Source organism: Natronorubrum bangense, from assembly GCF_004799645.1.
GTDB classification, from domain to species: domain Archaea; phylum Halobacteriota; class Halobacteria; order Halobacteriales; family Natrialbaceae; genus Natronorubrum; species Natronorubrum bangense.
This window is the reverse complement of sequence record NZ_CP031306.1, coordinates 453230-827667: the sequence shown is the minus strand read 5'-3', so window position 1 is coordinate 827667 and position 374438 is coordinate 453230. Positions and strand designations below refer to the sequence as shown.

The following is a 374438-nucleotide window of genomic DNA, read 5'->3' as shown; positions in this document are numbered from 1 at the left end:
TCGACGACCGCCGTAGTAGACGGCGTAGTAGTCTCCACTAAGGACGTTTTCGCTCAGTTCGACATATCCGTAAACGAGCCGCTCTGGAGTGTCTCGTCGACTTCGTGCAGTGGTGTCTCGTTCGTGTAGTACTTCGCTCTCGTGTCACCGTCTGCTTCCTCCATTGCCGAGAGCAGTGGAGCGACGGATGCGGTGCCTCATAGACCGTCCCGTCGTGGTCTCGAAGTCCGAAACTGATCCGTCGACGACGCCGACATGCGGCCGTTGAGCATAAATAGCACGTCCCAGCGGCGACAACAGCCCCGAGAAGTCAGCAGCAGCGAGATCAGCAAGGCCATCGTACCCGCCATCGAACTGCTGAGAATCCCATTGTTCGACGCGCTCTTGCGTGCGCGAGTTCATAGTTCAACAAGCGTGAACTGAAACAAATACGTTTCGCCTAGATTTCGACTCGGCGTCTTCGGCGAGTTCTTTCATCCGTTTGCCGATTCGACCGGCGCTCGAGAACTCGTCTTCGCTCATGCCGTTTGCAAGGGCGTTGCCGAGGATGAGACGGCGTGTTTGTGTTCGCTTTTCGATTTGTGGACGTGTGATGGGTCGACGTCGAGTTCGTGTACGGCTCAAAAAGTGTCTCATCCACGTCTTCTCGCTGGGAGAAGTGCTCCATGATGACGACGAGTTCTTCGTGGAGCTCGAGGAGTTCGTCCTTATGCATACACCGTTGTATGAACGGTTTCGATTTAAGCGTTGTGTGCGCTTCAGTCGCAAAACCCGTCTCGGGCGCTCAGCGGCTCGGTACGGTGGTTCTGCTCCCGTCTCGTCGCCACTGAATGCCGGCAATGAGGAGACCCAACTGCCGAAGGCAAGCGCAGCGACGAACTCCGGACAGCAAACCACGCCATTGGTCATCGCTGCCGACTCGAAACAACAACCAACCGAGCCAGCCGAGTGGATGCACTAGTCCGAGCCAGATCGATGTCAGTCCGAGTCGTGGCTTCTCGACAGGACGAGTCCAGTACCGTAGAGCCACTGTGCAAACGGTGCGAGTCCGAAAAACAGCACGGCAGCCGGCCCATGCAGACTCGTTGTGAGATAGAACTCAGTGTGGTCGAGAAAGAAGACACCGACGCCGACCAGTCCGATCGTCGCACCCCACAGCAAGCCGACGCCGAGGCGCTCGAGGGTGGTCTGACTCGCCACCCAGAGTCGCCAGCCAAACGGGAGTCCAAGCAGTCCACCGAGAACGAGCCCGCCGTTGAAAAGCAGGAAGGTGTTGGCACCATAGCGACCCATATCCGAGAGTGCACGGTCGCGCCAAGTGAACGTTTCCGGGGCAGCAAGCAGGGTCGCAAGGAAAATTGCACCCAGAGCGACGATCGGTGCGGCGAGTCCACACCCCGATGCGATTCGATGCCAGTTCCTGTCAGCCATACCGTTCGAATCGCGACGAAAACGTATCAACCTGTGTGTTTGTTTCTCCACGCGGCGCAGCGGCGACTCGGGCGAACCCGCTTAGTTCCGGTGTGACCACAAAATGACTCGCAGTCGTGCCGGTGGCTCGTGACAGCAGCTCGTCTCAGTCCGCACCAACAGGTGTCGTCCCGTCGCGCTGGCCGGCCGGGAACCACGCGAGTTCGTGGTCGGCCGTGACGCGGACGGTAACACGCTCATCGAGATCGATCTGGTCGGAGTGGTTGTGCATACACTCGATGGTTTCACCGGTGTCGAGTTCAACACGGTAGAGGACGGTCGGGCCGAGATACCGGCGGTAGACCACGCTGCCGTTGGCTTCCGACTCCTCGGCCGGGAAGGCCGTCACGTCATCGGGGCGGACAAGCAGGTCGATGTTGGTGCCGTCGTACTGGTGGGCAAGGCCGTGGACGTCATCCCGAAGCACGCGACCGAGTGCGGTGTCGACGCTGTCGCCGCGGACCGCTCCCGAGAGAAAGCTGGCGTGGCCGAGAAAGCCAGCGACGAACCGAGATTCGGGCTGCTGAAAGACCTGCTGTGGCGTGTCGATCTGTTCGATTGCGCCGTCGTTCATCACGGCAACACGGTCGGAGATCGAGAGCGCTTCTTCTTGATCGTGAGTGACCGAGATGGCAGTGACACCTGCCTCCTTGATAATCCGACGAACTTCCTCGCGCATCTCGACGCGTAGATCCACGTCCAGATTCGAGAACGGTTCGTCGAGCAACAGCATCTCGGGTTCGGGGGCAAGCGAGCGAGCGAGGGCGATTCGCTGTTGTTGCCCGCCGGAGAGCTCCTCCGGATAGGCCTCGCCCTGTGTCTCGAGCCCGACGAGTTTGAGGAGTTCGTCAACGCGTGCGTCGCGTTCGGTTTCGGCCCACTCTTGGAGCCCAAAGGCAACGTTCTCGCGGGCGGTCAGATGTGGAAACAGCGCGAACTCCTGGAAGACGACGCCGACGCCGCGGTCCTCCGGTGGCACGAATCGACAGTTACCGGCGACGTCGGTGTCTCGAAGGCGGATCTGGCCGCTGTTCGGTTTCTCGAGGCCGGCGATCAGCCGGAGCGTCGTCGTTTTGCCACAGCCGGACGGGCCAAGCAACGTGAGGATCTCACCGTCGCGAACGGTCACAGAGAGGTCTGGGATGACTTCTTCGGTACCGTACTGTTTGCCGACGTTCTCGAGTTCGAGCACGACGTCATCCGCCGACACCGTCGGTGTCTCCGGTTGTTCTCCAGCCGTCGTTGTGAGCAGTTGTCCGTTCGCCATTGATCGCCCCTCCGGCATCTGCCGGCGTTCGTTCTTTTAGGTGCGCCTAAAACACTTATATCTGCCGGTCAGATCCAGTCGGTTAAAAAGACTGCTCGCCGATCAGAGTTCGACGCCGCTCGGGATCAAACTGTGTTGGCGAAGCAGATCTCCCTCGTCGTCGTAGACGAGAAACGTTTGTTTGTCGTAGCTGACAAACGGATCGCCATCGAGACTGATTTCGACCTCATAGCGTCCCTCGGCTTCGATTTCGTCCTCACCGTAGCCACGTGCGGCCTGGATAAACGTCAGGACATCGTCGGCATCCTCATTGAGTTCGAGAATGAACTCGCCGGTGACCCGGTTCGTAACGCTGACGACACCCGCGGTACCGTCGCCCAGTGGGCCCTGTAATCGGAGTGCAACATCGGTTTCCGCTGCCTCGAGAACGTCTCCGTCGGGGCCGGTAAGGCGCTCGCGAAGCATCGTCGCCGGGCCAGTAAAGTCAATCGATACCGAGGGTTTGCTCGGCTCACCGTTGGTCTCGACCCAGTCGACATTGTTGACATCTAACGTGAAGTGCTCGCGCCTCATTCCGTATCTACCGATTCGCACTCACACCGTATCAACGTAACGCACAGCGAACCGTCACGTCGCGGTGGCCACGTGATCAGTACATCCCAACGGCTCCCGTTTCAACCCACCGTCGTGTGAGTGCAGTGCCCCTTCTCGATCACGAGCGTGCCCGTCGTCTGCTGGCGTTGCGAACGCTTTTTGCGCGCTCCCCAACGAGGACGGACAATGGCCGAGGAGCAAACGCGAGCCGACACCTCGCGACGAGCCGCCGTTCGTGACACCTACGACCGGATTGCCACCCACTTCGCCGCCACCAGAGAGTACGCCTGGCCCGAAGTCGAGACGTTCGTCGAGACGCATGCCGACGGCCTCGAAACTGACTCGGACACTCCGCTTACCGGACTCGATCTTGGCTGTGGCAACTGTCGCCACGCCGAACTGTTGGCCCCTCACTGCGAACCAGTCGTCGGTCTCGACGCCAGCCGCGGACTCCTCGAGACCGGGCGTGAACGCGCCTGTGAGCGCGAGTTCGAGGTCGCGCTCTGTCAGGGCGACGCCGCAAGACTGCCGCTGGCTACCGATAGCGTCGACATCGCCGTCTACGTCGCGACGCTCCATCACCTGCCGACCCAGCGAGCACGACGGGATAGTCTCGACGAACTCGCACGCGTTCTCGCTCCAGATGGCCGCGCACTCCTCAGCGTGTGGTCGACCGCCCACGACAAATTCGACGAAACGGAAGGATTCGACACGACTGTCGAGTGGACGCTGCCGGGTGGCGAGATCGTTGACCGGTTCTACCATATCTACAGCCCCGAGGAGTTCGACACGGCGCTCGAGGCGAGCGCACTCGAAGTGCTCGAGTGGGAGGTCTCGAGTGGTAACTGCTATGCGACCGTGGCGGGAGCGGCCGACTCGAGCCCGCGAGCGGAGTGATAGAGTCAGGTATGGTCGGAAGTGGGGGCCAGGAATGGCCGACTCGAGCGGGTTGATCGAAAACGGAAGCATCTTAAACACGGAACCAGAATTGGGAGATAGGCGCGGATGGTCTAGTGGTAGGACCTGAGCCTTCCAAGCTCATGGCCCGGGTTCAAATCCCGGTCCGCGCACTTCTGCTGCGAACAAACTCGTGAGCCGCAGGTATCGTATGAGGGTATTGAAGTAGGGAAGTCGCAGCGCGTGAGCAAAGCGAACGCGACCGTCTTCACGTAGTTCAAATCCCGGTCCGCGCACTTCTGCTGCGAGCAAATCCGCGAGCAGCAGCAGTCGCATGAGTGCACTTCTACAGCGAGCAGGTTTGCGAGCTGCAGGCGTTGTCCGTGCGTCTCAGAGTCACCGACGCGATCCCCGTCTCAGTCTTCCGGACGCACTGTCAAGACGGGTATCGACGATCTTCGGACGACTCGTTCCGCAACACTCCCAATAATGGCGTGTTCGAGCCCACTTCTCCCGTGGGTTCCCATAATGATGACATCGATATCGTGGTCTTCACTGTAGGCGAGCACCTCTTCTGGTGGGTTTCCCTTCCGAACTTCCGTACTCACATCGACTCCTTCCTCGTTACACCGCTGTTCGACAGCCTCGACTGCGCGTTCTGCCTCGGCTTCTGGATCGTGGCGAAGCCGGTCGCGTGTGACGACGTACGGGACGACCGACAGTGCGTGCACTGTTGCGCCGAACTCGTCCGCGATCGCGATTCCATTGTCGATCGCCTGCGCTACGTTTTCGCTCCCGTCGGTCGGGATGAGAATGTGTTCATACATTGATGTAATTCAGCCAACGAATACGTCTATAAGCCTTCTGCTTGCATGTCTCTGGGTGTCGGTTGGAACCGCTGTGCTACAGCAGCCGCTGAACGTCAGTAGCTACGATAGATACTGGTAGTCGGGCTGTCGATTCGAGTTACCGGCCAGTCACGAACGATGAACGGGACGTCGTTCCAGACCGGATGACACTCGAGGATCGGGGCGAACTGGATGACCCCTCGCCTATATGTCCCACATTGTGGACAGGATGAACCAGAGCAGCAATGGTCGAGCATATTTTGGTCCCGACGGATGGCAGTGACAACAGCTATCACGCACTCGAGCAGGCAATCGAGATCGCAACCCCACTCGAGGCAGCCGTTCACGTGTTGGCAGTCGTTCCAGAGATGACCAGGGGGGCCAAACTCCGCGAGGAGTGGGCCGACCGTGTCGACGAGGCAGTTGAGACGGGGCGAGAACGGGTGGAACAGGCAGGTCTTGCGTTCACGGGCGCCACTCGAGAGGGGCCTGTCGCCCAGCAGATCGTCGAGTACGCCGACGACAACGAGATCGATATGATCGTCATGGGCACCCACGGCCGAACTGGTCTCCACAGGTTTCTGGTCGGCAGCGTCGCACAACGAACGATCCAGACGGCCCCAATCCCGGTGTTGACGGTCCCACCCGAGGAGTAACGCGCTGGGACCGAACGACGGGCGCTTCGATCCGATTCAGCCGCCTGACAGCGTTCGAGTGGCTGACGGACACCCATCTCGAGTTTCGGCTACTCGGGGAGTTCGCTGTCGGACACCGACTCGAGGACCGTCGTTTCGGAACGGCCGACGCCGCGGATGGCCACCCCGGTCACAGGTCACATCGCTGAACTCAACACACCGTTTGAATGAGCATTCTGTCGGGTGGCAACACGACTATGGTATTTAGTACCAAACTCAACAGTATGAGCGTCGAGTCATCAGCGTCGACACCGAACTACAAGCAGCTTTCGGACGACGAGTTCGAGCAGCGCAGTACCGACCTGTGGGAGCGATACGCCGACTGCGACCTGTGTGCCTACGAGTGTCATGTTGATCGAACGGCCGGTCAGGAGGGGACCTGCCAGGTCGACGACACCGCGTACGTCTCGGGGTACTTCCCGCATTTCGGCGAAGAGGACTGTCTCAAAGGGCACAACGGAAGCGGGACGATCTTTCTGGCAAACTGTAACATGAAGTGTGTCTTCTGCCAGAACTTCGAAACCAGCCACGAGGCGGCGGGTGAGCCGGCAACACCGGCCGAAATCGCGGAGATGGCCCTCGAACTCGAGGCGAACGGCTGTCACAACATCAACTTCGTTTCGCCGACCCACCACGCGCCGCATCTGGTCGAAGCCGTCAAGCTCGCCGACGAGCGCGGCCTCGACGTGCCGATCGTCTGGAACTGCGGCGGCTACGAGCGACCAGCAATCCTCGAGCGACTCGATGGTATCGTCGACGTCTACATGCCCGATGTGAAGTGGGCGGACGATCAGGCGGCGGCGAAATACTCGAAAGCGCCGAACTACTGGTCCAACATTAGGAGGTCGCTCCGGGAAATGCACCGGCAGGTCGGCGACCTCCGCCTCGATGACACCGGGCTGGCGACAGGCGGCGTGCTCGTTCGACACCTCGTCATGCCGAACCACGTCGACAGCGCCAAACGGGTGCTTGAGTTCATTGCAACGGACTTGTCCGCAGACACCTTCGTCAACGTGATGGCACAGTACCAGCCCCACTACAAGGCCGTCGATGAGGAGTATTACGAGGCGATCAGCCGTCCGATCACCGAAGCCGAGTACGACGCCGTGGTCGAACACGCCCGTGATGTTGGACTCGAGCGACTCTCTCTCGATCGGTCGATGCTTGCGGACCGACCGGGATTACAGGGATTGTTCTGAGGCTGTCGGCCGGACCGGAGACGACGACCGCGCGAACGCACAGCTGTTCGGCGATGAAAGACGAGGTGTTATGGGTCCGGCGGTGGCGAAACCGACGTTGAGCAGGTGGGCTCGTCACTCGCCAACCGCCCGCAGCGCCCGCTCGAGTCGGGCGACGAGCTGTGTCTCGTCGGTCCACAGCCCATCGAAGCCGCTATCGGCGCGCTCTCGAGCGATGAGACCGCTGGTCCGAAGCGGATCGCCGTCGCCGTCGAAGGCGAGCACCCAGAACGAGCTGATCTCGTCGTCGCCGTTGGTGTGGATCGTTACGCCGGGGATCGACGGCCGGTTCCAGTCGTCGGCAATGTAGACGTGGATATCGAGTGCCGTCTCCGCAGCGAGGCGGGCGTAGACCGGTGCCATCGCCTCGAGGGCAGTCGCATGTTGGAATCCGACCCGGAGCGTCCCGCTACCAACGTTCCAGGCTCGGGTCTCGATCTCACGGCTGACCGCGAGTAGCTGTCGTCGCTCGAGGGAGCGCCACACCGTCGATTCGAAGACATCGATCAAGCGGCGATAGGCGGCGTCGTCGAACGCATCGGTCCACGGCTCATAGATCGGTGGCTCGAGAAACTCGCGGGCGGATTCGAGGCTGACGGCTGCGACGAACGTCTCGTCCTCGTGGATATTAAAAAAGCTCTGGCTGGCTGCTGTTTCGTCCGGAAGCGAGCGGTGGTCGATGGCGTCGACACCAGTCTGGAACCAGTCGACGATGTCGGGCTGTGGCTGTGGTGCATAGATGGTGACCGTTCGTGTGGGCGGTTCGAGTCGAGTGAAGCAGGTAGTGAGTGTCATTGGATGTGGGCCTCGAGCCCGAACGAGCGACCGACCGCGGCGTGAGTGATCATGAACTGGTTTCCATCGCACAGGCCCGTGTTATCAACGTCCGAATCGGCTCTGGGCACGGCGCCAGCGAAACAGTACCGGCACGTTCGTCGTAACACACGACACCCGTCTCGACCAGCATCGGAACGTGTGTGTGGAGGAGGCTCAGATAACACTGCTCTCGACACTGTGATTCGACGATCCGGCCATCCGTTGTGTAAATCCAGCCGGCAACGACGTCGGCTAGCTCCGACACTGCTGCCGTCTCGTGTTCGAGCAGAAAATAACACGCAAACCGGCGGGATTGGTTTCGAAGCACCAGAAACCCATCGTCGACGACGTCCCGTCTCGACGCCGACCCGTTCGACGAGCGGTGTTCGGGGTCCATGTCCTGGGTAGACAGCGAGAGTATGTCAATCGCCCCCTTACATTTGCCATCGGTGATATGTGGAGACGACACCTGCCGACCCCGGAACCCGAGTCGATGAGCGATATCAGTCTTCGAGTGGCTGCCCGGACGGTTGCTCGCTGAGATCGGCGGTCGTGGCGAAGATGACTCCGAGGACGATCCCGAACAGGAGGTGTCCGACCAGACTCTCGATAGCGGCTATCGGGAATCCACCAGCGGTACCGCCGATCGTCGCAGCCCAGACTGGCAAGACGAGCACGGGAAGGAGTGCCCAGATCGCAAGGCCGAACACGAAGCCAGCACCGACGAGTCGGAGCGTCATACCGGTCTGTGAGAGTATGTCCGTCTCGACGTCTGTCCGGAGAATGCCGAGGATGGGGTCGCGAGTTACCAGCCATCCGAACACGAGTCCGAGGACGATCCCGTGGGCGATATGAACACCCCAGCCAGCGATTCCAACCGGCTCGAGCCCGTAAATTTCGGGGATGGCGACGGCGACGACGGCGGGATCGAACAGCCACATCAAGAGGCCGAACGCGGCGGCCCCGACTGCGCCACCGGCTGTGCCACCGACGAACCAGCCGCTGGTGCCGCTAATACCGAACGTAGACGCATCGTCAGTCTCGGTGCTCATATCTCCGGCTACGATCAACGGTCTCAAAAGCGTTGGACTGGCACGCACAACCACCGCGTCGATGGTCGAGCACAGCCTACTCTGGTGACAACTGCCACGGATTGTTGTCACTATTTACCGTCGATCGCCAGAAACGGGGCCAGCGATCGGCGGTAATTGAATACAACAGTCCGTCTGACACGACTTTCACGCCGCTGTTCAGCGATCGATCGAAATATTCAGTAGCGACTATAGGTGCTGACCGGCAACTACCGGCGTGGAGTACGATCTGCTTGGCTGGCCGCCCGATGGCCCGAAACTACGCCTCGATTACAAACGGTTCAGCTACGCCGGCAAGTTCGTCATGACGAACACCGGGAAAGCCGTCGCTCGAGACGACGGCACGATCGTTGCCGCCGTCGCGTTCAACGAGGATCGCACCGACGCGGGAACGCTGTGGCTGCGTTACGTCACCGTCGACCACGAGCGCCGTGGCGAGGGCATCGGCCCGGCGCTACTGCGCCACGTTCGTGATCGCGCCGTAGAGCGCGGCTACGATCGGCTTCGAATCGCCGTCAACAACCCGTTTGCCTACGAGGCGCTGTATCGGGCCGGCTTCGGCTACACGGGGGAGACGACAGGCATCGCCGAACTGGTGCTCGAGTATCCGACTGCTGCTATCGAGAATCCTCGAGAACGCTATCAGGCCGGCCTCGAGCAGTTTCGCGAGCGCGATCTCTCCGAGGATGAAGACGGGTTTCTCGAGTCGCGACGCGACAGCGAGCCGCCTGAATCCGAGTCTTAACAGGCACTCAAGCATCGAAAGGGAACGCTCAGCGACAAGGACAGGTGAAGCAATCAACGCTACAGCAACCAAAATCTCCGTTAACTTTTGCAGGCTAAGTCCCCGTCCTCAAGGAGCAACGCAGCGAACACTGTGAGCGAGTAGCGCAGTAGGGCGGGGATACAGCCGTACGCTATTCCGATACAACCACAGAAACGCAACACAGCATAATACTTTTAGTTTTGGTTACCCAATATAGGAACGAACCCAATGGAATACGACCTCGACACAGGAGCGCACTCCGTGTACTCCCTGCACTACCACCTTGTTCTCGTCGTGAAATACCGACAGAACGTGTTCACAGCGGAACGAACGGAGTTCCTTCACGAGGTCGCCAACGGGTTTGCAGACAACTACGGCGTCGAAATCAAAAATCTCGAAGCCGACGAAGACCACGTCCACATCGTTTTCAAGGCTGAACCCACCACAGACCTCGCCAAGTTCGTCAACGTCCTCAAAGGAGCATCAGCCCGACGCATCCGCAACGAGTACGAAGACGAACTGGACGACAAACTGTGGGGTGACCAATTCTGGTCGAACTCGTACTGTCTCATCAGTACGGGACAGGTCTCGCTGGATGTACTGAAAGAATACGTCGAGAACCAACGCTCGGCAGGTGATGACGAATGATGCTGGATGCAGAGAAGACTATCGTTGCCAAGATACGCACCGACGAGCTAACTCAGACGAAGCAAGAGGCACTCGACTACGAGTTCAGCGAGTTCCAAGCCTACATCCGAGGCGATGACGACGCCGACCTGTACTCCGCCACGAAGCAAGCTGCCGATGCGTACATCGACACAGAGAACCTGCGAGACGACCACGAGTACCCATGGTTCATCCGCAATGACGTGTTCGATGTTGAGCAGCACGACACCAAGTTAGCGGACTGGTGGATGAAGATTCCAGTTTCGCAGGTGTACGGCGGAGTCAACGTTCCAATCAATCCGCACGAATCGATTCCTGACGACGCTAAAGTGAAAGACTCGAAAATTGTCAAGGAAGATGGCGAGTACTACGCTCACCTCTCGATAAAACAGAACGTCGAGTTGAAGGATGAGTATGATGGTGTTCTCGCTGTGGATTTAGGCTCTCGATGGGTTGCAGTGTCGGTGGCACTGCCCTCTCGGGACACCACGTTCTACGGCGAAGAGATTCGGCAACTACGCCGACACCATCAGGAACTCCGCACTCGACTCCAAGAGAAGGGAGCATACGAGACGCTCGTGTCCGCAAAGGATAGCGAGTGGCGTGCGATTGATGACCGACTCCACAAGATTAGCCGACAGATTGTTGAGGACGCTAAGGGGCGGAATGCTCTCATCGTCATCGGGAATCTCGAAGGTATTCAGAATCAGGATATGGGGTCGGAGATGAACCGTCGGTTGCACTCGATGCCTCACTACACGCTAACTCAGTACATCAAGTACAAGGCACGATTCGCTGGAATTGGCGTGAAGATTGTAGACGAGTACAATACCAGTCAGACGTGCTGGCGGTGTGGTGAGAAAGAGAATACGGAGCGAGTCGGTCAGGGTCGGCATCTTTGCGATGAGTGTGGATTGGACGATAACGCTGACAAGAACGGTGCGACGAATATTGGAAAGAAAGGACTGGGTAAGGACATTCAGAGCCCGCTATCCAGTCTCGGGGGCGTGTATGAACCGTCCCTTGAACTGGGCGACGATGACGAGACCGCTGCACAGGTTCGTGTACGTCTCAGAGTTGACTCAGAAACCCCATCCTCAACAAGCGAGTCCGCAGGACGAGCGAAGTAGGGTGGGGTAGTTCATGAACGACGAATAAGTGCCATCAGCACACCCCAGTAACACGTTCACTGGACCCGCGATCACCGACAACCGACATGGTTACAAGCGAAGTGACATGCTCTCACGACTTCAGAGCGGGGAGGATGTCCATCGATCAGCCATCGACATCCGGCGTGGAGCCGGGTCTGACCCTCACCGCGGCTCGAAGACGTGGACCGGCCAGTCGGTCTCGTAGTCGAGCGCGACCTCCCGCTCTGCGGCCGTCGGCTCGTTCACCGTGAGTTCGACCGGGTCACCGATGGCGACGTCGGCGTAGTCGGCAGCCACGCGCCCAAGGAGGCGGCCACCGTCCGCGAGTTCCACGACGGCGACCGTGTAGGGCGCGTCAGCCGCAAACGCCGGCGGCGGCGTGTGTACCTCCGTGTACGAGAAGACCTGGCCCTCGCGCGACTGAGGTTCGACGTCGACGTCGCGACTGCCGCAGGCGTAGCAGGCCGGCCGCGGCGGCAACAGTACCTGTCCACAGTCCGCACAGACCCCGCCTAGGAGTTCGCCGTCCGCGAGGGCGTCGAAGAAGCCCGGAAGTGTCCGCGGGTCGGTCGCATCGAGGCCACCGTCAGTCATGGTGCCTCCGCCGTCGTGAGCACGTGGCCGACGGTGACAGCGTCCGCGACGCCCCCTTCGTTGAGCAACAAGGCCGTCTCGGCCCCTTCGACCGCGCGGTCGCCTGCGGCCCCCGTGAGCTGTTCGTAGGCTTCGAGTGCCTGCAATAGCCCGGTCGCGCCGATGGGGTGGCCGCGGGCCTTCAGTCCGCCGCTCGGACTTAATTGTACGTCCGTCCAGCCGTCTGCCCGCTCTGCTGGTGCCTGATAGCTCTGATAGCCCGTCCCCGCGGGGGCGAAGCCGGCGGCCTCCGCGAGCAGCGCCTCGCAGACGGTGAAGGCGTCGTGGACTTCCGCGATATCGACGGCCGAGGCGTCGATGCCTGCTTCCTCGTAGGCCGTTTCGGCGGCGATGCGAGCGCCCGCGATGTCGGTCATGTCTCGCTCGGCGACCGCGATGTTGTTCGCGGAGGCCCCGCTTCCCGCGACGCGCACTTGCGGACGGTCGAGATCGGCCGCTAGCTCGGCGGTCGTCACGAGGACAGCCGCGGCGCCGTCCCCGACCGGCGCACAGTCGTAGAGCTTCAGCGGCGGGGCGATGGGGTCAGATTCCAGGACTGTCGCCACGTCGATCTCCTTCGGAAACTGCGCCCGGGGGTTGCGAGCGGCGTTGGCGTGGTTCTTCACTGCGATCTCGGCAAGGTCGCGTTCCGTGGCGTCCGTCTCGTGGAGGTAGCGCTTGGCAAGCAGTGCGTACTGGCTGGGCGCGGTGATGCCGGAGCGCTGCTCGATGGCACGGTCGAACGCCGCCGACAGCGCGTCCGTCGCGCCGCTGGTGCCCGCGGAAGTCATCTTCTCGACGCCGCACGCGAGCACGGCCTCGTGTTCTCCGTTGCGGACGTCCTTGACCGCGTGGCGCAACGCGAGTGCGCCCGCGGCGGCACACCCCTCAACCCGCTCGGCGGGGACGTGACGGAGGCCGGCCCACTCGGCCAAAAGCGTCCCGTACATGATCTGGTGTTCGTAGCTCTCTGACTGGTTGCCGACGTACACCGCCTCGACGAGGTCGGCAGGGTCGGGCAGTTCGTCGAACGCCTCCTCGAGGGCGACCGAGAACAGGTCGCGACCCGGGAGTTCCGTGCGGCCGAGCGGCGAGGCGCCGACCGCCGCGATGACTGGGTCTGGCATGCGTACCCACCACATTCTCAACGAGCCTTGTTAGCTGTTCGCATTTTTCTGCTGGCTGAACTACCGAGTGATGGACAAGTTAAGCGGCCGAGTAGAAAATCGAATAGAGAAGGTGGTCAAAGCAGGACTGATGACGGGGAGATACCTATCCACTCGCCCTTGGGTTGGCGAGAGGGTTTACGAAGTGCAAGGAGAACGGCCCGAGGCTTGACCTCGGGAATGAACCCGACAACTCGAGAAACAATTCATTAAGTAAATACAAATCTAAACAAAACAGCGAGAGTTCCACGGGTCACCCAACTCGTGGTACTTCACCACGCGAAAATATTGAGGTATCGCACAATACTCTTGTCGGCGTTGGTCAGTGGCCCTGAAGAGCTTCCTGAGTCTTGTCATTAAACTGTTCCAGTTCGTGACGTGCAGCCTCGGGCAGTTCGCCGGAAGGGGATTGTAACGCCGGCTGCTCGTCTGGATCAAGGTCAGGATCACCGACGATCACGCGGCCAACCATCCCCGTAGATTCGTGGGTCTGGTGTCCGCCGTGGTGGCCGCCACCTCGATGACCATGACCAGTGATCGTACAGGCATAGTCGTAGACGCCATCCTCTTGGAAGGTCATCTCGAATATTTCACCTTCCGTGTCGTAGATGTCGCTTGCCCATGGGTTGGTACCATCTGGAACCCGACGGTCAGTGGCTGATGGGAGGATTGAGGCGTTATCTGGATGGTAGGCGACCGTATCGTGGACGCCGCTGTCGAGTATCCACGTCACCGTTCCACCCGATTCGACGTGAACGACGTGTGGGACGAAGTGATGAGCATCGTCGTCTGATTCCATTGTCACTTCGGTGTGTTCTTCCGGATGGCCGAGCGTGTGCTCGACGTCGTGGTCGTGGTCACCGTCCGAGTCATCTCGAGTTGCACTTGTTTCAGCTCCGTCAGTAGTTCCGTTATTTTCGAGCTGATCAGTACCGTTATCCAAACATCCAGCTAGACCAGCGGTAAGTGTGCTGCCGGTGAGTGCGAGCGTGTGCCGTCGAGTGAGTGTGTGGTCAGACATCTGGATTTACCTCGTATCGCGCAGCGTGCGGCGACGTTCTTCGAACTCTTCCTCGTTGATTTCTCCTCGTGCGTAGCGTTCGCGGAGTTCTGCGAGCGCTCGATCGGGTTGTTCACCGTCCTGGGACTGGTCGCTCCCATTGACCGCGGAGACGACGAGGACGATGAGTCCAACGAGCAACAACAGCCAGAGGAAGCCCCAACCGCCGAACATCCCCCAGCCCCAGCCATCGTTCATCATCCCACCGTATCCATTCGTTCCTTGCTGTGCAGCAACGCTCCCGGTAGCAGTGACAAGGAGCGTAACTCCTCCGAGGAGGGTGTTGCGTCCGATCTTGCCGACCGATTTTGGTAATTGCGTCATTGTTCGATCACAGTAGATGGTACGGTCTTGTATAGTGTAAGCACTATCGCACAATCCATGGGTCGCCGTTTGTGGAAAAGGCTTATATAGTACAAGCATCAGCAGAAGTTCTCACCCTGTGAACTACTCCGCCCTACTCGCCTGCTAACGCAGGCTCTTTGAGGACGGAGCTTCCTGCTTCGACGACGCGACTTGCAGATACTGACCGTGGATCCACAGTGGCCGCAGTCTCCACAGGCGTTGTATCCCCTCCTTGCTCGCTCACTTCGCTCGCTCCCTGAGGAAGGGTGCCTAGCGCCCTATTTTTCAGCCAAACTCGCGACGCAGAGTACCTGGTGTAGCGTTCTGAAGGACACAGTTTTTCACAGTGGGTGCAGTTCGTGCTATCACATGGTCGAGCCAGAGTCCGAACAGGTGCTTGATCTCTTAGCAGACGACTACGCACGTGAGATTCTGGCCTACTTGAGTAAACAGCCGATGTTAGTCGAGGAACTCGGAGAGAAATGTGACGGATCCAAATCGACGATTTATGACCGGGTCGATCAACTCCAATCAGTTGGACTGGTGAGTGAAAATCTCCAGATCGATCCACAGGGACATCATCGGAAGCAATACGAAACGATACTCAACGCGGTCCTCGTCACTTTCGCCGACGGACAGTACGAAATCCAATTAGAGATTGAAGAAGACACCCCAGATCGATTTGCCAGAATGTGGGGGAACATTCGGGGTGAGTAAGCATGCATACAGAACTCATCATCGCCAAACTCGTCGTTGTAGTGCTCGGATTCCTGATCGCTTTTCAAGCATATCGAAGCTATCGTCGTGGTAACGGGCAACCGATGTTGTACGTTGCGGTCGGATTCGTGTTCATCAGTCTGGGATCCGTGATCGAAGGGATCCTGTTCGAATTGCAGGTGATGTCAATTTATCAAGCGGGTGCTATCCAAACAGGAATCGTCGCAATTGGGATGCTGTTTGTATTGTACTCGCTACACGGAGGGTCGATGCGATACAAAGTCGCTCTCCGGGAAGAGAAGTGACGATAATACCATGATGGAGTTCACACACCTGTAGTGGGCGGTACGTTCACGAGTAAATATGTGTAAGAAAAGGGATTTCAACAAGGTCCCACATTCGGAATAATCAAATTTTCGAGTTTCCGCGATATTATATTCGCTGAACTTCTCTTGAACCATAACTGCTGGCGAATCAAAAGTCTGTGTACAAAGACTCACGCCAACACCATTAAGCCTCTTCCGGGAGTAATGTACGAGATGGGATACACTATACAGAAATCGGTGGCTGGTGACTTCGGCGAAGCCGTTGATACAACGATTGCTGTCCTTGAAGACGAGGGATTCGGCGTACTCTGCGATATCGATGTGCAGGCGACCCTCAAAAAGAAGCTTGGTGAGGAATTCCGGCAATACAGGATTCTCGGTGCTTGTAACCCGGGACTCGCGCACGAGGGATTGACCGACGAGATTGAACTCGGCGCACTTCTCCCGTGTAACGTCATCGTCTACGAAACTGACGAGGGAAGTATCGTAGTGAGTGCGGTTGATCCCCACCAACTTGTCGGTATCGCCGACAATGAGGCGCTCGATTCTATCGCAACCGAGGTTCACGATAGATTCGAACGAGTCCTTTCAACTGTCGATGACGAACTCGAATCCGCGTCAGAGGTCTGAGTACCGATGTCGTCCTCGAACCCGCTCGATACTACTACGCTGATCCTTGACGTGGTGTACGCCCACATCTGCACCTGACGTGTGTCGGCATGATAAAGAACTAATTTCGTTCTTCCAGACTCTGGTACTTCTCGATGCTGCCATTGCGTTTTTCAACGACGCCACGCAGGCCCCGTCCTCAGAGCGCCGAAGGCGCTCAGTGTAGTTTCAACCGTGAATGTCATACTGCCTCGCCCTACGTTCAAAATACTAAATTCAATTCACCTTCTTGAGCCTCTTGCAAGATACACAGCGCGAATGTGTCACGAGCCGAGGGCCAATCAGGTGACTGTTCGAAACTTCGTTATCGTTCTTCGAGATGGATTTTGTCCGGTAGCCAAGGATAGCCTCATTTCATCAGGTTTCTCAATAGCAATCATATCGAAAGGAACTCATTTTATTTTTGCTTGACATGATGCGAAAGCCCGAAATCACACTGTTCTGAACAGTAGATAACCCGTGAATTTAATGTGGAGAGTCACGTACAAACACTTCATGTACGACTTGACTGGCTTCCAGCGTGATCTTCTGTATGTAACTGCGGGACTGGACGAACCCCACGGACTCGCGATCAAAGAGGACCTCGAGGACTACTATGAGTCGGAAATTCACCCTGGACGACTCTACCCCAACCTCGATACCATCGTCGACAAAGGGCTGATCGAGAAAGGGACCAAAGATCAGCGAACCAATTTCTACACCGTCACTCGTCGGGGACGCCGTGAAATCGAAGACCGACGCAACTGGGAGGACCAGTACGTCGAAGACATCCTTTGATCCGACGAGGACGATTTAGTAGCACAACCCGACGAGAGACACAGTTCTCTCGAACTGTCTGCTGCTTGAGCCGCTGCTCGCGGACTGGATCGCATCGTCGCAAAATCATATCAAAACACGTATCACTCTGTGTTGTCAGATATACCGTGTGACTGACGGCTCCCAAAATAATGGACGATCGACAGAGATCTAGCAGCTATGATGGGTTGTTCGACTCGCTTTCACTCCAATCGACCGAAGTGACGCTTTTTGAGGAACTGGTCGCAAACACATCGGACGGGCTTCTCACGATCGACGAGCAGAGCACGATCGTGTTTGCCAACCCAGCAATAGAGACTATCTTGGGGTATGATCCATCCGAACTTATCGGCCAATCAAAATTAATGCTGATCCCAGAGCGGCTCCGCGAGGCACACGAACGCGGACTCGAGGCATACATTCAGACGGGAGAGAAACACATCGACTGGAATGGGATTGAACTGCCCGCCTTACACAAGGAGGGCCACGAAGTCCCAGTCCAGATCTCGCTGCAAGAACACTCCTATGACGGTCAGCGGCTGTTCACCGGCATCTTTCGTGATCTGACCGAACAGAAGACGAGACAGCGGCGATTCGAGGCGGTTTTCAATAATACGTATCAGTTCACTGGTCTCGTCGACTGTGATGGAACGGTTCTCGAAGCGAACGAAGCAGCACTGTCGTTTGCCGACCTCGAGCGCACTGACGTCGTCGGCAAGCCACTCTGGGAGACGTACTGGTTTCAACTGAACGATGGGGCAGCACGAACTGCCCGTACCGCTGTCGAAGATGCGAAAGACGGGAAGTTCTTTCGCGAAGAACTCCGGCTACAGGGATCCAACCGAACAGCGATCATCGACTTTTCGGTCCGTCCGATAACCGATTCGGACGGTGAGACACAGTTGCTGGTTCCTGAGGGCAGAGAAATTACCGAGTTGAAACTTCGTAGACAGCATTTCGAACTGCTCCATCGACTGCTCAGACACAACCTGCGAAACGATCTCAACGTGATCAACGGATCCGCAGAACTGCTAGCCAAAGAGCTCACGGATGACGAACTCGAGGCGTATGCGACTGGGATCGCCGAGACGTCGTCCAGACTGATTCGGTTGAACGAGACTGCAAAAGAACTCGCGACAATCACGCTCAACAACGACTACTCGCGGACGGATATCGTCGTACAGGACGTCCTCGAGGAAACCGTCGCTCAACTCCAGACCCAGTATCCTGAGAGTTCGATCGTGATCGATATTCCAACGGATATCGTTGTTCCTGCAGATGCTCGACTCCAGACTGCTTTCAGAGAACTTCTCGAGAACGCGATCGTTCACGTGGATACCCCAGAGCCGTCGGTCGAGGTGAGTCTCGTTCACTCAGATGCGGATGATACCATCGGTATCGCCATCATCGATTCGTGTCCAGCAATTCCGGAGACAGAGCAGGCCGGAATGTTTAATGAAGATCCGATTACGCCACTCAAACACGGCAGTGGGATGGGACTCTGGCTTGCTAGACTCATCATCGAAGATTACGGTGGGTATCTGGACTACGAGCGATGCGACGACGACCGCGGAAATTGCATCATCGTTTATTTGCCCACGATTGCTAATTTCTGAGAGTGAATCAGCTCACGATCCCTCTTACTTTCGCCGAGACATACTCGCTCGCGATGACCGTAAACAAAATCGCGAGCAAGATAACGGAGACCGACCGCCACTCGTAGAAGTTCATGAGCGCGGTGAGCTCGAGACCAATCCCACCCGCGCCGACGAAGCCGAGGACAGTCGACGAGCGGATATTAATGTCCCAGCGGTGGGTCGTGATCCCGACGAAAAGCGGCATCACCTGAGGTGCAACGCCGTAGAGCAGCCGTTGGCGACCGTTGGCACCAGCGGATTCGAGGGCACGGACCTGACCGGGATCGATCTCTTCGATGGCCTCCGAAAGGAGTTTGCCGATGAAGCCGATCGACCGAATGGCGACGGCCAGGACGCCGGCGAACGCGCCGGGGCCGAACAAGATGACGAAGATGATCGCCCAGATGATCGTACTCACCGTTCGCGTGATCGTGATGATCATCCGGCCGATCGCGTAGGTGAGCCGGTTGGGTGTCGTATTGCTCGCTGCGAGGTAGGCGATCGGGACCGAGAGAAGTGCCGAAAGCCCGGTGCCGAGGATCGCGATGTTGATCGTCTCGATCATGGGGCTGATGATCTCTCCTGTGTAGCCGTAGTCCGGCGGGTACATCCTGGTGAGCAAGTCACTCACGGCGCTGACGGAACTCGCCAGGTAGCCGTAGTTGACCCCGAGCATCTGCCAGGCGTAGACGACGATCGGAATCGTAAGGAGGACACCGGCAAAGCGCAACAGCCGGGTTCGGGTGTCGTAGCGTTGCCAGCGCTCGTACTCTTCGGCGGTTGGTTCGAACATCAGCGGATCCGCCTCCGTATCATCGCACTGGCGACCTCACCGGCGAGAACGATCGCGACGATGACGATGAGGATCGCGACGGCGAAATCGTACTGGTAGCGGTCGAACGCGTTGAGCAGGGTGAAGCCAATCCCACCGGCACCGACGATGCCGATGATCGTACTCGAGCGAACGTTGATATCCCAGCGGTATATCGCGAGCCCGATCATCCGCGGTAAGGCCTGTGGGACGGCACCGTAGAGAATTACCTGAAGTTTGTTCGCGCCCGCGGTCTCGATCGCCCGGAGTTGCCCCATGTCAATGTTCTCGAGGTCGTCAGCGAGAATCTTCGCGTAGAAGCCGACCGTCGCGAACGAAAGCGTGAGCGCACCAGCGAACGGACCAAAGCCGACGGCGACGACGAAGATGATCCCAATGATGAGGCTGTGAAACGACCGCGAGATCATGATCAGGCTCCGGGCGAAATAGTAGACCGGCCACGGCGCGAGATTTCTTGCGGCCATGAACGCCACGGGGAGGCTGGCCGCGACGCCGAGAATCGTCGCTACAACCGCCATTGCGAGCGTTTCGCCGATACCCTCTCTGATGAGTTCGCGTTCACGTTCGCCGAAATCCGGCGGCCACATCGACTCGAGGAACTCGGCGGTCGCGCCCAGCCCCTGGATGAACCGCTCCGGCGAGATGCGAATCGCCCATGCACTCCAGAGGACGAACCCGACGAGGAGAATGTACGTCAGGTACTTCACCCGGTAGCTGGGGAACACGGTCGGGCGACGCCAGACGATGTACTCCGTGTCGTCGGTCTGCCGGAACCGGTCCACGAGCGCCCGAACCACGGTTACTCGAGCCCCCGCTGGATCTTCTGTCCCTCGATGGTCGGTTGCTCGTCGGCATCTCGAGATTCGTCGGACTGGTTCGCGTCGGAAGTGTGATCTCGAGAGTCCCCGTTCCGATAGATTCGGTCTTTGGCAGACTCGTCGAGTACCTCTGGTGGTCCATCGAAGACGATCTCACCATCGGTGAGACCGATGATACGGTCTGCGTACTCGAGTGCGAGATCGACTTCGTGGATGTTAATCAAAATGGGGATATCTTCCTCGGCAGCGATCTCGGTCAACAGTTCCATTACGGCGTGAGACGTTTCCGGATCGAGGCTGCTCGTCGGTTCGTCGGCGAGCATGATCTTCGGCCGTTGGATTACCGCTCGTGCGATCCCCACGCGCTGGCGCTGGCCACCAGATAACTCGTCAGCGCGGTCGCGTTCGTGTCCGCCGAGACCGACTCGCTCCAGAGTTTCGCGTGCGAATTCGATGTCTTCGGAGGGGAACTTCCGGCGGAATGCGTTCCAAGTACTCAGATAGCCCAGTCGCCCCGAGAGCACGTTTTCCATGACAGTGAGTCGCTCGACGAGATTGTACTCTTGGAAGATCATCGCGATGTCCCGGCGGGCCCGACGGAGCTGTCGCTTCGAGAGAGTAGTCACCTCAAGGTCGTCGATGTGGATCTCTCCTGCAGTGGGTTCGGTGAGTCGGTTGACACAGTTGATGAGTGTGCTCTTTCCGGCACCGCTTGGGCCGATTATCGCGACGATCTCGTTTCCGCTCACCTCGAAAGAGACGTCTTTCAGCGCCTCTTCACCGCCCGGATAGGTCTTCGATACGTTTCGTACAGTTAACATTATGTGGGTTATTTAAAGATTGAATTAGTCGTGATCGCCCTCGAGTTCGACTGCTCGAGAGACGAAGCAGGTCCGTGTGTTAGTGATTGTAGACGTTACAGGTCGTCGTACTCTTCACCCAGTGCCTCGTGGACTTGCAAAACCGGGTCGTAGGTCGTGTAGTAATCGACCTCGATGAAGTTGTTGTACCCCAGCTCCTCTTCCATGGCCGTTCCGTGGTAGTCATGATCAAGCAGCGCTTTCGTGATCCCGTCGACGATCTCGGGTTTGAGATTGTAGATGTGCGCCATCGGACCACGTGGCATCACCGGACCCATGTAGATCACTTTGTAGTCTTCAGGATCGATCTGCCCTTGTTCGACCATGTTCGCAAACGTCGGACCGCCACAGGGGCCAACTTCGTAGTCGCCTTGACCAATGCCTCTGACAGAGGTGTCGTGACCGCCAGAGAAGTCGACGTCATAGTCCTCCTCGGCGACGAGTCCGGCGTCGTCCTCGATGAACACACGGGGCTCGAGGTTGCCCGAACCAGAGCCCGGGTCGGCGTGCGTTACCTCGATGCCCTCGAGGTCGTACACCGTGTTGATATCGTTGTTGTCACGGTGGGTGATCATCCAGAAGGCGTTCCCGTAATAGTCGTCGGCCATGATGTGTGCGATCGGAACCGCACCCGCGAGATTAGCTGCGTATGGCATATTGCCTGCACTCATTCGGCCGAAGTGTAGTCGCTCACTGCGCATCGCTTCGACCATCGCTGCATAGGAGTCGAGCGGGACGTACCTGACCGACCGATCCGTGTACTCCTCGATCTGGTCCATGAGTGGCTCCATCGCCCGCTCTAATGCCGCCGGATCTTCGTCCGGCACGAACGTCATCTCGATCGGATCCGGATCGATGTACTCACTCGAGTCCGACACTTCCCAGAGTTCACCGCCGTACCGTGGCTCGTCCCGCGGGTCCTCGAGTGGCCCTAGGAGACCCTCTTTGTCGGCCTGGTAGTTCCCCATCTCGTACATCTTCTCTGCGGGCTGGGGAAACATCTCGACGTAATCGGCACCGTCGCCTGGGACCAGGTCAGGGTTAAAATCCGGAAAATCGTTGGTTCCAGAGCCACCGCTGCCTCCAGAACCGTTGCCGTCGTCACCACCGAGACAGCCGGCCAACCCAGCGATCCCTGCCGCACCAGTCGCAAGAAGATACTTTCGTCGTGAACCTTTCCACCCTGACGGGTCAGTGGATGTCATCAACCGAAACGTGGAATTGGACATATAAGCAGATTACTATGAGTAATATATTACGAGTGGTATAAATAAATTCACATCTATTCAGCCGAGTACGGTGGATATTGAGAACGTCCCTCATACTAACGCACATGTATATCTATAGGCGTTGTCGGCATTCACTCTCGGGGTCAAGCCCCGATACACTCTGTCTTGAACGTCTGTAAATCGCTGTTCTCGGCTCACGTTCACCCGTGAAAACGCAGTCTCTTCCGGATGGGCGATAACCGTCAGATCGGCACGTGTACGGACCGCTTCGGTCCCGCCGACGTGGTCCCGTAGTGGTAAATTAGGGTCACCAGTCAGATGTCCTCGAGTCCCCAGCCCAGATCCGAGAGGTGGACCTCGAGGGCATCGGTGAACCCCTCGGGGCCGACGTCGATCAGGACGAGGCCACATTCCGTCTCGACGGATGTGAACGCAATTGCACCTCGAAGTCGCCGTACTCGACGGTGACGGCAGGGCGTGAACGTATCCGGATTCTCCCATATCGGGTGGTTCGCTCGGACGGCCCAACGCGTTCGATATCGAGCCTCGGAACTGCATTGGCCTGCGCCTGCAAGTGGTAGCACTATTACCCATATCGCCGTTCGTGACAACCGCATGACTGAAAATGGCGTGAGTCGACGGCGAATTATACAGATCGGCGGCGGCGGCCTCGTGGTGGTCAGTGGCATCGGAGGTACTACGGCCGCCTCGAGTGATCACGAAACGAACGACCAGCCGACTGACACCGGCTTCCGGACTCGAGTTGCACACCTCTCACCCGACGCGCCCAACATCGACATCTACGTCGACGGAGAGCGGGTCCGCGAGGGCATCCCGTACGGGACGGTCACCGACTACCGCGACCTCGAGCCTGGCACGTACACGATTCAGGTCGTTCCCGCCGGTGAAGACCCGGCCGAAGCAGTGCTCGAGGAGACCGTCGAGGCCGGCGACGAGGACCCCACCGTCGACGGACTCCTCGCAGTGATCGGCGAAGTGGCCGCCGAAAACCAGCCCCTCGAGGCGCTGTTTCTCGACGACGATAACAGCCCGGTCGATCCGGGTACCGCTCGCGTTCGCGTCCTCCACGCCTCACCCGACGCGCCAGCGGTGGACGTCGTTGCCGGTGAAAACGGGGACGCGCTGTTCGAGAACGTCGCCTTCGGCGAATCCGGCTACACCGAAGTCCCAGAAGGCGAGTATACGCTCGAAATTTATCCTGCGGGTGATCGAGAGGCCAGCGCCTTCGAAATCGACGTTTCCCTCTCTGGAGGGACCGTCTACTCCGCGTTCGCGATTGGCTACCTCGAGACGGAGGGAGCACCCGCCGATGAACCGTTCGAGATACTCCTCACGGAGGATGCTCTCCCAGACGAAGCGGACGTCGAGCCGGACGAAGAGGAGCCGAAAGAAGACGAACCCGAGAAAGAGCCTGAAGAGGATCCGAAAGAAGACGAACCCGAGAAAGAGCCTGAGAAGGAGCCGAAAGAAGACGAACCCGAGAAAGAGCCTGAGAAGGAGCCGAAAGAAGACGAACCCGAGAAAGAGCCTGAGAAGGAGCCGAAAGAAGACGAACCCAAGAAAGAGCCCGAGAAGGAGCCGAAAGAAGACGAACCCGAGAAAGAGCCCGAGAAGGAGCCGAAAGAAGACGAACCCAAGAAAGAGCCTGAGAAGAAGTACGAGGACGAGAAAGCTAAGTGATACCGCCGGCTTCCCGTCGTGAACGGTGTACTCGTTCATTTCGGCCTTCAGCGACAGTGTTGGCCAGAAATAGCAACAACCTCTTTCGCAAAAGCGGGGTATAATGTCGGTGGAAAGTATATTCGATCGGAGGTTGCATGAGTACAGTCGACATACGAACCGTGGCGTTCCGACCGCCGCCAGTCACAGCCGTGAGTCGACAATCTCGAGCGTCGACGGACCGGCTGCGATCACGCGTGTAATCCTCGAACGATGAACTTCCTGGTAATTCTACCCCTGGTATTCGTCATGATCGGCGGGCCGCAAATCCTCAGCGCCATCTTTCTGGCCACGAGCGAGGACTGGCGGCGGAACTCGGCCGCGTTCGTGTTCGGTGCCTCCCTCTCGATCAGCCTCGTCGTCACGCTCGCGTATTATCTCGGCAGTGGCGTTCGTCAGGGCGGGTCGAACCGGACGCTCCAGTTGCTCGTGCTCGTCGTTCTCCTCGCCGCGATGGTGAACGTCTACCTGAAGCGTGAGCAATCGGAGCCACCGACGTGGATGGGCAAACTCGAGACCGCGAATCCGAAGTTCTCGTTTCAACTCGGATTCCTGTTGATGGGGTTCTTTCCGACCGACATTCTCACGTCGATCACCGTCGGGACCTACCTCGCGAGTCACGGCGATCCGCTGTGGTACGCGACCGGTTTTGTCTTGCTGACGCTACTATTCCTAGCCATTCCATCACTTTCCTTGGTTATGATAGGCGACCGTGCGGAGACGCTCCTTCCGAAGGTTCGCACGTGGATGAACACAAATTCGTGGATCGTCAGCGAAATCGTGATCCTCATCTTCGTCGCGATCACCATCAACAACATCGTCGGGTGATCCCCTATCGCTGCGTACAGCGTGGCGTCAGAGATGTCACGAGCAAACGGTGCTTCGAGTACTGTGTACAGATAGCGACCGTCGCGGTCAGCACTGCTACGGTCTGTTGTGATTCGTTACCGTTTCAGGGCGAGGAAACTCACGCTAGCCCCCGGAAACCTACTTCACGACTTTCGTGGGGAGTTGGAGTGGAAGATGCCGCGAAGATCACACGCAAATAGACAGGAGCGAAGTAATACGAATCGTCGACGGTTTTTGAGAGCGGCCGGCGGAGCAAGCGTCGTCGGCCTCGCAGGCTGTCTGGGTGGCGAGTCAACGGTAACCGCCACCGCTTCAGAGGCGAATAATGACACCGACGGACACGATAAGGGGGACGAGACACCGACGGACACGATCACGCTCGGCGGCTCGATGAGCCTCTCCGGCGACCTTTCTGACCTGGGTCGGCTCTACGCGGAGGCGTACGAACTGACCGTCGATCGCATCAACGACGCCGGCGGCGTCGAAGCAGGCGATGGAACCACCTACGAGCTAGAGCTAGTCCTGCGAGACGACGAGAGCGATCCCTCGAGGAGCGAAGCTATCTACCAGGACTTCGTCGACCAAGCGGGGATCGACTACTTGATGGGGCCATACTCGAGCGGAATTACGCTGCCGGCCAGTGACGTCGCGGCGAGCGCCGAGCGGCCGATGGTCGCGGGTGGCGGCGCCAGCAGCCAGATATTCGAGCGCGACAACGAGTGGATTTTTAGCCTGTTACCGACCGCCGACACGTACGCCACCACGAGCATCGAGATGGCGATGGCGCAGCCGGATCCACCGTCATCGGCGGCGATCCTGGCCAAAGCGGATCCGTTCAATCAGGACGTTGTGGAGGGCGTGCGCCGAACCCTGGGGTCGGCTGGAGTCGACGTCGTCGTCGACGAGACGATCCCTGATGAGACGACCGACCTCTCGACGTACCTCGCGCTCGTCGAGGATGCCAATGCGGACGTACTCCTCTTGTCCGGCTATCAGGACGACGCGGTGATCGCGGCCGAGCAACTGGCGAGCGAGAACGTGGACGTCGACATGGCGTGGGCGCCCGGCGGCAACCTCACTGACTCGTTCAGGGAACAGACCGGAGAGAACGGCGACTACTGGTACGGTCCGTCGCCGTGGGCGACTACCGTCGACTCCACCGACGACGTTTTTGAATCGACGAGCGAGTTTATTTCGGCCATCGAGAGCGAGTATGGGTACGAACCCACTTACCACAGCGCGGCCGCTAGCGCCGTCATCCAGACGCTTCAGCGTTCGTTCATGGCCGTCGACGAGGTGACGCCAGAGACCGTTCGCGACGCCATCCGCGAGACTCAGTTCGAGAGCCTCTACGGCCCCGTTCAGTTCGACGAGGACGGCACCATCCCGCGAGAGATGGTCGTCTACCAGTGGCAGCCGGACACAGGCAGGCAGCTCGTGTGGCCGGAGGAGATCAGCGAAGCCGACCCTATCTACCCGTCGCCGACCTGGGATGAGCGATAGGACGTACCAGTGACAGATATCCAGATCTTTTTTGCAGTCGGGATCACACTCGTCGCACCCCTTCTCCTCGGAGAACTGGTCGAGCGTGCCGGAGAACCCGTAATCCTCGGCGAGATCCTCACGGGTGTCGCCCTCGGAGCGTACGTCCTCGAAATCGTCGATCCCGAGGGATCGTTCACCCTGCTGGCAGCTATCGGTTCGGTGCTGCTGTTGTTTGACGCCGGCTACGAGGAAATCGACGTCCCTGCAACTCTCGGCCGGCGCTCGTGAGCGAATATTCCACCCGAACTGGTTTCGTCTCGAGAACGAGTTGCTCGACGATTCCCTGTTCCCCGAGATTGGTTAGCGACTCGGAAAGCACCTTTCGCGAGATGCCGCCGATCCGCGCCTTGAGGTCGCCGAACCCTTGCAGTCCGGCGTCCAGTAACTGGTAGACGATTGTCGAATGCCACTTCCGTCCGAGGACGTTCGATGCCGTGACCAGCTGGTTGTTGCCCTCTACGAGTTCCTGAGACCGCTCTTTTGCCGTCGGCATCGCTGGTAATCAGCGTAGCCTGTCTGGCTTACGTGATCAGTTCGCACGTGTAGTGAGCGGTAGCTTCACTGAAAGAGCATCTGAAAATAGGGTTTGGAGGGAGCCACTCCGTTTAACTTGTTAGTGAAGTACCGCGGGGGCAAGCCCCGCGGCTTCACCGTTTTGACCGCACGTCCCAAAACGGGCCGCGCCGTCGCAGGCGAATTTAATTCCCCTCGACCTTCCCGAAATGGGTCGGTTGGAATTAACACCCGACCGCTCGCTTCGTCCGTGAGGGTCGGCGGCTCCACCCCGCCCGACAACACCCGTCGCACCACGCCAAAGACGCGGGTTTTGAGAGGTGTCGCATTTCCTCGCAACTGCCGGCAGTTGCTTCGGATTACGGTCTTTAACCCACGTCGCAACTGTACTCGTCAATACGGTGAGATGAATCATATAGCTTACGCGATTCACCCTCGGGGTCAAGTGGTTCGAGAATCGGAGATTCTCGTCATCACGGAAATCGGAGATTTCCGTACGACCCCGAGGCACTCTCGCTGCTTTTCGGTAGAAATTCACATCCCGAATCTGTGACGCCCGGCTACATTCTATATAGCGGCATGTGGTTCATCTGATTTGGGCACTACTCTACTACTATCTTGCTTAACTCGTGTGTCCACACCAGACACCCATGTAAGCGATAGTTTTAGGTGACTATCACGAATACTGAAACTCGTGAAAATGGCGGTCTTAGAACACACCAAACCCGGAGGAAACGGCCTTCTCGAGGCGGTGAGCGCATGAGCCACGAGCAAGCGCAGATCAACTGGTCGCGGATGTCTCTCGAGGAACTCCAGCAGTACTGGAACGCCCATGTCGAACTCGATCTCGAGCGAAACGGCGTCGACCTCGAGTCACGGCCAACGTACCGGGAGATCACCGACGCTGGCTACTCGGGGATTGCCTACGCTCTGCGCGAGCACCACGGACTGACACTAACCGAATTTCTTGCTACTGTTGGATACGACGACTGCGAGTCGTCGGACGGCTATTCGTGGGGGATCGACGACGACCCGACGATCGACGCGCTCGAGGCGTTTCTCCGGCGTGTCGAACGCAAGTGGGCACAGTCAACCGCCGACTCGAAACGCTATCGGCTGGCGACATACGTCCGCCTGTACGATACGGTCCACGGAACGGCAGCAATCGTCGACCGCGTTATGGACGGGGGAAACCAGTACGATGAACTCCCGCGTGTTGAAGCTGTTCTCGACGAACTTGACGACGACCTCGAGAGTGATGCCTCGAAACGCCGGTATCTAAGCGACATTCGCCAGTTCTACGATCATCTCGAGAATCGACACGGTGCGAAATTCAACCCGGGAGCGAACGTCGATCACGCCGAAATCTGGGACACTGAGGGTGAAACGGACAATCCAGCGCTCTCGAGCGAGCAGGTCGGTGCGCTCTATGATGCCGCTGAAACGCCCGACGAGCAACTGCTCATCCTTGCACTCTGTGGGTGGGGACTCCGTCGAAGCGAGGTTGCGTCGTTGCATAGCTCCCAACTCGTCCTCGAGGGCGACGATCCCCACATCACGTTCGGCGAGGAACGAAAGAACGGTCCAGGAACGGTTGCGTTGATCTATGGCGTGTCAGTACTCCTCGAGCGAATTGAAACGCTCGAGGAGCGCGACGAGTGGACTGGGTATCTGTTCCCGTCGAAACGCTCCTCGAGCGGCCATATTACGGGTGAAACCGTGCAGGCGCGATTCAAGCGGCTAGCTGATCGCGCTGGCGTCCGCGTGTATGGTGACGAGCCGACGTCGAAGATGGGTCGGCGGTTCTGGTATACAACGTATAATGCAGCAATCGATGAGTTACTCAACAACCTGGGAACGATCGCCGCCGAACAGGGGAGTGCAGATCCATCTGTTGTGCTGAAAAACTACCTTTCAGAGTCCGAACGGCGCAAATACCGGCGTGAATACATGCGCGATCGGCTCGTTGAGGCGTTTGGACAGTAGTTCTCCTCAGGCAGGTGGCTTGCTATTCGTCGTCGAGGAGTGGTCCCGAAGTTCGATCTTCTCGAGTCTCGACGAAGGCATCAGCGATATCTGCAGCAGTGAGCTGCTGTGCTGCGGCTTGGAGCAACGCGTTGTGAAGTTCGCGTTTCTGCACGGCTTCGTAATCGTCACGCCGGAGCATGATTTCGGCTTCGAATAGGAGGCCAGATGCGCCGTCGATCGTATCCCATGTCTCGGGAAGACAGTAAACCGAATGCTGTGTCTGTGTCTTGGCGGTCGGAAACGCTGGCTCCGACTGTATATCGTATGATGCGATATCTTTCTCTGTTGCGGCCTCGGTCTCGTCTGTGCCAGCTGCGTCATCTGCCGGAGAGTCCTCGGTAAGAGTGCCAGCGAGTTCGTCTAGGGCCTCATCACCCGGATCGGCTTCGTCAGATTCGTCGGCGAGATCGTCAAACGGCATTATCGGCTCACCCCACCGTTCTCAACGATCTGAGCGAGTTCTTCATAGCACTTGAGTTGGTCACACTCTGGATCGTAGTCGCGCAGTGGCTTGCGGGCGCGGTGTGCTTTGTCGATACTGGCTCGGTGGCGGATACCTGGGAGGGGGCCATCGTAGTTGCCATCGTCGATCGCTTCCCAATCCGCTGCAGAGAGATGGGCGAAGTTCGGGACAAACGATGCGAGTTCGTCACGGCTGTTGATCGCATACAAGAGGTTCCGGTCACGAGTGCTCTGATCGAGCCGTTCGCTGAGGTCGGTCGGAACGAGCGCAAGCAACTGCAGATCGAAGTACTGCCGCGCTTCCTGTATCAGCCGTTTGTTCGTCTGTGTGATTCCGGATTCCCATCCGCTTTCTGGGCGAAGCGGAACGAGAAGATTCTTCGCCGCGAACAGCGCGTTGTCGTTGATCTTCCCTCTGTTAGCCGGCGTATCGATAACGATGTAGGAGTAGGTGTCACCGAGTAGGGGATCGACGACGTTGCGATTGAGACGTTGACTCGAGGCCATTGCCGATTTCAGATTCGTTTCAACTTCCTCGAGTGCTTCATGAGATGGCAAGAGGTCAAGCTCATCGGTAACCGAGACGACGTGGTCCAACGGATCCTCGCCGTCAAGCAGGACTTGTTGAACGTGGTTGTCGGATTCGTACTGGTCGCGGTAGCCGAGATTGAACGTGGTGTGTCCGTTGTCGTCAAGATCAATGAGGAGAACACGGCCGTTGCGTTCCGCTAGTTCTCGTGCAAGGTTGATTGCGGTGGTCGACTTTCCGAAGCCACCTTTGAGGACGTTGACCGCGACGGCTCGGGGTTCCGTCGCCGAGTCTGGTTTGCTAGTCATAGCTGACTGTTCACGCGGCCATAGTATAAAATGTAGCGGAAAGAAATCATTGTGGGAAGGTTACGACAAGAGAATACGTATGCACATTCTATCATCTCTGAACAGTAACTAAGTGCAGCACGTGAGAGAATGTGAAAGGAGAAGTATTGTCACGGTCTTTAGCGTTGTTGAACGTCATCCGGAGTCGAGATCGCGAAATTTGAGATAGCTAGCTGACGTGCACTCTGGAACACATCTGTTCGTACTCGAGACACCGAGAATCAGAGTGTGGATAATGTACTTACATTCCAGAATGTAAGCAGAGTAGTCCGTACGAATCGCGAGTCGATCGACTGGCTGAACAGCTCACGGAGAATTGCCTCCACAACGATCGAGATGTACTACATGAGTGACCTTCCGTAATGTATCTACATTTGAGAATGTAATATCTTTGCTGCGGAGAGTCGTAACACCGCGACCCAGATTTCGTTGGGGAGCAGTACCAGAATACCTGTGGTGAGAGTAGTACAATTCCAGAAATGATTGAATCTCTACACTGTGGATACATCTGAGAATGTAGGAATAGAAATGTTGGCATAGTAAAATAGCTATGCCGAACAGATCGACGTCAAACAGCGTTATCAAAACGTCGCGACTCAGAGATGGTTGAGCTATGACACTGGTGCATGTAAACGAGGTAGAGACATTCATGACATGAATACATATATCCAAAGTAATCACATCCAAGAATGTGAAAACCGAACAGTATACTGACGAACTGTATTTAAACAGCGGACACAGACTTGTTTCGGAATTCGATCCCGAACACTTGACATGCAGTACTGGAATGCATGTGATAGATGTAGTAAAGTTGGTACATGATAGAAGGGCAGCACTGTACCTACATTCAAGAATGTAAGTGCAAAACGAGCAGTATACTGGCGAGCTACGTCGAACAGCGGATCACAGACTCGTTACGGATTTCGATCCCGAACTACGTGGCAAGCAATACGTGAATGCATGTGCCGGATGCAGAGGGATTAGTGACATGATAGAAGTGTAGCACTGTACTTACATTCAAGAATGTAAGGACAAAACAGGCAGTATACTGGCGAACTGCGTCGAACAGCGGACCATAGACTTGGTGCGGGTTTCGATCCCGAACTGCTTGGCAAGCAATACTCGGATGCATGTGCCGGATGCAGGGAGATTAGTGACATGATAGAAGTGTAGTACAGTATTTACATTCAAGAGTGTAAGAGCAAAACGACCAGTCAAACAGCGGAGCACAGATCTGTTACGCGATTCGGTCTCGAACCATTTGGCATGCAATACTGGGATGCATGTGCCGGATGTAGAGAAGTTAGTGACATGATTGAAGGGAAGCACTGTGGCCACATTCTAGAATGTAGTACTAGATAGAATACAACAATCTGCAATACGAATGGAGAGACGTCACACAGCGAAGCCACGGTATGGCAATCTATCACGTCTGCGCATAGCTTTCGAGCACCATCGTTCACAACAACGGAACCGTTATATCGCTCAGTTAGCAACACCCGCTAATGGATATGCGAGTCGGCGCAACGACACTCGAGGTGGACGCGAGCAACAGCATGTTGAATCACGCGGTGGCCTAAGATGAAAATCGGTGTCGTCGGGGCCGGTATCTCCGGGTTGTCCCTTGTACACTCGCTTGCCGACCGAGACGTCGACGTCGTTGCGTTCGAAGCGCGCCAGGAGCCGGGCGGGATCATGCGGAGTCGACACGTCGACGGACACGTCCTCGAGTTAGGACCCCAGCGGCTTCGACTCACGCCCAAGATCGAATCGATGGTCGACGAGCTCGGCCTCCGTGAGCAGCTTCGAACGGGTGATGACTCCAAACCGCTGTACGTGTATCACGATGGTGAGCTCAGTGTTGTTCCGCTCTCGGTCCGTGAGGCAGTAACGACGGATCTACTCAGCCCGCTTGGCAAGCTTCGGATTCTCAAAGAGCCGCTTACTGGTCCCGCAAAACCAGGCGAAACAGTCGACGAATATCTCGTTCGAAAGTTTGGCCGACAGGCTGCTCGGAGATATCTCGGGCCACTGTACAGCGGCCTGTACGGCACTGATACACGGGATATGCTGATGGAGTACTCGCTCGGTCGGGCACTCGAGAACGCAGGAATCGACGGGAGTGTGCTGCTATGGGTCGGCCGAAAAGTTCTGTCCGGACGCGAGACGCCACCGATCTGTACGTTCCAAGATGGGCTTGGGCAACTGTCCCAGAGGCTGTACGATGCCCATGCTGATACGATCGCTCTCGAGACTGCTGTTAACGACATCCTGGACGTCGATGACGGGTTCGAACTCGTCACCGATGCTGGCGTCGAGCGCGTCGATGAAGTCATCCTGACAACGCCTGCAGAAACGAGCGCGAAGCTGCTTGCATCCGTTGACTCGGATCTCGAGGCGACGCTACAGCGGTTCAACTATAACCCGATCGGAATGGTGTTTCTCGAGTCGGCGTTCGATGGTGACGGGATCGGAACGCTGGTCCCCTCGCATGCAGATTCCCAGATCAGCGGTTTGACCTGGAACGCGAGCTTTCTCGGTCGGGATCGGGTGTTTACCTGCTATATCGATCCCGGAAGCGATCCTCGAATGAACGAGCGATCCGACGACGAGCTTGGAACGCTCGCTGCAACCGAGTTCGAGCGGATTACGGGCTCGCCGGCAACACCAATCGATGTCCATCGGTGGAACCCGGGAATGCCAGCGTACGATCGGTCGTGGACGGCAATGGATGATCTCGAGCTACCATCCGGAGTCCATCTCTGCTCGAATTTTGTTGGTCGGGCTGGAATACCTGGGCGCGTCCGAAACGCAGCCCGACTCGCGGCAGAACTCACCGACGACTGACTGTCAGCCAGCGGTAGTGACCGGACTGCCGGGTTCGAAGTATCTATACCGCTCGCATCGTAACGCCCTCGTATGGAAATCGGCATTGTCTTGTTGAACTTCGGTGAACCGGCCACTCCGGAACGTGAAGAGGTTCTCGAGTATCTAACGCGAATCTTTCACGATAACGCCTCACTCGAAGAGGCAGAGACCGAAGAAGAAGAGTGGGAGCGCTCGCGCGAACTAGCCCAGCGGCGCTTGCCGAGTCTGATGGAAGAGTACGAAGAGATCGGTGGCTCGCCGCTCCAGGAGCAGGCGACTGCACAGGCGGAAGGGCTGTCATCGACGCTGACGGACCGTGGACACGACGTCACCGTCTATCACGCGATGCAGTTTATGGAGCCGTTGATTCCGGACGTTGCCGCGGAACTCGCTGACGAAGAGTTCGACTCGGTCATCGCAGTTCCGATCTACCCGCTGTGTGGCCCATCGACGACAGTCTCCTCGATCGACGCACTCGAGGCATCGATCGACGAGATCGATGGCTACGAGCCGGAGTTTACTGCGATCACTGGCTGGCACAGAGCGCCGATCTACAATCGTCTCAGAGCCGAGGGGATCAGAACGTTCGTTGAGGACGAAGGGATCGACCTGCAGGATCCCGAAACCGTATTTGTCTTCTCCGCACACGGGACGCCGACGAAGTATCTCGAGGAGGGAAGCCGCTACGACAAGTACGTCGAGGAACACGCCGAAACGATCGCCAGTATGATCGGGATCGACGATTACGAAATCGGCTACCAGAACCACACGAACCGTGGGATCGAGTGGACCGAACCGGAAACCGAAGACGTCGTCGAAGGACTCGAGGGCGAAGCCGAGCGCGTCGTCATCGAGCCGATGAGTTTCATGCACGAGCAGTCTGAAACGCTCGTCGAACTCGATATTGATCTCCGAGAGGATGCCGAAGCTGTCGGACTCGAGTTATATCGAGTGCCCGTGCCACACGACGATCCACGGTTCCCGACGCTCCTGTCCGATGTCATCGAACCGTTCCTGTCAGGCTTTGAGCCGTCGTACTACCAGCTTCGCCAGTGTGAGTGTCGCTCCGAACCGGGAACGTACTGTTTCAACGCCGGACTGCCACCCCAGCAGTAACCACGCTCGGGACGTAACCCCGAGTCACTCGACGCCGTTTTCAGCAGAAACTGATCGCCGTGGCTTACTCGACCGTCTTTGCAGCCTCGAAGAACGCTTTGACGTTCTCCGTGGGCGTGTTTCGATCGACGCCGTGGCCGAGATTGAGGATGTGTCCAGTATCGCCGGCGTCGGCGATGATGTCGCGGGTTCGATCCGTGACCGTCTCCGGATCGCCGTACAACAGTGCCGGGTCGAGATTCCCCTGGACCGGCATGTCGCCGAGTTCGTCACGAGCCTGTATCATGTCGACTGTCCAGTCCAATCCGACGACATCGGCACCGCTCTCGGCGAGGAGGTCGAGGTTGCCGCTCAGGTTGCGAGCAAACATGATCGTTGGGAGATCGACCGCGTTGAGGATTTCTTGGTGCAGGGGCAACAGGAACTCCCGGTAGTCTGCCGGCGAGAGGAGTCCAGCGTACGTATCGAACAGTTGAATTACGTCCGCACCTGCCTCTTCTTGATAGGTGACGTACTCGATAAGCACGTCGGTGAACGCCCGGAGGAGGCGTTCGAACGCCGCTGGATGTTCTGCGCGGAGTCGCCGAAGCTCCATGAAAGAACGCGACGATTGGCCCTCACAGACGTATGCTGCGAGGGTGAACGGACCGCCCGCAAAGCCGAGCACTGCCGCCTTCGAACCGAGCTCTGCCGAGAGCCGCTCGATAAGGTCCCCGACGTACCAGAGCTGTTCGCGGACATCTCCGTGGTCGCGCTCCGTATCAGCGGGTGTTTCGACCGGGTTTTCGACGACCGGCCCGACGCCAGACTCGAGATGATAGGAAAAGCCAAGCGGCTCGAGCACCGTAAGGATGTCTGAGTACATAACGATTCCGTCTGGCTGGAAGCGCTCCCAGGGCTGTAGCGAGATTTCCGCAGCGACTTCGGGCGTCGAGATCGCCTCGAGAAACGTGTAGTCCTGCCGTAGTTCACGGTACTCGGGGAGGTATCGCCCGGCCTGTCGCATCATCCATACTGGCGGCCGTTCAGTCTGTTCGCCCCGGGCCGCCGCAAGGAAGAGATCTTTCATACTCAGACGGAGGCGGGGTGGAAGCCTAATAGTTGTGAATCTCCACGCCGATCACCGCTTGTTAGCCCACAATAACGTGGTGTTGACGGTTCGTACGACTGTTCTGGCAACCGTTGATCATGTCGACGACACCATCTGAACGGAAGTGTTTTATGTCGGCTTCCTGGCCACAGGACTGGATTGAAATAAGCACACTGCTTCGACATTCGACGCTAACGAGACAGGGGGACGGAGTTGCCGAAGGTGTCTGATACCAGTCTGTTGACAGTCACTGTGTTCTGATACAATCGTATGGATCTGTGGCGACGTCAAAAATGTTGCACAGTCGATGGTCTCATGCAACCGCTTCGTTCCAGTGCAATCGAGATCGACCTGTCAGTTATCCACGGCTGAAGTCGTGGGCATCCTTCTCGCATCGCTGTGAGACCACCGAGAACTGGGGACTGCAGCCCGTCTCAGTCACCGTGCTCCGAGTCGTACTTGGTGGTGACGTCCTCGAGACGCTGTTCAATCTCGGAGAGTCGGCTGCGCAGGTGCAGGACGTATATTACGAGCGCTGCAAAGATCGAACCGAACGCGACCAACAACAGGTAGTCCATGGGTGATTAATTCGCTTCCGTCGATTTGTACGTTTCTGTCTGTGATCGGTTTTTCAGTTCACTCACTCGAGTCGTGAGCGCGTGGAGGCGGACTCGACTTCCGAGCAAGTAGACGTAGAGCAGCAAGAACGCAACGAGTGAGACGAGCAGGACGGACGCCGAAATCGCTGCTTCAGCATCCGGGTTACCGATCGACGGCGCGTGGAGTCGAGTCGTCCACAGCCGCGTCGACGCATACGAGATTGGGACTGTAATAAACCCGACGACGCCGTAGACCGACGCGAGTCGTGACACTCGTCCCGAGCCACCTGCACTCGAGTAAATGAGCAGATAGCCGGCGTAAATAAACCAGACAAACAGGAATGTCACGAGCCGAATATCGGACCAGTCCCACCACGTGTTCCAGATGACACGACCCCATGCGCTGCCAGTGACCAGCGTGAGCGTCGCGAAAATGAAGCCGATTTCTCCGGAGGCGTGTGCCAGCTGCTCCCAGAATCTGGTTCCTGTTACCAGAAAGAGGACACACCCAGCAAACGTGACCGTGAGTGCAACCCCACCGACCAGTGCGAGGGGAATGTGCCAGTACGCGATGAGGTTAATCCCGTGTTCGACGCCATACATCGAGGCAGATGCATAGCCAAACACCAACCCGAGCGATGCGAGGCCAAAGAGCAACGTCAGATAGCCCGTGATAGTGCTCCGAAAGAGTCGCCTAAAGAGTCCGATCAGTCGCTGTTCGAGTGAACCCATACGGGGGGCTATGCGTCCGGCAACAAAAAAACATACGCAACGGCTGTGTTCATCCCGAACACCCACACTGGAAGCTGATACCTTGGCTGTCAGTGATCTCGTGTATTTGTCTCGTTTCAGTTGCGGGCAAACAGCGTCTGTGCTGGATCCACGTGATCGTTCGTCTTTCACGACCGACTTTCATACCGGTATATATAATCCCCTTGTATAGAGGCTTTTTACAACCATACTCGTGTAACCCGCTGTATGCGGGGTTGCAGATGAGACATCCGGCAAGAGCCTCTGCATAAACAGTAGTGAAAATTCGGCTGCAGCTTCAGTTCGGCTCGATCGTTCGGCTCGGCCAACCAGTTGCCCCGTCTGGGAACGGTTCCGTTCGCTCTTCGGGTTGGGTCGTCCCCTCACCGTCGACCGTGCGCGCGTAGACTTCATACTCACCGTCGCTTTCGTCCGACTCCCACTCGTAGATCCACTGCCGTGCGGCATCCGGATGCGACAAGGCGTCTCCGAGCGTCGCATCCTCCCAGGTCTCGCCACCATCGAGAGACACCTCGACTGTCTCGACACCGCGTCCCCCCGCGTAGGCGTGTCCACACAGTTGGATGTGATCTCCCGGCCGGTTGATTCGATCGATCTTCGTGACGCTGTTGACTGGGCCCATCCCGTGCCAGCCTCGTTCCTCCCAGTAGCCGCCTGCTTCGGCATCGATAATTTCGATCTCCGTGAGCCACTTGACTTGCAGTTTCCCCCAGCGGTCGGGGACGAGGACTCGAACGGGGAACCCATGCTCGGCTGGCAGCTCCCAGCCGTTCATCCCGTAGGCGAGCAGTGCGGACTCGAGGTCTGCCAATGGGATTGAGTAGTAGTACTCGTCTGCGCCATAGAGCATTGCGTACTCGCCGTTGGGATCTGCGTCATCGATCAGATCCATCAGCCGACTGCCAGTCCAGATCGCCGTATCCATCTGTTGGCCATCGATATCATCGCTGAGACAACGAATGGTCTTCGCTCGGTGGACTGTTTCGGGCTCGCGGACATCGTCGACGTCGAGCACCAGTTCCTCCTCGACCAGTCCCGTGATCGAGAGCTGCCATTCCGTGGGGTTGATCGTCGGCGGGCTTGGATTGATGTCGACAACGTAGAAGTCGTCAATCTCGGTCACCGGCGGCTTGATCCCCTCGACATCGAACCCGTTTTCGTTTGCCTGTGAAACCATATGCTGGGCCTCGAGTCGGGCCGCACGATCATTGAGTTCACGCTCGGCTCGCTCGGTCTGACTCCGCCGAACAAGCCCGAAAGCGTGGGCGACGACGTTGAAGACGCCGATTCCAGCGATGGTTTTCATCAGTGTTCGTCGCTGGGTACTCACATCGTCAGTCGACACGATTGCCGAGAAGCCACCCAGAAGAGTCACGACGGCACCGCCGACGATGGACGGGCCCACGACGGGGACGACCTCACGGACGACACTGAACAGAACGACGAAGACGAACAGTGTCGACAAGGCGAACCCAGCTGGCAGCGGGTTCGCCGGCACCACTTTCGAGCCAAGTTGGTATCCCGCAAGCGAAACGGCTCCGACGACGACTGAGAGCACCACCCCCGAAAAGAGCAAACTGCCTTCCAGCGCGAAGTCACCGAACCGATGGATCACTGTTGCGATGAACCAGCCGGGAAGGTACTCGAGGAGCACCCGATTGAACGATGTGACGACGAACAGTTCAGCCGTGGCATAAATCGCAAACGACGTCGCGACTGCCGAGATTCCGCTTGCAAGAAGCGTGAGTCCGTCTCGACTACTCGAGCGGTTCATTGTCTGTCTCACTCGTCACTGGTGGTTTCGTCGTAGCTGTCTTCATAGCCGTCATCGTAGCTGTCGTTGTGGCTCTCGTTATGGGTCCCCGTGTCGGGATGGTCGTCAGGGTGTTCGCCCTCGTGTGCGCGGACGGTGAGGTCACTGGCCTCCAGTTCAGCACCGTCGAAATGTCCCTCGGCAACGACGACCCGCCCTTCAGACATCGTCTCCGGCATTCCACCGTCGTATACCACACCGACCGAATAGTTCCCATCAGTCACGTCGAACTCGATTGGATCGCCGTCCTCGAGAGCCTGGACGTTGCCCTCGAGTTTGACGAAGTCGCCCTCGTGTTCGTCGCTCTCGGTAAGATCCGTCGGTGTGACGAACTCCGCGGCCGACCCCATCGTCGTCAGCGCCAGTATCGTGATCAGCACGCCGATGCCGACGCTGCCGACGATAAGTTTCACTTTCCGGTTCATATGCAAACGGTTCGTGCGTACTCACATCAAAGCTTCGTCTGGTCCGGGCGTGTTACAGCGCTGAAAGGAGGATTCGATCGACATCGAACAGCAACGCGACGCCGGTCGCAAGCAAGACGAACCCGACGAGTCGTCGAATCACGTCGGTCCGACCAAGGGTACCGAGCCGAGCGGCAATCGATCGACCAGCGAACTTGCCACCGTAAGCGACACCCAGCAATGGTACCGAGAAGCCAGCCCCGTAAACGAACAACAAGAGCCCACTCTCGAGTGTGGCTCCGGCTGTTGCCGCATACACCAACACCGCCCCCAGTATTGGCCCGACACATGGGAGCCAGATCACACCCAGCAGGATACCAAGCAAGAACGCTGAGACGAGCGGGCGCTTCTCGCTGTCGAACGCCGTCGATTGACGGGTTGCAACACTCGAAAGGCGTGAGGCATACCGTGAGTAGATGTTGTGAAGATCGTTGTCTGCCATGACTGCCCCGAACGCGACGATCGCGATGAACGCGGGGGCACGCAACGTGTCGGGCGAGAACGATCCAAGCGTCCCGACGAGAAGCCCCAATCCGGTAAACGAAACAAGGCTACCTGACACGATCGCGAGAGGGCGAAATCGGTGTCCGACACTCCCCGAGAGCAAGGGCGGGATCAGGGGAAGACAGCAGGGAGTGAGTATTGTCGCCACGCCAGCCAGAAAGACGACAGATAGCATTGGAGTCTCCATCGGCGGAGCATAGGGAATTACAACCCTTAAGTCATGCGTCCTCCAACCGTGACGTAATGTCGTTCGTCTCCGTCTCAGGCGTTTCAAAACGGTTCGGGACCCAGATCGGTGTGGACGATGTCTCGTTCGAACTCCCGCAAGGGGATACGGCCGTCATCGTCGGTGCCAACGGTGCCGGAAAAACGACACTCATCCGACTGCTCGCCTCACTCGCTCGGCCGACGAGTGGCCAGATCGAAATCGCGTCGGAACCGCTTTTCGATGGCGACGCAAACGTCCGCTCCCGGATCGGACTGCTCTCTCACGAGACGATGCTCTACGACGAACTCACCGCCCGTGAAAATCTGCGCCTTCACGCTCGCCTCCACGGCGTCGACGACGCTGTCTGTAACGACCTCCTCGAGACAGTCGGCCTGGCCGACCGTGGCAGCGAACGGGTCGGTGGTTTCTCACACGGCATGAGCAAACGTGTCTCGCTCGCAAGAGTGCTCGTCCACGATCCTGATCTGCTCCTGTTCGATGAGCCATACACCGGACTAGATCAGACGTCGCTGCAGCGAGTCGCCACGGTCCTCGAGGAACTCGAGGATCGGACGGTCCTTGCGGCGACACACGATCTCGAGCGTGGGTTCGACCTTGCTGACCGGTTTCTGTTCATGAACGACGGCCGCCTCATCGGCGATATCGACGCCAACGAGTTCGAGACGGCCGACGACCTGCTGACCAGCTATGAGCGGTTTTGCCGGGGCGGCTCGGCGGCTCCCGGGAACCGACTTGAGGACAGACAGCGACTGCACGGAGGCAGCCACTGATGGATCTTCGATCGTATCTCCGGGTCGTTTACGAGATTGCCCGGAAAGACCTGCTCGTCGAATCACGGAGCAAGCAACTGAGCAACTCGGCGTTCGTCTTCGCGTTGCTCATCGTCGTCGTTTTCTCGTTCGTGTTCGGCGAACGGGTCCAAGATCATGGCGTCATCGCCAGAGGGGCACTCTGGCTTGCGGTCGTCTTCGCCGGCGCGGTCGGCATGAGCCACACGGTCGCCCTCGAGGGTGCAAACGATGCGATCGAAGGGCTCCTGCTTGCACCGGTCGATCGCTCCGCGATCTATCTCGGGAAAGTCCTCAGCTCGACGGTGTTCGTGACCGGTGTCGGCCTGCTGAGTCTCGTCTTCGTCGTCGTTTTCCTCGATTACTCGTTCCCACTCGAGACGCTGACGACGATCTTGCTGGTGATTCCGCTTGCCGCACTCGGCTTCTGTGCGGTCGGTGTCTTACTCTCGATTCTGATGCTTCATTCCCAGCTTCAGGAGTCGCTGCTTCCGATTCTCCTGATTCCCCTCGTGATCCCGGTCATCCTCGGTGGCGTCGAGCTTACGCGTCCATCGATGACGTCCGAGATGACGATGGCCTGGTTCCGGATTCTGATTGCCTACGACGGACTCGTTTTGTTGGCCGGCTGGATGACCTTCGAGTACGTCGTCGAAGAATGAGTGGACACTGTTTTGGCGGTCCCGTCTGAAACACCCGCGCTGTCATACTCGATTGATACCCCTCATATGTCCGCGGTTAAGCGCCGCTATCGGCGGACTAACCCGCATATTTATAAAATGCGGAACTAATCTACCCGATATGGGCAAACTTTGGAAAACAGCGTTGCTCATAGCCAGCATTGGTTTTCTGATAACCGCTGCTGCCGGAGCTGTGTCAGCAACAGATGCATCGAATAGTGGGCCTGTCTTACAGGTTCAAGAAAATAATGAGACGGATGAGCTCCCAGTCGAGCCGCCGACTGAAGAGTCACATCCTGGTTACGAGGCCATCCAACAGGAGGATGACACGGAGGAGAAGATCGAACTCGGTGAACAACTGTACTTCGACCCACGAATCTCCGAGACCGGAACGATCTCGTGTAACACCTGTCACAACGTCATGGAGGGTGGCGACGACAGCCGCCCGACTGCGATGGGTGTCCACGGTGAAACCGGTCCAGTCGCGTCACCGACGGTCTGGAACTCCGGGTTCCACCACACCCAGTTCTGGGACGGCCGCGCGGACACGCTCGCTGAGCAGGCCGAAGGACCGATCGTTGCCGACGTCGAGATGGGCATGCCTGACCATGAGGCCGCTCTCGACCGCGTCCGAGCTGTCGACGGCTACGTCGAAGCCTACGAAGACGTCTACGGTGACGAGATCGACAGCGACGACCCTGACGATATCGTCACACTCGAGCGAACGGTCGATGCAATCGCCGCATATGAACGCACGCTCGTGACGCCGAACAGTCCGTACGATCAGTACGTCGAAGGCGATGCTGACGCACTGAGCGAACAGGAACTCGACGGCATGGAGACTTTCCAGGAACTGGGCTGTCAGAGCTGTCACTCCGGCCCGATGTTCAGTGGCCAGTGGGAGAATCCCGAATCCGGTGAAGGTGTCTACAACCAGCACCCAACGTTCGAGGACAACGCCCAGTGTGAGGAGTACATCGAAGAGTACGACCTGATGGAAAACCCCGGTCGAATGGGTGTCACTGACGACGAACGTGACGAGTACAACTACAAGGTGCCAACGCTTCGGAACGTCGAGCACACTGCACCGTACATGCACACGGGACAGGTTGCGACCCTCGAGGAGTCCATCCGTGTGATGTCTGCCTGCCAGCTCGACCATGAGGCATCCGACGAGGAAGTCGAAGACGTGGCTGCGTTCCTGACGACGCTGACTGGCGAGTACCCAGAGCAGGAGATGCCACGACTGCCAAACCCAAGTGGCGAATCGATGATCCCGATGGACGCTGAGGGTGACTTCGAGGACATGCAAGAGGAAGCTGAAGGCGACGAAGACGATGATGGAATGTCGCTCCTCGCAATCGGAGCAGCAATCATCGCACTCGCGCTCGTGACGGCAGCAGCACTTGTTGGCTACAGTCGCTACGAGAACCAGTAGCAACACAGCATTCACGCACTTTTTTGCGTGTCAGTCCGAACGGTGTCGACGCCGAGCGATCGGACATAGCGATGGGAAGTATCGATATGTCTTTCAAGACCCAGTCCAAAGAGCCGATATTCAACGGATGACTCCACAGAAGCTTCTGACGATCATCGTTCTAGTGGCCATTTTGGGGTTTGGCTACTATTCGATGACCGCCGCTCCCGTGTTGAGCGATCACGACTACACCTATCAGGGTGGTATCGAGTGGCACGAGGATCCTGACGAAGCAATGGCACTCGCCGAAGAGGAGGAGAAACCCGTTCTCGTCTACTACTGGACAACCTGGTGTACGTACTGCCAGGACTATGAAAACGATCACTATCGGGACGATGCCGTCCAGTCCGAACTAGACGAGTACGTGTTACTCGCGGTCAATCTCGATAACCCTGGGCCCGGTAGCGAACTGGTTTCAGATCACGGTGCAAGCTATCCCCCACAGCATGTGATCATGACACATGACGGGGAAACCATCTCCGAACTCGGCGGCTACGTAGAGAAAGACCGTTTCCTCAATGAGCTTGAAAGTGGGCACACGACAGAGACAGACCAATGACACCGGACACACTGACTTACGGAACAGTACTGATCATCGTCGCCGCATTTACGAGCAGTCTCGCGGCGGTACTTTTGTTGTACAGCTACGTCTCTCGGACTGACGCGTTTGGACGTGTTACCCTTGGCGCCGCAGTGGTATCGACATGTTCACTCGTCGTTGCACACAGCTATCTAACCTACCAGTTCATCGTCGGGGACTACACGAACGCGTACGTCTGGCAGAACTCTGCTGACTATCTGTCGCTGCTGTATCGGGTTACTGGCGCATACGCGAACCACGAAGGTTCGATTCTCTTGTGGGCCACCTTGACTGCCGTCGTTGCCACCTGGACCGTCTACTCGAGTGAGTTTCGGGGCCGTGGCTCGAAGCTGGTGCAGTCAATCTCGCTCGGTATCGTCGCCATCTTCGCGATGATGCTCATCACGCAGAGTCCGTTTACCCCGATCGAGGTGGCCTTCCCCGACACGCCCGATGGGTTCGTTCCGCCAGATGGTGACGGGTTGAACCCGTTGCTTATCGATCCGTGGATGGCGATCCATCCCCCAATTACGTTCGCGGCATACGCGCTGTTGATCGTCCCGTTCGCACTGGGTGTGACACACTTTATCTCGCTGTTCCGTGGTGAGGACAGCGTCTTCGACGAATGGCTTCCAAGCATGGTCCAGTGGCTTCGCGTCTCGTGGCTGTTGCTTACGGCCGCAATCGCGTTTGGCGGGATCTGGGCCTACGGCGTGCTTGGATGGGGTGGATTCTGGTCGTGGGACCCGGTCGAAACTGCGGTGTTGATCCCGTGGCTCGCTCTCACCGCATCGCTTCACTCGATCAATCGCTACGCGAAAACCGGAGAGTACCCGATATTTGCCCCTGCCTCCGCAGGACTGATCTTCCCGCTGGTTGTCTTTGCGACGACAGTCGTCCGAAGCGGTGTGTTCCGAAGCGTCCATTCGTTTGCCGCGGGTGGCATCGGGACGGGAATACTGTTCTTGCTTGCCGTGACCGGGACGGCCGCGCTCGCGCTCCCGTTTGTATACTGGTTCCTTGAGGGGGGAACGGAACGGGACGAGCGTGGCGATCGATCCTGGCTGAGTCGGCGCACAGTCTATCATGGGGCCGTCCTCGCCTTCGGTATCCTCGCGTTCATCTCGATCTGGGGACTGTCGTTCCCAGTGCTTCGCAACGCTGCAACCGGTGTCGAAGTGAGCGTTGGTCAGGATCACTACAACCTCTGGAGCTATCCGGTCGTCGCAGTCATGTTGTTGGCTGGCGGCCTGTACGCGATCCTTGACGTTGGTCGACGCCGACTCGCAATGCAAGCAACGGCTGCAGTCGCTGTGCTGACGATTATCGCTGCGTTCATCACGCCGTCGGCAAACTGGTATCTGAGTTCGCCGAACGCACACGACCCGCTCGTCTATCGGATCGTCGGCAATCTGAGCGTGCTCTCGATCGTCCCTCCCGCCGGGTTCTTCGCCGCCGCCTGGACCGGCCGCTACGTCGCTCGAGTCAGAGGTGTCCCCTCGCGACTGTTCAAACTTCGCGAGACTGGAATCGTCCTCATCCACGTCGGTGGGGCCGTACTCGTCGTCGCCGTCTCGTTTATTTATTTATTCTCGAGTTCAGCATCCGTGGCCGTGATCGGTGTCGACGAAGTCGGAAACGATTCGGAGCCGGTCGTCGAGGACGTCCCCGAGTCGGAGTATACGGTCCACGTGACGAACTACGACACCGTCGAGGAGCCGACAATCGAAGACGCAGCCCGTTCTCCCTCGGAGGTGCTTCGAGTTGATGAAGACGCCTCGCTCGTGAGAGGAGAAATAACTGAAACGGATACAATAGAGGGAACGAACGTCGCCCGACTCGACGACTCGACGGTCTGGTTGGCAAGCGCCGACGGTGAGGCGTCGTTCGAAATCGGAACGGACGTCATCGCACGCGGGTCCGTCTTTGAGAACGATGACGACGACATGTCGGCGTTCGTCTACACCGATTCCCAGAACATGGGCACCGCCTCCGATCCACCGACGGACGTTCATACACCACGCGTTATCTCCCACGAGATAGACGTGACCGTCTACAACGGTGACGAACAGGTCGCTGAGGGGACGATCGCCGAGCAGGAGTATCAACGCTCGTCGATGAACACCAACGACGCGTTGATCGAACGAGGCCTGACGGGTGATACGTACGTCGTCGGCACGGTCAACCAGGCTGGTGCGACGGTTACGATCGACAACTACCCGCTCGCAAACCAGATCTGGCTTGGTGTTGCCCTCTTACTGATCGGCATGGCAGCGCTGACGGCTGCGGACACACGGTTCCGCAGGCGCTAGCGCAGCCACGCACGTTTCGAACGGAAGTGATGGTATAGCACGCCGAGAGCAGTAGAAACGTTTAGGGGTGACTCGTTACAAGTGACCACCAACGTGGTGCTATCGAGACGAGCCCTCGCAACGGTCGGTGTCGTACTGTCACTGTTGCTTACTGGTTGTATCGGTGCTGGTGGGATACTCTCCGATGAAAGCGGTGCAGACGGGGTTGACGAGGCCGAGCTGCGTGAGACTATCGAGTCGACCGAGAGCTATGAAGTCGAAATCACCCGGACACTCAACTCAGGTGGTGTCAACGAAACAGCGACCGTCAACGGAATCGTCGACAGAAGTGATCAACGAGCACAGCTAACGAGTACGAGTGAAACCGATGTCGGATCCGGCCCGCGAATCTCCGAGTCGGAGCAGTACATCATCGAAGACACGCAGTACACCAAAAGCGGAGACAGCTGGGAGCAAACGACGGCTCCCGGGACCTGGAACGAGGTCGACCGGCTCGAGGGTGCCCTTGAGACGCTCGAGGATGCCGAGTTCGAACGGATCCGTACCGAAACGGTAGACGGAACCGAGACGACGATGTTTGCCGCCAACATCAGTGACGATCGCGAAAACGAACTGGCGGGAGCCGACAGCTCACAACACGTCGCAGTTTCCGTAGAGGATTTCGTGTACTACGTGCTGGTCGACACCGAGACAAACACACTCTATGGCACTGATCTGCGGATGGACGTGAGCCAAGGCGGTGAGCCCGCTCGTGTGACGATTGAGACGACGTTTACGAACCACAACGACGCTGGTGAGATCTCACTTCCCGAGGACGTGGCCGAGATGAGCGAGACAGAGTAGCGAAAAACAGCTAGTCGAAACACGCACGACACTTTCTCAGGCTGTCGTACACCCAGCTATTGCACGACTCGCGGTGACAACAGAAAACTCGTCGATACGAGGTCGCCTCGAGTTCTATTCGCTCTCGTGCTCGCTGTCGTCGTCCTCGAGATTATCGGCGTCGTCTGGGAGTTCGCTATCCGTCTCAGTCCCAGTTTCACCAGCCGCTTCTCGCTGCTTGGCCATCTCGAATCGGCTCTCGGATAGCACGGCGCTGATCAACGGTGCCTCGAGCAAGTCGAGGATGTCGTCTGCGTCTCCCTCAACAAGGAGACTTCCCTCAGCCTCGACAGTGTCCACATGGACTGCACCAGCTGCTTCTATCTGCGCGCGTGCGTCATCGATTGCCGCTGTGATCAGCTCCCGTTCACGCGCTGCGAGTTCCTGTTCGGCTTCTTCCTGATCGTCATATTCGCCGTCCTCGAGGTCGTTTACAATCGCGGTCTGTGCCTCTCGCAACGCAGTTGGATCGGGTTGGACGAGAACCGTAACCGTTCGAGCCTCGTCGGGCATTGAATCGGGGCCTGCAGACTCAGCACTGTCGTCGTTATCCAGTCGGTCCGCACAGCCAGCGAGTCCAGCGGTGCCGAGCCCGGTGAGTGCGAGAAAGTGACGTCTATTGGGATTGCTAGTCGCGTCCATTAGCTATGGATTCGTCTGTACTTGAAAAAGTCTCGTGGTTCGTTCCCAACTCGTGGAAGCAGATTCGACGGCTGGCAAGTCAAGCGTGATTCGATCGGCAACTCACTCGTATGTGTCTACCACGACTGCCGTTGCGATCCGATCACAGGCGGCAAAGAGCAGCACAAACGCACAGCCTCCCACAGCACCGATCGCAGTTCCGGTGGCGACGACACGGAACACGGGCATCGAACCAGGATCAAGTTGACTCGGGACTGGCGCAACGAACCCGACGATCAACACGACCGTAAGATACACGAGTGCGACGACTGCACCGCCCACTGTCGCATCCGTGAGGACAGTCGCTGTGTCTCGTTCCCAAAGACGGGACAGCTCAATCTGGCTGGCAGCAACGATCGTCAACAACCAGAGATATCCGAAGAGGAGTGCTGCAGTGGGCGTCTCGACCTCGGGAAGGATCTGGATGATACCTTGTGTGCCGTAATCTATGAGAATCACGCCAAGGACGACGATAACGAGCGTGCTTGTGCCGATTGTCCACGTCCCGAGGCCGTTCTCAGACACGTGTGAGCACCTCTGCAATGAGAACGAGCGCAACGACACTCCAGCCCGTCGCCGCGTACAACCAGCGAAGGCGAGGACCGGTCACGCTCGAGACACCACCTCGAGAAAGCTGAACAACGGCGAACGTTCGGATAACCGATCCAGCAACGACGAATAGGAGACAGCCGAGTTTGATCGTCAGAACCATACCGTGAGTCGTGTCGGGACCCGGAACACCGAACGCAGCGAGGTTTCCAAGACCAGTAAACACGATCGCGCCGACAACCCCCCAGAACACGCCTTCGAACCACGAGAGCAGTGGGACGGAGATGCCGTCGTCGACCCGGAACGCGAGCCAGATGACGGCCGTACCGCCAAGCAGTCCCCCGACAGCGAGCACATGGAGGAGCCGAATGACAAGGGGAGAGACAGCCATTACAACTCTGTTACTACCGGTTGAACAAGTAGGTCGTGGTTTTCAGTGGTGCTCACCTAACTAATCATCAGTTATTCGTTATTACCCATCCACAGATGTCTCTGTTTTGTCGATTATTGACAAAATGTGTTTTGAAGAGACAAATGGAAATTTTTGTGTTAATAATATGGGGTTTGACGTTATTAACACAGTTTATGGATTGATATCTACTGAATCGTGTCATTATAGTTATGTATTTGACAGCCCTCTACACTGGCTTGACCATCGTTCCATCCACTGTTCGGTCGGTAACGGCGGTTCACTGGATTGCTCGAGCTATCGAAGACGCTATTCCGAATGAACCGTTGTATGGGAGTTGAAGTGCACGAATATACCGGCTCCACCTCGAGTCCTCTCTAGACGCAGATGAGATCGCTGAAGTGGTTGAATTTCCCCCATTTGTCTAAAACAGTTGTAGCAGATGCTCTGACCCATGATTACTCTGGCTTACCATCATAAATAAAATTGTTATTCAAATGTGGTGGCCCACGACCTCTTTGATCACTGCTGACAGCAAAAGCAATTTTATTCTATCCCATGATTAATCAGATTATTTGTTTTACGAGTTATATTGAAAACTGATACCTCCGAATAAACGCTAGAGTATCTAGCCTATTGTTTGGGTACTATTGCCGCTATCAACTGCTGGAGGTGAGTTGCGAAAATGCAGAAGCCGATCTCCAGTTCACTGTTCCGAACAAAACAATCGACGAGTGGATCGCCTGCTGTCGGAACTTCCAGCGATCCGGTCCAACTAACCGACCCATCGATATTCAGTTTGAAACGGATGTCCGGAACATCTATTCGGTGTCGATAACGAACTCGAGAACCCACATCACGGTTGTGTTGGCAAATCTTATACAGACATACCTCTGTAAAACAGTCAAGAGTTGAATATTGCGCACTGATCGAAAGAGAGCGATTCAACTTGCATGCTGGAGCCAGAAAATTCGCTAGATCGGCACACGCTAAACTATGAAAGATCCTTTACCAATACATCTCTCTTGCGAAGCTATAATGTATATGACATACAAGATTGAGCGTTATTACTGCACCTCTTTAGCATACAACTTAGAGGGGCACTCCGCAGGAGAGTATGACGAGTTTATTGTGCCCCTAGGTCGTTTAAACGCCTCTATGAGGATTCTATCCGAATTTGACCTGTGTACAAAATCAGTTTGTTATAGATACTACTGGAGCTGTATAATCTTCGATCTAGTCGCTCTAGAGCACTCTTTAGTGTGATCTCAGTCGAATTCGCATTGGAGAGTTTCTCTCCAAGAATAAATGCATCCCTCCCTAATTAGTCTTGTAGTGTTTATACAATCGAGATGGCTGTTTTTGCTGATTGTATTTTTACCAGTAACTCGCTCAACCCAGCAAGCGTCGGCTTGGGGGAAGTCACGTCTCAGGGCACAGAGGATGTCAGTATCGACTCTGTTCGCATGCGTGTCGGCCAAACCACGGAATGGACGCCATTCAATCAAATCTTTCCAATACTATCCTCGAGAAGCGACTCGAGCGTTCGGATACGTTCTTTGAGGAACTCGGTGTCGGTCTCTGCGTCCGTATCCACCTCCGTCTGGTCCGTATTGGGTTCCGTCTCGTCCGGCGATTGCACCGCTTCCGAGAGGATTTCGTCAAACGCTTCATCGATTTCTTGGAGTTCGATGGCCATCTGAATTCCATCGCGGACGAACTCGCTCCGCGTTTGCCCCTGTTGTTCAGCGATCGAGTCAGCACTCTCAACCAGCGCTCGCGGAACACGAACCGTTATTTTCTGCGTCTCCTGCAAATCATAATTCGGGGGGTTATCTGGATCCGGATACCGAGAGCCATTCAGAATGGCCGCGATTTTGTAGTGGGTTGGACAGAGCAAGCTCGTCGAGTCAGTCTCTGCTGTGGAGTCGATCGAATACTCCAGTAGCGATTCTGTTGACCCACAGATCTCGCACTCACCTTCGGATTCTGCGGTGTGTTCTCGATCGGGGTACTCGATATATTCCTCGGCGCTTGATCGGTCTGGTGGCATACGGATTTCCTCAAAGCCTCGTTTTCCTAACCATCTCACTCTATCTACATAATACTAATCTCTCTTCAGGACCCGTTGTGTATTTTATATTACTCTATTCGCACAGAACGAATATTCGGACAGTGCGGAGATTTATAAACCTTAAATACGTCTGTCTTAACGACTTATGACAGACCCAAAGGACTCCATCAACATCGAAAACGTCGTTGCATCGACCGGTATCGGACAGGAACTCGACCTGCAGAGTGTCGCTATGGACCTCGAGGGAGCCGATTACGATCCTGAACAGTTCCCCGGACTGGTCTACCGGACCCAAGACCCCAAGTCCGCCGCCCTGATCTTCCGCTCGGGCAAGATCGTCTGCACCGGCGCGAAAAGCACCGACGCCGTCCGCGAGAGTCTGGATATCGTCTTCGACGAACTCCGTGACCTTCAGATTCCAGTCGAGGACGAACCAGAGATCATTGTCCAGAACATCGTCAGCAGTGCCGACCTCGGGCGCAACCTCAACCTGAACGCAATCGCCATCGGACTCGGCCTCGAGAACATCGAGTACGAGCCAGAGCAGTTCCCCGGACTGGTGTACCGACTCGACGAGCCCGAGGTCGTTGCCCTGCTCTTTGGCTCCGGGAAACTGGTCATCACTGGCGGGAAGCAGGTCGAAGACGCCAGACAGGCCGTCGACGTGATCGTCAAGCGCCTCGAGGATCTCGGCCTGCTCGAGTAACGTAACTTCCCTTTCCGAAACATCGGATACTTGATAGCAATGCGTTCGGGCACGCACACCGTCGGCTTCGCTTGCCGAAACTATATCCAGCCATTCCTATGCCGTTTCGGCTGGATACGTGAGTTGAGCGCGGTGGTGAGCGCCAGGTCACTCGAGAGAGCTGTTCAAACCGCTGTCTATTCACTCCTGCCCGCGATCGTTGTGGTATGCAAATACAACCGCAGAGACGAATACCACGAGCGATACCAACAGAGTGAGGAGATGACTCGAGATCGGGAGAGAGAAGAGATCGAACCAGGAGAGAACCGCAATGAGTGTCAAACAGACACCGAGTGCAAGCCAGTATGTTGACCAGGCGGCCCCCATCTGTGGATCGACTCCGAGATACGTGTCGAACGTGCTGGTCACTGGCGTCACCGAAATTGTTCCGCGGGCTTGATCGTACTGGATAATGCCATCTCGGTGGAGTGCTGGTAAGTGAGACTGGTACAGCGATGTGTAGACGCGCTTACGTTGTTTGTATGTGACTGCGTCGACGGGAACGTTGTTTTCCGCAGCTGCGATCCATTCGGCAAGATCGCGGAGTCGAACCGGTTCCCCGTTCACGTCGTATTCGAACAGATACCGAAGTGTGAGCCGACGACGACGGTTCGAGAGTGTTTTGAACACCGTATCTCGAGACAGTTTCGCATCGCTTGTGGACTTCTCTATCGTCTGAACTCCACCCATTGCTTTCTGCTTCCCACCCGGTGACGAACTCCGATCCCCCATGAAAAGAACCAACACTCTCTAGAGCATATATTTTTCTATTTATATATTATATTCTAGATTATAGTCCTATATTCATCACAATTGGTTGTATATCTTTTCGTGTTTTTATCGCCTTCTGAAAAATCATTCCGGGAACGACCACCCGTCGAGTATCTGTCATGGGTAGGGTATCTACAACTACGGTCTTTTGCGGAGAATGTCGGCTATGAGTTCCGTTCGACGCGTTCTCGCGTCACTGTCGGCGCTGAAGAACCCGACATACACTGGCGAACATCGATGCACACCTTGCACGCTGTTGAACCTCGCTATCGCAGCCACAACAGCGGCCGTCATCGTGGTCATCGCGATGGCGATTGAAGCCCCCTTTGCACTCGGCACTGGTGTTGCAGTCCTCGTCGGGGCTATCGCAGTCATCTACTTTCGTGGCTATCTGATCCCTGGTACGCCGTCTCTGACGAAGCGGTACTTTCCAGCCCGGGTCCTCACGCTGTTCGACAAGGCACCAGCACGTGCTGAGTGGGTCGATGGCGATCCACAGTCGATCTTGCTCGAGATCGGTGTCGTGGTTGACGATCCACTCGCCGACGATCTGGCACTCGAGCCAACGTTCGCCGACGAGTGGCGTCGATCGATCGACGTCCACGGGGCCGACGATGTGATGGTCAAGCAGCGTCTCGGCTGGCTCGCTGACGTCGACCCGACGACCCTCGAACTCGAGGCACGTCCGTACTCGTTCGTCGTCCGTTCGGACGGCGTCCATTTGGCGAACTGGCCGTCGCGAGCTGCATGTGTCGCCGACGCGGCCGCCGCGATGGCGTTTTCCGAGTGCGACCCCGACTGGGATCGGCGGCCACTTTCGCTCAGAACGGATCTCCTTGGGGTGTTACGGCTGTTCCTCGAGCGCTGTCCTGCCTGTGATGGATCGGTGGCGCTCTCTCAGGACGTCGTCGAATCCTGCTGTCGGACTCGTAACGTCGTCGCTGCGACGTGTCTCGAGTGTGACGCCCGGCTGTTCGAAGTGGATGTCGATCCCGATGTGCTTGCGACTGAGTGAGCAACGACCAGTGGTTAGTTTCCTCGTGCTCGGTCGACACCATGTGCCCTCCACGGAGCGTGTTTCTGATACGCTGCCACGGTCGTGTCTGACTCGAGCTCGCTCGAGTCGCCTTCAGATTCTATACAGTTTGCCGTTTGCCGCACTTCGTGATATGGTGTCGTACAAAGCCGCATGGAACAGTATTCCGTCGGATGATGTTGACCCGGAGTATACGAGTCAGCGATGTCCGTGTACTGAGTGTCAGCATACTTCTCGGTCGAACCGGTGGAAGAAGCGGTTTAACTGTCGTCAGTGTGGGTTTCAGGATCATGCTGATCGGAAGGCGGCGGTTTGTGTAGTACAGAAGTGGTTGAAGAAACAAGATGGAAATGTGCCGTCTCTCGAAACCCTTCCACGTGTGTGGAAGGTGAGATGGGCGGCATCGGGTCGTGGTGGAGCGACCGACTCTCACGGACCTGTTTTGGGTTCGGGTGTTTACCGACAGGGAATGTCGGCACAAGACTCTCAGAGTCGAGTGCGGGAGGAATTGAAGTCCGTTGCGTCAGCGGTGCTGGATTAAACACGGACGCCCCGCGCCACTGTGCGCGGGGTACTTCACACTCCTGTTGGCTCCCCGTGCAATCGAAAGCCGAACCGCTAGACGACTTGGCTGGCGATTTGCCGACCGATCTCGAGGCAACTGTCTGGTATCCACGCTTTGAGAAACCGAACCCGTGCCAACCGACTGGCGGCACCGTTCAGAAAATCGTGACAGACACGCGTTTCACGTAGATCAATTTCGCGCACTCAACTACGAATCGTTGGCTGTGCCCGTTCGACACTAATTCTCTCTGTAATAGAAACAATATTCGAAAGTGGTAATTTGGCCAGGAGACATCGGACACGTCCAGCGTCGGGCCACCGGTTGGTAGCGTATGATCACGATCGAGCGTCCTGAAAAATACGATCTCGCGACTAGTCAGATGTGTGCCAATTCAGCGTCGAAATGCTTTGAGTACGACCCAGCGGTTCGACCAGAGCTGGGTTGTTATCGCCGTGGCGAACGCGGCGAGTGAGCTGCTGACCCACAACAGTGGATCGATCGCACCGACGAGCGGAGCCTCGAGAAGCGACGCGAGGACGAGCAGCAGCGAAACTACCCCGAGAGACTGGTACAGCTCTGCCCAGGTGAGCCCATAAGGGGTGACGACCGCCATGTAGTGGTCGACATCACGTGCGTGATCACAGAGGGTTACAGTCCGGGCGTCGCGGTCGTAGTTGACGACGCCCAACTCGGTGAGCTTCGGCAGATGTGTCTGATGGAGCGAGCTCCGAACGCTCTCGCGGGCCGCCGACGGTGGTGGCGACTGACCAGTCTCAGTCGCTGCGATACCGGCCGACAGCTCCCGTAGCGTAATCGAGCAGTCTCGTGTCGCCGTCAGGTGACGGAGCGTCTCGCGGCGCCGGCTGTTCGAGAGAATTTCGTAGATGTCCCCTTCGGAGAGGGTATTCGTTCGGAACATCAGTATCGCCGAACAGTTAGCACTCGAGACACGTCAGCATGTATCACATACCACTGGCGGTACTGCCGGCTTGCCACGGTACGGGCTGCCCCATCTGCTCGTCCAGCGAGCGGTATGAGGTCCCGACCGTCACTCGAGCGATCCGGTAGCGTCACCGTTCCGGCGGCCACGACCCGGGACGAAACCCCGGCTTGGTGGCCCTACCACCGCCGAACGGTCGATTCGACTCGAGACTGCAGGTCCGATTGTATCGTTCAGCAGTGACGTATCTGCTCGTAACTACGGGGGATGCCAACCCCTGGAGAGATAACCGACGATCATGAGGCGCCTCGAGGCACCCACTGATCGCTCGGACGCACAATCATGACTGACGACAACACCAACATTGGACTGTCCCGACGACGCGTGCTCGGTGGCATCGGCGCGATCGGCATCGCCTCCGCGGGTGCGGGACTGGGTACGACAGCGTACTTCAGCGACCAGGAGACCTTCGAGAACAACACGATCACGGCGGGCTCGTTCGGACTCTCCGTCGAGCAATCGGTCGAGCACATCGACCAGGATGGAATGGGCCCTGACGAAATGGCCTACATGAGCGATGATGAGGGTGTCTGGGGGTCTTCGCAGATCGATATCACTGACGCAAAACCCGGTGACGAGTACGAGTTCTGCTGGGACATTACCGTCCACGACAACCCCGGATACGTCGTCGTTGTGGGCAGCTCAGACGAGATGAACGGTGTGCAGGCGGAGAACGTCGAGCTGTCCGACCTCTGGGACATCGACGACCTGAATGACCTCTCGACGATCGGTGAGGAGGCGACCGCGACCCTCACCACAAACGGACACGAACAGGCCTACGGCTCGCTGGCTGATCTCCTTGCGAGTCTCGAGAGTGGCATCATCGTCTCGGACGACGACGACGGAGCGGTGACTTTCCAACCCGGCGAGGCGGTCACCGTTTGTCTGGAGGTCACGATCCCAACGGACGTTGGCAACGAGATCCAGGGAGCGACGCTGACCTCGAGCATGATGTTCTACGCCGAACAGGCTCGCCACAACGATCCAGAAGGCGTTCTGGCTACCGCGCAGGGTCTGGTGGACTGACGAGTGAACTGACAGCGATCGCGACCACCACCCCATCCCGGTACCGTGCGTACGCACGCTCGTGGACCGGCCAAAATCCGACGTGCCTGAAGGGCCGCCGGTGCGTTTTAGGCGGTTCGACTCCGCCGGTGGGACTCCCCGGAACGGGGTATACATCATGTCTAACAAAAACGATACGCTCGGCCTCTCCCGCCGAAAGATCCTCGGGAGCATTGGCGCAATCGGCGTCGCGTCGGTCGGTGCAGGGCTCGGGACGAGCGCGTACTTCAGCGATCGGGAATCGATCGACGGAAACACGCTCACCGCCGGCCAACTCCAGATGCACGGGAGCTGGCAACAGCTCTACTACGGCGCAGACCAGTCGGTTCGGCCCCAGGACTACGGCGGGGCCGGCCGCCCGTGGGTCAACGCCTACCCCGACGACACCGAGAACGGCATTCAGTCACTCGGCGACCTGACCTACGTCGACGATCCGAGCGACGACCCCGTGGACGGGCGCAACATCCCGCTCTCGTGTGGTGACTTCGAGAGCCTCGGAGATGCCCCGCGTCCAGCAATCTCGCTCGCCGACGTCAAACCCGGCGATGAAGGCGAGGTGACCTTCGGGTTCACGCTCTGTGACAACCCTGGCTACGTCTGGATGAACGGCGAGGTTACCGGGGAGATAGCCGGTGCGGGCGACGGTCAACTCGCGGACTACCTCCGCGCAAAGATCTGGCGCGACGAGGACTGTGACAACGTCTACGACGACCTCGAGCCGTCGGATCTCGTGTTGATGGTCGACTTCTCGGGATCGATGCTGTACTCCCAGTACGGCGGCGTCGTCTCCGGCGACGGGATCACTGTCGGCGACAGTGGGTACGGTGAGACGACCTACTCGACCACGACGAAGATCGACCTCGTCGAGCAGGGCCTGATCGAGTTCGTTGAGCTCCTGCAAACCGAAATCGACGGCGACCCCGACATCGACGCCGACGACTTCCGCATCGGTGCGGTGTTCTTCGACGGCTACAGCAACGACGGCAACTCGAGCAACCCCGGGGCGAACGTCGTCACGTCGGCAGACGTCCCTGACTGGGGCGACCCCGACGGCGACGGGTTCACGTCGGATATCACCGATCTGGTGACACTCGACAGCGACGGCGAGGCGCCGCTGCGGAACCTGCGTGACAAACTCGATGACCTGTTCGACGGTACTGGAACCGCCCTCGAGGAGGGCTTTGGCGAACTCATCGACCTCTTCGACGAGCGCGTCGACGGCAGCCGGAAGCCGCAATCGATTACGTTCACCGACGGCGAGCCGTACTTTGGCGGGAGTCTGACGAACGATCGCTTCGAGGAGTTGCTGGTCGCCGCGAACGCGGCCCGCACGGATCCCGACTACGCGACGAGCATCTTCATCGTCGGCGACGACACCGGTGACTCCCGTGCCGAGTTCACCCAGCGCGTAATGGCTGGGCCAGCCGGCCTCCCGATCGACGTCAGCGGCGCGACGGCTGCGACGTTCAGCGGCGATCCGTTCACCTACGGCGGCGACCCGGCGTTCTTCTTCAACATCGACGACCCGGCATCGATCCCCGACCTGTTCGCACAGGTCGCCCTCGAGATCCTTCCGGAGGAAGTGATCGCCTGTGGCACCCTCGCCGACGTGCTCGCTGTCCTCGAGAGCGATCCCGGACGGATCGTCGACGCCGTGCCACGAGCAGACGGGATCGACTGCTTCGAACCCGGCCGGACCTACTGCGTTGGCTTTAGCTGGTCGTTCCCGATTCGCTCGAACGATCCCGAGGCGACAATGGACAACAACGACGTTCAGGGTGCGTCCGTGGAGTTCGATCTCGGCCTCTACACCGAGCAGTGCCGGCACAACTTCGTGGCGGAGTCGTAGATCACCCGAATAGCGAGACGACCACCGGCTGCCCCGCGCCGCGGGGCGATATTCGGACACGGACCCACTTGGAGTACGGCGGTTCGACTCCGCCGGTGGGATTCCCCACAAGGGACATATCATGACCAACGACACGACAGAAATCGGATTCTCCCGCCGGCGCGTGCTCGCCGGCCTCGGTGCCGTCGGCATCGCCTCGGCGGGTGCAGGACTCGGGACGACCGCCTACTTCAGCGACCAGGAGTCGTTCGCCGGGAACACGCTCACCGCGGGGCAACTCGATCTCAGCGTCACCTGGCAACAGCTGTACTACGGCGCAGACCAATCGGTCCGCCCGGGCGATTACGGAAGTGTGGGCCGACCGTTCGTGAACGCCTACCCGGATCACGACGGAAACGGCCTCCAGTCGTTCGAGCGTAACGACGGCGTCGACGAGTACGTGGATCTGGCCGCGTATTCCGACCCCGTCGAGGCGGCGAAGGAGGGAACGAACCTCGAGTTCTCCTGTGCGGAGATCGCGACGTTCGATGACCCATCGTTCGCGCCGAATCAGGAGTCACTCATCGAACTCGAGGATGTGAAACCGGGGGACGCTGGCGAAGTGACCTTCGGGATCAAGCTCTGTGATAATCCGGGCTACATCTGGCTCCACGGCGACCTCGTGGCGGAAGGCGACGGCGGCCATCCCGACAGCAGTGGCCCGGAACTCGCCGACATGATGACCGCCCGTGCTTGGTACGATCTGAACGGGAACAACGTGTTCGACGAGGGCGAGCCGGCGATCGTTTCCGGGACGCTCAGAGAGGTCCTCGAGGCGTTGAACGAGGGCGTCATGCTCGCGTACGATCCCGATCCGGATCTCGGCGTTCCAAACGGCGAGACAGGGGGGTCGGGTGACGGAGAAACGCTCGGGGACGGCGACGACGAAGTCATCCAAGGCAACCCGACGTGTGAGGACCTCGGGCTGTTCCGTGCAATCAAGATCGAATCGGAAGAGTTGCCGGAAACCGTCGGCGACTCTGAGACCTACGCAACCCCAGTCGGTGACGTTACGATCACAGTGACTGCCGTCTCCGGTGACGACATCCGCGAGTTCGACTTCGAACTCGAGGGGTTCGAAGTGAGCGCCGTCATCGTCAAAGGCGGCGCGGGTGCGAACGTCTACAGTAAATCGGACGGGACTGGCTCCCTCACGGCGGGTTCGGGTGAAGGTCTCGGTGCACCGTTCAGAACTGCCGAGCAGCGATATGGCGTGAGCCACGTCAGCTTCTGCTACGAGGTGGTGCCACCGGAAGAACCACCGGCGGACGACGTCCCCTGCTTCCAGCCGTCGAACACCCGATTCATCGCTTTTGAATGGCACCTCCCAACCACCGTTGGCAACGAAGTGCAAGGCGATAGCATCGTGTTCGACCTGTCGTTCTACACCGAGCAGTGCCGACACAATCCCGATCCAGCCAACCCTTTCGGAGCGTGATCGCTCGAGTCGCTCACTCGGCTGTGACAGCGGTTCGGCTGAGCTGATGAACACTGGGCTGGATCGCTCGTCGCGGCCTGTGATAACTGGCGGTAGGCATGCCTTGCCACCGGCTGAGCGAGGTGGTAGTATGACCCTCCCGGACGCGGCGAAGGCGGTATGACTGTCATTCATATCCGCACAGGACGGGTACGATTGGCCGTACATCTCGCGTGTTGCGGGAGTGAACCGTGGCTGGCCTGCGTGGCCGGCAAACACAACTGAGGACCGACAGTGACACAACGTACAACAACTCTCACTCGGCGGAAGCTACTCGGTGGCGTCGGTGCCGCTGGACTCGTGACCCTTGGATTTCGGGGAACGACCGTCACGGGCAACACGCCGGAGTACACGAACTATACGTATGCTCAGACGGATAACGATGGACCGCGGCTCCGCGTCGCCTGGTACAGTACCTACAACGATCGCGTGGTGAACGCAGCGCCGGTCACAAACGAGACCGGGGACGCGCCCACCGACGCGTACGTTGACGGCTACGACGCGACATCGGATGGGCCCCTGATCGCGGCGTCGAACGTCCTGCCCGGAGATAGCGGGACGATCGCGCTCGGGCTCCTCGCAGCGGAGATGGATGCACGCGTGCGTCTGGTCCCGGCAGTCTCGGGCGAGCTTAGCGAGGTCGTCGATATCGCACTCTGGTACGATACTGGGCTGTTCGGCATCGGCGGCTGTGCCGGGACGGGGTCGATACCCACAGCTCCTGAAATCGAGATGACGCTCGCTGAGTTTGGCCGGACGTACGGGCCGGGAACTGACGGTCTCCGACTTCGAAACGGCATCGAAGACTGTCTCGCAGAGGGCGATCGACTCTGTCTAGGGTTCGCCTGGCGAATCGATGACTCCGTCACGAACGAGTGGCAAAGCGAATCGCTCGAGTTCGAGCTCGCGGTCAGTACAGAGCAGTGTGGAGGTCGTCTATGAGCCAGGATCGGGTGCGGCTCAGCCGCCGGCGAGTGCTCGCTGCGGTCGGCGGTATCGGTACCGCTGGCGCAATCGCTGGGGCCGGCACTGCGGCGTTCTTCAGCGACCGCGGGCGGTTCACGAACGCACTCGCCGCCGGAACAATCACCATCGGCGTCGACTGCGACGCGTGTTCGATCATCGACGATCGACTCTCGTTTTCGTTCGATGGAATCGATCGTGGAGAAGGTGACACAGTCACCATCTCGTTGGCGATCGAGACGAATCCCGCACGACTCTGGCTCCGGACGGTCTGTCCACCCGCCAGCGATCCGCTCGGGGACGCACTCGAGGTGGATGTCCGTATCGATGGTGCGACGCTCGCTGCAGATAGCCTGACAGCTGTGTCGCGGTCGCTCGCCACTGGCACCCAACTCGAGGGGTGTACTGAACCCGGAACGTCGATCGACCTCGAGCTCGCGTGGGAACTACCCGCCGATGTTCCGGACGCACTGGCGGGTGAGACAACCGCGTTCACCGTCGAACTGGTCGCCGAACAGTGTCGCCACGTCGACGAGGAGAGCGTCGTCGATCCCTTCGCGGGCGTGGCTCCGTGTGACGAGCCGCCAACGTGTCTCAGCTGTCCCCGACAGGATGGCGACCGTATCGCACAGGCCACCTTCGAGTACGATGGCCCAGACAGCGAGGTGATCCTGGAGTTGGTTCGGAGCCCGGCCACGAACGACTTCGAGCGAACCGTCGAGCCGGGGAATACGTTCACCGCGATCTTCCACGATCCACCCGGAATCAAGGGTGGCCCTGATTTCGACGTCGTCGTCGACGGAACCACCATCGGCGACTTCCACATCAGCTGTTCACAGCCGTTTGGTCCGGGGCTTGTGATCGCTGACGGCACGTACAGCCTCACCGTCCTCGAGGCAATCGACACCGAGGGTAACGCCCTCTGTGAGGTGACTACATAAATGAATTACAAAAAAATCGCAAACGGAGTTGGATTGCTCCTCTTAATCGCCCTCGTTATCCCGTTCGTTATTTACGCGATTCCGGGTGTGATCGGCGCACAGTACAGTTTCGTCGTACTCTCCGGAAGCATGTCTCCGGCGATCGAACCCGGAGACGTAGTGATCGTCGCTGACCGAGATCCCGCAACGATCGAAACGAACGACGTGGTCACGTTCACTCGAGGCACCGAAGAGACACCGGTAACACACCGTGTCGTGGGTGTCGAAACGGCCGGGGACGGACTTGCCTTCGAAACGAAAGGAGATGCAAACAGCAACGTGGACGCAAGTCTGGTCCCCGGAGTGAACGTTCTGGGCGTCGTCGTCCTGACGATTCCATACCTCGGCTACGCAATCCAGGCCGTGAGCACGCCGCTCGGATTCGTGCTGCTCGTCGCCGTCCCCATGGGGCTGCTTGTCGTGACCGAGCTGTGGTCGCTGTTCCGTGCCGGCCGAACTGATGAGCTCTCGACTGAAGACGACAGCAGCGACAGCGCCGAAACGGCGTCGCCTGCGGCCACGGCGACCACCGGCGAGATCACCATTACCACGAGTGACCTACGACTCTCGACGGGCGTTCTGGCACTCGCTGCGCCTTACACGATTTACGTTGCCCTCGAGCTCCAGACCACAGTGGCGATCTCGGTCGCGTTCGCGACAACGCTCTCGGCGCTCGCTGCCGGTGGGCTGTTGCTGGCCACACGTCTTGGGACGGGCGAAGCCGACCAGGCGACGATGAAACCAGCCGCCTCAACGGTAGCAGACGATTCAACGCCAGCGACGGACGGCGGCTCGAGTGGCGATGACGTGAACACGCTCGAGTCTGCGCCGGCAGGGTTGGAGAACACTGCAGCAGCGCAAGCGACGGCGATCGACTCGGAACTCGAATGGGCGGAGACGACTGAACCAGTGGCGACAGACAGCCGTACGGAGGGGTCCGAATGATGTCCAGTCGGCCGTTTGCTGTCGCCATCGCCTGTCTCCTCGTTGCGACGGCTGGGTTCGCAGGTGGAGTGGGCACGATCGCGGTGTTTACCGACACCGAATCAGTCTCGGGAACGTTTGCGACCAGTGCCTCGTTCTCGGAGGTGGCTGTCGATGACTCCTCTCAGCACAACTCCACGATTAGCCAAACGAACGGCGCTACCGTTGAACCGACCGAAGACAGCAATCCAGGCGAGTCGTCGGAACCAGTTGACACTCGAGAATCCGAAACTACCCCCAGCAATCAAACGCCGGTCGGGAACGAGACGGTAGTCGACAACGAGGTGCCCGGCGGGAGCGAAACGGCGTCCGATTCGCAACCGACAGACGACTCCACGCCGTCGGAAGAAACTGCAGCTCCCACGGCGACCGACGAGACCGACCAGGACTCTCCAGATGACGGCACAACTGACCAGTCCGAATCAGACGTCGAGTCTGCTGGTGAAATCGCCCCGACAGACGACGGTGGCGACGAACCTGACTCGACTCCATCACACTCCCTCCTCAGCTGAAGATCACCGAGCGACCGCTCTCGAGTGCCGGAGACAGCTGTTCTGTGCCCTGTGTGTGGCGTTCCCAGAGCAAGGCAGGTTTCCTTCGTCCCAGTAAGTCGAGACGACTCTGGTGTGGGGAATCCGTAGCTGGAAACGACAGTGGCCTTTTGACGCACACCGTTCTACAGATAGTATGCCCATCGAGACAGATGCCGAGGTCCGAAACGTACTCAGAAAGAAGACAGTCGCCGTCGTTGGCTGTTCGTCGACACCTGGAAAAGCTGCCCACGAGATCCCGAACTATCTTCAGAAACAGGGGTACGACGTCATTCCAGTCAATCCAAACGCAGACGAACTCCTGGGACGGCCCGCATACGATTCGCTCTCGGATGTCGAGGAAGACATCGACATCGTCGACGTGTTTCGGCCGAGTCCCGAAGTGGCAGGGATCGTCGACAAGACGCTCGAGCGCGATGACGTTGACGTTATCTGGCTCCAACTCGGCATTCACGACGACGAGGCGGTCGCTCGAGCGGAATCGGCCGGCCTACGTGTCGTCCAGGACCGGTGTATGAAACCAGAGCACCAGCGACTGGTCGCGTCCGCGTGAACTCCCCCTCTCCGATTCACTTACGCTTCAGACTGAACTGCGCTGTCTGGTGTACACTTCGAACCGAGCGCCGCCGTCGGTACTTTCGGTTGCTTCGACCGTCCAGTCGTGGGCCTCAGCGATTCCCCTGACAATAGCGAGGCCGAAGCCACTCCCCTCGTCGGCCGTCGAGTAGCCCTGGTCGAATATGTGTTCACGTACTTCGGAGGGGATACCTGTGCCGTCGTCCGCGATATAGAACCCCTGGTCGTCGTCGAGTAGGCCGACTCGGATCGTCACGTTATCGCCACCGTGTCTCACCGCATTCGAGAGGAGATTTTCGACCAACTGGCGCAGGCGTGCCTCGTCACCCTCCACGCAGTAGTCGTCGAGTCCGATGTCGATGGTCGCGTCATCAGTCGGAATCGTCTCCCAGACCGACTCGATCAGTGCATCGAGCGTAACTGGGCGGATCGCTTCGACCTGCTGGCCTTTGCGTGCAAGCGTTAGCAGATCGTCGATGAGCGCGTTCATCCGCTTGTGAGCCGCCTCGATGCGGTCGAAGTCTTCTGCTGAACCGCTCTCGCGGCCGAGTTCGAGCGCGACCTGTGCGACGGTGAGTGGGTTTCGGAGATCGTGGCTCACAACGGAGGCGAACTCCTCGAGACGCGTGTTTGTCCGCTGAAGTTCCCGTTCGCGTTCTTTCCGCTCAGTGATGTCCTGGAACGCCCCGCGAGCACCGATCAGGGTGCCATCGTCGTCGTACCACGGCGTTCCCAGCGTGCGAACCCAGCGTTGCTTGTCGGTGTTCGTAAGAATTTGCAACTCCAGATCGTAGCCCTCCCCCGCAGTCCGCAGTCGCTCGAACGCTTCCTCGATCGTCGCTCTATCTCGAGGATGGTAGAACGAAATTCCCTCTTTGACGGTTACCTCGTGGTCCAACGGCAGTTCGTGGATACGATACACTTCCTCTGTCCATCGCATCGTTTCCGAACTGAACTCGACCTCCCAGCCACCGATATCTGCGACCGCTTGGATCTGCTTGAGAAACTCCCGTTTCTGGTCCAGTTCCTGTGCACGCTGTTTGTGTGTCGTGATATCTCTCCCCTCGGCTATGAGCAGCGTAACCTCGCCCTGTTCGTCGGTGATTGGCCGAATAGAGAAGTCGATGATAGCAGTTTCGTCGCCCCCTTGTACCGTGACATCGTAGCGAACGAACTCACCGACGGCTGCCACCTCGATGGCGTCTTTCAGCTGTTTCTGGGTATCATCACTTATCTGCCACCAGTCAGCGTCCCAGACCGGGTTACCCACTACCGTTTCGCGGTCGAGACTCCCGAATTCCAGCGCGGAGTCGTTAGCCTCCAGTAATGTCCCATCGGGGTCCAGTAGCCCTATGAACTCGTAGGTCTGGTTGAATATCGCTTCGTACTGGCGATCGTGCTCTTTACGCCCGGTGATATTACGTGCCGCTCCGACAAGCTTTTTGATGTCGCCGTCGACAATCACCGGCGCGATCCGTGTCTCCCAGTAAGATCTCTCGCTGGGGACTGAGAGCAGTTCTTCGTATTTAAGCGGTTCACGCTGGGAGACGCACTTCCGGTAGCGCTCGAGAATTTCACCCCCCTCTCTGTCTCCAAAAACGTCTTCGAGTCGCCGCCCGCGGAGTTCATCGTTTGCGAGCCCGGTTAGGTTTTCGTAGGCAGGGTTTACTCGCTCAAGTCGGAACTCATCTTCGTTTGTATCGACATCGATGAGAAAAAGCGCATCCTGTGCGTTCTCGAACAGCGTTTCCGCGAGTTCGAACTCCTCATCACGGATCTTCCGCTCGGTGATTTCACGGGAGATGATCGACAGTCCGTCCTCGTCGGCGTAGATATTCACTTCCATCCAGTGCTCGAATGGGTCACAGGGCAGTGTTTCGAACGTACGTGATTCCTGTGTTGCCATCGCCTCACGACAGTGGGACTCGACTGCTGATCCACGAAACGCTGGGACAGCATCCCATAGAAGCTCGTCTTTGACGGCCGTTGCCGGTGTGTCTGTCCACGCTGCCATCGATTTGTTCCAGTACGTAATTCGCCACTCGGAATCGACCGCACAGTACGCATCCGTGATGCGTTCGGTCAACCGCTCGTACTCCGGTTGGATCTCAGCCATTGGTTCAGTGTTGCATGACGGCGTTTTCGAGGGGGTGTCCAAGTACCGTGTGCTGGATGATTCTGAGCGCGTTCTGGAAATAGTCGATCACGCCCCGTGCGAGGTCCTCGCTGGTGGTATCGTTGTAGCTGTTTTGCATACGTCTCTCGAATAAGCGGGTATCAGTGACACTGTGAGCAGAACCCAGCTGTCCGTCGTGTCCTTCCGACGCGTTTCTGGGGTGCATCTTCAGTGTTCAGTGTCGGCTATGGAATACTAGCTGTTCGACGAGACTGCTCTCACCGAACTAAGCAGGACAGTGCGCTTAGACCGCATACGCGATGGGTTCAGGTCTTGTTGACGGCGTTATGAATCCGGTCGATCAACTCGTCGAACTGTTTGGTGTCCGGCCCCTTCTGAACATAGTCGGTAACACCAGTCGCAATCGCTTGGCTGGCGATCGTCTCACTCCCTTTGGCAGTAAAGACGATGAACGGAATATCTGCGTCTTCCTGGCGGACGACCTTCAAGAAGTCAAGACCGCTAATGGCTGGCATCTGATAGTCGCTTACGATGCAATCGAACGACTTTTTCTCGAGTGTCGTCACCGCCTCGGGGGTACTCATCGCGGTCGTAACCGCTATATCATCGGCCTCACGCTCGATGTAGGCCCCGATGGTTTCGGGCAAGCCTGGCTCGTCATCGACGAGCAACACTTGGATCCCCTCGTCGGACCGGCCGCGTGTGTCGGTCGCGTTCTCGAACTGAATCTGATTTCGGACTGCAAGATCGAGCCACTCACCGATGTTGCCGTGAAGACTCGTCGACTCAACGATCTGCTCGTTCTGGTTGTGCGTTACAAGCCCGTAATCTTCGAGTTTCGGAAGATGGCTGTGGAGCAATGACGAATGCACGCGTTCTCGGTCGACTTTGTCAGTGTCGTCCGTCCCAACCTCTGTGAGCACGTCGAGCAGTTCATCGAGCGTTGCTGCCCTGTGTTGGCGGAGATGAAACAGTACGGTCCGCCGATTCGCAGCGGAAAGGATATGGAATAATTCGTCGCTCGAGAGGTTCGGATAGCCATGCGTGTCTGAATCACTACTCGTGTCTTCCATGCTTGATAGAGATGGCCACACAGACATAAATATTATTTACTTAATAAATATATTACAGGTAAGGCTGACAGTACGGCTAGATGGATGATCTTTCGGATCGTGAATTTGCCCATAGCGGTGGCACATTTGGTAGTCCCTGTGCTCGCCGTTGGTAATCGAAACAGTTCTCGATTTGATATTTGATATAGCAGAAAATCAAATAGGTCAACAGCGGCGGCATGAGAATCGATCGGTAGCGACCGATGTACGACGTCCGTGTCCAAACGGACGAGACTCCGGACACGCTGTCGCGATTGCTATGACTTATTTCCAGGATAGTTTGATTTATTGATATGTATATATCTACTTTATATATAAAGCTGAAGTATTCTATTATAGATACTATGGCCAGTCTCTCATCACACGTGAACCGCCTCGGGGTCAAGCCCCGAGGCTTCTTCCCGTGGTTTAATCAGATACTCCCACCTGACCATCGGCAGGGTAGCCTCGAACGGTCGGGTGGGTCACGGTCGGGCTGTCCACAAGCCCCGATGCCTGCCGTCGCACCTTCCGAACTTGTGGAAGGCTGTTGAGAGCAGGCACATTCCAACTCATATACTTCTTGATGCCTTTCACGGCGATGTTGACGCTTGCACCACGGTCGCTGTGGTCTTGATGACCACAGCCCTTACATTTGAACCGCTTCTTTCGCCGATTCGCCCGTTCAGCGTGCCCACACAACGGGCACCGCTGGCTCGTCTTGTACGGGTCAATCGAATCCGAGGGGATTCCCTCGAACGCAGCCTTGTACGACGTATAAAACTGGAGAGCGCGGAATGGAAGGTGGTGCAAGCGTCGGTTCATCCGCGTGCCGTAGTCGATACTGTCGCGCATCTCTTTGAGGTCTTCAAAGACGATGCACGGGTTCTCAAACTGCTGACTCCATTCCACGATATGACGGCTCACTTTGTGGAGTCGGTCACGGACAAACCGTTCCTCACGCCCTTCCAGCGTGTCGTGGATGCTGTCCTTACCCGCGTTCTGCACGCGCTTTCGCATCGTGAAATAGCGGTGGCGCTCGAACTTGATTTCGGGAAAGTCGATAACCAACGTATCCTCGAAACCATCCTCTGTGAGTGCGGTGAGTGCCACGTTGTCCTCGTTCACATCGACACCGATAACCGTCCGAGAGTCCTGCTTGTCTCGCACAGTACGTTCGGTGTTGCGAATATTGACGTGAAGTTCAGGTTCTCCCTCGCGCCACAGGGCTTCACTGGTCGTGACTTTCCACTCATCGCTCGTCAGTGCGTTCTTGAGCAAATCAAGGTGGGCGTCACTACCTTTGAGGATGCCTTTGACGTGGTTGTAGGGTTTCGCGCTGATGCGAAACGTCACTTCTCCATCATCAGTGAGCGACAGGTTGTAGCCTTCCTCGTAGTTAGCTCGAAGTGGGTACGCGCCATCTTTGGTGTGGCTGGGAATGTTGTAGTCGTCGTAGTCGTAGTAATTCTCCATCGCTTCCAAGGCTTTGGAGACGATGCGTTGAGTCGTGTTCTTGATGAGGTCGGCCTCGTCTTCGAGGCGAGGAGAAATGTCGTCCCAGTCCACACCTTCTTTGGCGAGGCGGATGGTTTCGTTGTACACCCAGCGGGCTTCGAGGGTGGCATCTTTGAGCAGACTCTCGTTGTCACTCTGGATGTCGAGTTGGAAGTCCAGCGTTTTCACGAGAGTCGGCTCTTGGGTTGTCATTCTTCGTCTTGTTCGGTAGGTTCTGAGGTGCGAACGACTTTCACGTCCGCGCCACGCCAGCGTTTTGGGACAGTGACGTGAGCGCTGTTCCCGAACGGCTTGACCTCTCCGTCGAGAACTTCTTCGCCGTCTATTTCAAAGCGATTCACCATATCTGTGTATATCCTTTGGATATACTTATGTGTATCGGTGTGGTGTGTCCAATATGGGGGAGAAGCGGTCGAACCACACAGTGTACAACGTCAACTACCACTTCGTGTGGTGTCCGAAATACCGCCACGCGATACTGGAACCAATTGAGGATTCGTTGGATGAGTGTTTCCAGAAGGTGTGCAATGAGTACGACTATGACCTACAATCGTTGCACATATCTCCTGACCACGTACACTTGTTCCTGTCCGCGCATCCGAAGCACGCACCGAGTAAGATTGTGCGAACGGTCAAGAGCATCACGGCGCGGAAGATGTGGGAACAGCACGAATCGTTTTTGGAGAGCTACTTGTGGGGTGGTGGGTTCTGGGAAGAGTCGTACTACGTTGGGACGGCAGGCACAGTGTCGAGTGAGACGATTGAACAGTATATTGAGCGAACGGAACACGTTTAGCGGAGCTTACGGCCTTCACCCTCGGGGTCAAGCCCCGAGGCACTCGGCCTGCTTTTTCTGTAGACGATCTATTTTTCAAGCCAGTAGTCGACGACGTCGCAAACGGGATCGTCGCCATCGATACAACCGGGACGATCATCTTTTTTTAATCCGTACGTCACAGATCTTCTCGGCTACGGTCCCGACGAGTTGATTGACCACCCGATCGATCGTCTCTTTCCCGAAGAACGGACTGAACCGCTCGAAGACGTTCGAGCGCTTGCGACTGCCGGCAGTAGCCCGACCGAACTCACCCTCCTCGGTAAAGCTGGTCAGGAGGTTCCCGTCTCAATTGTCGTCACGGAAACCAGACACGACGATCGGCAGTTTTTCACCGTGACCGTACGCGACGCAGCTGATCGACACGAACGGGAGTCTGAACTCCAAGAGACCGGAGCCGTCCTCGAGAAAACTTTCGAGCACTCGAACGACGGTATCGTGGTGTTCGATCCAGAGAACGACGAGATCACCGAATGCAACCCACGTCTCTGTGAGTTGCTCGACTACTCCTGTGCGGAGCTGTTGTCACTCGAGCCAACAGATATCTTCCCCTACGAGCCGTCGCGGTTTCAGGAGTTGACCACCCGCGACCTCGAGCAGCGAAGTGGCTGGACGGACGAACTCGACTGTGAGACGCGCGAGGGGAAGCGGGTACCAATGGAAGTATCGGCGTCGCCGATCGAGATCGACGGCCGACACCACGTGCTTGCGAACGTCCGGGACGTCTCCGAACGGAAAGAGTACGAGGAACAACTCGCGGCTCTCGGCGAAGCGAGCCGAGAACTGTTGCTCGCCGAGACTGAGACCGACGTCGCCGAGATCGCCGTCGAACTCACTGGCGCAGTGCTCGATCGATCGCTGACGACGATCTGGACGGCTAATGACCATGCCCTCCGGCCACTGGCTGTGAGCGAGCGGGTTGCCTCCCTGGCCGACGACGCGACCGGGGCGATGGATCCGATTCGAGCGGGAACCGTCGAGATGGACGTCTTCGAACGGGGCGAGTCGAGGCTGGTCGAAGAGTACGATACGGTGTCGAACGCGGCACACCCGAGGATGCCTCTCGAGACGCGGCTGCTGGTTCCGTTGGATGACTACGGCCTCCTCGGTGTCGGATCCACGACGGATGACATCGACTCGTCGCTTCAGGAGCTGGTCAGCGTGCTGGCGTCGACGGTGCAGATAGCTTTCGACACCCTCGCGGCCGAGCAAACCGTCGATGATCGGTCGACGGCCATGGACGCAGCGACCGACGGAATCGGAATCGCCGACGAACACGGGACGTTCAACTACGTGAACGACTCCCTCGCCGCGCTTTACGGGTACGACAGTCCCGAGCAACTCGTCGGAACGTCCTGGAACCGTCTCTATCCGGACGATGAGGTCGAGCGATTCGAGTCCGATGTCCTCTCGATCGTTTCGGAACGGGACGGCTGGCGCGGCGACGCGGTCGGACTGCGCGCCGACGGCTCGACGGTCCCACAGGAACTCTCGCTCGCCCCGCTCGCCGACGGGGGGTCGATCTGTATCGTCCGTGACATCAGCGAGGCAAAAGCACAGGAACGCCAACTCGAGTCGCTCACCGAGGTCTCGCGTGAACTGATACCTGCGGATTCACGTGCGGAGATTGCCCAGATCGGTACCGAAGCGGTCGATAACGTGCTCGGCTTCGAGGTTGGCTGCGTTCGACTGTTCGATTCGGATACGAACCAACTCGAACGAGTGGCCATGACCGACGGGGCAGACGCGCTGCTCGAGTCACGTACAGCCTACGACCTCGAGGCCACGCTTGCTGGGCGGGCGTTCAGGGACGAACGAACGCTAGCCAACACCGCGACGGTCACGGAGTCAGATGATCCGTCGGTGTTCGAAAATCCGAGCTTTCACGTCCCGATCGGGTCGGACGGCGTTCTCACTGTTGTCGTTCGATCACACGAGGAGTTCGATGATCGAGACGTGCACCTCGCAGAGATGCTCTCAATGAGCATGGCAACGGCCATTAGCCGGGCAGAGCGTCGTCGACTCCTGCAAGCCCAGAAACGCGAACTGCATCAGCAGCACGATCAACTCGAGACGATGGTTCGGATCAACTCACTGTTCAAAAAGACCGGAGAACAACTCATCAAGACGACTACGAGATCGGAACTCGAGCGAACGATCTGTGATCGGCTGGCCCAGTCCGAGCACTATCGGAGCGCGTGGATTGGTGACGTCGAGGGTACTGGTGATCATATCATCGCGAGCGTCGGGAGCGGTGTCGAAGACGGCTACCTCGAGACGGTCAACAAACTGCCGCTCTCGAGCGTCGCAAACGGAACCGTCGCACGGGCGATCGAGACGGGAACGGTTCAGATCATCCGCCAGTACCAGCAGACGGGCAACGAGCAATCGGGAACCGACGATGAGTTCCCCGAGGACGTCGAAACCATCGCGGCGATCCCGTTGCTGTACGGCGACCATCTCTTCGGGATCCTCGTGGTAAACAGCGTCCGCGAAGCCGTCTTCAATAACAAAGCGGCCGAGGTCCTCGAGTCGTTCGGGAAGATGACTGGCTTCGCAATAAACGCGATTCGTAACCGGTCGATGCTCGTCTCGGACACTGTCGTGGAACTCGAGTTCACCATGAGCGATCCGTCGGTGTTTTATTCGCGGGTGACCGCTGATCTCGACTGCCGGTTTCGGTTCGAACGCTCAGTCCCAATCGCGGAGGGGAGAGTCATCAACGACCACACTGTCGAGGGAGCGGAGCCGGATACCGTTCTCGAAGCCGCCAAGGGGTTCGATGGGATCGAAGACGCGCGCGCAGTCGCCGAGCGAGACGACAGGTTCGTTCCCCAGTCGGTGGCCCCCCAATCGACGGTCCAACTCGCGCTTGAGGCGGGTGCGACGCTTCGATCCGCCCAGGCAGCAAACGGTAAGGGAACGATCGTTTTCGAGGCGCCACAGACAGCAAACGTCCGCGATATCGTGAACACCGTGGAAAGCGCCTTCTCGAACGTTGAACTCGTGGCCAAGCGCGAGCGTGAACGCACCGTCCTCTCGGCCGAGGAGTTCCGCGAATCCACCGCGGAAAGTCTCACTGAAAAGCAACGGGCGGCGCTTGAGTCGGCGTACTTCGCCGGCTACTACGACTGGCCACGAGAGATCACTGCCGAAGAACTCGCTGAGTCGATGGGTATCTCCTCGTCGACGCTCCACCAGCACCTCCGGAAAGGGATCTGGAGTCTGCTGTCGGCGTTCCTCGACTCACAGTAGCGATGGGACCCGGTTGGGTTGTATCGACATTCAAAGTGTCACCGGCCCACGTAGCTAGGTGAGACGAGTTCACATAGTTCGGCACCGCGTTCTTGCAGTTGAGAGCCCTCTACTAGTATAGCGGACGAACCCGTGTCGAACGCGCCTGTATCGAAACTCAGTGTCCGTGACACGCCCTGTCCGAACCAGTCGGCATTCCTGCCGAAGACCACCACCATGTCTAACCACACTCCGAACCAGCCACGCGACGCCGAACCGAACGGTCCCAACGCCCACATTGGGGCCTACCACACGATTAACGACGGGACGGTCATCTACGACATACACGACCAAGACGCATGGGTCAGCTCGACGTGTGCCGTGTTGCTTTCCGACGTCGAGTGATCGAATTACCGCTTCGTATCGGGAAGAACCGAGAAGTACACCCGAATTTAGTGTGTGTATCTTCCATTCGAATATAAGTTCATATCACTCTTTCTCCGAGTGAGGCAAGTCACGCTGTGATACTGTTCGAACCAATCGATGGTGAGCCGACGTATGACAGGACCAGAAGCGTCTTGCCTCGAGTGATGACGATAAACGATAGCCACAGAACACCGACCGACGAAACGACCGAAACACGACGCTCTCTCGTGACGAAGGGGCTGCTCGCCGTGAGCGCACTCGTGTTTGGGCTGTCCGGAACCGGCTCCGCGACACCGAGTCGGACCGGCACGACCACGAGCGGAACTGGCGGGCAGAGGGGAGAGACCAGCAGTAGTTCTACAGGCGATGCAAGGCGAGTGCCTCGGGGTCGTTCGAGAGACTCCGTCTCTCGTGACTGAGCGAATCGGAGATTCGCAAGGTCCGCGAGACCATAGGTCTCGCTTGATGACGAGACGCTCCGCGTCTCGAACCACGTGACCTCGAGGCGGTTCACGGGCTGATCAACATCCTCCCGCGGTACGCGGCCGTAGTGCGCGTCGAACGTCGCCGACGTCAGCGCCACCAAGACACCGAACACCGCTCCCGCCCCATCCACGTCGCGAGCGTGGGAAGGACGGTCGTGATCTCATCGAGCGTCCACGCCTGCTGTCCCGTCCGAACCAAGGAGAGTCCAAGAACGTGAAGTACCTCGGGGACAAGCCCCGAGGATTCACCGTTTTGACCGCACGTCCCAAAACGGGTCGTGCCGTCGCAGGTAAATTCAATCCCCCCGACCTTCCCGAGATGGGGCGGCTGGAAGTAACACCCGAACGCCCGGTGCGTCCGTGAGGGTCGGTCGCTCCACCACGACCCGACAACACCCGTCTCACCACGTCAAGGATGCGGGTTTTGAGAGGTGTCGCATCCTTCGCAACTGCACTCATCAATACGGCGGGACGTATCATATAGCTTACCCGATTCACCCTCGAGGTCAAGCCCCGAGGCACTCTCGCTGTATCTCTGTAGACGAGCAACCAGGCAGGAATACTCATCGCCGCCGCGCCGACAGCGTGCGTTAGCGCCGACTTTTCGAGTAATTCGAAGCCAAGCCCGTACAGTAGTCCGAGAACCGGCCCGAGAAGCAGGCCCAACAGCCACGGATCGACGACCGTCGACAGGACGGCCCCCGGAACGATGCCAGCCACGGCTCCGACGAGTAGCCGGCGCTCGAGGACTGGGTCGACATCCGAGAGCAATGACTGGGAACCGCTCGATCCAACTCCCAACAGTATCAGCGGAGTCATTCGACGCTACTCGTCGTCTTCGTCGGTGTCCTCGTCGCTTTCGTTGCTCTCGTCCTCGCTTCCGTCTTCGTCACCGTCTTGCTCGTCCCCGTTTTCGTCTTCTTCTTGCTCGTCCCCGTCGTCCCCGTCTTCCGCATCGTCAACCGGTTCCGTCGACACGAACGTCTCCGCTATGCGAGAGAGCAACTCGGGCCACTCGAGATTTTCGTCGAGGTACGCTTCGACCCACTCGGTTTCGATCGTAAAGTAATCGACCATCTCTCCGTCTTCCGGATCGTACGCAGTCGCCTCGAGGTACGCCGTCGACGAGCCACTTTCGATGGTCGTCGTGTAGCCGTCCGTAATCAGCTCGATCTCGGTGGCGACGTTGTCGTCCGAGGTTCCGCTCGCATCGTATCCTAGCTCGAGTCCGTCGTCGACAGGCGCTATGTCTACCTGTTCGAATCCGCGATCTTCGAGGGTTGCCTGGAACTGCTCGAGCAGCTCTGATTCGCTCAACTCCGCGTCGTCTCCGTTCTCGCTTGTCGACTCATCTTCGTCTCCGTCTTCGTCTCCGTCTCCGTTTCCGTCCGATCCGAGACTGGTACAGCCTGCACTCACAACTAGCATGCCTGCAACTGCGGTCAACAGTGTTCGACGTTCCATGCTCGCAAGTGTACCGATATCGTTGTCAACACGCGAGGAAAAATAGGCACGAATGGGGGTGGTACGGGTCGAATGGCGCTATCGACTGTCGACCGATCGTTTCGCCTCGAGACCTCACTGACTTTTTTCAGCGCGTTGAATCCTCGTGGGTCGTTCCAATTGCTGATGCACACGGTGTGGCCACGTCTTGCTGAACAAGGTCGCAGTGGACGTCACGGACACCAGTCTTCGCCCGCACACTACAGTTACAGTTGCTCTGTTGATCACAACTGAGCGGCAGTACCGACCACCGCGATTAGGCTTGGCTGTAGCACACCTATGTCCATCGGTAGCACTGTTAGGAAGTCGACACCCGTTCATAACGTATGGCATCTAAAACGGCCATACCGACAGAGACTCGAACGAAGACACGATTCGAATACTGGCAAGCCGGCCTACTTGGCGGCGTTGGCGGCGGCCTCGCGTTCGGCGTGCTGATGACGATGGCAATGCAACCGATTATCGAGATGGCAATCCCAGGAATGTACGGGCTGGGACCGTCACTCGCCGTTGGGTGGGCGATTCACATGTTCCACTCGGTCATCCTCGGCGTCGGCTTTGCGATCCTTATTCGGACGACTGGCCTCGAGGACCGACTGGGAAGCAATTTCACGGTCGCCGTTGCGGGACTCGCTTACGGGGTCGTCCTCTGGCTCGTCCTCGCGTCGTTCGTCATGCCCGCGTGGGTTGGTGTGATGACAGAGATGACACCACCCGTGCCCGACTGGAGCGGACAGAGTCTGATGGGACACGCCGTGTATGGTGTTATCCTGGGGCTGCTGTACGCACTCCTCGCGCGATGATTTTTTCGGACGGATCGTCTCATTACAGAAACTCGAGGAGAAAGCCCACGACTTGAGTCGTGGGAGAAGTCACATCATCTTGAATGGTTAAAACGAGTCAGGGAGAACGCGAGACCGGCGTTCGGGACATTTTCAGGGAGCGTGCGAGACGCGATTGGAACTGTTCTCTGCCTTGGATGTTCGCTCTCGCTCAGTACTTTGGATCTGCACCAGTCGTCTCGTAGACAGCGTCCATCAGCTCATCACGCTTTGCTTGCCAGGCCGGCAGTTCGTCGGGACTCGAGGGGTACGCCTCGTAGTGAGCGAGGATTTCGTCGGCGCACTGTTTCGTCTGGTAAAGTTCCCAGAGGGTATCCCAGTGACCGCGGCTTTTGAACAGGGTCTCGAGTTTCAGCTTCCAGCTGATATCAGCACTCCCCGAGTACAGCGCCTCGGAGAGTTTGTCGCCGGGCATCGCTGCGATCAGACTCGTGAGATCATCGAGATCAGCAGCGGTCACCAGGATATTGTAGATGTCCAAGGCGGCGAATCGGCCACCGTAGTGGTCCATCACACGCTCGTTGTATCGCCAGAGGAACGCCTCGCTGACGTCGTTCTGTTCGATCGCCTCGACGATCTGCTCGCCAGCGTATGCGCCGGCGTACGCCGCACCAGCCATCCCACCGCCAGTTGTCGGGTTGACGTGTCCAGCGGCGTCGCCGACAGCAATGAAGCCAGGGTGGACTGCCGAGTCGTGGGGCCGCTTGGTCGGCAGTGCGCCACCGAGTTTGTCCTCGACGCGTGCACCGTCGAACTCGGGACGATTTCGTAAATCTCGCTTGAGATCCTCGACGAGTTTCATTGGCTCTTCGCTCATTTGAAAACCGAGACCAACGTTGATCTCCGTCTCAGTCCGCGGGAAATACCAGAGGTAGCCCGCAGACCGCTCGGTCGGCTTAAACACCAGTGCGTCATCCCACTCGACCGGCTCGTCGACGTGGACGATCTCGCGGTAGGCCGAGGAGAACTGCGAGTAGTCGACGTTCGTGTCGAACGTGGACCCGGAGAAATCGACCATATCTTGAAGGACGGACAACGATCCCGCGCCGTCGACGACGACCGCTGCGTCATAGGTCCGAGAGTCACCTTTTTGAATCGCCTCGACGCCCGTCACACGGCCCCCGTCTTCTTGGATCACGTCTGTGACGACAGTATCGTAGTGGATCTCCGTACCCGCCTCGAGAGCACCCTCGATGAGTCGCTTGCCGTACTCGAACCGGTCGATGACGGCCAGCTCACCCGGGATAGGGATCTCGAGGACGGTGTCCTCCTGAGGAATCTCGAATCGGCCGTGATCGACGCCAGTGTTCGTAAACGCCGGCTGAATCTTCTCTTTCGGGATCGCATCGGGAAACCCGTCAGCGCCTTTCAACGCGTCGCCACACGCGATATGACCGGCTTCGGCCTCGGTTTTTCGCTCGAGGATAACGACATCGTATCCCGCATTTGCGATTGTCGAAGCGGCGTAACAACCAGCAGTCCCCGCACCCACAACGACGACATCCCAGGTCGTGTCCGACGTCGTGGCGTTAGTGGACGATTCCGTTGTGCTCATACGCAATCTCGTAATCGGCCGAACAAAAGCCTTCTTTAGGACAGTCAGAAATTCCGAACAGTTCTAATGGATGGCTCAGTGGACGAGACAGGTACACTGCTGGCGATCCAGTGTCTTCGTTGACACTGGTAGTTTGGGGCGTGGCCTCGGGGCGATTCACGTCGGCTCATCACCCTCGGTTCGCGGAAAGAGGACCGTCAACAACAGCAAGACGACAACTGCTGACAGTGCTAGTCCGATCCAGTCCGCAATGACTGGCAAAAAGAACGCCACGGTTTCTCGACCGACAGTCCACCAGAGGCCAAGCGTCGCCACGCCGAGACCAGAGAGGATTGCCCGAACGGGACGGTCACGTTTTGACAGCGGATCGAACGTTCGATTTCCGGTGATGGCACCGAATCCGAGCCGCAGGGCAAGCCCGACAGCCACGCCGACGAGAATCCAAACTGGCAGGCGAACCCATCGCCTCGCGCGTGTCAGTGAGACCGTGGGGAGTTCACGCTGCTCGATCCACGCCTCGATCACGTCTGTGAGTAGCTGCAAACTCCGCTCACTGTTTGTGAGGATAACGATACCGTCGCCGGTCCCGGGGATGGTATGAAACCAGTGCCACGATCCAGGCCCCTGTCCGCCGTTCATCACCGCTCGTTTCCCGTCGGAAAGCGTTTCGACAAAGTGACCGAGCCCCGCGCCGTCGCTTGCGAGGCCGTAGAATCCAGTCGTTCCGACGGCCGGAGCGTAGATCTCGTCGACGGTCTCCGGAGCGAGCACACCCCGCCCAACCGGTTCCCCGCTCGTCTCCGTGCCGGCGGCGACAAAGCGGGCGATATCTTCGACGGTCGCGTACAGTGCACCAGGGGCTTTGGCGGGACCATGTGACAGAGAGACCGGTGTTCCATCAACGAAATGCTCCGTTGCCAGCTCCGAACGGAGTCGTTCGGTCGTGTCGAAGGTGGCTCCGTCCATTCCCAGCGGCTCCAGGATTTCGTCGTCGATGTACGCTGCGAAGTCCTGGCCCGTGACGTCCTCGATTAAGAGTTCCAACAGCGCGTAGCCGGGATTCGAGTGCCGAAACTCACCGGGTTCGTCGGTCGGTCGAGCCGCCGGCCCGCCCGCGTTTCCGGACAGCGCCTCCCGGAGCGGCAGCGGCTCTTCGTCCAGTGGGACACTCTCGTATACGCCTGCTGGCAACCCGGCACTGTGGCTGAGTACTCGCCGCACGGTAACCTCCTCCCACGAATACTCGGCGTCCGGACGCTCCCAGCTCGTGAGGTGCTGGCCAATTGGATCGTCGAGTGCGATTTCATCCTGCTCGACGAGCTTCAACACTCCCCATGCAGTGACCGACTTCGTGAACGATTGCACCCGGAACGGCGTGTCCGCGGTCGTCGAGCGCTCCGCCGCGGGGTCAGCGGTACCGTAGGCACTGCTCCAGGTCAGCTTGCCGTCTTTGATCAGGGCGATTGACGCTCCCGGTACATCGTATCGCTCGAGCAGGTCCGGAACGTACTCGTCGAGATGCGCCGGGAGCGATTCGTCGGATGAGACAGCTCTTGTGCCGGAGCCGAACTGACCTAAGAGTTCCCCGCCGGTTCCGATGAGGGGGGCCGCAAGCAGTTGTCGGCGAGTAGTAGTGTCGGTTTCCGAACGACCCGGTCGCATACTACTCCTTGTGTGGACTACCTGAAAAACGTCGCCGCTTCGCTCGAGAGAACTCGCGCTGCGTAGACAAATGGCTGTATCGTGGTTGAGCGATGGGTGTCAGCTGTCATTCAATAGCTCGAGAACTGCCTCGAGACTCTCGAGGTCCGCCATCGGCTCCGTCTCGAGATGGGACGTCGCGTTGTGCTCTCGGCGGAGAAACACGGTATCGAATCCCGCACGCTGGCCCGCGACAACGTCGCTTTCACTATCGCCGACGTACAGCGGGTTCGAAGAGCCAATATCTGTCGCTGCTGCCTCGAGATACGTCGGATTAGGCTTTTTCTCTCGGAGACTGGCTCGGGTCGGCTCTCTGGCACGAATCGTTCCGAACTGACCCCGTAACCCGTACTCTCGGAGGACGAAGTCGACGATTCTGGTCTGATTGTTGCTCACGATTCCGCGTGGGACTTCGACGCGCTCGAGACACGCCACATCGTCGTACGGCGCTTTCCGCCCGGCGATGGTTTCCGTCCGGAGCGTCGTCTCGATTCGATCCTCGCGACACTGCCAGAGCCGATCTGGGGTGACGTCGTACCGCTTTGCAACAGCACAGAGCTCATCCTCGGAGACTCGGATCGTGATCGTGTCGACGTCGTCGGGGTTTGGATCCGAAACACCCGCATCAGCGAATGCGCCGAGTGCAGCGTCTCGCAGCACATGCTGTGAACAGAGCGTGACGATCACGCCGTCGTGATCGAGGAGGAGTCCATCGTACTGCTGGCTGGTCATCGTCCATATATTGGGCGAGACACTACTGAGGCTGTCGGTTCCGTACCTCGAGTGAAGACTTAATCCGTGACGAGTCGACACAGAGACCAGTATGCGACCAGCAGACGATGCGACACTCAGGGAGTTCGAGACGTGGTTGAGCCTGCTTACCGACGGTGAACTGCCGGAGCGACACAAGTGGAAGGCGTGGTTTTGCGTCGCCGAATACGAACAGCCGGATTTCGAGGCCGTATCAGCGATGCTCCGGGACAACAATGCGTCGGGAAGCTTCGTCTTCCTCGGCCGCGACGCCGAGGAACAGGCCGAGAGTATGGAGATGCTCGACGCTGACGGGCACGAAATCGCGTTTCACTCACATCGTCATCATACGTACGCCGAACTCTCCTACGACGACGCCCACGACGCGATCACGACCGGATTGGCAGCGATCGAGGATGCGACGGGACTCTCACCGGACGGCTTCTTTGCCCCGTTTTTGGACCTCAGCGACGGGACGGTCCAAGTGATCGAAGAGGTCGGCTTCGACTGGGTGCTCGGGAGGACCGACCACGAGCCCGATGGTATCGAGATCACGCCGCCGGTGATCCCGTTCGATACGACGCTGCTGGAAGACCACAGTCCATCCGAGATGATGGGACAGTTGCGCGAGAAGGCCGACGCCGGTGAATCGCCGTTCCTCTTTCATCCGCCAGTTATCGAATTCGAGGATGGCATGGACGCCCTCGAGGAATGGATCCAAGCGGTCGAACCTGTCACCGTCGCCGAGCAGATTGCATCGGGCGGGACGGGGATGGTACTCGACTGCGTTCGACCGGTGCGTATCAAGTAGGGAGTATTAACCCCTCGAGTAGGATCCACGGACTGACCGCTGTGTTGTCAAATAACAATCACGGGACAGAATATCCCAAAGACAGTGGTGGCGAAAATCAGAGGATATGAGTACGTAGCCCCTTTTTCCACTAGTAAATCATATAATGAACGTCTTGGCAGTTTTTAGACAGGAAGCGAAAGGATTGTGGGGCGACGGGAAAGGTGTCTCACTTGTTGCCGTCGCTGTTGCATGGGGGTTGCTCAACGGGACCCGTATGGTTTACCCGGTTATTATCCCCTACCTACAAACTGCGTTTGACCTCAGTCTGACTGTCGCCGGCCTACTGGTCTCTGTTCTGTGGTTCTTTGCAGCGATCGGCCAACTGCCAGGGGGGATACTCGCCGACCGATTCGATGAGCGAACACTGATGACTGTGAGCACCGGTATCGTTGCAGTAGCACTCGGGCTTGTCATCACTGCCCCGTCACCACTGGTTCTGTTCACTGCAACAGCACTTTGGGGAGTCGGCCATTCGCTGTATCCAATCGCCCGAATCACGTTCCTCTCAAATCTGTACTCTGGTCGGCTTGGAAGCGCGCTTGGTGTGACGATGGCAACAGGCGATGTTGGACAGACAGTACTGCCACCGATTGCAACCGTCCTCGCTGCAGTGGTTGCGTGGCAGGTCGGACTCGGTTTCGTGGTCCCGCTTCTCGTTGTCGCTGGAATCGCGATCTTTGTGACGTCCTCGCCCCAGCGTTCGACGTCACAGTCAACAGATTCCCAATCACTGTGGGACACGCTTGGTGTCGTCACGGAACTTCGCAACCCATCTATGGGGTTCATGACTGGCATTCTGTTTCTGTATCTGTTCATCTGGCAGTCGTTCACGACGTTCTACCCGACATACCTCACAACTGTCAAAGGGATGGCACCGTCAGTCGCGGGTGTCTTGTTTGGATTCTTTTTCGCCGTTGGTGTGGTTGTAAAGCCAGTGGCAGGGACAGCGTATGATCGGATCGGGATGCGAAAATCACTTGTCGGCATTTTGTTGCCTGCCGTTGCAGGATTTTTCCTCCTTCCGATCGTTGACAGCGTCTGGTTTCTCGTCGTAGTAACTGCGCTGATAAGTACGATGCTCGGGACTGGTGCAGTCACACAGTCGTTTCTCGCCGATTCGTTCTCCGACGAAATGCAAGGCACGGGTCTCGGCGTTGTACGAACGATTACCGCAGCACTCGCTGCTGGCGGCCCGGTTCTTTTTGGCGTGATCGCTGATTACGGATACTTTGATCAGGGATATATCGCCTTAGCCGTCATCATGGCCGTGGTTGTCGCGCTCACGCTTCGAATGCCGACTGCCCGACAGTCGTAGCCAGAAGGGGGCAAATGGGTGCGATTCACCACGGCCCTGGATAGCCACATTCAGAATAGGCTATTTGAGAATTGGTACACGGGAGGCGAAGCGCTCGAGAGACAGAAACGCAAGCAGAAGGGGCACGGATGCAGATGCGGGCAGAATCCGGTATCCGCCTACTCGCCAGCTTTCGCTCTTTCCTCAACACGGGGACTTAGCACCTTGCAGATCAGCCAACTGGGCTGTGACTGTTCGTCGCTGACGTGTTTTCCAGACCGATTAGGAGCAAGGTCGACTCGAGGTCGCCCTCCAATGACTGCATGCAACGGAGCGGTCAGCGACAGCACTTGGGCAAAGAAAGTGGCGGTGAAACCATCATACGGGAAGAGGGTTTTTGTTCACACAGTACGATCTACCAGTATGCCCGAACAGAACGTCCTCGGCGGGGAGCTTGCCACCTGTAGCACCGATCCGACGACTGGTTTCGAGCGAGATGGCTGCTGTGGAACGCATCCTGACGACCGGGGGAGACACGAACTCTGTGCGGTGATGACCGACGAGTTTCTGACGTTCAGCAAAGAACGGGGCAACGATCTTGTGACACCGCGCCCGACGTTACAGTTTCCCGGGCTTTCCCCGGGTGATCGCTGGTGTCTCTGTCTCGGGCGATGGGTCGAGGCCCTCGAAGCAACGCGGGCCGAACGCCTCCCGGAGACGACCGTCCCGCCGGTCATTCTCGAAGCAACGAACGAATCAGTGTTAGATTCCGTAGACATGGAGACACTCGAGGCCCACGCTTACGACTCGTAGGCGGCCATTGAGGAGCGAAGCTACCAGTTGCATACAGCGTCACGAATTTATCACACCTGTCCAGTGGAGCCACCGGTCGCACGGTCTTCGATTCTGACGCAGTAGCCGACGACGACACACCACGCGGCTTCGTATTGGTCGGGAAATCGTGTAGCGACGTGATAGCAGGCAGGGTCGTCACCCCCTGAGCACCCATATGTTGTGGTCAAGTGCCGATTGCGGAGGACACGTTCACCTCTATTGATAGATTTATGATCCTTTCGCGCGTATCGTACGGTGCAATGATTGACCTTACCGACCGTGTGGCGATCGTCACTGGTGCAGGCGGCGGAATCGGCAAGCAGACTGCGCTGTTGCTGGCAGAGCAAGGTGCGGACGTCGTCGTGACGGACGTCATCCCGGAGCGTGAAGACGTCGGCGACGCGGTTGAGGAGCGCGGAGCGAACGCACTCGTACGCGAGCTTGACGTCACCGACCGCGAGGCGGCGGAATCAGTCGTCGACGACACACTCGAGGAGTTCGGTCGTGTCGACATCCTCGTGAACAACGCGGGAATCTTCCCAACGGCGACACTCGATGAGATGACTGCTGAGGAGTGGCAGCAGGTGATCGACATCAATCTGACGGGCGTGTTCAACTGTACGAAGGCAGTCCTTCCGGCGATGCGTGAAGCGGGCTATGGCCGGATCGTCAACGTCTCATCAGCGTCGGGCGGCCATATCGGCTGGTCTGGTGACCTCTCACACTACGCGGCGAGCAAGGGTGGAGTTGTTGGCTTCACCCGGAGTGCCGCGATCGACCTCGGCCCTGACGGGATCACGATGAACGCCATCGTTCCCGGAATGGTCGACACCGGCGCTGCCGAACGGGTTGCCGACGAGGACGCGATTGAGGCCGCTGTGAACGCCACACCTGTCGGCCGCCAGGGCGATCCTGAAGAGTTAGCGAGCGCCATCGTCTATCTGGCTTCCGAACCGGCAGCGTTCATCACCGGTGCGTCGCTGGTCGTCGACGGCGGCATCACACTCGTCTGAAACGGCCGCTTTCGCTCAGGGCGACCACTCACCGAAGAGATGACTTGCCCTCGAGTCACCCCACTGTCTTGTTGTATCCCAGCCGCGGTCGGGATTCCTGCGTTAACGAGACACAACGCGTCTCGTTCGCACACCAGAACGCTCTGCGTGCTGGGGACGTCTTCAGGGGCGAAAGGATGTCAAGAGTAGAAAACGACGGGACGCCGATCGCCACCGTGCTCATCTGAACGGTGTGCTGAAAGATCGTCAGGATCGTCCACACCGAGGAGCTGGTTGAGGACATCGATCGCTGATGCCCTCAGGAGTGGCTTGTTGTCGTTGCCGCAGTTTTCATCGAACGTACAGGCAGGACAGCCGTTGGGTTGCCCACAGCTGCAGTCTCTGAGTTGATCTCGAGCGCGTTCGGCGAGCGCCTCGAAATTGTCGTAGATGGCGCGTGCGAAGCCAAGACCACCGTCGACGCCGTCGTAAATGAACCAGCCCGAGGAGGAACGGCCGGATAGGTCGCTGGTTCGTTGTTCGAGGGCGTGCGTTGCGGCTTCGAACGAGTCCCTGATCGAATCGGCGATGTCGTCATACTCAGGATGGGTATAGTGAGTATCCATGACGAGTGTGGCGAGACCACCGAGATCGTTCTTATCGACACGGAGCTCGAGCGGCGCAGTCTGAATTGTGGCGTGTTCTGCAGCGTGCAGTCCGGCGACGTATCCGAGATGTGCCACCCCTGCCTGATCCGAATCAACGCCGGTTTCGACGCCGTAGTCCTGATACTTCCGTATTAGTGGTTTCTCGACGGCTTCGGGGACCTCAACCCAGCAGAGCTGTGTGTCCATGAGGATCGGTGGGTTGTCGGTCGGGATCAGCTGTTGTTTCGGCTCGCTGTTACCGATGTACATCTGATCGTAGGCGTGGTGATGCACTAACACCGTTCCACGGCCGAAGTGGAGCGTAAAGCCGTTGATCTCACGAGACTGCTCGGAGTCAGCATCGAGTACGTTGACCTTGTTTCGAGAACGGGTGTAGTACTCACACTCGACCGGCTCGAGTTCGATAATCGGTTGGGGACGATCCTCATCGACGGTGACGACCTCGTACTGCTGGCCGTTTTGGAGCCTGACAGCCCCTTCGTGGTAATCCCGGTAGGCACGGTTTTGATCGACTGGCTCGAGGTCGAGGTCGTCGGGGAGGCCCCAGCGTTCGCGGTCGACGTCATCGGCAAGCTGCAGCCGGTACTCCGTGGTGTTGGTGCCATAGAGGTTGACGCGAGTCTGTGGACGGCTGGGGCCGCTGTAGTGGACGGCTGCGTCGAGGTAGCCGTCGACGAAACCAGCCTCACGCCACATGTTCACGGCAGCCCGAAGCCGGTCTTCGTCGGCGAACGTCTCGATATCGGACTCGTCGAGTGCGATTTCGTCACAGGCACAGCAGACGTGCGTCGCGAAGACGGCGTTGTTCGAGGTGTCGACGACGGCGTCTTCGACGTCGGTCTCGAGTAAATACTCGGGGTGGGTGAGGATGTACTGATCGAGGGTCCGATGATCACCGACCAGGACCGCAAGGCTCCGGCTTGCCTCACGACCGGCGCGGCCGATTCGCTGCCAGAAGGACTGCCGTTGTCCTGGATAGCCCATCAAGACGGTCGCATCGAGAGTTCCGATGTCGATCCCCAGTTCCAGTGCCGACGTCGTTGCGAGACCCGTGAGTGCGCCGGTTTTGAACTGGTGTTCACGGGAGTGGCGGGTGCGGCGACCGAGCCCCGCGTTGTACGCTTCTCGACCGACAGCGGGTAATCGGTCGTATGCTCGAGGATTGTTTCGTCGGTGGTCCTCAGCACGTTGGATACTGAGTTCGGTGAGTTTTCGGCTCGGACAGAACAGCAACGTGCGAACATCGTGTGCGGTGAGATGATTGAATACTTTCGGCGCGTCGACGCTGGCCGGCACTCGTTCCGCGACGAACTCGTCCTCGGAGTCCGCTTCGGAGTCGTCCTCGAGTTCGGAACTGAACGGACCCTCATCAGGGGTTGTGTCACGCGTTTTGTCTCGCGGTGGTGGGTTCCACAGGACGATATCGCGTGGCCCGTGTGGTGAGCCGTCGTCGTCGACGACGGTCACGGGAGCGTTGATGAGTTCCTCGGAGTGCTCCTGTGGGTTTCCAATCGTCGCAGAGGTGAGGACGTACTGTGGGTCACCGCCCCAGTAGTCGGCGACGCGTTGCATCCGGCGGAGAATCCACGCGACGTTCATCCCCTCGATCCCCGTATAGGTGTGTGATTCGTCGATCGCGACGAGGTCGAGGGCGCTGTAGAACCGACTCCACTTGTCGTGGTGCTCGAGGTAGACGTTGAGGCCAGCGAAGTTCGTGAGGATGACGTCCGCCTGCTCGCGAATCGCGCGGCGATCACCCGTCGTATCGCCGTCGTAGGTCCGGACTCGGATGTCGAGGCCGAGCTGGTCGTACAGCTCCTCGAGTGACTCCTGTTGGTCGTTCGTCAACGCCTTCATCGGATACACACAGAGCGCGGTGGAGGCGTCGTTCCGTTCAGACACACGGGTGCCATCCGCGTTGAGGACGCCAGCCTCGAGGAGGTTTCGAGCGATCTGCAGCCCGTAGATGTGCGTTTTTCCGCTGGACGTGGATGTCGCCACCGTGACGTTGTCGCCGGCGTCGAGTGCCTCGAGGGCGTCGGCCTGGTGACGAAACAGTTCGTATGGATAGGAGTCGGCGAGTGCTGGTTGCAATACATCGTCCGTCGGGACTGTGTCGGCTGGTTTTGCAGGGAGCTCGATGGTTTCGATGTATGCGGAGTCCGGTGTGAGACTCGAACGGGGAAAGGTATCGACGAGAGCCGTCCCTGAAACGTCGATGCGAGTGTTCCTGTCGGTTTCGGTGTTGTGTTCGATCATTTTCAAAAGTCAGTGAGCCCTGCCTGGCGTCCATCTGCGCCGCCAGCGCCGCTGTCAGTCATGTCGCGCCGTGTTGCATCGGTGATCGCTTCATAGACGTGCCAGAGCGCCCGGCAGTCATCTTCACAGTACGCCTCGTGTCGATCCCAGTCGGGTGCTCGCTCGGGATCGTCTGGGTTCCGCATGAACGACTGGTATGCAACAGCGGTCTGTGCACCCGTCAAGCCGGTGCCAGCGGATTCGTAGCCGAGAGCACGGGCCACGTGATCGAGCTTGTTCGTTCGGCCAGGGAGCAACACGTTACCGTCACGAACTGCCCACTTGTACAGATCGTAGGTCCAGATGTCGTCCCAGGCATCGACGTACGCCGGACAGTACCGATTGAGGAACTGAGTGATGTAGCGGTAGTCGAACCCGTGGCCGTTCCACGTCAGCACCGTCCGGTCACCGTGAGTGGCAAGAAACCAGGTCATAAACGCCTCAAGCACTGGTTTCGGATTCGTTGGGTGTTGTTTCTCGATGAACGCCTGATGGCTGTCGGTCGCCGGATCGTAGACGCCGAACTGCCAGATGATTGATGGAGAGAGCCCATCGGTTTCGATGTCGAGACAGACCGGTGGCCGACCGTCACGTGTTTTGACCGGCGTGTTGTTCGTCAAGACAAGCGGCTCTCCCGACTCGATGACCTCCGCATGGGCATGTAGCTTCTCAGCAGTCGTCCGTCCGACTCCCGAGAGATCGGTGAGATCACTGACCGCAACATTTCGGACGTCGTCTATCGTTTCACACCCCCGTTGATGCAACTGTTGGGCAGTTGCCTGACCAACACCGTTCAGTGCTGTGAGCCCGAACCGGCCGGAATCGACAGCTTCTGCGGCGACGCTTCCGCGTGTCGTGCACGTGTACTGTGCGAACTTCGATCCGCCTCGAGTCGTTGCGCCGAGTCCGGCGATCGGGACGCGCACAGACGAGCAGTTGTGCGTCAGTGTCCACTCGTGGTAGTACTCAGCTGGCTGTCCGCCCGCAAGAACGGTAACTGGCTCGGAGAGAGTCGCACTGATCGCTGCGAGCTGTTCGGCGTTCGGAAGGGTCGTCGAGAGTGTCGTCGGATTCCAGTCGATGGTGAGTTGCGGGACGAACAGAAACGTCGCGGCGTTGTCGCCCGTCTGGCGCTCACCCGTTGTGAGTTGCGTTTCGAGACGGGAGAGGACGTCACGACTCTGAACGGCGAGGAGATCGATCGTCTCCGCTGATGAGGCTGTGTCGGACACTTCGCGCACCCCTGTCTCGAGAGCGTACCGATAGTGCTCGATGGGTCCCCCACCGTGGCCGAGTTGTGGGTGGATGACAGGCCGGTTCGGAGCACTATCACGAACGAGTGCGTACGCGTTGCCAGTTCGGATTCCAGAGATCGTGACACAGTCCGGAGAAAAATACTGGACAGCATCCTGAACGGTGGCTCGTGAAACGCGCTCGAGCGTCGATGCGGGAAGCGAAAGCACCGCCACCGACTCATCAACCGCCATACGGAGCGTAGTTCGAACTGTCGCTGTATAAGTGTACCTTCAGCCCTCGAGAGCACGCCCCGAGGCACGCTGCCACCTCAGCCCGCAGACACCACTATTGTTATCGACAGCCTCCCGCGAGTTCGGGCGCGGGAATCAACCGAACAGCGAGCACGCTACCCGAACGTCTGTTCGGCTGTCTCCCCGTCCACAATCGCGAGCTCGTACTCGACAACGTCGTCCTCGAGACTCATGATCTCGAACGGAATTTCCTCCTCGTCGTCCATGTCACCGATGCGCGTCGAGCCTTCGTCGACGCGCTCGCCGTCGGCGTCGTAGAACGCGACGGCGACTTCGACAGACATGAGTTCCTCTCCAGAATCGTTGACGACGATGCCGACAACTGTCACCGAGTACTCGTCTTGGACGAGGTCGTCGTCGGTGATACGAAGGCCTTGGACCGGTGGTTCGCTGTCCACGTCGAACGGATCAGCCTCGTCCTCGGTCGCGTCTTCGTCCTCACTGTCCGTCTCGCCCTCATCATCGGTCTCCGTCTCGTTTCCGCTCCCGTCGTCATCGGTCGTTTCGCTTTCGGTCTCGTCATCATCGGTCTCGCCGGCGGACTCTCCGTCGTCTGAGCCCTCTTCGCTGGCACAGCCAGCGATGATCGTCGGCAATGCAACACCCGTTCCGAGTAACACCTGACGTCTACGCATGACGCGAGCGACTCCGTCAGGGCGGATAGTCATACGCTGCTTAGGTCAGTGTACGATACCAATACGCGCGCCGTGTGACGACTCTCCGATCGTCGCACTCTCGCTGCGGTGACGGCCTTCACTACGAAGCAGAAGGCGGCCATCCGGCGATGGACTCGAGAAAGAGCACTGCTCCGCTGAGTCGCGCGTTCCACGCAGACTCGCCCGTTGGGAAACGGAACTGTGACAGCCCGTACGGTGGGTCTACTGCTGTTGGTGACTGCGTACGGGTCGCCTGCTTCCCCAGACCTTCACGTCTTCATGAGCGGGGATCACCTGTTTCATTGCGTCAAACTATGGCTCGTAGTGTTCGCGGTGAACGACTTCCGACTCGTTTTCTTCCTCGTTGATTGCGGTCACGACGATCTGGTCGCCATCAGTATCGTAGGCGATGTAGAGAGTCATATCCTCCCACGTGGCGGTGAATTCGTCATCGTCACGGTCGAATGCTCCCGTGCTTGCACCTTCCATAGTGGACTCGACCTCGATCCGGTTGGCATCAACGCCTCGCTCATCGGTGAGCACGACAGCAGCCTGTGGAACGTCGCTTGTCGGACTGTCGTACTCCCAATCAATTTCGACGACTACGTCGTCGTTTTCGTCCTCGATTGGCTCCTCGAACACCGCTTCAGGGTCGTCTGGGGTGTCGTCGATTGGTGCTGAAAACAGATACCGCCACTCACCATCCTCAGTCGCGAGCATCCAAACCGTATCGTCCTCAGTTGGATCGTCGACAGTAACCTCGACCGTGGCCATATCCGCACCCTCAAGCGTCTCAGCGAGTTCGTCCTCTTCGAACCAGAACGCTGCACCTTCTAGCTCGAACACATCTTCGACCGTGGCGTCGTCATCGATTACCTCAGCATCGAGTCCCTCGAGATCCTCCTCGTCGCCGCCGCCACGGAACTCCCAGCCATCCTCGACCCATGCCGCAGGATCCAGTGGATTGTGTGAGTGAGAGAGTTCGCTCATCCGATCGAGGTCTTCGTCCGCAGCTGCCTCCAAGAACGCATAGACCACGGTCAGCGGACCCTCGTCCGAGTCGGACCCTTCTCCCTCCGATCCGTCGCCATCACTGCTACTCTCGGACTCGGTGTCACTCTCACCGTTCGGGTCGCTCGAGTCAGTATCAAGACAGCCCGCAAGTGAGACGGCAGTGACGATGCCGACTTGCAGCGCACGCCGGCGAGAAACTGGAGTGGTCTCGGTGGTACGGTCACCATCGCTGGGCTGGAGGGAATCGTCTGTATCGAAGACCATACGTTAACTACGAAAGTTAGACATTTGAGATTTTTGGCTCTGGAAAATCGCCATACTATGTCGATTCTGGCGTCGTGTTGTCTCTGCGAAACCGCTCACTCGGTTCGTCAACGCTGGGTCCCTCGAGATTCAGTCAAGAGCGTTCCAGAGTAACGGCTTGAAAGACGTTGTCACCTTCGACGAACAGGCTGCTCGAATTGTTCGACTCCGGGTCACGGGCACTGAAACGACGCCGAGAGTCGTCGATCAACCGGCACAGACATGCTCGAGCAGACCGCCAACGCTCCTTCCTATTGTTGTATTACCGGATATAAGGAGTATATCGACACTGCTAGAGACTAGCACTCCATGAACGGTCCAGGGATGCTTGTTCCGACCGTATTCGTTCACTATACGGCGATATACACTATACAATACCGCGGAAAATCTTTTCAATGATGGCTATTTCTAAAGGTCTGTGTTGAATATGAGTACGATCTCAAAACAGGGACCTGCTATGCGAGAGAGACGCGTTGAAACAACAGATTTCGACGTTTGCACCGGAAGAGCGAGTCATAGAGGGATAGCTCAGACGGTAGTCGACTCAAGTTTGTCAACTGGACGTGGGAAAACGGTGATCGAATGTCCGGAACCATAGTCATCGGTGGCGTAGCCATTTTCCTGACGGTGTGTATCACCATCGGGCTCTACATGGCCCGCAACGTCGACGGAAGCAGCGAGAACTACATTCTCGCCGGCCGTGGACTCGTGTTGCCGATCGTCGCGGCGACTCTGATGGCACAGTCGCTAGACGCAAACGCCACGCTTGGAAACACGGACCTTGCGGCTGATTTCGGCTTCTGGGCCGGGGCTGCGCTCCCCGTCGGACTAGCGGCCTGTCTGATCATCTGTGGCCTGTTCTTTGCGAAGCCGCTCAATCGGATGAACCTGATGACGCTACCAGATTTCTTTCGCCGCCGCTACGGCCGTTCGGTCGAGGTCTTCGCCTCGGTAGTGACTTGTCTCAGCTTCACGATCCTGTTGGCAGGAAACCTCGTCGCGGGCGGCTTTCTCTTCGAGACGTTCCTCGGAACATCCTACATCACTGGAATCGTGATTCTCGGGCTGATACATAGTGCGAGCGCATACCCGCGTCTTCAGGCGCGGGTCGAGCGGTAGGCATAGTTTGTCCAAACTGCGTTGCTACGAACCGCTATATTTCCCACGTATTCGGCAGCTTTAAGATTAGAACTAACCATAGTGTGTAGTACGGATGAAGACTACACGACACGCGACCCACAACCTCAACTATCATATAGTGTGGTTGCCGAAGTTCCGCAACTCGGTACTCGTCAACGAGGTCGCAGACCGTGTGCGTCGAATCCTTCACGAAATCGCCGATGAAAAAGGATTGGAGATCATCGAACTCAGGGTTCAATCCGACCACATACACCTGTTCGTGAGTAGCCCGCCGAAGCACGCCCCGTCCCTTCTCGCCAACTGGTTCAAAGGCATCAGTTCACGGAAGTACAACCACCGCTACGCCGACCACGACGGCGAGAAAATCAAGTGGGCGCGCGGCTACTACGCGGGAACAGCAGGACACGTCTCAAGCGAGACGGTTCAAGACTACATCCAGCGTCAACAGAGTTCATGAGTTCTGTTTGGCACACGAGAAACGCCACGAGGGGGAGAAACAGTGACTGAACTCACGGAGACGCTGGAACTGAAGCTTGTGGAGCCGACTGCTCATAAGCACCGGAAGCTCTGCGAGACGAAACAGGCGTACCAAGACGCCCTCGAAGCCGCGTTCAACGCGAATTGCACCACCCCGACCGAAGCGAACGACGTGGTGGTCAACTACGACCTGTCGGGATACGCGAAGAACGCCCTCAAGAAGTATGTCCCACAACTCTGTGGCGGAAGCTACGACGCGAAAGAGCTTCACGACGACCATCCCGTCCGGTTCACAAACGAGGGCCCGAAGCTCGACCACAAGCCACAGAACGCCATCGAGTGGTACGTCAAAATCCCACATCACGACGACTACAACCTGTGGCTCCCCGCACAACCGAACCCCGAACAGCGAGAGTGGCTGGAAGCGTTGTACGCGGGAGACGCGAAGATGGGTGAGTGTCGGCTGTTCGACCGCAACGGTGAGTGGTACTTCCATATCGTCGCCACGAGAGACGTGGAGGAACGAGAATCCAGTTCGGCGTCCGAAACGCCGATCGGGGTAGACATCGGGGAAGCCTCTTTGGTAACGGTGTGTCACCGTGACGAGCGCGGCTCCCCGGCTACACCCAACCTCTGGAACGACGAAGGCAAGCGAGTCAGACAACTCCGCGAGACGTACTTCACGGCGACTCGTCGCCTTCAGAAACGCGGAAGTGAACGTATCGCTGAGTCTTACGGAGATTCGCTCTGGCGGCAGATTGACGACATACTCCACACGGTCACGTCGGAGGTCGTCGCCTACGCCGATCAATTCGAGAATCCCGTGTTGGTCCTCGAAGACCTGACGCACATCCGCGAGAACATGGACTACGGTGCGTTCATGAACCGCCGGTTGCACGGATGGGGCTTTGCGAAGATGTACGCTCAACTCCGCTACAAAGCGGCTGAGAAGGGAATTCGTGTGGAGACGGTAAATCCCGCGTATACGTCGAAGTCGTGTCACTGTTGCGGGGAGCAGGGATACCGCCCCGACCAAGCGACGTTCAAGTGTTCCAACTCGGAGTGTTGGGTTTCGGAGTACCATGCGGACATCAACGCCGCGCTCAATATTGCAGATCGCTACCTCAGCGGAGAGAGCCATTCAAGAGAACACACGGATGGCGATGACTCGGCTGAGGAAGGGGGCCGTTTGACCGGCCCACAAGACAGCCAAGCCGATGCTGAAGCCCAGCAATTGACGCTTGGAACGTATGCGTCTTGAAACCTTAGGGCCGAATCGGTCGGCCTGAAATCCCATGGTGGGATTCCCGCGACTTTAGGCGCGGGAGGAGGTCAAGAAACCGATACGCCAGCACCAAGCCCGACCGCGTACAACGCGGCCGGCAGCAGTGACGACGACTGATCGACCCCGCCATTTATATCAGTTATTCGTTGTATTGTAGGGACATGGCAGCGGTTGCTGGTACCAAATGGCGTGCACTTGTTCTCATCGGCGTCGCCGAACTGTTCGCGATGACGCTGTGGTTCAGCGGGACCGCTGTCGGCCCTGAGTTGGCCGAGCTATGGTCGCTGACGGCCGCCGAGACGGCGTGGTTGACCAACGCCGTCCAGCTCGGGTTCGTCGTCGGAGCGTTGCTATCGGCGTCGCTGACGATCGCCGACGTCGTTCGACCGCGGTATCTCTTTGCCGGCTGTGCGTTCGCCGGTGCGGCGTCGACAGCACTGATCGCCGGCGTCGTAGACAGCGGGTTCCAAGCCATTGTCCTGCGCTTTCTTACCGGTGTTGCACTTGCCGGTGTCTACCCGACTGGGATGAAAATGATGGCTTCGTGGTTCGTCAAAGGCCGCGGGCTCGCGATCGGCGTCCTCGTCGGCGCGCTTACCGTCGGCTCTGCCTCGCCACACCTGCTACGGGCCGTCGGCGGGATCGGCCAGCCACGCCTCGTTCTGTATGGAACGGCCGCCATCGCAGCCGTCGGTGGCCTCCTCGCATTAGCCTACGAGGACGGCCCACACCAGCCTGAGACAGCCCCGTTCGATCCGAGCGCGATCCGCCGGATCGTCTCCGATCGCGGCGTCGTCCTTGCCAACACCGGCTACTTTGGGCACATGTGGGAACTGTACGCGGTCTGGACGTGGATTCCGGTCTTTCTCCTCGCCAGCCTCGAGGCCAGTGGGACGCCGACTCCCGAGCGATGGGCGGCGCTGCTTGCGTTTGGCACGATCGCGATCGGTGGCGTCGGTGCGTGGCTCGCCGGCTCGGCCGCGGACCGAGTGGGCCGATCGATCATCACGAGCGCGTCGATGATCGTCTCCGGGGCCGCGTGTCTGCTTGCAGGCGTGGTCTACGGCTCGTCGCTGGCGATCATTACCCCGTTTGTGCTTATTTGGGGCTTTTTCATCGTCGCGGACTCCGCACAGTTTTCCACAGCGGTCTCGGAACTCGCAGACGACAGCTACGTCGGCTCCGCGCTGACGCTCCAGACGGCCATCGGCTTTCTCATCACCATCGGGTCGATCCAGCTCATCCCCATCGTCCAGCGGGCCGTGGGCTGGCAGTGGGCGTTCGTTCCCCTCGCGATCGGGCCGCTGGTCGGGACGATCGCAATGCTCTGGCTGCGTTCCCTGCCGGAATCGGCGCAGTTAGCCGGCGGTCGTGGATAGCGTACCGTCTGTCGAGACGACGTCGATCACGGATCACCAAGCGAGCGTGTGACAAAAAACCGCGTGGCGAAAAACAGCAGTGCGTGTCTCGTTCGTCAGTCGTCTGCCGGGGCCTCGAGGTCGCCTTTCGGTCCGAGTGGTTCCTTGGGTTTGATCGGTGAGCCTTCGGTGCGGCCCTGTTCGGCGAGTGCCATACTGCCCATCACCTCGAGGATGAGGCGGTTGGCGAAGCCGGAGGTGATCCCGCCGTTGTAGGAGTTGGTGTCGCTAGCGTCGTACTGTGGGGCGACTTCGACGACGTCGAACCCGAAGTGGTCGGGGTTGAGCTGTTTGACGGCGTCGCGCACCATGGCAATCGCCTCGCGGGGGATGAGCCCGCCGGGTTCGGGTTCGCCGGTGCCGGGACAGTAGGCCGGCTCCATGACGTCGATGTCGAAGGAGATCCAGACGGCGTCGGTGCCGTCAGTTGCGCGCTGGACCGCGTCGGTGACGATGTCGTGGAGGTCAAACTGGGCGACCTCCATCGCCGTGTACCACTTCATGCCGGCCTCGCGCATCTCCTCGTAGGTGTCCGGGCCGGGCCAGAAGCCACGCGGGCCGATGAGGGTGTAGTTCTCGCCGGCCATCAGATCGCTGTCGTAGAGGCGTTTTACCCACGCCCCGTGGTCGAACTCGAAGCCACAGAGGCCGTCATCGTCGGTGTCGGCGTGACAGTCGAAGTGGATGAGTCCGATGTCGTCGTAGTCGTTGGCCTCCGCCCAGCCTTTGATATCGGGGTAGGAGATCGAGTGGTCGCCACCGATGACGATCGGGGTCGCATCCTGGTCAGCGATCTCGTACACCGCGTCTTCGATGTTGTCCTGACTCTCTTTCGTGTCGCCGGGTGAGATCGTCGCATCGCCGGTGTCGGCTACTTTGAAACTGTCGAACGGGTCGATCCCAGTCTCGATGTTGAAGTGCTGGTACGGCGGCGAGGGAACTGTCGACGCTGCACGGACCGCACGCGGTCCGTAGCGCGTTCCGGGGCGGATCGTCGTCGCCGTGTCAAGCGGTGCACCGAGGATCGCGATGTCGACGTCGTCCTCGCCGACCGCATCGCGGTCGATCTGGGGCAGCTTCAGGAAAGACGGGATCCCCGCAAAGATCGGTTCGTTCGCTTCGTCGTACGCGTCGCCGTACATGTCGCGTCCAGATTTGTCGTTTGTCATAGTTGTGATCGCTCGAGCCAGTCTCCAGAACAGTGGTCAAACGTGTTCTGAATCAGCTGAACATGTGGAAATCCGCAACTAAATGTAAAAGTGTTCCTTCGAATGTGTACTACGGTCTCCTGATTCCAAGAGCGAGGACAAACCATCGGAGGGGGCATGAACTCCTAATACACCCTAATACTGTCGCTCGGACGAACTGTTTTTGCCATCCTCGCGACACACCACAGCGGAGCACCTCACGCGGTGGTGGAGGGTCCACTCAAGTCCGCGATTGGATCAGCAGGCAGTCCTGCCCCCATCCAGTCGCCCAAAATCCCGTTATCGCTCGTCGGTCGTCGCGTCCGTATCGACGACCGACCGGGAGCGAAACGCGAAGTGATCGGCGACGTCCAGACTGTCCGTCGCATGCTCGCCGCTCGAGCGCAACGCGGTGAGGCTTCGCTGGAGGACGAGCAGCGGCTCGGGTCGTGTTTGCTCGAGATGGGTCTGTGCGCCATCGACGGCCGTCGAGAGCGTGTTCAGTGCTCCGCGTGCTCGACTGATTTCTTCGTGGTCGGGTTCGGTGACGGCCGCCCGGGTCGCATCGGCCGTCGTTGCGAGTGCGTCAGCGACGGCCCGGAACTGTGTCGTCGTGTCGTCGTCGAGCGGTGTGGGATCGTCGCTCTCGGCGACCAGCGTCGCGATTCGGCGTGCTCGTTCGGTCATCAACACGACGTCCTGTGCAACTGAGCGGTAGCCAAGCAGCGGGAAGCCGGTCTCGAGGCCGACGGATTGATTCAGTCGTGGGTTCCGGTACGTCGTCAACACCAGGCGCAAGAAGAGGTAGAACAGCTTCTCGACCTGACGCTCGTGGTGGATCGTTCGCCGGGCCAACTCGCCGTCACCGGTACAGAGCGCATCGACGGCATGCTCTCGCATTGTCGCTTCGGTGCGCCAGAGCCGGGAGAGCAGCGTTGGCAGCTCGAAATCGTCGGGCGCGACGGAGCAGCGAACGTCGACGCGCTCGAGGCGTTGCTCGACGATCCCGAGCCCCATCAACTGGCGTTCGACGTCGGCGACAGCCTCGAGCGCCGCCGGTGAGAGGGTGGTGTCGCTTTCGACGCGGATGAGCTGCCGACCGAGGACGTACTGGGCGAGGATCGCTCGCTCGAGGGCGTCGGGCGCTAAGGCATCGGCATCGATCACCGCCGACTCGTCTGCAGTGGCAGACGACTCGGGAATAAGCAGGAGCGAGCCGCCGTTTTCATCGCGCTGGATAAGCAACTCGTCGCCTTTCCGTGCGTCGTGGTCGCGGGCCCACTCTGCCGGAAGGGTGACCGCCAATGTCGAGGAGCCCAGTTGCTGAATCTTCCGTTTCATTCGGATGTCGTCGGCGACCACCGTCGATCACCGCGACCGTACCGACTGATTCACTCGTGCGATCCTGACTGTCCGAGCCATACGTCACCCCCTCGAGGACCGGCCATTTACGTCCACTGATTGCCACAATCAACTTCTTTCACCCCAGAGCTGACGAAATGTACAATCCTAATACGACCTTCACGTGATGATGTGCTGAGTGGGAGGTTATTACCCATTCGTAGTTTAATATCGTGCTATCGTGGGCAAATATTGTAGCCCACGCTCGAGTTTACATGATCTGTGCGTTTAGCTCGCCATATGATGAGACAACACCATAGTGAGTCAGTGGCGCTCGAGCCGGGTGTCATCGACCCATGAGCGAGTTCGTTCCGGGCGAGTTGCGCCCGGCCGAGGACCCAGTACGAATCAACGAGGGTCGAGAGATGGCGACGGTGACCGTCGAAAACACCGGCGACCGCCCCGTCCAGGTCGGCTCGCACTTTCACTTCTTCGAGGTCAATCCCGGCCTCACGTTCGACCGGGAGACGGCCTACGGGATGCGCCTCGACGTCCCCGCCGGAACGGCGATGCGGTTCGAACCCGGCTGTGAGCGCGACGTCGACCTCGTCGCCATCGGTGGCAATCGGATCGTCCACGGAATGGGCGGGTTGGTTGGCGGCGACCTCGACGACGAGATTCGGACGCAAGCCATAGAGCGCGCTCGAGCGCGAGGCTACATGGAGGCCGAGCAGTGAGCCGCGACCTGCCTCGCGAGGAGTATACGGATCTGTTCGGGCCGACCGAGGGCGACCGCCTTCGACTTGGTGATACGAACCTGTTCGCGAAGATCAAGACCGACTACGGCGTTCCCGGCGAGGAGGCCGTCTTCGGCGGCGGGAAGACGATGCGCGACGGCATGGGGATGCAGTCGGGGACGACACAGTCTGAGGGCGCGCTCGACTGGGCGTTTACGAACGTCGTCGTCATCGATCCCGTCCTCGGAATCTGCAAGGGCGATATCGGCGTCCGTGACGGCGAGATCGTCGGCGTTGGCAAAGCCGGCAACCCCGACACGATGGACGGCGTCGATATGGTGATCGGCCCGAGCACCGACACGATCCCCGCCGACGGGCTGATCGCGACCCCCGGTGCGCTCGACATACACGTCCACTTCAACAGCCCACAGCTCGTCGATCACGCGCTCGCCACGGGCGTCACGACGATGTTCGGCGGCGGCTTTGGCGGCGGCGCGACGACCTGCACGCCGGGGCCGCGAAACATCCAGCGCTTCCTGCAGGCCGCAGAAGAGTGGCCCGTCAACGTCGGATTCTACGGCAAGGGCAACAGCAGCCAGCCTGACGCGCTATACGAGCAGGTCGAGGCTGGGGCCTGTGGGCTCAAACTCCACGAGGACTGGGGATCGACGCCAGCGGCGATCGACACCTGCCTCGAGGTCGCCGACGAGGTGGACGTCCAGGTCTGCATTCACACCGACACCCTGAACGAGTCTGGCTTCGTTGAAGAGACGTTCGATGCCATCGACGGCCGTGCGATCCACACCTTCCACATCGAGGGCGCAGGCGGAGGCCACGCACCTGACGTCCTCGAGTTGATCGGCCACGAGCATATGCTGCCGTCGTCGACGAACCCCTCGATGCCCTACACCGAGAACACGTTCGACGAGCATCTGGACATGGTGATGGTGTGTCACCACCTCAATCCCGACGTCCCCGAGGACGTCGCCTTCGCCGAATCCCGCATTCGCGCGGAGACGATCGGCGCGGAGGACGTCCTCCACGACACGGGCGCGATCTCAATGATGACCACCGACTCCCAAGCGATGGGCCGAATGGCCGAACTGGTCTGTCGGACGTGGCAGACGGCACACAAGATGAAAGCCCAGCGTGGGCCGCTCGAGGCCGACGCGGGAACCGAGGCCGACAACGCCCGAATCAAACGCTACGTCGCCAAGTACACGATCAACCCGGCGATCACGGCAGGGATCGACGACTACGTCGGCTCGCTCGAGCCGGGCAAGCTGGCTGATATCGCACTCTGGAAGCCCGGCTTCTTCGGCATCAAGCCGAAGGCAGTGATCAAGGGCGGCTTCCCGGTCTGGTCCCAGATGGGCGAGGCCAACGGTTCGCTGATGACCTGCGAGCCGGTGATCGGCCGCGAACGCGCCGGCGCACAGGGCCGGGCGAAACACGCCCTTTCGGTCTCGTTTGTCAGCGAGACCGCCTCCGAGAACGACGTTGGCGACGCCTACGATCTCAAAACACCCGTCCGGCCGGTCCGCGACACGCGGTCGGTCCGGAAATCCGATATGCTCCACAACGACCACTGCCCAGACGATATCGACATCGACGCCCAGACGTTCGAGGTCGAGGTTGACGGCGAACACGTCACCTGCGACCCCGCCGATGAAATCCCGCTGGCACAGCGATACCTTCTCTGAACCGATGGTCTACTCAACGAACCCAACCCCCACGACGATTGTTGTATCAACGAAACGAACGACACACTCGAGTCGGCCGACTCATCCACCCATGGCGACAACGGGGGTAAGCCAATGAACCTCTCGCCGAAAGAACTGGAGCGACTGACGGTCTTCATGGCCGCCGAACTCGCCCGCCGTCGGAAAGACCGTGGCATAAAACTCAACCATCCTGAGACGGTGGCGTATATTTCCGACTGGGCCTGTGAGGCCGCCCGCGAGGGGAAGTCGGTCGCCCAAATTCGGACTGAAGCGACTCAGCTGCTCACCCGCGAGGACGTCATGGACGGCGTCCCCGCACTGGTCGACATCATTCAGGTCGAACCCGTCTTCCCCGACGGCACCAAGCTGGTGACGGTTCACGACCCGATCCGCGCCGACAGTCGCAATCAACTCGAGACGGTTGATCCGGCTCCGGGTGCCGACCTCGAGCGATCGGAGGGCGAATAGATGGGGTACAGAGATGTCGCGAAAGTCGGCCTCGGTGGCCCCGTCGGCTCCGGCAAAACGGCGCTGGTCAAACACCTCGTGCCCAAACTCGTCGATGACGGCTACGAGGTCGGCGTCATCGCCAACGACATCATGACGCAGGAAGACGCCGATGTCTTTCGGGAGTCGTTTGCCGACCTGCTGCCTGCCGATCTCGTCGAGGGAGTCGAAACGGGTGCCTGTCCACACACGGGCATTCGTGAAGATCCCTCGATGAACCTCGCCGCGATTGATGAGTTCACCGAACGCCACCCCGAACTAGACGTGGTGCTGATCGAAAGCGGCGGCGACAACCTCGCCGCCACCTTCAATCCGGAGTTGGCCGACTACTTCGTGTTCATCATCAGCGTCGCAGAGGGCGAGGATATCCCGCGCAAGCGCGGCCCTGGCGTCACACAGGCCGACCTGTTGGTCGTCAACAAGACCGACCTCGCACCCCACGTCGACGCCGATCTAGACGTGATCGAAGCCGACACAAACGAGGTGCGAGGCGACGACCCCTTCGTCTTCACGAACTGCAAGGACGCGACGGGAATTGAAACGGTGCTCGAGCACATCGAGCGCGAGGTGCTGTTCGCGTGAGTGCGACCCACTCGAGAGGTCCCACGGACGGTTTCCCACCGCTGCCACCCGCTTTCGAGAGTTACGCCGACGAATCGCTCGCACAGGCCCCAGCCGGTGGCCCCGGAAAGAACGGGCTGCTCGAAGCGACGTTCGCCCGTGAGGGAGCCAATCCAACCCGGCTCATCCGCGATCACGTCAAAGTGCCCTACCATCTGACGGGCACGCTCGAGAGCGACCCAGCGCCCGGCCTCACGACGCTGGTCGCTCAGGAACCAACTGGCGGCGTCGCACAGGGTGATCGACATCGGATGGTCATCGATGCTCGCGCAGGTTCTCGCGCGCACGTGACGACTCAGAGTGCAACGAAAGTCCACAGCATGAGCGCAAACTACGCCCACCTTGACGCCTCGCTCCGAGCGGAAGCAGGCAGCTACCTCGAGTATCTGCCGGGAGCGACGATCATCAACGAGGACGCGCGTTGTCTCCAGACGGTCCGGGTCGACCTCGCCGACGACGCTTGTGTCATCGTGGGAGACATCCTCGTTCCCGATGGATTGAGTGACCACGAGCCGTTCAGTTTCGACCACTATCACGCGCGTGTCGAAGCCGAGCACGACGGCCGGTTGGTCTGTGCCGACGCCGTGGATCTGCGGCCGAGCGAACGAAACCCGCAGGATTCCGCGAGCGTCGGCGAGTACGGCGTCGTCGGCTCGCTGTACGTCTTTGTGCCGGCCTCGAGTGACGGAACAGCTGAGTTCTTCCTCGAGGAGCTAGTCGAGGGCATCTACGACCGGATTTCGGACCGCGAGGGCGTCCAAGCCGGCGTTTCGACGCTGCCCCATGAGGTTGGAGCGGTCGTCCGCATCCTCGGCCACCGCGAGGCGGACGTAACCGAGGCGCTTCGCGCCGCGTGGGACGAAACGCGACAGCAGCGACTGGGGGTCGGCGCACCTGCCGACCGGCGATACTGATGAAGCGAATCGACAGCATCGTCGGCAACGTCCACGCCGACGACGACCTCGCCGCGCTTCGAACGGACCACGAGGCAGCCGGCACGCTCGAGCGCGTCGTCATCGACGCCGACAACCGGCGACGCTCACGATTTCGGGCAACGACAGATTCAGGGACGGATGTCGGCGTCACCGTCGACAAAGCAGCAGTCTCCGCTGGCGATGTCCTGCTGGTTGATGCTGACCGAATGATCGTCGTCGCGTTCGAGCCACGCGACGCGCTTGCAGTGACGCTGCCGACCGACACAACGACACAGACACTCGAGGCGGCGGTCGAACTCGGCCATCGGATCGGTAACCAGCACTGGGATCTCGCGGTCGAAAAGGGGGTCGTCTACGTCCCGCTTGCGGCCGACCGTCACATCGTCGAGCGGGTCGTCGCCGATATCGTTCCCTGCTCGACGATTCAGGAGACGACCGTCGAAGCTGACCTGTTCGTGACGGACCCCGACGACGCCGGGACGGATCACAAGCATGGGCGTGGAGACGAGCAGACCGGTGGCGACCACAGCCACGAGCACCCACACGACGGTCACAGCCACGGACACATGCACAGCGATCACAGCCACGACCACCACCATGACAACTGATACCGGCTCGTTCCTGACTGCACTTCGGCTCTCCGACTCGTTTCTCCCCGTCGGCAGCTACACGGCCTCGTACGGCTTAGAACAATACATCAACGAGGATCGACTCGAGGACGGCGACGAGTTGCAGGCGCTGCTCGCGGCGTACCTTCGGCGCGTCGTCGGCCCCTGTGAGACCGTCGCGCTGGCCAATGCCCACCGGGCGAGTGAAGCGAGAGAGTTCGACATGCTGCTGGCCGTCGACAACAGACTCCACGCGGTGACGATGCCTCGAGAGTTCCGCGAGAGTTCGACGAAGGCGGGAGCAAAGCTGTGTGAGTTGCTCGCGGAGACGGATCCGAACCGTGCGAGCAGGGATGAGCGCGATCTCGAGACCCTGTTCGCGGCAGCCATCGAAGCCGACGAGACACCGGGTCACTATCCGGTGGTCTTCGGCGTCGTCGCACAACGGCGCGGACTCTCGAGACTCGAGGCCTGCCTTTCTCACGCCTACTCGTTCGTCACGGGACTGCTCGGAGCGGCCCAGCGGCTCGGTCGGTTCGGCCACACCGAAATCCAGTCCGTGCTCGAAGAACTCCAGCCCGTAATCACGACTGTCTGTGGACGTCACATCGATGGCGAGCTGATGGCGATGGCTTCGTTTGCGCCGCTGGCTGAAATTATGGGGATGCGCCACGAACGGGCGGGCCGGCGACTCTTTATGAGTTGAGCGCGGGCCCACAGCAACTTGTCCGTCGAGACGCCCCACGCCGCACACTCTCTGGTCGTCCCAACTGGATCAACGGCCACGAAGGGCGTCTCTTCGCCTTTGCACTTGTACTCGAGCAGTCAGAAGAGGGCCTAGCGCCTCTGTTCAGCTATAGTACTGATTGTGAATCGTGACCTCTGTGGCCGGTGCTATGAGGTGTCATAGCCATGTTCCCGAAGCAGTTCAGGGAGTCGGTCGCGGTGGTCGCCTTGTAGTTCGATGGTACCATCATTGACCGTCCCGCCCGTCGCCAGTGACGATTTGAGCGATGAGGCAAGCGATTCGATCTTTGATTCTGGAACATCGAATCCCGAGACGGTTGTGACTGCCTTTCCGTATCGCCGTTCGTCGATACCAATTGATACCTGTTGCTGTGCCTTGTCGAGATCGCCATGGCTCTCAAGTTCATCCAACAACTCGTCTAGGGATTCATCCTTTGTCACAGTATTAACTTTGCACTCTTAGTTAATATAATTTGTTGTACAATACTCCCGGTCGACTAACGCTTCGATGGTGCTCTGATCTATATCTGACAACAGCTCTTGACACGGAGAATTGATCAACCGATAGGACTATATTTCGCAAATATATTCCCCCAGTATGGTCCAGAGAAGATCAAAAGGTGGGCCGAATAGTATCGGGCTACTGATTGAGAAGCCAAGCGTCCAGGTTGAGACGGTGGTTCAGCGTGCAGATTGAGGATACGCGAGCGATATTTACCGCTCTCTTCGCTGGCTCTGTTGTGCTTGCGAACGTGCTGGCGGCGAAACTGACGTGGGTCGAACTCCCTGGGATCGGTGGCGTCGCCGTCCCTGCTGGGTTCGTTGCGTTCGGCGTTGCGTATCTGGCGTCTGACTTGCTTGTTGAGTATCACGGACGTGAGTACGCGGCATCAGTTGTCAACGGAACCGTGTTCACGCTTGCTGTGTCGTATCTGCTGGTTTTCTTGGCGATTTGGATGCCAACGGCACCGTTCTACGACGGACAGGAGGCGTTCGTGGCTACGTTGGGTGACTCGGCATCGATCATCCTCGCGTCGGTTGTGGCATTGGCAATCGCTCAGCACATGGACGTGAGATTGTTCTCGAAGCTCAAGGCTCGCACAGCCGGTCGCCACCGATGGATACGGAACTGCGGGTCGACAGCCGTCAGTCAGGGTGCCGATACAGTCGTGTTCATTACACTCGGGTTCGCAATCTTCCCCGCTCTCGGGCTTGGTGGTGATCCAACATGGGGATGGGCGCTAGTCTCGATCGTCGTTGGTCAGTACTTGGTCAAGTTACTGGTTGCGCTTGTTGACACAGTCCCGTTCTATGCGGTGACAGAAATCATCGAACAGAAGGCCTGATACTCCAATTCGTACGCGACACAACTTCTCGAAGAATCGTTTCTAACTCATCTTCCAGCACAGAGGCCTGAAGGACCGCGATTTCGCGGTCGGATCCCTCCTCGAGTAGTCTCGACAGTCTACAGGCGGAGCAGGCCGAGTGCCTCGGGGTCGTTCGAGAGACTCGAGTGGTCAGCATAACTTTTGAATATCCGGGAGGAATGTTTTGATCCAGTTGTCGGCGAAGCTGACGCGTTTGGATAGGTCCAGGAAGGTGTTAGTAACGAACTGCTTGAAGTGGTCCTTTCCTTCGAAGACTTCTGGCGAAATCTTCCGTTTGAGCGTCTTCCAGAGCGGTTCGATGGCATTGAACATCGGCGAGTACGGCGGGAGAAAGACGAACTCGATGCCGAGTTCGTCGGCCCGTTGCTGGGTGAGTTTCGCATGATGACCGCCATCGTTGTCTGCGATGAGCAGAATCCGCCCAACCGGATTCTGCTCACGGATTGCCTCTAACGCTGCGCAAATACTCTCTTTCGTCGTTCGTTTCCGAAAGATGAGCGTACTCTTGCCGAGTAATGCGTAGAAGCCAAGCGTTTTCCAGGGGACTGTCACCAGTGGTTTGTCGATTTCCACGGTTCGATCGTACGACCACATTCGCTGGGAGTTCTCGAACGGTTGTGGCCACGAAGCGTCGAAGAAGCCGAGAACGAGTGGTTCATCACCATTTTCTTTCGTGAGCGCCTCTCCCAGGCGCTCACGAAAATCCTTCTCAGCATCCGGTGATTGTCGCGGGTCCATCGGTCGTGGTTTTGCGTACTGCATTCCATCACCACGGAGAATTCGAGCAAGGTGGGATCGATCGTACGTCACGCCGTATCGGTCCCAAAGAAGATCGTCGATCTCCTGTGGTGTCCACGGTTGACCGTCTTCGAGGAGTGTAAAGAACTCGTCAAACTGTTCAGAGGAGAGCTTCGCGGGGCGGCCGCCCGCGAAGCTCGGTCGAAGTCCATCGACTCCACCTTCGTTCCAGGCTTTGAGCCAGCGTCCACCGGTTGGTTGGGACGCACCGACACGTCGTGCAGCCATTTTGTCAGTGTCGCCGAGAGAGACGTTCTTGATGAAGCAGAGTCGTCGGACGAGACGGGTCTCGTCCGCCTTCTGGGCTTCATTGATTGCTTCGTCAAGCTGTTTTTCCGACAGATGCTTCACCATTTCAGTCCGACGGGTTGTCTTCATCAGAGTCTATACGCACCCTGCAGATTCAAACATAGCGCCGACCACTCCCGTCTCTCGTGACTGAGCGAATCGGAGATTCGCAAGGTCCGCGAGACCATAGGTCTCGCTTGATGACGAGACGCTCCGCGTCTCGAACCACGTGACCCCGAGGCGGTTCACTCAGAAGACGGCCTCGAGTAGTTATCTGAAGACGACGGCTGTCCACGGGGTGCCCAAGTCTCTCTTTTACACGCCCTCTACGACCGCGGCATCATCCCACGATTCGCGAAAGCCCTCCTCGACCCGTGCGGCGAAGATTGGGTCCCGGAGGTTCAGCATGCCGAACAATCGGTTGGGTGCGAGCGGGTCAGGAACCTCCAGACACACCTCTTCACCGTCGATGAGGTGGAAGGTGCCGTACATGTCATCGGAGACGCGGAGCTCGAAGGGGCCTTGTGTGAGGGTACGTGCGACGCGCTCGTTGTCGATCGCAGCCATCGCGTCGTCGAAGAGTGACGGTGAGAGGAGGACCGATACTTCCACCCCCCGCCGTATCGCGTCGAGTAGGTGGTTCAGCAGGTCTGGTGTCTCGCGGTCGAGGTCGAACTGCTCAGAGACCGCAGGCGAGGCGACGACCACTGACTCGTCAGCGGCTTCAACGCGCTCGACGAGCAGCTCTAGCGAGTCGTCAGCGCCGACTGCTGCGGTCCAGAACTCCTCGGCGGGAAGGCTGGTGTCCGCGAGCCGGGCGATGAGCTCGTCCCGTCCGGATTCGTACGTTTCGATCCGTGTCTCCAGCTCACGCCGCTTGGCGCTCACCAGCCGGTCGACGGCGATGTCCGGCTCGACCGGTACGTAGCGTTTCGGCTCACGGTCAGACTGTACCCGGACCAGTCTCCGTGACTCCAGCCCGCCGAGCGCATCGTACACACGCCCCTTTGGAACGCCACTCTCCTCGGCAACCGCAGCTGCTGTGCCGGTGCCGAGTTTGAGCAGCCCCCGATACGCGCGTTCCTCATAGCTTGAGAGTCCGAGGTCACAGAGTGACTCCATGGTTGACAGTACGATCTCAGTATTTAAACTCCCGTCGGTGAAACCAGATTTCGTTTCAGTCGATGTCAGAGATGGGACAAAATATCGCTGAACTATCGTCACAACGTCTCGAGACAGCATCTATTTCCATACAAACATACAGAAACTGATATGAAGTTTTCCTATGTTTGCCAACCGTATTAGCCGTCGACGCAATATCAAACACTACATAATATGGATCGAACTGGGGCGATCCTCACCGTCGCACTCCTCGCGCTCATGGTTGCAGGGACTGCAACGTTGGTGGCTGCCAACGACACCGCCGTCGGCGATCCGGACGTCGATGGGTACGCGCCGGAGACCGAGTTCGTGCCGGGCGAAGAGGCAACGCTGTCAGTGACGCTGAACAACCGCGGGGATCTAACCCAAAGCGGATTCGACAACCTCGAAAGTGAGGTATTGACAGCCCACGAGACAACCGCGCGAATCCTCACCGGCGAGGAGGCCGATAACAAGGGGTTTGAGGACGTCCCTCTCGACGTGCGTACGGATGAGCAAGCCATTGGCGACGTACCACAGGGGACCACCGGCCCCGTCGATTTCACTGTCGTCCCCGACAAGAACGCGGAGTCGGGCGTCTACGAAATCCCGGTCGAGCTAGAGTACCGCAACGTGCGCCTCGCCGAGAATGACAACGGAGCCACCGACCGCCGCGAGACGACCGAGACGCAAGTAGTTCCGGTCGTCATCGAAATTACCGACCGCGCGGAGTTCGCCGTCGTCGACATTACGGGTGACGTACAGGCCGGCGTCCCAGGGACCGTCGACGTGACCCTTCGCAACGTCGCCGAGGAGTCGGCCCGAGACGCCAGCGTGAGTGCTACCTCTGTTGATCCAGACCTCTCGTTCACCTCCAACGCCGGTGCTACGGACACCTACGTCGAGGAGTGGAAGCCGGATGAGAATGTCACGTTCACTTACCGGGTCGACGCCGACGCCGAAGCGACGACTCGTCCCTTGACGTTCAATCTCGACGTCGACTACCGCGACGGCGAGAACGCGGACGCCGAGGCCCGGACGGTCCGGACTGGAATTACCCCGCTCGCCGAACAGTCATTCGGCTACGAGGGACTGAAATCCACGCTTCGCGTCGGCGAAGACGGCACTTTCGAGGTGGAGGTGAAAAACGAGGGTCCAAAGAACATCTCCAACGCCGTCGTAGTGTTTGATAACGAGGCACCCGCAGTCGAGGGTGTCGTCGACGAGCCCCTGCCCACGGATCCGAACGTCGTTCCCCGAGACACGCAGGTGACCGTCGGCGATCTGGCGGTCGGCGATTCCGAGACAGTCTCGTTCGAGGCCGGCATCCGCGATGACGCTTCGCCCGGTGACCGCACGCTCAACCTTGCAACCCGCTACCGGACCGCTGAAGGTGACCTCGCGGTCTCTGACCCCGCAGACGTCGTCGTTGACGTAGCCGAATCCAAGGACACCTTCGCCGTCGAGCCAGCCGATCCCGCTACGGAGCCCGCGAAAGCGACCGCGGGTGAGACCGTCCGCTACGACGTGCGCGTCACGAACAACGGCCCCGAGCCAGTGACCGACGTGCAGGCCAAGCTGTTCGTTGACGACCCGCTTGACGCGGACGACGACGAGGCATTCGTTCCCGCGCTCGATCCCGGGGAAGAGACGACAGTGAGCTTCACTGTCGATGTGGACGGCAGCGCAAACTCAGAGGCATACGCCGCCTCGGTCGACTTCCGGTACGACGACGCCGACGGCGACGAGCAGCTGTCGGACACCTACCGGGTGGCGTTCGACGTAGTTGAGGATGACGACGACGGACTGATCCAAGTGATGCTCCTCGTTGTCGGACTGTTTGGCTTCGTCGCTGCTGTCGGGTTCACCGCCTACAGGCGAGGTGGGCTCGCCAACCTGGTCGACGATACACGCAACTGGACCCGGGACCGACGCGAGTAGATGCGCCGTTCAGAGCAGCTGTTTCGGGCAGTCACTGATCGGGTCGTGGAGCAGCCGCGCCGGATCGTCGCCGTCTGCCTGCTGCTTACGCTCTGTTTTGCGCCCGGTATGGCGCTACTAGAGGCGGAAGCGGGCAGCGACCAGTTCGTTGACGACATCCCCGAGGCGGACGCGCTTGACCGCGTCAACGAGCAGTTCGACCCCGCGTTTGGCGACGAGGAACCAACAACACAGCTGATCCAGCAGGACGGAAACGTCCTTGACCGGCGCGGGCTGCTCGCCATGCTGGAAACCGCAGAGCGGTTAGAAGAGCGCGACGAGCTTCGGGTGCAAGACGTCTCTGCGCCGGCCGTACAGGTCGCAAGGGAGCTCGATCCCGAGGCAGAGACGCTCGAGGAGCAGCGCAAGGCCGTCGAGCGCGCCAGCCCGGATGAGATAGACGACGCCGTTGAGTCGGCGGGCGAGGACCCGGCGTTTGCCACGCTGCTCGGAGAGGACTACAACGAGGAGGCCGGCTCCGCGTCCGCGTCTCTCGGCATCGTCAGCCATGAGTTCCCGGCGGAAACAGATCTTCAGGCAGTCCAGTTGGAGGCCGAGACGGTCGCCGAGCGTTCGCAGGGCGACGTGGTCGTCTTTGGCGGCGGAGTCGTCGATGCGGAGTTCGGGGGAGTTATTTTCGACTCACTCACCATCGTCGTCCCGGCTGCGCTCGCCGTCATTCTCGGGCTGCTGGCGTATGCCTACCGAGACCCGTTCGACTTCGTGCTCGGCGGGATCGCGCTGCTGATGACCGTCGTCTGGACGTTCGGATTCACCGGGTACGCTGGCATCCCATTCTCCGACATGTTGATCGCAGTGCCAGTCCTGTTGCTCGCCATCGGCATCGACTTCGGCATTCATACTGTGAACCGCTACCGTGAGGAGCGCGTCGAGGGAGTTGCACCCGTTCCAGCGATGCGGGTTTCGCTCCGACAGTTGATTGTCGCCTACACTGTGATTGCCGGCAGCACAATCATCGGATTCCTCGCAAACTTAGTCAGCGACCTCGGCCCGCTCCGGGAGTTCGGCATCGTCGCCGGCATCGGCATTCTCTTCACGCTCGTCATCTTCGTCGGGTTTCTCCCCGCAGCCAAACTGGAGATCGACCGCTGGCGGGCGTCGACAGACTACCAGATTCCCGAATTCGGCACCCGGCCGCTTGGCTCCGCCGACTCTGTGCTCGGACGCGTTCTCCCCGCTCTCTCCGTGCCCTCACGTCACGCACCAGGCGTCTTTCTCGTCATTGTCCTCCTCCTGACTGCGGGAGCAGCGGGCTACGGTGCGGGCGTCGACACAACCTTCGACGACGAGGATTTCCTGCCGCCGAGCGAGGAGCCATCGTACGTCCAGCACTTCCCCGGCCCCATGCAGCCCGGCGAGTACACCGTCACCGAGACAATCGACTTCCTCTCGGAAAACTTCGAAACGGGTGAAGACGATACGATCACGATCTATGTCGAGCAGCGCATGACCGACGACACAGCGATCCAGTCGCTCGAACGCGCGGAGCGCGACCCTCCCGACACGTTCCTCGAGACCAACGGGCAGGCCCGCACCGAGAGCATCACTGATCCGATCGACGGTTATGCCGTCGAGAACCCCGAGTTTGGAACACTGGTCGAGAACAGCGCGCTCGACGACGGGCCTCCGAGCCGAAACTTGGACTTGATCTACGACGAACTCCGCGCGAGCGAGTTTGCGCCGTTCACGAACGAGTACCTCGCCGAGGACAACCGCGCAACCCGCATCGTCTACGAGGTCCAATCCGACGCCGACGACGAGGCGATCACTGCTGACGCCCGCGAAGTCGCCGACCGCTACCGCGGAAGCGCGATTGCCACCGGCGAGATCGTCGTCTTTCAGGCAGTCGCCGATGAGATTTTCGAGTCTGCTATCCAGTCGCTGGCAGCCGCACTCGGCCTCTCGGCCATCTTCCTCGTCGTCCTGTTCGGGCTCTTCCTGGGTCGTCCCTCGCTCGGACTCGTCACCCTGATCCCCGTTATCGTCGCTATCGCCACGCTAACTGCCTCAATGCGGTTCGCCGACATCCCCTTCAACGCGCTCACCGCAACGATTCTCGCGATCACCATCGGGCTCGGTGTCGACTACACCGTCCACGTCACTCACCGCTTCCACGACGAGTACGAGGCGACTAACGACGTCGACGCTGCCGTCCGCACCACCCTGCAAGGCACTGGCGGCGCTCTCACCGGCACCATGTTGACGACCGCCCTCGGGACCGGCGTTCTCGTGCTTGCCATCACGCCGCTACTCGGCCAGTTCGGCCTCCTCACTGCACTCTCAATCGTCCTCGCGTACCTCGCCGCGCTCGCCGTCCTCCCGACCGCGCTCGTCGTCTGGGTCGCGCTCGTCGATGGACGCCGCGACCTCCTACTGTTTGGTTGATATGCTAGTCATTCCAGGTCGGCAGTTTCTCGAGCCCATCCCCACCGCTTTTTTGACCGCCTCGTGGGACGTTTCTTGCTCCTCACTTTCTCTGGTGACTCGTGGACCGTTTCTTCGAACTCTTTTTGATCTTTTCCCGATAGTTTTCGTTTTCTCCCAGATCGATTGGCATCAGTAACGGCCTGCTCGAGCGACTCGTCGGTGTCGAATCGTTTAACCCAGCTATAGATCGTCCGTCGTTGAACGTCGTACCACTCGGCTAGTTCAGTCTGTGTAACGCCGTTCTTGTACGCTATTGCCGCTAAGAGCCGCTTTGTCGGCTTCTTTCGATCCACATTGTCGAGGGATCTTGTAACCCCTCGACAGAAATTTCGTCGAGGTGACATCCACCCCGCCGTGAATGGTCCACTGAAAGTGACTACAAACTATGAGCAAAAAGCTCTAACAGCCGCTACACTACTGTCGATCTGTGGATGCCCGCCGACGTGCTGCGACGACAAGACAGAGGATTACGACGAGCGAAATGGTGACACCGAAGCCTGGCATCTCGTCGTCTAGTTCGTCGGTTCTCTCATCAGCCGGCTCAGGTTCTTCTCCGAGTTCGCCATCCGCTGTCGTCTCGTCGGCTGGTTCTGATTCTTTTCCGGACTTGTCATCCGCTGCTGAGTCAGTGGCATCGGCCGTCACGACAAACACCGAGAATCCCGGCGTGTCGGCGTTGATAACCACACTATCGGTCGTTTCCTTATCGACTGTCGTCTCGAGAGAGTCCCATTCGCCGCTGTCGCTGTCGAGTCGGCTGATCACGAGTCCATCGCTTGTTGCCCCGGCCTCCTCGAGTTGAGCGGTTGGCACCGCCGTCGTGATCGTTGCCGGCGAGTCGGTGAGTGAGTCTGGAACGGCGATCTGGACAACACTGAGGACAGTTCCTGATGGGGTTTCAGCCGCTTCAGGGACGCCATCGAGAGTTCGAACGACAACTTCGCCGTCGGCCGCTTCGTCGAACGTAATCTCTCGAATACCGTCGTCTGTCTCGAACGTCGCTGTCGATCCGCCAGTCTTTGAGTGGGTCTCGAGTGTTGTGCGGGCGGTATCGGTTGCATTGGTTCCCGTCGGGATTTCGGGAACGTCAGTAGTTGGGTCGGTCGGCACTGGGAAGCTCCCGCCGCCCGATTCCGAACCACCGCTATCGGACTCAGCCACGCTAAACCCCGTGTCAGCGGTCGCAGTGTTGCCGGTAGTGTCCGCGACGGTGATGGTTGCGCTGTAGGACGTTCCGGGCTCAAGTGTGAGAGTGTGTTCCGCTGCCGATGATGTGATGTCGGTGTCGTCGCTCGCTGTGACATCCTCACCGTCGACTTCCATCGTGACCGTTCCCACGTCGATACCGGAACGATCATCGGCGTACTCGAATCGGACCGTCGTCTCTTCGAGATCCGCATCGAGCGTCGATCCGTCGGCCGGCGATCGGTCACCGATCACCGGTGGTTCGGTATCAGGGACGAACGCGCCGTACGTGGAGAAGCCAGTAACCGAGGCTGTAACGAACGGATCGTCGTCGATCAGCGTGACGGTCGATCCTGCCACAGGGTCCCAGCTCCCGCTTGCGTCATCGTAGTAGTGTAATTCGACTTCGTCGGCCGATGCGCTGCCGGGGAGTTCTTGTTCGTCGATCGCCATCGAGATCGACGCGCTCTCGACGGTGCCCTCCTCGAGGTAGTAATCGAGCAGGTTGTCGAGGTCTGCGGTGATGAAGCTGGCCCCAAGCTGGCCGTCGTCGAGGTTCGCATTGGCGGTCGTCTCCGACAGTGAGGCGAACAGCTCCTGCGTGAGGATCGCCTCGTCGGCCTCGTCTGCGACCTCGAAGGCGATGGTGGTGCCGGTGTCATCGATCTCGATGACGCCATCACCGAGGGTGAACCGAGTGTCGACGGTGACCGAAGCGGTGTCAGTACCCTCGTTCCCAGCGCGGTCGGTTCCGACACTGGTGATCTCGTAGCTTCCGGTCTCGCCGGTAGCGAACGTACCGGTGAAGTGAGTGTCGCTTCCACTGACGGGAAGCATTGCGACTGAGCCGCTTTCAGTCGAATTGTCGGGTGCGGTGAACACGCTCTCAACCTCGGGAGGCTCTGCAAGCGGCGTATCGCTCTCGACGACGACCGTCGCGCCCTCGCCATCAACGTCCTCGAGGGTCGCCGAGAGGCGTGGCGCGTCACGGTCGATCACAAGTGGGTTGTCGGCGGCGTCCATTCCGACGCTGCCGACTCGGTCGACGGCCACCACTGACACTTCGTAGCGGCCGTCGTCTTCGACCGAAGCAGGCGAAACCGTCGCCGTCCACGTCTCGCCTTCGTCATGGCTCGCCTCGAACGAGCGGACGTAATTCGTCTCGAGTGAACTCACTAACACGTTCACCGTCTCGAGGTCGAGATCGGCATCAATCTCGACGGTGACGGGGACATCGTCGCTTGCGTGCACCTGTTCCGTCTCGATCTCGGGATCAAAGCTGACTGAGTGGCCCGCGACGTCGACGATCGACGCCTCGACGGTCGACTCGGTGACATCGATGGTGCCAGCGTTTCTATCACCTAACTCGAGGTCGTAGGTGCCTGCTTGGTTGAACTCGGAAGTGATGTTGATCGCGCCGAGGTGGTAGAAGCCAGGTGCAAGCGTCACTTCCTGGCTGCCGATAGCCTCCGTTTCGCCGGTCTCCTGGTGAGTGGCGTTGAGCGAGATCTCCTCGGTCCCTTCGACGTTCCCACCCTGGTAGACGCTGCCGACGACGTACGCGTGCTCGCCCTCGACTAGTTCTATTTGGGAGGTAGAGGCGGCTATCACCTGAATATCAGATTCGGCCGGGTCGACGTCGACGGTCCCTGCGTCAGTATCGCCCAATTCGAGGTCATACGTACCGGCCTCATCGGGCTCGAACGTGATATTGATCGCGCCCAAGTGGTAGAAGCCTGGCTCGAGCGTTACCTCCTGGGTGCCGACGACGGCGGTGTCGCCGGTCTCGGTGTTCGTCGCGGTGAGTTCGATCTCTTCGGGGCCGTCGATCGTACCGTTCTGATAGATGCTTCCCGTGACAGAGGTCTGTTCGCCTTCGGCGAGTTCGATCTCGGAGACGCCTGCCGCGATGACTTGAATATCGGATTCGGCGGGCACAACCTCGACTGTTCCAGCAGCTCTGTCACCGAGCTCGAGGTCGTACGTTCCTGGCTCGTCGGGCGCGAACGAGACGTTGAGCGCGCCGAGGTGGTAGAACCCCGGCTCGAGGGTCACTGCTTGTGACCCCACGACCTCGCGCTCGCCGGTATCGACGTGCGTGGCGGTGAGGTTGATCGTCTCGGAGTCGTCAACCGTACCGTTCTGATAGATGCTGCCAGTGACGAACAGTTCCTCACCCTCGACGAGTTCGACCTCGGAGACGCCTGCCGCGATGACCTGAACGTCGGAGTATGCTTCTTCGACGTCGACCGTGCCGGCGTCAAGGTCGCCGAGTTCGAGGTCGTACGTCCCCGGCTCATCGGGGACGAACGAGATATTCAGCGCACCGAGATGGTAGAAGCCGGGCTCGAGGGTCACTTCTTGTGACCCAACGACCTCGTTCTCGCCGGTTTCAGTGTTCGTGGCGGTGAGGTCGATCGTCTCGGTCGCCTCGTCGCTACCGTTCTGGTAGATGCTGCCCGTCACGTGAACCGGCTCTCCCTCGAGGGTATCCACTGCCGAAACCGACGCCCCAATCACCCGAATGTCGGTGACGATTTCGTCGACAGTGATCGTGCCGATTTCGCGATCCCCAAGCGCCAGCTCGTAGTCGCCCGGTTTGTCGGGCGTGAACGAGATATTGAGCGCGCCGAGGTGGTAGAAGCCCGGCTCGAGCGTGACGTTTTGGCTGCCGAGCACGTCTTTCTCACCGTTCTCGACGTTCGTAGCGGTGAGTTCAACCTCCTCGGGGCCGTCGACGTTGCCGGCTTGGTAGATGCTACCGGTCGCGTAGAGCTCGTCGCCCTGTGTGACTTCGACCTCGGAGACACTCGCGGCGATCACTTGGACGTCGGAGTACGCTTTCTCGACCTCGATCGTGCCGGCGTGTCGGTCACCGAGTTCGAGGTCGTAGGTACCCGCCTCATCCGGGACGAACGAGACGTTGAGCGCGCCGAGGTGGTAGAAGCCCGGCTCGAGCGTGACGTTTTGGCTGCCGAGCTCGTTCGTCTCACCGCTTTCGACGTCCGTGGCGGTGAGTTCAATCTCTTCGGGGCCGTCGACGTTGCCGGCTTGGTAGATGCTGCCGGTCACGTAGAGGTCGTCGCCTTCGATCGCCTCCACGTCAGAGACGGACGCTGCGATGACCTGAATGTCTGACTCAGCAGGTTCGACCTCGATCGTGCCGGCGTGTCGGTCGCCGAGTTCGAGATCGTACGTTCCCGGTTCGGCGGCAAACGAGACGTTGAGCGCACCGAGGTGGTAGAAGCCCGGCTCGAGCGTGACGTTTTGGCTGCCGAGCTCGTTCGTCTCACCGCTTTCGACGTCCGTGGCGGTGAGTTCAATCTCCTCGGGGCCGTCGATCGTGCCGTTCTGATAGATACTGCCGACTGCGTAGAGCTCGTCGCCTTCGACGGCGTCCACGTCGGAGACAGACGCCGCGATGACCTGAATGTCCGATTCAGCAGGTTCGACCTCGATCGTGCCAGCGTGTCTGTCGCCGAGTTCGAGATCGTAGGTGCCAGCTTCGTCAGGCACGAACGAGATGTTGAGCGCACCAAGGTGGTAGAAGCCCGGCTCGAGAGTTATCTCTTGGGTACCCACAACTTCGCTTTTGTTTGTCTCGGTGTTCGTGGCGGTGAGTTCCACCGTCTCAGGGCCGTCAATGTTGCCCGCTTGGTAGACGCTCCCGACTGCGTAGAGCTCGTCGTCCTCGACCGCCTCCACATCAGAGACAGATGCTGCAATGACCTGAAGATCCGATTCGGCTTCTTCGACCTCGACGGTGCCGGCATGACGGTCGCCAAGTTCGAGATCGTAGGTGCCCGCCTCATCCGGAACAAACGAGAGATTGAGCGCACCAAGGTGGTAGAATCCGGGCTCGAGCGTTATCTCCTGAGTATCTACAACTTCGCTTTTGTTTGTCTCGGTGTTCGTGGCGGTGAGGTCGACCACCTCGGGGCCCTCTGTTGTGCCGGCCTGATAGATGCTCCCGATGGCGTAGACCTCCTCATCTTGTACGACTTCGTCCTCAGAGACGGACGCAGCGATGACGTGGATGTCGGAGTACTGGTTTTCGACAAAGACCGTCTCGACGACGAATCCGTTGAGAGAGATCGTCGCGTTCATTTCGTCTTCATCGGCGGGCAGATCCGCTTCCGTCGGCGTCCATTCGAATTCAACAGCGCCGGGCGTCGCGCCCGGCCCAACCTCGACGGTTGTGTTTTCAACGCGCTCGCCATCGATATTCAGGTCGACGTCGTAAGTGCCGGGGCCGCCGTTGTTGAGCAGATCGCCGGTGATCGTAATCGTCTCACCGAGAAGGATCGCAGACTGGTTCACGTCCGCGCCGTAGATGAGGACGTCGGCGTCCTCGATCACGGTAACCGTTCCAGCATCGACACCGCCGACACCGATCTGGAACTCACCGGCGGTTTCGAAAGTCCACGTGAACGTGACGTCCGTGCTCTCGCCCGCCTCGAGGGTGTGCATCGCGGTCTCGACCGTTTGGCCGTTGACCTCGAGCGGAACAGTCAGTTCGCCCTCAACCTCACCGACGTTCTCGACCGTCGCCTCGATCGTCGCTTCTTCGCCGGTTTCGAGTTGCGTCGGTATTACGGTTGCCTCGAGAACATCAAGTTCGGGGACTGGATCGGGAGCCGGTCCGTCGTCAACCGGCGACACCGAGAGTGCGGCCGTATCGAACGCAACCGGGTCCTGACCGTCCGGAATGCCCGTGACGACGACTGCCTCAGCGCCATCGTACGCGAGATCGGATTCGAAGGAGAACGTCTCTGTGAGTGTGTCACCTGGCCCCAAGACACGTGGCAGCAGGCTGCTTTCATCGTACAACGTGTCGACATCCGTGGGAAGTTCATCCCCATCGAGAACGCCGGCCTCGACGACGCCGAGTGCGGTGAACTTGGCTGCAGCGACGTCGCCGGTGTTAGCGATTTCGGCGACAACCGTGATCTCCTCGCCGTCTGCGACGTCAACTGTGCTCTCGTCGGTGCGGATCTCGACCGCGAGTTCGACGTCTTCGGGGTCGGGTAGCGGTTCGACCTCGAGATCGACCGTCGCCGTCTCTCCTTCGGCTACCGTCTCCGTAACGGGAGCGGCGATCCACTCCTCGGCGAAGACGCTTACCTCGTAGGTTCCGGGCGACACATCGATCGCGTACTCGCCGTTTTCGTTCGTGACGGGTCCGAGTTCGATTGGTTCCATTTCAACCTCGCCCGACGTGGTATCGCTGTCTATTACTCGAGGAGCCACGGGTGAGTCGCTGGCGATCGGTTCCCCGGTTTCCATATCAATGACCTGTACCGGAATACCAGCGACGGGATCGTCCCCGTCGGTGACGGTTCCGGTGAGGGTTCCCAACTCGAAAATTTCGAGGTCAAGTGTCGTCGTTTCACCCTCTTCGACGACGACGTTCTCTTCGGTTACTGTCCCGAGCGATGGATCCTCCGAGAACGTCGAAACGGTATACGTACCCGGTTGGAGCGTGAGTTCGTAGCTGCCGTCCTCGCCCGTCACGCCGCTTTGGTCGCCGGCGTTGACGAAGACGTTCGCCACGGCTTCGCCGGTCTCCTGCATGGTCACCTGACCGCTGATCGTGCCCGGGTCCGGAATCGGGGTGAGTTCGATATCAATCGCGGTGGATTCTTCGAGGTCTGTCTCTGCACCATCGATCTGTTTCGATTCGTATCCCTCAGCCGAAAACACGACTTGTGGAGTTTGCGATCCCTGTTCAGGGATGTTGATCGCGTAGTCCCCGTCTGGGCCGGTCGTCGCCGTGTACAGCGGATCACTCGCGTAGAATCGCGATTCGATCTCGACACCCGCAATCGGCTCGTCGGTCTCCGCGTCTGTTACTGTTCCAGTCAGAACGGGAGTCGACTCGAGCGTGATCGGATCGAGCGTCGTTACCTCTGCGGACTGGACCTCGACGTTCTGTCTGTATCCGTCGGCGAACCCAGTCGCCGCGATCGGATCGAATTTGTAGGCACCCGATGGCACGTCGACGGAGAACTCGCCGGAATCGTCCGTCACGATGACCGTTGTGAACCCGTCCGGTTCGGTCGCCGGTTCGTTGAGATCGACCTGTTCGATCACGGTGAGTTCCACCCCTGCGATCGGATTGTCGTCCTCGTCGACGATCGTTCCGGTGATCGTCCCGTCGGATTCTTCGGGATCGTCTCCGTCGCTCTGTGGGGCCGTCGCGAACGGAGCGAACTGGATCGGGCCGCTGTCGGCGTGAATCTCGTCACCGTCGCCGTCCGCAACGACGTCCGTATCCTCGGCGTCGACGAACGGCTCGTCGTTTCCGGTGGTGCTTGGGCCGCTCTCGGCACCCCACCAGTTGTTCGTCGCCTCGAGCGTCGAAGCGTCGCCGTCGTATCGGAGACCGTAGACTGAATTACCGGCAATGTCGTTTTCGGTTACCGTGATGTGGTCGGCATCGGGTTCGATGAGCACGCCGTTGTTATTGTTCAGGATCCAGTTGCTTGCAACAGTGATATCACCGCTGCCAGCCGATTCGATCCGTAATCCGTCGCGGTTGTCTTCGATCGTATTTGATTCGATCGTAACCGCCCCGTCAGCATCGACCGTGACGCCCGCAGCACTCGATATACCTACAAAATCTGTGTGTGCGCTAACATCATTGCCGAACATCTCAACGTCGCTGACTCCGTTGAGATCGATTCCGTCTTCGTCGTTGTTGGCAACGGTGTTTTCCTCGACGACCGCATCAGATACAGAATTTAACTGAATACCGATTCCGTCATTGTCCTCAACGTCATTTCTTTCAACGATTACTGACGTCGCAGTAGAGACGCGAATCCCGTAGATCCCTTCATTTCCAAGAACGGTATTGTTCCTTATTTCGGCGTCGTCAGCACCACTAACGATGCCACCGTTTCCACCGCTGCCCTCGACATGGTTGCCGGCAATAACGCCATCCGCACTGATTCCGGTCCCGTCGTTGTCGCGGACGGTGTTGTTCGTCACCGCTTCGGCACCGAACCCACGGATTCCTCCAGCGTCGCCGTCAGCGACGAGGTTCGAGTCGATAACCGTCGCAGTTTCGAAGTCGAGCGATACGCCGGTTGTAGTGGTATCGATTCCCCGGTCAGTGATGTTTTGAACGTCGTTGGCCGAAACGTCGACCGCACCCGAGTTCCAGACCCATATTCCTCTCTCGGAACTACTGACTTCGTTCGCTTCGATGGTCCCCATCTCGACCTCGTCGAACCGAATCGCGTGTGAGGCGTGCCCGGCAAACTCGGTCGTCGCAATCGTGACGTTGGTCGAATCGGTTGCGACGATACCACCTGTACCTTCACCGTCGCCGGTGCTGTCGACGACGTCCCCGCCGCCGAACGTCGCGTCTCCGACGCCATCGAACTCGACGCCGGTGGCGTAGCCGTCGACGGTCGTCTCGGTGATGTCGATATCCGTTCCACCGATCACCGCGATCCCGCGGTCGCCGTCCGCGCCTGCTTCAGTCACCGTCGCGCCTGTGACCGCTACGTCGTCGCTTTCGGCGACGAGGACGCCGATTGGCATCCCCTCGCTCTCGAGACCGTCCACCGTCACGCCGGTCGAATCGACGACGAAGGCCTGTCTCGCATCCGTCGGAGCGGTCGTCCCGGACTCGCCGGTCGCGTAGAACAGCGGCGAGTCGTCCTCGAAGACGTTGTTGTCGACGTCGTGTGCGAAGTGCTCGAGGTCGTCCCCCTCGACAGAGATCCCTGCCTCGAGGGTGTTGTCGAACAGTTCGACATCGCTCACACGCTCGAGGACGAGGTCGGTCTCGTGGTCGACGTACTCGTTGGTCTCGATCTCGATCCCGGAGACGTAGGGGGTGAACACGGTGCCGTTCCCGTTCGACTCGAACCGGTTGTCGGTCACGAACACGCCTGTCGGGAACTCGTTGTCTGGGTCAGGAGCGGAACCGGTCCCACCACCGCGTCCGTCCGGCGTGATTGGTGCTGCGATCGTGTCGACGTATAGCCCGATCTCGCCGCTACCGGCGATCTCGTTACCGGAAACGGTGGTGTCCTCAGCTGCACGGAAGAAGTCCTCGGCGACGTTGTCGTCGGTCGCGGATCGGTATGCGAGACGGACCCCGTGTTCGGCACTGTCGCTGATCTCGTTGTCGCTGATCTCGATCCCCGTCCCGAAATCAACGCGGACGCCGTCGACGCCGGCGTTCGTGATCTCGTTGTCGATCACCGACCCCTCGTTGCGCTGGTCATCGAACGCAGACCCGCTCGAGCGTGCATCGCCTGGGCCTGTCCAGGCGTCGTCGTAGAACACGACGCCGAACCGGCCAACGTCAGTAATGGTGTTGTTCTCAAAGGTACCGCCGCCGGCGGAACCGACCTGTATGCCGTTGCCGTCGCCGCCTTCGATGTAGTTCCCGTAGGCGTGAAGGTCGCCCGCCGAGCCGAAGAACCGGATGCCGGCGTCGGCGCTGTCGGTGATCTCGTTGTATTGCAGCACCGTCTCGGTCTGGTTCGACGACGACGAGATCCCGACGTCGTTTCGAGCGAGGATGTTGCCTTCGACGGTGACGCGTGTGGTCGCCTGGAGCCGCACACCCACGTTACTCTCGTTGAGTCGGTTGTTCGTGATCGTGACGTCAGTCGTATCAAAAAACGTCTCGGGGTCAACACTATCAACCGCTCCTCCTCGCGTAATCAATACCCCCGAGGGACCACCGTTCGTTACCTCGTTGTTCTCGATGACGGTTTCTGAGGAAAGCCCGGCAAGGACAATCGCAGAACTGGAAGTGTTCTTGATAACGTTGTCCTCGATGACCGCGTTGGCAGAGCCGTTGTATGTGGCTCCGTCTTCACTGAATCCGAGTTGGATCGCCGCCCCGTTCTGGACGTTCGTGATGTCGTTACCGCGGATCTCCGCGTTCGACGAGTCAAACGGTTTGATGGCCTGCAGATCGAATCCGTCCTCGGAGACCAGAATCCCCATGCCAACGTCGGTGAGCGTGTTGTCCTCGATGACGACGTTGCGTGAGTCAATCGCCTGGAGCTCATGAGTGGTCTGGACGCGCGGATTCGAGATGTCGTTTCCTCGGAGTTCGACGTCGATCGTTTCCTCGGCCACAATCGCTCGAAGGTTCCGTTCGAGAACGTTGTCCTCGACGAGTGCGCCGTCGACGCTCTGGACGAAGATTCCGGAGTAGGTCTCACTAGTCAGATCGGATTGACTGTTGTCCGCGATCTCATTGCCGCGAATCTCAATGCCTGTCAGCACTCGTTTCTCGTCGGTTCCCTCGTCGCTTCCCTCGACGTGAATCCCGCGGAATCCGTTGTCCTCGGCGGTGTTCTCCTCGATCGTCACCGCGTTCGTGTCCTGTACGTATATCCCGGATCGTTCGTTTCCGGAGGCCGTGTTATGTTCGACCAGCGTGCCGGCCGAGCCACCCATGACGTTGATCCCCTGTCGGGCGTTGTCGGTGGCGTCGTTGTGGCTGATCTCGCCGTTCGGTGAGTCATCGAATCGGATGCCCGGAACCGGTTCGTCGTCCTCCAACGCCAACCCGTTTCCGGTAACGGTGCTGTCCTGTACCGTTCCACCCTCGGCGTTCTCGAATAGAACGCCAGCCCAGCCGTTATCGGCTGCCGTCACGCCGTCGATAGTGACGTCTGATGCGTCCTGTACGCTGATTCCGTGTTCGTCGAACTCACGGACCTCGAGGCCATCGATCGTGACGTTGTCCGCTGTAACAACGATACCAGTCGAACCTGACGCTTGGGTGCCGTCGAGTATCGTCGGCTCTTCGCCGACGGCTTCAAGCGTTAGATCGTCGACGTCGATGACCAGTGATTCGCCGAACGTTCCAGATTCGACGTGGATCGTGTCCCCGTTCTCGGCGTCGTCGATTGCGCCCTGAATGCTATCGCCGCTCTCAACCGTAGTGGTTGTCACAGCACCGACCGCACCCACAGCGAGGGCAGCACCACAGATCACCAGAATAGCGAGTATCACGAGTACTCGCGATCTACGTCGTATCGAAGTCCGCTCCGCGTTTGTCATGGTAAAGATGATTCTCAATGTATCATAACATTCTGCTTAGCCAGACCGTAGTGGGGTACGTAGCTCAGTCTAAGTAGGTCACTCTCGCTTCGGAAGCCGAACGATAACTGTGGTTCCCTCTCCCAGTGTGGATTCAATACCGATCGACCCACCGTGTTGTTCAACGATTTTCTTACACAAAGCCAGTCCAGCACCGGTTCCGGGCACCGGTTCTGCGTGCTGGCCTCGAGTGAACAACTCGAAGACGTACTCAAGTTCGTCCGGGTCGATGCCGACACCCTCGTCTGTGACAGTGAGTACGTGTTCGGTCTCGGTTGCCGTGGCATCAATCGAGATTACCGGCGGCTCAGGACCCGAATACCTGATTGCGTTCGAAATGAGGTTCTGAAATAGCCGAACGAGCTGATGCTCAATGCCACTCACTGTTGGCAACTCGCCGACGGAAACCGTTGTGTCAGTCTCTTCGATCGAAAATCGAAGGCTCGTCGTCGCCTGGTCGACAACAGCAGTCAGCGAGATCGGTTCGAACTGGTCCTCATTGCGTTCGATTCGTGAATACGCGAGTAAATCCGACAGCATCGACTGCATTCGCTCGGCGTTCGTCTGTGCCACCGCGAGTATCTCGTCGTTCTCAGTCGAGAGATCCGTTTCTGACCGACGGACGCGGTCGATATATCGCTCAGTTGTTCTCGCTGGTTGCCGTAGGTCGTGAGAGATAGCGGTCGTAAACGTCTCTAGCTCGCGGTTTACCGCCATCACCTCATCCAGTTGCGCCGAGACCTCTGCCTCGAGCGCACGTGTTTCAGTCACATCCCGAAGTGTAAGTGTTCGGCCAATCGGGTTCTCGTTGACATCAACTAGTGGCGTCTTCGTCACTGCCAGCGTCCGTGGTGTCTCATCGATTTTACACGTCACCTCGTTACTGACTGATGATTTATCCTCGGAAAGTTCCTCATCAGTTACTACGTCTGGAAGAACCTGGTGAACACTGGTTCCGAGTACCGCGTCGCCGTCAACTTCGAGTATCGTCGCTGCTGCATTGTTGATATCGACGATTTGGTTTCGTTTATCGACAACAATGATCCCTTCAGTCAGGGTATCAACGACCGATTCTCGAGCGATCGGAACCAGATCTAGCAACTGATACTGATAGATCGCCACGAAAAACAACACACCAGTTGCGACGAAGCTGAACGGTGTGAGATCGAAATTGGACGGGGTATAGAGGTTAGTGTGAAACGCGAGATTGGCTGCCATCGGAATAACTGCCCCGAGCAGTAACATCCCCACTTGTCGACGATACACCTTCGGTGCCCAGACAAAGAGCTGTGCAAACAGCACCGCACCAGTGGCCATGAGTGCATAGCCGTACACTGCGTGAATCCAGAATGCCGGACCGAATGCCTGATCGATAAGCAACAGTGATCCATCATGAACAGACTGGACGCCGAACGACTGACGGATTAACTCGTGTCGCGGGTTCGTCCACACGAGAACGAGATACACCGATGGAATCACCGATAGCGTGCCGACTGTCCGTGGCGTAAGCAAATGATCTCGACCGGTAAACTGCAACGCAAATCCGATCCACGCGATTGGGACGGCCGCGACGGCAATATGGTTGGCATTAGCCCAGAATAATTTCGTCCCCTCAGTTGCGCCAGCGATCTGCAACCCATATGTAACAGCCCACAGCATCATCGCGCCAATCAACAGCAAAAACGCAGTGCTACCGGGTACGTCGCGCCTTTGCCACGCACCGACAGCGACGATAGCCATCGTTGCCGCTGCTAACAGCAGAAACAGCGTATAGACCGTCCACTGCCACTCCCACGTAGCAAACAGTGCGGTCGAAAGTGGTGAGACGTCGATAATACATCTCCTAAGGAGATGGTACCAATAAAAATACTGATGAGTTTCGTATACCACAGTCCGTGATCGTTCGCTCTCACCGCTTTCGTCCGGTACTACGTATTTTCGCACCAACCTTCGCCAGTGCCCGACGACTCGAGCATGTACTACCGGTCTGTGTCACCCACGTGGAGCTGAATTATCGATCCAGAGGGAGTGTTCGCCCGAACAGAAACAGCGATTCCAAACCTCGACAGGATCATCGACGCCAGCTGCAGTCCGACATTCCCACGAGGGATCGTGACATCTGCGTCACCACTCGCTGTCAGGAGCGTTTCGTGCTCCGCCGCCAGCTCTGCCCCAGTGTTGGTGAGAGTAACTACTGCATCACCGTCTACAGATTCGGTTGTAATCGAGACAGCTCCCGAAGGAGAAGCCCGGTCGACTGCGTTGTAGAGGAGATACGTAATCGCCATCCGAAGCGAGGGGGGACAACCAAAGCCAGACACATTGGAGTCAGAATCATACTCGATTGAGACGCCGGTTGTCTGCTCAACGCGGCTGATCGCAGTCGAGACAAGCGCTCCAAGCTCATGCGTAGGGCCAGTCCCGTCACCGGTTGCAGCTGAGTCAGTAAACTCAGCAGTGATGTCGATTGTCTCTTCGATATCGCGTGCGGCATCGAGAATTGATTCGATCGATTGATCGCTGTACTGATCAGACTCAGCGAGCTGGTCTACCTGTCCGACGATGACGCTGATATCGTTTCGCAGTTGACGCCGAACAATCTGGTTTGTGAGTTGAAGCCGATCAGTTGCATCAAGCAGTCGGCGTTGTATTTCGTGTCGTTCCACTGCGTATCGAATCGTCCGAAGCAAGAGCGCGTTTGTGAGATTACCTTTATAGATGTAGTCTTGGGCACCACGCTGTATCGCAGTGATTCCAAGCTCCCCTTCATCTCGACCGGTAAGAACGACAACTGGAACAGGTGGGGTGCGGCTAACAAACCTCTCGAGTGTTTCAATACCACGACTATCCGGAAGATCGAGATCAAGGAGGACGACATCCGGAGACTGTGTGTTTGTGTGATCGACTGCTTCGGATAGTCGTGTAACAGGCGAGAGGTTTGTTATATCGAGAAGCGGCTCATCTTCAGCGCCGTAGTGCTGTGGTGTCGCCGATCGGCTGTGTGGGTCAGGGGCTGCCGAGAACGCCCACTCAACGAGACGAATATCGTCGGGATTGTCTTCAACGAGCAAAACATCGAGTGGCGACGTAGCAGATAGTCTCGACATAGACCCTTTCAAATAATAGTAATGCTTGAGAAACATATATATGTTAGTTAGCCGGTAACACCGTATGGATCGTCGCACGGTGTTGGTGCCACCGAGTGATCGGCCCTCGCTCGAGGCACTCGAATTACTCTCAAACAAATGGGAACCTGCAATCATCCTTACACTCCTCCATCACGAGCCACTTCGTTTCAGCGAACTTGAATCAGGGTTGCCGGATATCTCTGCGAACATGCTCACGACAGCGCTTGCATCGCTCACCGAAAGCGGATTGGTTCAACGGCAACCTATCAGCAACACGCCACCACAGGTCGAGTACGAACTGACAGCTTCCGGTCGTCAGTTAGAGCCAGTCTTTTCGACACTCAGTACATGGGGGAAAGATCACCTCGAAACACCGACTCCGACGGCCGTCGTAGCCGATTGTGACGATCGACTCACGGAGTTGTACGGCGAATGGTTAGCTGAGAATTTCGATGTGGAACCAGTCAACACCACCGCCGGCCTCCGTGAATCACTCTTAGACGCCCCTGAGCTCGTCGTTTTTGATATCGATCTGTGGGATGGCTCGATGTATGAGTTCGAGACGCACTGTCCGACCACAACCCGACGGGTGTTGCTTGTCGGCGGTCGTCCAGAGCTGTCACTGGCAGCGTGGCGATGTGACGATGTTCTACGGAAGCCGATCCGGAAGGCAGAACTCATAGCCCGGGCCGAAACCCAACTCGACTGCATTGGCCAGTCAGAAACTGAACGCGACCGTGCCGGAATCGAGGCAAAGTTATCGATTCTCGAGTCAATATATCCAAAGTCACAACTGGAAACGCAGGATGTTACTGCCCGACTCTACGATCAATTGTGATTGTGTTGGGCAAACTCGTTCCGGCCACGAGACTCCTTAACGATCAACTTCGATTGCTCTGGCGGCAGTCGCTTTGAACGAGACGGTCATTGGCTCCCCGTTTTCGATTGCTAACCGATCGGCACTGGCTTTCGTGATGAGTGCCTGAAGGGAGGTGTCCTCGTTGAGTCGAACTGTTACTCGTGTGATCGCATCGCCTGCTTCCAGTTTCTCGACAACCCCTGTAAACTGGTTGCGCAGACTGGTTCCATCTGCTCGCGGAGTCGCCTCAGGCTGGGTCAAAACGACTGCATCGGACCGAACAGTGACCTGTACCTCTGTCGCCCCCTCCGGGACGAGTGCCAGGACCGATCCAACCGATGTCTCGACAGTTGCCAGTTCCCCGGTTCGATCCCGAACGGTCCCCGCAAAGACAGACTCCGTTACCTGTGCCACACCGTCGAGTTCAGCCTCGTGTCGATCGAACTGCTGTCGCAGTTCGTGTGCCGTCTGTGTCAGCTCAGTCCCACCGCCACCGCTTCCTCCTCGTTGTCGTTCCGTAATCTGCCCCACGGCTGCTTCGATTTCGACGACCCGCCTTTGCAGTCGGGCGTACGATCGACCGAGAACGTCGGCTGCTTTGTGCAGTGAGCCATGTTGGTCGATCGCGTCAAGCATCTCGATATCGCGCCGCTCGATCGTGACACCGTCGACCGAGAGCTTCGTACTGTATTCTTTTTCAATCGTCATTTCTGGCAAGCAACCGTGATCGGAGGCGGACAGCGGTCGGTCATCACGTCTCGATGGTTAGTATATCAGTTCACCCTCGATAAATTTCCGGGTCCGTTCGTCGGTTGGATTCTCGAAGATTTGCTCGGTCGGGCCGATCTCGATAATATCGTTCTCGAGGAGCACCGCAACCCGATCTGCAACACGTTCAGCTTGATGCATATCGTGGGTTGCGATAACGACGCCGATATCGCGATTTTTGGCCTCGAAGACAGCTTCTTCGATGACGGCAGTGTTTCGAGGGTCCAGATCCGACGTTGGTTCATCGAGCAGGAGAATCTCCGGGTCGTAGGCCAGTGCACGTGCGAACGCGACACGTTGTGCCTCGCCACCAGAGAGTGAGGTGGCGTCTTGGTCGGCTTTCTCGCCTAATCCTACGGTCTCGAGTGCGTCGATGGCGTCACCTGTCCCGTTGGTGTGGCCAACGAGACTCGAGAGTTCGTGACGGAGGCGATCAGCCCACGATTGGCGAACCCGTAACCCGTATTCAGCATTGCGACGAACGCTCGCATCGAAGAGACTCGCCTCCTGAAAGACCATGCCGATCTGTCGGCGATACTCGAGTCGCTGCTGTTCTGAAACCTGCCAGATGGCATCGCTGTCGTACTCAATCGATCCGCGGTTGGGTTCATCGAAGAGGGCGAGCAATCGAAGCAAAGTCGATTTCCCCACACCAGACGGCCCGATAATCGCGACAACTTCGCCAGGCATCACCGACATGGAGACGCCCTCGAAGACAGGTTCGTTTTCGTATCCGTGATGGATGGCAATCGCCTCAAGCATTATCGATGCCCTCCGTTCCCACTCCCTAGTCGGACGACGATTGCGTTGACGAGCAGGACGAGGACGACGAGGATCGCCCCGAGTATCATTGCCGTTTCGAACCGACCCTGTTGCGCCTCGAGTTGAATCGCGGTTGTCAGCGTTCGTGTCACTGATGTCCCGTCTGACCTCGCAATGTTGCCACCAACGATGAGCACGGACCCGACCTCGCTGATCGCCCGCCCGAAGCCAGCAAGGACCGCAGTTGCGATTCCATAGCGGGCTTCTTTGATCGTTACGAGAGCGACGTCCACCTTTGTCCCGCCCATGGCGTACGCAGCATCGCGGATGTTCTGCTCGACGCTACTTATTGCAGCGAGACTCACCCCAATAATGACCGGTGTCGCGAGGACGAACTGTGACATGATCATCGCCTCAGTCGTGAACACAAGTTCGAGCGAACCGAGTGGGCCCTGGTTGGACACCGCAAACAACACGATGAGTCCAACGACGACGCTCGGAAAGCCCATTCCAGTGTTGATAATCGACGTCAGCAAGGTCTTCCCGCGAAACTCTTTGAACCCGACGAAGAGTGCAATCGGGAGACTGAACATCGTACTCAGCGCGATTGCGACGAGGCTCACGTAGAGTGAGACGTAGATGATACTTCGAATGTAGTTCCACTCGAAGGGAAAATCGAATAACACCGGCGTCAGGACACTGGGTTCGAGTGACATCGTATCGTCTCTTACTCGTCGCTACTCGACTCCCATCCGTCGGGGACGTGCTGCTGAAAGTTCGGCTCCGCTGCTAGCGCTTCAGCGAAGAACAACTGCTCACCGTCTGACGTGTAGCTTTCGATGATCTCCTGTCCGTCGCTACTCGTGACGTAACCGATGTAGGCCATCGCCAAATCGTAGTTTACGTTCTCGTGAACTGCGGGATTGACGGCGACGACTCCGTACGGGTTCATTAGCGACTCTGGCCCACCCTCGACAGGGCCTTCGACACAGATCTCGAGGTCGGTTTGGCCGTGCATGTTCAGGAACGTCCCGCGGTCGGCCAGCGTATAGCCGCCCTGCATATTCGTCTGGTTCAGGATCGCCCCCATCCCATCACCGCCGTCGATATACCAGTCGCCGAACGATTCGACGGCCAGGCCTGCCTTATCCCAGAGCTCGAGTTCTTTCGCGTGGGTTCCGGAGTAGTCCCCTCGAGAGACGAACGTCGATTCAGTCGCCGCGATCTCCGTTAGTGCTGTTTCGACAGTATCCTCGCCAGCGATCTCGGCGGGATCGTCTGGCTCCCCGACGATGACGAAGTCGTTGAACATGAGATCACGCCGGTTGACACCGTAGCCGGCTTCGAGAAACTCGTCCTCGAGCGATCGGGCATGCAACATCACCACGTCACAGTCACCATTTCGCGCTGTCTCGAGTGCAGCGCCAGTTCCCTGAGCAACGGCGTCGACGGTCACGCTGTATCGGTCTTCGAACGACGCGTTGAGTTCATCGAGCAGACCCGTATCGTAGGTACTCGTCGTCGTTGTAAGCGTCAGCGTTTCGCCAACGATCCCCGGTTCGCCATCGGTGTCTTCGCTACCGAGGACTGCACAGCCAGCAACGCCGACTGCACCGCTACTGCCGACCGCAGCCATGAACCGTCTCCGTTGTATCCCCATAGATACTACGATAGATACTGGCAATAAATAGCTTTGGGTGACGAGGTAACTACAAACAGTTTCAGTAGTCGACTTCGAGAATCACTGGGAGGGAAACGTAACCGATTCAGGTTTCACACCCGTGTCCGATAGATATTGGGGCCTCCGTTCCCGTGCTGAGATCTCTGTGACTCGAGGCGCGGGCGGAGGTCGAGAGTAACGACGGTGCGACGAGGAGATGAGTGCTGGCAACGCCAGGCGCAGAGAGCGATGGCACCCAATGCGTTGCTCGCCAGTCAGCAACAGTCGTCGCTGCTACAGATCGCGCCGTAATCGATTCCGAGGCCGTGTTTGAGTTCCTCGTTGCACTCCAGCAGGAGCGACGTGTACTCCTCATCGGCCGATTCTTCTTTGGCCGCTGCAAGCGCGTCACCCAACTGTTCTGCTGCGGTCAGCGCCTCTGCGTTGGTTGTCAACAGCATCCACCTCCGGTTGTCTGGGCGAACTCCTGCCCGATCTTTTCGCTGATGATATCGTTGGTCTGCTCGAGCAGCGTGACCAGTTCAGCTTCGGCTGCTCGCACGTCACTGATCGTCTCGTTGTCCTCCATCTCGGCCTTGAGTTCGCGCAGTTCGCCCATCGTTTCCTGGTCGAAGCCGTCGCGTTGCAACTGCTGTTGTTTCGTCTGGAACTCTCGGAGGAGTTCCTGTGCGTCGTCGTCTGCCTTCAGTTGCTGTTGGCTGTCGACGAACTGCTGGTAGGGTTCCGATTCCGTGATCGTCTCAATGAACGCAGCTAGCCGGTCGTCGACAGCCGAGTTCGTGGTCACGTGTTCACTCATTGAATTTCGATTTCGGGGCGGTCGTCGTCTGCAGTCGATTCCTGAGCCGGGAAGAGTTCGGAGCCGAAGTTTCGAAGGTCTGCAATCCCGGTTGGTTCGTCTCGCTGGAGCGGTGCAAGCAACATCGGGACGTCGAATCGATCGCCGATCTCCTCGAGGTACGCCTGTTGTTGCTGTCGGCGACTCTCGAAGAAGGCGTTCGTGCCGTACTCGTCGGGAAGCAGGTAGTTGACCGCGACGAGCGACGTTTCGATGTCGACCTGATTTCGGAGATCTTCGGCTGCTCGCCACGCCTCCATCATCGGCGTGTACTCGGGATACATAACGAAAATAAATGAACTCTTCGTAGGATCCCGCATCGTCTCGATGACGCGGTCGTATTTCGCACCCGTCTCGGACGCTTCCTTGGTCAGCGAGCCGAGATCCATGAATCCCTTCCAGTCCGACGGGAGTTCGAGCAGTCGGAGCGTGTGGCCAGTCGGTGCGGTGTCGAACACCACCACGTCGTGTTCGTCGTCGTCGAAGTACCCGACGAACTTCTCGAGTGCAGCCATCTCCTCGGCACACGGCGAATCCAGTTCCTCCTTGACCTGTGCTTTGACGGTTTCGACGTCGGCTTCCGAGTCGTCAGTGTCGAACGATTGTTCGACCTGCTCGAGCATCCGGATTTTGTACTCCTCGAGTGCGCGTTCCTGATCGATACGGGCGGCCTCGAGGCCCTCGATACCGACTGCTGTGGGCTCGTGGCCGACCTCGGTTCCGAACACGTCCTGCAGGTGGGAGGCAGGGTCGGTAGTGACGATCAGTGTGTCGTACCCTTCTTCGGCCAGCACGGTCGCAGACGTGGCTGCGATCGTGCTTTTGCCGACGCCGCCTTTCCCCGTGAAGAACAGATACCGAGTGTCCTCCTGGGGACGAAGTTCCTCCATGACGGCAGCCGTATCCGTTTCGCTGGCTTGGATCTCGGTCGTCTCGGCGGGTGTCGACGATTCGACGTCGACGGTCGGGTCCGCATCCTGATAAAGCACCTCGGAGACGTCCGTAAGCAGGTCAGCGCCCGTGATCTCGCCCGGCTGGAGCGGGTACGTTGCAATTGGCTGCTCGGCGAACGAGGACTCGACGTCCTCGAGGATTTCCTGCTCGCGCTCGCGCTTGTCTTCGAAAAACGGGTCCTGACAGACCGCTTCGGGAAGATAGCCGTTGACGACGACGAGATCCGTCGAGATACCCAGTTCGGCGAGGGTTTCCGAGCTGCGTTCGATCTCGTTGATCGCCGCATCCTCGGGCTTGCCCACGAACACGAACGAGGTTTGAGCGTCGTCCTCGAGCGTTTGAATCGCGTTCTCGTACTGCTCTTTCTGGTCCTCGAGCGAGGCAGCGGGACCGATGCAGGTCGCGCCGCCGTCTTCTAACTCTTCGTTCCAGCCACTGGGCAGTTCCATGAGCCGGATCGTGTGGCCCGTTGGCGCGGTGTCAAACACCACGACGTCGTGTTCCGGCTCGTCCATGAACTCGACGAACTGATCGAATGCGGCGATCTCTTCGATACACGGACTATCGAGCTGTTCTTCGACAGTCTTGATCTGCTCATCGTCGAGGAGTTGGCGCATTGGCTCGAGGGTGCGTTGCCGGTACTCCTCGGCGGCCTCGTCGGGATCGATCTCGATCGCCGAGAGATTTGGGACGTCGTCGATCGACGTCACAGCGTGACCGATCGACTGCCCGAAGATATCCGAGAGATTCGGTGCCGGATCGGTCGTCACGAGCAGCGTGTCGTAGCCTTCTTTGGCGAGCCACTGTGCGGTCGCACAGCTTGCCGTACTTTTTCCGACGCCGCCTTTCCCGCTGAAAAAGACGAACTCAGTGTCTTCACCTTGTGGTTCGACGATTTCTCGAGGCGTCATCTCGGACATCGATTATGCCTCCTGTGTGTGAGACGACTCGATCAGTTCAGCAACCGACTCGTAGGAGGGGTACTCGCCACGGTCGACGATCTCACCGTCGACGACGGTGATCGGGAGTACCTCTGGCCCCTCCGACTGGACGGCATCAGCGACGTCCTCGTGTTCGAGAAAACGGTCCATATCGCTCGACATGTTCACTCTCGTTATCTCGGCGTCATCGAACTCCGCCTCGAGTGTGTCGACTGCGTGAGTAAACGAGACGAGTTCCTCGTCGGGATCTGGTCCACAAACGCCGGTGGAGCAACACATCGCTTCTTCAAAAATCGTGATTTCGACCATGAGTAGTGTGTGGGTGGCTTCAGAACGTGGTGGGTCATGCCGACTGCCGTGGTGTGTCGACCGTCGTTTCGTCGGTCGACGATTCCCAACTCGTTCTAAACGCCCTCTGCAGAAATATTTGAATATGTATTAAAATAAGTGTGTCGGTCATCTCACAGCGAACCGAGTACTCGAGTTCATTCGCTGTCTCGATAGAGCACTGCCCCAGTTGTTCGGAACGCGGTTCGAACCAAGCGGTCATCCGTCGTCCCTCTTCAGATATATGACGCTATACAGATGACAACTCATTCAATCGTTTCAACAGGGATTACTGTCGGTCGGACACGTCCAGGCCACCGAACGAACGCGTTTCCCCATCGGCCTCATCGTCATCCTGTTCGTCCGCGTCAGCAGTCTCACTCTCGTCGCCGTCGTCGACCGAGTCGGCGTCTTCTTCGACCGCGTCCGGTGTCGCCTCGGCTTCGAGGGTGTCTTCGGCCGACGACTCGCCGTGGTCGGTCGCCGATGCTGATGCTGTTTCATCTTCGTTCTCGAGTCCGCCATACGTCGTCGGCGTCGTCAGCTCATCGCGCGTTGGGTTGTCGGGATCGATCCCGGCGACGTCGGCGCGGTTGATCGCACCGATGCGGTTTGCGACTGACTCGACGAGATCCTCGAACGGCTCCGAGGCATCGGTGTCCCAGAGCACGACCGGTGCGCCATCGTCGCTGCGGGTTCTGATCTCGGGATTCATCGGAATCTCCTCGAGCAGCGGGACATCGTACTTTTCGGCGACCTCTCGGCCGCCGCCGCTGCCGAACAGGGTGTGTTCGCCTCCACAGTCGGGACAGTGGTACGCACTCATGTTCTCAGCGATCCCGAGCACTGGCGTGTTGTGGTTTCGGAACATCTCGATCCCTTTTCGAACGTCGTCGATCGCGACCTCTTCGGGCGTCGTCACGACCACGGAACCGGTGACTGGGAGCGTCTGGAGCAGCGTTAGCTGGGCGTCGCCAGTTCCCGGCGGGAGGTCGACCACGAGATAATCGAGTTGGCCCCACTCGACTTCCTCGATGAGCTGAATGAGGATTTTGTCGACCATCGGCCCTCGCAACACGGCAGGGTCGTCGTCCTCTCGAGTGAGGAATGCCATGCTGATGACTTTCACGCCGTAGGCCTCCGGCGGCACGAGCGTTCCATCGTCGGTAATACCTGGCTCCCCATCGATGCCGACCATCTTCGGGACGTTCGGCCCATAGATGTCGCCGTCGAGCAGCCCGACACGGGCGCCCGCGTCGGCGAGTCCAGTCGCGAGGTTCGTCGCGACGGTCGTCTTGCCGACGCCACCTTTCCCGGAGGAGACGGCGATGACGTTTCGGACACCCGGAAGCGGATTGGAACCGTCGTGTTGTGGGACGGTGACCGACAGCCGCGTCTCGAGGCCGAAATCGGCGACGACCTCTCGGATACGGTCACCCATCGCCATCTCGTCGGTCGCATATGGGGCGTTGAACGCGAGCGTGATGTTCGCGACGCCGTCCTCGATACGGATGTCTGTGACCAATCCCAGCGAGAGGATGTCGATACCGAGTGCTGGATCGTCGACCATCCGTAACCGTTCGCGAAGCTGTGATTCGGAGACCGTCATCGATCGCTCACCCCCTGGTGGTCACGGACTTGGTCGTCGATCATCGTTCGATCCGTCGGCAGTCGGGTCGTCGGGATAGTCGTGCTCATGAGTTGAAGACAAGGTCGCCTTTGCAGTTGCTGCAGTATTCCGCCATGTGGCCCTCGACGGTGTCCATCTGGCCATCCGGGAGCTGTGCTTTGAGATCCTCGACAGTCGAGACGCTGGCGACGACTGCGCCACAGCTTCGACACTCGAACAGCTCTTCCTCGTGGACGGTCGTCCAGGCGTCGCCGTCGGTGTACTCCGGCAACAGCCCCAGATCGAGACCGGTGTCCATCGTAATCGCGCTCTCGGGGCAGCCGGTCTCACAGAGTCCACAGTCGACACATCGCTCGTGGCTGAACTCGAGATTGCCCTCATCACGACGGATCGCTCCGGTCGGACAAAGGTTCTCACAGGTCGGCGTCAGGCCACAGGCCTCGCTGACCGACATCGTCCCGAAGTTCTCGAGTCCGCGGATCGTCTTGCGCTCGGGATCAACGTGCTCGAGGATCGCCCGGATGCTCTCGAGAGTCCAGACGCGATTGCCGTACGCTGGGAGTTCGTTGTCCGCACCGAGTGCGGTGCCCGAGGCGTCGTGTTCATCTGCTGGAATCGACGTCTCAGTGAGGTCGTCGACGAACGCCGACAGCTCGTCGGCGAACGCATGCGGCGCGTCGGGCTCAGGGGCGAGAAACGCCACGCGCTCGCCCAGCCCGAGGTCGGTCGTCGCGGCGTTGAGCCGCTCGACTAGCTCGGATTTCGGATCGGGGCCGGAGTGGGCACAGTCACAGCCACAGCCGACGATCGTGACGCCGTCGGCACCTGCGGCGAGTGCGTGCAGGACGTGAGCCTGCCCAACGGTGTCCGTACAGTTTACGCGAACGGGGAGGATCGGGGGATAAGAGACGTCCTCCCGACCGCTTGCGGCCAGCTGACCGTATCGAGACAGGGCCGTCTCGGCTCGTTCGGAGCAGACGAACGCGATTACCTGCGGGTCGATCGCAGTCGTCGACGACCAGTCAAGCAACCCACCGCTCGGTTCCTCGTCGAGGAGCGCCTCAACCTCGCGGGCGAGGCGCTCGTTTGATCGATCCGCGAGCTCGACTGCCCCCGTTGGACAGGAGCTCGTACAGGCCCCACAGTTCTGACAGGCCGAGAGATCGAAAGAGACCTCGTGAGGTGCAGGTTTCGACACCGCCTCGTGTGGACAGGCGTCGTAACAGGCACGGCACCCTTCCTGACCGGAGTCGCCCGACGCACAGACGTCCATCTCGAGATCGAGATACGACGGTCGGTCGGGCTCGAGTAAGTCGCTGACGGCGGCGATCGTTCCGAGATCGGCGTCGGTGTGGTAGCCGGTCGTGCCGCCGGGTGCGTCGTCCTCGCCGTCGGGGAAGACGACTTGGTCGAACGAAACGGTTCGCTTGCCCCCATCGAGATCGATCGCGTCGGTCGGACAAACGTCGACCCACTCGCCACCCGGGGCGTCGGGATCGACGTCGACCGGGGTTCGCGTCACTGCGTCGTCGGGTCCGGCTCGGACACACTCCATACAGTCGATACAGTCCTCGGTGACCCGTGCCTCGAGGGTGATCTCGATGTTCCCCAGCGAGCCCGAGACGTCGAGGACGCGACCACGCTCGAGCCGGACGTCCGAGAGATCCGTCCCGACGTCGTCGAACTCCTGGCCGTCGGCGACCAGGGTGACGTCGGCCGACTCCGGCATCGCTGCTGCGAGCTGGGCGTCACCGACGACGGCGACCGATCGACCGACGTTCCCGCCGACCGATGCGGGCTCGCTCTCGACGTCGAGTCCCGCACGGGCGGCGTTGACCAGCCGAGCCGTCTTCTCCGTGGCTGCGTCCTTGTCGTGGACCCAGCCAGCCCCCTCACGCTGGTCGACGAAGTGGACGGTCGCGCCAGTCTCCCGTTCGATACGCTCGAGGCGTTCCTGGCCGGCCGCAGCCGGGCACGTGAGAATTAGTTCCTCGAGGTCACGGTCTTCGACGACGCTGCAGATATCGCCGACCGTCTCTTTCTCACATAGCAGGTCCGAACTCGCGGCCATCGCGACGTCTTCAACCCGTTCGCGAGCCGTATCCAGATCGATATCACAGGTGTCAGCACACGAGCAGACGAACGCACCGATCTCTCCACTGTTACTCATTGGATTCCTCTAAGGTTTCAGCATGCAGTTCGAGCAGCGATTCGGTCAACGTGAACACGCCACGGTAGAACGCCGGCGGCTCCTCATCGAGTGCGGCCTCGTGAAACTCCGGGAGCCAGGCACCGATGTGAGTTCGGATGAACCCAAGCTGTGCGTCTCGAGCGCCGCGTTCACACAGCTCTGCGAGGAAGGAAAGCTCGTATCCGGCGTGGTCGATCAGCTCGTCCTCGACGGCGAGATCGACCCCCATCTCGAAGTAGAACGCCTCGACCTCGGTCGTGCTCGGACCGTTGAGCATCTCATCGACGTACATCGACTCGTACGGCGGCGGCGTGGACTCGCCGTAGCTGACTCCCTGTAGCAGCCGGGTAAACACCGACCGGAGGTGGTCGGGGTCTGTCTCGGCGGTGCTGACGGTCTCAGCAGCCTCCTCGAGTTCAGGCGGCAGCGATTCATCGGCAAACAGCTCACACCACTGTTGGATCGCGGTGACCGTGCGTTCTTCGGGCGGCTCGAGATAGAGCTGGCCAAGCACGCGGTAGGCCGGTGCCAGTAGCGAGCCGATCTCGGTCAGTTCTGCGTCCGTGTCAGTCATCGTACTCATCTCCAGTTCGTTGGTCATAGCGGTCCGGTTTGTCCATTGAGCGTTGGTAGACGATTCATATTGGGAATAGCGAATACATGTCTTGAAATCAGGGAGTGAACTCCCCCCCACGAGAGGCAATCGGAGTCGTTTCTGGTCTCTTCGATACGGAAGTTTGGTCTCAGCCCGGGATGATGACCTGGAATCCGATCGGGACGAGCGCGCCCACGAGCATCAACAGGAGCAACCCTGCCAGGATTCCGATACCGATACCGGCGGTCCGATAGTCGCGTGGCTCGCCAAAGAGCCACCCGAGCAACGTCACGTACAGCGGGATGAGCACGAGGCCGAAGATCACCCACAGACCAAGACTCATGCCTCGCTCACCTCCACATCGGCGTCGTCGGTCTCATCTGGCGTCGATCTGGCGTGCTCGAGTTCGACGATCGGAATCACCTTCGTGGCCACGAGGAAGATGAGGACGGCAACGGCGATCGTCCCGAACGCCATTGTGAACTCGGTCAGCGTCGGCCAGTAGGAGTTTTCGGCAAACATGCTCGCGAGTGGATCTCGAGTTGGGTAGAGCAGTCCCTCGATGACGAAGACGATCTTCTTCAGCAGGATCGCCGTGGTCACGAGGACGGCAGCGACTGCCGATGCGGCCACGCTGAACAGCGACGGCTGAAGCGCCTGGGCGACGAGATACGCCAGTGCGACGAGCAGACCGCCGACAGCGAGCCAGAACGGGACCGCCATACTTCCGCTCACAAGCGATTCAGTAAGCTGGCCGGTGTCGGCGGGTGCAGCCGGGTAGGAGCCGGTGACGAGACTCTGGGCGAGGAACCACAGCGTCACCAACACGAGCACGATCAGCGCCTTGTTCAGGCCACGGAAGATCTCATCACCGATCACGTCGTCCCAGCCGTAGGCCCATCGGAACACAGCCGCAGTGATGACCACGGCGGCGATAGCCGAAGTCATCGATTCAGCGAACATCGCGGGTCCGTGGGAGGCACCGAACCAGCCGGGGTGCATTCCCATCGTGGCGAACAGCCACGGGACCACGCCACCGCTCATCAACGGCACGAGCAGCAGGATGCCGATCGCCATCCACCACGCCATCTGGTGGGTCTTCTTGCGCTCGGTTGGACGGTAGCCGATCAGCAACAGCTGATACACGGGCTTAAACGCCGTCGGAAGCGTGCCACGCTGCCAGCAGTCGTAGATGTCGTTGCGCAGCGTGATGATGAGGTACGTTCCTGCCATGATGAAATACAGGAACGTCGCCGTCATGTCCCAGGTAAGCGGCGAACTCTGGACTGTCGACGGCCAGTTGGCGATCATCACCCAGAGCGTGTCGGGACGGCCGATGTCGAACAGGATGTTCGTTGCCGCCATCGGCAGCGCGATCAGCGTCAGGATCTCGGCGATCCGGGCGATCGGCAAGAACTCCTCGAAGTCAAACAGTCGGACCGCAGCGGAGATCGCAACGCCGCCGTGGGCGATCCCGATCCACCAGATGAACGTCCCGATGTACAGCCCCCACGGGACGCCACCCTGGGTTCCCCAGCCGCGAAGGCCGGTGACGGCCATCCCAAACCGGAGCTGGGTGAAATACGCGACCGCCGTCGCGAACGAGAGGATCGCTGCGATAGCGAGTGCGATGTAGAACTTGGTCGAGGTTCCGCGGAGCGGTTCCGTGAGTCGCTCGACGTCCGCATCAATTGCGCTCACTGGACTTCACCCCCGTCAGTCGCGAGGTACTGTGGCTCGCGTCCGCTTTCGGCGTTGATCGCGTCGTCTGGATCTTTGTAGTCGTCCTCCATGTTCCGAGCGTCACCAGTTGGCTTGTCACCGAGATAGACGACGTTCGGCTCGTTACCCGTGCCTTTGAGCATCTCCCACTGCTGCGTGTTGCCTTTGGCCTCGAGGTGTTGGCGAGGTTTGCTCTCGGGATCTTCCATGTCCCCGAAGTGGATGACGTTGGTTGGACAGACCTCTTCGCAGGCGGTCGTCCCCTGGAGGTTCTCGTCGTCGCCGTCTTGACGATGGACACAGAACGTACATTTGCCCATCGTGCCGACCTTGTGGTCGCCACCGCCCATCTTGTTACCGCGTGGCTCTTGAGTTTGACCGAGGCTGTAATCGGCCCATGGCCGATCGTCACCATCGTACTCCGCGTCGAGTTCCTGGAGGTTCTGGTGGACCTCCTGTGTGAGTTCGTCCTCGGAAGCGAAGCCGTACTGTCCCTCCTCGGATTCGCGCCACTGGAAGTAGTTGACGCCGTACGGGCAGCCAACCTCACAGTATCGACAGCCGATACAGGTGTCGTAATCCGTGAGAACGATCCCGTCCGATTCCCGCTTGAAGCGGGCCTCAGTCGGACAGACCTCCGTACACGAAGGCTCCGAGCAGTGATGACACGGGTTCGGCGTAAAGCCCTGGTCGACGTCCGGGAACTCGCCTTCCTCATGGCGGAAGACGTTCATCCAGAACGCGCCACGGGGCGTGTCGTTTTCCGTCTTACAGGCCAACACGCACGCGCGACAGCCCTGACAGCGCTCCAAGTCGATGGCCATTCCCATCTGAGTCATTCGCCATCACCCCCTGCGGGTTCGACTTTGACACGGATGTGGAACGACTGATCGGCCGACCACGAACAGTACCCTTCTGTGGAGTCGAAGAGGTCGTTCGGATTCGCGCCCTCGTCAAGCGCCTTGACGTTCGGATGTTGGGTGTGGGTGTCGTTCCCGTACGGAATCGCGATCGTTCCGGGTTTGATTCCCTCGAGAACCATCAGATCACCCTCGAGTTCGTAGGTGTCGCCAGTGACCGCGTTGTGGCTCTCGACGACGACCCGATCGCCGTCAGAGACGCCGATCTCTGCTGCGTCGCGTGAGTTCATTCGGATGTAGTTGTTCGGTGCGAGTTCGTTGAGCAGCGGGTTCTGTGCAGTTCGGGACTGCTTGTGTTCGATCTGTTTGTAATCGAATAGCGTCAGATCGTACTCATCCGGCGAGTTCCACATGGTCGGCTCGCGCCACTGTGCAAAGCCAGTGATATCCTGGATGTATGGGAACTGTTCGTCGGCGTCGTCGCCGTACTCGTCCTCGAAGCCCTCGCGGACGTTCTCGCCGAGCAGTTCGAACGATTCGAGGTAGAACTGCCATTTGAAGCCGAACGGACTGTACTCAGTCCGGTGGATATCCTCGTCGAGGTTGTCCGACTCCGGCATGAGCACCCAGTAGCGTTCATCGAGTGGCCGTTCTTCGCTCTGTGGTCCCTCTCGGTACTCTTCGCCGTACCGTGGTGAGCGGTCAAGACACTCCTCGACGGTGAGTTCATCGACGTCGTCGAACGCGTCCTCGCCCTCGAGTTCGAACGCGTCGTTGACGTAGTCGACGTACTCGTCACCAGCATCGAGCTCGGCGGCGAGATCCTTGAAGATCTCACCCTCGTCACGACACTCCCACAGCTGCGGGATCGGGGCCGTTCGCGTCGAACTCGTGTAGTGGGTGTTGCTCATCCCGTCTTTGGCGTTTTCGAACTTGTCGACGGTCGTCGTGGGCAACACGTAGTCGGCGGTGTACGCCGCCGTGTCACTCATCTGCGGATCGACGGCGATCACTGTGCCGTACTGGGAGTACCCCTCTCGACTTCGGTCCCTGTTGGGCGCACCGGCGAGGGGGTTCGCATAACAGACGACGACAGCCATATCCTCGGGATCGTGCGGGAGGTTGTACTCGTCCGGATTGTTGAGGACGTGTGGAACCTTGGCGTAGGAGCCGTTTGCGTCCGGGTGGAAGTAGGTTCCCTCGAGGTCCGGCGCGTCGGGCTCCCAGGTGAGTGACTCCTCGGGATCGAACGCCCGTTCACGGACGTGCTCCCTGTGGGACGGGTCCGGTGCGTTCACATAGCCGGATCGACTGCTTCCGACTGTTTCGACGGCACCCACGAGGAACAGCGGCATCATCCCTGCCTGCATTGCGGTTGGACCGAGTTCCTGCTGGCTGACGTGGTACAGCGACATCGAGACCGGCCGGTACGGAACCTGCTGGCGCTCGCCGTTGATTTCGACGGTCGTCGTCGAGCCGATTCGGGCCTCCTCGCCCCACTTCTCGGCCACACGTCGGATCTGTCCGGCGGGGAGATCGGTTATTTCGGACGCCCACTCGGGGTCGTACTCCGCCATGTTCTCTTCGAACAGTTCGAACGCTGGTCGCACTTCATCGCCGTCGACCTCGAGGTCATCATCGACACGCAGTGCGGCCGTACCGACCGCGGTCGGATCGTGTGGGTCGTCGGGCAGCGTCTCCTCATGTGTCGTGAGTTCCTCGGCCTCCTCGTCGTAGACGACCTCACCTTCAGTCCAGAGGATCGCCGCGTCGGACTCGAGTGGATCTTCCGAATCGGCGTCGATCTCGTCAACATCGGCCGCACGGACGACCTCGCCCTCATTGTCGCCTTCCGTATAGACGAGACACGGAGCGTTCGTCGTGTTCCTGAGGAACCACTCGTCGATGTACTCCTCCTCGAGGAGCACGTGATTGAACGCGAGGAAAAACGCCAGGTCGGTGCCGGGTTCGATCGGCATCCACTCGTCACACCACTGGCCCGATCCCCGTCGCTGGGGGTCGAGCACCGCGACGTCCATCCCGTTTTCGTACCCTTCGGACATCTCCCGGGAGTAGGTCGTATTACACAGGTGTGGGCCACCGGCCTGCGTCGCGTTCCACCCCCAGTTCAGGAAGAACTCGGTGTTGTGAAAATCAGGTTCGGGCGACGAGAATCCTGCCCCCATCCGGCTGAGCGCCATCTTGTTCCCTGTCGCACAGACGTTGCCGTGGCCACGGACGTTGATCCCCTCGTCGTACGCTTCCTCGAGGGCCGCAACCCAGCCGTCCATATGCCACTCTGCGCCTTTCACGCGGCCGATCTGGAAGTGAACTCGGCGAGGGTCGTCCTCGAGCATCGGGCCGAGTTCCTCGCCGATTTCCTCGGCTGCCTGCTCCCACGAGATCGGCTCGAACTCACCGACTTCGCCTTTCTCGCCACTGACTCGCTTGAGCGGCTGTTTGATTCGATACGGGTCGTAGAGATCTGCGACCGTCGAGACGCCTTTCGGACAGAGTCCATCGATCACCTCGTCGTTCGGATCGGGTTTGAGCTGGACGACACGGTCGTTGACGACCTTTGCCCGCATCGTACAGTCCTGTTTGCCGATCCAACAGGCCGTCGACACCTCTTCGATATCGTACTCGAGTGGATCATCCGCGCTTCCGACATCCGTAAAGTAGTACGTCCCGCCGAGACTCGCCCCCGCAGCCGCGAGACCGATGGATTTCAGGACACTGCGTCTCGAGACACCATCCGTGACTCCATGGTCTTTCTCGGTAATCTCCAGCGCCATTAGCTGGACCACCTGTGGTTCGCCCCACGATCTTTCGTGATACCCATACTCGCCATATTACCGTATCATAATATTAGTAATTGTTCATGCCGTTCGCCCACATGTTGTCAGTAAGTAATTGTAATGTACAATAGCGACATACAGTGGCAGTACTGGGCAAAAGAAGGAGTTCGTGAACGGCAATCGGGAGACTCACCGCGTCCCTGATGAAATTAAACCGAATTCCTCGACGGTCTTTCCCCTTACAGGAATAGCAGGGCGAGTGCCTCGGGGCTTGACCCCGAGGTGGTTGACGAGCGAAACCGCCTGATCCGCACTCATACGGACTGCTGTCGTCACGTACCGACGATCATGACCCCGCCGCTGGTGATCGGCGGGAAATCGTTACAGTAGACCGTATCAGTCAGAAACCGCTGCCATTTTGTCGGTTTCTGTCTCCGAAAGTGCGATGACTTTTTTGCCCTTTTCAGTCGGTTCGTAGTATCGCCATCGACCATCCTTCGTCCTCGAGACGAGGCCAGCTTTTCGCAGGCGTGACAGCGATTGGCTGATGCTGCTCTGTCCGACGTCGACGTACGGTTCGATCTCGCATCCACAGACGGGTTCGTCTGCCAGCGACAGTAGTAACAGAATACGATATCGGGTTTCGTTGCCAAGCGTCGAGAAGATCTCGACCTGAGTTTCAAGTGAACGATCAGTGACGCTCTCGAGCGCCGTATCGGACAGAGCTAACTCACACCCTGGTGGCTCGTCTTGCCGGCTGTCGTCCGTTGCCATTGCTATACTATTGTACCCTACCGTGTATAATGCTCCGGATTTTCGACTATGTCAATGAGAATTCTATCATATATCTTTGCAGCCCTACTCAACTGGTGCTCGACAGCGCTACCCGATTTTATCCCATCAACAACGTAGATCATCATTTTTACAGTGATATTTAATTCAAATATCAGTCATAGTCTATATATCATCATACTCGGTCGTACCAGTAGGCTGAGTCACCGACGGATTTTTCTATGACTCGACAAACGGCTACGGCATGCGTGCAGGGCTCATCGTCGCCGGCGGCCAATCCAGACGCTTCGGTAAGCGGGACAAGGCTGTCGCCGACCTCGCAGGGATACCAATGATACGCCGGGTCGCTGATCGAGTCGTCCCCGTCGTCGACGAACTCGTCGTCAACTGCCAGCCGGACCAGGTACCGGCCATTGAAGCGGCACTGGCCGGAGTCGAGCCTGAACCGACCTTCGCCGAGGACCCCAAACCGGACCAGGGACCGATGATGGGGATTCTGACTGGACTTCGGGAAGTCGAGTCGGAATACGCCTTCGTCGTCGCTTGTGACATGCCGTTCGTCGAACCGTCACTGGCCGCGTTCCTGTTCGATCGCGCCACCGGCCATGACGCAGCCATCCCGCAGCCTGACGAGTGGCTACAGACGATCCAGGCAGTCTATCGGACACACGCGATGGTGCGCGCCTGCGAAACGGCGCTCGCTCGCGACAGACGGGGGATTATCGATGCCCTCCCCGAACTGGAGTACGTCACAGTCGATCAAGCGGAGATCCTGCGCCACGCGTCGCTTCGAACGTTCGAGAATCTGAACACGTCCGAGGCGTTCGACACGGCTGTAGAGCGGTTCCAATCTATTGATACGCTCGAGCAGCACTAGCCTCGCTCCGAATCGACGATGCGAAATTGACCACCTCCACGCCCTGAAGACCGTGGAATCCGACCATCGGATTTCCGCCGAGCGTGGCGTTCGAGGCTCCAACCCGCACTCAAGGGGAACCGGCAGCATCTCGGAAGAGACAGTCTTCCGACGGTTCCGAGAGAGCTTCGCTCTCGCTTGATACCGGAGAAACTCTCGCCCTGTATAGGGACGTGGCCCGGTCAAACAGGCCCCGTCGAACACCATGTCATCGCCGTGTGACGAACAGACCGCGTTCGTCACACCCCTTATCTATTCAGGGACGGCATCTCACGGTATTCGTATCACTCTATGCTAGGACAGACCACAGCAAAACGGTTACGGTGGAAATCCAGTCTGGCCATCGATGTCGGACGTTGCATCGGGCCTACCGCTTGACCCGCGCCTAAAAACCTGTCTGTCACCCACAAATGGAGCCGCTGTAATGAGAGAACGGATCGATGAATACGACCACAACTCCCGGTATTCATGGGCCTTACCAGGCTTAAGGATCGATTTCGACGATATCGCACACCCGCATTCGTCCACCCCCTCCACTGAGATTGCCACCCGAACCGATCCTCACCTCGAGTTTCCGGTCGCAAATCGAGGTCGCGAGCGTCTAAAACGCTTGTTTGGAACACCGCGAACATGTGACCTCCTCCTTGCCGTAAACGGAGAGGGATCGGAGATCCCTCAAGCAGTCGGGCAAAGCCCGACGACGGCAAGGCTTCCCACGGCACCGCGCCGCTGGGTTGGGATATTTGCTGGTTTACGACCTGTCGGCATGACAAGCCGATGGCGTTCACGAGAACAACGTTCTCGTGCAGCCCATCAGAAATCGAAGATTTCTGAGGACGGGGCCACACCGCCGTTACTCCTATCCCGGCATGGGACTCGGAGTTATCTTGTACCGAGACACCACAGCGGTTCGAGATGGGTGTCTCGAACGTTCTGATTCTCGGAGTCCCGATATTGTGCATTTGAGTGGGCGGTGCGACCGCCTCGGTGTACGTCATGTTACGACAGAATGAAACTTAGATATCCGTACTGCTGCAAAACGTGGACTGTATAGGCGTCGTCGGACTCACGCCCGTCCTGAAGGACGGGATTCTCTCCTCCAAAAAGATAGGTAAGAGACAGGACTTCAGTCGTGTGGAGGATGTCAATTTTGACTTTCCATACTCATTTTGGCCAAACGGTCGGATTTGGGGCAGAGGTCAACTACCCCGCTCTGAGGACGGGGCTTGCGTGGCGTCGTTGAAAGACAAAGTGGGATATCGGAGAATGGAGAAGAGAATGATGGACATCTACTGATACGCCTCAGATTCTTTCCCGTAGATAGCGAAGTATATGACCCCGACCATCCCGATAATCGACGCGATCGTGAACGCAGTCTCGGGAGTTACGTAGTCCCAGAGAACTCCCCCGAGCAAACCGCTGGGGATCACGATAGCGCCCCGTACAAAGTAATAGGACCCGGTGACTCGGCCGCCCGCTCCCCGTTCTGCTGGACCGACGATCAACGCCTTGTGTGCTGGGAGGCCAGCAAATCGCAATCCGGAAAACGCGAACAGGGCGATCAGAACCCAGACGTTCTCTGGTGCAAAGATCAGCATGACCGGAAACACGGCGTAGACAAAGAATCCGAAGCCGACGACCGGTTTGAGACCGGTCCGTTCGGCGATCGTCGCCGCCGGTGCCATCGTCAGGAGCGCAACAAGCATCTCGATCCCCGTGAGTACCCCGAACAACGCTGCTGGAGCCAGATCGATCGCACCGACCACGGGCAGGTTCACCATCCAGCCGATTTCCATCAGCTGCGTGATCACCAAAATGAAGAACACATACACCATCCCATTTGCGAACCGTACGAACGTATCCGCCACGAGCAGTGGCCGCAACGGTTCTGGGAGCGCTCTAAGATCGTCAAGGATCTGTCCGAAGCCTTCGAACTCAGAGCCTACGGAATCTTCTTCGGCCTCGTACATGACGTGCTGGACGATCGTCCCGAGAAGGGCGAAGACGATCCCGATGACGAGTACCCACAGGAACCCCGGCATGAACTCGTCGGCGACCAACACCGCGACAATCAGTGGGGCGAGCAGAAATGCCGTCCGCCTGAATGTCTCCGTGCTAGCGAACCCGCGAGCCAGACGATCCGGTTCCGTGGCCTGCTTGACGATGGCATAGTGGCCACCGATGCCGAAAGACTTCCAGCACTGAGCGAGCAACAGGCCGACGAACACCCACACCCACGGCTCAATGGTGAGGATACCAAGATCGATGGGATCAAGGAAGGCGGCTGCCAGCCAGATGCCGAACCCGATCGCCGACAGAAAGCCAAAGACGGTCAGGGCATAGCGAGAACCGACACGGTCTGAGATTACACCATCATAATACGGATACACCGCACCGATCACGTTCCCAAATGATCCCCAGATTCCGATGACGAGGCCTGAGGCTCCCAGAAAGACGAGGTACTCCGAGAGGAACCGGTTTGTCATCTGGAACCCGAGGCTGAACGCGAACATCGCCAGCGAGAGAACGAGCACATCCCGTTTAAGCGAAAAGAACTGCTGAAACGTATCTAATGGGCTCGTTTCATCTGCCTCGACCGTGACTTGTTCTCTAGCCATTGGTGGGTCCGCTTATTGTTGCGTGTCAGATAGTTCGATCCGATCAAAAAAGTCCTCAACACGCTGTTGAATCTCATCGCGTTGAGATCGAACAGCGTCCAAATTGTCACCCCCAGGATGGTCAAGTTCCCACGTCTCTGTTGTCCCATCCCAGTCATCGGGGGCAAATTCGTCGATCAAACACCCCATCGTGACAACGTATTCAGCGTCAGCAACGTCATCTTCCGTGACTTCGCGTGGTTTCCGATCGGCGATGTCAACCCCTACCTCGTCGAGCACCGTAATCACGTCCTCGTGAACGTGATCATGAGGATCGATTCCACCAGTAACAATAGAGACTCTATCCTCGAGTTGCCGCTGGCTTTGCAGTTGTTCGGCGAACGCGGTCGCCATCTGACTGCGGCCAGCGTTCCCGACACAGACGAACGCTATTTTGATCATAGGCTTACATCACGGCTCGAGAATAAATGGGTTCTTTTATATAGTACGAGAGGTCCAAACTCGTCGTCGTAGGCCCGCCGAACCGCTTTCGTCCGCGGACTCGAGGAGTTGAAGATCAGGGAACAACAAATAAATTGACATTCTCCCGCGCCTAAAGACGCGGGAATCCACGAAGTGGATGTTCTGGTTGCGCGTTTCCTCTGGGTGCAAGGGGACAACACAACTCTATCGTCGATACAAGCGGTTTACGAAAGAAATTGGGGCCGACACTTACCAGCAGGGCACCTTCAGAAATAATTTCAATTATTTAACACATAAGAATGTTTTTGAGGGTGACCGTCGCGGCCGTGGGCGTGGACGTGGAATGACGAATATGTACAGCCTTTCGGTTGATCCTGATCTCGTGATCGACAAAGTTGGTGATGACAACCGGTTGAGTCAGATCACGGAACGATTCAAGTAGCACGACTCGTTATACTTCGATACTTTCGTTCAGGCGCCAATTCCTTTACTCACGGAAATCCAGAGTTTGCCAGTGGACTCGGCTTCTCTCAACCGCGGTTAGCTGACCGAGACGAATTTTCAACTCGACGTCACTGCCCTTGCCTTCAGGGGCGAATTGATTATTGCCCATCTGCCACGGTGTCTGGAAGCGAGCTTGACAAACTGATACTCAATGCTCTTATCCACGGATTAGCCGTCTCTTGGCCGATATTACCGATTTACACTCTGATACCCCCTCCCGAAGACTCTCTTCTGCTGCCAAGTCGACATCGTCTAAAGAGAGTTTCCTCGCTGCTTACAGCTGATCTCTATTTGAGCTATTTTTCAGGAAATACGGTGTGTCTCTCGGTCCACAACGTTCCGTGTCACCGGTCGATCACCACAATATCAAGATTTGTACCATCTGGTCCAGCGACTGCTTTTGCACACTCGAGTTCACGGAGCTCTCGCTGAGCCTGCCGTTCGAGCAGTTCGGCTCGCCGACACCGTTCACGAGCGACGTTGTCAACGCTGTTCTCGTCACTGATCATGAAGTGCTTGCCGCGGTGATCGATTTGCTTGAGCATCAGTGCCGATCCTCGGCCGCGTCCACGCAGTATCTCGAGCGTCCGCTTGGAGGTGCTCGTAGCGGACCTCACAGCTCTGTCCAAGTCCTCCTTCATTCTAGCGCTGTGCCCATCGACTGCCAGTTGAGGCTGACTTGCCGACGTCGTCGCCGCGTTTGGCGATCAGTTGCGTCTCGAGCAAGTTCTCGTTCTCCTGAATACGTAGTGAACCGCCTCGGGGTCAAGCCTCGAGGCACTCGGCCTGCTCCGCCTGTAGATCCTGTGGGCTAACCGAATTATCGACTAACCAGAGGGTCTACTTATTCTCCACTCCCAGTTAGGGTATTGATTTTCTCGCGTATTTGTTCGATTATCTCGTCATTTCGGATATGGGGATTTATATCTGTGACTTTGCCATAGAATTTTCGAGAGAGCTCAAGGACTGCTTCTTCCCAAGCCTGTTGTGTCACTACTATAGTCTGGGAAATGTCTAATCGATTCTTCGGACTTTTTGCACCTTTCAATGTGTGGCAGGCTGCGATTTCGACAGTGCTCTCATCGCACTTAGCGATCGATAACCACGAAGGTCCATCATCAAAAGTGATGATCCCCCTATCATTAGAACGAAGTCCTTCTATGGAATCCAACAAATCAAGCACGATGATACAGGCAGAACCCGTCACAACACCACGTGAACCACCATAGATGTCTTCACCAATAGCTGACAATGACATATCTATCCAACGGTCGGGATTACCCTTGGAAACCTGTTCTCGGTATTGTTGATCGTAGTGGAATTTCATTTCCACGTTAGTATGTTGGTCAGGAGAAGTCATGTTGTATCGACAAAACCTCCTTGTCCATCATTTAGGTCGGACACCCATCTCTTTACCGCACTTCCAGAGTTCGGATAAGCAGTCTCAATAGTTCCATCTGATAGCACTAAGACCTGCATGTCGTCGATTCATCGGCGGTCGAGGCGGATACCCCGACCCTTGAGGTCGGGGTTGTTGACCTCAAAGCTGTCGAATAAGTTGGTCAATATTCGCTTGGTCCTCGAGAGAGTCAATCGAATCGAGAAGGCTTTCCGTAGCAGCGATGTCCGCTTGATCGTACCCGTTATCCAGAACTGAGGTACTGAGACGGACGAGAAACTCGAATTTGTTGACATCGACATCGAGGGCCATACACTTCGTTATCACATTCTCTCCATCGGGAACGGTAAGTCGGACAAATTCGACCGGGACGCCATTGAGAGCGAGCGGTGAGAACTGTTCTTCATCGGTTGTTATATCGGATGGAAGGGTGCCAATTTGGCCGTCTGGACCGTAGAGACGACGAGCGAACTCGTTCGTTTTGACATCCCGAAGATGACTGTTCTCGTCCACCCTCACCCTCCGAAGGTGAAGATCACCGTTGGAGATTTCGCCTCCGACCGCGTCTTTTTCAACAACGACGTCGGCTCCGATATCTCCCGGCTCGAAGTCGCGGAACGGATCGTCGAACGCGATTGTCTCTCCGCTCACTTGTGAGTCACTGGTGGAAGCTTCGGCCTCAATCTCTGCCAACGGTGTGCCTTCCAGAAGGTATTGATCGATCGCGTCGCCATCAAAATTGTAATCAAAGAAATCCGCAGTTTTTACGACGAGTATATGGCCAGTCTCTAACTCTTCGACGCGGGCCGCAGGTGTAGAAAGAACTCGATCGCGCCCTCCGAGATCAGCTACCAGTGTGGGGCCGAAAACAGAGATCCACGAAAGACTATCAATGTGTTCAACGATCGGCCGTTCAGTCGGCTGATACTGAACCGCGTGCTCGTGATTGTGGGGGAGCATTCCCCAACAGTATTCCGGTTTGACAACCGGAACGATATCAGCGACGATGTCGAGTAAGATATCAAATCTGTCTTCAACGATGTCGGCTTCGTTTTCGAAGCCAGCAGTTCCATCGATGCTAAGTGACAGCATCAGTTCCGGATTGGTCCACGCTGAGGTGTCGTCGGGATCACGCCATACCCGAACCGTCGTATACGCATCATATTCGAAGCTAACAATATTTTGATCGTTCGACGATAGCACTTCCTGTACGCTTTGTTTCGGTGAAACGTCGGTACCGTCCAGCTGGTCGGGATCTAATTCCAGCCCGTGCTGTATGATTTTTTCGACAGACTGTTCCAACTGAGAGTTTGTCAGTCTGTCGGATAGAAAACAGATTTGATATCCGTCAATCATACCAATGCAAATGGGCGTCAAATACTTTTGAATTTTGCGATCGTTTTACTGGCTGTATTTTATAACTGGTCTATATCTTCAATATTTTTGAACTCGACAGTCGTTCCATCGCTGATGTCCGCATCGTTCAGGGCTCGTTGTGGGATTTCCGCCGACTCTGGGTTTCCTCTCGTCGCTACCACTACTGAGTCGCTCTCAACGGAATACTTCTCCAGCTTTGCCGTAAGCTTCGAGACTTCATCGTCGATCATGAACTGCGGACGGTTCGTGACGTCGGCATAATCGAAGTTTTTCACCTCGATCGCCGTTCCGTCACTCAACTTGACATCGATGTCGGTGTTTCCTTTCGGTGTTTCTATGTCATCATCCATTTTCCGAACCGTTTTTCCACCGTCTGTGGCCTTCTTGGCGGTGGTGACTGCTCCAACTTCTCCTTTCAAATTACTCTTCAAGAACGTATCTGCCGGTGGTCTACCCGAGATCAACTCATATACGTCGTTCTGGACATCGTCGCATGGCCGTGTGGACCACATCCTCCGGTATTGATCCGACTACTACGGGTCCACCGGCGAATCTAACTTGTCGACGACACGCTCAGTTGCACGGAGATAGCGTTCGAACTCGGCCAGTTCGTCGGCAAGCTGCTCATTTATTCTCATCGCGCGTTCGTGGAACTCATTTGCCGCGCGGAGCAGTTCTCCCACGAGCGCCATTCGGTCGACAACCATTGTCGGCTCGTCGCCTGTCCGTTGCTTCGAGTGTAATCCTGCTGCGCGGGTATAGCAGAGTGTAATCCGGATCTTGTCGGCTTCCTCAGGCTCAAGCGCGAGCACGGAACTGTCGTCTGAGTCGAGTAGGTACGGCTCGCCGCCGAGGAGGTGGATGACCCCAGTGAGTCCCCCGTGGAAGAAGGTCGGGAGGTAGTCGATAATCGCGCCGCTTGCGGGGATTTCCGCCTCTGTACCCTGGATCGTCAGTGGGCCGCGTGGATAAGCGGAGCCCTCCCGGAGCTGCTGGTCGATCGACTCATCGTATGCGACATCAATTCGTACCGTTGACCGGTCTGGATTATCGCTCATCTAACCATCCTCCTTGTCCTTCGTTGAGGTTAGGAACCCACTTCTTTACCGCGGGTCCGTCCTCGGGTAGTGACGATGTCACATTATTTCCGCTCATTTTTATCGTTATTTCAGAGATTCCAGTCGACTGGTCCGGTGAGTGGACGTATTTGTACTCGCCGCCGTCGGGCTTTCGTGTCCCTTCTTTGAGAGCCCTGTATATTTCATCGTAGACTTGTTGTTGCGACATTGTTGCAGGCAACTGTCTCCCTTTCACCGTTTGACCAACGGGGAAGAACGACGTAATTTGTGCGGAGTCGAGATCAATAGTTCCCTCGATGTGTCGTCCGTTGATGTGAGTCATCCCGGCATCTGCATCGCCGAGTTCCATCCACCGGACGCTCTCGACGTTGTCGCCGCGTTTGGCGATCAGTTGCGTCTCGAGCAAGTTCCCGTTCTCCTGAATGTGTAGTGAAGTACCTCGGGGGCAAGCCCCGAGGCTTCACCGTTTTGTCTGTGCCGTCCAGAAACGGACGAACGGACGCAGGCGAATTTAATTCCTCCCGACCTTCCCCGATTGGGGTCAGCTGGAATTAACACCCGAACACTCGCTGTGTCCATGGGAGTCGGTCGCTCCACCACGACCCGACAACTCCCGTCGCACCCACCATAGCGGCAGGATGTTGAGAGGAGTCGCATTTCCAAACCATTCGGACGACCGCTTCATATTGAGGTCTTCAATATCCGTCACGGTCGTTATCCCTTGTTGGATCACGTGGTTTGATATATCCTTCGACGGGCTTCACCCTCGGGGTCAAGCCCCGGGGCACTCGCCCTGCTCCGTCTGTAGATCTTGTGGGGTAACCGAATCATCGACTAATCGGAGGGTCTCCTTATTCCGAAGAAGGTAGATTGATTTGTACTGTGTCGCCCGGTCTTGATTCAAGAAGAACCGAACGTCGCCTACATCGTCCAGTTCAGTGACGAACGTCCGTGCCGCGCTCGGATCCGAACTCTTCGAGATCCGTGCGCCCAGCGTCGCCTGCTTACTCGCCGAGAGCTCGTCGATGTGACGCAGTCTTTCCAGTTCACCGAGCACCTGCTGTATTTCACCACCGATTTGGATATCATGCTCCTCGCGAAACTGCCGCGTGACTGCTGGCGCGTCGATATTCGGATTCCCTCCGTCAGCGATTCACGATCGGTGATCTGGCCCGTTTTCGTCTCCGGGCCGTCGATCTGGCGAAGCCCCTGTGCAGCGTCGAAGTTGTCGCCAGCATTGTCGAGCGCTCTGCGGAGGTCGTCGGCACTCGAAATCTCTTTCAGTGCTTCCTTGGAGTCGATGACGAACGTCAAGTGCCCCTCGCACCAGCCCTGATACGAGAGTTAGTGGATGAGATAGACAGCGGAGGGATTAGAGGCGTTGCTCCAACTTCGGCTCGTGAAGTACGCAAATATAGATTACTACCGATCGTTCTTGGACGAATGGTTTCGGCGATCGGGCGAAATAGCAATGAGCTGTGCCCTCTCAATTGAGACTACCAGAGGCAAACTCTAGACCGCTTTGCGACACGATCAAATTTCTGTCCCAGAATCAACTAGCTATTGAAGTTTCATAAGATACTGGTGTTAGAATTTCTATATTAACGAGATCGTGGTTAACAGCCTTTGTAACACTCCACAATGTGGCAATCTAACGTTGGTATCTCTTGTTCCGATAGAGATTCAAGCATTTGCAGTGTTTTCAGTAAGGGTCGCGAACATTTTGAATGTCCGATAATAAGTTGATAAACTCCTGGTGATTCTTATCAGATTTAATACTATTGATCTCCTCGAAACGCGACTGAATGCTGCGACTGGAACGAACGATTTCATCGATGACAGAGCCTTTTTCCACGTTGATTCCGTCTCGAGGAACGTTCGGATTTCGTGATGTTCCGTCCGCGCGATAGGCATTCACCAAAATAGTATCTTCACCTACTGGTTCAAATTGTAAGTCACAGACCGTATCAGTAAATGGGACACGATGTGGACGGTCGTTTACGAGAGGTTCGATACCCCGGAGTAATTTCGTACAATTGTGCGGAAGAAAATCGCCTACGGTGTATTCACCGTTAGGGTCAGTCAGACAAATAGAATCTACGAAAATACGAATTCGAGAGCGAACCTTATTTCCCATTATGAGATCATCAGAAGATATCGAGTCGATTTCACAATCAATATTAAATGAATCGTGCGTGTCCGAACCCATAATTTAAGAAAACACTTAAGGATATAAATTTGGTGGTGGATTAGGGGATTATCCAGGAACCGTTACTACGTCGGGACCGTCAACAGGATATGCAGTCGTAATTCCCTCCTCGGTGCTGAAGGAAACGATCCGCATCTCTGTAATACCCGACTGCTCAAATCCGTGGTTAGACGGGTTATATACGAGTGCAGCTGGGTCGTTTGGGTCACGAGTCCCTTGCTTGATCCCTGCATAAATCATGTCGTCTATTTCACTAATATCTATATTATTCGGGAGACTATGTTGAGTCCCACTCTTTTCAACAGTTCCTCCAACTGGATAGAAATCCGTGTCGACATCACGGGTGATCTCTCCTGTTGCATGCCGTTTTATGATGTGCTGCTGGCCATACTCATCGGTACCCTTCGAAAGCCAAAGAACATTAGTAGTTCCGTCAGACCGCACCTCTCGCGCTACTACAGTTGTTTCCATTACGTCGTCGTACCAGGACCGCCAGCCCGGTCTCGAGAGCGAGATGAAGCCCCCTGCCGAGTTTATCCGCGATGAGTACGAAGGCAGCGGCAAGCTCGAGGGGAAGGTCGCGCTTGTCACTGGCGGCGATAGCGGGATCGGGCGGGCCGCCGCGGTCCACTTCGCCCGCGAGGGCGCCGACGTCGCCGTCATGTACCTGGACGAGGACGAGGGTCAAGAGAGTCTGACCATCGCGGGCGACGTTCGCGACAGCGCGTTCTGTCAGGCCGCCGTTGAGGAGGTCATAGACGAGTTCGGCGACCTGAACATCGTGGTCAACAACGCGGCGGCTCAGGTCGTCAAGACCGACCTGACCGACATCCACGACGACCAGTGGGAGGAGACGTTCGCGACGAACATTCACGGCTACTTCTACTTGACCAAGGCGGCCCTGCCCCATCTCGAGGGCGGTGATACGATCATCAACACGACTTCGGTGACAGCGTTCGAGGGCCACGAGATGTTAGTCGACTACTCGACGACGAAAGGTGCGATCGTCGCCTTTACGCGCTCGTTGTCCCAGCAGCTCGCTCCCGAGGGATCCGCGTCAACCAGGTCGCTCCCGGGCCGATCTGGACACCGCTGATCCCCGCGACGATCGGCGACTACGACCCCGAGGCGGTTGCGGAGTTCGGACAGGACGTCCCGATGGGCCGTCCGGGGCAACCCAGCGAGGTCGGCCCGGCGTACGTCTTCCTCGCCTCCGAGGACGCTTCGTACATGAGCGGACAGACGCTGCACATCAACGGCGGTTCGATCGTTGGCGGGTAGACCGTTATTCCTATCTTGGTAACTTTCTCCCTTGACGCCCCATGTGGTTATTTGCCACTCCTCATCTTCCGTCGTAGTATGCCCTACTTCTCAACCACCGACAACGTCGAGCTCTACTACGAGGACAAAGGGGACGGGGTCCCGGTCGTCTTCCTCCATGGCTGGACTTGCAATAGGCACTTCTTCAGCGAGCAAATCAGCGCTCTTCGGGAAGAGTATCGCGTCATCTCACTGGATCTCCGGGGGCACGGCGATTCCGGCTATCCGCAGCAGGGACTCACGTTGGAACGGCTAGCGACTGATGTCGACGAAATCACAAGCTATCTAGGCCTCTCGCCGGTGTCGTTCGTCGGGTGGTCGATGGGCGCTCACGTCATCTTCGAGTACGTCGAACAGTTTGGGTGCGACAATCTCGAGCGGCTCGTCCTCATCGACATGTCGCCAAAACTTCTGACCGACGACGAATGGGATCTCGGCCTCTATGGCGAGTTCAGTCACGAGGAGAACCTCGAGACGCTTGCGCTGTTTACACCCTCCTGGGACCGCGTTGCCGGAGACATCTTCCGTGATCTCCTCGATAAGCTGTCCGACGAGCAACTCGAGTGGGTGACCCAAGAGAGCGAGAAGACGCCGACCAACACGGCGGTCAATCTTTGGGTGGCCATGGTGACGAACGATTACCGGGAAACGTTACCCGGGATCGACGTGCCGACGCTTGTCACGTACGGCGAGGAGAGCAATCTCTACGCACCGGAGACAGCCGAATTCATGACTGATCAAATCCCGAACTCGGAACTGGTTGGGTTCTCGGACGTCGGGCACGGCGTTCCGCTCGGGGCACCGGAGGAGTTGACTGAGGAACTCGAGGAGTTCCTCTGAGTATCGGTATCCGGAATACGACACCGCCTGGACCGAACCGTGCATTCGCGGTGTACTTCCACACACTACTGGCCGTCAACTTCTGCGCGTGGTCACACGAGAGTTGCACCAGCTGATCCAGTGTCCGCTTTCGTGCACTCGAGTTGATCGCTGAATCGTTTGTCAGTTGCATCATCTTTCAGAACTCCAGGAAAGAACAGCGCGAGCATCCTGTGAAGCTTAGTCACTGCAGCCATTTTTTAAATGGTAGTATCTTTACAACTATTTCCCCAAATCTTACATAAGATGGCTGAGTTGGTGCGTGTGCATGTCAAGTAATGACATTCAAGGATCAGCAATTGAACGGCTGGGGATACGTATCGCAAATTCCGTTGAACGGTGGATGCCAAGTCCGTTTCTCTTTGCCATTTTGCTCACGTATCTCGTATTTTTCGCCGCACTGGCTCTCGGCGAATTAGGAATCATTGAGCAAGCGGAAGGGGGAACAGCAGGGCCGTTAGGACTCGTTGACCACTGGTTTGACGGCTTTTGGGATTTCCTTGCATTTGCAATGCAGATGACAGTCATTCTTATGACTGGCTTTGCACTTGCCTACCATCCGCGAGCGAACGCCATACTCGTTCGCCTTGCAGATATTCCGTCTACACCCCCGCAGGCGGTTGTGTTTGTTGCCATCTTTTCGATGGCCATTGCATGGATTCACTGGGGTTTTAGCCTCATTCTGGGCGCGATCTTTGCCCGTGAGATGGGGAAAGTCGCCTACGAGAAAGGCATCGACGTCCATTATCCGCTACTCGCAGTGTCGGGCTACATGGGTCTGGGTCTTACGTGGCACTGGGGACTGTCAGGGTCCGGACCACTGCTGCTCACTGATGCAGCGTCAGTTGGTGAAGGGACTGTATTTGATATGCTTCCAGACGATGGTATCCCAATCACTGAGACGATCGCTCATGGGTATGGTATCACGCTGACAATCCTTTCAATCATTTTTGCATCTCTCGTCTTGTATCTAATTACACCATCTGGCGAGCAAGCCCGTGGCATCACGGAATACATTCCAGAAAGCGAACTCTTTGGCCAGGAAACAGATGGTGGTGAAGAAATTGAACACTCAGATAACGAGAAAAAGACTCCAGCAGAGCGAATTGATAATAGCTTGGTTCTCGGTGGAATTATCGGACTGACTGGATTTGTGTACGTCTTCTACATGCTCGTAACGGATGGTCTTGCTGCATGGGACCTCAATGTCATCAACTTCGGCTTCCTTATGGCAGGTGTGTTGGTCTGGACGAACCCGTCTGCATACCGAGATAAGTTTGGCGAAGCGGCGACTGCCGCTGCGGGAATCATTCTGCTGTTCCCATTTTTCGCCGGCATTCAGGGGATAATGGCTGGGTCCGGACTTGCGACGTATATTGCAGAAGTTCTCATTGATGCATCCACTGCTCAGACGTTCCCAATAATCGCGTGGGTCACTGCTGCAATCACGAACGCGTTCATTCCGTCTGGTGGTGGTCAGTGGCTGGTTCTGGGTCCGCCGTTGATGGAGGCCGCAGATGGGCTGGGTGTCGAATTCGGCCACGCCGCAATGGCGTATGCAGTTGGTGACGCACACACCAACTTGCTTAACCCATTCTGGGCTATCCCGCTTCTCGCCATTACGCGCATCAAAGCCCGTGAAATGTTTGGCTACGCTATCGTTATGCTGCTTGCACTGATTCCATTCCTCGCAATCATGCTGTTCTTCTTGCCGTACGAGGCGCTGGCTATCTTCTGATCGTAGCCTTCACCCCTCCCTATTGTTGAAAACGAACATGTTCCGTGTTCACCGAGTTTGGCGACTCACGGCTATCTCGAGAGTTGAAGCCATCTGTGGTGTGATATGTATCTTTCTCGCGGACAGGTTTGCAAAACCACGGATGACCGAATAGCATAACACACTTGAAAACATACCCCACAGTATGGAAGATTTGAGCACTGTCGAGGTTGGGGATACCGTCGAGGACTTGCAAGACGACAATGGCAAATACCGGGTTGTCGAGAAAGAAACATCATCTGTTGGGAAAATTAACGCTGTTATTGTCGAACGCATTGATGGCGAAGGGGAAGGGAAACGTCTCAGAATTCCCCAAACGGAGTGGAGCGATACGTGGACGGCCTGAATAGCCTCTACAGGCGGAGCAGGACGAGTGCTTCGGAGTCTGACCCGGAGGGAGAAGGCTGTACGATCCGATAAGCCATCAAACCATTCGAGCGGAGGCCCACGACCACGTTCCAACCCGTATACGTCTCTTCTAGTTTGTATCAGAGGATTAGGCGGTGGAGACGCTGTAGCGATGCGTGCGATCTCGGCGTTGCGCGATGATGTGAGTGGGGTCGGGTAGTCAGCAAGCCGATTCTGGCCATACTGTTTTAAAACAAAATGCTCTGTAGGATCGCTAGACAGTGTCGCTACGACTGTGATATCTCGGTAGAAAGCGAAGAGACGGAGTGTTGTGACTTCGGAATTCCGTCTCTTCACTCGTAATTCGGTGACGAAAGCTAAAGCAGTTGTCGCTGACCCCGACGAACCCGCCGACCCCGAAGGGGGTGGCGGATTCGCCGAGTGGGCAATGCTGACACTTCAGGCACTCCGCATCGAACTTGGAAAGTCCTACCGCCAGACAATCGATCTCCTCAGCGAAATGCCCGGCATTCTCGAAGAAATCGGGCTCACGCGACTCCCCCACTTCACGGTGCTTCGTGACTGGTTCGAGACCATCTCGATGGAGACCTACCGTGCGTTTCTCGGCGAGTCAGCCGAGAAACGCACTGGCCACGCAGGGATCGATTCAACCGGCTTCGACCGTGATCAGCCATCGCGTCACTACGCACAGCGAGCGCACTACCGTGTTCGCTCGCTCAAAGTCACCGCGCTCGTAGACGTGAAAACGCTGTACGTCTTCGACGTTCACTGCACCACGACGAAGAAACACGACGCGAAGATCGGGCCGCAGGTCGCGCGGCGCAACGCCGCAGACCTGCGGTCACTGGCTGCTGACCGTGGCTACGATGGTAAACCGTTCCGCGACGAGCTTCGTGCCGACGGCATTCGTCCGTTGATCAAGCATCGGATCTACTCCTCGCTTGATCGAGCACACAACGCCCGAATGAGTAGCCGCTGGTACAACCGCCGCTGGATGGTTGAGACTGTTTTCTCGTCGATCAAGCGCACGCTCGGCTCCGCCGTGCGTGCGCGAAGCTGGCAGCTCGAATTCCGGGAGATGGTGCTGAAGTGTGCCGTCTACAATCTTCGTCGAACGGTAAGATATCCGTAGAACCGACCGCTGTGTATTGGTTTCCACCGGATGGCAGAGTGAGTGAAAACGCCGAAATCAAGTCTCGTCTAGCGGTCCTACGAAGCAAAACAAAAACATATGTCAGGGTGTGTCGTGGACCGTCATCCTTGTCCGACAAGATTCGTGACAATTACTAACTTATCACATGGTATTGATGCCGTCGATGGCAAGTTCAGAAGACGATCCCACAACACAACACGACGCACAGATTCTGTCGATCGATGCTGGCGGGACGATGACAGACACGTTCCTCATGGACTCGAACGGCGAGTTCACCGTGGGAAAGGCAAAAACCACGCCAGACGACGAATCTCGAGGGTTCATCAAATCCTCCCAGGACGCCCTCGAGGACTGGGGGCTGAGCGTCGAGGAGGGGTTCCCGGACCTCGTGTCGACGGTCTACTCCGGCACGGCGATGCTCAACCGGCTCGTCGAACGGGAAAGCGAAGTCGACGTCGGCATCCTCATCACGGGCGGGATGGAGGACACACTTCGAATGGGACGTGGCCGGCAATCGTACACCGGCTACTCCTATTCGGATCGCCTCCACGTCAATACCCACAAACACCCCGAGCCGTTGATCCCGCGCAATCGGATCCGCGGCGTTCGAGAGCGTATCGACGTCAAAGGGAACACGCTGGTTCCGTTGTACGAAGATGACGTCCGTGACGGCGTCAACGACCTGCTCGACCAGGGCGTCGACCACATTGTCGTCATGTTCCTCCACTCCTACAAAAACGGGGAGCACGAACACCGGACCGCCGAAATCGCCCGCGAGATCATCGACGAGCGAGAGGCGGAGACGTCGGTCATGCTCTCGAGCGAGTACTACCCGACGCTCAAGGAGTCCGAGCGGCTGAACACGGTGACTGCGGAGGCGTTCGCCGCCGAGCCATCGCGCGACCAGCTCTCGCACATCCAGAAGGCCGTCGACGAACAGGGCGGTAACGTCGGTGTGCGAGTGATGGCGAGCCACGGCGGAACGATCGACATCAACGCGAACGAGTTGGCACGGACGCTGATTTCCGGCCCGATTGGGGGGATGATCGGGGCGAACTACTTCGGGCAGAAACTCGACTACGACAACCTGGTCTGTACCGACATTGGCGGGACCAGCTTCGACATGGGAATCATTATCGACAACGACTGGCAGATCGATTACAGCCCGGAGATGGCGCGGTTACTCCTCTCGCTGCCGATGGTGAACATGGAAAGCGTCGGTGCCGGGACGGGTAGCTACGTGCGAGTGAATCCCACGTTCGACAAGATCGAAATCGGTCCCGAAAGCGCCGGTGACCAGGTCGGCGTCAGCGCGGTCGAAACCGACGTCGAGACAGTGACGGTGACCGACTGCCACGTGGCAATGGGCTGGATCAACCCGGAGAACTTCTTGGGTGGCGACATGCCGATCGACCGTGAGGTGGCCGAGGAGGCGATCAAAGAACAGATTGCCGACCCGCTCGATATGGGCGTCTACGAGGCGGCTCAGGGCGTCATCGACATTCTCGAGAGCAAGCTGAGAAATGACCTCGAGGCCGTCGTGACCGGCGAAGGCTACGCACCGTCGAACTTCAAGTGCCTCTCTTACGGCGGTGGCGGCCCGGTTCACACGGCCGGATACACAAAGGATCTTGGCTTCGACGAGGTGCTGATTCCCGAGTGGGCGGCTGGGTTCTCGGCGTTTGGCTGTGGCGCAGCGGACTACGAGTACCGCTACGATCAGACGACCAGCATCGACATCGATCCCGATCTCTCGATGGAGGAGGCTGCGGCGACCGCCGGTGAGGCGCTGACGGAGGTCTGGAAGAACCTCGAGCAGAAGGTCGAAAACGAGTTCGAGAACAGCAATATCGGCCGCGACGATATCGAGTTCCAGTACAACATCCTCGGCCAGTATCAGGGCCAGCTCAACAGTATCGATATCGAGTCGCCGGTCGGGCGCGTCGATTCGCCGGAGAAACTCGAGCGGTTACTAGATACCTTCGAAGAGGGGTACCGCCGACAGTACTCCGAGGAGGCCCGCTCGCCGGAGCTCGGCCACACCATTACGCAGGCCTCCGTCCGCGGTGTCCGGGACGTCGTCAAGCCAGAGATTCCAACGGAGGAGCTGCAAGGGCCGGAGCCACCCGCTGACGCCTACAAGGAGACGCGGGAGGCCTACTGGGATGGCGAGTGGCTAGACACGGAGATCTACGACCTGCACGCACTCCAGCCAGGCAACGAACTCAGCGGTCCGGCGGTCCTCGAGGGCGCTGCCACGACGTACGCGTTGCCACCGGATTGCGAGACCCGGTTAGATGAACACCGTGTCCACCACCTCACCACGACCGAATAGCGCGGAAAACCGCTTTCGTACGGAGATGCATCTGCCCGTCTCCGTGACCGCCGCTCTCGAGTTCGGTCGACCGGTGTGGCAGGTGCACTGTACGAGCCCGCATCTGGCTCAGAACAGATGTGACGAAATAAACACGATCCCACCATGAGTACGGAACAAAACGACGGGGAAAGTTTCCCCCGGATGCGACGCGAGAAGGAACGGGTCCACGAACAACAGAAAGAGGGTGTCGGAATCGGCTGGGACGGCCAGACGCTTCGCGAACAGTTCGAAGCCCTCGAGGAGAAAACCGAAGAGACGGGCCACTACGCCGGCTTCGAGAAACTCGAGCTGAAACAGAACAATCCGATCCAGTACGAGCAGATGTTCGCCCAGCTCCGTGGCGACCTCGTGAACGCACGTGAAACCTCAAAGGAGGTCGCCGCGACGCCGATCGTCGAGCAGGAAGGCGAACTCTGTTACGGCCTCTTTACCCCGGAAGGCGATTCGATCGCCGTCTCGACGGGGATCATCGTGCACATCCACACGATGAGCGAGGCGATCAAGTACATGATCAACCACGACTACGAGGAGAGTCCGGGGATCGAGCCCGGCGACATCTTCGTGAACAACGACACTCACGTCGGCGACGTTCACGCGTGCGACATCATGACGCTCATCCCCATCTTCCACGACGGGGAGATCGTCGCCTGGGCTGGCGGCGTCAATCACGTTATCGATACCGGTGCGATTGGCCCGGGAAGCATGAACGTCTCGCAGGCGTCTCGCTTCGGTGACGGTGCCTACTACACGGCACGCAAAATCGGTGAAGATCTCAAACTGTACAACTCCTGGAAGAAAGATTACCCGGACAAGACGCGAACGCCGGACTTCCTGAAACTCGACGAGCGGACGCGGATGACCGGCTGTCTGATGATCCGCGATGCGGTCAAAGACATGATCGATGAGTACGGCGTTGAGCAGTTCAAACAACTCTCGCGTGAAGCGATCGAGGACGGGCGCCGTGGCTTCCGAAACCGTATCAGGAAGACGATGCTGCCCGGCACATATCGCGGAGCCTCCTTTGTCGACGCCCTCTACGAGGGACAGGACAACCTGACCCGTGCGTATGCGGACGAAAACCATCTCATGCACGCACCCTCGGAACTGCACGTCCGCGAGGACGGCTCATTTCAGGTGTCCTTCGAGGGCGCCAACAAGTGGGGATGGCATCCGTACAACTGCACGCCCGCGGCAATTCAGGGCGGGATTTGGGTGATGCTCACCCAAACAGTGATCCCGAACTCGAACGTCAACGACGGCGCGTACTACAGCTGTGACTTCCACCTGCCGGTCGGCTCGTGGGCCAACACTCAGAACACGGAAACCGCCCACGCCTACGCCTGGCACTTCCTGGTGTCGGCGTGGGCCCCGCTCTGGCAACATCTCTCACGCGGGTACTATGCACGCGGATTCTGGGAGGAAATCAACGCCGGGAACGCCAACACCTCGAACTGGCTGCAAGGCGGGGGCATCGATCAGTTTGACAAACTCCACGCCGTCAACTCCTTCGAATCGGCCTGTGAGGGTGTCGGCGCTCGCTACGTCGAGGACGGCGAGCCACACGCGTCGGCGGTCTGGAACCCCGAAGGCGATATGGGCGATGCCGAAGCGTGGGAGAGGGTCGAACCGCTCCCGTTTCTCGGACGAGCGGTCAAACCGAACACCGGCGGTGTAGGGCGTCGGGCAGGCGGGGCCGGCTTCGAGTCTATGCGAACGGTCAAAGACGTCAGCAGGTGGCTGCTCTACGAGATGGGCAACGGCTACATGACCAGTGACGGCGGCCTCTTCGGTGGCTATCCCGCTGCGTCGGGCTACATCCTCAACGCTCGAGATACAGACCTCGAGGAGCGTTTCGAGAACCAGGAGGATTACCCACAACACGACCTCGATCCCGAGAGCGGCGACTTCGAATCGAAAATCGACGGCAAGATCACACGCCGGCCGGAGGGGATCAGCACGCCCAAGGAGTTCGACGACTACGATATGTATCTGAACTACCTCCGTGGCGGCTCGGGGCTTGGTGATCCACTGGAACGCGACCCTAATGACGTCCTCTCAGATATCCACGACGGCTACGTCCTTCCCCGACACGCGGAAGATGCCTATGGTGTCGTCGTCGAGAAAGTCGATGATGAAGCCCAACACAACTCCGCCGTCCAAGGCGAGTGGGAACTCGACGAGGAAGCGACCGAAACGCGTCGCCGAGAGATGCGCACAGTGCGAACTGAGAAAGCACAGCCGGTCTCCGAATGGTATGAAGAAGAACGTGAACGCATTCGCAACCAGAGCGACCTCATCGACGACGTAAAAAAGACCTACGAGAGCAGTATGCGGATGAGTCCCCAGTTCGCCGCCTTCTTCCGTAGTTTCTGGGACCTGTCAGATGATTTTGCGTTCGACCTCAGCGAGCAAGCACAAAAATCACTCGACAACCGGTTCGACTCCGGACTCCGACCGATGTGGGACAGTCACACGCGGGGACACAAAACGTGGAGCGATGTTGCTGACGAACCATATGTCCCGTACACGTGGACAGACCGTTCTATTCAGGACCTCTCCGGACCGAAATCGACGTTTGCAAACCGGGAACGAGCCAGCGACGATGATTGAGACGGCCTGTTGTCAGGAGTTCCCGGCACGACCGCGAGCCGTCCAGCGGCTACGCCGGACGGAACTGGCAGGAGTACGCCAGTTGACGGTCAAGTAATGTCAATGCTCACGTCCGTTAGCGTCGGGTTCTCAGTGTTGTCGACCGCTGTGTAAGTACAGATGCGCTATTCTTCAGGGGTATCCATTGAGCGGTAGATTTGCGAGCGTAATTCAGACGCTCGGTCTTCTTCGATTATATTTTCATCCTCCAGTTCGTCGACAATTCCGGATATTGCATCGCATAGCTTCTCTGGGTGGTCAATGCGGATATTTGGTTGATCTTCCATACGGGGCCTCCCACATCGAGGGTATTCAATAAAAGGGGTAGCGTAACAGCTACGAAAATCGAAAACATTAAGCAGTAAACAGCAGTAATGGCAAAGGTGTACTCCGTCGGCGAGTTCGCAGATGAGATTGGAGTCCACCCAGAAACCGTCAAACGCTGGTGTAGAGAGGATAAACTCAACTACACTCGTACTGCTGGCGGACACAGACGAATCCCTCACTCAGAACTCCAACACCTCGAAGGAACCACCCACCCACGAACCGACAAAGTAGCCATCTACGCCCGCGTCTCTGGACACGGACAGAAGAAAGATGGCGACCTCGACAGACAACTCAACACACTCAAAGAATACGCACACGACCACGGTTGGAGCATTGAAAACCAATACACCGACATCGGAAGCGGACTCAACGAAAACAGACGCGGATTGAACAAACTCTTAGATGATGCCGAAGACGCCGACTACGGTCGCATCCTCGTCACATATCAAGACCGACTCACTCGATTCGGACACTCATATGTAGAACGCCTACTCGACCAACACGGCGTCGAAATCACTGTCATCAACGAAGAAACCGATAAGACGGCACACGAGGAGCTTGTCGATGATCTTCTCCAACTCGTCGCTAGTTTCGCAGGCAAACTGTACGGTATGCGCTCATCCAAACGAAAGAATTTGGTTGAAACTGTTGAATCTGAGGTGAATACGAGTGAGTAGTCATCTCTCACTCCCACTCCGCTTGCCAGATGAACAGCGAGAGCGATACAACCGGCTCGACACGCTCACCACGCAAACAGCGAACACGCTCATCGAGCAATACTGGACACCAGACCACCTATCTGAGATTCACGAGTCCTCGCATCAAGCGTGGAAATACTTTGACGAGCAAACCGCGTTTGACGAGTTCGACATCTACCTACCCAGTCGATACAAACGCTGTCTCTTACAAAAAGTCGGAGAAACACTCCGCAGTCACGCTGACAAACGAGACGCTTTCCAGACAATCAAACCACTCCTCCCAGACCACAAGATTCGACGCATCCACACCCGACGAATCAAAGAGCGACTCTGGGATTCGGACGAATACCTGTCTTCGGGCTACGTAGACGCACTAATCAACCAGTTGAACGCCTACTACGACGTTCACGGCGAATATCCAGACACGTACTTTGACTTCCAAGACTGCCCAGAATACTCCTCTGGCGTGTTACCGTATTCGGCGGATGATGGCCCTACCAGCGGACAGGCCATCAAATACCAGTACGATGAATCCACGCAACAACTCACTGTCGAACTCAAAACACCTGATACACTTGAAGCCGAAACATGGGGCGACTGGACATGGACAGAATACACCGTGGATGGCTACGACGCCTTCCACGAGTTAGTCGAACACGGGAGTCTTTCCGCCCCGTCATTCCAACCCAACACGTCGAAACGGGGCACTGAATACTACGAGTTGTCGTTCCCCGTCGAAGTCGAACACACAGACACTCCTGACGACGTTGAAACTGTGTTGGCGATTGATGGCGGTCTTCGGAAAGATGCAACCGCTGTCGTCGTAGACAACGAAGGAGAACAACTCTCCACCCCGTATTTCATCCAGAATACGGAACGAGAGAGGATGCGGAACCTGAATCGGGAGCGCAACCAACTCAACTCAAAACTCGCAGACCTCCGCCGACAGGGACGCGACCATACAGACTACTTTAAACACATTCAATCGGAGTATGAGCGAGTGAACAACAAGACTCGGCACAAGCGAGAACAACTTGTCCACGACGTCTCCAACCAAATCCTCGCACTCGCCTTAGTGTACGACGTGGGCGCTATCGTACACGAAGACCTGCGGTCACTCTCCCCACCACGTGGTGAAGGACAGCTATCATGGGAACTGTCGTCATGGGCACGTCGAGAGATTATCGAGAGCATCGAATACCGAGCCGATATTGCTGGTATTCAGGTTGAACGAGTGTATGCAGGGAACACGAGTCGGTCGTGTCCTCGCTGTGGCTCTACAGGACATACAACGAAATCGCCTGACCACTACTACGAGGTCTGGCACGGCGGTCACTTCCGTTGCGACAACACTCGGTGTGGCTTTCAGGCTGACCGTGATTACGTTGGCGCTGTCAACGTGGCGCGAGTGTTCTTTGCGGAATCGGACTCGCTGGACTCTGATTTCACATCTTCCTATACGGGAGATTTTGAAATCGAGCTAGCTGGTCGTTCCGCTGGCTCGTGTCCTATGTTCGGTGATTCGCTTATCGCGTATACTGGACAGTTGAGAGTGACTGCTGGTGGCGGGTCGGCGTTTATCGCGCCCGCTGTCACTCCGAATGGGACGAAAAACACTGGCAGCAATTATTCCGTGTCAAGCCCAGCGACACACAGGTATTCTCTCTTCGTGAGAGATGCTGCTGTTTGCTGCTGAAAATTGGAACGGTACTTCACGGACCTCACTTGGATGTTAAAATTCCAAAGGGACTCATAACGGATCGCCAGTAGCGGCGTCTCGCCATCCTGTCGTCAGCGTTGCAGCACCCAGTGACTGATTCTCAAGACAGACGCTGCAATCCCCGGTGAGATGACGGTCTCGAATGGAGACAGCGCCGGAGACAGCTGACGTCCGCGGCTAGCCATCGACACCGGTTCGACTCTAGCCTCGAGAGAGGAAAAAAACTCTCAGGAAACAACGCTCGATACACACAATCGCGGTTGGGTGGTGGGTTGGGTAGTCGTGGGTATCCCTTCTCGAGCAGTCTCGGCAGTCAACACAGGAGACGCCCTCGCTGGTGAATCTGGAGACGACAGGTGTCCACGGGCTCGAGCATCGTGTGCACCGGACTCGAGTGTGAACCGTCTCGGGGCTTGACCCCGATGTGAAGGCCGTAAGTCCGATTAGCTGAGTTATAGTGTAACGGCACACTATCTTTTTCAGGATGGGACTCTATCTGTTGATTATGAGCAGCGACCACACTAACGCCGAAAGCAAGGTCTCGGGAAACCAGGCGAATATTCCCGCTCGAATTCGCCGTGAACTCGAGATCGATGATGGTGATCACCTTCGCTGGCAAATCGAAGATGATGGGAGCATTCGTGTTCACGTCATTCAGCAGCAAACAGGAACGTTTGCCGAGTTCGATGGGTACGACGGAGAGACGGCGACGGATGTGACCGCCGAACATGACGCTTGAGGCGTCGACACCGAGTAGATGCCACGCGCACTGATTGATACGACTGTTCTCTTTGCAGCAGCATATCGCCGGGACAGCGCACATGACGATGCGCTTCCAATTGTACAGGGAATCGACAGTGGATCGCTCCCAGAAGCAGTCGTCCTCGATTACGTCCTCGCAGAAACACTCAACGGCCTTACTACTCATGCCGGGCACGATGCAGCTGTCGACCTTCTCGACCGAATTGAGGAAAATGCTCGCTTCCACATTGAGTCACTCAATATGGACGCCCTCGCGACAGGGAAGGCGCTATTCAGACAGCACAAACCGTTGTCGTTCGTTGATGCATGTATCATCGCGTACATGCAAACCGAGGGACTCGGCTACCTCTATGCGTTCGATGACGATTTTGATGCTGCTGACGACGTCTATCGACTCAACGCTGCAACAGATCCGTACGACCCGAAGTGAGCTACCTCACTTGACTCGCTCACGGCCGACGTCGTCCGCTCCTTGAGGGCGGGATGTGACCTCGAGGCTTTCATTCGATCGCTCGACAGCGATCTTGCCACCGTCGCGCAAGAGGATCCAGCATATCACGAGCACCGACTCGAGTTCTGTCGGGAAGTCTGTGAGCAGTTTCCGGATGCATCCGACGAGTTCCTCCTTGACTTTCACCACTTCGTCGCCGACTCGCTCGCGGAACTGGACAGAACTGCCGACAGTAGGGCTGAATTCGAGTTGCTCATCGAGGAGTATCCCGAGGATCCCTGGGCGTACAAGAAACTGGCGGATAGCTACTGGCTCGAGGACCCAGACGAACTAACGAGAGAGGAGATGGAACGCACTGCAGAACTGTACCGAGCGGCACTGGACGCCGCTGGTCCTCTGGAGGGAGCGTCGATGGTAGCCGAGCGCTATGAGGAAGTAGAACGTCGACTAGCTGATAGAGAAACGTCCAACCCAGAGTGAGCGTTTGAGCACGAGAACTTACTTGTTCAATGACGCACTATATGCTTGTAGAGGAGCACACTCCCGTACACCATGGAATTCGAAGAACAACTTCGGTCGCTGGAAGAACGGTATGACATCTCCGAGAGCGAACGTGCTCGGGAACTCGGACGGACCGTTGCCCAGCTGCGGGACTAACGCGTACGTCTTACTCGCTAGATTCCAGATACTCGAGGAACTCCTGTTTGCCGACTCCATTCTCAATCACCTATGCCAATAATGAGCTCGTGGAAGTGTCGCCGCTCACGCTCGAAGAGTTGCGCGAGATAACAATGCCCGTTGTTGGTGAAAATAGCCACCCCGAAAAAATACAGAAGCTTTCAACTTACTAATATTCTCTTAAACACTTATCTCGATCTCCCAATCTCGAGTGCTGAAACTGCGGCTTCAGGATCAACGTCGTACTCAATAAGGCGATTGGCAGCTAACTGCCATGCTCGTTCTGAGAGTTCAGGATCGATCTGTTCGAAGTGCACCGAAAACTCGGTAAGTGCAACAGCGATCAAGAGGTCATCGCGCTTTTGGGTGGACATCAATGTAGTTTGCCTCGCTTTGATATCTATACCGCAGTATCGGTCCAGAAACGTCGGCAAAAGACCGACGTTGGAGCTCCCCTCGTGGGAATGGTAGTGGTGGTGGTTCCCAATTCAAGGGACTGTTAGAGATCGGCTGTCGCTCAGATCGTCGACAAAGACCGATCTCGAACAGTGGCGGGGACGATGTCTCAGGTGCGAGTACTATCGGCATAGACAGTACACAATCCCTCGCCATCCGAATTGTTTGTTTTTGTGAATATAAAAATGTTGGATTGGTAATATTATTCTGAATCACTAGACGGTAAATAATGTTATAGATGTGAAAGGACCATCTTCGCATTCGGAACTATTCTTTTGGAATTTACTGATGAAACCGATCCAACAGACACTGTTAAGGGAACAACTATCGAAATGACCATACAGAACTGCAATGGCTGGCATTACAGATCCACGACCACCACTTCCGGAGTGGATCCTCAAGTGCAACGATCTACTGTGTTCCCATACATCTCAGCCAGACCGTGGAAAAGCTGCTGTTCGAGTGATCGAGCACGACGATGCTACCGACGTGCTGCTCTCTGATTCAGAGTTGGCACTCGAGCAACGGGACGTCGAGTACGCGCTGACGCGGCTTCTCGAGCGAGGCTACTTCTACGAAGTTGAAGACGAACTTCGGGTCACCTCCCCAGAAGAGCAGTGTTAGCTGTTATTGAGGGCGCTAAGCCCCCTTCCTCAGCGAGCGTCGAAGACGCGAGCAGGGAGGGATACAGCGCCCGCACGTCTTGTTTTCGTGTGAATCGGCATCCTTACTACCTTGGCGGTCGAAAAGGGTAGTAAGATGCTCACCACGCTTCCGACGTTGTTCAAACGCGACAAAAAGCGTGCATCGTCGGCTGTGGTCGAGTGTCGAGCCGGTAGGAGTGGGACACTCCGAACCACCTGTAAAGGGAAGTCGCCTGCGGAGTCTGGAACCGCTGTGGGACTTGTTCCTACAAGTTCCGACACAGAAACAGGAAGCTCCGTCCTCAACAAGCGAGGGCCGGGTAGGCCCGAGCGCGGTAGGGCGGAGTAGTTCACCTATTCGTCAAAGAGCTGTCTTGCACGACGGTAGATCGGCGCACCAAGCCAGTCTCGGGTCTTGGCAATCTGCTCGAGTCTATTCTGAGCGTTCTTTGGTTCAAGTACGCCCCGCTTGACGAGCGCCCGGAGTACAATTGGTGAGAGTGCGACCTTGGCAGTTGTGAGATTCTGAATCTCTGGGAGTGCTCGGAGGTCGTCGGTCAGAAGAAATGCAGGTTCAAGCTGCTCTTCCAACCGAATACAACTTGCCTCCCCCTGATCGATCGTTGATGACTCAAATTGTTCTCCATCAACAGTGTGAACAGAGAATTGCGCCTGCTGCTCGAGCACATTCTGAGCTGCCTGTCCATGTGGATCGTCATACTCAGCTGTCTCTTCGAGTTCTTGCAGAATCACACGCGTCGTGTGAACTTCGAACTCAGCGAAGACAAGGTCAACTACCTCGGCTGTGGCTAGCGAAATAAGTGCACTCGTATCGGCAACAATCATTGCCAGCTACAGCCCCGCAAGCTCGTCGGCGAGATTCTCACTTTGGTCAAGAACGGCTTTTGAGGTACGAACCGCTTCGGCGTCTTGGCGACCAATAAACGTTTTGAGGACATCAAAACTGATCTCGTCTTCAAGATATAGCTCGACGATCTCTTCATTGAACGCGTCCTCGTCTTCGATTTCGTCTAGATAGGATTGAAGTGCCTCAGTCACAATCTCCGTCCGATTCTTGTGGGTGATCTTCGCTGCGACATCGGCCTTCTCGACTAATTCATCTGGGATCCGGAAGTTTACTCGAGTCGTTCCCATAGTTGCTCTCTGTACATACAGTGTACCCACAGCTAAATAAAATTGCCCCTCAAGACGACCTTGGTTGTTAATCACTCGAATCCCCGTGTGACCTCGTATCCCTCGAACACGGACTCAAATCCCTCGTCGACGACCTGCTGGACAAGTTCCGCGAACGAACTTCGATTACTTGGATCCTCCACGAGCGACCGATACGTACTCTCGAAGTGATGCCCATGCGAGGGCCGATCCCGACTCGAGGTTTCATGAGCTGCCTCATGCAGCATCACGAGATACAGGTCGTGCATCCAGACCGCACGCTGTCGGCTCGTCACAGCCGAGTCGGTGATCACGATGTACGTCCTGCCGTCGGTCCAGGCATCGGCACTCGCCTCGCCGTAGTACACGTCTCGCTCAATTCCAAGCTCTCGTGCGAGTACTCGAGCGAAGCGAAGATACCGCTGCTGATCAGCGTTCAACTGCGATTCATCCTCGATGCGATGATAGCCTGTCCACACTCCCTCTGACTCTGCTTGCTCGCCAACGTCGAACGTTTCCGGCACCGCTATCGATATGTTCTCATCGGTGGCGAGGTCACGGAGCCGCTGCGTCGCTGAATCACTCGTATCGAGGACGACGTAACCACGCTCGACGAGTTTGTCCGCACCTTTCTGGGCACCGTCGACCCACCCAATCCTCGAGGCTGCTTGGACCTCCTCGAGGCTGATGCGGGACTCGGTTGCCAACTGGAACAGCTTGCGCTCGGCCCACTGCTCATCCGATTCTGATTCGGATGCCATCGCTTCAACCATCACTTCCCGACTCTCGGCAGTCAGCCGATCGTCCGAGACGTCCGTATATAGATCGTCACGTCCCTGCTCGAGTGCGTCGTCGATCCGTTGCCATCGATCACAGCCGGACTGGATGTCGTTACGCGCAAAATTCAGCGTCAGATTCCCTTTCGAGACGATCACGCCACCAATGCCGTACTCGCGCTTTGTCGTCACGTACAGTCCGTTGCTGTATATGTCGAGCCCGTCGTGGGGTGTGTACTCGAGTGCGAGAATCGCATCCTCAATTTCGCGTGTGAGCGACGGATGTGGCGAGTCCGCCACTGCCTCGAGTGGATCACCCTTATCGACTGGCTCGCCGTTGATCACGACCGAGACGCCCGTCCGGGACTGCACGTACGCGAAGCGCTTGCGAAGATCGCGAACGTAGCGCCGCCAGCGGTAGCTGTCCGAATCTGGAACCTCGTCTTCGTAGTGATCGATCTCGACGAGCATCCCCTTGAGATGGTGCTCAGCGTCCACGAGCTGGCCGTCGCGCCCGCTGACGTCTGCCCACGGTCCAGAGTCGCGCCGATCTCGGTAGTCAAAGCACAGTGCGGTGTCGTGACTCCAGATGCGAACCGCGCCTTTCGCGATGATCGCACCCTTGCCGATGCCCCACTCGCCGATCGTCTCGTCGTCAGAGCGCTGCTTGCTTCCCGCACCCAGCACTGAGAGGTTTCGCCGCCCTTCGGTCGACTCGAGGTCGACACCAGCACCGTCATCGAGGATGATCGACCGCTCAGGGGAGATGCTGACCAGCACACGGGCTGAACCCGGACTGTCGATGCCGTTTTGGACGGCTTCACGGATCGCGTCTGTGAGATCTGCCATCTGATCCTCAATGAGGTACGTTGCAACTCGCTCATCAGCCGTCATCGTCACGGTCTCGTCAGTCGATGGTTGATTAGCCGGCCTCGAGTCAGTCGTTTCGTTCGTAGCGAACTCTGCTAACGTCGGATGTTCTACCATGGTGTCCACCCCTGTGGCACCACAAAAACCGCACCGGGCAGTCGAATACTCTCAAACGCAAAGCGACCTGCGGAAGTGTTATTACGAACTATGCATAACTCATAATACGATGTCTCAATCTACGACACCGGGTGAGACGCCACCAATTCAGCAACTTCGGACGCTCGTTGACCTTTTAGAGAATCCAACGCTCGCTCGAATTTACACATATGTGTTGCGAACTGAGGGTGCGACTGTCGAGGATCTCATCTCTGAACTTGATATCCCACAGGGGACTGCCTATGATTATGTCGGTCGACTCGAGGATGCGGGTTTGATAACAAAAGCACGTAAAGAGCGGCCGTACGAATTTGCAGCGGAACCACTCTCAATCACGCTCACGACAGACGGTGAAGAACGAACGATCACAGCCGAACTCGTCGACGCAGTCGGTCGTCGTGAGGCTGACAAGGATATTGATGTTTATCTTGATCGTCACGGAGTCGATGGCCTTGCGACGGCTCTTGAGTACGCTCATGAGTACGTCGACGGAACGGTCAACCATCGAATTATGGCCCGTGAAGTTGACATCTCTCCGCTGGAAGCTGAAATCATTCTCCAGGCACTCGAATCGGTTGTTCTTGAATATCGTGACGAATGAAAATTGAATATATCGCAGACACTGGTGTTTTTGTCCGGTGTGGTGGCCCAGGCGCTGACAAATATCAGCGATTGCGCCGTGCAGTCCGACAGGCAGATGTCGAACTGCTCATTCCTCGACGAGTGCATCTCGAATTAGGTGGTAAGCCGAACGACATGTCTTATTCCTCAAGCCAGATTCCATGGCAAGAAGGTATCGAGGAAGGATGGATTCTCGTAGCTGAAGAACTCGAGTACGCTAACTCACTCGTTTCTGGAATTATGGATGCTTCTAGACGGTTTATCGCGAATGATACAAATCGGCCCGAAGACGGTATTGAAAAAACGGATACAGCACTTGTTGGTCTTGCAGCTCAACTTCTCGATAGCGGTAAAGCTGAGAAGGTTGTATTATTGACAACCGACAAGCCTGCTGGACGAGCCGCAGAAACCTTACTTCCTGAATATGGCTTCCCAGACCAGATTGAGTACTGGTATGCGAGTGAATCGTATCTAGAACAGATGACCGCGGCTGAGTTTACTGAAACTGTTGTTCCGAGTGACACCTCACAAAACTCTTAATTCTGTGTTGGATTAATGAGAACCTATGGACGCCGCGACATATCGGGCTCAGATCTACGATATCTTTACACCTCCTATCGAAGACACGGAGACACAAATCGAGCGCGCACTCGAACTTGGGACCGAGTATCTTGACCTCCCAATCGGATTTTTCACACATATTACTGCCGACAGGCAAGAGATTCTCCAGGCGGTCGGGGACCATCGATTAATCCAATCTGGGGAGAGCTGTCCGCTTGATGAAGCCTATTGTCGACGAACCATCGAACTGGAAAGTCCGCTCGCTATCCAAGACGCCAACATCTCGTCCGCGATTTCCGAAGCGGCCATTCAGACGTTTGACCTTGGCGCGTACATCGGGGCAAAGGTCATCGTTGATGGGGAAACCTACGGGACCGCCTGCTTTGCCGATGACAATCCACGGAACGAGTCATTTACTGACGCCGAACAGTTTTTCGTCGAACTCATCGGCAGACTCTCCGGGCAGGCGCTCGAACGACAAACGTACGAAAGACAACTCGCACAGCGTGGAGAGCGACTGAACGAGCAGGAGGAAATCTATCATGCCGTTGTTGAGTCGAGTTTCGATTCGGTGTTCCGAACAGACACGAACGGGATATTTACGTATTCTTCAAAGAGCGTCCGAGATCTCTTAGGCTATTCGCCTACCAAACTGGAGGAACGATCAATCACGATCACACATCCCGATGCAGAGACGACCGACTGGGCATGGGAGAAGATCTCGCAGGTACTGAACGGAGAACCGGCCGAAGCTCGTGATTTTCCGTTAGAAACGAAATCCGGGGAAATCGTGTATACCGATATTCGTGGCGTTCCGATCTACGATGGCAGTGTCCCCGAATCGGAGCGAACGCCCGAAGATATTGTCGAGGTCCAACTCATGGTCCGCGACGCGAGCCACCGTCGCCAGCGGGAAGGGCTAATCAGCGTCATCAACCGTGTCCTTCGGCACAACGTTCGAAACGAGATGAGCGTTATCCAAGGATACGCGGAGATGCTCTCTGACGCACTGGATGAAGAGAGTGCTGAACGAGCAGACCTCATCTACGGGGCTGCGGGTCGATTACTCAATCTGGCTGAATCGGCTCAACAGATTGAACAAAACCGCAATCTTTCGGCCGAGTTAGAGTCGCTGGACATCGTTTCGTTTGTCGATCGGATTGCCTCAGAGTTTAGACACCGCTATCCGGACGAATCGATAACCGTCGATGCACCTGAGACGGCTGTCGCAGAGACGCTCCCCCGTGTCGAAACGGCCCTATTCGAACTCATCGACAACGCCGCAAAACACGGCGGTGATCATGCAACGATCGGTATCAAAGTAGAGGTTACCGACCTTTGGGTTGTCGTTCGTGTGAGCGACGATGGGCCTGGGCTTCCCGAGTCGGAGCGAGCCGTCCTAGAGACAGGCGAAGAGACGCCGCTGGGCCACGGGCAAGGACTCGGTCTGTGGTTGAGCTACTGGCTTGTGACGACTGCTGACGGCAAAATCGATGTCTTAGAATCCGACAAGGGGACCACTATGGAGATTCGATTACCAACTCCACGCTGAATGTCCAGCCTCACGAAAAGTCTGTGAGCGAACTTCTGATGAACTCACGCTCTGGATGTTACACTCCGTAGTGGCACTTGAGGAATGACCAGATTCCCGCACACTTATCAAATGTTAACTAATAGTTGAATTACGGCTGACGGAAATTTCAGAGCGCTGGCACTCCATCTCAACGCAATCCGTTCTGCTATCGCTGGCTTAGCACTTGCTGTTTTAGCTTTTCTATGAAGTTTTGACTGCGGCCACATCGGATGGTGTCACGACCATACGGAATTCACCAACCGAGAACCAAACCTCGAGTTCAGTGTGTGGGCTTGTCGAGTCAACGAGTTGCTCGAGGGCTTCGACGTCGATCACTCGCTGCAGTTGGTATTCGTCACGAGCGAGTCCCTGCTCTTCGAGCGCATGAACGATCTCGAGCAGAAGCGACTCGTCACTCATCGGCTATCACCTCGTCGACAACGTCGATGATCTCCTGAGCGGTCGAACTAATGCGCTCGAGTCGATCGAGAATCGTCTCTGGTTCGTCCCCCTCCCACGCAGCGAGGTAAAACGCCGACCCACTCGTGTCCAGCCCGAAATATCGACCGACAATGTAGGCAACGGCCTCGGCCTCGAGTTCGCGTTTCGACCGTTCGTCTTCGGTATCGATGCCACCGTGCAACAATGCGTGCGCGTACTCGTGAACGAGTGTGACGGCGAGATCAGCCTCGTTTTCTCGATCACGAACTTCCACGAGTGGCTGCTTCTCCAGGCGATACTGACAGACGCCCTTGGCGCTGCCGTGAGACCATTTCCGAGGAGACACGACCTCGACAGCCACCTCGAGTGCGGACGCCGCCTCGAGGAGTATCGGGACCAATTCGCCGGCGTTGCCGTTCGCTTCGGTCTCGAGTTCTGGAAGTGGTTCGCCTTTTGTCTGCGAGATATCGAAGACTGGTGCTGGTCGAAAGCCAACGAGTCCCTTGTTCCATTCGCCAGGCTCAGTGTCGTTGTACTCACAGTCGCTGCGTTCGTGGTACGATGGCGAGTTCCCGCATTCAGGACACTGTTTCGCGATGATCGGTGCCCAGATCCAGATTGCTTTTTCACCCTCACTCACGTGTCGATCGAACTCGTTCTGCCACGTTCGGTAGCCAGCAACGCGCGTTGCGTGGGGACACTGGAGTTTGATCAACAGCGTGTTTCGGTGCGAGTAGTCGTGGAAGCGACCCTGGACATCTAACCATTGTTTGAATTGCTCGCTCGAGACGGCGGTATCGACCTCATTGACGAGGTCTTGAATCCATGTTTCGATCGTACTGTGCATCTCGTCGTGCCGGGTGTCCGAATTGTCGAACGTCTCCCGGGTGCTGCTGCTCGTAGCCATGTTTGATCACTGCTTCTCGAGTCGAATCGAATCGAACTGAACTCGAGAAGACCTCCACCCCTCGGGGGTCGGAAAAAACACGCCAGACTCGAGCAGTTGTAAGCTCGTTAGTCAGCGGATGTCGAAACTCAGAGCGAGCATGGCAACTGGTGCTGACTTACTGGCTGTGAAAATGTCGGGCTTTGGTGAATCGCTATACAGCGTCGGGATGTAATGTCTCACTGCCTTCCTGAGATCGGTCGCTTGGTTCGTTACCACCGGATTTCTCGAGGGTGCAGTCACGATCGTTCCAGCGTGACGCCTCGAGCGACGTGATTCTTCATGGTAAGTCGCCGCCGTCTAGTGATTCACCAGAGCCAAATGTCGGGTAAGACAGCACAGGGATGACTCTCGAGTTTGAGTGACCGCTTAGAAAATCTGCTTGACGGTATTTGGGCTACGAGTCTACGAGCAACTCACCAACATACTGTTGTTCCCACTCGTGGCGCGCTTCGGTCTCGCGTCGACCCCGACGTGTTAGTGTGTAGTAGTTTGTTCGCCGATCGACCGTCCCTTTGTCGACGAGTCCTTTATCGACAAGTGTGTCGAGGTTTGGATACAGTCGTCCAGCGTGAATATCTTTCTCGTAGTAGTTCTCGAGTTCGTCTTTGATCGCGAGTCCGTGTGGCTCGTCGTGGCCGGCGATTGCATAGAGCAAGTCGCGTTGAAAGCCAGTCAAGTCGTACATACTCTGGCCTATGACAGTAGTGGGGTTAATTATATTGAACATAGACTTTCCTGACCGGAAATACAATTGGCGGAGCCCTGGCAGCAAACGACTACTGGCTGTGAGCAACCCGAATCGTGGTGTGATATGAGTGTACCAAAGAAGTGGTAACACGCCTATCTGAATGCGTAATGAGCGTTCAGTACAGGCGAAGGACATAGTGTGCTACGTAGCGAATTGTCCTTTCATCAGACTATAATTTCCCATTTTACCAGCGAGCCAGTCACCGAGTATCGCACCAATCATTCCTATTAGAACAGAAACCACAGTAATGACGATTGACATGAGAATAATTGCCATAACCTGAAAACCACTAAACCATGTCGGCTGGCTGAATCCAGAGATGAACACGAGTAGGTCAAAGAACGGCCATAATACCGGAACTGCAGCGACAAGTCCAGTTCGTTTCCCAATTTGACGAGTATCCATGTCTTGTTTGTTGGAAATGTACCCAACGAGTACACCCGCGAAAAATACGGGAGAGATCGGGTGGGAGAAGTCGGGGTACGATTGCCAATAGAGAATAATTGTGAACGGAGTTGAGGCGAGGCCGACGATAATTGCATATCTCCAGACCTCATTAGAGAGTTTATCGGATATCGCCTGAAGTCGGTTCATAGCTATTCATTTATGATGATTTGACATAAAACTATTGTCCAGTTCGCAGATCTATTTACCGACCCATTCACCGTCGAAGTTAGTGGATTAAACCGATAGAGGTATTCTCTGCTGTCCGTCGAGAACAAGGTTTAGTCGGGATGACGCGTAACTTCCGTGTATGCCATTCAGCGTCAGTTGGCACACGCTTCTCGAGCATCTTGATGAGTTGCCGGCGGACGCGACACTGATCACACCGTTGTCGCACTCTCGCATCCACATCACAGATGTCCAGGAACACCGCGTTATCGTCCAGTTTGACGAGTCCACCGAGAAGCGTCCGCTCCAACGTGAGCAGTTCGAGACACTCTACCATCAGATACAGACCGCCCACGATGGGTTCAATCTCGACCGGCTCCCGCCAGATGCCGACCCGTATCCAGCGGTGTTGAGTGTCCATCCTCGGTTCGAGATTGACGAAGACGCGGGTGTGATTGCCGAGACAGACGGGCCGACGACGACCCAACTGGCCGACACGGCACACGAACCTGATGACGACGACCGCACCGAACCAGAGGGACTCGATGTCTACTCGGATGGCCTGCTGCTGATCGATGCACTCGAGCGCCACAACGTAACCGACCTACCCGACTTGGAGACAGCCACCCTCGTAAATCTCTATACGCTGCTGTCAGATGTCCAGCGTGACGCCAACGACTTTCGCCAGGAAGTCGCCGATGTGCTTCTCTCCCGGCTTCATCACGACCGTCCTGTTGCCGGTCAGTACGGTTCGGTCCAGCGCACGAATCGTCGCAACCGCTCGCTCAAAGACGACGAAGAAGTCATCTCCCTGCTCGAGGCAGAAGGGATCGACCGCGAGCGCGTCATGAGTGTTGATCGCCAGAAGGTCGACGAAGCACTCGAGGTGACGACGCTCACCGAGTCCGATGTCTACGAAATCTATGAGAGCGAATACGTTCGCAAGGCAGATGTCGACGACGACGTCAAAGAGTCACGCCTCCAGGGCTTGAAGGATCGACTTGCTACCAGTGAGGAAACAGAAGCCGAGGAACTGCAACAGGAAATCGAAGCACTCGAAGACCGTATTGACGACCTCACAAGCTTCCGTGCAGGGACGGAGTACAATGACGACCGTTGAATCCCTCTCGGAGTCCTGCAATCTGTCAGCGGACGTGCCAGATTAGTCATCATCCTGTGCGCGGAGTTCAATAGCTCTCTCCTCGAGTTGACGAAGAATCGGGACACGTTGTTGGTGCTGATTTTCGTAGGCAACGCAGGCCCGCAACGTATCCATATCGTATATCGTCTCGATACTGGCGTCGACGAGTCGCGGATTCGGTGGCTCGAGGCGCTGTGCTGGTGAGAGATCGCTCGAGTCGTGGGAGTGCTCTGGAGTGTTACTCATTGGATGGTGCCTCTACCCCTGTCGAGGCACGAAAAACGAGTTGCAAACTCAGGCTCGGTTTTTGTTACACCACTCTTCGAACGCATTCTCGAATTCGCTGAATAAGTTCCGATGAAAGCTACCGATGTACGGAAGTGGATATCGTTGATCCCCATCCGGAGCATGCGCTAAGTAGTCGCCAGCGCTATCGAGATCGCCTTTTGGCGTTGCTTCAAAGTCTTGTTTCTGGAAGGACAATTGATAGTAATCACTTCCATCTTGTGTCCCCTCAGATTTGACCTTGAGGCACCAGTAGTCGCCATGTTGGAAATCATTCCGTAGTCCCCAGAGAAACGTACCCCGGCGAGCATACTCTGGTGCAGCCTTGTCATCTCGTGCTGGGAGGAAACGCCCCTTCCTGATATGCTGCTTCAAGCGTTTATTTAGGATCGATCGAATCTGTTCGTTATAGGAGTACAACGAAGAAACATAATTGTGTACTCGTCGGTAGACCTCATTCTCTACATCTGTTTCGTCAACTCCTTGCTCAACGACGATCGTTCCCGTGGTTGAAATGTTGTCACACATTTGAGCCAGCTCGTGAAAGTTTCCGTGAACAATATAGGCTGATGACCGCGCTCGCGCTAAATCACGATCAGTAACCGGGTTTGCCGGCCCTTTTGTATGACCAAGTAACTGGTCTACCGTATTTCTAGAACCACAGTTGCTCATTCGATCTACCGCTACTCGTCTTCGGAGTCGCTCGACATCTTCACTGCTGCCTCGCGGTCCTTCAGAAGTTGTTCCTTAGACTGGCCAGTTGTTTCGGCCAGTTCATCTACAGTGGGAATGTCCTTCAGAGCCATCTTCCTACTTCTAAATTCCCTGCTCAGACAATTATACCTTTCGCACAGTCAGATACCGTTTTCTCTAGGCTGAACAAGGCGAGGGCCTCGTGTCTTGAACCCATAGTATTTCACGCATCACTCGAGGTCGAGCCCCGAGGTAGTCTGTCTTGCACTTCTGTAGATGACTCATGGTTCTCACCTGCTGCTAGCGTTCTGCGCCGTAGACGATCTGCGAGGGCGCTTCGTAGCCACAGTCAGGACAGTCGAACCATCGCTTAACCTTCGCACCAGCGGCAGATTTCTGGCTGACGATGACGTCGTCGTTTGGACACTCTGGACACGAGAGTTCGGGGGCTGGTCGGTCCCGAAGTGCATCCCGAACGCTGGTCGCTTCTTTGGTCTCGAAGCCTCGAGACCAGACGGGATAGCCGTCGACGAGGATCGCTGCTCGCCACTTGTACGCGTAGGAATCCGGCGCACGATGCAGAACGGCTCGAGCTCCAGTCTCTGTGTTTCGATATGCTAGCGTGGGTGTTCGACTCTCTCGTGTCCAATTAGTGATTCGTGGCATGGTCACTCAGAAATGGACGTCTGCCGGCACGATCCAGCACGTCTTGTTCTCAACCTTTTGCTCGAGGAGTCGATCGAGGTGTCCGCGATGACGGATCCCAGTTGCATGTTGATCGTACAAGCAGATCGACGGGCCTTGGGAGGCACCGACCCGCTTGAAGGCGTGACGGGCAAGGCCCGCATCGCGCATGATTTCGTCGTCGCTGTGCTCCTCGAGTGCTTGCTTCACCCGATCCAGATTGCGCTGGAACTCTTTCTTGGTGGTCTCCCAGGCCCGCTCGAGGAGGTCCTCGCCTTCTTCTGATGTGATGGGCGCAGCCGTCGGCAGGTCACCCCACCGTGCTTTTCCAGCCACTGTCGTGTCCTCGTCGTCGAAGGTGACGTAGTAGTCGAACACTGCACAAGAATCCGGCTCCGCGCCAACCAGTCGGTCGAACACTGTCTTCCCGGTTGACAGTACCTCTTCTGCTGTCGATGCCTCTACCAGTGCGTAGATGATCATATGCATTTCCTCACCTTAGTTCGCCGACACCTTGGTCAGTGTTCGTCTGTTTCTGCTCAGTGCGCCGGCACCCATCACCGGCGCACAAAATCACTGTTGGAGCGCGCATTTCTCGAGTGGTAGAGCGATCTGGACCGGTAGTAACATTGACAGTGGTCGCAGACCGTCTGACTCGGCGGTAGCATCGAATCAACGTGAACGCCTTCGGAACTCATATCTCCAGCTCGAGTGGAGTTGCTGGTTAGGGAGCACGTTATAGAAAGCCCTGCAAGTGATTTGCTTCAACTCTTTTTGATTGAATCAGCCGGTAAGTAGACGTGCGTACTTGTCAGTCTGAGAGTCGCTGATACCCATTTCGTATGAGCATTCCTATCCCCAGAACAGTCCAGATAATGGCACCGAGGAAGACAGTTGAACGTACAAAGTCAAACATTGGGAAGGGAGTATACCGGCCAAATATGAGTAATACCACCGCTATGGCCCACAGGAAGCTTGCTCCAGTTACGGCTAGATAGATACGACGCACGTTCTGGGATATAGAACAAAGTCACTTATTGTTGTTGAATGAACACGAGTGGTGGTGTCTCATTACTCTATTCTGGATACTCCAATGGTAAGTCCTTCACCTGTACTTACCGTTCACTACGGAGTCCAATGGCCCTGTAATCGATTCTGTGGCACGCTCGGTTAGAGTTGATGTGGGTATCAGTAGGTTCACGACGCTCTGGTCGAGTGAGAAGACTCACTTCTTCCAAGAGCGCCGTTGCTGTCTCGATCGTTTCTGTCTGCGTCAGTTAGCTGATCACCCTCGAGATTGTTGAGTTGGGTGAGTGCATGATACAGTCTATATCTGGTGTGTTGCGTGGATCCATTGATTGCGACTCAGCCGATCGCAGCGCAGACAAACAGAACACGATCGCATGGACTACTGCTTCGATTAACCAACATCCACGCTGCACCATCGTCGTTTGTTGGTTAAGACATGGTGCGTGGCAATTCATTCTGGGTTCGGCCCGTAGCGCGGCGTCCCGCAGACCTGGCACTCCCAGATTGCGTGGCCGGTCCAGGTTTCGTCGGGAACCGATTCATGATCGCTGAATCGATGATCGGTTGTGCGTCCGCACTGGTGACACTCGAGGCGTTCTTTGGTCGGAATGCCACTGTCCTGATTCTCAGTTTCACGCTCTTGAGGTGCCTGCTGGAGGGCAATTGCAGGGACTAACCACGCATCATCACCGGCGTTGTCGAGCAGCGTCGTGAGTCGCTGCTCGTCGCGAATACCAGTCCCACCTTCGTCGTAGAGATATGTTGTAGGTTCGTGGTCACTATCCGCGGCTGGGTGGGGTTGGTCACTCCATCTTGTTCGATCACGGGCGGCCGCGAGAAGTTGCTCACCGTCAGCAGATTTGATCTGTACTGCAGCAGGAAGCACAGGCCACTGGTTAGTCAATTGGGCTACGGGCCCGTCCTCGAGATCATAGATGATCATGCAGTCGTCGACGGTTGATCCCGTCACACTCGAGGCAAGGAGCGTCGCAGCGGCCCCGCCTTTCGCGACGGCGCCGTAGAACGTCGACGACTCGACCAGCATGTGGACGACGCCGAGGAGCGTCCACTCTGGTGCTGATGCGTCTATTTCAGAAGAAGAGTTCTCGAGATGGTTAGTGAGACAGAACAGGCATCTCGTCTGGTCAGCTGGGATCGGTGCGCCACAGGACCGACACTCGGTATCCGTTTCCGCTGGAGTGTCTGGATATCCAGTCGTCGCCGTCGCAACGCGCTGTCGATCAGGCTCACTGTCGTTACACTCTCTGAGTGTCTCATCTGGAACATCCGACGCTTCGCCGGTCGGACGAAGTTCCTCAAAATCAGAATATCGATCAATCATTGATTGGATAGTGGATCGTGTTATCTTGCGTCTCGATGCAGGTTCCAGTTCGATAGAGAAGAGCTACTAGGAGTTGCTTAGAAGCTACTGGTCGCGGAATCCTGCTTCTCGAGCGTCACGGTTGGTGGAACAATGGATACACGCTGGGAGATTTCCATCAACAGCGAAAACCCGGTAGTAGCTCTCAGTGACATGAGAGCCACAGCCATCACATCCTGGCATTGTCCAAATTCTTGTTATCCCTTCGGTAAAGATCTTGCTTCAATACTTGTGTGATTTTAGATGATAGCATGTTGTCTACGCGTAACTAACTCGTCTCTGCATCTGGTTGTGTTGTGCTTCTAGGAGGTGTCCACAGTCTTCGCACATGGTTTCGACTACGTTGGTAGTAACCCGTCCGTTACACTTCGGACACGAACTGGCACTTGAGTCGGGCTGGACGTCTTCGTCGAATACTGTCTGGTAAACTTCTCTGAAAGTCATGGTGTTCTCGAGAGGCGATGAACAACTCCGACTGCCCCTCACCCACTTGTGGGGCACAGAAACTCATATCGAAGTAGACAGTAGCACGGTTCCTTTGTTCAGGTCTCTCTGTGAAACTCGCGACAAGTACAGGTGAAGTACATATCGTTCGGTATCGACTGTGTGTATAACAGAGAAAATGTCTATTAATCGAACATAAATTCATAAGCGAGAGCTAAAACTAACATGAAAACAAGAGTTCCAACAACAGCTCCAACAGTGCCCGTACCAAGATAATTGGAGGCAGTAATTCCGAGTGCGAGTGAAATACTCATTAATACCCCTGCTACCAATGGCGGCAACCGCTTCGTCGCTGTATTGGTTGTCATATTACTACTTACTTTCCCAGATATAATAGTTCAGCGCGAAACCACGTGAGCCAGGCGGGACCGAAGGTCACGCTGAAAGCCGGCGCGAAACGCCGGCGACGCCGCAATCGTGTCGACGACCAATCCACACCCGTCGCAAGCATGGTGGTCACGCTCGTCCGGATCCGGCCGCGTCTGGAAGTTGTCACAGATCGGGTGGGAGACTCGCTTGTTCTGCCACCACGTATACGTGTTACCTGCTCCGATATCACTCCTACTTCCCGGTGTCGCCGTTGACGACAGCACGGTTCGCTCAAGCAGAAATGTAGCTGATTAACTGTGTGGCCACGTCCTCGGTCCGTTCGTCAACGAGAGCGGTCATATGGAACTCCACCTCTGCCGCACTGTTGAGGGTCGCGAGCGACCACGGAAGGACGTGACTTCGGTCCCCGAGTGGCTCGCCTTCGTAGTCGTCGTCGCGGAGCATGAGTGACTCCTCGTGGTAGGTCTTCGTGGAGATCAGGACGGTGATCAGCTGTACGCCGTGGTTCGGAAATCAAGGTGTTCCCAGAACAAGCATTGGACGACCTTTGTCCGAGAGCGGATCGGTCCCCCAGATAATGTCGCCGCGTTCCAGTTCATCGAACGCGGTCACTGCACTTCCTCCATCTCGTCAGTTTTCAACTCCTCGAGATGCTCCTCGCCGTACTGCTCGTCTGCAGTCTGGTGGTGCTGGTGAAGCCGGTAGGCGGCTCGAAGCCGGTCCTCGTTGTCTGTGATCGCCCAGTACGGGCGCTTGTGCCGCACAAGACCTCGTTCCTTCAGTCGCGAGAGGATCGCACTAACGGCGTCCGTATCCAGTTCGAGTTGGTCAGCAATTGTCGCCGCCTTCCACGCCCGGTCGTCGTTCTCGTCAAGGAACAGCACGATCCGCTCGGTGTCGTTTCGTTCCTCGAATTCATCGTCGTCGGCGTTCTCGAACTCGTCGATATCGATGGTGCCGCTCGACATAGATTAATGTTGGTAGCGTGGGTGCATAGCTATTTTGGGTGTTTGTTACAGAAGGAGCACACTCACGCCTAAAGGCAGGTCAAACTCTGTCATTCACTTTGTCGGCGTCGTGATGAGGTGCTTCTCGAGATCACGCGTCCAGTAGGTAGCTGGCCCACCGGGACTACATCGTGCACACAGCTGTAACGAGCCCTCGAGATGGCCGAGTCCAACGCGGAATCGTGTGAGTGCCGCGATTGTGTCGACGACGAGCCCACAGCCGTCACAGGTGCAGTGATCGAACTCGTTAGGGTCCGGCTCCGCCTGGATAGCGCAGTCGACACAGATTAGGTGGGTGACTCGCTCGTCTTGACCCCACGTATGCGCCTCGCCGGACTCGGCGTCGGGCAGGGCGTCGCAGAACGCATAGCCAGTGAGTGTCTGCTGCATTACTCACCCTCCTTGTCAGCGTTGCGGGCCATCGTCCAGCCTTGATGAAAGACGGCAAGCTGAGTGCTCGAGTCAAAAGCGGTCCCACTTGGCTCGTGGATGAACACCCGCTTCCCAGGGATTGGTGTCACCAGATCGTTATCGATAAGTTCAGTAACGAGCTTTCGAGCGGCTGTATCGCCAATATCCGCCGTCACGGCATGAGTTGCATCCCGATCATGGGCAACGAGTCTGGCTTCGAATCGTCTGTAATCGTCAGTAGTGTCGTCAATCGAATTCGGATCAGTCATTGTCAATCACATGACGGCACACTATTGAGTGCGCCTCATGCCTCATGGCGCCAAAAACTCGCTGCTGGAAGCACAATCGGGTCGAAGATACTAGGTGATGCGTGCTTGAGCCCATAAGCGTCCAAAACTGGCAGATTCGGCGAAAGCCCGGCAGTGAAACGGCCCTTGGCCGTGAGCAGCCCGGAACGTGGAGGTGGGTGGGGAGGTGGGTAGTGGGTGATCGGGCATCAGCAAAAAAGAGAGGTCTCTCGGCTACTCCCACCACTGACCGCGTTCTGGGAACACGATTTCCGACCAGTGAGTCAACGCGATCGAACACCGTCCATTGTACCAGTTCTTCGCCGCCGCCCTGAACCGCACCAACTCACCCTTCTGCACCATCGTCTGTCTGCTCTTCGTCCAGATCGTGAATTTTGTACGTCCAGTCTCGTCTTCAATCAGTCCAACCTGCTGCATGCTCGAGTTCGAGGGCTCCCACAGTTCGATCACGCGCCCTTCGACACTGACCTCGCCTCGCCTAATCGACTCGAGTCTTCCAATCGGCACGATCGTCCCTGCCTCATGCTGCATCTCTTCTTTCGTATCCATCACCGCCTCGAACATTGCTTCTCCCTCGAGCACCCGACTGGCGATCCGCTTCGCGATGACCGCTCGCGTGTACCCACCGTTGACGTTCTCTGCCAACCGCTGTGCCTGCCGATTGACCTGACCCAACTCCGCTCTCTCAAGCTTCTCTCGAGGATCGACTTCTTTGACCGGCCGCTGACTACGACGTGCCTGTTCAACCACTGCTCTCGTTCGCTCCGCTCGTCCTTTCTGTCGACCGAAGGCCGCCTGTGCACTGATTCGCTCGAGTTCTTTCTCTCTGGCCTGAATGCGCTCTTCCTGGGCCAGGGTCACACCGTAGATCCGATCCTCGCTCGTGTCGACGATCCCGTCTGGGTGGTTTGCATCGACCTTCGCCTGAATCTCCATCTCCACCGTGGCCCGGAACTCTGGAGTCTCGTCGACGACATCCTCGTGCTCCGCTTGACCCGCTTCCTGCTCGTATGCTTGTTCATCGACCGAAACGACCTTACTAACCGACTTCTTACTAGACATTGGATTACATCCAAAGGCGCTCACTCGGCGTCTTTTCACAACACCACGACTCTCCAGCCCTGGCTCTCTCGCTGTCCAACTCATCCATCACACGCGTCTCGCTCGCGCCTTCGTAAGCGCCCGTCAGGGCGCGAGCGAGACGCGCCGATGACCGATCCAACCAGTAGCGCGCGGCGCTTCAACCGGAGCGAGCGGCCAGTTTTAAGCCGTTTACGTGTCTGAGCGGCAGCGAAGACCGAAAGCGCGCTTAATACTGGCAACCGAAGAGCGAGAGTGAGCGAAGAGCAGAAGCGGCGAGCGGGACGTGCCGTCTTTGAGAAGGTAACAACCACCTTCGACAGCCAGCTGACCTACCCATGTGGGTGGGATCGAAAGGGGCTGACGTACTCGGGGAACCCCGACGACGCAAGCACCGCAACGGAGTGAGGCGCGCAGCGAGATCTTCGCGAGTGAAACGAGTGAAGGCCAGCGAGACGTGTGTGTCTCGCCAGGCGCGGGACTCGAGTTCGTCAGGGGCTTTTGATGGCAGGTTTAGCTGTCTTGATCTGCGTTGAGCTCTTCGAGGAACCAGCCAGCTGCCGTTCCGATTCGAACGCCATCGATGTTGCGCATCTCGAGGCCAACCGTGGCAGTACGGAACGGGTAGTGTTCGATGAGAGCGCAGTGGACCACTCTGTCGTGCCGGCTGCCGTGCTGTCTGCGGAGAGAGAAAACACCTTTTGTGGACGCACAACGTTCATGGAGCCGACGACCTGCAGTCACATATGGGCAAGCGACTCACAGACGACGGGCAACCAAAGACCGACTCCGAATGGCGAAAAGTGCTTTCCGACGAGGAGTACCACGTGCTTCGTGAGGCTGGAACGGAGCCTGCTGGTACGTCTGATCTCCTCCACATCGACGAGAACGGTGTGTTTGAGTGCGCTGGCTGTAGAAGCGATCTGTTTCACACTGACCAGAAATACAAGTCAGGGACGGGCTGGCCGAGCTTCTGGGATCCGATCGACGACGATGCGGTTGTCACCCAGCGCGAGACAGGTCTCCTGGACAGGCGAATCGAGGTCTGCTGTGCTGAGTGTGGAGGACATCTCGGACACGTCTTCAGCGATGGGCCAGAACCGACCGGGAAGCGCTACTGTCTCAACGGCGTTGCGCTTGAGTTCACCGCGACGAATGGCGAAGGGGCCACGCAGGAATGAAACGTAATGTCGGACACATCGATGCGATTGTTCGGGTCGTGGGTGGGGTGGCACTGGCAGCCTTCGCTGTACTTGCCGCATTCGGGGTGGTGACCGTGCCAGTCGTCTCGGCACTCGGGCTTGGAATCATCGCGATCGTGTTGATCGTTGAAGGGGTGATGCGGCGATGTTTGTTGTATCGCGTGCTCGGGATCGATCGCTGCCCGGTCGATTGAGATCAGTGCTGTCGGAGTCTTCCCGTACTCACTGATCGCTGACCGGATCGGCACGATGGACATCGCCGAAATCAATAGTCTGGGACTGCCCGTGATCGGGCTTGCACCGGCGACATCTTTGAGTCCGAGTCCAGTTGGGATGAGCTCCGTACAGCAGAACCTACTCTGGTTTCTTGCTGGGGCCTGCCACCATTCGCCCACATTCGGGTGCGTGGGAATTCTAACACCAATCTGGCGGTGTCCCGTCCGTTTTTCATTACTCGAGACGAGTGGTATGTATGGACAAGACGCTCATCAGGGAGTTGCTCGCAGACCACTCCCAAAATCCCCGGAACTACGGTACGCTCACGGACCCGGATATCGAGCACGAAACTAGCAACCCCCAGTGTGTCGGCCCGACACATCCCGAGGGTGACGAAATAGCGGTGACGGTGAAACTGTCCGACGAGAAACCACCGGTCGTCGAAACGGTCCAGTTCACTGGGCGAGGCTGTACACTCTCACAGGCAACGGCATCACTGCTCACCGAGCAAATGATCGGGACACCGGCCACCGACATCGTCGAATGGGACAGTGAGACGCTCGAGGACCTAGTCGGCATGGACCTGACGCCGTCACGGCTCAGGTGTGCCGAACTGGCACTCGTCGCTTTCCGGAACGCTGTCGAGGACCGCTAGCCGACTGGTACTGGCCGTTCGTCAACTCGAGAACGCTCGGCGTCCGGGTCGGCAGGCGCTGAATACTTTGCTCTCTAGACCCTCGAGGTCTAATCCAACTCTGTTCAGGAATACAAAACATTCAAAATTCCAACTTCCATAGCCAAGTTATGGTCCTCGATAGAGACGACACTCTTCAGACTAGTGATGTCGACCGCACCACCGGGCTCGCAGTGGTTTCTCGTCGACGTGCACTACAGGTTGGGCTCGTCACCGCCGTCTCGCTTGCGGGATGTCTTGATAATGAGTCCTCGAGCGACCCAACCGATGGGAGCAGCGACGAGTCCGATAGCAATGGCGATAGCGACGAACCGGAGGAGGAAGCGACTGACGACGATGCGGAGACGGAGGAGAGTTCCGACGTAGACAATGATCGACTGTCCGTGGTCTATGCGTTTCTTGAAGCGGCTGTCGAAGAAGACCTCGATCGGATGAGCGAACTGTCACACTCACACAATCCACTGGATCCTGCGGCATGGGCCGAGGATGGCTGGGAGTTTCGTGGCGGTGGCGACGAGGAGGATCTTGAAGGACTCGATGCAGAGGTGGTTGACGACGACGCGACGGTCGAAGATGTGTTTGAGCTAGAGGGCGCAGAGTTCTGGTTCGAAGAGGAAACACTCACTGAGACGCTTGACGGAGAGAATGTGGCAGCAGCCGAAGTTACTGTCGATGATCCAACTGAGGATGATACGATCTGGATGCTCGCCACTGAGGACGAAGAGTGGCGGTACCTGTTTGCTGCACCAGTCGACGACACTCCAGAAGATCCTGAAGAAGTGTTTGAGGAGCCAATAGAGGACGAAAACGACGACGTAGTCGTCGAAATTGATTGGGAATACGACAGTCCGACAAGCGATATTCAGCAGGCGGCGGTCGTGCTCACCGATGAGCGAGGCGTTGATGCGAACCGGATTGAGATCGAATCTACTATCGAGGGCGCTAGCACGGGAGCATTCGATCGTGATGATGACGAGTTTACCGCAAGGTGGGAAGATGTAACCCTCTACATTCCCTACGACACCGATGGCGATCAGATCGTCGTCACCGCGATCAGTGAGGAAGAAAACGAATCCGAAGTCGTCCACCGAGAGCATTACGAACCGTAACTCGATGTCGACGGTTCAGATGACAGTACAGTTCTGTCGAAGTCTTCTTCTTTAGATTCCTCCTCTCATGAAATTTCTGATCATTACACGTGCGGGTTGAACGCTGGGATTCCTACCAGTCAGCGTATCTCTTCAACAAGCCGTGATGAATACTGGACTGAAATTATTCGAGTACAAAATCTGAAACAGATCCAATATCGAGCAAGAGAGCAACTCCCAATGCTATTCCTCCAAGCGACGTAATAGTGAGAAAGCCGGGACTCCGACGGCTAAATGCTTCAGTCTCAAATGGATTGCCTCCTGAAAATGCATACGCGAGAGAGATAAGAACTCCCAATAAGCCGACAGTCAAAAAGAACAACCCAACGGTTATTCTTTGGCTCATAGATCAAAGTAATACGTTCTCTTAGGTATGCATTTTGATTGACCCCGTTGCAGACTAACGCGTGTAGTGTGTGAGCTGTACTGACCGGCAACTACATGTGCTTATTGAATAACTCGCAATTTTATTACCAAGATGGACATATCCGTATTCATGCCTGAAAGGATCGAGTTTGAGGAGTGGCAGGCGGGGGTTTTGATGACTATTGGTGCCGTCCTCGTGGGTGCGATTTTTGCAATAATTTTTGTTGGCATGTTTGGAACTTTTGGTGCCTATCTCGGCTTCGCAGGCGGCTTTGTAGCAACGTTTCTGTTTCTCTCTTTCGTGCTCTATGGCCGGTAATTAGAACACCTGTACTAATCGGCGTATTCCTTCCGCAACACGTTAAAACGAACCGTAGCGAACTGACCACTACATGTACGATCACATCGTACCGTCCAGTCAATTCTGACGCCCCGTTTCTTGACACATTTGGACGGTGGCCCTGCTCGGCAAGCATTTCATGCAGTACTAGCATTCCAACAGCAAGGACAACGACGCCACTTACAGGAGCGAACGTTGGTCAGATCAGTGTTTTAAACAGTTGCTTCGGTAATATTTTAGACTATTCGTTACAACAGATCCGCGTATGTCCCTACTGGTCACCGCAGTCACCTGGTTCCTTCTCGTTATTTTCGTTGCTATCAGTGCGACCTGTTCGCTCGGGGTTGGCTACCTGTACGGTCGGTTTTCTCAAAACTGGTCGGACGAAACTGTCGCCCGATGGACGAATATCCTCACGGGGGCGACAGGCTTTCTCGCTGGCGTCGTAACCTGGGTCGTTGGTAATGCCGGACTCCTCACACCGGGAGACGGATTTATAGATACACTCGTCACGATTCTTGCCAGCGCCGGCGCTGCGATCGTTGTTGCCGTAGCAACGATCACCGCGATTCTCCACGCCAACCCTGAATTGCCGGGTGTCGACCACGTACCGACGGTTCGTCGTCACTATCTGCGATATCTGGCCGTCCTCTTTGTATTCGTCTTCCTGCTCGCTTCCGGCATCCTCACAGCGCTTGAGGGCGGGCCAGTTGGACTTGTCATTCTGGTTCTTGGACTCTGGGGTATGGCCTGGGCTGGCGCGCCGCTGCTGTCCGGACTCTCTTCAAGGACGCGTCGACCGACCGACGACGAGCGAGCGCGTATCCATTCGCTTCTCGAGAGCGTTGATTTGCCGGTCCGGGGGTTCCGGATCGTTGAGGCAGATGACAAGTACCTCGCGGTCGAATTGTCCGGAGCTCCTGGTGGCCGGTTTCTGTTCGTCTCGAGCAGCGCACTCGAGACGTTCGATGACGAAACCCTGCAGGCACTGCTCGCTGCCCGTCGGGAACAAGCGGCCTATTACGAAGAAATTATCTCGATGGTGCCATATATCGTTCCTCTCATTTGGGTGGTGTTAGCGGTCAATTTCGAGGTAGTCTCGATACTTCCAGCGATAATGGTAGCAATCGTAATCGCCGCAATCGGCCTCGCTGGAGTCCGGAAATTTCGGTACTACACTGATTCCCGTGCCGGTGATACCGTTGGATCGGAAACGCTCGCTAACGCGTTCGAATGCGCTGCACTGGCAGCCGGTGTCGATCTCAAAGACGGATCACGTCGAAGCCTAATCTCGAGGACGCCGCCGCTGGCGGAACGAATCGAACGCCTCCGCGAGAATCGGTAACAGTAGTTGGTGAAGCACAAAACAGTCAGTGAGGAATTTGAGTAGCACAGTTGAAGCTAACAAAACTTATGGGGAGGTGAAAGGAACTTGACAGTGTGTCATCTAAAGAACGTTCATTGCTGATCCCGAGTCTGGTTTATCTTGGTGCCACTATACTAATCGGAATACCAGCAATAATCGCTTCACTATCGGTTTTGACCCATCTCTCCGGTGTAGTACTCAATACCGTAGGGGTTGAACAAATACCGCCAGTCGGCGGCATCTTGTTGCTTGCGGTATCAGTCCTAATTGGTCTTCAGTTAGCCGTCGAAGCCGCTGCTGTTCAATTAGGCGGGATTGAAGCATTAGGAAGAGGGTCTCCGCGTGCTACCCTCGCTCGATATGGGTTCCTAACCCTGTGCGTGTTCATCGCGCTGGCAGCCGTTACGTGGGCAGGTCTTTCCGCAGTAGTAGGCGGATATGGGTGGAGCATTATCGTACTTGGACTGCTGGTCGGGTGTGCTGGGTTCATTGTCCTCTATAGGAGTACACACGCCTTCCTCACAGGATTCCGTGGCAGCGAGGTATAAGCACGCGTAGTTACCGAATCGAGGTGTACATTTCTACATCCAACTCTGAATATCGGTACTGTCTTACACGAAATCGAGGAGAAAGCCCACGACTTCAGTCGTGGGATGAATCCGACCATATACGACACAAACTATCCTCGATAGCCGACCGAGGGTTGATGGTATCCTAATATATAATATAGATTGACTTCTATCTAATCGTATGCCACGCGGGTACAGTCGAGAGCGAACGTCGGTTCACAACCTCCACTACCACTTCGTGTGGTGTCCGAAGTACCGCAAGCCGGTGCTGACCGACAAGGTTGCCGACCGTCTCGAACAACTCATCGAGGAGAAAGCCGACGAACTCGACCTCGACATTCTCCGATTGGCAATCCAGTCCGACCACGTACACCTGTTCATCACTGGCAACCCCAAACTCGCCCCGAACAAAATCATGCAACAGGTCAAGGGCTACACCTCGCGGAACCTCCGCAACGAGTTCGACTTCGGCCTCCCCTCGCTGTGGACACGCTCGTACTTCGTCTCCTCAGCAGGCGAAGTGTCGAGTCAGACCATCGAGGAGTACATCGAAGCACAGACCGGACGATAACGATGCATCGAGAAGTCACCACCACAGTACGGGTCAAACTCCACTCGCTCACCGAGCGGAAAGCCCGACTCATCGAACGCGAGTACGGCGCGTTTCAAGATGCCGTTCACGGTGACGACAAAGCGAACCTTTACTCCGCCACTAAACAACAGGCGGGCAAAGTCCGCTCGAACAAGAACCCGCGAGAGGACATCGAACAGCCTGTCGTCCTCCGTAACGACTGCATCACCATCGAACACGACGAGGACACGGTTCTCTCGTCGTGGTGGTTCAAACTCCCCGTCTACAACCCCGAGAAGGAACGCGGGGATAGCATCTGGGTTCCCGTCCGCGTCCCCAAGAAGGACACGAACCTCCTTGAAGACGAGTACATCCGCGACTCGGAACTCGTCCTCCGAGACGGCGAGTGGTATGTCCATCTCGTCTGCAAACGGTCTGTGGCCGTCGCAGACGAATACGATGACATTCTCGCCGTCGATATGGGTGCAAAGTGGATAGCTGTCAGCACGTTCCTCTCTGACCGCGACACGCAGTTCCACGGATCGGAAGTCCGTCGCGTCCGTGAACACTACAAGCAACTCCGCAAGAGGATCGGGAAGGCGAAGGTGCGTTCGGGAGCGCAGGTCATCGAACGCCTCGGGGACAAGGAATCCAGAACGGTCGAACACGAACTGCACCAAGTGGCAAACGAACTCGTTGCTCGCGCCCGGGAGCGTAACGCCGTCATCGTGTTCGGTGATATGACGGGGTTGCGCTTCGACAACGACAAGGGTCGGTACGTGAACGACAAGACCCACAAGATGCCATACGCGAAGATGGCGAACATCCTCACGTACAAAGCCCATCTTGACGGGCGAGAGTGCCTCCCCGTGAACGAGTACGACACGTCTGTGACGTGTTGGCGGTGTGGGTCGCAGAACACATCGCGGGAAGTGCAGGGGCGGGTCGAGTGCCACGACTGTGGACTGGACGACAACGGTGACAAGAATGGCGCGACGAACATCGGCAAACGAGCCGTCGGTAAGAACATTCAGAGTCCGCTATCGACGGTGGGGGCTGTTGTGGCTCAGCCCGAAACGCAGGTCGTACTCAAAGGAACCAACGGTGAGATGGAACCTGCGAACTCCCCAGACGACGTGGGCCTAACCCTCAGTGAGGGAAGCCCACGACTTTAGTCGTGGGAGAAGTCACTAACTACTAGGTGATAGCAAAGTCGCGAAACAGATTTGCGCTGTGGCGAAAGCCCGGCAGCGAACGGCCATTGGCCGTGAGCAGCCCGGACCGTGGAGGTGGTGGGAGGTGGCGGTGGGTTGGAGCAGGAGTGGGAGCCACGCACCAGACCGGCGATCCACTCAGAAAATGGGACCGACGTGCCTACTCGGACATGTTGTCGGCCGGGAATTACGGAGAAGCAAGGAGAAAGACCCGTCGTTCACAGTAGTTGCCGAAGCAACTACTGTTCAGCGCGGGGAGGAGGTCACCACGAGCCGCGCAGCCCAAGACTATACTCGAGTGCGGTATCGACGTCACGCATTCGTTCTTCAGAAATGGATCCGACGACGGTGTTAATTCGATGTTCGATCGACACCGTTCGGATCTGGCTGCACATTGCGACGGAATCCTCTCGAAGGTGGCACTCATCGGCCTTCACGAGCACTTCGAACGGATACAACTCGTCATCAAACGACGTCGTGAACGGGACGACAACCGTCGTGGGTGCGTTTTCGTTCCCAACGTTATTTTGGACGACAAGACATGGTCGCGTCCCCCGTTGTTCTGAACCTTTTGTCGGGTCAAGCTCGACGATCACGATGTCACCCCGGCGTACCTCCATCTACTCCCACTCCGGGGCGTCGCCGAGATATTCGTCGGCCTCCTGAGATACGCCATTCATTTCATCGTAGAGTTCTCGAAGGCGATCGGCTCGCGCACGATAGCCGGCCGCGAGATCCTCTCGAGTGATCGGTTTCTCGATGATGATTTTTCCTGACTCTTTGCGGATTTCTACCTCGTCACCGCCGCCGATGTCAAACTCTTCGCGCAGTTCCTTGGGGAGGGTGACCTGTCCGCGGTCGCCGACTCGTCGTTTTTCAATCCCACTCATACATACTCATATCATATCCATACTCAAGAGACTATCGGTCGACAGGTGGACTAAATACAGATGCCGTACTACCAATCACTGCTAGTACAAAACTGAAACCCATGCAGTTCTGAATTGAAACTGTCCCCCACGTATGCGTGTCTCCTACCAACATGCGAACGTCCACAGCGGCAACGAGTCGACGCTTCTGCGCTTTACCACCGACGATGGCACGCGTGCGTGTGTTCTCGTCGATGCTGGCGATGATGTCGATGTCGAATCCATGCTCGGCGACGACGAGTATCTGAACGCCATTTTGCTTACTCACGGCCACATCGACCATTACCGAACGCTCGCGGGAAACGTTCACCACAGCGCCCCCATTTACACCTCACCCGCGACGGCAACGATTCTCGAGCAGGCGTTACCTGAAGCCCAGAAGGATAACGACCTTGGCGACATTTCAGTTGCGCTCGAGGCGCTTGAACCGATCGACGAGTGGACGTCGATCCTGTCCACACTCGAGGTTCGACCGATTTCGGCCGGGCACACGCCTGGTGCAGCCGGATTCATACTCAGATTTCGTGACGAGAACCCGAGTGACGGCCCCCTCAGTGGTGAGCAACACCTCCTCGTCACCGGTGATTTCACAATGCGACCGTGTGCCGGTTTTCCAGGGCTCGAGACCGCCTACCCGTTCGATATCGACTGTGTGTTGCTGAACGTCTCGAGCGATGATTCGTACACGACTGCACTCAACGAGTCACTCGAGACGGTACTCGAGCGTGCGTTTGCCGGCTCACGGGTCGTGATCGCAACGAGTTCGCTCACCGGCGTCCACTACGCGACAGTACTCGCCCAGGTTGCGACGGAACTCGAGCGCGAGTTACCGCTCACCATCGTCGGACAAGCTGCCAAAGTGTACAACGCACTCGAATATGATGTGCCATCGGTCACTTCCCACGAAGTGTTCGAGCGACCTGATGAGGTGCTCGAAGATGGAAGTGTGACGATCACAGGGCCAGAGTCGCCAACGACCGGAAGCTCTCGTCGACTCCTCGAGACTATCGACGACGATCCAGGGGCACTGTTCATCCAACTCGCGACAGACAATGGTGACGGCATCTCGAACACCCAGTGTACAACACAGTCGATCCGTCTGTCAAACCACCCAACACTCGGGACCATCGACGACGTTGTCCGCTCACTTGCTCCGATAGAGGTCGTGATCAAACACGCGAGAGGCGATACACTCAACCGGTTTCAACGCCGTTTCGATCGGTGTTTCACCTGGGGGACGAACGATCAAGACGTCCACCGACTCTACGAAGAGGGACGTTGGAACGCCCCTGGATGGATCGCGGAAGCGACTGCAAGACGGATTCGCAGACGTCACTGGGAGGCGGTACAGGAACAATCGCTCGAGCCTGATGCCACGCTGGATGTCAACGGGCGCGAACCGATCAATCTTGAGGCCGAAGGCGTCAACCTCGACGCTCTCGAGACGACGTTTGCACGGACTGCGGCAGATCCATATGCTTCGGCGAACCCCGATGCTGTGGCATCTGACACTGAGACGCTTCCTGCAGAAACGGAATCACTCGAAGAACAGTCGCTTGAGGCAGAACTCCTCGCTCGACTCGATGCAATTGACGCGAAACTCGAGCGTTCCGAGGAGACAGTCAGGGCTCGTGTGTTGAGTGGGACAGGAGGAGATCAATTTCTCCAACTACTAGATCCGGTAAAACTTGAACCTGGGGAGATTGTCGAAATAACGGTCAGAGAAGATTCACGTAACGCGTAGGTCGACACTCGGTCATGCGTTCGCTTCGTCTCGAGCCACGTCCGGAGCGTGCAGCGGGAGATCCACTTCGAGAGAGTCGTACCAGACAGTTGGGCGCTTGCGTCGCCCGTCCTGCTCGAAGTGGATTAGATGGAGTGATTCGAGTTCCTCGAGGTTCGTGTGGACCTGGCGGACGTCCCGGTCGACAAGTCGCGCTGCCTCGCGAATACTCTCTGGCTCATGTTGTACAATCGTTCGGAGTAGTTCCAGGTTCTTCGGACGGGTGACGCGATGAATATCGTCAGGATCGTCGAAGATCACCTCAAAATGAGGCTCAGGCGTCTCACCGCGATCAAGCGCGCGAAGGGCATCTCGTAGCCCATCTTCATCGCCGCTCTGGAATCGGATGTACATTGTTCGATCGCCGTCAGTTGGGTTACCAGTGTTCTCCATGATCACGTACCTCCTGTTTGAATCGGTCGTAGAGTGCTTCGAGACCGCTGAACTCGATGTCCTCGATTTTACCGTTTGACAGGTGTTTGTGGTGGGGTGCTGCCCCGGGATGATCCGGGAAGTTGTCGTATCGGATGATGGTTTTACCGTCGGTGGTGCCATACTGCATTGAGTATTTTATGCCGTCGGGATACCGGTCAGATGGCGGAACTGCCCACGCCTGCACTTCGGCATACGTCTCGCCGAAATCCTTCGTCACTTCGATGAGTAGGTTAGCACCCTCATCATCGTCTGCCATCAACTGTTGTCACAACCCACAACACAATAAGTGATGTGGTTGGGAACAACATAGAGTGATTGATTTTGTGGCGTCGTTCAAGTCAACGCAACATGCCTGACGCGGTCAGCTGCATCCATCTCCGCTGGCCACGAACGTGATTGATTACTCATTGGACTCTCTAAAGTCGCCTTGGACCAATATTTTGGTATGCCTCCGGATTATTTCGTATTATCCTGCTGAGGACGTTGTCTAATCGGTTTGAGCACGAAACGGTCACGTCGACACGTTGCATCGAGATCCGGATCTGATGTCTCTGGACGAGATCGTGACAATTTGTTCACGAGCTCCGTTCGAAGTTCATCTCGATCGGGTGTCTCGGTATGCCACCCAACTCGAGCATCGTAGTGATGCTTTGAGAAGGCCTCTCCTCGAGGGTTCTCTGCGGTATACTGTGTGCGTTTGGTTCCCCAGAGATGTGACGACCGATACTCGGCAGCGAGGTTTTCATGGGTGAGTTCGATGAGAACCCACTCCACGTACGAGATGATCGAGACTCTACTACGATCGTTTGGAACAGGAAGGTGTCGACGAGTCTCCCGTGACGTGGCCGTTATCTCTCGAGGCGTCTTGTAGCCGACTCCCAGTTTCGGTGTTGGTGGTTCAGAACTCATAGTCAGTGAGGGGAGTCTATGATTCCCCTCACCCCTTTGGGGATGAGAAACCGTTCTGGTGAGCAGAGAAATCACTCGAATAACTGTTCTCTGAAGGTGTCATAGAACTCTTCCCAGGATGTTAATTACAACCACGATGTGTGATCAAAGAAGATGAGGTTCGAAGGACTATCGGCGGCTCATCCAAGATGACCACTGAGTACTCTAGACGTACACTTTTGTAATTCGTGAAACAATCGCCGTGCATGGCCGAGCATCAGGGATGGATAGTCGCTGAGATCGACGACAACGGCGATCCAGATGCTGTGATGGGGAACATGATCGACGAACGCTATCCGGATCGGTTCACGAGCCAACAACAGGGATCGTCGGTCGTAATCTACGACGACAACGTAACGACGTCGGTCCCTGTTGATACGGTGTTAGAATCGATCTGTGGCCACCTCGACCGAGTCGTTATCGTCGAATCGATCGAAGGTGGGGATGGGCGGACGAAGAGCAGATACTACGAAGTTGAGGACGATCAGCTCGGAGAGCCAGTCGACGAACTGTCGACTATCAGTCGGTGGTTCGTCGAGTCACACTTCGACTACTACGCAATTCACTACGGTATCGATGGCGCAATCTGACTCGGACCCAATGATCGACGAGCTATGTAGCCGCCTCGCGGAGGCTGAACCAACAGCCGAACCCGCCGTGATGGCCCAGATATCGCGGTTGTATCTCGACGATCCGTCCGACTGGTCTCTGGATCCGACCACCCAGAGCGTCGAAATACTCCGGTCGTATCTCGATCACGACGACCCCGAACTTCGAAGCGGAGCCGCCTTCATGCTTAGTACGATTGCCGCGGGGACACTGGGTCCGGATCCAGAAGACGTCGTGGACGTATCGGCCTTGGGTTCCCAGTTGCTCGAACTAATCGACGACGACAGTCCTCGGGTGCGTCAGATAATCGTCTCGACCGGAGCCCTCGGTGGCATTGTCAGCGAGGCACTCGACGACGACTCGTTCACGCCATCCTCGACCGACAACGAACGTACCCCTCCGAAACCCGTCTCGTGGGTGGCAATGGCCCTGGTCGAACACCTGCACGATCCATCACCAATCGTCCGCAAACGAGTCGCCTTCCATCTCGAATCACACGCCGTCGACCTGCTCGAGGAGCATCCGGATGCCAGCGCTGCAATCGACACGGTCATCGACACCTTCGAAGACGATCTCGACGCACTTGCGCCGAATCGTGATGCGGCGACGCCTCGATACGCGGCGGTCCGTATCCTCTGTGACGTGGCCGCGGATTCTCCGGCCCTGCTGGTCGATCACGTCGACCGCCTTGATGGGTACCTCGACGCCGATGACGACGAGATTCGAATCGGGGTGGCGAGAATGCTCGGATGGCTGATACACGCTGATCACCTCGATCGAACGGACGTCGCCGAGCGCGTGGTCGATCGGCTCGCTTCCCAGGGCCGTTCCTTACGCGACGACGCAGAGCTACTCGTGTCGGCTGCACTGGCCGCCGGCGAAGGGTCTGGTAAGCCTGAAGCGGCTCTCACAACACTACTCCAGGTCCAAAGTCCCGATCACCGAAGCACGGGCGCAGACACGCTGGCTCGGTACGTTCGCCAGAGCGATCAATCCTTTGAGCCACACTTCGAAGCGATAGCCGAATACTCCGAAACACAGCCGTTTACCGAGCGCAGCGAGGATCCGCTCGTCACGCTGGCTGCGAACTATCCGGAGTTCGTGGCGGACTGTCTGATCGACTGGCACGAATCGGTCGTCGACGGTTCCGCCTACAGAACGATCGACGACGACTTGCTGGTCGGGATTTGTGACCAGAACCCGACGGCGATTGAGGAGTTCCTCCCCTACGCCGTCGAGACGGCTAGCCCGGAGTTCGATTACGAGCGGTCGGACCGTCACCACGTCAGTCCGTCGGTGAAGACGCTGAATGCCCTGGCAAAGCGCCGACCAGAGGTGATTGCGGATGCCGTGTCGGACCTGTTGGCAGCACGCGGACGATCGCCCCCTCTGGACAACCAGGTTTCTGGCTTGGTGGAAGCGGTGGCCGACGTCGGACCCTCCGTCACCGACGAAACCGTAGCCGCACTCGAGGAGACGCTCCGGTCGATCGAGGGGAACCTGGGCGCTGCTCGAGCACTGGCCGCGCTCTACGAGGCAGGACACGACGCCGTGACCGACGACTACGAAATTTTCGTCGATCCGTACCTCGAGGGAGCCCTCGATGGCTCGTCGAGAGGCGGAAAGTATGCCCTGCCACCCGTCGCGGCGGCGGATCCGAAATTCGTTTCGGAAGTGCTGTACGATATCTTCGGTCACTGGGCGGAAACTGACGAGGATCGAGGCCCAACGAGAACCCTCGCGACCGTCGCCGATGCCGAACTGGCCGCTGCCAGGCCGGTTCTCGATGACTTGGTTGCAGTGACGCTGTCCGACGAGTCGGCGGACGAGCGGATCGAGAACCTATCCGATGACCAGCTCTTCGACCTCGTCAAGTTCTACATTTCGAAAGAGCCACCGAACGGTCCGGAGTTCTTCGAACGGTTTCTCGAGGCGCTCGTCCCGATCGTCGAGCATGGATCGACGGTCGGCGAAACTACCGACGAGGTACCGGGGGGTGCCGAGATCCCTGGTCGCTTCGATCCCGAGGACATCGTCGACCTGATCGACGCCGAAACGAGCTTGACACCGGAGACGATCGAACCGAAGCTCGCAACGTTCGTCGACACGGTCATCAAGCCATTACTCTCGCCGCGACCGTCGGCGATGGATCTCCACCTCGATATCGCGAGAACGATCGGATCCGGTCATCCCGTGGTATTCGAACCCCACGTTCAGAGGCTGCTCGACGCTGCCGAGGCTGCGGACGATCGCCAACAAGCCGATCTCGTTGGATACACGCTCTGTGAGTTGGGTGAGGAGACACCCGATACTATCGAGGAGAATCTCGGTCGGCTGTCAGACCTCGCCGCCGACGGCGACGTCGCCTCCAGTTCGATCGCAGCTGGCACACTCGGTAAATTGCTCGAGGAACGTCCTGAACGCGCTGACACCGTGGCCGGATCGCTCGGCGCCGCCCTCCCGAACGTCTATCTCTGGGCGCGTCGACAGGCTGCGATAGCCCTCGAGACGGCGGCTGAGGAGGATCCACAGGCGGTTCGTGACGTGGTTCCCGATCTTGTGGCGCTTCTGGTTGCGTTCGACGGTATGCCAGATGGCTCTCACTTTGTGACTAGACATGAGACCAGGGACTACGTCAGATACACGTTCATGGCGTTGGAGGCAGTCGCTGAGTCAGAGCCCGAACCGGTACTGGCAGCGTTCGAATCACACGGTGGTATTGAGTCAGTAGAGATACCGGGCTGGTCAAATCGGCTCTCAGACCTCAAAGCGACGCTTGAAGCTTGAGTGGCCGAGGAATACTCCCGGCAGGGCGTCTGTATAAATGTTAACGAGGACGACTTCTGCAAAACACTACGTTCACTACGGAGGTCAGCTTCGCCGCCACAATCGCTGCATCCGTGTTCGGAGTGATGATGTCTCCTCATCTTTCTCGGAGGATGGCTCAGTGGTATCCTCGAGGTCGTCCTCCTGCTGTTCAACGATCGATCGCAACTGCTGGCGCTCTGTTGTGAGTTGTTCGATCTGGTCACGTTGGTCAGCAATAGTCTGCTCCAACTCGTCGATACGGGTCTCGAGAAGGTCGTTCTTTTCCTCGAGATACACTCGATCAACCCCTTCAGAACCCTGTTCTACAATACCGGACTCGAGAGTGGAAGCGGTGCCTGTATCAGTATCAGCAGCATCTACTGACGTCTCCACAGTAGATGTTGTCGGCTCGTAGAAGTCATCTGTCGTAGCAATCGCGCGCTCGAGGGTCTTCTCTCCGTATGTCGATCCATCGGCGTGGTGGACGTCGTCCCATTTTCCACGGATGAGCCCTGACTGTCGAAACAGCCGATCCATCTGCAGTTGGTTTCCACCGGTCCAGAACGCCAGCAGACAGCACAGTGCCATATCAGCTTCTGATTGACTGTCGTATCCACTGGTGTTGCCTCGCCACAATCGATCGAACTTCTCTCCGTTGCCCGCCGAGCGAGCTTTCTCGAGCAGTTCCTCGTCCTCGAGGCCGAGGGTCTGGTTCTGACCCGAGTCATCACGTCGACCGCCAGTAGTAGCGTCGATACCGTCGTCGGTATCGTCTTCAGCGACGAACTCCTCATGAACTGCCTCAAGGGCGTCCTGACGTTCGTTGATCGACGTCGGCGTTCCGTCGACGTGGTCTGCAGTCACAGTGAAAAAGCGAGACTGATCGTACATCTCGACACCGCCACGCCGGTTTCGCCCGCCGGGGAAGTCGCCATGAATGATGACGTGATAGCCCGTACCAGATGGAGAGACTTCCGTATAGGACTCGAGTTGCTGGACGATCCTCTTTGCTTCCGGATCTGGTCTCCCAGTCTCTGGATCTCGGCACTTATCCAGGTCGATGCCGACGAGTGGATCCGTCCGCGTGAACACGAACCCGATTCCATCTGCTCTACCAGTAGATGCATACTCGAGAGCCGTCTCGAGATCACTCCACGTACGATCGTCCGTCGACGATGCGAAGTCGCCGGTCTTCGGGTTGACTGGGACCTTCGTCGTGTCGCCATTTCGGGTCTCTTCTCGCCAGCAGATCCACTGTGCTCGCTCAGTGAGCGCTTCAGGTATCGCTTCGACATCGGTTTCACTCTCTAACTTATTACTCATCTTTGAACACCATTGGTGATGGCTCTCCGATTCTGGAGGAGTCTAATAAACTCGAGATACCGACACAACTGCCCAGACAGATGCCCTGACCGACGGGGTAACCCCCCTCTATACTAGTCGGTTTTTGCCCCGACATTGCCCTGACATCCGGTGCCGTCTTGCGATTTTTGCCCTGACAAGGCTGTCGGGGTATATTTATCTCAAATAGTATACACTGACACGCTCACAAATGTCTACGGTCGACGCCGTACTTGGGTTTGCTGGCTATCGCTCGCCCATATTCGACCGCCTGCCGTGCTGTGAGGACGTTCACCAGGTCGATTCGATCCCGTTGCGTGGTTACGAAGATATTTATAATCGGTTCGTATTATTGCAACACTGTGTACACAAAGGCGGAACTTCGCGTGCTTGCAGCACTCGATAGCGACTTATCCGTCTCCGAGCTCGCTGACGACCTCGGTTGGAGCGTGAATTACGTCTCTGAACTCGTTGAACGAGTTGAAGCGAAAGGGCTCGTCCACACTCGTCGGTCTGGGAAGAAGAAGCAAGTCCAGCGGTCGGATGCGAAGGCCATCGAACTGTTCGATACGTTCGTCCAGCAGTATTCACACCTCCCGTTTCCTGAGCTACTCGACGGAGCGACGCTTCGTGTGCTCTACTACCTCGACTCACCCGCATCTGCGCCCGACCTCGCTGATCTGGTCGGCGTCCATCGAAGTACGGTTCATCGGGCACTGTCACCACTACAGGATCGGGGAATCGTTTACACGTCCGATGGAAAGTACACAGTTAACGACGAGTTCGAGGGGTTAGTCACGCTGGCGCGGGAATTTGGTCACCTTCGGAACCGCGTTCGAATCGAAGAACACGTCGATACATACGCGATCCTCTGGGAGTCACTTGAGGAGTTCCTCGTCCAGACCAACGACGTGATTGAATCGGACGTATTCGTTCCTACGGGTCCGGAACAATTCCAGACGTTTGGTCTTCCCCTGCTGGCGCGGCAACGACGATATTACCTGTATTCGGAGTCAAAAGACGACATTTCACCAGCAGAGCTGTGTTGTCATATGCTCGTCATCGATGACGGAACACGGACGAAATCGTACTGCCTATTGTTACTCAAAAGCGAGGACGTGGATCGGGACGAGATACTGGCACTCGCCGACACCTATGGCGTCAAAACGGCCGTCTCAGATTTGCTTGCATATCTCGACAGCGAAGGGGCAGAACGAGCTGACCGGCTGCCAACGTGGGATGAGTTCCGTGACCTTGCAGACGAATACGAGGTGACTGTATGAGAGCACGATTCGACGGCGAATACATTGAGGCGGAGTTGGAACGTGTCGGAGCACAGATCGAAATCTCGCTAACAGTGTACCTGATCGGCGGTGGGGCGATGGCATTTCGAGACCTGAAGAACACAACGAAAGACATCGATCTCGTCGTCACTGGTGGTGACGATCTTCAGCATCTGCAGACAGTTCTTGTAGCGAATGGCTACGAGATCGTTAAAGATCCCGGGGAAGAGTACGACGAACTCGGAGCCCAGCGAATTCTCGAAAACGACGACGGCTGCCGTATTGATGTGTTCAACCAGCAGGTAGTCGACAAGCTCGTCCTTTCGGATAGGATGCGCCATCGTAGTGAACGCTATCTTGATGTCGGTGGGTTGTCCGTTGAGCTCGTCAGTGCTGAGGATATCTTCCTGTTCAAAGCGGTCGCCGGTCGGACTGACGACATCGAAGACATGTTTGGGCTGGTTCAGACAGCACTCGATTTCGATGTCATTGAGAGCGAACTGGAGCAACAGATCGACCTCCTCGGACAGGAACTGTTCGTCTCGTACGTCAACGAGGCGCTTTTCGAACTCGAAGAGCAGCACAATATCACGACTCCATTGGCTGAGACCGTCTCCGAGATCACCGAACGCGTGTACTGGGAACTCGAAGTGTTGCAGACAATCGACGATTCGGTCAACAGGTCGGAGTTTGAGGCCACACTCGACCTTTCGGCTGCGGAAATCGAGGAAGCTCTCTGCAGCCTCGAAGAGAAAGATGTGATAACGGTCGAAGACCAGCGGATTACGAAAGAAGCGACGACGCTGTGATCTTCCACCCATCAGCTCACAGTTCATGACCTCTTTGAGTGTGTTCGCTGAAAACCCACGGCTGGTGTTTGACGTTCTGCTGGAGGAATTCTGAAGTACTGGACACCCGTTGGATCAGCATGGTCACGGTCGAATACAGATCTGAACTCGACCCATTGTTGGACGTATCACTTCCTTCAGACTGGATTGTTGCTATCGTTCCGGAACCAGGCCAGTTACTGGCGGAATCGAAGCTTCCAGAGGATCAGTTGCTTGGTCAACTGTTTTCAGGTGAAGACGACGAGGGTTGTGTTGCAACACGGCTGGTATACCTGTATTGTCGTGGAATCAACCGAGACAGCTCGCCAGGCGGAAATCAGATTTCGATTACGTACGATCTGGACGTGAATCAATACGAACTTTCGTCAATATCGGACGAGACGACTGTCCAGACAGCTGGCGAAGCGGTGGACTGGGTGAACGAGCAGTTCCTCACAGTTGAGGCCTGCGTTGATACGCACTTGGTGCTGACCGAACTGGCTGAAGATATCCACGGTCTCGGATCACGTGGAGTACACGGTCTCGTCGAAACCTTCGAGACACTTGATACACTTAAAAAAGCAAGTATTAGTACGCTAAGTGAAGTTCCGTACGTTGACAAGGAGATTGCGACGACGCTCCAAACCGCTCTCGAAGATGTTGAAGTCGTGAATGATGCTGACTCGACACCACTTGAACAGGAGTTGCGGACCACCGACGGACCACTGATCTTCGACCTACAGCAAGGCCCTATCCCCGGAAAATTAGTTCCGAGTGATGGGTCCGAACCGACGTATAGTTCCGACGGGATTGGTAGCACTACTGGTAGAGATTTGACCGATCGGTTTGTGATCGAAGTTAGCCGTGTTGGAACTGTCGATCATATTGTCGACTTGGATGCGGAATCCTCAGCCAGTTCACCGTACTCGCCACACGATCTTCCTGGGGTGAAACTGTGTAACCGGAGTACACGCTCTCCCGCCAGTGAGTATCTTTCGCTTGAAGATTATACTGACTGGCAGGGTATCAATAAGGTGGAATTCGATAGTGAGGCACCCGATGAGATCTGTTCGTACTGTTGGAGGGCTGTCCGTGAGACACTAGAGAAGGAGAAGCACACAAGCGAGAGTATCAGTCGTCGTATTGGAAAAGTGGGATACCGTCTTCGGTGGAAGCAAAAGGGGCGTGCACGCAAAGAGTGGTACGATATCATAGTCCAGCCAACAACAACCATGGCAGAACTTGATAGACTCGTCTGTCGATTCACCACACTTGATGATTTACACCTCCGAATGTATGGCCTCGAAGAGGAGTATCTAGATTCGTCTCTCAACATCATTCCAGACGATCAAGTGGCCGCTCTTGGTGACCCATCCTATCGAAAAGCAGGCAATGTGACTGTGGGTGACGTTGCTGAACAAGCCATGCTCTGGGAAGGAGATCGTCTCAGTCTGGTCTATGACTTTGGCACTCCATCTCAGTATTATTGCATCGTGAAAGAGGTATGCGATCTCGAAGAGATAGACACGCTCTTTACCGAAACGGAGCTAATCGCCAGAACCGAAACAGCGGCAATCGTCGACGAAAAGCGACCATAGCTCCCGAACGTTGTCAGCGGTTGAGCCAGTAGTGCCAGTCGGAAACTGCCTGTTCAGTATCATCGCTGGCTTCGACAGGCTCGAGTTGTTTCAGTGGCACGCCGAGTTTTCTGTCGTTCCACTCGATGGTCACGAACTGCTGACGGAGCGACGGCTCTACCGAGGGCATCCCGAGCACGCGCACTGTTTCGCCTTTCTTTAGTGGCGATACCTCAAGCTCCTCGATACACTGCACCTCAAAGGGAAAGTCCATGGTCTCTTCGAGATAGGTTATCCAGCCCACAGCCTGCTCGTCTTGAGTATAGGCATCGACGATTATCTCCATCTCAATGCGCTCCTCACGCTCTTCATCTCTATCTGTCATGGGTCGCAGTAGGCTGGCTTGAAGGTAAGGTGTTCTGGCAGTCTCTTCAGCAGTTTCGAGGCGGAGCCCCCGGCCTCAAGGAGCGAGGGCTTCCTGTCCCGTTCGCTGTGTCTTTTCCACGTGGCACCCGGAGACGGAAGTGATCACCGTCCAGTGTGCGCTTGACGTGCTTTGGCTTCACCTGGGGAATCTCGAAGGCCCGGAGCCCGACGTAGCCACCGAGCAGGATGATGAGATCGTCGCGGAATGTAGCCGCAGCGCGCCGGAGTTCCTCGAGTTCCTCGTCGGTCATCCACACATGGTATTGACCGTTGACCGACGTCGATTCGATTCTCATTGTAGGTTTTTCTATACAGACCTACGCTAAATATATGGCAGATGATGGGAATATGCCCGTTTCACCGGCCCGATCGGTGCGATTCGAACGCACCACTTCCGATTTGTTGGACAAATCGGCACTCAGAATAACACTCACAATTGGAGCGTGTCATAGAACTGTTCGCAATGATCAGTAGAGATGCGAATGTAACGATGCGTTCAGTGCGTGAGTAAATATATGTGCGCACAGTCTGTAACTCTTCTCATGAATCAGATCTCCACTGAGAAGAACCCGTACCTTGGTGGTGACGAGCGGGCACGGATTCTTCGGTCGTTTCTGTTTTCGCTCGCTCTAACTCCGTTATTGCTGTTGATTGAGCCTGCCCGTCGGATTGTTTCGCTTGAGGTAACGCTAGCGGCTATTGCACTAGGTATATTTCTCGGGATTGGGGCGGCCATTGGACTGACCGACGTTAACCTTCAGGTTGCCAATAACGTGACGGCATCAATTGTAGTCCTCGTTTCTATCTGTGTGGCCACAATCGCTGTGTGGTTAATTGTTCCCCACCAACATATCGGGGCAGTACTTCAGTTTTCAGTTGCGTTCATCTGGGCGATGCCCATTACTGAACTGCTGTATCATCGCCTCCGGACATCCGAACCCAGCTAAGGTCATGATCTTCTTCTGATACATCCACAGCCTGTACTAACTATTTTGAAACTCGTGTGAAGTCCTCTGTGACTCTTCTAAATAACATGGATCAAGGGCCCTCCCAGCGGGTGACCTCGCCGGTTGCCTCGCCGACAGTTGCGAATACAACCACGTCGTCTCCGTCCGGATCAACGGGCACCTGCAGCGTTGTTCCAGCTGCAACTGGCTCGTTCGCGTCAAGCGATCCCGCGCTATCGGAAAAACTACCAGGTGCTTCCCGGGGTTGTGCGACGAGGACGTCAGCGTCAGTGTCGGCGACCACTTCGATGTGGAGACTGCCGAGATCGCCTACTTCGGGCGGTTCGTACGCGAAGGAAAACGAATCCTCGGGAACGGCTTGCGCAACCTCTTCGGAAGTGAGGTCACCGGTAGGTACCTGTTTGCTGGTGAGTTCGCCGATCGCATCCGTTTCGTCAACCGCAAAGACCGTTACGCCGTCGCCATCGGGATCGATTTGGACCGGCACACCAGTGCCAGGGTTGACAGTGCCCTCTTGTGGGCCGACCTCATTGTATCCGCCGGAATCGGCCTCAACTCGAATCGCCGCTGCAGCTGTCTCTTCGACTATCTCAACCCAGAACTCGCCGAAGGGCTCATCGTCAAGTGGCGGCTCGTACCGGAATTCCAGCGCGTCCTCGGGGACGAGTGCTTCAGCCTCTTCTCTGGAGAGGTCCTGTCTCTCATTATCGGTCCCGACACTGATGTCGGCAGCGTCATAGGTCGCACTCGAAGTGAGGCGGTCGTCTTCGATATCGACAGAGACATCAGAGCCCATCATGCCGAACTCGTTCTCGACTGTCTCACGAGTCACCTCGGCGAGATCGTCGGCAGTCAGCGCGAACCGGGCATCGAGCTGGTCTGTCTCGGGGTCGAACGTCGCGGCTGCCATCACGTCTTCGCTCTCCGCGGGGTGGAACGGTGGTTCATCACCGACGGAGTCCGCGAGATCAAACTCCGTTTCGGGTACCGGCCCGATGTGACCGAACACAACATCGCCATCGCCAGTCTGCTCGACGAGCCACGCGACGGTGTCGTCTGCTTCGGCTGCCGACTGGCGATCGCCAGCCCCGGTAGCGGCGACCTGCTCCAGTCGATCGGCGTCCGAACCAACTACCATGGTATCCTCGTCGAGTGCGACCACGGGTGCGTCCTCCAATCCGTCGGGCACCTCGACAGGCTCGTAGCGGTCGTAGCCATGGAGTGCACTGGTCTGTTCGTAGGTGGCGGCGAACGGCTCCGCTTCACGAGTCAGGCGGTCGTGGAGTTCGTCGGTGTCGAACGTTCCCTCAACGACAATGGTGCCATTGACCACGAGCAGGCTGCTTGCTTCCGACTCGAACTCCTCATCGGGATCGAGCACTGGTAGTAGGTCGGCAGCCGCGAGGCCCAGCGAGAAAAGACCGACAGTTGAACTGCCAACCTCAAGCGGGAACGTTACCAGTGGGTCGTCAACATCCTCAGCCGGATCGAGCGAGATCTCATCCTGTTCGCCGGCTTCGGGGACGTCGAAGTTGACGTAAGCTACGTACAACCAGTCGTTCTCAGCGGGGAGCCAGTTCGCGTAGCCCGGTTCATCTGCCGGACCATCTTCAGTGTCGTCGTTTTCTTCTGCACCGTTCTCATCGGTGCCGTTCAGATCATCGTTATCGTCGCCGCTGAGACAGCCAGCCAGCATTGCTGTCGCAGTCCCAATCCCGAGGAGGAACCGTCGTCGATTGCTCGGCTGTGCGCTGTTCCTATTGTCAGTGGGGACCAGTTGAGGACGCATATGAGACGGTCGTCCTGGTTGTAACAAAAACCCCTGCAAGTTGTTTCTCGATCAGAAACGCCCTGCCCTCTAGTGTAGCTTCAACCCTTGACCTGCTAGGTTAAGCATTCTGAGAGCCTATCTCTAGGAATGGGTACGAAGAAGCACGTTGTCGAACTCTCTGGCGAAGACCGCAGAACACTCGAATGGTTCATCTCGACCGGTGAACGGAAGGGCGAGGACAATACGCGGGCACGGATTCTCCTGAAGGCGGATGACGGGCTCACCGATTCAAAAATCGGTGAGCACGTCGGCTGTCACTGGAAAACAGCGTACAATACGCGGAAAGCCTACAGTGAGCGAGGGCTCGCGGCGATTCATCGCCGCAAGCCCGACCGGGAGTATGAACGCAAACTCGACGGAGAAGCCGAAGCTCACCTTATCCGGCTTGCCTGTAGCGAACCACCGGACGGACACTCTCGCTGGACGCTTCATCTCCTTGCAGACGAACTCGTGACCCTCGACGAGATCGACTTCGAGTCGATCTCTCACGAAACCGTGAGACAGCGTCTAAAAAAACACCCTGAAACCGCATCTCTCGGATTATTGGGCAATTCCGCCTGACCAGAACGCCGAATTCATCTACTACATGGAGGACGTTCTTGAGCTCTACCAAGAACCGTACGACGAGAGCCGTCCAGTCATCTGTTTCGACGAGTCCAGTAAAACTCTCCGTGGACACAAACGCGACCCGCTCCCGGCGAAACCGGGAGCGGTCGCACGTATTGACACTCACTATGAACGCAATGGCGAGAAGAAACTCCACCTTGCGACGGAACCGTTGACTGGCTGGGTCAACGTCGAGGTCACAGACAGGAGACGCACCAAAGAGTGGATCGACCAAATGATCGAACTCGCGGATGACCACTACCCGGATGCCGAGTGCATCCGGGTGGTGGTCGATCACCTCAATACGCACAATCCTGCCGGATTCTATCAGTTTCTCCCACCGGAAAAAGCGCAAGCGTACCTTGATCGGTTCGAGTTCCACTACGTCCCCAAGCACGGTAGCTGGTTGAACATGGCCGAGATTGAGCTTGGCGTCCTCAAACGACAGTGTCTTGATCGCCGCATCTACCACGCAGCGACCCTCCGGTCGGAGGTCGCTGCGTGGCAGGCCAAGCGAAACGCGGCTGATCGCCTCATCGACTGGCAGTTCACAACTGATGATGCACGGATCAAACTACGCCGACTCTATCCAGTTGCACTGGAAGAGAGCTAGCAAGAACACAGTTGAAGCTACACTAGGGGCTTAAACAGGATTCTCATAAAGTCAGAGCCGACGCAGTCAACCATCGAGCACTCACGCTCGCGATTGTCGCAGAGGAGGCAGAGATCACGACCGGGTGCCATCCACACGGATTCGCCGCAGCCTGTCTGTACAGAGCAGGCCAAGAGCTGGGGCACTGTCTCACACGACAAGAACTCGCTAACGTGGCCGGCACGTCGCCGACAACAATCCGAGCCCACCGCGATCGCCTGCTCGAACTCCTCGACGATCGGAGGGATAGAACAAGAGACTAGTGAGAGATGTCGCAGCCCCAGACGGAAAGATGTCACAACTTGAGGTACGTTACCTATGGATTTTTGCTGCAAACAACTTCCGCTGGGCGGCCCGTAGGTGCTGAGTGAAGGTCGCCCGCGAAATGTCGAGGGCGTCGGCGAGTTCGCCCGTGTTGTTGTGTCGCGGCCGCTCGAAGTAGCCCGCCTCGACGGCGAGTTCGAGCACCTGTCGCTGCCGGTCGGTCAGGTCGTCGATCGGCTCCATCCTCGACGTAGTGGATTCATCGGCGGTCCAGAGCGTTTTCACCGACCCCTCACCATAGAGTTCCGAGAGGACATCGACACACGCGTTGACGGTGCTCTCCCCACTGAGAACGGCCGAAATCCGTGCGTGTCTGTCGTCGACAACGGTTTGTGATAGCGAGACCCCGGCGTCGACGAGCCGTGTTTCGGGAGCCGGCGATTCGACGACGAGTCCACACTGGATGGCGTCGTCGGTTCGGTAGTAGTCGACCGAGACGATCGTCTCGGTCGTGTCGACTCCCTCCGAGAGGGTAGCTTCCGTGACCCCTTCGACGGTCGTCACGTAGAGCACTTCGTGGTCGTTTCGGGGGATGACCGTTGCTGCGCGGAGCGTCGACTCGTCGGGTAGTACTGCCGCAAGCTCGAGGAGTGGGTGGCACCCGCCGCTGAGTGCAAATTCGACGGTTCCGGTGGCAGACGAGAGGAGGGTTCGCTTCCACGCGGTCGTCTGGAAGGCATAGCCGACCGTCTCGGCGTACTCGGTGAGCAACGCCCGTTCACGGTTGTCGATCTGTGGTGTCCGGCTATAGACCGTCAACACACCGAAATAGACCCCATTGTGACTGATCGGGATCGCGACCACTACGCTAAAGCCGTGGTCGACGGCAACCTGTTCCCAGTCGGCTGACTCGGTTTCTGTCCCCTCGAGGGTTGCCAGCGAGTGGACGACCGGTCCGGTTTCGTCGAGTGAGCGGAACGTGGGTTCGGCGCACTCGACTGGCCGCGTCCCGGGCGTGATTGCGGCTTCAAGATAGTCGGTGTCACCAGCCGTCGCAAGTGGGACGACCCCGCGATCATCGTCGAGAACAGCAATCCACGCACAGGCGTAGCCGCTGTCGACCAGCTGCTCGCAGATGTTCCCGCCGAGTTCAGAACGGGTGGCCGAGACGGTTACAGTTTCGAGGAGGGCCTCCTTTTGCCGTTGTTCGCGGGCCAACGCTCGGCGGCTCCGGTCAGCCTCGACAGCCGTTTCGATCCGCCGGACCAACCCGGTGGGTTGCTGGCCGAGATCCAGCTTCCGGACGTAGTCGGTAACCCGCTCGCCGATCGCATCGCTGGCGACCGTCTCATCACCCTCTCCGGTTACCAGAATAAACGGCAGCTCCGGTTCGGTGGCACGAACCTCAGCCAGCAGTTCGACACCGGTGCCGTCGCCGAGTTGGTAGTCACAGACGATACAATCAGGCTCGGTGGCCGCGAGCGCGGATCGAGCCGCCTTGAAACTGGTCGCCGTCGACACACTGAGGCGTTCGTGGGAGCGCTCGAGCAGTCGACGCTGTGTCCGGGACCACGTCTCGTCGTCGTCGATCAAGAGCACCGAAATCGGCCGGGTCGATGCGGGTGCCGAAACCGACTCTGCCACGTTGTTTACGGTCACACTACACATCCCCGTCGACTGCGGGCGGAGCTGAACACACCACTTCCAACCTGATCCATTATATCTGATAGTATCGCGGGGGACTACTAAAGTGTATACCACCGTATAGTGGTGTGTTACAGAGAACGACCGTTCACGGGGCGTGTGGAAGCGTCTTGACCTCGAATCGCGCACCGCCCTTAGAGCCATCGGTGACCGATAGTGACCAGCCATGAGCTTCGACAATTGTCCGGACGATCGCCAGCCCATAGCCGGACCCACTCCCGGTCGACACCCCAAAGGCAAGGAGATCCTCACGCCGACCCGCGGGAATCCCTTGCCCGTCGTCTTCGATATAAAATCCCGAAGCGGTTGACAGTCGCCCGATTCGGACAGTTGTCGCTCCCCTCTGCCCGTCGACCGCATGCTCCGCGACGTTCGCAAACAGGTTCTCGAATGCCTGCTTGAGCCGACTCGCGTCTGCACGTAGCGTGTCGCTCGAGTCGACCGACAGGTAAAGATCGCTGGTGTCGACCACCTCCCACGCCTCCCGAGCGACTGTTTCGAGATCGCAGTCGGTCGGCGTCTCCACGTCGGTGCTCTCGCGGGCGAGCGCAGGAAGGCCCTCCGCAAAGGCCCGGAGGCGACGGTGGACGGCTTCGAGATCCGACAGCGACTGGTCGACCTCGGCCGACGGTGACTCGAGGTCCGCCCGAACGAGATGGAGGAGGCCCTCGCCGGTCGCCAACGGTGTCGCCAGATCGTGTGAGACGACGCCTGCGAGCCGTTCGAGCTGTTCGTTTTTGGCTTCGAGGCTCTCCTGTTGCCGCTTTTGGAGTGTGATGTCGGTCAGCGAGAGGATACAGCCACGCGGGTCGCCTTGGGTGGCCGTCTCGGTGCCTCGGAGGCGGGCGATATACTGCCGTGGCGTGCCGTTAACCTCAATCACACACTCCATCGCCTTCTCGAGTTCCGGATGAAGATCCCCAGCTTCGAGCAGCGGTGCCGGGAGAATTGTCGTGAGATCGCGCCCCTCGATCTGGTCGCTGTCGGCGTCGACTAACCGTCGTGCGGCACGGTTGGCATCCAGCACTCGGTACGACGCGGTGAGGACGAACACGGGATCGTCGAGGGTGTGAAACACCCGTTCGTGAGCAATCGGGACGAATCCGGTGAGTTCGGCGCGCTGGACGATCACCGCCAGCGGAATGCCGATGATGACGAAGACGACGGGCGTGAGATCCGCTGTCGGAATCGGCTGGAAGCCGAGATGAAACAGGCCGTTGGCGAGCCACGGCGCGCTCAGACAGGCAAACAGGACCAGCGACTGGCGTCTGTACAGCCGGTTGTTCGTGACCGTCTCGCCAATGATGAGGCCCGTTCCGATCAGGAGCAAGCCGTAGGAGTAGACGACATTGATCCGGTGGCCGATCGCGGGCGGCGTCTCGAGCAATTGGACCCCGTCGACCGTCCGGACGAACGTCTCCGCGTAGAAGTACGAGTGATACGGGGCGGTCCAGACGAGCGCGAGAACGCCGGCGGGAACGACCGACAGGAGCACGACCCGTCGCCGTGAGAGCCACGCGTCGCGATCGGTGTACTGCAGGGCGAAGACGACCCAGACGATTGGGGCGGTGACGACGGAGAGATACGACAGTTGGATGAAAAGCAGTAACCACGCTTCGGTCGAGGCCACGAGATAGCCGACGTAGGTTGTTGCCCAGAGGCCGATAACGAGGAGAAACAGGCCGAACGTGAAGGCGGGCTGTCGACGGTCGTATTTGGCCAACAGCGAGACGGCGAGCAGACCACCGACGAGTGCCGACCCCGAATAGGCGATCAGCCCGGAAACGTACATGACTCTGTGAGTGTCTCGAGCGTCGGGCAGTACCACTCTATCGATTCCGGTCACCGTAGAGACACGTCTCAGAGATGGGTGACAGGAGACCACGCAGTGAGCGAGCCGCCGCCATACCACCATCCGCTGGTATCTAACTTATGCCGGTTGTATCAGTATCGATGAACAAGTGATGCGATCTTATTCAGCGGTGGAATGCGTCGGGTGTTCTCAGCCAGAGCCCGTTTGGGGCTCGAGGTGGGCCGTTTGCCAACGGAGCAGCCCACGGACGTTGACTGACCAAGCGCGCCGAATTGATGCGATGTCGAGTCCGGAGGGGCAATGAGAGGGATTCGGTTTACAGCGGTTCTTGCTGTGGCTGTGGTGGTACTGACGCTCGCGGTGGCTGGCGCTGCTGCCGGTCCAGACGACCTCGATCCAGACGAGGATTTAGCGGGGAGTGGGACGGCTGACGATCCCTACATCGTGACCAATGCCTCGGAGTTGCAGGCGATACAAGGGGATCTAACGGCGCACTACAAACTCGGCAATGATATCAATGCGAGTGAGACTGCCGAGTGGAACAATGGAGATGGCTTCAATCCGATTGGTGACCGTTCTACTGAAGATCAGTTCGCCGGGACGTTCGATGGGGACGGACACGTCATCGAGGGCCTCACCGTCGAGCAAGGTGGTAATGCAGGACTGTTTGGTGGTGTAGGCGGTGACGATCAAACCGGTGAAGTTCGGAACGTCGGCCTCGAGAACGTGTCTATCACGGGGGGTGATAGGGTGGGTGGCCTCGTCGGGTTCAACGGGGGAGTAGTGACCAATTCGTACACGACCGGCGACGTCTCCGGCGACGGAGACGTGGGCGGTCTCGTCGGGTCAAATATAGGCGAGGTGAATAAGTCGTACGCGACCGGCAGTATCAACAGCTCTGAATCTGTCGGTGGGCTCGTCAGCTACAACGGCGGCGAGGTGAATAAGTCGTATGCCACCGGCAGTGTTGACGGCTCTCGCTTTATTGGAGGGCTCGTCGGCTTCAACAGCAATGACGGCGACGTGAGTGAGTCGTATGCCACTGGCAGTGTCGACAACGCTATTACTGATAACTTTCCTTATGTCGGGGGGCTCATCGGCTGGAACTACGGCGGCAATGTGAGTGGGTCGTATGCCACCGGTAATGTAACGCTCGACGGCTCTGGTTCTGTCGGCGGGCTCATCGCCAACAACGATGGCGACGTAAGGGATTCGTACTGGGACACTGAGACGACGGAACAGGACGATAGCGATGGTGGTGAGGGGCTTTCGACGGAAGATATGACCGGCGACCGCGCTGAAAACACCATGTTCGAGTTCGGCGACACCTGGGGTATCGTCGACACTGACAGCGACGACGGGCGTGAGGTCTCGTATCCGTTCCTCGTCGACAACGAGCAGGACCCGGCACCCGGCCTGCAGACGATACCGTTCTACGCTGGCGGTGACGGTTCGATATCGAGTCCGTACAAGATTATGGACTGGCACGAACTCGACAATGTCCGTGAAAACCTGGATGCCAACTTCACACTCTCGAACGAATTGAACGGGACGACGGCTGGCTACGACGAGGTGGCCAGCGAGTCCGCAAACGACGGCAAGGGTTTCGAGCCGATTGGCAACAACAGCGATAGGTTCGCCGGTCACTTTGATGGCTCCGGCCACTCGGTCTTGGATCTGCACATCGACCGTAGTAGCGATAATTTTGTCGGACTCTTTGGTGCGATCGATGGTGGCACAGTTGAGAATGTCGAGGTAGTAAACGTTACAATCGACGGTTCTGCTTATGTTAGCGGACTTGTTGGTCTGAACGTAGGAGTAGTCGCTAATTCGTCTGCCGCCGGCAGTGTCGAAGGCACTGATAGTGTCGGTGTCCTCGTGGGCGACAATCGCGGCGAGGTGCGTGAATCGTCTACCGCCGGCAGTGTCGCAGGGATTACTAACATCGGCGGACTCATCGGTATTAATCACGGCGAGGTGCATGAATCATCTGCCGCCAGTAGTGTCACAGGCTCCGACAGAGTCGGCGGACTCGTGGGCGACAACATCAACAGCCAAGTAAGTGAGTCATATGCTACCGGTACTGTCGATGGTGGTGACCGCGCCGGTGGACTGGTTGGAAGAAACCTCGGCCCAGATGCGGTGGTCAACACATCATACGCTGTCGGAGATGTTTCAGCGGAACAAAATCCTGATAATCCCGGTGGACTCGTGGGCTCGAACGAAAATGACGCGACCATCGAGGACGCCTACTGGGACATTGGAACCACGAACCGGTCCGAGGCAGTTGGGAATCCTGCAGCCACCGAAACTACCCTCGTTGGCTTTGGGGAGATCGGCGATACCGAGCCAGCCGCCGAGATGCAGGGTCTCAACGCTATCTTCGAGATGCATCGCTTGGATTTCGACTCGACATGGTGGGTCCGGATCGGTCCTGACGACTACCCCGGACTCAGAGCGCTGGAGACGGGTCTCGACCCGACCATCGACGTTACGAACGAACCGGTGAACGAAGGTGAAACGCTTACGGTCGACGTGACCGTCACGAACACTGATTCCACCGAGCGCACGCAGGCGGTGACGCTATCGGTTGACAGAGAGGCGGTCGACGTCGAGACAGACCTTACGGTTTCGGGTGATGAGAGCCAACAGGTCTCCCTCGAGTGGAAGACAGACAGCGGTGATGCGGGCGAACACGACATTGTGGTCGCCACAGCAGACACCGCAGACGTTGCAACAGTCCAAGTGAACGAAGCCTACAATGTGAGTGGGACGGTCGAAGATACGACCTTCGAGACAGGTATCGGAGACATCGAAGTAACGGTTTCCGGCGTTCCTGGCGAATACACCGCCGAGACTGATGAAAACGGCGAGTACACCGTCAAAAACGTGCCAGAGTCGGATGAGAGCTACGACGTGATTGTCGATCAAGAGGGGTGGGACAGGGCGTCAACGACCACAGCGGTCAAAGACGAGAACGTGACCGGCGTGGATCTCGAGATCACCGGTGATGCGCGTGATTCCATTACGCTCAGAGATGGGATAACGGACGAACCGCTCGAGGGAACGACCGTGAGGCTCGAAGAGGGAACATGGGGTATCGTCGAGAACGCATTCGTGGCCGATGAGGATGGCGAGATGGAGATTGTGGTCCCTGGTGACTTTACGTACAGCTACACGTTCTCGCAACCGGGATACAGGAATGCAGAGATCCCCTCCCGCCCGTTCGAGTCTGGTGATGGAAAGTCGGCAAACTATGTGTTAGCCGGTAACGCCGAGATTACCGGCACGGCCACTGACGAGGTCACGGGAGCGGGTATCGAGGAGGCGACCGTCACCGCACAAAAGGGCACGGGAGCCTACACCGCGGCGACGAATGAAGCGGGAGACTTCACCGTCGAGAACGTCCCCGGCGGCCACGACTACGACCTGACCTTCGAGGCGGACGGCTACAATGCAAACTCGAGCGTCGACGTTACCGTCAGCGACGGAGCCACAGCCGAGGTCGACGGAACACTGTTGGCCGCGCCGTTCTTCGCCGTCGAGATCACGGAGACGAACTCACCGGTACCGGTCGGCAGGACGCTCGAGGTGAACGCGACCGTCACGAACCGAGGCGAGAGTGACACGCAGATGGTAACGCTCAATGACACCGGTTTCGACGACCAACAGCGGGACGACCGCGAACTCACACTCGAGCCTGGCGAATCCGAGATCGTCACCCTCGAGTGGCAAACCGCCGAGAGTGACGTCGGCGAGGGTGCGGTGAGCGTGGCAACTGCGAACGAAAGCGCCGACGTGGTGGTGACGGTAGAATCAATGTACGCGGGGGGCAACGGTATCGAAGACGACCCCTATCAGATCGAAAACTGGTACCATCTCCACAACGTGCGCAAGAATCTGGATGACAAGTTTGTGCTGAACAACGACCTCAACGAGAGCACCGCGGGCTACGACGAGGTTGCAAGCGAAACGGCCGACGACGGTGCCGGCTTCGAGCCAGTTGGCGAGGACGGAGACGAGTTCACCGGTCACTTCGATGGCGACGGACGCACGATTTCGGACCTGTATATCCAGAGTGACGAGAGCCATGTCGGCCTGTTCGGGTACGTCAAAGAGGATGGCACAGTCGAGAACGTTGGGCTCGAAGACGCCAGTGTCGAGGGCTCTAATAGTTATGTCGGCGGGCTCGTCGGTTTGAACGTAGGCGGGACGGTGAGTGAGTCGTATGCCACCGGGAGTGTCAAGGGCTCTGAATTTGTCGGCGGGCTCGTCGGCTACAACTTCGGGACGGTGAGTGAGTCGTATGCCACCGGGAGTGTCAAAAATTCAGGTAGTTATGTCGGCGGGCTCGTCGGCATTAACGACTTCGGCGGCGAGGTGCGTGAGTCGTATGCGACGGGAAGTGTCGAGGGCTCTGACTCTATCGGCGGGCTCGCTGGGGTAAACAACGAAGATGTCGCGGATTCCTACTGGGACATTGGCACGACAACTCAGGAGGAACCAATCGGTGGCGGTAGTGATGGCACGAACGTTGTCGGCTTTGGCGACACGACCGACGCGGAGCCAGCAAGCGAGATGCAAGGTATCAACGCCACCGGGAACATGGCTGCCCTCGAGTTCCCAGATGGTGATGGAACGTGGCACGTCGTCGAAGGCGACTATCCCGCACTCGCCTGGGAGGACACCGACCCGTTCTTCGATGTGAGTATCACCGAAACGAACTCGCCCGTCGTGGGCGGAGAGACGCTCACCGTGACGATGAGCGCCACCAACTGGGGAGCAGACGGAACTCAGCTCGTCACGCTCACCGATACTGGCTTTACCGACGAGCAACAGGACGACAGGGCAGTCACGCTCGAGAGTGGCGAGTCAGCTGAGTTCACCCTGGAGTGGGACACCGACTCCAACACCCACGGCGACGGTGACGTCACCGTCGAAAGTACGGACGATCAGGACACCCAAAACGTCACTATCGAATCCGCACCAGCCGACACCATCAACGCCGACATAACTACAAACGATGTGGTAGCAGACGGCGTCGACGAAGTCGAATTTACGGTCACGCTCGAAGACGAGTTCGGTAACCCGGTCGAGGATGCGACCGTCGGGGTTGACGACGCCGAAGACATCGACGACGTCGATGGACTCGACGCAGAAGATACCGAAACGACAGACGCTGCCGGGAAGGCAACGTTCACAGCGACTTCAACCGATAGCGGCGAATTCACCGTCCAGTTCGGCGAGGAGAACGCTGGCAGCGATACCGCCACGGCGACGTTCAAGGCTGCCGACGCCGACTCGCTGTCGATCGTCGGCGCGCCAGAGTCGATGACTGCGGGTGAGTCGGTCACGCTCACGATCCAGGCGACGGACCGGTTCGACAACCCGACAGCAGCGCAGGAGCTCGTCGATTTCGAGGTCGTGTCCGAACACGACGGCGAAGTGTTCAACGACGGTTCGCTCACTCTCGACGGCGACGGGAACGCGACGGTGACGATGGTCGAGGGCGAGATCGCAACTGCCGCTGTCGACCACACGGTGACTGCAACGGCCGCCGACATCGACGGGGACACCGTAGACATCGACGTCGGTGCAGCCGATGCGGAGACACTCGAGAGGCTCGACGCACCCGATGCGATGACTGCGGGTGACTCACTCGAGTTGGTGATCGACGCGACCGACCAGTACGGCAATCCGGCGACAGATCAGGAACTCACCGACGTCACTGTCGACTCCGAACACGATGGTGAGGTGCTCAGCGGTGCCTCGCTTTCCCTCAACGACAGCGGGCAGGGGACCCTGTCGATCGCCAACGGAGAGGTGACGACAGCCGATCCAACGCATACGCTGACGGTCGCCACCGAGAGCGGAATAACCGAGGGCGTCGACCTCGAGGTCGCCCAAAGCGACGTCGAGACAGTCGAACTCGAGCCCGACGACGACCAGACCATCACAGCCGGTGGAACGGTCGAATTCGATGCGACCGCCTACGACGCGTACGACAATATCGTCGAGGACGACGAAACCGTATTCGAATGGGAAAACGCTGACGACGGCACGTTCGATGAAACGGTCGCCGGCACCTACAGCGTGATCGCCACACTCGACGATGTCGTCTCCGAGTCCGTTACCGTCACGCTCGAACCAGCAGACATCGAGTCAGTCGAACTCGAGCCGGCAGACAGGCAGACGATCACTGCTGGGGAAACAGTCGACTTCGACGCAACCGCGTTCGACGCGTACGGCAACCTCGTCGAGGACGATAAGACTGCCTTCGCGTGGCAAAACACCACCGACGGCACGTTCGAGGAGGCGACGGCTGGCACCTACGACGTGACGGCGACGATTGACGGCGTGAATTCGGACACCGTGTCCGTGACGGTCGAACCGGCCAACGTTGACTCAGTCACGATCGATCCCGACGCCGGCCAGCAGCTCGAGGCGGGCACGGAACTCGAGTTCGACGCGACTGCGTACGACGCATTCGACAACGTCGTCGAGGAGTCGAACGCTGGATTCGAGTGGACAAACGCGACCGCCGCTGGGGTGTTCGAGAACACGACTGCTGGTACCTATGACGTGACTGCAACGATCGACAGCGTGACGTCACCGCCGACAACCGTGACCGTGCTGGCGCCAGCGAATTTCAGCGTCGCCATCGATGACTACCCGACTACCGTAGTCGAAGGCGACTCTATGGATGTCGAGGTAACGATCACCAACGCCGGTGACCTCGAGGGAACCCAAAACGTCACCCTGTCCGACTTCGGCGGTGACGAGGTCGATACCGAATCGATGACGCTGGGTGCTGGCGAAAACAGTTCGAGGACACTGGTCTGGCAGACCGACTCGAGTGACGTTGGAGAGGGGACAGTGACAGTCGCAACCGACAACGAGAGTGCAGTCACGGAGACGATCGAGGTGGAAGCGGCCCCCATACCCACCAGACCCTCCCAGAGCCCCGCGTCGTTCGACGTGACGATCGACACAGTCACTGACAACGTGACTGAAGGCGAGGAGGTCACAGTCAACGCGACTATCGACAACAGTGGCCAACGCAGCGACACGCAGGAGATTACGCTATCCAATTTTGAAGGTGACGTCGTCAATACGACCGAGGTGTCACTCAGTGGTGGCGAACAGACGTCACTCTCTCTGAGCTGGCTTACTACTATCGGGGACGCCGATGAGGGCTCACTGACCGTCGGGTCGGAAGACGATACGGCGACGACCGACGCGATCGTGGTACTCGAAAAACTTGATCCCGCGTTCTTCGAACTGACCGATTTCGAGGTTCCGTCCGAGGTCGAAGCCGGCGAGACATTCGACGTGAGCGTCGTCGTAACGAACACCGGTGACCGCGTTGCAGAGCAACCGATAGTACTGTCGATCGATGAGGCAGGTATCGAGGAAACCACGTTGCTCACGCTCGAGGGCAGTGAAACTGAGATGATGACGCTCGAAAACGTCTCGGTTGACAGTCCCGGCGTCTATACGGTGGAACTCTCCTCAGACGATGTCAGTGTCTCTGGGTCGGTGACGGTTAACGATGGAGCGGGTGATGCAGATGACGAAGCCAGCGATCAGGACGACACCAGTGATCAGGAAGATGGCCCGATTGATTCTGATGGCCTGCCAGGTTTCGGGGTCGTTCTCACACTGTTTGTGTTGCTCGTCACCGCACTCTTCTCTGTCCAACGGCGGAAATAGTAACGTCGTCGTCCAGATGTAGGGTCGGTAACTGTTTTGACACAACTGGTTCAGACGGAGACTCTTGTCGTCTTGACGATCGTGTGTACCTTTTGTATGTGTTTAGCCCGAGCTGATTTCGGTACTTTCGGTAGTTCCCATCGAGTCAACGGATAGTTACAACTGACAGGGGAAGAGCGTGTGGAGGCGTGAGAGTTCTTCTGTGCGGTTCACGAAAGCGGCCATAGAGAGTAGACAATTTTGCCAAATATGATACTTTGTATAATCGTACTCCAGAGTATCATACCTCAAAGTACTGTATTTGAACGTCGGGTATTGACAAGTACCGATCGAAATATGGGACCCAGACAGAGTGTCATACCACCTGACTCACGGAGAGAGTCCCCGCCCTTTAGGGCGTTGACGGGACGTGAAGGGCGAAGCCAACGGTGAACCCGGGTTCTGGGGCAACGAAAAAACGGACGAGAACTCCACACGTACATCCACAACAGATCGTACTCCGTGGAACGGAAGTTGCAACGGTCAGTTCGTGGGTCTACTGATCGGTTGATCGTTCGGAATCCTTCCTGGCCGACGGACGCTCGGCCGTTCCGTGTTTTTGCTCTACCAGTACTGCCAGCCGTCTATCTCGTCGCGCTCCGGTTCGAGCGATCCGATGTCGGAACGGCGTTCGCCATCGGACACGTCTCTCACCTACTCGCGGATATCCCACCGGCTGCTCTTCTGACAGCCGACGGATCTGCACTCACCTTTCTGTTCTGGCCCCTCCTCGAGCCACCCGCGTACGAATCAGTGGACGGCATTTCGGCCGGTTTCATGCAGTACTCGATGGGCTGGTACGAGTGGGCGCAACTCGGCCTCGCCCTTGGTGCGCTCATCGTCTGGTATCGTGACGGAATGCCTAGAGTTGGCTATGTATAGCGGAGCGTCACCTATCTCGCCACAAAGAGCAGTGTGAGGTGACCTCTTCCTCGCCGTAAACAGCAAGGAGGTCACACCGGTCCAACGGCCGCCGTACTTCAGAACTCCTCAAGCAAGTCGTCCAGCATCGGTCGAAGCTTGTACTTCTGATAGTGCTCATCCCGCATCGTTTCGACGTACTCGCGCCATTCATTGAGGTCGTTGGCTGCCCTCGCTGCCTTACCGGCGCGTCTGAGCCAGCGAACAGCCGTCCGGTAGCTGTCGTGCTGGCCCTGTTCGATGATCGGTTCGGCTTGGGATTTGGACGTGCTGATCACCCACTGAGGTCGCTCCTCGATGACAGCCTCGACCACGGGTTCGATGACGCTGGTGCGCTCCGTTCGGTTCGCGAGTTCGATTGCGTCGTCGTACTCCTCTTCGCGGATGAACACTTCCACAACTTGGGCGGCTCTGGTGCCACCTGAGCTTTCAGTGCGAAGGGACTCCAGCAGGTCGGCCTTGATCGGTCCCCAGTCGTCGGCGGCGAGTTCTGCCACGGCCTCGAAGGTACTCACTGACGGACTCGCCTCGAAAGCAGTGATAGCTGCCTCGAGCGCGAGTTCGCGATCGCCTGCACTGGCAGCTCGGTTGCGTAACCACACTGCCAGCGTGTCTTTTCGGTAGCCGTCGAGTGTCAGGCCGTGTTCGGCCACTTGCAGAGCCGCCTGTGTCTCGTCGTTGGCACGGAGCGCCTTGGCCAATTCGAGTGCTGCATCCGGCGTCGAGAATCGCTCGATGGCGTAGTCGATTGCCTCCTCGATTCGATCTTCCTGGACCAGCATTCGCGCGAACGCTCGAGTCTGGCCGGCTGCCGCTGCCAGATTGAGATACTCCTCGATACGATTCTCTCGGTCGAGGATCGATAGCCGGGCAGTCACGATGTCGTCGCTGTACCAAACATCGTTGTCGTCCCAGAAGTCCCCCTCGCCGAGGTCACCCGCCATCGCCTGCTGGACCCGTTCGTCATCCCAGCCCTGGGCTGCTGCGTCCGCTGCAGCCAAAAGTGTCGATTCGCCGCCCATGTAGTAGTCGAATTGTCCGTCCCACTCAGAGAGGCGTTCCTCCCAGTCATCGTGCTCGGATTTGGTCAACTCAGCCGTCAGAACCGCTTCGATGAACGCCTGGCTGAGGTCATCAATCACCTCAAACACACGGGGGACATCGTAGGGCAAGAGGTTCGCCCACCTGCCGCTCGCGAGTTCGTCCGTGATCGCTGCGAGCACGTCGAGTGCGGTCTCGCCGTCACCGGCCTCGATCGCCATCCGTGCCTGTTCGAGTAACTCGTCCAGCTCATTTGCCATACGTTCTGCCTCAGCATAGGCATCGGTGTGCCCCTTCTTGCCCGGTTTCGGGAGTGCGTGGTTCACTTGGCGCCGTATCGATTCGGTATTCACTGACACGGCGGTATCGGTAGTCGCGTCTCCCATGGTGGTGAGACGAGTTTCGATGACATTGGCAACCTCTGGACGGTCCGCGGCAAGTCCAACGAGCAACTCCTCGAGTGTCTCTCGATCTGCGTCGGCGATCAGTGTCGAAACCGGTGGCTGTTCGCGAACGCTCTCGGGGTCCCGAATACAGGTCAAGAGCACAGCAACCCGGTGTTTACAGATCCCACTGTGGTCGTACGGACAGGAACAGTCGGTACGAGCGACGCCAGTGTCGTCGAGCTCGATGGTGACCGTGTAGGGCTGATACTGGCTCCCCTCGACGTCAGCCCGGACTGTTTCACCGCGGCGAACCACGTCACTGACTGCTCCCCGTTCGTAATAGGTCTGTCCCCGCTCGTAGGATTTTGATCTGGCAAGTTCTCTGACAGTCGCTTCCGTCAGGGTAGGCCATTCACCGTCACTCGTCATACTCGGGATACTGTGGTGGTGCATCGCCCTGCTCGTCGACGACGACTGGCTCGCTGTCGAGTGAGCCCTCACGGATTTCCTGCAGTTCGATGTGATGTTCCCAGCCGTCGCCGAAGTCGAACTCGTAGAATAGCGACTGTGATTGCTCGAGATCAAGGTCGTCGATGGTAGTTTCAGCGGCATTGCCTTCGTCCGGTGGATTCTTCCGGATGTCTCTGAATCGGTCTTTGGCTTCCTCGGGAACGTCGTCAGGGACAGCCTGTTCGATGAACTGATCAATGTCCTCGTCATCCATCGGGGGCCAGCTCTGATCGCCGCTGTACATCTGGGGATGAACGTAGCTCCGAGTGGCGATCCCGTGTTCGTCGCGGGTACGGAACGCATAGGCATGTGTCTCCCAGCGTTCGAACGCTTCGAAGATTCCCTCGTGAAAGTCCGCCAAGGTCTGTGACCCATCGACTTCGATATCCCGCCAGACCTCGGACTCCGGCTCGAACTCCAGCGGTGGGTTCGGCAGTAGCCACACACGGAATCTATAGCTCGTCATGGCTGTTGCTTCTTCGTCTGGCCTTGTAGGCGTTCCTCGTGAAACAGCCATTGACCACCTCCCGCTCCTGAAGACCTGTCTCTTACCCATATGTTCGCGGTGTTCCAAACAAGCGTTTTAGACGGTCGCAACTTCGATTTGCGACCGGAAACTCGAGGTGAGGATCGATTCGGGTGGCAATCTCAGCGGAGAGGGTGGACGAATGCAGATATTCGATATCGTCGAAATAGATCCTTAAGGCTGGTCAGACCCGTGAATACCGGGAGTTGTGGTTGTATTCACCGATCCGTTCTCTCACTATAGCGGCTCCATTTGTGGGTAAGAGACAGGCCTGAAGACGCGGGTATGCGCTCGCACTATCTATCAGTCTAAGTCTATGCCTGCACGCCGCCGGAACTCGCGTTCAAGGACTGCCAGCATCTCGTCTAGGTGCTCCTCAGGCACGGTGGTAAACGCACTCCGATACATGTCTTCTGTAGCAGCCAGTTGCTCGTTGAGTACGTCCTCGGGATCATCAGCGTCCTCCGCTCGAGCGATCGCCTTATCCCATATCTCTTTTTTCGGCAATCGTTCGAACTCTGCGTCGACGAGCAACCCGGGATCGAAGTGGAACTCCCGCATCTGTTCTCTCACGTCCCATTCGCCGGTCGTGTGGTCGTAGGTGTACTGCTTGCGGACGTGCCACCGTGCAGGCGTCGGCATCCCTCTCCCACCTGGCGACGTCGCGAAGAACGAGCCTGACGGGTGGCGCTCAATCCGGAAACTGAACGATTCCTCGTTGATTGCCCACCAACTGCCTCGAGACTTGATCTTCTCAACCGTTAGTCTGTCCGGCAGTGGGATGTCATTCTGCTCGAGAAACCAGACGATGTCGTCACGGTCTGCGAGGTCCGGCAGGTCCGAGTCGTCGTGATTGGGATCGAACTCGGCCATAACGGCCGTTCGTGCACCTCAAAGAAATCAGTACCGCCGTCATCAAACTCGACACCCCCGGTGGAGCCGACGCACTCCCCCACGAGACCGTCGAGCAGTTCAAACACTGTGCCAATACCGCAAGCGAGTGGTATTGGCATGGCGACGACGGTTACCACGTCACCTCGAAAGCCGACCGCCGCTCGCCACCGAAACCAGCATTCAACTCCCCTTCCCCCCAGCGGTGATCTTATAACTTGTGAGGGATTGATCACAACAGTGACCGCCACTTCGTTGAGTGAGTCGCTCCGAAAGACGCTCTCGCTTTTCGAGGAGTCCGGAGCCCCGTTGACGACGATCGAAGTGGCAGATCGACTTAGTCTCGATCGTGAGAGCTCCCACGAGCGCCTCGAGCGCCTTGTCGACTACAATGAACTCGAGACGAAGAACGTCGGCACGAGCGGGCGTATTTGGTGGCAACCACGATTGTCACCGAAACCATCATCGTCAGACCGACGTGAGCACGACCTCGAGGATCGTGATCGCTTGCTTTAATCGAGCAGACCGAACTCAACTGCAATCGCATTCAGGTGCAGCCGAGATCAGCGCTGCTAACACTGTTCTGGACGACAATTTCAATATCTTCTTCATACTGAATCTGGGGTTTCAGATTCCAATCCGCCGAAACGCACAAGTCATTATCGTACGAATCATTATGTAGAGTATGACCTTCTACGACCGGGATGACGAACTCGCTGCACTCGAGACTGCGTTCAATTCGCCCGGTCACGATTTCTACGTCGTCTACGGGCGACGCCGCGTCGGGAAAACGGAATTGCTCAAAGAATTCTGTACTGACCGTCCCCACATATATTACCTCGCAGCTCAGGAAGCCGAACACCGCCAGCGTGAGAAGTTCGGTCAACTACCCCACCCTACTTCGCTCACCCTGACGGGTTCGCTCGTTGAGGGTGGGGCTTGTCCGTGAACTCGGCCTCGAACCCGTCAGGGTGGGTGGTAAATCCGCCACTCGGCGTTCACGAGAGCAAGCTCTCGTGCAACCCATCAGGTTTCTACGAAACCTGAGGACGTCACCGTTCCAGACTTCAGGGCGAGTTGACTGTCGCCCGTCCGCCGAGACGACTGTTGGCCCCGACGGACGTACCGCATCCCAATGTTCTTCGCCGCATTGTAGTCCGCGTTTGCTTTGGCTCCACACTTCTGACAGCAGAAATCAGTGCGAGTTGGACGGTTCTCACTCGCCGTGAAGCCACACTCGGCGCACCGCTTTGACGTATACGCCGAACCCACTTGCTTTACCGTGATGCCGACAGATTCAGCTTTGTACTCCACCTGTTCGTACAGCAGTCGGAACGCCCATTTGTGCCCCCACGACGCTCCCGTTCGGTCACGGATGTCAGTCAAATCCTCGAACGCGATCACGTCACAGTCGTACCGGAGTGCTTCGTCTACGATGGCGTTGGACGCTCGGTGAAGCACGTCACGGACGTAGCGAAGTTCGCGGCCACTTGACTGTTCGAGCGTCCGGTGGGCGCTTCGTGTCCCAGTCTGTTGGAGTCCGGCGCGTACCTTCTCGAACTCACGGAGGTCGTGGGTTAGCTCCCGCCCGCTGATAAATCGGGCGGTACTGGTGACGGCAAGGTTTTCGATACCGAGGTCAACCCCGAGAACCGTTCCGTCCTCGGCGGTATTGCGCTCGGTATCGGTCTTGTGGCGGCGGAAGCCGATGTGTAAAACGTAGTCACCGTCACGAGCAGTGAGCGTGCTTTCCGTGACACTCCACTCGTCGGAATCGAGGTACTGCCGTTGGTGGCCATCGTCGGCGTCGGGCAAGACAAGGTCACACCTGACGCGGCTCTCCGTGGTGGCAAGTGACACCGTCTCGTCCTCAAATAGCGTCATAGTTCGAGTATCGTATTTCACCGTCGGCGCGGTGAATGTCGGTTTTCTGGCCGCCTTCCCATTCGAGCGACGTTCGATACAGCCGGTGATGGCCTGTGCAGCCTGGTGGGTAGCGAGAATCGCGTGCTGACTCCCGAGGTCGGTTTGTTCACGCACGGTATCGTAGGCGAGGGGCTGTACGTCGCTTTTCGCGTTGCACTTGCCCCACGCAATGTCCGTGGCGAGTTGACACCCGCGTTTCCACTCGGTGATCGTCTCTTCAAGCAGGTCGCGCTGCTCGTCAGTCACCGAAAGGCGCGTGATTGCCGTCCGACGCACGTAGTCGTCTACCACATATTCAATGTAGCTCTGAGGTTATTTACAGATGGCGAAAATTCCCAGCTATACGAACGCGCTCCTCCCCTCCCTACCGCTCGCTTTGCTCGCGCTTGAGGAAGGGGACTCCGCGCTACCGCTTAGTTGAACAAGTCGCCGACACCTTCGACGATCGTGTCCCACGCATCGACGGTTGGGATGACGCCTTCGAATATCTCGGAGACAAGCTCACGTCGGAACGACATGTCGTTGTCATCGACGAGTTCCCCTATCTGATCGCGGAGAACGACTCTCTCCCATCGTATATTCAGGCGTTTGTTGACGAACAGCTCCAACACACCGACTCCATGCTCGTGCTCTGTGGCTCGAGTGTGAGTACTATGGAGTCAGAGGTACTCGGTCACGAAAGTCCGTTGTACGGTCGTCGGACGGGCCAGATCGATCTCCAGCCGTTTTCGTTTCAACAGGCTCAGGACGTCATCACGTACGATCTTACAGACGCGATTCGGTCGTACTCGGTTACTGGGGGGACGCCGATGTACCTCACGCTCTTCGACTACGACCGGACGCTTGCCGAGAACATCCAGACGCAGCTCCTCTCATCGACAGCTGTCCTCTACAACGAGCCAGAGTTTCTGTTGCGGACCGAGCTACGAAACCCCGCTCGGTATATGAGTATCCTCGAGGCGGTTGCGCTGGGTCATACGACACCGAACGAGATTTCAGGAGCAACTGGAATCGATCCGGGACCGTTGTCGAAGTACCTCCAGACACTCCGGCGACTGCGACTCATTGACCGCGAGGTTCCAGTCACAGCGTCCAGTCAGAAGTCCAAACGGTCTCAGTATCGTGTTGCCGATGAGTTCCTGCGTTTCTGGTTCCGATATGTCGAGCCGAACCGCTCTAGTATCGAAGAAGCGCCAACCATTGTCTTCGATGGTACCATCGAGCCCGATCTTCCCACCCACGTCGCAACCACGTTCGAGGACATCTGTCAGGAGGCCGTCTGGGAGGCGATTCGACGCGGTGAATTCGACCCGTACTCCACGGTCGGGCGATGGTGGTACGGCGAAGAAGAGGTCGACATCGTTGGTCTTGCACCCGACGACGATCGAATCCTGCTTGCCGAGTGCAAGTGGACCGCTGATCCTGTCGGATACGCACTCGTCGAGAGCCTTCGGGACAAAGCTGAAAACGTTCGATGGGGGCCAGGAGATCGAGAAGAACGGTTTGCCCTCTTCTCGAGAAGCGGATTCGTTGAGGGACTCGAGGACGACCTCGACGACAATTGGTCGCTATTCAGTATCGGTGACCTAGAAATGCTATTCTTTTGATAAGTGGGCGCTGCCTTCCGGCTATGATTGACATCCTCCACACGACTGAAGTCGTGGGATTCCCGAGCGCGAGCGGGAGATTGCACGGGAAGCCGGGGATGCGATGAAATCAGAGCGCGATCTGCAGCGAGATGTACAGACGCTGCGAGAAATGAAGCAGGGGCACGAGCACTGGATTAGAGAATACGATGACGAATTTCAGCGAATTCGAAAGAGTGCACAGGAATCGAAGCGAGTGTACGATGAGTGGGTCAGGGAGTTCGAGCGCGACCCCTCGAACTTTATGGAAGAGTATCATATCCCGGATCCAACTGCGCTCGTTGCCGAGTCCCTCGAAGACGACTAGTGACCTCGATCACTATCACCGAAGCGAGCCAACCGGTGTCTCGTTCTCGTCCTCGTCTTCGCTCTCATCGTCTGAATCACGAAACCGGAAATAGAGAGCGATTGCGACGATCCAGATGCCGACGAGAACAGTAATTCCCATCGTTGCGGCGATTTCCTGCTCCGAAAATCCAGCGAGAGAAAGGACTGGATCCAATAATAGAATCCCGATAAAAAAGACGATCATTGCAACGGCCACGACAGCGAGCGGAAGAAGTCGCACAAGAAAGCCGATAACAACACGTGCAAGAATATAAATGAAAAGTGATGTTGAATACTTGATCAAATGGCAGACTTGTGTCAATACGTATATAGGATACGTATATTCATGATCTTCTGCACAAGTCCGTTCAGGAGATTTCATATCAAATATGTCACTAACAATGCGCAATAAACATCCTGGTTGTATAACTAACACCCTAACTTGTCTCGGCCAGTCAGTTGCATTGGAGTGGATCTGCAGTATGCTTATCACACTATGCTGTGTATGTGTACGTGTACATGGGGACGAAAACGATTAGTATCAAAGACGATGCGTACGAACGCCTGAAACGGCACAAGCGGGACAATGAGAGCTTTAGTGACGTCGTTATGCGATTGACGCAGGGTGAGAAAGACCCGATGGAAGCCGCCGGGAAATACCCTGGACTCGGTGACAAACGCGACGAGTTCCGCGATCGATTCGACCGCGACTCGAGAGGACGCCGTGATCTTAGACAGTAGCGCCCTCGTTGACTTCCTTGACCCCGAAACCGACCACCACGACGATATCCGGTCATATATCGAAGATCGGCCGACACAACCCTGGTTCTCGCCGACAATCGTGCTATTCGAGGTGTATCAGTATCGAGCCCGCCAAGCTGGACGTGACGGCGTCGCTGATCTCGCCGACCAACTCGACTGGATTAACCCCCTGGAGTTTACAGAAACAGCCGCTCGAGAGGCGGCGGTGATCGACGCTAAACTCATGGCTAACGAGGATCCGATCAACATGATGGACGTCTTGATTGCAGGTGTCGCTCGTAACGTCGATATGCCGCTACTTGCTCGAGACGGCGACTTCGAGAAGGTCGCTGAGCTCAACGTCGAGTATTACGCTGCCACCGACCGCGAACCGACTGACTGAATTGGGAGCACGCCTCTGGAGGCGGTGAGCAGATAGCTGATAACACCCCCGGGTTGGATCCAGGCGGAGATTGTGTCCTGGTCTGAAAAGAGAAAGTACTTAATTTTGAATTAATTCATAGGTCACTTCAACCTCTCCGGAGACGCTGATTGGACTGGGTTGGAAGTCGTGATCAGAACCGATTTCTAGTGCATCATCGACGATAGTTTGCATTCCACTGGGCTCTCGAGTTTCCACGTTGAGAACGGTTCCAACAGTAGCGTCTTCGACGCTAGCCAGCGTTTCTGACTGTTCTCGGGCTTTCTCCATAGCATTCGCGAGCGCTTGTTTTTCGAGGTCGCCTCGAGTGGAGTCTGTAATCGAGAAACCAACACTCGCGACTGAAGCCCCTGCGTCCGTGGCAATCACGACAATATCTCCTACGTGTCCGGGCTGAGTGTCCACTTGGACATCTTTGACTGCTCGGTAGTCGGAGCCAGTTTGACTGGGATCAAATTGATCTTCCCGATGTCGGACTTCAAATCCAGTAGCTCGAATTTGCTCCAGAGACAGTGAGGTCTCCGTGAGGAGCGTCTCTCGAAGCGTGGCTTCGTGATCAGCTACTGCTTGGCGCGCAGCTTCGGCAGTATCACCCTCCGCTATTATTTCTAACTTGATCCGTGTCTTGTCAGGAAGAGTGTCAGCCTGCCCTGTTGCTATGGTAGTAACCGTGTTCTCCATACTCGTCTGGTATAGACACATATTGAAATATAACACGTCACCAATACGTCTAAGTATATCTAAAGGATATACACAGTATGGGAAATCGCTTTGAAATCGACGGCGAGGAAGTTCTCGATGGCGAGGTCAAACCGTTCGGGAACAGCGCCCACGTCACCGTTCCCAAACGCTGGCGTGGAGCCGACGTGAAAGTCGTCCGAATCTCAGAACCCACAGAGGAGGAGAATGATGAGTAGTACAGCTGAGGATTCTCCGAGAACGGCCTCAATCGTTCGGACTCTCTGTAATGCTGAAAAACGCGATGTAGTGCTTCGGTTTGATGGTGCGATTAGTTCTCCGACTGAGAAGTATAATGGCCGGTCGTATCAAAGTGATACACTTCCGAAGGCGACGTTGAACGCGACGATACAACACGCCTCAGTCGAGGACGATGGGATGACTCTCATGTGCTTTGCGGGAATTGAGATGGGAGAACTCGACCGGGTTGGAATCGACCCCTCCGTCGTGTATACAGAGCCGATAGAAGGCCCACCAGAGCGATGTATGGTGGATATTAACGCATCGAGGAAGTGGTGGGACGCAGAGCCTGAAATCCCGATGGAGGAAGTCGAACAGGCGATTGAAGAAGGACGTGAGGAAGAAGTCCTTCCGCCGTGGGATGGTCTTCCGACAGTTTCGGTCAACGTCGAGAGGACGGAAGAATGTCACAAACGCTCGTATGAGTCGGATTTTCATATTCAGTATAGTTCTCCGACTCACGAGATGGGTACTCTGATCGACGTTCGTATCAAATAATTGCCTCACAGGCTCTCATCAAGACGCTGAACTTCCAACTCAACATCCAGAGTGACAACGAGAGCCTGCTGTACGACGCCTCCCTCGAAGCCCGCTCGGTGTCTACGAAGTTGTGTCTCGAGCGTATCGAGTCGGTCGCAAGCGAGGTTGAACTTCTCGCTACGCTTCTCGTATCTGCTCGAGTGCGTCTGTGAACCACTCTAGTGGCTGGGCGCCAACTAGCGTCCCGGCCGCCTCTGTTTCCGGGTCGAAGACGACGAACGTCGGTGTCCCACGGATGTCGAACGCCCTTGCCTGTTCCGCGTCGGCTTCGAACGCACCTCCAACTTGGGGGTCTCGCACTCTTGCTGTTCTTTCTCGAACGAGCAGGCCATCCCGAACAATGCGTCGTCTCGCGGGAGGGGTCACAGTGACAAGAAGAGGAGACCACCGATTACGACGGTTAAAAGATGACGAGGAAGTCGACCGACTCAGTGACGACTTCCAGTCCGCAGACACGCTGGTTGACCTTCCCGAAACGCACGCTAAAGAGTGACGACAACGGATCGCTTGAATTACAGAACGCCGAGGAGAAAGCCCATGACTTCAGTCGTGTGGAGGATGTCAATCGCATGGCGAACAGCCCGCCCGCCAGCGGACGACGAATCCGATGACTCCCAGTGTTAGCATCGTCACGATGATCTGTCCGAGACCGGCGCCTAGTCCAGCCGCGGCGCCACCGCCTGCCAGCCCAACAGCGCTAGGAGCAAGCGCTAGACAGCAGAGACTCGCCGCGCCTGCAAGGCCAAATAGCGACCGTCGTGATGCGGTCTTTGAATCCATACAGGTACTCTATGTGGATGATACGGATAGACATTGTGGACCGGAATCGAACGAACGTCGTGGCAATGTCGAGCGACGGATCATACGGAAATTGGTCTCCGCAATCATCCCCAGAATGAGGTGTTACGAGCAGACGCCGATCAACAGGGCGTCGACCTCAACGCTGGAAACTGGCACTTCCTCCGTCCGAACCGATACGAGGATGCAAAAGCGAGCATCACTGAACAGTTCGGACTGCCACTCGAGAAACAGGACGTTGACGAGTACGACAACCTCGAGTACATGTTCCCCCACTATAACTACATTTTCCTCGTCAACGAACAGGGACTCATCAAGCGAGTCTATCCGGATGGGGCGACCGTCGACCCGTCGCAGGTGGTCGACGACTTCGAAACGGTGGTAACGGCGTGAACTGCCTCTCGGGGTCAAGCCCCGAGAAACGTTTGAATCGGTGGTGTGTGGGGCCGACCAAAGAGTTGCCCGATGAGTCACAAGAGGCCTTGGTTCTCTGCATTCTGGCGAAGGGACTCTAGATCTAGTTCGCCGCTCATATGCAAATTCTCGAGTGTCGAAAGAGCCGCATCAATCGGTACATCGATCTCATATTCGTAGTAGATTCCACCACCTCTGCCTTCGTTTCGCTTTGTTCGATCGAGAATGCCAAGCATCGAGAGTTCAGCTAAGTGGTTATGGAAAGCTCTCCCACCAAGCGGATCCCGATTTGTTGCGACTGCAAGATCTTGATACTCGTGATAGAGCTGTTGCTTTTGGAACGGAACTTGAGAATGATCTGCTTCGTAGGACCGCTAGACGACACTTGATTTCGGCGTTTTCACTCACTCTGCCATCCGGTGGAAACCGATACACAGCGGTCGGTTCTACGGATATCTTACCGTTCGACGAAGATTGTAGACGGCACACTTCAGCACCATCTCTCGGAATTCGAGCTGCCAGCTTCGCGCACGCACGGCGGAGCCGAGCGTGCGCTTGATCGACGAGAAAACAGTCTCAACCATCCAGCGTCGGTTGTACCAGCGGCTACTCATTCGGGCGTTGTGTGCTCGATCAAGCGAGGAGTAGATCCGATGCTTGATCAGCGGACGAATGCCGTTGGCACGAAGTTCGTCGCGGAACGGTTTACCATCGTAGCCACGGTCAGCAGCCAGTGACCGCAGGTCCGCGGCGTTGCGCCGCGCGACCTGCGGCCCGATCTTCGCGTCGTGTTTCTTCGTCGTGGTGCAGTGAACGTCGAAGACGTACAGTGTTTTCACGTCTACGAGCGCGGTGACTTTGAGCGAGCGAACGCGGTAGTGCGCTCGCTGTGCATAGTGACGCGATGGCTGATCACGGTCGAAGCCGGTTGAATCGATCCCTGCGTGGCCAGTGCGTTTCTCGGCTGACTCGCCGAGAAACGCACGGTAGGTCTCCATTGAGATGGTCTCGAACCAGTCACGAAGCACCGTGAAGTGTGGGGGTCGCGTGAGCCCGATTTCCTCGAGAATGCCGGGCATTTCGCTGAGGAGATCGATTGTCTGGCGGTAGGACTTTCCAAGTTCGATGCGGAGTGCCTGAAGTGTCAGCATTGCCCACTCGGCGAACCCGCCACCCCCTTCGGGGTCGGCGGGTTCGTCGGGGTCAGCGACAACTGCTTTAGCTTTCGTCACCGAATTACGAGTGAAGAGACGGAATTCCGAAGTCACAACACTCCGTCTCTTCGCTTTCTACCGAGATATCACAGTCGTAGCGACGCTGTCTAGTGATCCTACAGAGCAGAATGATCAGCAACTGTTGAGGTGACCACAGCTAAGAGCGTGAGGTGTCCGTGAGAGGTCAACTCCTTCATGCTCTCTTCGATTCGTTGCTTTTCCAGCAGTTGTTTTGCCTCACGGACGTGGTCCTCAGTGACAACTGGATCGTTCCGCCGACGAGCTAGATCGCCAGCCTCGAGAAGCAGATCGAGTCCCTGGCGGGCACTGCCCTTGTCCTGTGCTGCGAATGCCGCACACAGCGGGACGACGTCGCCCTCGAGAATCTCGTCTTTAAACGCTAACACAGCTCGCTTTTCAAGGATATTCTGGAGTTCGTTTGCATCGTATGGTGGGAAGTGGAGTTCGCGCTCACAGAGGGTGTCTTCGACTCGTGGATCGAGCTTCTCCCGATATTTGAAGTCGTTACTGATCCCGATGATGCCGATACGAGCCTGTTCGATTTTTTCGTTGCTGCGTGCACGCGGAAGCTGATAGAGAATCGAGTCGTCATCACCAATGTAGTCTACTTCGTCTAAGACAATCAATACCGTTCCACCGATCCGATCGAGTTCTGTCCAGAGCTTTTCATAGACGGCATTCAGTGGGTAGCCGGTGCGGCTGATTTGTTTGGATGGATCACGGAACGAATTGACGAGTTCCACGGCAACCCGATAACTACTGGTCAAATCTTCACAATTGAGATAGACAGTCGTGACCGTGAGATCATCGTACTGTTTGGCATCCTCCTCGAGATGGTGAAGAAGATACTTCGTGGCGGCTGTTTTCCCTACACCCGTCTTTCCATAGAGGAAGATATTTCGAGGCTGTGAGCCGTTGATAACGGGTTGAAGATACGCTGTATACTGCTTGAGCATTGATCTTTAGCTAAACCTCAGCGGTCGGTTGGATGGTGGTAGCGAGTTGTTCTTGGAGGATTGGTCGTTGCTTGTGGATCTTCTGAGCGTCTTCGATCAGTCGTTGTAGCAGTGGCGGCGGTGAGTAGGCGAGATATTCTCTCAGTTCACGGAGGATGAGCTGGGCGTGCGACCGAAAGGTCGCCGCCCAGCGTTCCGGCGGGAACACGATCCCATCATCAGCGTGCTCGATGACCAGCCCGAGCAAATCACGACTCACGACCAATGATAACAACGCTGCGTACAGCAGAATCTCTACGATATGCTTCTTCGTTGTGTCGAACTTGTCTAGCTCGTACTGAGTCTTGAGTTCTCGAAACAACAGCTCTACTTCCCATCTACATCGGTAGATCGTCGCTAGATCGGCCGGGAGAAACTCTTCCCGAGACAGGTTCGTGATGTACAGATGATAGTCGTCGTCGTCCTCGTTGCGGACGCCGACGACGCGGAACCGTTTCGTATCATGTGACTGCGTGCCCGCGTACTCTCGCCGGTCGAACTCGACCTCGACTTCCACGTCGATGTATTTGCGGGAAAGGTCGTCGACGATGTCAAAGATTTTCTCGCCTTCCAAGGGAATGGCGCGGCCGCGCCATTCCCGTAATTCCTCGGTTACAACCGGGTTTGCGCTCTTTTTCAGCCGGCTAACAAAGTAGCCGTCGTTCTCGTCGATCAACGCGAACCGCCGGTACTTGAAGTAGGCGAGATCGAAGATCGCTAATCGTTCTTCCAGCCACGAACCTGTGTTGAACAACGTGCTGTCATGCGTTTTCTCGTCTGTGACGCTGAAGTGTTCGACCGTCTGATCAGTGACGTTGTGGAGCAGGTGGAGCTTCGCTCCAGCCTGCTCCTCGTGACGTGCTTTGTACTCTTCAGAGAGCAACTCGTGCAACCGCAGGACGGTTCCATCAGCGATCATCACGTCCCGAAAGCGGTCGAACTCATCAGAGACGGTGTGAGGCACAGCGACCTCGTCGAACCCGTATTCGACGAGGTCGCGGAGGTACTCTGCGAGTGTCGGAGTCAACCGCTGATAGAAACCACCCGGAGAGATCGACTCGTCAGCAGTGGAGTTGTAGGTTCGTCTGAAGGCTGCAAGCGTTCGGCTTTCGCCTGCGGCGAAGCCGAACGCAAACGACCAGACAAGTGGCGGGAGCTGAAGCTTCCCCTCGCGCTCGACCACGCCGACACCTTCGGCGTGGTCTTCGAGTGCTTCAGAAGGAAGGAGGTTAGTGAGACGACGTTCAATATGACGTGAGGAGGGTTCTGTGTGCACAGCTGAATCCTCCTCATTCCTTCCGAAAAGTTGTCCCGATAAGCCGCCGCAGTCATGCGATTCTTCGCTTAGCTAAAGACGGATGACTGCTTGAGTTCATCGTCTCGTTCCTCGAGCGATTCAGGCTGATAGTCGTCATGAAGGACGTTTTCATCCTCAAAGATAGCTTCAGATCGCTCGAATAGTGTCATGAGTTGTTAACTCTCTAACTCTCCAATAAAACCACCGGTGCGAACGTTACGAACGATTCGTTCGTTTCGATCGATAGTAGAGGAGAGAGACACCACTGATTCAATCGTTTTATCGTGAGAGAGTACCTCGAAGCTGGGATTTCATCAGATAAGGGTCTAGTGACTGGGATAAATTTATTATGAGGTGGAGACAACCAAATCCGCACTGCTAGTGCTCTAGAAACGTTTGAATGGGTGGTGTGTTCGATCTAATATCCGTTTCTGAAGAAGAGTTTTGATGAAAAACGCAGCGAGAGACCATTTATCTCCTCTAAACGTTTGAACAGATGGTGGGTATCGGACTGACACCCAGAAGACATTCCCGGTGAAAACGTTTGAACGGGTGGTGTCTCTCTGTGTCTCTTGCTTCCGACGGTGTCCGATACAGTGAGAGCACTGACAGCTGTCATCACTAAACTCGAACTGAGTGAACAACCACGGTGAGATCAAACCTATATCGTCGACGTCAAGCTCCAATACGTGTAGGCCGTATACTCGCTAGGCTAGTCGTCAGACTCGGCAAGCCACTGCAACGCATCGACGAGGACTTGATTCGCTGTCTCGACAGTGGTCCGCTGTGAGAGTGTGTTCGGCCCGTCCATCGGTCCCTCGAGAACGCGCCAAACACCGCCGTCCTGTGCGGCGACGAGTATCCGCTTGCGGTCGTGGTCGTCGACAGCGATCATGTCGTCGTCAAAATCAAATTTGATGTTGACCACAAGTTAGTATTCTATTATTTTGATCTTGAATGCATCGATGACAGTCCCTACTCGCTATCCGACTTCAACCCCGCCCACGGTGGGGTGGGGATCCGCCTCGCTACCTAGTTTGAACAGTCGCTGCTGTTCCGCAAACGGCCTCGAGTCGGCCGTTGTGCTGTGATTCTCGCTCACACGCGCCTCTACGATCGCACATTCAGCAATCGACTGCAAAAACACATGAGTGAACGACACTTCCCGACGGATCACTCGAGAATGTCGAACACATCGACTGCCTTGTACTCTTTCCCACGCTGCTTTCCCGTCACTTCCTCAATGAGGCCGTCCTCTTCGAGATTGCCGACGATCTTATACGCGGTCCGCCGCGAGACATCGAGATACTCCAGAAGATCTGGGGCTCTAAAATAGGGATACTGGAGCAACTGTCGGGCGAATTTGTCCGTGTTTGTAGTGCCTGAATACTCCGTCTCATATCGCTCTTGGAGTTCACGAAGTTGATGGGTCCGACCGTACGACTTCTCGGCTTGACTTCGAAGCCCCTCGAGGAAAAACATGAGCCATTCTTCCCACTCCCCTTCCTCACTCACTGCACGCATCCGTTCGACGTACTCAACTTTGTGACGATTGAAGTACGCACTCGGATAGATGTATGGACTCTCGAGATATCCCTCACTCGCTAAGTAGAGGATTATTAAGAGTCGACCAAGCCGACCATTTCCGTCCGAAAATGGATGGACTGTCTCGAAGAAGTAGTGGATTATCGCGGCGTCAATGAGCGGATGGTACTGTCCACCCATCTGGATGTACGACTCGAGTGACTGCATGAGTCCAGCGAGCGCTTCCGGAGTTGGTGGGACGAATGGACGTTTCCCAGACCGTGGACTCGCTAGATGAACCATGTGGTCGCGAAAGTCACCAATGACCTCACCATCGTTACGGACGTCCTCGAGCAGTATCGAATGAAGATCCTTGATGAGCGAGAGTGTTATCCACTCCCCGCCCTCAATTCGGTCAAGCCCGTAGGTTAGCGCGTTCTCGTAATTGAGAGCCTCTCTCAGGTCTTTCTCAACTGTTGTGTCTGTCTCACCATCGGTGTGTTGTGTGTGATACGCCTCGAGGTCTTGGTACGCCACATCTGCTCCTTCGATACGTGCAGATTCGACAGCCTCGATGCGAATCAGGGAGGTGTAAAGGACTGCGGAGAAGTCAACTGTCGAGCTAATCCCGTCAATACGACCAATCTGGTATGCGGCATCAGCCACGAGGTCATATGTCTGGTCGGAGATCTCGAGCTTCGGCTCTATCGGGAGCGCCTCCGGTGAATAGTATGGGTTTGGATGGTAGGCTACGTATTTTCCAGGGGCGCGATCCGGAAGCTCTCTCGTTGGCATTTCGGTGGTAGTAAACTCCACCTCCATTGGTATAGGTGTTTTTATAGTCGGTATACGGAGAGTCCAGAATGAATCCCTGTTGTGAAAACGGGCGCCGATAGTATACGCACAAACTTCGATACGCTCCTTTTGTGTAGTCCATATATAAGTGAGTATACGGAATCAGTCTCGTTGACATCCTCCCGCGCCTGAACAGTAGTTGCCGAACCAGATTCTTGGCAGGTCAAAAATGCTGGACTGAGACCGGAATCACGGATACTGTTAAGCGGATCACTGCCGAAATGACCATACAGAACTGCGATGGCTGGTATCACAGATCCACGACCACCACTTCCGGAGTGGATTCTCGAGTGCTACGACCTCCTGTGCTCTCATGCAGACCAGCTAGACAATGGAAAAGCTGCTGTTCGAGTGATCGAGCACGACGATGCTACCGACGTGCTGCTCTCTGATTCGGAGTTAGCACTCGAGCAACGGGACGTCGAGTACGCACTGACGCGACTCCTCGAGCGAGGCTACTTTTACGAAGTCGAAGACGAACTTCGGGTTACATCCCCAGAAGAGCCGTGCTAGACTCTGCGAAAAACTGCTCTACCAGTAGTTGGCAATACAGTTTCTTCATCCCATTACAGAACTCTTCGACCTGACGAGACAATCCAGAATGTGAAGGGTTCTGAGCCAGCCAAGTTCGGGACGGTGACACGTGTATGATTTACTGACTTCGATCCTGAGAAACTGGATCCACTCTCAAGAATTAGAGCTATTTAAACACATATTCATTCTACTGTGGCACACTTATCAAAAGACATGATTATAGGGTAGATTTATATGTTACCCGTAGTAAGCGTGTGGTATGGTACAACGCGACACTGTCGGCGATACTGATAGTAGTTCCGAAGGAAAACCACGCTCGTCCATCACTGGAAGTCGTCGAAATTTCCTCCGAACAACCGGAGTGGGTATGACGGCTGCCGCACTCGCCGGCTGCCTCGGTGATGACGAAGTGGAGACGATAACCGTTGACGGAGAAGAACTCGCAGCAGAAATCACGATCATGGCCTGGGGCGGCTCTGCTCAGGACGCGATGGAAGATTTCTACGCGGAACCGTTCGAAGAAGAGACCGGAGTAACCGTGAACGTCGTAGGCGCTTCAAGCGGTCACGAAATGGTCTCTCGAATTCAGGGCGGTGCGGAAGACGTCCACATCATTAATCCGGAAGAGATTGACGTCTACGAGGCAATCGAGAACGGCCACATCCATCCGATCCGGACAGAAAACCTGTCCAACTACGACAAGATACAGGACGAACTAGTTCCCGAAGAAGCGATTTACGACCCCGGAGAAGACGTCCATCATATTCCTCACATCTACGGCGGAACTGGCATCACATACAACCACGAGGAAGTCGAGGAACCCGACTCGTGGATGGATATCATGACCGATGAGTTGCAAGGCTCCTTAATCCACTTCGATTACCCGAACTACATCGTCGGTCAGGCGGCGATCGCTCTCGGAATGGACATGAACGAAGCCGTTCAGGACGAAGCGATGATGGACGAAGTCTGGGACTTCGTCGAAGAACGGAACGAGCACGTCGCCGAATGGAGCAATTCGGGCTCTTCGACGATGGAAGCGTTTACCAGTGAATCAGCACTCGCCGGCTCCCTCTGGGTCGGCCGTCAAACGGCAATCGAACGTGACGGTGTCCCTGTCTCCTACACAGTTCCCGAAGAGGGTGCGTACTTCTGGGTAAACGTCTTAAATATCCCGTCGTACGTCGAAGACCCGCACCGGATTACCGCCGAGAAGTTCATCGACTACCTCATCTCCGAAGAACCAACGGCAGAGTACGTGCAAGATCAAGTTTACGCACCATCGATCGAGTACACTGAGACAGAGCCACCCGAAATCATTGAAGAGAACCCAGATGTGGCGAATCTCGACCTCCTCACCCAGATGGACCCTGCGCTCTATCAGGAGTATGTCGATGACTGGCAAGAACGGTTCGAAGAAATCGTTCGCGGATAACTGCGCAATTACATCTAGCAAATTCATATAACAATGTCAAATGCTACAGATACTATCGTAAACTTAGAAAACGTTGTCAAGAAGTTTGGAGACGTAACAGCAGTCAACGATCTCTCCGTCGACATTCGAGAAGGAGAGTTCTTCTCTCTGTTAGGACCAAGTGGGTGTGGGAAAACGACAACGCTGCGAATGATCGCCGGGTTTGAAACGGCAACTTCGGGAGCAGTCCGTATCCGCGACCGAGAGATGAGTGGCGTGCCTCCGTACGACCGGAACGCGGGGATGGTATTTCAAGGATACGCGCTGTTCCCACACAAGACCGTTGGCGAAAACGTCGGGTTCGGACTCAAAATGGAAGGTGTCCCGAAAGAGGAGCGAGAGAAAAAAGTAAAGGAAACTCTCGAACTCGTGGACCTTCCGGGTCTGGAAGACCGGTCACCGAATGAACTCTCCGGCGGGCAGCAACAGCGTGTTGCGCTCGCACGGGCACTCGCTATCGAACCGTCGCTCCTCCTGCTCGACGAGCCACTCTCGAACCTCGATTATAAACTCCGCAGAGAACTCCGCTTCCAACTCAAACGCATTCAGGAGGAAGTCGGTGTCACAACCATCTACGTCACGCACAATCAGGAAGAAGCAATGGCGATGAGCGACAGAATCCTCATCCTGAACGACGGGCAGCGCGAGCAACTCGGCACGCCAGAAGAAATCTACAACAAGCCCAAAACACGGTTCGTCGCCGACTTCATCGGCGAAGCAAACTTGTTCGACGGAACGGTCACACAATACCAGAACGGAAACGCCGAGATTGAACTCAGCACGGAGACAAACCGATCCCTCACCGTTCCCGCAAATGGTGCTGTCGAAGAGGGACAACCAGTGACGATTAACGTCCGCCCGGAGCGAATCACCGCAACCGACGACGAAGGAATGCTCACCGGCGAAATCGTCTCGAGGACTTACCTCGGGAAAAGTACACGGTTGCTGGTCAGTGTGGACGGATCCGAAGTTGAAGCTGAAATCCCGAGCGACCAGCTAGCCGGTATCTCTCACGACCTCTCGATCGGCACCACCGTCAATCTCGCCTGGCAGCCAGAAGCGTGCGTCATCGTAGGGGAGGTTAACTGAGGATGGCTAAACGAACGACTGAGCCACCCAGCGAGACACGCTCAATTGTCCGCCGGTTATTTGATTCAGATTGGTTCCGGTTCCTACAAATCGCACCAGCGGTGCTCTGGATTGGGATGTTCCTCGTCCTCCCATTTGTGATTATCATCAGCTACAGTTTCTTTGAAAGCGCCCCGTTAATAGATGGGGTCGTCGGCGTCGAACTTACGCTCAGCAACTACGTCGAATTCTTTACTCGTTCGGTCTACCTATCCATCCTCTGGGATTCTTTCGTTATCGCCGTCGCTACCACTGTCATAACCCTCGTCCTCGTTTACCCAGCCGCCTACTACCTCGCGTTTTCGGATATCAAATACAAGAACCTGTTCTTGCTGCTGTTCATCCTGCCGTTCTGGATGAACATCGTGATCCGAACGTACGCATGGCGGCAGGTCTTCGGTGACGGTGGACTGGTCAACTACCTCTTGAGCTTCGTCGGCGCCGGCCCAGTGGAAGTCATGTTCACCAAGCCGGCCGTCGTGATCGGGCTTGTTCACGTGTTCCTCCCCTTCATGTTGCTCCCAGTTTACTCCTCGCTATCGAACATCGACCGGAGTCAAATCGAGTCCGCAAAGAACCTCGGGGCAAACAGACTTGAAGCGTTCATTGAAATTACGCTTCCACAGTCTGCCCCAGGCGTCGGGGCCGGCGTAATGCTCGTGTTCGTGCTCTCGTTCGGCGCGTTCGTCGTTCCGGAACTCCTCGGTGGTGCGCAAAATAGCATGATCGCGAATCTGATCGGTAGCATGTTCCTTGAACTCCAGTCGTGGGAAGTCGGTAGTGCCGTCGCAGTAATCTTCACCGTTCTCGTGTTAGCGCTGGTGTATGTTTTCAACCGCGTCATTGGACTGGAAGGAATGTACGGAGGTGACAACGCGTGAACCCGATTCGAGTAGCTATAAAACGCATCGATCTCTCAGATGGAATGATCGATCGGCTCTTCAAGTCGCATCTCCTGTTGTTGTTCCTGTTCCTGTACGTACCTATCGCTGTCGTGATCGTGTTGTCGTTCACTCCGAAGTCGTTCCCTTCGTTCCCAATGGATGGATTCTCTCTGGAGTGGTATGCGAATCTGCTCCCACCAGACCATAACGAACGAATCGTCAACTCTCTTATCACCAGCTTGCAAATTGGAGTCATCTCAGCACTCGGCGCAGGTGTCGTGGGCACGCTCGCAGCGCTCGGGCTCGTCCGCAGCCGGTTTAGTAGCCGCTGGCTTCAATCCGACATCCTCTACACGTTCACACTCGTCCCGATTGTCGTTCCGTGGATCGTCACCGGGATTGCAGGTCTCACGTTCTTCAATCTACTCGGAATCCAAGGCACGACGCTGTCACTCGTCATTGGACACATCCTGATTTGCCTACCGTTCGTCGTCCTGATCGTCTCAACGCAACTCTACCAGTTCGACAGATCAGTTGAAGAGGCTGCCATGAACCTCGGCGCGAGTGAGCTCCGGACTTTCTACGAAGTTACCCTCCCGCTTATTGCTCCTGGCATCATCGCAGGAATGTTCTTCGCGTTCACCATCTCGTTCGATAACTTCACGCAAACGTTCTTTTGGGTGAGCACTCAGAACCAGACGCTCCCCGTCGTCATCTTCGGAATGATCGATTACGGCCTGGAGCCGACGGTGAACGCCATCGGAGCGATCATCGTCACCGTCTCGGCACTCATCGCCGCGGCCGCCGAACGGCTTTCCTCCAGGGTACTTGAGTAATCTTACTAACCATCTTCGTCTTCGGCATCGCTCACTACGTTGGTCGCTCGGCCGTACACTGCAAAGACGGGACACACGCTCCACGTCCCAAATCGTCCAGAATTCGCCTCTGGTAGCCTCAAGGGAAACCTCCATTGTGACGGCTGTTTTGGCTGACCGCTCAAGCAGTAGTGGCAGCCTTCCGTCCTCGAGCAGATTGAACAGTTACAGCTTGAGTCAGCAGTATTCGACCCAGCCAGTACCAGCAGGGCCACGGCAACAACAGTAGCAGCCAGTGTGAAAAGCGTGACAACAGTGACAGCGATGAACAGCATCATTAGTAGCTCGGCTCAGGCCTCCGCGATAATGTCGCCGATTGGGTTGAAAACATCTCACCCCCGTTCGGTTTGCCACCGTTGTTTCAGCCATTCGAGAGGAGAGAGTCGACCGGATCTCGGGAGACTCTCGGTGAGGGCGATCATGGTCAGAAGAGTGAGACGTTTTCCCGACTTCCCACCGGAGACTCCAGATTGCAAGTGTCCCATCGCAACTGCGTCGACGTCAACGATCAGTGAGATCGCGACGGGGAAAACCCCACTCGCCGGCTGATCGATTTCGATGGAGAGATTCCGACCGGCGATCGCGACGTTCATCCCTCAAACTCGAAGCGGTGTCCCGCCGCGTCTGTGGTCATCGATCAGCTGGCCAACGGTCATCACTCAACGGTCTCTCGACAAACTGATACAACCGCTGGATTCGGTCACCGAACGTGGGTCGAAGATCGTCCAGTCTGTCGCCACGATCAGGAGGTGGCCGGCCCTCCACGAAGTGGTGACTCGACAAGGCTGATTCGGAGCCGGAACGGAGGCCGAAAATCGAGTCGGAATCGACAGTCGAACAGCGGTGGATTCACCACCGCATCTGTGGGTCGAATCAAGGCGTCGATCACGGCCAGTCGGTCACCGACATCGGAGGTCGTTCACCCGAAGTCATCCACAACTACAACGCGGCCAATTCGTGGCCGAATCTGAGGGACGGACCCCGGTGGACTCCAGCCGGCCAACAGCCACCGACACCGGCTTGATTCCAGCCTCGAGAGAGGGCGACACTCTCAGGAAACAACGCTCGATACACGCGATCGCGATTGGTTAGTGGGTTGGTATGCCTTCTCGAGCAGTCTCGGCAGTCTACGCAAACGACGGTCTTGGATGGATATCTGAAGACGACAGCTGTCCACGGGACGTCTCGAGTATCGTTTCGACAGACTCGAGATTGAGGGGGTGCGCCCACTTTTATTCGCTGAACAGCATGAATCGTCGCACAGAACCAGAGAAACATCCGAAGGCCGTCAGCTGTCACTTCATCTGTCCGTGGCAAGTCCATCCTCATTTCTGCATTTCACCCAGAGTCGGTTGAGGTATAGCCTCAAGAAGAAAAATGGTGGAAGTACTACATCATCCCGGCTAATGAATTCGTGAGCGTCTCTCACCGTCTCTCAACGGTCTTCCTCATCAGTAAGCTACTGATCGGAGGCCAACTCATACTGTGATATCAGCCCCTCGCAGGAGTTGGGCGTTGATTGCGACGATGACAGTGCTCGCCGACATCAGGACGGCACCGATAGCTGGTGAAAGTAGGATGCCGATCGGAGCCAACACGCCAGCAGCAAGCGGCAGCGCGAACACGTTGTAGCCGGCCGCCCACACAAGGTTTTCCTGCATCTTCCGGTAGCTCTTCCGGCTCAACTGCACGAGGTGTGCAACGTCTCGCGGATCGTTCTCCACGAGGACGACATCAGCGGATTCCACGGCGACGTCGGTACCCGAGCCGATGGCGATTCCGACGTCGGAACGCGTCAGTGCGGGCGCGTCGTTCACCCCGTCGCCAACCATCGCTACCAGTTTACCCTGGTCTTGGAGTTCGATGATCTTCTTGTCCTTGTCTTCCGGAAGGACTTCGGCGAAGAACGTGTCTATGTCGAGTTCCTCGGAGACGGCGCGGGCGACGTCTTCCGTATCGCCGGTGAGCATTGCGACCTCGACATCCAGCTCGTGGAGCGCGTCGATCGCCTCGAAACTTTCATCCCGGATCACGTCCGCGAGTGCGACTGCGCCCACGGCTTCGCCGTTTCGAAGCAGGTAGACGACTCCCTGGCCGCGTTCGCCGGCCTCGTCGGCGAACGCTTTGAGGTCGTCGTCCGGTTCAACATCAAGATAGCGTAGCAAGTTGGGTCCACCGACGTGGACCGTCTCGCCGTCTCGCACGCTATCCCCGTCCACGCCGGGAGTCGCCGCCGCTTCGACTTCAACGGTCGCGCGGACCCCGCGGCCTTCGATCGCCTCGAATTCGCGTACACCTGGTACGGAAAGCCCTCTTTCATCGGCCTCCTCACGGATCGCCTCCGCGATCATGTGTTCGGAGTCGCCTTCGGCAGCAGCCATCACTGCCAGTTGCTCGTCCTCATCCCAATCGTCGGTCGTGGCCACATCGACGACCCCCTGCTCACCTTTTGTGAGGGTCCCCGTCTTGTCGAAGACGATCGTATCGAGGTTACGTGCCTCTTCCATGGCGATCCGATCGCGGATCAGCATGCCGTTTTGCGCGGCCATCGTCGTGTTGATGGCGACAACTAGCGGGACGGCGAGTCCCAGTGCATGTGGGCACGCGATCACGAGTACGGTGACGACCCGTTCCACGACTGTCAACCCGAATCCGGCAGCGACAGTCCACGCGACGGCCGTGACGGCCGCCACGGCGATTGCCGCGTAGAACAGCCAGCCCGCGGCTCGATCAGCGAGCACCTGCGTCCGCGATTTACTCTGCTGGGCCTCCTCGACCAGCCGCATGATACCTGAGAGCGTCGTCTCCTCGCCCGTCGCGGTCACGCGCACCCGGAGGCTGCCGTCGCGGTTAGTCGTCCCGCCGATCACTTCGTCGCCAGGTTCCTTCTTGACTGGTCGGGACTCGCCGGTAATCATCGCCTCGGAGACGTTTGATTCGCCCTCCTCGACAACGCCATCAGCGGGAACGTTCGCACCCGGCCGCACGAGCACAAGGTCGTCTTCAGTGAGTTCGTCAACGCGGACTTCTTCGGACTCACCGTCCTCGGTGATCCGTTCGGCTGTGTCCGGCATCAGCTCGGCTAACTCGTCGAGCGCGCCCGAGGCGCGCCGGACGCTGCGCATCTCGATCCAGTGGCCGAGTAAGAAGATGACGACTAACGTAACAAGTTCCCAGAAGAACGGTTCGCCGATCCCGAACGCGACCGCGGCGACGCTGTAGACGAACGCGACGGTGATCGCCAGCGAGATCAACAGCATCATCCCCGGTTCGCGGTTCCGCGCCTCGACTGCGCCCATCCGGAGGAACGGAATTCCACCGTAGAGGAAGACGATCGTACCGAGAACTGGCCCGACGAACTCGCTGCCGGGGAACGTCACGGCCGCGTAGCCGAACCAATCCTGGAGCATCGGGCTGTAGTATAGTACCGGAAGGGAGAGCACGAGGCAGACGAAAAAGCGCTGCTTGAACATCTCTTCATGACCGGCGTGATCGACGTGCGCCTCTTGGTCAGCGTGATCTTCGTGTGCGTGATCGGACGGCTCATGAGCGTGTTCCGTGTGCTCTTCCTCTCGGTGTTCGTGCCGATCCGGCGGCTCTTCGGGACGCTCGGTCCGTTCAGTGGTCAGTCCACAGACTCGACAGCAGGGACAATCACGGTCGGTGGGCTTTTCGTCCCGTGTTTGGTCTTCGTGGACGTGATGCGAATCAGGTGTATCCGCGGGATCGTATTGTGACATGGGTAATGCCTCCGTTGCAGCTGTTCCCCAAATTCGTCGAGTCTTTCACCGAAGAAACGCCCGTGAGGAACGAACGGCGGGATTCGATGATGGCCGCTGTTCTTGTTATTCGTCACACAGGATCCTAATTATTGGGTGTGTTATACTCTGAACAGGCGCAATACCACGGCCTTCAGGCTGTGGATACGCGCCGTCACTTAGTGCCACGTTCCACCGTCAAGAACATAGCCGAGTTTCCAATCCTAACGTTCAAGTTACAGGAATCTCTATACGTCGGTAAGGTTAGGTCGGAACGGAGCGGATTCCGAACGACCTTCGGAGGTCGTTCGAAAATCGGAGATTTTCGTGATCACGAGAGATACAGTCTCTCGGACGACGGCCTGTCCGCCCATGTAACGAGGCAGTATCCGAAAGGCAGGCGGTGAACACCGCATTCCAGAAGAGTGCGGTCGCGTGCCTCCTGTTTCAACAAGCCCACGATACCTCCGAGTCTGTTGACGCTGACTCAGCGTTCGCCGAGCGAAAACAACCACGAACGTCGACGACGCCGAGGATAGGAGTAACGGCCACTTGGCATGGCCAGGCAGCCACCGTCACGATGGCTGGGTTAGATGCGGACTCCCGCAAAGTGGCGGAGTCATGGTTGCGAACCTGAAACTCCCACCGCTCGGGATTCCTCCGCGTTTACGCGGAGGAGGATGTCAAAAATCAACAATTCCAGTCATTTCGCCACTCCTCCATCAGTTCAATCTCTTCCTGCTGGGCGTCGATAATATCGTCCGCGAGGTCGGCAATGCGCTCGGATTCACCCTCGTTCAAGATGTGTTCGGACATTGCGACGGCACCTTCGTGGTGACGGATCATGTGTTCGGCGAACAGGCAATCGAACTCCTCGTTTTCGGCGCGACGGAGTTCACGCCTGTCGTCGTGGGTCATCATGTGCTCTCGCGGCATCATCTCCTCCATCTCGTCGGGACCCATTCCGTCGCCCATCTCATCGTCGTCGTGCATTCCGTTACCCATCTCATCGTCGTCGTGCATCTCGTCATCGTTACCGTGCATCCCGTTGCCGCGCATCATCTCTCCCATCTCGTGGGGCATCATGCCCCCTACCTCATCACAACCAGCGACGCCGGCATCGTCGAGCAATTCACACATGAGATCGATCTCGGCTTCTTGCTCCTCGATTATCTCGGTGCGGAGATCGCGTAATTCTTCCCGGTCGGTTCGCGCCGGGACGAGTTCGGCCATCTGGATCGCCCCCTCGTGATGTGGGATCATCATCCGTACGAACATGACGTCCACGGCGTTGAATTCGGTGTCTTCGTCCTCATCCTCGTCGTCCTGTCTCCCAGTGGTCACGTAGCCCGCGAATCCGGCCGTGCTCGCGGCTCCAGTCGCACAGAGCATCTGACGTCGTGTTGGATTAGCCGCCATAGTATTATGATTCCACCCACCTATCTGATATAATGCGGACTGGAATACGCAACCTTTTGTCGTGCTTGGCTATTTGCGATAGGTGGTACTACCGGAATTCGAGTCCACAGTACCTGGATTCGGACAAAACGCGAACACCGGACCCAATTCGACTGTCGAGCGGGTTGGCCTTTGTACCGTGAGACTTCTACGTGCAAGGAAACGGACGCACCGAGAGACACAGTATTCTGTGTCTACGTAGGTTTCTGTATACCCAGTATCACGGTTAACGTGGACGACGACCTCAAAGAGCGAATGGAAAAGCATCCGGAGATCAACTGGAGCGAGGTCACGCGACAGGCCATCCAGGAGAAGATCGAAGCGCTCGAAATGATGGACGAACTCACCAGCGAGAGCGAACTCACCGAGCGTGACGTTCAGGAAATCGCTGATACAATCAACGAACGTGGACGAAAGCGCGTCGAAGAAGAATCGGCGTAGACTCGACGAATGAAACTGGTCATTGACGCCAACGTCGTCATCTCTGCACTCATCGCTGACTCGAAAACGCGGGAGCTCATCGTTACACTCGAACCAGATCTTTTGAGCCCGCGTTTGTCCGCGACGAGGTCAAGAACTACGAAGACCTGATCGTAGAAAATCCGGAATGGAACCGGATCGAGTGGCACAGTTCACCGGCCTCCTGTTCCAGTACATTGAGGTCGTCCTTATCGACGACTTCTATCCGGCTATCGAGAGGGCAGACGCAGCAATCGGAGACACCGACCCCGACGACGTGCTGTACCTCGCGTGTGCGGTCGTCAGCGATACTGCCATCTGGAGCGACGATTCTGACTTTGACAAACAAGACATAGTCGATACGTACTCGAGGAGTGATGTGATCAACTCGTTTGACACGCTCTAGCTCGGCGAATCATTACCGAACTTGGCCAGAAGCGATGACTACGTTCTGCTAGCACCCCACCCCGTACCATTCGAACACGGACCCGAATCCTTCATCGACGACCTGCTGGACAAGTTCCGCGAACGAACTCCGATTACCTGGATCCTCAACGAGCGACCGAAACGTGCTCTTGAAGTGATGTCCATGAGAGGGCCGATCGCGACTCGAGGTGTCGTGAGCTGCTTCGTGCAGCATCACCAGATATAGATCGTGCATCCAGACGGCACGCTGGCGGCTCGTCACGGCCGAGTCGGTGATCACGATGTGCGTCCTGCCATCAGTCCAGGCATCGGCGCTCGCCTCGCCGTAGTACACATCTCGCTCAATTCCAAGTTCCCTTGCAAGCACTCGAGCGAAGCGAAGATACCGCTGCTGGTCAGCGTTCAATTGCGATTCATCCTCGATGCGATGATAGCCCGTCCACACACCCTCAGATTCTGCCCGCTCGCCAACATCAAACGTCTCTGGCACCACTATCGATATGTTCTCGTCGCTGGCGAGAGCGTGAAGCCGTTGGGTTGCCGCATCACTCGTATCGAGGACGACGTAGCCACGCTCGACGAGTTTGTCCGCACCTTTCTGGGCACCGTCAACCCACCCAATGCTTGGAGCTGACTGGATCTCCTCGAGACTGATGCGAGACTCGGTTGCCAACTGGAACAGCTTGCGATCGGCCCACTGCTCGTCCGATTCTGACTCGGATGCCATCGCTTCAACCATCACTTCCCGACTCTCAGCAGTCAGCCGGTCATCCGAGACATCCGCATACAGATCGTCACGAGCCTGCTCGAGGGCGTTGTTGATCCGCTGCCAGCGCTCACAACCAGACTGGGTTTCATTACGCGCAAAATTCAGCGTCAGATTCCCCTTCGAGACGATCATCCCACCAATGCCGTACTCGCGCTTTGTCGTCACGTACAGTCCGTTGCTGTAGATGTCGAGTCCCTCGTGAGGCGTGTACTCGAGTGCGAGAATCGCATCCTCAGTTTCGCGTGTGATCGACGGGTGTGGTGAGTCGGCCACCGCCTCGAGTGGATCGCCCTTGTCGATCGGTTCGCCATTGATCACGACCGAGACGTCCGTCCGTGACTGGACATACGCGAACCGCTTGCGAAGATCGCGGACGTAGCGCCGCCAGCGGTAACTGTCTGGATCGGGAACCTCGTCCTCGTAGTGATCGATCTCGACGAGCATCCCCTCGAGATGATGTTCAGCGTTCACGAGTTGGCCATCGCGACTGCTGACATCTGCCCACGGTCCCGAGTCGCGTTGATCTCGATAGTCAAAGCACAGTGCAGTGTCGTGACTCCAAATGCGAACCGCGCCCTTCGCGATGATCGCCCCCTTGCCGATTCCCCACTCACCGATTGTCTCGTCGTCAGAACGCTGCTTGCTTCCCGCACCAAGCACCGACAGGTTACGTCGACCCTCGGTCGACTCGAGGTCGACGCCAGCACCGTCATCAAGGATGATCGTGTTGTTCACCTGAACGATCACCACTTTCGCAGATCAAGCCGAATCTCGTGCCACATTCGCGCACCGATATTCTGCTAGGCATGTGATGTCTGGACTCGATCTTCGATCCACTCCAGCACGGCGAAGAGGACATCCAAATGGTGTTCACTCTTGAGTGAGGACTGCTCTATTCTGCGTTCTAGTCGGTCCCTTGTCCGTATCCGATTTGATACACATGACTGAAACGTCGGTAATCGCGGGTCCAGCGGATGTTACTCGTAGGCGACACGAAGCCCGAGATACTGCTGGACCAGCTCTGCAGCATCATATTCGCGAAGAGGTGTCCCGTCGACGAGTTCGCTACCGAAGTACGCCATGGTTGCCTCAGCAGCGTTTACGACGTCCACCGCAAGCTGCTGGTCGCTGGGAGAGAAATTCAGTGTCGTCAGTTCCTCGATGGGCAAGGTCACGGTGCGAGCCTCGTGTCGACGGGTCCGAATCTGGCCCTTCTCGCTGTTGGCGAGGTAGGTTCCAACGAACGCACCGAGATAGCGCTGAAAGGAGTCGATGGTGCCGACGCCGTCTTCGGTGTCGTCGACCTCTACCAGACGGAAGCCAAGGACTCCATCGGGTAATCTGTCTTCGGTGGTGTTGAACGCGTTGAGTGGATAGTTGTTCAACACGCCACCGTCGATCCAGGTCCCATGATAGCGTTCGTCGACGAACTCCGCCTCGGTGATAACTGTGGGCATATAGACGAACGGGAAGCCCATCGAGATCCGCAACGCATCTGCCATCCGCATCTCACCCATCCCGTGGGGTCGACCGAAGTACGTGCTGGCGTCCCCGCCGTTCGGTGCCTCAATGTTCGTTCCCGTGACGACCACGTCGATGCCGTGAATCCGATGGTGCTCTTCGAAGGTCTGACCAAGGAACTCACTGAATCGGCCGGGATCGCCGATGGCAGCTGCCGATCCCCGCGCAAGCGATTCGTCGAGAAAATTCCGCGCACCACAGCCTGCGAAGAGCCCGTAGTCCGAGAACAGGTTTCGGACGTACGGAATGGCGTTCGCGGCGATGGCCGTCGCACCGACCCATGCGAGTGGCTTCAGTGCGGCTGCAGCGGTCTGATTGACGAGTTGCGTCAGATCCTCTGGCCGGTTCACCCACGCGAGTGCACCAGTCAGTCCGCTCCACACTGCACCGCTTGTCAGATCGAACGAGTCGACGGCACAGTTCTGTCGATGGCCCGACTGTGTCGGCTGCCGCTGGGTGGGCTCGATGGCCATGGGTCGTCGCCGCTCGAACAGCGTATGATCGTCGTAGAACTCGCTGATGAGTTCCTCGTCGGTGATTACCTCGAGACAGCGGCGGATCCCCCATCCACTGGCCAACAGTGCCCCAGTAATACCACCAGCCGACGTCCCGGCGATTCCCGTGATCTGGTCGCCGAGGACATAGTCGACACCGCGGGTGGCCACCACGCCGCGTCCCTCGTTCGTCTCCTCGAGAACGCCCAGATGCGCTAAGACGGCCAACGATCCGAAGTAGGCCAGTCCCTTTCCACCGCCGCCGTTGAAGACGAGATGCGTGACCTGATCCGAGTGGAGTGAGCCGATAGTGGACGTGGAACTCGAGGAGATGGCGTCTCTCCCGCCGTCGGGAGCCGCTGCTGAGGAGTCGATCCAGTCGTCGGCACCTGTGGGTGCCGAGTCGGTCATTCTTCGGCCCCTCCGTCAGTCGCGGCAGCCGAGTCGGTATCGCCCCACTCGATGGGCGCAAATTCGGGCATCGAGCCGTCATCCTGCAGTGCAACGAGATTTGTGGGAACGGTGACCTCCCACGGCTCACCGATCGGTTTATAGCCATCGTCCGTATCGCCGTTCAGTTCCTCGAGAATCGGGACGAATCGGTCATCGGTGCTCTCGGGCACCCCCTCCCCTTCCAGACCTGACCGTACTGGAGATAGTACGCGATGTCAGCCTCGAGTCCCGGCCGAACTGGGACGACCATCCGAGCAGCGCCAGCGGTGAGGAAGTTCGCGAACAACGGGTCGGTGTCCTCGATACTCAACAGGGTGAGCCAGTCTTCGGCGGGTGACCAGTAGTAGGGGTAGAAGACGTAGGTCAGCGCCGACCACTCGAACGCCTGCTCGAAGAACGTCACGAGCTCGGCAAATGTGTTCTCGGAGTCGGGGTGGTCGAGCCCCATATCCTCGTACGCACTCATATCGACGTGTTCGTTCTTCAGGATCGCAATCGCATGTTTCTTCAGTTCGTCCTGTTCGATCTCTCGGTTTCGTTCGGGGTTCTGGCCTCGAACGTCGATCCCACCCTGCCGACTTGCGGCGGCAACGGCCTCGTTGTACGACGCCTGCCGTTCGCGGTAGGCCTGCATGATTGCGTCGTACGTCTCGAGCTGCCACTCCTCGAATGCCCGGTCGGTCCGCTCACAGAACAGCGATACTGACACCGCCCATCCAAAGCTCCAGGCAGACACGATAACCGGGACAGATCCCTTCCAGTCGTCGAGATCGATGGTACCGAAGTACGGACCAGTGTACGTGTCGACGTGGCTATCTCCGACGTGAACGTCTAGTGCTGTGAGCTGGACGATCTCGGAGTCCGGGTCTCCGGGAAGGTAGCTGATACTCACGAGGGCTTTCGTCGCGGCGTACCCGTCGTCGACCGGGATCGACGCAGTCTCGAAATGGGTCATCTCACCCGTCGGCTTCGAGAACGTCTCCGAGACGTGTTCGTATCGTTGTGGTGGCGGGCTGACCTCTGCGCCGTAGCGTGCAGCGTAGTACAGATAGTTCGCATTTGTGAGATCGGTTGGTTGGAGCTGTCGTGCGGACGCCGAGAGCGCTGCAACCTCCTCCTGGAAGCGGTCTTCGTCCACCGTGTCGTCTGTGAGTAGCTCCTCGATTCCCGTGATGTGGCGAGGTTCAACTGGCCGATCGACGCGCAGGTCATCGGCGGGATGGTGAGCCTTCGCTTCGCGGTAAAACGAGCCGGGCTCGGGCACGACGAACTCCATAAGCATCCGGTCAGTGGTCGACTCGTGGACACGCGCCTCGTACACCTTGTCGACGAATCGGTAGACCCCAGTGACGTGTCCCGATCCGTCTGCGTTATCGATGCCGTGTCGGTTCAGTTCCTCGATCTCTCGCCGTGTCAGCTCTCGAGCCTTCTCGAGCGTGCGCTTTTTCACCCGTTCGACCGCCTTCTCGGTTACCTCCCGAGAGTACGCTCGCGCAGCTTGATTCGCCGCTTCGGAGCTGCTGGCACGGCTGTAGGACGCGTTCGTGTCGACCTCGACGGACGGTCCGTAGCTGGCCGATACGGTCACTCCAGCACTCGTTCTCGACTGCTCGGCGATTACCTCGTCGGTCTCGCGCTCCATATCGAAGCGCTCGGTCGTCTGGAGATGGTTCTCCGCCGTGGCATCAATCTCCGTTTCGCTGAAGAGGGTCCGCTCCGAGGTCGTCGTCTTGGTGTGAGTCCGTTCTTTGTGCTCGCCCTCGAGGATGTTCTCGATGTGGCCGATCTCGCCGAGCTCGTAGCCTTTCAGCTGCTGTCGGATGGTTTTCATTTCTCCGACACCGAGTGGGCGGACCGTACCGCGGTTCGGGATGGATTCGATGCTCCCGTCGTCGGCGTTCCAGGGAGTCAGGATATCCACGTCGATGATGTCGCGATCGAGGACGATCGGGAGATTCAGATCTAACTGGGCTGTTGGGGAGATCGCCGACGATGCGTAGTGATACGTGCCAATCTGTGCCGCACTCGAGCGACCGTCGCCCAGAAGTGTCGAGTACAGCGAGGTGCCGAGTTCAGTCTCGCGTCTATCGAGGTGGTCACTCGCACGCGGTAACTGAATCTCGTCACCGGAACTGATCGACGCCGAGGTCAAGAGCGACTTCGTCTCTGGGCTGAGTTGCGCTTCCGTTTCGCCCGTGATCGTCCATGGCCGCCGTGCGGCATCAGATATTGTCGATGGTTCGGTCGGCTGCTGTCTGGTTGTCGATGGGGGTGTTCGTGCCCGTTGCTGATCGGTCGATTTGCTCGGCAGTATCGACAGAACCCGATTGGCCAGTCCACCAGCGTCTCCGGTCGGCGGCGGCGTGGGTCCTCGATCGAAGCGGGTACGCGGCGCGTCGACGGCGGTGTCGTCGAATTCGCTCTCAGGTGTCTCGGTTTCGATTTCCACCGACGCGAGATCCTGTTGTGCGAGCTTGACATCACGAAGAGCACGGTAGACTCTGGACGATTCACCATCGGTAGCCGGTTCGTCGACGGTCGATGACCGGTCGCCGAGCCGTGCCGCCGGATTCAGCGTGGATGGGACCGTAACCGACCGGCCACGAGCCAGCCCAACTGCACCGCCGACATCCGTCGGGTCCGTCGACGCCCGCTCGATCAGGTCCAGCAGCCGAAGGCCGGTGAGCTGTGCCCCATACTCCGCTTGATCTGGGTTCGGAAGCGCCGTTTGACAGGCGAGGCTCTTTGCGAGGCGCTCCCGTTCGCGTTGGACCGACTCGCTCTCGAGAAGCTCCGTCGGCTCGCGATCGGTGAGCCGACGAACTGTCCGAGCGACAGCTGCGAGCGATGCCTCGTCGTCGAGCTGTTCGTCCAGTGATTCGAGTGGCAACTCGAGATCCGACAGAGCCGAGACGTACACGTTCGAGGAGCGATATTTCGCTGCCCACGCCGACAACGCCTCGGGATCAGACATCCCATCAGCGATCCCGTCTCCATCGCTCTCTATGACGTGGGTGACATCGATTGTGTCTTCCTCGACAGTCGGTGGACGGCGAACCGTCATGAAGTCGAGTATCTCGGTCCCAATCTCATCGGAAACCTGGTGCCCCCCCGCGTCGTCTCCCACCGGCCCGTCGGTGCCGCGGTCGGTGTCACTCGAGCCCTCATCGGCGTCGTTCGATTGCGCTGCCGTCTCCGCTTCGCTGACCGACTCATCGACTGCCGGCTCTCGGTCAGGGTGCTGTTCTCGGTCTGACGTCGCACGCTCTTGTGCCGACTGTTCATCACTGACTTTCATTTCGTCGAAGTCGAGCAGCCGCTCCGGTTTGTCAACGGTTCGGTCGTCACTGGACTCGTCGACCGCTTCGATAGCCGTCGTCGCACCGTAGCGCTCGAGTTCCGCGGAGAGCTTCCGGGCTTCGTCTACTGATCGGTGTCGTGCCACGACACCACCGTCCTCGAGGAGGCGTCTCGTTTGTTCTTCGTCGTAGCCCAGTGTCCGGAGATACTCGGACACCGCATCCGGATCGTTCCCAGCGTCGGTGAGGTAAGTTTTGATCGACATTCCAACATACTTATTGGTACCAAGTAACAAATATCTTCCTAGCGATTAGTATTTGTATTCACATTAAGTCTGTGAGTGTAGAATGAACAGCGAACTAATAGGAACGATTATGAGTCAACCGATGCGTGTTCGGGGTTTCCGGTTCGTTCACGAACGTCGTAGAGGGCGTCGCTATCAGTCATAAGTAGCACCTATTCATCGTCGGCATCGTCAGCTGATCCAGATACAGCAGTCTCGAGACGACGCAGATGGCGTACTTCGGCGAGGGCATCTTCGAGCATTGCGAGATTATCAATCTCCGTGGCCTCACTCATGATGTCGTCGATAAGCGTAGCTCGCTCGATAGCATGGGCCTCTCCCTCAGTTGTCTCGATCGAGTCAATGGATACCGACCGTTCTTCACTCCATCCACACGCCCAGCAATTTCGGGTGACGACGATTTGCTCGTTTTCGTCGGCAGCAAGCAGTGCATCGGCCACTGATGCTGTGAGCGGCTGATTCGGCCCTACTTCCATCGTGACGGGGCCGCCACACGCAGGACATTCCATACCGATACTGAGTACCGCTGTCATTTTCAAAATATGGGCTCTGACTTTATCAGAATCCTGTCTAAGCCCCTAGTCGGTGAACGAATGCGCTGGGATTGAAGAGACCGGTCTTTCAACATGTGTCCCGCTTATTTCTCACTCCCAAAACGCTTCGATTCGATCGTCTAGATCGCCGAGTACGTCCGTGAGCACATCTCGCCAGTCCTCCTCGTACTCGACATCGTCCCCTGGAGTCGTTGCATCCGGTGGTGGGTGAAAATGCGAGCGGGTATTGTGATTGTTCGGATGGCGGTCCCACCGACACTCCCAGTGATCGCCAGTGTCGTATTGTTCAGAGTAGTGGATGTTGAAATCGTCTGTCTTGTACCATCGGATCTGGAGATACGCACGCTCGATCGCCGTTGGAAAGTACCCCATGTCGTATTCTGCCACGACTGAACTCGGTGCGTACTCCGGCTGAAACACGGTCTCTGCAAAGCGATTGCTTCGTTCAAGATGCTGCCCGATTTGTTCGAGAATGTCGGTATCGATGCCACCGACCTCTGGGGCAGTATCGTCGTCAGCTGGCCGGCGTTCAGACATCGACTTTGGCACCGCCACTCGAGAGATTGCCGTTCTGACGCGCTGTATCTAACAGCTCTGCACGGTGTTTGAGCGTTTTCCATTCACTCAGTGCTTCCCACACTTCTTCGACCGACGCTTCCTCGGTGCTATCCATGAGAGACACGTCTTCCGGACTGTCGGCATCGAACTGGGCACGATACTCCTCGAGTTGTTTCATCGTCTCTTTGAGTTCTTTGACGATCTCTGTCTCAGAATATTGCTCTCGGATTTGCTCAACTCTGCGCCACTGGAGATACGATTCGTTGCGTTCGTATCTCACAGGTCGTCCCGAAATCTCACGTGTCATTCCCATCGAGGTAAACCAGCCAAGGTAGTCCCTTGCAGTCTCAGTATCGCAGTCTGCTTGCTCTGCAATTCTGGACACTTTTGTTGGAGTCCGTAGCTGCAAAATAACACTGAGCAATCGTTCTCGCGTTGGACCTCCCTTCAAGACCTCCTCAGGTGAGTCCCATTCGGTAAAATCAGGTGGACTCTCAGTTGGATCACGAATGTCGTCGGGAGTATCAGTTAAGTCCATCAGCGCTCACCTACATCCAACTAACGATGTGATCGGCCATATATCTACCGCACACTGAATTATTTCTGCTTCGTTCAGCGAGTCACGTCGTTCTCTGTTCAGAACTATCGACGTATTTTCTTGCTCAATCGCAGGCGTAGTGATCACTTTCGTTGGAATCCGGCTCCGTCTGGATTGCACAGTCGACACAGATTGGGTGGGTGATCCGTTCGTCTTGGCCCCACGTATGCACCTCGCCAGACTCAGCGCCGGGTGGAGCGTCACAGAAGACACAGCCAGTGAGTGTCTGCTGCATCACTCACCTACCTCGTCAGCATCTCGAGCAGCGGTCCAGCCCCGATGAAAGACAGCAAGCTGCGTACTCGAGTCAAAAGCGGTCCCACTTGGTTCGTGGACGAACACCCGCTTGCCAGGGACTGGTGTCACCAGATCGTTATCGATAAGTTCAGTAACGAGCTTTCGAGCGGCTGTGTCGCCGATATCCGCTGTCACGACGCGAGTTGCATCCTGATCATGGGCAACGAGTCTAGCTTCGAATTGTCTGTAATCGTCTGTAGTGTCGTCAATCGGATTCGGATTAGTCATTTTAATCACATGGAGGCACACTATTGAGTGCGCCTCATGCCTCATGGCGCCAAAAAACTCGCTGCTGGAAGCACAATCGGGTCGAAGATACTAGGTGATGCGTGCTGGAGCGGATAAGCGTCCAGAACTGGCAAATTCGGCGAAAGCCCGGCAGTGTGGTTCGAAAATCGAAGATTTTCGTCATCACGAAAGAGAGAAGCTCTTTCGAACGAAAACGGCCTTTGGCCGTGAGCAGCCCGGAACGTGGAGGTGGGTGGGGAGGTGGGTAGTGGGTGATCGGGCATCAGCAAAAAAGAGAGGTCTCTCGGCTACACCCACCACTGACCGCGTTCTGGGAACACGATTTCCGACCAGTGAGTCAACGCGATCGAGCAGCGTCCATTGTACCAGTTCTTCGCCGCCGCCCTGAACCGCACCAACTCACCTTCTCGCACCATCGTCTATCTGCTCTTCGTCCAAATCGTGAATTTCGTCCGTCCCGTCTCGTCTTCGATCAGTCCAACCTGCTGCATGCTCGGACTCGAGGGCTCCCACAGTTCGATCACGCGCCCTTCGACACTGACCTCGCCTCTCCTAATCAACTCGAGTCTTACAATCGGCACAATCGTCCCTGCCTCATGCTGCATCTCTTCTTTCGTATCCATCACCGCCTCGAACATCGCTTCACCCTCGAGAACCCGACTGGCGATCCGCTTCGCGATGACCGCTCGTGTGTACCCACCATTGACGTCTTCGGCCAACCGCTGTGCCTGCCGATTGACCTGATCCAACTCCGCTCTCTCAAGTTTCTCTCGAGGATCGACTTCCGTGACCGTCCGCTGGCTACGACGTGCCTGTTCAACCACCGCCCTCGTTCGTTCCGCTCGTCCCTCCTGTCGACCGAACGCTGCCTGTGCACTGATTCGCTCGAGTTCCTCCTCTCTGGCCTGAATACGCTCTTCCTGAGCCAAGGTCACACCGTAGATCCGATCCTCGCTCGTGTCGACGATCCCGTCTGGATGGTTTGCATCGACCTTCGCCTGAATCTCCATCTCCACTGTGGCTCGGAACTCTGGAGTCTCGTCGACGACGTCCTCGTGCTCTTCCCGAACCGCTTCCTGCTCGTACGCCTGTTCATCGACCGAAACAACCTTGCTAACCGACTTCTTACTAGACATTGGATTATACGTCCAAAGGCGCTCACTCGGCGTCTTTCCGACACCACGACTCTCCAGCCCTGGCTCTCTCGCTGTCCAACTCATCCATCACACGCGTCTCGCTCGCGCCTTCGTAAGCGCCCGTCAGGGCGCGAGCGAGACGCGCCGATGACAGATCCAACCAGTAACGCGCGGCGCTTCAACCGGAGCGAGCGGCCAGTTTTAAGCCGTTTACGTGTCTGAGCGGCAGCGAAGACCGAAAGCGCGCTTAATACTGGCATCCGAAGAGCGAGAGTGAGCGGAGGGCAGAAGCGGCGAGCGGGACGTGCCGTTACTGAGAAGGGAACAACCGCCCTTGACGGCCAGTTGATTAGTCCACGTGGGTGGGATGAAAAGGGGCTGACGCGCTGAGCGAACGTTTGTTGCGTTCGCGATGCTCGGAAGGCGCGAAGCGTCTTCCGTTGCTCGGGGAACCCCGACGACGTCCTCGCGAACAGGTGAGCGAGGGATCGGCGAGACACTTGTGTCTCGCAGAGCAAGCACCGTAGTCTGTGAGGAGCGCAGCGAGACCTTCGCGAGTGAAACGAGCGAAGGCCAGCGAGACGCGTACGGCTCGCTAGGCGCGGGACTCGAGCGCGTCAGGGGCTTTCAATCTCTGCGTAAAGGACTGGCCAGAGAAAGTTAATTGTCCTCGAGAGCTTCGTAGATCTCAGCGTGCCGGCGCCCGTCAAGTTTCCCCATCTCGAGGGCAATCTCGTGACGTTCTTCGTCACTCTCAGCGGACAGATATCGCTCATGCAGCTGGCGTACTTCTTCGTCGATTTTTGCCGGAAAACCAGTGTTTGATGTCATCGATGTGTTGAACAGTTCACTCTAACAGAGTAAGAAGTTGAGTCACATAGGGACTGTTTTCCCAACTTCGATGTGGACTGATCGCCTTGATAAGCGTTCGTGCCTCTTCGTGGCTCACGTGGCCATTGCGAGCGTAGTCGCAGATGAGCCTGGGTGTTGGGATGATCCGTGGACCGGTGAGCACGGCATGTACGAGTGCGAAGTTCGTCCCGCCGAACTCGTCGGTCAGGAAGCCATCGACCTCGAGTGCGTTCGCAAGGACGATACCGTCTGTTTCGCCATCGTCAAGCCCGAATGTCGGGCGCGATTCAGGAGTGTTCGATCGCTCGTACGGGTTCTCGACAGCGTAATAGTCTCGAGCAGCGAGAACGTTCGTCGCCGCCGCTCCATGGATATCGTGATACTGAGCAATATCACGGAGTTCTGAAACGACTTCTGGTGGAACGAAGACCTCACACGAGGTGAGCAGATACTGGAGTGGATCCGGTGACGTCTCTGTGTCGTATCGTTCATCAGCACGAGGTACGGCGAGACTCACGAGTGCGCTCGTATCGGCGACTACTGTTCGAAGCTGCAACTCGCCACTCATTTCTCGCCGGCCGTGTCAGACGTGTTCGTGGAATCGACCGTTGTGGTCTCACCAGCATAGATGTCGACGTCATCTGGTGGCGCAAGATCGAACGGTTCACTCTCCAGATCTGCTTTGAGGAGGCGAAGTCGCTGTGCAGTCTCTGCGCCGACGAGCTGCTTGACCGTCTCGAACTCGAGTTGGTCGTTATAATACCGTTCAGCAACCAAGTCCTGGAACGTTTCACTCTCAGCGGTATCCTCGAGATACTCGCGGATGGCTTCTACAAGTAGATCTGTTCGGTCCTTATCGAAGAGGCTAGCGACAGCATCTAGTCGCTCGACGAGATACTCCGGAGACTGGAAATGGACACGTCGAGGTTCGTCACTTGCACTCATTACATGTGCAAGTTATGCACACAGACCAATAACGCTTTCGAACCATGCACATAGCTTGTGCATAGGTGGAAGCGGGTCGCGGGACTCGAGCACATCAGAGAATTCAATGACCTCAGCAGTCTTGGTCTACGTTTAGCTCCTCGAGGAACCAGCCAGCTGTCGTTCCGATTCGAATGCCATCGATGTTGCGCATCTCGAGGTCAACTGTGGCAGTACGGAACGGGTAGTGTTCGACGAGAACACGGTGGATCACAGTTCGGACTGGCTTCTCCCCATATCTGTCGAAGACTGCCGCCATCGCTTCGTCCAAGTGAGCGTCTTGGTGCTCTTCCCGTGGGTTCTGTGCTCGTTCGAGTACGAGTTCGATCACATCATCCACCGATGGGTGCCTGGGGTTTCCTGTGCGTTCGCGAACAGTGTGAACCGCCTCGGGGTCAAGCCCCGAGGCACTCGCCTTGTTTCCTCTGTAGATGAACGACGGACCGTCTCACAGACGGTCCACGAGGGTAGTCAGGATTCCTCAAGCAACGAGCGAGCGCGCTGAACGTAGCTGTTCGCGTCCCAGCTGCGGGCGTTGCTGATTCCATCGAGGAGCATCTGAGCATCGGAAGCTGACAGCTGCTCGCTTCGAACGAGAACTGAGAGCAAGGTCGGCGTCGTCACGAGCCGGGTATCAGCAAGCGACGCGTGAATCAAGCCGAGTTGGTTGAACTCATCACAGAGAAACAGTTCAGCATTGAGTTCGTTTGCGAGGGTGACAGCAGCGTTCTCGCCGTCATCGAGTGGAAATTCGGCGTCGAGGTCGACCGACCGTGTCTCGAATGTACCAGTTTGGTCGAGCACGACGGTTGCGGCACGACCGTGCGCGTCATCATACGAGGCGATCTCCCGGAGTTCTTCGATGACCGCTGCTGGGACGACCACCTCGTATTGTGCCAGACAGATTGAAAGTGGATCGGGATTATCGTCAGCAACGATCCCGAGACTGACGAGGGCAGAGGTGTCTGTAATAAGTTGTGACATCTATGCGTCGGCGGCCTCGTCGATGAAGTCCTCGTCTAGCTGCTGTTTCAGCACCCGGAGATTCGCCGCCTCTTCAGCGCCGACGAGTGCTTTGAGCTGCTCAAAGGAGATTTCATCGTCGTAGTAGGCAGCCGCGATTTCTTGGGTGAGCATGTCGTCGTGAGCGGCTTCCTGGAGGTACTCCCGGAGCGCAGTCACGAGGATATCCGTCCGATCCTCTCCGAGGACGTCCGCGAGTGCATCGGTTCGATCGATAAGCCGGTGCGGCGCTCGGAACTGGACGCGCTTTTTATCGCTACCCATTATGTGTACATTGTGAGCCAGCTTACTTAGCCCTTTTCGTGTGTACGATGTGAGCCACATGTGGCTGTATCGGTGAACTCCCAGCTCAACGGCCAGACATACGATGTACTTCGAGCACGTCAGGGGTTTTCAGCATTATGCAAGGTGGAGCCTCCGACCTCAAGGAGTGAGCGAAGCGAGCGAGTAGGTCGGTGAGGAAACCGACATGGTACGATACAACCGGCATACTGCGGCCACCTGACTCCCAAATACTTAAGAACCGCTAGCTCTAAATCTGAAATATAGAGGTGCGTCGAACCGCGCCGGTCAAACTCATCGTTCCTGATGAGCGGCGCGACGACCTCCACGAGTCAGCTCGTCAGTTCCTTCACTGCGCGAACCGAGCCGCCGAGTTCTGTTGGAACGATCGCTCCTACACGAACTGCGTTACGGCGAACACGACCGCACGGGATGCGCTCTATGAGGAACTGCGAGAGGAAACTGAACTCACCGCGAACCTCGTCCAAGAAGCCATCCGACGTGCCGTCCAAGCAACGAAAGGCGTCGTTGAACGGTGGAAGCAGGGTAAACGTGTGAGCCAGCCGGAGTTCACGTCGTGGAGTATGCTCTATGACAAGCGGAGTGCGACGTTCTACCGGAACGAAGTCTCGCTCTCAACCGTCAACGGGCGTGTTGAGTGTGAGTTTGAACTCCCGGCGGACAGCCCGACGCCCTACGAACAGTACGTTCTTTCGGAGGAGTACGAGTTCCGGGCGAGTACACTGCAATACGACAAGGCGACCGACGAGTTCTACTTCCACATTACAACCCGGAAGTACGATGACGACGAGTCCGAGGTTTCGAAAGATACCGGGCACCAAACAGTCCTCGGTATCGACCTCGGCCTCAACAGTCTCGCTGTTTCCTCAACCGGTCGCTTCTGGCAGGGGGACGACTACGATCATTGGTGCCACGAGTTCGAGAAGCGGCGTGGTGAGATGCAACAGCGCGGCACGCAGGCCGCGCACAACGCTCTCCTTCGCCTCGGAAAGCGTGAAGAAGCGTGGCGAAAACAGTACATCCACACCGTCGCCAACGAGATCGTCGAGGAAGCCGTCGAACACGACTGCAACGTGATCGTGTTCGAGGAGTTAACCGACATTCGAGAGCGGCTGCCATACGCGAAGTGGCACCACATTTGGGCGTTCCGACGCCTCGCCGAGTACGTCGAGTACAAAGCGTCCGAACAGGGCGTCTCCGTGAAGGAAGTCGGGCCGAACCACACGTCCCAACGCTGTTCTCGGACGGACTGTGGGTTCACGCATGAGGACAACCGCCACGGAGAACACTTCGAGTGCCAGAAGTGCGGCTACGAGGTCAACGCGGACTACAATGCAGCGAAGAATATCGGGGTGCGATACGCCCGGAAACAGACACACAGCCTCCGTTCCTCGCCCAAGTCGGGGAGTGGAGACGCACCAGTAGACGTGCGTGTGAATGGTGGGGCGATGAACGGCGAGAGTTACCAGCCTATTGCTGGCGACTGATTGCTGGGAGTCCACATCAAAGCCCCATCTGCTCACGGGCCGCAGGCCCGTTCGCATAGTCCGTGGGACCGTCGGTCCCACGCTACCCTCAACGAGCGAACCGCGTATGCGGTGAGCGAAGTAGGGTGGGGTAGTTTACCGTCTAGATCTCTGCTTTGCCTCATGGAATACCGAACGATCATGTGGCGACAACCGAATCACACAGGTAGTGAAACGACTTCTCTTAGTAGTCCTTGTCGCAGCAATGCTCGTTCTTGCGGGCTGTGCTGATGGTGGGACAGAGACCGATGAGCCCACAGTTGACGCAGATGATGACCTCGAAGATGTCGATTCGAACGGTGCTGAAGATGATACTGCAGCCGATGGGGATGAAACCGATCCAGAGGAGACTGATGAGCCGACAGTTGACGCAGATGATGACCTCGAAGATATCGATTCGAATGGTGCTGGAGACGATACCACAGCCGATGAGAACGAAAGCGATCCAGAGGAGACCGACAAAAGCGAAGCCGATGAACCCGACTCAGGTGATGGTCCCGATGTCGACGGTGAACTCGAGATTCATCATATCGATGTCGGCCAGGCCGACGCCACGCTCCTGATCGAACCTTCTGGTGAGACGATGCTCATCGACTCCGGCGACTGGCGTCAAGGAGGCTCCGATGTGATCGAGTATCTCGAGGACCAGGATGTCGATCGAATCGACCATCTCGTCGCAACACACGGGCATGCTGACCACATCGGCGGCCACGATGCGATCATCGAGCACTACGAAACCGAACGGGACGGCATCGGCACGGCCTACGACTCTGGCGTTGCCCACACGAGCCAGACGTACGAGCGATATCTCGACGCCGTTGAAGACTACGACGTCGAACTGCTGATTGTCGAAGATAGCGATCACTTCGAGTTCGGCAACGCGAACGTCGACGTGCTCAACCCACCCGAAGGAGACTCGGGTTCAGACCTTCATAATAACGGTGTCGTACTCTCGATCGAGTTCGGTGAGTTCTCCTATCTCACCACCGGCGATGCGGAAGCCGCCGCGGAGCAACGGATGGTCGACGAACACGGAGACCAACTCGAGGCAGACGCGTATCAGGCGGGCCATCACGGTTCGACGACGTCCTCGACAACGCCGTTCATGGACCAAGTCACACCGGACGTGGCGATCATCTCGAGTGCGTACGACTCCCAGTATGGACATCCACATGATGAGGTTCTCGAGGACTTCGCTGATCGAGGAATCGAAACGTACTGGACCGCCGTTCACGGCGACGTCGTCCTCACGACTGACGGGAACGATGTCGAACTCGAGACGGAACACGAGTTCTCGACTGATGCAGAGGACCTCCTCGAGGAGAAACCAGCTGACGATGACGACACCCAAGCGTCGATCACCCACCCGATTGACGTGCCTACAGCACCACTAGTCGGCTAATGACCGAAACCTACACTGCGACCCTCGATCGGATCGTCGACGGACAAACAGCGGTGCTCTTGCTCGAGGAGAACGGCGAGACTGTCGACCAACTCGACGTCGACGTAACGAGGCTGCCACCAGCGGCTCAGCACGAAGGGTCAGTTCTCGAAATCACTGTCGAAGCAAGCGAACCCTGCGAAGCCGAATACCTTCCTGAAGTCACACAGTCTCGCAAGGAGTCTGCACAGGAGCGCCTCGATCGTCTCTCGACGAAGTTATCGGATCGGGACTAACAGCAGAGTAGTGTGATTACTTTATTCAGAATTCCATCAGAAATCGGTTCAGGAGTTCGGTCACTACATGTGCGTATCGATCACGATGTGTGATCAAAAGAGACGAGGTTTGAAGGACTATCGGCGGCTCATCCAAGATGACCACTGAGTGTAGCTTCAACCGTGAACTTGTGAGTACATCATCCTACGATCAAACTGCCAGTTCAAACTCATTTCTCTGAAGCCCTGCAAGATACACAGCGCGAATGTCGCACGGACTGAGGAGCGATCAACGCGGAAGGTCGAAGGCTCAGTACAGGGAACGAATTTATCGGTCCGTCTCTTTCCAGTCGTCCGGGTCTCCTTCACGGAATTCACCCTTGGCATGGCGCTCGTGGGGCCAGAAGGTGACGCCAAGGAGTACGACGTAGAACACACCTACAACGGCAACCACAGCAATTCCGGGGATACGGGCGATTTCAGCGGTTGTCAGCCAGTCCTGGCGTGGCGCGAACGCTGTAATCCTGAAGACCCACGCGACCAAGAGGACACTGAGCAGCGCAAGGTACACACGCCGGAGCCGGTTTGCGAGTGCTTCGTATACCGAGACTTTCAGCGTCGGCCTGCGATAATCCCTGCTCAGTTCCGCTCGCCAGTCGTGACTTTCAATGCCTTGGGACGGATCGAGGGCGTTTGCGAACAGGTTCTCTTGGATGACTCGAGCACGAGAGCGAAAGACGTCGTAGTCCCGGTACCGCCGTGCTTCGATTCCCAGAAAGATGGTGACAACAACGATCCCGATCAGCAAGATATAGTGTGGGTTATCGGGACTCGAAAACGCCCACGTCAAGATTGCTGCCATCAGCGTCACCGCCCACGTCGTCGTCTCGTCGAGGCGCTGGCGCCACGTCCCCACTCGGTCTATCTCTCCGCGATAGGCGTGGGCCATCACCGAACCGAGTCCCGTACTGTCGTCAACCATTTCACGACCGATCTCCCGTTGATCTGGTGCTGTTGGGTCGAACTCGTCGCTACTTGAATCGGTCATAGAGAAGAGACATCTCCCCGATTTATAAGCAGTTATGGCGACAGCACAATCTGAATGTCATGTACTGGAGAACATCGAACAGTACGCGCGTGTAGTGAGTAGATGATTCATTGACTGCAGTGTGAAACAAACAGAGTCGTCGTGCTGCACTGATCCTCTAAGTCTTGCACGCTATTACTGTCTGTTCACAGTTCAAATCTGCCACTGCACGGATGCTGATACTCACAAGTCAAAGGTTAAAACACCACTAGTAGCAGTTCGCTGGACTCGAACGAGGATTCCTCTTTATCATTTCTCTCGCTAGCTTCGGGATCAAGCCCCTGCCTCAAGGAAGCCGTATCAGCGGCTGAGTAGGCAGGGATAGTTCACTAAGAGTAGCCGAACCAGTCGTATCAGCATTAGGCCAAACTCGATCGATCAGTGACGGAGCAACCAGCCGCCGAATCTATATACAGCTCCCCGAATGTCTGACTGTGCAGACGACTCTCCGGGCGAACGACTGGATATGCGTCGACGGCTGTGCAGTTCGCGGGCAAGCGTTCGACGACAGCACAGTACTCGAGGGGAAGCGGCTCGCGGCGCGGTTCCTCGAGTTCGATGAGGAGCGGCCACTCGACTCCGTATCGGCCATTGCCACGGAGCTCGAGGGATTTTATGCTGCGGTTCTTACGACGGACGAAACAGCGACGCTCGTCGCCGACGGAGCCCGATCGATCCCGATCTATTACGACGCCGATGGAACCGTCGTCTCGGATCGCGGCCGGGTCGTCCGGGATACTATCGGTGCCCAGCGTGATCCGATCGCCGAAAGCGAGTTCCTGCTCACGCGGTACGTGACGGGTTCGGAGACGATCTGGCGAGACGTCCATGCGACTCAGCCCGGTGCGGTCGTCACCCTCGAAAACAGCACGGTCACCGAGCGAACGTATCGCGACTACTGGCCCGCCGGTCCATCGAGTGAGTACGCCGAGAACAGTGAGAACCCGGTCACGCAGTTGGAACCCGCTCTCGAAATCGCCCTCGATCGGTTAGAGCGTGTTGCCGGCGATCGGCCGATCGTCCTGCCGCTGTCGGGCGGCTACGACTCCCGGCTGCTTGCGTCGGCACTCGTTGCCCGCGGTCGCGACGTGATCGCGTTTACGTTCGGTCGCTCGGGCCATCCGGACGTCGAAGTGAGCCGCGAGGTTGCGACCCGGCTCGGAATCCGCTGGGAGTTCGTCGCGTACGACGAAGCCCTGTGGGACGAGTGGTATCACAGTACGAGGGCGAAACAGTACCGCGCTCGAGCCTTCGGTGGCGACGCACTCCCGTTTCTCGCAGAAGTCCCCGCGCTCCACCGACTTCTCGAAGTGGATCGGCTCCCACGAGACGCGCTGTTTTGTCCGGGCCACACCGTCGCGACCCCAAGCGAACGCCTTCCAGTGTTTGTAGGAGAACCCAATCGAAGCGAGACCGAAACCCTCGTTGGCTGCGGGCCGGCCGTTGATGCGACGGAGACGCCTGATCGAGAGACTATTGCCCCGTCGACCGAGGCGCTCGTCGACTACGTACTCGAGACCCACTACACGCTCTGGGAGTGGGACGACGAGGCGTTTCGGACGGCTGCTCGCGATCGGATTCGTCGCGGGTTGCTCGGCGATCGAGACCCCGACTCCATTGTCGATCCCGCACGCGCCGCCGCAAGCTACGAGCGCTGGGAGTGGCGCGGTCGCATGGCCACGTTTACGAACGGTGACCTGCGGGCGTACGAAAATGCGGGCGTCGACTGGTGGCTCCCCCTATGGGATCCAGCGTACGTTCGGGCCTGGGAACAGGTGCCACTCGAATGGCGTCGCGAGAAGCGAGCCCATGCCGAACTTGCCGTCGATCGCTACCGCCGGGCTGCCGGCGTCTCATATCGGCGAGCCGCGATTACGGACCGATCGCTCTCGCCGGTCGATCGACAGCTCTCGCTGCTCAGACAGACGCCGGTCGGTCAGTTCACCGAACGCGGCGGCGACTGGGAACCGCCGTTTCTCGCCCCACAGTCGGCATGGGGTGAGCCGGAACAGCATCCCCTCGCGTGGTACGGCGCGGTTGACGACGAGCTGCGCAGGCGGCTACCACCGGTTCAGAGCTTCTATGCGATTCGAACGCTGGCCGAAACGGGACGGCTTGACCTTTCGGATGCGGGTAGTCCAGTCCCGGAGACAACTGTATTATCCATTCTGACAGGTTGTGTGGACTGAGAAAACAGAAACGCGACCCTTACATACCACCGGGTGAGATTACCCAGTAATGAGACGGCGTACGTTTCTCACGACGAGTGCGGGGATCGCGACTGTCGGTTTAGCTGGTTGTCTTGGAAGCGACGGTAACGATGCCTTTACTGTCGGCACCTACGAGTCGTTTATCGATGCACCGAGTGATAGTCCGGGCGAGTGGATCAAAGACGAGTTCGAGTCGCGCCACGATGTCGAACTCCGATGGGAGACGCCAAGCCGGGAACTCAATCATTACGTCGAACGTCACAATCAGGGTGCGGAGATCGACGCGGAACTCTTCCTTGGTGTCAGACCACAGAATCTCGTGCGTGCCGACGAGAACATCGACGGCGATCTGTTCGCGTCGACGGACGAAAGCGAACTCTCGAACGCCGGCGACATCGGCGAGGAGTTCTACTTCGATCCCCACGATCGAGTGATTCCGACCTTCCAGAGCCACTGCGGAATCGTCTACGACGGCCGATCGCTGTCAGCCCCAGAAACCTTCGAGGATCTGCTTTCCGAGGAGTACGAAGGGAACCTCGCCCTCTCGAACCCCAACGGGTCGACGACTGGTCTCCTCTTTTTCCTCTGGACGGTCAACGAGTTCGGCGAAGAGGGAGCGATCGACTACTGGAACGACCTCGCGGATAACGACGCACGGATCCTCAACTCATGGGGTGACGTCTACAACCGATTCACCGAGGGTGAATCGGAGGCTGTTGTCTCCTATACAAACGATCGCGTCTTCGCCAAGCGCTTTGGCAACGACCTCGAGAAACACCAGGTCGCGCTGCTGAACGGGCAGGGGTACACCAACATGGCCGGGATGGCCCGCTTTGCAGCGGGAACGAACGACGAACTCGCCTACGAGTTCATGGACTTCATCCTCGAGCCGGAGGTCCAGGCCGTAATCGCCGAGCGAAACGTTACTGGGCCAGTCAATACGGAAACCGAACTCCCAGAGGTGTACGAAGAGTACGCGGTCGACCCGGAAGAACCCGTCTTCTTTGGATACGACGAACTCGAGGACAACCTCTCGACGTGGCTGCGCAACTGGGAACGTGAAGTCACGGGTGGCAATTAAACAGATGGAGTCGATGAGCGACTCGAGTCGGGGCTTACTCGTCGCTTCGAGCCTCGCGGCCGAGTTCGCCTTCGACGGCATCCATCTTGTCAGCCCCGGTCATTTCGACGGCTCGTTTCTCTTCGACCTGCACCAGCGTCTGAATTTCGTCGGTACTGACTGCGTCGTGGGCGGACGCACAGGCGGCAAACAGTTCGTGAACGTCTTCGGCCTCGATGATCGTCGCCATCGGCGTCGTCTCGTAAGTGACGTCGTGGCTCTCGAGTGCGTCGATTGCCGCGGCGACGTCTTCGGTGATGTCCTCGGTCGTTACTGGCGTGACACGAAGCAGTCCGAATACGGTCATATCACGGCATTTGCCCGACCACAGTATAGTCGTTGGGTTTGGCTGACACCGCCGGTTACATGGAGCAAAGCCACATGACGGCCGACAGCACTGGCCGGCAAGACGCCAGTTCCGACACGCTGGCTCGGCGAATCCACGGAACCGTCGAACGGCGGGCAATCGCCGGTTTCGGCATCTTGACAGGGCTTTTGCTGGTGTTGATGTTTTATTATCCGGTTGCGACCGTCTTCATCGAGTCCGTTCTCGTCGAGGGCGTCCTCACACTCTCGGTCTTTGCCGACCTCCTGCGAGATCCGTTCTACTTCGGTGATTTCGCCCGACTGCTTTCGGGTGAGTCACCGCTTGCTGTTGGACAGGATTTCCTCTCGAGCGATCGCCGCCTCGGGGTTGTTGGTTTCACCGCCTATCAGGCGGGGCTCTCGACGCTCGTCGCCGTCGCCCTTGGGCTTCCGGCGGCGTACCTGCTTGCCCGCTATGAGTTTCGCGGCCGGCGAACACTTCGATCGCTAACGATCCTGCCGTTCGTTATGCCGTCGATCATGGTTGCCGTTGGCTTCGTCGCCACGTTCGGTAGCAATGGGACGGTCAACGGACTCTTTTCGACCGTCGGCCTCGGCCCGTTCGAGATGTTGTACACCCTCGAGATCGTGTTGCTCGCTCACGCCTTCTACAACGCCCCACTCGTTGCACGGGTGACGACGGCTGCTTGGGAGTCAGTCGATGCCAGTGCCATCGAGACGGCCCGAAGTCTGGGGGCGAGTCCACACCGTGCGTTCTTGGATGTCGTCGCCCCGCAGCTCTACCCGGCTATCCTGATGGGTGCCGCGCTCACCTTCGTCTTCACATTTGGAACGTTTCCGATAGTGCTGGCTCTTGGGGGCCTCAATCTCGTGACCGTCGAGGTGTTCGTCTACAACCTGATCCAGAACTTGAACTACACCGAAGCCGCCGCGCTGGCGATCGTCGAACTCGTCATTTCACTCGGTATTCTCTATGCCTATCTCCGATACGAGGCGAAACACGTCGTCCGATCGCGGGGCATTCGACCGCTTCCGCGCCGATCGCTCGTTCCGAACACGGCCTCAGTGCGGGAACTCCTCCCCCGAGTCGGCCTCGGGATCTACGGCGTTGTCGCTATTTTCGTCTTCGTCGCACCGATCGTTAGTATGATTTATGCGAGCGTCAGCGGGCCCAACGGGCTCACGGTCGCCCACTACCAGTTTCTCATCGATCGCCAGTCGAGTGCCGCGGCGTTTCAGGTGCAGCCGTGGACGGCCATCCGCAACTCGATTGTGTTTGCAGCAGGCGCGCTCGCACTCGCCTTGCCGATGGGGCTGGCGATCTCCGTGCTGACGACCCGGCAGTATCGCGGGCGAAAACTCGTCGATGTCACCCTGATGGCACCGTTTGCCGTCTCGGGGATCATCGTCGGTATCGGCCTCCTTCGAGGTCCCGTCTTCGGCGTCGAGATTGCAGGGTGGCAAATTACGATCGCGGGCGCACTTGCAATCGTCGCCGCCCATGCTGTCTCCTGTTACCCGTTCGTCGTTCGGACGGTCGCCCCCGGCCTCGAGTCGATCGACCGATCACTCATCGAGTCCGCAAGAGCCCTCGGAGCCTCTCGAGTTCGGGCGCTTGTCGACGTCGAACTGCCGCTGGTCTGGCCGGGCGTCGTCGCCGGGGCAGTGTTTGTCGTCGCGATCTCGATGGGCGAGTTCTCCTCGACGATCATTCTCGCGACGGGGACCAACCAGTACACGATGCCGATCGCAATCGAACGCTTCATCGGGCGGCGACTCGGACCGGCAACCGCTATGGGTGTTGTCTTGCTCGTCGTCACGAGCGTGAGTTTCGTTATCATCGATCGACTTGGGGGTGAGAGCTTTGGCATCTGAAGAGGACGTCTTGTCAAATGTCGCGTCGCCAAACACCGAAGCACCGATCGCTCTCGAACTCGAGAGTGTCAGTAAACGCTACGGGGAGACGACTGCGGTCGACGACGTCTCACTATCAGTTTTCGAGGGCGAGTTTTTCACCCTCGTTGGCCCCTCCGGCTGTGGCAAAACGACGACGCTCCGGCTGATCGCCGGCTTCGAAACGCCCACCGAGGGCGTCCTCTCGTTCGGCGGCGAGGACGTCACCGGGGTCCCGCCTGAAGATCGTGATATCGGCGTTGTCTTCCAAAACTACGCGCTCTTTCCGCACATGACTGTCGGCGAAAACGTTAGCTATGGGCTGCAGTTCGCCGACGCACCTGGTGGCGTCTCCGACGAACAGCGCGTCTCAGAACTCCTCGAGTTAGTTGATCTCGCAGGGATGGAAGCTCGCAAGCCGGACCAGCTTTCGGGCGGTCAACAACAGCGGGTTGCGATCGCTCGGGCGCTGGCACCTGGCCCCGACGTGCTCTTGCTCGACGAGCCGATGAGTGCGCTCGACGCCCAGCTCCGAGAACGACTGCGGGTTCAGGTGAAAGCAATCCAGCAGGAACTCGAGATTACAACGATCTACGTCACCCACGATCAGGAGGAGGCACTCGCCGTCTCCGATCGGGTCGCCGTCATGCGTGGGGGAACACCCGAACAGATCGCACCTCCGCAAGCGATCTATCGCCGCCCCGAAACCCGGTTCGTCGCGGAGTTCGTCGGCGACAACAACGTCTTTACTGGCACCGTCACCTCAGTAGACGAGACTACAGGCAAATTGCCACAGGCTCAAATCGATATCGGCCCCGAGACGGTCACGATTGCCGTTGCTGAACACGAAATCGCAATCGGCGACGAGGTCACGTTCTGTATCAGACCCGAGTATTTGCGGGTCGACGGAGGACAAGAGCGCTCGAGCGGTCAGCGGCTGTCCGACCAGCCTAGTGCCAACGCGACGACTGCAACCGTCGTGAGCGCCGAGTTCCTCGGCGAAACGACGCGAGTACATCTCGAGTGGTACGATCGGGAGCTGCTCGTGCGGACACACGACCCCTTGTCCGGCGAGGTGGAGGTGGCGTTCGAACCCGAGGCCGCACACGTGGTCGACGTTTCGTAGGAGAGTCGGCAAAACCGTGTAGTACGTTTGTGGCTCCCGAATCTCAAACTCCGTGCACAACAGGAATTCGGGTTCGTTGTGGAGAACATCGTGTTCCGAGAGACTGTGTGACTGGATGTTCTCGCCGAGCGAAGCAGAAGGTGTGAGCGCCTGAAGATAGTCGAATTGAGGTACGCACTCGAGTCGTAGCCGTCCCGTCCTCGGATGTCAATCGGAAGGGGTTAAAGGGAGAGCGGAAAATATGATATATGGCTAACATTGGCGACGGCATATCTGCAAAAATGGCCGAGAAATTTTTTGCGAGTCGTGGCCACGGCGTGCTCTCACTTGCGGACGATAACGATGGGCATGGAGTTCCAATCTCGTATGGGTATGACTTGGAGACGGGACGGTGTATCATGCAGTTCGTGCTCGACACAGCGAGTCAAAAACAACAATTTCTCGAGGCAAGCGACACTGTCACGCTGACGACCTACGAGTACGATGCTGACGATACGTGGCAGAGTGCGATCGCCACTGGATCGCTGGTGTCGCTCTCGAGTGAGGACGTTGCGAACTGGGCTGCAGCGATCTTTTTCACGAACGCTGCGAACGTTGAGACACCCGTCCGCCAGGAAGCAAATGAGACGGCGATCGAGTGGTATGAACTCGAGATTGAATCTCTCACCGGTCGTGAAAACATCGGCGACGGGCGGACAAAGACGAAATTCGAACTCGAGCAGTGACCTCAACGCCGGATACGGCACGGTATCTGAAGAAAACAGCGAGCGTTTCACGGGTCACCTGACCCGTGGTCGTTTACAGAACATCGAGGAGAACGCCCACGACTTCCGTCGTGTGGAGGATATCAAAATCCTGCGAAATAATACGTCTAACTGGATAATCTCCAGACAAAACATAAACTCTTGTACGATCGGCGAGTGATTTAACTTGGACACTGATCATTGAGGAGTAATGAGTACACGAGCGGGGTCCCCCGACGGGGCATTTTGGGGTGACGTCAATGATGAGGTAGCGCTTCGCCGGTATCGGACGCTCGTCAACACGATCGGCGATGGAGTGTATCAACTCGATTCGAACGGGCACTTCGTTGCGGTCAACGACGTGATCATCGAGACAACGGGGTATTCCCGCGAGGAACTCCTCGGCGAGGACGTCTCGCTCGTTCTCACCGACGACGATATTGCACACATCGAGCGTGAAATCAAGAATCAGATCGAAACAGAGAATGAGAACATTGTCATCTTCGAACTCGGCGTCCAAGCCGCCGATGGAGACGTGGTTCCCTGTGAACTACGGATCAACCCGCTGATCGAGGAGGGGGAGTTTCAGGGATCGATCGGCGTCGTTCGGGACGTCTCCGAACAAAAGCAGCGGGTGGCCACACTCGAGTCAGCACAGGCGTCGTACGATTCGATCACGAGCGTTCTTGACGAGGCGAACATCGGCGTCTTCATTCTCGACGCCGAGTTCGAAGTTGCGTGGGCCGACGAGACGATTGAACAATATTTCGGCCTCGATCGGGACGACCTCATCGGCCGCGACAAACGGCAGGTCGTCCACGAACTCGTCGCGGACACAGTCGACGATCCGGACAGATTTGCAGAGACGGTCTTGGCGACGTACGACGACAATAGCTATATCGAGGAGTTCGAGTGCCGTGTCACGGCAAGCGACAACCGTGAAGAACGCTGGCTCGAACACCAGAGTAAACCGATCGAATCGGGGCAGTACGCCGGCGGCCGAATCGAACTATACTACGATATCACGGACCAAAAGCGATCGGAAGATGCCCGCCGTAAAACCGAGGGTCGGTTTCGGTCGCTGGTCGACGCCGTCGAGGAGGACGCGATCTTTCGACTCGATCCGAAGGGTCACGTCGCCAGCTGGAACGAGGGTGCGAAGGAGATCAAGGGATACGAGTCCGAAGAGATTCTCGGCGAACACGTCTCGACGTTCTACACCGAAGAAGATCGAGCAACGGGGACCCCCGAACGGCATCTCGAACGGGCCGCCAAAACGGGATCGATCGGAGACGAAGGGTGGCGCGTCAGAAAGGACGGCACACGCTTCTGGGCAAACGTGACGATTACAGCGGTTCACGACGAAGACGGAACACCGCAAGGGTATCTGAAAGTCGCCCGCGATATGACCGAGCGTCACGAGCGCGAACAGGAACTCGAGAGCGAACTCCAGCGAGTGTTCGGCCGGATCTCCGATGCGTTCTACGCCGTCGACGAAGACTTTCGATTTACTCATGTCAACAAGCGTGCCGAGGAACTCCTACAGCGATCCACGGAAGAGCTGATCGGAGAGAAGGTCTGGGAGATGTTTCCGGAATCCAGAAACACCCACGGCTACGAGGCGTTCCACCAGGCACTCGAGACGCAGAAGGCAGTGTCCTACGAGGAAACGTTACCCACCCTCGGCGGATGGTTCGAAGTTCGAGTGTACCCCTCCGAAACCGGGCTCTCAGTGTACTTCCGTGACATCACCGAACGGAAACAGCGCGAGCAGGCAATCCGTGAGTCGGAACGTCGCTACCGGACACTCGTTGAGAATTTCCCGAACGGGGTCGTCACCCAGTTCGACGAGGAGCTTCGGTACACGCTCGCCGAGGGCCAGGCCTTTGATTACCTCCCCCACTCGCCGGATGACGTCGAAGGCCGTCACCTCCACGAGGTGTGGGCCGACGACGTGGTCGAAACGATCGAACCCGCGTTCCGGGCCGCACTTGAAGGCGAGACGCAATCGGTTGAGGGCACGTCCGAGGGGCGCGAGTGGATTCTCCACGTCGTTCCCCTTGCGGATCAGGATGGCGAGATTCACGGGGGAATGACGATGGCCCTGGACATCACCGAGCGTAAGGAGCGCGAGCGGGAACTGGCGAAGTATGAGACGATCGTCGAGACCGTCAACGACGGCATCTACACGGTCGACGAAGAGGGCCGTTTCATCATGGTCAACGACGCGTACACCGAGCTGACCGGCTACTCCCGGGAGGAACTGCTCGGATCGCACGTCTCGCTCGTCGCCGACGAGGATACCATCGAACGGGCAACAGTGCTGGAGGAGGTGATTGCGGAGGGCAGCGTCGACGAACCGGTGATGGAAGCCACATTACGGACGGCAGACGGCGGTCGCGTCCCAGCAGAGGCGACGTTCGCTATGTTACCCGGCGACGAGCGCGAACGAATCGGCGTCGCGCGTGACATCACCGAACGGAAACAGCGCGAACGCGCCCTCAAAGAGAGCGAAGCGCGATTCCGGATGCTTGCCGAGAATCTCGAGGAGATGGTGTGGATCGAAACACCAGACACGCGAGAACTGCTCTATATCAATCCCGCCGCCGAGACGATCTGGGGGCGCGACCGAGAGTGGCTGTACGAGAATCCCACCTCGTTCCTCGAGACGGTCCATCCTGACGACCATCAGCGCGTCGAGCAAGCGTACGAGGCCGTGCCGGACGACGGGTTTGACGAGGAGTACCGTATCGTTCGACCCGACGACGAGGTTCGGTGGCTCGACGTACAGGCTGTCCCAGTCCACAACGAGGAGCGCCAAATTCGCCGTATCGTCGGAATCGTCGACGATATCACCGAACGCAAGGAGCGCGAGCGTGCGCTCGAGGAGAGCGAGCTTCGCTACCGGACGCTCGTCGAACACTTCCCGAACGGTGCGGTCGGGCTTTACGACGAGGACTTGACCTACAGCGTCGCCGGCGGTGAACTCATCGACGACCTCGGCTTCTCACCGGACGAGATCGTCGGCACGACGATTTACGGACGGTATCCCGACGAACTTATCGACCGGATCAAACCATACTTCCGTGCCGTCTTCGACGGCGAATCGAGTACGTTCGACATCGATCTCGATGAACGTCACCTGCTGGCGCACACGCTTCCCGTCAGGAACGCCGACAACGAGGTCTACGCAGGGACGGTCGTCGTGCAGGATATCACCGAACTCCGGGAGTACCAGCGCAAACTCGAGGAGTCGAACGAACGGTTAGAGCAGTTCGCCTACGCGGCCAGCCACGACCTCCAGGAACCACTTCGGATGGTCTCGAGTTACCTCCAACTCGTCGATCGACGGTACGCCGACGCCCTCGACGAGGACGGCCGGGAGTTCCTCGCGTTCGCCGTCGACGGGGCCGAGCGGATGCGGGCGATGATCGACGGGTTGCTCGAGTACTCGCGCATCGAAACGCGTGGCGATCCGTTCGAACCGGTCGACCTCAACAACGTCCTTGATGATGTTCGCGAAGATCTCCGAATGCGGATCGACGAAAGCAACGCCGAAATCACAACCGACGATCTCCCGTGTGTAGATGGTGACGACAGCCAGTTGCGCCAAGTCTTCCAGAACCTGCTGAGTAATGCGATCGAGTACAGCGAGGACGAGCCGCCGCAGGTCGACATTTCCGCCACGCGTCGTGGCGACCAATGGATTATTTCAGTGCAGGACAACGGTATTGGGATTGATCCAGATGAACAGGACCGTATCTTCGAGGTGTTCCAACGACTGCATACACACGAGGAACACTCGGGGATGGGCATCGGCCTCGCGCTATCCCGGCGGATCGTCGAGCGCCACGGCGGCGAGATTTGGGTCGACTCTGAACCCGACGAGGGATCGACGTTCTCGTTTACCCTTTCAACTGTCGATACGTGAACGGTCTGTGCTGACGTCGCCATCTTCAGTGAACTACCGGTCTGCGGTGACAACGTACGACTCCATTGGCGAAACGATGCTTTCGTCGTCACTGTACCGATGCAACGCCTCCTCAACCTCGTGAACAAGCTCGTCTCGCACCTCTTGCTCGACGGCTGCGATTGGTTCAGCGAGCGGCGAGCTTGCTGCCTCGCGGCGAACGAACTCCTCGACCGACGGATAGCGGACAGAACCGATTTCGATGGTGACCGATACGTCATCGAATCCTGCATCCTGAACGAGCGTTCGTAGCTCCTCCCCATCCCATTCAGGGAACGGAGAGCGCATCATTGCTCCGGCCTCGTCACCGATGTGCCGCTCTAACGCTTCGGTCAGTATCACGTACGCAGGCTGGAAATCGAGCGGTCGCCAGACGCTTAGTGTCACACGCCCACCTGGGGCGAGGACTCGTCGCATCTCGGTGACTGCAGCGACGGGATCGTCGAAAAACTGGAGCGATTGTTGACAGCAGACGACGTCGAACCCCTCGTCGGAGAACGGGAGGTCGGCCGCGTCGCCCTGTCGCCACTCGATCGAGGGTTGGATGTCGACAGCGGTGTCCTCCGCCACTGCAAGCATTCCGTCGTTGATGTCGAGTCCAACGACGGACCCGCTAGTGCCGACTCGAGAAGCAACTCGACGCGCCACGATACCGGTCCCGCAGGCAACATCTAGGACTCGATCTCCCGCGTGTATCTCTCCAGTCTCGACGAGGTGTTCGGCCCACGGCGCGAAAATCGGTGGCACCAAGTACTGTTCATAGGCCTCGGAGGCGTTCCCTTCGAGCTGCCAGCCAGCCGATTGATTTGCGTGATTGCTCATATGCACTCACCACGAACGCGGATACACCGCGAACATAAGTATAAATGCCTAGTGAAATGTTTCACGCCGTGAAAGCACGGTCTCGGGACCAATTCGAGTTGGGTGGCGTCGATCAGTTGAGCGATTTGACCGAGAGCAGGTCGGTTGCGTCCTCGAGCGGTCGGGCCTCGTCTCGGAACTGTTCGTAGTAGGTCTCCGCCCACGTACGCATCCCGTCGCTCCCGGTGTCAACGAGTGACTGTAACGTCCCTGTTTCCGGGTCGTAGCAGCAGATGCTGACACGCTCATCGAACAGGCAGATGCCACACCGGACGTCAAGGGGAAGGTCATCGTGTAGCAGGACGGTGTAGTTGGCTTGTGTCGCCATCTCCACGACAGTTTCTTCGTCCCACGAGAGGAGTTCCTCGAAAACAGTAGGCGGGTAGATGTATTCACACTCCAGACCGTTTCGGACCCGTTCGAAAAACGGCTCCAAATTCCCCGACTTGAGCAGTGCCATGCCGAATCCGCGCATCGTTCTCGTTGTCGTGAGACTTTCTGTGAGACGTTCGATAGGCCTGTAGGGGTATCCGGGTCCTGGCTGGGAGACCACCACGTCGGAGAACAACTCGAGGCTAAATCCATCGATTTCGTGTGGCAGCCATGGCCAGACCTCGCGGAGTCGTCGCTGATACGCCATCGCGTCCCTGAACTCCTCGAACCGATCGGCAACGAACGTACCCAAATCGGTCAGCTGGTACGTCTTCCCATCTCGCTCGATCCAGTGGCGATCCTGAAAGTCGGTAAGGATTCGGCCCAGGGTCGGTGAAGACGCTCCCGTTGTGGTACGGAGGTCGTCCCGATCACACGGACCGCTGGCCAGTGCGTCGAGCACCCCGACGCGGTGGTCCGAACTGACGAGGAACTCGATGTCGTCGAGTTCTGCATCCATATCTATGGTATGTGTTGGCACATAATAATCATCTAGCCGGGCTCTCGTCGAGTACCCAGTCTGTGAAGTACCGCGGGCGCGGTGGCCCGCGGCGTCCGTGTTTAGCGCGCTCAGTGATTGGGGTTTCGATGTCGTCCCAGTCCCACCCTTGCCGGTCGAGACGGTTGACTTCGTTACGGATACGTCTAGCTTCAAGCGACGCCTCACGCAAGTTGGCAGGCTCACCCTCAGTAATGTCGAGGCCGAACGACAGCGAGTGGGTGAGCTCTGCCTCTTGCATATGTCTATCATTTGGAGAACCCATTATAAAACTACAGACCAGCAGTGAGAGGTGCACTGAGTGACGGCATTCAGCCCCGGGCACGGTGGCCCGGGGCACTCTGCCTGCTACCTATGTAGAGCACTCAGTTAGGTGGCGCACGTTTTAACTGAGTGAGTAGGGCGCTGTATCCTCGCCCTACTTACTCACTTCGCGTTGCTCCGTTCGCTCCTTGAGGACGGGGGCTTAGCAGCCCCATTTCCAGCTAAACGCCGCTCGCCACCGAAACCAGTATCCAACTTCCCTCTCCCGGCGATGATCTTATAACTTGTGAGAGATTGATCACAACAGTGACCGCCAGTTCGTTGAGCGAGACGCTCCGAGAGACACTCTCTATTTTCGAGGAGTCCGGAGCCCCACTGACGACGACCGAAGTGGCAGACCGGCTTGGTCTCGATCGTGAGAGTACCAACGAGCGCCTCGAGCGCCTTGTCGACTACGATGAACTCGAGACGAAGACCGTCGGCACGAACGAGCGTGTTTGGTGGCAGCCACGATTGTCACCAAAACCGCCATCGCCAGACCGACGTGAGCACGACCTCGAGCTGTGTCGGACCTTGCTCGACCACTCGACCGACAGCGTTCTGATTGTCGATCCCGACACCGGGGAGTACATCGACGTCAACGAGACGGCCCGTCAGCGCAGTGGCTACTCGCGGGAAGAGCTGCTCTCGCTATCCGTTCCCGACCTCGAGGTCGACATCGACGATCTGACCGAGTGGCACGCGCTCGTCGACGAACTGCGGGCAAACGGAACGATCGCATTCGACGGCCGCCACCGGCGAGGCGATGGGACGACGTATCCGGTCGAAGTCACCGCGACCCACGTTGAACTCGACCGGGAGTACGTCCTCGCAGTCGCTCGAGACGTGACGGCGCGCCGGAAACGCAAACATGAATTCGAGCGGACGAAGCGCTGCTTCGAGGCGATCTTCGAGGACCCGAACATCCTCGTCGGCCTCCTCGAACCTGACGGAACGGTCGTTGACATCAACGGGACGGCGATGGAGTACATCGAGGCCGACCTCGACGAAGTGGCCGGCGATCCCTTCTGGGAGACGCCATGGTGGGGAGCTGGCGAGGAGATCCGCGCAGACGTGAGGAAATGGATCAAGCGCGCAGCGGCCGGCGAATACGTCGATTTCGAGACCGATCTCACCAGGCCCAGCGGCGAACAGTACACGCTCGACGGCGTCTTCAGACCGGTCATGGACGACGACGGTGACGTCGTCTCTATCATCGTCTCCGACCGTGACGTCACCGAACGTAAGCAGCGTGAGCGCGAGTTACAGGAAAACGAGGAGCGGTTACGGCTCGCTCTCGAAGCCGGAGAGATGGGGACGTGGGAGCTTGACCTCCAGACGAGGGACTCGCCCATCCGCTCCCCACAGCACGACCGCATCTTCGGCTACGACGACCCGCTCGACGAGTGGGACTTCGAGACATTCCTCGACCATGTCCAGACGGACGACCGCAAGGAAGTGAAACGGAGATTCGAAGAGGCATTCGAGACGGGAACGTGGGATTTCGAGTGCCAGATCACCCGAGCCGACGACGAGCAGCGTATCATATCGGCCCAGGGAGAGTTCCACTTCGACAGCGATGGGGAGCCGACTCGTGCGGTTGGCGTAGTCCAGGACATCACCGAGCGCAAGCAGCGCGAACGCGAACTCGAAGAGTCCGAACGGCGCTACCACACCCTGGTCGAACACTTCCCGAACGGCGCTGTCGCTCTCGTCGACGAGGATTTCCGGTACGTCACCTTCGGCGGCACCCCAGAGGGAGACACGGACGTGACGCGTGCGGACCTCGAGGGGGAGCCGCTTCGAGACGCACTGCCGCAAGAGCTGGCAGACGTCGTCGTCCCACGGTACGAGGACGCGCTCGACGGCCAAGCATCCGAATTCGAGAGCACGATCGGCGGTCGGTCCTACCAGTTCTATTTCATGCCGGTTCGAGACGACAGCGGGGAGATTTTCGCCGCCATGGGCATGTCTCAGGACATCACCGGGCAGAAGATGAGCGAACGGTATCTTCGGGACGCCAAGTCCCAGCTCGAGGCGGCGACAGAGGCCGGCGCAATCGGGACGTGGGAGTGGGACGTCCAGAACGACGAGATGGTCGTCGGGCAGTCGTTCGCGCGGACCTTCGGTGTTGATCCAGACGCAGCCCAGCAGGGCGTCTCGCTCGATCGGTTCATCAACGCCGTCCACGAGAACGACCGTGAGCGAGTGGTCAGCAAGGTCGAGGACGCTGTCGAGACCTGCAGCGAGTACGAAGCGGAGTACCGTGTCTGGAACGCCGACGGGGAACTCCGCTGGGTCGTCGCACGCGGTCGCGTCGAATGCGACAACGACGGCAGTCCGCTGACGTTCCCAGGCGCGCTGACTGATATTACCAAGCGCAAGCACGCCGAACTCGAGCGCCAGCGGACCATGGAGCAGTTAGAGACGCTGGTCGATATCCTCCCGATCGGCGTTGTCGTCGCCGACGCAGACGGGTCGCTGATCAGAGCCAACGACACGGCCAGGGAGATCTGGGGTGGCGACGTGTTCGACGCGGAGTCGATCGCAGAGTACGACAAGTATCCCGCGGTGTGGGCGGATACGGACGAGCCGGTCACTTCGGACGACTGGACGATGTCCCAGGTCCTCTACGGAGTCGAGGTCACGGAGCCGAACGTCTACGAAATCAGCGCATTCGACGGCGAACAACGCATCATCATGGAGCACGGCATGCCGATCAGAGACGAGTGTGGCGACATGAGCCGTGCCGTCGTCACCTTGACGGATATCACCGAACGCCGTGAGTACCAGCGCAAACTCGAGGAGTCGAACGAGCGGTTGGAGCAGTTCGCCTACGCGGCCTCCCATGACCTTCAGGAGCCACTCCGGATGGTCACGAGCTACCTCCAGTTGCTCGAGAAGCGTTATGGCGATGCCTTCGACGAAGACGGTGAAGAGTTCCTCGCGTTCGCCGTCGACGGGGCCGAGCGGATGCGTGAGATGATCGGCGGCCTCCTCGAGTACTCCCGCGTCGAGACGTGTGGCGATCCGTTCGAACCGACGGATCTGAACGCCCTTTTCGACGACGTGCTCGTTGATCTCCAGCTCCAGATTGAAGGGAATGATGCCGAGATTACCGCCGAAGACCTCCCGCGTGTCGAGGGCGACGCCGGTCAGCTGCGGCAGGTGTTCCAGAATCTCCTCTCAAACGCGCTCACGTACAGCGGGGACGAGCCACCGCGGGTTCATGTCGGTTCCCACCACCGTCGGGGGAAGTGGGTAATCTCGGTCGCAGATGATGGGATCGGGATTAATTCCGAGAATCAAGACCGCATCTTCACGGTGTTCGACCGACTCCACAGCCGCGAGGAGTACGACGGCACCGGGATCGGCCTCGCACTCTGTGAACGGATCGTCGAGCGTCACGGCGGCGACATCTGGGTCGACTCCGAACCGGGTGAGGGCGCGACGTTCTCGTTTACGCTGCCAGCGGCAGATGCTGCGGATAAGTGACCACGACAGCGACCCGGTGACATCCTGCTGGTCGAGTTGAGGATAGTGCAGAATCAAGGGTTCCGCTGACCGTGCGAACGGCGAAGCCGTGAGCAGCAGGGGACTCCGCGCTACCGTTCAGTTGAACGATCGTCTCAGCCACTGAGCCACGCGCCGAAAACCGTGGCCAGCAACGCCATGCTGATGTGTCCACTGCGCCAGTCGGAGAACGCCTTTTGAAGGCCGCTAGTTTCGACCCGGTCGGTGTCATCACTCCGATAGTCATCGAGCGATGGGGCGTCGTCCTCAGGGTCATCGTCTGCAGGAACTGCATCATCGGCTGACGTCGGACAGCCTTCGGGGACGAAGTTTTCGGGATCGTTGCCGTTTCCGTCCTTAAAATTCACGGATCCATCGCCGATGGTGCGCCATCCGCCATGGAACTCGTCATCCCACTCCGTCCCGGAGACATCGATCTGACTCCCTTCCTCGTTTGCTCCGGCGACGAACGAGTAGTGGTGACCGTTCATGTCGAAGTGACAGTCTTTGACATCAACTGGGCCGGGCGACCACGCCCAGACACCGCGCCCCTTGCGGTACTGACGGTCGTCAGTAACGGACGCAACACAGTTCTCGACAGTGCCCTCGGCGAGTCGGTAGTGAGAGGTCCAACAGTTTGCCGCATAACAGTCGCGGATGGCGACCGTCCCACCACTGCCGTGGTCGTCACCGGGGGCAGAGCAGTAGAAGGCATTGTCACTCATTTCCTGGACGTTGACGCGTTCGATCTCGAGGTGCCCACTGTGATCAGGGTCGACCCAGAGCCCGATTGCGCCTTTCTCCTCATAGACGGAGCCGTCGCCGAGCCACACGTTCTCGATACGCGACGTCCCGCCATCGGTATCGGCGACGCCCAGGATCGTGTGATTGCCCATATCCACCGTCCCCTCAACGGCAACGTTTCGAATCGTCCAGTCCGTCCCCGTTGCGATGATGGTGACGCCCGCGCCTGGTGCAGTGACGTCAAACCGCACGTTCTCGAGCGTCTCAGAATCGCCGACCTCGACGACCTTTCGCTCATCTTCAGCGACGGTAACGGTCTCGGATGTGGATGCTGATGCGGTCCCGATCGCAGCCGTGCCGACAACTGCCGCACCGGCCATCCCGAGGTACGTCCGTCTGTTGATTCCGTTTCGCTCGTCGCGTTGTGTTGTAGACATTGTGTCTGAGATACCCACAATATATTAATAATAAGGAGTGACGACCGTTCTCAGTATGTGTAAGTCAGTTTTTTCAGTTTATATTTTGAAAAAGAGTTTGGTGAAGCCTGATACATATTCGGTATCGAGTTGGCAGCGACTACTCAGTGTGAGTGACTCGGGCAGCGTTCAGTACAACCATCCAATGGGGCAGCGGTAAGCACGAACAAAACGATTTGAGAGAGATTGGCGACAGTAGGCAAAACAAGCGCCGAGTGAAAAGCGCGGTACAGCAAATTCTCGACCGACTTGTTGGAAGCCTCGAACGATCGCTTGCTCACATATTCTTCGACTACTCCTCAGTCTGCTAGCGGGCAGTCGTGTCAAGTTCCCCCTAGAGAGATTGCCGAACGCTCCGGTGTGGCTCGAGGACGCCGATCAGATTATCGACGGACACCGTCGTCGGAGTCTCGTCAGGGAGTCATTCGAGTCTCGAGCGAGCACAGCCGTCGGTTCTGCATCGCTGAAACCTATCGCAGCCACTGACCGTCAGTACACATCCGATCGCACGGCGAGAGCGCGGTTCGGCGTACGCGGTTCGGCGTACGCGGTTCGGAACGAACGAAGTGAGTGAGAACCGCGGACAGCGAACGGGGAGGAACGACCCGTGAGCGCAGACTCTCTGTGACTACCCAACAACGGTAAGTGCAGGTGACTTGGTTGCCAGAGTCGCTATCAATGGCGATAGTTGCCGAAACCAATGACTCTCTTTACCATCCAAATTCGCGGTAAACAACGGTTCGAGAGGCCTGTCCGCTGGAAAGAGGGGAGGCGTGAGCGTCACCAAGGGCGGTGCATTCATCCACGAACGTTCGCTTGATACGATAGTGGCCCTTCGAACGAATCAATGAGCAAGGCAGATCAGATCGAACGATTCGCGGTTTCGGCTGAAAGTGAGAGCGAGACGAAGACGGTTGTCGAGGCCCGGGACTTCGAATTCATCGTGGATGAGCCTGCAGCACTGGGCGGCACGAACAGTGGCCCTAACCCCGTTGAGTACCTCATCGGCGCGTGGGCTGGCTGTCTTACTGTCGTCGTACATACCGTCAGCGAAGAGCGTGGAATCGATCTCGATAGCGTCGAAATCGAGATTCAAGGTGACCTCGATCCTCGAAAGTTCCTCGGCGTCGTCGAAGATGTCCGAGCGGGGTATCAAGAGCTGGAGGTGAACATCGAAGTCGAGTCGGATGCCAACGAGGAAACCCTAGATGCGCTGGGAGCGGAGGTCGAGGAGCGCTGTCCCGTCGGCGATAACATCGGAAACCCGACGCCAACGAACGTGACCATCGAACCGGCCGAATGATCAACAGTATGGCTTTTCAAGCGATCGCCACGGTATCTGGAGACTAGATTGGTGATCAAAACGGATAGTTCAGCTTGGGTGGTGCGAGAGAAACACCATGCCAATCGTTCTACGACACCCTCATACAACGCCAGCTACGTCTCTCACTCACCGCTCTCCTCGTCACCGTCTTCCTCGAGGTCAGCGTCGCGGCCATACCCTTCAATCTCCTGAACTTCGGCGTCATCGTCTTCATCACCGGTTCCGTTCTCATCCGCGCCATCGTCTCCATCACCGGCTTCGGTTTCATCCGCGTCATCGTCTTCTTCCTCCTCGAGCCCATCCTCGTCGTTCATCTCGTCGTCTTCGTCCAGCTCGCCATCTTCGTCTGTCTCACCATCCTCATCAGCTGTCGTCTCGTCCCCGTCAGTCTCGCCGAGGTCTCCACAGCCAGCCAGTCCCACTACTGCACCCGCGCCGGCAAGCGATATCAACCGGCGACGTGTGATAGTTCGATCTGTCATGATGCAGTTCAGATACGACGGAACGACGAGATAAGGGCGGCCGATAGTTCGGACACTCAATATGGATTGGGCGTAATCCAACCGAATTGGATTTCTGATGGAGATGACTAAATTGGGTAACCAATTCGTACTCATTTATCTAGGCTGTGTCTCGCAGAGTGCTGTGTCCCCGTGCTATTTAATACACAGATATAGTATGGAGACAATATGAACGAGATCTTAGGCCGAGACCTGCAGCAAAAATCTATTGTCGGGACCAACGGCACCAGTTTTGGGACGCTGTACAACGTCACAATGAAGCCCGGATCCGGCGAACTCTGCAACCTCGTTGTCGACCCGCACGACCAATCTTCGTCAATGGTCACCGACGAAACAGACGATGATCGGCTCCGGATCCCCGTGAGCCAGATCAAAACGGTGAACGACCAGATTATTATCGATACCGACTAGACGGCCTGAACAGCAGGTCAAGCAGTAGTATCCAAGACGGTACAGACATCAGTCTGGCACGAACTACAACAGCGAGACGGGATCGCTCGAGTAGAGCGAGCGTGATCAAGAGTACGTCGACTACGAGACGGCAAACGAATCGTTCTAAAGTGGATAATACGGAGTCCAGTTGGAACACGCTCTGAGTCGTTGGCGTGTTGCAACTTCAGGAGAGTACGTTCGTAACGACGATGTAGCCAATGTACAGCAACAGAGCAAGAATCGCGAGTGAGACGACCGTACTCACAATCCACGTTACGATTCCGAAGACGACGGCGACGATTTCGAGGACAATCCACAGTGCAACGAGACCGACCACGCCAAGACCGACGATTCGAAGGGGAGCAGTCATAGCTAGAATATACAAGTGAGAGATCATGAGTACTCGTATTTGTGTCGCGTGAATTAAACACAAGGTCTCACTACCGCTGACGGTATCACAACCGGTGGCTGGTCCCTGTTCAATTCCATCGCCGCACTCGGCTTAACAGTCGATCAATGGCGTGAGCGACCAGCGAGTGAAAGAGTCTCGAGCAACAGTTCGGTGGTTTCGTCGAAATCCGTAGCGGCGTAACGTTATCATGAATTGAGGCGCTAAAACCCCGTCCTTTAGGGCGGGGATACAGCGCCGCACGTTTCGCAAACGTCCCAACGGAAGACTTAGTGCCCCACGGACGTATATTCGTTTGTCGACGCGCCGGTCTCCCGTCGCGTCTCGACATCCCACAAACTGGCAGTTGACTCGGTGTTTGCCTCATTAAACAAGTAAGCCCGTGGGACGCAGCCCGACAGAAAATAACCAAGTAACTCCGAGTCCCGTGCGGGATAGGAGTAACGGATGCGTGGCACCTCCACGAGTTCGTCGGACTCGAAACCGTAAATCTCCCAACGAACCGCCCTTTTTGGTGGGCGTGGGAGGCCCCGTCGTTTACGACGGGGAGGATGTCACTAGCCAGGCCCAAAGGCCGCGATATCGGCACCTACAGTCGCCAATGCGTCGGCGGGGTTCGGGTCGCTGTCGGCCAGATGCGTGTACTGGTGTTCCGGGATGCTCGACAGCGCCGCTGCGACGGCCTCGCTGTACGTTTCGACGCCCGATTCCGTCGGATCATCGCCACCCCAGACGTCTTGGATGACTGTCATCGAATCGATTCGGACTTCCAGCCGACGTGGCTCGTAGCGAGCCAATAGTTGAGAGAGTCCAAGCTGGAGAGCGACGTACTCGGCGGTGTTGTTCCCTGTCCGGGAGCCGACGGGTCGGCCGAGACGGGCAAGTTGGTCCTCCGCAGCGTCCATGATGACAGCGCCTGCCCCTGCGGGACCGGGGTTGCCCCGGGAGCTGCCGTCGACATAGAGGATGAATGTGTCGCTCGTCGGCTCTGGGACGGGTGGGTGAGTGAGTTCCGACCCCGGCAGAGTTTCGATCGCGCGACGCAACTCGGTCGGGGAGGTCGCAGGGTCGAAGAGACCGCCGTAGCCGGGAACAGCGTTGTCGATGACGTCTGTGGCGGCCGTCACCTCGTAGCCGACGCCTGCGAGTACCTCATCAACAAGCGTGGCGAGCGACGAGAGGTGTTCGGCTGGAAGGGGGTCAGCGGTCACGCCACTTCCTCCTTCAGGCTTCGGTTCCAAGCCTTCACACCCTCGCTCCCGGATGGTCTCGTTGGCTGGTCGCACCACTGCATACAGGTCCTCGGTACCCAAGCGAAATAAGCATCTGGGAGTCCCACGACTACGTCTTCGAGGACCCCGAACGGTTCGTACAGCGATACGTCGACCGCGAGCGACACGAAGTGCCACGGGAGTGATCGGAGGCCGCTGAAAAACGCCATTTGAGCCGGACCGTGGTGCCAGTCAGGATGTCTGATGAGATAGTCCTGTGTCGGGCTACCCGAAATAGTATACAACCAGAACTAGCGCCGCGACACCCGAGAGCACCGCCCAAACGACACGGTTCCAGTCGTAGACGATCCGTCCGTTGTAGCTATCAAAGGGCCAGACGATCACCAACAGGTCCACCACGACGAACACCGTAAGTGTAAGAACCAGCGATTCCAGCGTGGCAGCCTCGAGCCAGCCGCTCGTGCCGAGCCACTCACTCATAGCGATAACGCCGAGAAGCGTGGCAAGCAACAGAACTCCCCATGCCGTCGCCGCTGGGCCCAACACCGAGAGCTCGTCACGATAGTCCCACTCCGACCGCTCGGGGGTGATGTGGCCCGGAACGGGAAGGAAGCCACCGAACACGGCGATGGCGCCAGCGAACGGGTATACGTTTCCCCAGTCCCAGAAGACCCACTGCCTGCGGTCACGAGATGTGAATACAGCGTACGGAGCCCACCGAAGCGAGAGCAACACGCCGGCCGTCACGGCGAGACCAACAGTCGTCAGATCCCACGACTGGACGTCGAGTCCACCGACGACGATGGCGAGCAAGACCACATGAACGAGGACTGTCTCGGAAAAACGGCGGGCCGTCCGAAGCGGTGAGCGGCGCTGACGGCCACGAGAGTTGCTGACCTCACTGTCACTGGTCGCTCGATCAGTTGCGTTTGCGGGCTTTTCCGGCGGATTCCTCGACGGCTCGGGCGACTCTTCTCCAGGGAGTTCCAGATACCAGAGATCACAGCCGACGTTTACGAAGTGAAACGTCTTGTGCCAGACGAGTCCGCCCTGTTTCGGGCCGAACCGCTCGAGGAGCGCACTCGAGGAAATACGACTGAACCCTCTGCGGGCGAATAGCGCACTCGAGGCAGTGTTGGGCCACTGGACCACTGTCACGACTGCCCGACAGCCCTGTTCGACGAGGTAGTCCAGGGCGGCGTTGACCAGCTGGTCTCCGATCCCCCGGCCTTGTGCCGACGGGGAGGTAAACAGCCACGACACGATCCCGACGTCGCCCGCCGACCCGTCGACGATATCGAGGACGACGCCACCCACGACCTCGCCATCGACCCGTGCGGCGAGCGTGTGAGCGGAGAGACTGACAAGATAGTCCTGCGGAGTGGCGAACGCGTCGGCCGCAATCTCCTCGAGACGACGGCGCGTTTCGGACTCCGCTTCGGAAACGAGCGTTATCGACGGATCTGATGTGGCAGCCACGGATGTTCAGTGATCGTTCACTTTCAGTGACAATAGTAGTACGGGTATCGGTTGGTCGGCTCCGGCGAACCACACCAGTCGTGACTCGAGTCCCCGATTGGACTCCGGTCTCCGATATCAGGTACTGCAGTATCACTCCAGACCGAAGGAATCCGACGACGGCGAAAGCGGACTCGAGGGGAGATCACCTTCCAGTTCTGGATCGTTGTACCCGACCGGGGCGATGTCGTTGTGCGTCCAAATAGGACAGCGACACGAGCGCGTGGAGGTGTTTGCGGCCGACGCCGAGTTCGAACTTCCTACCCCTGAACATGGAAATATCGTTCTCGAGGCAGTAGTCGGTCGTCTCGAACAGTGTCCGCACGGAGCCAAAACGTGAGGGCTTGATCGTTGACATCCTCCACACGACTGACGTCGTGGGCGTTCTCCTCGATGTTCTGTAAGTACAGGCCAAGCAGGTACTGGATAGCTTTCCGTGTATTCTGTAATCGTCATTGGATGCCACTATGTTCTAGCATATACTAATTATCGGAACACGTTTTTATAAAGAACCAAAAGACGATTTATGAACCGCACATATATTGCTGTTGCGGGAATCGCACTTCTCGGCCTCATCCTTATGTTAAACCCATTCTACTTCTACCCGGATGGAGGCGGAGATTTCGAAGTTACGTACCATGTTGAAGAGATTGAAAATGAAAGTGTAGCTGAAGTGGCTCTTCTGCAATCTGAACAAGTATTACACTGTCCCGGCGAACGTCCTTGTGCCTTGGAAAGACAAATACTTGAAACGGGTTCTGTTGAATACGACGGATTCATAGATGACTACGAGGAGGCCCGTGATGACCCTCTTACTAGTGAAGACCCGCGGTTGTATCCCATAGTCAGGATTGAAGGCGAAATGTACCTTCCAGAAAGCGAATACGAAAATAATAGGACGATATTGACGCTCTCAAACATCAGCAGTATGGATGCAGTTGAACACGCCAGTGTGGATGCAGAGGACCGCTCTAAAGAAGTCCGTGAGGCAGTCGAAACAGGATCGGTTACAGTATACGGCGAACGTGTTGAGGAGTTTGAACAGAACCTGATTATTGAACACGACGAGGACTATTATTGGCAAACACGATATCGATCTCAAGGCGGCCATTGGACGGCAGGTGGAAATCTTAGCGGAGTCAGAGTGGTTCTATTTACTTTGGGTGGCGGGTTGTTGGCTTACGCTGGATGGTGCGTTCGGAAGGTAACTAACTGAGATCCACATACTGACCGATTGTGACATCCTCCTCGTCGTAAACGGAGAGGGATCGAAGATCCCTCAGGCAGTCGGACAGAGCCCGACGACGACGAGGCTTCCCACGCCCACCAAAAGGGCGGTTCGTTGGGAGATTTATGGTTTTCGGTCCGACAAACCGATGGAGGTGCCACGCATCCGTTACTCCTATCCCGCACGGGACTCGGAGTTACTTCATTGTTTTCTGTCGGTCTGTGTCCCACGGGCTTACTTTTTGATGAGGCAAACACCGAGTCAACTGCCAGTTTGTGGGTGTCGAGACACGACGGGGAACCGGCGCGTCGACGATTGAATATACGTCCGTGGGGCACCTAAAACCGTTGATTCGGCCGTTTTCGAAATGTGCGGTTCTGTATTCCCGCCCTAAAGGACGGGGTTTTAGCACCTCGATTCGAGATAAGGCCGTCTTATTCAGCATGGCTCTCTCATTGCCATTGTGTTTAACAGTATCTTCAGAGGTATGTGAACACAGCCATCATGGTGTCTTATCCTTGATTGCAATAAAAAATGCTACCAATGGAAGTGAAAAAACAAACGAAAATGCGATCGAAAATCGAAGAAACGACAGGGTGATTGGTTGATCAATTAGGCCTAGTAGGCTGAATAGTATCGCATAAATTGGGATGCCAAGTGTAACGCCAACAAGTATTGCTCCGATTTTCTTTTGTTCGGTCCGAGTCAAGGTCAGTCCCTTCACAGAGATATATTCGCGTTCTAACTGGTTAACTGTTCCCTGCTCTGGGGGGACAATAGCTTGAATAAGTTGATACAGTGTAAGCAGATCTATTACGCGACTAATTCAGGCCGTTGGACACATCCACTGTACTATCGGCGGTGAACCCCAAACGAGTATTCACAAATTACCGAAGGTCACAGCTGTCGGATCAGTTCGTTCGGTCGGTCTTACGACCCCACACACCGATGGCACCTGCAATTACCCACTTCCTCGTCGGCGCATCGATTCTGCTGTTGGTCGCAACACCTGTTGCACTCCGCTATCGCCTATCTCCGTGGATACCGCTGTGGCTCGTTTCACTCGGTGGGCTCTGGGGGCTGGGACCCGACATCCACCACATCGCGCCCGTCTACGAGACTGAGTTGCGGGCGTTCCACGACTCAGCCTGGGCCGACCTCTTCGCGTTCCACTACACGCTTGATCGCCCAGCCGTCCGGGCAGAGTACAACGCGAGTGTCTTCGGGTCGATCGTGCTGTTTTTCGGCTCCGTGATAGCGTTCACGATGGCCACGGAGTTGCGCACCAGAACGCATTTTGCAGAGACAACTGCCCTGCACTTTGTCGCGCTGAGCATCGCACTGCTTCCCCTCTTGTTGCTCGTCGCCACTGCGGGTGGTTGGTTCAATCCGTTGTCTGTTAGTGTTTGATCGGTAAGTCGAGTACCTCGAGGCGTGACACTGAAGCGACCCAGACCGGGGGATAGCGGATGCTCGTGCGGGCGCTGTACCGTTGACCCTCGAAAGTTGCGCCATGACGAGCATTTTTATCGATACCGATGGTCACTATCTCAAGGTTCGATCCTCCGCTCACGTTACCTATACCACCAATGAGTTCCGAATTTCCACACCTGTTTGACCCCGAATGTATCGGTCCCATCGAACTCCGAAACCGCCTCGTCATGGCACCAATGGGGACGAATTACGCCACTGCCACCGGAGAAGTCACTGACCAACTTCTCGACTACTATGCCGAACGCGCGGCCGGCGGAACCGGGCTTGTCACCGTTGGCACCGCGGCAGTCGAGCACCCGCGAGGACGCGCGATCGTCAACCAGCTATCGATAGCCGACAACAGCCTCGTCCCGGGACTCTCGAAGCTCGCGCGGCGCATCCAACAACACGGTGCGAAGGCGTTCGTGCAGCTCCACCACGCCGGCGGCGGCACCACAGTAAAGAAAACCGGCGGGGCCCGACCGGTGGTGAGTTCGAGAGCCGAGAACGCGTACAACGCCCGGAACCCGCGAGTTTTGGAAACCGAAGAGGTCGAATCGTTGGTGGAACGGTTCGTGGATGCCGCGAAACGCGCACAGAAGGCGGGATTCGACGGGGTAGAACTGCACGGCTCACACGGCTACCTCATCCAGGAGTTCATGTCGCCACGGAACAACCAGCGGGACGACCGATACGGAGGCGACTTCGATTCCCGAATGCGGTTTCCGACGGAGATCGTCGAAGGTATCCGAGAAGCGATAGACGACGACCTCGCGTTGTCGTTCCGGTTGAGCGCCGAGGAGTTCGTCGACGGCGGCTACGAGCTCGAGGAGGCCACGCAGATGGCCGAAATGCTCGCCGCAGCCGGCGTTGACGTCCTTGACGTCACAGTTGGCGCCTACGGCGCACCGACCCAGACCCTCGAGCCGATGGGGTATGAGGAGGCCTGGCGCTCACACTACGCCGCAGCGATCGGTGACGCCGTCGACATCCCCACTATCACCGTCGGCGTCGTCCGCCAGCCGGAGACGGCCGAAGCGGTGCTCGCCGAGGGTGACGCCGACTTCGTCGCCCTCGGCCGCGGTCACATCGCGGACCCCCACTTCGCGCGCAAGGCCAAGGAGGGACGTGTAGAAGAGATTAACCGGTGTATCGGCTGTAACATCGGCTGTATCGGCGAGGGGATCTTCGCAGACAGGGAGATGGGCTGTACAGTCAACCCAACGGTGGGCCGCGAACGGGAGTTCGCCACCCTCGAGCCCGCACCGGAGCGCCAGCGGGTGCTCGTCGTCGGTGCAGGCCCGGCTGGGATTCAGGCAGCCATCCAAAGTGCTGACCGGGGACATGATGTGACGCTGTACGACGCAGCCAAGGAGGTGGGCGGCCAGCTCCACCTCGCGGCCGCGCCGCCGCGAAAAGAGAAAAACGGGTGGTACCTCGAGTACCTCGAGACCCAACTCGAGCGCCACCCGGTTGAGGTCCGTCTGGGAGAGCGCGTCGACCGATCGACGGTCGAGGCGGTCGACCCCGACGCCGTCGTCGTGGCGACTGGCGCCAGGCCCCGCAGGATCGACATCCCAGGGGTCGACGCAGATCACGTCGTCCAGTCGTGGAACGTCATCGACGGATCGGTGCCGGTCGGTGACGAATCGGTCGTCGTCATCGGTGGGGGCGATGTGGGTTGTGACACCGCCAGCTTCCTGGCCGAACAGGGCTGTGAGGTCACCGTGGTTGAGCAGACAGACCGGATCGCGCCGGACAAAGAACGGATCAGTCGCATCGACGTGCTGCAGGCCCTCGAGTCGAACGACCGCGTCGCGCTCGTTACTGGTGAGACGGTGACAGCTATCGAGGAGGATGCTGTGACTACCGCCGACGCCGACGGCGGGGAAACGATACACGAGGCCGACCGAGTGGTGCTTGCAGTGGGACACGAGCCAAACGACGACCTCGCCGACGACCTCGATGCGTACCCTGCGTCGATCTACGTCGTCGGCGACGCCCGGGAGTCTCGAGACGTCTATCGTGCGACCCTCGACGGCACCGAGGCCGGTATCTCGATTGGCGATCCGTACCGGACCTTCAGCCCGCAGCTGTGATTTTAAGCGCCCTCGTTTCGCTCGGTCAAAAGCCACGTGGCCGAATCTCAATCGACAGGGTCTGATCGGCTGTTTGGCGTCGGAGTGGCCCACGGTTTTATCGCGTTGAAAATCGGGTCGTCATACTATGACCGACGGCAGCATACGTATCGATCCATGTCGTATCCGATCCGTGTTGCAGATGTTATGAGCACGCCGGTGGTCACGGCTGCGCCAGATGAGACCGTTTCCGACGCCGCAGGGACCTTCCTCGAGGAGGGAATCAACTCGGTCGTGATCGTCGAGGATGATGAGGCCGCCGGCATCGTCACCGGAACGGACCTCATTCAGGCGCTCGACCAGGACGAGTCGCCGCGTGAGAAGCCGTTAGAAGCCGTCATGTCTGCGCCGGTCGCCATGACCGGCCCGGCCGCCGAACTCAAGGATGCCCTCGAGACCATGCACGACCACGGGGTAGCGCGGCTGGTCGTCGTCGAGGACGGCCGTCTCGTCGGCTTGGTGAGCACCGACGACGTGATCCGGTACGCTCCACAGGTCTTCCACCGAGGCGCACTCGCCGGCGAATCCGAGCCAACGGCCCAGTACCACGCCAGACAGGAGACCGAGTACGAACTCTCCGACTGGGAGTTCGAGTGCTCGACGGTCTCTTGCGACCAGCTGAGCGTGGGCGACCGAGTGGAGTTCTCGAAGACCATCTCCGAGACAGACGTGCGGTCGTTCGCGACGGCGTCGGGTGACACTAACCGTCTCCACCTTGACGAGAGCTACGCTCGCGAGACGCGTTTCGGCCAGCGGATCGCCCACGGAACGCTCGTGAGCGGGCTCATCAGCGCCGCCCTCGCCAGACTCCCGGGGTTGACGATCTACGTCTCACAGGACCTGGTGTTCCTGGGACCAATCGGCCTGGGAGAACGCGTCACGGCGGTCTGTGAGATCGTCGGCGAAATCAGTGATCGGAAGTTCGAACTGACGACCGACGTCCTCAACGCGGACGGCGAGCGAGTGATCGAGGGAGAGGCAACGGTGCTAGTCGACGACCTGCCCGAGACGGCGGCCATTGAAATCGAAGCGGTCGCCTAGCGAGACTGGTACGATCGCCGAGAGGCACATCACGACCGGACTGTACCGCCGGTCGACCCGACAGAACGGCTGCTGTGGAGTATGAAGCACCTTGGGGGCAGGTGGCTCGAGACACTGACTGCGTCTCGTCACTGAGCGGAAGCTCCGGTTTCCGAACGACACCCAGTACTCGCTCGAGAAAGAAACAGCAGTTACGCAGCCCCCGCGGTGGGATTATTGACGTCACTCTCACCACCAAGTCGGTGTTGGATTCGAGCGAGCACGAGGTCTGCTCCGATGGCAAGCAAGGCACCAGGAATCGCTCCTGCGAGCACTTGTGGCATGTTGTACAGCTGAATCCCACCGACGACCCAGAGCCCAAGTCCGCCGCCACCAATGAAGAAGGCAAGGTAGGCAGTCCCGACGTTGAGAACGATGCTCGTTCGGATCCCTGCAAAGATCACGGGCAACGCGAGCGGAACCTGAATCTTGCGAAGGACTTCCCAATCGGTCATCCCCATCCCGCGTGCGGCTTCGACGGTGTCGTCACTGACGTTCTCGATCCCACTGATCGTGTTTGTAATGATCGGCAGTATCGCATATGCCCAGAGCCCGATCACAGAGGGCCAGAAACCAATCCCGATGAGCGGGAACACAAGTGCGATGATCGCGAGTGTCGGAATCGTCTGGGCGACGTTACCGACGCCGAGGACGACTCGCCGCGCTCGAGCGTTGCGAACAGCGAGTATCGAGGCGGGAATCGCGACGGCGATCGCCGCCAGTTCGGAAACGAGCACAAGCGCGAGATGTTGCTGGAGCAGCATCAGAAACTCATCGAAGTTGTCAACAAGGTACTCGAACCCAGCAATGATCTCACTCATTGTTGCACGCCTCTGTTACTCTGTCGTAAGTCTTCGTCGGACACCGTCCCAACCACTCGGTCGTCATCGACGACTGGCAGACGGCCATGGTCGCTTTCGACCAATCTCGAGAGCGCCGAGAGCGCAGTATCCGTTGGGGCAAGCGGTGCCACGGACTCCCCACCGTCGCTCTGTACCATTTCAGCGGCACTGTTCGCTCCACTGGTGGTTGCAAATCCGTCGGTCGTTGAACTCATTACGTCCTCAACGTTCGTTACTTTGAGCTTCTTCAATGGTCGGTCGGAGCCAATAAAGTCCTCGACGAACGCCGTCTTCGGGTCGTTCAAGATTGCCTGAGGTGTATCGTACTGGACGATTTCGCCGACGTCAAAGATCGCAATCCGATCTCCCATCTTCAGCGCCTCGTCGATGCTGTGTGTGACAAACAGGATAGTCGTATCCAGTTCCGACTGAATGTCAATGAACTCGTTTTGCAGGTTTTCACGCGTAATTGGGTCAAGTGCGCCGAATGGCTCGTCCATCAGGATGACGTCCGGGTCCGACGCGAACGCACGAGCGACGCCGACACGCTGTCGCTGTCCACCCGAAAGCTCCGTCGGATACTGATCACGATAGATTTCCGGTGGCAGGTCCATCAACTCGAGCAATTCGTCCACACGGGCGTCGATATCCGCTTCGTCCCAGTCGTTGAGCCGTGGAACAGTCGCGATATTATCAGCAACCGTCATGTGATCGAACAGCCCGATCTCCTGGATCACGTAGCCGGTCTCTCGTCGGAGTTCGATCGGGTCGAACTCGGAGATCGGATCCCCGTCGCGATAGACAGTCCCTTCGGTTGGGTCCTCGAGTCGGTTGACGAGCTTCATTGTCGTCGTCTTCCCACAGCCGGAGGGGCCGACGAGAACGGTCGTCGTCCCTCTCTCGACCGTAAAGGAAATCTCTTCAATCGCGACGGTACCGTCTTCGTACTGTTTCGTGACGTTTTCGAATGTGATCATGCTCTCACCCGCTGAATGAGCCGTGTAACCCGGGACGGCTCGATCTGTTCACCGTTTTTGAGTCGAAACACCTGTTCACTGACCTTGAAAGCGTAGTCGAATACGAGTGCGAGCCCTGACAGAATGATCGTTGCAACGACGATCATCGGAACGTTCGCACGCGCGATCCCGTCGAAGATGAAGGTCCCAAGCCCACCGGCACCAATGAACGCGCCGATGGCTGCGATTCCGATGAGGATCACGACCGAGTTACGCACTCCAGCCATGATCACTGGCAACGCCTTTGGAATCTGAACCTTCTGAAGTAGCTGCACCCGCGTCATACCCATCGCTCTGCCGGCCTCGAGTGCCGCCGGATCGATATCGGTCAGTCCCACGTACGTGTTGCGGATGACCGGCAGCTGCGAGTACAGGACGAGTGCGACGATGACCGGTTCGGCACCAATCCCGACGAACGGGATCAAGAGGCCGAACATTGCGATGCTTGGGATGGTCATCATCACCCCAGCGAGCCAGATGACAACCGTTGCGAGCCGGTCATCGAATGTGATGAGAATCCCGAGTCCAACGCCGATCGGCACGGCGAGCGCGATCGAAATCGTGATGATTTCTATGTGCTCGAGCGTCGCCACGATGAGCTGTGAGAGATTCTCGAGAATGAACTCCCAGTAAGCAGCAAGCTGGCCCGGTACGACTGGTGTCGGCGAGGTCATGATTAGATGAGGCCTTCGTCTTCGAGGAACTCGGATGCAACGTTCTGGGGATTGCGATCCTCGTTTGCGACCTCGTTGTTCATTTCACGGATGGTATCGGTGTCCAGTAACGGTGAGAGTTCGTTGAGGACGTCTTCAATTTCGGGGCTTTCTTCGAGTAACTCTTCGCGGACGAGTGGGGCAGCGTTGTATGCCGGGAAGAAATCCTCGTCGTCCTCGAAAACGTGAAGGTCGAACTGGAGGATCCGTGGATCGGTGTTAAAGCCCATCCCGATGTCTGCTTCTCCCTCCCCGACAACCTGATAGACGACCTCATCGTCGACAGTACTGGTGTTAGCAGCGAGGTCGTCGACAGCGTCGTCGTCGAAGTCGTAGTGTTCGACGAGCCCCGACCAGCCGTCGTCTCGCTCGCTGAACTCTGCGTTCATCACCTGGTCGAGGTCAGTGTTGCCATCGTTGACGTGTGCTGCGAGTTCGCTCAACGAATCGACCCCAGTCTCCTCGTGCCAATCCGGGTTCGCCGTCAACACATAGGTGTTGTCGAGTGGCGCATACTCGAGTACGGTAACCCCATGTTCCGCTTCGAACTCCTGTTTCACTTCTGTGTGAATCTCATCAGGGTCAGCGATTGGGTCGTCGTGTTGCGGTGGGAGTGTCAACCACGCGGTACCGGTGTACTCCCAGTAGAGGTCGATCTCCTCGCTGCGAAGCGCTTCGAAGTTCTGAGTGGTCCCACCGAGACCCGTCTCGTCGCTAATCTCGAGGTCAGTGTTCTCCGAGAGCGTCTCGTAAGCGAGGGATCCGAGTACTCGCTGTTCAGAGAACTGCTTCGAACCCACTTTCACACCGCTTCCACCACCGATTGTTCCCATACACCCTGCCAGACTCGAGAGGCCCACCGCCCCCGCCGCGGCCCCCGTCGTTCGCAATAGGTTCCGTCTCGAAGTGTGCCAAGTCATTGCATGCGTTGAAAGGGACGAAATACCATTAACGGTTGTCTCCAACTGCTCGTGGGGTTTATAATGATTGTTCACCGAGCACCAAAGGGATAGACAACGACCGGACACGAAGCATTGAGGAGAACCTTTTGAATCGTACTGCCGAAGACGGCCTTTCCCGCCGGACTCCGTTTGCGACTGTACAGGTAGATGCGATCTGCACCCTCACGTTCAGCGGCGGCAACGATCTCTCCTGCGGGTTCGTCGCCACCGTTGTACCCTCGAACCTGGACGTTGATTCCTGCGTCCTCGAAGACGTCGGTGGTGGCCGAAACGCCTCGTTTACGTGTCGCAAGTTCATCGAGCGTCAATGTTTCGTCAACCGGATAATCGAGGTTCGACCGTGTCGTCTCCGCCTCGCCGTCTTCGAAAAGGTGCATGACGACGGCCTCTGTCTCCGTTCCCGCTTCGGTCTCGACTGCGGCGGCAGCGACGTCTCTCGCCCAGCCTGTGTGACTCGTCACTGGCAGGAGGATTGTATCCATATCAACATCTCTGGGCTGGCCAGCGATAGTATCACGGGGGAACATCTCTGAGGGTTTTTGTTAGCGGTGTCTGAGAACAGCCGGCAGCGAAAGCGGACCAAGTGCGCGAGTGTGTCAAAAAGAAGCCGGTTGGGCAAGATGTGGGGGATCGTAACTCGTCGCCGTACTCATCGTCGACCTCCCGGAAACCCTCCATCCCGACATTGTTTATAATAGCCACTGAACGTCAGTGCGATCGGTGTGTAAACAGTTTCAACTGCTACTATAATGACCAATGCTCTGTGGTAGCTCCTGAGCGATCCTTGGAGCCTCCTTGGCTAGTTCCAGAGCGGCACGGTACCCCAGAAAGGCATCTTCCAGACGGAGGTTCCAGCTTCCAGTTTCGAGCTGATTCACCCTCTCGATCGCCGACTGTAACTGACGATCACCGCATTCCGCCGCGTGGACTGCCGCTGCGGAAAACAATTTCACCAGAGGATCGGCCATCGCGTCATCCGGGACCGACTCGAGGGCGTCAGTCGCGTTTCGTTTCATCTCGTCAATTTCCCCGATATCGGCGAATGACGCCTTTGTATCGTAACTGGCCGCAAACTCGGGACCGACGTCGGTTGCCACCGTCGCTAGCACCAGATCCCGAAGCCGTGTCACAGCCACCGATGCAGGATACTCATCACCGTAATCCGAAGGGGAACCGCTGAACAGCCCATTAGAGGCGAGTGTGCGTGACTTTCCTACGACACCGATGGTTTTGTAGCGCCATCGGATGTACTTGGGATCGAAGTCGTGGGTGACAGACGCCATTCGATTGGCGACCCTCTCCTCGAGGTCTCGGCTGAGAGCTTGCAGGCTGGCCTCCCGAGAGTCACCGTCGCCGCCGTCGGACAGGGAGACCGCCAAGTCACGGTATGCAGTTGCTCGCTCGATTACTTCCATTCTTCTCGAGGGGCTCTGACGCTCTGTGCCGGTGAGCGAACCTGTTGCCGAGCGAAGCGCAAGTTCTGCACCGTGATGTGAGACCATGAGGTGTGTCTCGGGCCCGATATCGTACGTGAGCGTCGTGTCATCAACGCGTTGTCGAATATCCGTTATTTCGGCCTCGACATCTGCTTCAGTCAAGTCGCCGGTTTCTCGGCGGGTCCAACTGAGTATACGTGCTGTGGCACCTCGTGCTGCAGAAAGATCGTACGCTGCTTCGATCGAAAATGCCGCCTCGGCGGCACGCTCGCGGAGGTCAAGAGCGTACGCGATGTGATCGTCATCCTCCGAAAGTCCGTGTTCTCGTGCACGTCGAACGAGTTCGTCGAGTCGTTTTCGCGAGTCCGCTAGGTACGCATCCGGGACGATGAGTGGCTCTGGCCCTTCTGGAAGCGGACGGTCCTGTATATCACGAAGCGTTCGGAGATCCGAATACCGAAAAATTCTACGTCGTTGAGTATAGCCAGCGACCCCACTTCCAAGGCCGATGACCGACCCGGTCACGAGAAGGCGGCGTCTACTGTAGGGCATTAGTTGCAATTGAAATTATATTCATATAAATAACACGACCGAACGACACCGTTTGATTGTGCTCTGACTTCGTCTCTCCAGAAGTGTTTTAGCTGTAGCAATTTCTCAGGAGAGAGACGTAGATCAGTTCGTGTCTGCCAGCTATCCGTCGCTCGCCGCAAGATTGAGATACGTCACGAGAAACTCGATGACGCGTCGCTCGGACTTTCGCAAGTGATTCGACGCCGTCGTCTTCGTGATCCCAATCTCGTCTGCAATCTCCTCGAGCGTTGTCTCCCGAGGGATCTCGTAGTAGCCCTGCTCGTAGGCGACGTTGAGTATCTCACGCTGGCGTGGGGGAAACGACGAGAGCAGTTCTTGCCAGCCCGCAGCACTCGGAAGGATCTGGCGGCTAAAATCCCGGGAAATCCGTTTGATTTGGACGTTACCGAAGTCATCGAGCACCTCAACTGCCTTCGATAGCTCATCACGATCGGAGAGGAGAAGATCGAAACACTCCCTGCCGTCCTCGAGCGTGGTGGGGCCAATCGGCAGATATCCCTCGTACAACAACGTCTGCAACGGGGTGAACTCGGTCAGCTGACCGCGGATAAACAGCGTCGCAGCCATCCGATCCCCGGGTGCGGGCGAGTACCGCTCGACCACTTCGACCGATTCGGTCATCGCATGGTCGCGGATCACCTCGAGTGAGGCCTCGAGGTCGTCCGTTTCAAGGGCCATGATCCCGATGTATTCCCGGTTGCGGAACGTCGAGGCTAAAAACTCCCCAAAGACGTCGTACTTTGCGAGTTCGTCAGTCCAATCGCCCTCGTATCGGACGCTTAGTTCCGCAGTCAGCATACTGCTAACAACTCATAGGGGATATAAATAGAATGTTGAAGTGTGATTGATATTCCATCGGGTGTCGAACAGAACGAGTCACGATAATTGCCCGACTCGAGTGTGTCAACGAGGTATATGATAGACGCGATAGAAATGTCGATTAGTCTATATATGTAGTCAGCAAGTCGACGTCAGCGAACGCGAACAGCTGCCGACGTTTCTCGAGGTGATCCGTTTCGGAGAGTGGTCGTTCTCGCCCACCGCGAGCGCGAGTGGGTGTCCCCCATTCGAACACGCCACGGTTCGTCTCGAGTCGGACCGTGCGGGCCAAGTCGGTAACAGCCGTACGCTCACAGGCATCGGACATTGGAACGAAAAAGTGGTTGGCGAGTCGGTTGACCGAGCGATCCGGCTTAGTCGTCGGCGGCGAGCTGGTCCTCGAAGGACTGCTTTGCGACGTCGAGGTCGTAGAAGTCGGCGGCGGTGCCACCGAGAATCTTGGCCTTTTGTTCCTCTGTCGCGCCGATACAGTCGACTTTGGTGAGCGCAACGGGGATGTTCGAGGAGTGTTCGGCAGCCATCATGATCCGGTCTGCACCGACGGCCTCGAGCGCCCGCTTGAGGTACATGTTCAACACGAGCGTGGTGTCGAGGTAGATATTGTCGTACCGTTCGGCCATGAAGATGGCTTCCTGGGCGAGCGTGTACGCTCCGCCCATGTGAGCGAAGACGATGTCCAGTTCGGGGTAGTCCTCGGCGACGGGCATGTACATCCCGGGAACCGAGAACGGCATGCCGTGTGGGCCGGTGTGAACCATCACGGGGACGTCGTTTTCGACACAGGCGTCGAAGACGTCGTAGGCGATGTCCGTGGTTGGATCGACACCCCATGCGAGCGTGTGGAGTTTGACGTACTTGAAATCGAGTTCCTGCACACAGCGGGTGATCTCCTCGTGGACGAACTCCGTCCCGAGGTGGGGGTTGACCGCCGCGGTTCCGAAGATGCGACCCTCGTGTTCTTGGCTCGCCTCGTAGATCTGATCGTGGGTTTCGGCGACCGACTTGTCGTTGTCACCGCCGAGTGGCTGGAGGATCGTCGCGTCGACGCCGTTCTCGTCCATCGCCTCGATAACCGAGTCGACGGTTTCGTTCCACTCGAACGTGCGATCTTTCTCTTCGTTCTCGTTACCGATATGGTGGTGTGCGTTGACGACCGGTGTGTCCGTCATTACACCCTGTGCTTTGGGGGATTCCAGTATCAGCGTTCACTGGGACACGTGGTAGGGTTCAAGTAGGGGTCCAAGATATCCCGTCGGTCACAACCCGATCAGATGGGTGGGCGTGTCCGTCAACGACCGCCGAACTGCCGTTTCGGACGCACCAGCGTCGGAGACAGCCGTCGCAAACTCCGCCAGACCGGGAACTGCCGGATTTCCGACCTGGCCGTAGTCGGTCGCCAGCACACAGTGGCTCGACCCCAGTCGCTCGAGCGCCTCAGCGACCCGATCAACAGTGTGCCCGGGTGTGCTCTCGACTGCGTACGCACAGTACTCCATTACTGCACCACGTTCAGCGAGAGACAGTTGCTGTTCGATCGAGAGGTCGGTAATCCGGAAAAACGGATGGTTGATCAGACACGTCGCCTCCCTCTCGGTGCAGGCGTCGACGACCGCCTCGATTTCGGTGGGTGAGATGTGTCCCGTTGCAAGCACTGCATCGTACTCGGCAACGAGGTCAATAATTCGTTGTACCGCCGTGGTTACACCCGACCCGTTCGTTACTTCGAGGTCTTCCGCTTCAGTGGGTACACGCTGTCCGACAAACACCGCTTCGCCGGCCGCCCGCGCTCTGGCAGCGTGGTTTCGCGCCCACGTGGTCGGCAGCCAAACGATCTTCGCGCCAAGTTCGAGTGCTGTCTCGACAGCCTCGGGATTGAGCCCGCCGACGCTCCCGTTGAGCGTGATTCCGCCGTGGAGGATCTGCTCGCCGAGCGCGCTGTTGACTGCGTCAACGCGCCCGACCGTCGGCACGACGTGACTCTTGACCACGACAGCGTCCAGTCCCGCTTCAAGGGCATCTCGAGCGAGCGCTGGATCGTCCTGCGCACGGTCGACCATCGCCGGTGCGGTGTGGACGTGGACGTCGATCGCGCCCTCGAGCCAGTCAGCCGTCATTCGATCACCTCCGCGAGCAACACCAGTGGATGGATCGTCTCCCGATCGAGATCGGCCAGTTGCTGGCTACACGATGCACCCGTCGTTGCCACGATATCTGGTTCAAGCGCGTCGATCTTCATGTTCAGATTCTCACCGAGTGACCGCGAGAGGTCGTAGTGTTCGCTCTCGTAACCGAAGGCTCCGGCCATCCCACAGCAGGTCGCATCGACGATGTCAACGTCGTAGCCCGCCCGCTCGAGCAAGGCGACCGGCGCGCGATCGAACCCCTTGGCCGTCGAGTGACAGTGCGTGTGGACCGCGACGTGATCGGTTCCTCCGGTGGATACGAGTTCGACGAGGTCGTCGCCGACTTCCTCGAGCAAAAACGCCGAGACGCTCGTAGCGGCGTTCGGGACGCCAGCGGCGTTTTCGAGTATGTCGTCGTACTCCCGCAACGCGCTGACACAGGAGGGTTCGCCGGAGAGAACCGGGACGTCCGTCTGAGTGTAGCCAGCGAGCGTCTCCGCGTTGTCTGCGGCGTCTTCACGGGCGTGATCGATCATTCCCTGAGAAAGCGCTGGTCGCCCACAACAGGATACGTCGGGAACGGAGACGGCATAGCCACAGCCCTCAAGCACCCTCACTGCTGCCCGTCCGACCTCCGGATGATTGTAAGCCATATAACAGTCAGGAAAGAGCACGACGCGGCCGCGCTCGCCAGCAGTGGAATGGGGGACGTGACCGTCGAACCACTCGAGGAACGACTCCGAGGCGAATGCGGGCAGTTCGCGACGCCGGTCGATACCGACAATGCGCTCGAGGATGTCCCGGCCCGATCCGATAGAGGCCAGTCGGTTCGAAATGGGGGCAAGTGCACTCCCGAGCCGGTTGAGCGTACGGACGTTCGCAAACACTCTCGAGCGAAGTGGAACGCCGTCTTGCTGATGTTTCTGATGCTTGAGTTCGGTCTTGAGCTTCGCCATGTCGACGCCGGTCGGACACTCAGTTTCGCAGGCCTTGCAGGCGAGACAGCGGTCGAGAACTTCCTCTGTAAACCAGTCGCTCGTGATGGCATCCTCGTCGAGACGGCCGTCGATAGCGGCTCGGAGTGCGTTCGCCCGACCACGCGTGCTCGTCACCTCCGTTTCTTCCGCTCGGTAGGACGGACACATCACACCACTGTCGGTCGTTCGGCACTTCGAACAGCCGTTGCACTGTTCGATGAGCGAGCCAATGCCATCCTCGTCGTCGAAATCGAGTGCCGTCTCGAGCGCATCGGGATCGTAGCCGTCGAAGCGAAGTCCGTCCTCAACACCAGCCAGTCGCCCCTCCGAGTCGGGAACGACCTTTGCCGGATTGAATACGTCGTTGGGATCCGCCGCACGCTTTAGCTCACAGAACGCTGCATACAGCGTCTCGCCGTACATCGCCTCGAGATATGCAGATCGGAGACGACCATCACCATGTTCGCCGCTCACACAGCCACCGAGATCGAGGACGACGTCGTGGACCGCCTCACTGACCGCCCGCAGCCGCTCGCGGTCCCGTTCAGTTTTGAGGTTCAGAAACGGCTTGACGTGTAACACACCCTGTCCTGCGTGTCCAAACACGCTCGCGTCCAGTTCGTACTCAATGAGGATCTCACGTACCCGCTCGAGGTACTCCGGGAGCTGTTCGGGCGGGATCGCAGCGTCTTCGATAAACGACGGGGCTTGCTCGTCACCGGGTCGACGGTTGAGAAGTGGATTCGACGCTTTCCGGATCTTCCAGAGTGTCTCCTGTTTCTCTTTGGAGCGTGCTCGTTCGACACCGAGAGTTGCGTTCGTCTCGGCGGCCTCGAGAGCTGTCTCGAGGGCGTCTTCGATCCGAACCGAATCGCCTTCGACCTCGAGGAGCAACGCCGCCCCCGCATCGGCTGGGACAAGGTCGAATCCCCAGGCGTCTCGAGCATATCCGAGGACGTCGGCATCGACGAGTTCGACCGCACTCGGATCTGCTGTGAGCGTCGATTCGACAGCAGCGGCCGCCTCGATCACGCCGTCGTAAAAGACCAGAGCCGCAGCCTTCCGCTCGGGCAGTTCCGTCAACTCGAGGGTGACCTCAGTGATGACACCGAGTGTTCCCTCACTGCCGACGATCAGCTTCGAGAGATCGAGCCACGAGCCGTCGGGAGCGACGCTTTCATCGAGGTCGTAGCCACTCGAGTTGCGCTCGACGTCGGGATAGCGCTCGTCGATCTCGGAGGTGTGATCGGACCCGATCGAGCGAAGGGTGCGAGCGAGATCACCGAGCCGATTCTCTCGGTCACAGACGGTTTCAAGACGATCGCCCTCGAGGTGTTCGAACCTCGAGACAGTGCCGTCTGCAAGGACACACTCGACCGATCGAACATTGTCACGGGTCGTTCCGTGTCGAACCGAGTGTGCTCCTGCGGCGTCGTTAGCGACCATGCCACCGATCGTGCAGGTGCTCGAGGTGCTCGGGTCTGGCGGGAAGTAGAACCCGTCGTCGGCCAGACGGTCGTTCAACTGGTCGAGAACCACGCCCGGCTGAACCGTCACCGTCTTTGCTTCGGAGTCAACCGAGACGATCTCGTCCATGTGCCGTTCACAGTCGAGGACGATCCCCTCACCGACAGCGTTACCGGTCAGACTGCTTCCCGCCCCCTTGGCGTGATGCTCACACCGTGTTCACGGGCGTATTCGACGACCCGACGGACATCCTCTCGTCCCGCGGGAAAGACCACTCCCGCGGGTTTGACCTCGTAGATACTGGCATCCGTCGCGTACAGCGTCCGCGTCGGCTCGCCGAAATCGGCCTCTCCCTCGAGCACGCCTTCAAGGGGGGTCGGTACTCGCAGGTCGCTCGTTGTGACACCCATTACCATTTGCTTGGAACTCCCACAGGTTAACCCTCGAGTCGTACAGACGGAACCCTTTTTGTCCCAGTGGAAGGTTAATCTCGAGACATGTCCGACCGAACGCTCATTCCCGGTCGAGACCAAGCGAGGGTATGGAACTTCCAGCGCGTCAGTCGAAACAAAACTTCTACAGAGATACAGCGAGAGTGCCTCGGGGCTCGACCCCGAGGTACTTCACGGGGTGAGCTGCCGTGAGTGATCATATCGCAGCCTGCCAGTTCGAGCCGGCTATCGGCGATATCGATGCGAACCTCGAGTCGATACGTGCTCTCGGTAGTGATCTTCGGACGGACGTCGCATTTGCCGTCTTTCCCGAACTCTGTGTCACCGGCTACGACCTCGAGACCGTTCCCGACCTCGCAGCGTCTGTCCCAGGCCCCATCACTGACTCACTTACCGAGATCGCAGGGAGTATCCAATCTCTGCTCGCCGTTGGTCTCCCCGAACGGGACGGCGATAACCTGTACAATACAACGGTCGTCGTCTCCGGAGATGGTGTCGAAGCAGCATACAGAAAACAGTATCCCTGGGGTGCAGAAGCCGAAGTATTCAGCTCGGGTGAGGGGCCAACGACCGTCGAGACACCTGTTGGAACCGTTGGTCTCTGTTGTTGTTACGATCTCAATTTTCCGGAAGTCGGACTTGAGTACGCCCAGCTTGGTTGTGACGTCCTCACCGTGAACGCGGCGTGGCGAACCTCGTATCTCTCTGACTGGCGACTCCTTTCACGTGCCCGTGCTCGAGACGGTCCGTTCTACGTCGTTGCCTCGAATCACATTGGAGATCAACACGGGCGCAGCCATGCTGGACACAGTCTCGTTGCCGGACCAGATGGACGGATTCGTTCAGAGGGAGATACGAAGAACGGTGTTGTCAGCGCACCTGTTACTGCGAGCGATCTCGAGCAAGCACACGAGCAAAACCCTGTCCGAGCGACGCGGTCATCCGATCAGGACTGATCCGTTCGGCTCTGATTTTATAATGGGGTTTTGTCAATTCATGATGATGAACGTCGCCGTGTTCTCGAGTAGAACGAGAGTCGAAGACTCAGTCGTCAGCGGCTGTGTTGGCGTCGATTGAGACCTCTATCTCGGCAGCTGCAGCCTTGTACTCGGGGATCTTCGCTCGTTCGTCGAGAACGTCGTTGGTGAGTCTGTTTGCGGAGGCGGCCGCGAAATGCGGCGTCGTCCAGACGACACCTTCTTTGATGTCTTCCGTGACTTGTGCTTCGACTGTGATCTCGCCGCGCCGTGATTTGAGTGTGACTTCGTCGCTGTCTTCGATCCCGTATCGCTCTGCATCTGCAGGGTTGACGTCGACGAAATTTTCGGGCGTCTGCCGGTTGAGCGTCGGTGATCGGGTGCTCATCGTGCCGGTGTTGTAGTGTTCCTCGAGCCGAGCCGTCGTCAAAATCAGTGGATACTCCTCATCTGGCGTCTCGGCTGGTGGCTGGTGGCGAACCCCCTCGATGTGTCCGAGACCGCTCTCAGTGTCGAACTCGTCTTCGTACAGGAACAGGTCTCCTTCGTCGCCGGGTTCATAACACGGCCAGTGGAGCCCCTCCTCGCCGAGGAGGTCGTAGGTCATCCCGTGATAGATGGGACAGACCTGCCGGAGTTCCTCGAACACCGCCTCGGGGTCCTCGAAGTCGAACAGCGCTTCCCCATCGTCGAACAGCCGTTTCCCGATCTCCGAGACGATCTCGAGGTCGTGTTTCGTGTTTTCGTGGACCTTCCCGACGCCACGCATGCGCTGGACGCGCCGGTCGGTGTTCGTGACAGTGCCACCGCGTTCGGCCCAACTCGTCGCCGGAAGGACGACGTCGGCGTACTTGGCTGTCTCGGTCATGAAGATGTCCTGTGCGACGATGAACTCGAGTTGCTGGATTCGTTCGGCGACTCGATTGGCGTCGGGCTCGGACATGACCGGGTTCTCCCCCATCACGTACAGCCCCTTGACTGACTCGCCGAACTCATGGGAGAGTTCGACGTTCGTCAGCCCCGGCTCGTCGGGCACCTCGAACCCCCAAACCTGTTCGACGCGCTCGCGAGCGGCATCGTCGTCGACCAGCTGATAGCCCGGGAGCACGTTCGGCATCGCACCGACATCACAGGTCCCCTGGACGTTGTTCTGGCCTCGAAGTGGATTCACACCCGTCCCGGGTCGACCGACGTTCCCCGTGATCAGCGCGAGGTTGATCTCGTTCTGGACGTTGTCGACACCACACCGATGTTGGCTCATCCCCATTCCGGTGAAGATGGCCGCGTTGTCGGCCGTGGCGTACTTCTCTGCGGCCAGTTCGATCTCCTCGAGTGGAACGCCACACTCCTCGGCGGCGGCCGCTTTATCGAAGTCTCGAAGGGACCGCTCGAGATGCTCGAAGCCTTCGGTTCGCTCCTCGATGAACGCTTCGTCGATCCAGTCATTCTCGAGTGCCGTCTTGATGACGACGTTCAACAGCGGGATGTCAGTTCCCGGGTTCAACTGGAGGTGTTGGTGGCGGTCAGTGTCGTCGATCTTGAACGACCGCGTCGTCTTGTTCGCGTGTGGGTCGACCTGAATAACGGTCGCACCGTCGAGCACTGCCTGCCGGAAGTACTGGCTGTTGGCGATGGGATGTTGCTCGCCAGGATTCGCACCCTGGATCCAGAAGACGTCCGCCTCGTCTCGAAGGTCCTCCATGCTGTTGGTCATCGCACCCGCGCCCAGACTCGTTCGCAGCGCCCAGACGGTCGACGCGTGACACATTCGCGTGCAGTTGTCGACGTTGTTCGTTCCGTAGCGGCGGGTCAGCTTCTGGAGAAGGTAGTTCTCCTCGTTCATCACCTTCGATGAGCCGTAAAACCCCATCGCGTCGGGCCCGTGCTCGTCTCGAATGCGGGCAAGTTCGTCGACAACGTACTCGTAGGCTTCCTCCCACGATGCGTCGCGGAACTCACCGTCCTCTTTGATCAGTGGGTTGGTCAACCGGTCCTCATGATCGACGACTTCCGTCGCTGCTCCACCTTTGATACAGACACGGCCCTCGTTTACTGGTGCATCACCCCACGGCATAAACCGGACGTCACTGGGCTCTTCACCAGGCTGTACCGTAATTCCGCACCCGACACCGCAGTACGGACAGATAGTTTTCACGGGATCTGGATTATCGCTGGACATGGGTCACATTCGGCTACGTTCGTAAGTCGCGCTACAGCGACTATCAACCTCCACATGTATGACTCTTTCTAGCACTGACCACCTCAGTTCAGCTGCCACGGTACGGTCTGCCGCACCGATGTCCCGCACGAGCACAGGAGGTGTTGCGGTCGCATCGGGACTGACAAACACAGCCCGTCGCTCATCGATCCACCGTCACACTCGCCCGCTCGAAAAGCGGTCGATGCCACCAGCGCGGCGACCAGGGGCAAAAGTTCTACTCGAACGCCCGTGAACAATCGAGTATCGTGGAGCTCACACGGACCATCATCGAGACGAAAGCTGAGGAATACCGGACACAAGAGCCACTGTACCTTGTCGAGCAAGAACAGATCGAGGGGCTACCGGGAGCGTTCGAAAGCGGCGAATTCGGGTGGCGTGATGCAGAGTGGGTCGTCAGATGGTACTATCGGCGCTCTCTCGGCGACGTTCCGAACGCAGAGCGTCGAGCAGCTGAAGACCGGTTCGGACAGAACGATTTTGAGATGGTCAAACGTGTTATCGGTGACGCGGCCACGGCATCCGACGTGTCCGAGCGAGTCTCCCGACTGACAACGTTGGAGGGCGTAGACGTTCCGGTCGCTTCCGCCTATCTGCTGTTTATCGATCCATCGTCGTTTATCGTCGTTGGCGAACGAGAACTGGCAGTTCTGGATGCCGCTGGACAGTTGCCTGAGGTCTATCCGGATACGCTCTCACTCGAGGCGTACGAAACGTACCTCGAACGCTGTCGATCGCTGGCCGACCACCTCGAGTGCGATATGTGGACGCTCTATCGCGCACTCTGGCGATTGGGGTCCGAACTCGATGATATTCAGCGCGTGCGAATTTTGTCGTCAAGCAACTAGCTGCCGGCAGCCGTTACTCCCATGCTTCCAGTTGCTCGCCGAGATCGTCGTGTAGTTGCTGTGCCTGTTCTTCCGTGAGATCGACGATCACATTTCGCCTGTATTCCGGCGGCTTCGACTCCGGATGTGGTCGGAAGTAGCCGTCAACCTCGATTCGTCGGTCGCCGTCGTGCTCGTGGACTCGCAGATCGATTCTGTCGTACTGCATGGTCCGTGGTACGGTTTCGAGTGACAAAATGGTTGGAGTGGCAAGGGCTCCGTCGTCGTTCGCCAGCAACACGTAGTGCAACCAAACAGTGTATCTCGTCTTGAGCGACAGTAAAACGGGACTTGGGCCAGAAACCGATGGGATCCACAATCCACCTTCACAAGGTGTGGTAACGATACTAGTGTTACATGCATGCATGTGCTTACGGTAGAGGTTGTTAATCATCTCGAGACATTCTATAGATTCGTTACTCCCAGTCTATTTCGGCACCGCGAGGCTTTTGCTGTATCCAGCCAACTAGCGTGCGTGACAGCTTTCGACGCCGTTTTATTCGACCTCGATGGAACACTTTGTCATCGAAACCAGGACACTGATGCGATCTACGCGAACGCGTTCGAGCAGGTCGGCGAAGAGCCGTTTGGCGAGCCCACTGCACTCTGGGCAGCGCTCGATGGATCGGCAGACCACGACGACTGGCTTGGCTACATCGGTGCTGGGTTTGCCCGTCTCGCCGCACAACACGGCCGGACGGATGTCGATCCGCTTGCGCTTGCGGAGGCACTCAATGGGTTCGTCGACGACAGCGCGGTGACCCTGTTGCCGGGTGCAGAGCATGCACTCGAGAGTGCGGCCGAAATTGGGCCTGTGGGAATGGTCACGAACGGTCCAAAAGACCGCCAGCAGGCGAAACTCGAGGCACTCAACATAGTGCACCAATTTGACGTGATCGTCTACGGCGCAGAACTATCGCGAAGAAAGCCACACACAGTCCCGTTCGAACGCTCGCTCGCCGAACTCGACCTGGTGCCAACGCAGGTGTTGTACGTTGGTAACTCACTCGAGTACGATGTTGCAGGCGCACAGAACGCCGGACTGTCGGCCGCGTGGCTCCGCGGGACGGACGACGACGCCGGGGCGTACGACCCGGAGTACGTGCTTGACTCACTGTCGGACCTTCCAGACGTGCTGAACGAAAAGCGATGACTGAGGAGCTGTTGGGAAAGGCGTTCGAAGATGACAAACGGCGAGCTGGCGCTGCTGTTGCCCTCACAGCTCTTGCCGAGTCAGTCACGGAAATAGTGCAAATACACCGTGGAAACCGAAAACAAACGGCAGTTGCCAGATTTGCACAGCGAGATCCAGTAGTAGTACAGGTGAGCGACGAGGCGACGTGGTTACAAACCGAGGCGACACTGCTCACTGAGATACGAAACCGAACCAGCGTTCCGGTACCGCCTGTACTCACTTCGGGCTGTCACGATGACGTGGCGTACATGCTCACGGCGTACATCGACGGTGCTGACCTCCACGAGCGGTTCACTGTATTCGACTCGGCGATACAACGCGAGCTTGCCCAGTCGTTCGGAACGTCTCTCGCCCACCTCCACGAAGCGTTCCAGTTCGATGGGTACGGCACGCTCGAGACAACGAGTAAAACGCTCACCCCACGACGCGACGACTGGGAAGCGTGGTTTCGCGAGTATGGACACCGAGCTGTCAGGCGGCTCCCACCGGTGTTCGATCCGCTCCGGTCCGAACTGCGAGAGCTGATTGCCGATTCGCCCGTCGAGTCGGCACCTCCTGCACGGCTGTATCCGTGGGATTTCCGCCCTGGGAACGCACTCGTTGCTGACAAAAGTATAGCGGCGATCGTGGACTGGGAGGCTCCACTGGCCGCCCCAGCGTCACTGTCGGTGGCAAAAGCCGAGTATCTCATCGCAGACTGGTACGTTCCGGAGCCAGAACCGCTTCGAGACGCTTTCAAGACGGGATACGAGAGCGTCAGACCATATCCATCAGTTCCGACAGCATACCATGTGGCTGCAATCGCGGACAGTGCAGTCGATTCGACAGGCACCGTAACCAACCCGCAGTATCCGGAACTCGAACACCACGATGCAGTCGCGTTCCATCGCCGGGCACTCGAGGCCGCAGTCGAAAACGATCCGCCCTCGAGTGTCAAGCCGAACAGCCAGGATACAGGACGACCGTGAGCCGCTCGTTCGACAGGGACCACGGGCTGTGTGCCTCGAGGTGTCACCGAGTGGCCCAGCGCATCGAAGTGCTAACTGATATCTCCATATACAACACACCCAAATGACATATTAGCGTAAATGAGGTTTATGCGATTTAGAGTATCGCTCCGTGGATAGTATGACGCGACCGACCATATCGTGGTAGACACTCTACGTTAGTTCGATGAGCAGCTGTCCGACATCGGATGCCAAGAACTCACGTAGTTAATCAATACAATTTGATGTAGCAGAATTATTTAAATACAGACTGTAACAATACTATTTCGAGTTGAAGAGTGTTCGAATAGGCATCTAGAGACACATAACTCACAGAGTAGTTGCACAATCATCTTCTCTCCCAAACAGTTTCGTCGCCAAGACCAAGAACAGTGAAACCGTAGCTCCGATTGTTCGGTTCCCAGAACTGTCTGCTCGAGCGAAGATCACTCAAACGATTCTGTACTGCACTCTCTTGATCGCATCCGAGCAATCGTGGCAGCGGTTGTGAAGACCCCGAGAGCGACACAGAAATCGAATCGGTAGACCTACACACTTGGATTCACAACCGCCAATAATGCGACTTGCACGGATCAAAACTTCCGATGGAACGGTTACGGGACGGTACGAGAACGGCGTCGTCCACACGGACGAGGAGAGCTACGAAGTCGGTGTCGACGGAGAGCTGCGTCCGCCTTGTGAGCCCACAGCACTGTACTGCGTCGGCCGCAACTACGCAGAAACGTTAGATCAAATGGAGTACGAACGGCCCGAAGAGCCCGACTTTTTTATCAAACCGCCCGCTTCCCTGGTGAGCCACGACACACCGATTGCCTATCCAGAGTTTACGAGTGAACTGACCTACGCTGGTGAACTCGCGGCGGTCATCGACGAAACATGCCATGACGTTCCAGAGAGCGAAGTCCCCGAAATCGTCCGCGGGTACACGATTATGAACGACGTGGACGCTCTTGACCAACAGGGACGAACTGCACGAAAGGCCTTCGACGGTTCAGGCCCGCTCGGTCCGTGGATTGAGACAGATATCGACCCGACTGGAATCGACATGTGGACCGACGTGAGCGACGAACGACGACAGGAAGCGAACACGGAGCTGATGCTGTTCGATCCGTACGAGATTATCTCCTATCTCTCCAAACGGTTTACGTTCCAGCCAGGGGATGTCGTCGCGTTCGGCAGTCCTGCAAATCCTGGCCTCGTTGAACCCGGAGACACCGTCGAGATTACGTATGAGGGAGTTGGAACCCTTCGGAATCAGGTCGTCGACAGTAGCGAGAAGGACTAGCGTGATACTACTGACCGCATTCAAGATGAGTAGCGTGGGATAGTCAACTTTCATAGAATTTTGAGGATTTGTGTTAAAAGTCTATAATTTTATAACTATATCTATTGCTAGTGCCAAAATGTGACTGATTGCACAACAGATATACAATAGGTGTGTGTTCCAGTTTAGTTCCAACACACTCGAGTTTTCTTTAACTTATTAGACGGTTCTATTAGATAAATAGATGATGAATTTGTGTATTGCGTGCTGAAATGTTCATCATCATATTTATTAATAACATTATAATACATGTGGGTGAGGTGTTCGCAATGACCACTATTTCAGCCATATCATCCGAGTCGAATCCGTGTACAGAGCGGAAAGTCACTAGTCGGACCGGGCCAACGGAGGTCAGCTGCAGATGGTAGTCGAGATCCTTGCTGCAGCGTTGCCATTGTTAATCGTCGCTGTGCTGATCGTCGGATTTCTATGGCCGGCAACGTATGCGATGCCGATTGCGTGGGTCGCCGCTCTCGCTATCGGATTTACCATGTGGAATAACCCCCCTGAGTATCTCGCAGCTGCGTCAATAGTTGGGATGATGACAGCCCTCGAGATCCTGTGGATCGTTTTCGGAGCGCTCATTTTGCTTTACACGCTGATGCAGGCTGGCGCGTTCGATCGGATCAACAGAGGATTCACGGCAATCTCAGATGACCGTCGCGTTCAGATCGTCCTGCTTGGCTTTTTGCTCGCGACGTTCATCGAGGGTGCTGCCGGCTTCGGGACCCCTGCCGCGGTCGTTGCACCACTGTTGCTCGCACTCGGGTTCCCAGCACTTGCAGCGGTGCTTGCGGCGTTGATCGGACATATCATTGCCGTAACGTACGGGGCGGTAGGGACACCGATCATCGTCGGTATTCGAGACCCGCTCTCGAGCGTTTCGTTCACAGAAGAGGCGATCCAAGCCGAGGGACTGACCGTCGCTGAGTACTCGGTCCAGGTCGCAGCGTGGGCAGCGACCTACCACGCGCTGGTCGGGTTCGTCATGCCACTGTTCGCAGTTGGGATGGTCGTCTACTTCTTCAGTCCGAAAGGCGAACGCTCGCTCAAGCCGGCACTGGATGTCTGGCCGCTCTGTCTGTTTGCAGGAATCGCCTTTGCAGTCCCGTACTGGCTCTCGGCGTGGTTCCTGACGGCCGAATTCCCGTCGCTGATCGGATCGATGGTCGGGACTGCGATCGTCGTGTCTGCGCTCAAAGCGGGATACTTCCTTCCCGACGAAGAGTGGGACTTCCCGCCGCGAGAGGAGTGGCCCAGCCACTGGGTCGGCACGATCGAGCCAGGCCAGAACGGTGCTGGGAAGACGGCCGCGACGAACGGTGGGCAAGCGATGTCGCTGTTCAAAGCGTGGTCGCCGTATCTCTTCCTCGTCGTGTTACTGGTGCTTACTCGTGTGATCGAGCCCATCACGGAGTTCTTCAACAGTTCGCTGTTCGTTATCGAGTGGTCGAACATCCTAGGGACGCCACACGACGCAGCGATCGCATGGGGACACGCTCCTGGCCTGTGGTTGCTCGTGAGCGCAGTCGTTGCGATTCCGCTCTTCGGCATGAACACGGACCAGGTTAGCAAAGCGTGGCGGGAAGCCGGTGAGAAACTCATCTCGCCTCTGATCGCGCTCGTGTTCGTGATCGCAATGGTGCAAGTGATGCTCCTCTCCGGCGCGCCAGACAGTGCACCGGCGGTCGGAAGCATGATCGAGGTGCTCGCGGTTGCAACCGCGGACATCTTCGGGCCGGCTTATCCCGCTATCGCGGCGTTGATCGGTGCACTCGCCGCAGCAATGACCGGGTCGAACACCGCGTCGAACATCACGTTCGGTGCGTTCCAGTTCGAAGCAGCATCGGAGCTCGGTTTCCCCACACAGATCATCGTCGGCGCACAGGCCGTTGGTGGTGCGATCGGGAACCTCGTTGCGATCCATAACATCATCGCGGCACTGGCGACCGTCGGCCTCGTGGGTCAGGAAGGACGGATTATTCGACTGAACTTGATCCCGCTGGTCTACTACGCGGTGTTTGTCGGCTTCTGGGCCATGCTGTTCGTCTACGTCATGCCCGACGTGATGCCGGCGGTGTTCGACGTGTTTTAAGCGACTAGCACGGCTCTGTAACAGGATCTGTTTTTTGCCAATTGCTGTGCACCGAGTCCGGCGTCACCTCGAGAGCGTCGACAATGCCGACGCATCACTCGAGGTGGTTGTACAACTGAAACGAGTTCCACACCCAGTACACGTCGGCTCTACGATGGAGTGTGAACTGCCAGTCAATGGCACCGACGGTACACGCTATTCCACGCCGATTCGACAGGAAGGCTGCAAGTAGTCACACTGATCGCCTCTCAAAAACGGCAGCGGTCGAAGAACTCGAGGACACGTGATCGAAAACGAGGCCCGATCAGCCGTTACGATCCCGAGAGCAGGTCGTTCACCTTCTCAATCGGGTGCGGCGGTTTCTCCGTTCGTGTATCGCGGTCGCCGATCTGACTCCGACAGGACGCACCCGGGGCGACCGGCGCTCCGCCGCTCTCGTCGAGTTTCTCGTAGAGTTGCTCACCGATCTCCTTCGAGAGATCATAGTGTTCAGCTTCGTAGCCGAACGAGCCAGCCATCCCACAACAACTGGATTCGATCGGGTCAACTGCGTAGCCGGCGCGGCGCAGGACACCGACGGCGTGGTGATCCTTTCCGGTTGCCTTCTGATGGCAGTGGCCGTGATATGAGAGGGTTTCGTCGGTTTCCTCGAACGGGAGCCGTTCGATGAGTCGGTACGTATCAAGGTATTCACTGATACCGTACGTGTGTGTAGCGACCGTTTCCGCGTCAGCCGTGGTCACGAGGTCGAGATACTCATCCTGGAAGACCACGGCATCGGAGGGCTCGATCGCGACGATTTCGTACCCATCCTCGATGTACTCGGTGAACAGGTCAATGTTCGTCCGGGCACGCTCTTCAGCGGCATCGAGCATCCCCACTGAGTACGCCGCCCGACCGCTCGGGGCGACGTCATCGGGAATTTCGACGTGGACACCGGCGGACTCGAGCACGCGGATGGCGGCCTTACCGGCCCTTGGATGGCAGTAGTTCGTATACGTGTCGGGGAACAACACGACCTTCCGGTCGGCCTCCGTCGGGCTGACTCGCGACCCGCGTGTTGCATACCAGTCCTGTAGGGACTCTCGCTTGAACGAGGGAAGGTCCCGATCGGAAGCGATCCCGGCGACTTTCTCCATCACGAGGTCGCTTCCCGGCAGCTTCTGGCCGACGTTCGAGAGTGGTGCGAGCGTGCTTCCGATCTTCGAAACGGTATCGATGTTGCCGAACAACCGCTCTCGAAGCCCGATACCCTCTCGTTCGTAGTACTGATACTTGGTTTCGGCTTTGAGTTTCGCCAGGTCGACGCCGGTTGGACAGTCGCTCTTACAGCCTTTGCAGCCGACACAGAGGTCGAGGACTTCGTCCTGGAAGCGCGCGGAGTACAGCTCCTCTTCGGGGATCTCACCGGAGATTGCCGCTCGAAGCATGTTCGCCCGACCACGGGTTGTCGCGATTTCGTCTTTCATCCCCCGGTACGTCGGACACATCACGTCATCTGTCTGCCGACAGGTTCCACAGCCGTTACACAGTTCGACCAGATGCGAAAACCCACCCTCGTCGGAGAAGTCCAGTTTCGTCTGCGGCTCGATCGAGGTGTAGCCCGCCCCGTAGCGAAGGTTCTCACGCATGTCAGTCGGGTCCTTGTCGGTGTAGACGACCTTTCCGGGGTTCATCCGCCAGTCGGGGTCGAAGACCGACTTGATTTCCTGGAACGCCGACCACAGCTCCTCGCCGTACATCTTCGGATTGAACGCCGTTCGTGCAAGCCCATCACCGTGTTCGCCCGAGAACGACCCGCTATGCTCGAGGACGAGATCGGTCACGTCGTCGGTGATCGACTGCATCGTCTGGATGCCGTCGTCCGCTTTCAGGTTGAGAATGGGTCGGATGTGAAGCGTCCCACTTCCTGCATGGGCGAAGTACGCAGCCGAGGTGTTGTGATCGTCGAGGACGGCCATGAATTTCTCGACGTACTCCGCGAGCTCGGCGGGTGGAACCGTTGCATCTTCGATGAAGGGGTAGGGTTTTGGATCGCCTTTGAGGCCCATCAACAGCGGAATCGCAGCCTTCCGAAGCTTCCAGAGGTCGGCCTGATCGGCGTCGGTGTACGCCTCGATAGCCTCGAAAGCGTCACCCTCGTCGACGAAATGGGCGTTCGTCTGCCCAATCGCCGCTTCAAAATCATCGTGGAGTTCGGAGTCGTACTCCAACATCAGCGCCGCTTCCGTCTCGTCAGGAATCGGCTTCTCGTACTGAGAAAACTGTTCGGACTCTCGAGCGAGTCTGAACATCTCGTCATCCATGAGTTCGACCGCGCTGGGACCAAACTCGAGAGCTTCGGGGACTGCCTCGAGTGCCTCGAGCAGATCGGTGAAACAGTAGAGAACGAGCGCCGTCTCTTCGGGGAGTGTCACGAGGCTGATCTCGGCTTCGACGATCACGCCGAGAGTGGATTCTGCGCCAACGAAGAGTTTCGAGAGATTGATCACCGTTTCGCCCGCCTCGTTCTCGTAGATCACCTTGTTGAGGTTGTACCCGGAGACGTTCCGTTTGAGATCAGGATAGCGGGCATCGATTTCGTCGGCGTGTTCCTCGACGAGCCCGCGGACGGTCCGGTAGATGGCCGCTTCGCGGTCGTCTTTCGACACGATCTCGTCGTACTCATCAGAATCGAGGACGACCTCGCGAGTATGGATAAGCGAGCCGTCGGCGAGAACGACTTTCAACTCCTCGGTGTAGGCGTCGGTAATGCCATACCGAACGGAGTGTGCACCAGTCGAGTTGTTTCCGATCCCGCCGCCGATCGTCGCGCGGTTCGACGAGGCAGGATCCGGAGCGAACTTGAGTCCGTACTGTGCGGCGTGTTCGTCGAAGTGGTCTTGGACAACCCCTGGCTGGACACGTGCCCGCTTCCGGTCGGCGTCGACCGCCAGGATATCATCCATATAGACCGTCATATCGAGCACGACACAGCCTGGCCCCACCGTCTGTCCACCAAGTGACGAACCGGCCCCGCGTGCGATGATCGGAACATCGTGTTTAGCTGCGACGCGAACGGCGTGTTTTACGTCCTCGGTATCACGAGGGAACACGGCTCCCGCAGGACGAGCCTGGTAGATGCTGCCGTCGGTCGCGTACAGTATCTGTGCGTATTCATCGAAGCGAACATCGCCTTTGGTAACCGCTCGAAGATCGTTTGCGAGTTCGACGTACTCGCTTACATCGCTGTAGTCATGGTCGAGTGTCTCTCGAAACTCCTCATAACTATGAAGGCCGTCTTGAGGCTTTTCAACCGCCATTATTTGACACCTTCAATATCGATCATTATAAATTCTACCATTATTTCCATTTCCGAGAGGTGTTGTATGACTACAATTAAAGTTGAAATATAGCTCGGGCGAAACCACTGATGGCTGACAGCCGTCGAGAACACGTCTGGAAAGGCATGGTGTATGCCAACAGACGAAGACCAATCGGGGAGCAAACCAGTGAAGTTGTCACGAGTTCTGGCGACGGAAGCTCGAAGCGCAGAACACGGCAGACAGGTATTCCTCGTGGACGCTGAAAGTGGGTGCGTATCTGATCAGCAGTCCACAATGCGCGACAATCAATGAATTTAAGATTGTAGTCGTGAGCAAACAGGGTATGGAACTCATCCATATCAATATCAACGTCGCCGACGCCGACGAGACGATCGAATTTTATCAGCAGTTCGGCTTTGAAGAGAGTTGGGAGTTCGAAACGCCGGATGGCGAAACGAAAAATCGGTACATTGCGGACAACAACGGGATTGAACTGCAACTCTCCGATACGACTGGTGACGAGGAGTTCGACCAGGGAACGGCGTGGGACCACCTTGCAATCGGAGTCGACGACGTCGACGCCGTTTTCGAAGACATCGATCACTACGGCGTCGTGAAAGAACCAGGCGATCAGCCCGAAGCCGGTGCTCGAACAGCGTTCGTCTACGATCCTGACGGACGAAAAGTCGAACTCGTCGAATCACTGGACGAGAGCACCAACTGAAACGGGTTACACACCGATCGCACGGTGGCTGTGCGATCGGGCATGCATTGATTGATAGCGGCTATGGTGGGTGCTTGGGTCGCGAGCCAATCGTCTCCGATAGCGTGATCTGACGACAAGAGAGACGATTCGAACACTCGGTCAGTGACCAGCTATTCTCTATTTCAGAATAGGGACCAGTTATCGACAGAAGTCAAGAATGTGTTACAAATGTATGACTGTAAATTTCTAAATACCGTTTGAACGCGCAGGGTCGAAACGAGGTTGTTAACCACCTATTGTTCTCTATTCCAGAACAAGTGACTGTCGCTGAGTGAACAGACAGCGAGTGTTACCACCGAGCGATTTCCCTTTCGCTGCGCCCGTCCAGTATCTTGCAGGCAGAATCGCGGTAGTGGCGCTGCCCAACACGTGTCTGGAGTTTTCTATACCAGAACAACACTTATGATGCTCGCCGGACTGTCATTTCGTATGGAAAAACAGGCGAAACATCCTGTGCGAACGACCGAGAAATCGCTACGGCTCATTGCAGAACTCAATCGACTCGGGGAGGCACGACTGACGACGCTGTCGGACGAACTCGAGATGGGGAAGAGTGCCGTTCACAATCATCTCAGCACACTCGAGAAACACGGGTACGTCATCAAAAACTCAGACACCAAAACCTACCGTCTCAGCCTCAAGTTTCTCGATATCGGCGGCCAGATACGGGGTGAGAAAGATGTCTACAAAGTTGCGGAGCCGAAGATCAAAGAGATAGCCGAAGAGTCGGGAGAGTTAGTCCACCTCGTCGTCGAAGAAGATGGAAAAGGCGTCTATTTGTGCCGATCAAAAGGCGAGCACGCGGTCGATCTGGATACGTACGTTGGCTGTCGCCACCACATGCACAGTACGGCGTTCGGGAAAGCGATTCTCTCACATCTCCCGACTGAACGGGTTGACGAGATCATCGACCAGCATGGACTCCCGCAGGTGACGCCCCAGACGATAACAGCCCGCGATGAGCTTCTCGAGGAACTCGAGCAGACGCGGGAACGCGGCTTTGCAGTCGACGACGAGGAGCGACTGGAGGGACTCCGCTGTATCGCTGCACCGATCAGATTCAATTCGGACGTTATCGGGGCGATCAGCGTTTCGGGCCCAACGGCGCGAATCGAAGACGACTGGGAGTCAAACGAGTTTGTCAGTCAGCTGCGTCGAGCAGTGAACGTTATCGAGTTGAACAAGTACAACGTCTAGCTCGTTCTGGCGATGATTGTCGGGACGTGACGGTGGGGTCACCAAATAGCTTTAATATTAGAACGTAATATTATTGGTTGCATTCATGAGTACGCATACCGACCGTCTCCACGACCGGAAGTTCGTGCGGACGTTCTTTACCACTCCAACAGCAGTGGAAGGAGAAGACGATTCTGCCAAGATGCTTCGCAGTGCCGCCCAACTCCGCGGAATGGAAGCCCCGGACGTCTGGGTCCCGGACAACGAAGATGCAACCGCTCCTTCGATGCGTGATGAAGGAATCGAGAACATCATCGATGTGATTTCGGAGCACGGCGCCGACTACCCCAGCGAGATCCACCCCCGTATGGTCTGGCACAGGGACAGCCCAGCCACCAGATATCAAGGATTCCAGCACATCATGGAACTCGCCGACCCGGAAAACGGAGCCATCGAGCACATTGACGGTGTCGTGATCCCGGAAGTCGGCGACATCGACGACTGGAAGAAGGCCGACGAGTTCATCACCATCGTCGAAAACGAGCACGGACTGGAAGAAGGCAGTCTAGCCATGTCGGTCATCGTCGAAAGCGGCGAGGCTGAACTGGCACTCGGGGACCTCCGTGAGGAGATGGGCAAGCCCGCAAACAACCTCGAGCGTCTGTTTCTTCTCGTGGACGGCGAAGTGGACTACACCAAGAACATGCGAGCGATCACACCCACCGGAGAACTCCCGCCGTGGCCGGAGCTGCGACACAACACCTCTCGCGGTGCGAGCGCGGCCGGCCTGATCGCCGTCGACGGACCGTACGACGACATCCGTGACGTTGAGGGCTATCACGAGCGCATGACCGACAATCAGGCGAAAGGCATGCTCGGTATCTGGTCGCTAACCCCCGGACAAGTAGTGGAAGCGAACAAATCGCCGCTACCACCGAAGACCGGCAGCTGGCTCCTCGAGGCCAACGGCCGCGAGGTTGAACTCGACGAAGAAGATGGTCAGTTCGTGTACGAGGGTGACGGAATCGAACTCGACGAGACAGGCGATGACCAGTATCGACTCCGCATCGGCAGCAACGAACGCGACCTCGACGGAGACGAGCTGTCCGAAGCGTTGCTGGACCTAGCGTCGTATATCCCGAGTCTGAACGACATCGTCGACTCGATGGAGGAGTTCGAAGCGGCCAAGGAAGCTGGAAAAGGTGCGATCGCCATGGAACGGGCGGCGACACTGGTCATCGACGGGGTCGAAGTCGAGATCAGCAACGACCGAATGTGGGACGAAGCGACCTATCAGGCAGCCCAGACGCCCATCAATCTGTTCCAGGACGTCTACGAGAACCGTCCAGATCAGCACGAGGACCTCGAGGAACTGTACGGTGAGGATATCGTCGAACGCGCAATAGTCGTTGGGTGAGCTATCGGTTGAAACCGATGAGTAGTGACGCGACACCGTATTGAACCACTCGAAGGGGCAGTCGCCGATCCACATAGCCCTCTTTCACTTTTCAGCAGAGCTATTGTTATATCGAACGTGGAAAGTGTAGCAGAACGCTTCCTGGTTGCCTCTGGTGGACCACCTCTCGCGGTCACGTCTCGAAGTACTCGCCCTGCTTTATTATGCAGATCAGAGGCAGATACGGCACGTCAGTTGGCGGAGTGAGACAGTCGACGCTACTTCACTAATACTCATACAAATATACTGTTTAGAAATTTGAAAACCGTATAGAACGTTGTTCGCGACTGAGTTCTCGAGTGCGCACACTCCAGTTCGTCGGTGAAGTCGTTCCAACTCACAGTATGCTCGGCGTACTCGTGAGTTCGCTCGCCGATCGACAGCACTGATCGAACGCTGATATCAGTATAGAGGCAGACAAAGACACTATGGGTATTGTATTCGGCGACTACAGCACCCCCGGCAGAAAGCTACTTGGGAGGCTGGCGAAAAGTAGAATTTCGTGAAAGGCGGTGATGTCGATGCGAGATCCTGAGCAAAGAGGAGTGTGTGACAACATATAATCAGATTGTTAAATGGGGGAAGTGTTTTGTTTTCTGTCATTTTAGAAAACGGCAATGAGCGGTCATTCAAGCTCTCGCCACGTGCCCGTCGCAGTAACGCGGTTTTCGTCGACGTCAATCGATTGCTCATCCGCAGAAGCACCGAGCAACGCCTCGAGGGCGTCCTCGTCCGGGTCGTTGATAATCGCCGCGAAGTCGCCAGTAGATGTCTCCTCGTCTTCGACAGTGAGCGACGAGACGATGCCGTCAGCATCTTCGAGTCCCTCAAACGTCAGGTCGATCAACCCCTCGTCTTCGGTCGAGTCAGCCGAAGCACCGACTCGAGCACCGTACTGACCGACGGTGACATCGCCGTGGCCAGCGGTTTCGACGAGCCACTCGAGTGCCTCGGATTCGTCCGTTGCCCGCTCGATGTCACCCCCCGAGGCGCCAATGAGTGTCTCGAGTACCGTCAACGGATCGCCACCGGCTTGGATTTCCTCGCCATCGACAAAAACGAGTGTGTCACTGTCGACGGCAATTGCGGCATTGTCCTCGACCGCAACCGGCGTATAGATGTCGTAGCCACCGATCTCGTCTGTCTGTTCCATCTGTCGGAAAAAGTCGAGTTCCGGTTCAGCTGTTATCTGCTCGTCGATCTCGTCGGGCACCATCGCTCCGGTCATAATGAACGCTGCGGTGGTCAGAAGCAGGTCTTCTGCAGTCGACTCGAGTTCGGCGTCGTCGTCGAGGAGTTGGCCCAGTCTGTACGGGGCGAGACTGGTGCCGACAAAGAAGTACGCCTGGATCAGCCCCTCCGAGACGGGTGCAATCATCGGGTCGGCTTCGAATTCTGCTGGAACGTCTGCATCGAAATCTTCGTCCTCGAGTTCTCCCTCCACGTACTCCTGGAGAGTCGCCCAATCGACGTGTGCAAACTCGAGCCCACCGTCGTCGATCGTGAGCCACCGGCTATACGCAGGCAGATCGCTATCGTTCGCATCCTGTGCATCGACTGTCAGGCAGCCTGCGATTCCGGCAGTGGCCACAGCCGCTGTGCCTGCGAACTTGAGGAGTTTTCGTCGAGATATTGTCATAAGAATACCGTACGGTTTCTGGTTCGATATAGCCCGTACCTTCGTTCGTCGTTGCTTATGAAAACCAGCAGATAAATCATCGAAAAGAGTCGCCTGCTATTCGGTTACTATAAATTTATATTAAATCAACAAAAATAGAGTCTGAAACACTCAGATATCTCGCCGCGTGAAAAGGAAAATAGCAACGCCCAACAAGACAAGAAATGCCACTAGAAGGATACCGGCGTCGAGGAACGCGTACTCTTCGTGAACGAGGATTGCCGTTTCATCGTAGTACCGGCTCGGCATCGCGGCACCGACCCACTCGTAATCCGGGTCCAGTCTGGAGACGCCTTCGACCAGCCAGAGGACAAACACCAGGCTCAGGGCTGTTGCTCTAGCCCGCCTTACTCGATCAACAACGACGGACATGACGAGACCGATCCCAGCACAGACCAAGAGATAGGGAATCGAGAGTAGGTGGGTCATCGCGAGAGCGACGGGGTTGAACGACTCGCCGATAGCGATTGCGCCGACGTAGACAATAACCGGAACCCCGACGTTCAACACGGTCAGCGGGACCCACAGAGACGCGACCTTCTGTAGCACGACCGACTCACGAGAGACCGGATTGGAAAGTGTGAGGTCCATCTTTCGGTCGTAAATGTCCTCCGCGATCATCCCGGCGCCGGCGTATGCGAAATAGATGGCGATGAGCAGAACCCAGAAAAAGGAGTATAGTTCGGCAGCGATGAATCCCTCAATCGTGTGTAGCTCTTCGATCCCAAATAGGTCGAACATGAACTCCGGGAACGCCTCCTCGAACACTTCCATTTCCTCTTGGATACCAGGGAACATCGAGAAATAGAGGACTGACAGCAGAGCAAACACCACAACCAGAATGAACGAGCTACGAAGCCGCTTTCTGGACTCGAGTCGGAGAATAGCCGTCATGCCGTCACCCCCAGATCGTCCGCGTGGTCGTGACAACAGCGCTGACTGGGGCCACCGGTTCCACAATCGACTCGTCCGGTATGTGCATCGAATGCGTTGTGTTCAATGTACATGTTAGATGTCCCTCCGCGTAAAAATGAACGTGGCGACACCAAGCAGGGCAAAAAAGACCACGAGGAGAAGACCAGCATCAAGGAGGGCATACTCCTCGTGGATGAGAATCGCCGACGGATCGTAGTATCTACTCGGAGTGAGGTCACCGATCCACTCGAAATCGGGATTCATATGCGAGAGACCGTCGACCAGCCAGAGAAGAAACACCAACACCAGTGCAGCAGCCTGCGCCCGTTCGATTCGCTCGAGAACGACGGACAGGACGATACCGATGCCGGCACAGACCAACAGATACGGAACGCCGAGGAGGTGGACCATAATGAGTGCACCGAGATCGATCGACTCCTCGAGAACGTTCACACCGACGAGTAACAGGACTAGGAGTCCAACGCTCAATGCGACCAGAGGAACCCACAGCGCAGCGACCTTCTGGAGCAGGACCGACTCTCGAGACACCGGATTGGAGAGTGTGAGATCCATTCGACGAGTGCGGATATCTCCCGAGATCATGCCCGCGCTGGTGTATGCGAAGTAGATTCCCGCGAGCAGTATCCAGATGAACGGGAAAATATAGCCCCCGAGGAACCCCTCGATCGTGTGTAGCTCTTCGATCCCCAGGAGCTCGAGCAGGTACTCCGGATACGCCTGCTCGACCAACTGCGCTTCTTCTTGTATGGCTGGGAATACAACGAGGAAGAACGCCGAGAGCACGATGAGCAGGCCAGTCAGGATCAGTGAGCCACGGATCCGCTTTTCGGACTCATTGCGCAGGATAGCCGTCATTCTGCACCCGGTGTGGCGTCGTCCCCGTAGTAGTGTTTGAAGATGTCGTCGAGTTGGGGATCTCCAATACCGATGTCTTCGATATCGAATCTGGCGAGGTGGGCGATGAGTTCGTTGTACTCGCCGGTGTAGGTAAACCGGACCGTGCTGTCGACTACTTCGACGTCGATCATGTCGTCCGTCGTAAACTGCCCGCTGTCGACCGGCTCCGCGAGGTGAACCCACACTTGTTTGCCGCCCCGCTCGAGCAACACCTCGATATCCTCGAGAGCGACCAGTTTCCCCTCTCGAATGATCCCCACTCGATCGCACACTCGCTGGACCTCACTGAGGATGTGTGAGGAGAGAAAAATGGTCTTGCCAGCGTCCCGTTCCTCCTCGAGAAACGCGTGCATTCGGTCCTGTTTGAGCGGGTCCAGGCCAGATGTTGGTTCGTCCATGATGACGAGCTCTGGGTCGTGCATGAAGGCCTGAACGATCCCGAGCATTCGACGGTTACCCGAGGAGTACGTCTCGACTGGCTTATCCAGCGGTGGGCGAAACAGATCCAACAACTCGTCTCGTCGTTCGTCGCCACGCATTCGAGCGAAGTGGTCGAGCACTTGTCGACCCGTCAACCGGTCCTCGAATCCGAGTGTATCCGGCAGATATCCGATGTTGGCTTTCGCTTCGGTGAGCGCCCGTCGGTCGCGAATGTCCGCACCGAGTACTTCTGCGGTACCGGATGTGGGCTTGATGAGCCCGAGCAACAGACGAATGGTCGTCGTTTTTCCCGCCCCGTTTGGGCCGAGGTAGCCGAAAATCTCTCCGGCAGTGACGTCGAAAGTGACGTCGCCGTTCGCCACAGTGTCGCCATACCGTTTGGTAAGTCCATCCAGGCTGAGCACCGCCGTTTCGGAGTCCGGTTCCGGTGCAGCGTTTTCGGTTTGGGCGCACATTGTTTGCGACAGTATACGGGAGCGACATAATAAAGCGTTGCAGCCGTTTTACACGACAGCCGGTTAGACGCGTGCTCGAGAAAAAGTCGCGTTTTGAAAGGGTTTGCCGTCCTCGAATCCGAGCTCACCGATCGACGATCGTGCGCAGCTGTCGACGAATCTGTGTCCGGCCGCGAGACGAACGGGCGACAGACGCGAGGTTGATCGCCGACTGTGCGAGCCACAGACTCTTATAGAGCGGCGCCCGCACAGGGTAGTCGGACTCAAGCGACGCGTGGTCCCGGTAGCGGGCTCGGAACACCTCCCTGAGCCGCGCTCGCTCGGGAGATGGGAGCGACCGAAACCGGTCGACGAACCGCACTTCGGCGCGAGCGACAGCGTACTCCGCTGGAGCAACATGGGCGTTTCCCCAGTCGAGCACCGCGGTAATCCTCCCGGAGGAGGTGACCAGCAGGTTCCCGGGATGGAAATCGCCATGACAAAGCACCGCTTGAGACACCAGTGAACGCCGTGGGAGCACTTGAGAGACAGCAGCAAGGGCGTCGACGACAGACGGCGGCGTCGAATCGCACACGCACAGTCCGGTCGGATGATTCGGAGTCCGCTCGAGGCCGCCCGTTCGGTCGAACGCGAATTCGGTCGTCGACCAGTCGTGCAGTCGGCCGAGTATCGATCCGGCATCGGAAACGAGCCGTCGCCGAACTGTTCGATCACACTGACTGTACCACGGATCGGGGGATTCGCCGTCGACATACTCATACAGCGCCCATCGCGAAAGGGGAGCTGCCGTTTCAGTTGCTGTTGTCCGACCGGCGTCGACGAACCGTCCCGAAGCCAGGACATCGGGCACTGCCAACGCCGTCCGGTTGCCAACGAGCCGACAGACAGCTGGCTCGATCACAGCACCAGTCCAGACGCTCGCCCCACCGACCTTGCAGACGACTCGCTCGGGATTGCCCTCGAGCTCGAGCAGATACGTCTCAGCCACCGAGCCGACAGCTGGCCGTCGACACGAACGGACACTCGTCCCGAAAACCTGTGAGACGACTCGTCGAACAGACTCGGGAGCCCGCTCGTCGGCTGCACCCATTGTGTACCAGACTCACCGCCGACTGACCTAATCGTTGGGTTCCGCCGAACAGATTGTGCTTCACCCATAACACTCAATCTGAATGCGGCCATTGTTTCGGGTGTGTCGGTCGAATCGGTTCGTCGGAAACTGTACTATCGACTTCGGCGGCTGGTCCTTGGGGGCTACTACCGACTGGTCCATCTGAACTACGACCGAGAATGGCTCGCCACCCAGAAACGAACTCACGGCGGAACGGTCCGGAGCTACGAACTCTACAACCGCCACGGTCGTGATGAGATGCTCACCGAACTCGAGGCCCGCTGTGGACGTGAGAGCGTCGTCTTCGACGTCGGCGCAAACGTCGGCGTCTACGCGCTCGCCCTTGCCGCTAGCGAACCGGACCGCCGGATCGTCGCCGTCGAACCCGCGCCAGTGGTCGCCGACCAGCTTGAGACAAACGTCCGTGTTAACGGCTTCGGGGAGCGGGTCGACGTCCGACGCTGTGGGCTCGGTGCCGAGTCAGGCGAGCGGCCCTTCTACGTCTCGACGTACACGGAGCTCTCCGGGTTCGACCGGGAGAGTGCAACTCGCTGGGAGGCAGCCGTGGCGACTGTTGACTCCGTCTCGGTGAGCCGACTCGACGACCTCGTCGCCGAGTCGCTGCCGCCGGATCTCATCAAGATCGACGTCGAGGGAGCCGGCCCGGACGTCCTTCGGGGCGGCCGTGAAACGCTGGAGCGTCATCGTCCAACGGTGTTTCTCGAGCTCCACGAGGACGGCCTCGTCGGCGATGAACCAGCCGCCTGTCGCGAGCTACTCGAGGGGCTCGAGTATGCGATTCTCGAGCGAGACCACTACTGGATAGCCGAGGCGAAAGAATCGACATAGTACAAGCGAGTCGACGCAGAACGCTCTCGCAGGCGCGATCAACGGAGAGGATTATCTCGCTGGGAAGCGTCTATCCTATTGGTGGCAGATAAATGACCACTTCTCTCTCGCGCTGGCAGATCGGGACGACGATTGCGATCCTCGTCCTGTCGACCGTTTCGACGCTCCTCGGCCTCTTCCGTCCAGGCCACTACAGGGATCACCCGGATTTCCTCACGGCACTATACGTGCAGGATCTCACAATCCTGCTCGTCGGCGTGCCGGTGCTAGCACTCGGGCTTCTGTTAGCTAGCCGTGGCTCACTTCGTGGATACCTGGTCTGGCTCGGCGCGCTTGCCTATATGACCTACATGTGGGCGTCGATCGCGTTCTCGGTGGCGTGGAACGAGTTCTTCCTCGGCTACGTTGTCCTGTTCGGCCTCTCGTTGTTCGCGCTCATCAGCGGCTTCGCCGGTATCGACGAAGACCAAGTTTATCGGGAGATCCACGGTCGCGTCTCGCCCGTCGTCTATCCCGGATTCCTCTGGGCGATCGCACTCGGCCTCGCGCTGTTGTGGTTAGGGGATCTGGTGCCACCACTGATCGAAGGGACTCAACCCACAATCGTCGATGAACTCGGTGAACAGGCGACGGTCAGCCACGCCATTGATCTCGCTGTTTTGGTTCCGGCACTGTCGATCGCTGGCTACTGGCTCTGGCAGCGACGGCCGTGGGGATACGTCGTCGGTGGCGTCGTTCTCCTGCTCGGCACACTACTCGCCCCCTCGATCACGGGAATGACCGTTGTGCTGATTCTAGAGGGCGAGATCACCGTCTCGGTGTGGGGAATTGTGTTCACGATGCTTCCGCTCGTCATCGCGGCGGCGCTGGCCATCAACTACCTGCTGGCGTTTGGTGGAAAGAAACCACCTCAATCGATCGACGGAATACCGGCGACTGGTGAACTATAGTAGCCACTGAAAGTCAATGCACACCTGATCGCACGACGGCTGTGCGATCAGTGTGTAAATCGTTTCAGTTGTTACTATAGATGAGTAGCCGTTCACGCTGGCAAGCACCAGCCGTCTGTCCGTGAGTTCGTCACAGCTACCCGCGACTCGCTGGCGACGAAACCAACCGCCTTCTTCCAGGTATCGCTGTCGTCCGCCGACGAGGGCGGGGAAGCCCAGGCGGCTGGCTACGTCGAGGCCACTGACTGGAATCCCGATCGAATCGGCCTGTTTGGTGGCGCGTTGTGTTATACGAAATATGGGTTCCTGAAGCGATTAGTCATGAAACAGATCGCCAAGCGGAAAGTGACCGAGATGCCCGACGCAGACTCAGCGGGAGATATCGAATTTACGGATTGGGACGAGGTTGAGGCGTTTGCCGCCGACGTCGCTGTGTTTGCTGAGGGCCGGCTCGGAGTCACACCTCCTGGTGCCGACGATCAGGAAAAACTCGAGTGAGCGAGCAACGTAAATAACCAGAAACTCTCACCCAGGCACTATCTGAACCAATCCTTCCAACGACATCGGCAGAGTGCCCACTCTCGCTCGAGAGTTACGGGAGATTAGCCCCTGTGACGGAACGTATCCCGGATATCCGAGACAGTGATCCACCGCTCGTCTATCAGTATCAGCAGACAGAGAACGATCGTAATATAAAACGTATATCGTTGTACCACGTCTGCGGGTCCAAGGATCTCTCCAGTCGCGTTCACCATCGTGTGGAAGATGATCGCTGCGAGAACGCTTTTGGCTGTATTGTCGTATATCCACGCGTAGAGTATCTGCACGAACACCATTCCCCCGAAGAAGTAGAACGGATCAGGATCGATCGTGGCCGCGCCGAAGTATCCCTCCATCAGCCACAGGGGAACGTGCCAGGTCGCCCACACGGCCCCCGTAATCACGCCGACCGCGACGACACCCCGAAACTCGAGTAGTCGATGGACGAAGTAGCCGGACAACCCGATTTCTTCGACTATGCCTGCAATGAGCGTGAATGCCAGGAGCAGTCCTAGTGATTCGACGGCTATCGAGGGATTCAATGGCTGCTCCGACGCGCCGAGGAGTAATACGAGACTGGCCGCTACTACCGTAATCACGGGTTGGAGAAAAATGCAGATCAGGTACCACTTGGGGCTGATACGCCGCGTATTGACGGTCCGGTCCCAGAGATCTCGCAGCCCTGACCATCCCCCCACCCGATGGGTCAAGACGAGACCACCCACTGTTGGACTGAGTCCACCAATGGCTGCCAACACCACGTTCGGAAACTCCCAGACGCTCTCCCCGGACAGGACAACGAAACTCCAGAAGAACCACGCCCAGCCAAGATAAATGACGACGAAAAAGTAGGGATTTGTCGGGTTCGGTACAATCGCCGCGAGTCGGTCAGTGATGTGCATCGGATTTCACCTCAGACGTATTGGACTGGTTTGCCGGAACGCCTCCCGCGTGCTCCGTGCCGGGAATCGTCTCGCGTGTCGAAAGCTTCCTGCCACCATAGACGACCACGAGCAGTGCTGCGACGACGACATAGACAATCGTCATCGACACGTCTACCGCGAGTGGTGTTTCGATCACCTCTATATCGATTTCATATGGGTAGAGCAGCATGCTCACGTTGCTGGCAGCGTGGAACATCATCACCAGCAAAACGCTGCCGCCAGTACTGTTGTACACCCACGTGATCATCACCGAAAGTCCGATAGTCTGTAAGAGATACAACGCCGGTGGTACTTGCGAGTAGAAGGTACCCGGGACGAAAAACAGTGGCGCGTGCCAGAGCGCCCACACGACACCGATCACGACGCTTGCAATGAGAGCGGTATATCGTTCCTGGAGTCGTGGCAGCGCGAATCCGCGCCAGCCGAACTCTTCGAGACCACCCATGAGGAACAGCTGGAAGAGAAAGTACCCGACGATCAATCCAGTTCTCCTTGGAAGCAGTTCTGGCCGTGGCGGGTCGCCGGTCAAAATCACGTACAGCACCGTCGAACCGGCGACGAGGACGACAGGGAGCCCGACGATTGCGATCAGGTACCAGCGCAGGCCGGGACGCCAGATGAGCACCTGGCCTGCCCACTGCCGGAGGCTACCACCGGTCAGCCATGTGAGGAATGCCGCAGCGACTAACGGTCCTAACACTCCAATCGGGATTGCCAGACCGGCGATAAATTCGAGACCGTGGATCGTCCACGTGAACGCGATCGTGAGAAGAAAAAAGAGTGTGACCTGGTAGGATCGAGTGAACCCTTGCAGATCAGTCTTCATGGACATTCCCTCCGTTGTGTGGCCGATCGACCGAGACGCCGCCCGCGTGCTCCGTGCCGGGAATCGATTCTCGAGTCGTCAGCGTTCGGCCATAGACGGCCACGATGAGCACTGCGATGACCAGCATCAGGACGGATCTCGAAACACCCATGAGGTACGGAAACTCGGCAATATCGAGTTCCCCCTCGTGCGGGTAGAGCACCAGTGTCATATTAAAGACACCATGTAACAGCGCCGCAATCAGCACGCTTCCTCCGGTGCTGTTGTAGGCCCAAGTGAACAGTATCGAGAGCATAAATCCGTCTATCAAATAAATCACCGGCCCCATCTGCGCTTGATACGAGTCGGGCTGAAAAAACAACGGGAGGTGCCAGAGTGCCCAGAAAAAGCCGATGACGAGGCTGGCTATCAACGCGTTGTACTGGTCTTGAAGCCGGGGAAGGGCAAATCCACGCCAGCCGAGTTCCTCCCCGAGGCCCGCAGTCAAGATCTGAAATGCAAGGAAAAAAAGAGCAATCCAAACTCGCTCCGGGAGGACTCCTGGAGCAATGGTTTCGCCGGTCAGAGCGACGTATATGGCCGTCGATCCGCCGACGAAGATAATAGGAAATCCAACCAGTACGAACAGGTACCAGCGGCCGTTGACCCGCCAAATGAATAGCTGGCCGACCCACTGACGAAGGTTTCCGCCGGTGACCCACGTAAGGAATGCCGCAGCGAGTAACGGACCAAACACACCGAGCGCGATCGGTGGGGAATCAACAACGAATTCAACACCGTACATCGTCCACGAAAACGCGATCGTGAGGACGAAAAAGAGCGCAACCTGGTGTGAGCGAGTAAACGCTTGCAAATCCGTGTTCATGAATGTTTCTCCGGAACGGCTCTCACGTTGCCCGCGGGTAGCGCGACGACATCTTTTCTTACTCGAGTGGGCACCGTGATAAGCAACCCCCTGAGACTGCGGCCTGTTACAGTGGCAGCTCCGGCCACTCTCGCGTACGGAGACACGCGTGCACGTCCGCAGCTACCGATCTTGACGCGTGTCATCGCCAGTATCGTTAGCGTAATGGTTGGCACAATTACAGAATTGGTGAGGAAATCAATAAACCCCCAGTTGCGGGAAGAAATGCTAAGATCCCTACAGGGGAACTCATGAATCAGAGTAATATGAACTCAAGTAGACCACAGCAAGTGACAACGACTCACCGTCGATTGCTCACCGCCTCCGGAACCGGGTCAGCAGATTATTGGACCGAGATGACGTGTCTGAGGTCTCGCTCACTCTCGTTCGAAACAGCTGTTCACAACCGTTGCATCACGAAAAGGCCAGCCAGAATCGCCAGATTCGCCAGAGCGCCCGCGGAAGCGACAGTCCAATCGAGTGTGGTGAGGATCAGTGAAAACACGGTAACTGCGAGCAGCATTTCTCGCCAGTAGCGCCAGCCAATTACCAGCGCGACAGCCGAAGCGACGAACCCAACGCCGGCCACGGCGGTCAACACGGCAAAGACCCGTATCCCGACATCACCTACGTCAACGGCACCGCCGAGCAGGGTGGTTTTGTACGGGAGGTCAGCCATCTCGAGCAGTTCGAAGTAGACTCCAATCCCGAGAAAGTGAATGAGTCCGTGGATCGTGAGTGCAATTGCTGTGGCGTATGTGAGGTATTTCCACATCAGAATTCACAACTTTTGGACTGTTATACCCATTTTCACGGCTATCTAACCGGATCACGTCTGGAACTGTAAAACATCGGGTGAGAGACATCGTTCATCCCAGCGTTCCCTCGGAGATGTTTGTCCATCTAACGCCTGATTCGACCGATTACGGATCGAGTAGTGCATCTGAGGCGTCTCAACCAGCGGCAAGCACTGGCCGAACTGCCCCGCCAGAACATCTGATCGAGAGACCAACTCCTCATCTGGTACTTGCCTCCCGTGCCTGAAGAGCCGACCCACTCCTATTTGATTCGTGATACGCTACGTGTACCATGGGCTCCACGACCGAACTCCGGGCTCGTCGGGTTCGCAAACAAAAACCCCACATAAACTGGGTCAATCGACGGAACTGCGACGGTTGGGGTCGATCAGAATGAAGATTCTGGTATTCGGTGCAGGGCCGCTAGGGAGTCTGAAAGCAGCCCGACTCCACGAAGCAGGACACGACGTCTCGCTGCTCGCTCGAGGACAACGACTCGAGGACCTGAGAGAACACGGAATCGTTATTCAAGAAGACGACGCTGACGAGGAAGAAGTCGCTCATGTCGACGTGGTGGATTCTCTCGAGTCCGACGAGTACTACGATCTCGTCCTGGTCGTCATGGGGGAGCATCAAGCGATACAGATCCTTGATACGTTGGCGGAAAACGAGCACATTCCGACGTTCCTCTTTATGGGGAACAACGTCGGCGGGTCCGACGAAATGGTTCAGGCCCTCGGCAACGAGCGCGTAATGCTGGGGTTTCCGTATCCTGGTGGGAAACGAGACGGACACGTCATGCGTGTGCTCCCGATCAACGAGGCCAACCGATACACCATCCCGATCGGAGAGGTCGATGGGACGATTCGTCCCCGTACTCGAGAAGTGGCAGCAGTGCTCGAGGACATGCGAGGGTACGACGTCGAGATCCGGACGGACATAGAGGAGTGGTTGAAGTACCACGTTGCGTTGCTCATGTCCGGCCTCGTTCCTGCGCTGTATGCCGCTGAGACCAGTATGAAACGGCTGGGCGAAACCAGAGATCTGCTGGTGTTGTCGGTCCGTGCGACGAAAGAAGCGCTGCGTGGGTTACGTAACGCAGGGTACTCTCCCAGTCCGCCAGTCGTCAGGGCCTTCGAGTACGTCCCGGAGCCGATTTGCGTCTGGGCCATCGGATGGCTCATGCGAAACGAGTACGCGAAGATTTCGGTCGAAGGACACGCTCGGGATGGCCGAGAGGAAATGAGATATCTGTTCGACGGGTTGCGTTCTCTCATTGATCAGGCAGATGGAGAAACGAACGCGATCGATCAGTTGGCCCCGTACTACGACCCCGACACACCGCCGTATCCCGAAGGAAAACGAGAGCTGTCGATGAAGTGGGGCGGCCTCGTCGCTCCTGCAGTTGGGGCCGGAGCGCTCGCAGTCGGTTTTCGACAGCTGCGCTCGAAAGCAAGCGCTGATTCCACAGCCGAGCGTGAATCCGGGGGCATCCATTACGAGATTAGCGGGCCCAAAAACGCAACCACGGTCGTGTTCACTCACGGGTTCGCACTCAACCGTGAGACGTGGCGGGAGCAGACCGCTACGCTGTCGGAGTCGTATCGGGTCCTCTCGTGGGATCTTCCCGGCTGTGGCGACGCTGCCAGATCGAGTGATCCGGTGCGATTTGATGTCGCCGCTCGGAAACTGCTCGACGTACTGGACGACGAAGGGATCGACCACGCCGTTCTGATCGGCCAGTCGATGGGAAGTTTGTTGAACCAGTACATTGCGTACCACCACCCCGACCGTGTCCGAGCCCTCGCTCATGTTGGGGGCTTCCCACTGCACGAGGGGTTTTCTGAGCGCACAATCAAACTGATGGGGGTACACGAGAGGGCACTGAAACTCATGCCTGAACAAGTGCTGTACGACGTGTTTGGCCGGTTTGTCGCTCGCACTCCCGACGCCCAAGAGTACGCGAGACGGGCGAGTGCACGTACTGGGAAAGGAAATATGATCTCTCTCGAGCGCAGGCTCCTCGAAGATCTGAAAGAAGGAATCCCCGAACTACCCGAGCTCCCGCAATTAGTCCTGGTCGGTGAACACGAATATTTCCTGCTCCGAAAGAAAGCGAAAGCGTGGGACGAACGCCTCCCCAATAGCGCGTACACAATGGTGACAGATGCAGGACACATTGCAAACCACGATCATCCGACGGCAGTTACCGAACGACTGATCTCGTTTCTGGAAACAGTTGACCAACCGACATCTGGATGATACCATCTTACCGGTCGAAAGACAAGAGAGATCCAGAAGTGGCGCGGTCTGGTCCTCCCGCGGCTACTGATCACGCCGAACGTACTACTCTCACGCGTGTCCACCGAGCTACGGCGTCGGCTCGAGAAAGCGATTTGCTCACGGTGTCAGAGAAATAACTCACAGACTTACTTTTCCCCGCGACGAACCACACGTCGAACGTGAAATTCCTGCCCAAATCCGAGCGCTCGACGGACGAACCGTCTGACCAAACAGCGGATCGGGACGAGTCAACTGATCACCCGAAATCACGACGTACCACGTACCTCCAGGGGGCCGCTGTATTCGTCGTGATGTTCGTAACGCTCTGGTGGCTGCTCTCCCGCGGTGAGGAACAGACGGAGTGATCAGCGTGGAGAAGAACGTCGGCGGTGCGGATCGAACGGTTCGAATCGCCGCCGGGCTCGTGTTCGTCGGCGCAATGATGGTGACGAGGGCCGTCGGAGATCGACTCGAGAAGCCGACACAGGGAATCGTCACAGCAGTCTTGCCACTCGTCGCGTTCGTACTGCTCGGCACGGCCAGAGACGAAAGATATCCGGGAAACCGTGCGCTGGGTCAGAGCACCGACGACGAACGTGGTCCCAAAAGCCGATGAACAGACACGAACTGATCGACGTTGCGACGATTTCGATGAGTGGGTTGCTCCTGCGGAATTCCAGGTTCTTTTCGCGGTCGCTCTCTAGCGCTCCGATCGGTGACGTCGTCAGTGGTACTGCGATCGATATCGAAGACATTCGACCTGGACACGTCCAGGAAGTCTCTGCATCGACTCCAGTCGGAGAGTTCCATGCAGCGTATCTCGTCACCCAGTGGCGAGGGCGGGATGCACCGACCCTGCTGTATCACCACGGAAGCGGCGAGCAGCCGTTCAACTTCGGACGGTTCAGTTCGAACTCGTTTCAGCGCCTCTTCGGGACGAACGTCGACCGAGCTGTCAACCTGATGGTGCTCCGAGCGCCGTTTCACGACCGCTCGAACAAGGAGTACATACGAGCGATGGGCGACCTCGAGAACTTCGTTGGCATGCTCGCCACGTCGGCTGCGCTCATGGAGGGGCTGGCCGAACGATCGCGAGAGATGGGCTGCCCTGCGGTCCTTGCAGCCGGTATCAGTCTTGGCGGCTGGGCCGTCAATCTCCACCGCGCCCACTGTGCGGGTGTCGATCGGTACGTCCCGATATTTGCCGGGGCGCGACTCGGAGAACTGTTCGTCTCGTCGGTCTATCGGAAACTGGCGGCTGAGTCGGCACGAACGAATCCGGAGACACTTCGCAACATCCTCGATTTCGAGGACGCCTTTGTCCGCAACGGTGCGGACGACTGTGACCCGCTGCTCGCTCGCTACGACCGCTTGATCGAGTTCGAAACACAACGGCCAGCTTACGAAGGGAGTGATCTGGGCGTTCTGGAGAAAGGGCATATCACCGGTTCGCTCGCAACGGATGTACTACGAAGTCACATCCAGCGGTCGATCACCAAGACGCGCAAGTGAGGTTTCGGATCTCTCTGCCTCGAGGGAGATCCGTCACCCGAAACGATTTTTCCCACGCCCCCGAACCACTGTCCGATGGCAATCAGTTCCCGTGTCTCGAGTGCGAACCTGACGGGCCTCGAGTGGCTCGCAGTGAGCCTCGTCGTTGTGACCGGAGTAATTCATCTCGGTCTCGGGATCGCGTTTCTCCCCGACCCACTCGCGGTCACGTTCGTCCTCGCCGGCGCTGGGTTTGCCGGCGCACTCGTGCTCTTTTTTCTCGGGATTCGTCGCCAACTGCTCTATCTGATCGGCGTCCCGTTCGTCGGCGCACAAATCGTCGCCTGGTACGTGATCGCCCAACCGACAGGCAGTGGGGACGTTGGGCCGCTCGAGGCGATTGATAAAGTCGTACAGCTGTCGTTGATCGTCGTCCTTCTGGTGCTCTACAGCCGTGAGTCCTGACCATCGTTCCGCCGACGGCGACCTCGAGCCTCGAGCACAGCCGGATCTGCCACCGGTCGTGACTGCGGTCAGTCGATGGCTCGAGGCTGCGAGAGGACTCATCCTGTTGAGTGCCCTCGGTGCCGGGAGCATCGCAGTTGCGTGGCAACCTGCCCGAACAGTCGAGTTTGCCGGCTGGGTTGTTGTCGCGCTTGCCGTCGTGCTACTCGTAACCGGTGTCGCTCTCCAGCGGACGACACAGCGCACGGGAGCCGATCCACTCACGTTCGCCTCGTGGATCACGCTCACTCGAGGGGCGGCGCTTGCGATGTTCGTCGGCGTTCTCGCGGTTGGAACAGCCGAATCGGGATCCACCGCAGGGACCGTTTCGGTGCCAGGAGCCGACGCCGGCCTCATCGCGTGGATGCCCGCACTCCTTTTTGCGGCAGCTGGACTGCTCGACGCCGTCGACGGAGCAGTCGCCCGGAAGATGGGGACGGTAACCGACCTGGGAGCTCGTCTCGATGTCGAACTCGACGGTCTCACGACGCTCATCGGCTCGGTCGTCGTGGTCTCGATGGGGGCCGCCTCGGTCGCCTTTCTGGCTGTCGGAGCTGCCAGATACCTTTACGCCGGGAGTCTCTGGCGGCGACGGCGGTGTGGCCGTCCAGTACGAGAGCTACCGCCGAGTAGAGTTCGTGGGCCGCTATCTGCGTTCGTCCTCGTCTCGATCTGGCTCGCACTGGTGCCGTTTACGACCGCGGGACAGTCAGTCCTCCTCACAGCTGTCGTCGCGGTGCCGTTTCTGTGTAATTTCCTGTGGGACTGGCTCGTGGTCACGACTCGAGTGCCCCGGTGAACGCGAGCACGAAACCCGCCGACAGCCCGTCGAAAGCCGCACAATACCCAAGTATCTACAGTTCAATTGATTGAACACGTGATCTGTTATGACCGACAGCGGTGGACGAGGAGCCGGCCGACGAGAGGCGGGAATCGATGACTGCACGGACGGTCATGTTCACCGGCCCACGATCCGTCACCGTCGAGCGCAGCCCCATCCCCGAACCCGGGCCCAACGAGGTACTGGTCGAGACAGCTGTCTCAGCGATCAGTAGCGGAACCGAAGGCCTACTCTACCGCGACGAAGCGCCGACAGAGCTAACAGCCGACGAATCAATCGACGCCCTCGACGGCGACCTCTCCTATCCGATTGCCTACGGCTACGCTGCCGTCGGTCACGTAAGAAGCGTCGGAGCGGACATCGACTCGGAGTGGCTCGATCGTCGAGTGTTCGCGTACAACCCACACGAGAGCCACTTTCTCGCCACAGCTGCAGATCTCGTCCCAGTTCCCGACAATATCTCGACGTCGAACGCTGCGTTGCTCGCGAACATGGAAACAGCCGTCACGTTCTTGCTCGACGGCGAACCGCTGCTCGGCGAGCGCGCAGTGGTCCTCGGTCAGGGCGTCGTCGGCCTGCTGACGACGGGACTGCTCGCTCGGACGCCCTTGGAGACACTCGTCACCGTCGATCAACATCAGAACCGTCGCCGACTCGCAGAACAGCTCGGTGCCGATCGTTCGATCGCGCCGACAGACGATGAACCCACAGCAGCGCTCGAGACGATCATGGACGATCGAGCGGACCTGACCTACGAGCTCACGGGCTGTCCGGACGCGCTAGACAACGCAATCTCGATGACAAGCTACGCCGGCCGGGTGATCGTCGGCTCCTGGTACGGTCGCAAACCCGTCTCACTCGATCTCGGTGGTCGCTTCCACCGCGACCGGATCGACGTCCGCGCGAGTCAGGTGAGCACAATTGCACCCCGCCACCGCGGGCGCTTTACACGCGAGCGCCGCCACGAGATTGCCTGGCGCCGACTCGAGCAACTCGACCTCGAGGCACTGCTCACACACCGGATACCGGTTGAACAGGCGAGCGAGGCCTACCGCCTGCTCGATGAGCGGCCGTCGGAGGCGGTGCAAGTGCTCCTGACCTACGACTGATGGTCGAGACCGGCTCTGTTCAAGACCGAGTTCACGGACAAGCCCACTTTCAGATGGTGCCAGGTTCAGAGCCTTCTGCGGTCAGTACAGGTGAACCGCCTCGGGATCAAGCCCCGAGGCACTCGGCCTGCTTTTTCTGTAGAAGACTGGTTACCGAGAGTCGTCAGAATCAGATTCAGCCTCGGGAAGAAGCTCGTCTGGGCGCCCGTTCATAATAGAATGTGCGCCGTCCCCGATACCAATCGTGACTACCCGATCTTCGCAGTCATCCACTTCTGAGCGATTCTGCTCCAATCGTTCTTCGTGTTCAGCTTCAGTGCGATATGTCCCATGTGTATCGTATATCTGCTCTATCGTCGAGCGTCTCTCTCCGGGCAGTTCAATCGTTTCGGAGAATGTTTGCTCCCATTCGGTGTCGGCAAACATACGCTCTTTCAACCGATAAACACGAACCCTGACCGTTTGTGATTCGGATAGATAGTTTTCTACGTAGAGGTGATTCGATGTTTTATCGCACACATCTTCGTCAAGACATCCCGCAACACCAGTGATCCCAATCACACCTGAAGAGAGAAAAAATCGACGTCGATTCATTGTGATTATCATTACTTGACAATATATACTGATAAATTTTCCCCGCTGTTCAGTTTGCACACACGGTTGCCGAATCGAGTGGACCATATTAACAACTGAAACTGTTTGCACACCGACCGCACAGCTGTCGTGCGATCAGGTGCGCATTGACTTGCAGTGGCTACTATAGCTGTAGAGTCCCGAAAAATGGGATTTCGACAAAGCCTTCATACGGTCTGCTGTACCGATTTGCCGGCGCGACCGCAGGATGGCTCGTGGTCGCACCGGAAATGACTTCAGCAGACCGTATCAGACCACCTCTGTGAGCCCCATCGTTTATAATCCGAACGCTGGTACGTGCGTTCATGTATGACGTTTCTGTTTCGCGATCATTCGTCGCACAGCACTTTCTCACGGTGCCCGATCCCGGTCCCGAAGGCGACCTCCACTCCCACCATTACACGCTCGAGGTGACGGTCAGTGCACCCGAACTCGATGAGTACGGGTACGTCGTCGACATCGACGACCTATCGGCTGCCGTCGACACCGCCGTCAAGGCGTATCGTGACCAAACGCTCAACGACTGTCCCGCTTTCGAGGGGTTGAATCCAAGCCTCGAGCACTTCACACGTGTCGTCGCCGATCACCTGCTCGAGGACGATCGACTCTCGACGGAGACGGCGACCAGCATCCGGATCGCGATGGACGAAGACGACGTCGCTCGGGTGGGCCACGAGCGCGATCTCTCCGGGACCGAGTGACATCAGAACGGAATCATGCACGTTGGACTCGTCGTTTACGGCAGCCTCGAGGAGACCTCTGGCGGCTTTCGGTACGATAGACGCCTCGTCTCCCACCTCGAGCGCCGCGGCGACGACGTCGAGGTGATCGCGCTCCCCTGGCGATCGTATCGGCGACACCTGCTTGACGGCGTCTCCCGATCCATCCGCAAGCGCCTCGATCGGCCGTTCGACGTCCTCCTCCAAGACGAACTCTGTCACCCGTCACTGTGGCGGCACAACGACCGACTCGAGCAACCCGAGACGATCGTCTCGCTCGTCCACCTGCTTCGGTCGGGCCACCCTGGCAGTCAGTTGCGGCCGTGGCAGTTCGTTGAGACGGCCATCGAACGCCGCTATCTCGAGGGTGTCGACGCCGCGGTCTGTACGAGCAAAGACACGCGCGTCCGGACGGACTCACTCGCCGACCTCCCGACGCTCGTCGCACCGCCTGGCGGACGAGTCGAAGGGGCCGCCGTCGACGCCGAGACAGTCACAGCGCGTGCGCGAACGGCTGGCCCCCTTCGAATCACGTTCCTTGGAAACGTGATCCCGCGAAAGGGCGTGCTGACGCTGCTCGAGGCACTCGAACAGGTCGACTGCGCATGGGAGCTCACCGTGGCCGGGAGTCTTACGGCCAATCCGGCATATGCCGACTCGGCCGTTGCGTTCGCGGATAACTGTGAAATGGACGATCGTGTCGCGTTCGCCGGCGAGGTCACCGACGCTGCGCTCGAATCACTCCTCGAGCGAAGTCACGTCCTCGCGGTGCCATCGACGTACGAGGGGTTCGGAATGGTCTACCTCGAGGCGATGGAGTACGGCGTCGTCCCGGTCGCGAGCGCCGTCGGCGGCGCACGCGAGTTCGTCGACGACGAACAGAACGGGTTTCTCGTGGAGCCAGCAAAACCGGATGCCATCGCAACCGCCATCGAACGTCTCGGAACCGACCGAGACGAACTCGCAGCGCTGGGGGTAAACGCCCTCGAGACGGCCGCCGCACATCCGACCTGGGAGGAGACGATGAGCCGTGTTCGAACGTTTCTGCTCGAGCAAGCCGGGAAGCAACGACGAAACCGCCACGCTGGAAAACGGGTGAGGACGAGAGCGAAGCCGGAGAGCGAACAGATCGACGGAGACCATGCATGACGACGTTTCAGGCATATCTCGAGGCGAAACGGTCAGTCGACGACCGTGCGCTGAACGACCGCGTCTTTCAAGCGTTTGTCGACGGTCTCGCTGATCTCGAAGAAACACACGAAGGGCCGATTCGAATTGTCGAAATCGGCGGCGGAATTGGGTCGATGGTCGCTCGGCTCGCGGAACGGACTGTCTTGCCGTCGGATGTTCAGTACAAAGTCATCGACCTCGACGAGGACTCCATCGACCACGCCCGCGAACGCCTGCCAACGTGGCTTGCCGATGCTGGATACACAGTCAATCGAACGCAGACCGGGCTCGTCGCTCGTTCGGAAGGGCGGGACGGGGTGGCAGACGATGCAAGCGACGGGGCCGAACTCGAGGTAATCCTCGAGACGGGCGATGCCTTCGCTACCCGCAACGACTGCACGGCGGTCGATGTCGTGATCGGCGCAGCCGTTTTCGACCTCGTCAATCTCGACCGGGCACTCTCGTGGGTTTCCTCGGTGCTCAAACCCGATGGCCTCGTCTATGCACCACTGACATTCGACGGTGCAACCGGATTCACTCCACCAGACTCCTTCGACGGCCGACTCGAGCGATACTACCATCGCCACATGGACGACATTCGCGACGAACCAGGTGGAAGTCGAGCCGGCAGGGAGCTAGTCGGAGCCCTCGATGCCGACAAACACCCGTTCGAGGTGTGCGCCGTCGGCGGCTCAGACTGGGTTCTCCGGCCGCACGATCGTACTGCGGCCGTCGCCAGGGGCGAACGGACTGTGATTCGACACCTACTCGAGACGATCGATGACGCGCTCGCAGACTATCCCGCAGACCAACTCGATCCAAAAGCGCGACGACGATGGCTCGAGCGACGATACAACGAACTCGAGGCCGGTGAACTCACCGTTTTGGCCCATCACCTCGACGTACTAGGTCGTGTCCAACCCACAGACTGACGTGCCATGGGTTCAGTGAACAGATGTCTGAAAATAAAAACTCAACAGATCTGTGTGTCGAGTTTTGGAGTTGGTGATCAGTCGAGTACCACCAGCCAAACGTGCGCTTCAGAGCTATCACCGAAGTAGTACTATCAGGTGCAGGGAAAAGAGTGACCCGTGGCCGAACGGATCTGTTAGATAATGGGTCGTACATCATCCACGGCTTGGGAGTACAAAGTCATCGAGCCACCGACAGAGTTGACGAAGCGTGAATCGACAAATCCCGAAACGCGACTCAATGAACTGGGTGCCGATGGATGGCGACTCGTCGAGACCGTCTCGTACGACGGCGGCGGGACGAAGTTTCTGATCTTCGAGCGACCGCTCGAGGACTGACCCACGAGTCACACGATGAGGGATCTATCATCCGACAATACAATGCGAGAGCGGGCCGCCGAGAACCGCTACAAACTCTGGGTACTACTCAATATGAATCGGTGGCTGCTCACCGGCGTGCTGGCTGCCGGTATTTTCTTCGCGTTGATGCTCTGGGGTATGTCGACCCTACCGTCAACACAGCGGGTACTGTTGACGACGGATTGGGTCAAGATGTCGTTTCAAGCGTTGATCGGGGCGCTCATCACGGGGACCACGCTCGTCGTCTCGATCAACCAGCTGGTTCTCTCCCAAGAGATCGGACCACTCGGCAGCCAGCGCCGACGGATGGATCTCGCGATGGACTTCTACAAGAACACCGACGATTTACTCGACTTTCCGAGCCCCGCAAATCCCGCCCTGTTCCTCAAGGAACTCATCGACGCGACCAGCGACCGGGCCCGCGCGTTCGAGGACGCAGTTCAGCACACCGATGATGAGGATCTCCGAGCACAGACTGAGGAGTATGTCGACGACCTCCTCGAGAACGCACAGGTGGCGACAGAGGATCTGGAGGGCGCCGAGTTCGGAACCTTTGCCGTCATGAACGCGGCGTTGAACTACAACTACGATCGGAAGATGTACGATCTCCGCTGGCTGTTGGACGAGTACGAGGAGAGCCTCACGAGCGAGCAGCACGATGCAGGGATGAGCACGCTAACGGCGCTTACGATGTACGGACCCGCTCGAGAGTATATCAAGACGCTCTACTTTCAGTGGTCGCTCGTCAAGCTCTCACAGGGGATTTTGTATCTCGCAGTGCCAGCACTCGTCGTCGCCGGTGGAATGGTGATGCTCGTCGATGCGCATACGTTCACCGGCTTTCTCCTCGGAATTGATATCCGGCTATGGGTGATCTGTGCCGCCTACACGATCTGTGTACTCCCATTTTTGCTGTTCGTCTCGTACATTCTCCGCTTGGCGACGATCGCGAAGCGAACGTCTGCTATGGGTCCGCTTGTGCTCCGCGGAGACTAAGTTCGCAAAGCGTCTCGCCCCGTTTTCACAATAAAATCACCGGTGGACTCAAGGTGGTGTCGAAACATCTCTTTGAGAAGGAGGTATATTGATGGAGATTCCCGACGATTTACGAAGCGTCTTCAGTGCTGAAGTGACAGAACAACACGATTCGTTCGTTATCGAAGTTCCAGAGCGTGAGGTCGCAATCGGAGACGTTCAAGATGGCGAAGTGTATCGCGTTGCGCTGCTTGCGACCGAGACGACAGCACCAGCCGACACTGAACAGAGACAGACGAAAGAGCGGCAGACACAGCAAAGAGAACAGACACAGAAACGAGAGACACAGGAGCGAGGGTTCTCAGGACCCCCTGTTGGGGAAGGTGACACGCGAACCGTGGATATCGAAAGTATCGGAGAGCAAGGCGATGGTATCGCCCGCGTTGAACGGGGATACGTCGTCATCGTTCCTGAGACCGAGAAAGGGGAACGCGTGACCATAGAGATCACTGACGTGAAAGAAAACGTGGCTTTTGGCGAGGTTGTTGAACGCGAAGAGTACTACGAATGAAAGCCTCCCCACGGTGAACAACGCGGTTTCCTCCGTGGGAGTTACAGTCGGCCTGAATGACGGTACCAGTATTGTGATCAGATGGATGTCAGTACGTTCCGAATATTTACGCACAATGCCCATAGAGGGTGCGTATGAACATCAATGAAGCAATTGTTGACTGTCTGGTAGCTAACAGTATCGACACGCTGTTTGGCATTCCCGGGAAGCAGTCGCTTCCACTGAACGAGAGCATCGACGAGCGTGACGATATCGAGTTCGTCATGGCGCGCCACGAGACGGCTGTCTCACATCAGGCGTGGGGGTACGCGGAAACGAGCGGGAAGATGGCCGCAACGGTCGTGATCCCCGGGCCGGGCGATATGAACGCGATGAACGGGCTGAAGAACGCGCTCAACGACTGCACGCCGCTGCTTCACATTGCCGTCGAGACCGAACCCGAAATTCGCGGCGGCGACGGCATCCACGAGACACCACCGGATACCTACGACAACGTCGTCAAAGAGAATATCACCGTCAAGACGCCCCAAAGTACGGTCGCTGAACTCCAGCGCGGTATCGACGCCGCACTGACGGCTCCAATGGGGCCCGTCCGCATCGGCATCCCGAAGAACTTCCTGAAGATGGACACTGAGGTCGCCGAACCCGGCGAGATTGAACGCCAGTCGTTCAGCGACGTTCCCGCGACGAAAGTCGAACAGGCGGCCGACCTGCTCGCGGATGCGTCCGCGCCGGTCATCATCGCCGGCGGCGGCATCCGTGCCTCCGGTGCGAGCGACGAACTACGAGCCGTTGCCGAGCGCCTCGAGGCCCCAGTCGTCCTCACCTACAAGGGGAAAGCAGTGTTTCCCGACGATCACGACCTCGCTGGCGGCGTCCTCTGCGGTGGGACTGGCACAGCACAGAAAGAGCTCATCGCCGACTCCGACGCCGCGCTCGGCGTTGGCACCGACCTCGATGCGGTTACCATGCAGAACTGGTCGATCGACGTCCCCGACGAGCTCGTCCACGTGACTCTCGACGCCGACGACATCGGAACAGGCTACGATCCAGCAGTCGGGATCGTCGCCGACGCCGCGGCCACGCTCGAGACACTCGACGGGGCGCTTTCCGACCGCGCTCTCGCCAGCGAGGGCGGCCCACAGCGAGCACGCGAGACGCGCGACGCCATCGACGCCCGACTCACAGAGTTGCGCGAGGTGACGGAAGCGCCGCTGACATCAGTCAGCGCGCTTGAGGCGATCCGTGAGGGAACGCCTCGAGATGCGGTCGTCGCCGTCGACGCCGGCGGCTTCCGCCTCTGGACCCTGCTGACGTTCCCGACGTACGACCCGCGAAACTACGTCAACCCGGGATCGTGGGCGACGATGGGCTCGGGACTCCCCTCGGCGATCGGGGCGAAGAAGGCGAATCCCGATCAGAACGTCGTGGCACTCACCGGCGACGGTGGCTTGCTGATGTGCATTCACGAGCTCCACACACTCGCGGGCGAGGAGATCGACGTGACGGTGGTCGTACTGAACAACAGCGACTATGCGATCATCAGCGAGGAGGCGAGTCGCAGCTACCGGATGGATCCGGGTGAGTACGGCTGGGAGTCCGCGCCGGTGTCGTACACGACAGTTGCCGACGGCCTCGGAATCGACACCATGCGTGCCGAAACGACCGACGACGTCGCTGCGACGGTTACCGAAGCCATCGAGAGCAATGGGCCAACACTCGTTGAGATCCCAACCGATCCGTACGAGCCACAGTCGAGCGTCCTGATGAACGAGTGATGTCTGTCGGACTCACTGTGGAAGCCGCCCCGTCAATGCCTCGCTTGCCGGTGCGAACGAGATCGTCGAGCCGAGGCCTCGCTCTTGTGCCCGCTCGTAGAGCATATACGCTGCTGCGGTCGTCTCGATCCCCGTGCCGCCGCTGTCGAACACGGTGATTTCATCGTCGCTCGTCCGGCCCGGTGCGGTTCCAGCGACGACTTCGCCAAGATCGCCGTGGATGTGGTCCTCGGTGACGACGCCATCCTCGAGCGCTGCGAGAAACGCACCGGCGTCGAAGGTTGCACGCGCTCGAAGATCCGGCACGTAGGTCGCCCGTTCGACCGTCGTCGTATCGATCTCGCGGCTGCCCTCTTGATACTGGCCCATCGCCGTCACGTGCATGCCAGGCTCGAGATCGTCGCCGTCGAAGACGGGCTCGCTCGATTTCGTTGCCGTAATGACGACGTCCGCGCCCTCGAGTGCAGCCACACTCGAGTCGACGGCGTGGACATTGGCCTCGAGTTGCTCGTCGAACTCGCTCGCGAACGTCTCCCGGTTCTCGGGGGTGGGCGAGAAGACGCGTACGTCCTCGAAGTCGCGCACGGTCGCGGTCGTGTTGACCTGACCACGAGCCTGCGAGCCGCTGCCGATGACGGCGAGCGTCGCTGCATCATCGCGTGCGAGTTCGTCGACGGCGACGGCACCGGCGGCACCGGTCTTGAACGGATTCATGCTCGCCCCGTCGAGGACAGCGAGCGGTTCACCGCTTTCGGCGTCGAACAGCGGCGTCATGAACCAGGCGTTGCCCGCACCGAAGCCGGCGGTGTACATGTAGCCACCGACCGCGCCAGTTTCCGGGAGCAAGGCGGCGTAGCTCGTGAACATTCCGTCAGGATCCGACCGGAAGAACTTCTGGCGTGGGTAGGCTGGTGCCCCCTCACCGACCTGACGGTAGCCGTCCCTGACAGCGTCGACGTACTCAGTGGGTGTCGCAAGGCCTTCGATTTCGTCACTGGTGAGAAAAAGCGTGTCTGTCATAGGCAGTCATTCACACTCGAGATGGAAAAAGACCGCCGCTGTCGTCACTCGAGTCAACAGCCTCCACTAGCACCGGAGACGACGGTTTCCAGTGGGATCCGACGACATCCCAATCCAGTTCATTCTCCGACCCGGCTTGTCCGGCACTGCGAATTCGTCCAGCATATACAATTTGTTACTATATTTTGAGATTATTAAACAATCCCCCAAACGCCATTTTCGAGTTTTTCAGAAGCTATGAGCCTTGAATTGGAAATACACAGTTCACTGGATTTTTTACGGACATATGGGTGTAAGACAGATTGTCACAGCACCGTCTGCCTCGAGACATGCCGTTCGGGAGCCGAACGCGAGATAGAGGTCAGGCACTCACATCGTCAGTGGCCCCGTAGCCACCGTTGATCCGAACATACAGGCCAAACGAGAGCGCAGCGCCGATCAACGCGAACACGGAGAGCATCGCGAAAAACGCCATCAACTGGAACGAACCGAGCACGAAGCCGCCGAGTGCGATACTGGCCGATCCGAAGCCGAACTCGCCGAGATACGTGTAGCCATAGGAGAGGCCACGCGTGTCGGCCGGTGTGTGGACAGCGACGGCTTCCTGATAGAACGGCTGGATGGCAAAGAGGAAAAAGCCGATCACACCACAGAGGGCAAGCAGTGGAACCAGCCCCAGCGACGTAACGGGGACGAACACCAGTGCAAGCACAGCGAGAACGACGAAAATACCCATCAGACCACGCTCGGCAGCGAGGCGGTTAGTGAGCTTTCCGCCGGCATACTGGCCGGCCATCCCCACGACGAGCAAGCCGACGTAGATGTAGTCTGCCGGTTGGATCCCGTCGAATCCAGCACCGATGGTGATCCCATCCATAACGGGCAATCCGTGGAGGATCTCAGGCAGATACGTGAGCATGCCGCGGTAGAACAGTCCCTCGAAGGTGACGATAACGAAGACGACGGCGAACGCGCTCGCAAAGAGCGTTCGGGAGTTCGAAACGAGGTCCGCAAGCGACAGCTCTTCGTCCGGCCCCGCATCAACGTCAGCTTCGACTGCCGCTGTCGGATCGAAATCCGCTTGCAAGCCGTACAGTGCGGCGAGAACGCCCGGAACAGCGAGAATCGCAGCGACGTACTGCCACTCGAGGAAAATCAAGAGCGTGGCAGCCACGAACGGACCGAGCGCGATCCCGACGTTCCCCGCGATGCCGTGCCAGGCGAAGACAGTTCCCCGTTCATCGACGCCGGTGCTGATGAGTGCGAGACCGGCAGGATGGTAGATACTCGCTGCAATACCCCAGAGAACGAGTCCAACAGCGATGGCGTAAATCGAGTCAGCGATCGAAGCGAGTGCAAGGATAATGAACGAGCCACTCATGCCGAGGAGACAGAGCAAGATCAGTCGTTTCGTTCCGTATCGATCGGCGAGGATGCCACCAGGGAGAGCACCGAGACCAAATGGTGCATACCCAAGTGCGACGATAATTCCAAGCAATGCGACGGAGACGTCGAATTCCGCGAGCCAGACGACGAGAAAAATCGGAATCGAGGTTTCGAACCAGTGGACGAGCGAGTGGCCCGCCATGGTGAACCCAGCGATCGACCGGTCGTTCGTGTTGAGCCCCATATATGCGTACTTGTAGCGCAGTAGGTACAGACGGATCGTGAAACTACTTATCTATTCGGATGCTGGTCGTTACCATTAGTTTTCGATCTGCCCGAGGAGACCGCCCCCATCGGCATCGATTTCGAGAGCGGTGACATGCTGTTGTACGCCGAGTACCGTCGCCGGAGCAGCATCGTAGCCGGTTGAGACACGGACATTTTGCTGACCCGGAGACGACCCCGTCACTCGCAGTCGGCCGAGCCGCTAGCAATCGAATGGGGAACGCTTTTGATTGTTATTAGAGAGCATTACACATGCAAGTTGCAGTGCTTGGAGCTGGGAGCATGGGCCATGGAATCGCACAGGTGTCCGCGATGGCTGGCCACGATGTCGTGTTGCGAGACATCGAGGCTGAGTTCGTCGAGGACGGCCTCGAGGAGATTCACACCACGCTTCAGGGTGGTGTCGACCGGGACAAAATCACTGCAGCCGAGATGGACGCCGCCCTCGAGCGTATCGACGGGACGACCGATCTCGAGGCGGCCGTCACGGATGCCGACCTCGTCATCGAGGCCGTTCCAGAGGATATGGACCTCAAACAGGACGTGTTCGCGGATGTCGAGGCGACCACGGATGAGGAGACCGTTATCGCCTCGAACACGTCTTCGCTGTCTGTCACGGAGATGGCTAGCGTCCTCGACCATCCCGAACGCGCCATCGGACTGCACTTTTTCAATCCGCCGCATCTCATGGATCTCGTCGAAATCGTCGTCGCCGAACAGACCGATGAGCGAACGGAGACGTTCGCCGTCGACTACGTAAAGAAACTCGACAAAGCCGACGTCATCGTCCGCGATACGGCCGGCTTTGCGTCCTCACGACTCGGGATTGCCCTCGGCCTCGAGGCGATCCGGATGGTCGATCACGGCGTTGCCAGCCCAGCCGACATCGATACGTCCATGTCGATCGGTTATGCTCACCCGATGGGCCCACTCGAGTTGACCGACCACGTCGGCCTCGACGTACGCCTGCAGATCGCCGAATATCTCCGAAAGGAGCTTGGCGAGCGGTTCAAACCACCTCAATCCTTACGCCGGAAGGTCAGAGCAGGCAAGCTCGGGAAGAAGACTGGCGAGGGCTACTACGTCTGGGAGGACGGCAACCGTGTCGGCATGAGCGGCGAATGGGGTGAGGACGATGAGTGAACTCACGGATGAGTACGAGTTGCTCTCGGTCGAGATTGGCGAGCACACCGAGCGCGTCGCGACGGTCGCCATCAAGCGCCCGGACGTCCGCAACGCACTCAACGATCAGGTTCGGACGGAGCTCAAAGACGCCGTCGCCGCGGCCGAATCGGACGACAACGTGCGCGTCCTCGTGCTCACGGGTGGTGAGGGAACTGGTGCATTTGTTGCTGGTGCCGACGTTACCGAGTTCAAAGATCGCGGCGTGGTTGAACAGCGAAACGCCAGCAAGCGCCCCCGGATCTACGAAGCCATCGACAACGCCTCAATCCCAGTCATCGCCCGGATCAATGGCCACACGCTGGGTGGTGGCTGCGAGCTCGCGATGGCCTGTGACGTCCGGATCGCCAAGACAGGATCGAAACTCGGCCAGCCCGAGATCAATTTGGGTCTCATCCCCGGTGGCGGCGGGACCCAGCGCCTTCCCCGACTCGTCGGCGAGGGGCAGGCGATGAAACTGATCCTCTCCGGCGAACTCATCGACGCCACAGAAGCCGACGAGATTGGTCTCGTCGACGAAGTCCACGACGAAGACGAACTCGACGCTCGCGTCTACGACCTCGCCGAATCGATGGCTACAAAGAGCCCGATCGCTCTCGAGTTCGTCAAAAAGGGCGTGAAAGCGAGTTCTCGGATGGGGCTTGAAGAAGGACTCGAATACGAAGCCGAACTGTTCGTCCAGTTGTTTGCAACTGAGGACAAAGACGAAGGAATTGACGCCTTTCTCGAGAGTCGGAGTCCTGAGTTCACGGGAAAATGAGAGACATATTTTGGGAAATTATTAGATTTGATAAGGGATTTATTCACCAGACATACTGGTGCACTATATGGCAAAACTCAGCAAACGGTGCAAAGAGCATCTCGAGTCGGCACTAGAGACGGACGACCCATCCGAGAAAGATTTCCACATTCGACAGGTACTGCAAGCGTGCGGTGTCGACAACATCCCTAGAGAGTGAACCGCCTCGGAGTCACGTGGTTCGAGGCGCGGAGCGGCTCGTCACTAAGCAGGATCAGAGATCCCGCAAGGTCCGCGAACCCTTTGGGTTCGCTTGATCACGAAAATCTTCGATTTTCGAACGAACCCGAGGCACTCGGACTGCTCCGCCTGTAGAACGCAGAGCAACCACGAAGAAACCACTCCATGGCAGAGAGCGATCCGACTTGTCAATCTAAATATCTGCTGTTACAAAGGTGGTCTCACACCCCTATCGATTTGTTTTGGCCTCCGAGTGTGGGTCGGTGGTCGAGAGCGAACAGATCGCAGTGATTTCGCTGTGGAGCTGACTTAAGTATAGAAATAAGCCGAAAACCACCACCAGGGATAGAGGTAAAACAAATCGATAGAGGTGGGTCCGATGTTTGTGAGATTGATTGATGGAGATGAAAAGAAAGACTGTCGAGTGATATTTATCGCCAATCGTCCCTCGCTCGAGTCACTCCAGAACAAATCGATAGGGGTGTGTTCTATTCTAGTTCTAGACTAGAAAGCTAGAAGAAAGAAGGTGTCTATTCTAACCATCGCTCTCGTCGAGCCAGCGCTCTCGGATCGTCTGTTTCCGGTCACCCCTCTTTTCTCCCGAACAAATCGATAGGGGTGTGAGTGTGTCCATGAACTCCCTCGAGATCGAGCCTCGAGGCGCTTGGCCTCCGTTCCCGTGAAACAAGTCGTTGTGGGTTCTAGACTCTCTCGAAATAATTGCCTGGGATCTAGTCTTCAGACTCTCTTTCGACCAATCTCAAATCGATGGGGGAAGATTTTAGTCTCTTGGTTGAGAGTCCAATCATATGCCAAAGGATCCCGATTCTAACACACCCTCCACACAGACGGGTTCTATCAAGGATCTTATTCTCGAGCAAGAGGAATCTGCGAGTCTTATCCGAAATCGCTCCCTTCTCGAGCCAAATGAGATCGTCGACGAAGACCGGATCGTTGGCCGAGATTTCCAACTCACCGAGATCACCCAGCATCTCCGCGTTGCTATCAACGGCGAACGGCCACCGAATCTCTTTCTTTATGGCCCATCGGGAACGGGAAAGTCGCTGATTATCAACGCTGTCTGCCAGAATATCCTCGAACTCTGTGAGAGCCGGGACATTCGCTTTGGCGTGATTCACATGAACTGCCAGAACGTCGGGACGCTGGGCTCTGCAGTTTATGAACTGGCTCGAAAGGTTTCGAACGACGCTGGCGTCCCTGTCGAAGTCCCGGAACATGGTATTCCGACGAAAAAGAAGTGGCGCGAACTGTATCGATTGATCGATGAACACTACGACACTGTCGTGTTCGTTCTCGACGAACTCGATATGCTCGTTGGGCGGCGAGATATTGATGAACCCGCTTTCTCTCGACTGCTGTATCAACTCTCACGCGCTGGCAGCTCCGATGAAACAAGAGCGAACGTTTCGGTGACGGCGATCACGAACGATGCAACGATGATGGGAAACGTCGGGAGTCGAGCAGTGAGTTCGTTCACTCCTGAAGACGTTCATTTCAACGACTATGATGCCAACCAGCTCCGCGAAATTCTCTATCACCGAACAGATGCCTTCTACGAAGATGCGCTGAGCGATGACGTGATTCCACTTGCAGCCGCCTTCGCTGCTCAGACACACGGTGATGCACGGAAGGCGATCGATCTCATGCGAACGGCTGGGTCACTTGCAGAGCGCCAAGGGGCCGATCAGGTCTCCGAAAACCACGTCCGAGAAGCACAGGACAAAGTCGAGAAAAACCGTGTCCTCGAGGTCACACGTGGAATCAGCACGCAGAAGAAACTGTGTCTGTTGGCAACGGCGGCGGTTGCCCGTCAGACGGGGACTGGGACGGCAAAAAGCCCCAACGGGTATACGGTCTACCAGTATCTCACCGATACGCTCGATGTTGATCAGTACCATCAGGAGACGTATGTGAACAAAATGAAAGAACTCACGACGTACTCTCTGGTCGAGTCCAAACGAAAAAGCCAGGGCCCCCACTCTGGGAGCTATCTCGAGTTTTCTTTCGGTGAGAACCCAGCGACGATTCTCGATACGCTTCGTGAGGACTCACGGTTCAACGATGTCCATGATGATGAACTCCGTTCGGTGGTCAAAGCCCAGCTCCGAAAAGAATCTCAGTGAGTGAGAAAAACAAATCGATAGGGGTGTGAACCTGTCAATTTCGACCATTTTGAACAAATCGATAGGGGTGTGCGGCCGAAATCCGGTGTGGTGAAAACAAATCGATAGAGGTGTGTGTGGCTGAGATCGCCCGAACACGAAACAAATCGATAGGGGTGTGTGGATGTGTGACGATAACCGCCATGGCAGCACTTATCGCGTGGCCACTCACTCAATCGTGGCGGCAGGGCTTCGACGTTGCTCCACATCTCCAGGGAACCTGCATCAGGATTGTACTGTTCGCAATCGGTGCCCTCGAGGGAGGCGTGATCCGTTCGGGGTGTTTCATTCTCGTCCGATATCGATCCGTTCGAACTCTCCTCTGGCGGTTTGTCTGTAACCGTTTGCGAGCGCCGACGACAGCAGTGTCCGTTCTGCTTTTCGGAGGTGTTCGTGCAATGTGGCACGGCTGATTTCCAGTTCCTCGGCGAGTTTCTCGTTCGTGATCTCCCGTGGCCAGTCGTAGTACCCACGCGAAAGCGCTTCGGTGACGACTTCGCGCTGTCGTTCCGTCAGCGACGAGTCAGCGGTCGCTCTGAACTCCTCGAGTTTTCCGAGTGTGACCGTCCCGAACGTACCCAGATCGTCGATGATATTTTTGAGGTCTTCGCGCTGGAACACCAGTACGTTGTACTCTCGCTGGCGACCCGAAACCGTGTTTGATCGTCGGAGTGTGCCATGATTCTGGTAGATCGCCGAGTACGCCCCACAGGAGGGCTTGGTGACAAGCAGATTGTCCTCGTCGAGGCGCTTGACGTGTTTGACGTGGTCTGCGGCCTCGAGTTCTGACTGAAAGGTATCGGCGTGGGGGCCAGCGCGGAGAACGAAGGTAACGAACCCGTTCTGAATCTCTTCGATTTCGATCGGAATGGGCGTGTCGACGTTGGCCGTGAGTCGTCGGAGGATACATTCGCGGTGTTGGGTAAAGTGGACGGTCGCGATAAACATCTCTGCGTCTGTCTGTGAAAGTGACCCACAGTCAAAAAGATACGCAACACGTCCGCCGTCCAACGAGGTGTCGAGCACAACAAGCCGGCTCTATTGACTCTCCTGACTGGCGACACACCTCGGGAGTTGTGATGAACACACAGCGCGGATGTGGCACAGACTGAGACGGGATCTGCGAGGGTGAGGATCAGTCAGTACAGGAGAGGAACATAACATTTGAGTGATTATCAGTTAAACGAACTATCAATGCCCTCTCGACGAAAAACACCGATTGCCAGTAGTGCGGTTATAAGTTCTACGCTCGCTGGTTGTCTGGATATTCTCGGAACTGATGGTTCTGTTCAGGAAGTTATCGTAGACCTTCGCAATGCAGAGTCTGACGAATCTCACACATTCCATCTCGCTCTCGAACTTGAAAGCGAAATCATGGACTGGGAGTCACATACTGTTGCGTCGGGCACCGATGAATTGGTTACAATTGATCCACCTGAAGATACATCTCCCGTAGTTCTCCACGGAGTCGTCGATAATTTTGCAGATGACCTTCATTTCCTTAAAATAGATGGTGTTGAAGAAGATTTTTGTCTTCGATTGAACTTTTGGTCTTACCATCCCATTCGCGAGCGTCCCTTGATTGAGCAATTAGCTGACATCGAATGTTGACAGGATTTTCGCGTTAAGTTCGCACGCGTAGTGGACACACTATTCGCCACTTTCAGCGTGAAACAAACGAAGAAATCGTGCTGTACTAACTCTCTGGACAGTTCCTGATAGTTGCAGAGGGCTTCAGCAGACTTCAAAAATCATTATACATAAATGACCAACAGCTGTTGGGACAACGCTTACTCCCCAACAAGCAGACTCTACCGTACACGGTATCACATGACATACAATCTTGGCGTCGACGTTGGCGGGACGTTCACTGACGTCATCGTCTTCGACAAAGCGACGCACGAACTCACGATCGACAAGGTACTCTCGACACCAGCGAACCCCTCTGAGGGCGTTATACACGGTGTCAAAGAGGCAACAGCGAAAGCTGGAACATCTGTCAGCGAACTCGAGTTGCTGTTTCACGGCACGACAGTCGTGACGAACATGCTCTTAGAGGAGACGGGTTCACGAGTTGGACTCATCACGACGGCGGGCCACGAAGACGTCCTGCACCTTGCGCGGGCATGGACACCCGGCCCGCTGTATGGCTGGATGGACATGGAGAAGCCAGACCCGCTTGCCGATCTGGCCGACACGCGTGGTGTCGGTGGAACGATCAGCTCGCCAGCGGGTGAGGAGACCGAACCGCTCGACGAGGACGCAGTACGGGAGGCCGTCAGAGAACTCGAGGCCGCCGGCGTCGAGGCATTGACCGTTGCGCTGTTGAACTCCTATCTCAATCCCGCACACGAAGAGCGCGTCCGCGAGATCGTTGCCGAGGAAGCGCCAGAGTTGCCGGTCTCGATCTCTTCCGAGATCGTCCCCGAGTACGGTGAGTACGAACGGACGCTGACGACTGCGATCAACGATTATGCGCGGCCGACAGTGATCTCGTATCTCGAGGACCTCGACGAGTCACTCGGGGAAGCCGGATCGACGGCGACGATGAACGTCGTCCGGTCGGATGGCGGGTTGATGAGTTCGCAGGCTGCCAAGGAACGACCCGTCGAACTCGCGCTCTCGGGGCCAAGCGGTGGCGTCGTCGGCGCGGCGACCATTGCCGAGAAGAAAGGTGTCCCGGACGTGCTGACACTGGATATGGGTGGGACTTCGACTGACGTCTCACTCGTCGAGGGGGGCGTAGCTGAGACGACACGCCAGACGAAAGTCGGCTATCGAGAGTTCAAATCTCGGTCGGTCGACGTGAACACGGTCGGGGCTGGCGGGGGCTCGATCGCGCGCGTCCAGCTAAACGGCTCGCTGCAGGTGGGTCCCGAAAGCGCCGGTGCGGACCCTGGACCGGCGTGTTATGGACTGGGTGGCGAGGAGCCAACCGTCACGGACGCGAACGTCGTTCTGGGCCGAATTCCGCCGTCGGTCCAACTCGGCGGACGGATGGATCTGGATCGGGACGCCGCTCGAGACGCCGTCGCGACGATCGCTGACGAACGTGACAGCACGATCGAGGAGGCTGCACAGGCCATCCTCGACATCGTCAACGAGAACATGCACGGCGCGCTCCGCGTCGTGAGCGTCGAACGCGGCTACGACCCCCGTGAGTTCGGACTCGTCGCCTTCGGCGGGGCTGGTCCAATGCACGCCAACGCGCTCGCGGACGTGATGGACGCCTACCCACTGGTGATCCCGCCAGGACCAGGCGTTATGTCCGCCTTTGGCTTCCTCACGTCTGACATCCAAAACGAGTTCTCGGAAACGTATCTCGAGACGGACGAGGATGTCGATGGCGAGGACGTCTACGAGGAACTGCGGGCGATTGAGGCGGAAGCGAGCGACTGGCTCGCCTCCGAGGGTGTCGACGAGGCCGATCAGACGTTCGAGTACGTCGCCGAGTGCCGGTACTTCCGACAGGATATCCAGATGTCGATCCCGGTGACACTCGAGAATCTCCGTGGTGAGGCCGGGCTTGCAGAGATCAAGGGTGATTTCGAAGCTCGCCACGACCGCCAGTTTGGGTTCTCACTCGACGCACCACTCGAGATCGCTAACCTCCGTGTCATCGGTAAAGGGACGCTTCAGGGCGTTACCATCGAGGAACAGGAACTGACTACTGTCGATCCAAGTGACGCAGAAATCGATACCAGTGACGTGTATTTCGGAGAAGCATACCACGAGACACCGATCTACGACCGGACTGAACTCCGGCCGGGTAACGAACTCGAGGGGCCAGCCATCGTTACCGACGACGACTCGACGGTCGTCATCCAGCCGGATCACACCGCGACTATCGACCGCTACGGAAACATCGAAATCACACGAGGTGAGGACCAATGAGCAACACACCACCGGCGTTCGTCGGCGACCACGACATCGATCAGACAACACTCGACATCATCGAGAGCACGCTCTCGAACACCCGCTACGAGATGGATCGGGTCGTCGAGACGACGGCGATCAGCCCCGTCATCCGCGAACAGTCCGACCAGTTCCCGCTCATCGCAGATGCTGCGGGACGGATGGTCATGGGCCAGTTCGGCTCGGCGATCGACACCATTCTCGAGAACTCGCCGTTCGAGCGCGAGGATCTCGAGGATGGCGACGTGATCGCGACTAACGACCCCTACATGTGTGCCGGCGCGGTCTCGCACACGCCGGACATGCTCCTGTTGCGCCCGATCTTCTACGAAGGCGACCTCGTGGGCTTTTCGAGCCAGTGGGGGAACCTGATGGACGTCGGCGGGAAGACCCCCGGCAGCATGCCCGTCCAGGCGCGAACGATCTTCGAGGAGGGGATGCGACTGCCGCCGGTCAAACTCTACAAGCGTGGTGAGATCGACAGCGAACTCCTCGAGACGTTCGCCCACAACACCCGCCTCCCCGACCACGCCGAAGCCGACATCAAGGCGCTGGCGGCGGGGACGAAAGCCGCCGAAACCCGCGTCCACGAACTCTGTGACCGCTTTGGCAAGGAGACGTACGTCGAGGCGTGTGACGCTATCCTCGATCGCACCCGCGATGGAATGATCGATCTCATCAACGAGTTCATCCCGGAAGGCGAACGCTACACCTTCGAAGATTACGTCGACGACGACGGGATGGGCAATGGCCCGATCAAACTCCACCTCGAGATCTATCGCGAGGGCGACACCGTCTATCTCGACTGGACCGGGACGGACGAGCAGGTGCCGGGAACGGTGAACTTCCTGTTGAACGAGAAGATGTTCAAGATGTTCACCGGCGTCTTCCTCATCATGGCGTTCGATCCGTTACTCTCGTTTAACGACGGCTACTACGACCTCTTCGAGGTGACGCTGCCGAAAGGGTCCGTCGTGCAACCGGAGTTCCCGGCCCCGCTTGGGAACCGCCTGCCGATGATGGCCCGGCAGTTCGACGTCCTGCAGGCGACGTTCTCGAAGCTCATCGACGGTTTCTCCGTGGCCGGCAGCTACGGCACGTCGCCGAACCTCGTCTACGCGGGGACGGACTCGGAAGGGAACGACTTCCAGATGCTCGAGATCCTCTATGGCGGGATTCCGGCCCGACCGGGCGGCGACGGGCTCGACGGCCACTCGTGGTGGCCGCTGTTCCGCACCGTGCCCGCGGAGTACCAAGAAGCGTACTACCCGCTTTCCATCGACGAGTACAGCACCCGCACCGACACCGGGGGTGCCGGCGAGTTCCGTGGCGGCCACGGCATCACCAAAGTCTACACCTTCGAAGAGGACGGCGCGATCACGTTCCAGGACGACCGCGCTCACACCTACCCGTGGGGCGTCGACGGCGGTTCCCACGCCCAGACCAGCGAGAAGCTGCTGCTCCGAACCGATGGCACCGAAGAAGAACTGCCGTCGAAAGTCGAAAACGTCGCCGTCCAGGCGGGTGACAAACTCGTCTTCTCGACGGCCGGTGGCGGCGGACTCGGTGACCCACTCGAGCGCGAGCCTGCGGTCGTCGCTGCGGAGATCGAGCGCGGACTGATCTCGGAATCAGCTGCTCACGAGGAGTACGGCGTTGTTCTCGGTGACGATGGCACCGTCGACGACGCCGCAACCAGCGAGCGACGCGAGGAGCTTCGATCGACTCGCGACGAACCCGCCGCGTTCGATTACGGCCCGCTTCCCGACGACGAGACGCTCGCAGCACACATCGCCGACGAACGCCGAGCGTTCAACGATCGCCACAACTGACCGACACGCGAACCTCCCCTTTGACACACAATCTCCAATGGACCCACCACACGACACCCACTACGACGAGGACGACTTCGGCGCGAGTGTCGGCCTCGGCGAACAGCCAGCACTGCTCGTCATCGACCTGATAAACGCCTTCACGGACCCCGAGACGAGCCTCGGCTCGGACGTTGCCGACGTGCTCGATGCAACCGAGCGGTTGCTTGCGGCGTTCCGCGAACACGACCTGCCACGATACTTCACGACCGTTGCGTTCGAAGAGTCCTACGGCGACGCTGGCCGGTTCATCGAGAAGGTGCCCGCACTTCGGGAGCTCCGACTCGGGACCGAGGCCGTCGAGGTCGCCGACCAGATCGAACCCGTCGGCGACGAGCGGGTCATCCTGAAAAAGTACGCGAGTGCCTTTTTCGGGACCGACCTCGAGACGGAGCTGACGACCCAGCGTGTCGACACGCTCGTGCTCGCCGGCGTCACCACGAGTGGCTGTATTCGCGCAACGGCCGTCGACAGCCTCCAGCACGGCTATCGTACCATCGTCCCTGAAGACGCGGTCGGCGACCGTGCCGAGGGGCCACATCGCGCGAATCTCTTCGACATCGACGCGAAATACGGCGATGTCGTCACGACCGACGACGTCATCGACCACCTCTCTGAGAATGACTAACGAATCTATCGACGGACGAACCGAATCGACACCTGCTTGCCTACGACTGGCCTGTGGTCGACCATGACCAACTACGGTGCGACACTCCGAGAGCGCCTCGAGCAAGACGAACTGCTGGCCTGTCCCGGCGTCCACGACCCACTCACAGCTGCCGTCGCCGACAGCGTTGGCTTCGATGCGATCTACATGACCGGCTACGGGACCTCACTCTCGAAAACCGGCTATCCCGATGCCGGTTTCATCACGATGCCGGAGATGATCGAAAACGCCGGCAACATCCAAGAACGGATCGACGTCCCGCTCATCGCTGATTCGGACAACGGCTACGGCAACGCGACGAACGTCGTCCGAACCGTTCGGGAGTACATCAAAGCCGGCGTCGCGGCCATCCACATCGAAGACCAAACGTTCCCGAAACGCTGTGGCCACACGAAAGGTCGACAGGTCATCCCACGCGAGGAAGCCGTCGGCAAAATCGAAGCCGCCGCCGACGTCCGTGACGAGCGCAACCCCGACTTCATGTTGATCGCCCGTACTGACGCCCGTGGAACCGGCGACGGCTCGCTCGACGAAGCGATCGATCGCGTCAACGCGTTCCTCGAGGCCGGCGCTGACATCGCCTTTGTCGAGGGGCCGACCGATGAAACGGAACTCGAGCGTATTGGTCGCGAAGTCGAGGGGCCACTCGTCTACAACTTCGTCGGCGATCTGGGCTCCTCGCCGTACGTCGACCTCTCGTCGCTCGAGGAGTGGGGTTTCGACCTCGTGTTGTTCCCGATCGCCGCAACGCTGTCGACGATCGCGAACGTCTACGCTGACTTCAGTGCGTTCGCTGACGATCCCGTCGCGGCAATGCGAGATATCGACGACACGTTCAACGACCAGCCTGTCGGCAGCCTCCACGAGTTCTCGGGGTTCCCGGAGGTTGTCGAGTGGGAACGCCAGTATCTCCCGGCGGATGAACAGGCCAAGTATGAGGGCTCGCTCGGCGACGACCCCGAAACGGAATGATCTGAGGCTGGCCACACTGCCAACATACAGGACGTCTGTCTCAGTTCTGCCACTGGACTGCTCGGATTTCCTTTCTCGAAGCGTCACTGCTCTGTCTTCACTGCGCTATATCCGACGCTCTCGAGTTTGTGAGCGTCAAAACATAGCGGGAGGTAGATTTGAACTACCGGTCTGCGGGTTATGAGCCCGCCGGAATCTCCTGGCTATCCCATCCCGCTACATGTCTCTCTCTCTGCTAGCCACGGTTAAGGGTTGTCATCTCGGTCCAGTCTTTCGGTTTTGGAGAATAACTGTCATATTGTAGTCGTTTATTCCCCTGATATCAACTTAGCCCAGAGCTCCGTTTTCGATTTCTTCGCCAGACAGCTAGACTGGAATGAGTATCCGGAGTAGAATAACTGCTGCAAGTCCGGCACACAGCGCGAGGAGGATGTTTCCCGTCCGCCACATAACGAGTCCAGTGATGGCCGCTGCACTCCACTCCGCGGGGCCACCAGCAGCGAGTTCGGGACCGAGTATCGCGATGACGATGGCTCCCGGTAGCACCGAAATCCCTGCCTCGAGTCGATCACTCACTTCGAACTGGCTTAGGAGCCACAGGCCGCCGACTTTCGTAATGACAGTAGCGACGACCATCCCAACGATTACACCGACGACAAGTGGGTCAAGCGAGATGACCGACTCATCGATCATAGCGGATCACCTCGACAACGCACGCGGCGAGCCCGCCGAGGAGGATATACCACTGCCCGGGGAGCAGTTGGGCAGCGATCAGTGCGGTTCCGAGTGCAACCGTCCACGGCACGAGCGATGAGTGTCCCTCCCAGAGCTCCACTGCAAGCGCGACGAAGACCGCCGCGAAGATGAAATCAATCCCGTATGTCGCCGGATCGCTAATTGCGCCGCCGGCAACCGTTCCGACGATGGTCGCCAGCACCCACGCGACCCAGACCGCGAGCCCACCGCCGAGGAGGAACGCACCCCGTCCGTTGCCGGCTTTGAGATCGCGAAGCGTTAGCGCCCAGTTTTCGTCGGCCATCAAAAACAGGCTGCCGTAGGCCTGTTTCGCCGAGAGATGCTGAAACCACGGCTGTAATGCTGCGCCCATCAACGAGTAGCGGAGATTGATCGCAAACGTCGTCAGGAGTATCGCTGCAACCGGGATCGGATCCGCCCACAGTTCGATGGCGACGATCTGTGCCGCGCCTGCAACGACGGTGGCGCTCATCAACGTCGCTTCTGCGACGCTGAGACCAGCCTGATTTGCCAGAATACCGAAGGCAAGGCCATAGCCAGCAACGCCAAGTGCAACCGGGAGCGAAATGAGGAATCCTGCCCGAACCCCATGGTAGCCAAACGTTATCTCCGAGTTCCCAGCACGTGATTCGGCAGGGGTGTCCGCGTTTGCGGGTTGCGTCTCTGATTCAGGCGGCATGGAGTCCGACATTGCGCTGTCCGTCTTTTTTTGGATCCCGAACCGTGAAAACGATCACGAACTGGTGGTCACAACGCCCCTCGTTGGCATGTGACTCGAGGAGTAGTGGTTTGGGGCATCACTCCGAGAGCATCATGCTCAGTCACGACTATCACCGTTCTGTAAGGCACTTTGAAAATGGAATAGACAAATCCCTATAGGACATATCTGTACAGCAGAAAGACTTTATTTATATCACGGGTATTGGAAGCTATGCAAGCAGCTATCACTCGAGTCGTCGTTGTCTGTCTTTTGCTTATGACAGCGTCGCTCGCTGTGACTCCAGCCGCGGGTTCTGGGTATGATATCGAGGTAGTTCCGTCCGTTTCGACACCTCAGGAAACGATCGAGATAGAAGGCGACCAATTTAACATCGACGGAATCGGTGTCGTTGAACCAGGTGATCCGATCGAGATTGACGTTACCTCGAGTGCGGATTATCGAGTCACGCTGTATAACACTGATGCCGATCCAGAACTCGAAAGTGATCTTTTCGACGCAGACGACAGTCGGATCACAATTGGAGACAACAGCGATGAGCTAGACACAACTGACCTCAAAGGGACATACGTGCTGACGCTGGATTCGAGAGAAGATGGGCGACAAGCCGTCTATCCAGTCGTCGTTCAGGCGTTCGATATCCACCTCGAGTATCCAAGTACGGCAACACAGGGGGAAACGGTCGAAATCAATGCAACGATCGACTCGAGCGACACATCGATGGTCGAGAGCGTTGAGGTAGCTCTTTGGGACGGGTCTGACGACGATGCTACTGAGACACTCGATAGCCAGGACGACGGTACTTACAGTACGACACTCGATCTCGACGACTACGACGAGGGCGAATACGAGATCTATGGTGCCGCCTTTGGCGACGATGAGGCTGAGGGGTATCCGGCACCGATCGCTATCGAAGATGGGGAAACGATGACTGTGAGCGCAGATGACAGTCACGAAGATGATGAGGATAGTGACGACAGTGAGAATGACACAGATGAGGAGAGTGGGTCTGATGCTCCTGAAAATGAAACCGACGGTGAAGATAGTGAACCAGATCTGCCTGGCAATGAGACCGACAGTGAGGGTGGCGAGTCTGATATGCCCGGCAACGAAACCGACACCGAGAGCGGTCTAGCGGACAATTCTTCCGAGGAAACTGAAGAACATAGTGACGATGAGGACGGCGAGAACGAGACTGGAGTTATAAGTCCAAATGATGAGGACGACGATGGGACCAGTGATCAAGACGATGATGACGCGGTCGGAACTCCTGGTGCAGTCTTCCTTACGGTTTTCTTACTCCTTGGTCTGCTTGTCTTCGGCAGCCACGTCCGTGAAGGTAGCCAGTAACTGAAAATATCGGTGACTGTTTCAGATGTCTTGACACCCTCTTCGTCGTCAGAGGCCGTTGAATAGTATATCACCCCATACTAACAATCACTATTATTATAGTAACTCTCGAAGAAAACCCGACCACGCTGGTCAGTGACTTTCTTCAATAGCCTGAGAATTGAATACTGGAAATCCCCTCGGAAATGTTAAAACGGTGCAGTGTAATGAGGTGAAGTATGACGCAACATGAACGTCTTGTAACTGCGATATTCCTCGTCGCAATCATGCTTCTTGCACCGATTGCTGGGGTTGCCGGAGCGTCCGGCGGAGCAGGGACGACGGCAGACGCATCGTCTACCGACCATCACGAGGACGAGTTCCACGAAATCAACGAAAACATTGAGGTTTGGGAACGATCAGTGCTTCCGCTGCGTACTGATACGAGCGCTGACGACTCAATTACTGTCCAGAACCTCTTGCTTGACGCAAAGACAACTCAGGATGGTCCGGAATTCGCAAATCGGGATAGTTTATCGGTCTACAAAACGGGTACAAGCGTTGACCTCTCGTTTGATGGCTCGGGACTGGCTGCTGACACGAGCCAGTTCAATAATGACGACGACATCCAACTCCTCAGTGCTCATCTACAAGAAAATGCCACTGAAGATGATGTCAACGTCAGCGACCTGCCAACGAGCGGGCAGGATTTGATGGACGAACTTTCTGCAGAGAACCTCGAGAACCTCAACGAGAATGTCTCGTTCAGCCTTGACGAGGATCTGAATGTCGAGGATGGCAAACTCGACACGACGGTTACGCCCGATGAATCCGGTCTCCACATGTACGTGCTCGCAACCGGTGACGGATTTGCGGTTGACGATGGAGATCTCTCAATTGTCGATCAGACAAAGATAATCGGTGTCGAACAACTCGTCGCTCAGGACAGTCCTTCGAACGTTGATGTCACTGAGTCCGCTGAGCCTGGCGATACCATTAGCTTCGACGTCGCCGCAACAGAATGGGAAGGCAACACCACTCACAGCGTGGTGCTTTACGACGAAGATACCTTCACGAAAAGCATAATGACAATCAACGTCACCGAAGATATCTCCACTGACCTCTCTTCAGAGGACGTGACGATCGAACACACGATCGGGGAGATCAACGGTGTCCAGAACGTTAGTGAAAATCTCAGCGCCTTCGGACAGACGTTCGAAGAACAGAACTCGGCTGGTATTGTCCAGACTGCAGATGTGATCAGCTTCCTCGCAAATGAAACTGATCTCGATGACTCTGAGGAACCTGAAACGGACCCCGGCGATGACGTGCTCAACGCCTCGTCCGTAATCGTTCAGGCCGACGAGAACGAGACTACCGTGGAAATCGAGACGTTCGGTAACTGGACGGAAGATACCGATTACCGCTGGATCCACACGGCCGCCGGCTCCTCCAGCGATCAGATCCAGATGAACACGGATACAATTACCATCGAAGAGGCAGACGACGATGACGATGACGACGACACCGGTGGCGGAATCGGTCCTATTGACCCCGGCCCAGACCCTGAACCTGAGTTCGCACTCTCGGATGTGACCGTGAGCGACACCAAGATTATGACTGGTGACTCCGTCGACATCACAGGGACGGTCACTGAAGAGGCCGGTAACAGTGGTCTCTTTGTTGCCGAACTGATCATCGACGGTGAGGTCGTCGATACACAAAACGTCGTGATGGCTGGTAACGCTAAAGAAACGGTGACGTTCACACACACCTTCGACGAGGCAGGTGAGTACGAGGTTGCAATCAGCGACGTAAGCGCTGGAACGGTCAGCGTTCACGACTCACTCGAGGCCCAGTTCGATGTGACCGACGCGTCACTGAGCGAGGATGAGATCGACGTCGGTGATTCCGTTGACGTGACTGGAACCATCGAAAACACCGGCGAGAAGGCCGGGACGGTCACCGCCCAGTTAACTGTCGACGGTAGTGTCGTCGCTGAACAGGACGTTGATGTCGCCCCTGGCGAGTCAGAAACAGTCACGTTCACCGAAACGTTCGACGAGAGCGGTGAGTTCGATATCGCTGTCAGCGGAACTTCTGCTGGCACGCTGACTGTCACCGATCCTGAAGACGTGGAAACCGATGACAGCATCCCCGGCTTTGGAGTTACAGTGGCAGTCCTCGCACTCCTCTCGATTGCACTGGTTCGTGCGCGCCGACAGTCGTAGCGACAGATAACTCCGTTTTTGCAGCTTATCAGCTTGTGCAAGCTGCTGCTGAATGGCTGTATTTATGTATGAGCACCCTCTCAAATGAGACATGGCTCAACTGATCTCGAGTAGTGGAGATGGGCAGTTAGGATCCACTACCGATAAACCGGTCCCTCTCTCTGGCAGTAGACACAAACGGGGTCGAAGCACGTCTGGTACTATTGGAACACTTAACAGACGAACAGGACACTTGAACCATCGTTTTCTCGAGAGCGCTCTTCCAAAATCTGACGAAAGATCATTGAACATTTTCTCAACCGATACGCGAGTTGTGAGCTGGTTCAAGAGACGCAATCTCGGAACGCATCCGCTGTGGACGACAGTCGACATCTGTTCCGTTCCCGGTAGGACGACTGTACATGCTGCTGCCGTCGGTAAGTAACCAGAACGCTCCATGATGAACAAACTACTCAGAACACGTCGAATCGAGTCGTCGAGTCGTTGTCTGCAGCCGAAGGTGAGACAATGAGTGATCTCGACCACGAACACGGACCGGACTGTGCGTGTCCAGACTGTGGAGATCCACGGTCGATGGATTTCCTCGATAAGTATCTGACCGTCTGGATTTTCCTTGCAATGGGAATCGGTGTCGGTCTCGGATACGTTGCCCCATCGGTCGTCGACCCAATCCAGGACTACTATCTCGTCGAAATCGGGCTGATTGCCATGATGTACCCGCCGCTGGCGAAAGTCAACTACGGCCAGCTGCCGCGGGTGTTCAGCGCGTGGCGTGTGCTCAGTCTGAGTCTGATCCAGAACTGGCTCATCGGCCCGACGCTGATGTTCCTGTTAGCAGTCGTTTTCTTCAGCGGACTCGTGCCACCGTTCCCAGCCCACCCCGAGTACTTCCTCGGGTTGATTTTCATCGGGATGGCTCGATGTATCGCGATGGTCCTCGTCTGGAACGACCTCGCTGACGGCTCGAGCGAGTACGCTGCGGGCCTGGTCGCGTTCAACAGCGTCTTCCAGATCGTTACCTACGGGGTGTACATCTGGTTTTTCGCGCTGTTCCTGCCACCGCTGCTGGGGATGGACGCCCTGGTCGCTGGGATCGGGACGTTCGACATCACGGTCGAACAGGTGTTCTGGGCGATCGCGATCTTCCTTGGGATTCCCTTCGCCGGCGGGATCCTCACCCGCTTCGGTGGAGTACGAGCCAAAGGTGAGGAGTGGTACGAAGAGGAGTTCGTCCCGACGATCAGCCCAGTGACGCTGCTGGCGCTGCTCTTTACCGTGATCGTGATGTTCGCCACACAAGGAGACAACATCATCGCCCAACCGACCGACGTCGTCTGGATCGCGGTCCCGCTGACGATCTACTTCATCGTGATGTTCCTCGTGAGCTTCGCGATGGGGCGAGGAATCGGAGCGGATTACTCGACGACGACTGCCATCGGCTTTACGGCCGCGTCGAACAACTTCGAACTCGCGATTGCTGTCGCCGTCGCCGTCTTCGGTGTTGGCTCCAGTGTCGCGTTCGCGACTGTCATCGGGCCGCTAATCGAGGTGCCCGTCCTGCTCGCACTGGTCCACGTGGCCATCTACTTCCAAGAAACGTTCGATTGGGGTGGCTACGAGACCGGCCGACTCGAGGACGTGACCGAAGTCGATACCGAGCCCGCAGAGTCTAGTACAGATGACTAACCATACACAGACCATGACAATCGAGACACTCCTGATTCCGACCGATGGAAGCGATCCGGCCGAAGCCGCTGCCCGACGTGGGTTCGACCTCGCAGCCCACTGCAACGCAGCAGTCCACGTCCTCTCAGTGGCAGACAGCAGTATTGCGACCGGTGCAGGCTACTCGGGCGACTCTCAGTCGATCCGAAACCGACTCCGCGAACAGGCGACCGCTCGAGCGACGGCGCTTCGAGACGACGCGACAGAGCGCGGACTCGAGGCCACCGCCACGACTCGTGAGGGCATTCCCAGCAAGGAGATCGTCGACTACGCCGACGAACATGCTATGGATGCGATCGCTATCGGTACGTCCGGGCGCGGTGGTGTCACGCGTGCCGTCGTCGGGAGCGTCGCCGACAAGGTCGTTCGAACGGCGTCGGTTCCGGTCGTGACGATCAATCCGGAGGCGGCTAATGAAACGGCCGAAGCGCTGACTATCGACTCGATCTTGCTGCCGACCGACGGAAGCGACACTGCTGAGGCGGTGATTCAGTACGGCTTCGAGCTCACAACCCAATTCGACGCAACGGTTCACCTCCTGTCGGTGATCGATAGCGACCGTGTACAGATGCTCTCGGCGCTTACTGGCACGGATGCCGACATCGTGGCCGAACTTCGCGAGCGGGCGACCGACGTCCTCGATCAGCGAGCCGCCGAGGCTCGAGCCCACGATATCGACGCTGTTACCACGATCAGAGACGGCGTTCCAGCCGAGGAAATCGTCGGCTACGCTGACACAGAAAGCATTGATTTGATCGCGATGGGGACCGCCGGACGTGGTGGGTTCGAACGGTTCATCGTCGGCAGCGTGACGGACGATGTCGTCAGAACGGCGGCGGTGCCAGTGGTGACGATGCGACCGAACGAAATGGACTCCGACTAGCGAATCAGTCTGATACAAACCGCAAGCGCATACCGCGTCTTTGGACCTACCTCTTACCCATGTGTTCGCGGTGTTCCAAACAAGCGTTTTGACGCTCGCAACTTCGATTTGCGACCGGAAACTCGAGGTGAGGATCGGTTCGGGTGGCAATCTCAGCGGAGGAGGTGGACGAATGCGGGTGTGCAATATCGTCGAAATTGATCCTTAAGGCTGGTCAGGCCCGTGAATACCGGGAGTTGTGGTCGTATTCATCGATCCGTTCTCTCATTACAGCGGCTCCATTTGTAGGTAACAGACAGGACTAAACTCGTGGGCTTCCGCTAGTACTGCGTCAACTACTCCACTCTTAAAATGCCGGAGGCGCTTAGGGTGGGGCTTGTCCGTGAACTCGGCGCCGAGCCCGTTCGGGTAGGCGGCAAATCCGTGCTTCGGTGTTCACGAGAGCCAACTCTCGTGCGCCCCATCAGGTTTCTGCGAAACCTGAGAACGTCACAAGTCCAGACTGAGGGAGAGGTGAACCCTAATGGGGGACCGAGCTATCGATCACCAGTACAGTCTCTCTAGCCGAGAGCTCTGCGTAACGTAACCAAAACCAGCTAGAGAAACAGTAATAGTGGTACAGACATAACCACGATTGTATAACGACAAT

The 374438-nt window shown here is 57.6% G+C and carries 336 protein-coding genes, 2 tRNA genes and 23 pseudogenes (1 of these 361 cut by a window edge); 174 read left to right on the top strand and 187 right to left on the bottom strand.

Annotated features, from left to right (window positions below):
* Positions 1–405 precede the first annotated feature (405 nt).
* From DV706_RS19315 to DV706_RS19300, 4 genes and pseudogenes are all read right to left on the bottom strand, one after another.
* Positions 406–715: pseudogene (locus DV706_RS19315) on the bottom strand (UPF0058 family protein).
* Between the two features lie 263 nt (positions 716–978).
* Entirely contained in the window at positions 979–1431 is a 453-nt protein-coding gene (locus tag DV706_RS19310; protein WP_240756905.1) for a DUF998 domain-containing protein, read from the bottom strand.
* 145 nt (positions 1432–1576) lie between these two features.
* Positions 1577–2737, bottom strand: coding sequence for an ABC transporter ATP-binding protein (locus DV706_RS19305; RefSeq protein WP_006068031.1), 1161 nt, complete (start codon positions 2735–2737; stop codon positions 1577–1579).
* 102 nt (positions 2738–2839) lie between these two features.
* The gene (locus DV706_RS19300; RefSeq protein WP_006068032.1) at positions 2840–3310 is read right to left on the bottom strand and encodes a DUF5793 family protein; all 471 of its coding nucleotides are present in this window, start codon (positions 3308–3310) and stop codon (positions 2840–2842) included.
* A 207-nt stretch (positions 3311–3517) separates the two neighbouring features.
* Between DV706_RS19300 and DV706_RS19295 the strand changes: the two genes are divergently transcribed.
* Both DV706_RS19295 and DV706_RS19290 read left to right on the top strand, forming a co-directional pair.
* The gene (locus tag DV706_RS19295; protein ID WP_006068033.1) at positions 3518–4228 is read left to right on the top strand and encodes a class I SAM-dependent methyltransferase; all 711 of its coding nucleotides are present in this window, start codon (positions 3518–3520) and stop codon (positions 4226–4228) included.
* 102 nt (positions 4229–4330) lie between these two features.
* Positions 4331–4401, top strand: a tRNA-Gly gene (locus DV706_RS19290).
* A 243-nt stretch (positions 4402–4644) separates the two neighbouring features.
* Here the strand turns inward: DV706_RS19290 and DV706_RS19285 are convergent.
* Entirely contained in the window at positions 4645–5055 is a 411-nt protein-coding gene (locus DV706_RS19285; RefSeq protein WP_006068034.1) for a universal stress protein, read from the bottom strand.
* A gap of 266 nt (positions 5056–5321) precedes the next feature.
* Between DV706_RS19285 and DV706_RS19280 the strand changes: the two genes are divergently transcribed.
* Complete coding sequence (locus DV706_RS19280) at positions 5322–5732, top strand: universal stress protein (RefSeq protein ID WP_006068035.1); 411 nt, start codon at positions 5322–5324, stop codon at positions 5730–5732.
* Positions 5733–5995: 263 nt separating this feature from the next.
* Positions 5996–6970, top strand: a complete 975-nt coding sequence (locus DV706_RS19275; RefSeq protein WP_006068036.1) for a radical SAM protein — start codon at positions 5996–5998, stop codon at positions 6968–6970.
* Positions 6971–7084: 114 nt separating this feature from the next.
* Here DV706_RS19275 and DV706_RS19270 read toward each other — a convergent pair whose 3' ends face one another.
* Genes DV706_RS19270 through DV706_RS19260 form a run of 3 tightly spaced genes read right to left on the bottom strand, consistent with a single transcriptional unit; the run spans position 7085 to position 8877 of the window.
* Entirely contained in the window at positions 7085–7804 is a 720-nt protein-coding gene (locus tag DV706_RS19270; protein WP_006068037.1) for a DICT sensory domain-containing protein, read from the bottom strand.
* Positions 7805–7853: 49 nt separating this feature from the next.
* Entirely contained in the window at positions 7854–8294 is a 441-nt protein-coding gene (locus DV706_RS19265; protein ID WP_240756799.1) for a DUF7344 domain-containing protein, read from the bottom strand.
* Positions 8295–8328: 34 nt separating this feature from the next.
* A complete protein-coding gene (locus DV706_RS19260; protein WP_136350767.1) occupies positions 8329–8877 on the bottom strand; it encodes a hypothetical protein in 549 nt (182 codons plus the stop codon).
* A 256-nt stretch (positions 8878–9133) separates the two neighbouring features.
* Here DV706_RS19260 and DV706_RS19255 point away from each other — a divergent pair, with 256 nt between their 5' ends.
* The 3 genes from DV706_RS19255 (at position 9134) to DV706_RS19245 (ending at position 11478) form a co-directional block, all read left to right on the top strand.
* Positions 9134–9661, top strand: a complete 528-nt coding sequence (locus DV706_RS19255; RefSeq protein ID WP_006068040.1) for a GNAT family N-acetyltransferase — start codon at positions 9134–9136, stop codon at positions 9659–9661.
* A gap of 249 nt (positions 9662–9910) precedes the next feature.
* Positions 9911–10330, top strand: a complete 420-nt coding sequence (gene tnpA, locus DV706_RS19250) for an IS200/IS605 family transposase (protein WP_006068041.1) — start codon at positions 9911–9913, stop codon at positions 10328–10330.
* Positions 10330–11478 (top strand): RNA-guided endonuclease InsQ/TnpB family protein, encoded by a 1149-nt coding sequence (locus DV706_RS19245; protein WP_240756801.1) that lies wholly within the window; start codon positions 10330–10332, stop codon positions 11476–11478. The genes tnpA (DV706_RS19250) and DV706_RS19245 overlap by 1 nt, the downstream gene beginning before the upstream one ends.
* A gap of 183 nt (positions 11479–11661) precedes the next feature.
* On the opposite strand, the gene DV706_RS19240 is transcribed toward DV706_RS19245, so the two are convergent.
* The 4 genes from DV706_RS19240 to DV706_RS19225 form a co-directional block, all read right to left on the bottom strand.
* Positions 11662–12093, bottom strand: a complete 432-nt coding sequence (locus tag DV706_RS19240) for a Zn-ribbon domain-containing OB-fold protein (protein ID WP_006067163.1) — start codon at positions 12091–12093, stop codon at positions 11662–11664.
* Positions 12090–13259, bottom strand: a complete 1170-nt coding sequence (locus DV706_RS19235) for a thiolase C-terminal domain-containing protein (protein WP_006067162.1) — start codon at positions 13257–13259, stop codon at positions 12090–12092. Before DV706_RS19235 ends, DV706_RS19240 begins: the two co-directional genes overlap by 4 nt.
* 361 nt (positions 13260–13620) lie before the next feature.
* The gene (locus tag DV706_RS19230; protein WP_006067161.1) at positions 13621–14319 is read right to left on the bottom strand and encodes a plastocyanin/azurin family copper-binding protein; all 699 of its coding nucleotides are present in this window, start codon (positions 14317–14319) and stop codon (positions 13621–13623) included.
* Between the two features lie 6 nt (positions 14320–14325).
* Positions 14326–14682 (bottom strand): SHOCT domain-containing protein, encoded by a 357-nt coding sequence (locus tag DV706_RS19225; RefSeq protein WP_240756904.1) that lies wholly within the window; start codon positions 14680–14682, stop codon positions 14326–14328.
* Between the two features lie 390 nt (positions 14683–15072).
* Here DV706_RS19225 and DV706_RS19220 point away from each other — a divergent pair, with 390 nt between their 5' ends.
* The 5 genes from DV706_RS19220 to DV706_RS19200 all read left to right on the top strand — a co-directional run bounded on the left by DV706_RS19220 (position 15073) and on the right by DV706_RS19200 (position 18826).
* Positions 15073–15420, top strand: a complete 348-nt coding sequence (locus DV706_RS19220; protein ID WP_006067159.1) for an ArsR/SmtB family transcription factor — start codon at positions 15073–15075, stop codon at positions 15418–15420.
* Between the two features lie 2 nt (positions 15421–15422).
* Positions 15423–15725 (top strand): DUF7521 family protein, encoded by a 303-nt coding sequence (locus DV706_RS19215; protein WP_006067158.1) that lies wholly within the window; start codon positions 15423–15425, stop codon positions 15723–15725.
* A 234-nt stretch (positions 15726–15959) separates the two neighbouring features.
* Entirely contained in the window at positions 15960–16376 is a 417-nt protein-coding gene (locus DV706_RS19210; RefSeq protein WP_049889911.1) for a DUF302 domain-containing protein, read from the top strand.
* Positions 16377–16910: 534 nt separating this feature from the next.
* Positions 16911–17192: a PadR family transcriptional regulator gene (locus DV706_RS19205; protein WP_006067156.1), complete on the top strand. Its 282-nt coding sequence runs from the start codon at positions 16911–16913 to the stop codon at positions 17190–17192.
* A gap of 170 nt (positions 17193–17362) precedes the next feature.
* The gene (locus DV706_RS19200; protein ID WP_006067155.1) at positions 17363–18826 is read left to right on the top strand and encodes a sensor histidine kinase; all 1464 of its coding nucleotides are present in this window, start codon (positions 17363–17365) and stop codon (positions 18824–18826) included.
* A gap of 7 nt (positions 18827–18833) precedes the next feature.
* On the opposite strand, the gene phnE (DV706_RS19195) is transcribed toward DV706_RS19200, so the two are convergent.
* From phnE (DV706_RS19195) to DV706_RS19175, 5 genes are all read right to left on the bottom strand, one after another.
* The gene (phnE, locus tag DV706_RS19195; protein WP_006067154.1) at positions 18834–19640 is read right to left on the bottom strand and encodes a phosphonate ABC transporter, permease protein PhnE; all 807 of its coding nucleotides are present in this window, start codon (positions 19638–19640) and stop codon (positions 18834–18836) included.
* Complete coding sequence (gene phnE / locus DV706_RS19190) at positions 19640–20461, bottom strand: phosphonate ABC transporter, permease protein PhnE (protein WP_006067153.1); 822 nt, start codon at positions 20459–20461, stop codon at positions 19640–19642. Before phnE (DV706_RS19190) ends, phnE (DV706_RS19195) begins: the two co-directional genes overlap by 1 nt.
* Positions 20462–20478: 17 nt before the next feature.
* Complete coding sequence (gene phnC / locus DV706_RS19185; RefSeq protein ID WP_006067152.1) at positions 20479–21318, bottom strand: phosphonate ABC transporter ATP-binding protein; 840 nt, start codon at positions 21316–21318, stop codon at positions 20479–20481.
* Between the two features lie 95 nt (positions 21319–21413).
* Positions 21414–22562 carry a phosphate/phosphite/phosphonate ABC transporter substrate-binding protein gene (gene phnD, locus DV706_RS19180; RefSeq protein ID WP_161569821.1) on the bottom strand — a complete coding sequence of 383 codons (1149 nt, stop codon included), beginning with the start codon at positions 22560–22562 and terminating at the stop codon, positions 21414–21416.
* Between the two features lie 338 nt (positions 22563–22900).
* The gene (locus DV706_RS19175; protein ID WP_006067150.1) at positions 22901–23170 is read right to left on the bottom strand and encodes a hypothetical protein; all 270 of its coding nucleotides are present in this window, start codon (positions 23168–23170) and stop codon (positions 22901–22903) included.
* 31 nt (positions 23171–23201) lie between these two features.
* Between DV706_RS19175 and DV706_RS19170 the strand changes: the two genes are divergently transcribed.
* The 4 genes from DV706_RS19170 (at position 23202) to DV706_RS19155 (ending at position 26948) form a co-directional block, all read left to right on the top strand.
* Positions 23202–24287, top strand: coding sequence for a DUF4397 domain-containing protein (locus DV706_RS19170; protein ID WP_136350986.1), 1086 nt, complete (start codon positions 23202–23204; stop codon positions 24285–24287).
* A 252-nt stretch (positions 24288–24539) separates the two neighbouring features.
* Positions 24540–25154, top strand: a complete 615-nt coding sequence (locus DV706_RS19165) for a GAP family protein (RefSeq protein ID WP_049889908.1) — start codon at positions 24540–24542, stop codon at positions 25152–25154.
* 255 nt (positions 25155–25409) lie between these two features.
* Positions 25410–26678 carry an amino acid ABC transporter substrate-binding protein gene (locus DV706_RS19160; protein ID WP_006067147.1) on the top strand — a complete coding sequence of 423 codons (1269 nt, stop codon included), beginning with the start codon at positions 25410–25412 and terminating at the stop codon, positions 26676–26678.
* Between the two features lie 9 nt (positions 26679–26687).
* Positions 26688–26948 carry a cation:proton antiporter domain-containing protein gene (locus DV706_RS19155; protein ID WP_006067146.1) on the top strand — a complete coding sequence of 87 codons (261 nt, stop codon included), beginning with the start codon at positions 26688–26690 and terminating at the stop codon, positions 26946–26948.
* Here the strand turns inward: DV706_RS19155 and DV706_RS22525 are convergent.
* Positions 26869–27213, bottom strand: coding sequence for a winged helix-turn-helix transcriptional regulator (locus DV706_RS22525; protein ID WP_006067145.1), 345 nt, complete (start codon positions 27211–27213; stop codon positions 26869–26871). The two genes, DV706_RS19155 and DV706_RS22525, sit on opposite strands and share 80 nt — an antisense overlap.
* Positions 27214–27992: 779 nt before the next feature.
* On the opposite strand from DV706_RS22525, the gene DV706_RS19145 reads away from it, so the two are divergent.
* A complete protein-coding gene (locus DV706_RS19145) occupies positions 27993–29219 on the top strand; it encodes a tyrosine-type recombinase/integrase (RefSeq protein WP_006067144.1) in 1227 nt (408 codons plus the stop codon).
* 22 nt (positions 29220–29241) lie between these two features.
* Here DV706_RS19145 and DV706_RS19140 read toward each other — a convergent pair whose 3' ends face one another.
* Together DV706_RS19140 and DV706_RS19135 are read right to left on the bottom strand one after the other, a co-directional pair.
* On the bottom strand, positions 29242–29682 hold the full coding sequence (locus tag DV706_RS19140) for a hypothetical protein (protein WP_006067143.1): 441 nt from the start codon (positions 29680–29682) through the stop codon (positions 29242–29244).
* Entirely contained in the window at positions 29682–30560 is an 879-nt protein-coding gene (locus tag DV706_RS19135) for a ParA family protein (RefSeq protein ID WP_006067142.1), read from the bottom strand. The genes DV706_RS19140 and DV706_RS19135 overlap by 1 nt, the downstream gene beginning before the upstream one ends.
* 1620 nt (positions 30561–32180) lie before the next feature.
* Here DV706_RS19135 and hemG point away from each other — a divergent pair.
* Complete coding sequence (hemG, locus tag DV706_RS19130) at positions 32181–33446, top strand: protoporphyrinogen oxidase (RefSeq protein WP_006067141.1); 1266 nt, start codon at positions 32181–32183, stop codon at positions 33444–33446.
* A gap of 72 nt (positions 33447–33518) precedes the next feature.
* Positions 33519–34583, top strand: coding sequence for a ferrochelatase (gene hemH, locus DV706_RS19125; RefSeq protein ID WP_006067140.1), 1065 nt, complete (start codon positions 33519–33521; stop codon positions 34581–34583).
* 64 nt (positions 34584–34647) lie between these two features.
* On the opposite strand, the gene hemE is transcribed toward hemH, so the two are convergent.
* The 6 genes from hemE to DV706_RS19095 form a co-directional block, all read right to left on the bottom strand.
* On the bottom strand, positions 34648–35652 hold the full coding sequence (gene hemE, locus DV706_RS19120; RefSeq protein WP_006067139.1) for a uroporphyrinogen decarboxylase: 1005 nt from the start codon (positions 35650–35652) through the stop codon (positions 34648–34650).
* 455 nt (positions 35653–36107) lie between these two features.
* Positions 36108–36251 (bottom strand): CcmD family protein, encoded by a 144-nt coding sequence (locus tag DV706_RS19115; protein WP_006067138.1) that lies wholly within the window; start codon positions 36249–36251, stop codon positions 36108–36110.
* A 6-nt stretch (positions 36252–36257) separates the two neighbouring features.
* The gene (locus DV706_RS19110) at positions 36258–37004 is read right to left on the bottom strand and encodes a cytochrome c biogenesis protein (RefSeq protein ID WP_006067137.1); all 747 of its coding nucleotides are present in this window, start codon (positions 37002–37004) and stop codon (positions 36258–36260) included.
* A gap of 316 nt (positions 37005–37320) precedes the next feature.
* The gene (locus DV706_RS19105) at positions 37321–38817 is read right to left on the bottom strand and encodes a molybdopterin-dependent oxidoreductase (protein WP_006067136.1); all 1497 of its coding nucleotides are present in this window, start codon (positions 38815–38817) and stop codon (positions 37321–37323) included.
* 8 nt (positions 38818–38825) lie between these two features.
* Positions 38826–39281, bottom strand: coding sequence for a cytochrome c maturation protein CcmE domain-containing protein (locus DV706_RS19100; RefSeq protein ID WP_006067135.1), 456 nt, complete (start codon positions 39279–39281; stop codon positions 38826–38828).
* Positions 39282–39333: 52 nt separating this feature from the next.
* Complete coding sequence (locus DV706_RS19095) at positions 39334–40011, bottom strand: cytochrome c biogenesis CcdA family protein (protein WP_049889904.1); 678 nt, start codon at positions 40009–40011, stop codon at positions 39334–39336.
* 56 nt (positions 40012–40067) lie between these two features.
* On the opposite strand from DV706_RS19095, the gene DV706_RS19090 reads away from it, so the two are divergent.
* The 6 genes from DV706_RS19090 to DV706_RS19065 all read left to right on the top strand — a co-directional run bounded on the left by DV706_RS19090 (position 40068) and on the right by DV706_RS19065 (position 46733).
* Complete coding sequence (locus DV706_RS19090; RefSeq protein ID WP_006067133.1) at positions 40068–40823, top strand: ABC transporter ATP-binding protein; 756 nt, start codon at positions 40068–40070, stop codon at positions 40821–40823.
* A complete protein-coding gene (locus DV706_RS19085; RefSeq protein ID WP_006067132.1) occupies positions 40823–41503 on the top strand; it encodes a heme exporter protein CcmB in 681 nt (226 codons plus the stop codon). The genes DV706_RS19090 and DV706_RS19085 overlap by 1 nt, the downstream gene beginning before the upstream one ends.
* A 139-nt stretch (positions 41504–41642) precedes the next feature.
* A complete protein-coding gene (locus tag DV706_RS19080; RefSeq protein WP_006067131.1) occupies positions 41643–42959 on the top strand; it encodes a cytochrome-c peroxidase in 1317 nt (438 codons plus the stop codon).
* Between the two features lie 127 nt (positions 42960–43086).
* On the top strand, positions 43087–43557 hold the full coding sequence (locus DV706_RS19075; RefSeq protein WP_006067130.1) for a thioredoxin family protein: 471 nt from the start codon (positions 43087–43089) through the stop codon (positions 43555–43557).
* Positions 43554–45890, top strand: a complete 2337-nt coding sequence (gene ccsA, locus DV706_RS19070) for a cytochrome c biogenesis protein CcsA (RefSeq protein WP_006067129.1) — start codon at positions 43554–43556, stop codon at positions 45888–45890. Before DV706_RS19075 ends, ccsA begins: the two co-directional genes overlap by 4 nt.
* 96 nt (positions 45891–45986) lie before the next feature.
* Positions 45987–46733 carry a hypothetical protein gene (locus tag DV706_RS19065; RefSeq protein ID WP_049889906.1) on the top strand — a complete coding sequence of 249 codons (747 nt, stop codon included), beginning with the start codon at positions 45987–45989 and terminating at the stop codon, positions 46731–46733.
* 114 nt (positions 46734–46847) lie between these two features.
* Here the strand turns inward: DV706_RS19065 and DV706_RS19060 are convergent, their stop codons facing one another.
* The 4 genes from DV706_RS19060 to DV706_RS19045 form a co-directional block, all read right to left on the bottom strand.
* Complete coding sequence (locus DV706_RS19060; RefSeq protein WP_006067127.1) at positions 46848–47414, bottom strand: hypothetical protein; 567 nt, start codon at positions 47412–47414, stop codon at positions 46848–46850.
* Between the two features lie 102 nt (positions 47415–47516).
* Entirely contained in the window at positions 47517–47978 is a 462-nt protein-coding gene (locus DV706_RS19055) for a hypothetical protein (RefSeq protein ID WP_006067126.1), read from the bottom strand.
* Positions 47971–48393, bottom strand: coding sequence for a hypothetical protein (locus DV706_RS19050; protein WP_006067125.1), 423 nt, complete (start codon positions 48391–48393; stop codon positions 47971–47973). Before DV706_RS19050 ends, DV706_RS19055 begins: the two co-directional genes overlap by 8 nt.
* Positions 48394–49915: 1522 nt before the next feature.
* On the bottom strand, positions 49916–50464 hold the full coding sequence (locus tag DV706_RS19045) for a ribbon-helix-helix domain-containing protein (RefSeq protein WP_006067124.1): 549 nt from the start codon (positions 50462–50464) through the stop codon (positions 49916–49918).
* 166 nt (positions 50465–50630) lie between these two features.
* Here DV706_RS19045 and DV706_RS19040 point away from each other — a divergent pair, with 166 nt between their 5' ends.
* Complete coding sequence (locus DV706_RS19040) at positions 50631–51191, top strand: TATA-box-binding protein (RefSeq protein ID WP_136350985.1); 561 nt, start codon at positions 50631–50633, stop codon at positions 51189–51191.
* A 180-nt stretch (positions 51192–51371) separates the two neighbouring features.
* Here the strand turns inward: DV706_RS19040 and DV706_RS19035 are convergent, their stop codons facing one another.
* Entirely contained in the window at positions 51372–51962 is a 591-nt protein-coding gene (locus DV706_RS19035) for a DUF7344 domain-containing protein (protein WP_136350984.1), read from the bottom strand.
* Between the two features lie 205 nt (positions 51963–52167).
* Here DV706_RS19035 and DV706_RS19030 point away from each other — a divergent pair, with 205 nt between their 5' ends.
* A complete protein-coding gene (locus DV706_RS19030) occupies positions 52168–53016 on the top strand; it encodes a hypothetical protein (protein ID WP_136350983.1) in 849 nt (282 codons plus the stop codon).
* A 121-nt stretch (positions 53017–53137) separates the two neighbouring features.
* A pseudogene (locus DV706_RS19025) lies at positions 53138–53578 on the top strand (zinc ribbon domain-containing protein); the annotation flags it as partial.
* Positions 53579–53993: 415 nt separating this feature from the next.
* Here the strand turns inward: DV706_RS19025 and DV706_RS19020 are convergent.
* Positions 53994–54521 carry a DUF7344 domain-containing protein gene (locus DV706_RS19020; RefSeq protein ID WP_006067120.1) on the bottom strand — a complete coding sequence of 176 codons (528 nt, stop codon included), beginning with the start codon at positions 54519–54521 and terminating at the stop codon, positions 53994–53996.
* Between the two features lie 363 nt (positions 54522–54884).
* Here DV706_RS19020 and DV706_RS19015 point away from each other — a divergent pair, with 363 nt between their 5' ends.
* The 8 genes from DV706_RS19015 to DV706_RS18980 all read left to right on the top strand — a co-directional run bounded on the left by DV706_RS19015 (position 54885) and on the right by DV706_RS18980 (position 63063).
* Entirely contained in the window at positions 54885–55628 is a 744-nt protein-coding gene (locus DV706_RS19015) for a SipW-dependent-type signal peptide-containing protein (protein ID WP_006067119.1), read from the top strand.
* 157 nt (positions 55629–55785) lie between these two features.
* On the top strand, positions 55786–57516 hold the full coding sequence (locus DV706_RS19010; protein ID WP_136350982.1) for a SipW-dependent-type signal peptide-containing protein: 1731 nt from the start codon (positions 55786–55788) through the stop codon (positions 57514–57516).
* Positions 57517–57637: 121 nt separating this feature from the next.
* A complete protein-coding gene (locus tag DV706_RS19005) occupies positions 57638–58993 on the top strand; it encodes a SipW-dependent-type signal peptide-containing protein (RefSeq protein ID WP_136350981.1) in 1356 nt (451 codons plus the stop codon).
* A gap of 273 nt (positions 58994–59266) precedes the next feature.
* On the top strand, positions 59267–59974 hold the full coding sequence (locus DV706_RS19000) for a hypothetical protein (protein WP_006067116.1): 708 nt from the start codon (positions 59267–59269) through the stop codon (positions 59972–59974).
* Complete coding sequence (locus DV706_RS18995) at positions 59971–60936, top strand: hypothetical protein (RefSeq protein ID WP_006067115.1); 966 nt, start codon at positions 59971–59973, stop codon at positions 60934–60936. The genes DV706_RS19000 and DV706_RS18995 overlap by 4 nt, the downstream gene beginning before the upstream one ends.
* The gene (locus DV706_RS18990; protein WP_006067114.1) at positions 60937–61920 is read left to right on the top strand and encodes a signal peptidase I; all 984 of its coding nucleotides are present in this window, start codon (positions 60937–60939) and stop codon (positions 61918–61920) included.
* Entirely contained in the window at positions 61917–62471 is a 555-nt protein-coding gene (locus tag DV706_RS18985; protein WP_136350980.1) for a hypothetical protein, read from the top strand. The genes DV706_RS18990 and DV706_RS18985 overlap by 4 nt, the downstream gene beginning before the upstream one ends.
* Positions 62472–62646: 175 nt before the next feature.
* On the top strand, positions 62647–63063 hold the full coding sequence (locus tag DV706_RS18980) for a CoA-binding protein (protein WP_006067112.1): 417 nt from the start codon (positions 62647–62649) through the stop codon (positions 63061–63063).
* A gap of 27 nt (positions 63064–63090) precedes the next feature.
* Here the strand turns inward: DV706_RS18980 and DV706_RS18975 are convergent, their stop codons facing one another.
* The 5 genes from DV706_RS18975 to DV706_RS18960 form a co-directional block, all read right to left on the bottom strand.
* Positions 63091–65202 (bottom strand): PAS domain-containing sensor histidine kinase, encoded by a 2112-nt coding sequence (locus DV706_RS18975; protein WP_006067111.1) that lies wholly within the window; start codon positions 65200–65202, stop codon positions 63091–63093.
* Positions 65203–65206: 4 nt separating this feature from the next.
* Positions 65207–65341, bottom strand: a complete 135-nt coding sequence (locus DV706_RS22370) for a hypothetical protein (protein ID WP_275040553.1) — start codon at positions 65339–65341, stop codon at positions 65207–65209.
* Between the two features lie 187 nt (positions 65342–65528).
* Positions 65529–66296, bottom strand: a complete 768-nt coding sequence (locus DV706_RS18970; RefSeq protein WP_006067110.1) for a response regulator — start codon at positions 66294–66296, stop codon at positions 65529–65531.
* Between the two features lie 447 nt (positions 66297–66743).
* The gene (locus DV706_RS18965) at positions 66744–68024 is read right to left on the bottom strand and encodes an RNA-guided endonuclease TnpB family protein (protein WP_006067109.1); all 1281 of its coding nucleotides are present in this window, start codon (positions 68022–68024) and stop codon (positions 66744–66746) included.
* On the bottom strand, positions 68021–68176 hold the full coding sequence (locus DV706_RS18960; RefSeq protein WP_006067108.1) for a DUF2080 family transposase-associated protein: 156 nt from the start codon (positions 68174–68176) through the stop codon (positions 68021–68023). The genes DV706_RS18965 and DV706_RS18960 overlap by 4 nt, the downstream gene beginning before the upstream one ends.
* A gap of 53 nt (positions 68177–68229) precedes the next feature.
* Between DV706_RS18960 and tnpA (DV706_RS18955) the strand changes: the two genes are divergently transcribed.
* From tnpA (DV706_RS18955) to DV706_RS21565, 3 genes are all read left to right on the top strand, one after another.
* Positions 68230–68628: an IS200/IS605 family transposase gene (gene tnpA, locus DV706_RS18955; RefSeq protein WP_006067107.1), complete on the top strand. Its 399-nt coding sequence runs from the start codon at positions 68230–68232 to the stop codon at positions 68626–68628.
* 189 nt (positions 68629–68817) lie between these two features.
* Positions 68818–71922 carry a PAS domain S-box protein gene (locus DV706_RS18950; protein ID WP_136350979.1) on the top strand — a complete coding sequence of 1035 codons (3105 nt, stop codon included), beginning with the start codon at positions 68818–68820 and terminating at the stop codon, positions 71920–71922.
* A gap of 216 nt (positions 71923–72138) precedes the next feature.
* On the top strand, positions 72139–72306 hold the full coding sequence (locus tag DV706_RS21565; protein WP_161569820.1) for a DUF7331 family protein: 168 nt from the start codon (positions 72139–72141) through the stop codon (positions 72304–72306).
* A gap of 1331 nt (positions 72307–73637) precedes the next feature.
* Here DV706_RS21565 and DV706_RS18945 read toward each other — a convergent pair.
* Positions 73638–74276 carry a hypothetical protein gene (locus DV706_RS18945; RefSeq protein ID WP_136350978.1) on the bottom strand — a complete coding sequence of 213 codons (639 nt, stop codon included), beginning with the start codon at positions 74274–74276 and terminating at the stop codon, positions 73638–73640.
* Positions 74277–74641: 365 nt separating this feature from the next.
* Here DV706_RS18945 and DV706_RS18940 point away from each other — a divergent pair, with 365 nt between their 5' ends.
* A complete protein-coding gene (locus DV706_RS18940) occupies positions 74642–75118 on the top strand; it encodes a hypothetical protein (protein WP_006067104.1) in 477 nt (158 codons plus the stop codon).
* A gap of 190 nt (positions 75119–75308) precedes the next feature.
* On the opposite strand, the gene DV706_RS18935 is transcribed toward DV706_RS18940, so the two are convergent.
* The 3 genes from DV706_RS18935 to DV706_RS18925 all read right to left on the bottom strand — a co-directional run bounded on the left by DV706_RS18935 (position 75309) and on the right by DV706_RS18925 (position 79145).
* Entirely contained in the window at positions 75309–76712 is a 1404-nt protein-coding gene (locus DV706_RS18935) for a geranylgeranyl reductase family protein (protein WP_006067103.1), read from the bottom strand.
* Positions 76713–76868: 156 nt separating this feature from the next.
* Complete coding sequence (locus DV706_RS18930; protein ID WP_006067102.1) at positions 76869–78374, bottom strand: serine hydrolase domain-containing protein; 1506 nt, start codon at positions 78372–78374, stop codon at positions 76869–76871.
* Between the two features lie 99 nt (positions 78375–78473).
* Positions 78474–79145: an HAD family hydrolase gene (locus DV706_RS18925; protein WP_006067101.1), complete on the bottom strand. Its 672-nt coding sequence runs from the start codon at positions 79143–79145 to the stop codon at positions 78474–78476.
* Between the two features lie 91 nt (positions 79146–79236).
* Here DV706_RS18925 and DV706_RS18920 point away from each other — a divergent pair, with 91 nt between their 5' ends.
* The 4 genes from DV706_RS18920 (at position 79237) to DV706_RS18905 (ending at position 83157) form a co-directional block, all read left to right on the top strand.
* Positions 79237–79974, top strand: coding sequence for a polysaccharide deacetylase family protein (locus DV706_RS18920; protein ID WP_006067100.1), 738 nt, complete (start codon positions 79237–79239; stop codon positions 79972–79974).
* Between the two features lie 145 nt (positions 79975–80119).
* Positions 80120–81331, top strand: a complete 1212-nt coding sequence (locus DV706_RS18915) for an MFS transporter (RefSeq protein ID WP_193787992.1) — start codon at positions 80120–80122, stop codon at positions 81329–81331.
* 402 nt (positions 81332–81733) lie between these two features.
* Positions 81734–82123, top strand: coding sequence for a DUF2237 family protein (locus DV706_RS18910; protein WP_006067098.1), 390 nt, complete (start codon positions 81734–81736; stop codon positions 82121–82123).
* A gap of 281 nt (positions 82124–82404) precedes the next feature.
* The gene (locus DV706_RS18905) at positions 82405–83157 is read left to right on the top strand and encodes an SDR family NAD(P)-dependent oxidoreductase (RefSeq protein ID WP_161569819.1); all 753 of its coding nucleotides are present in this window, start codon (positions 82405–82407) and stop codon (positions 83155–83157) included.
* A gap of 179 nt (positions 83158–83336) precedes the next feature.
* Here the strand turns inward: DV706_RS18905 and DV706_RS18900 are convergent, their stop codons facing one another.
* From DV706_RS18900 to DV706_RS18885, 4 genes are all read right to left on the bottom strand, one after another.
* Positions 83337–86063 carry a DEAD/DEAH box helicase gene (locus tag DV706_RS18900; protein WP_006067096.1) on the bottom strand — a complete coding sequence of 909 codons (2727 nt, stop codon included), beginning with the start codon at positions 86061–86063 and terminating at the stop codon, positions 83337–83339.
* A 2-nt stretch (positions 86064–86065) separates the two neighbouring features.
* Positions 86066–87589, bottom strand: a complete 1524-nt coding sequence (locus DV706_RS18895; protein ID WP_006067095.1) for a ribonuclease H-like domain-containing protein — start codon at positions 87587–87589, stop codon at positions 86066–86068.
* 155 nt (positions 87590–87744) lie between these two features.
* Positions 87745–88284, bottom strand: coding sequence for an FxLYD domain-containing protein (locus DV706_RS18890; RefSeq protein WP_136350977.1), 540 nt, complete (start codon positions 88282–88284; stop codon positions 87745–87747).
* Between the two features lie 333 nt (positions 88285–88617).
* A complete protein-coding gene (locus DV706_RS18885) occupies positions 88618–89583 on the bottom strand; it encodes a hypothetical protein (protein WP_006067093.1) in 966 nt (321 codons plus the stop codon).
* 621 nt (positions 89584–90204) lie between these two features.
* Between DV706_RS18885 and DV706_RS18880 the strand changes: the two are divergent.
* From DV706_RS18880 to DV706_RS18865, 4 genes and pseudogenes are all read left to right on the top strand, one after another.
* A pseudogene (locus tag DV706_RS18880) lies at positions 90205–90693 on the top strand (sodium:solute symporter family transporter); the annotation flags it as partial.
* Positions 90694–90835: 142 nt separating this feature from the next.
* A complete protein-coding gene (gene tnpA / locus DV706_RS18875) occupies positions 90836–91219 on the top strand; it encodes an IS200/IS605 family transposase (RefSeq protein ID WP_006067091.1) in 384 nt (127 codons plus the stop codon).
* Positions 91220–91261: 42 nt separating this feature from the next.
* Complete coding sequence (locus DV706_RS18870; protein ID WP_006067090.1) at positions 91262–92500, top strand: RNA-guided endonuclease InsQ/TnpB family protein; 1239 nt, start codon at positions 91262–91264, stop codon at positions 92498–92500.
* Positions 92501–92685: 185 nt separating this feature from the next.
* Complete coding sequence (locus DV706_RS18865; RefSeq protein WP_006067089.1) at positions 92686–93903, top strand: MFS transporter; 1218 nt, start codon at positions 92686–92688, stop codon at positions 93901–93903.
* Between the two features lie 95 nt (positions 93904–93998).
* Here DV706_RS18865 and DV706_RS18860 read toward each other — a convergent pair whose 3' ends face one another.
* Both DV706_RS18860 and DV706_RS18855 read right to left on the bottom strand, forming a co-directional pair.
* Positions 93999–95111: an agmatinase family protein gene (locus DV706_RS18860; RefSeq protein ID WP_136350976.1), complete on the bottom strand. Its 1113-nt coding sequence runs from the start codon at positions 95109–95111 to the stop codon at positions 93999–94001.
* Positions 95112–95429: 318 nt separating this feature from the next.
* A complete protein-coding gene (locus DV706_RS18855; RefSeq protein WP_006067086.1) occupies positions 95430–96491 on the bottom strand; it encodes a phosphate signaling complex PhoU family protein in 1062 nt (353 codons plus the stop codon).
* Between the two features lie 335 nt (positions 96492–96826).
* Here DV706_RS18855 and DV706_RS18850 point away from each other — a divergent pair, with 335 nt between their 5' ends.
* The 7 genes from DV706_RS18850 to DV706_RS18820 all read left to right on the top strand — a co-directional run bounded on the left by DV706_RS18850 (position 96827) and on the right by DV706_RS18820 (position 102308).
* Positions 96827–97207, top strand: a complete 381-nt coding sequence (locus DV706_RS18850) for an urease subunit beta (protein WP_006067085.1) — start codon at positions 96827–96829, stop codon at positions 97205–97207.
* Complete coding sequence (gene ureC / locus DV706_RS18845) at positions 97204–98910, top strand: urease subunit alpha (RefSeq protein WP_136350975.1); 1707 nt, start codon at positions 97204–97206, stop codon at positions 98908–98910. The genes DV706_RS18850 and ureC overlap by 4 nt, the downstream gene beginning before the upstream one ends.
* A 114-nt stretch (positions 98911–99024) precedes the next feature.
* The gene (locus tag DV706_RS18840) at positions 99025–99399 is read left to right on the top strand and encodes an urease subunit gamma (protein WP_006067083.1); all 375 of its coding nucleotides are present in this window, start codon (positions 99025–99027) and stop codon (positions 99397–99399) included.
* Entirely contained in the window at positions 99400–100020 is a 621-nt protein-coding gene (gene ureG / locus DV706_RS18835; protein WP_006067082.1) for an urease accessory protein UreG, read from the top strand.
* On the top strand, positions 100017–100973 hold the full coding sequence (locus tag DV706_RS18830) for an urease accessory protein UreD (protein WP_006067081.1): 957 nt from the start codon (positions 100017–100019) through the stop codon (positions 100971–100973). The genes ureG and DV706_RS18830 overlap by 4 nt, the downstream gene beginning before the upstream one ends.
* Entirely contained in the window at positions 100973–101602 is a 630-nt protein-coding gene (ureE, locus tag DV706_RS18825; protein ID WP_006067080.1) for an urease accessory protein UreE, read from the top strand. Before DV706_RS18830 ends, ureE begins: the two co-directional genes overlap by 1 nt.
* Positions 101592–102308 (top strand): urease accessory protein UreF, encoded by a 717-nt coding sequence (locus DV706_RS18820; RefSeq protein ID WP_006067079.1) that lies wholly within the window; start codon positions 101592–101594, stop codon positions 102306–102308. Before ureE ends, DV706_RS18820 begins: the two co-directional genes overlap by 11 nt.
* Positions 102309–102496: 188 nt before the next feature.
* On the opposite strand, the gene DV706_RS18810 is transcribed toward DV706_RS18820, so the two are convergent.
* Positions 102497–102790 carry an SUI1 family translation initiation factor gene (locus DV706_RS18810; RefSeq protein ID WP_049889899.1) on the bottom strand — a complete coding sequence of 98 codons (294 nt, stop codon included), beginning with the start codon at positions 102788–102790 and terminating at the stop codon, positions 102497–102499.
* Between the two features lie 245 nt (positions 102791–103035).
* Here DV706_RS18810 and DV706_RS18805 point away from each other — a divergent pair, with 245 nt between their 5' ends.
* Positions 103036–103695: a queuosine precursor transporter gene (locus DV706_RS18805; RefSeq protein ID WP_006067077.1), complete on the top strand. Its 660-nt coding sequence runs from the start codon at positions 103036–103038 to the stop codon at positions 103693–103695.
* A 171-nt stretch (positions 103696–103866) separates the two neighbouring features.
* Here DV706_RS18805 and DV706_RS18795 read toward each other — a convergent pair whose 3' ends face one another.
* Both DV706_RS18795 and DV706_RS18790 read right to left on the bottom strand, forming a co-directional pair.
* Positions 103867–104913, bottom strand: a complete 1047-nt coding sequence (locus DV706_RS18795) for an IS630 family transposase (RefSeq protein WP_136350973.1) — start codon at positions 104911–104913, stop codon at positions 103867–103869.
* A 225-nt stretch (positions 104914–105138) separates the two neighbouring features.
* Positions 105139–105945: a TrmB family transcriptional regulator gene (locus DV706_RS18790; protein WP_006067076.1), complete on the bottom strand. Its 807-nt coding sequence runs from the start codon at positions 105943–105945 to the stop codon at positions 105139–105141.
* Between the two features lie 213 nt (positions 105946–106158).
* Here DV706_RS18790 and DV706_RS18785 point away from each other — a divergent pair, with 213 nt between their 5' ends.
* On the top strand, positions 106159–107904 hold the full coding sequence (locus DV706_RS18785) for a COG1361 S-layer family protein (protein WP_006067075.1): 1746 nt from the start codon (positions 106159–106161) through the stop codon (positions 107902–107904).
* On the top strand, positions 107905–110349 hold the full coding sequence (locus tag DV706_RS18780) for an efflux RND transporter permease subunit (protein ID WP_006067074.1): 2445 nt from the start codon (positions 107905–107907) through the stop codon (positions 110347–110349).
* A gap of 83 nt (positions 110350–110432) precedes the next feature.
* Here DV706_RS18780 and DV706_RS18775 read toward each other — a convergent pair.
* The 4 genes and pseudogenes from DV706_RS18775 to DV706_RS18760 all read right to left on the bottom strand — a co-directional run.
* A pseudogene (locus DV706_RS18775) lies at positions 110433–110758 on the bottom strand (helix-turn-helix domain-containing protein); the annotation flags it as partial.
* 47 nt (positions 110759–110805) lie between these two features.
* Positions 110806–121509: a right-handed parallel beta-helix repeat-containing protein gene (locus DV706_RS18770; RefSeq protein WP_205849558.1), complete on the bottom strand. Its 10704-nt coding sequence runs from the start codon at positions 121507–121509 to the stop codon at positions 110806–110808.
* Positions 121510–121695: 186 nt separating this feature from the next.
* Positions 121696–123414 carry a sensor histidine kinase gene (locus tag DV706_RS18765; protein WP_275040550.1) on the bottom strand — a complete coding sequence of 573 codons (1719 nt, stop codon included), beginning with the start codon at positions 123412–123414 and terminating at the stop codon, positions 121696–121698.
* A 221-nt stretch (positions 123415–123635) separates the two neighbouring features.
* Positions 123636–124799 (bottom strand): ATP-binding response regulator, encoded by a 1164-nt coding sequence (locus DV706_RS18760; protein WP_161569817.1) that lies wholly within the window; start codon positions 124797–124799, stop codon positions 123636–123638.
* Positions 124800–124827: 28 nt separating this feature from the next.
* On the opposite strand from DV706_RS18760, the gene DV706_RS18755 reads away from it, so the two are divergent.
* Positions 124828–125622, top strand: a complete 795-nt coding sequence (locus tag DV706_RS18755; protein WP_006067068.1) for a winged helix-turn-helix transcriptional regulator — start codon at positions 124828–124830, stop codon at positions 125620–125622.
* Positions 125623–125658: 36 nt separating this feature from the next.
* Here the strand turns inward: DV706_RS18755 and DV706_RS18750 are convergent, their stop codons facing one another.
* From DV706_RS18750 to DV706_RS18675, 16 genes and pseudogenes are all read right to left on the bottom strand, one after another.
* Positions 125659–126351 (bottom strand): TOBE domain-containing protein, encoded by a 693-nt coding sequence (locus DV706_RS18750; RefSeq protein WP_006067067.1) that lies wholly within the window; start codon positions 126349–126351, stop codon positions 125659–125661.
* 57 nt (positions 126352–126408) lie between these two features.
* Positions 126409–127173, bottom strand: a complete 765-nt coding sequence (locus DV706_RS18745; RefSeq protein WP_006067066.1) for an amino acid ABC transporter ATP-binding protein — start codon at positions 127171–127173, stop codon at positions 126409–126411.
* Positions 127173–127889, bottom strand: coding sequence for an ABC transporter permease (locus DV706_RS18740; RefSeq protein WP_006067065.1), 717 nt, complete (start codon positions 127887–127889; stop codon positions 127173–127175). The genes DV706_RS18745 and DV706_RS18740 overlap by 1 nt, the downstream gene beginning before the upstream one ends.
* Before the next feature lie 11 nt (positions 127890–127900).
* Complete coding sequence (locus DV706_RS18735) at positions 127901–128833, bottom strand: substrate-binding domain-containing protein (RefSeq protein ID WP_049889889.1); 933 nt, start codon at positions 128831–128833, stop codon at positions 127901–127903.
* Positions 128834–129108: 275 nt separating this feature from the next.
* Positions 129109–129294, bottom strand: coding sequence for a halo-CC-star protein HcsS (hcsS, locus tag DV706_RS18730; protein WP_006067063.1), 186 nt, complete (start codon positions 129292–129294; stop codon positions 129109–129111).
* Positions 129285–129653 carry a halo-CC-star protein HcsL gene (gene hcsL, locus DV706_RS18725; protein WP_006067062.1) on the bottom strand — a complete coding sequence of 123 codons (369 nt, stop codon included), beginning with the start codon at positions 129651–129653 and terminating at the stop codon, positions 129285–129287. Before hcsL ends, hcsS begins: the two co-directional genes overlap by 10 nt.
* Positions 129650–131566 carry an arsenical pump-driving ATPase gene (gene arsA, locus DV706_RS18720; RefSeq protein ID WP_049889888.1) on the bottom strand — a complete coding sequence of 639 codons (1917 nt, stop codon included), beginning with the start codon at positions 131564–131566 and terminating at the stop codon, positions 129650–129652. The genes hcsL and arsA overlap by 4 nt, the downstream gene beginning before the upstream one ends.
* A gap of 3 nt (positions 131567–131569) precedes the next feature.
* The gene (gene arsD / locus DV706_RS18715; RefSeq protein WP_006067060.1) at positions 131570–131896 is read right to left on the bottom strand and encodes an arsenite efflux transporter metallochaperone ArsD; all 327 of its coding nucleotides are present in this window, start codon (positions 131894–131896) and stop codon (positions 131570–131572) included.
* 595 nt (positions 131897–132491) lie between these two features.
* Positions 132492–133523 (bottom strand): annotated as a pseudogene (locus DV706_RS18710) (Mrp/NBP35 family ATP-binding protein); the annotation flags it as partial.
* Positions 133524–133608: 85 nt separating this feature from the next.
* Entirely contained in the window at positions 133609–135714 is a 2106-nt protein-coding gene (locus tag DV706_RS18705; RefSeq protein WP_006067058.1) for a hydrogenase iron-sulfur subunit, read from the bottom strand.
* The gene (locus tag DV706_RS18700) at positions 135707–136309 is read right to left on the bottom strand and encodes a TorD/DmsD family molecular chaperone (protein ID WP_240756901.1); all 603 of its coding nucleotides are present in this window, start codon (positions 136307–136309) and stop codon (positions 135707–135709) included. Before DV706_RS18700 ends, DV706_RS18705 begins: the two co-directional genes overlap by 8 nt.
* Positions 136310–136478: 169 nt before the next feature.
* Positions 136479–136673: a hypothetical protein gene (locus DV706_RS18695; RefSeq protein WP_006067056.1), complete on the bottom strand. Its 195-nt coding sequence runs from the start codon at positions 136671–136673 to the stop codon at positions 136479–136481.
* Positions 136670–138031: an NrfD/PsrC family molybdoenzyme membrane anchor subunit gene (gene nrfD / locus DV706_RS18690; protein ID WP_006067055.1), complete on the bottom strand. Its 1362-nt coding sequence runs from the start codon at positions 138029–138031 to the stop codon at positions 136670–136672. The genes DV706_RS18695 and nrfD overlap by 4 nt, the downstream gene beginning before the upstream one ends.
* On the bottom strand, positions 138028–138891 hold the full coding sequence (locus tag DV706_RS18685) for a 4Fe-4S dicluster domain-containing protein (RefSeq protein ID WP_006067054.1): 864 nt from the start codon (positions 138889–138891) through the stop codon (positions 138028–138030). Before DV706_RS18685 ends, nrfD begins: the two co-directional genes overlap by 4 nt.
* Positions 138888–141707 carry a molybdopterin-containing oxidoreductase family protein gene (locus tag DV706_RS18680; RefSeq protein WP_006067053.1) on the bottom strand — a complete coding sequence of 940 codons (2820 nt, stop codon included), beginning with the start codon at positions 141705–141707 and terminating at the stop codon, positions 138888–138890. Before DV706_RS18680 ends, DV706_RS18685 begins: the two co-directional genes overlap by 4 nt.
* Positions 141708–142106: 399 nt before the next feature.
* Positions 142107–142484 carry an ArsR/SmtB family transcription factor gene (locus DV706_RS18675; protein WP_006067052.1) on the bottom strand — a complete coding sequence of 126 codons (378 nt, stop codon included), beginning with the start codon at positions 142482–142484 and terminating at the stop codon, positions 142107–142109.
* A gap of 262 nt (positions 142485–142746) precedes the next feature.
* Here DV706_RS18675 and DV706_RS18670 point away from each other — a divergent pair, with 262 nt between their 5' ends.
* Entirely contained in the window at positions 142747–143379 is a 633-nt protein-coding gene (locus DV706_RS18670; protein ID WP_006067051.1) for a molybdenum cofactor guanylyltransferase, read from the top strand.
* Between the two features lie 1328 nt (positions 143380–144707).
* Here DV706_RS18670 and DV706_RS18665 read toward each other — a convergent pair.
* Both DV706_RS18665 and DV706_RS18660 read right to left on the bottom strand, forming a co-directional pair.
* A complete protein-coding gene (locus DV706_RS18665; protein WP_136350971.1) occupies positions 144708–146036 on the bottom strand; it encodes an MFS transporter in 1329 nt (442 codons plus the stop codon).
* 12 nt (positions 146037–146048) lie between these two features.
* Positions 146049–146477, bottom strand: a complete 429-nt coding sequence (locus DV706_RS18660) for an arsenate-mycothiol transferase ArsC (RefSeq protein ID WP_006067048.1) — start codon at positions 146475–146477, stop codon at positions 146049–146051.
* Positions 146478–146655: 178 nt separating this feature from the next.
* Between DV706_RS18660 and DV706_RS22520 the strand changes: the two genes are divergently transcribed.
* Positions 146656–146940, top strand: a complete 285-nt coding sequence (locus DV706_RS22520; protein ID WP_083902062.1) for a hypothetical protein — start codon at positions 146656–146658, stop codon at positions 146938–146940.
* A gap of 406 nt (positions 146941–147346) precedes the next feature.
* Here DV706_RS22520 and DV706_RS18650 read toward each other — a convergent pair whose 3' ends face one another.
* The 6 genes from DV706_RS18650 to DV706_RS18625 form a co-directional block, all read right to left on the bottom strand.
* Positions 147347–147547 carry a hypothetical protein gene (locus DV706_RS18650; protein ID WP_006067047.1) on the bottom strand — a complete coding sequence of 67 codons (201 nt, stop codon included), beginning with the start codon at positions 147545–147547 and terminating at the stop codon, positions 147347–147349.
* A gap of 299 nt (positions 147548–147846) precedes the next feature.
* Entirely contained in the window at positions 147847–148362 is a 516-nt protein-coding gene (locus tag DV706_RS18645) for a hypothetical protein (protein WP_006067046.1), read from the bottom strand.
* A gap of 180 nt (positions 148363–148542) precedes the next feature.
* On the bottom strand, positions 148543–149757 hold the full coding sequence (locus tag DV706_RS18640) for a hypothetical protein (protein ID WP_136350970.1): 1215 nt from the start codon (positions 149755–149757) through the stop codon (positions 148543–148545).
* 59 nt (positions 149758–149816) lie between these two features.
* Entirely contained in the window at positions 149817–150209 is a 393-nt protein-coding gene (locus DV706_RS18635) for a hypothetical protein (protein WP_136350969.1), read from the bottom strand.
* A 102-nt stretch (positions 150210–150311) separates the two neighbouring features.
* On the bottom strand, positions 150312–150836 hold the full coding sequence (locus tag DV706_RS18630; protein WP_006067043.1) for a hypothetical protein: 525 nt from the start codon (positions 150834–150836) through the stop codon (positions 150312–150314).
* Positions 150826–151263: a hypothetical protein gene (locus DV706_RS18625; protein ID WP_006067042.1), complete on the bottom strand. Its 438-nt coding sequence runs from the start codon at positions 151261–151263 to the stop codon at positions 150826–150828. The genes DV706_RS18630 and DV706_RS18625 overlap by 11 nt, the downstream gene beginning before the upstream one ends.
* A gap of 954 nt (positions 151264–152217) precedes the next feature.
* Here DV706_RS18625 and DV706_RS18620 point away from each other — a divergent pair.
* Positions 152218–152373 (top strand): annotated as a pseudogene (locus DV706_RS18620) (ISH6 family transposase); the annotation flags it as partial.
* Between the two features lie 186 nt (positions 152374–152559).
* On the opposite strand, the gene DV706_RS18615 reads toward DV706_RS18620, so the two are convergent.
* Positions 152560–153066, bottom strand: a complete 507-nt coding sequence (locus DV706_RS18615; protein ID WP_136350968.1) for a hypothetical protein — start codon at positions 153064–153066, stop codon at positions 152560–152562.
* A gap of 48 nt (positions 153067–153114) precedes the next feature.
* Complete coding sequence (locus DV706_RS21860) at positions 153115–153537, bottom strand: hypothetical protein (RefSeq protein ID WP_006067040.1); 423 nt, start codon at positions 153535–153537, stop codon at positions 153115–153117.
* Between the two features lie 43 nt (positions 153538–153580).
* Between DV706_RS21860 and DV706_RS18610 the strand changes: the two are divergent.
* The 7 genes and pseudogenes from DV706_RS18610 to DV706_RS18580 all read left to right on the top strand — a co-directional run bounded on the left by DV706_RS18610 (position 153581) and on the right by DV706_RS18580 (position 163551).
* Positions 153581–154347 (top strand): annotated as a pseudogene (locus DV706_RS18610) (SDR family oxidoreductase).
* Positions 154348–154425: 78 nt separating this feature from the next.
* Positions 154426–155226, top strand: a complete 801-nt coding sequence (locus tag DV706_RS18605; RefSeq protein WP_006067037.1) for an alpha/beta fold hydrolase — start codon at positions 154426–154428, stop codon at positions 155224–155226.
* A gap of 307 nt (positions 155227–155533) precedes the next feature.
* Positions 155534–157003 carry a short-chain fatty acid transporter gene (locus DV706_RS18600; RefSeq protein WP_049889886.1) on the top strand — a complete coding sequence of 490 codons (1470 nt, stop codon included), beginning with the start codon at positions 155534–155536 and terminating at the stop codon, positions 157001–157003.
* A 184-nt stretch (positions 157004–157187) separates the two neighbouring features.
* Complete coding sequence (locus DV706_RS18595) at positions 157188–157388, top strand: hypothetical protein (protein WP_006067035.1); 201 nt, start codon at positions 157188–157190, stop codon at positions 157386–157388.
* 333 nt (positions 157389–157721) lie between these two features.
* Positions 157722–158543 carry an IS5 family transposase gene (locus DV706_RS18590; RefSeq protein WP_136350967.1) on the top strand — a complete coding sequence of 274 codons (822 nt, stop codon included), beginning with the start codon at positions 157722–157724 and terminating at the stop codon, positions 158541–158543.
* 184 nt (positions 158544–158727) lie between these two features.
* Positions 158728–160899 (top strand): hydantoinase/oxoprolinase family protein, encoded by a 2172-nt coding sequence (locus DV706_RS18585; RefSeq protein WP_049889897.1) that lies wholly within the window; start codon positions 158728–158730, stop codon positions 160897–160899.
* 144 nt (positions 160900–161043) lie between these two features.
* Complete coding sequence (locus DV706_RS18580) at positions 161044–163551, top strand: hydantoinase B/oxoprolinase family protein (RefSeq protein WP_049889884.1); 2508 nt, start codon at positions 161044–161046, stop codon at positions 163549–163551.
* A gap of 164 nt (positions 163552–163715) precedes the next feature.
* Here the strand turns inward: DV706_RS18580 and DV706_RS21855 are convergent, their stop codons facing one another.
* Positions 163716–163877 (bottom strand): hypothetical protein, encoded by a 162-nt coding sequence (locus DV706_RS21855; RefSeq protein ID WP_169331122.1) that lies wholly within the window; start codon positions 163875–163877, stop codon positions 163716–163718.
* Positions 163878–163964: 87 nt separating this feature from the next.
* On the opposite strand from DV706_RS21855, the gene DV706_RS18575 reads away from it, so the two are divergent.
* From DV706_RS18575 to DV706_RS18555, 5 genes and pseudogenes are all read left to right on the top strand, one after another.
* On the top strand, positions 163965–164594 hold the full coding sequence (locus tag DV706_RS18575) for an IS607 family transposase (protein ID WP_006067030.1): 630 nt from the start codon (positions 163965–163967) through the stop codon (positions 164592–164594).
* Positions 164587–166311, top strand: coding sequence for a transposase (locus tag DV706_RS18570; RefSeq protein WP_240756899.1), 1725 nt, complete (start codon positions 164587–164589; stop codon positions 166309–166311). The genes DV706_RS18575 and DV706_RS18570 overlap by 8 nt, the downstream gene beginning before the upstream one ends.
* A 529-nt stretch (positions 166312–166840) precedes the next feature.
* Complete coding sequence (locus DV706_RS18565) at positions 166841–167074, top strand: AbrB/MazE/SpoVT family DNA-binding domain-containing protein (RefSeq protein ID WP_049889875.1); 234 nt, start codon at positions 166841–166843, stop codon at positions 167072–167074.
* Positions 167075–167092: 18 nt separating this feature from the next.
* Positions 167093–167527 (top strand): PIN domain-containing protein, encoded by a 435-nt coding sequence (locus DV706_RS18560; RefSeq protein WP_006066856.1) that lies wholly within the window; start codon positions 167093–167095, stop codon positions 167525–167527.
* A 57-nt stretch (positions 167528–167584) separates the two neighbouring features.
* Positions 167585–168028, top strand: a pseudogene (locus DV706_RS18555) (tetratricopeptide repeat protein); the annotation flags it as partial.
* A gap of 386 nt (positions 168029–168414) precedes the next feature.
* On the opposite strand, the gene DV706_RS18550 reads toward DV706_RS18555, so the two are convergent.
* Positions 168415–168600 (bottom strand): hypothetical protein, encoded by a 186-nt coding sequence (locus tag DV706_RS18550; RefSeq protein ID WP_006066859.1) that lies wholly within the window; start codon positions 168598–168600, stop codon positions 168415–168417.
* A 433-nt stretch (positions 168601–169033) separates the two neighbouring features.
* Between DV706_RS18550 and DV706_RS18545 the strand changes: the two genes are divergently transcribed.
* Positions 169034–169306 (top strand): hypothetical protein, encoded by a 273-nt coding sequence (locus DV706_RS18545; RefSeq protein WP_006066860.1) that lies wholly within the window; start codon positions 169034–169036, stop codon positions 169304–169306.
* Positions 169307–169680: 374 nt separating this feature from the next.
* Here DV706_RS18545 and DV706_RS18540 read toward each other — a convergent pair whose 3' ends face one another.
* The 3 genes from DV706_RS18540 to DV706_RS18530 form a co-directional block, all read right to left on the bottom strand.
* Positions 169681–170172 carry a hypothetical protein gene (locus DV706_RS18540; RefSeq protein WP_006066861.1) on the bottom strand — a complete coding sequence of 164 codons (492 nt, stop codon included), beginning with the start codon at positions 170170–170172 and terminating at the stop codon, positions 169681–169683.
* Positions 170173–170178: 6 nt separating this feature from the next.
* Positions 170179–170481 carry a ribbon-helix-helix protein, CopG family gene (locus DV706_RS18535; RefSeq protein ID WP_006066862.1) on the bottom strand — a complete coding sequence of 101 codons (303 nt, stop codon included), beginning with the start codon at positions 170479–170481 and terminating at the stop codon, positions 170179–170181.
* A gap of 71 nt (positions 170482–170552) precedes the next feature.
* A complete protein-coding gene (locus DV706_RS18530) occupies positions 170553–172262 on the bottom strand; it encodes a hypothetical protein (protein WP_006066863.1) in 1710 nt (569 codons plus the stop codon).
* Between the two features lie 109 nt (positions 172263–172371).
* Here DV706_RS18530 and DV706_RS18525 point away from each other — a divergent pair, with 109 nt between their 5' ends.
* From DV706_RS18525 to DV706_RS18515, 3 genes are read left to right on the top strand one after another with little or no spacing between them, the layout of a single operon-like run.
* On the top strand, positions 172372–172902 hold the full coding sequence (locus DV706_RS18525; protein ID WP_049889861.1) for a DUF7437 domain-containing protein: 531 nt from the start codon (positions 172372–172374) through the stop codon (positions 172900–172902).
* Positions 172899–173462 carry a hypothetical protein gene (locus DV706_RS18520; RefSeq protein WP_006066865.1) on the top strand — a complete coding sequence of 188 codons (564 nt, stop codon included), beginning with the start codon at positions 172899–172901 and terminating at the stop codon, positions 173460–173462. The genes DV706_RS18525 and DV706_RS18520 overlap by 4 nt, the downstream gene beginning before the upstream one ends.
* A 25-nt stretch (positions 173463–173487) precedes the next feature.
* Entirely contained in the window at positions 173488–175035 is a 1548-nt protein-coding gene (locus tag DV706_RS18515) for a sensor histidine kinase (protein ID WP_006066866.1), read from the top strand.
* A gap of 222 nt (positions 175036–175257) precedes the next feature.
* Here the strand turns inward: DV706_RS18515 and DV706_RS18510 are convergent, their stop codons facing one another.
* The 4 genes from DV706_RS18510 to DV706_RS18495 all read right to left on the bottom strand — a co-directional run bounded on the left by DV706_RS18510 (position 175258) and on the right by DV706_RS18495 (position 177788).
* Positions 175258–175476, bottom strand: a complete 219-nt coding sequence (locus DV706_RS18510) for a HalOD1 output domain-containing protein (protein ID WP_006066867.1) — start codon at positions 175474–175476, stop codon at positions 175258–175260.
* On the bottom strand, positions 175469–176404 hold the full coding sequence (locus DV706_RS18505) for an ImmA/IrrE family metallo-endopeptidase (RefSeq protein WP_006066868.1): 936 nt from the start codon (positions 176402–176404) through the stop codon (positions 175469–175471). The genes DV706_RS18510 and DV706_RS18505 overlap by 8 nt, the downstream gene beginning before the upstream one ends.
* Positions 176405–176840: 436 nt before the next feature.
* Positions 176841–177131 carry a PadR family transcriptional regulator gene (locus tag DV706_RS18500; protein ID WP_006066869.1) on the bottom strand — a complete coding sequence of 97 codons (291 nt, stop codon included), beginning with the start codon at positions 177129–177131 and terminating at the stop codon, positions 176841–176843.
* A 204-nt stretch (positions 177132–177335) separates the two neighbouring features.
* Positions 177336–177788: a DUF5518 domain-containing protein gene (locus tag DV706_RS18495; protein ID WP_006066870.1), complete on the bottom strand. Its 453-nt coding sequence runs from the start codon at positions 177786–177788 to the stop codon at positions 177336–177338.
* Between the two features lie 160 nt (positions 177789–177948).
* On the opposite strand from DV706_RS18495, the gene DV706_RS18490 reads away from it, so the two are divergent.
* Positions 177949–178926 (top strand): hypothetical protein, encoded by a 978-nt coding sequence (locus DV706_RS18490; RefSeq protein WP_006066871.1) that lies wholly within the window; start codon positions 177949–177951, stop codon positions 178924–178926.
* 42 nt (positions 178927–178968) lie between these two features.
* On the opposite strand, the gene DV706_RS18485 is transcribed toward DV706_RS18490, so the two are convergent.
* The 13 genes and pseudogenes from DV706_RS18485 to DV706_RS18420 all read right to left on the bottom strand — a co-directional run bounded on the left by DV706_RS18485 (position 178969) and on the right by DV706_RS18420 (position 186641).
* Positions 178969–179193: a hypothetical protein gene (locus tag DV706_RS18485; RefSeq protein WP_006066872.1), complete on the bottom strand. Its 225-nt coding sequence runs from the start codon at positions 179191–179193 to the stop codon at positions 178969–178971.
* Positions 179194–179241: 48 nt separating this feature from the next.
* Positions 179242–179904 carry a hypothetical protein gene (locus tag DV706_RS18480; protein WP_049889862.1) on the bottom strand — a complete coding sequence of 221 codons (663 nt, stop codon included), beginning with the start codon at positions 179902–179904 and terminating at the stop codon, positions 179242–179244.
* A gap of 11 nt (positions 179905–179915) precedes the next feature.
* On the bottom strand, positions 179916–180038 hold the full coding sequence (locus DV706_RS22365) for a hypothetical protein (protein ID WP_006066874.1): 123 nt from the start codon (positions 180036–180038) through the stop codon (positions 179916–179918).
* A gap of 187 nt (positions 180039–180225) precedes the next feature.
* Positions 180226–180591, bottom strand: a complete 366-nt coding sequence (locus DV706_RS18475; protein ID WP_006066875.1) for a DUF7568 family protein — start codon at positions 180589–180591, stop codon at positions 180226–180228.
* A 6-nt stretch (positions 180592–180597) separates the two neighbouring features.
* Entirely contained in the window at positions 180598–181098 is a 501-nt protein-coding gene (locus DV706_RS18470) for a hypothetical protein (RefSeq protein WP_006066876.1), read from the bottom strand.
* A gap of 991 nt (positions 181099–182089) precedes the next feature.
* Positions 182090–182980: a biosurfactant protein 1 gene (locus tag DV706_RS18460; RefSeq protein WP_006066877.1), complete on the bottom strand. Its 891-nt coding sequence runs from the start codon at positions 182978–182980 to the stop codon at positions 182090–182092.
* Positions 182981–183064: 84 nt separating this feature from the next.
* On the bottom strand, positions 183065–183202 hold the full coding sequence (locus DV706_RS22585) for a DUF7563 family protein (RefSeq protein ID WP_449406817.1): 138 nt from the start codon (positions 183200–183202) through the stop codon (positions 183065–183067).
* Positions 183203–183915: 713 nt separating this feature from the next.
* A pseudogene (locus tag DV706_RS22155) lies at positions 183916–184116 on the bottom strand (DUF7558 family protein); the annotation flags it as partial.
* A gap of 7 nt (positions 184117–184123) precedes the next feature.
* Positions 184124–184465: pseudogene (locus DV706_RS18445) on the bottom strand (PemK-like protein).
* Complete coding sequence (locus tag DV706_RS18440) at positions 184462–184821, bottom strand: MarR family transcriptional regulator (protein WP_006066879.1); 360 nt, start codon at positions 184819–184821, stop codon at positions 184462–184464. The pseudogene DV706_RS18445 and the gene DV706_RS18440 overlap by 4 nt, the downstream one beginning before the upstream one ends.
* A 93-nt stretch (positions 184822–184914) precedes the next feature.
* Entirely contained in the window at positions 184915–185250 is a 336-nt protein-coding gene (locus DV706_RS18435) for a DUF7558 family protein (protein WP_006066880.1), read from the bottom strand.
* Positions 185250–185540 carry a hypothetical protein gene (locus tag DV706_RS18430; protein WP_006066881.1) on the bottom strand — a complete coding sequence of 97 codons (291 nt, stop codon included), beginning with the start codon at positions 185538–185540 and terminating at the stop codon, positions 185250–185252. The genes DV706_RS18435 and DV706_RS18430 overlap by 1 nt, the downstream gene beginning before the upstream one ends.
* Before the next feature lie 252 nt (positions 185541–185792).
* Positions 185793–186641 carry a hypothetical protein gene (locus DV706_RS18420; protein WP_006066882.1) on the bottom strand — a complete coding sequence of 283 codons (849 nt, stop codon included), beginning with the start codon at positions 186639–186641 and terminating at the stop codon, positions 185793–185795.
* A 273-nt stretch (positions 186642–186914) separates the two neighbouring features.
* On the opposite strand from DV706_RS18420, the gene DV706_RS21560 reads away from it, so the two are divergent.
* Positions 186915–187067, top strand: a complete 153-nt coding sequence (locus tag DV706_RS21560; protein WP_161569816.1) for a hypothetical protein — start codon at positions 186915–186917, stop codon at positions 187065–187067.
* A gap of 105 nt (positions 187068–187172) precedes the next feature.
* Here DV706_RS21560 and DV706_RS21555 read toward each other — a convergent pair whose 3' ends face one another.
* Complete coding sequence (locus DV706_RS21555) at positions 187173–187313, bottom strand: hypothetical protein (protein ID WP_006067213.1); 141 nt, start codon at positions 187311–187313, stop codon at positions 187173–187175.
* Between the two features lie 92 nt (positions 187314–187405).
* On the opposite strand from DV706_RS21555, the gene msrB reads away from it, so the two are divergent.
* From msrB to DV706_RS18375, 9 genes are all read left to right on the top strand, one after another.
* Positions 187406–187840 carry a peptide-methionine (R)-S-oxide reductase MsrB gene (gene msrB, locus DV706_RS18415; RefSeq protein ID WP_006067212.1) on the top strand — a complete coding sequence of 145 codons (435 nt, stop codon included), beginning with the start codon at positions 187406–187408 and terminating at the stop codon, positions 187838–187840.
* On the top strand, positions 187837–188055 hold the full coding sequence (locus DV706_RS18410; RefSeq protein WP_006067211.1) for a YgaP family membrane protein: 219 nt from the start codon (positions 187837–187839) through the stop codon (positions 188053–188055). Before msrB ends, DV706_RS18410 begins: the two co-directional genes overlap by 4 nt.
* A gap of 278 nt (positions 188056–188333) precedes the next feature.
* On the top strand, positions 188334–188732 hold the full coding sequence (locus DV706_RS18405) for an iron-sulfur cluster assembly scaffold protein (RefSeq protein ID WP_006067210.1): 399 nt from the start codon (positions 188334–188336) through the stop codon (positions 188730–188732).
* Positions 188733–188881: 149 nt separating this feature from the next.
* Complete coding sequence (locus DV706_RS18400; protein WP_006067209.1) at positions 188882–189880, top strand: hypothetical protein; 999 nt, start codon at positions 188882–188884, stop codon at positions 189878–189880.
* Positions 189881–190415: 535 nt separating this feature from the next.
* Entirely contained in the window at positions 190416–190604 is a 189-nt protein-coding gene (locus tag DV706_RS18395) for a hypothetical protein (protein ID WP_240756897.1), read from the top strand.
* A 286-nt stretch (positions 190605–190890) separates the two neighbouring features.
* Positions 190891–191970: a M48 family metalloprotease gene (locus DV706_RS18390; protein WP_006067207.1), complete on the top strand. Its 1080-nt coding sequence runs from the start codon at positions 190891–190893 to the stop codon at positions 191968–191970.
* Between the two features lie 95 nt (positions 191971–192065).
* A complete protein-coding gene (locus DV706_RS18385; protein ID WP_136350965.1) occupies positions 192066–192539 on the top strand; it encodes a hypothetical protein in 474 nt (157 codons plus the stop codon).
* Between the two features lie 202 nt (positions 192540–192741).
* Positions 192742–193131 (top strand): IS200/IS605 family transposase, encoded by a 390-nt coding sequence (gene tnpA, locus DV706_RS18380; protein WP_006067206.1) that lies wholly within the window; start codon positions 192742–192744, stop codon positions 193129–193131.
* A gap of 2 nt (positions 193132–193133) precedes the next feature.
* A complete protein-coding gene (locus DV706_RS18375; protein ID WP_006067205.1) occupies positions 193134–194306 on the top strand; it encodes an RNA-guided endonuclease InsQ/TnpB family protein in 1173 nt (390 codons plus the stop codon).
* Between the two features lie 302 nt (positions 194307–194608).
* On the opposite strand, the gene DV706_RS18370 is transcribed toward DV706_RS18375, so the two are convergent.
* On the bottom strand, positions 194609–194965 hold the full coding sequence (locus tag DV706_RS18370; RefSeq protein WP_006067204.1) for a type II toxin-antitoxin system PemK/MazF family toxin: 357 nt from the start codon (positions 194963–194965) through the stop codon (positions 194609–194611).
* Positions 194966–195235, bottom strand: a complete 270-nt coding sequence (locus tag DV706_RS18365) for an AbrB/MazE/SpoVT family DNA-binding domain-containing protein (protein ID WP_006067203.1) — start codon at positions 195233–195235, stop codon at positions 194966–194968. It lies immediately after the preceding gene.
* Between the two features lie 133 nt (positions 195236–195368).
* On the opposite strand from DV706_RS18365, the gene DV706_RS18360 reads away from it, so the two are divergent.
* Complete coding sequence (locus tag DV706_RS18360) at positions 195369–197018, top strand: MBL fold metallo-hydrolase (RefSeq protein ID WP_006067202.1); 1650 nt, start codon at positions 195369–195371, stop codon at positions 197016–197018.
* A 12-nt stretch (positions 197019–197030) separates the two neighbouring features.
* On the opposite strand, the gene DV706_RS18355 is transcribed toward DV706_RS18360, so the two are convergent.
* Both DV706_RS18355 and DV706_RS18350 read right to left on the bottom strand, forming a co-directional pair.
* Positions 197031–197450: an HVO_A0114 family putative DNA-binding protein gene (locus DV706_RS18355; RefSeq protein WP_006067201.1), complete on the bottom strand. Its 420-nt coding sequence runs from the start codon at positions 197448–197450 to the stop codon at positions 197031–197033.
* Positions 197434–197748, bottom strand: coding sequence for a toxin-antitoxin system TumE family protein (locus tag DV706_RS18350; protein ID WP_006067200.1), 315 nt, complete (start codon positions 197746–197748; stop codon positions 197434–197436). The genes DV706_RS18355 and DV706_RS18350 overlap by 17 nt, the downstream gene beginning before the upstream one ends.
* 898 nt (positions 197749–198646) lie before the next feature.
* On the opposite strand from DV706_RS18350, the gene DV706_RS18345 reads away from it, so the two are divergent.
* On the top strand, positions 198647–199030 hold the full coding sequence (locus DV706_RS18345; RefSeq protein WP_006067198.1) for a hypothetical protein: 384 nt from the start codon (positions 198647–198649) through the stop codon (positions 199028–199030).
* A gap of 10 nt (positions 199031–199040) precedes the next feature.
* The gene (locus tag DV706_RS18340; RefSeq protein WP_006067197.1) at positions 199041–201836 is read left to right on the top strand and encodes a hypothetical protein; all 2796 of its coding nucleotides are present in this window, start codon (positions 199041–199043) and stop codon (positions 201834–201836) included.
* 84 nt (positions 201837–201920) lie between these two features.
* Here DV706_RS18340 and DV706_RS18335 read toward each other — a convergent pair whose 3' ends face one another.
* Complete coding sequence (locus tag DV706_RS18335; RefSeq protein WP_006067196.1) at positions 201921–203180, bottom strand: phage NrS-1 polymerase family protein; 1260 nt, start codon at positions 203178–203180, stop codon at positions 201921–201923.
* Between the two features lie 380 nt (positions 203181–203560).
* Between DV706_RS18335 and DV706_RS18330 the strand changes: the two genes are divergently transcribed.
* From DV706_RS18330 to DV706_RS18320, 3 genes are all read left to right on the top strand, one after another.
* Positions 203561–204481: a helix-turn-helix domain-containing protein gene (locus tag DV706_RS18330; protein WP_006067195.1), complete on the top strand. Its 921-nt coding sequence runs from the start codon at positions 203561–203563 to the stop codon at positions 204479–204481.
* Positions 204478–205290 (top strand): hypothetical protein, encoded by an 813-nt coding sequence (locus DV706_RS18325; protein WP_006067194.1) that lies wholly within the window; start codon positions 204478–204480, stop codon positions 205288–205290. The genes DV706_RS18330 and DV706_RS18325 overlap by 4 nt, the downstream gene beginning before the upstream one ends.
* Positions 205291–206117: 827 nt before the next feature.
* Positions 206118–206906 carry a hypothetical protein gene (locus DV706_RS18320; RefSeq protein WP_136350997.1) on the top strand — a complete coding sequence of 263 codons (789 nt, stop codon included), beginning with the start codon at positions 206118–206120 and terminating at the stop codon, positions 206904–206906.
* A gap of 13 nt (positions 206907–206919) precedes the next feature.
* Here DV706_RS18320 and DV706_RS18315 read toward each other — a convergent pair whose 3' ends face one another.
* Positions 206920–207270, bottom strand: a complete 351-nt coding sequence (locus tag DV706_RS18315) for a calcium-binding protein (protein WP_006067192.1) — start codon at positions 207268–207270, stop codon at positions 206920–206922.
* An 82-nt stretch (positions 207271–207352) separates the two neighbouring features.
* Positions 207353–207607: pseudogene (locus tag DV706_RS18310) on the bottom strand (site-specific integrase); the annotation flags it as partial.
* A 246-nt stretch (positions 207608–207853) separates the two neighbouring features.
* Between DV706_RS18310 and DV706_RS18305 the strand changes: the two are divergent.
* Positions 207854–208258, top strand: a complete 405-nt coding sequence (locus tag DV706_RS18305) for a hypothetical protein (RefSeq protein WP_136350964.1) — start codon at positions 207854–207856, stop codon at positions 208256–208258.
* Positions 208259–208349: 91 nt separating this feature from the next.
* Here the strand turns inward: DV706_RS18305 and DV706_RS18300 are convergent, their stop codons facing one another.
* Positions 208350–210068, bottom strand: coding sequence for a hypothetical protein (locus tag DV706_RS18300; RefSeq protein WP_136350963.1), 1719 nt, complete (start codon positions 210066–210068; stop codon positions 208350–208352).
* 129 nt (positions 210069–210197) lie between these two features.
* Here DV706_RS18300 and DV706_RS22150 point away from each other — a divergent pair, with 129 nt between their 5' ends.
* The 3 genes from DV706_RS22150 (at position 210198) to DV706_RS22140 (ending at position 211631) form a co-directional block, all read left to right on the top strand.
* On the top strand, positions 210198–210671 hold the full coding sequence (locus DV706_RS22150) for a helix-turn-helix domain-containing protein (protein ID WP_049889919.1): 474 nt from the start codon (positions 210198–210200) through the stop codon (positions 210669–210671).
* Positions 210631–211329 (top strand): IS630 family transposase, encoded by a 699-nt coding sequence (locus DV706_RS22145; RefSeq protein ID WP_206537769.1) that lies wholly within the window; start codon positions 210631–210633, stop codon positions 211327–211329. The genes DV706_RS22150 and DV706_RS22145 overlap by 41 nt, the downstream gene beginning before the upstream one ends.
* A gap of 92 nt (positions 211330–211421) precedes the next feature.
* The gene (locus tag DV706_RS22140) at positions 211422–211631 is read left to right on the top strand and encodes a hypothetical protein (RefSeq protein WP_136350996.1); all 210 of its coding nucleotides are present in this window, start codon (positions 211422–211424) and stop codon (positions 211629–211631) included.
* A gap of 49 nt (positions 211632–211680) precedes the next feature.
* Here the strand turns inward: DV706_RS22140 and DV706_RS18285 are convergent, their stop codons facing one another.
* Positions 211681–213300 (bottom strand): helix-turn-helix domain-containing protein, encoded by a 1620-nt coding sequence (locus DV706_RS18285; protein ID WP_006067188.1) that lies wholly within the window; start codon positions 213298–213300, stop codon positions 211681–211683.
* A 124-nt stretch (positions 213301–213424) separates the two neighbouring features.
* Positions 213425–215128, bottom strand: coding sequence for a sensor histidine kinase (locus DV706_RS18280; protein ID WP_006067187.1), 1704 nt, complete (start codon positions 215126–215128; stop codon positions 213425–213427).
* A 321-nt stretch (positions 215129–215449) separates the two neighbouring features.
* On the opposite strand from DV706_RS18280, the gene DV706_RS18275 reads away from it, so the two are divergent.
* Both DV706_RS18275 and DV706_RS18265 read left to right on the top strand, forming a co-directional pair.
* Positions 215450–222862 (top strand): GLUG motif-containing protein, encoded by a 7413-nt coding sequence (locus tag DV706_RS18275; protein ID WP_006067186.1) that lies wholly within the window; start codon positions 215450–215452, stop codon positions 222860–222862.
* Between the two features lie 513 nt (positions 222863–223375).
* Positions 223376–223783, top strand: coding sequence for a metal-dependent hydrolase (locus DV706_RS18265; protein WP_240756895.1), 408 nt, complete (start codon positions 223376–223378; stop codon positions 223781–223783).
* 98 nt (positions 223784–223881) lie between these two features.
* Here DV706_RS18265 and DV706_RS18260 read toward each other — a convergent pair whose 3' ends face one another.
* The 3 genes from DV706_RS18260 to DV706_RS18250 all read right to left on the bottom strand — a co-directional run bounded on the left by DV706_RS18260 (position 223882) and on the right by DV706_RS18250 (position 227158).
* Positions 223882–225678, bottom strand: a complete 1797-nt coding sequence (locus DV706_RS18260; RefSeq protein ID WP_006067184.1) for an SWIM zinc finger family protein — start codon at positions 225676–225678, stop codon at positions 223882–223884.
* Positions 225668–226225 (bottom strand): IS1096 element passenger TnpR family protein, encoded by a 558-nt coding sequence (locus tag DV706_RS18255; protein ID WP_006067183.1) that lies wholly within the window; start codon positions 226223–226225, stop codon positions 225668–225670. Before DV706_RS18255 ends, DV706_RS18260 begins: the two co-directional genes overlap by 11 nt.
* 363 nt (positions 226226–226588) lie before the next feature.
* Positions 226589–227158 (bottom strand): hypothetical protein, encoded by a 570-nt coding sequence (locus tag DV706_RS18250; RefSeq protein WP_006067182.1) that lies wholly within the window; start codon positions 227156–227158, stop codon positions 226589–226591.
* Between the two features lie 26 nt (positions 227159–227184).
* Between DV706_RS18250 and DV706_RS18245 the strand changes: the two are divergent.
* The 3 genes and pseudogenes from DV706_RS18245 to DV706_RS18235 form a co-directional block, all read left to right on the top strand.
* Positions 227185–227331: pseudogene (locus DV706_RS18245) on the top strand (RNA-guided endonuclease TnpB family protein); the annotation flags it as partial.
* A gap of 85 nt (positions 227332–227416) precedes the next feature.
* On the top strand, positions 227417–227692 hold the full coding sequence (locus DV706_RS18240) for a hypothetical protein (protein ID WP_006067180.1): 276 nt from the start codon (positions 227417–227419) through the stop codon (positions 227690–227692).
* 169 nt (positions 227693–227861) lie between these two features.
* Positions 227862–228056: pseudogene (locus DV706_RS18235) on the top strand (ATP-binding protein); the annotation flags it as partial.
* A gap of 25 nt (positions 228057–228081) precedes the next feature.
* Here the strand turns inward: DV706_RS18235 and DV706_RS18230 are convergent.
* Positions 228082–229393 (bottom strand): annotated as a pseudogene (locus tag DV706_RS18230) (RNA-guided endonuclease InsQ/TnpB family protein).
* A 113-nt stretch (positions 229394–229506) separates the two neighbouring features.
* Between DV706_RS18230 and DV706_RS18225 the strand changes: the two are divergent.
* Positions 229507–230709, top strand: a pseudogene (locus DV706_RS18225) (ATP-binding protein); the annotation flags it as partial.
* A gap of 151 nt (positions 230710–230860) precedes the next feature.
* Positions 230861–231055, top strand: coding sequence for a hypothetical protein (locus tag DV706_RS18220; RefSeq protein ID WP_136350962.1), 195 nt, complete (start codon positions 230861–230863; stop codon positions 231053–231055).
* 15 nt (positions 231056–231070) lie between these two features.
* On the opposite strand, the gene DV706_RS18215 is transcribed toward DV706_RS18220, so the two are convergent.
* Positions 231071–231316, bottom strand: coding sequence for a hypothetical protein (locus tag DV706_RS18215; RefSeq protein WP_006067174.1), 246 nt, complete (start codon positions 231314–231316; stop codon positions 231071–231073).
* Between the two features lie 278 nt (positions 231317–231594).
* Between DV706_RS18215 and DV706_RS18210 the strand changes: the two genes are divergently transcribed.
* Positions 231595–231816 carry an antitoxin VapB family protein gene (locus tag DV706_RS18210; protein WP_006067173.1) on the top strand — a complete coding sequence of 74 codons (222 nt, stop codon included), beginning with the start codon at positions 231595–231597 and terminating at the stop codon, positions 231814–231816.
* Positions 231800–232219, top strand: coding sequence for a PIN domain-containing protein (locus DV706_RS18205; RefSeq protein WP_006067172.1), 420 nt, complete (start codon positions 231800–231802; stop codon positions 232217–232219). The genes DV706_RS18210 and DV706_RS18205 overlap by 17 nt, the downstream gene beginning before the upstream one ends.
* Before the next feature lie 99 nt (positions 232220–232318).
* Here the strand turns inward: DV706_RS18205 and DV706_RS18200 are convergent, their stop codons facing one another.
* Entirely contained in the window at positions 232319–232939 is a 621-nt protein-coding gene (locus DV706_RS18200) for an SIMPL domain-containing protein (protein ID WP_006067171.1), read from the bottom strand.
* A gap of 77 nt (positions 232940–233016) precedes the next feature.
* Here DV706_RS18200 and DV706_RS18195 point away from each other — a divergent pair, with 77 nt between their 5' ends.
* The gene (locus tag DV706_RS18195) at positions 233017–233175 is read left to right on the top strand and encodes a DUF2080 family transposase-associated protein (protein ID WP_006067170.1); all 159 of its coding nucleotides are present in this window, start codon (positions 233017–233019) and stop codon (positions 233173–233175) included.
* On the top strand, positions 233168–233734 hold the full coding sequence (locus DV706_RS18190; RefSeq protein WP_136350960.1) for a hypothetical protein: 567 nt from the start codon (positions 233168–233170) through the stop codon (positions 233732–233734). The genes DV706_RS18195 and DV706_RS18190 overlap by 8 nt, the downstream gene beginning before the upstream one ends.
* Positions 233735–233893: 159 nt before the next feature.
* Here the strand turns inward: DV706_RS18190 and DV706_RS18185 are convergent, their stop codons facing one another.
* Positions 233894–234076 (bottom strand): thioredoxin domain-containing protein, encoded by a 183-nt coding sequence (locus DV706_RS18185; RefSeq protein WP_006067168.1) that lies wholly within the window; start codon positions 234074–234076, stop codon positions 233894–233896.
* A gap of 67 nt (positions 234077–234143) precedes the next feature.
* Here DV706_RS18185 and DV706_RS22360 point away from each other — a divergent pair, with 67 nt between their 5' ends.
* Positions 234144–234269 carry a hypothetical protein gene (locus DV706_RS22360; RefSeq protein WP_275040556.1) on the top strand — a complete coding sequence of 42 codons (126 nt, stop codon included), beginning with the start codon at positions 234144–234146 and terminating at the stop codon, positions 234267–234269.
* A 68-nt stretch (positions 234270–234337) separates the two neighbouring features.
* Here the strand turns inward: DV706_RS22360 and DV706_RS18175 are convergent, their stop codons facing one another.
* Positions 234338–234556, bottom strand: a complete 219-nt coding sequence (locus DV706_RS18175; protein WP_083902067.1) for a hypothetical protein — start codon at positions 234554–234556, stop codon at positions 234338–234340.
* Positions 234557–234673: 117 nt separating this feature from the next.
* Here DV706_RS18175 and DV706_RS18170 point away from each other — a divergent pair.
* Positions 234674–234967: pseudogene (locus DV706_RS18170) on the top strand (SCO family protein); the annotation flags it as partial.
* Positions 234968–235044: 77 nt separating this feature from the next.
* Here the strand turns inward: DV706_RS18170 and DV706_RS18165 are convergent.
* The 7 genes and pseudogenes from DV706_RS18165 to DV706_RS18135 all read right to left on the bottom strand — a co-directional run.
* Positions 235045–235338 (bottom strand): annotated as a pseudogene (locus tag DV706_RS18165) (cell division control protein Cdc6); the annotation flags it as partial.
* 96 nt (positions 235339–235434) lie between these two features.
* Positions 235435–236256, bottom strand: a complete 822-nt coding sequence (locus tag DV706_RS18160; RefSeq protein ID WP_136350959.1) for an IS5 family transposase — start codon at positions 236254–236256, stop codon at positions 235435–235437.
* A 68-nt stretch (positions 236257–236324) separates the two neighbouring features.
* Positions 236325–237179: pseudogene (locus DV706_RS18155) on the bottom strand (orc1/cdc6 family replication initiation protein); the annotation flags it as partial.
* Positions 237180–237189: 10 nt separating this feature from the next.
* On the bottom strand, positions 237190–238494 hold the full coding sequence (locus tag DV706_RS18150) for an IS4 family transposase (protein WP_083902013.1): 1305 nt from the start codon (positions 238492–238494) through the stop codon (positions 237190–237192).
* A 68-nt stretch (positions 238495–238562) separates the two neighbouring features.
* A complete protein-coding gene (locus DV706_RS22355; protein WP_006065972.1) occupies positions 238563–238685 on the bottom strand; it encodes a hypothetical protein in 123 nt (40 codons plus the stop codon).
* Between the two features lie 542 nt (positions 238686–239227).
* Positions 239228–239443, bottom strand: a complete 216-nt coding sequence (locus tag DV706_RS18145) for a hypothetical protein (protein ID WP_006065971.1) — start codon at positions 239441–239443, stop codon at positions 239228–239230.
* 245 nt (positions 239444–239688) lie between these two features.
* Positions 239689–240834, bottom strand: coding sequence for a Fic family protein (locus DV706_RS18135; protein WP_049889773.1), 1146 nt, complete (start codon positions 240832–240834; stop codon positions 239689–239691).
* A 300-nt stretch (positions 240835–241134) separates the two neighbouring features.
* Between DV706_RS18135 and DV706_RS18130 the strand changes: the two genes are divergently transcribed.
* The 5 genes from DV706_RS18130 (at position 241135) to DV706_RS18110 (ending at position 245750) form a co-directional block, all read left to right on the top strand.
* Complete coding sequence (locus tag DV706_RS18130) at positions 241135–241407, top strand: hypothetical protein (protein WP_006065968.1); 273 nt, start codon at positions 241135–241137, stop codon at positions 241405–241407.
* Positions 241408–241795: 388 nt separating this feature from the next.
* The gene (locus DV706_RS18125; RefSeq protein WP_006065967.1) at positions 241796–242863 is read left to right on the top strand and encodes an ABC transporter substrate-binding protein; all 1068 of its coding nucleotides are present in this window, start codon (positions 241796–241798) and stop codon (positions 242861–242863) included.
* Positions 242864–242896: 33 nt separating this feature from the next.
* Positions 242897–243991 (top strand): ABC transporter ATP-binding protein, encoded by a 1095-nt coding sequence (locus tag DV706_RS18120; protein ID WP_049889772.1) that lies wholly within the window; start codon positions 242897–242899, stop codon positions 243989–243991.
* 2 nt (positions 243992–243993) lie between these two features.
* Positions 243994–244911 (top strand): ABC transporter permease, encoded by a 918-nt coding sequence (locus tag DV706_RS18115; protein ID WP_136350958.1) that lies wholly within the window; start codon positions 243994–243996, stop codon positions 244909–244911.
* Positions 244908–245750 (top strand): ABC transporter permease, encoded by an 843-nt coding sequence (locus DV706_RS18110; RefSeq protein ID WP_136350957.1) that lies wholly within the window; start codon positions 244908–244910, stop codon positions 245748–245750. Before DV706_RS18115 ends, DV706_RS18110 begins: the two co-directional genes overlap by 4 nt.
* A 1517-nt stretch (positions 245751–247267) precedes the next feature.
* Here the strand turns inward: DV706_RS18110 and DV706_RS18105 are convergent.
* Both DV706_RS18105 and DV706_RS18100 read right to left on the bottom strand, forming a co-directional pair.
* On the bottom strand, positions 247268–249529 hold the full coding sequence (locus DV706_RS18105; protein ID WP_006065962.1) for a heavy metal translocating P-type ATPase: 2262 nt from the start codon (positions 249527–249529) through the stop codon (positions 247268–247270).
* Positions 249530–250237: 708 nt separating this feature from the next.
* Positions 250238–250939, bottom strand: coding sequence for a DUF305 domain-containing protein (locus tag DV706_RS18100; protein ID WP_006065961.1), 702 nt, complete (start codon positions 250937–250939; stop codon positions 250238–250240).
* A 276-nt stretch (positions 250940–251215) separates the two neighbouring features.
* Here DV706_RS18100 and DV706_RS18095 point away from each other — a divergent pair, with 276 nt between their 5' ends.
* Both DV706_RS18095 and DV706_RS18090 read left to right on the top strand, forming a co-directional pair.
* On the top strand, positions 251216–251446 hold the full coding sequence (locus DV706_RS18095; protein WP_049889771.1) for a hypothetical protein: 231 nt from the start codon (positions 251216–251218) through the stop codon (positions 251444–251446).
* Between the two features lie 9 nt (positions 251447–251455).
* Positions 251456–251870 (top strand): annotated as a pseudogene (locus DV706_RS18090) (PIN domain-containing protein).
* A 48-nt stretch (positions 251871–251918) separates the two neighbouring features.
* Here the strand turns inward: DV706_RS18090 and DV706_RS22135 are convergent.
* From DV706_RS22135 to DV706_RS18020, 16 genes and pseudogenes are all read right to left on the bottom strand, one after another.
* Entirely contained in the window at positions 251919–253394 is a 1476-nt protein-coding gene (locus DV706_RS22135; protein ID WP_240756892.1) for an ATP-binding protein, read from the bottom strand.
* A gap of 242 nt (positions 253395–253636) precedes the next feature.
* Positions 253637–255085, bottom strand: coding sequence for a patatin-like phospholipase family protein (locus DV706_RS18080; RefSeq protein ID WP_006065958.1), 1449 nt, complete (start codon positions 255083–255085; stop codon positions 253637–253639).
* Complete coding sequence (locus tag DV706_RS18075; RefSeq protein WP_136350956.1) at positions 255082–255297, bottom strand: hypothetical protein; 216 nt, start codon at positions 255295–255297, stop codon at positions 255082–255084. Before DV706_RS18075 ends, DV706_RS18080 begins: the two co-directional genes overlap by 4 nt.
* On the bottom strand, positions 255249–258692 hold the full coding sequence (locus tag DV706_RS18070) for a hypothetical protein (RefSeq protein WP_136350955.1): 3444 nt from the start codon (positions 258690–258692) through the stop codon (positions 255249–255251). Before DV706_RS18070 ends, DV706_RS18075 begins: the two co-directional genes overlap by 49 nt.
* A 191-nt stretch (positions 258693–258883) precedes the next feature.
* Complete coding sequence (locus tag DV706_RS18065) at positions 258884–259240, bottom strand: hypothetical protein (RefSeq protein ID WP_049889768.1); 357 nt, start codon at positions 259238–259240, stop codon at positions 258884–258886.
* A gap of 135 nt (positions 259241–259375) precedes the next feature.
* Positions 259376–259822: a hypothetical protein gene (locus tag DV706_RS18060; protein WP_006065955.1), complete on the bottom strand. Its 447-nt coding sequence runs from the start codon at positions 259820–259822 to the stop codon at positions 259376–259378.
* Entirely contained in the window at positions 259815–260381 is a 567-nt protein-coding gene (locus DV706_RS18055) for a DUF7342 family protein (RefSeq protein WP_049889767.1), read from the bottom strand. Before DV706_RS18055 ends, DV706_RS18060 begins: the two co-directional genes overlap by 8 nt.
* Before the next feature lie 127 nt (positions 260382–260508).
* Positions 260509–260676, bottom strand: a pseudogene (locus DV706_RS21545) (DUF7558 family protein); the annotation flags it as partial.
* Positions 260676–260966: a hypothetical protein gene (locus DV706_RS18050; RefSeq protein WP_006065952.1), complete on the bottom strand. Its 291-nt coding sequence runs from the start codon at positions 260964–260966 to the stop codon at positions 260676–260678. The gene DV706_RS18050 and the pseudogene DV706_RS21545, both read right to left, overlap by 1 nt.
* A 308-nt stretch (positions 260967–261274) precedes the next feature.
* Positions 261275–262123 (bottom strand): annotated as a pseudogene (locus tag DV706_RS18045) (DNA-binding protein).
* 660 nt (positions 262124–262783) lie between these two features.
* Positions 262784–262954 carry a hypothetical protein gene (locus DV706_RS21850; protein WP_006066883.1) on the bottom strand — a complete coding sequence of 57 codons (171 nt, stop codon included), beginning with the start codon at positions 262952–262954 and terminating at the stop codon, positions 262784–262786.
* A gap of 16 nt (positions 262955–262970) precedes the next feature.
* Positions 262971–263543 (bottom strand): hypothetical protein, encoded by a 573-nt coding sequence (locus tag DV706_RS18040; RefSeq protein WP_006066884.1) that lies wholly within the window; start codon positions 263541–263543, stop codon positions 262971–262973.
* Complete coding sequence (locus DV706_RS18035) at positions 263540–263920, bottom strand: hypothetical protein (RefSeq protein WP_006066885.1); 381 nt, start codon at positions 263918–263920, stop codon at positions 263540–263542. Before DV706_RS18035 ends, DV706_RS18040 begins: the two co-directional genes overlap by 4 nt.
* 112 nt (positions 263921–264032) lie before the next feature.
* Complete coding sequence (locus DV706_RS18030; protein WP_049889863.1) at positions 264033–264392, bottom strand: hypothetical protein; 360 nt, start codon at positions 264390–264392, stop codon at positions 264033–264035.
* A 38-nt stretch (positions 264393–264430) separates the two neighbouring features.
* Positions 264431–264943 (bottom strand): hypothetical protein, encoded by a 513-nt coding sequence (locus DV706_RS18025; protein WP_006066887.1) that lies wholly within the window; start codon positions 264941–264943, stop codon positions 264431–264433.
* A complete protein-coding gene (locus DV706_RS18020; protein WP_006066888.1) occupies positions 264944–265246 on the bottom strand; it encodes a hypothetical protein in 303 nt (100 codons plus the stop codon). It abuts the gene before it with no gap.
* A gap of 281 nt (positions 265247–265527) precedes the next feature.
* On the opposite strand from DV706_RS18020, the gene DV706_RS18015 reads away from it, so the two are divergent.
* The 3 genes from DV706_RS18015 (at position 265528) to DV706_RS18005 (ending at position 268488) form a co-directional block, all read left to right on the top strand.
* Positions 265528–266772, top strand: a complete 1245-nt coding sequence (locus DV706_RS18015; protein ID WP_049889864.1) for an RNA-guided endonuclease InsQ/TnpB family protein — start codon at positions 265528–265530, stop codon at positions 266770–266772.
* A 208-nt stretch (positions 266773–266980) separates the two neighbouring features.
* Positions 266981–268213: a ComEC/Rec2 family competence protein gene (locus DV706_RS18010; RefSeq protein WP_049889865.1), complete on the top strand. Its 1233-nt coding sequence runs from the start codon at positions 266981–266983 to the stop codon at positions 268211–268213.
* A complete protein-coding gene (locus tag DV706_RS18005) occupies positions 268213–268488 on the top strand; it encodes a DUF3006 domain-containing protein (RefSeq protein WP_006066891.1) in 276 nt (91 codons plus the stop codon). Before DV706_RS18010 ends, DV706_RS18005 begins: the two co-directional genes overlap by 1 nt.
* A 307-nt stretch (positions 268489–268795) precedes the next feature.
* Here DV706_RS18005 and DV706_RS18000 read toward each other — a convergent pair whose 3' ends face one another.
* Positions 268796–269515 (bottom strand): DUF2270 domain-containing protein, encoded by a 720-nt coding sequence (locus DV706_RS18000; protein WP_006066892.1) that lies wholly within the window; start codon positions 269513–269515, stop codon positions 268796–268798.
* Positions 269516–269988: 473 nt separating this feature from the next.
* Between DV706_RS18000 and DV706_RS17995 the strand changes: the two genes are divergently transcribed.
* The gene (locus tag DV706_RS17995) at positions 269989–271743 is read left to right on the top strand and encodes an asparagine synthase-related protein (RefSeq protein WP_006066893.1); all 1755 of its coding nucleotides are present in this window, start codon (positions 269989–269991) and stop codon (positions 271741–271743) included.
* A gap of 49 nt (positions 271744–271792) precedes the next feature.
* Positions 271793–272845, top strand: a complete 1053-nt coding sequence (locus DV706_RS17990) for a thiamine ABC transporter substrate-binding protein (RefSeq protein WP_006066894.1) — start codon at positions 271793–271795, stop codon at positions 272843–272845.
* 34 nt (positions 272846–272879) lie between these two features.
* On the opposite strand, the gene DV706_RS17985 is transcribed toward DV706_RS17990, so the two are convergent.
* Positions 272880–273191, bottom strand: a complete 312-nt coding sequence (locus tag DV706_RS17985) for a thiamine-binding protein (RefSeq protein WP_006066895.1) — start codon at positions 273189–273191, stop codon at positions 272880–272882.
* A 74-nt stretch (positions 273192–273265) separates the two neighbouring features.
* Between DV706_RS17985 and DV706_RS17980 the strand changes: the two genes are divergently transcribed.
* Positions 273266–275086 (top strand): ABC transporter permease, encoded by a 1821-nt coding sequence (locus DV706_RS17980; RefSeq protein WP_136350954.1) that lies wholly within the window; start codon positions 273266–273268, stop codon positions 275084–275086.
* Positions 275076–276230: an ABC transporter ATP-binding protein gene (locus DV706_RS17975; protein WP_006066897.1), complete on the top strand. Its 1155-nt coding sequence runs from the start codon at positions 275076–275078 to the stop codon at positions 276228–276230. The genes DV706_RS17980 and DV706_RS17975 overlap by 11 nt, the downstream gene beginning before the upstream one ends.
* A 9-nt stretch (positions 276231–276239) precedes the next feature.
* Here the strand turns inward: DV706_RS17975 and DV706_RS22130 are convergent.
* Positions 276240–276389: pseudogene (locus tag DV706_RS22130) on the bottom strand (ATP-binding protein); the annotation flags it as partial.
* Positions 276390–276511: 122 nt separating this feature from the next.
* Between DV706_RS22130 and DV706_RS17965 the strand changes: the two are divergent.
* Positions 276512–276955 carry a pyridoxamine 5'-phosphate oxidase family protein gene (locus DV706_RS17965; RefSeq protein ID WP_006066898.1) on the top strand — a complete coding sequence of 148 codons (444 nt, stop codon included), beginning with the start codon at positions 276512–276514 and terminating at the stop codon, positions 276953–276955.
* A gap of 229 nt (positions 276956–277184) precedes the next feature.
* Positions 277185–280904: a PAS domain-containing sensor histidine kinase gene (locus DV706_RS17960; RefSeq protein WP_006066899.1), complete on the top strand. Its 3720-nt coding sequence runs from the start codon at positions 277185–277187 to the stop codon at positions 280902–280904.
* Between the two features lie 33 nt (positions 280905–280937).
* Here the strand turns inward: DV706_RS17960 and DV706_RS17955 are convergent, their stop codons facing one another.
* The 3 genes from DV706_RS17955 to DV706_RS17945 form a co-directional block, all read right to left on the bottom strand.
* On the bottom strand, positions 280938–281765 hold the full coding sequence (locus DV706_RS17955) for a class I SAM-dependent methyltransferase (protein ID WP_006066900.1): 828 nt from the start codon (positions 281763–281765) through the stop codon (positions 280938–280940).
* 112 nt (positions 281766–281877) lie between these two features.
* Entirely contained in the window at positions 281878–282696 is an 819-nt protein-coding gene (locus DV706_RS17950; RefSeq protein WP_006066901.1) for a helix-turn-helix transcriptional regulator, read from the bottom strand.
* Positions 282697–282724: 28 nt separating this feature from the next.
* Positions 282725–282976 carry a hypothetical protein gene (locus DV706_RS17945; protein WP_006066902.1) on the bottom strand — a complete coding sequence of 84 codons (252 nt, stop codon included), beginning with the start codon at positions 282974–282976 and terminating at the stop codon, positions 282725–282727.
* A gap of 329 nt (positions 282977–283305) precedes the next feature.
* Between DV706_RS17945 and DV706_RS17940 the strand changes: the two genes are divergently transcribed.
* Positions 283306–286533, top strand: a complete 3228-nt coding sequence (locus DV706_RS17940) for a PAS domain S-box protein (RefSeq protein WP_006066903.1) — start codon at positions 283306–283308, stop codon at positions 286531–286533.
* 134 nt (positions 286534–286667) lie between these two features.
* Here the strand turns inward: DV706_RS17940 and DV706_RS17935 are convergent, their stop codons facing one another.
* Complete coding sequence (locus DV706_RS17935) at positions 286668–287732, bottom strand: hypothetical protein (RefSeq protein WP_006066904.1); 1065 nt, start codon at positions 287730–287732, stop codon at positions 286668–286670.
* A gap of 886 nt (positions 287733–288618) precedes the next feature.
* On the opposite strand from DV706_RS17935, the gene DV706_RS17930 reads away from it, so the two are divergent.
* Positions 288619–289074, top strand: a complete 456-nt coding sequence (locus tag DV706_RS17930; RefSeq protein WP_006066906.1) for an OsmC family protein — start codon at positions 288619–288621, stop codon at positions 289072–289074.
* A 143-nt stretch (positions 289075–289217) separates the two neighbouring features.
* Here DV706_RS17930 and DV706_RS17925 read toward each other — a convergent pair whose 3' ends face one another.
* Entirely contained in the window at positions 289218–289577 is a 360-nt protein-coding gene (locus tag DV706_RS17925; RefSeq protein WP_136350953.1) for a hypothetical protein, read from the bottom strand.
* 207 nt (positions 289578–289784) lie between these two features.
* On the opposite strand from DV706_RS17925, the gene DV706_RS17920 reads away from it, so the two are divergent.
* Entirely contained in the window at positions 289785–290027 is a 243-nt protein-coding gene (locus DV706_RS17920) for a PRC-barrel domain-containing protein (RefSeq protein WP_006066908.1), read from the top strand.
* Positions 290028–290232: 205 nt separating this feature from the next.
* Here the strand turns inward: DV706_RS17920 and DV706_RS17915 are convergent, their stop codons facing one another.
* The 3 genes from DV706_RS17915 to DV706_RS17905 all read right to left on the bottom strand — a co-directional run bounded on the left by DV706_RS17915 (position 290233) and on the right by DV706_RS17905 (position 293168).
* Positions 290233–290418, bottom strand: a complete 186-nt coding sequence (locus DV706_RS17915; RefSeq protein WP_006066909.1) for a hypothetical protein — start codon at positions 290416–290418, stop codon at positions 290233–290235.
* 596 nt (positions 290419–291014) lie between these two features.
* Positions 291015–291668: a ribonuclease HI family protein gene (locus DV706_RS17910; protein ID WP_006066910.1), complete on the bottom strand. Its 654-nt coding sequence runs from the start codon at positions 291666–291668 to the stop codon at positions 291015–291017.
* 285 nt (positions 291669–291953) lie between these two features.
* On the bottom strand, positions 291954–293168 hold the full coding sequence (locus DV706_RS17905) for a GNAT family N-acetyltransferase (RefSeq protein WP_006066912.1): 1215 nt from the start codon (positions 293166–293168) through the stop codon (positions 291954–291956).
* 565 nt (positions 293169–293733) lie between these two features.
* Here DV706_RS17905 and DV706_RS17900 point away from each other — a divergent pair.
* The 4 genes from DV706_RS17900 (at position 293734) to DV706_RS17885 (ending at position 299087) form a co-directional block, all read left to right on the top strand.
* Complete coding sequence (locus DV706_RS17900; RefSeq protein ID WP_006066913.1) at positions 293734–294423, top strand: hypothetical protein; 690 nt, start codon at positions 293734–293736, stop codon at positions 294421–294423.
* A gap of 960 nt (positions 294424–295383) precedes the next feature.
* Positions 295384–295845, top strand: coding sequence for a hypothetical protein (locus tag DV706_RS17895; protein WP_006066914.1), 462 nt, complete (start codon positions 295384–295386; stop codon positions 295843–295845).
* Positions 295846–296024: 179 nt separating this feature from the next.
* Positions 296025–298007, top strand: coding sequence for an oxidoreductase (locus DV706_RS17890; protein WP_006066915.1), 1983 nt, complete (start codon positions 296025–296027; stop codon positions 298005–298007).
* Between the two features lie 186 nt (positions 298008–298193).
* Positions 298194–299087: a CBS domain-containing protein gene (locus DV706_RS17885; RefSeq protein ID WP_240756889.1), complete on the top strand. Its 894-nt coding sequence runs from the start codon at positions 298194–298196 to the stop codon at positions 299085–299087.
* A gap of 191 nt (positions 299088–299278) precedes the next feature.
* Here the strand turns inward: DV706_RS17885 and DV706_RS17880 are convergent, their stop codons facing one another.
* The 11 genes from DV706_RS17880 to DV706_RS17830 form a co-directional block, all read right to left on the bottom strand.
* A complete protein-coding gene (locus DV706_RS17880) occupies positions 299279–299947 on the bottom strand; it encodes an ABC transporter permease (protein WP_006066917.1) in 669 nt (222 codons plus the stop codon).
* A complete protein-coding gene (locus DV706_RS17875; RefSeq protein ID WP_006066918.1) occupies positions 299944–300945 on the bottom strand; it encodes an ABC transporter ATP-binding protein in 1002 nt (333 codons plus the stop codon). Before DV706_RS17875 ends, DV706_RS17880 begins: the two co-directional genes overlap by 4 nt.
* Positions 300942–301658, bottom strand: coding sequence for an ABC transporter permease (locus DV706_RS17870; RefSeq protein ID WP_006066919.1), 717 nt, complete (start codon positions 301656–301658; stop codon positions 300942–300944). The genes DV706_RS17875 and DV706_RS17870 overlap by 4 nt, the downstream gene beginning before the upstream one ends.
* A gap of 2 nt (positions 301659–301660) precedes the next feature.
* Positions 301661–302617: a glycine betaine ABC transporter substrate-binding protein gene (locus DV706_RS17865; protein ID WP_083902052.1), complete on the bottom strand. Its 957-nt coding sequence runs from the start codon at positions 302615–302617 to the stop codon at positions 301661–301663.
* A 71-nt stretch (positions 302618–302688) separates the two neighbouring features.
* Entirely contained in the window at positions 302689–303141 is a 453-nt protein-coding gene (locus DV706_RS17860) for a universal stress protein (RefSeq protein ID WP_006066921.1), read from the bottom strand.
* A gap of 252 nt (positions 303142–303393) precedes the next feature.
* On the bottom strand, positions 303394–304257 hold the full coding sequence (locus DV706_RS17855; protein ID WP_136350952.1) for a hypothetical protein: 864 nt from the start codon (positions 304255–304257) through the stop codon (positions 303394–303396).
* 531 nt (positions 304258–304788) lie between these two features.
* Positions 304789–305487: a helix-turn-helix domain-containing protein gene (locus DV706_RS17850; RefSeq protein WP_006066923.1), complete on the bottom strand. Its 699-nt coding sequence runs from the start codon at positions 305485–305487 to the stop codon at positions 304789–304791.
* A gap of 395 nt (positions 305488–305882) precedes the next feature.
* Positions 305883–306698, bottom strand: a complete 816-nt coding sequence (locus tag DV706_RS17845; protein ID WP_006066925.1) for an amidohydrolase family protein — start codon at positions 306696–306698, stop codon at positions 305883–305885.
* A gap of 87 nt (positions 306699–306785) precedes the next feature.
* Entirely contained in the window at positions 306786–307643 is an 858-nt protein-coding gene (locus tag DV706_RS17840; protein WP_006066926.1) for a DUF6282 family protein, read from the bottom strand.
* Positions 307640–310249: an FAD-binding and (Fe-S)-binding domain-containing protein gene (locus DV706_RS17835; protein ID WP_240756920.1), complete on the bottom strand. Its 2610-nt coding sequence runs from the start codon at positions 310247–310249 to the stop codon at positions 307640–307642. The genes DV706_RS17840 and DV706_RS17835 overlap by 4 nt, the downstream gene beginning before the upstream one ends.
* Positions 310250–310272: 23 nt before the next feature.
* Positions 310273–310506 carry an FAD-binding protein gene (locus DV706_RS17830; protein ID WP_136350950.1) on the bottom strand — a complete coding sequence of 78 codons (234 nt, stop codon included), beginning with the start codon at positions 310504–310506 and terminating at the stop codon, positions 310273–310275.
* A 230-nt stretch (positions 310507–310736) separates the two neighbouring features.
* On the opposite strand from DV706_RS17830, the gene DV706_RS17825 reads away from it, so the two are divergent.
* On the top strand, positions 310737–311504 hold the full coding sequence (locus DV706_RS17825; RefSeq protein ID WP_006066929.1) for a carbon-nitrogen hydrolase family protein: 768 nt from the start codon (positions 310737–310739) through the stop codon (positions 311502–311504).
* A gap of 88 nt (positions 311505–311592) precedes the next feature.
* Here DV706_RS17825 and fdhF read toward each other — a convergent pair whose 3' ends face one another.
* The gene (fdhF, locus tag DV706_RS17820; RefSeq protein ID WP_136350949.1) at positions 311593–313704 is read right to left on the bottom strand and encodes a formate dehydrogenase subunit alpha; all 2112 of its coding nucleotides are present in this window, start codon (positions 313702–313704) and stop codon (positions 311593–311595) included.
* Positions 313705–313991: 287 nt separating this feature from the next.
* Here fdhF and DV706_RS17815 point away from each other — a divergent pair, with 287 nt between their 5' ends.
* Positions 313992–314591: a hypothetical protein gene (locus DV706_RS17815; RefSeq protein WP_006066930.1), complete on the top strand. Its 600-nt coding sequence runs from the start codon at positions 313992–313994 to the stop codon at positions 314589–314591.
* A 13-nt stretch (positions 314592–314604) separates the two neighbouring features.
* Here DV706_RS17815 and DV706_RS17810 read toward each other — a convergent pair whose 3' ends face one another.
* A complete protein-coding gene (locus DV706_RS17810; protein ID WP_006066931.1) occupies positions 314605–314799 on the bottom strand; it encodes a hypothetical protein in 195 nt (64 codons plus the stop codon).
* Positions 314800–315105: 306 nt separating this feature from the next.
* On the opposite strand from DV706_RS17810, the gene DV706_RS17805 reads away from it, so the two are divergent.
* The 4 genes from DV706_RS17805 to DV706_RS17790 all read left to right on the top strand — a co-directional run bounded on the left by DV706_RS17805 (position 315106) and on the right by DV706_RS17790 (position 320251).
* Positions 315106–315783, top strand: coding sequence for an HAD family hydrolase (locus DV706_RS17805; protein WP_006066932.1), 678 nt, complete (start codon positions 315106–315108; stop codon positions 315781–315783).
* Positions 315780–316793 carry a phosphotransferase family protein gene (locus tag DV706_RS17800; RefSeq protein ID WP_083902055.1) on the top strand — a complete coding sequence of 338 codons (1014 nt, stop codon included), beginning with the start codon at positions 315780–315782 and terminating at the stop codon, positions 316791–316793. Before DV706_RS17805 ends, DV706_RS17800 begins: the two co-directional genes overlap by 4 nt.
* 595 nt (positions 316794–317388) lie before the next feature.
* Positions 317389–318117, top strand: coding sequence for a fumarylacetoacetate hydrolase family protein (locus tag DV706_RS17795; RefSeq protein ID WP_006066934.1), 729 nt, complete (start codon positions 317389–317391; stop codon positions 318115–318117).
* 400 nt (positions 318118–318517) lie between these two features.
* Positions 318518–320251, top strand: a complete 1734-nt coding sequence (locus DV706_RS17790) for an L-lactate permease (RefSeq protein ID WP_049889873.1) — start codon at positions 318518–318520, stop codon at positions 320249–320251.
* Positions 320252–320562: 311 nt separating this feature from the next.
* Here the strand turns inward: DV706_RS17790 and DV706_RS17785 are convergent, their stop codons facing one another.
* On the bottom strand, positions 320563–323553 hold the full coding sequence (locus tag DV706_RS17785; protein ID WP_006066936.1) for an FAD-binding and (Fe-S)-binding domain-containing protein: 2991 nt from the start codon (positions 323551–323553) through the stop codon (positions 320563–320565).
* Positions 323554–323899: 346 nt separating this feature from the next.
* Here DV706_RS17785 and DV706_RS17780 point away from each other — a divergent pair, with 346 nt between their 5' ends.
* From DV706_RS17780 to aceB, 3 genes are all read left to right on the top strand, one after another.
* A complete protein-coding gene (locus tag DV706_RS17780) occupies positions 323900–324280 on the top strand; it encodes a VOC family protein (RefSeq protein WP_006066937.1) in 381 nt (126 codons plus the stop codon).
* 471 nt (positions 324281–324751) lie between these two features.
* A complete protein-coding gene (locus DV706_RS17775) occupies positions 324752–325519 on the top strand; it encodes an IclR family transcriptional regulator (protein WP_049889876.1) in 768 nt (255 codons plus the stop codon).
* Between the two features lie 85 nt (positions 325520–325604).
* Complete coding sequence (aceB, locus tag DV706_RS17770) at positions 325605–326915, top strand: malate synthase AceB (protein WP_006066939.1); 1311 nt, start codon at positions 325605–325607, stop codon at positions 326913–326915.
* 664 nt (positions 326916–327579) lie between these two features.
* Here aceB and DV706_RS17765 read toward each other — a convergent pair.
* The 5 genes from DV706_RS17765 to DV706_RS17745 form a co-directional block, all read right to left on the bottom strand.
* Positions 327580–328593, bottom strand: coding sequence for a twin-arginine translocation signal domain-containing protein (locus DV706_RS17765; RefSeq protein ID WP_006066940.1), 1014 nt, complete (start codon positions 328591–328593; stop codon positions 327580–327582).
* Between the two features lie 150 nt (positions 328594–328743).
* Complete coding sequence (locus DV706_RS17760) at positions 328744–329526, bottom strand: ABC transporter permease subunit (RefSeq protein ID WP_006066941.1); 783 nt, start codon at positions 329524–329526, stop codon at positions 328744–328746.
* Between the two features lie 114 nt (positions 329527–329640).
* On the bottom strand, positions 329641–330423 hold the full coding sequence (locus DV706_RS17755; protein ID WP_006066942.1) for an ABC transporter permease subunit: 783 nt from the start codon (positions 330421–330423) through the stop codon (positions 329641–329643).
* Positions 330420–331361 carry an ABC transporter ATP-binding protein gene (locus DV706_RS17750; protein WP_006066943.1) on the bottom strand — a complete coding sequence of 314 codons (942 nt, stop codon included), beginning with the start codon at positions 331359–331361 and terminating at the stop codon, positions 330420–330422. Before DV706_RS17750 ends, DV706_RS17755 begins: the two co-directional genes overlap by 4 nt.
* A 124-nt stretch (positions 331362–331485) precedes the next feature.
* Positions 331486–332451 carry a phosphotransferase family protein gene (locus DV706_RS17745; RefSeq protein ID WP_006066944.1) on the bottom strand — a complete coding sequence of 322 codons (966 nt, stop codon included), beginning with the start codon at positions 332449–332451 and terminating at the stop codon, positions 331486–331488.
* A 102-nt stretch (positions 332452–332553) separates the two neighbouring features.
* Here DV706_RS17745 and DV706_RS17740 point away from each other — a divergent pair, with 102 nt between their 5' ends.
* The 3 genes and pseudogenes from DV706_RS17740 to DV706_RS17730 form a co-directional block, all read left to right on the top strand.
* Positions 332554–333321 carry an FkbM family methyltransferase gene (locus DV706_RS17740; RefSeq protein ID WP_006066945.1) on the top strand — a complete coding sequence of 256 codons (768 nt, stop codon included), beginning with the start codon at positions 332554–332556 and terminating at the stop codon, positions 333319–333321.
* A 92-nt stretch (positions 333322–333413) separates the two neighbouring features.
* On the top strand, positions 333414–334271 hold the full coding sequence (locus tag DV706_RS17735; RefSeq protein WP_006066946.1) for a hypothetical protein: 858 nt from the start codon (positions 333414–333416) through the stop codon (positions 334269–334271).
* An 87-nt stretch (positions 334272–334358) separates the two neighbouring features.
* A pseudogene (locus DV706_RS17730) lies at positions 334359–334769 on the top strand (flavodoxin domain-containing protein); the annotation flags it as partial.
* Positions 334770–334873: 104 nt separating this feature from the next.
* Here the strand turns inward: DV706_RS17730 and DV706_RS17725 are convergent.
* From DV706_RS17725 to DV706_RS17710, 4 genes are all read right to left on the bottom strand, one after another.
* Entirely contained in the window at positions 334874–335713 is an 840-nt protein-coding gene (locus DV706_RS17725) for a CPBP family intramembrane glutamic endopeptidase (RefSeq protein WP_006066948.1), read from the bottom strand.
* Positions 335700–336581, bottom strand: a complete 882-nt coding sequence (locus tag DV706_RS17720) for a type II CAAX endopeptidase family protein (protein WP_006066949.1) — start codon at positions 336579–336581, stop codon at positions 335700–335702. Before DV706_RS17720 ends, DV706_RS17725 begins: the two co-directional genes overlap by 14 nt.
* The gene (locus DV706_RS17715; RefSeq protein ID WP_006066950.1) at positions 336571–337446 is read right to left on the bottom strand and encodes a type II CAAX endopeptidase family protein; all 876 of its coding nucleotides are present in this window, start codon (positions 337444–337446) and stop codon (positions 336571–336573) included. The genes DV706_RS17720 and DV706_RS17715 overlap by 11 nt, the downstream gene beginning before the upstream one ends.
* A 439-nt stretch (positions 337447–337885) precedes the next feature.
* Positions 337886–338260 (bottom strand): hypothetical protein, encoded by a 375-nt coding sequence (locus DV706_RS17710; protein WP_006066951.1) that lies wholly within the window; start codon positions 338258–338260, stop codon positions 337886–337888.
* A gap of 415 nt (positions 338261–338675) precedes the next feature.
* On the opposite strand from DV706_RS17710, the gene DV706_RS17705 reads away from it, so the two are divergent.
* The 7 genes from DV706_RS17705 to DV706_RS17675 all read left to right on the top strand — a co-directional run bounded on the left by DV706_RS17705 (position 338676) and on the right by DV706_RS17675 (position 344510).
* Entirely contained in the window at positions 338676–340544 is a 1869-nt protein-coding gene (locus DV706_RS17705) for an alpha/beta fold hydrolase (protein ID WP_006066952.1), read from the top strand.
* Positions 340545–340744: 200 nt separating this feature from the next.
* Positions 340745–340930 (top strand): hypothetical protein, encoded by a 186-nt coding sequence (locus tag DV706_RS17700; RefSeq protein ID WP_006066953.1) that lies wholly within the window; start codon positions 340745–340747, stop codon positions 340928–340930.
* 5 nt (positions 340931–340935) lie between these two features.
* Positions 340936–341181, top strand: a complete 246-nt coding sequence (locus DV706_RS17695) for a YgaP family membrane protein (protein WP_049889878.1) — start codon at positions 340936–340938, stop codon at positions 341179–341181.
* Positions 341178–342077, top strand: coding sequence for a hypothetical protein (locus DV706_RS17690; RefSeq protein WP_006066955.1), 900 nt, complete (start codon positions 341178–341180; stop codon positions 342075–342077). Before DV706_RS17695 ends, DV706_RS17690 begins: the two co-directional genes overlap by 4 nt.
* Before the next feature lie 75 nt (positions 342078–342152).
* On the top strand, positions 342153–342521 hold the full coding sequence (locus tag DV706_RS17685; RefSeq protein WP_006066956.1) for a DUF7475 family protein: 369 nt from the start codon (positions 342153–342155) through the stop codon (positions 342519–342521).
* Positions 342511–343359: a CDP-alcohol phosphatidyltransferase family protein gene (locus DV706_RS17680; protein WP_006066957.1), complete on the top strand. Its 849-nt coding sequence runs from the start codon at positions 342511–342513 to the stop codon at positions 343357–343359. The genes DV706_RS17685 and DV706_RS17680 overlap by 11 nt, the downstream gene beginning before the upstream one ends.
* A 137-nt stretch (positions 343360–343496) precedes the next feature.
* Positions 343497–344510 (top strand): zinc-dependent alcohol dehydrogenase, encoded by a 1014-nt coding sequence (locus tag DV706_RS17675; RefSeq protein WP_049889879.1) that lies wholly within the window; start codon positions 343497–343499, stop codon positions 344508–344510.
* Positions 344511–344660: 150 nt separating this feature from the next.
* Here DV706_RS17675 and DV706_RS17670 read toward each other — a convergent pair whose 3' ends face one another.
* Positions 344661–345104 carry a hypothetical protein gene (locus DV706_RS17670; protein ID WP_136350948.1) on the bottom strand — a complete coding sequence of 148 codons (444 nt, stop codon included), beginning with the start codon at positions 345102–345104 and terminating at the stop codon, positions 344661–344663.
* 344 nt (positions 345105–345448) lie between these two features.
* On the opposite strand from DV706_RS17670, the gene DV706_RS17665 reads away from it, so the two are divergent.
* The 7 genes from DV706_RS17665 (at position 345449) to DV706_RS17635 (ending at position 351687) form a co-directional block, all read left to right on the top strand.
* Positions 345449–345844: a 6-pyruvoyl trahydropterin synthase family protein gene (locus DV706_RS17665; protein WP_006066960.1), complete on the top strand. Its 396-nt coding sequence runs from the start codon at positions 345449–345451 to the stop codon at positions 345842–345844.
* 15 nt (positions 345845–345859) lie between these two features.
* Positions 345860–347011, top strand: a complete 1152-nt coding sequence (locus DV706_RS17660; protein ID WP_006066961.1) for a glycosyltransferase family 4 protein — start codon at positions 345860–345862, stop codon at positions 347009–347011.
* Complete coding sequence (locus DV706_RS17655; RefSeq protein ID WP_006066962.1) at positions 347008–347964, top strand: methyltransferase domain-containing protein; 957 nt, start codon at positions 347008–347010, stop codon at positions 347962–347964. Before DV706_RS17660 ends, DV706_RS17655 begins: the two co-directional genes overlap by 4 nt.
* A gap of 183 nt (positions 347965–348147) precedes the next feature.
* The gene (locus tag DV706_RS17650) at positions 348148–348342 is read left to right on the top strand and encodes a DUF4177 domain-containing protein (RefSeq protein WP_006066963.1); all 195 of its coding nucleotides are present in this window, start codon (positions 348148–348150) and stop codon (positions 348340–348342) included.
* Positions 348343–348357: 15 nt separating this feature from the next.
* On the top strand, positions 348358–349359 hold the full coding sequence (locus DV706_RS17645) for a hypothetical protein (protein WP_049889874.1): 1002 nt from the start codon (positions 348358–348360) through the stop codon (positions 349357–349359).
* Between the two features lie 91 nt (positions 349360–349450).
* Positions 349451–349909 (top strand): TRAM domain-containing protein, encoded by a 459-nt coding sequence (locus DV706_RS17640; RefSeq protein WP_006066965.1) that lies wholly within the window; start codon positions 349451–349453, stop codon positions 349907–349909.
* A gap of 134 nt (positions 349910–350043) precedes the next feature.
* Entirely contained in the window at positions 350044–351687 is a 1644-nt protein-coding gene (locus DV706_RS17635) for a thiamine pyrophosphate-binding protein (protein ID WP_136350947.1), read from the top strand.
* Between the two features lie 12 nt (positions 351688–351699).
* Here the strand turns inward: DV706_RS17635 and DV706_RS17630 are convergent, their stop codons facing one another.
* Together DV706_RS17630 and DV706_RS17625 are read right to left on the bottom strand one after the other, a co-directional pair.
* The gene (locus DV706_RS17630) at positions 351700–352707 is read right to left on the bottom strand and encodes an ornithine cyclodeaminase family protein (protein WP_006066967.1); all 1008 of its coding nucleotides are present in this window, start codon (positions 352705–352707) and stop codon (positions 351700–351702) included.
* A gap of 361 nt (positions 352708–353068) precedes the next feature.
* The gene (locus DV706_RS17625) at positions 353069–354337 is read right to left on the bottom strand and encodes an MFS transporter (RefSeq protein ID WP_006066968.1); all 1269 of its coding nucleotides are present in this window, start codon (positions 354335–354337) and stop codon (positions 353069–353071) included.
* A gap of 293 nt (positions 354338–354630) precedes the next feature.
* Between DV706_RS17625 and DV706_RS17620 the strand changes: the two genes are divergently transcribed.
* From DV706_RS17620 to DV706_RS17610, 3 genes are all read left to right on the top strand, one after another.
* The gene (locus DV706_RS17620) at positions 354631–355521 is read left to right on the top strand and encodes a 3-hydroxyacyl-CoA dehydrogenase family protein (protein WP_136350946.1); all 891 of its coding nucleotides are present in this window, start codon (positions 354631–354633) and stop codon (positions 355519–355521) included.
* Positions 355514–356320 carry an enoyl-CoA hydratase/isomerase family protein gene (locus DV706_RS17615; protein WP_006066970.1) on the top strand — a complete coding sequence of 269 codons (807 nt, stop codon included), beginning with the start codon at positions 355514–355516 and terminating at the stop codon, positions 356318–356320. The genes DV706_RS17620 and DV706_RS17615 overlap by 8 nt, the downstream gene beginning before the upstream one ends.
* A gap of 1028 nt (positions 356321–357348) precedes the next feature.
* A complete protein-coding gene (locus tag DV706_RS17610; protein WP_006066971.1) occupies positions 357349–358683 on the top strand; it encodes an orc1/cdc6 family replication initiation protein in 1335 nt (444 codons plus the stop codon).
* 324 nt (positions 358684–359007) lie between these two features.
* Here the strand turns inward: DV706_RS17610 and DV706_RS17605 are convergent, their stop codons facing one another.
* Positions 359008–359670, bottom strand: coding sequence for a helix-turn-helix domain-containing protein (locus DV706_RS17605; RefSeq protein WP_049889880.1), 663 nt, complete (start codon positions 359668–359670; stop codon positions 359008–359010).
* Positions 359671–359916: 246 nt separating this feature from the next.
* On the opposite strand from DV706_RS17605, the gene DV706_RS17600 reads away from it, so the two are divergent.
* The 5 genes from DV706_RS17600 (at position 359917) to DV706_RS17580 (ending at position 366147) form a co-directional block, all read left to right on the top strand.
* Positions 359917–360333, top strand: coding sequence for a hypothetical protein (locus tag DV706_RS17600; protein ID WP_083902056.1), 417 nt, complete (start codon positions 359917–359919; stop codon positions 360331–360333).
* A 219-nt stretch (positions 360334–360552) separates the two neighbouring features.
* Positions 360553–362616, top strand: coding sequence for a hydantoinase/oxoprolinase family protein (locus DV706_RS17595; RefSeq protein WP_006066973.1), 2064 nt, complete (start codon positions 360553–360555; stop codon positions 362614–362616).
* Complete coding sequence (locus DV706_RS17590; protein WP_006066974.1) at positions 362613–364469, top strand: hydantoinase B/oxoprolinase family protein; 1857 nt, start codon at positions 362613–362615, stop codon at positions 364467–364469. The genes DV706_RS17595 and DV706_RS17590 overlap by 4 nt, the downstream gene beginning before the upstream one ends.
* Before the next feature lie 37 nt (positions 364470–364506).
* Entirely contained in the window at positions 364507–365136 is a 630-nt protein-coding gene (locus DV706_RS17585) for an isochorismatase family protein (protein ID WP_006066975.1), read from the top strand.
* 63 nt (positions 365137–365199) lie between these two features.
* On the top strand, positions 365200–366147 hold the full coding sequence (locus tag DV706_RS17580; RefSeq protein WP_006066976.1) for an isocitrate lyase/PEP mutase family protein: 948 nt from the start codon (positions 365200–365202) through the stop codon (positions 366145–366147).
* Between the two features lie 143 nt (positions 366148–366290).
* Here the strand turns inward: DV706_RS17580 and DV706_RS17575 are convergent.
* The 3 genes from DV706_RS17575 to DV706_RS17565 all read right to left on the bottom strand — a co-directional run bounded on the left by DV706_RS17575 (position 366291) and on the right by DV706_RS17565 (position 367582).
* Positions 366291–366365 (bottom strand) — tRNA-Met (locus DV706_RS17575).
* A gap of 148 nt (positions 366366–366513) precedes the next feature.
* Positions 366514–366840: an AzlD family protein gene (locus tag DV706_RS17570; RefSeq protein ID WP_006066977.1), complete on the bottom strand. Its 327-nt coding sequence runs from the start codon at positions 366838–366840 to the stop codon at positions 366514–366516.
* The gene (locus DV706_RS17565) at positions 366830–367582 is read right to left on the bottom strand and encodes an AzlC family ABC transporter permease (protein WP_006066978.1); all 753 of its coding nucleotides are present in this window, start codon (positions 367580–367582) and stop codon (positions 366830–366832) included. The genes DV706_RS17570 and DV706_RS17565 overlap by 11 nt, the downstream gene beginning before the upstream one ends.
* 252 nt (positions 367583–367834) lie before the next feature.
* Here DV706_RS17565 and DV706_RS17560 point away from each other — a divergent pair, with 252 nt between their 5' ends.
* The 5 genes from DV706_RS17560 to sufB form a co-directional block, all read left to right on the top strand.
* On the top strand, positions 367835–368971 hold the full coding sequence (locus DV706_RS17560) for a hypothetical protein (RefSeq protein WP_136350945.1): 1137 nt from the start codon (positions 367835–367837) through the stop codon (positions 368969–368971).
* 218 nt (positions 368972–369189) lie between these two features.
* A complete protein-coding gene (locus tag DV706_RS17555; RefSeq protein ID WP_083902057.1) occupies positions 369190–371181 on the top strand; it encodes a CARDB domain-containing protein in 1992 nt (663 codons plus the stop codon).
* Positions 371182–371688: 507 nt separating this feature from the next.
* Positions 371689–372867, top strand: a complete 1179-nt coding sequence (arsB, locus tag DV706_RS17550; RefSeq protein ID WP_006066981.1) for an ACR3 family arsenite efflux transporter — start codon at positions 371689–371691, stop codon at positions 372865–372867.
* Positions 372868–372880: 13 nt separating this feature from the next.
* Entirely contained in the window at positions 372881–373789 is a 909-nt protein-coding gene (locus DV706_RS17545) for a universal stress protein (RefSeq protein WP_006066982.1), read from the top strand.
* Between the two features lie 647 nt (positions 373790–374436).
* Positions 374437–374438, top strand: partial view of a Fe-S cluster assembly protein SufB gene (gene sufB / locus DV706_RS17540; RefSeq protein ID WP_136350873.1) — a 2-nt sliver only. Its footprint extends 1429 nt past the window's final position; just 2 of its 1431 coding nucleotides fall inside the window; only part of the start codon is in view: it crosses the right edge, with 2 bases visible at positions 374437–374438; its stop codon lies off the right edge, out of view.

Coding starts and splice junctions, on each gene's coding strand:
- DV706_RS19305 (WP_006068031.1), bottom strand. CDS start 2,737: ATGGCGAACGGACAACTGCTCACAACGACGGCTGGAGAACAACCGGAG.
- DV706_RS18915 (WP_193787992.1), top strand. CDS start 80,120: ATGAACGTCTTGGCAGTTTTTAGACAGGAAGCGAAAGGATTGTGGGGC.
- DV706_RS17690 (WP_006066955.1), top strand. CDS start 341,178: ATGAACAGACACGAACTGATCGACGTTGCGACGATTTCGATGAGTGGG.
- DV706_RS17900 (WP_006066913.1), top strand. CDS start 293,734: ATGAACCGCACATATATTGCTGTTGCGGGAATCGCACTTCTCGGCCTC.
- DV706_RS19015 (WP_006067119.1), top strand. CDS start 54,885: ATGACTGACGACAACACCAACATTGGACTGTCCCGACGACGCGTGCTC.
- DV706_RS19045 (WP_006067124.1), bottom strand. CDS start 50,464: ATGCCACCAGACCGATCAAGCGCCGAGGAATATATCGAGTACCCCGAT.
- DV706_RS18105 (WP_006065962.1), bottom strand. CDS start 249,529: ATGTCACAATACGATCCCGCGGATACACCTGATTCGCATCACGTCCAC.
- DV706_RS17630 (WP_006066967.1), bottom strand. CDS start 352,707: ATGACAGACACGCTTTTTCTCACCAGTGACGAAATCGAAGGCCTTGCG.
- DV706_RS18970 (WP_006067110.1), bottom strand. CDS start 66,296: ATGGAAGACACGAGTAGTGATTCAGACACGCATGGCTATCCGAACCTC.
- DV706_RS21855 (WP_169331122.1), bottom strand. CDS start 163,877: ATGGAAGATCAACCAAATATCCGCATTGACCACCCAGAGAAGCTATGC.
- DV706_RS18600 (WP_049889886.1), top strand. CDS start 155,534: ATGTCAAGTAATGACATTCAAGGATCAGCAATTGAACGGCTGGGGATA.
- tnpA (WP_006068041.1), top strand. CDS start 9,911: ATGGAATACGACCTCGACACAGGAGCGCACTCCGTGTACTCCCTGCAC.
- DV706_RS19075 (WP_006067130.1), top strand. CDS start 43,087: ATGACTCCACAGAAGCTTCTGACGATCATCGTTCTAGTGGCCATTTTG.
- DV706_RS17675 (WP_049889879.1), top strand. CDS start 343,497: ATGACTGCACGGACGGTCATGTTCACCGGCCCACGATCCGTCACCGTC.
- DV706_RS19010 (WP_136350982.1), top strand. CDS start 55,786: ATGTCTAACAAAAACGATACGCTCGGCCTCTCCCGCCGAAAGATCCTC.
- DV706_RS18395 (WP_240756897.1), top strand. CDS start 190,416: ATGCCTGAAAGGATCGAGTTTGAGGAGTGGCAGGCGGGGGTTTTGATG.
- DV706_RS19200 (WP_006067155.1), top strand. CDS start 17,363: ATGGACGATCGACAGAGATCTAGCAGCTATGATGGGTTGTTCGACTCG.
- DV706_RS18515 (WP_006066866.1), top strand. CDS start 173,488: ATGGACGCCGCGACATATCGGGCTCAGATCTACGATATCTTTACACCT.
- DV706_RS18350 (WP_006067200.1), bottom strand. CDS start 197,748: ATGGCAGACGATGATGAGGGTGCTAACCTACTCATCGAAGTGACGAAG.
- DV706_RS19105 (WP_006067136.1), bottom strand. CDS start 38,817: ATGAACCGCTCGAGTAGTCGAGACGGACTCACGCTTCTTGCAAGCGGA.
- DV706_RS17930 (WP_006066906.1), top strand. CDS start 288,619: ATGAGCAAGGCAGATCAGATCGAACGATTCGCGGTTTCGGCTGAAAGT.
- DV706_RS18135 (WP_049889773.1), bottom strand. CDS start 240,834: ATGCCAACGAGAGAGCTTCCGGATCGCGCCCCTGGAAAATACGTAGCC.
- DV706_RS18495 (WP_006066870.1), bottom strand. CDS start 177,788: ATGAACCGACTTCAGGCGATATCCGATAAACTCTCTAATGAGGTCTGG.
- DV706_RS18865 (WP_006067089.1), top strand. CDS start 92,686: ATGGCAGCGGTTGCTGGTACCAAATGGCGTGCACTTGTTCTCATCGGC.
- DV706_RS18050 (WP_006065952.1), bottom strand. CDS start 260,966: ATGACTAATCCGAATCCGATTGACGACACTACAGACGATTACAGACAA.
- DV706_RS19100 (WP_006067135.1), bottom strand. CDS start 39,281: ATGAACCGGAAAGTGAAACTTATCGTCGGCAGCGTCGGCATCGGCGTG.
- DV706_RS17845 (WP_006066925.1), bottom strand. CDS start 306,698: ATGACGGACACACCGGTCGTCAACGCACACCACCATATCGGTAACGAG.
- DV706_RS18285 (WP_006067188.1), bottom strand. CDS start 213,300: ATGTGTAGTGTGACCGTAAACAACGTGGCAGAGTCGGTTTCGGCACCC.
- ureE (WP_006067080.1), top strand. CDS start 100,973: ATGAAGCGAATCGACAGCATCGTCGGCAACGTCCACGCCGACGACGAC.
- DV706_RS18935 (WP_006067103.1), bottom strand. CDS start 76,712: ATGAGCACAACGGAATCGTCCACTAACGCCACGACGTCGGACACGACC.
- DV706_RS19035 (WP_136350984.1), bottom strand. CDS start 51,962: ATGGGGGATCGGAGTTCGTCACCGGGTGGGAAGCAGAAAGCAATGGGT.
- phnD (WP_161569821.1), bottom strand. CDS start 22,562: ATGACATCCACTGACCCGTCAGGGTGGAAAGGTTCACGACGAAAGTAT.
- tnpA (WP_006067091.1), top strand. CDS start 90,836: ATGAAGACTACACGACACGCGACCCACAACCTCAACTATCATATAGTG.
- DV706_RS17570 (WP_006066977.1), bottom strand. CDS start 366,840: ATGATCGATGAGTCGGTCATCTCGCTTGACCCACTTGTCGTCGGTGTA.
- DV706_RS18220 (WP_136350962.1), top strand. CDS start 230,861: ATGAAGCAGGGGCACGAGCACTGGATTAGAGAATACGATGACGAATTT.
- DV706_RS17645 (WP_049889874.1), top strand. CDS start 348,358: ATGAGGGATCTATCATCCGACAATACAATGCGAGAGCGGGCCGCCGAG.
- DV706_RS18565 (WP_049889875.1), top strand. CDS start 166,841: ATGAGCAGCGACCACACTAACGCCGAAAGCAAGGTCTCGGGAAACCAG.
- DV706_RS17875 (WP_006066918.1), bottom strand. CDS start 300,945: ATGATCACATTCGAAAACGTCACGAAACAGTACGAAGACGGTACCGTC.
- DV706_RS18020 (WP_006066888.1), bottom strand. CDS start 265,246: ATGGGTAGCGATAAAAAGCGCGTCCAGTTCCGAGCGCCGCACCGGCTT.
- DV706_RS17685 (WP_006066956.1), top strand. CDS start 342,153: ATGGCAATCAGTTCCCGTGTCTCGAGTGCGAACCTGACGGGCCTCGAG.
- DV706_RS17615 (WP_006066970.1), top strand. CDS start 355,514: ATGAGTGAACTCACGGATGAGTACGAGTTGCTCTCGGTCGAGATTGGC.
- DV706_RS18120 (WP_049889772.1), top strand. CDS start 242,897: ATGTCAAATGCTACAGATACTATCGTAAACTTAGAAAACGTTGTCAAG.
- DV706_RS17765 (WP_006066940.1), bottom strand. CDS start 328,593: ATGACAATATCTCGACGAAAACTCCTCAAGTTCGCAGGCACAGCGGCT.
- DV706_RS17755 (WP_006066942.1), bottom strand. CDS start 330,423: ATGACGGCTATCCTGCGCAATGAGTCCGAAAAGCGGATCCGTGGCTCA.
- DV706_RS17920 (WP_006066908.1), top strand. CDS start 289,785: ATGAACGAGATCTTAGGCCGAGACCTGCAGCAAAAATCTATTGTCGGG.
- DV706_RS19090 (WP_006067133.1), top strand. CDS start 40,068: ATGTCGTTCGTCTCCGTCTCAGGCGTTTCAAAACGGTTCGGGACCCAG.
- DV706_RS17795 (WP_006066934.1), top strand. CDS start 317,389: ATGCGACTTGCACGGATCAAAACTTCCGATGGAACGGTTACGGGACGG.
- DV706_RS19060 (WP_006067127.1), bottom strand. CDS start 47,414: ATGGACGCGACTAGCAATCCCAATAGACGTCACTTTCTCGCACTCACC.
- DV706_RS18910 (WP_006067098.1), top strand. CDS start 81,734: ATGCCCGAACAGAACGTCCTCGGCGGGGAGCTTGCCACCTGTAGCACC.
- DV706_RS17580 (WP_006066976.1), top strand. CDS start 365,200: ATGACCAACTACGGTGCGACACTCCGAGAGCGCCTCGAGCAAGACGAA.
- DV706_RS17710 (WP_006066951.1), bottom strand. CDS start 338,260: ATGTGGAAATACCTCACATACGCCACAGCAATTGCACTCACGATCCAC.
- DV706_RS18850 (WP_006067085.1), top strand. CDS start 96,827: ATGAGCGAGTTCGTTCCGGGCGAGTTGCGCCCGGCCGAGGACCCAGTA.
- DV706_RS18605 (WP_006067037.1), top strand. CDS start 154,426: ATGCCCTACTTCTCAACCACCGACAACGTCGAGCTCTACTACGAGGAC.
- DV706_RS18860 (WP_136350976.1), bottom strand. CDS start 95,111: ATGACAAACGACAAATCTGGACGCGACATGTACGGCGACGCGTACGAC.
- DV706_RS18345 (WP_006067198.1), top strand. CDS start 198,647: ATGGCCGAGCATCAGGGATGGATAGTCGCTGAGATCGACGACAACGGC.
- DV706_RS17830 (WP_136350950.1), bottom strand. CDS start 310,506: ATGGGTGTCACAACGAGCGACCTGCGAGTACCGACCCCCCTTGAAGGC.
- DV706_RS17980 (WP_136350954.1), top strand. CDS start 273,266: ATGACGGCCGACAGCACTGGCCGGCAAGACGCCAGTTCCGACACGCTG.
- DV706_RS18070 (WP_136350955.1), bottom strand. CDS start 258,692: ATGTCGATCAAAACTTACCTCACCGACGCTGGGAACGATCCGGATGCG.
- DV706_RS19030 (WP_136350983.1), top strand. CDS start 52,168: ATGAGTTCCGTTCGACGCGTTCTCGCGTCACTGTCGGCGCTGAAGAAC.
- DV706_RS18200 (WP_006067171.1), bottom strand. CDS start 232,939: ATGGAGAACACGGTTACTACCATAGCAACAGGGCAGGCTGACACTCTT.
- msrB (WP_006067212.1), top strand. CDS start 187,406: ATGGGCAAGCGACTCACAGACGACGGGCAACCAAAGACCGACTCCGAA.
- DV706_RS18305 (WP_136350964.1), top strand. CDS start 207,854: ATGAATCAGATCTCCACTGAGAAGAACCCGTACCTTGGTGGTGACGAG.
- DV706_RS19230 (WP_006067161.1), bottom strand. CDS start 14,319: ATGTCTGACCACACACTCACTCGACGGCACACGCTCGCACTCACCGGC.
- DV706_RS17650 (WP_006066963.1), top strand. CDS start 348,148: ATGGGTCGTACATCATCCACGGCTTGGGAGTACAAAGTCATCGAGCCA.
- DV706_RS18480 (WP_049889862.1), bottom strand. CDS start 179,904: ATGAGCAACTGTGGTTCTAGAAATACGGTAGACCAGTTACTTGGTCAT.
- DV706_RS18195 (WP_006067170.1), top strand. CDS start 233,017: ATGGGAAATCGCTTTGAAATCGACGGCGAGGAAGTTCTCGATGGCGAG.
- DV706_RS17720 (WP_006066949.1), bottom strand. CDS start 336,581: ATGAAGACTGATCTGCAAGGGTTCACTCGATCCTACCAGGTCACACTC.
- DV706_RS19170 (WP_136350986.1), top strand. CDS start 23,202: ATGACTGAAAATGGCGTGAGTCGACGGCGAATTATACAGATCGGCGGC.
- DV706_RS19145 (WP_006067144.1), top strand. CDS start 27,993: ATGAGCCACGAGCAAGCGCAGATCAACTGGTCGCGGATGTCTCTCGAG.
- DV706_RS17790 (WP_049889873.1), top strand. CDS start 318,518: ATGGTAGTCGAGATCCTTGCTGCAGCGTTGCCATTGTTAATCGTCGCT.
- phnE (WP_006067154.1), bottom strand. CDS start 19,640: ATGTTCGAACCAACCGCCGAAGAGTACGAGCGCTGGCAACGCTACGAC.
- DV706_RS17945 (WP_006066902.1), bottom strand. CDS start 282,976: ATGCAAGAGGCAGAGCTCACCCACTCGCTGTCGTTCGGCCTCGACATT.
- DV706_RS18435 (WP_006066880.1), bottom strand. CDS start 185,250: ATGCAGCAGACACTCACTGGCTATGCGTTCTGCGACGCCCTGCCCGAC.
- DV706_RS18650 (WP_006067047.1), bottom strand. CDS start 147,547: ATGCTCAAGCAAATCGATCACCGCGGCAAGCACTTCATGATCAGTGAC.
- DV706_RS18190 (WP_136350960.1), top strand. CDS start 233,168: ATGAGTAGTACAGCTGAGGATTCTCCGAGAACGGCCTCAATCGTTCGG.
- DV706_RS18275 (WP_006067186.1), top strand. CDS start 215,450: ATGAGAGGGATTCGGTTTACAGCGGTTCTTGCTGTGGCTGTGGTGGTA.
- DV706_RS17745 (WP_006066944.1), bottom strand. CDS start 332,451: ATGGGTGCAGCCGACGAGCGGGCTCCCGAGTCTGTTCGACGAGTCGTC.
- DV706_RS17595 (WP_006066973.1), top strand. CDS start 360,553: ATGACATACAATCTTGGCGTCGACGTTGGCGGGACGTTCACTGACGTC.
- DV706_RS18755 (WP_006067068.1), top strand. CDS start 124,828: ATGGATCGTCGCACGGTGTTGGTGCCACCGAGTGATCGGCCCTCGCTC.
- DV706_RS18665 (WP_136350971.1), bottom strand. CDS start 146,036: ATGGCTAGAGAACAAGTCACGGTCGAGGCAGATGAAACGAGCCCATTA.
- DV706_RS18680 (WP_006067053.1), bottom strand. CDS start 141,707: ATGGCGCTGGAGATTACCGAGAAAGACCATGGAGTCACGGATGGTGTC.
- DV706_RS17605 (WP_049889880.1), bottom strand. CDS start 359,670: ATGTTTATCGCGACCGTCCACTTTACCCAACACCGCGAATGTATCCTC.
- hcsL (WP_006067062.1), bottom strand. CDS start 129,653: ATGAGTGAACACGTGACCACGAACTCGGCTGTCGACGACCGGCTAGCT.
- DV706_RS18390 (WP_006067207.1), top strand. CDS start 190,891: ATGTCCCTACTGGTCACCGCAGTCACCTGGTTCCTTCTCGTTATTTTC.
- DV706_RS17955 (WP_006066900.1), bottom strand. CDS start 281,765: ATGAGCAATCACGCAAATCAATCGGCTGGCTGGCAGCTCGAAGGGAAC.
- DV706_RS22520 (WP_083902062.1), top strand. CDS start 146,656: ATGTTCTGGTTGCGCGTTTCCTCTGGGTGCAAGGGGACAACACAACTC.
- DV706_RS18795 (WP_136350973.1), bottom strand. CDS start 104,913: ATGAAGACAACCCGTCGGACTGAAATGGTGAAGCATCTGTCGGAAAAA.
- DV706_RS18280 (WP_006067187.1), bottom strand. CDS start 215,128: ATGTACGTTTCCGGGCTGATCGCCTATTCGGGGTCGGCACTCGTCGGT.
- DV706_RS18260 (WP_006067184.1), bottom strand. CDS start 225,678: ATGACGAGTGACGGTGAATGGCCTACCCTGACGGAAGCGACTGTCAGA.
- DV706_RS17860 (WP_006066921.1), bottom strand. CDS start 303,141: ATGGATACAATCCTCCTGCCAGTGACGAGTCACACAGGCTGGGCGAGA.
- DV706_RS17640 (WP_006066965.1), top strand. CDS start 349,451: ATGGAGATTCCCGACGATTTACGAAGCGTCTTCAGTGCTGAAGTGACA.
- DV706_RS18470 (WP_006066876.1), bottom strand. CDS start 181,098: ATGCATATGATCATCTACGCACTGGTAGAGGCATCGACAGCAGAAGAG.
- DV706_RS18175 (WP_083902067.1), bottom strand. CDS start 234,556: ATGGATTCAAAGACCGCATCACGACGGTCGCTATTTGGCCTTGCAGGC.
- DV706_RS19295 (WP_006068033.1), top strand. CDS start 3,518: ATGGCCGAGGAGCAAACGCGAGCCGACACCTCGCGACGAGCCGCCGTT.
- DV706_RS19275 (WP_006068036.1), top strand. CDS start 5,996: ATGAGCGTCGAGTCATCAGCGTCGACACCGAACTACAAGCAGCTTTCG.
- DV706_RS17670 (WP_136350948.1), bottom strand. CDS start 345,104: ATGAATCGACGTCGATTTTTTCTCTCTTCAGGTGTGATTGGGATCACT.
- DV706_RS22525 (WP_006067145.1), bottom strand. CDS start 27,213: ATGCCGACGGCAAAAGAGCGGTCTCAGGAACTCGTAGAGGGCAACAAC.
- DV706_RS18300 (WP_136350963.1), bottom strand. CDS start 210,068: ATGCGTCCTCAACTGGTCCCCACTGACAATAGGAACAGCGCACAGCCG.
- DV706_RS18405 (WP_006067210.1), top strand. CDS start 188,334: ATGGACAAGACGCTCATCAGGGAGTTGCTCGCAGACCACTCCCAAAAT.
- DV706_RS18740 (WP_006067065.1), bottom strand. CDS start 127,889: ATGTCACTCGAACCCAGTGTCCTGACGCCGGTGTTATTCGATTTTCCC.
- DV706_RS18325 (WP_006067194.1), top strand. CDS start 204,478: ATGAGAGCACGATTCGACGGCGAATACATTGAGGCGGAGTTGGAACGT.
- DV706_RS18560 (WP_006066856.1), top strand. CDS start 167,093: ATGCCACGCGCACTGATTGATACGACTGTTCTCTTTGCAGCAGCATAT.
- DV706_RS18370 (WP_006067204.1), bottom strand. CDS start 194,965: ATGGAGGTACGCCGGGGTGACATCGTGATCGTCGAGCTTGACCCGACA.
- DV706_RS18115 (WP_136350958.1), top strand. CDS start 243,994: ATGGCTAAACGAACGACTGAGCCACCCAGCGAGACACGCTCAATTGTC.
- DV706_RS18545 (WP_006066860.1), top strand. CDS start 169,034: ATGGCTGGCATTACAGATCCACGACCACCACTTCCGGAGTGGATCCTC.
- DV706_RS18065 (WP_049889768.1), bottom strand. CDS start 259,240: ATGGAATGTCCTGCGTGTGGCGGCCCCGTCACGATGGAAGTAGGGCCG.
- DV706_RS18985 (WP_136350980.1), top strand. CDS start 61,917: ATGATGTCCAGTCGGCCGTTTGCTGTCGCCATCGCCTGTCTCCTCGTT.
- DV706_RS17665 (WP_006066960.1), top strand. CDS start 345,449: ATGTATGACGTTTCTGTTTCGCGATCATTCGTCGCACAGCACTTTCTC.
- DV706_RS18735 (WP_049889889.1), bottom strand. CDS start 128,833: ATGGGGATACAACGGAGACGGTTCATGGCTGCGGTCGGCAGTAGCGGT.
- DV706_RS18060 (WP_006065955.1), bottom strand. CDS start 259,822: ATGTCTGAACGCCGGCCAGCTGACGACGATACTGCCCCAGAGGTCGGT.
- DV706_RS18885 (WP_006067093.1), bottom strand. CDS start 89,583: ATGGTCTTCGATACAGACGATTCCCTCCAGCCCAGCGATGGTGACCGT.
- DV706_RS19135 (WP_006067142.1), bottom strand. CDS start 30,560: ATGACTAGCAAACCAGACTCGGCGACGGAACCCCGAGCCGTCGCGGTC.
- DV706_RS18695 (WP_006067056.1), bottom strand. CDS start 136,673: ATGAGTCTTGGTCTGTGGGTGATCTTCGGCCTCGTGCTCATCCCGCTG.
- DV706_RS18615 (WP_136350968.1), bottom strand. CDS start 153,066: ATGGGTTCGGACACGCACGATTCATTTAATATTGATTGTGAAATCGAC.
- DV706_RS17960 (WP_006066899.1), top strand. CDS start 277,185: ATGAGTACACGAGCGGGGTCCCCCGACGGGGCATTTTGGGGTGACGTC.
- DV706_RS19300 (WP_006068032.1), bottom strand. CDS start 3,310: ATGAGGCGCGAGCACTTCACGTTAGATGTCAACAATGTCGACTGGGTC.
- DV706_RS18475 (WP_006066875.1), bottom strand. CDS start 180,591: ATGCCACGAATCACTAATTGGACACGAGAGAGTCGAACACCCACGCTA.
- DV706_RS18400 (WP_006067209.1), top strand. CDS start 188,882: ATGGTCCTCGATAGAGACGACACTCTTCAGACTAGTGATGTCGACCGC.
- DV706_RS18535 (WP_006066862.1), bottom strand. CDS start 170,481: ATGGGAACGACTCGAGTAAACTTCCGGATCCCAGATGAATTAGTCGAG.
- DV706_RS17810 (WP_006066931.1), bottom strand. CDS start 314,799: ATGCAGTACGACAGAATCGATCTGCGAGTCCACGAGCACGACGGCGAC.
- DV706_RS18975 (WP_006067111.1), bottom strand. CDS start 65,202: ATGGCTGAGATCCAACCGGAGTACGAGCGGTTGACCGAACGCATCACG.
- DV706_RS17990 (WP_006066894.1), top strand. CDS start 271,793: ATGAGACGGCGTACGTTTCTCACGACGAGTGCGGGGATCGCGACTGTC.
- DV706_RS18550 (WP_006066859.1), bottom strand. CDS start 168,600: ATGTCCACCCAAAAGCGCGATGACCTCTTGATCGCTGTTGCACTTACC.
- DV706_RS18335 (WP_006067196.1), bottom strand. CDS start 203,180: ATGAGTAATAAGTTAGAGAGTGAAACCGATGTCGAAGCGATACCTGAA.
- DV706_RS17565 (WP_006066978.1), bottom strand. CDS start 367,582: ATGCCGCCTGAATCAGAGACGCAACCCGCAAACGCGGACACCCCTGCC.
- DV706_RS18960 (WP_006067108.1), bottom strand. CDS start 68,176: ATGGTGAATCGCTTTGAAATAGACGGCGAAGAAGTTCTCGACGGAGAG.
- DV706_RS18525 (WP_049889861.1), top strand. CDS start 172,372: ATGTCTCAATCTACGACACCGGGTGAGACGCCACCAATTCAGCAACTT.
- DV706_RS17780 (WP_006066937.1), top strand. CDS start 323,900: ATGGAACTCATCCATATCAATATCAACGTCGCCGACGCCGACGAGACG.
- DV706_RS18585 (WP_049889897.1), top strand. CDS start 158,728: ATGGCAAGTTCAGAAGACGATCCCACAACACAACACGACGCACAGATT.
- DV706_RS17660 (WP_006066961.1), top strand. CDS start 345,860: ATGCACGTTGGACTCGTCGTTTACGGCAGCCTCGAGGAGACCTCTGGC.
- DV706_RS21565 (WP_161569820.1), top strand. CDS start 72,139: ATGTCTAACCACACTCCGAACCAGCCACGCGACGCCGAACCGAACGGT.
- DV706_RS18255 (WP_006067183.1), bottom strand. CDS start 226,225: ATGACGAGCTATAGATTCCGTGTGTGGCTACTGCCGAACCCACCGCTG.
- tnpA (WP_006067107.1), top strand. CDS start 68,230: ATGGGGGAGAAGCGGTCGAACCACACAGTGTACAACGTCAACTACCAC.
- tnpA (WP_006067206.1), top strand. CDS start 192,742: ATGCCACGCGGGTACAGTCGAGAGCGAACGTCGGTTCACAACCTCCAC.
- DV706_RS18995 (WP_006067115.1), top strand. CDS start 59,971: ATGAGCCAGGATCGGGTGCGGCTCAGCCGCCGGCGAGTGCTCGCTGCG.
- DV706_RS18540 (WP_006066861.1), bottom strand. CDS start 170,172: ATGATTGTTGCCGATACGAGTGCACTTATTTCGCTAGCCACAGCCGAG.
- DV706_RS18630 (WP_006067043.1), bottom strand. CDS start 150,836: ATGAGCGATAATCCAGACCGGTCAACGGTACGAATTGATGTCGCATAC.
- DV706_RS18660 (WP_006067048.1), bottom strand. CDS start 146,477: ATGATCAAAATAGCGTTCGTCTGTGTCGGGAACGCTGGCCGCAGTCAG.
- DV706_RS18420 (WP_006066882.1), bottom strand. CDS start 186,641: ATGTCTAGTAAGAAGTCGGTTAGTAAGGTCGTTTCGGTCGATGAACAA.
- DV706_RS22355 (WP_006065972.1), bottom strand. CDS start 238,685: ATGACACTATTCGAGCGATCTGAAGCTATCTTTGAGGATGAAAACGTC.
- DV706_RS18125 (WP_006065967.1), top strand. CDS start 241,796: ATGACGGCTGCCGCACTCGCCGGCTGCCTCGGTGATGACGAAGTGGAG.
- DV706_RS18360 (WP_006067202.1), top strand. CDS start 195,369: ATGCGTGTCTCCTACCAACATGCGAACGTCCACAGCGGCAACGAGTCG.
- arsB (WP_006066981.1), top strand. CDS start 371,689: ATGAGTGATCTCGACCACGAACACGGACCGGACTGTGCGTGTCCAGAC.
- DV706_RS21850 (WP_006066883.1), bottom strand. CDS start 262,954: ATGACATCAAACACTGGTTTTCCGGCAAAAATCGACGAAGAAGTACGC.
- DV706_RS18460 (WP_006066877.1), bottom strand. CDS start 182,980: ATGATTGATCGATATTCTGATTTTGAGGAACTTCGTCCGACCGGCGAA.
- DV706_RS18965 (WP_006067109.1), bottom strand. CDS start 68,024: ATGACAACCCAAGAGCCGACTCTCGTGAAAACGCTGGACTTCCAACTC.
- DV706_RS19270 (WP_006068037.1), bottom strand. CDS start 7,804: ATGACACTCACTACCTGCTTCACTCGACTCGAACCGCCCACACGAACG.
- DV706_RS18905 (WP_161569819.1), top strand. CDS start 82,405: ATGATTGACCTTACCGACCGTGTGGCGATCGTCACTGGTGCAGGCGGC.
- DV706_RS19040 (WP_136350985.1), top strand. CDS start 50,631: ATGACAGACCCAAAGGACTCCATCAACATCGAAAACGTCGTTGCATCG.
- DV706_RS17840 (WP_006066926.1), bottom strand. CDS start 307,643: ATGACGGCTGACTGGCTCGAGGGCGCGATCGACGTCCACGTCCACACC.
- DV706_RS18250 (WP_006067182.1), bottom strand. CDS start 227,158: ATGGCCGAGTTCGATCCCAATCACGACGACTCGGACCTGCCGGACCTC.
- DV706_RS18645 (WP_006067046.1), bottom strand. CDS start 148,362: ATGACTTCTCCTGACCAACATACTAACGTGGAAATGAAATTCCACTAC.
- DV706_RS18505 (WP_006066868.1), bottom strand. CDS start 176,404: ATGGCTACGAGCAGCAGCACCCGGGAGACGTTCGACAATTCGGACACC.
- DV706_RS17865 (WP_083902052.1), bottom strand. CDS start 302,617: ATGACTTGGCACACTTCGAGACGGAACCTATTGCGAACGACGGGGGCC.
- DV706_RS18035 (WP_006066885.1), bottom strand. CDS start 263,920: ATGAGTGCAAGTGACGAACCTCGACGTGTCCATTTCCAGTCTCCGGAG.
- DV706_RS19020 (WP_006067120.1), bottom strand. CDS start 54,521: ATGTTCCGAACGAATACCCTCTCCGAAGGGGACATCTACGAAATTCTC.
- DV706_RS18210 (WP_006067173.1), top strand. CDS start 231,595: ATGGGGACGAAAACGATTAGTATCAAAGACGATGCGTACGAACGCCTG.
- DV706_RS17890 (WP_006066915.1), top strand. CDS start 296,025: ATGAGTTCCGAATTTCCACACCTGTTTGACCCCGAATGTATCGGTCCC.
- DV706_RS18750 (WP_006067067.1), bottom strand. CDS start 126,351: ATGACGATTGAAAAAGAATACAGTACGAAGCTCTCGGTCGACGGTGTC.
- hemH (WP_006067140.1), top strand. CDS start 33,519: ATGGAAATCGGCATTGTCTTGTTGAACTTCGGTGAACCGGCCACTCCG.
- DV706_RS17715 (WP_006066950.1), bottom strand. CDS start 337,446: ATGAACACGGATTTGCAAGCGTTTACTCGCTCACACCAGGTTGCGCTC.
- DV706_RS18595 (WP_006067035.1), top strand. CDS start 157,188: ATGGAAGATTTGAGCACTGTCGAGGTTGGGGATACCGTCGAGGACTTG.
- DV706_RS17785 (WP_006066936.1), bottom strand. CDS start 323,553: ATGGCGGTTGAAAAGCCTCAAGACGGCCTTCATAGTTATGAGGAGTTT.
- DV706_RS19225 (WP_240756904.1), bottom strand. CDS start 14,682: ATGACGCAATTACCAAAATCGGTCGGCAAGATCGGACGCAACACCCTC.
- DV706_RS18575 (WP_006067030.1), top strand. CDS start 163,965: ATGGCAAAGGTGTACTCCGTCGGCGAGTTCGCAGATGAGATTGGAGTC.
- DV706_RS18790 (WP_006067076.1), bottom strand. CDS start 105,945: ATGGAGTCACTCTGTGACCTCGGACTCTCAAGCTATGAGGAACGCGCG.
- DV706_RS19140 (WP_006067143.1), bottom strand. CDS start 29,682: ATGCCGTTTGACGATCTCGCCGACGAATCTGACGAAGCCGATCCGGGT.
- DV706_RS17585 (WP_006066975.1), top strand. CDS start 364,507: ATGGACCCACCACACGACACCCACTACGACGAGGACGACTTCGGCGCG.
- DV706_RS18785 (WP_006067075.1), top strand. CDS start 106,159: ATGGATCGAACTGGGGCGATCCTCACCGTCGCACTCCTCGCGCTCATG.
- DV706_RS19210 (WP_049889911.1), top strand. CDS start 15,960: ATGGGATACACTATACAGAAATCGGTGGCTGGTGACTTCGGCGAAGCC.
- hemE (WP_006067139.1), bottom strand. CDS start 35,652: ATGAAAGATCTCTTCCTTGCGGCGGCCCGGGGCGAACAGACTGAACGG.
- DV706_RS22370 (WP_275040553.1), bottom strand. CDS start 65,341: ATGCAAAACAGCTACAACGATACCACCAGCGAGGACCTCGCACGGGGC.
- DV706_RS18040 (WP_006066884.1), bottom strand. CDS start 263,543: ATGAGTGGCGAGTTGCAGCTTCGAACAGTAGTCGCCGATACGAGCGCA.
- DV706_RS19240 (WP_006067163.1), bottom strand. CDS start 12,093: ATGACTGACGGTGGCCTCGATGCGACCGACCCGCGGACACTTCCGGGC.
- DV706_RS18340 (WP_006067197.1), top strand. CDS start 199,041: ATGATCGACGAGCTATGTAGCCGCCTCGCGGAGGCTGAACCAACAGCC.
- DV706_RS18440 (WP_006066879.1), bottom strand. CDS start 184,821: ATGTCGAGCGGCACCATCGATATCGACGAGTTCGAGAACGCCGACGAC.
- DV706_RS17870 (WP_006066919.1), bottom strand. CDS start 301,658: ATGACCTCGCCGACACCAGTCGTACCGGGCCAGCTTGCTGCTTACTGG.
- DV706_RS19165 (WP_049889908.1), top strand. CDS start 24,540: ATGAACTTCCTGGTAATTCTACCCCTGGTATTCGTCATGATCGGCGGG.
- DV706_RS17735 (WP_006066946.1), top strand. CDS start 333,414: ATGACCACTTCTCTCTCGCGCTGGCAGATCGGGACGACGATTGCGATC.
- DV706_RS17950 (WP_006066901.1), bottom strand. CDS start 282,696: ATGGATGCAGAACTCGACGACATCGAGTTCCTCGTCAGTTCGGACCAC.
- DV706_RS17965 (WP_006066898.1), top strand. CDS start 276,512: ATGGCCGAGAAATTTTTTGCGAGTCGTGGCCACGGCGTGCTCTCACTT.
- DV706_RS18900 (WP_006067096.1), bottom strand. CDS start 86,063: ATGATCGAACACAACACCGAAACCGACAGGAACACTCGCATCGACGTT.
- DV706_RS18920 (WP_006067100.1), top strand. CDS start 79,237: ATGCGACCAGCAGACGATGCGACACTCAGGGAGTTCGAGACGTGGTTG.
- DV706_RS18080 (WP_006065958.1), bottom strand. CDS start 255,085: ATGACCGACTCGGCACCCACAGGTGCCGACGACTGGATCGACTCCTCA.
- DV706_RS17935 (WP_006066904.1), bottom strand. CDS start 287,732: ATGTCTACAACACAACGCGACGAGCGAAACGGAATCAACAGACGGACG.
- DV706_RS18500 (WP_006066869.1), bottom strand. CDS start 177,131: ATGTACGACTTGACTGGCTTTCAACGCGACTTGCTCTATGCAATCGCC.
- DV706_RS18490 (WP_006066871.1), top strand. CDS start 177,949: ATGCCATTCAGCGTCAGTTGGCACACGCTTCTCGAGCATCTTGATGAG.
- DV706_RS17545 (WP_006066982.1), top strand. CDS start 372,881: ATGACAATCGAGACACTCCTGATTCCGACCGATGGAAGCGATCCGGCC.
- DV706_RS18925 (WP_006067101.1), bottom strand. CDS start 79,145: ATGACCAGCCAGCAGTACGATGGACTCCTCCTCGATCACGACGGCGTG.
- DV706_RS18430 (WP_006066881.1), bottom strand. CDS start 185,540: ATGACTGATCCGAATTCGATTGACGACACTACTGACGATTACAGACGA.
- arsD (WP_006067060.1), bottom strand. CDS start 131,896: ATGGTCGAAATCACGATTTTTGAAGAAGCGATGTGTTGCTCCACCGGC.
- DV706_RS17555 (WP_083902057.1), top strand. CDS start 369,190: ATGACGCAACATGAACGTCTTGTAACTGCGATATTCCTCGTCGCAATC.
- DV706_RS19280 (WP_006068035.1), top strand. CDS start 5,322: ATGGTCGAGCATATTTTGGTCCCGACGGATGGCAGTGACAACAGCTAT.
- DV706_RS22150 (WP_049889919.1), top strand. CDS start 210,198: ATGGGTACGAAGAAGCACGTTGTCGAACTCTCTGGCGAAGACCGCAGA.
- DV706_RS18820 (WP_006067079.1), top strand. CDS start 101,592: ATGACAACTGATACCGGCTCGTTCCTGACTGCACTTCGGCTCTCCGAC.
- DV706_RS17775 (WP_049889876.1), top strand. CDS start 324,752: ATGGAAAAACAGGCGAAACATCCTGTGCGAACGACCGAGAAATCGCTA.
- DV706_RS19080 (WP_006067131.1), top strand. CDS start 41,643: ATGGGCAAACTTTGGAAAACAGCGTTGCTCATAGCCAGCATTGGTTTT.
- DV706_RS18510 (WP_006066867.1), bottom strand. CDS start 175,476: ATGAGTGACGAGTCGCTTCTGCTCGAGATCGTTCATGCGCTCGAAGAG.
- DV706_RS18520 (WP_006066865.1), top strand. CDS start 172,899: ATGAAAATTGAATATATCGCAGACACTGGTGTTTTTGTCCGGTGTGGT.
- DV706_RS18005 (WP_006066891.1), top strand. CDS start 268,213: ATGACCGAAACCTACACTGCGACCCTCGATCGGATCGTCGACGGACAA.
- hemG (WP_006067141.1), top strand. CDS start 32,181: ATGAAAATCGGTGTCGTCGGGGCCGGTATCTCCGGGTTGTCCCTTGTA.
- DV706_RS18055 (WP_049889767.1), bottom strand. CDS start 260,381: ATGGACTTAACTGATACTCCCGACGACATTCGTGATCCAACTGAGAGT.
- DV706_RS19110 (WP_006067137.1), bottom strand. CDS start 37,004: ATGGGTTCACTCGAACAGCGACTGATCGGACTCTTTAGGCGACTCTTT.
- DV706_RS17560 (WP_136350945.1), top strand. CDS start 367,835: ATGCAAGCAGCTATCACTCGAGTCGTCGTTGTCTGTCTTTTGCTTATG.
- DV706_RS18365 (WP_006067203.1), bottom strand. CDS start 195,235: ATGAGTGGGATTGAAAAACGACGAGTCGGCGACCGCGGACAGGTCACC.
- DV706_RS18705 (WP_006067058.1), bottom strand. CDS start 135,714: ATGAGTAACAGTGGAGAGATCGGTGCGTTCGTCTGCTCGTGTGCTGAC.
- DV706_RS19260 (WP_136350767.1), bottom strand. CDS start 8,877: ATGAGCACCGAGACTGACGATGCGTCTACGTTCGGTATTAGCGGCACC.
- DV706_RS18890 (WP_136350977.1), bottom strand. CDS start 88,284: ATGCGTAGACGTCAGGTGTTACTCGGAACGGGTGTTGCATTGCCGACG.
- DV706_RS18100 (WP_006065961.1), bottom strand. CDS start 250,939: ATGCTCTGTGCGACTGGAGCCGCGAGCACGGCCGGATTCGCGGGCTAC.
- DV706_RS17590 (WP_006066974.1), top strand. CDS start 362,613: ATGAGCAACACACCACCGGCGTTCGTCGGCGACCACGACATCGATCAG.
- DV706_RS19050 (WP_006067125.1), bottom strand. CDS start 48,393: ATGGCTGTCTCTCCCCTTGTCATTCGGCTCCTCCATGTGCTCGCTGTC.
- hcsS (WP_006067063.1), bottom strand. CDS start 129,294: ATGCTGTTGACAACCAACGCAGAGGCGCTGACCGCAGCAGAACAGTTG.
- DV706_RS18675 (WP_006067052.1), bottom strand. CDS start 142,484: ATGGCAACGGACGACAGCCGGCAAGACGAGCCACCAGGGTGTGAGTTA.
- aceB (WP_006066939.1), top strand. CDS start 325,605: ATGAGTACGCATACCGACCGTCTCCACGACCGGAAGTTCGTGCGGACG.
- DV706_RS17750 (WP_006066943.1), bottom strand. CDS start 331,361: ATGTGCGCCCAAACCGAAAACGCTGCACCGGAACCGGACTCCGAAACG.
- DV706_RS18530 (WP_006066863.1), bottom strand. CDS start 172,262: ATGGTAGAACATCCGACGTTAGCAGAGTTCGCTACGAACGAAACGACT.
- DV706_RS17655 (WP_006066962.1), top strand. CDS start 347,008: ATGACGACGTTTCAGGCATATCTCGAGGCGAAACGGTCAGTCGACGAC.
- DV706_RS18025 (WP_006066887.1), bottom strand. CDS start 264,943: ATGTCACAACTTATTACAGACACCTCTGCCCTCGTCAGTCTCGGGATC.
- DV706_RS18895 (WP_006067095.1), bottom strand. CDS start 87,589: ATGGCGGTTGATGAGTCGGTGGCGGTGCTTTCGCTTCCCGCATCGACG.
- DV706_RS19245 (WP_240756801.1), top strand. CDS start 10,330: ATGCTGGATGCAGAGAAGACTATCGTTGCCAAGATACGCACCGACGAG.
- DV706_RS17610 (WP_006066971.1), top strand. CDS start 357,349: ATGCCAAAGGATCCCGATTCTAACACACCCTCCACACAGACGGGTTCT.
- DV706_RS19220 (WP_006067159.1), top strand. CDS start 15,073: ATGGTCGAGCCAGAGTCCGAACAGGTGCTTGATCTCTTAGCAGACGAC.
- DV706_RS17635 (WP_136350947.1), top strand. CDS start 350,044: ATGAACATCAATGAAGCAATTGTTGACTGTCTGGTAGCTAACAGTATC.
- DV706_RS17985 (WP_006066895.1), bottom strand. CDS start 273,191: ATGACCGTATTCGGACTGCTTCGTGTCACGCCAGTAACGACCGAGGAC.
- DV706_RS18355 (WP_006067201.1), bottom strand. CDS start 197,450: ATGGAGAACACTGGTAACCCAACTGACGGCGATCGAACAATGTACATC.
- DV706_RS19285 (WP_006068034.1), bottom strand. CDS start 5,055: ATGTATGAACACATTCTCATCCCGACCGACGGGAGCGAAAACGTAGCG.
- DV706_RS19085 (WP_006067132.1), top strand. CDS start 40,823: ATGGATCTTCGATCGTATCTCCGGGTCGTTTACGAGATTGCCCGGAAA.
- DV706_RS19215 (WP_006067158.1), top strand. CDS start 15,423: ATGCATACAGAACTCATCATCGCCAAACTCGTCGTTGTAGTGCTCGGA.
- DV706_RS18980 (WP_006067112.1), top strand. CDS start 62,647: ATGCCCATCGAGACAGATGCCGAGGTCCGAAACGTACTCAGAAAGAAG.
- DV706_RS18930 (WP_006067102.1), bottom strand. CDS start 78,374: ATGCGACCGGGTCGTTCGGAAACCGACACTACTACTCGCCGACAACTG.
- DV706_RS18130 (WP_006065968.1), top strand. CDS start 241,135: ATGGCTGGTATCACAGATCCACGACCACCACTTCCGGAGTGGATTCTC.
- phnC (WP_006067152.1), bottom strand. CDS start 21,318: ATGTTAACTGTACGAAACGTATCGAAGACCTATCCGGGCGGTGAAGAG.
- DV706_RS18410 (WP_006067211.1), top strand. CDS start 187,837: ATGAAACGTAATGTCGGACACATCGATGCGATTGTTCGGGTCGTGGGT.
- ureG (WP_006067082.1), top strand. CDS start 99,400: ATGGGGTACAGAGATGTCGCGAAAGTCGGCCTCGGTGGCCCCGTCGGC.
- DV706_RS17895 (WP_006066914.1), top strand. CDS start 295,384: ATGGCACCTGCAATTACCCACTTCCTCGTCGGCGCATCGATTCTGCTG.
- DV706_RS19095 (WP_049889904.1), bottom strand. CDS start 40,011: ATGGAGACTCCAATGCTATCTGTCGTCTTTCTGGCTGGCGTGGCGACA.
- DV706_RS19235 (WP_006067162.1), bottom strand. CDS start 13,259: ATGCCAGACCCAGTCATCGCGGCGGTCGGCGCCTCGCCGCTCGGCCGC.
- DV706_RS19115 (WP_006067138.1), bottom strand. CDS start 36,251: ATGGACTACCTGTTGTTGGTCGCGTTCGGTTCGATCTTTGCAGCGCTC.
- DV706_RS17760 (WP_006066941.1), bottom strand. CDS start 329,526: ATGACGGCTATTCTCCGACTCGAGTCCAGAAAGCGGCTTCGTAGCTCG.
- DV706_RS17925 (WP_136350953.1), bottom strand. CDS start 289,577: ATGACAGATCGAACTATCACACGTCGCCGGTTGATATCGCTTGCCGGC.
- DV706_RS18945 (WP_136350978.1), bottom strand. CDS start 74,276: ATGGAACGTCGAACACTGTTGACCGCAGTTGCAGGCATGCTAGTTGTG.
- DV706_RS18760 (WP_161569817.1), bottom strand. CDS start 124,799: ATGTTTCTCAAGCATTACTATTATTTGAAAGGGTCTATGTCGAGACTA.
- DV706_RS19005 (WP_136350981.1), top strand. CDS start 57,638: ATGACCAACGACACGACAGAAATCGGATTCTCCCGCCGGCGCGTGCTC.
- ccsA (WP_006067129.1), top strand. CDS start 43,554: ATGACACCGGACACACTGACTTACGGAACAGTACTGATCATCGTCGCC.
- DV706_RS17800 (WP_083902055.1), top strand. CDS start 315,780: ATGACTGAGGAGCTGTTGGGAAAGGCGTTCGAAGATGACAAACGGCGA.
- DV706_RS18840 (WP_006067083.1), top strand. CDS start 99,025: ATGAACCTCTCGCCGAAAGAACTGGAGCGACTGACGGTCTTCATGGCC.
- DV706_RS17600 (WP_083902056.1), top strand. CDS start 359,917: ATGCCCTCTCGACGAAAAACACCGATTGCCAGTAGTGCGGTTATAAGT.
- DV706_RS18580 (WP_049889884.1), top strand. CDS start 161,044: ATGAGTACGGAACAAAACGACGGGGAAAGTTTCCCCCGGATGCGACGC.
- DV706_RS17850 (WP_006066923.1), bottom strand. CDS start 305,487: ATGCTGACTGCGGAACTAAGCGTCCGATACGAGGGCGATTGGACTGAC.
- DV706_RS18685 (WP_006067054.1), bottom strand. CDS start 138,891: ATGACTCAGATGGGAATGGCCATCGACTTGGAGCGCTGTCAGGGCTGT.
- DV706_RS22365 (WP_006066874.1), bottom strand. CDS start 180,038: ATGGCTCTGAAGGACATTCCCACTGTAGATGAACTGGCCGAAACAACT.
- DV706_RS17625 (WP_006066968.1), bottom strand. CDS start 354,337: ATGGGGCTCAACACGAACGACCGGTCGATCGCTGGGTTCACCATGGCG.
- DV706_RS18990 (WP_006067114.1), top strand. CDS start 60,937: ATGAATTACAAAAAAATCGCAAACGGAGTTGGATTGCTCCTCTTAATC.
- DV706_RS18375 (WP_006067205.1), top strand. CDS start 193,134: ATGCATCGAGAAGTCACCACCACAGTACGGGTCAAACTCCACTCGCTC.
- DV706_RS17885 (WP_240756889.1), top strand. CDS start 298,194: ATGAGCACGCCGGTGGTCACGGCTGCGCCAGATGAGACCGTTTCCGAC.
- DV706_RS18000 (WP_006066892.1), bottom strand. CDS start 269,515: ATGACCGATTCAAGTAGCGACGAGTTCGACCCAACAGCACCAGATCAA.
- DV706_RS17725 (WP_006066948.1), bottom strand. CDS start 335,713: ATGCACATCACTGACCGACTCGCGGCGATTGTACCGAACCCGACAAAT.
- DV706_RS21860 (WP_006067040.1), bottom strand. CDS start 153,537: ATGGAAACAACTGTAGTAGCGCGAGAGGTGCGGTCTGACGGAACTACT.
- DV706_RS17880 (WP_006066917.1), bottom strand. CDS start 299,947: ATGAGTGAGATCATTGCTGGGTTCGAGTACCTTGTTGACAACTTCGAT.
- DV706_RS17620 (WP_136350946.1), top strand. CDS start 354,631: ATGCAAGTTGCAGTGCTTGGAGCTGGGAGCATGGGCCATGGAATCGCA.
- DV706_RS22585 (WP_449406817.1), bottom strand. CDS start 183,202: ATGCCAGGATGTGATGGCTGTGGCTCTCATGTCACTGAGAGCTACTAC.
- DV706_RS19310 (WP_240756905.1), bottom strand. CDS start 1,431: ATGGCTGACAGGAACTGGCATCGAATCGCATCGGGGTGTGGACTCGCC.
- DV706_RS18745 (WP_006067066.1), bottom strand. CDS start 127,173: ATGCTTGAGGCGATTGCCATCCATCACGGATACGAAAACGAACCTGTC.
- DV706_RS18640 (WP_136350970.1), bottom strand. CDS start 149,757: ATGATTGACGGATATCAAATCTGTTTTCTATCCGACAGACTGACAAAC.
- DV706_RS19205 (WP_006067156.1), top strand. CDS start 16,911: ATGTACGACTTGACTGGCTTCCAGCGTGATCTTCTGTATGTAACTGCG.
- DV706_RS18780 (WP_006067074.1), top strand. CDS start 107,905: ATGCGCCGTTCAGAGCAGCTGTTTCGGGCAGTCACTGATCGGGTCGTG.
- DV706_RS18700 (WP_240756901.1), bottom strand. CDS start 136,309: ATGACTGACACGGACGCAGAACTGACCGAGATCGGCTCGCTACTGGCA.
- arsA (WP_049889888.1), bottom strand. CDS start 131,566: ATGTCCGAGATGACGCCTCGAGAAATCGTCGAACCACAAGGTGAAGAC.
- DV706_RS17915 (WP_006066909.1), bottom strand. CDS start 290,418: ATGACTGCTCCCCTTCGAATCGTCGGTCTTGGCGTGGTCGGTCTCGTT.
- fdhF (WP_136350949.1), bottom strand. CDS start 313,704: ATGTCCAGCGATAATCCAGATCCCGTGAAAACTATCTGTCCGTACTGC.
- DV706_RS17705 (WP_006066952.1), top strand. CDS start 338,676: ATGAAGATTCTGGTATTCGGTGCAGGGCCGCTAGGGAGTCTGAAAGCA.
- DV706_RS18485 (WP_006066872.1), bottom strand. CDS start 179,193: ATGAGTAACACTCCAGAGCACTCCCACGACTCGAGCGATCTCTCACCA.
- DV706_RS18670 (WP_006067051.1), top strand. CDS start 142,747: ATGCGTGCAGGGCTCATCGTCGCCGGCGGCCAATCCAGACGCTTCGGT.
- DV706_RS18940 (WP_006067104.1), top strand. CDS start 74,642: ATGGCATCTAAAACGGCCATACCGACAGAGACTCGAACGAAGACACGA.
- DV706_RS18315 (WP_006067192.1), bottom strand. CDS start 207,270: ATGACAGATAGAGATGAAGAGCGTGAGGAGCGCATTGAGATGGAGATA.